Origin of the sequence: Streptomyces sp. NBC_01275 (genome assembly GCF_026340655.1) — a bacterium.
Classification (GTDB): Bacteria; Actinomycetota; Actinomycetes; order Streptomycetales; family Streptomycetaceae; genus Streptomyces.
Genome location: NZ_JAPEOZ010000001.1, coordinates 1,088,952 through 1,550,324, shown reverse-complemented (window position 1 = coordinate 1,550,324; position 461,373 = coordinate 1,088,952). Strand labels below are relative to the sequence as shown.

General features: G+C 71.1%; 359 protein-coding genes, 3 rRNA genes, 25 pseudogenes and 3 riboswitches (2 of these 390 running past the window's edge). Of the genes and pseudogenes, 223 read left to right on the top strand and 164 right to left on the bottom strand.

Annotation, left to right across the window (positions count from 1 at the left end; genetic code table 11):
* The 15 genes from OG562_RS06525 to nusB all read left to right on the top strand — a co-directional run.
* Positions 1-553 carry the end of a replication-associated recombination protein A gene (locus OG562_RS06525; protein ID WP_266394711.1) on the top strand. It extends 803 nt beyond the left edge of the window, so only the last 553 of its 1,356 coding nucleotides appear in the window; its start codon lies off the left edge, out of view; it ends in the stop codon at positions 551-553.
* 319 nt (positions 554-872) lie between these two features.
* Complete coding sequence (gene rpsD / locus OG562_RS06520; RefSeq protein WP_153291663.1) at positions 873-1,487, top strand: 30S ribosomal protein S4; 615 nt, start codon at positions 873-875, stop codon at positions 1,485-1,487.
* Between the two features lie 205 nt (positions 1,488-1,692).
* Complete coding sequence (locus OG562_RS06515) at positions 1,693-2,133, top strand: DUF948 domain-containing protein (RefSeq protein ID WP_266394709.1); 441 nt, start codon at positions 1,693-1,695, stop codon at positions 2,131-2,133.
* A gap of 8 nt (positions 2,134-2,141) precedes the next feature.
* Positions 2,142-2,495 carry a hypothetical protein gene (locus tag OG562_RS06510; protein WP_266394707.1) on the top strand — a complete coding sequence of 118 codons (354 nt, stop codon included), beginning with the start codon at positions 2,142-2,144 and terminating at the stop codon, positions 2,493-2,495.
* Positions 2,495-5,167: an alanine--tRNA ligase gene (gene alaS, locus OG562_RS06505; RefSeq protein WP_266394705.1), complete on the top strand. Its 2,673-nt coding sequence runs from the start codon at positions 2,495-2,497 to the stop codon at positions 5,165-5,167. Before OG562_RS06510 ends, alaS begins: the two co-directional genes overlap by 1 nt.
* An 8-nt stretch (positions 5,168-5,175) precedes the next feature.
* Positions 5,176-5,640: a Holliday junction resolvase RuvX gene (gene ruvX, locus OG562_RS06500; protein ID WP_266394703.1), complete on the top strand. Its 465-nt coding sequence runs from the start codon at positions 5,176-5,178 to the stop codon at positions 5,638-5,640.
* 122 nt (positions 5,641-5,762) lie between these two features.
* Positions 5,763-7,592, top strand: coding sequence for an endolytic transglycosylase MltG (gene mltG, locus OG562_RS06495; RefSeq protein ID WP_266394702.1), 1,830 nt, complete (start codon positions 5,763-5,765; stop codon positions 7,590-7,592).
* Positions 7,573-8,412 carry a shikimate dehydrogenase gene (locus OG562_RS06490; RefSeq protein WP_266394700.1) on the top strand — a complete coding sequence of 280 codons (840 nt, stop codon included), beginning with the start codon at positions 7,573-7,575 and terminating at the stop codon, positions 8,410-8,412. Before mltG ends, OG562_RS06490 begins: the two co-directional genes overlap by 20 nt.
* A 187-nt stretch (positions 8,413-8,599) precedes the next feature.
* The gene (gene aroC / locus OG562_RS06485) at positions 8,600-9,784 is read left to right on the top strand and encodes a chorismate synthase (RefSeq protein WP_266394698.1); all 1,185 of its coding nucleotides are present in this window, start codon (positions 8,600-8,602) and stop codon (positions 9,782-9,784) included.
* On the top strand, positions 9,781-10,296 hold the full coding sequence (locus tag OG562_RS06480) for a shikimate kinase (protein ID WP_266394697.1): 516 nt from the start codon (positions 9,781-9,783) through the stop codon (positions 10,294-10,296). Before aroC ends, OG562_RS06480 begins: the two co-directional genes overlap by 4 nt.
* Positions 10,293-11,384, top strand: coding sequence for a 3-dehydroquinate synthase (gene aroB / locus OG562_RS06475; protein WP_266394695.1), 1,092 nt, complete (start codon positions 10,293-10,295; stop codon positions 11,382-11,384). The genes OG562_RS06480 and aroB overlap by 4 nt, the downstream gene beginning before the upstream one ends.
* Before the next feature lie 237 nt (positions 11,385-11,621).
* A complete protein-coding gene (locus tag OG562_RS06470; RefSeq protein ID WP_266394693.1) occupies positions 11,622-12,422 on the top strand; it encodes a Pro-rich N-terminal domain-containing protein in 801 nt (266 codons plus the stop codon).
* A 189-nt stretch (positions 12,423-12,611) separates the two neighbouring features.
* Complete coding sequence (locus tag OG562_RS06465) at positions 12,612-13,718, top strand: aminopeptidase P family protein (protein ID WP_266394692.1); 1,107 nt, start codon at positions 12,612-12,614, stop codon at positions 13,716-13,718.
* Between the two features lie 49 nt (positions 13,719-13,767).
* Positions 13,768-14,334 carry an elongation factor P gene (gene efp / locus OG562_RS06460; protein WP_266394691.1) on the top strand — a complete coding sequence of 189 codons (567 nt, stop codon included), beginning with the start codon at positions 13,768-13,770 and terminating at the stop codon, positions 14,332-14,334.
* Positions 14,335-14,336: 2 nt separating this feature from the next.
* The gene (gene nusB / locus OG562_RS06455; RefSeq protein ID WP_266394689.1) at positions 14,337-14,771 is read left to right on the top strand and encodes a transcription antitermination factor NusB; all 435 of its coding nucleotides are present in this window, start codon (positions 14,337-14,339) and stop codon (positions 14,769-14,771) included.
* Positions 14,772-14,830: 59 nt separating this feature from the next.
* Here the strand turns inward: nusB and OG562_RS06450 are convergent, their stop codons facing one another.
* From OG562_RS06450 to bldD, 3 genes are all read right to left on the bottom strand, one after another.
* Positions 14,831-15,556 (bottom strand): hypothetical protein, encoded by a 726-nt coding sequence (locus tag OG562_RS06450; protein ID WP_266394687.1) that lies wholly within the window; start codon positions 15,554-15,556, stop codon positions 14,831-14,833.
* Positions 15,556-18,756, bottom strand: a complete 3,201-nt coding sequence (locus tag OG562_RS06445; protein WP_266394685.1) for a CHAT domain-containing protein — start codon at positions 18,754-18,756, stop codon at positions 15,556-15,558. Before OG562_RS06445 ends, OG562_RS06450 begins: the two co-directional genes overlap by 1 nt.
* Before the next feature lie 209 nt (positions 18,757-18,965).
* Complete coding sequence (gene bldD / locus OG562_RS06440; protein WP_009313753.1) at positions 18,966-19,466, bottom strand: transcriptional regulator BldD; 501 nt, start codon at positions 19,464-19,466, stop codon at positions 18,966-18,968.
* Positions 19,467-19,705: 239 nt separating this feature from the next.
* On the opposite strand from bldD, the gene pyrR reads away from it, so the two are divergent.
* The 14 genes from pyrR (at position 19,706) to OG562_RS06370 (ending at position 36,418) form a co-directional block, all read left to right on the top strand.
* Positions 19,706-20,296 carry a bifunctional pyr operon transcriptional regulator/uracil phosphoribosyltransferase PyrR gene (pyrR, locus tag OG562_RS06435; RefSeq protein ID WP_266394682.1) on the top strand — a complete coding sequence of 197 codons (591 nt, stop codon included), beginning with the start codon at positions 19,706-19,708 and terminating at the stop codon, positions 20,294-20,296.
* A 105-nt stretch (positions 20,297-20,401) separates the two neighbouring features.
* Positions 20,402-21,382, top strand: a complete 981-nt coding sequence (locus tag OG562_RS06430; protein ID WP_266394680.1) for an aspartate carbamoyltransferase catalytic subunit — start codon at positions 20,402-20,404, stop codon at positions 21,380-21,382.
* Between the two features lie 4 nt (positions 21,383-21,386).
* On the top strand, positions 21,387-22,673 hold the full coding sequence (locus tag OG562_RS06425; RefSeq protein ID WP_266394679.1) for a dihydroorotase: 1,287 nt from the start codon (positions 21,387-21,389) through the stop codon (positions 22,671-22,673).
* Positions 22,670-23,239 (top strand): hypothetical protein, encoded by a 570-nt coding sequence (locus tag OG562_RS06420; RefSeq protein ID WP_266394677.1) that lies wholly within the window; start codon positions 22,670-22,672, stop codon positions 23,237-23,239. Before OG562_RS06425 ends, OG562_RS06420 begins: the two co-directional genes overlap by 4 nt.
* Entirely contained in the window at positions 23,236-24,393 is a 1,158-nt protein-coding gene (gene carA / locus OG562_RS06415; RefSeq protein WP_266394676.1) for a glutamine-hydrolyzing carbamoyl-phosphate synthase small subunit, read from the top strand. The genes OG562_RS06420 and carA overlap by 4 nt, the downstream gene beginning before the upstream one ends.
* Positions 24,386-27,694 (top strand): carbamoyl-phosphate synthase large subunit, encoded by a 3,309-nt coding sequence (carB, locus tag OG562_RS06410; protein ID WP_266394674.1) that lies wholly within the window; start codon positions 24,386-24,388, stop codon positions 27,692-27,694. Before carA ends, carB begins: the two co-directional genes overlap by 8 nt.
* Before the next feature lie 71 nt (positions 27,695-27,765).
* Complete coding sequence (locus OG562_RS06405; RefSeq protein ID WP_266394672.1) at positions 27,766-28,872, top strand: quinone-dependent dihydroorotate dehydrogenase; 1,107 nt, start codon at positions 27,766-27,768, stop codon at positions 28,870-28,872.
* A complete protein-coding gene (pyrF, locus tag OG562_RS06400; protein WP_266394671.1) occupies positions 28,869-29,711 on the top strand; it encodes an orotidine-5'-phosphate decarboxylase in 843 nt (280 codons plus the stop codon). Before OG562_RS06405 ends, pyrF begins: the two co-directional genes overlap by 4 nt.
* A gap of 278 nt (positions 29,712-29,989) precedes the next feature.
* Positions 29,990-30,313: an integration host factor gene (locus OG562_RS06395; RefSeq protein WP_003977346.1), complete on the top strand. Its 324-nt coding sequence runs from the start codon at positions 29,990-29,992 to the stop codon at positions 30,311-30,313.
* A 60-nt stretch (positions 30,314-30,373) separates the two neighbouring features.
* Positions 30,374-30,967: a guanylate kinase gene (gmk, locus tag OG562_RS06390; protein ID WP_266394669.1), complete on the top strand. Its 594-nt coding sequence runs from the start codon at positions 30,374-30,376 to the stop codon at positions 30,965-30,967.
* Between the two features lie 52 nt (positions 30,968-31,019).
* Positions 31,020-31,292, top strand: coding sequence for a DNA-directed RNA polymerase subunit omega (rpoZ, locus tag OG562_RS06385; RefSeq protein WP_003977348.1), 273 nt, complete (start codon positions 31,020-31,022; stop codon positions 31,290-31,292).
* 157 nt (positions 31,293-31,449) lie between these two features.
* Positions 31,450-32,652 carry a bifunctional phosphopantothenoylcysteine decarboxylase/phosphopantothenate--cysteine ligase CoaBC gene (gene coaBC, locus OG562_RS06380; protein ID WP_266394668.1) on the top strand — a complete coding sequence of 401 codons (1,203 nt, stop codon included), beginning with the start codon at positions 31,450-31,452 and terminating at the stop codon, positions 32,650-32,652.
* Positions 32,653-32,893: 241 nt separating this feature from the next.
* The gene (metK, locus tag OG562_RS06375) at positions 32,894-34,102 is read left to right on the top strand and encodes a methionine adenosyltransferase (RefSeq protein ID WP_266394667.1); all 1,209 of its coding nucleotides are present in this window, start codon (positions 32,894-32,896) and stop codon (positions 34,100-34,102) included.
* A gap of 156 nt (positions 34,103-34,258) precedes the next feature.
* Positions 34,259-36,418, top strand: a complete 2,160-nt coding sequence (locus tag OG562_RS06370) for a primosomal protein N' (RefSeq protein WP_266394666.1) — start codon at positions 34,259-34,261, stop codon at positions 36,416-36,418.
* A gap of 477 nt (positions 36,419-36,895) precedes the next feature.
* Here the strand turns inward: OG562_RS06370 and OG562_RS06365 are convergent, their stop codons facing one another.
* Complete coding sequence (locus OG562_RS06365; RefSeq protein ID WP_266394663.1) at positions 36,896-37,438, bottom strand: hypothetical protein; 543 nt, start codon at positions 37,436-37,438, stop codon at positions 36,896-36,898.
* Positions 37,439-37,795: 357 nt separating this feature from the next.
* On the opposite strand from OG562_RS06365, the gene fmt reads away from it, so the two are divergent.
* Positions 37,796-38,728: a methionyl-tRNA formyltransferase gene (fmt, locus tag OG562_RS06360; protein WP_266394660.1), complete on the top strand. Its 933-nt coding sequence runs from the start codon at positions 37,796-37,798 to the stop codon at positions 38,726-38,728.
* A 208-nt stretch (positions 38,729-38,936) separates the two neighbouring features.
* A complete protein-coding gene (locus OG562_RS06355) occupies positions 38,937-40,364 on the top strand; it encodes an RsmB/NOP family class I SAM-dependent RNA methyltransferase (RefSeq protein ID WP_266394657.1) in 1,428 nt (475 codons plus the stop codon).
* Here the strand turns inward: OG562_RS06355 and OG562_RS06350 are convergent.
* Positions 40,345-42,498, bottom strand: coding sequence for an MMPL family transporter (locus tag OG562_RS06350; RefSeq protein WP_266394654.1), 2,154 nt, complete (start codon positions 42,496-42,498; stop codon positions 40,345-40,347). The two genes, OG562_RS06355 and OG562_RS06350, sit on opposite strands and share 20 nt — an antisense overlap.
* Positions 42,499-42,590: 92 nt before the next feature.
* Here OG562_RS06350 and rpe point away from each other — a divergent pair, with 92 nt between their 5' ends.
* The 7 genes and pseudogenes from rpe to OG562_RS06315 all read left to right on the top strand — a co-directional run bounded on the left by rpe (position 42,591) and on the right by OG562_RS06315 (position 49,025).
* Positions 42,591-43,277 carry a ribulose-phosphate 3-epimerase gene (rpe, locus tag OG562_RS06345; protein WP_266394653.1) on the top strand — a complete coding sequence of 229 codons (687 nt, stop codon included), beginning with the start codon at positions 42,591-42,593 and terminating at the stop codon, positions 43,275-43,277.
* A 102-nt stretch (positions 43,278-43,379) separates the two neighbouring features.
* Positions 43,380-44,423 (top strand): sugar-binding transcriptional regulator, encoded by a 1,044-nt coding sequence (locus OG562_RS06340; RefSeq protein WP_266394651.1) that lies wholly within the window; start codon positions 43,380-43,382, stop codon positions 44,421-44,423.
* A gap of 99 nt (positions 44,424-44,522) precedes the next feature.
* The gene (locus OG562_RS06335; RefSeq protein ID WP_266394648.1) at positions 44,523-44,828 is read left to right on the top strand and encodes a barstar family protein; all 306 of its coding nucleotides are present in this window, start codon (positions 44,523-44,525) and stop codon (positions 44,826-44,828) included.
* Positions 44,829-44,959: 131 nt separating this feature from the next.
* The gene (locus tag OG562_RS06330; protein WP_266394645.1) at positions 44,960-46,402 is read left to right on the top strand and encodes a GuaB1 family IMP dehydrogenase-related protein; all 1,443 of its coding nucleotides are present in this window, start codon (positions 44,960-44,962) and stop codon (positions 46,400-46,402) included.
* Positions 46,403-46,504: 102 nt separating this feature from the next.
* Positions 46,505-46,766 (top strand): annotated as a pseudogene (locus OG562_RS06325) (GNAT family N-acetyltransferase); the annotation flags it as partial.
* 293 nt (positions 46,767-47,059) lie between these two features.
* On the top strand, positions 47,060-48,562 hold the full coding sequence (locus tag OG562_RS06320) for an amino acid permease (RefSeq protein WP_266394641.1): 1,503 nt from the start codon (positions 47,060-47,062) through the stop codon (positions 48,560-48,562).
* Positions 48,563-48,572: 10 nt separating this feature from the next.
* Positions 48,573-49,025 (top strand): Lrp/AsnC family transcriptional regulator, encoded by a 453-nt coding sequence (locus OG562_RS06315; protein WP_266394639.1) that lies wholly within the window; start codon positions 48,573-48,575, stop codon positions 49,023-49,025.
* Here the strand turns inward: OG562_RS06315 and OG562_RS06310 are convergent.
* Complete coding sequence (locus tag OG562_RS06310; protein ID WP_266394636.1) at positions 48,994-49,464, bottom strand: hypothetical protein; 471 nt, start codon at positions 49,462-49,464, stop codon at positions 48,994-48,996. The two genes, OG562_RS06315 and OG562_RS06310, sit on opposite strands and share 32 nt — an antisense overlap.
* A 28-nt stretch (positions 49,465-49,492) precedes the next feature.
* Positions 49,493-50,233 (bottom strand): GntR family transcriptional regulator, encoded by a 741-nt coding sequence (locus OG562_RS06305; protein WP_266394634.1) that lies wholly within the window; start codon positions 50,231-50,233, stop codon positions 49,493-49,495.
* A gap of 216 nt (positions 50,234-50,449) precedes the next feature.
* Here OG562_RS06305 and OG562_RS06300 point away from each other — a divergent pair, with 216 nt between their 5' ends.
* From OG562_RS06300 to OG562_RS06265, 8 genes are all read left to right on the top strand, one after another.
* A complete protein-coding gene (locus OG562_RS06300; protein WP_266394631.1) occupies positions 50,450-51,607 on the top strand; it encodes an ABC transporter substrate-binding protein in 1,158 nt (385 codons plus the stop codon).
* Complete coding sequence (locus tag OG562_RS06295) at positions 51,604-52,500, top strand: ABC transporter permease subunit (protein WP_266394629.1); 897 nt, start codon at positions 51,604-51,606, stop codon at positions 52,498-52,500. The genes OG562_RS06300 and OG562_RS06295 overlap by 4 nt, the downstream gene beginning before the upstream one ends.
* Complete coding sequence (locus OG562_RS06290; protein ID WP_266394626.1) at positions 52,488-53,300, top strand: ABC transporter permease; 813 nt, start codon at positions 52,488-52,490, stop codon at positions 53,298-53,300. The genes OG562_RS06295 and OG562_RS06290 overlap by 13 nt, the downstream gene beginning before the upstream one ends.
* Before the next feature lie 4 nt (positions 53,301-53,304).
* Complete coding sequence (locus OG562_RS06285; protein WP_266394623.1) at positions 53,305-54,387, top strand: ABC transporter ATP-binding protein; 1,083 nt, start codon at positions 53,305-53,307, stop codon at positions 54,385-54,387.
* Positions 54,388-54,443: 56 nt separating this feature from the next.
* Positions 54,444-55,898, top strand: a complete 1,455-nt coding sequence (locus OG562_RS06280) for an HAD-IA family hydrolase (RefSeq protein WP_266394619.1) — start codon at positions 54,444-54,446, stop codon at positions 55,896-55,898.
* A 97-nt stretch (positions 55,899-55,995) separates the two neighbouring features.
* Positions 55,996-57,090 carry an MFS transporter gene (locus OG562_RS06275; protein WP_266394616.1) on the top strand — a complete coding sequence of 365 codons (1,095 nt, stop codon included), beginning with the start codon at positions 55,996-55,998 and terminating at the stop codon, positions 57,088-57,090.
* Between the two features lie 199 nt (positions 57,091-57,289).
* Entirely contained in the window at positions 57,290-58,078 is a 789-nt protein-coding gene (locus OG562_RS06270; RefSeq protein ID WP_266394614.1) for a carbon-nitrogen hydrolase family protein, read from the top strand.
* Positions 58,079-58,120: 42 nt separating this feature from the next.
* The gene (locus OG562_RS06265; protein WP_266394611.1) at positions 58,121-59,833 is read left to right on the top strand and encodes an NAD(P)/FAD-dependent oxidoreductase; all 1,713 of its coding nucleotides are present in this window, start codon (positions 58,121-58,123) and stop codon (positions 59,831-59,833) included.
* Positions 59,834-59,887: 54 nt separating this feature from the next.
* Here the strand turns inward: OG562_RS06265 and OG562_RS06260 are convergent, their stop codons facing one another.
* Positions 59,888-60,622, bottom strand: coding sequence for a DUF5995 family protein (locus OG562_RS06260; protein WP_266394608.1), 735 nt, complete (start codon positions 60,620-60,622; stop codon positions 59,888-59,890).
* A 143-nt stretch (positions 60,623-60,765) separates the two neighbouring features.
* Between OG562_RS06260 and OG562_RS06255 the strand changes: the two genes are divergently transcribed.
* Entirely contained in the window at positions 60,766-61,884 is a 1,119-nt protein-coding gene (locus tag OG562_RS06255; protein ID WP_266394606.1) for a glycoside hydrolase family 6 protein, read from the top strand.
* A gap of 86 nt (positions 61,885-61,970) precedes the next feature.
* Here OG562_RS06255 and OG562_RS06250 read toward each other — a convergent pair whose 3' ends face one another.
* Together OG562_RS06250 and OG562_RS06245 are read right to left on the bottom strand one after the other, a co-directional pair.
* Positions 61,971-63,194 (bottom strand): MFS transporter, encoded by a 1,224-nt coding sequence (locus OG562_RS06250; RefSeq protein WP_266394604.1) that lies wholly within the window; start codon positions 63,192-63,194, stop codon positions 61,971-61,973.
* A 5-nt stretch (positions 63,195-63,199) separates the two neighbouring features.
* Complete coding sequence (locus OG562_RS06245; RefSeq protein ID WP_266394601.1) at positions 63,200-63,343, bottom strand: hypothetical protein; 144 nt, start codon at positions 63,341-63,343, stop codon at positions 63,200-63,202.
* A 15-nt stretch (positions 63,344-63,358) separates the two neighbouring features.
* Here OG562_RS06245 and OG562_RS06240 point away from each other — a divergent pair, with 15 nt between their 5' ends.
* The 10 genes from OG562_RS06240 to OG562_RS06195 all read left to right on the top strand — a co-directional run bounded on the left by OG562_RS06240 (position 63,359) and on the right by OG562_RS06195 (position 72,590).
* Complete coding sequence (locus OG562_RS06240) at positions 63,359-64,609, top strand: ROK family transcriptional regulator (RefSeq protein ID WP_266394599.1); 1,251 nt, start codon at positions 63,359-63,361, stop codon at positions 64,607-64,609.
* Positions 64,610-64,867: 258 nt separating this feature from the next.
* A riboswitch (FMN riboswitch) is annotated at positions 64,868-64,998 on the top strand.
* 147 nt (positions 64,999-65,145) lie between these two features.
* Positions 65,146-65,781 carry a riboflavin synthase gene (locus OG562_RS06235; protein WP_266394597.1) on the top strand — a complete coding sequence of 212 codons (636 nt, stop codon included), beginning with the start codon at positions 65,146-65,148 and terminating at the stop codon, positions 65,779-65,781.
* Positions 65,778-66,419 (top strand): nicotinamide mononucleotide transporter family protein, encoded by a 642-nt coding sequence (locus OG562_RS06230; RefSeq protein ID WP_266394595.1) that lies wholly within the window; start codon positions 65,778-65,780, stop codon positions 66,417-66,419. The genes OG562_RS06235 and OG562_RS06230 overlap by 4 nt, the downstream gene beginning before the upstream one ends.
* Positions 66,416-67,705 (top strand): bifunctional 3,4-dihydroxy-2-butanone-4-phosphate synthase/GTP cyclohydrolase II, encoded by a 1,290-nt coding sequence (locus tag OG562_RS06225; protein WP_266394593.1) that lies wholly within the window; start codon positions 66,416-66,418, stop codon positions 67,703-67,705. The genes OG562_RS06230 and OG562_RS06225 overlap by 4 nt, the downstream gene beginning before the upstream one ends.
* A 24-nt stretch (positions 67,706-67,729) precedes the next feature.
* On the top strand, positions 67,730-68,215 hold the full coding sequence (gene ribH, locus OG562_RS06220; RefSeq protein WP_266394591.1) for a 6,7-dimethyl-8-ribityllumazine synthase: 486 nt from the start codon (positions 67,730-67,732) through the stop codon (positions 68,213-68,215).
* 34 nt (positions 68,216-68,249) lie between these two features.
* A complete protein-coding gene (locus OG562_RS06215; protein WP_266394589.1) occupies positions 68,250-68,522 on the top strand; it encodes a phosphoribosyl-ATP diphosphatase in 273 nt (90 codons plus the stop codon).
* A gap of 48 nt (positions 68,523-68,570) precedes the next feature.
* The gene (gene hisG, locus OG562_RS06210; protein WP_266394581.1) at positions 68,571-69,428 is read left to right on the top strand and encodes an ATP phosphoribosyltransferase; all 858 of its coding nucleotides are present in this window, start codon (positions 68,571-68,573) and stop codon (positions 69,426-69,428) included.
* Positions 69,429-69,482: 54 nt separating this feature from the next.
* Positions 69,483-69,938, top strand: a complete 456-nt coding sequence (locus tag OG562_RS06205; protein ID WP_266409069.1) for a PH domain-containing protein — start codon at positions 69,483-69,485, stop codon at positions 69,936-69,938.
* Between the two features lie 199 nt (positions 69,939-70,137).
* Positions 70,138-71,463 (top strand): hemolysin family protein, encoded by a 1,326-nt coding sequence (locus tag OG562_RS06200; RefSeq protein ID WP_266394579.1) that lies wholly within the window; start codon positions 70,138-70,140, stop codon positions 71,461-71,463.
* The gene (locus OG562_RS06195) at positions 71,460-72,590 is read left to right on the top strand and encodes a hemolysin family protein (protein WP_266394576.1); all 1,131 of its coding nucleotides are present in this window, start codon (positions 71,460-71,462) and stop codon (positions 72,588-72,590) included. Before OG562_RS06200 ends, OG562_RS06195 begins: the two co-directional genes overlap by 4 nt.
* A gap of 18 nt (positions 72,591-72,608) precedes the next feature.
* On the opposite strand, the gene OG562_RS06190 is transcribed toward OG562_RS06195, so the two are convergent.
* The gene (locus OG562_RS06190) at positions 72,609-74,474 is read right to left on the bottom strand and encodes an AAA family ATPase (RefSeq protein WP_266394574.1); all 1,866 of its coding nucleotides are present in this window, start codon (positions 74,472-74,474) and stop codon (positions 72,609-72,611) included.
* Positions 74,475-74,916: 442 nt separating this feature from the next.
* On the bottom strand, positions 74,917-75,537 hold the full coding sequence (locus OG562_RS06185) for a uridine kinase (protein ID WP_266409067.1): 621 nt from the start codon (positions 75,535-75,537) through the stop codon (positions 74,917-74,919).
* A gap of 219 nt (positions 75,538-75,756) precedes the next feature.
* Between OG562_RS06185 and OG562_RS06180 the strand changes: the two genes are divergently transcribed.
* From OG562_RS06180 to OG562_RS06170, 3 genes are all read left to right on the top strand, one after another.
* Positions 75,757-77,118 (top strand): peptidase C39 family protein, encoded by a 1,362-nt coding sequence (locus OG562_RS06180; RefSeq protein WP_266394571.1) that lies wholly within the window; start codon positions 75,757-75,759, stop codon positions 77,116-77,118.
* A gap of 161 nt (positions 77,119-77,279) precedes the next feature.
* Positions 77,280-77,429, top strand: a complete 150-nt coding sequence (locus OG562_RS06175) for an SCO1431 family membrane protein (RefSeq protein WP_266394568.1) — start codon at positions 77,280-77,282, stop codon at positions 77,427-77,429.
* Positions 77,430-77,536: 107 nt separating this feature from the next.
* Positions 77,537-78,199, top strand: coding sequence for a TetR/AcrR family transcriptional regulator (locus OG562_RS06170; RefSeq protein WP_266394565.1), 663 nt, complete (start codon positions 77,537-77,539; stop codon positions 78,197-78,199).
* A 111-nt stretch (positions 78,200-78,310) separates the two neighbouring features.
* Here the strand turns inward: OG562_RS06170 and OG562_RS06165 are convergent, their stop codons facing one another.
* Both OG562_RS06165 and OG562_RS06160 read right to left on the bottom strand, forming a co-directional pair.
* A complete protein-coding gene (locus OG562_RS06165) occupies positions 78,311-79,549 on the bottom strand; it encodes a glycoside hydrolase family 18 protein (RefSeq protein WP_266394562.1) in 1,239 nt (412 codons plus the stop codon).
* Positions 79,550-79,670: 121 nt separating this feature from the next.
* Positions 79,671-79,940, bottom strand: a complete 270-nt coding sequence (locus tag OG562_RS06160) for a hypothetical protein (protein WP_266394560.1) — start codon at positions 79,938-79,940, stop codon at positions 79,671-79,673.
* Positions 79,941-80,104: 164 nt separating this feature from the next.
* On the opposite strand from OG562_RS06160, the gene OG562_RS06155 reads away from it, so the two are divergent.
* Positions 80,105-81,220: a hypothetical protein gene (locus tag OG562_RS06155; protein WP_266394557.1), complete on the top strand. Its 1,116-nt coding sequence runs from the start codon at positions 80,105-80,107 to the stop codon at positions 81,218-81,220.
* Positions 81,221-81,321: 101 nt separating this feature from the next.
* On the top strand, positions 81,322-82,416 hold the full coding sequence (locus tag OG562_RS06150; protein WP_266394554.1) for a phosphotransferase family protein: 1,095 nt from the start codon (positions 81,322-81,324) through the stop codon (positions 82,414-82,416).
* Positions 82,417-82,454: 38 nt separating this feature from the next.
* Here the strand turns inward: OG562_RS06150 and OG562_RS06145 are convergent, their stop codons facing one another.
* Positions 82,455-82,895 (bottom strand): hypothetical protein, encoded by a 441-nt coding sequence (locus OG562_RS06145; RefSeq protein ID WP_266394552.1) that lies wholly within the window; start codon positions 82,893-82,895, stop codon positions 82,455-82,457.
* A gap of 263 nt (positions 82,896-83,158) precedes the next feature.
* Between OG562_RS06145 and OG562_RS06140 the strand changes: the two genes are divergently transcribed.
* From OG562_RS06140 to fxsA, 4 genes are all read left to right on the top strand, one after another.
* On the top strand, positions 83,159-83,599 hold the full coding sequence (locus OG562_RS06140) for an Lrp/AsnC family transcriptional regulator (protein WP_266394549.1): 441 nt from the start codon (positions 83,159-83,161) through the stop codon (positions 83,597-83,599).
* Between the two features lie 58 nt (positions 83,600-83,657).
* Complete coding sequence (locus OG562_RS06135; protein ID WP_266394547.1) at positions 83,658-85,304, top strand: amidohydrolase; 1,647 nt, start codon at positions 83,658-83,660, stop codon at positions 85,302-85,304.
* Between the two features lie 594 nt (positions 85,305-85,898).
* Positions 85,899-86,759, top strand: coding sequence for a polyprenol monophosphomannose synthase (locus OG562_RS06130; RefSeq protein WP_266394545.1), 861 nt, complete (start codon positions 85,899-85,901; stop codon positions 86,757-86,759).
* Positions 86,760-86,899: 140 nt separating this feature from the next.
* Entirely contained in the window at positions 86,900-87,421 is a 522-nt protein-coding gene (gene fxsA / locus OG562_RS06125; RefSeq protein WP_266394542.1) for an FxsA family membrane protein, read from the top strand.
* A 227-nt stretch (positions 87,422-87,648) separates the two neighbouring features.
* Here fxsA and OG562_RS06120 read toward each other — a convergent pair whose 3' ends face one another.
* The 4 genes from OG562_RS06120 to OG562_RS06105 form a co-directional block, all read right to left on the bottom strand.
* The gene (locus OG562_RS06120; protein WP_020128921.1) at positions 87,649-88,023 is read right to left on the bottom strand and encodes an RNA polymerase-binding protein RbpA; all 375 of its coding nucleotides are present in this window, start codon (positions 88,021-88,023) and stop codon (positions 87,649-87,651) included.
* A gap of 278 nt (positions 88,024-88,301) precedes the next feature.
* A complete protein-coding gene (locus tag OG562_RS06115; protein WP_266394540.1) occupies positions 88,302-89,663 on the bottom strand; it encodes an MFS transporter in 1,362 nt (453 codons plus the stop codon).
* Positions 89,664-89,712: 49 nt separating this feature from the next.
* Positions 89,713-90,480: a glycerophosphodiester phosphodiesterase gene (locus OG562_RS06110; RefSeq protein ID WP_266394538.1), complete on the bottom strand. Its 768-nt coding sequence runs from the start codon at positions 90,478-90,480 to the stop codon at positions 89,713-89,715.
* Positions 90,477-91,283 (bottom strand): YitT family protein, encoded by an 807-nt coding sequence (locus OG562_RS06105; protein WP_266394536.1) that lies wholly within the window; start codon positions 91,281-91,283, stop codon positions 90,477-90,479. Before OG562_RS06105 ends, OG562_RS06110 begins: the two co-directional genes overlap by 4 nt.
* Here OG562_RS06105 and OG562_RS06100 point away from each other — a divergent pair.
* Positions 91,282-92,793 carry a PLP-dependent aminotransferase family protein gene (locus OG562_RS06100; RefSeq protein ID WP_266394534.1) on the top strand — a complete coding sequence of 504 codons (1,512 nt, stop codon included), beginning with the start codon at positions 91,282-91,284 and terminating at the stop codon, positions 92,791-92,793. The genes OG562_RS06105 and OG562_RS06100 overlap by 2 nt on opposite strands.
* Before the next feature lie 161 nt (positions 92,794-92,954).
* Here the strand turns inward: OG562_RS06100 and OG562_RS06095 are convergent, their stop codons facing one another.
* Entirely contained in the window at positions 92,955-94,532 is a 1,578-nt protein-coding gene (locus OG562_RS06095) for a hypothetical protein (RefSeq protein ID WP_266394531.1), read from the bottom strand.
* A gap of 40 nt (positions 94,533-94,572) precedes the next feature.
* Positions 94,573-94,767, bottom strand: a complete 195-nt coding sequence (locus tag OG562_RS06090; protein ID WP_266394528.1) for a hypothetical protein — start codon at positions 94,765-94,767, stop codon at positions 94,573-94,575.
* Positions 94,768-95,029: 262 nt separating this feature from the next.
* On the opposite strand from OG562_RS06090, the gene OG562_RS06085 reads away from it, so the two are divergent.
* The 5 genes from OG562_RS06085 to OG562_RS06065 all read left to right on the top strand — a co-directional run bounded on the left by OG562_RS06085 (position 95,030) and on the right by OG562_RS06065 (position 100,759).
* A complete protein-coding gene (locus OG562_RS06085; protein WP_266394525.1) occupies positions 95,030-95,422 on the top strand; it encodes an ankyrin repeat domain-containing protein in 393 nt (130 codons plus the stop codon).
* 323 nt (positions 95,423-95,745) lie between these two features.
* On the top strand, positions 95,746-97,167 hold the full coding sequence (locus OG562_RS06080) for a HEAT repeat domain-containing protein (RefSeq protein WP_266394524.1): 1,422 nt from the start codon (positions 95,746-95,748) through the stop codon (positions 97,165-97,167).
* Between the two features lie 240 nt (positions 97,168-97,407).
* Positions 97,408-98,541: a glycosyltransferase family 1 protein gene (locus OG562_RS06075; protein ID WP_266394521.1), complete on the top strand. Its 1,134-nt coding sequence runs from the start codon at positions 97,408-97,410 to the stop codon at positions 98,539-98,541.
* 50 nt (positions 98,542-98,591) lie between these two features.
* The gene (locus OG562_RS06070) at positions 98,592-99,908 is read left to right on the top strand and encodes a glycosyltransferase (RefSeq protein WP_266394518.1); all 1,317 of its coding nucleotides are present in this window, start codon (positions 98,592-98,594) and stop codon (positions 99,906-99,908) included.
* A complete protein-coding gene (locus OG562_RS06065; protein WP_266394516.1) occupies positions 99,905-100,759 on the top strand; it encodes an SGNH/GDSL hydrolase family protein in 855 nt (284 codons plus the stop codon). Before OG562_RS06070 ends, OG562_RS06065 begins: the two co-directional genes overlap by 4 nt.
* A gap of 67 nt (positions 100,760-100,826) precedes the next feature.
* Here the strand turns inward: OG562_RS06065 and OG562_RS06060 are convergent, their stop codons facing one another.
* The 5 genes from OG562_RS06060 to OG562_RS06040 form a co-directional block, all read right to left on the bottom strand.
* Positions 100,827-101,696 carry a biotin-dependent carboxyltransferase family protein gene (locus OG562_RS06060; RefSeq protein ID WP_266394513.1) on the bottom strand — a complete coding sequence of 290 codons (870 nt, stop codon included), beginning with the start codon at positions 101,694-101,696 and terminating at the stop codon, positions 100,827-100,829.
* A complete protein-coding gene (locus OG562_RS06055; RefSeq protein ID WP_266394506.1) occupies positions 101,693-102,382 on the bottom strand; it encodes an allophanate hydrolase subunit 1 in 690 nt (229 codons plus the stop codon). The genes OG562_RS06060 and OG562_RS06055 overlap by 4 nt, the downstream gene beginning before the upstream one ends.
* Positions 102,379-103,137 (bottom strand): LamB/YcsF family protein, encoded by a 759-nt coding sequence (locus OG562_RS06050; protein WP_266409065.1) that lies wholly within the window; start codon positions 103,135-103,137, stop codon positions 102,379-102,381. Before OG562_RS06050 ends, OG562_RS06055 begins: the two co-directional genes overlap by 4 nt.
* Positions 103,138-103,245: 108 nt before the next feature.
* The gene (locus OG562_RS06045; protein ID WP_266394505.1) at positions 103,246-104,076 is read right to left on the bottom strand and encodes a putative hydro-lyase; all 831 of its coding nucleotides are present in this window, start codon (positions 104,074-104,076) and stop codon (positions 103,246-103,248) included.
* On the bottom strand, positions 104,073-105,374 hold the full coding sequence (locus OG562_RS06040; RefSeq protein ID WP_266394502.1) for an MFS transporter: 1,302 nt from the start codon (positions 105,372-105,374) through the stop codon (positions 104,073-104,075). Before OG562_RS06040 ends, OG562_RS06045 begins: the two co-directional genes overlap by 4 nt.
* A 172-nt stretch (positions 105,375-105,546) precedes the next feature.
* Between OG562_RS06040 and OG562_RS06035 the strand changes: the two genes are divergently transcribed.
* The 5 genes from OG562_RS06035 (at position 105,547) to OG562_RS06015 (ending at position 113,662) form a co-directional block, all read left to right on the top strand.
* Positions 105,547-106,251 carry a GntR family transcriptional regulator gene (locus tag OG562_RS06035; protein ID WP_266394499.1) on the top strand — a complete coding sequence of 235 codons (705 nt, stop codon included), beginning with the start codon at positions 105,547-105,549 and terminating at the stop codon, positions 106,249-106,251.
* Positions 106,252-106,403: 152 nt separating this feature from the next.
* A complete protein-coding gene (locus OG562_RS06030; RefSeq protein ID WP_266394496.1) occupies positions 106,404-107,939 on the top strand; it encodes a hypothetical protein in 1,536 nt (511 codons plus the stop codon).
* Positions 107,936-108,103 (top strand): hypothetical protein, encoded by a 168-nt coding sequence (locus OG562_RS06025; protein ID WP_266394493.1) that lies wholly within the window; start codon positions 107,936-107,938, stop codon positions 108,101-108,103. Before OG562_RS06030 ends, OG562_RS06025 begins: the two co-directional genes overlap by 4 nt.
* On the top strand, positions 108,100-108,978 hold the full coding sequence (locus OG562_RS06020; RefSeq protein ID WP_266394490.1) for a hypothetical protein: 879 nt from the start codon (positions 108,100-108,102) through the stop codon (positions 108,976-108,978). Before OG562_RS06025 ends, OG562_RS06020 begins: the two co-directional genes overlap by 4 nt.
* A gap of 52 nt (positions 108,979-109,030) precedes the next feature.
* Positions 109,031-113,662, top strand: coding sequence for a hypothetical protein (locus tag OG562_RS06015; RefSeq protein ID WP_266394487.1), 4,632 nt, complete (start codon positions 109,031-109,033; stop codon positions 113,660-113,662).
* Positions 113,663-113,821: 159 nt separating this feature from the next.
* Here the strand turns inward: OG562_RS06015 and OG562_RS06010 are convergent, their stop codons facing one another.
* From OG562_RS06010 to OG562_RS05985, 6 genes and pseudogenes are all read right to left on the bottom strand, one after another.
* Positions 113,822-115,387, bottom strand: coding sequence for an APC family permease (locus OG562_RS06010; protein WP_266394485.1), 1,566 nt, complete (start codon positions 115,385-115,387; stop codon positions 113,822-113,824).
* A gap of 187 nt (positions 115,388-115,574) precedes the next feature.
* On the bottom strand, positions 115,575-117,041 hold the full coding sequence (locus OG562_RS06005) for an aldehyde dehydrogenase family protein (RefSeq protein WP_266394483.1): 1,467 nt from the start codon (positions 117,039-117,041) through the stop codon (positions 115,575-115,577).
* A pseudogene (locus OG562_RS06000) lies at positions 117,034-117,248 on the bottom strand (SRPBCC family protein); the annotation flags it as partial. The gene OG562_RS06005 and the pseudogene OG562_RS06000, both read right to left, overlap by 8 nt.
* A 51-nt stretch (positions 117,249-117,299) precedes the next feature.
* Entirely contained in the window at positions 117,300-118,454 is a 1,155-nt protein-coding gene (solA, locus tag OG562_RS05995) for an N-methyl-L-tryptophan oxidase (RefSeq protein WP_266394481.1), read from the bottom strand.
* Positions 118,455-118,657: 203 nt separating this feature from the next.
* Positions 118,658-118,924 carry a glycine cleavage T C-terminal barrel domain-containing protein gene (locus OG562_RS45980; protein WP_323187646.1) on the bottom strand — a complete coding sequence of 89 codons (267 nt, stop codon included), beginning with the start codon at positions 118,922-118,924 and terminating at the stop codon, positions 118,658-118,660.
* Positions 118,925-119,318: 394 nt separating this feature from the next.
* Positions 119,319-119,978 carry a hypothetical protein gene (locus OG562_RS05985; protein ID WP_266394479.1) on the bottom strand — a complete coding sequence of 220 codons (660 nt, stop codon included), beginning with the start codon at positions 119,976-119,978 and terminating at the stop codon, positions 119,319-119,321.
* Between the two features lie 420 nt (positions 119,979-120,398).
* Between OG562_RS05985 and OG562_RS05980 the strand changes: the two genes are divergently transcribed.
* From OG562_RS05980 to OG562_RS05960, 5 genes and pseudogenes are all read left to right on the top strand, one after another.
* Positions 120,399-123,317 (top strand): nitrate- and nitrite sensing domain-containing protein, encoded by a 2,919-nt coding sequence (locus OG562_RS05980; protein ID WP_266409063.1) that lies wholly within the window; start codon positions 120,399-120,401, stop codon positions 123,315-123,317.
* Positions 123,314-123,748 (top strand): roadblock/LC7 domain-containing protein, encoded by a 435-nt coding sequence (locus OG562_RS05975; RefSeq protein WP_266394477.1) that lies wholly within the window; start codon positions 123,314-123,316, stop codon positions 123,746-123,748. The genes OG562_RS05980 and OG562_RS05975 overlap by 4 nt, the downstream gene beginning before the upstream one ends.
* A gap of 9 nt (positions 123,749-123,757) precedes the next feature.
* On the top strand, positions 123,758-124,153 hold the full coding sequence (locus OG562_RS05970) for a DUF742 domain-containing protein (RefSeq protein WP_266394475.1): 396 nt from the start codon (positions 123,758-123,760) through the stop codon (positions 124,151-124,153).
* 24 nt (positions 124,154-124,177) lie between these two features.
* A pseudogene (locus OG562_RS05965) lies at positions 124,178-127,817 on the top strand (hydantoinase B/oxoprolinase family protein).
* Complete coding sequence (locus OG562_RS05960; protein WP_266394473.1) at positions 127,798-128,403, top strand: ATP/GTP-binding protein; 606 nt, start codon at positions 127,798-127,800, stop codon at positions 128,401-128,403. Before OG562_RS05965 ends, OG562_RS05960 begins: the two are co-directional and overlap by 20 nt.
* A gap of 102 nt (positions 128,404-128,505) precedes the next feature.
* On the opposite strand, the gene glpK is transcribed toward OG562_RS05960, so the two are convergent.
* The 5 genes from glpK to OG562_RS05935 all read right to left on the bottom strand — a co-directional run bounded on the left by glpK (position 128,506) and on the right by OG562_RS05935 (position 134,686).
* The gene (glpK, locus tag OG562_RS05955; RefSeq protein WP_266394472.1) at positions 128,506-130,026 is read right to left on the bottom strand and encodes a glycerol kinase GlpK; all 1,521 of its coding nucleotides are present in this window, start codon (positions 130,024-130,026) and stop codon (positions 128,506-128,508) included.
* Between the two features lie 75 nt (positions 130,027-130,101).
* Positions 130,102-130,851, bottom strand: a complete 750-nt coding sequence (locus tag OG562_RS05950) for an MIP/aquaporin family protein (RefSeq protein ID WP_266394471.1) — start codon at positions 130,849-130,851, stop codon at positions 130,102-130,104.
* A gap of 433 nt (positions 130,852-131,284) precedes the next feature.
* Complete coding sequence (locus OG562_RS05945; RefSeq protein ID WP_266394468.1) at positions 131,285-132,940, bottom strand: EAL domain-containing protein; 1,656 nt, start codon at positions 132,938-132,940, stop codon at positions 131,285-131,287.
* Between the two features lie 133 nt (positions 132,941-133,073).
* Positions 133,074-134,264 carry a lipid-transfer protein gene (locus OG562_RS05940; RefSeq protein ID WP_266394466.1) on the bottom strand — a complete coding sequence of 397 codons (1,191 nt, stop codon included), beginning with the start codon at positions 134,262-134,264 and terminating at the stop codon, positions 133,074-133,076.
* Positions 134,261-134,686, bottom strand: coding sequence for a Zn-ribbon domain-containing OB-fold protein (locus OG562_RS05935; RefSeq protein ID WP_266409060.1), 426 nt, complete (start codon positions 134,684-134,686; stop codon positions 134,261-134,263). Before OG562_RS05935 ends, OG562_RS05940 begins: the two co-directional genes overlap by 4 nt.
* A 162-nt stretch (positions 134,687-134,848) precedes the next feature.
* On the opposite strand from OG562_RS05935, the gene OG562_RS05930 reads away from it, so the two are divergent.
* Positions 134,849-135,658: a M15 family metallopeptidase gene (locus tag OG562_RS05930; protein WP_266394464.1), complete on the top strand. Its 810-nt coding sequence runs from the start codon at positions 134,849-134,851 to the stop codon at positions 135,656-135,658.
* 47 nt (positions 135,659-135,705) lie between these two features.
* Positions 135,706-136,242: an NUDIX domain-containing protein gene (locus tag OG562_RS05925; protein WP_266394463.1), complete on the top strand. Its 537-nt coding sequence runs from the start codon at positions 135,706-135,708 to the stop codon at positions 136,240-136,242.
* A gap of 2 nt (positions 136,243-136,244) precedes the next feature.
* On the opposite strand, the gene OG562_RS05920 is transcribed toward OG562_RS05925, so the two are convergent.
* The gene (locus OG562_RS05920; RefSeq protein WP_266394461.1) at positions 136,245-138,611 is read right to left on the bottom strand and encodes a TIM-barrel domain-containing protein; all 2,367 of its coding nucleotides are present in this window, start codon (positions 138,609-138,611) and stop codon (positions 136,245-136,247) included.
* 214 nt (positions 138,612-138,825) lie between these two features.
* Here OG562_RS05920 and OG562_RS05915 point away from each other — a divergent pair, with 214 nt between their 5' ends.
* Positions 138,826-140,793, top strand: coding sequence for an acetoacetate--CoA ligase (locus OG562_RS05915; RefSeq protein ID WP_266394459.1), 1,968 nt, complete (start codon positions 138,826-138,828; stop codon positions 140,791-140,793).
* A 31-nt stretch (positions 140,794-140,824) separates the two neighbouring features.
* Here OG562_RS05915 and OG562_RS05910 read toward each other — a convergent pair whose 3' ends face one another.
* A complete protein-coding gene (locus OG562_RS05910; protein WP_266394457.1) occupies positions 140,825-142,144 on the bottom strand; it encodes an aminotransferase class I/II-fold pyridoxal phosphate-dependent enzyme in 1,320 nt (439 codons plus the stop codon).
* Positions 142,145-142,190: 46 nt separating this feature from the next.
* Here OG562_RS05910 and OG562_RS05905 point away from each other — a divergent pair, with 46 nt between their 5' ends.
* Positions 142,191-143,465, top strand: coding sequence for an MFS transporter (locus OG562_RS05905; RefSeq protein ID WP_323187487.1), 1,275 nt, complete (start codon positions 142,191-142,193; stop codon positions 143,463-143,465).
* Positions 143,466-143,489: 24 nt separating this feature from the next.
* Complete coding sequence (locus OG562_RS05900) at positions 143,490-144,383, top strand: hypothetical protein (RefSeq protein WP_266394455.1); 894 nt, start codon at positions 143,490-143,492, stop codon at positions 144,381-144,383.
* Positions 144,384-144,485: 102 nt separating this feature from the next.
* On the opposite strand, the gene ptsP is transcribed toward OG562_RS05900, so the two are convergent.
* Positions 144,486-146,156 (bottom strand): phosphoenolpyruvate--protein phosphotransferase, encoded by a 1,671-nt coding sequence (gene ptsP, locus OG562_RS05895; protein WP_266409054.1) that lies wholly within the window; start codon positions 146,154-146,156, stop codon positions 144,486-144,488.
* 77 nt (positions 146,157-146,233) lie between these two features.
* Positions 146,234-146,683, bottom strand: a complete 450-nt coding sequence (locus OG562_RS05890) for a PTS glucose transporter subunit IIA (RefSeq protein ID WP_266394453.1) — start codon at positions 146,681-146,683, stop codon at positions 146,234-146,236.
* Between the two features lie 572 nt (positions 146,684-147,255).
* Here OG562_RS05890 and OG562_RS05885 point away from each other — a divergent pair.
* The 14 genes from OG562_RS05885 (at position 147,256) to OG562_RS05820 (ending at position 163,194) form a co-directional block, all read left to right on the top strand.
* Positions 147,256-148,781, top strand: a 16S ribosomal RNA gene (locus OG562_RS05885).
* Between the two features lie 323 nt (positions 148,782-149,104).
* A 23S ribosomal RNA gene (locus OG562_RS05880) occupies positions 149,105-152,228 on the top strand.
* Positions 152,229-152,318: 90 nt separating this feature from the next.
* Positions 152,319-152,435 (top strand): 5S ribosomal RNA (rrf, locus tag OG562_RS05875).
* Together the 16S, 23S and 5S rRNA genes form the textbook arrangement of a ribosomal RNA operon.
* Positions 152,436-152,544: 109 nt before the next feature.
* Complete coding sequence (locus tag OG562_RS05870) at positions 152,545-153,153, top strand: CDP-alcohol phosphatidyltransferase family protein (RefSeq protein WP_266394452.1); 609 nt, start codon at positions 152,545-152,547, stop codon at positions 153,151-153,153.
* Positions 153,154-153,265: 112 nt separating this feature from the next.
* Positions 153,266-155,761 (top strand): mannose-1-phosphate guanyltransferase, encoded by a 2,496-nt coding sequence (locus OG562_RS05865; RefSeq protein WP_266394451.1) that lies wholly within the window; start codon positions 153,266-153,268, stop codon positions 155,759-155,761.
* Positions 155,762-155,927: 166 nt separating this feature from the next.
* Positions 155,928-156,764, top strand: coding sequence for a DUF881 domain-containing protein (locus OG562_RS05860; RefSeq protein WP_266409052.1), 837 nt, complete (start codon positions 155,928-155,930; stop codon positions 156,762-156,764).
* The gene (locus OG562_RS05855) at positions 156,761-157,093 is read left to right on the top strand and encodes a small basic family protein (RefSeq protein WP_116152339.1); all 333 of its coding nucleotides are present in this window, start codon (positions 156,761-156,763) and stop codon (positions 157,091-157,093) included. The genes OG562_RS05860 and OG562_RS05855 overlap by 4 nt, the downstream gene beginning before the upstream one ends.
* A 5-nt stretch (positions 157,094-157,098) precedes the next feature.
* A complete protein-coding gene (locus OG562_RS05850; RefSeq protein ID WP_266394448.1) occupies positions 157,099-157,932 on the top strand; it encodes a DUF881 domain-containing protein in 834 nt (277 codons plus the stop codon).
* 82 nt (positions 157,933-158,014) lie between these two features.
* Positions 158,015-158,899 (top strand): FHA domain-containing protein, encoded by an 885-nt coding sequence (locus OG562_RS05845; RefSeq protein WP_266409049.1) that lies wholly within the window; start codon positions 158,015-158,017, stop codon positions 158,897-158,899.
* Between the two features lie 43 nt (positions 158,900-158,942).
* Entirely contained in the window at positions 158,943-159,680 is a 738-nt protein-coding gene (locus OG562_RS05840; protein WP_266394446.1) for a MerR family transcriptional regulator, read from the top strand.
* An 84-nt stretch (positions 159,681-159,764) separates the two neighbouring features.
* On the top strand, positions 159,765-160,238 hold the full coding sequence (locus tag OG562_RS05835; RefSeq protein ID WP_266394444.1) for a bifunctional nuclease family protein: 474 nt from the start codon (positions 159,765-159,767) through the stop codon (positions 160,236-160,238).
* A 244-nt stretch (positions 160,239-160,482) separates the two neighbouring features.
* A complete protein-coding gene (locus OG562_RS05830) occupies positions 160,483-161,127 on the top strand; it encodes a MerR family transcriptional regulator (protein ID WP_266394442.1) in 645 nt (214 codons plus the stop codon).
* Positions 161,128-161,196: 69 nt separating this feature from the next.
* Positions 161,197-162,633, top strand: a complete 1,437-nt coding sequence (locus OG562_RS05825) for a DNA polymerase IV (protein ID WP_266394441.1) — start codon at positions 161,197-161,199, stop codon at positions 162,631-162,633.
* 99 nt (positions 162,634-162,732) lie between these two features.
* Positions 162,733-163,194 carry a nucleotidyltransferase domain-containing protein gene (locus OG562_RS05820; RefSeq protein ID WP_266394440.1) on the top strand — a complete coding sequence of 154 codons (462 nt, stop codon included), beginning with the start codon at positions 162,733-162,735 and terminating at the stop codon, positions 163,192-163,194.
* A 16-nt stretch (positions 163,195-163,210) separates the two neighbouring features.
* Here OG562_RS05820 and OG562_RS05815 read toward each other — a convergent pair whose 3' ends face one another.
* Complete coding sequence (locus tag OG562_RS05815; protein ID WP_266394438.1) at positions 163,211-163,582, bottom strand: PRC-barrel domain-containing protein; 372 nt, start codon at positions 163,580-163,582, stop codon at positions 163,211-163,213.
* A gap of 113 nt (positions 163,583-163,695) precedes the next feature.
* Positions 163,696-163,791: riboswitch (glycine riboswitch) on the top strand.
* 184 nt (positions 163,792-163,975) lie between these two features.
* Here OG562_RS05815 and gcvP point away from each other — a divergent pair.
* Positions 163,976-166,861 (top strand): aminomethyl-transferring glycine dehydrogenase, encoded by a 2,886-nt coding sequence (gene gcvP, locus OG562_RS05810; RefSeq protein WP_266394436.1) that lies wholly within the window; start codon positions 163,976-163,978, stop codon positions 166,859-166,861.
* A 108-nt stretch (positions 166,862-166,969) separates the two neighbouring features.
* Here the strand turns inward: gcvP and OG562_RS05805 are convergent, their stop codons facing one another.
* Entirely contained in the window at positions 166,970-167,494 is a 525-nt protein-coding gene (locus OG562_RS05805; protein WP_266394433.1) for a hypothetical protein, read from the bottom strand.
* A gap of 249 nt (positions 167,495-167,743) precedes the next feature.
* Positions 167,744-169,705 (bottom strand): amino acid transporter, encoded by a 1,962-nt coding sequence (locus OG562_RS05800; protein ID WP_266394430.1) that lies wholly within the window; start codon positions 169,703-169,705, stop codon positions 167,744-167,746.
* Between the two features lie 395 nt (positions 169,706-170,100).
* Here OG562_RS05800 and OG562_RS05795 point away from each other — a divergent pair.
* The 5 genes and pseudogenes from OG562_RS05795 to OG562_RS05775 all read left to right on the top strand — a co-directional run bounded on the left by OG562_RS05795 (position 170,101) and on the right by OG562_RS05775 (position 175,943).
* Positions 170,101-171,449: pseudogene (locus OG562_RS05795) on the top strand (family 43 glycosylhydrolase).
* A gap of 169 nt (positions 171,450-171,618) precedes the next feature.
* Positions 171,619-172,911 (top strand): extracellular solute-binding protein, encoded by a 1,293-nt coding sequence (locus OG562_RS05790; protein WP_266394427.1) that lies wholly within the window; start codon positions 171,619-171,621, stop codon positions 172,909-172,911.
* 71 nt (positions 172,912-172,982) lie between these two features.
* Complete coding sequence (locus tag OG562_RS05785; RefSeq protein ID WP_266394424.1) at positions 172,983-173,981, top strand: carbohydrate ABC transporter permease; 999 nt, start codon at positions 172,983-172,985, stop codon at positions 173,979-173,981.
* 95 nt (positions 173,982-174,076) lie between these two features.
* Positions 174,077-174,841 carry a carbohydrate ABC transporter permease gene (locus OG562_RS05780; RefSeq protein WP_266409047.1) on the top strand — a complete coding sequence of 255 codons (765 nt, stop codon included), beginning with the start codon at positions 174,077-174,079 and terminating at the stop codon, positions 174,839-174,841.
* Positions 174,842-174,893: 52 nt separating this feature from the next.
* Positions 174,894-175,943 carry an endo-1,4-beta-xylanase gene (locus OG562_RS05775; RefSeq protein ID WP_266394421.1) on the top strand — a complete coding sequence of 350 codons (1,050 nt, stop codon included), beginning with the start codon at positions 174,894-174,896 and terminating at the stop codon, positions 175,941-175,943.
* A 44-nt stretch (positions 175,944-175,987) separates the two neighbouring features.
* On the opposite strand, the gene OG562_RS05770 is transcribed toward OG562_RS05775, so the two are convergent.
* The 3 genes from OG562_RS05770 to OG562_RS05760 all read right to left on the bottom strand — a co-directional run bounded on the left by OG562_RS05770 (position 175,988) and on the right by OG562_RS05760 (position 178,517).
* Entirely contained in the window at positions 175,988-177,040 is a 1,053-nt protein-coding gene (locus tag OG562_RS05770) for a LacI family DNA-binding transcriptional regulator (protein WP_266394419.1), read from the bottom strand.
* Positions 177,041-177,337: 297 nt separating this feature from the next.
* The gene (locus tag OG562_RS45975) at positions 177,338-177,526 is read right to left on the bottom strand and encodes a DUF5999 family protein (RefSeq protein WP_171396006.1); all 189 of its coding nucleotides are present in this window, start codon (positions 177,524-177,526) and stop codon (positions 177,338-177,340) included.
* A gap of 400 nt (positions 177,527-177,926) precedes the next feature.
* Positions 177,927-178,517, bottom strand: a complete 591-nt coding sequence (locus tag OG562_RS05760; RefSeq protein WP_266394411.1) for a hypothetical protein — start codon at positions 178,515-178,517, stop codon at positions 177,927-177,929.
* Between the two features lie 573 nt (positions 178,518-179,090).
* Between OG562_RS05760 and OG562_RS05755 the strand changes: the two genes are divergently transcribed.
* On the top strand, positions 179,091-180,605 hold the full coding sequence (locus OG562_RS05755) for a glutamate--cysteine ligase (protein ID WP_266394408.1): 1,515 nt from the start codon (positions 179,091-179,093) through the stop codon (positions 180,603-180,605).
* Positions 180,606-180,634: 29 nt separating this feature from the next.
* Here the strand turns inward: OG562_RS05755 and OG562_RS05750 are convergent, their stop codons facing one another.
* Positions 180,635-182,413, bottom strand: coding sequence for a substrate-binding and VWA domain-containing protein (locus OG562_RS05750; RefSeq protein WP_266394405.1), 1,779 nt, complete (start codon positions 182,411-182,413; stop codon positions 180,635-180,637).
* 215 nt (positions 182,414-182,628) lie between these two features.
* Between OG562_RS05750 and OG562_RS05745 the strand changes: the two genes are divergently transcribed.
* The gene (locus tag OG562_RS05745; RefSeq protein WP_266394403.1) at positions 182,629-183,408 is read left to right on the top strand and encodes a CPBP family intramembrane glutamic endopeptidase; all 780 of its coding nucleotides are present in this window, start codon (positions 182,629-182,631) and stop codon (positions 183,406-183,408) included.
* Positions 183,409-183,433: 25 nt separating this feature from the next.
* On the opposite strand, the gene OG562_RS05740 is transcribed toward OG562_RS05745, so the two are convergent.
* Complete coding sequence (locus tag OG562_RS05740) at positions 183,434-184,243, bottom strand: PhzF family phenazine biosynthesis protein (RefSeq protein WP_266394402.1); 810 nt, start codon at positions 184,241-184,243, stop codon at positions 183,434-183,436.
* A 152-nt stretch (positions 184,244-184,395) separates the two neighbouring features.
* Here OG562_RS05740 and OG562_RS05735 point away from each other — a divergent pair, with 152 nt between their 5' ends.
* Positions 184,396-185,460 (top strand): NAD(P)-dependent oxidoreductase, encoded by a 1,065-nt coding sequence (locus OG562_RS05735; RefSeq protein WP_266394401.1) that lies wholly within the window; start codon positions 184,396-184,398, stop codon positions 185,458-185,460.
* Between the two features lie 32 nt (positions 185,461-185,492).
* On the opposite strand, the pseudogene OG562_RS05730 reads toward OG562_RS05735, so the two are convergent.
* A pseudogene (locus OG562_RS05730) lies at positions 185,493-185,882 on the bottom strand (SAM-dependent methyltransferase); the annotation flags it as partial.
* 635 nt (positions 185,883-186,517) lie between these two features.
* On the opposite strand from OG562_RS05730, the gene OG562_RS05725 reads away from it, so the two are divergent.
* The 3 genes from OG562_RS05725 to OG562_RS05715 are packed head-to-tail and all read left to right on the top strand — an operon-like array spanning position 186,518 to position 188,643.
* A complete protein-coding gene (locus OG562_RS05725) occupies positions 186,518-186,880 on the top strand; it encodes a MarR family transcriptional regulator (RefSeq protein ID WP_323187644.1) in 363 nt (120 codons plus the stop codon).
* The gene (locus OG562_RS05720) at positions 186,877-188,316 is read left to right on the top strand and encodes an MFS transporter (protein WP_266394396.1); all 1,440 of its coding nucleotides are present in this window, start codon (positions 186,877-186,879) and stop codon (positions 188,314-188,316) included. The genes OG562_RS05725 and OG562_RS05720 overlap by 4 nt, the downstream gene beginning before the upstream one ends.
* Positions 188,317-188,349: 33 nt before the next feature.
* Complete coding sequence (locus tag OG562_RS05715; protein ID WP_266394394.1) at positions 188,350-188,643, top strand: DUF1330 domain-containing protein; 294 nt, start codon at positions 188,350-188,352, stop codon at positions 188,641-188,643.
* Positions 188,644-188,983: 340 nt separating this feature from the next.
* Here the strand turns inward: OG562_RS05715 and OG562_RS05710 are convergent, their stop codons facing one another.
* Positions 188,984-189,538, bottom strand: coding sequence for a TniQ family protein (locus OG562_RS05710; protein WP_266394391.1), 555 nt, complete (start codon positions 189,536-189,538; stop codon positions 188,984-188,986).
* Positions 189,535-190,197: a TniB family NTP-binding protein gene (locus OG562_RS05705; RefSeq protein WP_266394389.1), complete on the bottom strand. Its 663-nt coding sequence runs from the start codon at positions 190,195-190,197 to the stop codon at positions 189,535-189,537. Before OG562_RS05705 ends, OG562_RS05710 begins: the two co-directional genes overlap by 4 nt.
* A gap of 748 nt (positions 190,198-190,945) precedes the next feature.
* Between OG562_RS05705 and OG562_RS05700 the strand changes: the two are divergent.
* Both OG562_RS05700 and OG562_RS05695 read left to right on the top strand, forming a co-directional pair.
* Positions 190,946-191,959 (top strand): annotated as a pseudogene (locus OG562_RS05700) (TniB family NTP-binding protein).
* Between the two features lie 254 nt (positions 191,960-192,213).
* A pseudogene (locus tag OG562_RS05695) lies at positions 192,214-193,337 on the top strand (IS630 family transposase).
* 737 nt (positions 193,338-194,074) lie between these two features.
* Here the strand turns inward: OG562_RS05695 and OG562_RS05690 are convergent.
* Entirely contained in the window at positions 194,075-194,524 is a 450-nt protein-coding gene (locus OG562_RS05690) for a DUF2199 domain-containing protein (RefSeq protein WP_266394386.1), read from the bottom strand.
* Between the two features lie 339 nt (positions 194,525-194,863).
* On the opposite strand from OG562_RS05690, the gene OG562_RS05685 reads away from it, so the two are divergent.
* Positions 194,864-195,508: a PadR family transcriptional regulator gene (locus OG562_RS05685; RefSeq protein WP_266394383.1), complete on the top strand. Its 645-nt coding sequence runs from the start codon at positions 194,864-194,866 to the stop codon at positions 195,506-195,508.
* A 122-nt stretch (positions 195,509-195,630) separates the two neighbouring features.
* On the opposite strand, the gene OG562_RS05680 is transcribed toward OG562_RS05685, so the two are convergent.
* A complete protein-coding gene (locus OG562_RS05680) occupies positions 195,631-196,059 on the bottom strand; it encodes an SRPBCC family protein (protein WP_266394380.1) in 429 nt (142 codons plus the stop codon).
* Between the two features lie 147 nt (positions 196,060-196,206).
* The gene (locus OG562_RS05675; RefSeq protein WP_266394375.1) at positions 196,207-196,395 is read right to left on the bottom strand and encodes a hypothetical protein; all 189 of its coding nucleotides are present in this window, start codon (positions 196,393-196,395) and stop codon (positions 196,207-196,209) included.
* A gap of 253 nt (positions 196,396-196,648) precedes the next feature.
* Here OG562_RS05675 and OG562_RS05670 point away from each other — a divergent pair, with 253 nt between their 5' ends.
* From OG562_RS05670 to OG562_RS05660, 3 genes are all read left to right on the top strand, one after another.
* The gene (locus OG562_RS05670) at positions 196,649-197,218 is read left to right on the top strand and encodes a Clp protease N-terminal domain-containing protein (RefSeq protein WP_266394366.1); all 570 of its coding nucleotides are present in this window, start codon (positions 196,649-196,651) and stop codon (positions 197,216-197,218) included.
* Positions 197,219-197,348: 130 nt separating this feature from the next.
* Entirely contained in the window at positions 197,349-198,353 is a 1,005-nt protein-coding gene (locus tag OG562_RS05665) for a DMT family transporter (RefSeq protein ID WP_266394363.1), read from the top strand.
* A gap of 319 nt (positions 198,354-198,672) precedes the next feature.
* Positions 198,673-199,593 (top strand): DMT family transporter, encoded by a 921-nt coding sequence (locus OG562_RS05660; protein WP_266409045.1) that lies wholly within the window; start codon positions 198,673-198,675, stop codon positions 199,591-199,593.
* On the opposite strand, the gene OG562_RS05655 is transcribed toward OG562_RS05660, so the two are convergent.
* The gene (locus tag OG562_RS05655; RefSeq protein ID WP_266394360.1) at positions 199,575-200,228 is read right to left on the bottom strand and encodes a pyridoxamine 5'-phosphate oxidase family protein; all 654 of its coding nucleotides are present in this window, start codon (positions 200,226-200,228) and stop codon (positions 199,575-199,577) included. The two genes, OG562_RS05660 and OG562_RS05655, sit on opposite strands and share 19 nt — an antisense overlap.
* Positions 200,229-200,264: 36 nt before the next feature.
* On the opposite strand from OG562_RS05655, the gene OG562_RS05650 reads away from it, so the two are divergent.
* Positions 200,265-201,596, top strand: coding sequence for an aminotransferase class I/II-fold pyridoxal phosphate-dependent enzyme (locus OG562_RS05650; RefSeq protein ID WP_266394357.1), 1,332 nt, complete (start codon positions 200,265-200,267; stop codon positions 201,594-201,596).
* 224 nt (positions 201,597-201,820) lie between these two features.
* Here OG562_RS05650 and OG562_RS05645 read toward each other — a convergent pair whose 3' ends face one another.
* A complete protein-coding gene (locus tag OG562_RS05645) occupies positions 201,821-202,822 on the bottom strand; it encodes a DMT family transporter (RefSeq protein ID WP_266394355.1) in 1,002 nt (333 codons plus the stop codon).
* Positions 202,823-202,860: 38 nt separating this feature from the next.
* Between OG562_RS05645 and OG562_RS05640 the strand changes: the two genes are divergently transcribed.
* A complete protein-coding gene (locus OG562_RS05640) occupies positions 202,861-203,763 on the top strand; it encodes a LysR family transcriptional regulator (protein ID WP_266394352.1) in 903 nt (300 codons plus the stop codon).
* Between the two features lie 117 nt (positions 203,764-203,880).
* On the opposite strand, the gene OG562_RS05635 is transcribed toward OG562_RS05640, so the two are convergent.
* The gene (locus OG562_RS05635) at positions 203,881-204,348 is read right to left on the bottom strand and encodes a pyridoxamine 5'-phosphate oxidase family protein (protein ID WP_266394349.1); all 468 of its coding nucleotides are present in this window, start codon (positions 204,346-204,348) and stop codon (positions 203,881-203,883) included.
* Between the two features lie 134 nt (positions 204,349-204,482).
* On the opposite strand from OG562_RS05635, the gene OG562_RS05630 reads away from it, so the two are divergent.
* Positions 204,483-205,241, top strand: a complete 759-nt coding sequence (locus OG562_RS05630) for a cysteine hydrolase (protein WP_266394347.1) — start codon at positions 204,483-204,485, stop codon at positions 205,239-205,241.
* On the opposite strand, the gene OG562_RS05625 is transcribed toward OG562_RS05630, so the two are convergent.
* Positions 205,228-205,743 carry a Rieske (2Fe-2S) protein gene (locus tag OG562_RS05625; protein ID WP_266394345.1) on the bottom strand — a complete coding sequence of 172 codons (516 nt, stop codon included), beginning with the start codon at positions 205,741-205,743 and terminating at the stop codon, positions 205,228-205,230. The two genes, OG562_RS05630 and OG562_RS05625, sit on opposite strands and share 14 nt — an antisense overlap.
* A gap of 638 nt (positions 205,744-206,381) precedes the next feature.
* Between OG562_RS05625 and OG562_RS05620 the strand changes: the two genes are divergently transcribed.
* From OG562_RS05620 to OG562_RS05585, 8 genes are all read left to right on the top strand, one after another.
* Complete coding sequence (locus OG562_RS05620) at positions 206,382-210,464, top strand: hypothetical protein (protein WP_266394343.1); 4,083 nt, start codon at positions 206,382-206,384, stop codon at positions 210,462-210,464.
* A 155-nt stretch (positions 210,465-210,619) separates the two neighbouring features.
* Positions 210,620-211,375, top strand: a complete 756-nt coding sequence (locus tag OG562_RS05615; RefSeq protein ID WP_266409043.1) for a HipA family kinase — start codon at positions 210,620-210,622, stop codon at positions 211,373-211,375.
* Entirely contained in the window at positions 211,372-211,788 is a 417-nt protein-coding gene (locus OG562_RS05610) for a DUF3037 domain-containing protein (protein WP_266394341.1), read from the top strand. The genes OG562_RS05615 and OG562_RS05610 overlap by 4 nt, the downstream gene beginning before the upstream one ends.
* Before the next feature lie 125 nt (positions 211,789-211,913).
* Positions 211,914-212,675, top strand: a complete 762-nt coding sequence (gene fabG / locus OG562_RS05605) for a 3-oxoacyl-ACP reductase FabG (RefSeq protein WP_266394339.1) — start codon at positions 211,914-211,916, stop codon at positions 212,673-212,675.
* An 87-nt stretch (positions 212,676-212,762) separates the two neighbouring features.
* Complete coding sequence (locus OG562_RS05600) at positions 212,763-213,524, top strand: SDR family oxidoreductase (protein WP_266394337.1); 762 nt, start codon at positions 212,763-212,765, stop codon at positions 213,522-213,524.
* Positions 213,525-213,765: 241 nt separating this feature from the next.
* A complete protein-coding gene (locus OG562_RS05595) occupies positions 213,766-215,319 on the top strand; it encodes an ABC transporter substrate-binding protein (protein ID WP_266409041.1) in 1,554 nt (517 codons plus the stop codon).
* 80 nt (positions 215,320-215,399) lie between these two features.
* Positions 215,400-216,083 carry a uracil-DNA glycosylase gene (locus tag OG562_RS05590; protein ID WP_266394335.1) on the top strand — a complete coding sequence of 228 codons (684 nt, stop codon included), beginning with the start codon at positions 215,400-215,402 and terminating at the stop codon, positions 216,081-216,083.
* Positions 216,084-216,208: 125 nt separating this feature from the next.
* Positions 216,209-216,682 (top strand): hypothetical protein, encoded by a 474-nt coding sequence (locus OG562_RS05585; RefSeq protein ID WP_266394334.1) that lies wholly within the window; start codon positions 216,209-216,211, stop codon positions 216,680-216,682.
* Positions 216,683-216,748: 66 nt separating this feature from the next.
* Here the strand turns inward: OG562_RS05585 and OG562_RS05580 are convergent, their stop codons facing one another.
* Both OG562_RS05580 and OG562_RS05575 read right to left on the bottom strand, forming a co-directional pair.
* Complete coding sequence (locus tag OG562_RS05580; RefSeq protein WP_266394333.1) at positions 216,749-217,189, bottom strand: hypothetical protein; 441 nt, start codon at positions 217,187-217,189, stop codon at positions 216,749-216,751.
* Between the two features lie 175 nt (positions 217,190-217,364).
* Positions 217,365-217,877: a DinB family protein gene (locus tag OG562_RS05575; RefSeq protein WP_266394330.1), complete on the bottom strand. Its 513-nt coding sequence runs from the start codon at positions 217,875-217,877 to the stop codon at positions 217,365-217,367.
* A 111-nt stretch (positions 217,878-217,988) separates the two neighbouring features.
* Between OG562_RS05575 and OG562_RS05570 the strand changes: the two genes are divergently transcribed.
* Positions 217,989-218,900, top strand: coding sequence for a Gfo/Idh/MocA family protein (locus tag OG562_RS05570; protein WP_266394326.1), 912 nt, complete (start codon positions 217,989-217,991; stop codon positions 218,898-218,900).
* Here OG562_RS05570 and lnt read toward each other — a convergent pair.
* On the bottom strand, positions 218,818-220,500 hold the full coding sequence (lnt, locus tag OG562_RS05565; RefSeq protein WP_266394323.1) for an apolipoprotein N-acyltransferase: 1,683 nt from the start codon (positions 220,498-220,500) through the stop codon (positions 218,818-218,820). The two genes, OG562_RS05570 and lnt, sit on opposite strands and share 83 nt — an antisense overlap.
* 87 nt (positions 220,501-220,587) lie before the next feature.
* On the bottom strand, positions 220,588-221,073 hold the full coding sequence (locus OG562_RS05560) for a nuclear transport factor 2 family protein (protein WP_266394320.1): 486 nt from the start codon (positions 221,071-221,073) through the stop codon (positions 220,588-220,590).
* A gap of 180 nt (positions 221,074-221,253) precedes the next feature.
* Here OG562_RS05560 and OG562_RS05555 point away from each other — a divergent pair, with 180 nt between their 5' ends.
* Positions 221,254-221,580, top strand: a complete 327-nt coding sequence (locus OG562_RS05555) for a hypothetical protein (RefSeq protein ID WP_266394317.1) — start codon at positions 221,254-221,256, stop codon at positions 221,578-221,580.
* A gap of 4 nt (positions 221,581-221,584) precedes the next feature.
* Here the strand turns inward: OG562_RS05555 and OG562_RS05550 are convergent, their stop codons facing one another.
* The 3 genes from OG562_RS05550 to OG562_RS05540 all read right to left on the bottom strand — a co-directional run bounded on the left by OG562_RS05550 (position 221,585) and on the right by OG562_RS05540 (position 224,178).
* The gene (locus OG562_RS05550) at positions 221,585-222,415 is read right to left on the bottom strand and encodes a DUF6585 family protein (protein WP_266394314.1); all 831 of its coding nucleotides are present in this window, start codon (positions 222,413-222,415) and stop codon (positions 221,585-221,587) included.
* A 141-nt stretch (positions 222,416-222,556) separates the two neighbouring features.
* The gene (locus OG562_RS05545) at positions 222,557-223,399 is read right to left on the bottom strand and encodes a YhjD/YihY/BrkB family envelope integrity protein (protein WP_266394312.1); all 843 of its coding nucleotides are present in this window, start codon (positions 223,397-223,399) and stop codon (positions 222,557-222,559) included.
* A gap of 149 nt (positions 223,400-223,548) precedes the next feature.
* The gene (locus OG562_RS05540; protein ID WP_266394309.1) at positions 223,549-224,178 is read right to left on the bottom strand and encodes a TetR/AcrR family transcriptional regulator; all 630 of its coding nucleotides are present in this window, start codon (positions 224,176-224,178) and stop codon (positions 223,549-223,551) included.
* A 231-nt stretch (positions 224,179-224,409) separates the two neighbouring features.
* Here OG562_RS05540 and OG562_RS05535 point away from each other — a divergent pair, with 231 nt between their 5' ends.
* Positions 224,410-225,318: an alpha/beta fold hydrolase gene (locus tag OG562_RS05535; RefSeq protein ID WP_266394307.1), complete on the top strand. Its 909-nt coding sequence runs from the start codon at positions 224,410-224,412 to the stop codon at positions 225,316-225,318.
* Between the two features lie 332 nt (positions 225,319-225,650).
* Positions 225,651-226,391, top strand: coding sequence for an SDR family NAD(P)-dependent oxidoreductase (locus OG562_RS05530; protein WP_266394306.1), 741 nt, complete (start codon positions 225,651-225,653; stop codon positions 226,389-226,391).
* 109 nt (positions 226,392-226,500) lie between these two features.
* Here OG562_RS05530 and OG562_RS05525 read toward each other — a convergent pair whose 3' ends face one another.
* Both OG562_RS05525 and OG562_RS05520 read right to left on the bottom strand, forming a co-directional pair.
* On the bottom strand, positions 226,501-226,680 hold the full coding sequence (locus tag OG562_RS05525; RefSeq protein ID WP_266394303.1) for a hypothetical protein: 180 nt from the start codon (positions 226,678-226,680) through the stop codon (positions 226,501-226,503).
* 101 nt (positions 226,681-226,781) lie between these two features.
* A complete protein-coding gene (locus tag OG562_RS05520; protein ID WP_266394301.1) occupies positions 226,782-227,657 on the bottom strand; it encodes an undecaprenyl-diphosphate phosphatase in 876 nt (291 codons plus the stop codon).
* Between the two features lie 409 nt (positions 227,658-228,066).
* Between OG562_RS05520 and OG562_RS05515 the strand changes: the two genes are divergently transcribed.
* From OG562_RS05515 to OG562_RS05505, 3 genes are read left to right on the top strand one after another with little or no spacing between them, the layout of a single operon-like run.
* Positions 228,067-229,281, top strand: a complete 1,215-nt coding sequence (locus tag OG562_RS05515) for a Gfo/Idh/MocA family protein (RefSeq protein WP_266394300.1) — start codon at positions 228,067-228,069, stop codon at positions 229,279-229,281.
* Positions 229,278-230,210 (top strand): PmoA family protein, encoded by a 933-nt coding sequence (locus OG562_RS05510; RefSeq protein ID WP_266394298.1) that lies wholly within the window; start codon positions 229,278-229,280, stop codon positions 230,208-230,210. The genes OG562_RS05515 and OG562_RS05510 overlap by 4 nt, the downstream gene beginning before the upstream one ends.
* A complete protein-coding gene (locus OG562_RS05505) occupies positions 230,204-230,953 on the top strand; it encodes a cupin (protein ID WP_266394290.1) in 750 nt (249 codons plus the stop codon). The genes OG562_RS05510 and OG562_RS05505 overlap by 7 nt, the downstream gene beginning before the upstream one ends.
* 70 nt (positions 230,954-231,023) lie before the next feature.
* Here the strand turns inward: OG562_RS05505 and OG562_RS05500 are convergent, their stop codons facing one another.
* Positions 231,024-231,494 (bottom strand): helix-turn-helix domain-containing protein, encoded by a 471-nt coding sequence (locus OG562_RS05500; protein WP_266394287.1) that lies wholly within the window; start codon positions 231,492-231,494, stop codon positions 231,024-231,026.
* 117 nt (positions 231,495-231,611) lie between these two features.
* Between OG562_RS05500 and OG562_RS05495 the strand changes: the two genes are divergently transcribed.
* Positions 231,612-232,781: a thiolase family protein gene (locus OG562_RS05495; protein ID WP_266394284.1), complete on the top strand. Its 1,170-nt coding sequence runs from the start codon at positions 231,612-231,614 to the stop codon at positions 232,779-232,781.
* Between the two features lie 25 nt (positions 232,782-232,806).
* Here OG562_RS05495 and OG562_RS05490 read toward each other — a convergent pair whose 3' ends face one another.
* The gene (locus OG562_RS05490; RefSeq protein WP_266394281.1) at positions 232,807-233,625 is read right to left on the bottom strand and encodes a TVP38/TMEM64 family protein; all 819 of its coding nucleotides are present in this window, start codon (positions 233,623-233,625) and stop codon (positions 232,807-232,809) included.
* A gap of 50 nt (positions 233,626-233,675) precedes the next feature.
* Here OG562_RS05490 and OG562_RS05485 point away from each other — a divergent pair, with 50 nt between their 5' ends.
* The 3 genes from OG562_RS05485 to OG562_RS05475 all read left to right on the top strand — a co-directional run bounded on the left by OG562_RS05485 (position 233,676) and on the right by OG562_RS05475 (position 236,853).
* Positions 233,676-234,398 carry a DNA alkylation repair protein gene (locus OG562_RS05485; protein WP_266394279.1) on the top strand — a complete coding sequence of 241 codons (723 nt, stop codon included), beginning with the start codon at positions 233,676-233,678 and terminating at the stop codon, positions 234,396-234,398.
* Between the two features lie 285 nt (positions 234,399-234,683).
* Positions 234,684-235,862, top strand: coding sequence for an elongation factor Tu (gene tuf, locus OG562_RS05480; RefSeq protein ID WP_266394277.1), 1,179 nt, complete (start codon positions 234,684-234,686; stop codon positions 235,860-235,862).
* A 199-nt stretch (positions 235,863-236,061) separates the two neighbouring features.
* Positions 236,062-236,853, top strand: a complete 792-nt coding sequence (locus OG562_RS05475; protein WP_266409039.1) for a spermidine synthase — start codon at positions 236,062-236,064, stop codon at positions 236,851-236,853.
* Between the two features lie 57 nt (positions 236,854-236,910).
* On the opposite strand, the gene OG562_RS05470 is transcribed toward OG562_RS05475, so the two are convergent.
* From OG562_RS05470 to OG562_RS05460, 3 genes are all read right to left on the bottom strand, one after another.
* Positions 236,911-238,263 (bottom strand): MFS transporter, encoded by a 1,353-nt coding sequence (locus tag OG562_RS05470; protein ID WP_266394274.1) that lies wholly within the window; start codon positions 238,261-238,263, stop codon positions 236,911-236,913.
* A 115-nt stretch (positions 238,264-238,378) separates the two neighbouring features.
* On the bottom strand, positions 238,379-239,467 hold the full coding sequence (locus OG562_RS05465) for a hypothetical protein (RefSeq protein WP_266394272.1): 1,089 nt from the start codon (positions 239,465-239,467) through the stop codon (positions 238,379-238,381).
* A gap of 66 nt (positions 239,468-239,533) precedes the next feature.
* On the bottom strand, positions 239,534-240,541 hold the full coding sequence (locus OG562_RS05460) for a hypothetical protein (RefSeq protein WP_266394270.1): 1,008 nt from the start codon (positions 240,539-240,541) through the stop codon (positions 239,534-239,536).
* An 86-nt stretch (positions 240,542-240,627) separates the two neighbouring features.
* On the opposite strand from OG562_RS05460, the gene OG562_RS05455 reads away from it, so the two are divergent.
* Positions 240,628-241,065 (top strand): DUF4442 domain-containing protein, encoded by a 438-nt coding sequence (locus tag OG562_RS05455; protein WP_266409036.1) that lies wholly within the window; start codon positions 240,628-240,630, stop codon positions 241,063-241,065.
* 585 nt (positions 241,066-241,650) lie between these two features.
* Here the strand turns inward: OG562_RS05455 and galU are convergent.
* Positions 241,651-242,607: a UTP--glucose-1-phosphate uridylyltransferase GalU gene (gene galU / locus OG562_RS05450; RefSeq protein WP_266394268.1), complete on the bottom strand. Its 957-nt coding sequence runs from the start codon at positions 242,605-242,607 to the stop codon at positions 241,651-241,653.
* Positions 242,608-242,993: 386 nt separating this feature from the next.
* Between galU and OG562_RS05445 the strand changes: the two genes are divergently transcribed.
* Positions 242,994-244,961 carry an RICIN domain-containing protein gene (locus tag OG562_RS05445; protein WP_266394263.1) on the top strand — a complete coding sequence of 656 codons (1,968 nt, stop codon included), beginning with the start codon at positions 242,994-242,996 and terminating at the stop codon, positions 244,959-244,961.
* A gap of 117 nt (positions 244,962-245,078) precedes the next feature.
* Here OG562_RS05445 and OG562_RS05440 read toward each other — a convergent pair whose 3' ends face one another.
* On the bottom strand, positions 245,079-245,477 hold the full coding sequence (locus OG562_RS05440; protein ID WP_266394260.1) for a hypothetical protein: 399 nt from the start codon (positions 245,475-245,477) through the stop codon (positions 245,079-245,081).
* Positions 245,478-245,727: 250 nt separating this feature from the next.
* Between OG562_RS05440 and OG562_RS05435 the strand changes: the two genes are divergently transcribed.
* Positions 245,728-246,369, top strand: a complete 642-nt coding sequence (locus tag OG562_RS05435) for a DedA family protein (RefSeq protein WP_266394258.1) — start codon at positions 245,728-245,730, stop codon at positions 246,367-246,369.
* A 112-nt stretch (positions 246,370-246,481) separates the two neighbouring features.
* On the opposite strand, the gene OG562_RS05430 is transcribed toward OG562_RS05435, so the two are convergent.
* Positions 246,482-247,009, bottom strand: a complete 528-nt coding sequence (locus tag OG562_RS05430; protein WP_266394255.1) for a gamma carbonic anhydrase family protein — start codon at positions 247,007-247,009, stop codon at positions 246,482-246,484.
* Between the two features lie 109 nt (positions 247,010-247,118).
* Between OG562_RS05430 and OG562_RS05425 the strand changes: the two genes are divergently transcribed.
* The gene (locus tag OG562_RS05425; RefSeq protein WP_266394252.1) at positions 247,119-247,883 is read left to right on the top strand and encodes an acyltransferase; all 765 of its coding nucleotides are present in this window, start codon (positions 247,119-247,121) and stop codon (positions 247,881-247,883) included.
* Between the two features lie 145 nt (positions 247,884-248,028).
* On the opposite strand, the gene OG562_RS05420 is transcribed toward OG562_RS05425, so the two are convergent.
* Positions 248,029-248,886: a DMT family transporter gene (locus OG562_RS05420; protein WP_266394250.1), complete on the bottom strand. Its 858-nt coding sequence runs from the start codon at positions 248,884-248,886 to the stop codon at positions 248,029-248,031.
* Between the two features lie 148 nt (positions 248,887-249,034).
* Between OG562_RS05420 and OG562_RS05415 the strand changes: the two genes are divergently transcribed.
* Together OG562_RS05415 and OG562_RS05410 are read left to right on the top strand one after the other, a co-directional pair.
* Positions 249,035-249,607 carry a helix-turn-helix domain-containing protein gene (locus tag OG562_RS05415; protein WP_266394247.1) on the top strand — a complete coding sequence of 191 codons (573 nt, stop codon included), beginning with the start codon at positions 249,035-249,037 and terminating at the stop codon, positions 249,605-249,607.
* A gap of 64 nt (positions 249,608-249,671) precedes the next feature.
* On the top strand, positions 249,672-250,226 hold the full coding sequence (locus OG562_RS05410) for a YbaK/EbsC family protein (protein WP_266394245.1): 555 nt from the start codon (positions 249,672-249,674) through the stop codon (positions 250,224-250,226).
* A 3-nt stretch (positions 250,227-250,229) separates the two neighbouring features.
* On the opposite strand, the gene OG562_RS05405 is transcribed toward OG562_RS05410, so the two are convergent.
* Entirely contained in the window at positions 250,230-251,411 is a 1,182-nt protein-coding gene (locus OG562_RS05405) for a cation diffusion facilitator family transporter (protein WP_266394242.1), read from the bottom strand.
* Positions 251,412-251,472: 61 nt separating this feature from the next.
* Here OG562_RS05405 and OG562_RS05400 point away from each other — a divergent pair, with 61 nt between their 5' ends.
* Positions 251,473-251,832 carry a metalloregulator ArsR/SmtB family transcription factor gene (locus tag OG562_RS05400; protein ID WP_266394240.1) on the top strand — a complete coding sequence of 120 codons (360 nt, stop codon included), beginning with the start codon at positions 251,473-251,475 and terminating at the stop codon, positions 251,830-251,832.
* A 17-nt stretch (positions 251,833-251,849) separates the two neighbouring features.
* Here OG562_RS05400 and OG562_RS05395 read toward each other — a convergent pair whose 3' ends face one another.
* From OG562_RS05395 to OG562_RS05385, 3 genes are read right to left on the bottom strand one after another with little or no spacing between them, the layout of a single operon-like run.
* On the bottom strand, positions 251,850-253,061 hold the full coding sequence (locus OG562_RS05395) for a 4-hydroxybenzoate 3-monooxygenase (protein ID WP_266394238.1): 1,212 nt from the start codon (positions 253,059-253,061) through the stop codon (positions 251,850-251,852).
* A gap of 45 nt (positions 253,062-253,106) precedes the next feature.
* Entirely contained in the window at positions 253,107-254,066 is a 960-nt protein-coding gene (locus OG562_RS05390) for a formylglycine-generating enzyme family protein (RefSeq protein WP_266394237.1), read from the bottom strand.
* Positions 254,067-254,098: 32 nt separating this feature from the next.
* Positions 254,099-254,506, bottom strand: coding sequence for a CoA-binding protein (locus OG562_RS05385; protein ID WP_266394229.1), 408 nt, complete (start codon positions 254,504-254,506; stop codon positions 254,099-254,101).
* A gap of 188 nt (positions 254,507-254,694) precedes the next feature.
* Here OG562_RS05385 and OG562_RS05380 point away from each other — a divergent pair, with 188 nt between their 5' ends.
* Both OG562_RS05380 and OG562_RS05375 read left to right on the top strand, forming a co-directional pair.
* Positions 254,695-255,411 (top strand): hypothetical protein, encoded by a 717-nt coding sequence (locus tag OG562_RS05380; protein WP_266394226.1) that lies wholly within the window; start codon positions 254,695-254,697, stop codon positions 255,409-255,411.
* 67 nt (positions 255,412-255,478) lie between these two features.
* Entirely contained in the window at positions 255,479-256,087 is a 609-nt protein-coding gene (locus OG562_RS05375; RefSeq protein WP_266394223.1) for a histidine phosphatase family protein, read from the top strand.
* A 2-nt stretch (positions 256,088-256,089) separates the two neighbouring features.
* Here the strand turns inward: OG562_RS05375 and OG562_RS05370 are convergent, their stop codons facing one another.
* Complete coding sequence (locus tag OG562_RS05370) at positions 256,090-258,072, bottom strand: amino acid transporter (protein ID WP_266394220.1); 1,983 nt, start codon at positions 258,070-258,072, stop codon at positions 256,090-256,092.
* A 426-nt stretch (positions 258,073-258,498) separates the two neighbouring features.
* On the opposite strand from OG562_RS05370, the gene OG562_RS05365 reads away from it, so the two are divergent.
* Positions 258,499-259,674, top strand: coding sequence for a Cmx/CmrA family chloramphenicol efflux MFS transporter (locus OG562_RS05365; protein WP_266394217.1), 1,176 nt, complete (start codon positions 258,499-258,501; stop codon positions 259,672-259,674).
* Between the two features lie 20 nt (positions 259,675-259,694).
* Here the strand turns inward: OG562_RS05365 and OG562_RS05360 are convergent.
* A pseudogene (locus tag OG562_RS05360) lies at positions 259,695-260,027 on the bottom strand (transposase); the annotation flags it as partial.
* A 69-nt stretch (positions 260,028-260,096) separates the two neighbouring features.
* Here OG562_RS05360 and OG562_RS05355 point away from each other — a divergent pair.
* From OG562_RS05355 to OG562_RS05345, 3 genes are all read left to right on the top strand, one after another.
* A complete protein-coding gene (locus OG562_RS05355; RefSeq protein ID WP_266394214.1) occupies positions 260,097-260,723 on the top strand; it encodes a YigZ family protein in 627 nt (208 codons plus the stop codon).
* An 86-nt stretch (positions 260,724-260,809) separates the two neighbouring features.
* On the top strand, positions 260,810-261,991 hold the full coding sequence (locus OG562_RS05350; RefSeq protein ID WP_266394212.1) for an exonuclease SbcCD subunit D: 1,182 nt from the start codon (positions 260,810-260,812) through the stop codon (positions 261,989-261,991).
* A complete protein-coding gene (locus tag OG562_RS05345; protein WP_266394209.1) occupies positions 261,988-264,981 on the top strand; it encodes an SMC family ATPase in 2,994 nt (997 codons plus the stop codon). Before OG562_RS05350 ends, OG562_RS05345 begins: the two co-directional genes overlap by 4 nt.
* A 35-nt stretch (positions 264,982-265,016) precedes the next feature.
* Here OG562_RS05345 and OG562_RS05340 read toward each other — a convergent pair.
* Positions 265,017-265,376, bottom strand: a pseudogene (locus OG562_RS05340) (Lrp/AsnC family transcriptional regulator); the annotation flags it as partial.
* Here OG562_RS05340 and OG562_RS05335 point away from each other — a divergent pair.
* A pseudogene (locus OG562_RS05335) lies at positions 265,352-265,998 on the top strand (IS5 family transposase); the annotation flags it as partial. The pseudogenes OG562_RS05340 and OG562_RS05335 sit on opposite strands and share 25 nt — an antisense overlap.
* A 101-nt stretch (positions 265,999-266,099) precedes the next feature.
* Positions 266,100-267,572: a hypothetical protein gene (locus OG562_RS05330; RefSeq protein WP_266394207.1), complete on the top strand. Its 1,473-nt coding sequence runs from the start codon at positions 266,100-266,102 to the stop codon at positions 267,570-267,572.
* Positions 267,573-267,794: 222 nt separating this feature from the next.
* Here OG562_RS05330 and OG562_RS05325 read toward each other — a convergent pair.
* Positions 267,795-268,172: pseudogene (locus OG562_RS05325) on the bottom strand (transposase); the annotation flags it as partial.
* A 187-nt stretch (positions 268,173-268,359) separates the two neighbouring features.
* Here OG562_RS05325 and OG562_RS05320 point away from each other — a divergent pair.
* Positions 268,360-269,679 (top strand): trypsin-like serine protease, encoded by a 1,320-nt coding sequence (locus OG562_RS05320; protein ID WP_266394206.1) that lies wholly within the window; start codon positions 268,360-268,362, stop codon positions 269,677-269,679.
* A 239-nt stretch (positions 269,680-269,918) separates the two neighbouring features.
* Here OG562_RS05320 and OG562_RS05315 read toward each other — a convergent pair.
* The 3 genes and pseudogenes from OG562_RS05315 to OG562_RS05305 all read right to left on the bottom strand — a co-directional run.
* A pseudogene (locus OG562_RS05315) lies at positions 269,919-270,282 on the bottom strand (transposase); the annotation flags it as partial.
* Positions 270,273-270,686, bottom strand: a pseudogene (locus OG562_RS05310) (group II intron maturase-specific domain-containing protein); the annotation flags it as partial. The pseudogenes OG562_RS05310 and OG562_RS05315, both read right to left, overlap by 10 nt.
* 190 nt (positions 270,687-270,876) lie before the next feature.
* Complete coding sequence (locus OG562_RS05305; RefSeq protein ID WP_266394198.1) at positions 270,877-271,158, bottom strand: hypothetical protein; 282 nt, start codon at positions 271,156-271,158, stop codon at positions 270,877-270,879.
* Positions 271,159-271,172: 14 nt separating this feature from the next.
* Here OG562_RS05305 and OG562_RS05300 point away from each other — a divergent pair, with 14 nt between their 5' ends.
* From OG562_RS05300 to OG562_RS05275, 6 genes are all read left to right on the top strand, one after another.
* Positions 271,173-271,394 (top strand): hypothetical protein, encoded by a 222-nt coding sequence (locus tag OG562_RS05300; protein ID WP_266394195.1) that lies wholly within the window; start codon positions 271,173-271,175, stop codon positions 271,392-271,394.
* On the top strand, positions 271,391-272,137 hold the full coding sequence (locus tag OG562_RS05295) for a hypothetical protein (RefSeq protein ID WP_266394192.1): 747 nt from the start codon (positions 271,391-271,393) through the stop codon (positions 272,135-272,137). Before OG562_RS05300 ends, OG562_RS05295 begins: the two co-directional genes overlap by 4 nt.
* Positions 272,138-272,270: 133 nt before the next feature.
* Entirely contained in the window at positions 272,271-272,396 is a 126-nt protein-coding gene (locus tag OG562_RS05290) for a hypothetical protein (RefSeq protein ID WP_266394189.1), read from the top strand.
* A gap of 132 nt (positions 272,397-272,528) precedes the next feature.
* Positions 272,529-272,648 carry a class III lanthipeptide gene (locus OG562_RS05285; protein WP_266394187.1) on the top strand — a complete coding sequence of 40 codons (120 nt, stop codon included), beginning with the start codon at positions 272,529-272,531 and terminating at the stop codon, positions 272,646-272,648.
* 367 nt (positions 272,649-273,015) lie between these two features.
* Positions 273,016-275,538 carry a class III lanthionine synthetase LanKC gene (gene lanKC, locus OG562_RS05280; protein ID WP_266394184.1) on the top strand — a complete coding sequence of 841 codons (2,523 nt, stop codon included), beginning with the start codon at positions 273,016-273,018 and terminating at the stop codon, positions 275,536-275,538.
* Between the two features lie 276 nt (positions 275,539-275,814).
* Positions 275,815-276,600, top strand: coding sequence for a class I SAM-dependent methyltransferase (locus OG562_RS05275; RefSeq protein ID WP_266394182.1), 786 nt, complete (start codon positions 275,815-275,817; stop codon positions 276,598-276,600).
* 390 nt (positions 276,601-276,990) lie between these two features.
* Here the strand turns inward: OG562_RS05275 and OG562_RS05270 are convergent.
* From OG562_RS05270 to OG562_RS05255, 4 genes and pseudogenes are all read right to left on the bottom strand, one after another.
* Positions 276,991-277,640: pseudogene (locus tag OG562_RS05270) on the bottom strand (ISL3 family transposase); the annotation flags it as partial.
* Between the two features lie 112 nt (positions 277,641-277,752).
* A pseudogene (locus OG562_RS05265) lies at positions 277,753-278,274 on the bottom strand (transposase); the annotation flags it as partial.
* Positions 278,275-278,574: 300 nt separating this feature from the next.
* The gene (locus OG562_RS05260; RefSeq protein WP_266394180.1) at positions 278,575-278,820 is read right to left on the bottom strand and encodes a DUF2283 domain-containing protein; all 246 of its coding nucleotides are present in this window, start codon (positions 278,818-278,820) and stop codon (positions 278,575-278,577) included.
* Positions 278,821-278,889: 69 nt separating this feature from the next.
* A pseudogene (locus tag OG562_RS05255) lies at positions 278,890-279,315 on the bottom strand (transposase family protein); the annotation flags it as partial.
* Here OG562_RS05255 and OG562_RS05250 point away from each other — a divergent pair.
* Positions 279,316-280,448, top strand: a pseudogene (locus OG562_RS05250) (IS1380 family transposase); the annotation flags it as partial.
* A gap of 172 nt (positions 280,449-280,620) precedes the next feature.
* Here the strand turns inward: OG562_RS05250 and OG562_RS05245 are convergent.
* The 4 genes from OG562_RS05245 to OG562_RS05230 form a co-directional block, all read right to left on the bottom strand.
* Positions 280,621-281,649: a helix-turn-helix domain-containing protein gene (locus OG562_RS05245; RefSeq protein ID WP_266394177.1), complete on the bottom strand. Its 1,029-nt coding sequence runs from the start codon at positions 281,647-281,649 to the stop codon at positions 280,621-280,623.
* 396 nt (positions 281,650-282,045) lie between these two features.
* Complete coding sequence (locus OG562_RS05240; RefSeq protein WP_266394174.1) at positions 282,046-282,882, bottom strand: GNAT family N-acetyltransferase; 837 nt, start codon at positions 282,880-282,882, stop codon at positions 282,046-282,048.
* Positions 282,879-283,793, bottom strand: a complete 915-nt coding sequence (locus tag OG562_RS05235) for an alpha/beta fold hydrolase (RefSeq protein ID WP_266394171.1) — start codon at positions 283,791-283,793, stop codon at positions 282,879-282,881. The genes OG562_RS05240 and OG562_RS05235 overlap by 4 nt, the downstream gene beginning before the upstream one ends.
* Positions 283,794-283,865: 72 nt before the next feature.
* Positions 283,866-284,813, bottom strand: coding sequence for an RNA polymerase sigma factor (locus OG562_RS05230; protein WP_266394169.1), 948 nt, complete (start codon positions 284,811-284,813; stop codon positions 283,866-283,868).
* A 152-nt stretch (positions 284,814-284,965) separates the two neighbouring features.
* On the opposite strand from OG562_RS05230, the pseudogene OG562_RS05225 reads away from it, so the two are divergent.
* Positions 284,966-286,321 (top strand): annotated as a pseudogene (locus OG562_RS05225) (IS1380 family transposase).
* Between the two features lie 149 nt (positions 286,322-286,470).
* On the opposite strand, the gene OG562_RS46205 reads toward OG562_RS05225, so the two are convergent.
* Positions 286,471-286,935, bottom strand: coding sequence for a peptidase inhibitor family I36 protein (locus OG562_RS46205; RefSeq protein ID WP_353962835.1), 465 nt, complete (start codon positions 286,933-286,935; stop codon positions 286,471-286,473).
* A 101-nt stretch (positions 286,936-287,036) separates the two neighbouring features.
* A pseudogene (locus tag OG562_RS05220) lies at positions 287,037-287,318 on the bottom strand (transposase); the annotation flags it as partial.
* A 224-nt stretch (positions 287,319-287,542) separates the two neighbouring features.
* On the opposite strand from OG562_RS05220, the gene OG562_RS05215 reads away from it, so the two are divergent.
* Together OG562_RS05215 and OG562_RS05210 are read left to right on the top strand one after the other, a co-directional pair.
* Positions 287,543-288,115, top strand: coding sequence for an RICIN domain-containing protein (locus tag OG562_RS05215; RefSeq protein ID WP_055531922.1), 573 nt, complete (start codon positions 287,543-287,545; stop codon positions 288,113-288,115).
* A gap of 273 nt (positions 288,116-288,388) precedes the next feature.
* The gene (locus OG562_RS05210) at positions 288,389-289,153 is read left to right on the top strand and encodes an IS5 family transposase (protein ID WP_266394161.1); all 765 of its coding nucleotides are present in this window, start codon (positions 288,389-288,391) and stop codon (positions 289,151-289,153) included.
* Between the two features lie 14 nt (positions 289,154-289,167).
* On the opposite strand, the pseudogene OG562_RS05205 reads toward OG562_RS05210, so the two are convergent.
* A pseudogene (locus tag OG562_RS05205) lies at positions 289,168-289,658 on the bottom strand (IS5 family transposase); the annotation flags it as partial.
* Positions 289,659-289,874: 216 nt separating this feature from the next.
* Here OG562_RS05205 and OG562_RS05200 point away from each other — a divergent pair.
* A pseudogene (locus OG562_RS05200) lies at positions 289,875-290,036 on the top strand (rhodanese-like domain-containing protein); the annotation flags it as partial.
* A 22-nt stretch (positions 290,037-290,058) separates the two neighbouring features.
* Here the strand turns inward: OG562_RS05200 and OG562_RS05195 are convergent.
* The 3 genes from OG562_RS05195 to OG562_RS05185 form a co-directional block, all read right to left on the bottom strand.
* Complete coding sequence (locus OG562_RS05195; RefSeq protein WP_266394160.1) at positions 290,059-290,865, bottom strand: ATP-grasp domain-containing protein; 807 nt, start codon at positions 290,863-290,865, stop codon at positions 290,059-290,061.
* Positions 290,866-290,939: 74 nt separating this feature from the next.
* Positions 290,940-292,655: a DUF885 domain-containing protein gene (locus tag OG562_RS05190; protein ID WP_266394158.1), complete on the bottom strand. Its 1,716-nt coding sequence runs from the start codon at positions 292,653-292,655 to the stop codon at positions 290,940-290,942.
* Between the two features lie 33 nt (positions 292,656-292,688).
* A complete protein-coding gene (locus OG562_RS05185) occupies positions 292,689-293,180 on the bottom strand; it encodes an Lrp/AsnC family transcriptional regulator (protein WP_266394156.1) in 492 nt (163 codons plus the stop codon).
* Positions 293,181-293,240: 60 nt separating this feature from the next.
* On the opposite strand from OG562_RS05185, the gene OG562_RS05180 reads away from it, so the two are divergent.
* Complete coding sequence (locus OG562_RS05180) at positions 293,241-294,461, top strand: PLP-dependent aspartate aminotransferase family protein (protein ID WP_266394153.1); 1,221 nt, start codon at positions 293,241-293,243, stop codon at positions 294,459-294,461.
* A 200-nt stretch (positions 294,462-294,661) separates the two neighbouring features.
* Here the strand turns inward: OG562_RS05180 and OG562_RS05175 are convergent, their stop codons facing one another.
* The 3 genes from OG562_RS05175 to OG562_RS05165 all read right to left on the bottom strand — a co-directional run bounded on the left by OG562_RS05175 (position 294,662) and on the right by OG562_RS05165 (position 299,471).
* On the bottom strand, positions 294,662-296,029 hold the full coding sequence (locus tag OG562_RS05175; protein ID WP_266409034.1) for a GNAT family N-acetyltransferase: 1,368 nt from the start codon (positions 296,027-296,029) through the stop codon (positions 294,662-294,664).
* A 254-nt stretch (positions 296,030-296,283) separates the two neighbouring features.
* Positions 296,284-297,870: an alkaline phosphatase gene (locus OG562_RS05170; RefSeq protein WP_266394150.1), complete on the bottom strand. Its 1,587-nt coding sequence runs from the start codon at positions 297,868-297,870 to the stop codon at positions 296,284-296,286.
* Between the two features lie 161 nt (positions 297,871-298,031).
* A complete protein-coding gene (locus tag OG562_RS05165) occupies positions 298,032-299,471 on the bottom strand; it encodes a PLP-dependent aminotransferase family protein (RefSeq protein WP_266394147.1) in 1,440 nt (479 codons plus the stop codon).
* 47 nt (positions 299,472-299,518) lie between these two features.
* Here OG562_RS05165 and OG562_RS05160 point away from each other — a divergent pair.
* A pseudogene (locus tag OG562_RS05160) lies at positions 299,519-300,382 on the top strand (DMT family transporter); the annotation flags it as partial.
* A 63-nt stretch (positions 300,383-300,445) separates the two neighbouring features.
* Here the strand turns inward: OG562_RS05160 and OG562_RS05155 are convergent.
* Positions 300,446-301,336, bottom strand: coding sequence for an alpha/beta fold hydrolase (locus tag OG562_RS05155; RefSeq protein ID WP_266394144.1), 891 nt, complete (start codon positions 301,334-301,336; stop codon positions 300,446-300,448).
* A 372-nt stretch (positions 301,337-301,708) separates the two neighbouring features.
* Between OG562_RS05155 and OG562_RS05150 the strand changes: the two genes are divergently transcribed.
* Positions 301,709-302,470, top strand: coding sequence for a GntR family transcriptional regulator (locus OG562_RS05150; protein ID WP_266394135.1), 762 nt, complete (start codon positions 301,709-301,711; stop codon positions 302,468-302,470).
* A 216-nt stretch (positions 302,471-302,686) separates the two neighbouring features.
* Here OG562_RS05150 and OG562_RS05145 read toward each other — a convergent pair whose 3' ends face one another.
* From OG562_RS05145 to OG562_RS05135, 3 genes are all read right to left on the bottom strand, one after another.
* Complete coding sequence (locus OG562_RS05145; protein ID WP_266394132.1) at positions 302,687-303,844, bottom strand: ROK family transcriptional regulator; 1,158 nt, start codon at positions 303,842-303,844, stop codon at positions 302,687-302,689.
* A 112-nt stretch (positions 303,845-303,956) separates the two neighbouring features.
* Positions 303,957-304,622: a response regulator transcription factor gene (locus OG562_RS05140; RefSeq protein ID WP_266394129.1), complete on the bottom strand. Its 666-nt coding sequence runs from the start codon at positions 304,620-304,622 to the stop codon at positions 303,957-303,959.
* A 14-nt stretch (positions 304,623-304,636) separates the two neighbouring features.
* Positions 304,637-305,791, bottom strand: a complete 1,155-nt coding sequence (locus OG562_RS05135; RefSeq protein ID WP_266394126.1) for a sensor histidine kinase — start codon at positions 305,789-305,791, stop codon at positions 304,637-304,639.
* Between the two features lie 109 nt (positions 305,792-305,900).
* Between OG562_RS05135 and OG562_RS05130 the strand changes: the two genes are divergently transcribed.
* Both OG562_RS05130 and OG562_RS05125 read left to right on the top strand, forming a co-directional pair.
* Positions 305,901-306,824 carry an ABC transporter ATP-binding protein gene (locus tag OG562_RS05130; protein WP_266394124.1) on the top strand — a complete coding sequence of 308 codons (924 nt, stop codon included), beginning with the start codon at positions 305,901-305,903 and terminating at the stop codon, positions 306,822-306,824.
* A gap of 2 nt (positions 306,825-306,826) precedes the next feature.
* Positions 306,827-307,639, top strand: coding sequence for an ABC transporter permease (locus tag OG562_RS05125; RefSeq protein ID WP_266394122.1), 813 nt, complete (start codon positions 306,827-306,829; stop codon positions 307,637-307,639).
* A gap of 78 nt (positions 307,640-307,717) precedes the next feature.
* Here the strand turns inward: OG562_RS05125 and mug are convergent, their stop codons facing one another.
* From mug to OG562_RS05105, 4 genes are all read right to left on the bottom strand, one after another.
* Positions 307,718-308,239, bottom strand: a complete 522-nt coding sequence (mug, locus tag OG562_RS05120) for a G/U mismatch-specific DNA glycosylase (protein ID WP_266409033.1) — start codon at positions 308,237-308,239, stop codon at positions 307,718-307,720.
* 74 nt (positions 308,240-308,313) lie between these two features.
* Positions 308,314-309,756 carry an adenylosuccinate lyase gene (gene purB / locus OG562_RS05115; protein WP_266394120.1) on the bottom strand — a complete coding sequence of 481 codons (1,443 nt, stop codon included), beginning with the start codon at positions 309,754-309,756 and terminating at the stop codon, positions 308,314-308,316.
* Positions 309,757-309,865: 109 nt separating this feature from the next.
* Positions 309,866-310,306 (bottom strand): hypothetical protein, encoded by a 441-nt coding sequence (locus OG562_RS05110; protein WP_266394118.1) that lies wholly within the window; start codon positions 310,304-310,306, stop codon positions 309,866-309,868.
* 98 nt (positions 310,307-310,404) lie between these two features.
* Positions 310,405-310,674, bottom strand: a complete 270-nt coding sequence (locus OG562_RS05105) for a hypothetical protein (RefSeq protein ID WP_266394116.1) — start codon at positions 310,672-310,674, stop codon at positions 310,405-310,407.
* 457 nt (positions 310,675-311,131) lie between these two features.
* Between OG562_RS05105 and OG562_RS05100 the strand changes: the two genes are divergently transcribed.
* From OG562_RS05100 to OG562_RS05080, 5 genes are all read left to right on the top strand, one after another.
* On the top strand, positions 311,132-312,715 hold the full coding sequence (locus OG562_RS05100) for a class I adenylate-forming enzyme family protein (protein ID WP_266394114.1): 1,584 nt from the start codon (positions 311,132-311,134) through the stop codon (positions 312,713-312,715).
* Positions 312,716-312,770: 55 nt separating this feature from the next.
* Entirely contained in the window at positions 312,771-314,060 is a 1,290-nt protein-coding gene (gene hemA / locus OG562_RS05095) for a 5-aminolevulinate synthase (RefSeq protein ID WP_266394112.1), read from the top strand.
* A 2-nt stretch (positions 314,061-314,062) separates the two neighbouring features.
* Positions 314,063-315,598, top strand: a complete 1,536-nt coding sequence (locus OG562_RS05090) for a long-chain fatty acid--CoA ligase (protein ID WP_266409025.1) — start codon at positions 314,063-314,065, stop codon at positions 315,596-315,598.
* Between the two features lie 209 nt (positions 315,599-315,807).
* A complete protein-coding gene (locus OG562_RS05085) occupies positions 315,808-334,377 on the top strand; it encodes a type I polyketide synthase (RefSeq protein WP_266394109.1) in 18,570 nt (6,189 codons plus the stop codon).
* A 2-nt stretch (positions 334,378-334,379) separates the two neighbouring features.
* Positions 334,380-345,860 carry a type I polyketide synthase gene (locus OG562_RS05080; protein WP_266394106.1) on the top strand — a complete coding sequence of 3,827 codons (11,481 nt, stop codon included), beginning with the start codon at positions 334,380-334,382 and terminating at the stop codon, positions 345,858-345,860.
* Between the two features lie 492 nt (positions 345,861-346,352).
* On the opposite strand, the gene OG562_RS05075 is transcribed toward OG562_RS05080, so the two are convergent.
* From OG562_RS05075 to OG562_RS05015, 13 genes and pseudogenes are all read right to left on the bottom strand, one after another.
* Complete coding sequence (locus OG562_RS05075; RefSeq protein ID WP_266394103.1) at positions 346,353-346,607, bottom strand: hypothetical protein; 255 nt, start codon at positions 346,605-346,607, stop codon at positions 346,353-346,355.
* Between the two features lie 230 nt (positions 346,608-346,837).
* The gene (locus OG562_RS05070) at positions 346,838-347,494 is read right to left on the bottom strand and encodes a LuxR C-terminal-related transcriptional regulator (protein ID WP_266394100.1); all 657 of its coding nucleotides are present in this window, start codon (positions 347,492-347,494) and stop codon (positions 346,838-346,840) included.
* A gap of 694 nt (positions 347,495-348,188) precedes the next feature.
* Entirely contained in the window at positions 348,189-348,371 is a 183-nt protein-coding gene (locus tag OG562_RS05065; protein WP_266394098.1) for a hypothetical protein, read from the bottom strand.
* Between the two features lie 351 nt (positions 348,372-348,722).
* Positions 348,723-350,750, bottom strand: coding sequence for an AAA family ATPase (locus OG562_RS05060; RefSeq protein WP_266394091.1), 2,028 nt, complete (start codon positions 350,748-350,750; stop codon positions 348,723-348,725).
* Between the two features lie 537 nt (positions 350,751-351,287).
* Positions 351,288-352,871: an MFS transporter gene (locus OG562_RS05055; RefSeq protein ID WP_266394088.1), complete on the bottom strand. Its 1,584-nt coding sequence runs from the start codon at positions 352,869-352,871 to the stop codon at positions 351,288-351,290.
* A gap of 214 nt (positions 352,872-353,085) precedes the next feature.
* A pseudogene (locus OG562_RS05050) lies at positions 353,086-353,414 on the bottom strand (replicative DNA helicase); the annotation flags it as partial.
* A pseudogene (locus tag OG562_RS05045) lies at positions 353,406-353,510 on the bottom strand (DNA cytosine methyltransferase); the annotation flags it as partial. The pseudogenes OG562_RS05045 and OG562_RS05050, both read right to left, overlap by 9 nt.
* A 189-nt stretch (positions 353,511-353,699) precedes the next feature.
* A complete protein-coding gene (locus tag OG562_RS05040; protein WP_266394087.1) occupies positions 353,700-354,482 on the bottom strand; it encodes an SGNH/GDSL hydrolase family protein in 783 nt (260 codons plus the stop codon).
* Between the two features lie 150 nt (positions 354,483-354,632).
* Positions 354,633-355,658, bottom strand: coding sequence for a hemolysin family protein (locus OG562_RS05035; RefSeq protein ID WP_266394085.1), 1,026 nt, complete (start codon positions 355,656-355,658; stop codon positions 354,633-354,635).
* Positions 355,655-356,998, bottom strand: coding sequence for a hemolysin family protein (locus OG562_RS05030; RefSeq protein ID WP_266394083.1), 1,344 nt, complete (start codon positions 356,996-356,998; stop codon positions 355,655-355,657). The genes OG562_RS05035 and OG562_RS05030 overlap by 4 nt, the downstream gene beginning before the upstream one ends.
* Positions 356,999-357,201: 203 nt before the next feature.
* The gene (locus OG562_RS05025; protein WP_266394081.1) at positions 357,202-357,639 is read right to left on the bottom strand and encodes a GNAT family N-acetyltransferase; all 438 of its coding nucleotides are present in this window, start codon (positions 357,637-357,639) and stop codon (positions 357,202-357,204) included.
* Between the two features lie 116 nt (positions 357,640-357,755).
* Positions 357,756-360,329, bottom strand: coding sequence for an ABC transporter permease (locus OG562_RS05020; RefSeq protein WP_266394078.1), 2,574 nt, complete (start codon positions 360,327-360,329; stop codon positions 357,756-357,758).
* A gap of 4 nt (positions 360,330-360,333) precedes the next feature.
* Positions 360,334-361,278 (bottom strand): ABC transporter ATP-binding protein, encoded by a 945-nt coding sequence (locus OG562_RS05015; protein ID WP_266394075.1) that lies wholly within the window; start codon positions 361,276-361,278, stop codon positions 360,334-360,336.
* A 162-nt stretch (positions 361,279-361,440) separates the two neighbouring features.
* Between OG562_RS05015 and OG562_RS05010 the strand changes: the two genes are divergently transcribed.
* Positions 361,441-361,686: a toxin-antitoxin system HicB family antitoxin gene (locus OG562_RS05010; protein ID WP_266394074.1), complete on the top strand. Its 246-nt coding sequence runs from the start codon at positions 361,441-361,443 to the stop codon at positions 361,684-361,686.
* Between the two features lie 4 nt (positions 361,687-361,690).
* Positions 361,691-362,065, top strand: coding sequence for a fic family toxin-antitoxin system, toxin component (locus tag OG562_RS05005; RefSeq protein ID WP_266394068.1), 375 nt, complete (start codon positions 361,691-361,693; stop codon positions 362,063-362,065).
* Between the two features lie 86 nt (positions 362,066-362,151).
* On the opposite strand, the gene OG562_RS05000 is transcribed toward OG562_RS05005, so the two are convergent.
* Positions 362,152-362,838 (bottom strand): triacylglycerol lipase, encoded by a 687-nt coding sequence (locus OG562_RS05000; RefSeq protein ID WP_266394066.1) that lies wholly within the window; start codon positions 362,836-362,838, stop codon positions 362,152-362,154.
* 115 nt (positions 362,839-362,953) lie between these two features.
* Between OG562_RS05000 and OG562_RS04995 the strand changes: the two genes are divergently transcribed.
* A complete protein-coding gene (locus OG562_RS04995; RefSeq protein WP_266394063.1) occupies positions 362,954-365,446 on the top strand; it encodes a LuxR family transcriptional regulator in 2,493 nt (830 codons plus the stop codon).
* A 2-nt stretch (positions 365,447-365,448) separates the two neighbouring features.
* On the opposite strand, the gene bioD is transcribed toward OG562_RS04995, so the two are convergent.
* From bioD to bioB, 3 genes are read right to left on the bottom strand one after another with little or no spacing between them, the layout of a single operon-like run.
* A complete protein-coding gene (gene bioD / locus OG562_RS04990; protein ID WP_266409021.1) occupies positions 365,449-366,159 on the bottom strand; it encodes a dethiobiotin synthase in 711 nt (236 codons plus the stop codon).
* A 2-nt stretch (positions 366,160-366,161) separates the two neighbouring features.
* The gene (locus OG562_RS04985; protein WP_266394060.1) at positions 366,162-367,451 is read right to left on the bottom strand and encodes an adenosylmethionine--8-amino-7-oxononanoate transaminase; all 1,290 of its coding nucleotides are present in this window, start codon (positions 367,449-367,451) and stop codon (positions 366,162-366,164) included.
* The gene (gene bioB / locus OG562_RS04980) at positions 367,444-368,640 is read right to left on the bottom strand and encodes a biotin synthase BioB (RefSeq protein WP_266394058.1); all 1,197 of its coding nucleotides are present in this window, start codon (positions 368,638-368,640) and stop codon (positions 367,444-367,446) included. Before bioB ends, OG562_RS04985 begins: the two co-directional genes overlap by 8 nt.
* A gap of 188 nt (positions 368,641-368,828) precedes the next feature.
* Here bioB and OG562_RS04975 point away from each other — a divergent pair, with 188 nt between their 5' ends.
* Positions 368,829-369,956: an 8-amino-7-oxononanoate synthase gene (locus OG562_RS04975; RefSeq protein ID WP_266394056.1), complete on the top strand. Its 1,128-nt coding sequence runs from the start codon at positions 368,829-368,831 to the stop codon at positions 369,954-369,956.
* A gap of 51 nt (positions 369,957-370,007) precedes the next feature.
* On the opposite strand, the gene OG562_RS04970 is transcribed toward OG562_RS04975, so the two are convergent.
* Complete coding sequence (locus tag OG562_RS04970; protein WP_266394054.1) at positions 370,008-370,241, bottom strand: DUF397 domain-containing protein; 234 nt, start codon at positions 370,239-370,241, stop codon at positions 370,008-370,010.
* 9 nt (positions 370,242-370,250) lie between these two features.
* Positions 370,251-371,111 (bottom strand): helix-turn-helix transcriptional regulator, encoded by an 861-nt coding sequence (locus OG562_RS04965; RefSeq protein WP_266394052.1) that lies wholly within the window; start codon positions 371,109-371,111, stop codon positions 370,251-370,253.
* Between the two features lie 213 nt (positions 371,112-371,324).
* Between OG562_RS04965 and OG562_RS04960 the strand changes: the two are divergent.
* Positions 371,325-371,753 (top strand): annotated as a pseudogene (locus OG562_RS04960) (ATP-binding protein); the annotation flags it as partial.
* A gap of 218 nt (positions 371,754-371,971) precedes the next feature.
* Here the strand turns inward: OG562_RS04960 and OG562_RS04955 are convergent.
* Both OG562_RS04955 and OG562_RS04950 read right to left on the bottom strand, forming a co-directional pair.
* Positions 371,972-372,445, bottom strand: coding sequence for a C40 family peptidase (locus OG562_RS04955; protein WP_266394049.1), 474 nt, complete (start codon positions 372,443-372,445; stop codon positions 371,972-371,974).
* Between the two features lie 3 nt (positions 372,446-372,448).
* Positions 372,449-372,629: riboswitch (cyclic di-AMP (ydaO/yuaA leader) on the bottom strand.
* Between the two features lie 370 nt (positions 372,630-372,999).
* Complete coding sequence (locus OG562_RS04950; protein ID WP_266394046.1) at positions 373,000-373,305, bottom strand: hypothetical protein; 306 nt, start codon at positions 373,303-373,305, stop codon at positions 373,000-373,002.
* Positions 373,306-373,403: 98 nt separating this feature from the next.
* Between OG562_RS04950 and OG562_RS04945 the strand changes: the two genes are divergently transcribed.
* The 8 genes from OG562_RS04945 (at position 373,404) to OG562_RS04910 (ending at position 380,176) form a co-directional block, all read left to right on the top strand.
* The gene (locus tag OG562_RS04945) at positions 373,404-373,691 is read left to right on the top strand and encodes a type II toxin-antitoxin system Phd/YefM family antitoxin (RefSeq protein WP_266394043.1); all 288 of its coding nucleotides are present in this window, start codon (positions 373,404-373,406) and stop codon (positions 373,689-373,691) included.
* Positions 373,692-373,838: 147 nt separating this feature from the next.
* Entirely contained in the window at positions 373,839-374,141 is a 303-nt protein-coding gene (locus OG562_RS04940; RefSeq protein ID WP_266394040.1) for an urease subunit gamma, read from the top strand.
* Positions 374,142-374,155: 14 nt separating this feature from the next.
* Positions 374,156-374,467, top strand: coding sequence for an urease subunit beta (locus OG562_RS04935; protein ID WP_266394037.1), 312 nt, complete (start codon positions 374,156-374,158; stop codon positions 374,465-374,467).
* On the top strand, positions 374,460-376,181 hold the full coding sequence (locus tag OG562_RS04930; RefSeq protein ID WP_266394035.1) for an urease subunit alpha: 1,722 nt from the start codon (positions 374,460-374,462) through the stop codon (positions 376,179-376,181). The genes OG562_RS04935 and OG562_RS04930 overlap by 8 nt, the downstream gene beginning before the upstream one ends.
* A gap of 10 nt (positions 376,182-376,191) precedes the next feature.
* A complete protein-coding gene (locus OG562_RS04925) occupies positions 376,192-376,866 on the top strand; it encodes an urease accessory protein UreF (RefSeq protein WP_266394033.1) in 675 nt (224 codons plus the stop codon).
* A 113-nt stretch (positions 376,867-376,979) separates the two neighbouring features.
* Positions 376,980-377,663, top strand: coding sequence for an urease accessory protein UreG (ureG, locus tag OG562_RS04920; protein ID WP_266394031.1), 684 nt, complete (start codon positions 376,980-376,982; stop codon positions 377,661-377,663).
* A 1-nt stretch (position 377,664) separates the two neighbouring features.
* A complete protein-coding gene (locus OG562_RS04915; RefSeq protein ID WP_266394026.1) occupies positions 377,665-378,417 on the top strand; it encodes an urease accessory protein UreD in 753 nt (250 codons plus the stop codon).
* A 157-nt stretch (positions 378,418-378,574) separates the two neighbouring features.
* The gene (locus tag OG562_RS04910; protein ID WP_266394024.1) at positions 378,575-380,176 is read left to right on the top strand and encodes an alpha/beta hydrolase; all 1,602 of its coding nucleotides are present in this window, start codon (positions 378,575-378,577) and stop codon (positions 380,174-380,176) included.
* 92 nt (positions 380,177-380,268) lie between these two features.
* Here the strand turns inward: OG562_RS04910 and OG562_RS04905 are convergent, their stop codons facing one another.
* Entirely contained in the window at positions 380,269-380,994 is a 726-nt protein-coding gene (locus tag OG562_RS04905; RefSeq protein ID WP_266394022.1) for a 1-acyl-sn-glycerol-3-phosphate acyltransferase, read from the bottom strand.
* Between the two features lie 323 nt (positions 380,995-381,317).
* Here OG562_RS04905 and OG562_RS04900 point away from each other — a divergent pair, with 323 nt between their 5' ends.
* From OG562_RS04900 to OG562_RS04890, 3 genes are all read left to right on the top strand, one after another.
* The gene (locus tag OG562_RS04900; protein WP_266394021.1) at positions 381,318-385,661 is read left to right on the top strand and encodes a LamG-like jellyroll fold domain-containing protein; all 4,344 of its coding nucleotides are present in this window, start codon (positions 381,318-381,320) and stop codon (positions 385,659-385,661) included.
* Between the two features lie 152 nt (positions 385,662-385,813).
* Positions 385,814-392,293 (top strand): RHS repeat-associated core domain-containing protein, encoded by a 6,480-nt coding sequence (locus OG562_RS04895; RefSeq protein WP_266394019.1) that lies wholly within the window; start codon positions 385,814-385,816, stop codon positions 392,291-392,293.
* 123 nt (positions 392,294-392,416) lie between these two features.
* Positions 392,417-392,842, top strand: coding sequence for a hypothetical protein (locus OG562_RS04890; protein WP_266394017.1), 426 nt, complete (start codon positions 392,417-392,419; stop codon positions 392,840-392,842).
* A 3-nt stretch (positions 392,843-392,845) separates the two neighbouring features.
* On the opposite strand, the gene OG562_RS04885 is transcribed toward OG562_RS04890, so the two are convergent.
* From OG562_RS04885 to OG562_RS04865, 5 genes are all read right to left on the bottom strand, one after another.
* On the bottom strand, positions 392,846-394,099 hold the full coding sequence (locus OG562_RS04885) for a PP2C family protein-serine/threonine phosphatase (protein ID WP_266394014.1): 1,254 nt from the start codon (positions 394,097-394,099) through the stop codon (positions 392,846-392,848).
* An 87-nt stretch (positions 394,100-394,186) separates the two neighbouring features.
* Positions 394,187-396,715 (bottom strand): SpoIIE family protein phosphatase, encoded by a 2,529-nt coding sequence (locus tag OG562_RS04880; protein ID WP_266394011.1) that lies wholly within the window; start codon positions 396,713-396,715, stop codon positions 394,187-394,189.
* 115 nt (positions 396,716-396,830) lie between these two features.
* Entirely contained in the window at positions 396,831-398,135 is a 1,305-nt protein-coding gene (gene rocD, locus OG562_RS04875) for an ornithine--oxo-acid transaminase (RefSeq protein WP_266394009.1), read from the bottom strand.
* A complete protein-coding gene (gene ddaH / locus OG562_RS04870; protein WP_266394006.1) occupies positions 398,132-398,944 on the bottom strand; it encodes a dimethylargininase in 813 nt (270 codons plus the stop codon). Before ddaH ends, rocD begins: the two co-directional genes overlap by 4 nt.
* Positions 398,945-399,113: 169 nt before the next feature.
* A complete protein-coding gene (locus OG562_RS04865; protein ID WP_266393997.1) occupies positions 399,114-399,611 on the bottom strand; it encodes an Lrp/AsnC family transcriptional regulator in 498 nt (165 codons plus the stop codon).
* A gap of 77 nt (positions 399,612-399,688) precedes the next feature.
* Here OG562_RS04865 and OG562_RS04860 point away from each other — a divergent pair, with 77 nt between their 5' ends.
* Genes OG562_RS04860 through OG562_RS04845 form a run of 4 tightly spaced genes read left to right on the top strand, consistent with a single transcriptional unit; the run spans position 399,689 to position 403,815 of the window.
* Positions 399,689-400,453, top strand: a complete 765-nt coding sequence (locus OG562_RS04860) for a LytTR family DNA-binding domain-containing protein (protein ID WP_266393995.1) — start codon at positions 399,689-399,691, stop codon at positions 400,451-400,453.
* Position 400,454: 1 nt separating this feature from the next.
* Complete coding sequence (locus OG562_RS04855) at positions 400,455-400,817, top strand: hypothetical protein (RefSeq protein ID WP_266393992.1); 363 nt, start codon at positions 400,455-400,457, stop codon at positions 400,815-400,817.
* Positions 400,814-402,613, top strand: coding sequence for a cation acetate symporter (locus OG562_RS04850; RefSeq protein WP_266393989.1), 1,800 nt, complete (start codon positions 400,814-400,816; stop codon positions 402,611-402,613). The genes OG562_RS04855 and OG562_RS04850 overlap by 4 nt, the downstream gene beginning before the upstream one ends.
* On the top strand, positions 402,610-403,815 hold the full coding sequence (locus OG562_RS04845) for a sensor histidine kinase (RefSeq protein WP_266393986.1): 1,206 nt from the start codon (positions 402,610-402,612) through the stop codon (positions 403,813-403,815). Before OG562_RS04850 ends, OG562_RS04845 begins: the two co-directional genes overlap by 4 nt.
* A gap of 21 nt (positions 403,816-403,836) precedes the next feature.
* On the opposite strand, the gene OG562_RS04840 is transcribed toward OG562_RS04845, so the two are convergent.
* The 5 genes from OG562_RS04840 to OG562_RS04820 form a co-directional block, all read right to left on the bottom strand.
* Positions 403,837-404,007, bottom strand: a complete 171-nt coding sequence (locus tag OG562_RS04840; protein WP_266393983.1) for a hypothetical protein — start codon at positions 404,005-404,007, stop codon at positions 403,837-403,839.
* Positions 404,008-404,068: 61 nt separating this feature from the next.
* The gene (locus tag OG562_RS04835) at positions 404,069-405,019 is read right to left on the bottom strand and encodes a cytochrome c oxidase assembly protein (protein WP_266393980.1); all 951 of its coding nucleotides are present in this window, start codon (positions 405,017-405,019) and stop codon (positions 404,069-404,071) included.
* A 109-nt stretch (positions 405,020-405,128) separates the two neighbouring features.
* Positions 405,129-406,154, bottom strand: coding sequence for a 6-phosphofructokinase (locus OG562_RS04830; RefSeq protein ID WP_266393977.1), 1,026 nt, complete (start codon positions 406,152-406,154; stop codon positions 405,129-405,131).
* Between the two features lie 217 nt (positions 406,155-406,371).
* On the bottom strand, positions 406,372-407,100 hold the full coding sequence (locus tag OG562_RS04825; RefSeq protein WP_266393974.1) for a type 1 glutamine amidotransferase: 729 nt from the start codon (positions 407,098-407,100) through the stop codon (positions 406,372-406,374).
* A gap of 35 nt (positions 407,101-407,135) precedes the next feature.
* Entirely contained in the window at positions 407,136-408,374 is a 1,239-nt protein-coding gene (locus tag OG562_RS04820; RefSeq protein WP_266393971.1) for a MurT ligase domain-containing protein, read from the bottom strand.
* 158 nt (positions 408,375-408,532) lie between these two features.
* Between OG562_RS04820 and def the strand changes: the two genes are divergently transcribed.
* Positions 408,533-409,087, top strand: a complete 555-nt coding sequence (gene def, locus OG562_RS04815; protein ID WP_266393968.1) for a peptide deformylase — start codon at positions 408,533-408,535, stop codon at positions 409,085-409,087.
* A gap of 22 nt (positions 409,088-409,109) precedes the next feature.
* Here def and OG562_RS04810 read toward each other — a convergent pair whose 3' ends face one another.
* Entirely contained in the window at positions 409,110-409,754 is a 645-nt protein-coding gene (locus OG562_RS04810) for a TetR family transcriptional regulator (RefSeq protein ID WP_266393965.1), read from the bottom strand.
* 169 nt (positions 409,755-409,923) lie between these two features.
* Here OG562_RS04810 and OG562_RS04805 point away from each other — a divergent pair, with 169 nt between their 5' ends.
* On the top strand, positions 409,924-411,150 hold the full coding sequence (locus tag OG562_RS04805; RefSeq protein ID WP_266393962.1) for an acyl-CoA dehydrogenase family protein: 1,227 nt from the start codon (positions 409,924-409,926) through the stop codon (positions 411,148-411,150).
* A gap of 10 nt (positions 411,151-411,160) precedes the next feature.
* Here the strand turns inward: OG562_RS04805 and OG562_RS04800 are convergent, their stop codons facing one another.
* From OG562_RS04800 to OG562_RS04770, 7 genes are all read right to left on the bottom strand, one after another.
* The gene (locus tag OG562_RS04800) at positions 411,161-411,679 is read right to left on the bottom strand and encodes a cupin domain-containing protein (RefSeq protein WP_266393959.1); all 519 of its coding nucleotides are present in this window, start codon (positions 411,677-411,679) and stop codon (positions 411,161-411,163) included.
* Positions 411,673-412,890: a cytochrome P450 gene (locus tag OG562_RS04795; protein WP_266393950.1), complete on the bottom strand. Its 1,218-nt coding sequence runs from the start codon at positions 412,888-412,890 to the stop codon at positions 411,673-411,675. The genes OG562_RS04800 and OG562_RS04795 overlap by 7 nt, the downstream gene beginning before the upstream one ends.
* Complete coding sequence (locus tag OG562_RS04790) at positions 412,887-413,969, bottom strand: type III polyketide synthase (protein ID WP_266409020.1); 1,083 nt, start codon at positions 413,967-413,969, stop codon at positions 412,887-412,889. The genes OG562_RS04795 and OG562_RS04790 overlap by 4 nt, the downstream gene beginning before the upstream one ends.
* 200 nt (positions 413,970-414,169) lie before the next feature.
* Positions 414,170-414,406: a DUF6213 family protein gene (locus OG562_RS04785; protein WP_057580803.1), complete on the bottom strand. Its 237-nt coding sequence runs from the start codon at positions 414,404-414,406 to the stop codon at positions 414,170-414,172.
* Between the two features lie 25 nt (positions 414,407-414,431).
* Positions 414,432-415,817 carry an NADP-dependent succinic semialdehyde dehydrogenase gene (locus OG562_RS04780; RefSeq protein WP_266393943.1) on the bottom strand — a complete coding sequence of 462 codons (1,386 nt, stop codon included), beginning with the start codon at positions 415,815-415,817 and terminating at the stop codon, positions 414,432-414,434.
* Between the two features lie 76 nt (positions 415,818-415,893).
* On the bottom strand, positions 415,894-416,358 hold the full coding sequence (locus OG562_RS04775; RefSeq protein WP_266393940.1) for an NUDIX domain-containing protein: 465 nt from the start codon (positions 416,356-416,358) through the stop codon (positions 415,894-415,896).
* On the bottom strand, positions 416,355-417,896 hold the full coding sequence (locus OG562_RS04770; RefSeq protein WP_266393937.1) for an ATP-dependent DNA ligase: 1,542 nt from the start codon (positions 417,894-417,896) through the stop codon (positions 416,355-416,357). The genes OG562_RS04775 and OG562_RS04770 overlap by 4 nt, the downstream gene beginning before the upstream one ends.
* Positions 417,897-418,014: 118 nt before the next feature.
* Here OG562_RS04770 and OG562_RS04765 point away from each other — a divergent pair, with 118 nt between their 5' ends.
* The 6 genes from OG562_RS04765 (at position 418,015) to OG562_RS04740 (ending at position 423,345) form a co-directional block, all read left to right on the top strand.
* Entirely contained in the window at positions 418,015-418,587 is a 573-nt protein-coding gene (locus OG562_RS04765) for a helix-turn-helix domain-containing protein (protein WP_266393934.1), read from the top strand.
* A gap of 160 nt (positions 418,588-418,747) precedes the next feature.
* Positions 418,748-419,731: an NADPH:quinone oxidoreductase family protein gene (locus OG562_RS04760; protein ID WP_266393931.1), complete on the top strand. Its 984-nt coding sequence runs from the start codon at positions 418,748-418,750 to the stop codon at positions 419,729-419,731.
* Positions 419,728-420,930: an acyl-CoA dehydrogenase family protein gene (locus OG562_RS04755; RefSeq protein ID WP_266393928.1), complete on the top strand. Its 1,203-nt coding sequence runs from the start codon at positions 419,728-419,730 to the stop codon at positions 420,928-420,930. The genes OG562_RS04760 and OG562_RS04755 overlap by 4 nt, the downstream gene beginning before the upstream one ends.
* Complete coding sequence (locus OG562_RS04750) at positions 420,927-422,000, top strand: acyl-CoA dehydrogenase family protein (RefSeq protein WP_266393925.1); 1,074 nt, start codon at positions 420,927-420,929, stop codon at positions 421,998-422,000. The genes OG562_RS04755 and OG562_RS04750 overlap by 4 nt, the downstream gene beginning before the upstream one ends.
* Positions 422,001-422,185: 185 nt before the next feature.
* A complete protein-coding gene (locus OG562_RS04745) occupies positions 422,186-423,046 on the top strand; it encodes a phosphatidylinositol-specific phospholipase C/glycerophosphodiester phosphodiesterase family protein (protein ID WP_266393919.1) in 861 nt (286 codons plus the stop codon).
* Between the two features lie 104 nt (positions 423,047-423,150).
* A complete protein-coding gene (locus OG562_RS04740; protein WP_266393916.1) occupies positions 423,151-423,345 on the top strand; it encodes a hypothetical protein in 195 nt (64 codons plus the stop codon).
* Between the two features lie 43 nt (positions 423,346-423,388).
* On the opposite strand, the gene OG562_RS04735 is transcribed toward OG562_RS04740, so the two are convergent.
* The 5 genes from OG562_RS04735 to OG562_RS04715 form a co-directional block, all read right to left on the bottom strand.
* Positions 423,389-424,645, bottom strand: a complete 1,257-nt coding sequence (locus tag OG562_RS04735; RefSeq protein WP_266393913.1) for a phosphodiester glycosidase family protein — start codon at positions 424,643-424,645, stop codon at positions 423,389-423,391.
* A 287-nt stretch (positions 424,646-424,932) separates the two neighbouring features.
* Positions 424,933-425,382: a carboxymuconolactone decarboxylase family protein gene (locus OG562_RS04730; protein ID WP_266393910.1), complete on the bottom strand. Its 450-nt coding sequence runs from the start codon at positions 425,380-425,382 to the stop codon at positions 424,933-424,935.
* A gap of 67 nt (positions 425,383-425,449) precedes the next feature.
* On the bottom strand, positions 425,450-426,178 hold the full coding sequence (locus OG562_RS04725; RefSeq protein ID WP_266393907.1) for a hypothetical protein: 729 nt from the start codon (positions 426,176-426,178) through the stop codon (positions 425,450-425,452).
* An 89-nt stretch (positions 426,179-426,267) separates the two neighbouring features.
* Positions 426,268-426,525, bottom strand: a complete 258-nt coding sequence (locus tag OG562_RS04720) for an EF-hand domain-containing protein (protein ID WP_266393905.1) — start codon at positions 426,523-426,525, stop codon at positions 426,268-426,270.
* An 88-nt stretch (positions 426,526-426,613) separates the two neighbouring features.
* Entirely contained in the window at positions 426,614-429,718 is a 3,105-nt protein-coding gene (locus OG562_RS04715; RefSeq protein WP_266393903.1) for a tetratricopeptide repeat protein, read from the bottom strand.
* 193 nt (positions 429,719-429,911) lie between these two features.
* Between OG562_RS04715 and OG562_RS04710 the strand changes: the two genes are divergently transcribed.
* The 4 genes from OG562_RS04710 (at position 429,912) to OG562_RS04695 (ending at position 433,118) form a co-directional block, all read left to right on the top strand.
* Positions 429,912-430,367: a DUF2690 domain-containing protein gene (locus OG562_RS04710; protein ID WP_266393900.1), complete on the top strand. Its 456-nt coding sequence runs from the start codon at positions 429,912-429,914 to the stop codon at positions 430,365-430,367.
* Between the two features lie 107 nt (positions 430,368-430,474).
* Entirely contained in the window at positions 430,475-431,410 is a 936-nt protein-coding gene (locus OG562_RS04705) for a helix-turn-helix domain-containing protein (protein WP_266393898.1), read from the top strand.
* Positions 431,411-431,507: 97 nt separating this feature from the next.
* Entirely contained in the window at positions 431,508-432,494 is a 987-nt protein-coding gene (locus OG562_RS04700) for an SMP-30/gluconolactonase/LRE family protein (protein ID WP_266393895.1), read from the top strand.
* A gap of 120 nt (positions 432,495-432,614) precedes the next feature.
* The gene (locus OG562_RS04695) at positions 432,615-433,118 is read left to right on the top strand and encodes a hypothetical protein (RefSeq protein WP_266393892.1); all 504 of its coding nucleotides are present in this window, start codon (positions 432,615-432,617) and stop codon (positions 433,116-433,118) included.
* 127 nt (positions 433,119-433,245) lie between these two features.
* Here the strand turns inward: OG562_RS04695 and OG562_RS04690 are convergent, their stop codons facing one another.
* Positions 433,246-433,701, bottom strand: coding sequence for a DUF5707 domain-containing protein (locus tag OG562_RS04690; RefSeq protein ID WP_266393889.1), 456 nt, complete (start codon positions 433,699-433,701; stop codon positions 433,246-433,248).
* Between the two features lie 214 nt (positions 433,702-433,915).
* Here OG562_RS04690 and OG562_RS04685 point away from each other — a divergent pair, with 214 nt between their 5' ends.
* From OG562_RS04685 to OG562_RS04675, 3 genes are read left to right on the top strand one after another with little or no spacing between them, the layout of a single operon-like run.
* Positions 433,916-436,240: a histidine kinase gene (locus OG562_RS04685; protein ID WP_266393883.1), complete on the top strand. Its 2,325-nt coding sequence runs from the start codon at positions 433,916-433,918 to the stop codon at positions 436,238-436,240.
* Positions 436,237-436,920: a response regulator transcription factor gene (locus tag OG562_RS04680; protein WP_266393880.1), complete on the top strand. Its 684-nt coding sequence runs from the start codon at positions 436,237-436,239 to the stop codon at positions 436,918-436,920. Before OG562_RS04685 ends, OG562_RS04680 begins: the two co-directional genes overlap by 4 nt.
* A 47-nt stretch (positions 436,921-436,967) precedes the next feature.
* Positions 436,968-437,303: an SCO4225 family membrane protein gene (locus OG562_RS04675; RefSeq protein WP_266393877.1), complete on the top strand. Its 336-nt coding sequence runs from the start codon at positions 436,968-436,970 to the stop codon at positions 437,301-437,303.
* A 16-nt stretch (positions 437,304-437,319) separates the two neighbouring features.
* Here OG562_RS04675 and OG562_RS04670 read toward each other — a convergent pair whose 3' ends face one another.
* Positions 437,320-438,495: a hypothetical protein gene (locus tag OG562_RS04670; RefSeq protein ID WP_266393874.1), complete on the bottom strand. Its 1,176-nt coding sequence runs from the start codon at positions 438,493-438,495 to the stop codon at positions 437,320-437,322.
* 253 nt (positions 438,496-438,748) lie between these two features.
* Here OG562_RS04670 and OG562_RS04665 point away from each other — a divergent pair, with 253 nt between their 5' ends.
* A complete protein-coding gene (locus OG562_RS04665) occupies positions 438,749-440,344 on the top strand; it encodes a sigma factor (RefSeq protein ID WP_266393871.1) in 1,596 nt (531 codons plus the stop codon).
* On the opposite strand, the gene OG562_RS04660 is transcribed toward OG562_RS04665, so the two are convergent.
* The 3 genes from OG562_RS04660 to OG562_RS04650 all read right to left on the bottom strand — a co-directional run bounded on the left by OG562_RS04660 (position 440,333) and on the right by OG562_RS04650 (position 446,343).
* A complete protein-coding gene (locus tag OG562_RS04660; protein WP_266393868.1) occupies positions 440,333-441,826 on the bottom strand; it encodes a family 43 glycosylhydrolase in 1,494 nt (497 codons plus the stop codon). The genes OG562_RS04665 and OG562_RS04660 overlap by 12 nt on opposite strands.
* Entirely contained in the window at positions 441,823-445,113 is a 3,291-nt protein-coding gene (locus tag OG562_RS04655) for a discoidin domain-containing protein (RefSeq protein WP_266393866.1), read from the bottom strand. Before OG562_RS04655 ends, OG562_RS04660 begins: the two co-directional genes overlap by 4 nt.
* Before the next feature lie 201 nt (positions 445,114-445,314).
* Positions 445,315-446,343, bottom strand: a complete 1,029-nt coding sequence (locus OG562_RS04650) for a LacI family DNA-binding transcriptional regulator (RefSeq protein WP_266393864.1) — start codon at positions 446,341-446,343, stop codon at positions 445,315-445,317.
* A gap of 191 nt (positions 446,344-446,534) precedes the next feature.
* On the opposite strand from OG562_RS04650, the gene OG562_RS04645 reads away from it, so the two are divergent.
* From OG562_RS04645 to OG562_RS04615, 7 genes are all read left to right on the top strand, one after another.
* A complete protein-coding gene (locus OG562_RS04645; protein WP_266393862.1) occupies positions 446,535-447,851 on the top strand; it encodes a sugar ABC transporter substrate-binding protein in 1,317 nt (438 codons plus the stop codon).
* Between the two features lie 114 nt (positions 447,852-447,965).
* Positions 447,966-448,928 (top strand): carbohydrate ABC transporter permease, encoded by a 963-nt coding sequence (locus tag OG562_RS04640; RefSeq protein ID WP_266393860.1) that lies wholly within the window; start codon positions 447,966-447,968, stop codon positions 448,926-448,928.
* A 23-nt stretch (positions 448,929-448,951) separates the two neighbouring features.
* Positions 448,952-449,773, top strand: a complete 822-nt coding sequence (locus OG562_RS04635; RefSeq protein WP_323187643.1) for a carbohydrate ABC transporter permease — start codon at positions 448,952-448,954, stop codon at positions 449,771-449,773.
* Between the two features lie 66 nt (positions 449,774-449,839).
* The gene (locus OG562_RS04630; RefSeq protein WP_266393855.1) at positions 449,840-451,774 is read left to right on the top strand and encodes a glycoside hydrolase family 127 protein; all 1,935 of its coding nucleotides are present in this window, start codon (positions 449,840-449,842) and stop codon (positions 451,772-451,774) included.
* A gap of 217 nt (positions 451,775-451,991) precedes the next feature.
* A complete protein-coding gene (locus OG562_RS04625; protein WP_266393853.1) occupies positions 451,992-452,948 on the top strand; it encodes a GlxA family transcriptional regulator in 957 nt (318 codons plus the stop codon).
* A gap of 108 nt (positions 452,949-453,056) precedes the next feature.
* Positions 453,057-454,055 (top strand): type I glyceraldehyde-3-phosphate dehydrogenase, encoded by a 999-nt coding sequence (gap, locus tag OG562_RS04620; protein ID WP_266393849.1) that lies wholly within the window; start codon positions 453,057-453,059, stop codon positions 454,053-454,055.
* Between the two features lie 82 nt (positions 454,056-454,137).
* Complete coding sequence (locus OG562_RS04615; RefSeq protein ID WP_266393847.1) at positions 454,138-455,061, top strand: RNA polymerase sigma-70 factor; 924 nt, start codon at positions 454,138-454,140, stop codon at positions 455,059-455,061.
* Between the two features lie 25 nt (positions 455,062-455,086).
* Here the strand turns inward: OG562_RS04615 and ligA are convergent, their stop codons facing one another.
* Complete coding sequence (gene ligA / locus OG562_RS04610; protein WP_266393845.1) at positions 455,087-457,195, bottom strand: NAD-dependent DNA ligase LigA; 2,109 nt, start codon at positions 457,193-457,195, stop codon at positions 455,087-455,089.
* Between the two features lie 199 nt (positions 457,196-457,394).
* Between ligA and OG562_RS04605 the strand changes: the two genes are divergently transcribed.
* A complete protein-coding gene (locus OG562_RS04605; RefSeq protein ID WP_266393843.1) occupies positions 457,395-459,560 on the top strand; it encodes a HEAT repeat domain-containing protein in 2,166 nt (721 codons plus the stop codon).
* 166 nt (positions 459,561-459,726) lie between these two features.
* Positions 459,727-461,373, top strand: partial view of a carboxylesterase/lipase family protein gene (locus tag OG562_RS04600; protein ID WP_266393842.1) — the 5' portion only. 42 nt of this gene lie beyond the right edge of the window; 1,647 of the gene's 1,689 nt are visible here — the first part of the coding sequence; the start codon lies at positions 459,727-459,729; its stop codon lies off the right edge, out of view.

The following is a 461,373-nucleotide window of genomic DNA, read 5'->3' as shown; positions in this document are numbered from 1 at the left end:
CAGCGCCCTCATCAAGTCCATCCGGGGATCCGACGTCGACGCGGCGCTGCACTACCTGGCCCGGATGATCGACGCCGGCGAGGACCCCCGTTTCATCGCCCGCCGTCTGATGATCTCCGCCAGCGAGGACATCGGCCTCGCCGATCCGGGCGCGCTGCCCCTCGCGGTCGCCGCGGCCCAGGCCGTCGCCATGATCGGCTTCCCCGAGGCCGCCCTCACCCTCAGCCACACCACCATCGCCCTCGCCCTGGCCCCCAAGTCCAACGCGGCGACCCTGGCCATCGGCGCCGCCCTGGACGACGTACGCAAGGGGATGGCCGGGTCCGTGCCGGCGCATCTGCGGGACGGGCACTACAAGGGGGCCGCCAAGCTGGGGCACGCGCAGGGGTATGTGTATCCGCACGACCTGCCGGAGGGCATCGCCGCCCAGCAGTACGCGCCGGACGGGATCAGGGACCGCGAGTACTACACGCCGACCCGGCACGGCGCCGAGGCGCGCTACGCGGACGCGGTCGAGTGGACCAGAGCGCACCTCGGTCGCAAGGGGCCCTGAGCACCCTGTAGACTCGCCCGAAGCGCTGCGTCCCGTGTCCGGCCCCGGCCGGTTCACCAGAACGGGACATGCAGCCGGAGCCCCGCCCCTCGGGACGGGATCTCCAGGAGCGTCGCGCACCGTCGAACGGTGTCGCGGGCAGCCCACCACCACCCGGTTCTCCGGGAGAGGTCGGTGGGCCACTCGCGTGCTGCACATGTGCCCAGACCAGGGAGCGGCTGCCCGGCCCGTCCGCAAGGACGGAAAGCGGGTTTCCCAGGCTGCGGATGCGACCTCCCTTAACTCTGGTGAGCCGAAACCCAGGAAAGAGAAGAACACCGTGGCGAATCAGTCCCGCCCCAAGGTCAAGAAGTCGCGTGCCCTCGGCATCGCGCTGACCCCGAAGGCCGTCAAGTACTTCGAGGCCCGCCCCTACCCGCCGGGCGAGCACGGCCGTGGCCGCAAGCAGAACTCGGACTACAAGGTCCGTCTGCTCGAGAAGCAGCGTCTGCGCGCGCAGTACGACGTGTCCGAGCGCCAGCTCGTCCGCGCCTACGAGCGTGCCTCCAAGGTCCAGGGCAAGACCGGTGAGGCCCTGATCATCGAGCTCGAGCGTCGTCTCGACGCCCTGGTCCTGCGTTCGGGCATCGCCCGCACCATCTACCAGGCCCGTCAGATGGTCGTGCACGGCCACATCGAGGTCAACGGCCAGAAGGTCGACAAGCCGTCCTTCCGCGTCCGTCCCGACGACGTCGTGATGGTCCGCGAGCGCAGCCGCAGCAAGACGCTGTTCGAGGTCTCCCGCGCCGGTGGCTTCGCCCCCGACGGCGAGACCCCGCGCTACCTCCAGGTGAACCTCGGCGCCCTGGCCTTCCGCCTGGACCGCGAGCCGAACCGCAAGGAGATCCCGGTCATCTGCGACGAGCAGCTGGTCGTCGAGTACTACGCCCGTTGATCCCTTCCCGGATCTCCCGGCGGTCGTAGGACCTCTGTGCCTGAGCCCGTCGTCTCCTCGCCCCTCCGGGCGGGCGGGGCGGCGGGCTTTCGCGTGCCCGTAATGCGGTACAGAGCGCTGCGCCCGGCGCGATAGGCTCAACCTCTGAACCAGGTTCACAACCAGGTTCACAACTAGGTTCAACGCTTCAGGGAGCAGGTGCACGGTGTCCGGTGGAGAGGTGGCCGGAATCCTGGTGGCCGTGTTCTGGGCGATCCTGGTCTCCTTCCTCGCCGTCGCGCTGGCGAGGCTGGCCCAGACGCTCAGGGCGACCACCAGGCTGGTCGCGGACGTGACCGAACAGGCCGTCCCGCTGCTGGCCGACGCCTCCGCGGCGGTGCGCTCCGCGCAGACCCAGATCGACCGGGTCGACGCGATCGCCTCGGACGTCCAGGAGGTCACGTCGAACGCGTCGGCGCTGTCCACCACCGTCGCCTCCACCTTCGGCGGCCCCCTGGTGAAGGTCGCCGCCTTCGGCTACGGCGTGCGCCGGGCCCTCGGCGGCCGCAAGGACGACGGGCCCGCCAGGGAGCCCCGGCGTACCGTGATCGTGGGCCGCACGGTCTCCCGGCGGGAGAAGCGCAAGCCCCGTGGAAAGAGGGACTGAGGGCCGCGATGTTCCGTCGTACGTTCTGGTTCGGCACGGGCGTCGCCGCCGGTGTGTGGGCCACCACCAAGGTCAATCGCAAGCTGAGGCAGCTGACCCCCGAGAGCCTGGCCGCGACCGCGGCCAACAAGGCGCTCGAGACGGGAGCGCGCCTGAAGGACCGCGCGGTGGGCTTCGCGCTCGACGTCCGCGACAACATGGCCCAGCGGGAGGCCGAACTGGGGGAGGCGCTGGGGATCCACGAGAACCCCGAACTCCCCGCACCCAGGCGGTTCGCCGCCATCGAGAACCGCACCGACCCGAGCAACCCGAGGTACGTCGAGAACACGACGTACCCGTACAAGCGGAATGAGGACCACTGATGGAGTCGGCCGAGATTCGCCGCCGCTGGCTGAGCTTCTACGAGGAGCGCGGGCACACCGTCGTCCCTTCGGCGTCGCTCATCGCGGACGACCCGACTCTGCTCCTGGTCCCCGCCGGCATGGTCCCCTTCAAGCCGTACTTCCTCGGTGAGGTCAAGCCGCCGTGGTCGCGTGCCACCAGCGTGCAGAAGTGCGTGCGCACGCCCGACATCGAAGAGGTCGGCAAGACCACCCGCCACGGCACGTTCTTCCAGATGTGCGGCAACTTCTCCTTCGGCGACTACTTCAAGGAAGGCGCCATCACCTACGCCTGGGAGCTGCTCACCACGCCCCAGGACAAGGGTGGTTACGGGCTCGACCCCGAGCGCCTGTGGATCACGGTCTACCTCGACGACGACGAGGCCGAGACCATCTGGCGCGACAAGATCGGCGTCCCCGCCGAGCGCATCCAGCGCCTCGGCATGAAGGACAACTACTGGTCCATGGGTGTCCCCGGCCCCTGCGGCCCCTGTTCCGAGATCAACTACGACCGCGGCCCCGAGTTCGGCGTCGAGGGCGGCCCCGCCGTCAACGACGAGCGGTACGTGGAGATCTGGAACCTCGTCTTCATGCAGTACGAGCGCGGCGAGGGCATCGGCAAGGACAACTTCGAGATCCTCGGCGACCTGCCCAGCAAGAACATCGACACGGGCCTCGGCATGGAGCGCCTCGCCATGATTCTGCAGGGCGTGCAGAACATGTACGAGATCGACACCTCCATGGCCGTCATCAGGAAGGCCACCCAGCTGACCGGCGTCGAGTACGGCGCCGCCCACGACTCCGACGTCTCCCTGCGCGTGGTCACCGACCACATGCGGACGTCCGTGATGCTCATCGGCGACGGCGTCACCCCGGGCAACGAGGGCCGCGGCTATGTGCTGCGCCGCATCATGCGCCGCGCCATCCGCAACATGCGGCTGCTCGGCGCCACCGGCCTGGTCGTCAAGGACCTGATCGACACCGTCATCGAGATGATGGGCCAGCAGTACCCGGAGCTGGTCACCGACCGGCAGCGGATCGAGACCGTGGCCCTCGCCGAGGAGGCCGCCTTCGTCAAGACGCTGAAGGCCGGCACCAACATCCTCGACACGGCCATCACCGAGACCAAGGAGTCCGGCGGCGCGGTCCTGGCCGGCGAGAAGGCCTTCCTGCTCCACGACACCTGGGGCTTCCCGATCGACCTCACCCTCGAAATGGCCGCCGAACAGGGCCTTTCCGTGGACGAGGACGGCTTCCGCCGCCTGATGAAGCAGCAGCGCGACCAGGCCAAGGCCGACGCCCAGGCCAAGAAGACCGGCCACGCCGGCGTCGGCGCCTACCGCGAGATCGCCGACAAGGCCGGCGAGACCGACTTCATCGGCTACTCGGACACCGAGGGCGAGTCCACGATCGTCGGCATCCTCGTCGACGGCGTCTCCTCCCCGGCCGCCACCGAGGGTGACGAGGTCGAGATCGTCCTCGACCGCACCCCGTTCTACGCCGAGGGCGGTGGCCAGATCGGCGACACCGGCCGCATCAAGGTCGAGTCCGGCGCCGTGATCGAGATCCGCGACTGCCAGAAGCCGGTCCCGGGCGTCTACGTCCACAAGGGCGTCGTCCAGTTCGGCGAGGTCACGGTCGGCGCCAAGGCCCAGGCCTCGATCGACGCCCGTCGGCGCACGGCCATCGCCCGCGCCCACTCGGCCACCCACCTCACCCACCAGGCCCTGCGCGACGCCCTCGGCCCGACGGCCGCCCAGGCCGGCTCCGAGAACCAGCCGGGCCGCTTCCGCTTCGACTTCGGCTCGCCGTCCGCCGTTCCCACGGCCGTGATGACCGACGTCGAGCAGAAGATCAACGAGGTGCTCGCCCGCGACCTGGACGTGCACGCCGAGATCCTCAGCCTCGACGAGGCCAAGAAGCAGGGCGCCATCGCCGAGTTCGGCGAGAAGTACGGCGAGCGCGTCCGTGTGGTGACCATCGGCGACTTCTCCAAGGAGCTGTGCGGCGGCACGCATGTGCACAACACCTCCCAGCTCGGCCTGGTCAAGCTGCTCGGCGAGTCGTCGATCGGCTCGGGCGTGCGCCGGATCGAGGCCCTCGTCGGCGTGGACGCCTACAACTTCCTCGCCCGGGAGCACACGGTCGTCGCTCAGCTCCAGGAGCTGATCAAGGGGCGTCCGGAGGAGCTCCCGGAGAAGGTCTCGGCCATGCTCGGCAAGCTGAAGGACGCCGAGAAGGAGATCGAGAAGTTCCGCGCGGAGAAGGTCCTCCAGGCCGCCGCCGGTCTCGTCGAGTCCGCCCAGGACGTGCACGGCGTCGCCCTGGTCACCGGCCAGGTCCCGGACGGCACGACCGCCGACGACCTGCGCAGGCTGGTCCTCGACGTGCGCGGCCGCATCCAGGGCGGCCGCGCGGCCGTGGTCGCCCTGTTCACGGTCAACAACGGCAAGCCGCTGACGGTCATCGCCACCAACGAGGCCGCCCGCGAGCGCGGTCTCAAGGCCGGCGACCTGGTCCGTACGGCCGCCAAGACCCTCGGCGGCGGCGGTGGCGGCAAGCCGGACGTCGCCCAGGGCGGCGGCCAGAACCCGGCCGCCGTCGGCGAGGCCGTCGCCGCGGTCGAGCGGCTCGTGGCCGAGACGGCCAAGTGAGCCAGCTGATGCGGAAGGGCCGTCGACTCGCGATCGACGTCGGGGACGCCCGGATCGGGGTCGCCTCGTGCGACCCCGACGGGATCCTCGCCACCCCGGTGGAGACGGTCCCCGGCCGGGACCTTCCGGCGGCTCACCGTCGGCTCGGACAACTGGTCGAGGAGTACGAGCCGATCGAGGTCGTCGTCGGTCTCCCTCGCTCCCTCAAGGGGGGCGAGGGCCCGGCCGCGGTAAAGGTTCGAGGCTTCGCGCAGGAGCTCGCGAAGGGCATCGCGCCCGTCCCGGTCCGGCTGGTGGACGAGCGGATGACGACCGTGACGGCCAGTCAGGGACTGCGCGCTTCGGGCGTGAAGGCCAAGAAGGGCCGGTCGGTGATCGACCAGGCAGCCGCTGTGATCATCCTTCAGCAGGCCCTGGAATCCGAACGGGTGTCAGGTAAAGCACCGGGCGAGGGCGTCGAAGTGGTCATCTGATCGCGATACGGTAACGTTCCGCGCGATGCGGTGGTTTTCGAACAGCTACCGCACAGAGAGAGGCGGAACGGAAGCCGGCTCCGCAAGCCGCGCGACCGCCGCCTCGCGGCTCTAGGGGATCGATGACTGAGTATGGCCGGGGCCCGGGCTCCGAACCGTGGCATCCGGAGGACCCGTTGTACGGGGACGGCGGATGGGAAGGGCAGGAGGCCCACGTGGGTCATCAGCCTGCCTACGGCGGCCACCAGCAGCACCACTACCCGCAGCAGCCGCAGCAGGAGTACGGCGACTGGGGCGACGGACAGGCGCAACAGTACGACCCGCAGCAGTACCCGCACCAGCAGCAGTACGACCCGCAGCATCAGCAGCAGCAGTACGACCAGCAGTCGTACGACCCGCAGCATCAGCAGCAGTACGACCAGCAGCAGTACGCCCCCCAGGGGCAGCAGCCGCAGTACGCCCACCAGAACCAGCAGGGCGGTTACCCCGAGGGGTATCAGGAGGGCGGCTGGGACGGCACCGGCACCCACGCGCACGTCCCGTACGCCGCCGACCCCGGTGACCCCTACGGCCAGCAGGCCGCCGCGTACGGCGCCGAGCAGCCCGACTTCTACAACACCCCGGACGCGTATCCGCCGCCGGAGCCGCCCGCCCGGCGGCGTCCCGAGCCGGAACCCGAGCCGGAGCCGGAGTCGGAGCCCGACGGCGCGGCGAAGCCCGACTGGGATCCGGGTCCCGACCAGGGCGAGCACGCCTTCTTCGCGGGCGGCGGGGCCGATGACGACGAGGACGACGACGAGTCCGAGGGGCGCGGCGGACGGCGGGGCCGGGGCGGCAAGGGCGCCAAAGGCGGCAAGGGCGCGAAGAACAAGAAGAGCCGCAACGGATGCGCCTGTCTGGTCGTCGTACTGGTGTTCGGCGGAGGCCTCGCCGGCGTCGGCTATTTCGGCTACCACTTCTACCAGAATCGTTACAGCGCCGCCCCGGACTACACGGGCGACGGCACCGGCCAGAACGTCAGCGTCCAGGTGCCCAAGGGTTCGGGCGGCGCGGACATCGGCCGCCTGCTGAAGGACGCCGGGGTCGTGAAGAGCGTCGACGCCTTCGTGTCCGCGTGCACGAGCAATCCGCGGTGCGGGTCGATCCAGGCGAGCGCGTACATCCTCAAGAAAGAGATGTCCGCGAAAAGCGCCATGGAAATGATGCTCGACCCGAAGAGCCAGGCCAATGTGGTGGTCACTCCGGGCGAGCGGAACGTGGCGGTCTACAAGAAGATCGACTCGAAGCTCGGCCTTTCCTCCGGCACCACCAGAAAGGTCGCGGAAAAGCAGTACAAGACGCTCGGGCTGCCCGACTGGGCGAACGACAACGAGGACATCAAGGACCCGCTGGAAGGATTCCTCTTCCCGGCCACCTACCCCGCCGCCAAGGGCATGAAGCCGGAGTCGGTCCTGAAGGCGATGGTCGCCAACGCCAAAGAGGCGTACGGGAAATACGACCTCGAGGCCAAGGCCGAGGCGCTCAAGCTGGACAGTCCGCTACAGGTCATCACGGTCGCGAGCCTCGTCCAGGCCGAGGGCAAGACGCACGACGACTACCGCAAGATGGCGGAGGTCGTCTACAACCGTCTCAAGCCCACGAACGACCAGACGAACCAACTGCTCCAGTTCGACTCGACCTTCAACTACCTGAAGGGCGAGAGCAACATCAATATCAGCGAGTCCGAGATCAACAGCAACAAGGACCCGTACAACACCTACACCAACAAGGGCCTGCCGCCCGGCCCGATCGGCAATCCCGGTGACGACGCGCTGAAGGCCACGATGAATCCGACCAGCGACGGCTGGATCTACTTCGTGGCGACCGACGGCCAGAACAACACCGAATTCGCCAAGACCTACGCTGAATTCCAGAGGCTCAAGGACAAGTTCGATGCCAGCTCGGGCAACTGACGCCCGCCGGGCCGCCGTGCTCGGCAGCCCCATCGCCCACTCGCTCTCCCCGGCGCTGCACCGCGCCGCGTACGACGCACTGGGCCTGACGGACTGGACGTACGACCGCTTCGACGTCGACGAGGAGGCGCTGCCCGCCTTCGTCGAGGGGCTCGGGGCCGAGTGGGCCGGGCTGTCGCTGACCATGCCGCTGAAGCGGGCGGTCATCCCGCTGCTCGACGAGATCAGCGAGACGGCCGCCTCCGTCGAGGCGGTCAACACGCTCGTGTTCACCGAGGACGGCCGTCGCCTCGGCGACAACACCGACATCCCCGGCATGGTCGCCGCCCTGCGCGAGCGGGGCATCGAGCAGGTCGGCTCGGCCGCGATCCTCGGCGCCGGCGCGACCGCCTCCTCCGCGCTGGCCGCCCTCTCCCGGGTCTGCACCGGCGAGATCGTCGCCTATGTGCGCAGCCAGGCCCGCGCCGCCGAGATGCGGCAGTGGAGCGAGCGCCTCGACGTCGACGTCCGGATCGCCGAGTGGGCGGACGCCGCCGACGCCCTGCGCTTCCCGCTGGTCGTCGCCACCACCCCGGCCGGGGCCACGGACGCCCTCGCCGCCTCGGCGCCGGAGCGGCCCGCCACCCTCTTCGACGTGCTCTACGACCCCTGGCCCACCGAGCTGGCCGCCCGCTGGTCGATGTTCGGCGGCGCGGTGGTCAGCGGGCTGGACCTCCTCGTCCACCAGGCCGTGCTCCAGGTGGAGCAGATGACCGGCCGCGCCCCGGCGCCCGTGGAGGCCATGCGCAAGGCGGGCGAACACGCCCTCGCCGGCTCCTAGGAACCGCCGTCCCGTCCAGTCCCGTCCGCCGCCGCGTCCGCTGGGTGGACCGGCGGCCGGGTTCGACGCCCGGACGTGGGAGGATCAAAGGCGGCGGGCCAGGGCCGCGCACCCGGTCACGCCGACGACGTACGCGAGGACGCGCGTACGCAGGGCAGTACCAGAGCGCGAGCACTGAGGAGCATCGTTGAGCAGGCTGCGTTGGCTGACCGCGGGGGAGTCCCACGGTCCCGCACTTGTCGCGACGCTGGAGGGCCTTCCCGCCGGCGTGCCCATCACCACGGAGATGGTCGCCGACCATCTGGCGCGACGGCGGCTCGGCTATGGGCGCGGTGCGCGGATGAAGTTCGAACGCGACGAGGTCACCTTCCTCGGCGGCGTCCGGCACGGCCTGACCATGGGCTCCCCGGTCGCCGTGATGGTGGGCAACACGGAGTGGCCGAAGTGGGAGAAGGTCATGGCGGCCGACCCCGTCGACCCCGCGGAGCTGGCCGAGCTGGCCCGCAACGCGCCCCTGACCCGGCCCCGCCCCGGCCACGCCGACCTGGCCGGCATGCAGAAGTACGGCTTCGACGAGGCTCGGCCGATCCTGGAGCGCGCCTCGGCGCGTGAGACGGCGGCCCGGGTGGCGCTCGGCGCGGTCGCGCGGTCGTACCTGAAGGAGACGGCCGGCATCGAGATCGTCTCCCACGTCGTCGAGCTGGCCGCGGCCAAGGCGCCCTACGGCGTCTACCCGACCCCCGCCGACGTCGAGAGGCTCGACGCCGACCCGGTGCGCTGCCTGGACGCGGACGCCTCGAAGGCGATGGTCGCGGAGATCGACCAGGCCCACAAGGACGGCGACACCCTCGGCGGCGTCGTCGAGGTGCTGTCGTACGGCGTCCCGGTCGGGCTGGGCTCGCACGTGCACTGGGACCGCCGGCTGGACGCGCGGCTCGCCGCCGCGCTCATGGGCATCCAGGCGATCAAGGGCGTCGAGGTCGGCGACGGCTTCGACCTCGCGCGGGTGCCCGGCTCCAAGGCGCACGACGAGATCGTGGCCACGCCCGAGGGGATCCGTCGCTCGAGCGGTCGCTCCGGCGGCACCGAAGGCGGTCTGACCACGGGCGAGCTGCTGCGCGTACGCGCCGCGATGAAGCCCATCGCGACCGTGCCGCGCGCCCTGCAGACCGTCGACGTGGCCACGGGCGAGGCGACGCAGGCGCACCACCAGCGCTCCGACGTCTGCGCGGTCCCCGCGGCCGGCATCGTCGCCGAGGCCATGGTGGCGCTCGTGCTCGCGGACGCGGTGGCGGAGAAGTTCGGCGGCGACAGCGTGCCCGAGACCCGCCGCAACGTCCGCTCGTACCTCGACCACCTGCGCATCCGATGAGCGGGCCGCTGGTCGTCCTGGTCGGACCGATGGGCGTCGGCAAGTCCACCGTCGGACAGCTGCTGGCGCAGCGGCTCGGCGTCGGCTACCGGGACACCGACGACGACATCGTCGCCGAGCAGGGCCGCAGCATCGCGGAGATCTTCGTCGACGAGGGCGAGGAGACCTTCCGCGCCCTCGAGAAGCAGGCGGTGCACCGCGCGCTCGCCGCGCACGACGGCGTCCTCGCGCTCGGCGGCGGCTCGATCCTGGACGCGGACACCCGCGCCCTGCTGGCCGAGCAGCGTGTGGTCTACCTCGCCATGGACGTCGAGGAAGCCGTCAAGCGCACCGGCCTCAACGCGGCCCGCCCGCTGCTCGCGGTCAACCCGCGCAAGCAGTGGCGCGAACTGATGGAGGCCCGCCGCGGCCTCTACGAGGGCGTCGCCACCGCGGTCGTGGCGACGGACGGGCGGACACCCGAAGAGGTCACCCAGGCCGCACTGGACGCACTGGAGCTGAAGGACGCATGAGCGAGGCAGTGACAAGGATTCGGGTCGGCGGCAGCGCGGGCTCCGAGCCGTACGAGGTCCTGGTCGGCCGTCAGCTCCTCGGCGAACTGGGCGGACTGATCGGCCCCCAGACCAGGCGCGTCGCGGTCATCCACCCGGAAGCCCTCGCCGAGACCGGTGACGCGCTCCGCGCCGACCTGGCCGAGCAGGGCTTCGACGCGGTCGCCATCCAGGTGCCCAACGCGGAGGAGGCCAAGACCGCCGAGGTCGCCGCCTACTGCTGGAAGGCGCTCGGCCAGTCCGGGTTCACCCGGACCGACGTCGTGGTGGGCGTCGGCGGCGGTTCGACCACCGACCTCGCCGGGTTCGTGGCCGCGACCTGGCTGCGCGGGGTGCGCTGGATCGCCGTGCCGACCACCGTGCTCGCGATGGTCGACGCGGCCGTCGGCGGCAAGACCGGCATCAACACCGCCGAGGGCAAGAACCTCGTCGGCTCCTTCCACCCGCCGGCCGGCGTGCTGTGCGACCTGGCCGCGCTGGACTCCCTCCCGGTCAACGACTACGTCTCCGGGCTCGCCGAGATCATCAAGGCCGGCTTCATCGCCGACCCGGTGATCCTCGACCTCATCGAGTCCGACCCCGAGGCCGCCCGCACCCCGGCGGGCCCGCACACCGCCGAGCTCATCGAACGCTCCATCAGGGTCAAGGCGGACGTCGTGTCCTCCGACCTGAAGGAGTCGGGCCTGCGGGAGATCCTCAACTACGGCCACACCCTCGCGCACGCCATCGAGAAGAACGAGCGCTACAAGTGGCGGCACGGCGCGGCCGTCTCCGTGGGCATGCACTTCGCCGCCGAACTGGGCCGGCTCGCGGGCCGGTTGGACGACGCGACCGCCGACCGCCACCGCACGGTCCTGGAGTCGGTCGGGCTGCCGCTGCACTACCGCTACGACCAGTGGCCCAAGCTGGTGGAGAACATGAGGGTCGACAAGAAGTCCCGCGGCGACCTGCTGCGCTTCATCGTCCTGGACGGACTGGCCAAGCCGACCGTGCTGGAGGGCCCCGACCCGGCGGTTCTCCTCGCCGCGTACGGCGAGGTGGGGGAGTAGCACCGCAGGGCCCCCTTCTGCAGGACCGTCAGGTCCTCGTCTGTCTTCCTTTCTGTTTGCCTTTCCGTTTGTCTTTCCGTTTGTCTTTCGCCCGATTCGCTCTCGGTGACGGGCACTTCGCACCGCCCTCGGCCGTTCACCAAACGACGGCCGGGGGCGGTACCGTTCGGTAGCGAAGAGGGGGTATCCGCCCCCACGGCCAGCGCCCATTGCCTGTACGAGACGGAGTGGCACCGGATGCAGCACGCAGTGGGTTCTCCGCTGCCGCAGCCCCATCAGCCGGGCGGCGCCCCCCAGCACCAGCCGGGATATCTCGGAGCCCCGTCGGGCCCGGTCCCGCCCGCCCCGCAGCACGCCCCTGTCCCGCAGCACGCGCCCGTCCCGCAGGGCACCGACGTCACCGGGCATGTCCCGCTGCCCCCCGGCGGCCCCGTCGGCATGCCCAGCGTGCCGCCCGCCCCGACCGTCCCCGACCCGACGACCACGATTCTCGCGGTGCTGCTCATCGGCCCGGCGGGCGCCGGGAAGACCAGCGTCGCCAAGTTCTGGGCCGACCACCGCCGGGTGCCCACCGCCCATGTCAGCCTCGACGACGTCCGCGAGTGGGTCCGCTCGGGCTTCGCCGACCCCCAGTCCGGGTGGAACGACCACTCCGAGGCCCAGTACCGCCTCGCCCGCCGCACCTGCGGCTTCGCCGCCCGCAACTTCCTGGCCAACGGCATCTCCTGCATCCTCGACGACGCGATCTTCCCCGACCGCCCCGCCGTCGGCCTCGGCGGCTGGAAACGCCATGTGGGCCCCGGCCTCCTCCCCGTCGTCCTGCTGCCCGGCCTGGAAGTCGTCCTGGAGCGCAACGCCGCCCGCTCAGGCAACCGCCGCCTCGCCGACGAGGAGGTCGCCCGTATCCACGGCCGTATGGCCGGCTGGTACGGCTCGGGCCTCCCGATCATCGACAACTCCCAGCTCGACGTCCCGACGACGGCGAGGGTCCTGGACGACGTACTGGCGAGGGCGATCGCCAGCCCGCCGAAGTGGTAGAGCACTCGAAGCGGTAGAGCACCTCTTGAAGTGCCCTCAGGGGCAGCCTCCCCAGGGGCGCGAGGCTGTGTCGATGTGCGGCTCCGCCGCGCGGGTGCGACCAGTCCCCACCGGCCCAGACAGCCGAAGAGCAACTCCACTGGCCGTTCCCAACCGGCAGGATCCCGGCGCCGCTCATACGCTCGACCCATGTCAGAGGTCTACGCGGCCCGCCGCACCAGGCTGAGGGAACGCTGCAACGCCAGCGGCAGCGCCACCGCGCTGATCTCCCGCCCCGCCAACGTGAGATATCTCGCGGGGGCGGCCCCCCGGGGCGCCGCCCTGTTGCTCGGCAGGCACGAGGACCTCCTCGTCTGCTCGGGCCCGCTCGACGACCGCCCCGCCGAAGGGCGGCCGGACGACGCGCTGCGCGTGCACACGCTTTCCGGCGCGGGCGGCGATCCCGCCGTGGCCGCCGTGGGCCTGCTCGCCGCCGAGGGTGCCGACTCCCTCGCCGTCGAGGAGCACCACCTCACCGTCGCCCGCCACCGCGCCCTGCGCTCGGTCGCGCCCCGGCTGCGCCTCTCCGACCTGGGCGGCGCCGTCGAACAGCTGCGGGTGGTGAAGGACGAGGAGGAGATCTCCTGTCTGCGGATCGGCGCCGAGATCGCCGACCAGGCCCTGGGCGAGCTCCTGGAGTCCATCCTGGTCGGACGGACGGAACGGCATCTCGCCCTCGAACTGGAACGGCGGCTGGTCGACCACGGCGCCGACGGCCCCGCCTTCACCACCTCCGTCGCCGCCGGCCCGAACTCCGGCCGACGCGGGCACCGGCCCACCGACCGGAGGGTGGAGGAGGGAGATTTCCTCTCCGTCTGCCTGGGCGCGGCCTACCGCGGCTACCGCTGCGAGATCGGCCGCACCTTCGTGATCGGCACGTCCCCCGCGGACTGGCAGATCGAGCTCTACGACCTCGTCTTCGCCGCTCAGCGCGCCGGACGCGAATGCCTGGCGCCCGGCGCCGCCTACCGCGACGTGGACCGCGCCGCCCGCCAGGTGCTGGACTCGGCGGGGTACGCGGAGGGCCTTCCGGCGCTCACCGGACACGGTGTCGGACTCGAAATCGACGAGGACCCGCAGCTCGCTCCCGCAGCCATGGGTAAACTGGACGCTTGCGTGCCGGTCACCGTCGAACCCGGGGTCCACCTCCCGGGCCGGGGCGGCGTCCGGATCGATGACACGCTCGTCGTACGCCCCGAGGCGGACGGCGGACCCGAGCTACTCACCATCACGACCAAGGAGCTGCTCGCGCTGTAGGAGTGCGTGCGCCGGGGTCGTCCACGTCAGTCCAGGAGATTCCGCAACCGTGGCTTCCACGAACGACCTCAAGAACGGCCTGGTGCTCAAGCTCGACGGAGGCCAGCTCTGGTCCGTCGTCGAGTTCCAGCACGTAAAGCCCGGTAAGGGCCCGGCCTTCGTGCGCACCAAGCTGAAGAACGTGCTCTCCGGCAAGGTCGTCGACAAGACGTTCAACGCCGGTATCAAGGTCGAGACGGCCACTGTCGACAAGCGCGACATGCAGTTCTCCTACATGGACGGCGAGTACTTCGTCTTCATGGACATGGAGACCTACGACCAGCTCATGGTCGACCGCAAGGCCGTCGGCGACGCCGCCAACTTCCTGATCGAGGGCTTCACGGCCACCGTCGCGCAGCACGAGGGCGAGGTGCTCTTCGTCGAGCTGCCCGCCGCCGTGGAGCTCGTCGTCCAGGAGACCGAGCCGGGCCTGCAGGGCGACCGCTCCACCGGCGGCACCAAGCCCGCCACCCTGGAGACCGGTCACCAGATCAACGTCCCGCTCTTCATCACCACCGGTGAGAAGATCAAGGTCGACACCCGCACCAGCGACTACCTCGGCCGGGTGAACAGCTAACCGTGGCTGCTCGCAACACGGCCCGCAAGCGCGCCTTCCAGATTCTCTTCGAGGGCGACCAGCGTGGAGTCGACGTCCTGACGGTCCTCGCGGACTGGATCCGGCTCTCCCGGGCCGACACCCGGCAGCCGCCGGTGAGCGAGTACACGATGCAGCTGGTCGAGGGCTACGCGGTGCACGCGCAGCGCATCGACGAGCTGATCTCGCAGTACTCGGTCGGCTGGACGCTCGACCGCATGCCGGTCGTCGACCGCAACATCCTGCGTCTCGGCGCCTACGAGCTGATCTGGGCCGACGAGACCCCGGACGCCGTCGTCCTCGACGAGATGGTGCAGATCGCCAAGGAGTACTCCACGGACGAGTCCCCCTCGTTCGTCAACGGCCTCCTCGGCCGTCTGAAGGAACTCAAGCCGTCCCTGCGCCGCGACGAGGCGTGACCAGCCACTTTCCGGTGACATACGAGGGCCCGCGGACACCGTCCGCGGGCCCTCGGCGTCTACTCGGCCACGCCCTGGAACACGGCGTGCCCCACCTGTGCCGGCAGGTCGATCGTGTGCAGCCGCGAGGGCAGCTCCGCCCGGCTGCGCAGCAGCCTCAGCCTCTTCAGTGAGGCCGCCACGACGACCTCGGCCCGTACGGCGGAGCCGGTCGGCGCGCGCACCACGACCGCCAGCAGCACGTCCCCGGCGAGCGGGTGCCCCGGCGCGTCGCGCAGCAGCCACTCGGGATCACTGCTGCCGAGACCGTACGCGGTGATGTACCGCTCCTCCCGCGAGCCGCCGGCCGTGTACTCCACGGTCGGCTCCACGACGCCGAGGGGCACCGCCAGCGCGAACCGCAGGCTGCTCCCGCTCGCCGCGCTCGCCGTGTCCGGGGACAGCGCCAGCGTCACCGGCTGCCGCCCGCCGTTCGGGGCGGTGAGCCTGATGCCGACCCGGGCGTCCACGAAGGACGCGGAGTCGCCGTCGGGAGCGGGGCGGAAGGTGGTGACGAAGGCCACCACGAAGTAGTCGTCGCCGGACGGCAGCGGCGCCAGCAGGACCGGGTCGACCCCCAGCTCGGACAGCTGGTCCAGGGCCAGCCGGGTCACGAACGGCTCCGTGACGGTCAGCCGACGGGCGATGCGCTCCTCGGTGGTACGGCCCTGGAGCGTGGCGGGGACGACGAGGTCGACGTCGTGTCCCGGGAGGATCGGGAGGACGAGGGACGTCACGGGTTCCATCAGGCGTTCCCTTCTTCGGGGCGGCTCCAGCCGCCGTGGTAGGCGAAGGCGCCCCAGTCGCGGTACTGCGGGAACCGCTCGCGCGTGACGGTCTGGGCGTGGCGGAAGGCCCGCAGGGTGTCGTGGTGGCCGGCGAGATGCCGGTGCAGCTCGCCGAAGAAGTACGTGGCCGCCTCGGCCCGTACCGGCCACAGACAGCCCACCACCGCGCGGGCCCCGGCCAGCAGGAACGCGGCCGGCAGTCCCCGGGGATTGTCGGCGAGGTCGAACCTGCCGAGCCCCGACTCGCAGGCGCTGAGGGTGACCAGGTCCACCCCGCGCAGATCGGCTGCGAGCACGTCGTGACCGAACAGCCTCCCGTCCTTGCTCGCCTCCTGCCGCCCGGCCCTGCGGTTCTCACCTTCCGCGCTGTTCTCAGGGCCCTCACCGGCCTCGGGCGGGTTGAGGTAGAGACACTGGAACCAGGAGGCGTCCTGGCTGTGCGCCCCGTGCGCCGCCACATGGACGTAGCGGGCGCCCTGGGCCCGGGCCAGCAGGGACGCCGGGGTCGCGGCGGGCCCGACCAGCGCCGCCCCGCCGGCGAACTCCGCGACGGCCGTGGCGTGCTCGTCCAGCACCGGCTCCGGCTGAAGGCCCCACGGGGCGCCGCCCAGCGAAGCGCCCAGCGAGACGAGCCCCTCCCCGGCGCGGGGCCGATCCTCCTCGGGCCCGGTGACGCAGACCAGGCTGGGCACGGTGGTGACGGTCCAGTCGTCCGCCAGGGGCCGCCCGTCGAGGTGGAGCAACGGGAACGGCAGAAAGTGGAAGGGGCCGTGCGCCCAGAAGCACAGATGGCGCTTGCCCTCGTCGTACAGGCTCGTCAGGACGTCGGTCAGGCGGCCGAAGAGCCTTCCGCAGTCGAGCTCCTCCTCGGCCCCGCGCGCCACCGCACGGTGCAGCGGATCGGTGCGTACGACCGACCGGAGCGACGCCACCTCGTAGCCGAAGGGGTGCAGGGAATGCCGGTAGCCGTCCCTGCTCATCCGGATCACCGCGGCGGGCATGCCGCCGAACGGCAGGATGCGCTGGTCACGGACGCCTTCGCGAGTGATCGTCATCAGCTGGAGGGCGGCGGCGGGCTGCCCGTCGGGTCCGGCGGGCTCCATCCGGCTCGGCTGCTGCCCGATCCACAGTGAGACCAGCACGGTGTCGGCGGGCAGCGCCGCGACGACGTCGTCCAGGTCCGGACGGCCGGAGGACTCGTCCGTCGGTCCCAGTGCGTACAGCCGGCGGGAGAGCCCGCGGTCGAAGGAGCGACGCAGATTGCCGAGGAGCTCGTCCTCGGCGTTGCCGGGCGCATGCTCCTGGGGACCGGCGTAGCACAGCATCTCCAGGTCCTCGGCGAGGTCGTCGAGGCGTGGCGCCACGGCCTCGCCCAGTCGGCTCTCGAGCTCGTCGATGCGTTGCCGGAGGTCCACGAGGGGCTGGACGGGCGGCCGGGGTCCCGGGCGGGCCAGCGCGCGGGAGAAGTCGAGCGCCTTGGCGGCGCTCTGGAGCTGCAGCAGCGCGAAGGGCGACGACGGCCCCTCGCGCGTGTCCGCCCCGAGCCGCTGTGCGGCCGCGACGAGGGCGAACGCCGACTCCTCGTGCAGTCCCGCGTTCAGCCAGGGGGCGGCCCTCCTGCGGAGCAGGACGGCCGCGCGCAGGGTGTCGTCGGCGCTGCCCTCGACGGCGCACTCCACCATCAGCTCGGTCTGGCGCAGGCCCAGATCCGTCAGCCCGAGGATCGCGTAGTGGCGTGCGGCCGTGGCATGCCGGCCGATCGCCTCCCCGAGGTCGCCCGCCTGGCGGCACGCGGTGCCGGCGGCCGCGTGGGAGGTGGCGAGCAGGTGTCTGACGGCGGCGGTGACCTCCGGTCCCGCGTCGGGCAGGGGGTCGGGCAACAGGTCCGTCAGCGTGCAGGCGGCCTGAGCGCCGCCGAGCCCGGCGAGGTGAGCGGCCAGGTGCAGAGCGGCGGCCGTGTCGGGCCGCGGGGCGGCGACCAGCGCGGACAGCGCCAGCTGGAGCTCGCCTGCTCCGGCCTCCGCGCCGGGGCAGGCGGTGGTGTCGCCGGGCAGCACATGGACGTGGCTGTGCCACAGCTCGCGGAGCTGCTCGGGACTCTCCGCGTCGGGCAGCTGCGCGTACACGGCGGCCACGAGCTCCCGCAGCAGGTCCCGTTCTCCGGTCTCGCGCAGCAGGCACAGCGCCTGCTCCGCCACCGCCCAGGTCTCCCGCTCGCCCCGCGTGCGCACCAGCTCGGCCAGCGGTACGGGCAGCAGCTCCCCGAGGGTGGCAGGCGGCCGTTCGCCGTCGTAGTGGGCGAGGATGCGGCGCAGCCGGATCGCGTTCACCGGGTCGAGCGCCGGGTCGATGGAGCGTGCGGCGGCCCTGCTGTTCGCCAGCCAGGCATCCATCGTCCAGCCCTCGGCGTCGGGGTTGTTCATCAGGATGGACAGCGCCTCGTTCACCGCGTGCCGGCAGCGGGCGCGCAGATGGCCCCGGCTCAGCCCCACCGCCCCGTACAGGTAGGGCAGCGCCTCCAAGGCGGCGTCCACCGGGTGGGGCAGGGCGTCGAGGGCGTCCGGGTCGAGGGACTCCGTGCCGAGGGAGTCGGTGTCCGCGGCCGCGCCGTCGCCGGAGCCGCCGGTGAAGAAGCGGCCGCGCAGCAGACCGCGTACCTGCCGTTCCCGGAGGAGGCCCGTGCCGTCGAGCGGGGAGCGTCCGATGTGCGGGTGGACCCGGAGGATGCCGGCCGCGTACATGGTTTCGGCCAGTTCGTCGAGGTTCGCCTCCCGGCGGAGCGTGTCGATCTGCTCGTCGGCGACGGCGCAGGCCAGGCGCAGACGGTCGCCGCTCGGCCGGTCGATCAGATCGAGGCGGGCCGCTTCTACCAGGAGATCGGCCGCGTGCCACCAGGGGGAGGCGGTGCCGCGCCCCCACCGGGCGTCCGCCGCCGCCAGCATCAGCCGTGCTATCAGATGGCCGGTGGACGGGATGCCCTCCCGGACGTGCCGGTAGCCGAAGCCCACCAGCGAACGCGCCGCGCCCTCGGTCAGCGCCCACCGCGGCGACCGCACCTGGCGCTCGGCGGCCTCCTCGCCCATGTGTTCGGCATGGATGTCCCGTACAAGGCGGACGACGGCGTCGAACGCCTCGTCGTCCTGGTCACGCACTGCCATGACGGCCCCCCGTCCCGTGATCGGCGCAGCTGGGAAGATCGTGGCACAGGCGGCCGCGTCGGGACGAGGGGGTGTGCGAGGAGCGTGCGAGGAGTGTGAGAGGAGGAGGGGATGTGCGAGCACGCCGGCGGCGGCCGGACAGCGCGAAGGGCGGAGCCGATCGGCTCCGCCCTTAGGCTGTGACGTTTCTGCGAGGCGGGCTCGCCTGCTCAGCTCTCCTCGTGGGAGACCGCGCGACGCGCGTCCGCGTCCAGCACGCCCCAGCTGATCAGCTGCTCGGTCAGGACCGAGGGCGACTGGTCGTAGATGACGGCGAGGGTGCGCAGGTCGTCCTGGCGGATCGACAGCACCTTGCCGTTGTAGTCGCCGCGCTGCGACTGGATCGTGGCCGCGTACCGCTGCAGCGGGCCCGCCTTCTCGACCGGCACATGGGCCAGTCGCTCCAGGTCCAGGACCAGCTTCGGCGGCGGCTCGGCGGCGCCGCCCGGGGTGGTGCCCGGCAGCAGTTCCTGCACGGGAACGCCGTAGAAATCCGCCAGCTCGGCAAGGCGCTGCACGGTCACGGCGCGGTCGCCGCGCTCGTACGAACCGACCACGACCGCCTTCCAGCGTCCCTGGGACTTCTCCTCGACACCGTGGAGGGAAAGGCCCTGCTGGGTGCGGATCGCCCGGAGCTTGGCCCCGAGTTGTTTGGCGTATTCGCTGGACATATAGCTCCCCGGCACTGGGTCGACGCGGCTGGGCCGCGTGCTGGTAACTCACTGTGAGGTTACGCAGCGTGATTCTTCTGCGTCAAGCCGAATGGTCCACACCGACTCTTCCGTGGTACCGATGGCCGATTAGGCCAGGGGGGTGATCGGGGGTGCTCCCCGGCCTGCTACCGTGGATGGCGCAAATCCGACGTCCTTTAAGGTCCGTCCCGTGAGGCGGAGAAGGAGGTCCGTTTCTTATGGACACAGAGCACGACAAGCAGCAGTACGAGTCCGATGCGCGGCCCGTTCTCGAAGGCCCCGACATCGCGCGGGTGCTGACCCGCATCGCCCACGAGATCGTCGAGCGCGCCAAGGGCGCCGACGACGTGGTGCTCCTCGGCATCCCGACCCGAGGCGTCTTCCTCGCCCAGCGGCTCGCCGCCAAGCTGGAGCAGATCACCGACGGGAAGATCCCGGTCGGCTCCCTCGACATCACCATGTACCGCGACGACCTGCGCATGCATCCACCGCGCGCGCTGGCCCGCACCGAGATCCCCGGTGACGGCCTCGACGGCAAGCTGGTCGTCCTCGTCGACGACGTGCTCTTCTCCGGCCGCACCATCCGCGCCGCCCTCGACGCCCTGAACGACCTCGGGCGGCCGCGCGCGGTCCAGCTCGCGGTCCTGGTCGACCGCGGCCACCGGGAACTGCCCATCCGCGCCGACTACGTCGGCAAGAACCTCCCCACGTCGTTGCGGGAGACGGTCAAGGTCCTGCTCGCCGAGGAGGACGGTCGCGACACCGTGCTGCTCGGTGTGAAGCAGACCGCCCCGGGCGCACAGCAGTAGCACGCGTGCGTGCGGCCTCTGCGCCGCGCGTCCCTTCGCCGTGCCCCTGACTGCCCGGAATCTCCCGCATTCTTCTCTGCCTCACGGACTTACGGAGCCTGACAGATGCAGCGTCATCTCATCTCGGCCGCCGACCTCACCCGCGACGACGCCGTGCTGATCCTCGACACCGCGGAGGAGATGGCCCGCGTCGCCGACCGGCCCATCAAGAAGCTGCCGACCCTGCGCGGCCGCACGATCGTCAACCTCTTCTTCGAGGACTCCACCCGGACCCGGATCTCCTTCGAGGCCGCTGAGAAGCGGCTGTCCGCGGACGTCATCAACTTCTCCGCCAAGGGGTCCTCGGTCTCCAAGGGCGAGTCCCTCAAGGACACCGCGCAGACGCTGGAGGCGATGGGCGTCGACGCCGTCGTCATCCGCCACGGCGCCTCCGGCGCGCCGTACCGGCTGGCCACCTCCGACTGGATCGACGCCGTCGTCATCAACGCGGGCGACGGCACCCACCAGCACCCCACCCAGGCCCTCCTGGACGCCTTCACCATGCGCCGCCGCCTCATCGGCCGGGACGCCGGGATCGGCCAGGACCTCTCCGGCCGGCGCATCACCATCGTCGGCGACGTCCTGCACAGCCGGGTCGCCCGCTCCAACGTCGACCTGCTGCACACCCTCGGCGCCCAGGTCACCCTGGTCGCTCCGCCCACCCTGGTGCCGGTCGGCATCGAGTCCTGGCCCTGCGAGGTGTCGTACGACCTCGACAGCACGCTTCCCAAGTCCGACGCCGTGATGATGCTGCGGGTGCAGCGCGAGCGGATGAACGCCGCGTTCTTCCCGACCGAGCGCGAGTACTCGCGGCGCTACGGCCTCGACGGCGACCGGATGGCGCGGATGCCCGAGCACGCCATCGTGATGCACCCCGGCCCGATGGTCCGCGGCATGGAGATCACCGCCGAGGTCGCCGACTCCGACCGCTGCACCGTCGTCGAGCAGGTCGCCAACGGCGTGTCCATCCGGATGGCCGTGCTGTACCTGCTCCTGGGCGGCAACGAACCCGCCGTCAGCCACGCCCGCACCACCGAGGAGAAGTAAGAACATGAGCAAGATCCTGATCCGTGGTGCGAAGGTGCTCGGCGGTGAGCCGCAGGACGTGCTGATCGACGGCACGGTCATCGAGGCGGTCGGCACGGGCCTCTCGGACGAGGGCGCCGAGGTCGTCGAGGCCGCCGGCAAGGTGCTGCTGCCGGGGCTCGTCGACCTGCACACCCATCTGCGCGAGCCGGGCCGCGAGGACTCCGAGACGGTTCTGACGGGTACCCGCGCGGCCGCCTCCGGCGGGTACACGGCCGTCTTCGCCATGGCCAACACCTTCCCCGTGGCCGACACCGCCGGCGTCGTCGAGCAGGTCTACCGGCTCGGCCGGGAGCACGGCTACTGCGACGTGCAGCCCATCGGCGCCGTCACCGTCGGCCTGGAGGGCCGCAAGCTCGCCGAGCTGGGCGCCATGCACGAGTCGGCCGCCGGGGTCACCGTCTTCTCCGACGACGGCAAGTGCGTCGACGACGCCGTGATCATGCGCCGGGCGCTGGAGTACGTGAAGGCCTTCGGCGGGGTCGTCGCCCAGCACGCGCAGGAGCCGCGGCTGACCGAGGGCGCCCAGATGAACGAGGGCGTCGTCTCCGCCGAGCTGGGGCTCGGGGGCTGGCCCGCGGTCGCCGAAGAATCGATCATCGCCCGAGATGTCCTGCTCGCCGAGCACGTCGGCTCCCGCGTCCACATCTGCCACCTCTCCACCGCCGGGTCCGTCGAGATCGTCCGCTGGGCCAAGTCCCGCGGCATCGACGTCACCGCCGAGGTCACCCCGCACCACCTGCTCCTCACCGACGAGCTGGTGCGCAGCTACAACCCGGTCTACAAGGTGAACCCGCCGCTGCGCACCGAGCGGGACGTGCTCGCCCTGCGCGAGGCGCTCGCCGACGGCACGATCGACATCGTCGCCACCGACCACGCCCCGCACCCGCACGAGGACAAGGACTGCGAGTGGGCCGCGGCCGCCATGGGCATGGTCGGCCTGGAGACCGCGTTGTCAGTGGTCCAGGAGACGATGGTGGAGACGGGCCTGCTGGACTGGGCCGGGGTCGCCGACCGCATGTCCTTCAAGCCCGCCGGGATCGGGCGGGCGAAGGGGCACGGTCGCCCCGTCTCGGCAGGTGAGCCCGCCAACCTCACGCTCGTCGACACGGAATACCGTGGGTCCGTGGACCCCGCGGGCTTCGCCTCGCGCAGCCGGAACACCCCGTACGAGGGGCGTGAGCTGCCGGGCCGTGTGACGCACACCTGGCTCCGGGGCAAGGCCACGCTCGTCGACGGGAAGCTCACGTGACATCTGCTGCACTTCTGCTCGCGGCCGAGAAGGAATCGGCCCAAGTGACCGACTGGGCCGCCCGGGTCGGCTGGGTGGTCGGGCTCGGCCTGTTCGTCGCGCTCGTCTACTGGCTGATGCGCGAGGGCTGGAAGTGGCGCGGCACGCTCCAGGGCGACCTCCCCGAGCTGCCCAGCGCGCCGGACGACCTCGGCCCGGCCAGACTGAGCATGAGCGGCCGCTACCACGGCTCCACCACCGCCGGTCAGTGGCTCGACCGCATCGTGGCGCACGGCCTGGGCGCCCGCAGCCGGGTCGAGCTCACCCTGACGGACGCGGGCCTGGACGTCGTCCGCCCCGGCGCGACCGACTTCTTCATCCCCGTCGGCGCGCTGCGCGAGGCGCTGCTCGGCAAGGGCATCGCCGGCAAGGTCCTCACCGAGGGCGGGCTGCTCGTGGTGACCTGGGCGCACGGCGACAAGCTGATCGACTCCGGGTTCCGCTCGGACACGGCGGCCGAGCACACCGAGTGGGTCGACGCCATCAACTCCATGATCAAGAACAACACTACGGAAGGCGCACGATGACGACCTCCACCAGGGGAGCCGCCAAAACTCCCGCCGTACTCGTCCTGGAGGACGGCCGGATCTTCCGCGGCCGGGCCTTCGGGGCCGTGGGGGAGACCTTCGGCGAAGCGGTGTTCTCCACCGGCATGACCGGCTACCAGGAGACCCTCACCGACCCGTCGTACGACCGACAGATCGTCGTTGCGACCGCCCCGCAGATCGGCAACACCGGCTGGAACGACGAGGACGACGAGTCGAGCCGCATCTGGGTGTCCGGTTACGTCGTGCGCGACCCCGCGCGCGTGCCCTCCAACTGGCGCTCCAAGCGCTCCCTGGACGACGAGCTGGTCGAGCAGGGCGTCGTCGGGATCTCCGGCATCGACACGCGCGCGCTGACCCGCCATCTGCGCGAGCGCGGCTCCATGCGCGCCGGCGTCTTCTCCGGCGAGGCGATCGCCGCCGACGCCGAGCTCCTCGCGCGCGTGCAGGCCCAGCCGCACATGAAGGGCGCGAGCCTCTACGAAGAGGTCGCCACCAAGGAGGCGTACGTCGTCCCGGCGGTCGGCGAGAAGAGGTTCACCGTCGCCGCCGTCGACCTCGGCATCAAGGGCATGACCCCGCACCGCATGGCCGAGCGGGGCATCGAGGTGCACGTGCTGCCCGCGACCGCGACCGAGGAGGACGTGTACGCCGTCTCCCCGGACGGAGTCTTCTTCTCCAACGGACCCGGCGACCCGGCCACGGCCGACGGTCCCGTCGCCCTGATGACGGCCGTCCTCCGGCGCAGGACGCCGCTCTTCGGCATCTGCTTCGGCAACCAGATCCTCGGCCGCGCCCTCGGCTTCGGCACCTACAAGCTGAAGTACGGCCACCGGGGCATCAACCAGCCGGTCCAGGACCGTACGACCGGCAAGGTCGAGGTCACCGCGCACAACCACGGCTTCGCCGTGGACGCGCCACTCGACCAGATCAGCGACACGGAGTTCGGCCGCGTCGAGGTCTCGCACGTCTGCCTCAACGACAACGTAGTGGAGGGGCTGCAGCTGCTCGACCAGCCGGCCTTCTCCGTCCAGTACCACCCCGAAGCGGCAGCGGGCCCGCACGACGCCGCCTACCTGTTCGACCGCTTCACGTCTTTGATGGACACAGTCCTGATGGAGGGCCAGCGTGCCTAAGCGCACCGATATCCAGTCCGTCCTGGTCATCGGCTCCGGCCCGATCGTCATCGGCCAGGCCGCCGAGTTCGACTACTCCGGCACCCAGGCGTGCCGCATCCTGCGCGCCGAGGGCCTCAGGGTCATCCTGGTCAACTCCAACCCCGCGACGATCATGACCGACCCGGAGATCGCCGACGCCACCTACGTCGAGCCGATCACCCCCGAGTTCGTCGAGAAGATCATCGCCAAGGAGCGTCCCGACACCCTGCTGCCCACCCTGGGCGGCCAGACGGCGCTCAACACCGCGATCTCGCTGGCCGAGAACGGCGTCCTGGAGAAGTACGGCGTCGAGCTGATCGGCGCCAACGTGGAGGCCATCAACAAGGGCGAGGACCGCGACCTCTTCAAGGGGGTCGTGGAAGCCGTCCGCGCGAAGATCGGGCACGGCGAGTCCGCCCGCTCGGTCATCTGCCACACCATGGACGAGGTCGTCGCAGGCGTCGACGAGCTCGGCGGCTACCCGGTCGTCGTCCGCCCGTCCTTCACCATGGGAGGCGCCGGCTCCGGCTTCGCCCACGACGAGGAGGAACTGCGCCGCATCGCCGGCCAGGGCCTCACCCTCTCGCCGACCACCGAGGTGCTCCTGGAGGAGTCCATCCTCGGCTGGAAGGAGTACGAGCTGGAGCTGATGCGCGACAAGCACGACAACGTCGTGGTGGTCTGCTCCATCGAGAACTTCGACCCCATGGGCGTGCACACCGGCGACTCGATCACGGTCGCGCCCGCGATGACGCTGACCGACCGCGAGTACCAGATCCTGCGCGACATCGGCATCGCCGTGATCCGCGAGGTCGGCGTGGACACCGGCGGCTGCAACATCCAGTTCGCGGTGAACCCCGAGGACGGCCGCGTCATCGTCATCGAGATGAACCCGCGGGTGTCGCGTTCCTCGGCGCTGGCCTCCAAGGCGACCGGCTTCCCGATCGCGAAGATCGCGGCCAAGCTCGCCGTCGGCTACACCCTCGACGAGATCCCCAACGACATCACGAAGGAGACCCCGGCCTCCTTCGAGCCGACCCTCGACTATGTGGTCGTCAAGGCCCCACGGTTCGCCTTCGAGAAGTTCCCGAGCGCCGACTCGACCCTCACGACCACCATGAAGTCGGTCGGCGAGGCCATGGCCATCGGCCGCAACTTCACCGAGGCCTTCCAGAAGGCGCTGCGCTCGCTGGAGAAGAAGGGCAGCCAGTTCACGTTCGTCGGCGACCCCGGCGACAAGGACGCCCTTTTGACGGAGGCGGTCCGCCCCACCGACGGCCGCATCAACACCGTCATGCAGGCCATCCGCGCGGGCGCCACGCCCGAGGAGGTCTTCGAGTTCACGAAGATCGACCCCTGGTTCGTCGACCAGCTCTTCCTCATCAAGGAGACCGCCGACGAACTGGCCGCCGCCGAGCGCCTGGACGTGGACCTGCTCGCCGAGGCCAAGCGGCACGGCTTCTCCGACCAGCAGATCGCCGAGATCCGCGGGCTGCGCGAGGACGTCGTGCGCGAGGTGCGGCACGCGCTGGGCATCCGCCCGGTCTACAAGACGGTCGACACCTGCGCCGCCGAGTTCGCCGCGAAGACGCCGTACTTCTACTCCTCCTACGACGAGGAGACCGAGGTCGCGCCGCGCGAGAAGCCGGCCGTCATCATCCTGGGCTCCGGCCCGAACCGCATCGGCCAGGGCATCGAGTTCGACTACTCCTGCGTCCACGCCTCCTTCGCGCTGAGCGACGCGGGCTACGAGACCGTGATGGTCAACTGCAACCCCGAGACCGTCTCCACGGACTACGACACCTCCGACCGCCTGTACTTCGAGCCGCTGACCCTCGAGGACGTGCTGGAGATCGTCCACGCGGAGTCGCTGGCCGGCCCGATCGCCGGTGTGATCGTCCAGCTCGGCGGCCAGACCCCGCTGGGCCTGGCGCAGGCGCTGAAGGACAACGGGGTGCCGATCGTGGGCACGCCCCCCGAGGCGATCCACGCGGCCGAGGACCGGGGCGCCTTCGGACGCGTCCTGGCCGAGGCCGGCCTCCCGGCCCCCAAGCACGGCACGGCCACCACCTTCGCCGAGGCCAAGGCCATCGCCGACGAGATCGGCTACCCGGTCCTCGTCCGGCCCTCGTACGTCCTCGGCGGCCGCGGCATGGAGATCGTCTACGACGAGACCCGCCTGTCCTCCTACATCGCCGAGTCGACCGAGATCAGCCCCACCCGGCCGGTCCTCGTCGACCGCTTCCTCGACGACGCCATCGAGATCGACGTCGACGCGCTCTACGACGGCCAGGAGCTCTACCTCGGCGGCGTCATGGAGCACATCGAGGAGGCCGGCATCCACTCCGGCGACTCGGCGTGCGCCCTGCCCCCGATCACGCTCGGCGGCTTCGACATCAAGCGCCTGCGCGCCTCCACGGAGGCCATCGCCAAGGGCGTCGGCGTCCGCGGCCTGATCAACATCCAGTTCGCGATGGCCGGCGACATCCTCTACGTCCTGGAGGCCAACCCGCGCGCGTCCCGTACGGTCCCCTTCACCTCGAAGGCGACCGCGGTGCCGCTGGCGAAGGCCGCCGCCCGGATCTCGCTGGGCGCGACCGTCGCAGAGCTGCGCGCCGAGGGCCTGCTCCCGGCGACCGGCGACGGCGGCGAGCTGCCGCTGGACGCGCCGATCTCCGTCAAGGAGGCCGTGATGCCGTGGACCCGCTTCCGGGACACCTCGGGCCGCGGCGTCGACACCGTCCTCGGCCCGGAGATGCGCTCCACCGGCGAGGTCATGGGCATCGACTCCGTCTTCGGCACGGCGTACGCCAAGTCGCAGGCGGGCGCGTACGGGCCGCTGCCCACCAAGGGCCGCGCCTTCATCTCGGTCGCCAACCGGGACAAGCGCTCGATGATCTTCCCGGCGCGCGAGCTGGTCGCCCACGGCTTCGAGCTGCTCGCCACCTCCGGCACCGCCGAGGTCCTCAGGCGCAACGGCCTCAACGCGACGGTCGTGCGCAAGCAGTCCGAGGGCACCGGCCCGAACGGCGAGAGGACCATCGTCCAGCTCATCCACGACGGCGAGGTCGACCTCATCGTCAACACCCCCTACGGCACCGGCGGCCGCCTCGACGGCTACGAGATCCGTACGGCCGCCGTGGCCCGGTCCGTGCCGTGCCTGACGACGGTCCAGGCGCTCGCCGCCGCCGTCCAGGGCATCGACGCGCTCAACCACGGCGACGTGGGCGTCCGCTCGCTCCAGGAACACGCGCAGCACCTGACGGCGGCCCGCGACTAGCAGCCATGAAGAGAGAGGGGGGCATCGGAAACGGTGTCCCCCTCTTCATGAGGCTTCAAGAGGACACAGAGATGTACAAGTTCTTCTTCCGTCTGGTTTTCCGACGGATGGACCCCGAGCAGGCGCACCACCTGGCCTTCCGCTGGATCCGGCTCGCCGTCCGCGTCCCGGTGCTGCGCACGTTCGTCGCGGCCGCGCTCGCCCCCCGCCACAAGGAGCTGCGCACCGAGGCCTTCGGACTGCGCATGCACGGCCCGTTCGGGCTCGCCGCAGGCTTCGACAAGAACGCCGTCGCGATCGACGGCATGGCGATGCTCGGCTTCGACCACGTCGAGATCGGCACGGTCACCGGGGAGCCGCAGCCCGGCAACCCCAAGAAGCGGCTGTTCCGGCTCGTGAAGGACCGGGCGCTCATCAACCGCATGGGCTTCAACAACGAGGGCTCGCTGGCCGTCGCGGCCCGCCTGGCCTCCCGTGAGGCCGTCTTCAGGACCGTCGTGGGCGTCAACATCGGCAAGACCAAGGTCGTGCCGGAGGACGAGGCCGTCGGCGACTACGTGAAGTCGACCGAGCGGCTCGCGCCGTACGCCGACTATCTCGTCGTGAACGTCTCGTCCCCGAACACGCCCGGCCTGCGCAACCTGCAGGCGGTGGACCATCTGCGGCCGCTGCTGAGCGCCGTCCGGGAGGCCGCCGACCGTGCGGTGACCTCGCGCCGGGTCCCGCTGCTCGTGAAGATCGCCCCGGACCTGGCCGACGAGGACGTCGACGCCGTCGCCGACCTGGCCGTGGAGCTCGGTCTGGACGGGATCATCGCCACGAACACCACCATCGCGCGCGAGAGCCTCGGTCTGACTTCCGAACCCTCGCTGGTGAAGGAGGTCGGCGGTCTGTCGGGGGCGCCGCTGAAGGCGCGCTCCCTGGAGGTGCTGCGTCGCCTCTACGCGCGTGTGGGCGACCGGATCACCCTCGTGGGCGTGGGCGGCGTCGAGAACGCGGAGGACGCCTGGCAGCGCATCCTGGCCGGCGCCACGCTGGTCCAGGGCTACAGCGCCTTCATCTACGAGGGGCCCTTCTGGGGCCGCGCGATCCACAAGGGCCTCGCCGCCCGCCTGCGCACGAGCCCGTACGCCACCCTCGCCGACGCGGTCGGCGCCGACGTGAGGAAGACGGCATGAGTCTGGAGCCCTTCGGCGCACGGCTGCGCCGTGTCATGGACGAGCGCGGCCCGCTGTGCGTCGGCATCGATCCGCATGCCGCCCTGCTCGCCGAGTGGGGGCTGAACGACGACGTGGCCGGTCTGGAGCGGTTCAGCCGCACGGTCGTCGAGGCCCTGGCCGGCCGGGTCGCCGTCCTGAAGCCGCAGAGCGCCTTCTTCGAGCGCTTCGGCTCGCGCGGGATCGCGGTGCTGGAGACGTCGGTGCAGGAGGCCCGGGCGGCCGGCGCGCTGGTCGTGATGGACGCCAAGCGCGGCGACATCGGCTCGACCATGGCCGCGTACGCCGAGTCCTTCCTGCACAAGGACGCCCCGCTGTTCTCCGACGCCCTCACCGTCTCGCCGTACCTCGGCTACGGGTCCCTGTCGCCGGCGGTCGCGCTGGCGCGCGAGAGCGGCGCCGGGCTGTTCGTGCTGGCGCTGACCTCCAACCCGGAGGGCGGCGAGGTGCAGCACGCGGTGCGCGCGGACGGGCGGAACGTGGGCGCGACGATGCTGGCGCACCTGGCGGCCGAGAACGCGGGGGAGGAGCCGCTGGGCTCCTTCGGGGCGGTCGTCGGCGCCACGCTGGGCGATCTGTCGGCGTACGACCTCGACGTCAACGGTCCGCTCCTGGCCCCCGGCATCGGCGCCCAGGGGGCGACCCCGGCCGATCTGCCCCGGGTGTTCGGGTCGGCGGTGCGCAATGTCGTGCCGAACGTCAGCCGCGGTGTGCTCCGGCACGGTCCCGACGTGGTCGCGCTGCGTGACGCCGCGGATCGGTTCGCGCAGGAGGTCCGGGCCGCTGTGGCGGCCGGCTGAGGGCGTCGGGCCGCCCGGTCCGGACCTTCCGCGGACGGTCCGGGGTGCGCCTGAGTCTGAATACATCCTCAAATCTCGGGCACTATGCCCTAAATGTCCGGCCTGACGGAGGCTGACCAGGACTTTTCCGCTGTTCTCGCTGACTCCGGCGGAGTTGGCCGCTAGTCTCCGACGGAGAGTGAACGGGCAAGCGTGTTGCTCGTGGCTCACCGCGTGTGGGGCTACTAGGTTCCTCACCGGTCCGTATCCGACAGTTCGACATCCGAGGTGACGTAGGCGTGGCTCTTCCGCCCCTTACCCCCGAACAGCGCGCAGCCGCGCTCGAAAAGGCCGCCGCGGCTCGCCGGGAGCGGGCCGAGGTCAAGAATCGACTCAAGCACTCCGGCGCCTCTCTTCACGAGGTCATCAAGCAGGGTCAGGAAAACGACGTCATCGGCAAGATGAAGGTCTCCGCCCTGCTGGAGTCGCTGCCCGGCGTCGGCAAGGTCCGTGCCAAGCAGATCATGGAGCGACTCGGCATCTCCGAGAGCCGCCGTGTGCGTGGTCTCGGCTCCAACCAGATCGCCTCGCTGGAGCGTGAGTTCGGCAGCACCGGCTCCTGATCCCCCGCCCTGGCGGGAAGGGAGTCCCGGGCACTCCGGGATTGCTGGAATAATCGCTGCATGGCTGCAACATTCCGGGGGACGACCCCCGAGCCCCCGGACGTACGTCCGCGGCTGACCGTGCTCTCCGGCCCCTCCGGGGTCGGCAAGAGCACGGTCGTCGCCCATATGCGCAAGGAACACCCCGAGGTCTGGCTCTCGGTGTCGGCGACGACCCGTAGGCCCCGCCCCGGAGAGAAGCACGGAGTCCACTATTTCTTCGTCTCCGACGACGAGATGGACAAGCTGATCGCCAACGGCGAGCTGCTTGAGTGGGCCGAGTTCGCGGGCAACCGCTATGGCACGCCTCGAGCCGCTGTGCTGCAGCGCCTCGAGGCCGGCGAGCCGGTCCTCCTGGAGATCGACCTCCAGGGCGCCCGGCAGGTCCGCGAGTCCATGGCCGAGGCCCGGCTGGTGTTCCTGGCTCCTCCCTCCTGGGAGGAACTGGTGCGCAGACTCACTGGGCGGGGCACCGAGCCGCCCGAGGTCATCGAGCGCCGCCTGGCGGCGGCGAAGATCGAACTGGCGGCCGAGCCGGAGTTCGACGTGACCCTGGTCAACACCTCCGTCGAGGACGTGGCGCGCGAGCTGCTAGCCTTGGTGGATGTTGTGTGATCACGAGTTATGTGATCACGACCGTTTTTTCCCATCCATCGGAAGGTAGAGCGTGTCCTCTTCCATCTCCGCGCCCGAGGGCATCATCAACCCGCCGATCGACGAGCTCCTCGAGGCCACCGACTCGAAGTACAGCCTCGTGATCTACGCGGCCAAGCGGGCCCGCCAGATCAACGCGTACTACTCGCAGCTCGGCGAGGGCCTCCTCGAGTACGTCGGTCCGCTCGTGGACACCCACGTCCACGAGAAGCCGCTCTCGATCGCCCTGCGCGAGATCAACGCGGGGCTGCTGACGTCCGAGGCCATTGAGGGCCCGGCGCAGTAATATTTTCTGCTTGCAGTTGGTTTGTCCACAGGCCCGGCAGCGCGACTGCCGGGCCTGTGGTCTGCTCGGGGGTGCGGGGGTCGTCCCCCGCGATGGTGCAGCATGAACCCGTACGCCGGGTGCCGAGGCGTACGTTTTCCGAGCTCGGGGAGAGACGGTGGACAAGCCGAAGGTCGTGCTGGGCGTCAGTGGGGGCATCGCCGCCTACAAGGCCTGTGAGCTGCTGCGCAGACTGAGCGAGTCGGGGCATGACGTCAGGGTCGTCCCCACCGCGTCCGCGCTGCATTTCGTGGGCGCCGCCACCTGGTCCGCCCTCTCCGGCCACCCCGTCTCCACCGAGGTCTGGGACGACGTGCACGAGGTCCCGCACGTCCGCATCGGCCAGCACGCCGACCTGGTGGTCGTCGCCCCGGCCACCGCCGACCTGCTCGCCAAGGCCGCCCACGGCCTCGCCGACGACCTCCTCACCAACACCCTCCTCACCGCCCGCTGTCCGGTGGTCTTCGCCCCCGCCATGCACACGGAGATGTGGGAACACCCGGCCACCCGGGAGAACGTGGCGACGCTGCGCCGCCGCGGCGCCGTCGTCGTGGAACCGGCGGTCGGCCGCCTCACCGGCGTCGACACGGGCAAGGGCCGGCTGCCCGACCCCGCCGAGATCTTCGAGGTCTGTCGCCGCGTCCTGGCCAGGGGTGTGCGCGAGCCCGATCTCGCCGGCCGGCATGTCGTGGTCAGCGCCGGCGGCACCCGCGAGCCCCTCGACCCGGTCCGCTTCCTCGGCAACCGCTCCTCCGGCAAGCAGGGTTACGCCCTCGCCCGCACCGCCGCCGCCCGCGGCGCCCGGGTCACGCTGGTCGCGGCGAACACCGGCCTGAGCGACCCCGCGGGCGTGGACGTCGTCCAGGTCGGCACGGCGGTGCAGCTGCGCGAGGCGGTCCTCAAGGCGGCCGCGGACGCCGACGCGGTCGTCATGGCCGCCGCCGTGGCCGACTTCCGCCCGGCGGCCTACGCCTCCGGCAAGATCAAGAAGAAGGACGGCCAGGAGCCCGAGCCCCTCGTGCTCGTACGGAATCCGGACATCCTCGCGGAGATCTCCGCCGACCGCGCCCGCCCCGGCCAGGTGGTCGTCGGGTTCGCCGCGGAGACGGACGACGTCCTGGCCAACGGCCGGGCGAAGTTGCGTCGCAAAGGGTGCGACCTGCTGGTGGTGAACGAGGTGGGGGAGCGTAAGACGTTTGGCTCAGAGGAGAACGAGGCGCTTGTGCTGGGGGCCGACGGCAGTGAGACGCCGGTGCCGCACGGACCCAAGGAAGCGTTGGCCGAAATCGTGTGGGACCTGGTGACGTCCCGCCTGACCTGAGTGTTTGATGCGCTTCGCCGTTCGCTCGAACCCTGCTCGATTCGGGCGTGGCGACCCTGGCCAACGGCATGCGGCATTGGGCAGAATGCCGTGTGCCGCAGGTCACAGCGCTCCCGAGAGGCGAGACAGATGACCCCGTGGTCGAGCGCGACCGATAAACTGTTCTCGGACGACGCCGGGCGCAGCTCCCGTCGCGTCCGCCAATGATCAGCCAGCAGCCGCTGCAACCCCAGGGAGCGTTGTGTCCCGTCGCCTTTTCACTTCGGAGTCTGTGACCGAGGGTCACCCCGACAAGATCGCTGACCAGATCAGCGACACCATCCTCGACGCCCTGCTGCGTGAGGACCCGACGTCCCGGGTCGCCGTCGAGACCCTGATCACGACCGGTCTGGTGCACGTGGCCGGTGAGGTCACCACGAAGGCCTACGCGCCGATCCCCCAGCTCGTGCGCGACAAGATCCTCGAGATCGGCTACGACTCCTCCAAGAAGGGCTTCGACGGCGCCTCCTGCGGCGTGTCGGTGTCCATCGGCGCGCAGTCCCCGGACATCGCGCAGGGCGTCGACACGGCGTACGAGAACCGCGTCGAGGGCGACGACGACGAACTGGACCGTCAGGGCGCCGGCGACCAGGGCCTGATGTTCGGCTACGCCTCCGACGAGACGCCGACCCTGATGCCGCTGCCGATCTTCCTGGCGCACCGCCTGTCCAAGCGCCTCTCGGACGTCCGCAAGAACGGGACGATCCCCTACCTGCGCCCCGACGGCAAGACCCAGGTCACCATCGAGTACGACGGCGACAAGGCCGTCCGCCTCGACACGGTCGTCGTCTCCTCGCAGCACGCCTCCGACATCGACCTGGACTCCCTGCTGGCCCCCGACATCCGCGAGTTCGTCGTGGAGCCGGAGCTCAAGGCGCTCCTGGACGAGGGCATCAAGCTCGACACCGACAACTACCGCCTGCTGGTGAACCCGACCGGCCGCTTCGAGATCGGCGGCCCGATGGGCGACGCCGGCCTCACCGGCCGCAAGATCATCATCGACACCTACGGCGGCTTCGCCCGCCACGGCGGCGGCGCGTTCTCCGGCAAGGACCCGTCCAAGGTCGACCGCTCGGCCGCGTACGCGATGCGCTGGGTCGCCAAGAACGTCGTCGCCGCGGGCCTCGCCGCGCGCTGCGAGGTCCAGGTCGCCTACGCGATCGGCAAGGCCGAGCCGGTGGGCCTGTTCGTCGAGACCTTCGGCACCGCGAAGGTCGACGCCGAGAAGATCGAGAAGGCCATCGACGAGGTCTTCGACCTCCGCCCGGCCGCGATCATCCGCGACCTCGACCTGCTGCGCCCGATCTACGCCCAGACCGCCGCGTACGGTCACTTCGGCCGCGAGCTGCCCGACTTCACGTGGGAGCGCACGGACCGGGTGGACGCGCTGCGCAAGGCCGCGGGGCTGTAGGTCCTCGCTTCGTCAAGTCCTCGCTTCATCGACACCAGGGCCCGGTCTCCTCACGGAGGCCGGGCCCTGGTGTCGTGCGACCAGGTCCTTGCGGCTCCGTCCCGGAGCGGCTCGGGGAAGGGGCCGTTGTCAGTGGCGTTTGGTAAGAATGCAGGCGTGAGCAGCGAGAACGGGCAGGGGGGCGTCGGCGGGGCCGGAGAAGGGGCGCCGCCGGAGCAGCTCGCGCTGATCCGGGAGAGCGTGCGCCAGGCCAAGGCGCCCCGGGCCAAGCCGCGCACCTGGCGGGGGGCCGCGCTGGCCGAGGAGCTGCCGGTCGCGCGGGTGCTCGTCGACAAGGGCGTGCTGCATCTGGACCGGTACTTCGACTACGCGGTGCCCGCTGAGCTGGACGCCGACGCACAGCCGGGGGTGCGGGTGCGGGTGCGGTTCGGGGCCGGACGCGGGCGGGTGCGGGACGGGCGGCGCGAGGGCGGGGGGCTCATCGACGGGTTCCTCGTCGAGCGGCTCGCCGCGTCGGACTACTCCGGGCCGCTCGCGGCGCTCGCCCAGGTGGTGTCGTCCGAGCCCGTGCTGAGCCCGGAGCTGCTGGGGCTGGCGCGGGCCGTCGCCGACCGGTACGCGGGCAGCCTCGCGGACGTGCTCCAGCTCGCCGTGCCGCCGCGCAACGCGCGCGCCGAGCAGCGGCCCTCGCCCGCGCCGCTGCCGCCGCCGGGGCCGCCGGAGGCCGGGTCGTGGGGGCGGTACGAGCGTGGGGGCGCGTTTGTGGAGTCGCTGGCGTCGGGGGGCTCGCCGCGCGCCGTGTGGAACGCGCTGCCCGGGCCCGAGTGGAGCGCGGAGCTGGCGCGGGCCGTCGCCGCGACGCTCGCCTCGGGACGCGGGGCCCTCGTCGTCGTACCGGACGGGCGGGCCGCCGCGCGGGTGGACGCGGCGCTGACGGAGCTGCTCGGGGAGGGCCGGCACGCGCTGCTCACCGCCGACGCCGGGCCCGAGAAGCGGTATCGGGAGTGGCTCGCCGTGCGGCGCGGGTCGGTGCGGGCGGTCGTCGGGACCCGGGCTGCCATGTTCGCGCCCGTGCAGGACCTCGGTCTGGTCGCCCTCTGGGACGACGGGGACGACAGCCACAGCGAGCAGCACGCGCCGCAGCCGCATGCGCGGGAGGTGCTGTTGCTGCGGGCCGCGCAGGACAAGTGCGGCTTCCTGATGGGCGGTTGGAGCTTCACCGTGGAGGGCGCGCAGCTCGTCGAGAGCGGATGGGCCCGGCCGCTCGTCGCCGCGCGGGAGCAGGTGCGGCAGGCCGCTCCGCTGGTGCGGACCGTGGGGGACCAGGATCTGGCGCGGGACGAGGCCGCCCGGGCGGCCCGGCTGCCCTCCCTCGCCTGGCAGGCGGTCCGGGAGGGGCTGCGGCACGGGCCGGTGCTCGTGCAGGTGCCCCGCCGGGGGTATGTGCCGCGGATGGCGTGTGCCCAGTGCCGGGCCGCCGCCCGGTGCCGGCACTGTTCCGGGCCGTTGGAGGCGCGGGACGAGGGCGCGTTGTGGTGCGGGTGGTGCGGGCGGGAGGAGAGCGCCTGGCACTGCCCGGAGTGCGGGTCCTTCCGGCTGCGGGCGCAGATCGTGGGGGCGCGGCGCACCGCCGAGGAGCTGGGGCGGGCGTTTCCGGCCGTTCCCGTGCGGACCTCGGGGCGCGAGCAGGTGCTGGACACGGTGTCCGGGGCGCCCGCGCTGGTCGTGAGCACACCGGGGGCCGAGCCCGTCGCCGAGGGCGGGTACGCGGCGGCGCTGCTGCTCGACGGCTGGGCCATGCTCGGACGGCCCGACCTGCGGGCCGGGGAGGACGCGCTGCGCCGATGGCTGGCGGCCGCCGCGCTCGTACGGCCGCAGGAGGGCGGCGGGACCGTGGTGATCGTCGCCGAGCCGACCCTGCGGCCCGTGCAGGCGCTGGTGCGGTGGGATCCCGTCGGGCACGCGGTGCGGGAGCTGGCCGAGCGGGCCGAGCTGGGGTTCCCGCCGGTGTCCCGGATGGCCGCGGTGTCGGGGACGGGGGAGGCGGTGGCCGCGTTCCTGGGGGCGGTCGAGATGCCTGGGGAGGCGGAGGTGCTGGGGCCGGTCCCGGTGCCGGACACTCCCGCGGGGCGGCCTCGGCGGCCGGGTGCGCCGCCGCCGGGGGAGCACTGGGAGCGGGCGCTGATCCGGGTGCCGCCGGGGCGGGGCGCGGCGCTGGCCGCCGCCTTGAAGGCGGCACAGGCGGCCCGGATGGCCCGGGGCGGGGACGAGGCGGCACGGGTTCGGGTGCGGATCGATCCGCCGGACATCGGGTGAGCGGGGTCGTCGGACGCTGGGGAGTGGGTCCCGCGTGAGGCTGCCGGGTGCTGGCCCGGTGGCCCGGTGGCCCGGTGGCCCGGTGGCCCGGTGGCCCGGTGGCCCGGTGGCCCGGTGGCCGGGGCCGGTAGCGGGTGGCGATCGGCGTTGGCGATCGGCGGTGGCGATCAGCGGTGGTGGTGGCGGGTGGTGATCAGCGGCTGTTGGCGGTGGCGGATGTCAGCCGGCGGCGGCCGGTGGCGGTGGAGGGTGCAGGGCGGGCCGGGTCAGTGGTGGGTGGTGATCAGCGGCCGTTGGCGGCGGATGCCGGCCGACGGCGTTCAGCGGTAGTGGCCGGTGCCGGCCGACGGCGGTCGGTGGTGGTGGCGGGGTGCCGGATGGCGGCCGTCGGTTTCGGTGGGGGTGCGGGGTGGCATGCGATTGCCCTCTCGGGAGGGGCCGAGAGGGCAGGTGGGGTGGTGCGGGCGCTGGTGTGGGTCAGCCGCTGCGCGGGCCGGGGAAGGCGGTCGGTCTGGCCTCTTCGCGCAGGACCGGGCTGCCGGCCGTCGGCTGGGTAGGCATGGAACGGGCGGCGGGGACCGTCGGAACGGTCGGGAGGGCGGTGCTCACGCTGACCGGGCGGGCGCCGGCCGGCTCCGTCGGCCGCTCGGCCTCGGGGGTCGCCTGGGCCGCGGCGCGGCGGGCGCCGTAGCGACGGTGGACCGCCTGCTTGGTGACCCCGAGCGCGGAGCCCACCGCGTCCCACGAGAAGCCGAGCGAACGGTCGAAGTCCACCGCCGCGGTGACCAGCGTCTCGACGCTGTCCCGCAGCTCCTGGGCGAGGCGGACGGTCGGGGCGGGGGCGCGTCCGTAGACGACGAAGCCCGTGGCGGGGCCGGAGCGGCGCGGGCGGTAGACGTTGCCCAGCTGGGCGGTGAGGGTGCGCAGCGCGTCCACCTGCCGGCGGACCCGCTCGATGTCCCGCACCAGCAAGTGCAGGCTGGCCCGGGCCTGGGCGTCGTGGGTTGCATGGTCGGCCATGAACAAGCCTCTCGAACCGGCGTTGAAGAGATAAGGGTCGGGCCGCGGTGGGACGCGGTCCGGTGTGGTCAACTCTTTCTTGACCAACGCGGGTGCGCTCCGCTGGTCACGGTGTGGGGGCGTATGGGCATATGCGTACGCCCCCTGGGCCGGGGTGTACGCGATGCGGTCGGACAGGCGTCGGACAGGCGTCGGACGGGGACCGGACGGGGCGCGACCGGATGGGGATCCGACGGGGATCCGACGGGAAAGCGGGGTTCTCCCGTGATGCGCACCGCCGTCGGCGGACGTCCCACCCGTCGTCATAAACTTGTGTGTTGCCCGCCGTCCGTCCCGCCCGAGAGGCCCCGCCCACTCATGAAGCTCGTCTTCGCCGGTACCCCCGAGGTCGCCGTTCCCGCCCTGGACGCTCTGCTCGCCTCCGGGCGGCACGAGGTGGCCGCCGTCGTCACGCGGCCCGACGCGCCGGCCGGGCGGGGGCGGAGGCTGGTCGCGTCCCCCGTCGCCCAGCGGGCCGAGGAGGCAGGCATCGAGGTGCTGAGGCCGGGCAGGCCCCGGGACCCGGAGTTCCTGGAGCGGCTGAAGGAGATCGCGCCCGACTGCTGTCCCGTCGTCGCCTACGGGGCGCTGCTTCCCAAGGCGGCCCTGGACATCCCGGCCCACGGCTGGGTCAATCTGCACTTCTCGCTGCTGCCCGCCTGGCGTGGGGCCGCGCCCGTGCAGCACTCCGTCATGGCCGGTGACGAGATCACCGGCGCCTCCACCTTCCTCATCGAGGAGGGGCTCGACTCCGGGCCGGTCTACGGGACGGTCACCGAGGTGATCCGGCCCACCGACACCAGCGGCGACCTGCTCACCCGGCTCGCCTTCGCCGGCGCGGGGCTGCTCGCCGCGACCGTGGACGGGATCGAGGACGGCAGCCTGAAGGCCGTACCGCAGCCGGGCGAGGGGATCACCCTCGCGCCCAAGATCACCGTCGAGGACGCCCAGGTCGACTGGGCCACGCCCGCCCTGCGCGTCGACCGCGTGGTGCGCGGATGCACCCCGGCCCCCGGCGCCTGGACCGTCTTCCGCGGCGAGCGGCTCAAGCTCATCCAGGTCCAGCCGGTCCCCGACCGCACCGACCTCGCCCCCGGCGCGCTCTCCGTCGGCAAGAACAGCGTGCACATCGGCACCGGCTCGTACGCCGTCGAGCTGCTGTGGGTGCAGGCGCAGGGCAAGAAGCCGATGCGGGCGGCGGACTGGGCGCGGGGCGTCCGGATCGGGGAGCAGGAGATCCTCGGGGCGTAACGCTCCTGCGGCCGTCCGCGGCCGCCACTGCAGCCGTCCGTGGTCGTCCGCAGCCGTCCGCGGCCGCTCCCGCGCACGTCAGGGCTTGCCCGAGCGCACGTCAGGGACTGCCAGGGCTTGCTCGGGCGGCCGTACCGACACACCGGCGTATCGATGGACCGACGTACGCTGGACGCACCTTCCCTCCTGTAATCCGGAGCACCTTTTCGTGAGTGAGCAGCCCCGCCGTTCCCGCCCGTCCGGCAAGCCCTACCGTCGGCCCCAGAAGGACCCCGTCCGCATCCTCGCCTTCGAGGCGCTGCGGGCGGTGGACGAGCGGGACGCGTACGCCAACCTCGTGCTGCCGCCGCTGCTGCGCAAGGCGCGGGAGCAGGAGGGCCCCGACAAGTTCGACGCGCGGGACGCGGCGTTGGCCACCGAGCTGGTGTACGGGACGCTGCGGCGGCAGGGAACGTACGACGCCGTCATCGCCGCCTGTGTGGACCGGCCGCTGCGGGAGGTCGATCCGCCCGTGCTCGACGTGCTCAGCCTCGGGGCGCACCAGCTGCTCGGGACGCGGATTCCGACGCATGCCGCCGTGTCCGCCTCCGTGGAGCTGGCGCGGGTCGTGCTCGGGGACGGCCGGGCCAAGTTCGTCAACGCCGTGCTGCGCAAGATCGCCCAGCATGATCTCGACGGCTGGCTGGAGCAGGTCGCGCCGCCCTACGACGACGATCCCGAGGACCATCTCGCCGTCGTGCACTCGCACCCGCGCTGGATCGTCTCCGCGCTGTGGGACTCCCTCGGCGGCGGGCGGGCCGGCATCGAGGACCTGCTGGAGGCCGACAACGAGCGGCCCGAGGTGACGCTGGTCGCCCGGCCCGGACGATCCACGAGCGAGGAGCTGCTCCGGGAGGAGGCCGCCGTCGCGGGTCGCTGGTCGCCGTATGCCGTGCGGCTGGCCGAAGGCGGGGAGCCGGGCGCCGTCGACGCCGTGCGGGAGGGGCGGGCGGGGGTGCAGGACGAGGGAAGTCAGCTCGTGGCGCTGGCCCTCGCCAACGTGCCGATCGACGGACCGGACGAGAAGTGGCTCGACGGGTGCGCCGGGCCGGGTGGGAAGGCCGCGCTGCTCGCCGCCCTCGCCGCCCAGCGGGGGGCCACTCTCCTGGCCTCCGAGAAGCAGCCGCACCGGGCGGGTCTGGTGGCGAAGGCGCTGGCCGGCAACCCCGGGCCCTACCAGGTCATCGCCGCCGACGGAACGCGCCCGCCGTGGCGGCCCGGCTCCTTCGACCGTGTCCTGATGGACGTGCCCTGCACCGGCCTGGGCGCCCTGCGGCGGCGGCCCGAGGCGCGGTGGCGGCGCCGGCCGGAGGATCTGGACGGCTTCGCGCCGTTGCAGCGCGGGCTGCTGCGGACCGCGCTGGAGTCCGTGCGGGTCGGGGGCGTCGTCGGGTACGCCACCTGCTCGCCGCACCTCGCGGAGACCCGGGCCGTCGTCGCCGACCTGCTCAAGCAGTTCCCGCAGGCCGAGCTGATCGACGCCCGGCCCATGCTGCCCGGCGTGCCGGCGCTGGGCGAGGGGCCCGACGTACAGCTGTGGCCGCATGTGCATGGGACGGACGCGATGTATCTGGCGCTCATTCGGCGGACCGGCTGATCGGTTCCTCGGGCCGGGACGGTGTCTGCGCGCGGTCGTCGCCGGACAGGCGTCCCGGCCACCACACCTTGGGGCCCACGTCCAGGAACAGTGCTGTGACCAGCACCGATCGTACGATGAAGGTGTCCAGGAGGACGCCCAGGGCTACCGCGAAGCCGATCTCGGCGAAGGCGACCATGGGGAGGGTGCCGAGGGCGGCGAAGGTGCCCGCGAGGACCAGGCCGGCGGAGGTGATGACCGAGCCCGTCGCGGCGAGGCCGGTCAGCACACCGGCCCGGGTGCCCTGGTGGAGCGCCTCCTCGCGGATGCGGGTGGTCAGGAAGATGTTGTAGTCGATGCCCAGGGCCACCAGGAAGACGAAGACGAACAGCGGGAAGTCCGTCGACTCGCCCGCGTAGTCGAAGACGTGGCGGAAGGCCAGCGCGCTGATGCCGAGGGCCGCCGCGAAGGACAGGATCACCGTGCCGACCAGCAGCAACGGTGCGACGACCGCGCGCAGCAGGGCGCACAGGATCAGCAGGACCACCGCCAGGACCAGCGGGATGATCAGCCGGTTGTCGTGCGTGGTCGCCTTCTCCATGTCCAGCAGGGCCGCTGTGCCGCCGCCCACCTGGGCGTCGGCGTCGGGCACCGCGTGCACGGCGTCCCGGACCCGCTCGACGGTCCGTTTCGCCGCGTCGCTGTCCGCCGGGGCGGTCATGGTCGCCTCGAACAGCACCTTGCCGTCGTAGGCGGGCTTGGTGCCCGGCGGCAGGCCCAGGGACGTGGGCACGACCCCGTCCGTCGAGGCCACCACGAGGCCCACCCGTCGGGCCTGCGCCTGGTCGGAGATGATCACCAGCGGGTCGCCGCTGCCCGCCGCGAAGTACTTCGCGGACACCTCCTGGCCGGTGATCGAGTCGGGCTTGCCGGTGAAGGAGTCCGCGTTGCCGATGCCGTCCGCCCGCAGCTGGATCAGGCCCAGCGAGCAGACCGCCAGGACGAGCGCCGTCACGGCCCAGATCATCCGCGGACGGCGCGCGATGCCCTGGCCCGTGCGGGCCCAGACACCGCGCTCGCTCGGTTCGGGCGAGCCGAAGTGCGGGATCGCCGGCCAGAAGATCCAGCGGCCGCAGATCACCAGCAGGGCGGGGAACAGGGTCGTCATCACCAGCAGCGCGACCGCCACGCCGATCGCCGCGACCGGACCGAGACCGCTGGTGGAGTTCATCTCGGCGGCCAGCAGCACCAGCATGCTCAGCACGACCGTCGCGCCGGAGGCCAGTACCGCGGGGCCCGCCCGGTGCAGCGCCCGGGCCATCGCCTCGTGCCGGTCCTCGTGCCGGCGCAGCTCCTCCCGGTAGCGGGCGACGAGCAGCAGCGCGTAGTCCGTGCCCGCGCCGAACACCAGCACCGTGAGGATGCCGGCGCTCTGTCCGTTCACGGTCAGGCCCGCGTGCTCGGCCAGGAAGTAGATCAGCGCCTGCGCGGTGAACAGCGCGACCACCACGCCGAGCAGCGGCACCAGGAGCAGGGTGGGGCTGCGGTAGGTGATGAGGAGCATCACCACGACGACGGCCATCGCCGACAGCAGCAGGGTCGAGTCGATGCCCTCGAAGGCCTTGGAGAAGTCCGCGGAGGTGCCGCCGGGGCCGGTGATGTGCACGGCCAGCCCGGCGCCGCCCTTGCCGACGACGTCACGGATCGAGTCGACCGCGGGGGAGATCTGTTCCCAGCCCTTCTCGCCCATGGTGATCGGGACGTAGATCTGGGCGGCGCGGGGGTCGGCCGGGCGGTCGTAGACCGGGCCGCGGGTCTCGCCGCCCCGGATGCCGTGGTCGGTCAGCCTGCTGAGCTGGGCCGCGTCCTGGATGATCTGCGCGCGGTCCTGGGCCGTGAGGCCGCCGTCGCGGACGTACACGACGATCGCGGGGATCTGCTCGGGCCGGAAGTGCTCCGACGTCTGCAGGACCTGGGTGGACTCGGCCGATCCCGGCAGCCAGGAGGCCGCGTCGTTGTCCTCGGCGTCGGTCAGTTTCTGCGCGAAGGGCGCCGTCAGGAACAGCACCACCAGCCACAACGCCAGCACCAGCCACTTCGCCCGCCGTCCGCAGACCAGATGGCCGATGCCCTGCCGCCCGAGTTTCCCGGTCATAGCCGCCCCTGGAGCCGTCCACGGCGTACGCTCCACGGTCGCTGCGCGAGACCGATGCCCGCAACCCCCACGGAGCATGGGAGGCTTGGGGCATGGCCGCGCAGATCAACCCCAGCATTCTGTCCGCCGACTTCGCCCGCCTCGCGGACGAGGCACAGGCGGTCGACGGAGCCGACTGGCTCCACGTCGACGTCATGGACAACCATTTCGTCCCGAACCTCACGCTCGGTGTGCCGGTCGTAGAGTCTCTGGCCCGTGCGACGGACACTCCGCTGGACTGCCATCTGATGATCGAGGCCCCCGATCGCTGGGCCCCGCAGTACGTCGAGGCGGGCGCCTCGTCCGTCACCTTCCATGTCGAGGCGGCCGCGGCGCCGGTGCGGCTCGCCCGCGAGATCCGGGCGAAGGGCGCCCGTGCCTCCATGGCGCTGAGGCCCGCGACGCCGATCGAGCCGTACGAGGACCTGCTGCCCGAGCTCGACATGCTGCTGATCATGACGGTCGAGCCGGGCTTCGGAGGCCAGGCCTTTCTCGACATCATGCTCCCGAAGATCCGTCGCACCCGCGAGTTGATCAGCAAGCACGGCCTTGAGCTGTGGCTCCAGGTCGACGGCGGGGTCTCGGCCTCGACGATCGAGCGGTGCGCCGAGGCGGGCGCGGACGTGTTCGTCGCCGGTTCGGCGGTGTACGGGGCCGCGGACCCGGCCGAGGCGGTCCGCGCGCTGCGCGCGCAGGCGGAGGCGGCGACCGCCAAGGCGTCGTGGGCGTGCGGCCACTGAACCGACCACGGAACCGACCGCTTGACCAAGGGAACGTGAACGGCTCCCATCGGAGCTGATCAACTGCGCCGGATCTGCGAGGATGAACGGCGTATCCAGAGTGTGAACAGCAGTGAGGAGATCGCCGTGTCGGGTATGTCGGCGGGCCGGTCAGCCATGCGGATGGGACCCGCTGAGCTGGTGCAGGCGGCGGCCATGGCCCGCCGCTTCTACCTCGAGGGCAAGTCCAAGATCCAGATCGCGGAGGAGTTCGGCGTCAGCCGCTTCAAGGTGGCCCGGGTCCTGGAGACCGCCCTCGAACGGGATCTCGTACGGATCGAGATCCGCGTGCCGGCCGAACTGGACGCCGAGCGCTCCGACGCGCTCCGCGCCCGGTACGGCCTCAGGCACGCCGTGGTGGTCGAGTCCCCGGCCGAGGCCGCGGACTCGCCCGACCCCGAGAACCTGGGAGAAGTCGCGGCCGACCTGCTCGCCGAGCTCGTGAACGAAGGGGATGTCCTGGGCCTGGCCTGGGGCCGGTCCACCATCCACATGGCGGCGGCCCTGGACCGGCTGCCGCCCTGCACGGTCGTGCAGCTGACGGGCGTGTACGACGCCGGGACCGCCGAGCGCGGCTCGGTCGAGGCCGTCCGCCGCGCCGCCCAGGTGTCCGGCGGCGACGCGCATCCCATCTACGCGCCGATGCTGCTGCCGGACGCGGCCACCGCGGAGGCGCTGCGCCACCAGACCGGGATCGCCCGGGCCTTCGAGTACTTCGACAAGGTCACGGTCGCCTGTGTCTCCATCGGCTCCTGGGAGCCCGGGATCTCGACGGTGCACGACATGCTCAGCGACGAGGAGCGGGGCCACTACGCCTCGCTCGGCGTCGCCGCAGAGATGTCCGCGCACCTCTTCGACTCCGACGGCCGCCGGGTCGGTCGCGACCTGGGCGAGCGGTGCATCACGGTCAAGGCCGACCAGCTCCGCCGGGTGCCCGAGGTCGTCGCGATCGCGGGCGGGCAGCGCAAGGCGGCCGCGATCGACGCGGTGCTGCGGTCCGGGCTCGTCACCAGCCTGGTGACGGACACCTCGGCGGCCGACTATCTGATGACGGCGGGGCCGAGCCCGAAGCCCGCCCTCAACCGGGCCGACCCGGACGGAATCTGACGGAAGATCAGAGGGGTGGTCCCCAGACCGCCCCGGAGGGGGTGGTCCCCGGGCCGCCCCCTCCGCCCCTCACCACGACTAGCTCAGGACGGTGCCGGGATGACGGAGCACGTGCTCACGCTGGACCTCGACGGGGTCTCCGACAAGGCGGACCTGATGGATCGCTGCGCCCGGGACCTGGAGCTGCCCGACTGGTTCGGCCGCAACTGGGACGCGCTCGCCGACAGCCTCACCGACCTGCCCCAAGGGCCGGAGTCCGGGCCGGTGCTGGTCGTCGTACGGAACTGGCGGCAGTACGCGAAGACGCAGCCTGAGGAGTGGGAGATCGCGCAGGCGGTGTTCTCCTCGGCGGTGGACCAGGCGCCGGAGCTGTCGGTCGTGCTCGCTCTCGGAGGATCCTCCTAAGGGGTGCCTGAGCTGCTTGGACGTTCTGTCCGGGCATCGCATTCCGGCCGTCGTGGGAGAATGAAGTACGTGCTTCTCCCCCTGGCTGACCTGTCCGGGGGTCACCTCTGATCGACTGGGATGTGCAGCACGTGCGTTTCCTCAACGACATCCAGCCCGCCTACGACCTCACCTACGACGACGTCTTCATGGTGCCGAGCCGCAGCGCGGTCGGATCGCGGCAGGGCGTGGACCTCGACTCCCCGGACGGCTCGGGCACCACGATTCCGCTGGTCGTCGCCAACATGACCGCCGTCGCCGGCCGCCGGATGGCCGAGACGATGGCCCGGCGCGGCGGACTCGTCGTGATCCCCCAGGACATTCCGATCGACGTCGTCACCGAGGTCGTCACCTGGGTCAAGAGCCGCCATCTGGTGCTGGACACCCCGATCGTGCTCGCCCCGCACCAGACGGTCGCCGACGCCCTCGCCCTGCTGCCCAAGCGCGCGCACAACGCCGGCGTCGTCGTCGACGAGGGCGGCCGTCCGGTCGGCGTCGTCACCGACGCGGACCTGACCGGCGTGGACCGCTTCACGCAGCTCGAGGTCGTCATGTCCCGGGACCTGCTGCTCCTGGACGCCGGCATCGACCCGCGCGAGGCCTTCAACACCCTCGACGCGGCCAACCGGCGCTACGCCCCCGCCGTCGACGCGGACGGCAGGCTCGCCGGCATCCTGACCCGCAAGGGCGCGCTGCGCGCCACGCTGTACACGCCCGCCGTCGACGCGCAGGGCAGGCTGCGCGTCGCCGCCGCCGTCGGCATCAACGGCGACGTCGCCGGCAAGGCCAAGCAGCTGCTGGACGCAGGGGTCGACACGCTCGTCATCGACACCGCGCACGGCCACCAGGAGTCGATGATCAGCGCGGTCAGGGTCGTGCGGGCCCTCGACCCGCAGGTTCCGATCGTGGCCGGCAACATCGTCTCGGCCGAGGGCGTCAAGGACCTGATCGACGCGGGCGCCGACATCGTCAAGGTCGGCGTCGGCCCCGGCGCCATGTGCACCACGCGCATGATGACCGGCGTGGGCCGGCCGCAGTTCTCGGCGGTCCTGGAGTGCGCCGCCGAGGCGAAGAAGCACGGCAAGCACGTGTGGGCCGACGGCGGTGTCCGCCACCCGCGCGACGTCGCCATGGCGCTGGCCGCCGGCGCGTCCAACGTGATGATCGGGTCCTGGTTCGCGGGGACCTACGAGTCACCGGGCGACCTCCAGCAGGACGCGAACGGCCGCCTCTACAAGGAGTCGTTCGGCATGGCGTCGGCGCGTGCGGTGCGCAACCGCACGTCGGACGAGTCGGCGTACGACCGGGCCCGCAAGGCGCTGTTCGAGGAGGGCATCTCCACCTCCCGGATGTTCCTCGACCCGGGCCGCCCGGGCGTCGAGGACCTGATCGACTCGGTCATCACGGGCGTCCGCTCCTCCTGCACCTACGCGGGCGCGGCCTCCCTGGAGGAGTTCGCCGAGAAGGCCATCGTCGGCATCCAGAGCGCGGCCGGCTACGCGGAGGGCAAGCCGCTGCACGCCAGCTGGAGCTGAGCCGACTCCGAAATCGACTGACTCCCTTCCGTACGGCCCCCGTTGTCCCGTCCGCCGGGAAGACCAGGGGCCGTTCGGCTGCCCGCGCCCTACGGTCGGGGCATGGAGATCATCGTCTGCCGGGCCGCCGACGTGGCGCTGCTCGACCGGCGCATCGGCTCGCCCGGAGGCACGTCCTTCCACGCGCGGCGGTTCGCGCGGCAGGAGGCGGGGGAGAGCACGTACCTGCTCGCCTGGCTGGAGGGGCGGCCGGTCGGGCAACACGGAGCAGCGCTGGACCGGCTGTGCGGCGCCCGAGGTCACGGTGGTCTGCCCCGTGATCGGCGGGCTCGGCGTCTGGCCGGAGGAGCTGCGCTCGCACGGCCCTGTAAGAACGGCCCCGATCGGCGCTGCACAGCCCCGCACTGCCCTGACCAGCCCTGATCGGGGCAGTCGCGCAACGCTCGACAGCCCCCGCGCAACGAACACCCGCGCTGCCGCGAGGAACGCAACGATCTTGCGGATACGCGCAAGGTTGCTGCATTACAGAGGCAACGCCCTGGCTCGTAGGGTTCTGCGCTGTACGTAGCGTGGCAGGGACCCCGCTCGGTGGTTCCCGCCCGCCAGGGGGCGCCGCCGGTCCCCGTCGCGCCGACCGGCAGCGACAAAGGAGTCAGCGTGCTCGACCAAGGCGCACCCCCGCAGCGGCGCAGTCAGACCGTCCCCCCGTCCCCGGGGCTCGGCGCGCGCCTGATGCGGCGCAAGCCCGTGGAACGACTGGTCGCCGAGGGCGGCCAGGGCGAGGGAGGGTCCCTGCGGCGCTCCCTCGGGCTCTGGCAGCTGACGATGATCAGCATCGGCGCCACCCTCGGCACCGGCATCTTCGTGGTCCTCGGCGAGGCCGTCCCCAAGGCCGGACCCGCGGTCACCCTCGCCTTCGTGATCGCCGGACTCACGGCGCTCTTCTCGGCCCTGTCCTACGCCGAGCTGGCGGGCACGATCCCGGTCGCGGGATCCTCGTACTCGTACGCATACGCAACGATGGGCGAGCTGGTCGCCTGGATCTGCGGCTGGTGTCTGGTCCTGGAGTACGGCGTCTCGGTCGCCGCCGTCGCCGTCGGCTGGGGCGAGTACCTCAACGAGCTTCTCGACGGGACGATCGGCGTGACCATCCCGGACGCGCTGTCCGCGCCGCCCGGCGACGGGGGCGTCTTCAACCTGCCCGCACTGATCGTCGTCCTGCTGGCCATGGCGTTCCTGCTGGGCGGGGCGAAGGAGTCCGCGCGCGCCAACACCGTCATGGTGGCCGTGAAGATCGCCGCGCTGGTGCTGTTCTGCGCGATCGGAGTCCAGGGCTTCCGCTCCGGCAACTACGACCACTTCATGCCGCTGGGCATGGCGGGCGTCAGCGCGGCCGGCGCGACCCTCTTCTTCTCGTACATCGGCTTCGACGCCGCCTCCACCGCCGGCGAGGAGGCGAAGAACGCGCAGCGCGACCTGCCCCGCGCGATCATGCTCTCGCTCGTCATCGTGACGGCCCTGTACGTCGTGGTCGCCGCCGTGGCCGTCGGCGCCCGGCCCTGGCAGCGGTTCAACGACTCCGAGGCCGCGCTCGCGCAGATCATGCGGGACGTGACCGGACAGTCCTTCTGGGGCACCCTGCTGGCCTTCTGCGCCGTCATCGCCATCGCGAGCGTCGTGCTGACCGTCCTGTACGGCCAGACCCGCGTCCTGTTCGCGATGTCCCGGGACGGACTCGTCCCCAAGGTGTTCTCGCGCGTCCACCCGAAGACCGGCACGCCCCGCGCGAACACCCTGATCGTGTCCCTGTTCTGCGGTGTCCTGGCCTCCGCCATCCCGTTGGGGCAACTCGCGGACGCCACCAGCATCGGCACGCTGTTCGCCTTCGCGCTGGTCAACATCGCCGTCGTGGTGCTGCGCCGGACCCGTCCGGAGATGCCCCGAACCTTCCGGGTCCCGCTCTCCCCGGTGCTGCCGGCCCTCGGCCTGGCCTTCTGCGTCTGGATGATGGGCAGCCTCTCGGCCGTCACCTGGGTGGTCTTCGGTGTCTGGATGGCGGTCGGGCTCGTGTTCTACTTCAGTTACGGCCATCGCCGCTCCCGACTGGCGACGCCCGCGGCTGCCGAACCGACTGAATCATCTGAACCATCTGAGAAGTGAACGACCCACTGTGCTGAACGATCTCGACGAACGCATCGTGCACGCCCTCGCCGAGGACGCCCGTCGCTCCTACGCGGACATCGGGCAGTTGGTCGGCCTGTCCGCGCCCGCCGTGAAACGGCGGGTGGACCGGCTGCGGGCCACCGGCGCCATCACCGGCTTCACCGTACGGGTCGACCCGGCGGCGCTCGGCTGGGAGACCGAGGGGTTCGTCGAGATCTACTGCCGGCGCAACACCTCCCCGGAGACCATCCAGCGGGGTCTTGAGCGCTACCAGGAGGTCGTGGCCGCCTCCACCGTCACCGGGGAGGCGGACGCCGTCGCCCAGGTCTTCGCCGCCGACATGCGTCACTTCGAGCGGGTGCTGGAGCGGATCGCGGGGGAGCCGTTCGTGGAGCGGACCAAGTCCGTGCTGGTGCTGTCCCCGCTGCTCAGGCGGTTCTCCGCGGGGTCCCCGACCTGACCTGTTCGGCCCGGCGACGGATCCCCGCAAGCAGCCGGCCCGTGAGGACGGCGTGGGCGCCCGAGGCGACGACGAGCAGCCGGTAGAGGCCGCCGGCCGGACCGGGGAACCTGGCCCGGGTCTCGGCGCACAGCCGGACGCGGCCCGGACCGGCCTCGTCGAGACGGAAGACCAGGGCGTACGTCGAGAAGCGGTGGCGTCCCACGAGGACCAGCTCCCGCCCCGGCGCCGCCGAGGCCACCCGGAAGCCGGGCACCGTCGAGCCCACGGCCAGGGGGCGTGGACCGGACGCCGCACGGTCGGCGCAGCCGACGAGGCGGGCGTAGCCGGGTGTGAACGAGCCGTCCAGGGCGTCGCCGACGGCGTCCCACACGGCGTCGGCCTGCGCCGTGACGACCGTCGCGTGCTCGTCCACGAAGGGCAGGGCGGCGATGTCCATGGGGGTTTCCTGCCCGCTGGAGCGTCCGTCAGTCGGCCGTCTTGCGGGCCAGCGCGTTGTTCCCGATCGAGTTGTGCACGCTGAAGCTGACCGCGTCCGAGCGGTAGCGGTCGTCCGACCACTCCACCGGGCGGCCCTCGCGGGTCGTCGTCACCCGGCGCACGCGCAGCAGGGGACTCGTCCGGCGGACGCCCAACAACTCGGCGTCCTGCGCGCCCGCCGCCACCGCGTCGATGACGTGCTCCCCGTAGGCGAAGACCAGACCGGTGTCGTCGAGGAGGCGCTGGGTCACGGAGGGGCAGTCCGGCTCGATCGGCTCGACGGCGGGGGAGATCCAGTCGGCGTACACGGTCCGCTCCAGGAGGACCGGCTCGCCGTCCAGACCGCGCACCCGCAGCACGTGCAACACCCTGGTCAGCTCGCGCAGTTGGAGGCGTACGGCGTCCTCGGCGGTCGCCGGGCGGTACTCCTGCGCGACGACGTGGCCGGTGGCCTCGCGGCCCATCGCGCGCGCCCACTGGGCGAAGCTGCGCAGCTCGGCGAAGCTCTGGCTGCGGCGGCTGGCCAGGACCACGCGGCGGGCGCCCTGACGCGAGCCGATGAGCCCCTCCGCGGTGAGCGCGGCGACGGCCTGGCGGACCGTGCCGCGCGAGACGCCGTAGGCGGCCGCGAGGTCCGTCTCGGCGGGCAGCAGACTGCCGACCGTGTACTCCTCGCGGTCGATCGCGCGGCGCAGCTCGTCGGCGATCCTCTCGTGTCGCGCCGCCATGCTTCGCTTCCCCCTCACGTTGGCTGCTGTGTACAGCTTGATCAGCCTAATCGACATCCGGCGGCTCGGTCCTGCGACCAGGATTGTGTGGGAAATCGGGGCTCAGGGTTTCGCCAGAGTTTACGAAGGGGACACCAGCGGCGTGCGTACTGAGGCGAACTTGTTCAGACAAGTTCGCCTCATCTCCTGCATTCTCGCGCGTCCCCTGGAGAAGCCGTGACCGTGTCCCTGCCGAGAACCGCCGTCCGCTCAGGCGCCCTCGCGGCCGTCGCCGCGCTCGCCCTGAGCGCCTGCGGCGCCGCCCCCGACAACACGTCGACCACCGCCGACGGCAAGAACGCCGCCACCGCCGCCTCCGCCGCCGACTTCGGCGGGCTCGCCGCCCTGGAGAAGGCGGCGAAGAAGGAGGGCACGCTCAACGCCATCGCGCTGCCCCGCGACTGGGCGAACTACGGCGCCCTCATCGACGGCTTCGAGAAGAAGTACGGCATCAAGATCGCCGTCGAGAACCCGGACGGCTCCAGCCAGGACGAGATCAACGCCGTGACGTCGCGCAAGGGGCAGGGCCGCGCCCCCGACGTGCTCGACCTGGGCAGCTCCTTCGCGCTGAGCGCCGCCCAGCAGGGCCTGCTCGCGCCGTACAAGGTCGCCTCCTACGCCGACATCCCCGAGGGCCAGAAGGACCCGAAGGCGCAGTGGTACAACGACTACGGCGGCTACATCTCCATCGGCTGCGACGCCAAGCGCGTGAAGACCTGTCCGACCACCTTCGCGGATCTGCTCAAGCCGCAGTACAAGGGCCAGGTCGCCCTCAACGGCAACCCCACCAAGTCGGGTTCGGCCTTCGGCGGCGTGTACGCGGCGGCGCTCGCGAGCGGCGGCTCCTTCGACGACATCCAGCCCGGCCTCGACTTCTTCGCCAAGCTCAAGAAGAACGGCAACTACACGCCCGTCGAGTCGACTCCGGCCACCGTCGAGAAGGGCGAGACGCCGATCAGCATCGACTGGGACTACCTCAACGCCGGGTACGCCGACGAGTTCAAGTCCAAGGGCGTCGACTGGAAGGTCGCCGTCCCGACCGACGGCCAGTTCTCCCAGTACTACTCCCAGGCCATCAACAAGGACGCCCCGCACCCGGCGGCCGCGCGCCTGTGGCAGGAGTACCTCTACAGCGCCGAGGGCCAGAACCTCTGGCTCAAGGGGTACGCCCGCCCGGCCCTGATGACCGCCATGGAGAAGGCCGGCACCCTCGACACCGCGGCCGCGGCCAAGCTGCCCCAGGTCTCCGGGACGCCCGCCTTCCCGAGCGAGGCCCAGCAGAGCAAGGCCAAGACGGTGCTCGGACAGGGCTGGGCGAAGGCCGTCTCCGGATGACGACGACCCTCCCACGGGTCGACACGGCGACCGCCGCTCCGGTGAAGCGGCGGCGCCGTGGCCTCACCTGGCTCGCCGTCGCCCCGCTGCTCCTCTTCACCGCGATCGCCTTCGGGCTGCCCGCCCTGGCCATGCTCGACGGCGCCTTCACCGCCAAGGACCCGGCCACGGGCGCCACGTCGTACACCGTCGACAACCTGAGCGCCTCCCTGCGGGGCGCGTATCTGACGGCCCTCCTCGGCAGCGTGAAGCTGTCCGCGGTGTCCGCGGTTCTGGGCGCGCTCCTCGGACTGCCGCTGGCGCAGGCCGTGGTGACCTCCCGCTTCCGCGCGCTGCGCGAGGCCGTGCTCACCGCCTCCGGGGTCCTCGCCAACTTCGGCGGCGTCCCGCTGGCCTTCGCCTTCGTCGCCACACTCGGCAACGCGGGCGTCCTGACCCGGTACTTCGGCCTCACCGACAAGGGCTGGGACCTCTACAGCTTCTGGGGTCTGGTGATCGTCTACCTGTACTTCCTGATCCCGCTGATGGTCCTCACCATCACCCCGGCCCTGGACGGCCTGCGCTCCCAGTGGCGCGAGGCCGCGCAGAACAACGGCGCGACCCCCGTGCAGTACTGGCGGCACGTCGCCCTGCCCGTCCTGCTGCCCTCGCTCCTCGGCGGGCTGGTCCTGCTCTTCGGCAGCGCCTTCGCCGCGTACGCCACCGCCGCCGCCATGGTCGGCAGCTCCATCCCGCTGGTCACCCTGCAGATCGCCGACGCGATCTCCGGCAACGTGCTGGTCGGCCAGGAGAACGTGGCCCTCGCCCTCAGCCTCGACATGGTCCTGGTCGCGGGCCTGGTCATGGCCGTGTACCTGCCCCTGCAACGACGGAGCGCGCGATGGCTCGCCTGACCCTGTGGCGGTGGGGCGTGCTCGGCCTCGCCGGACTGTACTTCCTGCTGCCGCTGGCCGCGTCGGTCGTCTTCACGGTCGACGTGCCCGGGCAGGGCGTCACCTTCGACGCCTACACACAGATCTTCTCCACCGAGGGCTTCACCTCCAGCCTGCTGCTCTCGCTGGAACTGGCCGCCGCCACCATCGCCGTGGTCCTCCTGCTCACGGTCCCCGCGATGGTCGCGCTGCGGCTCGGCGCGCCACGGCTGCGGCCGGTCGTCGAGGTGGTGTGCTCACTGCCGCTGGTCGTCCCGCCGATCGCCTTCGTCGCCGGCCTCGGCACGGTCCTGAAGTGGGGCCCCGACCACCTCTCGAGAACACCCCTGTTCCAGACCTTCGTGGCGATCCAGAACCCCGACTTCCCCTTCGTCCTCGTCCTGGCCTACGTCGTGATGGCGCTGCCGTTCGTGTACCGGGCGCTGGACGCCGGGCTGCGCGCCGTCGACGTACGCACCCTCGTCGAGGCCGCCCGCAGCTGCGGGGCCGGGTGGCCGCAGGCGCTGCTCCAGGCCGTGCTGCCCAATCTGCGCGGCGCGCTGCTCAACGCGTCCTTCCTCACGCTGGCCCTGGTGCTCGGCGAGTTCACCGTGGCGCAGCTGCTCGGCTTCCAGCCCTTCGCGGTGTGGATCGTCAACGTCAGCGGCTCACAGGCCCAGTTGTCCGTCGCCGTGTCCGTGCTCAGCCTGCTCGTGACCTGGGCGCTGCTCCTCGTCCTCGCCGGCTTCGGCGGACGCACCCGTTCTACTTCCCGGGGATGAACCCATGACCGTGACCACGCCAGAGAAGGCGGCCATCGAGAGGGACAAGGCCGCCACCGTCGAATTCCGCGGCCTGCGCCGGGAGTTCGGGCCGACCGTCGCCCTCGACGGACTCGACCTGACCGTCCGGCCCGGGGAACTCCTCGCCCTGCTCGGCCCGTCCGGCTGCGGCAAGACCACCGCGCTGCGCATGCTCGCCGGGTTCGAACACCCCGACTCCGGCGAGGTGTTGGTCGACGGCGAGGACGTGACCCGCGTCCCGGCGCATCGACGCGACGCCGGGATGGTCTTCCAGTCGTACAGCCTCTTCCCGCATCTCGACGCGCTCGACAACGTGGCCTTCGGGCTGCGGATGCGGAAGGTGCGGACGGCGCAGCGGCGGGCGCGGGCCGCGGAGTTGCTGGAGCTGGTCGGGCTCGCCGACAAGGGCGGGCGGTTCCCGCACCAGCTCTCCGGCGGCCAGCAGCAGCGCATCGCGCTGGCCCGCGCCCTCGCCCTGCGCCCGCGCGTCCTGCTCCTGGACGAACCGCTCTCCGCGCTCGACGCCAAGGTGCGTCTCACCCTGCGCGAGGAGATCCGGCGGCTCCAGCAGGAGCTCGGCATCACCACCCTGTTCGTCACCCACGACCAGGAGGAGGCCCTGTCCATGGCGGACCGGGTCGCCGTGATGCACGCCGGACGGCTCGAACAGTGCGCCGCCCCGGCCGAGTTGTACGGCCGGCCCGCCACCGCCTTCGTCGCCGAGTTCGTGGGCACCATGAGCCGCATACCCGGGCGGCTCTCCCACGGCGAGGTCGAGGTGCTGGGGCAGCGGCTGCCCGTCGACGGACCCGCGCCGTCGGCGGCCGAGGTGGACGTGCTGGTGCGGCCGGAGGCGGTGGGGGTACGGGCCGAGGAGGGCGCGGACGCCCGGGTGGTCGCCACCTCCTTCCTGGGCGCGGCCGTCCGGGTCACCGTCCGGCTCGCCGACGGCACCGAGGTCAAGGCCGATCTGCCCGCGCACGAGGCGGCCGGGCTCGGCGCGGGGGCCGTGGTGCGCGTGTCGCTGCCCGAACGGCCGGTGCTGGTCGCCGAACGCCCCTCCTGAACCCGCATCCCCCGCATCCGCTGGATCTCCCCCCACATGCACAGAATGAGGCAATCGTGACGCGACTCCCGCTCCAGGCCGTCCTGTTCGACATGGACGGCACGCTCGTCGACACCGAGCGGCTGTGGTGGGAGGCGGTGGAGCGGGTGGCCGGCCGGACCCTGACCGAGGCCGACCAGCCGGAGGTGCTCGGCCGCCCGGTCGAGCACACCGCCGACTGGCTCGCCGCGACCACCGGCGCGCCCGCCGCGGACCTCGCCGACGCGCTCCACCGGGAGTTCGCGGACCGGGTCGGCACCGGCATCCTGCCCCGCCCCGGCGCGCTCGACCTGCTCGACGCCCTGGCCCGCGAGGGCGTGCCGACGGCCCTGGTGACCGCGTCCCCCAGGGCCGTCGCCGACACCGTGCTCGCCGCGCTCGGCGCGAGTCGCTTCGCCGTCACCGTCACCGCCGACGACACCGGCCGCACCAAGCCCGACCCCGACCCCTACCTCGCCGCCTGCCGCGCCCTGGGCGTCGACCCGGCGTCCTGCGTGGCCGTCGAGGACACGCCGACCGGGGTCGCCTCCGCCGAGGCGGCGGGCTGCGCCGTGCTCGCGGTGCCCTCGCTCGCGCCGATCGACGCGGCGCCGGGCCGCACCGTCCTGCCGACCCTGGAGGGCGTCACCCTGCAGCGGCTGCGCTCCCTGCCGCCGCACCGGCTCCGGGTCATGACCTGGAACCTCTGGCACGGCGGCACCAAGGTCCGCGACCACCGGGCCAAGCAGCTCAAGGTCATCGCCGAGACCGACGTCGACGTGGTCGGCCTCCAGGAGACGTACGGCGGCGCCGCCGAGGAACTCGCCGAGGCCCTCGGCTGGCACCACCACCGCGCCGGCGACAACCTCGGGATCATCAGCCGCCACCCGATCACGGCCGCCCTGGGCGACCCGCAGGCGGGCTTCTACGGCGCGGCCGGCGTCCGGATCCGGGTGGCCGGGGAAACGGAGGTCGAGGTCTGGACGGTCCACCTCGACTACACGCCGTACGGGCCCTACGAGGCCGCCTTCGACGCACTGCCGGCCGCCGATCTGATCGCCCACGAGGAGGTCCGGCTCGCCCAGATGCGGGACGCCCTGGGCCGGCTCGGCGGCGAGGGGCCGCTGGTCCTCGTCGGCGACTTCAACAGTCCCTCCCACCTGGACGGGCCGGACGTCGAGTGGCCGGTGACCAAGGCCGCCGAGGAGGCGGGCCTGCGCGACTCCTACCGCGAGGCGCACCCCGACCCCGTACGGAGTCCGGGGCACACCTGGTCCCCGGTGCACGCCGAGCACGAGGACGGCAGCGGCCGCCCGGAGCCGCAGGACCGGATCGACTTCGTCCTGCACCGGGGGCTGCGGGTGCTCGACTCCCGGACGTACGTCAGCGGCAGCCCCCGGACCTGGCCGGACGTCGAGGACAACGACTGGCCGTCCGACCACGCGGCGGTGATCACCACTTTCTCCCTGGGCGCCGGGGCCGGAGCTGTCTAACATCGAGGGCATGACCTGGCGACATTGATCCACGACCGGCTCCGGCGTCCGTCGACTGACCGCCACGCTCTACGCGTACGCGTTCCTCGACGAGTTCGTGCTGCTCTACCCGGTGTACGCGCTGCTGTTCGCGGACACCGGGCTGTCCGTCTGGCAGATCTCCTCCCTGTTCGTCCTGTGGTCGCTGACCGGCGTGCTGCTGGAGGTCCCCTCCGGCGCCTGGGCCGACGCCGTCTCCCGACGGCTGCTGCTGTGGCTGGGCCCGCTGCTGGGCGGCGCCGGCTTCGCGCTGTGGGTGCTCGTCCCGTCGTACGGGACCTTCGCCGCCGGGTTCGCCCTGTGGGGTGTGCGCGGAGCGCTGAGCTCCGGCGCGTTGGAGGCCCTGGTCTACGAGGAGCTGGAGCTGCTCGGCGCGGCCGACCGGTACGCCAGGGTGACGGGCCGGGCCCATGCGGTGGGGCAGGTGGCCGTCATGGCGGCGACGGCCCTGGCGGGACCGGTCCTGGCGGTCGGCGGCTACCCGGCGGTCGGCGCGGCGAGCGTGCTGGCCTGTCTGCTCTGCGCGGCGACGGCGACCCGTTTCCCCGAGCACCACAGGCCCTCCGGTGCGGGCGAGGGCTGGGCGGCGACCCTGCGCGGCGGACTCGCCGACGCCCGGCGCGACCGCTCCGTGCGCGGCGCCCTGCTGCTCGTCCCGGCCGTCACAGCGGTCTGGGGCGCCCTCGACGAGTACACGTCCCTGCTGGTCAGAGAGGTCGGCGTGCCCGACACGGCCGTCCCCTACCTGCTGGCGCCGATCTGGGTCTGCGTCACGGCCGGCAGCCTGCTGTCCGGGGCGGCCGAGCACCTGGGGCGCACGGGGTTCGCCGCGCTGCTCGCCGTTTCAGCTGTGGCGCTCGCCGCCGGTGGGGCCTGCGGTACTCCCGCCGGCATCGGCCTCGTCGCCCTCGCCTTCGGCGGCTTCCAGCTGGCGACGGTCCTGGCCGACGTCCGGCTCCAGCAGCGCATCGAGGGCGGCGGCCGGGCCACCCTCACCTCCGTCGCGAGCCTCGGCACGGAGGCGGTGACCATCGGGGTGTACGGGGCGTACGGCGCCCTCGGCTCGGCCTTCGCGCACGGCACGGTGTTCGCGCTGTGCGCCGTGCCCTACCTGGTGACGGCGCTGGTCGTGGCCCGGGGAAGACGTGGGTGAGGCCCGGGGGAGGCGTGGGGCAGGCGGGTGAGGCGTGCGTGAGGCGTGCGTGAGGGGTGCGCAACGAATCGCCGCCGGGCCCCCGACGCACGCAACGATCCGCTCACCGGCGCGCAACGGCTCCTCCTTGTCCGGGCCGCGCGGTGGACCGTACCGTCGATGTGGCCCCCGAACCCCCTCGTACCGGTGAGGATCACGCATGCGCACAGCCCTGCTCCAGAGCTCCGGCCGGCCCGGCTCCGTCGTCGAGAACCTGAAGGTCCTCGACGAGGCCGCGGGCCGGGCCGCCGCCGCGGGCGCCGGACTGCTGCTCGCGCCGGAGATGTTCCTCACCGGGTACGCGATCGGCGACGACATCGCCCGTCTCGCCGAGCCCGCCGACGGCGACAGCGCCGACGCGGTCGCGGAGCTCGCCTCCCGGCACGGCCTCGCGATCGCCTACGGCTACCCCGAGCGCTCCGGCGCGGCGGTGTACAACTCCGCCCAGCTGATCTCCGCCGACGGCTCCCGGCTCGCGAACTACCGCAAGACCCACCTCTTCGGCTGCTTCGAACGCGACCACTTCCAGCCGGGCGAGCAGCCGGTCGTCCAGGCCGAGCTGAACGGTCTGACCGTCGGCCTGATGATCTGCTACGACGTCGAGTTCCCGGAGAACGTCCGCGCCCACGCCCTGGCCGGCACCGACCTCCTCCTTGTCCCGACCGCGCAGATGCACCCCTTCCAGTTCGTCGCCGAGTCGGTGATCCCGGTGCGCGCCTTCGAGAACCAGATGTACGTCGCGTACGTCAACCGGGTCGGTCAGGAAGGGGAGTTCGAGTTCGTCGGACTCTCCGTGCTGGCCGGTCCCGACGGGGTCGCCCGGACCCGCGCCGGACGCGGCGAGGAACTGCTCCTCGCCGACGCCGACCCCGTCCTCCTCGCCGCCTCCCGCGAGGCGAACCCGTATCTGAAGGACCGCCGCCCCGGCCTGTACGGGTCCCTGGTCTGAAACCCCACCCCAGTTCTTTCTTGTGCAAGGAGTCCGTACCCCATGACGTCCACGGTGCCCAACGCCGTCGAGCACACCGACGGGCAGCAGCCGCCGATCACCATGTTCGGCCCGGACTTCCCCTACGCGTACGACGACTTCCTCGCGCACCCCGCGGGGCTCGGCCAGGTCCCCGCGACCGAGCACGGCGCCGAGGTCGCGGTCATCGGCGGCGGGCTGTCCGGCATCGTGGCCGCGTACGAGCTGATGAAGATGGGCCTGAGGCCGGTCGTCTACGAGGCCGACCAGATCGGCGGACGGCTGCGGACCGTCGGCTTCGACGGCTGCGACCCGTCCCTCACCGCCGAGATGGGCGCGATGCGCTTCCCGCCGTCCTCCACGGCGCTCCAGCACTACATCGACCTGGTGGGACTTCAGACCCGGCCCTTCCCCAACCCCCTTGCGGAGACGACCCCTTCGACCGTCGTCGACCTCAAGGGCGAGTCGCACTACGCCGAGACGGTCGAGGACCTCCCGCAGGTCTACCGGGACGTCGCCGAGGCCTGGAGCCGGTGCCTGGAGGAGGGCGCCGACTTCACCGACATGAACCGCGCCCTGCGCGAGCGGGACGTGCCGCGCATCCGCGAGATCTGGGCGAAGCTCGTCGAGAAGCTCGACAACCAGACCTTCTACGGCTTCCTCTGCGACTCCGAGGCGTTCCGGTCCTTCCGCCACCGCGAGATCTTCGGCCAGGTCGGCTTCGGCACCGGCGGCTGGGACACGGACTTCCCCAACTCCATCCTGGAGATCCTCCGCGTCGTCTACACCGAGGCCGACGACCACCACCGGGGCATCGTCGGCGGCTCCCAGCAGCTCCCGGTCAGGCTCTGGGAGCGCGAGCCGGAGAAGATCGTCCACTGGGCCCAGGGGACCTCGCTCGCGAGCCTGCACCAGGCCGGCGCACCCCGCCCGGCCGTGACCCGGCTGCACCGCACGGCCGGCGACCGGATCACCGTGACGGACGCGAACGGCGACATCCGCACCTACCGGGCGGCGATCTTCACCGCCCAGTCCTGGATGCTGCTCTCCAAGATCGACTGCGACGACTCGCTCTTCCCGATCGACCACTGGACGGCCATCGAGCGGACCCACTACATGGAGTCCAGCAAGCTCTTCGTGCCGGTCGACCGCCCCTTCTGGCTGGACAAGGCCGTCGACGACAGGGGAAACCCGACGGGCCGGGACGTCATGTCGATGACGCTCACCGACCGTATGACGCGTGGGACCTACCTTCTCGACGACGGCCCCGACAAGCCCGCCGTCATCTGCCTCTCCTACACCTGGTGCGACGACAGCCTGAAGTGGCTGCCGCTGTCGGCGAACGAGCGGATGGAGGTCATGCTGAAGTCGCTCGGCGAGATCTATCCGAAGGTCGACATCAGAAAGCACGTCATCGGCAGCCCGGTGACGGTCTCCTGGGAGAACGAGCCCTACTTCATGGGCGCGTTCAAGGCCAACCTGCCCGGTCACTACCGCTACCAGCGCCGCCTGTTCACGCACTTCATGCAGGACCGGCTGCCCGAGGACAAGCGGGGCGTCTTCCTGGCCGGCGACGACATCTCCTGGACGGCGGGCTGGGCCGAGGGCGCGATCCAGACCGCGCTGAACGCGGTCTGGGGCGTCATGCACCACTTCGGCGGCGAGACCGACGCGACCAACCCCGGTCCGGGGGACGTCTACGACGAGATCGCGCCGGTCGAACTCCCGGAGGACTGAGCCCCGCCTGGGAGATCAGTCCGGGAGCCCAGTCCGGGAGGTCCGCCCGGGAGGTCAGTCCGGCAGCGGGGTGAGCATCATGCGGCCCGCGAAGCCGACCGCCGTGTCGAGGCGGTCGGTGAACTCCTCGGCGACGTCCGGGAGCCGGCGCAGCGCCCACAGCGCCCGGGCCGCCGTCCAGGTGGCGTCCCGGGCCCGCTCCAGGCTCCAGGCGCCGAGCAGGTGGGTCAGGGGATCGGCGATCTGGAGCAGATCGGGCCCCGGCATCAGCTCTTCGCGGATGCGTTCCTCCAGCGCGACGAGGAGATCGCCCACACGGTCGAACTCGTCCTCCAGGTCGCCCGGTTCGCAGCCGAGGCTACGACAGGCGTCCACGACGGCGAGCGCCAGGTCGTGCCCGATGTGCGCGTTGATGCCCGCGAGCGCGAACTGCAGGGGACGTACGCCCGGATGGCGGCGGAACTGCAGCAGCGGACGCCAGCAGGCGGGCGGGCGCCGGTCGGCCGGGGTCGGGTCCACCGCCGCGAGGTAGCGCTCCGCGAAGCGGACGTCCAGCGTGATCGCGGCCTGCGCGTTCGTGAACCGGCCCCCGTCGATGCGCCGGCCGACCTCCCGCGTCACGGCGAGGTAGACGCGGTTGAAGACCGCGACCCCGTCCCGGGGCGGCAGGGTCGCCTCCAGTGCGCGCATCCGGGCTAGCACGTCGTCGACGGACGCGTCCACGGGGACCGTCCGGCGTTCCAGGACGGCTGTGTCTGCGGGGGCGGTGAACTGTTCCGATTGCGGCATGGGGGAAGAGTCGCAGTCCTAGGCTGGCCCGCGTGCCGATGGGCCCCGCGCTTCCCCGGAACGGGGGAACGAGCCCGTCGCACGGGAGGGGGAAGCACCCGGTGCCAGGTTCATGTGAACGGCGGTCCGCCCGGCGGAGCGTCATGGTCGCCGTCGCCTCGGCGGTCGTCGCCCTGGGCGCGGCGACCGGCACGATGACCGCGCTCGCGGAGGGGGACGACCGGGACGACGGACGCGACGTCGACCGGGCCCGGCCGGAGGTGAGCGCGACGCTCGTGTCCCCCACGCTCCCGCCCTCGGCCTCTCCTTCGGCGTCCCCCTCGACCGGCGGCCCGACCCCGAGCGCTGCGCCCTCGCCCGCCCGAACGGCGGGGAAGCCGTCGGCCGCCCCCGTCGCCGCCGTGCCCTACCGCCACTCCGAGTCCCAGGTCCTCGACTGGGTCCGCGACCATCCCGGCGACCCGCGCCGCGCCGTCATCGAGTCCCGGATCGCGAGCCGGCCGGCGGCGGTCTGGTTCGCGGACTACACGCCCGACACCGTCGCCTCGCGGGTCCGCGCGGTCACCTCGCGGGCCGCCGCGCAGGACCGGGTGCCCGTCCTGGTGGCGTACGCGATCCCGGGCCGCGACTGCGGCGGGGCCTCCGAGGGCGGGGCGCCCGACCTCGACGCCTACGCCGGCTGGATCGACCGGTTCGCCGCCGGGCTCGGCTCCGGCGAGGTCGTCGTCGTGCTGGAGCCCGACGCGATCGCCCAGGCAGACTGCCTCGACGAGGGCGACCGGGCCGACCGCTTCGCCGCGCTGGCCCGCGCGGGACGGGTGCTGAAGGCGGCGGACCCGAAGGCCCGGGTCTACTACGACGCGGGCCACTCCGGCTGGAACGACCCCGCCCGCCAGGCGGCCCTGCTGAAGCAGGCGGGCGCCGCCTCGGCCGCGTCCTCCGACGGGATCTTCAGCAACGTCTCCAACTTCCACCGCACGGCCGACGAGGCCGCCTACGACCGACGGGTCCTGGACGCCCTCGGCGGCCCGCCGAGCCTCGGCGCGGTCATCGACACCAGCCGCAACGGCAACGGCGCGCCCGCCGACGAGGAGTGGTGCGACCCGGACGGCCGCAGGATCGGACAGGCCCCCACCTTCGACACCGGACAGGCGCGCATCGACGCCTACCTGTGGGTGAAGCTGCCGGGGGAGTCCGACGGCTGCAAGGGAGCGGCGGGCGAGTTCAGCCCGTCGTACGCCTACGAACTGGCGTCGTCGTAGGCGCGGCGCCCCCGTTGCCCGCAGTGGCCCTGTCGCCCGCAGAGCCCCGTCGCCGGCAGTGACGCCCACGCCGTGGCGCGACGGATTCAGGGCCGGGGGTCGGGCACCGCCGCGGCCCGCGGAGCGGCCTTCGCGCTTGTCCGCTCGCCGCCGCGCAGCACGCCCGCGAACACCGCGAGCCCGCTCGCCAGCACCGTGACCACCCCGAACGACACCACCAGGCTGGTCGCCTGCGCCACCCCGCCGATCAGGCTCGGGGCGATCAGACCGGAGGTGTACGTGATCGTCGCGACGCCCGCGATGGCCTGGCTGGGGTTCGGCCCGCTGTGCCCGGCCGCCGCGAAGCACAGCGGGACGACGACGGCGATGCCCAGGCCCATCAGCCCGAACCCGCCCATCGCCACCGCCGGATGCCCCGCGAAGACGATCAGCAGGCCGCCCAGCGCGGCGAGCACCCCGCCCGCCCGGACCGTGCGCACCGCGCCGAAGCGGTTCACCACCGCGTCGCCCGCGATCCGGGCCACCGCCATCGTGAACATGAAACCGGTCGTACAGGCCGCCGCCGCCCCGGCCGAGGTCTCCAACTGATCGCGCAGATACACGGCCGACCAGTCCAGGCTCGCCCCCTCCGCGAACACCGCGCAGAAGCCGACCGCGCCGATCAGCAGGGCCGAGCGGGGCGGCAGCGCGAACCTCGGCGGCGGTTCCTCGTCCTCGGTGGGCCGTAGGTCCAGCACCCAGCGGCAGGCCAGCAGACCGAGGAGCGTGAGGACGACCGCCGCCAGCGCGTGGTGCACGCGCGCGTCCGCGCCCAGATGCGCGGCGAGCGTGCCGCCCGCCGAGCCGATCAGCGCGCCCGCGCTCCACATGCCGTGCAGCCCCGACATGATCGACCTGTCGAGCAGCCGCTCCACCTCCACGCCCAGCGCGTTCATCGCCACGTCGGCCATGCCCGAGGTCGCGCCGTACGTGAACATCGCCAGGCACAGCGTCAGCAGGTTCGGCGCGAGCGAGGGCAGGGTCAGCGACAGCGTCCACAGCGCGAGCAGCCCGCGCAGCGCCGTCCGGCTGCCGAAGCGGTGGGTGATCGAGCCGGCCAGCGGCATCGCGCAGGCCGCGCCGAACGCCGTGAAGGCCAGCGCGAACCCGAGCTGGCCGGTGCCGACCGAGGCGTGGTCCTGGATCCACGGCACCCGGGTGGCGAAGGAGCCGGTGACCGCGCCGTGCACGGTGAACACGGCCGCCACGGCGTACCGGGAGCGCCGTGCGTCCGGCGACGCGCCGCTCACTTCGCCGCTCACTTCGCCCATTCCGCTCATTCTCCCGCCCCTCCCGGTCGAGTGCGCCGCGCCGCCGCGATGGACAGGAGGCCGCTGACGCCGACGTAAACTATCAGGAACCCTTCCTGATAAATAGCCGTGGCGTCCACGGCATCCACGTCGTCCAGGTCTTCGGCCATGGGAGGATTCCCGCCATGCCCGCATCCCCGAGCACCGCCCGGGCCATCAACGACCGGCTCGCCCTTCGGCTGCTGCAGAACGAAGGTCCGCTGACGGCAGGGCAGTTGAAACAGCTCACCGGCCTCTCCCGGCCGACCGTCGCCGACCTCGTCGAACGCCTCACCGCCGCCGGCCTGATCGAGCTCGCGGGCGAGACGGGCGAACAGCGCCGCGGCCCGAACGCCAAGCTGTACGCCATCGTCGCCGGCCGCGCCCAACTGGCGGCGCTGGACGTGCGCACCGAGGGCGTCGCCGTGCTCGTCTCCGACCTGGTCGGCCGGGTGCTCGCCGAGGCGTCCGTGCCCATCGGCGGCGACCTGGGCACGGGGCCGGCCGTGGAACAGGCGGTCACGCTGGTCGAGCGGACGGCGAAGGAGGCGGGCGCCGACCGGCTGCACACCGTCGGCATCGGGGCGCCCGGCCTGATCGACCCGGTGAGCGGCGAACTGCACGACTCCTCCGGCCTGCCCGAGTGGCACCGCCGTCTGGTGGCCGGCCTCCAGGAACGCTTCCCCCGCGCGCGCGTGAGCGTCGAGAACGAGACCAACCTCGCGGCCCTGGCCGAACAGCGGGAAGGGGTCGCCCGGGACCGCGACACCTTCGTCCTGCTCTGGCTCGGCCATGGCACCGGCGCCGCCGTCGTCCTCGACGGCGCCCTGCGCCGGGGGGCCTCCGGCGGCACCGGCGAGATCGGCTTCCTCCCGGTGCCCGGCACCGGGGGACTGCCTTCGGCGACGGACTGCGAGGGCGGCTTCCACTCCCTGGCCGGCTCGGCGGCGATCACCGCACTGGCGTACGAACACGGCCTGGCGGCGCTCCCTGCGACCCCGGCGACCCCGGACGAGCCGATGGCGGCGGCGCTGGTGCGGGAGGCGGTGCGAAGGTACGGGGCGGGAGAGACGGGAGAGACGGGAGAGGTGGGGGAGGCAGGGGAGGCGGGCGGTCCCGCCGATCGTTTCCTCGACGTCCTCGCCGACCGGATCGCCCTCGGGGCCGCCTCCGTCGTCGCCGTCCTGGACCCCGGATGCGTGGTCCTCGGGGGAGAGGTCGGGCAGGCGGGCGGGCCGGAGCTGGCCGTACGCGTCGGGGAACGGCTGCGGCGGACGGCGCCGCTGCCTACAGAGGTCCGCCCGAGCGGCCTGGGCGGCGGCGCGGTGCTGCGCGGGGCGCTGCTGACGGCCCGCGAGTCGGCGCAGGAGGAGCTGTTCGGGGTGCGTCGGCCCTAGCGGGGTCGCGGTGTGCGTGAGGGGCCCGGCGACGGGCAAGGGTCGTCGTCACCGCCGCCGGACCGTACTCGCCGACCCTAGAGAGGACTAGACCAATGCGTCAATAGGTATGGACCAATCTCAAGCAAGCTTCCCTGCTGGAGGGTTGGGCCCCTTGCGGCCGCCCGAGAAGTCCATGGACGCCCCCTGTGAGCCACCCCACAGCCATCGCCTGGATGGACCTGGATCGGGCGTGGCACACTGACCCTGTACCTAAAGCAGCGCACTCCGGGGTCGGTGAAAGTCCGAACCGGCGGTTACAGTCCGCGACCCGGTCGCTTCCAGCGGCCGGTTGACCAGGTGAAATTCCTGGACCGACGGTTAAAGTCCGGATGGGAGGCAGTGCGCGGCGGGCGGGCATTCGTGCGCGCCGCCGTATATGTACTCGTCCGTGGACGAGTCTGTCCGGCGTCGCCCCCGGTGTCGTTGTCCGTACTTGCTGTCGTCATCGACAGGCCCCGGAGTCCGTGCCCTATTGAGGCAGGAGGACCCGGGAAGTGTTCACCGGAATCGTCGAAGAACTGGGTGAGGTCACCGCCGTCGAGAATCTCGGCGACGCCTCCCGCTTCCGGCTGCGCGGCCCCGTCGTCACCGACGGCGCGAAGCACGGCGACTCCATCGCCGTGAACGGAGTCTGTCTCACCGTCGTCGAGCACGAGGGCGACGAGTTCACCGCCGACGTCATGGCGGAGACCCTGAACCGCTCCAGCCTCGGCGCCCTCGGCGTCGGCTCCCGCGTCAACCTCGAACGCCCCACCGCCGTCGGCGCGCGCCTCGGCGGGCACATCGTGCAGGGTCATGTCGACGGCACCGGCGCGGTGTTGGAGCGCAAGCCCTCCGAGAACTGGGAGATCATCAAGATCTCCCTCCCCGCCGACCTCGCCCGGTACGTCGTGGAGAAGGGCTCCATCACCGTCGACGGCATCAGCCTCACCGTCGTCGACGCCGGCCCGGACCACTTCACCGTCAGCCTCATCCCCACCACCCTCGCCCTGACGACCCTCGGCCTCAAGCAGCCCGGCGACCCGGTCAACCTCGAGGTCGACATCGTCGCCAAGTACGTCGAGCGCCTCCTCGCGAACACGCAGGGCGCGCACACCCAGGGCGCGAACACGCAGGGAGCGGGCCGGTGAACTGGCTGAACTCCGAGGCCTTCGTCCTGCTCGACCAGCACATCATCTGGTCGGACATGATCGGCAACATCCTCGGCCTGATCACCCTCGCCCTCGGCTGGCGACGCTCGCTGTGGACCTGGCCGGTGCAGTTCCTCTCCGGCGTCGTCCTCTTCACGGCGTTCTACGGCCATCTGGCCGGCAGCGCGGGCAAGCAGGTCGTCGTCATGGTCGTCGCCCTGTACGGCTGGTGGCAGTGGAACCGCACCAAGGGCAGCGCCACGGACGGCGCCATCACCCCGCGCTTCGCCACCTGGCGCGAGCGCGCGGCGATGGCCGGCGCCGCCGCCGTCGGCACGGTCGCCGTGGCCCTCCTCTTCAAGGCCTACCCGTCCCTGTCCTGGGACCCCTGGCCGGACGCCTACATCTTCGTCGGCACCGTCGTCGCCATGTACGCCCAGGCCCGCGGCATGGTCGAGTTCTGGATCGCCTGGCTCCTCGTCGACCTCGTCGGCGTCCCCCTGAACTTCGCCAACGGCTACGCCTTCTCCGGCTTCGTCTACGTCATCTACGGCGCGCTCGTCCTGTGGGGCATGCGCGACTGGTGGCTGCGCTCCCGCAAGGGCGCGCAGCCCGCTCTGGAAGGAGCGCCGGCATGAGCACGGCACCGATTCTCTACAGCACGGACGGCATCGAGGACTTCGCGCTCGACCCCGTCGAGCAGGCCATCGCCGACATCGCGGCCGGCCGCCCGGTCGTGGTCGTCGACGACGAGGACCGCGAGAACGAGGGCGACCTCGTCATCGCCGCCGAGAAGGCCACCCCCGAGATCGTCGCGTTCATGATGAGCGAGTGCCGCGGCCTGATCTGCGCCCCCATGGAGAGCGACGAACTGGAGCGCCTGAAGCTCCCGCAGATGGTCGAGGACAACACCGAGTCGATGAAGACCGCCTTCACGGTCTCCGTCGACGCCTCCGGCGCCCACGGCGTGACCACCGGCATCTCCGCCGCCGACCGCGCCGCCACCCTCCGGCTCCTGGCGAGCGGCGACGCCGAGGCGAGCGACTTCGTCCGCCCGGGCCACATCTTCCCGCTGCGCGCCAAGCCGGGCGGCGTCCTCACCCGCAACGGCCACACCGAGGCCGCCGTCGACCTCGCCCGTCTGGCGGGACTGCGCCCGGCCGGCGCGATCGTCGAGATCGCCGGCGAGGACGGCCGCATGCTGCGGCTGCCCGAGCTGATCCCGTTCGCCCGCAAGCACGGCCTGACGATCATCTCCATCGAGGACCTGATCGCCTACCGCGGCAGCGCCGAGCCCACCGTCCGTCGCGAGGCCGAGACCCGACTGCCCACCGTCCACGGCACGTTCACCGCGTACGGCTACCGCTCCACCGCCGACGGCGTCGAGCACGTCGCCCTCGTCCACGGCGACCTCGGCGACGGCGAGGACGTCCTGGTCCGCGTCCACTCCGAATGCCTCACCGGCGACGTCTTCGCCTCCCTGCGCTGCGACTGCGGCCCCCAGCTCGACGCGTCCCTGCAGCGCATCCAGAGCGAGGGCCGGGGCGTGGTCGTCTACCTGCGCGGACACGAGGGCCGCGGCATCGGCCTGCTGTCCAAGCTGCGGGCGTACGAGCTTCAGGAGCAGGGCCACGACACCCTCGACGCCAACCTGGAGCTGGGCCTGCCCGCCGACGCCCGGGACTACGCGGCCGGCGCCCGGATCCTCGACGACCTCGGTGTGCGCAGCGTGCGCCTGATGACCAACAACCCGGAGAAGACGGACGCGCTCGTGCGGGGCGGCATCGAGGTCGTCGCGCGCGAGCCGATGCCCGTGCAGGCCGGCGAGCACAACATCCGCTACCTGCGCACCAAGCGGGACCGGATGGGACACGACCTGCCCTGGCTGGACACGGCCCCCGTGTCCCCCTGCGGCAACCAGTAAGCGGCAAAGCACCAGAGGAGAGATGTGAGCGGCAAGGGCGCACCGGAACTGTCCGTACGCAATGTGGGTGACCTCAGGGTCGCCGTCATCGCGGCACAGTGGCACGAGAAGGTGATGGACGGTCTGGTCGACGGCGCGCTGCGCGCCCTGCACGACCTGGGCATCGACGAGCCGACCCTGCTGAGGGTCCCCGGCAGCTGGGAGCTCCCGGTCGTCGCCAAGGTCCTCGCGGGCCGCGGCTACGACGCGATCGTGGCCCTGGGCGTCGTCATCCGCGGCGGCACCCCCCACTTCGAGTACGTGTGCCAGGGCGTCACCCAGGGCCTCACCCAGGTCTCCGTCGAGACCGGCGTCCCCGTAGGCATGGGCGTGCTGACCTGTGACACCGAGGAGCAGGCCCTGGACCGGGCCGGCATCGAGGGCTCGAACGAGGACAAGGGCCATGAGGCGGTGACGGCGGCGGTGGCGACCGCGGCCATCCTCCGCTCAGTATCCGAACCCTGGAGGTAGGCAGTCCGGCACAACGGCTAGGGTGGGCAGCACCATGTCCAAGAAGACGTTCGAGGGGCTCTTCTCCGAGCTCCAGCAGAAGGCCGCCACCGGCGACCCCGCCACTTCCCGCACCGCAGAACTGGTCGGCAAGGGCGTCCATGCCATCGGCAAGAAGGTCGTCGAAGAGGCCGCCGAGGTCTGGATGGCCGCCGAGTACGAGGGCAAGGAGGCAGCCGCCGAGGAGATCTCGCAGCTGCTCTACCACGTCCAGGTGATGATGGTCGCCCGCGGAATTACGCTGGACGACGTCTACGCCCACCTGTAAAACCCTTTCAGACAGTTCATCCCATTTCACGCGAAGGAAGCCGACCTCATGCTGCGCATCGCCGTCCCCAACAAGGGTTCCCTGTCAGGACCTGCGGCGGACATGCTGCATGAGGCCGGCTACCTGCAGCGCCGCGAGAGCAAGGAGCTGCGGATCGTCGACCCGGAGAACGAGGTCGAGTTCTTCTACCTCCGCCCCCGCGACATCGCGATCTACGTCTCCTCCGGCCGCCTCGACATCGGCATCACCGGCCGCGACCTGCTCATCGACTCCGGCGCCAACGCCGAGCCGATCCTGCCGCTCGGCTTCGCCCGCTCCACCTTCCGCTTCGCCGCCAAGCCCGGCACGGCCACCGGCATCGCGGACCTGGCCGGCAAGACGGTGGCCACCTCCTACGAGGGCATCGTCGCCAAGCACCTCGCCGACCAGGGCGTCGACGCCTCCGTCGTCCACCTCGACGGCGCCGTCGAGACCGCGATCGAGCTGGGCGTCGCCGAGGTCATCGCGGACGTCGTCGAGACCGGCACCTCCCTGCGCAACGCGGGGCTCGAGGTCTTCGGCGACCCGATCATGAAGTCCGAGGCCGTCGTCATCCGCCGGGTGGGCGCCGACGCCGAGGACGCCGCCGAGCCCAAGGTGCAGCAGTTCCTGCGCCGCCTCCAGGGCGTCCTGGTCGCCCGGACGTACGTGATGATGGACTACGACTGCCGGGTCGAGCAGCTCGAGAAGGCCGTCGCGCTGACCCCGGGCCTGGAGTCGCCGACCGTCTCCCCGCTGCACAACGAGGGCTGGGTCGCCGTCCGCGCCATGGTCCCCGCCAAGGAGGCCCAGCGGATCATGGACGACCTGTACGACATCGGCGCCCGCGCCATCCTGACCACGGCCATCCACGCCTGCCGTCTCTGAGGGACCCGGAAAGGTCCTGGAGGGGTTCGCGTAGAGGTGTCTGAGATGTCCGAGATGTCCAGTCTTCCCGTTCTTCCCGTCACCTTCCGGCCGGGCCGCACCCGCGCGGTGCTGCTCACGGCCGGAGTGGTGATCTTTCTCGTCATCGCCGCCGTCGCCCTGCTCCTGGAGCAGCTCGGCCCCGGCGAACGGCTCAGCTTCATCGTCACCGGGGCGCTCATCTTCTGGGTGCTGGCCCTGCTCGCACGGGTGCGGGTCGTCGCCGACGACTCCGGTGTCACGGTCGTCAACATCGCCTCGAAACGCCGTCTGGCCTGGGCGGAGATCCTCCGGGTGAACCTGCGTCCCGGCGACCCCTGGGTGTTCCTCGACCTCAGCGACGGCACCAGCCTGCCCGCGCTCGGCATCCAGCCCGGCATCGCCAAGCAGCGCGCCATCGCCGACGCGCGCACCCTGCGAGCGCTCGCCGAAGCGCGCTCCACGGCGGACCCCGAGCAACATCAGGGCTGACTCGGGGCCGTCCACCCTGCCGTACACGGCCATGTCTTGATTAATCTGTTGGCGGAGGCGTTTTCGTCGCGCCTCCGCCACTGATGTTCCCCCCGGTCTTCAGAGGCCCCCTGCTACCCGAGGAGTGACTCCCTCCAGCGATGGACGGATCGTCCTGTAGTACCTGCGCCGCCCCCTCCCGACCCATCGAGGCGGCGGCATGACCATCCCCCTGCTGCTCCTCGGAGCCGCGTTCCTGCTCATCCTCGCCAACGGCTTCTTCGTGGCCGCCGAGTTCGGCCTGGTCACGGTCGAGCGCCCGGAAGCGGAGAAGGCCGCCGCCGAGGGCGACCGACGAGCCCGTACGGTCGTCGAGTCGCTCAAGGAGCTGTCCTTCCAGCTCTCGGGCACCCAGCTCGGCATCACCATCACCTCCCTCGTCGTCGGCATGCTCGCCGAACCGGCGCTCGCCGAGCTGCTGCACGGACCGTTCACCGCGATCGGCGTCCCCGAAGGCGCCGTCTCCGGGGTCGCCGTCGTGGTCGGCATGCTGCTGGCGTCCGCCGTGCAGATGGTGATCGGCGAACTGGTGCCCAAGAACTGGGCGGTGTCCAAGCCGCTGCAGGTCGCACGGTTCGTGGCCGGCCCGCAGCACGCCTTCTCCCGGCTGTTCCGGCCGGTCATCGCCGTCCTGAACACGGTCGCCAACCGCCTGGTGCGCGCCCTGGGCGTCGAGCCTGCCGAGGAGCTGGCCTCCGCCCGCACCCCCGGCGAACTCGTCTCCCTGGCCCGTCACTCGGCCCAGGCCGGCACCCTGGAACAGGACACGGCCGACCTGTTCGTCCGGACCCTGTCCCTGGCCGAGCTCACCGCGCAGCACGTCATGACCCCGCGCGTGAAGGTCAGCGCCCTGCAGGCCTCGGCCACCGCCGAGGACGTGGTCAACCTGACCCGCGCCACCGGCCTGTCCCGTTTCCCCGTCTACCGCGAGAAGATCGACGAGATCGTCGGCATGGTCCACCTCAAGGACGCCCTGGCCGTCCCCGTCCACGACCGGCTGCGCACCCCCCTCGCCCGCATCGCCCGCCCGGCGCTGCTGGTCCCCGAGACCCTGCCCGTCCAGCCCCTGCTGGCCCGGCTGCGCAGCGAGCAGCCCATCGCCGTCGTCGTCGACGAGTACGGCGGCACGGCCGGGGTGGTCACCCTGGAGGACATCGTCGAGGAGATCGTCGGCGAGGTCCGCGACGAGCACGACGGGCAGGACAGCCCCGAACTGGCCGCCGCCCCGCCCGAGGACGGCAGGCCCGCCTGGGACGTCGACGGCAGCTGCCGCGTCGACACCCTCCAGCGCATAGGCCTGGACGTGCCCGAGGGGCCGTACGAGACGGTCGCCGGCCTCGTCGCCGACCTGCTCGGCCGGATCCCGGCCGTCGGGGACCGGGCCGACCTGCCCGGCTGGCGGCTCGCGGTGCGCCGCGTCGGCCACTACCGGGCCGAACGGGTCCGGCTGGTGCGGACCGGTCAGGTCGTGGAGGTAGCCCGATGAGCGCCCTCCAACTTCTCTTCGCCGCGCTGCTCGTGCTCACCAACGGCTTCTTCGTCGGCGCCGAGTTCGCCCTGATCTCCGTCCGCCGCAGCCAGATCGAACCGCTCGGCACCGCCCGCGCCCGCCAGGTCCTGTACGGCCTGGAGCGGCTGCCCCAGATGATGGCCGCCGCCCAGTTCGGCATCACCGTCTGCTCCCTCACCCTGGGCGCGGTCGCCGAGCCGACGGTCGCGAAGCTGCTGGAGCCGCTCTTCGAGGGCATCCACCTCCCGCACGGCATGATCCACCCGCTGGGCTATGTGATCGCGCTGGCCGCCGTGGTCTTCTTCCACCTCGTCATCGGCGAGATGGTCCCGAAGAATCTCGCGATGGCCGCCCCCGAGAAGGCCGCGCTGTGGCTCAGCCCCGGCCTGGTCGCCTTCGCCCGCGTCTGCCGGCCGATCACCGTCGCCCTCGGCGCCTGCGCCCAGGGCATCCTGCGGCTCTTCCACGTCGAGCCCAAGGACGAGGTCGAGGCGGTCTTCACCAGCGAGCAGCTCAACCGGCTGGTGGAGGACTCCGGCCAGGCAGGGCTCCTCGACCCCGAGGAGCAGGAGCGGCTGGAGGACGCGCTGGAGCTGGGCTCGCGCCCGGTGACGGACGTCCTGCTGGGCCGCGAGTCCCTGGTGACGGTCGGTCCGGCGGTCACGCCCGGCGAGATCGTCGCGCTCACCGCCCGCACCGGCTACTCCCGCTTCCCGGTCGCCGCGGACAACGGCGCCTTCATGGGCTATCTGCATGTGAAGGACGTCCTCGACCTGGAGGACTCCGAGCGGGCCGTGCCGCAGCAGGTGTGGCGTCCGATGACGACGCTGCGCTCGGAACTGCCGCTGGACGACGCCCTGACCGTGATGCGACGGGCGGCGACCCATCTGGCCCAGGTCGCGGACGCGTCCGGCAAGGTGCTCGGACTGGTCGCCCTGGAGGACGTGCTGGAGCTGCTGGTGGGCGAGGTCACCGACCCCGCGCACCGGGACGTCCCGGTGCCCGAGGTGCGGCTGACGGAGCCGCGGGCGAGCTCGCCCAAGGTCTCGGCTCCGGTCGAGCCCGGGGGACCCCCGTCGCCCGAGGAGGCGCTGGCCGGCTGAGGAGGGCCGCGGGATCCGTCACATCGCCGACGGATCCTGCGGCCCCCGCCCCGACAGCACCTCGCCGTACGCCTGCATCAGATCCGGCAGCCGCAGCGTCGACAGGTCGTCGCGGCTCAGCGAGCCCGGGTACATCGACAGCCGCAGATCCCTGTACGCGCAGCTCTTCTCGTACAGCGTCCGCAGGAACCGGCCGTTGCCCAGCTCGTCGATCCAGCCCTGGTCGACGACGTGCCCGGCGATCGAGCGCAGCTCGTCCAGGGCCTCCTCGTCCCACACGTCACCGTTCTCCGTGGCCAGCACCTCGCCGATGGAGGTGAGCTCGAGGGGGCGGTAGGAGGGGAAGTCGACGCGGGTCGTGAAGCGGGAGGAGAGTCCGGGGTTCGCGGCCAGCAGACGGTCCATGCCCTCCGGGTAGCCGGCCAGGATCACCACCAGGTGGTCCCGGTTGTCCTCGGCCCGCTTGAGCAGCACCTGCAGGGCCTCGTCGCCGTAGGCGTCGCCCTTGCCGTAGCCGGAGTTGGAGAGCGAGTAGGCCTCGTCGACGAAGAGCACGCCGCCGAGGGCGGAGTCGATGAGTTCGTTGGCCTTCACGGCGGTCTGGCCGAGGTACTCGCCGACCAGGTCGGCGCGCTGGGCTTCCACGAGGTGGTCGCCGCCGAGCAGACCGAGGGCGTAGAAGACGCGGCCGAGGATGCGGGCCACCGTGGTCTTACCGGTGCCGGAGGGGCCGGAGAAGACGAAGTGCCGTTTCGGCGGCTGGACCGGAAGGCCCTGCCCGGCTCGCAGCCGGGCCATGTTGAGCTGCGCCGACAGGGCCTTGACCTGGCGTTTCACCGGTTCCAGGCCCACCATGCGCTCCAGTTCGGCGAGCGCTTCCTCGAGTAAGACGGGGTCGGTGGGTCCGGCCGGCAGCGGGGAGACTCCGGTCGTCTTGTGGCGCACCGCGGGGTCGGCCGCCGAGGTCAGGGGGCCGCCGGGCGGGAGGTCGGCGGGGTCGGTGAGCTTCAGGTCCCGGCCTTCGAGGCCGAAGAGCGGGTCGAGTCCGTCCGGCCCGTCCCCGACGTCCTGCCCGACCCCGGTGAGCGTGATCGCCGCGAGGTCGGCGGAGTCGTCGTAGCCGTCGCCCTCGGCGATCGCCGCGAGCCGCGCGGAGGTGTCCATGAAGGCGGGGTCGACGCGGTGCACCGCCCGGTACAGGGGGAGGGCGGCCGCCGAGCGGCCGGTGCCCTCGTGGGCGCGGGCCAGCCAGTACCGCAGCTCCTTGCGCTGCGGCTGCTCGCTGCGGCAGCGCATCAGAGCCGCGGACAGCAGGGGCTCGGCCTGTCCGTACATCTCCAGCCGCACCCGGGCCATGCCGCCGAACAGACCGGCCTCTATGCCGAGCAGCGGATCGTCGAGCAGCGGGTCGGTGTGCCGGACGAGCTGGTCCCAGTCCTTGACCAGATAGGCGCGACACGCGTGCAGGAAGCGGACCTGGTGGTCGGCGTCGACGGGCGGGAGTCCGGCGAGCGCCCGGTCCAGCTCGGGCACATGGCGGCCGTCCAGCCAGTGCGAGGCGTGCGCCAGGAGCAGATCGCGCGGGCTCTCCAGCACCGGTTGCACCCACCAGCCCAGCCAGTACCAGGAGTTGAGCGTGCGGCGGTGCCGGGTGCGCTGTTCGCCGAAGCGCTCGCGGTGGCGGAACATCCTGAGCAGCGCGGTCGTCGTGTCGACGCGCAGCGCGTGCAGTCCGAGCCAGCCGTCGGCCATCCCGGGATCGATCCGCACCGCGGTGCGGAACTCCTCCTCCGCCTGCGGGTAGGCGCCCATGGTGTAGGCGTCCACGCCTCGTAGCCAGGCGAGGTCGGCCGGGGCCTCGGGGCCCTGCATGCCGAAATCCATCACGTCCCCCACAAACCGTGCCCCCGTCGGTCGGCCGCCGGGCCGTCGCCCGTCGGCTGCCTTGGTCGAACCGCTGTGCCGCGGACCGGAGTTGCAAGGTGCGCGCGGCAGTCGTCCGTAGGTCGCACCGAGGGCATCGTACCTGCGCGGGAGTCGCCCGCCGTAGGGTGCCGCACAGGCCGTTTGGCGAGGTGGGAGCAGACGGGGCGCACTGTGGACGGTGACCCTGGGTGAGTGTCCGGCGTCGTTTCGCGTCCGAAAGGCGGCGCGGAGAGCGGGGCGAGGGCAGAACGAAGCCCCCGATCACGGGGGAACAACCGGGGGCTTCGCGTCTGAGAGCGGCGGGCAATGCCGCATATTGAGAACGTAAGTCCTGTCCGGGCCGTCGGTCAAGCGCAGTCGAGGCACTTGGCCAAGTTCGCGTGCAGGGCTCTTCACACGTTCACCACATCGCGGGCGGTCCCTCACGGTGCGTGACATCGTGCCGCGGCGCGGGATGTCCCACAGGCCCCGGCAGCACCTCGTACCCCTCTGCCAACTGCCGTACCAATAGGTCGGCATAGGGTCTCGACGGGTCCTCGGCGAAGTGCTGGACCTCGGCCCTGACCCACCCGTCCCAGAAGTCCCGCTGTTCCTCCCCGTCCCGCGACCGGCCGCGGGCCCAGGCGTCCTCGCGGGGCGTCTCCAGCCACAGCAGGCACGCCAGGTACGGCCGCAGGGCGCGGCGGCCCGCGCCGACGCCCTCGATCAGGACCACGGGGGCCGCGGGCAGCGGGCGGGGCGGGCCGAAGCGGCGGGCGTGCCAGTCGTAGGGGGCGTAGTGCGCGCTCTCGCCGCGACCGAAGGGCTCGATGACCTGGGACAGCAGTCGCCCGGTCCACGCGAACGGCTCGTCGTGGCTGGCGAGGTCGTCGAGGTGGAGCACCGGCGCACCGCCCAGCACCTCGGCCAGCCGCCCGGCGAACGTGGACTTCCCGGAGCCGGCGTGCCCGTCGACGCCGACGAGGCGGACCGGGCCGCAGGACGGGGGGAGCCGGCGGAGCCGGGCGGCTGACTGGCGGATGGCGGGTCCTGGAGTGCGGGGAGGGGGCGTGCGGGGCGCGGCGCGTCAGTCTAGTGCGCGGGGGAGGAGCCGCCGCAGGTCACGCCAGTGGCCCAGACCCATATTGGTGGGCGTGGCACGGCCGGAGGTGCTGGCAGGCGCGCCCGCCTGCGGCCATAGTGGGCGCACAGCCGTGCACCGGACTCGCACCGACTCGGACACCCTGGGGGTCATCCACCCATGAGCAGCGCCGAACAGCCGTCCCGCAGAACGGTCCTCGCCGCCGCGGTCGCCGCCACCATGACCGCGGGCGCGGCGGGCCCCGCGTCGGCGGTCGCCGACGCCGAGGACGCCGAGACGCCCCCGGCCCGCACCGTCGACCACCGCTCCTGGACCACCTACGCCGACTGGCGCGCCGGCGCCGCCCAGGGCACCCGTGCCGTCGCCGGCGAGCGTCCGGGCCTGGCCCTGGCCACTCCGCTCGGCACCGTCGACTACACCGACCCGCACACCAAGACCACCGCCGCCTGGGAGTACGCGACCTGGACGTCCCCGGTCCACCAGCTCGCCGTCCCCGCGACCGAGGCCATCGCCTCCTGGAACGCGAGCACCCCGGCCGGCACCTGGATCCAGATCGAGCTGACCGGCTCCTACTCCGACGGCACGGCCACCCCGTGGTACGTGATGGGCCGCTGGGCGGCCGGCGACCAGGACATCAAGCGGACCTCCGTCGACGACCAGACCGACGGCAGGAGCACGGTCTGGACGGACACCTTCGCGGTCGACGACCCCGCCACGGGCCTGCGCCTCACGTCGTACCGGCTGCGGCTGACCCTTTACCGCAGGCCCGGCACCAAAATCACGCCGACCGTGTGGCGGCTGGGCGCGATGGGCTCCGACGTCCCCGACCGCTTCACCGTCCCGGCGTCGGCCCCCGGTCTCGCCCAGGAGCTGGCCGTCCCGCGCTACTCGCAGGAGATCCACCAGGGCCAGTACCCCGAGTACGACAACGGCGGCGAGGCCTGGTGCAGCCCCACCTCCTCGCAGATGATCGTCGAGTACTGGGGCGGCAGGCTCACCTCCGGACAGCTGGCCTGGGTCGACCCGTCCTACGCCGACCCCCAGGTGTGCCACGCGGCCCGGTACACCTACGACCACCAGTACGGCGGCTGCGGCAACTGGCCGTTCAACGCGGCCTACGCGGCCACCTTCAAGGACCTCCAGGGCGTGGTGACCCGGCTCGCCTCCCTCACCGACCTGGAGACGCTGATCGCGGCCGGCATCCCGGCCATAACGTCCCAGTCCTTCCTCAAGGGGGAGCTGACCGGCGCGGGGTACGGCACCTCCGGACACCTGATGACCATGATCGGCTTCACCGCCGAGGGCGATGTGATCGCCAACGACCCGTTCTCGGTGGACGACGCGGCGGTGCGGCGCGTCTATCCGCGGCGGGAGTTCGAGAACGTCTGGCTCAGGACCAAGCGGTACAACGCGAGCGGCAAGGTGGTCTCCGGGACCGGGGGCGTCAGCTACCTCTACTTCCCGGCGCGTCCGACCGCACGGCAGTGCAAGGCGCTGGAGGCGGTGGGCGTGCGCGTGTGAGGGAGGCGGCGGGCACGTGTGCGAGGCGTGTGCGGGGTGCGGGCGAGCCGCGCGCGAGGCGCGTGTGAGCAAGGTCTCGGCCGCAAAAGCCCCGACAGGTGGCAAGGTGGACGGATCGGTGGGGGGAGTCCACCCAGTACGTCCGACCTCAGCGAGCCGCCATGACCGCGCACAGCGCCACCGCCTCCGCCGCCGCCCGCACTCGCACCGGCGGGCCCCGGGACGACGGCCCGAAGATCGTCGAACACGTCCTGGGCTGGGTCCTCGTCGCGGTCGTCGCGATGCTCGTGACCCAGCTCGGACTGCTCTGACCTCGGTCCGGAGCACCGTTTCCGCGGTGCGACCGATGTGACCTGACCCACGGTTCGACCTGACATACTGACGTCGACCAGCCGACCGTTGGAGACCAGGGTCGAAATTGAGCATCAGCCAACAGCGCGACAGCGCCCGTCCCCGGGCGCGGGGAACCGAGCGCTCACTGGCGCGCCGCGCCGAACTCATCACCATCGGGCGCAGGTTGTTCGCCGACACGTCCTATGACGCGCTCTCGATGGACGACATCGCCCGGCAGGCGCATGTCGCCAAGGGGCTGATCTACTACTACTTCCAGTCCAAGCGCGGGTACTACCTGGCCATCGTCCAGGACTCCGTCGCCGACCTGGTCTCCTTCGCGGCGAGCGGTCTCGAACTGCCCCAGGTGGACCGGGTCCAGCGCACCATCGACGGCTATCTGCGCTACGCCGAGCACAACCACGCCGCCTTCCGCACGATCGTCAGCGGCGGCGTCGGCTTCGACACCGAGGTGCACGCCATCCGGGACGGGGTGCGCGCGGCGATCGTGGCGACCATCGCCGAGGGCGCGTACGGCCGCGGCGACATCCCCCCGCTGCCCCGGATGGGCCTGCTCGCCTGGGTGTGCAGCGTCGAGGGCGCCACCCTCGACTGGATCGACCGCCCCGAACTCTCCCGCGAGACCATGTGCGAGCTGCTGGTGAGGACCCTGGGCGGCGCGATGCGCGCCATCGAGGAGATCGACCCCGGCTTCCCGGCCCCGAAGCCGGCCCGCCGGGACGACTACTGACCCGCCGGGGCGCGCCGGAACCCGCAGGACACGCCTCGGGGCGGAGGCTCGTGGTCCCCCGCCCCGAGTGTCCGGACCGCCCCGGGCGCCCCGAAGGGCCGCGTGTCCGGGCTAGTTGATCGCCTTGATCAGCTCACCGCCGGCCGTGTCCCCGCTCAGCTCCCAGAAGAACGTCCCGCCCAGCCCCTGCTGGTTCTTGTAGGTCATCTTGGTCGCGATGGTCGCCGGAGTGTCGTAACTCCACCAGTTGTTCCCGCACTTGCCGTACGCCGTGCCGCCCACCGTCCCGGTCGCCGGGCACTTGGTCTTCAGCACCTTGTAGTCGTCGATGCCCTGCTCGTACGTTCCCGCCGCCGGGCCGGTCGCCGAGCCGCCCGGCGTCGACTGCGTGACGCCGGTCCAGCCGCGCCCGTAGAAGCCGATGCCGAGCAGCAGCTTGGCGGCCGGAATGCCGAGCCCCCTGAGCTTGGCGATCGTCGCCGAGCTGTAGTAACCCGCCTTCGGGATGCCGGAGTAGGAGTTCAGCGGCGAGTGCGGGGCCGTCGGTCCGGCCGCGTCCCAGGCGCCGAAGTAGTCGTAGGTCATGGGGTTGTACCAGTCGACGTACTGCGCCGCGCCCGCGTAGTCCGCCGCGTCGATCTTGCCGCCGGCGGTGGCGTCCGCGGTGATCGCCGCGGTGACCAGCTGACTGGATCCGAACTTCGAACGCAGCGCGCCCATCAGGTTCTTGAAGGCCGCCCGGCCGCTGGTGTCACAGGTGTTGCCGCAGGCGTTGGGGTACTCCCAGTCGATGTCGATGCCGTCGAAGACGTCGGCCCACTTGGAGTTCTCGACCAGGTCGTAGCAGGACTGGGCGAAAGCGGCCGGGTTCCTCGCGGCCTCGCCGAAGCCGCTCGACCAGGTCCAACCGCCGAAGGACCAGAGGACCTTGAGTCCGGGGTGCTTCCTCTTCAGCTCGCGCAGCTGGTTGAAGTTGCCGCGCAGCGGCTGGTCCCAGGTGTCGGCGACGCCGTCGACGGACTCGGCCGCGGTGTAGGTCCGGTCGGTGGCCGCGTAGGCGTCGCCCATCGCGCACTTGCCGCCGGTGACGTTGCCGAAGGCGTAGTTGATGTGGGTCAGCCTCGCGGCGGAGCCCGACGTCTCGATGTTCTTGGCGTAGTACTTGCGGTCGTAGGTGCCCCATTCGGTGAAGTACCCGACGACCTTGGATCCGGCGGCCTTCGGCTGCGCGGGAGTCGCGGCCGTGGCGGTGGCCGTGCCGGCGCCGGCTAGCAGGCCCGCGCCGAGGACCGCGCAACAGGCGGCCGAGACGAGGGCCCGCCAACGGGAGCGGTGGGGAGTGAGCTGCATCAGGAGTCACCTCGTGGGGGAGAGGGGACGCGTACCGTTTGGCATGAACGCGGTAGCGCGGTGCCGCGAGCGTAGGAGGACTAGACCAGTAGGGTCAATGGTTCGGACCAATCCGGCACGGTCATCGCCCTTCGCCCAGCGGGTCCGTGGACTCGCTGAACTGTCCCGGCCGCACCTGCGGCGCCGCGAGCTTGGTCCACTCCGGGTCGTGGCGCCCGGGCAGGGTGAGGCCTCGGTCGGCCCAGAGGCGCATCAGCTCGCGGTAGATGGGCGGGTCCTGCGGGGGCGGTGGGGCGAGCGGGGGCGGCGGAGTCAGCGGAACCGATTCTGCGTACGCGGGGACGAAGAGCTGGCGATGCCGTCCGCGCGGCGCTGTGTAGGTGGGGGACATACCAGGGCAACGCGAGGCGCGACGACAGGTCACGGCTCGTGCGGCCGAGCGTGAGTTCGGGGCGTGCCCCCGGCTCGGGATCCGGCTCGTGGCCGGTCGCGCATCTGGTCGACGGGCGCGGTCTGACGTACCGTCAAATCCCTTGTCTCCAGGGAGGTGCGCCCGTGGTCGACGACCGTCCCGTGCCGCTCGACGAGTACCCCGTCCACCAGGTGCCCCTGTCGATGAAGCATGTCGCGACCGGGGACCGGAACGCCTACGACCGCTGCATCTTCCACGTCCTCGACCATCACGGCCGCGCCCTGCTGATCGCCGGTCTCGGGGTCTACCCCAACCTCGGGGTGATCGACGCCTACGCCACCCTGCGCCGAGGCGACGCCCTGCACGCCGTCCGCGCCTCCGACGCCCTGGGCGAGGACCGCATGAACCTGGCGGTCGGGCCGCTGCGCATCCGCGTCGAGCGGCCGCTGCGGGACTTCGTGCTGAGCTGCGCGGCGGACCCGGCCGACCCGGCCGGACTGTCGTACGAGATCCACTGGTCGGCGGACTTCCCCGCGCTGTGGGAGCCGCACCACCAGCAGCGGCGCGGGGGCAGGCTCACGCTGGAGGGGAAGCGGTTCGTGCAGGCGGGCCGGTGTGTGGGGTGGCTGCGCGCGGGCGGCGAGGAGACCCGGCTGACGGCGGGCGCGTGGACCGGCACCCGGGACCGGAGCTGGGGGGTGCGTCCAGTGCCCGGCGAGGAGGGCGGGCGGCTGGCCCAGGACCATCCGACCGAGGGCTTCCACTGGATCTGGTGTCCGGTCCGCTTCGACGACCGCTTCCTGATGGTGATCACCCAGGAGGACGCAGACGGCCACCGCTCGCTGAACGACGCCACCCTTGTGCGCCCCGGCCGCCGTGACCGCCAACTCGGCTGGCCCCGGGCCGAGATCGCCTACCGGCCCGGCACCCGGCACCCCGAGCGCGCCCTCGTCCACCTCGGCGACGTCCGCAAACCCCTGGAGCTGGAGGCGGAGATCCTCACCTCCTCCCCGCTCGCGATCGGCGCCGGCTATCCGCCCGCCGACGACTGGCAGCACGGCGCCTGGCGCGGCCCCGGCTGGACCGACCGCCGCGTCTACGACCTGACGGAGCCCCACCTCCTGGCCGGCTACGGCGTGACCGACCACTCCGCCCGCTTCCGTCTCGACGGTCAGACCGGCTACGGCGTCTTCGAGCACGGCTCCTTCGGCCGCCATGACCCGAGCGGCTTCACCGGCTTCGACTCGGTCGCGCCGTAAGCGGACGCGCGGGAAGACTCGTAGGAGGGCTCACCGGAAGGCCACCGGAAGTCTCACGGGAAGGCCCGTAGGAAGGCTCGTAGGAAAGGAAGTTGACGCGAATGGCCACGGCGCCCCGTCCCCGTACCACCACCCGCGACCCCGAGACGCTCGCCCGCCGGCTGACCGCCTGGCTCGACGCCCGTCTGCCCGGCGCCGCGGCCGTCTCCGTCGCCGTCCCCGCCTCCAACGGCATGTCCAGCGAGACCCTGCTCTTCGACATCGAGCATCCCCCCTCGCCCGTCCGTGCCTGTGCGTTGAGGCTCGAGGCGGATCCGTCGGCGTACACGGTCTTCCCGGTGTACGACATGGTCCGCCAGTACCGCACGATGCGTCTGGTGGCCGAGCGCACGGACGTGCCCGTGCCGCGCGTGCTGTGGCTGGAGGAGGACCCGGGGCCGCTGGGCGCTCCGTTCTTCGTGATGGAACGCGTCGAGGGCCGGGTTCCGCCCGACGTCATGCCCTACACCTACGAGGGCAACTGGCTGCACGCGGCGAGCGACGCGGAGCGGGAGCGGCTGGAGGCGGCGACGATCGGCCTGGTGGCCCGACTGCACGACCAAGTTCCCCCGGACGAAGCCGAGTTCCTCGAGCTACCGGGCGACGGCGACGCCCTGCGCCGGCATGTCGCAGCCCAACGCGCCTACTACGACTGGGTGGTGGACGGAGTCGCCCGCTCGCCGCTCATCGAGGACGCCTTCGACCGGCTCGCCGACCTCTGGCCCCAGGACCCGGGCAGGCCGGTGTTGACCTGGGGCGACGCCCGCATCGGGAACGTGATCTACGACGGCTTCGCGCCCGTGGCCGTCCTCGACTGGGAGATGGCGGCCCTGGCCCCGCGCGAGGTCGACCTCGGCTGGACGATCTACCTGCACCGCTTCTTCCAGGACCTCACCCTCGCCTCCGGCGGGCGCGGACTGCCGGACCTCCTGCGCCGCGACCGAGTCGAACGACGGTACGCGCGGCTGACCGGCCACACCCCGCGGGACATGGACTTCCACATCCTGTACGCCGCCCTGCGGCAGGCGATCGTGATGCTGCGCGTCGCCTATCGACAGGTGCACTTCGGCGAGAGTGCCGTCCCACGGGATCCGGACACGCTGATCCTGCACCACGGCAGTCTGCGGGCCATGGTGCAGGGCAGCTACTGGGGTTGAGCCGCGGGGCGGCTACGGAGTGGAGCGCGGAGGGCCGTTCAGGCGGCCTCGCGGCGCATCGTCGGCACGCGCATCGGGCGTGAGCCCGGGCCGCCGACGTGCGAGAAGGGCTGGGTGCGCCAGTCGAGCCCCTGAGGGAGCGTCAGCAGGAGCGCGGTGTCCTGCTCCTGGAGCTCCGCGGACTCGTCCGCCGGCCGGGCCTCCGACGCCCCGCGGCCGGTGCCGGCGCAGACCGTGAGCCCGAAGGGGTTCCACGGCGAGGCGCACAGCGCGTGCTCCGGGAGCACTTCCTCGTCGGCCAGCAGGGCGATGGGCTGCGCGCAGTCCGGGCAGATCACCCGGTACATCTCGAAGGTGTCGTAGGCGTCGAACTCGTCGGCGTCGTCGAGGCCGTCGGGTTCGACGCCCTCCGGCTCGGGCTCGACGACCGAATGGAGCCGCTTGGGCACGGTGCGACCAGGGCGCTTAAGACTCTGCATGGGATTCTCCCCCTCGGGCTGGGCCGTGAAGGCACTGCGGCCTCGACCACAGCAAGCACTTCCCAACCCGTCTCGGCGGTAATCACGAGGACATCACGAAGCCCTCACGAGCGCTGTGGCGTTCGTCACATGCCAACCGCAGATGCTCCAGGGATGCTCCGCGGACGCCCCACGGGCACGGCTCTCCGCCACATCACAAACCGGCTATGACCTGGGCTGCATAGGTATACGCGGAGATCGCCCGCACGGTAAGTTCTTGCGTCATGGAGGAGCTGGACCGACAAATCGTGCAGCTGCTCGTCAAGGACGGGCGGATGAGTTACACCGACCTGGGCAAGGCCACGGGCCTGTCCACGTCGGCCGTGCACCAGCGGGTGCGCCGACTGGAACAGCGCGGCGTCATCCGGGGCTATGCGGCCGTCGTCGACTCCGAGGCCGTCGGGTTGCCCTTGACCGCCTTCATCTCGGTGAAACCGTTCGACCCCAGCGCCCCCGACGACATCGCCGACCGCCTGGCCGACGTGCCCGAGATCGAGGCCTGCCACAGCGTCGCCGGCGACGAGAACTACATCCTCAAGGTGCGGGTGGCCACCCCGCACGAGCTGGAGGAGCTGCTCGGCCGGCTGCGGGCGCTCGCGGGCGTGTCGACCAGGACGACGGTGGTCCTGTCGACCCCGTACGAGGCCCGGCCGCCCAAGATCTGACCCAGCGGGGACCCACCTGCGTGCCGGGCGGCCGCGGGCAGGCGCGAGACTGTTCCCCATGAGTGAGCGCACCCCCGAGCCGAAGACCGTCCTGCTCCGCCGAGGAGAGGTCCACAGCCCCGCCGACCCGTTCGCGACCGCGATGGTCGTCGAGCGCGGCCAGGTCGCCTGGGTCGGCTCCGAGGGCGCGGCCGACGCCTTCGCGGACGGCGTCGACGAGGTGATCGACCTGGACGGCGGCCTCGTCACCCCGGCGTTCACCGACGCCCATGTGCACACCACGGCCACCGGCCTCGCCCTGACCGGCCTGGACCTCTCGACCGCCCCCACCCTGGAGGCGGCCCTCGCCCGCGTACGGGAGTTCGCCGCGGCCCGTCCGCGGGACAAGGTACTGCTGGGGCACGGTTGGGACGCCTCCCGCTGGCCCGGCGGCCGCCCGCCGACGCGCGCGGAACTGGACGCGGCCACCGACGGCCGTCCCCTCTACCTGTCCCGTATCGACGTGCACTCGGCGGTCGTCTCCACCGCCCTGCTGGACATGATCCCGAGCCTCGGCGCGTCGGGCGGTCCGGCGGGCGGTCCGGCGGGTGGTCCGGGGGACGGCCCGCTCACCGCCGACGCCCATCACGCCGTACGCGCCGCCGCGTTCGCAGCCGTGACGCCCGCCCAGCGCGCCGAGGCCCAGCGGGCCGCCCTCGCGCACGCCGCCTCCCTCGGCATCGGGTCCGTCCACGAGTGCGCCGGTCCCGAGATCTCCTCCGAGGACGACTTCACCGACCTGCTGCGGCTTGCCGCCGAGGAGCCGGGCCCGCGCGTCGTCGGCTACTGGGCCGAGCGGGCCGAAGAGGGCATCGACAGGGCGCGCGAACTGGGCGCGCTCGGCGCCGCCGGCGACCTGTTCGTCGACGGCGCCCTCGGCTCCCACACCGCCTGTCTGCACACCCCGTACGCCGACGCCGGCCACACCGGCACCGCCTACGTGAGCGCGGCCGAGGTCGCCGCCCATGTGACCGCCTGCACCGAGGCGGGGCTCCAGGCGGGCTTCCACGCCATCGGCGACGCCGCCGTCACCGCCGTGGTGGACGGCATGCGCGCCGCCGCGGACAAGGTCGGCCTGGCCCGGATCCGCGCCGCCCGCCACCGCGTCGAGCACGCCGAGATGCTCACCCCCGAGACCGTCGCGGCCTTCGCCGAGCTGGGCCTGACCGCCTCCGTGCAGCCCGCCTTCGACGCGCTGTGGGGCGGCGAGGAGGGCATGTACGCCCAGCGCCTGGGCGTCGAGCGGGCCCGCACCCTGAACCCCTTCGCGGCCCTCCTGCGGGCCGGGGTCCCGCTCGCCTTCGGCTCCGACAGCCCGGTCACCCCCCTCGACCCGTGGGGCACGGTCCGCGCCGCCGCCTTCCACCGGACCCCCGAGCACCGGATCTCCGTACGCGCCGCCTTCACGGCCCACACGCGCGGCGGCTGGCGGGCGATCGGACGCGACGACGCGGGCGTCCTCGTACCGGGCGCGCCCGCCGACTACGCGGTGTGGCGCGCCGACGCGCTCGTCGTCCAGGCTCCCGACGACCGCGTCGCCCGCTGGTCCACCGACCCCCGCTCCGGCACGCCCGGTCTGCCCGACCTGACCCCGGGCTCCGACCTGCCGGAATGCCTGCGCACGGTGGTCGCGGGACGGACCGTGTTCGTACGGCCGAGCGAGTGACCTCCGGAGGCGGCGCGGGGAAGATCACCCGTCCGCGCGCCGTCCTGCGAGCCGCGCTGTCTCCCCGCTGACCAGGGCATTGGCGGAAGAGCCGCAGGTCACACAGCTGTTGACAGCCAATGGCGGGGGGCCGGTAGGTTCGGCCGAGTCCACCACCGGACGCCCCGCCGGGGAACGTCCGCGCACTCGCCGCGGCGCCGCTGGGTCAGGGACGGTGTGCCGCACCGGGGCACCGCCACTGGCAGCCAGGCTCAGCGCCCGCGCCGCAGCGAGGGAACGTTCCGTCCGGTCGGGGCGGTGTGACCCGGGTGGGGCCCGGGCGCTCAGTAGACAACGGCTTTCGGTCGACCCGCAGCCAGCGGGCCCCAGGTCGGCCCGAAGAGCGCCGGGCCCCCATCCGCAGCATGTCCGGCCGCTTGGCCTCCGGGGCACGGTTGGGTGCGCCCGTGCGGGGTACGGGCGCACATACAAGCCCAAAAGCACGTTCTTACCCCGCTCTTGTGGAATCGACACCACCATACGAACGTGCGGTCACGTCAGCGCAGGCGGCGGCCACTATGGTGGTCCCCTGCGCATGGACACGGAGGGGCAGCAGTGAACGACGGCGACGGGACGCTCGCAGCACGGGACCGGGACAGGAAGTTCGGTCCGCTCGGGACGGCCTTGGTGATCATCCCCACCTACAACGAGGTGGAGAACATCAAGTCCATCGTGGACCGGGTGCGCGCGGCCGTTCCCGAGGCCCACGTCCTCGTGGCCGACGACAACAGCCCCGACGGCACCGGCAAGCTGGCCGACGAGCTGGTGGCCGAGGACGACCACGTCCATGTGCTGCACCGCAAGGGCAAGGAGGGCCTCGGCGCCGCCTATCTCGCGGGCTTCCGCTGGGGCCTCGACCACGGCTACGGCGTGCTCATCGAGATGGACGCCGACGGCTCCCACCAGCCCGAGGAACTGCCCCGGCTGCTCACCGCCCTCAAGGGCGCGGACCTGGTCCTGGGCTCCCGCTGGGTGCCCGGCGGCCGGGTGGTGAACTGGCCCAAGTCCCGCGAGGTCATCTCCCGCGGCGGCAGCCTCTACTCCCGCCTCGCCCTGGACCTCCCGCTGCGCGACATCACCGGCGGCTACCGCGCCTTCCGCCGCGAGACCCTGGAGGGCCTCGGCCTCGACGACGTCTCCTCCCAGGGCTACTGCTTCCAGGTCGACCTCGCCCGTCGCGCCGTCAAGGCCGGCTATCACGTGGTCGAGGTCCCCATCACCTTCGTCGAACGCGAACTCGGCGACTCCAAGATGAGCCGCGACATCCTCGTCGAGGCGCTGTGGCGGGTCACCGCGTGGGGCGTGGGGGAGCGGGTCGGCAAGCTCACGGGCCGGTCGTCGGACCAGCCGGAGCGCCCGCAGGCGGCCACGGAGCAGCAGGCACAGCCCCAGCAGTCCCCACAGCGGCACTCGTAGCCCCTGGCTGCCTCGCCCTCTGCCCTCCGCCCCCTGGCCCTCCGCCCCCTGGCCTCCAGGACCCTTGGCCTCCAGGACCCCTCGCTTCCTGGGCTCCAGGCCTTATGCCGCTCTGAGCCCGGTCGGGGCACACTGGGAGCATGACGACTGGCGTTCCCTCTCCCACGTACCCTGCCCGGCCCCGGCCCCGGCGCTCGCGCCTGCGGACGTTCCTGCCGCTGGGTCTCGCCGCGTGGCTGGTGCTGGAGATCTGGCTGCTGACGGCGGTCGCGGGCGCGGCCGGCGGGCTTACGGTCTTCCTGCTGCTGGTCGCCGGGTTCGTGCTCGGCGCGGTGGTCATCAAGCGGGCGGGCCGACGGGCCTTCCAGAACCTCAACGAGGCGCTCCAGCGCGGCACGACCCCCTCCCAGGGCGGCGGCAACGGCCTCATGATGCTCGGCGGCCTGCTGTTGATGATCCCGGGCCTGTTCTCCGACGCGATCGGCCTCCTCCTGCTCCTCCCGCCGGTCCAGAAGGCCCTCAGCGCCTACGGAGAGCGCAAGCTCCGCGCGGCGACGGCGACGGCGACCCCCGGCTCCCTGGGCGACGCCTTCCAGCAGGCCCGCATCCACCGCCCCGACGGCAAGGTGGTCCAGGGCGAGGTCATCAGGGACGAGCAGTGACGTTGTAGACGAGCAGTGACGTTGTAGGGGTCTGGTTGTAGGGGTCTGGGGGTCTGGTTGTAGGGCTCTGGGGAGCAAAGCCCCCAGAGCCGGAACCCCACTCACGCTCACGGACAGCAGCAGAACGACCGCAGCAAGCAGAAAGACCGCGGGCGCCGTACGTGAACCTCACGTACGGCGCCCGCGGTCATTGTCGTGCGCTGTATATCCGCCTGCGCCCCGCAGGGCTACGCGGACTTGCGGCTGTCTCGGGGATGCACCGCAAGGTTCATCGCCCCGGACCGCAGAACGGCGAGCCGCTCCTCGAGGACCTCTTCGAGTTCCTCACGGGTCCGCCGCTCCATCAGCATGTCCCAATGCGTACGCGCGGGCTTGGCCTTCTTCTCCTCAGGGCCGTCGCCGTCCACGAGGAGTGCAGGGGCTCCGCAGACCTTGCACTCCCACTCCGGCGGGATCTCCGCCTCGACCGAGAAGGGCATCTCAAACCGATGCCCCTTCTCGCATGCGTACTCCACGGCCTGGCGCGGGGCCAGGTCGATGCCGCGGTCCGTCTCGTAGCTGGTCACCACGAGGCGCGTGCCGCGAAGAGCTCGCTCACTCATGAATCGTGCCTCCCGGGCTTGTCGCCCACAGGACAGGTGTCGCTGTCGTCGTCATCCGGTCAACGTCCGGTCGGCGGTAAAGATTCCCGTTCCGAGTCCCGTTCCGGGTCATGCGTCGCCGTCGTAGCCGCAGCCTTGTCAACCAGTGCAGTACCCACCGGCGCCCGGTTTGTCACCTCTGCAAGGAGATGTCACCCAGCGTTTCGGCATCTTTGACGCGCAGTAACGGTACGCCTGGCAGGCCAAACGCGTACACTACCGCCCTTTCGCCTTCAGCGCTAAATCTTCTCGGGTACGGGGTTCCCCGCGTCGCTGATCGCCTGCCGCACCGGGACCCGCGCGAGCAGCACGAACCCGAGGACGAAGAAGGCCACCAGGGAGATGATCGCGTCGCGATAACTGCCGGTCAGCTGGTAGGTGATCCCGAACAGCAGCGGCCCCAGCCAGCTCATCCCGCGGTCGCTCATCTCGTACGCGGAGAAGTACTCGGCCTCCTTGCCGGGCGGGACCAGGTGGGAGAAGAGGGAGCGGGACAGGGCCTGGCTGCCGCCCAGGACCAGGCCGATCGCGGACGCCAGCAGGAAGAAGCCCACCGGCGCCCCGGCCGGCAGGAAGTACCCGGCGCCCAGGGTGACCGTCCACGCCACCAGCGAGCCGAGGATCGTGCGCTTCGCGCCGTACGTCCTGGCGAGGCGGCCCATGCCCAGGGCGCCCGCCACGGCCAGCACCTGCACCAGCAGGACGGCGCCGATGAGGGTGGACTGACCGAGGCCGAGCTCCTCGGAGCCGTACAGCGACGCCTGGGAGATCACGGTCTGGATGCCGTCGTTGTAGACGAGGTAGGCCAGGAGGAAGGCGAGGGTCAGCGGGTGGCGGCGCATGTCGCGGACGGTCGCCGCGAGCTGGCGCAGTCCCGGGGCCGTCGCCTCCCGTGCGGCGGCCGAGCGCACGGCGGCCGGCCGGTCGCGCAGCCGCAGCAGGGGGACCAGCGTGAACCCGCCCCACCACAGGCCGGCCGAGGCCAGACAGATGCGCACGGCCGTCGACTCCGAGACGCCGAAGGAGTCGTGGGCGAGGTAGAGGACCAGATTGCCGACCAGGACCAGGGAGCCCGCCGCGTATCCGAAGGCCCAGCCGCGCGAGGAGACCGCGTCGCGTTCCTCGGGCAGGGCGATCTGGGGCAGGTAGGAGTTGTAGAGCATCATCGAGACGGACAGGGCCCCGTTCGCCACGATCAGCAGCACACCGCCGAGCAGATAGCGGTCGCCGTCGAGGAAGAACATGCCGGTCGTCGCCGCGGCCCCCACATAGGCGGCCGCCCCCAGAAGGGGCTTCTTGCGGCCGGAGCGGTCGGCCGCCGCGCCCACCAGGGGCATCACCAGGACGGCGACGATCACCGACAGGGACACCGAGTACGCGAAGAAGGAGCCCGCGCGCACCGGGATCCCCAGCGGGTGGACGTATCCGTCGGCGTCCGCGGCCTTCTTGGCGACCGACGTCAGATACGGGCCCAGGAACACGGTGAGCACGCTCGTCGAATAGACGGAGCACGCCCAGTCGTAGAAGTACCAGCCGCGCTGCTCGCGCCGCCGCCCCACGGCGTCGTCGGACGCCTCCGTCCGCACGGTGTCGATGCCCACCCGTGCCCTCGCTTCCCCGCAGCAGGCGCCGCGCGAGGGGGACGGGCCGTCAGGCCCAGACGCCCCGGTCCTCCATGACCTTGCGCAACGTGTCGATGTGATCGGTCATGATGCCATCGACCCCCAGGTCCAGGAGCCGGTGCATCCGATCCGCCTCGTTGATCGTCCACACGTGGACCTGCAGCCCGCGCGCGTGGGCGGCGCGGATGAAGCGGGGGTCCACGACCTGGATGCCCGACTGGGCCTCGGGCACCTGCGCGGCGATCGCCGAACCGCGCAGCGCCGCGGGCACGCCCCAGGACCGCATCCGCAGGTTGAGCACGCCCCGGGTGCCGTAGGACGTCGCCAGGCGCGGCCCGGCCAGGCGCTGGGCGCGCACGACGCGGGCCTCGGAGAACGAGCCGACGCAGACCCGGTCCCAGGCGTTCGCGCGCCCGATCAGATTGAGCAGGGGGTGCAGGGCGGGCTCGGCCTTGAGGTCGACGTTCCAGCGCGCCTCGGGGAACGTCTCCAGGAGCTCCTCGAAGAGCGGCACCGGGTCCTTGCCGCCTACGCGCGCGTGGCGAACGTCCGCCCACGGCAGGTCGGCGATCCGGCCCGCGCCGTCGGTCACCCGGTCCAGCGTCGTGTCGTGGAAGGCGACGAGCTTGCCGTCCCGCGTGGCGTGCACATCGGTCTCGAGGTAGCGGTAGCCCGCCTCGATCGCGCGCCGGAACTGCGCCACGGTGTTCTCCAGACCGTCCGCGGCGCCGCCGCGGTGCGCGAACGGGATGGGCCCCGGATGGTCGAGGTACGGGTGGCGTATGTGGCTGGTCACGGACGCAGTATCGCCCCCTGGGGTGTCCCGGTGGCAACGACCGTGCTGCGGTCCGATGCCGGGGGAAGGGCGAACACCCGCAGGAAGAGCTGGGCCAGCGGGCCGATCGACACCGCGTACAGCAGCGTGCCGGCGCCGATCGTCCCGCCGAGGGTGAAACCGGTCACCACGACCGCCGCTTCGAGGGCCGTGCGGATCAGGCGGATCGAGCGGCCGGTCCGCCGGTGCAGCCCGGTCATCAGGCCGTCGCGCGGACCCGGGCCGAAGGCGGCGGCGATGTACAGGCCGGTGGCCGCGCCGTTGAGCAGGACGCCGGCCGCGAGCAGGGGAACGCGGACGGCCAGGCCGTGCGCCTCGGGGACCAGTGCGAGGGTGCCGTCCATGGCGATGCCGACGACGAAGACGTTGGAGACCGTGCCGAGGCCGGGGCGCTGGCGCAGGGGGATCCACAGCAGGAGCACCGCCGCGCCCACGATGATCGACACCACGCCGATCGTCAGTCCGGTGAGCTCCGCCAGTCCCTGGTGGAGCACGTTCCAGGGCTCCAGGCCCAGGCCCGCCTCGACGAGCAGGGCCGAGCTGGCGCCGTAGAGAGCGAGACCGGTGTACAGCTGGATCAGCCGACGGGTGAGATGCCGGGTGAGGTGTCCCCCTGTTTCCGTGGACCGTGTGGACTGTCCCGTCGTGGACAACTGGTGCTCCCCTGAGGTGGTAGTGGCCCGACTGGCCTGACCCATGACACTCTGTGGCTTGGCAGGAAGCATCATCCATGGCCAATTCGAGGAAGGTGGACTGGTCACCATGGCGCAGTGGACCTCGGCAGTGGGGGCCGCCCAGCTCGCGCGGCTGCTCATGTCCCAGCAGGACCGGCCGGCGGGCCCGGGCACGCGCAGGCCGCCCGCCTACCGCGCGCTCGCCGACGGCGTCCGGCTGCTGGTGCTGGAAGGACGCGTCCCGGTGGCTGCCCGGCTGCCCGCCGAACGGGAACTGGCCCTGGCCCTGTCGGTGAGCCGTACGACCGTCGCCGCCGCCTACGAGGCGCTGCGCGCGGAAGGGTTCCTGGAGTCCCGGCGCGGCGCGGGCAGCTGGACGGCCGTCCCGGCGGGCAACCCGCTGCCCGCCCGGGGCCTCGAACCGCTGCCGCCCGAGGCCCTCGGCTCGATGATCGACCTGGGCTGCGCAGCCCTCCCGGCGCCCGAGCCCTGGCTCACCCGAGCCGTCCAGGGCGCGCTGGAGGAGCTGCCGCCGTACGCCCACACGCACGGCGACTACCCGGCGGGCCTGCCCGTGCTGCGGTCGATGATCGCCGACCGCTACACCGCGCGCGGGATACCGACCATGCCCGAACAGATCATGGTGACGACGGGCGCGATGGGCGCCATCGACGCCATCTGCCATCTCTTCGGCGGGCGCGGCGAGCGCATCGCCGTCGAGTCCCCCTCCTACGCCAACATCCTCCAGCTCATGCGGGAGGCGGGCGCGCGACTGGTGCCCGTCGCGATGGCCGAGGGGCTCGGCGGCTGGGACCTGGACCGCTGGCGCCAGGTCCTGCGCGAGGCCGCCCCACGGATCGCGTACGTCGTCGCCGACTTCCACAACCCGACCGGCGCCCTGGCCGACGAGGACCAGCGGCGACGGCTCGTGGAGGCGGCCCGGTCCGCCGGGACCGTGCTGATCGCCGACGAGACGATGACCGAGCTCTGGCTCGACGAGGACGTCTCGGGCGGGGCGATGCCGCGGCCCGTGTGCGGGTTCGACCCGGCCGGATCCACGGTGATCACCGTGGGCTCGGCGAGCAAGGCCTTCTGGGCGGGCATGCGCATCGGCTGGGTGCGGGCCGCTCCGGACGTCATCCGCAGCCTGGTCGCGGCCCGCGCCTACGCCGACCTGGGCACGCCCGTCCTGGAGCAGCTGGCGGTGAACTGGCTCTTCGGCACCGGCGGCTGGGAGCAGGCCGTGGAGGTGCGCCGCACCCAGGCCCGGGAGAACCGGGACGCGCTGGTCGCGGCGGTACGGCGGGAGCTGCCCGAGTGGGAGTTCACCGTGCCGCAGGGCGGGCTGACCCTGTGGGTACGGGCCGGGGGGCTCTCCGGCTCGCGGATCGCGGAGGCGGGCGAGCGGGTCGGGGTGCGGGTGCCGTCCGGGCCGCGGTTCGGCGTCGACGGCGCCTTCGAGGGGTATGTGCGGCTGCCGTTCACCGTGGGGGGCGCGGTGGCGGAGGAGGCCGCCGCGCGACTGGCGGCGGCGGTGCGGATCGTGGAGAGCGGCGGGACGGCGGGCGGCGGCGAGGGGCCGCGGACGTTCGTGGCCTGACCGGGCGGGGCCGGCGTGGACGGCCGCCTTCGACCCGCCGACGCCGACCGGGTGCGCGGTCCGCGAGGTCGGCGCCGCTGCGGCGAAACCGTGCGCGCGTGCCGCACCCCCGCGGCCGGGGAGCCTCCGCAGACTGCGGAGGCTCCCCGGCCGCGGGTGCGTCAGGCCTGTTCCATCACCGGGGCCTCGATCGGCATCGGCTCGATCGGCATCGGTTCCGCGTCCGCCGGTGTGGTGCGCGGCGGCAGCAGGTCCAGCACCGCCTGGCGGTGCGCGTCGCTCGTGGCCTCGTCGTACGGGTCCGGAGTGGCCGGCACCTGAAGGCGGTGCACGGGCCCCGTGCCGAGCCGGGCGTACCCGCGCCCCGGCGGGACGTGGTCGACGGGAGTGGTGTGCGGGGGAGCGCCCAGGACGGCCGTCAGCTGCCCCGCCGACGCCGGCCCGAGCACGACACGCGCGCGTGTGTGCTGCCGTACGGCGTCGCTCAGGGCGTCCAGGGTGTCGAACTGCTCGGCCACGACCACGGTCACCGCGGCCGCGCGGCCGTGTCGGAGCGGGACCTGGAGCAGGGACTGGGGATCCTTGCGGCCGTCCGCGTCGGCGAGGTGGGAGAAGGCGGTGGGGCGGTCGAGGAGGATCCACAGGGGCCGCTTGGTGTCGTCCGGCGGCGGGTGGCCCGCCTGGCGGGCGCGGTTGGCGGCGATGAGCCGGCGTTCCGTCTCGTGTGCCGCCCACTCCAGGCTGGCCACCGCCCCGGCCAGTCCCACCTCGACGCCCAGGACGCCGTCCCGGCCGGTCAGACAGGCGTACTCGCCGGTGCCGCCGCCCTCGACGACGAGGACGTCGCCGTACTGCAGGGCCTGGAGGGCGATGGAGCGCAGGAGGGTGGAGGCGCCGCTGCCGGGCTGGCCGACGGCCAGCAGGTGCGGCTCGGTGGAGCGGACGCCGGTGCGCCAGACGACCGGCGGGACGTCGCGCTGTTCCTCTCCGTAGGAGAGAGGGAGCGTGCGCTGGACCCGGGAGGGGTCGGTGAAGCCCAGGACCGTCTCGCCGGGGGCGGTGACGAAACGCTGGGCCGCGAGGTCGGCGGGGAGCGGGGCGAGGACGCCGACGGTGAGTTCGTTGCCCTCCTCGTCCCAGGTGAAGAGGTACTCGCGGCCGCGGCCGGACTTCGCGGTGAGCAGCTGCTCGATCCGCGCGCGCGGATCGGCCTCGCCGTCCGGGAAGTAGGCCGGGTAGCGGATGACGAGCTGGGCGATCCGGCCCGAGTCGTCGAACTCGTACGCCGGGAAGGCCTTCTCCCAGTCGCCGCCGTGGGCGTACAGGGGAGAAGGGTCCTCCGCCGTGGAGAAGTACGGGACCAGGGCCTCGTACAACGACTGGAGTCGCTGGGTCTGCGACTCGTCGGGGCCTTCGGGAGCCGGTGGGGTGCGGTCCCGGCCCTGCCAGGCTGCCGCCGCCATCAGGGTGATGACGGCGAGCAGCGGACCGTACGGCACGAGCGCCACGACCAGGACCACCGAGGCCACCAGGAACAGCAGCGGCCCGCGCTTGTCCTTGGGGGTCTCGGCCCACCTGCGCCGCCCGGCCGAGGCCAGCCGGCGCATGCCGCGGGTGATCGTGATCAGCGGCTGGAGGACGTCGGTGGCGCTGTCGGCCGCCGTCCGGGCCAGCTCCCGGCTCCGGGCGATCTGCGCGCTGCCTGTGCTCAGGATGCGGGGGAGGGGGGGCCGGGCCACTGCTGTCTCCTGTAGGTGCGTACGGACGGGACGTGCGGCGTCAGAACTTGATGCCGCCGAGGAGGCTGGCCAGGCTCTCGCCGCCGGCCTTGATGCTCGGCGCGATGGCCGTGCTCGCCATGTAGAAGCCGAACAGGGCCGAGACGACCGCGTGCGACGCCTTGAGTCCGTCCTTGCGGAAGAACAGGAAGACGATGACGCCGAGCAGGATGACGCCTGAGATGGAGAGGATCATTTGAGATCTCCTGGTTCGTGGGGACAGTCACCATGAGTACTTCCAGGATCACAGGATGTATCCATACTATAAAAGGTGCAAGTAGGTGAAATTCGGCTGATTTCCCCCAGGTGGCGGAATGTCCGCTGCGCTGCCTGAGCAGCAGAATTGCGTCGAACGGGTCCCTCTGTGATCTTTGCCGTCGACGGGACCGGCCATGTGTCCGGGGAGCCAGTACGCTGGCGATTCACCCGAACGGTTGTAGCGAGAGGCGGTCCGGCCGATGACTGAAGCCCCCGACCCCGAGGTCGTGGAGCTGGCGACCAAGATCTTCGATCTGGCCCGCCAGGGGCGGACCGAGGAGCTCGCGGAGTACGTCGACGCGGGCGTTCCGGCCAACCTCACCAACGACCGCGGCGACTCGCTCGTGATGCTCGCCGCCTACCACGGCCACGCCGAGGCCGTCCGGGCCCTGCTGGCCCGCGGCGCCGAGGCCGACCGGATCAACGACCGAGGCCAGACCCCGCTCGCCGGGGCCGTCTTCAAGGGTGGGACGGACGTCATCAAGGCCCTCGTGGAGGCCGGCGCCGACCCGTCCGCGGGCACGCCGTCAGCCGTCGACACGGCCCGCATGTTCGGCAAGGCAGAGCTGCTGGAGCTGTTCGGCGCACACTGAGCCGACGGTCCTGAGCAGGCTGAACGCAGTTCCTGAGCAGGTAAGTCAACGACCACGGGGGAGGCGGTACAAGGCCGCCGGATATTTCGGTCGCGGCAGGCAGAACAGCCGGGTCATCATGACGTCGTGATTCACGGACGCGATGGCTGGGCAGGTGTTGCCGCACCGCGCGGGCCGTGATGCGGTCCGCATGGGCCACCGACGAGAGGCAGAGGAAAATGGTCTACAGCAAGCAAGAAACGGCGGGCGCCCCGACGTGTTGTCACGTGGCCAGGTAATGCACGTCCCCGGTTGCGTCGACGCTTGATGTGAGGCTGTTTCCCATGTTCGATCCGGTCATAGCGCCCAGCGGTACGCTGCTCGGCCTCCTCCAGAGGGGCCGCGGCGACGGCACGCTGCACGCGCTCACCGCCCCGCGAGCCGAGGCGCTCGCGGCGCTGAACCACTGTGTGCTGCGGGATCCACGCCACGACTGGCAGGTGGAGAACCGCTCCCTGTACTACGCCCGTCTCTTCCTCGACCTGGCCGGTGAGCTGGACGAGATCGAGGCGCACCTCTTCGACGTCGAGGACGCCTTCGACACCGAGGAGTCCCGTACGGGCCTGGCCCTGGCCGTCCTCGGTCACCTCGCCTCCTATGGCAGGCGGGACGCCCTCGTCCTGCTGCGCAGGTACGCCGCGTCGGGCGCCAACTGGGCCTGGGCTCTGGACGAGCTCGCCCTGCGCGACGACGACGCCGGCCTGCGCGCCCTGGCGATGCCCGTCCTCGCGCGGTTCGCGACCGACGCCGAGGGCGAGGGCGAGCTGTCGGCCGCCGTTCGGGACGCCTTCGAGCCACGGCCCTGGCGGCTGTGGGCCGACGATCCCCGCGAGTACGTCTCCACACGCGTGCGTGCCGCTCAGGAGGCCGGCTGCTTCGACCGCTGGCAACGGCAGATGACGCCCGGCGGACCCCGTCCCGGATGGAGCGTGCAGGCCGTCTTCGAGTGGGCTCAGCAAGGCCTCGAACGCGGAGCCGCCCTCCACGTCCCCGCCGCCCGCTGTCTGTCGGCCGTGGCCGGGCCCGAGGACCGCCCGCAGATCGTGCAGGCCGCGAAGGACGGCACCGAGGGAGCCCGGTGCACCGCCCTGCGCTATCTGGCCGACTGCGACGATCCCGACGCCCTCCTCCTGATCGAACAGGCCGTGGCCGTCGGCCCGACCGTCGTCGCCGAGGCCGCCGTGGACGCCTTCGAACGCATGCGCGGCGCGGCCGCCGTCGACCAGGCCCGCGGCTGGGTGCACCGGCCCGACGTCCTGGGCGCAGCCGCCGGCCGGATGCTCGCCTGCCTGGGCGGCGCCCAGGACAGCGACCTGGTCCTCGGCGCACTGCGCGAGGCCGTGCGCGGCGAGGGCTGCGACGCGCCGACCCTGTGGACCCTCGTCGACGGCGCCGGACGGCTCGGCATCGTCTGCGCGGCCCCCGTCCTGCGCCATATCTACCGCGAGACGGCCTCGTCCCATCTCCGCGGGCGCTGCGCCCGCGCACTCGCCCCCACCGACCCCTCCTTCGCCACCGGCTTCGCCGTCGAGTGCCTCTGGGACTGCGAGGAGGGCACGCGCGAGATCGCCGCCCGGCACGCCGAGACCGGTGACGCGCGCGTCGTGGAACGCCTGCGCCGGCTCGCCGCCGACCCGGCCGAGGAGGCGGAGGTCCAGACGGCCGTACGGAGCCGGATCGGACCGGACGCAGCGTCGGCGATGTGACCCCGGGCAGCCGCTGCCCGAGGCGAACCGGGCAGCGGCCGTCCGCCCGGGGGAACGGGACGCCCGCGGGCGTCCGATGAACAGTGGATGACAGCTGGGCCGGACGGGAATGGACGCCGTCCGACCTGCTCGGTGCACCTCGGGCGCCAGAGCCTCGCGCAGTGCAACGCTCACGGGACGTTTGTCGTTCGGAAAGATCCACTTTGACGCGGCCACGTCCAGTGCGGCGACAACACGGGTATGCGTGTCGTCATCGTGACCGAATCCTTTCCCCCCGACGTGAACGGCGTGGCCCACTGCGCGCTCCAGACCGCCCGGCACCTCGTAGATCGCGGTCACCTCCCGCTCGTCGTCGCGCCGGCCACCGCTGCCGGCCACGGGCCCGACGCCCTCGCGCCGTGCCCCGTCGTCCGTGTCCCCTCCCTCCCGCTCCCGGGCTACCCCCAGGTGCGCGTCGCCCTCCCCAGCCGACGCGTCGCCGCGGCCATCGCCGAGCACCGCGCCGACATGGTCCACCTGGCCAGCCCCTTCGTCCTCGGCGTCCGCGGCATGGCCGCCGCCGCCCGGCTCGGCATCCCGGCCGTCGCCGTCTACCAGACCGACCTGGCCGGATACGCCCGTACGTACATGGGCGCCGGCGAGGCCGCGGCCTGGCGGCGCATACGGTCCGTCCACGCCGCCGCCGACCTCACCCTCGCCCCGTCCAGCGCCGCCCTGACCGATCTGGAGGCGCACGGCGTGCCCCGGGTCAAACTGTGGCGGCGCGGTGTGGACACCCTCCGCTTCCGCCCCGACCACCGCGACGAGGCCCTGCGCCGCGAACTCGCCCCCGGCGGCGAGCTGATCGTCGGCTACGTCGGGCGGCTCGCCCCCGAGAAGCAGGTCGAACTCCTGGCCGGGGCGTGCGGCCTGGAGGGCGTGCGGGTCGTGGTGGTGGGCGACGGCCCCAGCCAGGCCCATCTGACGGAGGCGCTGCCCGGCGCGGTCTTCCTGGGGCGGCGCACCGGCGAGGAACTCGCCCGGATCTTCGCCTCGCTGGACGTGTTCGTGCACACGGGTCCCTTCGAGACGTTCTGCCAGACCGTGCAGGAGGCCATGGCGAGCGGGGTCCCGGTCGTCGCGCCCGCCGCGGGCGGACCCCTGGACCTGGTCGCCCACGGGCGCACCGGCCTGCTCGTCCCGCCGCGCGACGTCACCGCCGTACGGGAGGCCGTCCGGTCCCTGGCCGCCGACCCCGATCGGCGGGCCGCCTTCGGCGCCGCCGCGCGGGCCATGGTCGAGGGGCGCACCTGGGCCGCCGTCGGCGACCAGCTCGTCGGCCACTACGCGGACGTGATCGCCGCGCGCCGCCGCCGACCGGTGGTGGCGGCATGAGCCCCATCAGTCCTACGAGCCCTATGAGCCCCATGAGCCCTACGAGCCCCATGAGTCCTGTGGGCCCTTCGAGTTCCGGTCCGCTGAGGATCGTCCGGCTGGCCAACTTCGTGGCTCCCGCCTCGGGCGGCCTGCGTACGGCGTTGCGCGAGCTCGGCAAGGGGTTCAAGGCCGCCGGCCATGAGCCCGTGCTCATCGTGCCCGGCGATCGGGCGAGCGACCGGGAGACCGAGCAGGGGCGGGTGATCACCCTGCCGGGGCCGCTGCTGCCCGGCACCGGCGGCTACCGCGTCCTGACCGACCAGCGTCGCCTCGCTCGCCTGCTGGAGGACCTCACGCCCGACCGCCTCGAGGTCTCCGACCGTACGACGCTGCGGTGGACCGGCAGATGGGCGCGACGGGCCCGCGTTCCCGCCGTGATGGTCTCCCACGAGACCGCCGACGGCGTGCTGCGCACCTGGGGCGTGCCGGAGGGCGCCGCCCGGCGGGCCGCCGACGCGCTCAACACCCGTACGGCGCACACGTACGCGCGCGTGGTGTGCACCACGGAGTTCGCCGAGCGGGAGTTCGTGCGGATCGGCGCCCGCAACGTGGTGCGGGCGCCGCTGGGCGTCGACCTCGTCCAGCGCCACCCCGCGCTGTACGACCCCGGGATGCGGGCGCGGTACGCGCGCGTGGACGAAGTGCTGCTGGTGACGTGCACCCGACTGTCCGTGGAGAAGCGGCCCGGCACCGCGCTGGACGCGCTGGAGGCGCTGCTGCGCCGGGGCAGGCGGGCGGTGCTCGTCGTGGCCGGGGACGGGCCGCTCAGGGCCCGGCTGGAGCAACGGGCGCGCGAGCGCGGTCTGCCGGTCGCCTTCCTGGGGCACGTCGCCGACCGGGGGGCGCTCGGCGCGCTCCAGGCGTCCGCCGACGTGTGCCTGGCGCCGGGGCCCGCGGAGACGTTCGGGCTCGCCGCGCTGGAGGCGATGGCCTGCGGGACGCCGGTGGTCGTCAGCGCGTCGTCGGCGCTGCCCGAGGTGATCGGGTCGGCGGGGGCGGTCGCCGCCGACCGCGGGGAGGCCTTCGCCGACGCCGTGGAACTGCTCCTCGAGCGGTCCCCGGCGGAGCGGCGGGAGGGCGCACGCGCACGTGCCGAGTGCTTCGGGTGGGGGACGGCCGTGGAGGCGTTCCTCGCGGCACACGACACGACGGTGCTGACTCGTCGCGACGTGAGCGAGGCGACGATACGGGCTCGTTCCGATGTGGCTGACGCCGCGACGCTACGGGCCTGTTCTGACGTCGATGACGCGACGGCACCAGGTCGCTCCGACGTGCAGGGCGCGGCGGGACCGGCTCGTCCCTTCGTCTCCGGAGGGCGGGGATGAGACCGCCTCTGCGCTTCGTGGCCCTCGGCGACTCGCTCACCGAGGGCGTGGGGGACCCCGTCGGCGAGGGGTGGCGGGGCTGGGCCGCGCTGCTCGCCGGCGGGCTCGCCGAGGAGCCCGTGGAGTTCACCAACCTCGCGGTCAGCGGGGCGCAGACGCGGGACGTGCTGGAGCGGCAGCTCCCGGCCGGGCTCGCGCTGCGCCCGGACGTCGCCTCCGTCGTCGTGGGCGTCAACGACACCCTGCGCTGCACCTTCGACATCCACGCCGTGGCCGCCCGCCTGGACACGGTGTACGGCGCCTTCGCCGAGCAGGGCGCGGTTCTGCTCACCGCGTGTCTGCCCGACCCGGGCACGATGCTCGGGCTGCCCGGGGCGCTCGCCCGCCCGCTGGCCCGGCGGCAGCGCGCGGTCAACGCCGTCGTCCACGCCCTGTCCGAGCGGTACGGGGCCGTTCATCTGCACGCCTCGGAGGGCGCGTGGCTGACGGACCGGGAGATGTGGAGCGCCGACCGGCTGCACCCCGGCGAGCGGGGGCACCGGCAGCTGGCCGTGCGCTTCCACGCGCTGCTGGCGCGGACGGGCCTCGCGAGCGGGGCCGCGCCCGCGGCGGAGCCGGAGTTCCCGGCGCCCACGACGTCGGCGAGCCTGTGGTGGCTGGCCACCGCGGGCACGGGCTGGGTGGCCCGGCGGTGCACCGACCTGCTGCCGCAGCTGCTCACCCTGGCCGCCGACGAGATGCGCCACCGCGCGCGCGGGACGAGCGCCAGGCTCGATCTGCGCACCTCCGCGGCGGTGTCCGCGGCCCTCGCCGCCCTCTCGGCGGGGGAGCGGCAGCCGGACGCGGCCTAGGGAGCCATGGACGCCACGGGCCTCACGGACGTGATGGCCGTGAGGCGCGTGACGGGCGTCGTAGGCGTCACCGGCGGCGTACGGCCAGGAAGCGGACCGGTGTTCCCGGCACGGCCTGGGCGGCGGCCGGGAGGTCGGCCGTGCGGACGACCCCGATCACCGGGTAGCCGCCGGTGGTCGGGTGGTCGGCCAGGAAGACCACCGGTCTGCCGTTGGGCGGGACTTGGACGGCCCCCAAGACCATGCCCTCGCTCGCCAGCTCCCCGGTCACGGCTCGCTCCAGGGCGGGACCGTCGGTGCGCAGGCCGATGCGGTTGCTCGCCGAGGACACGCGGTACGCGCGCGAGGTGAAGGCGCGCACGGCCTCCGGCGTGAACCAGTCGTCACGCGGGCCGAGCGTCACCTGCAGCACGAGCTCGGCCGGGGGCGCCGGCTGCGGGGCCGCGTCCACGCGCGCGTGCGGGGCGACGTCATGGCCCAGGGGCAGGATCGTGCCGTCCGTGAGGGGCGCCGGGCCGAGACCCGAGAGCAGGTCGGCCGAGCGGCTGCCGAGGACCGGTTCGACGGTGACGCCGCCGGCCACGGCCACGTAGCTCCGTACCCCGCAGACGACGGACCCGACGTCCAGCAGCGCCCCGGCGGGCACGCGCACGGGCGCGCCCCAGGCGGCCGGGCGGCCGTCCACCGTGACCGGGCAGGGCGCGCCCCCGACCGCCACGGTCACGTCGCAGCGCGGCCGCAGGGCACAGCCGGTGAGCGTGGTCTCCAGGACGGCCGCGTCGGGCGGATTGCCGACGAGCCGGTTGACGAGGGCCGCCGCGGGAGCGTCCAGCACGCCGGAGCGCGGCACGCCGAGATGGGCGTGCCCCGGGCGGCCCCGGTCCTGCACGGTGGTCAGCGCACCGGCGCGGACGACGGCGAGTGCGCGGTCGGTCATGGCGATCCCGCCGATCCTGACGTCCCCATGGGTCCTGGTGCCCCCACTGATCCTGAAATCCCCGCCGATCCCGCCGTCCCCGCTGGGACGAAGCGCACGCGCGTGCCCGGTGACAGCAGTGCGGCCGGTACGCGCGCGTGGTCCCACAGGACCGCGTCCGTGGTGCCGATGAGCTGCCAGCCGCCCGGCGACGAGCGTGGGTACACGCCCGTGTAGGGGCCCGCGAGCGCCACCGAACCCGGCGGCACGGCGGTGCGCGGAGTGGCCCGGCGGGGCACGTCGTAGTGCGGCGGCAGGCCGGTGAGATAGCCGAAGCCGGGCGCGAACCCGCAGAAGGCGACCCGGAACTCGGTGCCCGCGTGGATGTCGGCCACGTCCTGCGCGCGGACGCCCCAGTGGGCGGCGACGTCGGCGAGGTCGGGGCCGTCGTACCGCACCGGCAGCTCGATCACCTCGCCCGACCGCGGGGGAGCGGGCGGGACGTCGGCCGTGGTCAGTTCGCAACTCCAACGGACCAGGTCGTCCAGGCCGTCCAACAACACCGTGCGGGCCGCCGGGACGATCTCCCGGACGTTCAGCAGGCCTGCCGCGCGGCGGCGCAGCAGCTCCGCGTGCAGAGCCTCGGCCTCGGCGGCGGAGGCCACCTCGACGAGCAGGGAGTCGTCGCCGACGGGCAGCGCCCTCATGCGAAGGCCTCCACCCGCACGCCCGACTCCTCCAGGCCCCGCCGCACCCGGCGGGCCAGCTCCACCGCGCCGGGCGTGTCCCCGTGCAGGCACAGGGAACGCGCGCGTACCTCGATGGACGGCCCCGTGTGGGAGGCGACCACGCCGTGGCGGGCCAGCGCCGTCGACCGCTCCACGACGGTGTCCGGGTCGGTGACCACGGCCCCTTCCTGCCCGCGCGGAACGAGCGTGCCCTGCTCGGTGTACGCGCGGTCCGCGAACGCCTCCGCGACGGCGGGCAGCCCCGCCTCGCGGGCCAGTTCCAGCAGGCGCGAGCCGGGCAGTCCGAGCACGGGCAGCGTGGCGTCGGCGAGGAGCACCCCGTCGACGACCGCGCGGGCCTGGACCTCGTCGTGCACGACCCGGTTGTAGAGGGCGCCGTGCGGTTTGACGTACGCCACGTGCGCGCCCGCCGCCCGCGCGAAGACCTCCAGGGCGCCGATCTGGTAGGCGACCTCGGCCGCCAGCTCGGCGGGCGGCACGTCCATCGCGCGCCGCCCGAACCCCGCCAGGTCCCGGTAGGAGACCTGCGCGCCGATCGTCACCCCCCGCTCCGCCGCCTGCGCGCACACCCGCCGCATGGTGGCCGCGTCCCCGGCGTGGAAGCCGCAGGCCACGTTGGCGCTGGTGACCACGGACAGCAGCTGTTCGTCGTCGGTCAGCCGCCAGCGGCCGAAGCCCTCGCCGAGGTCGGCGTTCAGATCGATCGCGGTCATCGGGGCCATCCCTGTCATGGATCCTTCGTGTCTCCTTCTCGGGCCACGTGTCTCGGGCGAGGTGTCTCGGGCCATGTCTCTCGGGCCACCTGTCTCAGATCACGTGTCTCAGATCACGCGGTACTGCTCGTCGCGGGCGTCGGTGAGGAACATCTGTCCCGGGGCGTGGGTGAGGGCGAACGGCGGGCGCGAGGCCATCACCGCGGCCTGCGGGGTCACCCCACAGGCCCAGAACACCGGGATGTCGTCCGGCTCGGCGTCCACCGGGTCCCCGAAGTCGGGCTGCCCGAGGTCCTCGATGCCGAGGCCTCCCGGATCGCCGCAGTGTACGGGGCCGCCGTGTACCGCCGGGAGCAGGCTGCTCTCCCGGATGGCGGCCGCAAGACGCGTCGGCGGCACCGGACGCATGGACACCACCATGGGCCCGTGCAGCCGCCCTGCAGGGCGGCACTGACGGTTCGTCACGTACATCGGGACGTTGCGCCCCTGCTCGACGTGGCGGATCGGCACGCCCGCCTCGGACAGCGCCCGCTCGAAGGTGAAGCTGCACCCGATCAGGAACGACACGAGGTCCTCGCGCCAGTACGCGCGCACGTCCGTCGGCTCGTCCACCAGCTCGCCGTCCTCCCACACGCGGTAGCGCGGCAGATCGGTGCGCAGGTCGGCGCCGTCGGCCAACGAGGTCGTCCAGGAGCCGGCGTCGGTGACGTCGAGAACCGGACACGGCTTCGGGTTGCGCTGACAGAACAGGAGCATGTCGTACGCCCAGTCCGCGGGCACCGAGATCAGGTTGACCTGGGTGTGGCCCGCCGCGACCCCCGCCGTGGGGCCGGTGAGGCCCTCCCGGATGCGGGCCCGGGCGTTTTCGGGGGTCCACGCGTGCGCGTGCGCGTCGACGAGGGTCAACGGGCGGTCTTCCGTGAAGAGCGGACGGTTCACGCCAGTTCCTTTCCGCGGGTCTCCGGCAGCCCCAGCAGCGCCAGGGCGGCGATGGCGTACCCGATCGCGCCGAAGACCAGCGCGCCGCCCACGCCCCAGCTCTCGGCCAGATAGCCGACCATGGTGGGGAAGACGGCGCCGACGGCGCGCCCGGTGTTGTACGTGAAGCCCTGTCCCGTGCCCCGCACGGCCGTCGGGTACAGCTCGCTCAGATAGGAGCCGAAGCCGCTGAAGATCGCCGACATGCAGAACCCGAGCGGGAAGCCGAGCACGAGGAGCAGGGTGTTGGCGCCGTCGGGGATGTTCGCGTACGCCAGGATGCAGACCGCCGACAGCAGGGCGAACAGCCAGATGTTGCGGCGCCGGCCCAGCCGGTCGGTGAGATAGCCGCCGGTCAGGTAGCCGAGGAAGGCTCCCGAGATCAGGAAGGTCAGATAGCCGCCCGTGCCGACCACCGACAGACCGCGCTCCGTCTTCAGATACGTCGGCACCCAGGTGGCCAGGGTGTAGTAGCCGCCCTGGACGCCGGTGGACAGGAGCGCGGCGAAGATCGTCGTCCGCAGCAGCGGCCCCTTGAAGATGGCCGGGAACGACCCCTTCTCGGTGCTCTGCTCGCGCGCGGCGGCGGCTTCCGGGGCGTCCTGCACCCGGCGTCGCACCCAGACGACGAGCAGGGCGGGCAGGGCGCCCGTCCAGAACATCACGCGCCAGGCCAGATCGTCGCCGACGAACGAGAACACCAGCGTGTACACCAGCACCGCGAGGCCCCAGCCGACGGCCCAGGAGCTCTGGATCGCGCCGAGCGTGCGGCCCCGGTGCTTGGCGCTCGCGTACTCGGCGACCAGGATCGCGCCGACCGCCCACTCGCCGCCGAAGCCGAGGCCCTGAAGGGCGCGGAAGACCAGCAGGGTCTCGTAGTTCGGCGCGAAACCGCAGGCGACGGTGAAGACCGCGTAGGTGATCACCGTGATCATCAGAGCCCTGACCCGGCCGATCCGGTCGGCCACCACGCCCGCGAGGGCGCCGCCGACGGCGGAGACGACCAGCGTGACGGTGGTGAACAGGCCGGTCTGGCCGCTGTCCAGGCCGAAGTACGCCGCCAGCGCGACCATGCTCAGCGGCAGCGTGAAGTAGTCGTAGGAGTCGAGGGCGTAGCCGCCGAACGCGCCGGCGAAGGCACGCCGGCCGCGCGGGCCGAGGGCGCGCAGCCAGGCCAGCGCGCCGTCGTCAGGGGTGCGTCCGGCCGTCGTGGAAGGGGTGTCGGCGGTCGGGGCCTGGGGTGGAGGGGTTGTGCTCACGGGCACCTCGCAGGGGGAGGACGGAGGGTGCTGGGACCGAGCTGTGCCGTGCGGGAGCGGTGGCGCCGCGGTGGGGACGGGGCGATGCCGTGAAGAGGAAGGTAGAGGATCGTTGAACGATCCTTCAATACCCGTGTTGTTTCGTTCTCGTGTCTGCTGTTGAATTCCGGGCATGGCAGAGCAGCTGGCGGGACTCGCCGACGACCGTGCCCTCCTGGGGCGCACCAGCACGGCCGAGCGGGTCTCGGACATCCTGAGGAGCCGTATCGCCGAGGGGTATTTCCCGCCGGGGACACGGCTGTCGGAAGACAGCATCGGCGGGGCGCTCGGTGTCTCCCGCAACACGCTGCGCGAGGCGTTCCGGCTGCTCACCCACGAACGTCTGCTCGTCCACGAACTGAACCGGGGTGTCTTCGTCCGCGTCCTGACCGTGGAGGATGTGGAGGACATCTACCGCACGCGCGCCCTCGTCGAAGGCGCCGTCGTCCGCGGTCTCGGCGAGCCGCCGTACGCGCTGCAAGGGCTCCAGGAGGCCGTCGCCGAGGGGGAGGCGGCGGCCGTCGAGAATGACTGGAAAGGGCTGGGCACCGCCAACATCCACTTCCACCGGGAACTGGTGGCCCTGGCCGGAAGCGCCCGCACCGACGAGCTGATGCGCAGCGTCTTCGCCGAGCTGCGCCTGGCCTTCCACGTCGTCGACGACCCGCGCCGGCTGCACGAGCCGTACCTCCAACGCAACCGGCAGATCTTCCAGGCCCTCCAGGCCGACGACAAGGGCGAGGCGGAGCGCCTGCTCGCGGTGTACCTGCGGGACTCGCTGGAGCGGGTCGTCGAGGCGTACCGGCGGCGGGTGGGGGAGGGCGAAGCCCTCCGCTAGGGGTGCGGGGAACTGCGTAGGGGTGCGGGGAGCTGCGCGACAAGCCCCCACCGGCCCGCAGCCGACGTGCGACCTCGGTGACCCGGCGTTACCGGCGGAGCCGATCCGCGCCGTTTGGGTCGATGTCAGACCGAGGACCTAGTCTGTGCACCGTGACTTCGCCTGCATCGACGGACCGTGCTCTCCAGGTTCCGCCCCAGTTCAGCGCGGGGCCGCGCCCGGCTCAGGGCCCGGCCGCCGACGAGGGACTGGCGCGGCGGCTGCGCGCGCTCGCCTGCACCGCGCCGATCCACGACCTCGACGCACGCAAGGCCAACCTCGCCGGTGAGTACTCGGTGTACGGCATGGCGGAGATCGCCCTCGCCGCCATCGACCTCGTCACGCTCAACATGGACTTCGACACCGGCGCCGACCACGACCAGATAGTGGCCCGCCTCATCCCGCGTATCGCCGCACAGGCCCCCGGGCGGCCCGTCGCCGAGCACGAGCGGGTGGCCCGCTGGGTCCTGGAGAACCTGGTCAACGTCGGCAGCGTCGACCGCGGCTTCCGCACGACGTACGGCACCTTCGCGCCGGACGGCACGTATGTGCGCCGGGACTACGACTTCAAGCTGATCGAGGAGGTCCCCGGCCACGGCGGGGTGGTCTACCTCCGGACCACCGACGAGGCGGTCAACGTCCTCGTCGGCGCCCTGGACACCGACGTCACCAGCGCGCAGATCGCCGCCGAGGTCAAACTCGAGGTGCTCATCCGCCGCGGCCGCCTCGCCGACGCCCAACTCGCCGCAGAACAGGCCCGCTACCGGACCGTGCAGTACGCGGAGACCCTCCGCAGGGCCCTGGAGGCGACCCGGCGCAACGTACGCGCGGTCGACTGGCTCAACGCCGTGCCCGACATGATCGCCGAGGCCCTCGACCACGTGGCCGACCGCTACCGCCACGAGAACGCGATCCTCACCAACATCCGCAAGGCCCGCGACGAGATCGAGGACGCGGAGAACAAGCGTCGGGCCGCCGAACTCGTCGACATCGTCAAGGACTGCATCCGCCGCCACACGCAGCTGCAGTCCCGCCTGCTCGAAGCCGGCCCGCTCTTCCGCGCCGAGCAGGACCGGCAGGCCTTCGCCACCCCCATGACCTCGTCGGGGATAGACCTCTACGGCCACCTCGTCGCGCCCGTGCTGCCGCTGCCGCTGGAGCAGGCGGCCCGGGTCACCGACGCCTTCTTCGCCCGCGGGACGGGTCTGCGCACGCCGGTGTCCGTCCGGGTCGCCGATCTCGTCGACCTGCTGCTGACGCCGCCGGTGGAGCGCGAGCACCTCGGAGCGGAGATGCCGGAGCCGGACCTCATCGCGACGCCGGACGACAGCCGGTTCAGCGAGGAGCAGCTGGCCGCGGCGATGGAACTGCTGGACCTGCCCGCCGACGCCCCGCGCCGGCTGTCGGGCCTGCTGGCCGAGGCGCGCGGACAGGACCCCGATCTGCCCTACCTGGTGGCGCTGCTGGCCGTCCACGCGGCCAGCCCCGCCGTGGGCACCGCCTATCGGCAGGGCGAGGAGAAGCTGCTGTTCGCCGTGGACGACGGCACGGAGCTGGACGATCCGGAGTTCGGCGGGGCCGATCTCATCGTCGGCACGGCCCTGCTGGACGCCGCGGGGATGGCGGCGGATCGCACGGAGGCGGCATGAGCCGGGCCGCACACCGAACGAACGATGCGTACGACGCCACGGACACGTACGACGCCACAGGCGCGTACAACGCCAACGACCTGAACAACACTTACGACCCGAGCGACACTTACGACCCGATCGCCCCTGAGAAGACCGAGAAGACCGAGGAGCCGAAGCCGTGACCGAGCACGTCGAGTGGAGTGACACGGAGGCCCCCGCCCCGTCGGCGAGCGCCGCCGTCACCCCCGCCGACGCCGCCGACGCGGCGCGGCTCGTCGCCTTCGGGCTGCAGCCCAAACTGCAGCCCGCCCGCGACCAGGAGTACGCGGAGCTGCTGCGGCGCCACCGCGAGGACCCGGCGTTCGCCCGGCTCGCCGACGCCGTCGCCGCCGGCCTGGGACTGATCGTGCTGGAGGTGTCCCCGCGCGCGGGGATGGCCGTCACGGCCGCCGAGGACTCGGTGTTCGCCGTGCGCATGGGCGACTACGCGCGTCGTACGTCCGCCGACGGCGGGGACCGCTTCCTGCACGGCCTCGCCCATCTCGCCGTAGCCGCGATGGCGTTCCCGCGGCCCGAGGACCTGGCCGACGACGGGTACATCGGGCGGGTCAGCGTCAACGGGGTCGACGCCTTCGTGCGCCAGGCCTGCCGCCGGCTGGAGGAGCGGGCGGAGCAGCAGGGCGAGAACACCGACCCGGCCACCGACGCGCCCGGCCTGGAGGCCGCCTGGCGGATCTGGGCCAGACGCAGCGCCGCCGGCGCCACCAAGGACGCCCGCAGACTCGCCGGCTCGACCACCGGCATCGTCGGCAAGGCCGCCGCCTTCCTCACCGACTCCGGATTCCTCCAGCGCACCGGCGACGACAACGGCGGCACCTACCGGACCACCGCCCGCTACCAGCTCCAGGTGCGGGACATGGCAGGCAGCGCCGCGCTGGCCGAACTCCTCGAACTGGGCGTCGTCCCGGTCACCGACGGCACGCCGACGCTGCTGCCCGCCGAGAACACCGACGACCTGGATCTGGTGGCCGACGCCGGACTGCCGTTCCACTCCTGAACTCCGCAAAAACCCCACCCCCTGATCTGCCGAAGACTTACGAGAGTCCGCCATGTACGAGCTGTCCCGCGTCCGCCTCTACTCCATCGGGCCCGCCGGTGCGCGCTACGCCGACACCGTGCTCGACCTGCGGGGCGTGGGCGACGTCGTGCCCGACCCCGCGCCCATGCAGGCGGAGTTCTTCGAGGAGGAGCCCGTCGGCCCGCCGCGCCGGCCCGCGCCCGCGGGCGTGCTCTTCCTGGAGAACGGCGGCGGCAAGTCCGTCCTGCTCAAGCTGATCTTCTCCGTGATGCTGCCCGGACACCGCAACACCCTCGGCGGCGCCAGCTCCGGCGTGCTGCGCAAGTTCCTGCTCGCCGACGACTGCGGGCACGTGGCACTGGAGTGGCAGCACGTGCTGACCGGCGAGTGCGTCGTCGTCGGCAAGGCGAGCGAATGGCGCGGGCGTCAGGTGTCGAACGACCCGCGGAAGTTCGCAGAGGCCTGGTACTCGTTCCGGCCCGGGCCCGGGCTGAGCCTGGACAACCTGCCCGTCGCCGAGTCCACCGCCGTACGGCCCCCCGTCGAGGGGGCCTCCGGGGCGCAGGGCCGACGGCGCACCATGAAGGGGTTCCGGGACGCCATCACCGAGGCAGGGAAGGCGTATCCGCATCTGGAGGTGCACTGGGAGGAGATCCACGACCGCTGGATCGAGCACCTCGGCGACCTGGGCCTGGACCCCGAGCTCTTCCGCTACCAGAGGGAGATGAACGCCGACGAGGGCGAGGCCGCCGGCCTCTTCGCGGTCAAGAAGGACTCCGACTTCACCGACCTGCTGCTGCGCGCGGTGACGGACACCCGGGACACCGACGGACTCGCCGACCTCGTCAGCGGCTTCGGCAACAAGCTGGGCCGGCGCGCCGAGCTGATCGCCGAACGGGACTTCACCGCCGGGTCGGCGGACCTGCTCGGGCGGATCGTGGAGGCCGCCGAGACGCGTTCACGCGCGCGTGACGTCCACGCCGGGGCCGAGCGCCGCACCCGCACCCTGGCGCGCCGGCTGTCCGCGCGGGGCGTGCGGGAGAAGACACGGGCCGGCGACCTCGCCCAGCGCGTCACGGCCGCCGCCTACGCCGTCACGCACTCCGAGGGCGCCCGTGAGCGCAGCGCGCTGATCGCCGCCGAACTCGCCTTCCGGCACGCCTCGCTGGCCCTCGCCGCCGCCGAGAAGTCCGCCGCCGCCCAGAAACGCGAACTCGCCGACGCGCGCACCCTGCACTCGGCCTGGCAGGCCGCCGAGGCCGTCCTGCGCCACCGCGCCGCCGCCGACCGCGTCGCGCGCGTCTCCGCCGCGATCCAGGAAGCCGAACGCGACGCCGCCCCCGCCCTCGCCGCCCGCGCCAGGGCCGCCGTCGACCTCGTCCGGGCCCTGCACGCGGCCGCCGAGAGCGCCGAGACCCTCGCCAACGAGGAGGAGGAGCGCTCGGCCGCGCTCCAGGAGGTCGGCGAGATCGCGCACCGGGACTCCACCTCCGCCGCGACCGACGCGCAGCGCGCCCGCAGCGAGGTCGGCCATCTGCGCCAGCGGCTCAGCGAGGTCGAGCAGGAGACCGCCGAGGCGGTGCGTGCGGGCTGGCTGGACGACAGCGCGCCCGACGCCGACCCCGCGCGCGCGGCCCTCGCCGCCAGCGACGCCGAGAAGACGGCCGTCGCCGCCTGGGACACCGTGCGCGAGGCCTCCAGGAAGGCCGCCGAGCACGCGCGCGAGGCCGCCTCAGCCGAGTCCCGCGCCGAACTGACCGCAGCCAGGGCCGCCGACGCGGCGACGGCGGCGCAACGGTCGTACGAGGTCGAGCGACGGCTCGCCGAGGCGCTGGCCGACGAGGAACGGCTCGCCGAGCTGCTCGGTCTGACCTCCCCCGCCGTACGTCCGCGGATCCCGCAGCCGCGGCAGGACGGCGGGCCGGACGACGGCGCCCTGACCCCCGAGGACCTCGACCGCTGCGCCGACGAGCTGCGCGACCTCCTCGACGACGCCGTCTCCTCCGCCGAACGGCAGCTCTTCGAGCTGCGGACCGCCGCCGCCGACGACTCCCGCATCCTCGGCGCGCTCGGCGACGGCGGACTGCTGCCGCCCGGCCCCGACGTCCTGGCCACCGTCGAGTTCCTCGGCGAGCACGGCATCCCCGCCCTGCCCGGCTGGCGCTACCTCGCCCAGGCCGTCGACCCGGTCGACCACGCGCGCGTGCTCGCCGCCCGGCCCGAGCTGGTCGACGGCGTGATCATCACCGACCCCGACTCGCACGCACGCGCGCGAGAGGCGCTCAGCGACGCCGCGCTGCTGCCCCGTTCCGCCGTGGCGGTCGGCACCGCCGCCGCCCTGCTCGCCCCCACTCCGGCGCTCGACGCCGACCACGGCGGACAGCAGGACGTCTTCCTCGTCCCGCCGAACCCCGCCATGCACGACGAGCACGCAGCCGACGAGGAGCGACAGGCGCTGCGCGCCCGCGCGACCGAGCGGGACGAGGAGATCCGCCGGCTCGCGGCCCGCCTCGGCAAGGACCGGGAGCTGGCCGCACGGCTCACCTCCTGGCGTACGGCCTGCCCGGCCGGGCGGCTCACCGAGCTGGCGCAGGCCGCCGAGGAGGCCCGCGCGTTCGCCGAAGAGGCCGAGGCCGAGCTGTCCGAGGCGCGGACCGTGCGCGCCGAGGCGGACGAGACCGCCGCCGAGGCCGCCCAGGTGCGCGACGAGAAGCAGGAGGCCGCACAGAAGGCCCGCCGGGCCGCCGACGCCCTCGCCGGGCTTGCCTTCCGGCTGCGCGAACGCGCCGGCTGGCAGGTCAAGCTGCGCGAACTCGCCGACGAGGCCGCCGAGTCGGAGGCCCGCGCCCAGGTCTGCCTGGACCGCGCCCGCGCCGCCGACGAAGACCGCCGCGCCGCCCAGCGCGCCGCCGACGACGCCCGCCGCACCGCACGCGCACTGCGCGCCGAGCGCGCCGAGATCGCCGGCGCCCCCGACGACGTACCGGAGGCGGACGAGGGCGCGCCGAGGTCGTCGCTGCCCGCGCTGCGCGAGGCCTACCGGGCCGCGTCCCAGCTGTACGAGAAGGTCGGCGTCGGGGCCGACCTGCGGGCCGAGCAGGCACGCGCGGAGAGCGACGAGAGCGGGGCCCGCACCGACCTGGACCGGCTCAGCAACAAGGTCCGCACACGCGCGGAGCAGCTGCTCCAGTCGCCCGACGGCTCCGACGGACCCTCCCGGCAGGCCGCCGTGGCGCGCGCGGACGAGCTGGTGCAGCTCCTGGAGACCCGGATGTCCACCGCCAGCGAGCAGCTCGGCCGACTGCGCGCCGAGACCGAGCGGCACGCCCCCGAGGACGGCGAGGCGCACACCGAGCTGTCCGAGGAGCTCCAGCCGCGCGACGCCGAGCACGCCCAGGCCCTGCTGCGCACGGCGACGGCCGAACTCGCCTCCCGCGCCGAGGCGTTGAGCCAGGCGCGCGAGGCGCACGGCGAACTCCTCGACGCCCACCGGGCCGCCGAGGACGCGGCCGGCGGCTTCGACGAGATCGCCGCGATGCTCCGCGACCTGCTGCGCGAGCACACCCCCGACGAGGAGCAGGAGACGCCCGAGCCCTACCCCGGCACTCTGGAGGAGGCCCGCCAGTCGGCCGCCGAGGCCCGCCGCTCGCTGCGCGGCTGCGCCGCCGACCTGTCCGCCGCCGAGACCGCCGTACGCGAGGCGAGCGATGTGCTCGTGCGGCACGCCAACTCCACGCGCTACGAGCAGGTCCGCACGCCCGCCCGGCAGCAGATCCGCGAACTGCCCGCCTCCGCGCTGCCCGAGAACGCCCAGAAGTGGGCGGACGCCTTCGCGCCCAGACTGCGGGTCCTGACGGACGAGTTGGAGCAGCTGGAGCGCAACCGGGACTCGATCGTGGACCGGCTCAGGGGGCTCGTGGAGTCGGCGCTCGCGACGCTCAGGTCCGCCCAGCGGCTCTCCCGGCTGCCGGAAGGCCTCGGCGAGTGGTCAGGACAGGAGTTCCTGCGCATCCGCTTCGAGGAACCCGACCAGGCCACCCTCAGCGAGCGGCTCGGCGAGGTCATCGACGAGGCGACCCGCGCGGCCGTGAAGAAGAACTCCGACCTGCGGCGCGACGGCATGTCCCTGCTGCTGCGCGGGGTCGGCGCGGCGCTCCAGCCCAAGGGCATCGCCGTCGAGATCCTCAAGCCGGACGCCGTGCTGCGCGCCGAGCGCGTGCCCGTCGGGCAGATGGGCGACGTGTTCTCCGGCGGCCAGCTCCTCACCGCCGCCATCGCCCTGTACTGCACGATGGCCGCGCTGCGCTCGAACGACCGGGGCCGCGACAAGCACCGCCACGCCGGGACCCTGTTCCTCGACAACCCCATCGGCCGCGCCAACGCGACGTATCTGCTGGAGCTCCAGCGGGCGGTCTCGGACGCCCTGGGCGTCCAACTCCTTTACACCACCGGCCTGTTCGACACGACGGCACTGGCCGAGTTCCCGCTGGTCATCCGGCTGCGCAACGACGCCGACCTCAGGGCCGGCCTGAAGTACATCAGCGTCGAGGAACACCTCCGGCCAGGGCTGCCTCAGCAGGCCCCGGCCGGGGAAGGGGAGTCGGTGCACAGCGAGATCACGGCGACACGGATGTTCAAGCGCCCGGCGCCGAGCGCTTCGTAGCTCCGCGGACGTGGGGAACCGTGGGTCGTTCGTGGCCGGTCGCGCAGTTCCCCACGGCGTTTTCGGAGGCCGACCACGCGGTAGTCGAACTCGTCGATGCTGCCGACCTGCCGACCTGCCGACCTGCCGACCTGCCGACCTGCCGACCTCCTGACCTCCTCAGTCGGCCGCCGGAGCGGCGAGGGGAGCGGGCCCGGCGGGGGCCGCCAGCCGGTGCTCTTCGAGCACGCCGGTCCGGTGACGCTGCACGAACCAGTAGTAGGCGAAGCCGCCGCCCGCGATGACCGCGACGAACAGGACGGCCCCCCACCTCAGGTACCAGTGGAAGGGCGCGGCCGCGTTGTAGACGGCCGCGCGCGGCCAGATCAGGTTGGTCGTCATCGCGGCCCCCCACACCACCGCGACGATGTTGACGAGCAGCCCCCAGCGGCCGAGCGAGAACTTCCCGTCGCCCGCCGGCCGCCACTTCCCGCGCAGCCGCGCCACCAGCATCGGGCCGGTCACGCCCAGATAGGCGAGGTAGATCATGATGATGCCGATGCTGGTGACGACCGTGAAGATCTGCGGCTGACGGATGTTGACCACCAGGATCCCCAGTGCCAGCACGCCGATGATCACGGCCGGCAGGACCGGGGTCTGGAAGCGCGGGCTGACCTTGGCCAGCAGCGAGGACGCGGGCAGGTTGTTGTCCCGGGCCATCGCGAACGCCAGCCGGATCGCCGCCGTGTGGACGGCCAGCGCGCACACCGTGACGGCGATCAGCACGCACCACAGCATCGCCTTGCCGGCCGTCGGGCCGAGCACGTCGAGCACGATGTACTGCAGCCCGTCGGTCGACAGCTTCTCGCCCTTCAGGCTGGAGACGCTCATCAGCGCAAGCAGCAGCACCAGGCCGCCCAGGACGAACGAGGCCACGATGGCGCGGATGATCGCGCGGGGCGCGTTGCGCGAGGGGTCCAGCGACTCCTCGCCGAGCGAGGCGGCCGTGTCGAAGCCGTACATGACGTACGCCGACGCCAGCGAGGCCACGAGGAACGCGCCCAGATAGCCGGTCGAGTACCCCGTTCCCGTCCCCTGAGTGTCCATGACCACCTGCGGGCCGCGCGTGATGTGCACGGCGAACAGGACGATCAGTACGACGGTGGCGACCAGCTCGATGAACACGCCCGCCGTGTTGATGGTGGCCATCAGCTTGACGCCGAAGGCGTTCACGAGGGTGGTGAACAGGATCAGCACAGTGGCCAGGACGACCGCGTTGGTCGCCACGTCGTACTTGCCGGCGCCGTCCCCCACGAACTGGAAGGCGGACGAGATCTGGGGCAGCGTCAGCTGGTAGGCGAGAGCCACGGCCGCGATCGACACGATCGAGGCGATCAGCATCATCCAGCCGGCGAGCCAGCCCAGGTGCGGATTGCCCACCTTCTTCGACCAGTTGTAGACCGAGCCCGCGACCGGGTACCGGGCGGCCAGCTCGGCGAAGCACAGGGCGACCGTGAACTGGCCGACGAACACCATCGGCCACGACCACCAGTAGGCGGGACCGCCGCTGCCGTAGCCGAAGTAGAACAGCTGGAAGGTACCGGTCAGGATGGAGATGTAGCTGATGCCGGCGGCGAAGGTGTGGAAGTTGCCGAGGGTGCGCTTGAGTTCGGGTTTGTAGCCGAACTCGGCCAGCTCGGCGTCGTCGTGCTGCTGTGGGCCTGGCGTCTGCTCGCTTCTTGTCATGGGCGGACTCCTGGTGGGCGCGGGAGGGGAGCCGGTCGAGCTGCGGGTGCGGGGATCGGGAAGGGGGGCGCATGATCGGTGAGGGGCTTTAGAGGGGCGTTATACGTGGGGGGCATGTGCGGGCTGTTACAGGGGAGTTAGCCGCACCGGCTGTGAGCTGCCTGGGCGAACTGCTTGAGCCGAGCGCCTAGGAGAACCAACCCTGGGGTGAGGGGTTGGTGTTGCGCCAGATGTGCTTCGTCTCGCGGTACTCGGCGAGCCCCGAGGGACCCAGTTCGCGGCCGAAGCCGGACTGCTTGAAACCGCCCCACTCGGCCTGGGGGACGTAGGGGTGGTAGTCGTTGATCCAGACCGTGCCGATCCGCAGCCGGGCCGCGACCCGCGCCGCCTTCGCCTCGTCGGTGGTCCAGACGGCGCCGGCCAGGCCGTACACCGTGTCGTTGGCGAGCCGCACTGCCTCGGCCTCGTCCGTGAACCGCTCGACGGTCAGCACCGGCCCGAAGGATTCGTCCTGGACCACCGCCATCCCGGCCGAGCACTCGTCCAGCACGGTGGGCGGATAGTAGTAGCCCTCGTCGTAGCCCGGCCCGGACGGGCGCTCGCCCCCGCACCGCAGGACCGCGCCCTCCGCCAGCCCCTGGGCGACGTACGCCTCGACCTTGCCGCGATGGGCCGCGGAGATCAGCGGGCCGGTCTGCGCCCGCTCGTCGAACGGCCCGCCCAGCCGGATCCCGGCCGCCCGCCGTACGACCTCGTCGACGAACCGGTCATGCAGAGAGTCCTCGACCAGCAGCCGCGCCCCCGACGAGCAGACCTGCCCGGAGTGCAGGAACACCGCGGTCAGCGCCATGTCGACGGCCGTGTCGAAGTCGGCGTCGGCGAAGACGATGTTGGGGTTCTTGCCGCCGAGTTCCAGGGCGACCTTCTTCACGGTCCCGGCGGCGGCCGCCATCAGCCGGCGGCCGGTCTGCAGACCGCCGGTGAAGGAGACCAGGTCGACGTCCGGATGGTCGCCGAGCGGAGCGCCCGCCTCCGGACCGGCGCCGAGGACCAGGTTGCCGACGCCGGGCGGGAGTCCGGCCTCGTCCAGCAGCCGCATCAGGATGATCGCGGTGTGCGGGGTCAGCTCGCTCGGCTTGAGCACGAAGGTGTTGCCGGCCGCGAGCGCCGGGGCGACCTTCCAGGCGGTCTGCAACAGCGGATAGTTCCACGGGGTGATGAGGGCGCAGACGCCGACCGGCTCGTGCACCACCCGGCTGTCGACGTCCGCCTGCCCGGTGTCGACGACCCGGCCCGTCTCGTCCGCCACCAGCCGCCCGAAGTAGCGGAAGCAGTTCACGATGTCGTCGATGTCGTACGCGCTCTCCACCAGCCGCTTTCCCGTGTCCAGGGACTCGGCGCGGGCGAGCGTGTCCTTGTCGCGGACGAGCAGGTCGGCGACGCGCAGCAGCAGGTCGCCGCGTTCGGCCGCGGGCGTGTGCGGCCAGGGCCCGGTGTCGAAGGCACGGCGGGCGGCGGCGATCGCCTCCACCGTGTCCTTGCCGCCGGCCTCGTCCACGACCCCCACCAGGGAGCCGTCGGCGGGACAGCGGATCTCGCGGGTGCGCTCGTCGAGCGCACCTCGCCACTCGCCGTCGATGAACAGATCAGGCATGGTCGCCTCCGAGCCTTTCGACGAGCCACTTGTGGAAGATCCGGATGGTGCGCTCGTTGGGCACCAGCACACCACCCGCACGGTACGCCCGCGAGGACATCGCCGGTCCCGTTCGTTCAACGCCTCGAGGTCCTGGACGTGCACCCGGTGGAACAGCTCCACCGACATCGACACGTCCGCCCCGGACCCTAGGGCCTGCGGCGGGTACGGCCGGAGCCCCGGAGCCCCGGATCGCCTCGCCGAACTCGGCGCCGTGCCTCAGCCGGGCGCGGCGGCGAGGCGGGCGGGGTCGAACAGCCCGATGGGGTGCGCGGTGGCGCCGGTCAGGGCCAGATCGGCGAGGATCTCCCCTACGACGGGCACGAACTTGAAGCCGTGCCCGGAGAAACCGCAGGCCACGGTGACCGACTCCGGATGCGCGGGATGCCGGGCCATGACGAAGTGCTCGTCAGGTGTGCTGGAGTACATGCAGGTCGCGGCCTTGAGGAAGGCGCCAGGAAGGTCTGGGATGCAGGCGGCCAGGTGGTCGGCCATCGCTCGGACCTCCTCCTCATGGACCGTCCGGTCGATGGTCTCCGGGGTGGTCGCCTGGCCCTTGCTGAAGAAGGCGACCTTCGCCCCGAGGCCGGGGCCGTCGATGGCCGGGAAGCCGTAGATCTGGACGCCGGCCGCGTTCTCCCAGATGTAGATCGGATGGTTCTCCGGAAGGAAGGACTCGACGCCCTGCTTCGGCTGGAACCAGTACATGACCTGCCGCTCGATCGTGAACGGCACCCCGAGGTCGGTGAGCAGCTGCGGCGCCCACGCGCCCGGGCAGATCACCAGCTGGGCGGCGGTGTAGGCGTCCTCGGCCGTGTGCACGCGCACGCCGTCCTTGTACGGCTCCCAGCGGGTCATCGGCTCGTCGAAGTGCAGGTCGGCGCCTTGCCGGGTGGCGAGCTGGAGATGCGCGGCGACGGTGTTCTCGGGCCGCAGCAGGCCGGCCTTCTTCTCGTACAGCCCGACCTCGTCGTCCTTCGGCGTCAGCGTCGGGAAGCGACGGCGGATCTCCCGCGCGTCCAGCATCTCGTGGGGGAGGTCCCACTGGCGGGCCGACAGCAGCGATCCCGAGACGGTCCGGGAGTCGGGCGGGCCGACCATCACCCCGCCGTTGAGGATCGCGATCTCCCGGCCGGTGGCCCGTTGAAGGTCCTCGTACAGCTCGTAGGCGCGCAGCAGCAGCGGCACATAGGCCGGATCCTCGAAGTACGACTGCCGCGTGATCCGCGAGCCGCCGTGACTGGAGCCCCGGTTGTGCACCGGGCCGAACTTCTCCAGCCCGAGGACGCGGGCACCGCGCGCGGAGAGGTGATGGGCCGCGGCGCTGCCCATGCCGCCGAGACCGATGACGATCACGTCGTAGGCGGGGGACACTGCGTTCCTCCTAAGGGCATCTAAGGGTGCCTGAGAGCGCCTGAGAGCGCCTAAGGCGTCTGGAGCGCCTTGAAGCGTCTACGGCGTCTAACGGCGTCTGAGGACGTGCAGGTGAGGCCGGGGACGTCTCGGTGATGAATGTGGGTCATCTTCGGATCGAACAGCGGCTCCTCGGCGACGGTAGCCGGGACCCTCCCGCCGAACTACTCCATGTCCCCGGTCGCCCCGGTCGCCCCGGTCGACCAGCACCGGCAGCACTGGTACAGCGGCAGCCAGCCGTACGCAATGCACCGGCCAGGGGTGCGGCCGTACGACGCACTGGTCACGTAACCGGCCGGGGTGCCGATGGGTGGGGCACCTCCCGCCCTCGAGCGGAGTCGAGAGTCAGGGGCGTAGACGCGCTCCTTGCCGAGGACGACCCGCGCGGGGCCGTCGAGGAGGAGCGGGGTGAGCCGACGGGCGGACTCGATGCGGCTCTGCAGGCCTTCCAGGGCCGCCTGGCGACGAAGCCGTCCTCGCCCATGCGCCCGGCGAACCCGACGCCCGCTTCAAACGGCCGCCGACCTGCTGAACTGGCGTGAGGGAAGGGGCGGGTGAGGTCGAACGCGGCCTGACCGAACGGCACGGCGGCCTGGTTGATCAGGACTTTGTGCGGCCTGTCGGGCCAGGAGCCTCCTGTGCGACCTGATGGTCCAGGTGCCCGCACGGCCACACCACCCCCGGATCAGTGTTGCCTGACCCACCAGGGAGCCGTGTGGCCAGTCTGGCCGCACCACGACCGCCCAGGTTCAGGAGCGCGTCAATGCCTCCCTCTTCCTCCCGTCGGCTCGCAGCCCTCGTGTGAGGGCTGCGTCCTCCCTTGCCTCAGGAGTGGGACAGCTGTCCAGCGCCACCCTGCCTGCGTATCCGCTCCTGCGCACGCTCCGCGGCCCGGCCCTGCCGCCGCGCCTTCCTGCGCTCACGGCGCAGCGAACGGGCGGTGCTGCTGGGCGCCGACACCACGCCGTTGCGCTGGTTCCACACCTGCCGGGTCACCCAGACGTCCAGCGCGCTCCACGTGGCCACGACCGTGCTGGCCACGCTGCTGAGCACCATCGGGAAGGCCAGCCAGGATCCTGCCAGCGTGCACAGGAAGGCGACCATCGCCTGAAGCAGCGTCACCGCGATGATGAGCACCGCGCGCACGGCCGCCGTACGCACCGGGTCGGGCAACCTGCGTCGGCGCGCGGGCTCCTCGACCCACAAGGCCCGGTAACCGGCCCCGTCTTGTTCTGTCGGCCTGATGACGCTGGCACTCCTCATGCCGACCTGTCCGGCGTCCTCAAGTGCGGTACCGACGGTCCCCGCGCCCGCCGGTGCGCCGCGATCCCTTGTCCCTTGCCCACCCGAAGGGATGTCGCTCCGCTCCGTCGTGCCCTGTCCGTTTGCCCGAATGCCGCGATCCGGTACCTCGGGGTCCCGTAGAGCCGTACCGCCCGCGGCCGTGCCCTCCTCGGACGCCCCGCGCCGCTCCGCCGTGCCCATCACCGTGTCACTCCCCACCGCCAGCAGACCGCTTGCCTCCGGATCGAAGACCCGGCTCCCCAGTGGCTGCCCGGCTTGCGCTGAATTACGCCGCCGGGGTGCGGCATGCGGCTCCTGTGGCCGATTCCGCCCCCAATTCCCAATGAGTAGGACGAGCGATGAGCTCGAAAGATTCCCGTGTTGCGAAAAATTCTGGCCAACTCGCTTACCGGGTCGGTCAGGTCCGGTTTGATCGTGTGGCCCGGATTCGGGGAGACAATCTCCCGTAATGCCCGGACAACTCCGCATGTCTCGACCCCGGTGCGGAAGTTCGGCTTCCGGACAGCTCTTCGAGTTAACTGTGCGTCGGTAGTAGGCTCGCGCCGTTTGTTGACGCACATGCGTACCCCCTGCCGGTGGGGGTTCGAGCTGGGGGAGGCCATGCGCTTTCGCGGGAAGTCGATCCGCCGGAAGATCGTGGCGCTGCTTCTCGTGCCGCTGGTGTCCCTGACCGCTGTCTGGGGCTTCGCCACGGTACTCACGGGACGTGAGGCGAGCCGTCTGTTCACGGTGTCGTCCCTCATGGAGAAGGTCGGCTACCCCATCGAGGACACGGTCCGCGTCGTCCAGCAGGAACGCCGTCAGACCCTCGTCTACCTCGCCGACTCCCGTGCCTCCGACGCGCTCACCGCGCTCCGTCGTACCCGGACCGCCACGGACGAGGCTCTGGCCGAGATCCGCCGGAACGCCGCGGACCCGGATGTGCGCGACGTCCTGGACCAGGACGACGGCGAAGGTCTGACCAGAGTGCTCGACGCCTTCGACGGCGTCGACTCCCTGCGCCGCAGCGTCGAGGAGGGAACCCTCACCCGGGCGCAGGCCCTGGACCTCTACAACCAGCTGATCGACCCCTGTTACACCCTGCTGGCCAAGCTGGACGTGGTCGACAGCGTGGAGATGGACAAGCAGTACCGGGCACTCGTCAGTGTCGCCCGTGCGCGCGAGCTGCTCTCCAGGGAGGACGCCCTGTTCGGCTCCGCCCTGGTCGTGGGCCGGCTCACCCGCGACGAGATCCGTGACGTCTCCGACCTCGAGGCACAGCGGGAGGTCGTCTATGACATCAGCCTCGCCCAACTCCCCGCCGCGGAGCGCGAACGCTACGAGAGCTTCTGGGAGAACGCCACCACCGCCCCGCTGCGCACGGCCGAACAAGCCGTCGGCGCCACCAGGCCCGGCGACATGCCCCGCAACGTCACCGCCCAGAACTGGGACACCGCGGCCGGAAACGTCCTCGACGAGCTCGGCGCCCTGGACGAGCAGGCCAACGACCGCTACCAGGACCGCGTTCGTCCGGTGGCGATCGAGGTCATCGTCAAGGCGGTCGTCGCCGGTGTCTTCGGTCTGATCGCCCTGCTCGTCTCCCTCGTCCTGTCCGTGCGCATCGGCCGGGGTCTCATCCGCGACCTGCGCCAGCTGCGACTGGAGGCCCACGAGGCGTCCGGCGTGCGGCTGCCCAGCGTGATGCGTCGTCTGTCCGCGGGCGAGCAGGTCGACGTGGAGACCGAGGTGCCGCTGCTGGAGTACGACAAGAACGAGATGGGCGAGGTCGGCCAGGCCCTCAACACGCTTCAGCGCGCCGCCGTCGAGGCCGCCGTCAAACAGGCCGAGCTGCGCTCCGGGGTCTCCGAGGTCTTCGTCAACCTGGCCCGTCGCAGCCAGGTCCTGCTGCACAAGCAGCTCACCCTGCTCGACACCATGGAGCGCCGCACCGAGGACACCGAGGAACTCGCGGACCTCTTCCGCCTCGACCACCTCACCACCCGCATGCGTCGGCACGCCGAGGGCCTGGTGATCCTCTCCGGAGCGGCCCCCTCCCGGCAGTGGCGCAAGCCCGTCCAGCTCATGGACATCGTGCGCGCCGCCGTCGCCGAGGTGGAGGACTACGAACGCATCGAGGTACGCCGTCTGCCGCGCCTCGCCGTCACCGGCCCCGCCGTCGCCGACCTCACCCACCTCGTGGCCGAACTCCTGGAGAACGCCACGGTGTTCTCCCCGCCGCACACCGCCGTTCACGTCATGGGCGAGCGGGTCGCGAACGGCTTCACCCTGGAGATCCACGACCGAGGCCTCGGCATGGCGCCCGAAGCGCTCCTGGAGGCCAATCTCCGGCTCGCCGAGACCCCGGAGTTCGAGCTGTCCGACACCGACCGTCTCGGCCTGTTCGTGGTCAGCCGGCTCGCGCAACGGCAGAACGTCCGGGTCTCCCTGCAGCCTTCGCCGTACGGGGGGACGACCGCCGTCGTCTTCATCCCCGACGCGCTGCTCACCGACGACGTCCCCGACACCAACGGCATCGGCTTCCGTCTCGACCGTCCCCGGCCCCCGAAGGTCGCCGCAGAGTCCACGGAGAGCCGCAGGCCGGCGCTGTCCCCGGCCTCGGTCCAGCTTCCCGGAGCGGCCGCGTCGCTGCTGGACGGCCCGGTCGAGCTGGAGGCGCCCGTCGGCCTGGACGCCCTCGACGACTTCCCGGTCGCCCTGGACGAGGAGGACGACGACGGTGGTCTGTTCCGCCCGCGCCGCTCCCTCACCCGTCCGCAGGACGAGTCGGGCGTGGGCTCCGCCGAGCAGCACCGCGGGCTGTCCGACACCCGCGGCGAACCGGACCCGACCGGCGCCGACCCGGCCGCGCCCGTCCCGTTGCCCAGCCGGCGCACGCCCAAGCTGGTCAGCTCGCACGGCCGCCCGGTCGGCGAGCAGGGCCCCCAGCGCGCGGAGACGGACGAAGAGGCGTCGACGCGTTCCGGACCGCGCCGAGCGGGGCACGAAGCCCCGGCCCCGCTGCCGTCGCGCCGTCGCGGCAGCTCGCCGCAGATCCCGCACAACAGCGGCCCGGCCGAGTCCTCCGCGACGTCGGCGCAGCCCGGCCGAGGCGCCGACGAGCCCCCGGCCCTGCCACACCGCTTCCGGCAGGCCGCAGCCGAGCCCGGCGGCCTGGACGACACGGTCGCCCGCAGAGACATCGCATCCGCCCGGATCGGCGGTATCGCGCCGGGCGACCCCCAGGACACGGCCCGGAACCGGACGCCCGCGCCTCACGACACCGGCTCCGGCATCGGGCCCGGCACCGGAGCGCTGCCCAGGCGGGTACGGCAGGCGAACCTGGCCCCGCAACTGCGGCAGGGCCCGGCTCCGCGCACGGAGCGCAGCGCCGACCCCGCCGACCGCGACGCCGACGAGGTACGCAGCCGCATGGCCTCACTCCAGCGTGGCTGGCAGCGCGGACGCGATGAGAACGCCGCGGGCGACGATGCCCACAGCGGCACAGCACCACAGGGAACGAAAAAGGGGGACGGTCGATGACCGCACCGAAGGCGACCGGCCACAGCACGACCAACAACGGTGAGCTCAACTGGCTTCTCGACGAACTCGTCGACCGCGTCGCCAGCATCCGCAAGGCCGTCGTGCTCTCCGGCGACGGTCTTGCGACGGGGGTGTCCAAGGACCTGACCCGTGAGGACAGCGAGCACCTGGCCGCCGTCGCCTCCGGCTTCCACAGCCTTGCCAAGGGCGTGGGCCGCCACTTCGAGGCCGGCAGCGTCCGGCAGACCGTCGTCGAACTCGACGAGGCCTTCCTGTTCGTCACGGCCGCCGGCGACGGCAGCTGCCTTGCCGTCCTCTCCGACGCCGACTCGGACGTGGGTCTCGTGGCCTACGAGATGACCCTGCTCGTCAAGCGGGTCGGTGTACATCTGGGCACTGCCCCGCGCACCGATCTGCCCTCGGGCGGGTAGTGGGATGGCATGAGCACAGACGGTCAGGGAAGAAGCCACTGGTTCGACGACGAGGCCGGGCCGGTCGTCCGTCCGTACGCCATGACGCGCGGCCGCACCACCAGTGCGGTCCAGCACCGCCTCGATCTCATCGCGGTGGTCGTCGTCGAGCCCCACGCGGACGATCCGGAAGCCGACCACTCGCTGTCCCCGGAACACGTGGACATCGTGGATCTGTGCCGGGACGTGCCGCAGTCGGTCGCCGAACTCGCCGCGGACCTCAACCTGCCCATCGGAGTGGTACGGGTTCTCGTCGGGGACCTCGTGGACGCGGAATTCGTCCATGTGAACCGGCCCGTACCCCCTGCCGAACTGCCGGACGAGAGTATTCTGCGCGACGTGATCAACGGCCTCCGAGCGCTGTGAGCAGCGCGGAAGCGGGGTGAAGACGTGACGGGCTGGCAGTTCTGGGTGGACCGGGGCGGCACCTTCACCGACATCGTCGCGCGCCGCCCCGACGGGCGGCTGCTGACGCGCAAACTGCTGTCGGACAACCCGGCGCGGTACGCCGACGCGGCCGTCGCCGGCGTCCGCGCCCTCCTGGACGGCGCGCAGGACCCCGTCGAGGCCGTGCGCATGGGCACCACGGTCGCCACCAACGCCCTGCTGGAACGCAAGGGCGAGCGCACCCTGCTCGTCGTGACCCGCGGCTTCCGCGACGCCCTGCGCATCGCCTACCAGAACCGCCCGCACATCTTCGCTCGCCGCATCGAACTCCCGCAGCTGCTCTACGAACGGGTCGTGGAGGTCGACGAGCGCATCGCCGCCGACGGCGTCGTCCTGCGCGCGCCCGACCTGGACGCCCTCGCCGGCCCCTTGCAGAAGGCGTACGACGACGGGATCCGGGCCGTCGCCGTCGTCTGCATGCACAGCCACCTCCACCCCGCCCACGAGCAGGCCGTCGGACAGCTGGCCGCGCGCGTCGGCTTCCCGCAGATCTCGCTGTCCAGCGAGGTCAGCCCCCTCATGAAACTCGTCCCGCGCGGGGACACCGCCGTCGTGGACGCCTACCTCTCGCCCGTACTGCGCCGCTACGTCCGCCACCTCTCCGACGAACTCCACGGCGTACGGCTGATGTTCATGCAGTCCAACGGAGGGCTCGCCGAGGCGGGCCAGTTCCGCGGCAAGGACGCCGTCCTGTCCGGGCCCGCGGGCGGGATCGTCGGGATGGCCCGGATGTCCCAGCTCGCGGGCTTCGACCGGGTCATCGGCTTCGACATGGGCGGCACCTCCACCGACGTCTCGCACTTCGCGGGCGAGTACGAACGCGTCCTCACCACGCAGATCGCGGGCGTCCGCCTGCGCGCCCCCATGCTGGACATCCACACCGTCGCCGCGGGCGGTGGCTCCGTCCTGCGGTTCGACGGCTCCCGCTACCGGGTGGGGCCGGACTCCGCCGGCGCGGACCCCGGTCCGGCCTGCTACCGGGGCGGCGGCCCGCTCGCCGTCACCGACGCCAACGTGATGCTCGGCCGGATCCAGCCCGCGCACTTTCCCGAGGTGTTCGGGCCCGACGGCGATCAGCCCCTCGACGACGCGCTCGTCCGGGACCGCTTCGCCGCCCTCGCGCGCGACATCCGCCGACAGACCGGCGACGACCGCACGCCCGAGCAGGTCGCCGAGGGCTTCCTGCAGATCGCCGTCGCCGACATCGCCAACGCGGTGAAGCGGATCTCCGTCCAGAAGGGCCACGACGTCACCCGCTACGCCCTCACCACCTTCGGTGGCGCAGGCGGCCAGCATGCGTGCATGGTCGCCGACTCGCTCGGCATCCGTACCGTCCTGGTGCCGCCCATGGCCGGCGTGCTGTCCGCGCTCGGCATCGGCCTCGCCGACACCACGGCCATGCGGGAACAGTCCGTCGAGGAACCCCTGGAAGCAGCCTCGCTGCCCGGGATCCTCAAGACCGCCGACGCCCTGACCGCAGCCGCATGCGCCGAACTCCGCGCCGAGGACGTCCCCGACGACCGCGTCCATGTCACCCGCCGCGCCGCACTGCGCTACGACGGCACCGACACTGCTCTCACCGTCGAACTGACCGAGCCCACCGCGATGCGGCACGCTTTCGAAGAACGTCATCGCGCCACGTACTCCTTCACGCTCGACCGCCCGATCGTCGTCGAAGCGCTCTCCGTGGAAGCCACCGGCATCACCGAACCCCCTGATCTGTCCGCCCTCGCCCCGTACGAAGGCCACCTCGCCGCTCCCGAGACCGTCCGCCTCCATACCGGCGGAGTCTGGCGCGACGTACCCCTCCATCGCCGTGAGCACCTTCCTCCCGGCGAGACCGTCGTCGGCCCCGCGATCATCACCGAGGCCAGCGCGACGACCGTCGTCGACGACGGCTGGGAAGCCGCGACGACCCACGACGGGCATCTGGTCATGGAACGCGCGGCGATTACGCAGAGTTCCGATCTCGACACGAAATCCGATCCGGTTCTGCTTGAGATCTTCAACAACCTCTTCATGTCCATCGCCGAACAGATGGGCGCACGCCTGGAGTCCACGGCCCAGTCGGTCAACATCAAGGAGCGCCTCGACTTCTCCTGCGCCCTCTTCGATCCGGACGGAAACCTGGTGGCCAACGCCCCGCACATCCCCGTCCACCTGGGCTCGATGGGCACGAGCGTCAAGGAGGTCATCCGCCGCCGCAGCGCGCGGACGCGTCCCGGCGACACCTACGCGGTCAACGACCCGTACCACGGCGGCACCCACCTGCCGGACGTCACCGTGATCACCCCGGTCTTCGACACGCAGAAGGCCGAGAACACGGAGAGTGACCCCGATGTCCTCTTCTACGTCGCCTCCCGGGGCCATCACGCCGAGATCGGCGGCATCGCCCCGGGCTCCATGCCCGCCGACAGCCGCACGATCGAGGAAGAGGGCGTTCTCTTCGACAACTGGCTGCTCACGGAGAACGGCCGCTTCCGCGAGGAGGAGACGCTCCGGCTGCTCACCGAGGCGCGCTACCCGTCCCGCAACCCCAGCACCAACCTCGCCGACCTGCGCGCCCAGATCGCCGCCAACCAGAAAGGCGTCGACGAGGTAGCCCGCATGATCGAGAACTTCGGACTCGACGTCGTACAGGCGTACATGAGGCATGTGCAGGACAATGCGGAGGAAGCGGTGCGGCGCGTCATCGACGCCCTCGACGACGGCGCGTACGCCTACGAGACCGACTCCGGCGCCGTCATCCGCGTACGCGTGCGCGTGGACCGCGAAAAGCGCTCCGCGACCGTCGACTTCACCGGTACGTCACCCCAGCTGGCCACCAACTTCAACGCGCCCTACGCGGTCGTCAACGCAGCCGTCCTCTACGTCTTCCGCACCCTGGTCGCCGACGACATCCCGCTCAACGACGGCTGCCTGCGCCCCCTGACCATCATCGTGCCGCCCGGCTCCCTGCTCGCGCCCGAACCGCCCGCCGCCGTCGTCGCAGGCAACGTCGAGACGTCCCAGGCGATCACCGGCGCCCTCTACGCGGCGCTCGGCGTACAAGCCGAAGGCTCCGGCACCATGAACAACGTCACCTTCGGCAACGAACGCCACCAGTACTACGAGACCGTCGCCTCCGGATCCGGCGCCGGCGACGGCTTCCCCGGCGCGAGCGTCGTCCAGACCCATATGACCAACTCCCGGCTGACCGACCCCGAGGTCCTGGAGTGGCGACTGCCCGTGCAGCTCGACGAGTTCGCGGTCCGGCACGGCAGCGGTGGCGCGGGACGCTGGCGCGGCGGCGACGGCGCGGTCCGCCGCATCCGGTTCCACGAACCCATGACCGTCTCCACCTTGTCCCAGCACCGCAGGGTCGCCCCGTACGGCATGGCCGGCGGCGCACCGGGCGCGCTGGGCGCCAACCGGGTGGAACGCGCGGACGGCTCCGTCGTCGAACTCGGCGGCAGCACGTCCGTGGACGTCGGCCCCGGCGACGTACTCGTCATCGAGACCCCCGGTGGCGGAGGCTACGGCCCACCGCCCAACGACCCCCTTTCAAGCAGGAGAAATGATCGATGATCTTCGGGCGTTCTGAGCGCGGCAAGCCCCCGGTCGAGCCGGTCACGCTCAAGATCCTGGTGGCCGGCGGCTTCGGCGTGGGCAAGACCACCCTCGTCGGCGCCGTCAGCGAGATCAGGCCGCTGCGTACCGAGGAGTTCCTCACCGAGGCCGGCCGCCCGGTCGACGACACCACCGGCGTCGAGGCCAAGCACACCACCACCGTCGCCATGGACTTCGGGCGCATCACCCTGCGCGAGGATCTCGTGCTGTACCTGTTCGGGACGCCCGGCCAGGAGCGGTTCTGGTTCATGTGGGACGAGCTGTCCGAGGGCGCTCTCGGCGCCATCGTGCTCGCCGACACGCGCCGCCTGGAGGACTGCTTCGCCGCCGTCGACTACTTCGAGCGCCGCTCCATACCCTTCCTCATCGCCGTCAACTGCTTCGAGGGCGCGGCCCGTTACCCCGAGGAGGACGTGCGCCGGGCCCTTGACCTCGACGACGACATCCCGGTGACCCTGTGCGACGCCCGCGACCGGCTGTCGGTGCGGGACGTCCTGGTCGGCGTCGTCCAGCACGCCATGGACTACGGGACCGACCGCCGCCGGGCCGTCACCACCTGAGGCACGTCCGCGGCCCGTACCCCCGCCGACCGGGGTACGGGCCGTGGCCCACAGGAGACGCACGCGCGTGTGCTGCGGCGCAGGGGTACGCGCGCGCAGCGGCTATCCCTCGCCGTCCTCCAGCCAGCCGAAGCTCTTCTCCACCGCCTTGCGCCAGTTCTGGTACTCGCGGTCGCGCACCGACGCCTCCATGGCCGGGGTCCACTCGGCGTCCTTCTGCCAGTGCGCCTTCAGTTCGTCGAGGTCGTTCCACACCCCGGTGGCCAGCCCCGCGGCGTACGCGGCGCCCAGGCACGTCGTCTCGGAGACCCGGGGCCTGATCACGGGCACGCCCAGCACGTCCGCCTGATGCTGCATGAGCAGGTTGTTCTTCGTCATGCCGCCGTCCACCTTCAGAGTCGTGATCTGCACCCCGGAGTCCTGGAACATCGCGTCCACGACCTCACGCGTCTGCCAGCTCGTCGCCTCGAGGACGGCACGCGCGAGATGCGCCTTCGTGACGTAACGGGTGAGCCCGGTGACCACCCCGCGCGCGTCGGAGCGCCAGTACGGCGCGAACAGCCCCGAGAAGGCGGGCACGATGTACGCGCCGCCGTTGTCGTCCACGCTCGCCGCCAGCGTCTCGATCTCGTCAGCCGTACGGATGATGCCGAGCTGGTCTCGGAACCACTGGACGAGCGCACCCGTTATGGCGATCGAACCCTCCAGACAGTAGACCGGCGCCTCACCGCCGATCTTGTAGCCCATCGTCGTCAACAGCCCGTTCTTCGACGGCACCGGCCGGGTACCGGTGTTGAGCAGCAGGAAGCTGCCCGTCCCGTACGTGTTCTTCGCCGTGCCCACGTCGTAGCACGCCTGCCCGAACACCGCCGCCTGCTGGTCGCCCAGCGCCGAAGCGACCGGCACACCGGCGAGTTGGCCGACGGCGGCGCCGTACACCTCGGCGGAGGACCTGATCTCCGGCAGGACGGCCTCGGGCACGTTCATCGCGGACAGGATGGAGGTGTCCCACTGAAGGGTCTCCAGGTTCATCAGCATGGTGCGCCCGGCGTTGGTGACGTCGGTGACGTGCCGACCGCCCGCCGTGCCGCCCGTCAGGTTCCAGATCAGCCAGGAGTCGATCGTGCCGAAGGCGATCTCGCCGTGCTCCGCCCGCGCGCGCAGTCCCGGCACGTTGTCGAGCAGCCAGGCCGCCTTGGGCCCCGAGAAGTAGCTGGCCAGCGGCAGGCCGGTCTGGTCGCGGAAGCGGTCCTGTCCGTCCGCGCCGCCCAGCTCGTTGCAGAGCGCGGCGGTCCGGGTGTCCTGCCACACGATCGCGTTGTGCACGGGTTTGCCCGTGGCGCGGTCCCACAGCACGGTCGTCTCGCGCTGGTTGGTGATGCCGAGCGCGCTGATCTGGTCGGCGCGCAGCCCGGCCTTGGCGATCGCCCCGGCGACCACCGCCTGCACCTTGGACCAGATCTCGGTGGCGTCGTGCTCCACCCAGCCGGGCTTGGGAAAGATCTGGCGGTGCTCACGCTGGTCGACGGCGACGATCGCGCCGTTGTGGTCGAAGACGATGCAGCGGCTGGAGGTGGTGCCCTGGTCGATCGCGGCGACGTACTTCTCGGCGTTGTCCGTCATGGCTACCCCTTGGGCTGGGTTGAGAAGGCTGCGCTGATGGCTGCTCGGGTGACTGTTCAGCAGGCCGCTGACTGGTCAGAAGGCCGCGTTGTAGAGGAGCCCTGCGAGCGCTCCGCCGATCAACGGGCCGACGACCGGGATCCAGGCGTAACCCCAGTCGGAGGTGCCTTTGTTCGGAATCGGCAGGAAGGTGTGCACGATGCGCGGGCCGAGGTCGCGCGCGGGGTTGATGGCATAGCCGGTGGGCCCGCCGAGGGACAGCCCGATGCCGACGACGAGCAGGGACACGATCAGCACGAGCGTGCCGGACTCGCCGAGTCCCTTCGTCAGCCCGAAGGCGAGGATCGGCAGGACGAGCGCGATCGTCGCGATGATCTCCGTGATCAGGTTGGCGACCGGATTCCGGATCTCGGGGATGGTGGAGAAGATGCCCAGCGTGGGCGTCGGTTCCTCGTCGGGGCCCTCGGGGGCGTCCGTCCGCCGTACGTTCGCCTGGAACTGCGCGAGGTACACCAGATAGGCGAGGACGGCACCGATCATCGCGCCGACGATCTGGCCCAGCAGATAGATCCAGACCTTGCCCCACTTCCCCGTGTCGACGGCGATTCCGATGGTGACGGCCGGGTTGAGCTGTCCCCCGGACAGCGGTGCGGCGGTGTAGGCCCCGGCCAGGACGCCGAATCCCCAGCCGAAGGCGATGACCACCCATCCCGAGGCCCTCGCCTTGGAGTATCTGAGGGTGACGGCGGCGCAGACCCCCGCGCCGAACAGGATGAGGATCGCGGTACCGATGACTTCGCCGACGAATATGTCCCCGTTGCTCATGGCGGCTCCTAGGCCCGGCCTGAGGGCGAACGACCCCCGGCGCTCCGTGCAGGGTGCGGTTCCCGTGGCTGTTTCCGCCAGGGCAGGGAGGTCCCGCGCCCCGCCCGGCGTCCGTGACGAGCGTGCCGTCGTAGCCGAATTGCCCGTGGGGGAGTGGGCCTTGACCCGGGAACCCGCAGGGCGCGTGCCTGGATACGCCGAGAATGTACGGCGATGTCGGCTGACACCGGGAAGTGTTCACCGGTGCCCAGGGAGCGTCAAGGAGCCCGACGGCAATGGTTGAGAGAGTGGGGAGCCACAGCGATTGGATCCAGGACGGGCGCCGTCCCTGCGGGGAGGGGCCGGGCGGGACACGCGCACGGAGCATGGGGGCTGGGCCTGCGCGCACTCCGCCGGAGGCGCCGGACGCCCGCTGAGCGGCTCAGAAGGCCCCTCAGCCCACGCCCGGCTCTGCAGCCACCGCATCCGTTCTCGTCGCGGCCATCGGCGGCGAGCCGCGCCGGATCTCGTGGCCGGGCAGGCCCGCGTACCCCAGCACCCAACTCGTCCCGGGCAAGGACTTCGCGGCCTTCTTCAACGGCGCCAGACACGCGGCCGCCTGCCGGTGATCGCTCACGCTGCCCGGCCGGCACAGGACCGTGGCCAGCGACAGCGTGACCGGGCGCCCGCCTGCCGACCACGGCGCGTCCAGCACGGCGGCAACCAGCGGATCCAGACACTCCGGTTCCGCCAGCACCAGGAAGTCGTCCCCGCCGATATGGCCCACGCGCGTGCTCCCGGACGCCGCATACCCCAGCGCCCGCCCTACCGACCGGATCAGCTCGTCGCCCTCCGCGAACCCCGCACCGTCGTTGACCTGCTTGAAGTGGTCGATGTCCAGCCAGCTCAGCGCGACCGTCCGCCCGGCCGCGAGCCGCCGGTCGACCTCCCCGGTGATCACGTCCGAACCGGGCAGCCGCGTCAGCGGATTGAGCCCCGCCGCCTCCTCGACCTGCGTCTCGGCCAACGCACGTACGAGGTCGGCGAGGCGTACGACGCCCACGCACCGCCCGTGGCCGTCGACCACGGCCACATCGTCCGAGGTACGGTCCCGGTCGCCGACCGCGACCACGTCCAGCACCTCCCACGCCGTGGCGTCGACGCCCACCGTCCGGGGCGGATCCCCGAGCCTGGCCGCGGGCCGGTCGGCGTACAGGGCATGGCCGTAGCGCCCCGACATCGACAGCAGGAAGCGCGAGCGGTGCACCGACCGAACCGGGACCCCCGTCCGGTCCACGAGCAGCACCCCGGACACGTCCGGCGATCCGGTCAGCAGTGCCCGCACCTGACCGGCGGACGCGGTGGCCGGCAGCAGCGCCGCCGGCCGGACGAACTCCCGCACCGACGGCCCCGACCGGGTCGCCGACACGACCCCGGGGACGCGCGGCGGGACGTACACATCGGCCGCCGGCAGCCGGGCCGGCGGCGCGAACAGCACGCCCTGCGCCAGCTGCGCCCCGGCCGACAACGCGGCCGCACACTGCAGTTCGGTCTCCACGCCCTCGACGGCCAGAAGCGCCCCGGACTCGTCGCACAGCGTCCGCATCGCCCGTACCGCGGCCGGCCGCGTCAACAGGGACGCGTCGAGCTTCACCAGGTCCGGCGCGATGTCGACCAGCAGCCGCAGGGGTACGTCCCCCTCGCCGACGCCGTCCGCGCCGATCCGGAAGCCCTGGCCCCGCAGGGCGGCGAGCGCCTCCAACAGCGCGGGCTGCGGAACATGCGTGTACGGCGGGACGACGTCGAGCGTCACCTCCCAGGGCAGGCGGCCCGCCTCGCGCACGGCGTCGTGCAGCGGGGTGAGCCCTCCGAGGTCGGCCAGGGTGCCGGCGAACACGTTCACGTGCAGGGGCAGCAGGGTCTCCTGGCGTGCCGCCGCACGGACCGCCAGCACGGCGAGCCGGCCGTCGAGTTCGGGATCCCGGCGGGCCTGCGCGAGCACGTCGCCGGACTCGGGGCGGGCGAGTATCTCCAGGGCCGCCACCCCTCCGGTGGCCAGGTTGACCACCGGCTGGAAGGCGAAGCGGAGAGTGTCCGTCCAAGAGTGCACGGGAGCATGATGGCGCTGCGGCTGCACGCCCAAGCGCAGTTCATGAGACGTTCACACAGGATTCCGGACCCCTCACAGAGCGTACGGAGCGCCCCCGCCCGGAGGTGTGTCGTACCGGAGGATTCCGCTCCCCTCACCGCACCGCGATCACCGCCGAACCGTGTCCGAACAGACCTTGGTTCGCCGTGATGCCCACGCGCGCGTCGGCGATCTGACGGTCGCCGGCCTGTCCGCGCAACTGCCAGGTCAGCTCGCACACCTGGGCGATCGCCTGCGCGGGCACCGCCTCCCCGAACGAGGCCAGTCCGCCGCTCGTGTTCACCGGTATACGACCGCCCGGCGCGGTCGCCCCCTCCCGCAGCAGCTTGGCGCCCTCGCCGTCGCCGCACAGCCCCAGGTCCTCGTACCACTGCAACTCCAGGGCGGTGGACAGGTCGTAGACCTCGGCCAGCGAGAGATCCTCGGGCCCGATGCCCGCCTCCTCGTACGCGGCCCGGGCGATGGAGGCCCGGAACGGCTCGCCGGTCGGTGCCACCGCCACCGCGGAGTCGGTCGCGATGTCCGGCAGATCCAGCACGGCGTTGGGATAGCGGGGCGTCACGGTGGACACGGCCCGGATCCGCACCGGATCCGCAGCGCCGTGCCGGTGGGCGAACTCCATGCTGGACAGCACCAGGGCCGCCCCGCCGTCCGAAGTGGCGCAGATGTCCAGCAGCCGCAGCGGATCGGCGACCACCGCGGAGGCGGCGACCTCCTCGACGGTGACACGCTTGCGGTAGCGCGCGTTCGGATTCAGCGCGCCCATGGCCGCGTTCTTCACCTTGACCTGGGCGAAGTCCTCCGGGGTGTCCCCGTGCACCGCCATGCGCCTGCGCGCGTACAGCCCGAAGTACGTCGGATTGGTCGCGCCGAGCACCCGGAACCGCAGCCAGTCCGGGTCGTCCGGCCGGTTTCCACCCGCGGGACGGAAGAACCCCTTGGGGGCCGCGTCCGCCCCCACCACGAGCGCCACGTCGGCGAGACCGGCGAGGATCTGAGCGCGCGCCGTGTCGATCGCCTGGGCGCCCGACGCGCAGGCCGCGTACACACTCGTCACCCGGGCTCCCTGCCAGCCCAGGGCCTTCGCGAACGTCGCCCCCGCCACATACCCCGGATAGCCGCCACGCACCGTGTCCGCGCCCACGATCGCACCCACGTCCCGCCAGTCCAGACCGGCGTCGGCGAGAGCCGCGCGCGCCGCCGTCACCCCGTACTCGACGAAGCCGCGCCCCCACTTGCCCCACGGATGCATCCCCGCGCCGAGCACCGCCACCTCTGCCGTCATCCCGCCACCCCCGTCGGCCGCCACTGCCAGGTCGTCCAGGTCGTCTCCGCGTCCTCGCCGAGCACCCCGGGGACGACCTCCACCTCCATGCCCACCGTCAGATCGGCGACGGTGACCCCGGGAACCGCCTGTCCCAGGACCACGATCCGCTCGGACTCCAGCTCCACAGCGATCAACGCGTACGGCTCCCACGGAAGTTCCGGGTCGGTCACATAGGGTGACGGAGGGCGGTACCGGCTGTCCGTGTACGACCAGACGCGCCCGCGCCGCGACAGCGGGACCTCCTCCAGATCGCCGCCCTGGCAGCCCGGGTTGCGGCAGGCCGTGTCCTCGCGCGGAAAGAAGACCGCCCCGCACCCCGAGCAGCGTGTCCCGAGCAGCCTGAACTCGTCCCCGTCGGCGGTGAACCACCCGGCGACCACGGGTGTACGTGTACGTGACAAGGTCCCTCCCCGGCATGGAATCTGACGGAACGTCAGGAGTGTGGCACGCGCATCGCGAAATGGGCAGTCCGCCCCTCGTCCGGGGCAGACTGCATGCGATCACTTCCCGAGCGGAATCCGACCCTGGTAAATGCAGGAGACATGACACGACTCTCCGGTGCAGTACGCGGTGTCGTCACCGTGCTCGCCGCCCTGCTGGCCGTGACCGCAGCCTCCGTCACCGCGCGGGCGCACACCGACCCCCAGGCCCCCGCCGACTTCGTGGCCCTGAGAACCGTGGACCCCACGATCCTCCAGGAGATGCGCTACATCACCCCGCACAACTTCGTCGGCGAGCCCGTAGACGGCTACCAGCAGCCGCTCTGCATCCTCACCCGCCCAGCCGCCGAAGCCCTCCACCAGGCCCAGACACAGCTGGTGCAACAGGGGTACACGCTCAAGGTCTACGACTGCTACCGGCCCCAACGCGCCGTGAACCACTTCGTCCGCTGGGCCGAGGACCTGAACGACCAGACGATGAAGGGGGAGTTCTACCCGGACGTCGACAAGACCCGGCTGTTCGAGGACGGTTACATCGCGGAGAAGTCCGGGCACAGCCGGGGCTCGACCATGGACCTGACGATCGTGAGACTCCCGGCCACCCCGACCAGGCCTTACCTGCCCGGCGAACCCCTCGTCCCGTGCTACGCGCCACAACAGGAGCGCTTCCCCGACAACTCCGTCGACATGGGCACGGGATTCGACTGCTTCGACACCCGATCGCACACCCTCGACCCCCGCATCCAGGGACAGCAGCGAGCCAACCGGCTGCTGCTCAAGAGCACCCTGGAGAGGCTCGGCTTCGTGAACCTCGCCGAGGAGTGGTGGCACTACACCTTCAAGCCCGAGCCCTACCCCGACACCTACTTCGACTTCCCGGTCTCCGCCGAGTCCCTCGCCAGGGCGCACTGAGCCGCCCCCGTACGACGCCCTCCGCAAGATCGGATACAGTCCGCCGCGTGTCCGAATCTCTGTACTCCACTTCGAACTCCGCGCGCGACTCCCACTGTTCGAGCTGCGGAGCGCCCTACGGGGAGGGCGTCACCGGCTGGCCCCGCACCTGCCCGACCTGCGCCGCCGTGGCCTACCGCAACCCGCTGCCGGTGGCCATCGCGCTGCTGCCCGTGTACGACACGAAGGGCACCGCCCTTGTCGTCATCACTCGAACCATCGCCCCCGCGCGCGGGGGCATCGCACTGCCGGGCGGCTATATCGACGAGCGTGAGGACTGGCGGCAGGCCGTCGTCCGGGAGCTCAAGGAGGAGACCGGCATCGACTCCCTGAGCCGCGACGTACGGCTCGTCGACGCCATGAGCTCCGCCGACGGCCACCTGCTGCTGTTCGGGCTCCTCCCGGAGCGCTCCGTGGACCGCCTCCCGACCTCGGCCGCCACGGACGAGACGGAGGGCTGGCACCTCCTGTACAGGCCCGAGGAACTCGCCTTCCCGCTGCACACGCACGCCGTACGGGCGTTCTTCGAGGGCCGCTACATCTGAGCTCACCCTCCGCCGAGCCCGCGTACGCGCACCGGGTGGGACGGCTCGTGCACGCCGTCCTCACTCTCCCGCTCGACGACGACCCGACGGCCCTCCCAGCGGGCGACGTACCGCTCGATCTCGGGTTCGTCCCAGCCGTCGCCCGCGTCCCGCACCACCAGACCGCCCCCCGTCCGTCCCCGGGCCGGCGTCCACACCTCCAGCTCCAACCCGCCGTCCTCCCCACGCACCGGTATCACCGCTCCCGCGCGCGCGAGCACCGGAACGCGCGACAGAGGCGCGTCCACGCGCACCTGCCCCGGCCCCTCGTACGCCCGTCCCGTCGCCGTGTCGTACCAGAGCCCCCGCGGCAGCTGCACCGCACGCCGGTCCGTGCCCGCGTCGAGCACCGGCGCCACCAGAAGACAGTCACCCAGCAGGAAGGCGTCCTCGCAGTCCCGCAACGCCCGGTCCTCGGGCGCCCCCCACCACACCGGCCGCACATAGGGAGCCCCCGTCCGCCGGGCCAGATGCGCCAGCGTCACGAAGTACGGCAGCAGCCGCCGACGCTCGATGAGCGCCGCGCGCGCGTGCTCCAACACCTCGGGCCCGAACTCCCACGGCTCCCGGCGACCGGCCCGCAGACTCGCGTGCGTACGGAACAGCGGAAGATACGCACCCAGCTGGAACCAGCGCAGATACAGCTCGGGCGACGGGCTGCCGTCGAAACCGCCCACGTCCGGCCCCGAGTAGGGCACCCCGCACAGTCCCAGCCCCAGGACGAGAGACAAGGACGCGCGCAGCCCGGGCCAGCCCGTGGCGACGTCCCCGGACCATGTGCCGCCGTAGCGCTGCAGGCCCGCCCAGCCGGAGCGCGAGAACACGAACGGACGCTCCTCGGGAACCAGCTCCCGCAGCCCCTCGTAGGCCGCCCAGGCCATGCACAGCCCGTAGACGTTGTGCGCCTCGCGATGATCGCCGCCCCGCCCCTCCAGATCGTGCCGGGCCGACCGAGGCAGCGTCGACTCCCCGAAGGCGGTGAACGACGCCGGTTCGTTCATGTCGTGCCAGAAGCCGGCGAACCCCTGCGCCAAACGCTCCGCATAGAGACCTCCCCACCAGCGCCGCACGCGCGCGTGCGTGAAGTCAGGGAAGACCGATTCACCCGGCCACACCACGCCCTCGACGAGCCGCCCCGAGGCATCCCGTACGAACGCGTCCTCGGCGACCCCGCTGTCGTAGACGGCGTTTCCCCGCGCGGCCCTGACCGCCGGGTCGACGATCGACACGAGGCGGATCCCGTCCCGCCGCAGCTCCTCGGCGAGCACCGGCAGTTTGGGGAAGCGGTCCTGGTCGACGGTGAACACCTGGTGCTCGTCGAAGTGGTCGATGTCCAGATGGAGGGCGTCGAGCGGCAGACCGTGCTCGAGATAGCCCGCCACGATCCGGCGGACCTCCTGCTCACTGCCGAAACCCCAGCGCGCGTGATGGTGACCGAGCGCCCACGCGGGCGGCAGCGCCGGCGCACCGGTGAGCGAGGCCCAGGCGAGCAGCACGCGCGCGGGGGTGCCCACCACCACCCAGCAGCGCAACGGACCTCCGTCCATCCTCAGCTCACAGAACCCGGACCGGTCGTGACCGGACCCGGCGCCCTCCTCGCCCTCCCGCAGCGTCACCGTGCCGTCCCACGAGGTGTCGTGGAACACGAGGTGGGTGGCCGCGTCGGCCACCACCAGCTGCACCGGCATCGTGAGATAGAGCGGATCGTCCCCGCGGCCGAACGGGCGTCGGGGATCGGTGTTCCACAGTCGGTACGTCCCACCCCGCAACCGCGGCCCGGACGCCCGCCCGCCGAGACCGAAGAAGCGCGCGTCCGCAGCCACCTCCGACCGCTGCATCCAGCGCGCCGGGCCGCCGTCCCGCGGCTCCCACCACCGGGGCGGCAGATCACGGCGCAACGTCATGCCTCCGGGCGTGCACACGTCGATCGCACCGTGCCGCGAGACCACGACCGTCACCCGCTCGGCGACCACCCGCCAGCCGCCGTCCTTGTCCGGCTCCAACACCGCCCGCGGATCGGGCTCCGGACACCGACCGGCCAGCGCGTACGAAGGCTCCGGCTCGGCGCCGTCCCAGCCCCAGAACACGGCCCCGTTCACGGCGACGAGAATCCTCAGCTCCGAGCGGCTGAACCGTAGCGTCCCACCGCCCGGCCCCGGCTCCACCTCCTGCACCGGCCCAGGCACCCGCGCCCGCTCGGCGCCCCGCGCCGGCAACCCGGCGGCGTCCGCGCGCCTCCTGCGCCACGCCGCCCGCACGGTACGCACCCTCTGGGCCGCTCCCACAGAACCGACCGCCTTCATCGAACGCACCAGGTCACGACCGTCCATGCTGCTCACCCTGCCACCGACCGCTCCACACGCGCGTGTCGTTCAACTGCCGTTCACCCATGTCGGGACCACTTCTTCACGAACACGGACCGTGTGGGACACACCCTGGTGCAGAAGTCGATCACATGGCATCGTCCGTGTCAGCCGCGTCTCGCGCACAACCCCAGCACGTGCGCGGGCGACGCACACGACGCGCACATCCGGGAGCCGCCCCATGCCGACCGTGAACCCCGAGCCGCTCTGGCGGCCAGATCCGCAGCGGATCGCCGAGTCCCAGGTCACCAGGTTCCAGACCTGGGCGGCCGAGCACCACGGAGCCCCCTCCGAAGGCGGCTATCCGGCCCTGCACCGCTGGTCCGTCGACGAACTGGAGACCTTCTGGAAGGCCGTCACGCAGTGGTTCGACGTACGGTTTTCGACGCCTTACGCGCGCGTGCTGGGCGACCGCGCCATGCCGGGCGCCCAGTGGTTCCCCGGAGCGACGCTGAACTACGCCGAGCACGCCCTGCGCGCCGCCGCCACCCGCCCGGACGAACCGGCCCTGCTGCATGTCGACGAGACCCATGAACCGCGCCCGGTGACCTGGGCCGAGCTGCGCCGCCAGGTCGGCTCGCTGGCGAACGAGCTGCGCGCCCTCGGCGTTCGCCCCGGAGACCGGGTCAGCGGCTATCTCCCGAACGTTCCGCAGGCCGTCGTAGCCCTTCTCGCCACGGCCGCCGTGGGCGGCGTCTGGACCTCCTGCGCCCCCGACTTCGGCGCCCGCAGCGTCCTCGACCGCTTCCAGCAGGTCGAACCCGTCGTCCTGTTCACCGTCGACGGCTACCGCTACGGCGGCAAGGAGCACGACCGCCGGGACGTCGTCGCCGAACTGCGCCGCGAGCTGCCCACCCTGCGCGCAGTCGTCCACATTCCCCTTCTCGGCACCGAAGCCCCCGACGGAGCCCTGGAATGGTCGGCCGTGACGGCCGGCGACGAGGAGCCCGTCTTCGAACAGGTCCCTTTCGCCCACCCCCTGTGGGTGCTCTACTCCTCCGGTACGACGGGCCTGCCCAAGGCCATCGTCCAGTCCCAGGGCGGGATCCTGATCGAACACCTCAAGCAGCTCGGTCTGCACTGCGACCTGGGCCCCGATGATCGTTTCTTCTGGTACACATCGACCGGCTGGATGATGTGGAACTTCCTCGTCTCCGGCCTCCTGACCGGCACCACGATCGTCCTGTACGACGGCAGTCCCGGCTATCCGGACACGGGCGCCCAGTGGCGCATCGCGGAACGCACGGGAGCCACCCTCTACGGGACGTCGGCGGCGTACGTCATGGCCTGCCGCAAGGCGGAGGTGCACCCGGCCCGCGACTTCGACCTCTCCAGGATCCAGTGCGTCGCCACCACGGGGTCGCCGCTCCCGCCCGACGGCTTCCGCTGGCTGCACGAGGAAGTCCGCGACGACCTGTGGATCGCCTCCGTCAGCGGCGGCACGGACGTCTGCTCCTGCTTCGCCGGAGCCGTCCCCACCCTGCCGGTCTACACCGGCGAGCTCCAGGCCGCCGGCCTCGGCACCGACCTGCAGGCGTGGGATCCGAGCGGTCACGCGGTCGTCGACGAGGTCGGCGAGCTCGTCGTCACCAACCCCATGCCGTCCATGCCGGTCCGCTTCTGGAACGACCCCGACGGCAGCCGCTATCACGACAGCTACTTCGACACCTACCCCGGTGTGTGGCGTCACGGCGACTGGATCACCGTCACCACGCGCGGTTCCGTCGTCATCCACGGCCGCTCCGACTCCACGCTCAACCGTCAGGGCGTGCGCATGGGCTCGGCCGACATCTACGAGGTCGTCGAACGGCTCCCCGAGATCAAGGAGTCCCTCGTCATCGGCCTCGAGCAGCCCGACGGCGGCTACTGGATGCCCCTGTTCGTGCACCTCGCGCCCGGCGCCGTCCTCGACGAGGCCCTCCTCGGCCGCATCAAGCAGGCCATCCGCGAACAGCTCTCCCCGCGTCACGTCCCCGACGAGGTCATCGAGGTCCCCGGAGTGCCGCACACTCTCACCGGCAAACGCATCGAGGTCCCGGTCAAACGCCTCCTTCAGGGCACCGCACTGGACAAGGCGGTCAACCCGGGCTCCGTCGACAACCTCGACCTGCTGCACTTCTACGAGGACCTCGCCCGCAAGCGCGCCTGACCGGCCAGGGGGAGCGGCCCGCGGAAGAGGCTCAGCCGCCGTAGGTGGCCTCGGACTCGCCCAGCACCAGGGCGAAGTCCGAAGCGAGCCGCGCCGCGTCGGCAGGCTCGAGTTCGGCGACCGAGATCCGCACCCCCGGCCCCGACGCCAGCCGGAAACGCGCTCCCGCCGCGACCCACCAGCCGTACGACCGAAGCCCGTTCACCACAGCAGACTCGTCCCGCACCGGCACCCACAGGTTCATCCCGCTCGCACCGTGTGAGGCGATGCCCCGTGTCGCCAGTTCCTGAAGAAGCGCTCCTCTGCGCAGTGCGTACGTCTCCCGCGCGCGTGTCACCAACGCGTGCGTGTCGTCGTCGGTCATCAGCCCGTACACGGTCTCCTGGAGGAGATGACTGACCCAGCCGGACGTCAGCAGCAGCCGGCCGTCGTGCCGGGCCAGGGTGGTCGGGTCGCAGGCTGCGGCCGCCCAACGCAGGTCGGTCCCCAGGAACTTGCTCACCGTCCGCACGTGCACCCAGCGCGGCAGCCCGCCCGAGGTCAGGGTCCGCAGGGGCGCGTCCGCCACCACAGAGGCATGGTCGTTCTCGACGACCAGCACATCCGGCTCGTCCCGCAGGACCTCGACGAGCGCGTCCCGGCGCGCCGCGGAAAAACAGCCTCCGTAGGGGTTCTGCGCCCGCGGACTGCACACCAGCGCGCGTACCCCCGTTCTCAGGGCCGCCCGGAGCGCCTCGGGGCGCACGCCCTCCTCGTCCACGGACACCGGCACGATGCGCAGGCCCAGCGCTGTGACCAGGTCCAGTAGATGGTGATAGCCGGGATCCTCCATGGCCACCGCGTCACCCGGCCCCAGCTCCACGGACAGCAGCCGTCCGATCAGATCCAGGGCCCCGTGCGCGAAGGTCACCCGCTCGACCGGCACGCCATCAGGGCGCAGCCAGTCGCGCACAGCCTGTTCCAGCCGCTCCAGCCGGGGCGTCGAACGGTGGGAACGGGCGCCGGGGGACAGCCGCGAGAGCGGCGCCATACCGGGCAGCAGCCTCGGATCGGGATGCCCCCCGGCCAGATCCCGCAACCCCTCCGGAACCCTGGGCGGTCGGCGCGACGCCACGGCGGGGGCCGACGCCACGACGGTGCCGCCTCGTCCGTGCGTGACCACGATGCCCCGTCGCCGCAGCTCCTTGTAGGCGGTCGCGACCGTTCCCGGACTCACCCCGAGGTCGTCCGCGAGCCGACGCACCGGCGGCAGCGCGGCCCCAGGCCCCAACGCCCCCTCGGCCACGCCTCGTTCGACAGAGCCGGCAATTCCCTTGGCCGTCGTACCACTGATCGAATATTGTGTTGCCACATTGCCAAGTATGTATCAATACATAATTCCAGGCAAGGGGGAGCCAGTGAATCCGATCCGGCGGGCAGCCGCATGGCCGAGCCGCGTACCGGGAGGACGCGACGGCCGCAGACTGCTGACCATCGCCCTCATCGACCGCATCGGAAGCGGCCTGTGGGCATCCGTCAGCGTCCTGTACTTCACCTACGTCGCGGGCCTCTCCCTGGGTCAGGTCGGCACCCTCGCCGCTGTGGCCGGAGCGGTCGGGATCGCGGGCGCCCCCATCGGCGGCCGCCTCGCGGACCGCTTCCCCCTGCCCCGAGTGCTGATCGCCGTCCAACTGCTGCGCGCCCTCGCCTCCTTCGCCCTGCTCACCACGGACCACTACGCCCTCCTGGTCGTCTTCTGCGCCCTCGGCGGCCTCGGCGACCGCGCCGGCAACGTCCTCACCAGGCTCTACGCCACCCGGATCGCCGGCCCCGACCGTGTCCGCTACCAGGCCGTCCAGCGCACCGTCGCCAACGCCGGCTGGGCTCTCGGCGGCCTTGCCGCAGCGGCAGCCCTCGCCCTCGGCAGCGCCGCCGCATACCGATGGCTCCTCGCGGGCGACGCCCTCTCCTTCGTCGCCACCGCACTCCTCACCCTCCGCTGCGGCGAACCTCGGTCGCCCTCCCGCAAAGTGACCGACTCCAACAGCCCCAGGCCCACCACCATCCCGCCCAACCCCTGGCGCGACAGCACCTACCTCGCCTACGTGGCCACTGACACCGTCCTCTTCCTCGACGACGCGGTCTTCAAGGTAGGCCTGCCGCTGTGGATCGCCCACGCGAGCAGCGCACCGCACGGCCTCGCACCCCTGTTGCTGGTCCTGAACAACGTGCTGGTGGTGGCCTTCCAAGTCCCCCTGGCCCGTTTCGGGGCGACCACGGCCGCCGCCCGCGCCCTGCTCGTCCCGCTCTCGGCCGCCTTCGCCCTGGGCGGAGTGGCCATGGCGGCGTCGGCGACCGGGGAGACAGACGCTGCCACCCTGTTCCTCACTGCCGCGGCCATGCTCTTCACCCTCGCCGAGATGCTCCACGCCACGATCTCCTGGGAGTTGTCCGTCGCCCTGGCCCCCGACAGCGCGCAGGGCGCCTACCTCGGCGTCCATGGCCTGGCGCAGTCCGCCCAACGCAGCGTCGGACCACTCGCCGTCACCACGGCGATCGCCACCGGCCCCCTCGGCTGGCTCGCTTTCGGCAGCATGATCGCTGTGACCTGCATGATTCAGCGCCGCCTGGTGAACGACCGACTCGCTCACGGGCCGTTGTCAGTGGCGTCGATTACTGTGAGTGAGCATTGATGGACTGTGCACACAGGGGGAAACATGGCACACATCGACCGCCAGACCATGCGACGCGTCCTGCGCCGTGAAATCGCCGGCACCATCGGTCTGCTCACCGACGAACACGACTTCCGTGCCATGCGCCGCTACCGCACCTTCACCTTCGAGGACCACAGCACCTACCTCCGGCAGGTCGAAGCGCTCCTGAAAACGCGAGCCCTCCAGGGCAGCCACACCACGGTGGCCCTCTTCGACCCGCAGGAGTACGCCGACTACTGCGTCGACAAGGGCATCGACCCCGACGTCCCCGCCAACCGCACCCGCTTCACGGCCGAACTCGCGACTACCGGCCCTACCATCCCCTACGAGGGCCAGCCCCTCGCCGACCTCGTGCCCGCCCTCGTCGACGAAGCCGTCCGCCGGGCGACCTGGGAGTACGCGGCCACCCTCCTGGCCCGCCTCGGTGCGTGCGCGACCTGCGGCGAAGACATCGGCCGCGCGGCCTTCACCCGCGCCTCCGACCTCGTCGTCCGCATCCTCGACACAGCCCCAGCCGGCAACCGGCACCTCGTCTGCAGTGTCACCGGAACACCCGAGACACTCGTCGCCGTCCTCCACGCGGACGAGGAAACCGACGGTGCCACGCAGCTCGACGAGGCCGAAGCCCTCGAGTTCGCCACCGTCCTCGCCCTCGGCCTCGCCACCCAGGGCCCCGGCGGCCTGGTCATGCGCACCACCGCCCCTGACACCCCCGACCGGATCTACGGCTGGCGGCTGCGCGGCGACGGCCTCGACCCTCTGACGGCCGGCGAGGTCTTCGACGCCTACTGCACCGACGTCGAATCCGGCGACCTCATCGCACCCGAGTCCGGCGTGGACTACTGCGTACCACCGGACCTCGCCGAGGAGGGACCCATGTCCGGCCACCACCACTGAGCCGACACACGACACCCCACACACAAGCAGGGGCGCTCCGCCCGAAGGCGGAGCGCCCCTGCTCACCAACCGATCGCCTGCCCGATGCGACCGGCCCTGCTCCTACTCGCCGGACAGCACGGCCTGCGCAGCACCGCGTGCCTCCTCGGCGCTGTCCGTCGCACGCGCGGCCGCCGCGGCACGCTCGCACTGTGCCAGCGTGTACTTCGCCAGCGCCGCCCGGACATACGGAATCGAAGCCGAACCCATGGAAAGGGAGGTGACGCCCAGACCGGCCAGCACACAGGCGAGCAGCGGGTCGGACGCGGCCTCGCCGCAGACACCACAGCTCTTGCCCTCGGCCTTCGCCGCCTCGGCGGACAGCGCGACCAGGTCGAGCAGCGCGGGCTGCCACGGATCCTGCAGCCGGGACACCGCACCCACCTGCCGGTCGGCGGCGAAGGTGTACTGCGCGAGGTCGTTCGTCCCCAGCGACAGGAACTCGACTTCCTGCAGGATCGAACGAGCCCGCAGCGCGGCCGACGGAATCTCCACCATCGCGCCGAACTTCGCCCGCAGACCCGCTTCACGGCACGCGTCCGCGAACGCCTTCGCGTCGGCCCGGTCCGCCACCATCGGGGCCATCACCTCGAGGTAGACCGGCAGCCCCTCGGCAGCCTTCGCCAGGGCCGTCAGTTGGGTGCGCAGGACGTCGGGATGGTCCAACAGAGTCCGCAGCCCTCGCACACCCAGAGCAGGGTTCGGCTCATCGGCCGGGGTCAGGAAGTCCAGAGGCTTGTCCGCCCCCGCGTCCAGTACCCGTACGACGACCCGGCCCTCGGGGAACGCCTCGAGGACCTGCCGGTACGCCTCGACCTGCTTCTCTTCGGACGGCGCGTTCTTGCTGTCGTCAAGGAAGAGGAATTCGGTACGGAAGAGCCCGACACCCTCTGCCCCCGCCTCGACGGCGGCCGGCACGTCGGCCGGACCTCCGACGTTGGCCAGCAGCGGGACCTTGTGACCGTCGGCGGTGACTCCCGGTCCGGTCGAGGAGGCCAACGCGGCCCTGCGCTCCGCGGCCGCCGCCCGGAGCTCGGCCTTCTTCTCGTCGCTCGGGTTCACGAAGATCTCGCCGGTGCTGCCGTCGACGGCGATCACCGTTCCTTCGGCGAGCTCACCAGCACCCGGCAGCGCCACGACGGCCGGCACGCCGAGCGCACGCGCGAGAATCGCGCTGTGGCTCGTCGGCCCGCCCTCCTCGGTCACGAAGCCGAGCACCAGAGTCGGGTCCAGCAGCGCGGTGTCGGCAGGCGCCAGATCCCGGGCCACCAGCACGTACGGCTCGTCGCTGTCCGGGACACCAGGCATCGGAACGCCCAGCAGCCGGGCGACGATACGATTCCGCACGTCGTCGAGGTCGGCCACACGACCGGCAAGGTACTCGCCGGCCCCCGCCAGCAGCTCGCGGTAGGCGGCGAAGGCGTCGTACACGGCACGCTCAGCCGTGCTGCCGACGGCGATGCGCCGGTCCACGTCCACCATCAGCTCGGGGTCCTGGGCCATCATGGCCTGCGCCTCGAGCACCGCCTGGGCTTCGCCTCCCGCCAGATTGCCGCGCGCCATCAGGTCGGCTGCCACAGCTTCCACGGCCTTGCGGGCGCGCCCCTGTTCGCGCTCCGCGTCCTCCGCAGGGATCTGCTTGGCAGGCGGTTCGAGAACCGCCGTTCCCATGTGCCGAACCTCGCCGATCGCCACACCGTGACTCACGCCGACGCCTCGCAGCGTTGTCTCCATCTCACCCGTCTCCGATAGTGCGGCGGGTCCCGCCGCCGCGGTGGTTGTCCTGCTTGCCGTCATCGGACGGCTTGGCATCACTGCCAGGAAAAGAGAACGTCGCCGGCCTTCACGTCGACGTCTTCGCGGAGCTCGCCGAGGGCGTCCGCCGTGGCCTCCAGCGCCACGACCGGGCACACCGGCGACTTGCCGGCCTCTTCCACCGCGGCCGGGTTCCACCGCACGACGCTCTGACCGCGTGTGACGGTGTCACCTTTGTTCACGAGGAGCTCGAAGCCCTCGCCGTTGAGCTGCACGGTGTCGATGCCCAGGTGGGTGAGCACGCCGTGCCCCTCGGCGTCGACCACGACGAAGGCGTGCGGATGGAGGGAGACGATGACTCCGTCCACGGGGGCGACCGCCTCGGAGGGCTCACGCACCGGGTCGATCGCCGTGCCGGGGCCGACCATGGCCCCGGAGAAGACCGGATCCGGCACAGCGGCCAATCCGATGGCGCGTCCGGCAAGAGGGGACGTCACGCTGGTCATGGGAAGCCTCCCAGGGGTGGAGATGTACATGGGCCGTTACTACTTGTTCGGGACGGCGCACTGTGCAGCAGGGTATGTCATATGAAGTACCGGTTCTGCACGAGAGCTCCCGATCCGTGGTCTAGACCACTAGCCTAGTCGATTTGCAGCGGATCCGCGGCCCCGTGTACAGTCGTACTCCTGCTTGAAGGTGAGCGACGCGATCAAGCGCGCTTATCGAGCAGCACCCAACTTGTCAGATCCTATCTTTGGATCATCTTCTGCATGCCTGCAGGATGGTGGTCAAGGGGCCGGAAAAACCCTGATAGAGTCGGAAACGCAAGACCGAAGGGAAGCGCCCGGAGGAAAGCCTGAGAGAGTCTCTTGGGTGAGTACAAAGGAAGCGTCCGTTCCTTGAGAACTCAACAGCGTGCCAAAAATCAACGCCAGATATGTTGATACCCCGTCCCCGGCAGTGATAGCCGAGGATGAGGTTCCTTTGAAAAAAACACAGCGAGGACGCTGTGAACGGCCGGGCTTATTCCGCCTGACCGTTCCGCTCTCGTGTGTGTAGTCCCGATTACGGGAAAACATTCACGGAGAGTTTGATCCTGGCTCAGGACGAACGCTGGCGGCGTGCTTAACACATGCAAGTCGAACGATGAAGCCCTTCGGGGTGGATTAGTGGCGAACGGGTGAGTAACACGTGGGCAATCTGCCCTTCACTCTGGGACAAGCCCTGGAAACGGGGTCTAATACCGGATAACACTTCCATTCTCATGGGTGGGGGTTAAAAGCTCCGGCGGTGAAGGATGAGCCCGCGGCCTATCAGCTTGTTGGTGAGGTAACGGCTCACCAAGGCGACGACGGGTAGCCGGCCTGAGAGGGCGACCGGCCACACTGGGACTGAGACACGGCCCAGACTCCTACGGGAGGCAGCAGTGGGGAATATTGCACAATGGGCGAAAGCCTGATGCAGCGACGCCGCGTGAGGGATGACGGCCTTCGGGTTGTAAACCTCTTTCAGCAGGGAAGAAGCGAGAGTGACGGTACCTGCAGAAGAAGCGCCGGCTAACTACGTGCCAGCAGCCGCGGTAATACGTAGGGCGCAAGCGTTGTCCGGAATTATTGGGCGTAAAGAGCTCGTAGGCGGTCTGTCACGTCGGATGTGAAAGCCCGGGGCTTAACCCCGGGTCTGCATTCGATACGGGCAGACTAGAGTGTGGTAGGGGAGATCGGAATTCCTGGTGTAGCGGTGAAATGCGCAGATATCAGGAGGAACACCGGTGGCGAAGGCGGATCTCTGGGCCATTACTGACGCTGAGGAGCGAAAGCGTGGGGAGCGAACAGGATTAGATACCCTGGTAGTCCACGCCGTAAACGGTGGGAACTAGGTGTTGGCGACATTCCACGTCGTCGGTGCCGCAGCTAACGCATTAAGTTCCCCGCCTGGGGAGTACGGCCGCAAGGCTAAAACTCAAAGGAATTGACGGGGGCCCGCACAAGCAGCGGAGCATGTGGCTTAATTCGACGCAACGCGAAGAACCTTACCAAGGCTTGACATACACCGGAAACGTCTGGAGACAGGCGCCCCCTTGTGGTCGGTGTACAGGTGGTGCATGGCTGTCGTCAGCTCGTGTCGTGAGATGTTGGGTTAAGTCCCGCAACGAGCGCAACCCTTGTTCTGTGTTGCCAGCATGCCCTTCGGGGTGATGGGGACTCACAGGAGACTGCCGGGGTCAACTCGGAGGAAGGTGGGGACGACGTCAAGTCATCATGCCCCTTATGTCTTGGGCTGCACACGTGCTACAATGGCCGGTACAAAGAGCTGCGAAACCGTGAGGTGGAGCGAATCTCAAAAAGCCGGTCTCAGTTCGGATTGGGGTCTGCAACTCGACCCCATGAAGTCGGAGTTGCTAGTAATCGCAGATCAGCATTGCTGCGGTGAATACGTTCCCGGGCCTTGTACACACCGCCCGTCACGTCACGAAAGTCGGTAACACCCGAAGCCGGTGGCCCAACCCCTTGTGGGAGGGAGCTGTCGAAGGTGGGACTGGCGATTGGGACGAAGTCGTAACAAGGTAGCCGTACCGGAAGGTGCGGCTGGATCACCTCCTTTCTAAGGAGCACTTCTAAGCCGGTCCTTCGGGGCTGGTTCAGAGGCCAGTTCATCGGCGAACGTCCGGTGCTGGTTGCTCAAGGGTGGAACGTTGATTATTCGGTGCACTCGGTCGTCTTGTCCTTCCTAGTACTGCTCTTCGGAGCGTGGAACGGATGAGGGAAGCGGCGGGGAGCGTCGGGCACGCTGTTGGGTGTCTGAGGGCACGGCCGTGAGGTCGGGAAGCCTTCTGATGCCGGCCCCAGTGAACTCGAACCGGTTGGTTCGGGGTGATGGGTGGCTGGTCGTTGTTTGAGAACTGCACAGTGGACGCGAGCATCTGTGGCCAAGTTTTTAAGGGCGCACGGTGGATGCCTTGGCACCAGGAACCGATGAAGGACGTGGGAGGCCACGATAGTCCCCGGGGAGTCGTCAACCAGGCTTTGATCCGGGGGTTTCCGAATGGGGAAACCCGGCAGTCGTCATGGGCTGTCACCCATACCTGAACACATAGGGTATGTGGAGGGAACGCGGGGAAGTGAAACATCTCAGTACCCGCAGGAAGAGAAAACAACCGTGATTCCGGGAGTAGTGGCGAGCGAAACCGGATGAGGCCAAACCGTATGCGTGTGAGACCCGGCAGGGGTTGCGCATACGGGGTTGTGGGATCTCTCTTTTACGGTCTGCCGGCCGTGAGACGAGTCAGAAACCGTTGATGTAGGCGAAGGACATGCGAAAGGTCCGGCGTAGAGGGTAAGACCCCCGTAGCCGAAACATCAGCGGCTCGTTTGAGAGACACCCAAGTAGCACGGGGCCCGAGAAATCCCGTGTGAATCTGGCGGGACCACCCGCTAAGCCTAAATATTCCCTGGTGACCGATAGCGGATAGTACCGTGAGGGAATGGTGAAAAGTACCGCGGGAGCGGAGTGAAATAGTACCTGAAACCGTGTGCCTACAAGCCGTGGGAGCGTCGGAGTGCATGCTTGCATGCACTCTCGTGACTGCGTGCCTTTTGAAGAATGAGCCTGCGAGTTTGCGGTGTGTTGCGAGGTTAACCCGGGTGGGGTAGCCGTAGCGAAAGCGAGTCCGAATAGGGCGTTTCAGTAGCACGCTCAAGACCCGAAGCGGAGTGATCTAGCCATGGGCAGGTTGAAGCGGAGGTAAGACTTCGTGGAGGACCGAACCCACCAGGGTTGAAAACCTGGGGGATGACCTGTGGTTAGGGGTGAAAGGCCAATCAAACTCCGTGATAGCTGGTTCTCCCCGAAATGCATTTAGGTGCAGCGTCGTGTGTTTCTTGCCGGAGGTAGAGCACTGGATAGGCGATGGGCCCTACCGGGTTACTGACCTTAGCCAAACTCCGAATGCCGGTAAGTGAGAGCGCGGCAGTGAGACTGTGGGGGATAAGCTCCATGGTCGAGAGGGAAACAGCCCAGAGCATCGACTAAGGCCCCTAAGCGTACGCTAAGTGGGAAAGGATGTGGAGTCGCACAGACAACCAGGAGGTTGGCTTAGAAGCAGCCACCCTTGAAAGAGTGCGTAATAGCTCACTGGTCTAGTGATTCCGCGCCGACAATGTAGCGGGGCTCAAGCGTACCGCCGAAGTCGTGTCATTCCAGCATATAGCCCCAACGGGTGCTGGGATGGGTAGGGGAGCGTCGTGTGCCGGGTGAAGCCGCGCCGGAAGGCAGTGGTGGACGGTTCACGAGTGAGAATGCAGGCATGAGTAGCGATACAAACGTGAGAAACGTTTGCGCCGATTGACTAAGGGTTCCTGGGTCAAGCTGATCTGCCCAGGGTAAGTCGGGACCTAAGGCGAGGCCGACAGGCGTAGTCGATGGATAACCGGTTGATATTCCGGTACCCGCTGTGAAGCGTCAAACATCGAACCAGGCGATGCTAAGTCCGTGAAGCCGTTCCGGACCCTTCGGGGAATGGAAAGTGGTGGAGCCGACGGACCAGACTTGTAGTAGGTGAGTGATGGGGTGACGCAGGAAGGTAGTCCATCCCGGGCGGTGGTTGTCCCGGGGTAAGGGTGTAGGCCGTGCGATAGGCAAATCCGTCGCACATGTAGGCTGAGACCTGATGCCGAGCCGATTGTGGTGAAGTGGATGATCCTATGCTGTCGAGAAAAGCCTCTAGCGAGTTTCATGGCGGCCCGTACCCTAAACCGACTCAGGTGGTCAGGTAGAGAATACCGAGGCGTTCGGGTGAACTATGGTTAAGGAACTCGGCAAAATGCCCCCGTAACTTCGGGAGAAGGGGGGCCACGTCTGGTGAGGGGACTTGCTTCCCGAGCTGGGTGTGGCCGCAGAGACCAGCGAGAAGCGACTGTTTACTAAAAACACAGGTCCGTGCGAAGCCGTAAGGCGATGTATACGGACTGACGCCTGCCCGGTGCTGGAACGTTAAGGGGACCGGTTAGTCACTCTTCGGGGTGGCGAAGCTGAGAACTTAAGCGCCAGTAAACGGCGGTGGTAACTATAACCATCCTAAGGTAGCGAAATTCCTTGTCGGGTAAGTTCCGACCTGCACGAATGGCGTAACGACTTCTCGACTGTCTCAACCATAGGCCCGGTGAAATTGCACTACGAGTAAAGATGCTCGTTTCGCGCAGCAGGACGGAAAGACCCCGGGACCTTTACTACAGTTTGATATTGGTGTTCGGTTCGGCTTGTGTAGGATAGGTGGGAGACTTTGAAACGTGGACGCCAGTTCACGGTGAGTCGTCGTTGAAATACCACTCTGGTCGTGCTGGATGTCTAACCTGGGTCCGTGATCCGGATCAGGGACAGTGTCTGATGGGTAGTTTAACTGGGGCGGTTGCCTCCTAAAGAGTAACGGAGGCGCCCAAAGGTTCCCTCAGCCTGGTTGGCAATCAGGTGTTGAGTGTAAGTGCACAAGGGAGCTTGACTGTGAGACCGACGGGTCGAGCAGGGACGAAAGTCGGGACTAGTGATCCGGCGGTGGCTTGTGGAAGCGCCGTCGCTCAACGGATAAAAGGTACCCCGGGGATAACAGGCTGATCTTCCCCAAGAGTCCATATCGACGGGATGGTTTGGCACCTCGATGTCGGCTCGTCGCATCCTGGGGCTGGAGTCGGTCCCAAGGGTTGGGCTGTTCGCCCATTAAAGCGGTACGCGAGCTGGGTTTAGAACGTCGTGAGACAGTTCGGTCCCTATCCGCTGCGCGCGCAGGAACATTGAGAAGGGCTGTCCCTAGTACGAGAGGACCGGGACGGACGAACCTCTGGTGTGCCAGTTGTTCTGCCAAGGGCATGGCTGGTTGGCTACGTTCGGGAGGGATAACCGCTGAAAGCATCTAAGCGGGAAGCCTGCTTCGAGATGAGTGTTCCCACCCACTAGATGGGGTAAGGCTCCCAGTAGACGACTGGGTTGATAGGCCGGATGTGGAAGCCCAGTAATGGGTGGAGCTGACCGGTACTAATAGGCCGAGGGCTTGTCCTCAGTTGCTCGCGTCCACTGTGTTGGTTCTGAAACCACGAACAGCCCCACGTCCGGTCACGGCGTGGTGCGGCTGAAACAGTTTCATAGTGTTTCGGTGGTCATAGCGTGAGGGAAACGCCCGGTTACATTCCGAACCCGGAAGCTAAGCCTCACAGCGCCGATGGTACTGCAGGGGGGACCCTGTGGGAGAGTAGGACACCGCCGAACTCCTTTTAGAGCTCCGGCTCTTGGGCACACAGCCCAAGAGCCGGAGCTTTTTTGCGTTGAGGTAGGGTCAGGGGGCATCGTTGGCTCATTTTCTACTGGAGGCCCCCGGGTGGAGGTCCAGGAGACCCGTGTCCAGACAGACCGGGTCCTCACCATCCCGAACATCCTCAGCATGGCGCGTCTCGTCGGCGTACCCGTGTTCCTGTGGCTGATCCTCAGGCCTGAGTTCGGAGGTCCGCAGAGCGACGGCTGGGCTCTTCTGGTGCTGGCTTTCAGCGGAGTCAGCGACTACCTGGACGGCAAGCTCGCGCGGCGCTGGAACCAGATCAGCAGCCTTGGCCGGCTTCTCGACCCGGCCGCCGACCGGCTCTACATTCTCTCGACTTTGGTCGGTCTCACTTGGCGCGAGATTCTGCCCCTCTGGTTGACCGCTGTACTTCTTGCGCGGGAACTGGTCCTGCTGGTGATGGTGGGGATCCTCAGGCGTCATGGCTATCCGCCGCCTCAGGTGAACTTCCTGGGGAAGGCGGCCACCTTCAACCTGATGTACGCCTTCCCGTTGCTCCTGCTCAGTGACGGAAGTGGATGGCTGGCGTCACTCGCTGCTATTTTCGGATGGGCGTTCGCAGGATGGGGTACAACGCTCTATTGGTGGGCAGGAGTCCTCTACGTGGTACAGGTCCGCCGCCTGGTTCGTGCGGACGCCATGGCCGGCTGAACTCGCCGATCGGCAGTAGCAGTGGCTCGATGGCCCGCGAAGGAAAAGTGCGGGACAATCTGGACGGGTGAAGTCGGCTAGACCGTCGTCTCTCTAGGAGGACGCTTCCGACATGAAGGCCGTCGTGATGGCCGGAGGCGAAGGCACACGCCTTCGTCCCATGACCTCAAGCATGCCCAAGCCGCTCCTGCCGGTGGTCAACCGGCCGATCATGGAGCACGTTCTGAGGCTGCTCAAAAGGCATGGGCTCAACGAGACCGTCGTAACTGTCCAGTTCCTGGCGTCACTGGTCAAGAACTACTTCGGTGACGGTGAAGAGCTCGGAATGGAGCTCACCTATGCCAACGAGGAGAAGCCACTCGGTACCGCCGGAAGCGTCAAGAACGCAGAGGAGGCGTTGAAGGACGACGCCTTCCTCGTCATCTCCGGCGATGCACTCACCGACTTCGACCTCACCGAGCTGATCAACTTCCACAAGGAAAAGGGCGCGCTCGTCACGGTCTGTCTGACGCGTGTGCCCAATCCGTTGGAATTCGGCATCACCATCGTCGACGAGGAGGGCAAGGTCGAGCGTTTCCTCGAGAAACCGACCTGGGGCCAGGTCTTCTCGGACACCGTGAACACGGGCATCTACGTCATGGAGCCCGAGGTCTTCGACTATGTCGAGGCCGATGTTCCCGTCGACTGGTCGGGCGATGTCTTCCCTCAGCTGATGAAGGAAGGCAAGCCGATCTACGGCTTCATCGCCGAGGGGTACTGGGAGGACGTAGGCACGCACGAGAGCTACGTGAAGGCCCAGGCCGACGTGCTCGAGGGCAAGGTCGACGTCGAGCTCGACGGCTTCGAGATCTCACCGGGCGTGTGGGTGGCCGAAGGCGCCGAAGTGCATCCGGACGCCGTTCTGCGCGGGCCCCTGTACATCGGGGACTATGCGAAAGTCGAAGCCGGAGCCGAAATCCGCGAGCACACCGTCATCGGTTCCAACGTCGTCGTGAAGAGCGGAGCCTTCCTGCACAGGGCCGTCGTGCACGACAACGTGTATATCGGGCAGCACAGCAATCTGCGTGGCTGTGTGGTGGGCAAGAACACCGACATCATGCGGGCGGCCCGGATCGAGGACGGCGCCGTCATCGGCGACGAATGCCTGATCGGTGAAGAATCGATCGTGCAAGGCAATGTGCGGGTCTATCCGTTCAAGACCATCGAGGCCGGCGCGTTCGTCAACACGTCGGTCATCTGGGAGTCCCGTGGGCAGGCGCACCTCTTCGGCGCCCGCGGGGTGTCCGGAATCCTGAACGTCGAGATCACGCCGGAGTTGGCCGTGCGCCTCGCCGGCGCCTACGCGACGACGCTCAAGAAGGGTTCCACGGTCACCACGGCCCGCGACCACTCCCGTGGCGCCCGTGCGCTGAAGCGGGCGGTCATCTCCGCCCTGCAGGCCAGCGCCATCGACGTACGGGATCTGGAGAACGTACCGCTGCCGGTGGCGCGGCAGCAGACTGCTCGGGGGAGTGCCGGTGGGATCATGATCCGGACTTCTCCCGGGGTGCCGGATTCCGTGGACATCATGTTCTTCGACGGGCAGGGCGCGGATCTGTCGCAGGGCAGTCAGCGGAAGCTGGACCGGGTGTTCGCGCGGCAGGAGTACCGGCGGGCGTTCCCCGGGGAGATCGGGGATCTGTACTTCCCGGCCAGCGTCTTCGACTCGTACACCGGGTCGCTGCTGCGGAACGTGGACATCACCGGGATCTCCGAGTCCGGGCTGAAGGTCGTGGTGGACGCCTCGAACGGCAGTGCGGGGCTTGTGCTGCCGAGTCTGCTCGGGAAGCTCGGGGTGGACTCGCTGACCATCAACCCCGGTCTGGACGAGTCCAGGCCGACGGAGACGGGTGACATGCGGCGCTCCGGGCTCGTACGGCTCGGGGAGATCGTGGCGTCGTCGCGGGCCGCGTTCGGTGTGCGGTTCGACCCTGTGGGTGAGCGGCTCTCGCTCGTCGATGAGAAGGGCCGGATCATCGAGGACGACCGGGCGCTGCTCGTGCTGCTCGACCTGGTGGCCGCGGAGCGGCGCAGCGGGCGGGTGGCGCTGCCGGTGACCACGACGCGGATCGCCGAGCAGGTGGCGGCGTACCACGGCACACAGGTCGAGTGGACGACGACGTCGCCCGACGACCTGACCCGGGTCGGGCGGGACGAGACGACGATCTTCGGCGGGGACGGCAAGGGCGGATTCATCGTCCCGGAGTTCAGCAGCGTCTTCGACGGTACGGCGGCCTTCGTGCGGCTGATCGGGCTGGTGGCGCGGACGCAGCTCACACTGAGCCAGATCGACGCGCGGATCCCGCGGGCGCACGTCCTGAAGCGGGATCTGGCGACCCCGTGGGCGGTCAAGGGGCTCGTGATGCGACGAGTCGTCGAGGCGGCCGGAGAGCGCTTCGTGGACACCACCGACGGTGTGCGTGTGGTGGAGACGGACGGGCGCTGGGTGATGGTGCTGCCCGACCCCGCCGAGGCGGTCACGCATCTGTGGGCGGAGGGGCCGGACGACGCCTCCGCGCAGGCCCTGCTCGACGAATGGTCGTCGGTCGTGGACAGCGCCGGGCACTGATCGACGCGGCACGCGCGCGTGCCGGACATGTGTCCCCGAGGGGCCGGTCCGGCACGCCGGTGGGGCCATTCGGAGGTAGTGGGCGCGACGTGCGACGATGTGCGGCATGCCGCAGCAGCCCCCCGTTCGGAGCACACCCGCGCGCGTGTCGCGCCCGGACGCGTCCATGTCGCTGCTCACCAACGTCATGGACCACAGCCTCGACGACGGCTACGCCGAGGCCGCCGCCCGCAAGGAGTCCGAGGACGCCGGCGGCATGCCGAAGACACTGAGGGCGAAACTCGGTCTCGCCGCGGGACTGGTGCTCGCGGCTCTGGTCGTGACGGTGGGCGCCGCGCAGGCGCGGGTCGCGGCTCCGGTCGTGGCCAAGGAGCGCGAGGAGCTGATCGACCGCATCGACCGCGAGACCGAGGCGGCCGACAAGCTGGAGCGCGCCGTCGACACGCTGCGCGACGATGTGAGCGCTCGGCAGCAGGAGGCGCTCAAGCAGAGCGGCGGCAGTGGCCGGGCGGACCTGGTGGGCATCCTGGCGGGCGCCGTCGAGGTGCACGGGCCCGGCGTCAAGCTGGTCGTGAACGATGCGAAGGAAGCCACCACGGGCGGTGACGGCGACCCGCGGGAGACCTCGGGGTTCTCCGACACCGGGCGGGTGCGGGACCGTGACATGCAGCGGGTGGTCAACGGGCTGTGGGCGTCGGGCGCCGAGGCCGTCTCGATCAACGGGCAGCGGCTGACGGCGCTGTCGGCGATCAGGGCCGCGGGCGACGCGATACTGGTCGACAACAAGCCGCTGGTGCCGCCGTACACGGTGCTCGCGGTGGGGGACGGGGAGAACCTGAGCACCAGGTTCCAGAACAGCGCCGACGGGCTGTATCTGAACGCCCTGCAGGAGAACTACGGCATCCGGACCGCCATTTCCGTGGAGGACGACGTCCGGCTGCCCGCCGCACCGAGTGTGATCGTACGTACAGCACAGCCGAGAAGTGAGAAGGGCACATCGTGATCGCCGTACTGGGCCTCGTCGTGGGAGTCGTGGCCGGCCTGTTGGTCCGGCCAGAGATCCCGGCGGTCGTCGAGCCTTATCTGCCCATCGCCGTCGTGGCGGCGCTGGACGCCGTGTTCGGCGGTCTGCGGGCCATGCTCGACGGCATCTTCGACGACAAGGTCTTCGTGGTGTCGTTCCTGTCGAACGTCGTCGTGGCCGCCCTGATCGTCTTCCTGGGCGACAAGTTGGGCGTGGGCGCCCAGCTGTCCACCGGTGTGGTGGTCGTCCTCGGCATCCGGATCTTCTCCAACGCCGCGGCGATCCGTCGGCACGTCTTCCGGGCGTGAGGCCGATGAGCGACCAGGACGAGACACCCGAGAACAGACTGCGCAAGGAGCTTCCCGAGGAGGTTCCGGCGGCTTCCCCCGCGCAGGGCGCGCCCGAGGAGCCGGCCGCTCCCGTGCTGACCGGTCGGCAGCGGCTGGTGAACGGACTGTGGCCGCCGCGGGTCAGCCGGGCCCAACTCATCGTCGCCCTGCTGCTGTTCGGTCTCGGCTTCGGCCTGGCCGTCCAGGTCGCCTCCAACAGCGACAGCGGCAACGCCCTGCGCGGCGCGCGGCAGGAAGATCTTGTACGCATCCTCGATGAACTGGATGACCGCAGCCAACGTCTTGAGGACGAGAAGCAGGGTCTCGAGAAGCAGCGGCAGGAGCTGGAGAACAGCTCCGACCAGGCCGAGGAAGCGCGTAAGCAGACGGTCGAGAAGGAGAGGCAACTCGGCATTCTGGCGGGCACGGTGGCCGCCGAGGGGCCCGGCATCACGATGACCATCGAGGACACGAAGGGAACGGTCCAGGCGGACATGCTGCTCGACGCGATCCAGGAGCTGCGCGCGGCCGGCGCGGAGGCGATCCAGGTGAACGGCGTGCGCGTCGTCGCCGGCACCTACCTGACGGATTCAGGCAAGAGTGTGAGCGTCGACGGGAACAAGATCAACGCGCCCTTTCGTTTCAAGGTCATCGGCAACCCGAAGGACCTCGAACCAGCGCTGAACATCCCTGGAGGCGTGGTGCAGACGCTGGAGAAGGAGCAGGCCACCGTGACCGTCGAGCAATCGACCAAGATCGTCGTGGACGCCTTGCGAGCGGCGAAGCAGCCTGACTACGCTCGGTCGTCCTCCCAGTGAACCGGGGGTGCATGGGGGCCGTCCGGCAGGGGCATGAGGTTGCGGGGGGTCGACGCACCGATCGGGTGGTGCGTGGTGGAAACTGTCTGGTGGATACGGACGTTGTGAAGGTGTCCGGGTCGACCGGTGTAATCAGTCAGGGTTCGTCCTGCCCCACGGGCGGGTCTGTTTCGGTCAAGGGGAATCGCCCGTGAAGTTGTTTGCGAAGTTGTTCGGCAAGAGCGCGCGAGAGGGCAGCGACAACGCGACCGCTCGTCATCGCGCACAGCCTGACGCAGAGGGCCAGCGGCCGCTGTTCCGGGACCAGGTGGGTGGTCCGGGCGGTGATATTTCCGGAGGTCAGGGCGCGGCGTCTGTTGACCCTGCCCAGTCCGGCGACATAGGTTTCGGCCAACCGTCAACCTCAAGTACGGGTGGAGGGTTTTCTCCTATGTCGGCCCTGGTGTGTACGAGGTGCGGTAACCGCAACGCGGAGAACAGCCGCTTCTGTTCCAACTGCGGCGCGCCGCTGCGCCCCGGTCTGACGCCCGAGCGCGCGTCGGAGACGACCTCCACGATCTCGATCTCCGGTCTCGAGGCCTACGACGCCGAGGTCACCGGCCAGACGCAGCTGCCGGCGCTCTCTCCGGAGGCGCAGGCCGCCGTGGACGCGTTGCCGCTGGGCTCCGCGCTGCTGGTCGTGCGCCGCGGTCCGAACTCGGGCAGTCGCTTCCTGCTGGACGGCGACCTGACGACGGCCGGGCGTCACCCGCAGAGCGACATCTTCCTGGACGACGTGACCGTCTCGCGTCGCCATGTGGAGTTCCGGCGCAATCCGGACGGCACGTTCCGGGTGGCGGACGTCGGCAGTCTGAACGGCACGTACGTCAACCGGGAGCGGATCGACGAGGTCGCTCTGTCGAACGGCGACGAGGTGCAGATCGGCAAGTACCGGCTGGTCTTCTACGCGAGCCAGCAGGGCTACTGACCCTCCCCCGGGCGCCGTCCGGGGGGACCCCCAGGGAAGGTCCATGCTTCAAACACCGAGGGGCGGCGCCGGCCACGGCGTCGCCGCCGGGGACGGTGGTCTGATGAGCATCGGCACCGTGCTGAACATGCTGCGTGACGAGTTCCCCGAAGTCACCATCTCCAAGATCCGTTTCCTGGAGTCGGAGGGGCTCGTCGAGCCGCAGCGCACCCCGTCGGGGTATCGCAAGTTCAGCGTGGAGGACGTCGAGCGCCTCGGTCACGTCCTGAGGATGCAGCGGGACCACTATCTGCCGCTCAAGGTGATCCGGGAGCACCTGGACGCCATGGAGCGCGGTGAGGCCGCGCCGCTGCCGACCGTGGGCCGGCAGCGGGACGGGGAGTCCGGGCTCGAGGTGTCGGACGGGCCCACCGTGGCCCGGATCGGGCGCGCCGAGCTGCTGGCGGCCGCCGGAATAGACGAGCCGGAGCTGGTGGAGTGGGAGTCGTACGGACTCCTCGTGCCGCTGGAAGGCGGGGTCTACGACGCCGAGGCGGCCACTGTGGCCGCTCTGGTGGCCGAGCTGGGGCGGTTCGGGATCGAGCCCCGGCATCTTCGGGTGATGAAGGCCGCGGCCGACCGTGAGGCAGGGCTGGTGGACCAGGTGGTCGCCCCGCTCAAGCGTCACCGCAATCCCCAGACCAGGGCGCACGCCGAGGCTCGTGCGAAGGAGCTCGCGGGACTCACGGTCAAGCTGCATGCGGCGCTCGTGCAGACCGCGCTCGGCGTACGACTGCCCTGAGCCGGTGGTTTCGCCCTGGGCGGATCGGTCACCCGTTCCCGGCCCGACTACCCAAACATCCCGGGCACGGCCTAGGGTTGCTGTGTGAACGAGCTCGATGTCGTAGGTGTCCGGGTCGAGATGCCCTCCAACCAACCGATCGTGCTGCTGCGCGAAGTGGGAGGCGACCGTTACCTCCCCATCTGGATCGGACCGCAGGAGGCCACGGCGATCGCCTTCGCCCAGCAGGGCATGGCCCCCGCGCGACCGCTGACCCACGACCTGTTCAAGGACGTGCTGGAAGCCGTCGGCCAGGAGCTCACGGAAGTGCGCATCACGGATCTCCGGGAGGGCGTCTTCTACGCGGAGCTGGTCTTCGCCAGCGGGGTCGAGGTGAGCGCGCGGCCGTCCGACGCCATAGCGCTGGCGCTGCGCACCGGAACGCCGATCTACGGCAGTGACACGGTGCTCGACGACGCGGGCATCGCCATCCCGGACGAGCAGGAGGACGAGGTGGAGAAGTTCCGCGAGTTCCTCGACCAGATCTCGCCCGAGGACTTCGGCACCAGCAACCAGTAGCCCGCACGCGCAGAAGCCGGGGCCGGATCGGACGGGGCAGATGCCCCGTTTCCGGCAATTGCCAGCGGCGAGTGAGAGAGTCCTACGGCTTCCGCTCAGCGCATTCGGCTAGCCTTTCCCCGCGGTGGAGCGCGGGAAACCACTCCTTGGGTGATTATCACTCGGCGTGCCGAGTGTGGCGATCGTTGACGCACCCCTGGTGACTGCCTACCGTCGTGAAGGCAGGTCAAGGACGGAGGTCGGCGTGAGAAGCAGCGGCGACGGTACGGCTGGGGGCGCCCCCGAACTCGGTGTCGGGGGGAACGGTCCGTACCCGCTTCACAGCAGCGCGGCCGATCACGTTCCGCAGCGACCGGCGGCCGTGCCGAGCAGCGGAGGGGCGACGTCCATGGCGTCCGAGCAGATCGGCTATCGCGGTCCGACGGCCTGTGCAGCCGCCGGCATCACCTATCGGCAACTGGACTACTGGGCGCGCACCGGGCTCGTCGAGCCCAGCGTGCGGCCCGCCCACGGGTCCGGCACGCAGCGGCTGTACAGCTTCCGGGACGTCGTCGTCCTGAAGATCGTCAAGCGGTTCCTCGACACCGGGGTGTCGCTGCAGAACATTCGCACCACCGTCCAGCATCTGCGTGAGCGCGGCTTCCGCGACCTCGAGCGCATGACGCTGATGAGCGACGGCGCGACGGTCTACGAGTGCACCTCGCCGGACGAGGTGCACGCGCTGCTCCAGGGCGGTCAGGGCATCTTCGGGATCGCGGTGGGCGTGGTCTGGCGGGACGTGGACAGCGCGCTGTCGCAGCTGCACGGGGAGCGGGTCGACACGGGCGAGACGCTCGTCGGGCACAATCCGGCGGACGAGCTGGCGCGTCGGCGCAACCGGGCGGTCTGAGGCCCCTGCCGGGGTTCGGTGGGCGGCCGGGCGACGCCGTTGTCAGTGGCGTGGTGCAGCATCGGACATGTGAGAAACGCGCCCACGATCCTGCATCTCGACATGGATGCCTTCTACGCCCAGGCGGAGCAGGCGTCCAAGCCGAGTCTGCGCGGGAAAGCCGTGGTCGTGGGCGGTCTCGGACCCCGCGGGGTGGTCGCGACCGCCTCCTATGAGGCGCGGGTGTTCGGGGTGCACTCGGCGATGCCCATGGCCCAGGCGCGCAGGCTGGCTCCGAACGCGGCCTATCTCGTGCCGCGCTTCGCGTTCTACCGGTCGATCAGCGAGCAGGTGATGAGGCTGCTGCGGGCCCTGTCGCCGTTGGTGGAGCCGCTGAGCCTCGATGAGGCGTTCGTCGATCTGCTGGCCGGGGAGACGGCTTGGGACAGTGAGTCCGCGCTGCTGGCCGGGATCAGCCTCCGGGCGGACATCCGGGCCGTCACGGGGCTCACGGGCTCGGTGGGGCTGGCCTCCTGCAAGATGCTCGCGAAGATCGGCTCGGAGCAGGCCAAGCCCGACGGTCTGGTCCTCATCGAACCGGGGACCGAGCGGGCGCTCCTCGGACCGCTGCCGGTGCGGACCCTGCCGGGGGTCGGGCCGGCCACCGGCGATCATCTGCGACGGGCGGGGATCACCACGGTCGACGAGATCGTGGAGGCGGGGGAGGACGAGCTTGTGCGGCTGCTGGGCAAGGCGCACGGGCACGGGCTGTACGCCATGGCGCTGGCGCGGGACGACCGGCCCGTCGTGGCCGAGCGGGAGACCAAGTCGGTGTCGGTCGAGGACACGTACGACATGGACATCCACGACCGGGTCCGGGTGGAGCTGGAGGTGCAGCGGCTCGCTGACCGGTGCGTGCGCAGACTGCGGGAGGCCGGGCTGTCGGGGCGGACCATCGTGCTGAAGGTGCGCCGGTACGACTTCTCCACGCTCACCCGGTCGGAGACCCTGCGCGGGCCCACAGACGATCCTGCGGTGGTGCGGGAGGCGGCGGCGCGGCTGCTGGACTCCGTGGACACGACGGGCGGGGTGCGGCTGCTCGGCGTGGGCGTCAGCGGCCTGGCCGACTACACGCAGGAGGACCTGTTCGCCCAGGCGGCGGAGGACGTGGCGGCCGGGCCCGAGGAGGAGCTTCCCGACGAGCCCGTAGGGGAGGCTGCGGGGGCGCCGGTCGAGCGCCAGTGGCGTCCGGGGCAGGATGTGCGCCACGCCGAGCTGGGGCACGGCTGGGTGCAGGGCAGCGGGCTGGGCCGGGTCACCGTCCGGTTCGAGACGCCCGAGTCGGCCCCGGGGCGGGTGCGGACGTTCCGGGTCGACGATCCGGAGCTGGACCCGGCCGATCCGCTGCCGTTGGTGCGCCGCGGGCCGGCGGAGGCGGGCGGCGCGGGCGAGGCCGATGCGGGAGAGGCCGGTGCGGTCGAATCGGTCGTCGGATCGGCGACGGCGCATCCCGGGAACTCTGGGTGAGGCCGATCAGTTACACAGGGTGAGGGCGCCAGTTGGCGTCGGGTGCGGCGCCGTGGCAGCGTCGGCCGAGGCGGTGCCGGTATCGGAAGAGGAGGGGGCATGACAGTGCAGGGAGAGGGGACCGCGAGCACGGTCGGGGTGTCCGCGGAGCGGCAGCTCGAGATGCGCACCGTCGTGGACCGGGTCACCCGGTGGGCCGGGAACCGCAGCGATGCCGTCGCGCTGCTGCTGGTCGGGTCCTGGGCGCGGGACGCCGCCCGCCCCGACTCCGACGTCGATCTCGTGCTGCTCACGACCGAGCCTTCGCGGTACGCCGACGACGACGCCTGGGTGCGTGAGCTGGCCCTCGGCGAGGTGGTCCGGATCCAGCAGTGGGGGCCCGTCACGGAGTGGCGGCATGTCACCGCCTCCGGTCTGGAGGTCGAGGTGGGCGTCGGCTCACCCGACTGGGCGCGGACCGACCCCGTAGACGTCGGCACCCGCAGAGTCGTCACGGACGGCGCCCGCGCCCTGTACGACCCCGCCGGGTTGGTCGCGGCGCTGATACGGGCCTGTGCTTGACCTGCGCCTGACCGGATCAGCTCTCGTCGGTGCCCGCCAGCCTGCCGAAGTCGTGGTCCGGGAGCGCGGGAGGGGCCGCGATGTCGAGACCGTAGTGGTGGTAGAGCTGGAGTTCCTGTTCGGGGGAGAGATGGCGGCCCACGCCGAAGTCGGGGGCGTCCTTGATGAGGGCGCGGTCGAAGGGGATGTGGAGGGTGCCCTCGATCAGCTTGCTGGGCTCCAGGGGGACGAATGCGTCGCGGGAGAACAGCCCGGTGCGTATGGCCGCCCACTCCGGCACACCGGTCGCGTCGTCGAGGTAGACCTCGTCGATCGTGCCGATCTTGGCGCCGTTGCGGTCGAAGGCCTTGCGGCCGATCAGGTTGCGTGGATCGATGTCGGTCTGCACAGGCCCTCCACTCGCTCGCAACTCATCCGTAAGCACTACCAAAGAGCACATTGGGACGAGCGGCCACTCGAGGGAGGCAGCGTTGACCTCGCTGGTAGTCTGGCACCGGCTGCTGACCCCGTGCGGGAGAGTCCTCCGACCATCATCGGAGGCGCCGAAGGAGCAACTCCTCCCCGGAATCTCTCAGGCTCACGTACCGCACGGACGAGGTCACTCTGGAAAGCAGGGCGGGTGCCGACGGCGTCGACGGCTTCCGCTCTCACCGACGGTGAAAGCCGGGCGTCCTCGGGCGGCCGGTGAAACTCTCAGGTTGAGATGACAGAGGGGGAGGCCGTCGGGGTACCCACGTAGTGGTGCCCTTCGAAGGTCGTGTCAGACCAGGAGGCCTCCGCAATGACCGCCCATCGCATTCCGCTCTCCGAGCTCGAACAGGGCATCCCGTTCGAGCAGCGCCACATCGGGCCCGACCAGGAGGCGCGGGCCAAGATGCTCGCGCAGGTCGGCTACGGCTCGCTCGACGAGCTCACCGCCGCCGCGGTCCCGGACGTGATCAAGAACGCCGACGCGCTGGACCTGCCGGGCGCGCGCACCGAGGCCGAGGTGCTGGCCGAGCTGCGGTCGCTGGCCGACCGCAACCAGGTCCTCGCCCCCATGATCGGGCTCGGTTACCACGGCACCTTCACCCCGCCGGTCATCCTGCGCAACGTCATGGAGAACCCGGCCTGGTACACGGCGTACACCCCGTACCAGCCGGAGATCTCGCAGGGGCGGCTCGAGGCGCTGCTGAACTTCCAGACCATGGTCGCCGAGCTCACCGGCCTGCCGACCTCCGGCGCCTCGCTGCTCGACGAGGGCACCGCCGCCGCCGAGGCGGTGGCGCTGTCCCGGCGGATGGGCAAGAACAAGAAGGGACTGTTCCTGGTCGACGCGGAGGTGCTGCCGCAGACCATCGCGGTGATCGAGACCCGCTCCGAGCCGACCGGCGTCGAGATCGTGGTCGCCGACCTGAGCCAGGGAATTCCGGCCGAGCTCGACAACCGTGAGATCAACGGGGTGCTCCTGCAGTACCCGGGCGCCTCCGGCGTCGTACGCGACCTCGCGCCGCTCGTCGCGCAGGCGCACGAGCGGGGCGCGCTCGTGACCGTCGCCGCCGATCTGCTCGCGTTGACGCTGCTGAAGTCGCCCGGTGAGCTGGGGGCGGACATCGCGGTCGGGACGACGCAGCGGTTCGGTGTGCCGATGGGCTTCGGCGGACCCCACGCGGGCTACATGGCGGTGCACGAGAAGTTCGCGCGCAGCCTGCCCGGGCGGCTCGTCGGCGTGTCCGTCGACGCGGACGGGCACAAGGCCTACCGGCTGGCGCTGCAGACGCGGGAGCAGCACATCCGGCGTGAGAAGGCGACCAGCAACATCTGCACGGCGCAGGTGCTGCTGGCCGTGATGGCCGGGATGTACGCCGTCTACCACGGGCCCGACGGGCTGCGGGCGATCGCCCGGCGCACGCACCGGTACGCCTCGATCCTCGCCGCAGGGCTCGAGGCCGGCGGCGTCGAGCTCGTGCACGGGTCCTACTTCGACACGCTGACCGTGCGGGTGCCCGCGAAGGCCGCCGAGGTCGTCGCCGCCGCGCGCGAGCAGCGGGTCAACCTGCACCTCGTCGACGCCGACCACGTGTCGATCGCCTGCGACGAGACCACCGCGCGAGCCCAGGTCGACGCCGTGTGGGCCGCCTTCGGGGTCGCCGGCGACATCGAGGCGCTCGACGCGGTCACCGAGGACGGACTGCCCGCCGGGCTGCTGCGCTCTGACGAGATCCTCACCCACCCCGTCTTCCACCAGTACCGCTCCGAGACCGCGATGCTGCGCTATCTGCGCAGGCTCGCCGACCGGGACTACGCGCTGGACCGGGGCATGATCCCGCTCGGTTCCTGCACGATGAAGCTCAACGCGACCACCGAGATGGAGCCGGTCACCTGGCCCGAGTTCGGGCAGCTGCACCCCTTCGCGCCCGCCGAGCAGGCGGAGGGCTATCTCACGCTGATCCGTGAGTTGGAGGAGCGGCTCGCCGAGGTCACCGGGTACGACAACGTGTCGCTCCAGCCGAACGCCGGGTCGCAGGGCGAGCTGGCCGGGCTGCTCGCCGTACGGGGATACCACCGGGCCAACGGGGACGAGCAGCGGACGGTGTGTCTCATTCCGTCGTCCGCGCACGGGACCAACGCCGCCAGCGCCGTGATGGCCGGGATGAAGGTCGTCGTCGTGAAGACCGCCGAGGACGGCGAGATCGACGTCGACGACCTGCGGGCGAAGATCGAGCAGTACCGCGACGAGCTGGCGGTGCTCATGATCACGTACCCGTCGACGCACGGGGTGTTCGAGGAGCATGTCGCCGACATCTGCGCGCAGGTGCACGAGGCCGGCGGGCAGGTGTACGTCGACGGGGCCAACCTCAACGCGCTCGTCGGGCTCGCCAGGCCGGGGCACTTCGGCGGTGACGTCTCTCACCTGAACCTGCACAAGACGTTCTGCATCCCGCACGGCGGCGGCGGTCCGGGCGTCGGCCCGGTGGCCGTACGGTCGCATCTGGCGCCGTATCTGCCGAACCACCCGTTGCAGCCCGCGGCCGGGCCCGCGACGGGTGTGGGGCCGATCTCGGCCGCACCCTGGGGTTCCGCGGGGATCCTGCCGATCTCGTGGGCGTATGTGCGGCTCATGGGCGGTGAGGGGCTGAAGCGCGCCACGCAGGTGGCCGTGCTCTCCGCCAACTACGTCGCCAAGCGGCTCGAACCGCACTACCCGGTGCTGTACACCGGGCCCGGCGGGCTGGTCGCGCACGAGTGCATCATCGATCTGCGTCCGCTGACGAAGGCGACCGGGGTGAGCGTCGACGACGTCGCCAAGCGGCTCATCGACTACGGGTTCCACGCGCCGACGATGTCGTTCCCGGTGGCCGGCACGCTGATGATCGAGCCGACCGAATCCGAGGACCTGATCGAACTGGACCGTTTCTGCGAGGCGATGATCGCCATTCGCGCGGAGATCGAGAAGGTCGGGTCGGGTGTCTGGCCGGCCGACGACAACCCGCTGCACCATGCCCCGCACACCGCTGCCGCGCTCGGCGGGGAGTGGGAGCACGCGTACACGCGCGAGGAGGCCGTCTTCCCGGCCGGGGTCTCCGCCGCCGACAAGTACTGGCCGCCGGTGCGCCGGATCGACCAGGCCTACGGCGACCGGAACCTGGTCTGCTCGTGCCCGCCGCTGGACGCGTACGAGGACTGACGCGTGCGAAGACGCGTCGACCGCTGAGGCGTCAGTGACCGAGGGCTCTCGTCCGGTGGTGGACGGGAGCCCTCGGTGTGTCGAGCGGGTCGAGCGGGTCAGGCGGGTTCAGGACATGCCCGAGAGCTTGAGCACCGCGTCGGCGATCGTGTCGTCGATCTCGTGGCCGAGGCGCTCCAGTACGTCCGCTCCCTCGCGGAGGGTGCCGCGTTCCAGTGAGCGGCGGACGCCCGTGTCCAGTTCGTGCCAGAGGAGCGGGCTGCCGGTGAGGACGCGGGGGTCGAGTTCCAGCAGGCCCCCGTAGGCGTCCCGCAGGACCAGGTGGGCGGAGACTCCGGCGTACTGCCGTACGGCGACCAGCGCGTCGGTGCGTACCGTGCGGCGGTGGCAGGGGCCGCGTACCGTCAGCCAGCCGGGGCCCGCGGTGACCCGTGCGGGCAGGAGCACGGCGAGGACGCCGGCGGAGAGGGTCAGCCAGAGCAGCGCGCGGGGGAGGGTGAGGGTCCGCGCGTCCCAGTCGACCAGAAAGGCCAGCGCGCAGAAGCCGAGCGCGCAGCCCGCAGCGAGCCGGACGTCGGACCGGTGGTGGCGGTCCTCGGCCGGGTGGGGAGGCGGGCTGCTGAGGGTCTGCATGAGACCGACGCTAGGGGCCGGGTGGCCCCGGGGGAGGGGCGCTGACGGTCTTCTGACGGGGTTCGGGCGGATTCTGACGGGATCCTTACGGGGTCTTACGGACCCGCACTCTTGCGGACCTCTACGGATCCCTCCGGATCCCTCCAGACCTCTGCGGACCCTACGGACCTCTGCGGACCTCTGCGGACCTCTGCGGACCTCTACGGGCCCTTACGGGGTCTGGGGGTCCCGCGGTTTCGCAAGGGTCGGTCAGCCCGTGTGCACGCGGGGCCGTCGGGCGCGGTCCGGCTCCGCCTCGCGCAGGACCTCTCGGGTGACCGGGGCGACCTCGCCCTGGCCGAAGAGGAAGAAGCGCAGGAAGTTGGCGAACGGGTTGCCCTCGGTCCACTCGAAGTAGATGTGCGGGATGCAGCCGGTGGAGTCGCGGGTGTGCAGGAGCAGCGCGGCCAGGGCGTTGGAGATGGAGGAGGACTCCAGGGTCAGGACGCGGTAGCGGTTGTGCAGGACCTCGCCGCGTACGGTCAGGCCCGACTCGAACTCGGAGGGGTCGACGACGGTGACCTCGACGAAGACGAAGTCCTCGCCGGGGATGTCGTTGTCCTGGCGGATCTGCTCGATCTTGTCGCGGTACTCGGCCTTGTCGCGCTGGTCGGGCTCGTTGGCGATGAACCGTATCTTCCGGCTGGCCATGTCCCGGATGAAACGTTCCGCCATGGAGTCCAGCGACACGCTGGTCACGCGCAGCTCGAAGGCGCGGGCCAGCCGGGACAGCAGGGAGACCAGGATGATGCCGGCGATGAAGCAGGCGCCGATCTTCACGCCGTCGGGGCGCTCGATGACGTTCACGACGGTGACGTAGAGGAGGACCGCCGAGACGACTGCGAAGCCGATGGTCCAGCCGCGTTGTCCGGCGCGGCGGGCGGCGATGGTCACCGCGATGGCGGCCGAGGACATCAGGACCAGGACGCCGGTGGCGTAGGCGCCGCCCTGGGCGTCGACGTCGGCGTCGAAGATCCAGGTGACCAGGAAGGCGACCAGGGTGAAGACGATGACCATCGGGCGGACGGCGCGGGCCCAGTGCGGGGCCATGCCGTAGCGGGGGAGGTAGCGGGGCATGAGGTTGAGCAGCCCGGCCATGGCGGAGGCGCCGGCGAACCAGAGGATCGCGATGGTCGAGACGTCGTAGACCGTGCCGAAGGCGTTGCCCAGGTACTCGTGCGACAGATAGGCGAGGGCGCGGCCGTTGGCCTTGCCGCCGGACTCGAACTCCTTCTCCGGGATCAGCCAGGTGGTGATGAAGCTGGTGGCGATCAGGAAGACGCTCATGATCAGGGCGGCGGCCGTGAGCAGCTTCTTGGTGTCCCGGATGCGGCCCTTGGGGTTCTCCTCGGTCTCGTCCGGGTCGCCCTGGACGTGGGGCATGACCGCGACGCCGGTCTCGAAGCCGGACAGGCCCAGGGCCAGCTTGGGGAAGACCAGCAGGGAGACGCCGATCATGGCGAAGACGTTGCCGTGCTCGGCGGTCAGGGCGGCCGACCAGTCGGTGACCACATGCCCCTCGGTGACCACGTGCCACAGCCCGACGATCACCACGACGACGTTGAGGCCGAGGTAGACGACCACCAGGGCGACGGCGACGCCGATGGCCTCCAGGAAGCCCTTGAGGAAGACCGCGCCGAGCAGGGCGACCAGAACGAGGGTGATCACCATCTGTTTGTCGTGCAGGGTGCTGGTCAGGTGCGGGTTCTCGACGAGGTGGGTGGAGGCGTCCGCCGCGGACAGGGTGATGGTGATCAGGAAGTCGGTGGCGGCGAAGCCCAGCAGGGTCAGGACGAACAGCTTGCCCTTCCAGAAGGACAGCAGCCGCTCCAGCATCGCGATCGAGCCCTCGCCGTGCGGGCTCTCCTCGGCCACCCGCCGGTAGACCGGCAGAGCGCCGGCCAGGGTGACGATCACCAGCACGATGGTCGCCACGGGCGAGAGCAGACCGGCCGCGAGGGCGGCGATGCCCGGCTGGTAGCCGAGGGTGGAGAAGTAGTCGACGCCGGTCAGGCACATCACCCGGTACCAGCGCTGGCCCTTGTGCTCGGGCTCGGTCTTGGTGTCCGGGGTCGCCTGGTGAGCGGGGCCGTGGCCCTTGCCCATGTCGGACAGGCCTTCCAGCATCCAGGCGCGCAGGCGACTGGGCGGAGGGTGCTGGGTGGTGGCCATCGGCGTGCTCCTGATGTGCGGCTCAGCGTGCGGTTTCGGCCATCACGCGGACGGCGGCACCAGCGTAAGCAGAGCGTGACGCACGGGCCCATGGATAAGGGGGTCCTGGGCGTCAAGCTTCCGTTAAGACTGGCCCTCTGAGCACAGGCTGTGCGACAAGGAAGGAGCTCCAGGGGGGTTTGGGAGCGATTCGGCTGTATGGGGGGTCACGGGGCGGGTTCGGCCGGGCGGACACTCAGCGTCATGGGCGGGGCGGGCGGCGAGCGCCCAGGGGGCACCCGGGCGGGCCGCGCGCTCTTGTCGCCCTCGGGGCGGCCGCCTACAGTCCGCTTCGTAATGTTCGTCGACGAGACCGAATGTTTCGACCGCTTCGGTCTCCCGGAGGGACTGAGGCAATGCGGACGGAGCACGAGACCCACCGCCGGACCTACGGCAATCCCGTCATCCCCGGATTCCACCCCGACCCCAGCGTCTGCCGGGTGGGCGAGGACTACCACCTGGTCTGTTCCAGCTTCGAGTACTTCCCCGGCGTACCCCTCTTCCACAGCCGTGACCTGGTGCACTGGCGGCAGATCGGGAACGTCCTCGACCGCACCCCGACCTCGCCCGGGGCGACGACGGTTCCTGTTGGTGCGCGCTGGCGGGGGTGACGGTGGCCCGGATCGACCCGGCCACCGGGAAGGTGCTCGAAGGGCCGGCGTCGGTGTGGTCCGGGAGCGGGCTTCAGCATCCCGAGGCCCCGCACCTCTACCGCGTCGGCGAGTGGTGGTACCTGCTGCTCGCGGAGGGCGGCACGGCGCACGGGCACAGCGTCTCGATCGCCCGCGCCCGCTCCCCGAGGGGGCCTTATGAACCGGCGCCGGCGAACCTTCTGCTCTCCCACGCAGGCGCCGACCGGCCGATCCAGTGCACCGGCCACGCCGATCTGGTCGAGGCGGCCGACGGCAGCTGGTGGGCGGTGCTGCTGGGCACCAGGCCGCGCGGCTGGTTTCCGGAGTTCCATGTGCTGGGCCGGGAGACCTTCCTGGCCCCGGTCGAGTGGGTCGACGGCTGGCCCCGGTTGGGCCCGGTGCGCGAGCGGCACCCGGCGCCGCGCGGAGCCTGGCACCCCCGGCCGGCCGAACCGGAGCGGGACGACTTCGACGCGCCTGCCCTCGTGCCGTACTGGATCTCGCCGCGGCGCAGGCCCGAGGGCTCCTGGTCGCTCGACGCGCGGCCGGGGCAGCTCACGCTGACCGCCGCCGGCGGCAGCCTCGACCGGCCGGGCCACACCTTCGTCGGCCGACGGCAGCAGTACCCCGACTGCCGTACGGCGGTCCGGCCGGCCCCCGGCTCCGGGCGGGCCGGGCTGTCGGTGCGCCTCGACGAGGCCCACCACTACGACGTCGAGGTGAGCGGGGGAACGGTGGGGGCGTCCGTGCGGATCGGGCCCGTGCGGCAGTGGGTCGTGCGGCGGCCGGCACCGCCCGGGCCGCTCACCCTCGTGGCCGAGACGCGCACGTCGGACGTGCTGCCGCCCACCGTGACCGCTGTCGGACAGCAGGTCCCCGGGGTGCGAGCGGCCGGGCCCGACACGATCGGTTTCTCGGTCGAAACCACCGAAGGGCGACTGTCGCTCGCGGAGGTGGACGGGCGGTATCTGTCCACCCAGGTCGCGGGCGGCTTCACCGGGCGGGTCATCGGCATGTACGTCACGGAGGGCGCCGCGGCCTTCGACTGGTTCGAGCACCGCCCGTCCGGCTGACCGCCCTTCCCCGAACAGGCCGGTGGATTCCCTGTGTTCAAGGGGTTGCCACCCATCGGAGGGTGTCTCTAGGGTGCGGCAGCAGCGAAGCTTTCTGGATCCAGTCCGAAACTTTCGATCTCGCTGTGGACGGACAGGCTGTGCCGTCCCGTATCCCAAGGAGCGCATGATGGGCGACCCGGCACTGTCCCGCCGCGGCTTCCTGGCGGCCTCCGCCGCGGCCGGTCTGAGCATGACGGCACTGAGCGCCTGCGGCGGCGACTCGGACGGAGGGTCGTCGGGGACGACCACGATCGAGTGGTGGAACATCTCCACCACCCAGCCGGCCAAGGACGTCTGGGCCGGTCTCGCCAAGAAGTTCGAGGCCCAGAACCCCAAGGTGAAGATCAAGATCGTCCAGCTGGAGAACGACGCCTACAAGTCGAAGATGACGGCGCTGACCGCCTCCGGGAAGTTGCCCGACATCTTCCACACCTGGGGCGGCGGCGTGCTGAAGCAGCAGGTCGACGCCGGGCTCGTGGAGGATCTGACGGACCGCACGAAGGAGTGGCGGGACGGTCTGCTGTCGGTCGCCCGGGAGCCGTACCTCATCGACGACAAGGCCTACGGCATCCCGTTCGACATGGGCATGATCGGCTTCTGGTACAACAAGGCGCTCTTCAAGCAGGCCGGCGTCAGCGCGCCCCCCACCACCTGGAGCGGCTTCCTCGACGCCGTACGGAAGCTGAAGTCCGCCGGGGTCACCCCGCTCGCCCTGGCCGGCAAGGAGAAGTGGCCCGGCATGTACTACTGGGCGTATCTCGCGATGCGCACCGCCGGTCTCGACGCCCTGCGGAAGGCCGGGGACGACAAGGACTTCACCGGGGACGGGTTCGTGCAGGCCGGGCAGCACCTCCAGGACCTGGTCGATCTGCAGCCGTTCCAGAAGGGGTTCCTCGGGGCCGCCTACTCCACCCCCACGGGCCAGGCGGCCGCCGTCGGCAACGGCAAGGCGGCGATGGAGCTCATGGGGCAGTGGGCCCCGGCGGTGGAGGCCGACGCGGGCAAGGGGCTCGGCGCGGACCTCGGGTTCTTCCCGTTCCCGGCGGTCGAGGGCGGCGAGGGCGTGATCACCGAGGTGTTCGGCGGAGGCGGCGGGCACGCCCTGCGCAAGGGCGCCCCGCAGGCGGCCGTCGACTTCCTGGAGTTCTTCGCCTCGGCCGCCACCGACACCGAGCTGGTCAAGAAGACCGGCGTGCTGCCGGTGGTGCCGTCCGCCGAGAGCGCCGTCGCCGACCCCAACATCCAGGCCGTACAAGCCCAGTTGAAGGCCGCCACCGGCTTCCAGCTCTATCTCGACCAGGCGTACGCGCCCGCCCTCGGCCAGGAGGTCAACGACAGCGTCGCCGCCCTCATCGCCGGCTCCAAGTCGCCCCAGCAGGTCACCGAGTCGATCACCAAGGTCGCCAAGGAAGAGCAGTAGCCGGCGATGACCTCGACTTCTTCAAGGGATTCAAGGGATTCAAGGGATTCGAGGGAGAGGGACAGCAGACGATGACCTCCACCTTCCTCCCGGACAAGCGCAGCGGCCCGGACGTCGACCCGCCGCCCCCGGTCGCGGGCTCGACCCGGGGCCGGGCGCGACGGCGTGCACTGCACTGGCTCACCGCCGTCGGCTTCCAGGCGCCCGCCCTGGTGCTGTTCGGCACGCTCGTGCTGCTGCCGATGCTGTTCGCGCTGTACGCCTCGTTCTTCCGCTGGGGCGGCTTCGGCATGCCCGAGGACTTCGTCGGCGGCGACAACTTCACCCGGCTCCTCGACGACCCGGTGTTCCTGGGCGACCTGTGGCGCTGTCTGGTCCTGGTCGTCCTCTCGCTCGCCCTCCAACTGCCGTTCGCGCTCGCCCTGGCGGTCGCGCTCAACCAGCGGATCCGCGGCCGGGCGGTGTACCGGATGCTGTTCTTCGCGCCGTACATCCTCTCCGAGGCGATCACCGGCGTGCTGTTCAGCATGATCTTCGCCCCGGACGACGGTCTCGCCGACCACGTCCTCGGCGCGATCGGCCTGGACGGGGTGGGCGGGCAGTGGTTCGCCGATCCGTCCACCGTCATGGCCACCCTGTTCCTGGTCATGACATGGAAGTACTTCGGCTTCCACATGATGCTCTACCTGGCCGGACTCCAGTCCATCCCGGCCGAGTTGACCGAGGCCGCGCTGATCGACGGCGCCGGGCCCTGGCAGCGCTTCCGCAACGTCACCCTGCCGCTGCTCGCGCCGACCCTGCGCATCAGCGTCTTCCTGTCCGTGATCGGCTCGGTCCAGCTCTTCGACCTGGTGTGGGTCATCACCGCCGGCGGCCCCGACCACCACTCCGAGACGATGGCCGTGACCATGTTCCAGTACGGCTTCAAGCGCTACCAGGTCGGCTACGCCAGCGCGATCAGCGTCGCCATGTTCGGCATCAGCCTCGTCTTCGCCCTCGCCTACCAGCGGTTCGTGCTCCGGCGCGACCTCGAAGGGGCGACCACGACCATGCGGGGAGGCGGTTCGTGAACGCCCGCAAGACCCACGGGATCAACAAGGCCAAGGCCGGACGGGTCGGCCGTACCCTTCCGTTGCACCTCGTCCTCATCGCCGTCGGCGCGCTGATGGCCGTACCCCTGGTCTATGCCGTCCTGTCCGGCTTCAAGACCACCGACGAGCTCTCCCGCAACCCCATCGGCCTGCCCGACTCCTGGGTCGTCTCCAACTACACCGACATCCTGGGCTCCGGCTCGTTCTGGCAGCTGGTCGGCAGCAGCACCCTCATCGCGGCCGGTACGACCCTGGTGGTCGTCGCGGTGTCCGCGCTCGCCGCGTTCTCCTTCGCCCGGTTCGCCTTCCGAGGGCGGGAGGTGATGTTCACCCTGTTCACGATGGGGCTGATGTTCCCCTTCGCGGTGGCCGCGCTGCCGTTGTTCCTGCTGCTGCGCTCCCTGGACCTGCTGGACAACCCGCTCGGCGTGATCCTCCCGCAGGCCGCCTTCGGGCTGCCGATGACCATCGTCATCCTGCGCGGCTTCTTCCGGGAGATTCCGGCCGAGCTGGAGGAGGCGGCCACCCTCGACGGCTGCGGGCCGCTCGGCTTCTTCTGGCGGATCCTGCTGCCGATGGCCCGGCCCGCTCTCGGCACGGTGTCCGTCCTCGCCGTGGTCGGCAGCTGGAACAACTTCTTCCTGCCGCTGCTGGTCTTCAACGAGCCCACCTGGTGGACCATCCCGATCGGCGTGCAGCAGTTCCAGGGCCAGTACTCGGCGGAGTACGCCCGCGTCTTCGCGTATCTCGTCCTCGCCATGGTTCCCGCCCTGGCCTTCTACTCCGTCGCCGAGCGTCAGCTCGTCGGCGGCCTCACCGCCGGCGCGACGAAGGGATGACCCGCGCCCGTGGACGTACGGCTCACACCCACCGACCGTGAGGAGTCGCACCATGCGCAGGACCAGCACCCGGCTCAGACTCGTCGGCGCCCTCGCCGGGGCGCTCATGGCCGTCGGGGCCGCCGCCCCGGCCGCCCAGGCCCACTGCGAGGACCCGCCCACCCTCGCCGACCTCGCCCAGCGTCACGGCCGCTACTTCGGCAGCGCCACCGACAACCCCGAACTCGCCGACACCGCCTACACGAAGATCCTCGGCAGCGAGTTCGACATGATCACCCCCGGCAACGGCATGAAGTGGTACGCCACCGAGCCGCAACAGGGCGTCTTCGACTGGACCAACGGCGACGAGATCGTGAACCTCGCGCGCGCGAACCACCAGAAGGTCCGCGCCCACACCCTCGTCTGGCACAGCCAACTGCCCGGCTGGCTCACCGGCAAGGAGTGGACGGCCGACGAGCTGCGCGCCGTCCTGAAGAAGCACATCCAGACCGAGGTACGCCACTACCGGGGCAAGGTCTACTCCTGGGACGTCGTCAACGAGGCGTTCAACGAGGACGGCACCTACCGCGAGACGCTCTTCTACAAGACCCTCGGGCCCGGCTACATCGCCGACGCCCTGCGCTGGGCCCACCAGGCCGACCCGAAGGCCAAGCTCTACCTCAACGACTACAACATCGAGGCGGTCGGCCCGAAGAGCGACGCCTACTACGCCCTCGCCCAGGAGCTGAAGACTCAGGGCGTCCCCCTCGACGGCATCGGCCTCCAGGCCCATCTCGCCCTCCAGTACGGCTATCCGACGACCCTCGAGGACAACCTCCGCCGCTTCTCCCGCCTCGGCCTGGACACCGCGCTCACCGAGGTCGACGTACGGATGCTGCTGCCCGCGACCGAGGAGAAGCTGGCCCAACAGGCCGACTGGTACCGGGACATGACGGAGGCGTGCCTCGCGGTGCGGCGGTGCGTCGGGATCACCGTCTGGGACTACACCGACAGATACTCGTGGATCCCGGCGTTCTTCCCCGGTCAGGGGGCCGCGCTGCCCTGGGACGAGCAGCTCGCGCCGAAGCCGGCGTATGACGCGATCCGGGAGGCGTTGAGCTAGGGCCTGGGGCCTGGGGTCTGGGGTCTAGTGGGCTGCTTTAAGGTCTAGTGGGCTGTTCTGGGGGCGGTCGTGCTGGAGCGGACCACCAGTTCCGTGCCCAGTTCCACCCGCGGCGAGTCAGGGTGCTCGCCGCGGGCCAGGCTCAGGACCGTGCGGGCGGCGAGCTTGCCCATGTCGGCGAGGGGCTGGCGGACGGTGGTCAATGGCGGGGCCGACCAGCGGACTTCCGGAAGGTCGTCGAAACCCACCACGCTCATGTCCTCCGGGACGCGCAGGCCCCGTCGGCGCAGCGCCTCGATCGCGCCGAGCGCCATCTGGTCGCTGGCGGCGAAGAGGGCGGTGGGCGGTTCGGGCAGGTCGAGGAGGGCGGTGCAGCCGGTGAAGCCCGACTCGGGGTGGAAGTCGCCGGGGACGACGAGGGATTCGTCGACGGTGAGGCCGGCCGCCTCCAGGGCCGCGCGGTAGCCGTCGTAGCGGGCTCGGGAGCACAGCAGCCGGGGCGGGCCCGCGATCAGGCCGATCCTGCGGTGGCCGAGCGCGAGTAGATGCTCGGTGGCGGCCAGGCCGCCGGACCAGTTGGCGGCACCGATGGTCGGGGTGTCGACGCTGGGGGAGCCCATGGGGTCGACGACGACGATCGGGACGCCCAGGATGCGCAACTGCTCGTGCAGGGTGGGTTCCAGGGCCGAGGTGACGAGGATGACGCCGTCGGAGGCGCGGGAGCGCAGGTTGCGCATCCACTCGCGGGCGTCGCCGGAGCGGCCGTGGATCGCGGAGACCACCGTGCCGACGCCGGCCGCGTGCGCGACCTCCTCTACGCCCCGGATGATCTCCACCGCCCAGGGGCTGTCGAGGTCGTTGAAGACCAGGTCGAGCAGGGCGGCGCGGGCGGGGGAGGCGGCGGAGGCGGCGGAGCGGCGCTTGCGGTAGCCGTGCAGGCGCAGCAGGTCCTCGACCCGGGCCCGGGTCCGCGGCGAGACGTCGGAGCGGCCGTTGACCACGCGGGACACGGTCGGCACCGAGACGCCGGCCTGGCGGGCGATCTCGGTGATGGTGACCTTGGCCCGGGGCGCGGGCGCCGTGTCGTCCGCTGTCACTTCTCCATCTCCGTCTCCGTCTGCATCTCCGTCTGCATCTCCGTCTCCGTGCCTCCGGCGGGTCGTTTCGGACGGTGTGCCGAAACTTCCAGGAGTCTTCCGGAAGGCGGGCGGTCGTGGGAAGACGTGCAGGGGAATCGCGAATCGCGAATCACTAATCGGCAATCAGGAATCGGCAATCAGGGGACTACGGGGAGTGAGTGACCCCGGACATGCGTCGGGGCCGGTTCGCAGTGGGTGTCTGCGGGCCGGCCCCTCATGTCTGCGGACGGCGGTCCCGCGCCGTCCGGGTGGTGCTCAGGCTGCGGTCACGACCCGGTGCGGGGCGATGACCCTGCCGTCCGGCAGGAGCTCACCGGTGTCCTCGAAGAGCAGGACGCCGTTGCACAGCAGGCTCCAGCCCTGTTCCGGGTGGTGCGCCATGAGGCGGGCGGACTCCCGGTCGGCTGACGTCGCTGTCGGGCACGGTGGCTGGTGCTGGCACATGGATGGGAACTTCCGCTCTGGCGTGAGATGTGGCGTGAGGTGTGGCAGGGCTGTCGTGTCTGTGTCTGTCGTGTCTGTCGCGCGGCGTGAAGTGTCGTTCATGGCCGCCCCCCGTTGTGATAAGTCGGTTCGAACCCAGTGTTGCCCTACGGACGTCGTTCCGCAGGTATTTCGCGGCACCGCTTCTCACAGGTTGAGGACGCATCACCCGCGCGGGCGGTTCATCGCAACTGCACTGTCACTTCGGGTGGTTCCGGGTGGCCGGATGGGGCTAGTCCGGACGGGGCGAGGGCGCCGGCGCGGGTGCTGCGCGGTCAGGGACAGCACCGTACCCCGTCACCGGGGCCGCGGTGACGGGGCACGGGGGTTCGGGCGGCCTGGCGGCCGCCGGGCGGGTGGATCAGGCCGGTGAGCCGAGCAGGGGCGTCGTCGTCGGGGTGACTCGGAGGGTCAGCATCGGGAGCAACTCGGCGACCCGGTGCGGCCGGTGGGCCGCGATGCCGGGTGGCGCCGGGGCCAGCGGCACCAGCAGGTCGGTCGCGGCGGGGTGGCCGCCGGAGCCGTCGGATTCGTGGTCGCCGTGCAGCCAGAGCGTGAGCATGTAGAGGCCGGGCACGGACAGCAGGCGTGCCTGGAAGGGCTGGGCGATCGACTCCGCCTGGCGCAGCGCGCGTTCGGTGGAGGCGATGTAAGGCCCCTCGAAGAAATGGGAGAACGCCCAGCCGTCCGGGGTGAGCCGGGTCTCGGCCGCGGCGACCGCCCGGTCGCCGCAGCGGATCAGGAACCGCCAGCCGGCCAGCCGGGTCGCGCTCACGCCTTCGGGAGTGATCCGGTCCAGTACGTGCAGGGGCAACGGGAGTTCGGGGGTGGCGTCTGTCTGGGCGGTGCGCAGGGAAGGGGTCCGGGCTTCACGGACCGCGGTGGGGGAACCGAGTGCCGTGAGGACGGAGCGCAGGGCGGGCGCGGGAGCCGGGGGGACATGCAGCGGCATGGTGGGTCGCCTCTCATTCGACAGGCACAGTGGCGCGAGGGCGGGGGCGGACGGCGCTGTCAGCTAGCTCTCGAGGTCGGAGAGGCGGGGGCCGGGGTCTCGGAAACCGGGGTGCGCCGATGGCCCGCCGTCACCTCGACGACAGGCTCCTTCGACCGTGGCGCCAGCCTTCTCTGCCTTGTTCGCGGAGTTTATACGAAACGTGTTCAGGCTGTGTTTCGTCTAGTCGATTCCGGGACACTCGGCAAGGGTCCATTCGGTCGACGATAGGTGTGAATGATCCCGATTCAGAGGGTGCGGCGCGGCGATGACCTCGGGATATGTGTTCCGGGCGGTCGGCCCATTGTCGTCGGCGTTTTTCACGAGTTCCCGAGTTTCGGAGTTCGCGAAAGAGCGCTCCGTCGCATGCCCGGTGAATGTGCCTCCGGTCACATCCCGTTCACTTCCGGTCAGCCTACTGGGTGCCGGGCCGAAGGGGGACGTTATCGATCGTGCGGGCTGGGCATCATCCCCCCTGACCCGGGAGACCGGCGGCCGGACGACCGGCCCGCCCATGCGAGGAGGGATGCTTCGATGGGGGAGAAGGTCGTGGCAGGCGCGTTCGACCTGTCCGACCGTCAGCACTACCGGGACAAGCTCCGGCGGTGTCTGACGGGGTTGGAGCGGCTTCTGGACCAGAAGCGCTTCGACCGCCCCAAGAACCTCATGGGGCTGGAGATCGAGCTGAATCTCGCGGGCGCCGACGGCCTGCCGAAAATGCTGAATGGGCAAGTCCTCGAGAGGATCGCGAGCCGTGATTTCCAAACAGAACTCGCCATGTTCAACCTGGAAGTCAACATAGCCCCACATCGATTGGGCGGTCGGGTATTCGACCGGCTCGCCGAGGAACTTCGCACGTCGCTGGCATATGCCCATCGAAAGGCGGGCGAGGTCGACGCGGGAATCGTGATGATCGGTATTCTGCCGACGCTCGACCGGGACGACCTGGTCTCCACCAACCTTTCCGACGTCGACCGCTACACCCTCCTGAACGATCAGATCGTCGCTGCCCGGGGAGAGGACTTCGTCCTCGACATCGAGGGCGTGGAGCGGCTGTCGTGCACCTCGAAGTCGATCGTCCCGGAGGCCGCCTGCACCTCCGTGCAGCTGCATCTACAGGTCACACCGGCCCGGTTCGCCGACGTGTGGAACGCGGCGCAGGCCGTCGTCGCCGCGCAGATCGCCGTCGGCGCCAACTCGCCGTTCCTCTTCGGCCGCGAACTGTGGCGCGAATCCCGCCCGCCGCTGTTCCTCCAGGCCACCGACACCCGGCCGCCGGAACTCCAGGCACAGGGTGTACGGCCGCGGACCTGGTTCGGGGAGCGGTGGATCAGCTCGGCGTACGAGCTCTTCGAGGAGAACCTGCGCTTCTTCCCGGCGCTGCTGCCCCTCTGCGACGAGGAGGACCCGCTGGAGGTCCTGGAGGCGGGCGGGGTGCCCTCGCTCGCCGAGCTCGTGCTCCACAACGGCACCGTCTACCGCTGGAACCGGCCCGTCTACGGCATCGCCGACGGCGTCCCGCACCTGCGCGTGGAGAACCGCGTCCTGCCCGCCGGGCCCACCGTGACCGACGTGGTCGCCAACGCGGCCTTCTACTACGGCGTCGTCCGCGCGCTGGCCGAGGAGTCCCGGCCGGTGTGGACCCGGCTGCCGTTCGAGGTGGCCGAAGCCAACTTCGACGCCGCGTGCCGCCACGGCATCGACGCGCGCCTGCAGTGGCCGCGGCGCGGACGGCTGGGCGGGCTCGGGGAGGTGGACGCGGTGAGTCTCGTACGGGACGAGCTGTTGCCGCTGGCGGAGGTCGGGCTGGACGCGTGGGGGGTGGAACCGGCCGATCGGGACCTGTACCTGGGCGTCATCGACGAGCGGTGCCGGCGGCGGGCCAACGGGGCGACCTGGCAGGTGGAGACCTTCCATCGGGCGGTGGAGGCGGGGATGCCACGGGGCGCTGCGCTGGCCGCGACGACGCGTCGGTATGCGGAGCTGATGCATCTGGGGGAGCCGGTGCATACGTGGCCTGTGGGGTTGCCTGAGCCGGTGCCCGTGTGAGGTTCGGGTCGGTGCAGCGGCCGATTGCTCTAGTTCGGGCTTTCCTGTGTGCCCGCTGCCACGATCGCCTTCAGGATCACCGTCTGGATCTGGGCCGGGTCGCTCACCGACTGGCCCGAGCCTCCGGTGGCCTGGGCTATCTGGTCGGCCTCTTCTCGGTCGGCGTCGGGACCTACGGCGATCATGATGAGGGGGACCGGGCGCTGGGGGCTGGCGAGCTTCTGGAGTTCGGTGAGGAGGGTGGTGCGGGAGATGCTGCCCGGGTCCTGGTTGACTCCGTCGGTGAGGATCACCAGGGCGTTGAACTCGCCCTTGACATAGGAGGAGGTCGCCGCCTTGTACGCGGCGAGGGTGGTGTCGTACAGACCCGTCGCGCCGTTCGCCACGGGGGCGAGGTCCGCGAAGGCCGCCGACAGCGCGTCCCGCTGGGTGCCGTCGCCGTCGGCCGCGCTGTCGCCGAGCCGCCCGGTCGGGACCAGGACGCGGTAGTCCCGGTCGCCGTCCAGCTTGGCGGAGAACTCCCACAGGCCGATCTCGTCGTCGGGGGTGAAGGCGGCGAGGGCCCGGAGCAGGGAGGCCTTGGTGACGTCCATGCGGGAGCGGCCCGTGCCGGGCACCGGCTCCGCCATGGAGGAGGAGGCGTCGACGACCGTGGTGAGCCGGGCGCTCTGCACGGTGATCGTCCACATGCCCAGCGCCTCCTCCACGGCCGTGTCCGAGGCGGGCTGGGCGGCCGGTTCGGCGTAGGGCTGGGGGCTGCGGCCGCCGGCCGTGGTCACCACCGCCCGCGGGGCGTCGTAGTCCGACGTCCGGAAGCCGTGTTCCCGTAGCAGTCTGTGCTGCTCGGGCAGGCGCAGATACGTCATGAACCGCAGTGCCGCCCGGCTCTCGTCGGTGCTCAGCCTCGTCTTGTCGACGAGCGTGTACGGGTAGTCGAGCCGGGGCGAGCCGTCCTTCGGGTAGAAGAGGTCGAGGCGGGCGCCGGCCTCCGCGGCGGAGTTGTGGGTGAACGCGGCCTGCTCGGTGACGACGACCGCCTGGTTGCGCTCGGGGTTGTCCTGTTCGGCCGCCGAGGCGTCGCGCGGGAGCGTCCGCAGGACCTGCGGGTCGGTGGCGGAGGCGTGCTGCGAGAGCGTTTTCATCATCGCCGCGGCCAGGGTGTCCCCGTCCTTGACCGCGGTCGCGGCGGCGCTGAGCCGCGTCAGCGCCAGCAGCCCGGTCGCGCTGCGCGCCGGATCGGCCGCACCGAGCCGCACGGAGTCGTCCCGCAGGGTGGCCCCGGCCAGCTCGAGCCAGCTGTACGTCTTCTTCGGCCAGCCCAACGACTTCGCGGCGGTGGGCGTCATCGCCACCCCGACGGGAGTGGAGGCGACGTTGCCCGTGACGGTCACCTGGGTCGCCCCGTGGTCGGCGGTGACTCGCTGGACCCACAGGTCCGAGTCGGCCACCCACACCTGGGCGTGCGGGTCTTTCCCCGCGGCGAGCGTGTCCGTGACCTCGGACGACTCGCGCGCCGAGACGGTGACGGCCAGGCACTGCCCGTCGGAGGTGAGGCCGCTGTCGCGCGCCTGCTTCGCCGCGACCGTCAGCGCCGGGGCCAGGTCCGGGGACGCGGCCACGGTCAGCCGCACGGGGTGCTCGCGGCAGGAGGAGCCGAAGGAGAGCAGCCCGCTCTGCACGGCGGCCGCGGCGGAGCCGGCGACGGTGAGGACGAGGGCGGTCGCGAGGGCCACGGAGCGACGGCGCCTGCGAGGACGGGGGTCGCTGCCGCCCGCCCCGTACTGATCGGGCAAGCTGTGACGTCCCATGACGGTGGTGCCCCTCCCTGTCGACCTGTCGTCCTTAGTGGCGGATTTCCGCCGCACGGCAGGCGAAGGGGAGGGACGCCCCGTACGGCGCCCGTCCCCCCGACGGTCTGTCACGCACGATCCTCGTAACTTTTTTCGAGACCCTAGCGAGACAGGGACAGGGATGCGGCGGGTTTACGCAACTGGAGGCACGTGTGCTGGTGGAGGCGGGGTAGGTGGCTGAATCATTTCCGCAGGAGCGGCTCTCGCGACGGATCTTCCGGGACGAGACGCTGCTCGTTCTGGGGCTTTCGCTCGGTGCGAGCGGTGTTTCCGCCCTGATCAGTTTTGTCGGATCGGTCACCCGGCCGGGAGGGCTCAAGGACCAGGCGGCGACGCTCAACGCCTCGGCCGCGCCGGGCCGTCCCTGGCTCGATCTCGCCTGGCAGCTCTTCGGCATCGCCACGGCGCTCGTGCCCGTCGCCCTCGTCGCGCACTTCCTGCTGCGCGAGGGGCAGGGGCTGCGGACGCTGGGCTTCGACCGCACCCGGCCGTGGCCGGACCTCGGGCGCGGGGCGGCGATCGCGGCGGTGATCGGCAGCACCGGCATCGCCTTCTACCTGGCGGCGCGCGGCCTCGGCTTCAACCTCACCGTGGTGCCGGAGGCGCTGCCCGACGTGTGGTGGAAGTATCCGGTGCTGATCCTGTCCGCGCTGCAGAACGCGATCCTCGAAGAGGTCATCGTCGTCGGCTATCTGCTGCGCCGGCTCGGCCAGTTGGGCTGGACGCCGGGGACCGCGCTGGTCGCCAGCGCCGTGCTGCGCGGCTCGTACCACCTCTACCAGGGCATCGGCGGCTTCATCGGCAACATGGTGATGGGCGTGGTGTTCGTCTACCTCTACCGGCGCTGGGGCCGGGTGGGCCCCCTGGTGGTGGCCCATTCACTGCTCGACATCGGGGCGTTCGTCGGGTACGCGCTGCTGGCGGGGAAGGTGGGGTGGCTGCCCACGGCGTGAGCAGCCCGGCCTTCCCCGACAGGTCCTAGACGAGCAGTTCGCCCTCGATGACGGTGACCGCGCGGCCGCTCAACAGGGTGCGGTCGCCGCGCAGTTCGGTGCGGACGCGGCCGGAGCGGGGGGAGGCCTGCAGACCGGTGAGCTCGGCGCGCCCGAGGCGCTCGGACCAGTACGGGGCCAGGGCGGTGTGGGCGCTGCCGGTGACCGGGTCCTCGTCGATGCCGACGTTCGGGAGGAAGCAGCGGGAGACGAAGTCGTAGCCGCGGGCGGGGTCTTCGGCGCGGGCGGTGGCGATGACACCGCGTCGGGAGCTGTCGGCGAGGGCCTTGTGGTCGGGGGCCAGGGCGAGGACGGCCTGCTCGTCGGCGAGTTCGAGCAGCAGGTCTCCGATGCGCGGGCCGGTGTCGTAGGTGGCGAGCGGCTTCGCGCCCAGGGCCTCGGCGACGCCGTCGGGGAGCTCGACCTCCGTCAGCGGGGCGGTCGGGAAGTCCAGGGTGATCGAGCCGTCGGCGGCGGGCGTGGCGACGAGCACTCCACTGCGGGTGGCGAACCGCACCGGGCCCTGGTGGGCGCCCGTGGTGTGCAGGACGTGGGCCGTGGCGAGCGTCGCGTGGCCGCACAGGTCGACCTCGGCGACGGGTGTGAACCAGCGCAGCGCCCAGTCGGCCTCGCCGCCCGTGGGGAGCGGGTGGGCGAACGCCGTCTCGGCGTGGTTGACCTCCAGGGCCACGTTCTGGAGCCGGTCGTCGCCGGGGAAGGCGTCGAGGAGCAGGACCCCGGCCGGGTTGCCGGCGAAGGGGCGGTCGGTGAAGGCGTCGACGATTCGAATCCGCATGCCGGTGACGGTAGAGGGTGGGGGACGCGGCGGGCCAAGGCCAATCCGTGAGTCCTGGACCTGGTTTCCGTGTGCGTCTGCTGGACACTTCGCTGGGGATCCTTCCCGGGCGCGGCGCGGCGGCTCCCGCACACGAGAGCGAGGAAACGGTTGTGGACGACACGGCGGTCGGCGACGGCGACAGCGGTGGTGGCAACAGCGGTGGTGGCAACAGTGGCGGTGGCGGTGGTGGCAACAGTGGCGGTGGTGGCGACGGCGGACTCGGCCCGGTGGTGCTGACGGGCGCCACCGGTTTCATCGGGTCGCACACGCTGCGCGCGTTACGGGACCGGAACGGGCGGGGCGGCGCCGACCGGGCCGTGCGGGTGCGCGCGCTGGTGCGCCGGATACCCGAGGGAGCGGGCAGCGGCCCTGTCGAGTGGGTGCGCGGCGACCTGGCGGATCCGGCCGCGGTGCGCGGGCTGTGCGAGGGGGCACGGGCGGTCGTCCACCTCGCCTCGTACATCGGCGCGGAGGAGCGGCTGGGCGAGGCGGTCAACGTCGACGGCGCCCGTGCGCTGATGGCGGAGGCGACGCGGGCCGGGGTCCGCCGGGTGGTGCACCTGTCTACGGCGGCGGTCTACGGCGCCGGGCCGCACCGGGGCGTCGAGGTGGACGAGATGCCGGCCGAGCCGGTGTCCGTCGTGAGCCGGACCCGGTTGGCGGGGGAGGCGTACGCGCGCCGGGCGGGGGCCGTCGTGCTCCGGCCGGGGATCGTGCTCGGGGCCGGGGACCGGTGGGTCGTCCCGGCGCTGCGGGAGCTGGTCGAGCGGGTGCCGGCGGAGTGGGACGGTGGGCGCGCGCTGCTGACCGTGATGGACGTCGGCGATCTGGCCCGTCTGATCGCCGCCGTCGCCGTCGGCCCGCGTCGGGTGCCGCCCGGCGTCTACCACGCGGGCCATCCGGACCCCGTGCGCATCGGCGACCTGCTGGCCGAACTTGCAGCCCACGGTGTGCTGCCGCCGCGCCCGGACGCCGACTGGCCGCTGCCGGTCTGCCTGGAGCGGCTGCGGGCCACGCCGGGGCGGGCGTCCGAGCGCCAGTTCTCGCTGGCCGCCCAGGACCACTGGTATCTCGCCGACGAACTGTGGAAGCGGACGGGACTGTCGCCGGGCCCGGGCCCGCTGAGCCGCCTCGCGGGGACGGCCGGGTGGTACCGCGACCGGCTGGATCGGTAGACCGGCTGGAGCGGCTGGAGCGGCTGGACCGGCTATGACATCGAGGGGTGTTCGGGCTTGCGGGCCAGAACGGTGGCGATCGTCCTCTTCGCTCCTTCAGCGCGCTCCTGCACCAGTCGGGCGGTGATCGCGAGCCCGGCCCGTGTCAGCAGCTCGACGATCCGTTCCGTCGCCGGCAGGCGGGTCTCGTAGGACACCGGATGGCCGCCGTACGCCTGCGCCGGACGCAGACGCTGGTCGTCGCCCACATGGCCGGCCAGCATCAGCAGGCCGCCGGGCGTGGGCGCCCCCGGGTCCGCCAGATGCGCCGTGACCTTGCCCGGCCCGCATCCCAGATCCGCGACCGGTCCGCGGTCGGCCGCCCGCACGGCTTCGGCGAACGCGGCCGGCATCGCGCGCGACAGCGGATCCGACTCCGCCGGGGCGAGAGAGGGCCGCTGACCTGGGGGGTGACAGGTTGGGTTGCGACTCAGAGCGTGGAGGCCCGGGCTTCGGGGCGGGCTGAGCGCGGCGCCGGGTTCGCGTCTCATCGATCATGGCGAGACCGGTGGTTCCTGAGCTGGGCATTGTCAGGGTGGTGAGACGCCCTGCTCCAGGGTTCGCAGTGAAGGTGGCAGTTTCCGGACCAGTCCCGGTCCGAGCTGGGTCTGAGCAACGCCCAAACGGCGTGCTGCCTCTGCAGGCAGTTGGGGGTGGTCGCGCCAGTGCGGGGAGGTGAACAGGCCGGTGAGCACGATGACTTCGGGGTAGGTGGCCACTTCGATTCGGGGCTCGGAGGGACGGTGGGGATCACCGAACGGGTCCTCGCCCAGCACTTCGAGTCGGCGGTTCCACCTCTGCCGAAGAGGCTCTCCGTGACTCTGTCGGCAATCTTGAGATCCGGGGTCACTTTCCTTGGCGCCACCACGACGCAGTCCGCCATTTACATAAACTATGAATATAAAAATGCTATGCTTCGAGCATGAGTCGTCAAGACACCGCTCCTGGCGCGTCCGCCGCCATCGGGGCAGCCCTCTACGGCCTGGCCACCAGGGCCGCGAGACGCCTGCCCCGGGACATGAGCCTGACGTCCGCCGCCACCCTGGCCACCCTGGACCGGACCGGCCCGCGGCGCATCACCGATCTGGCCGCGGTCGAGGGCGTCACCCAGCCCGCGATGACCGCCCTGGTCCGGGTGATGGAGGAGTCCGGCCTGGTCGAGCGGCGGGGCGACGCGTCCGACAAACGGGTCACGCTGGTGTGCCTGACCGAGGCCGGCGCCTCCTATGTCCGGACGCGGCGCCAGGCGGGCGTCCACGCGTTCGAGCGGTTGATCGGCGAGCTCACCGGCGACGAGGTCGAGGCGCTGGTGGCGGCCCTTCCGGCGCTGAAGCGTCTGGCAGAGCTCGAAAGCCAGGACCGCGAAGGGCCGAAGCAGTGACCGGGCAGCCGGTCGGCGGGGTCGCGGTGAAGGCGTTCCCGGTGGCGCGTTCCGAGGCGCGGCTGCTGGTCCCCGCCCTGATGTTCATCGCTCTGGTCGTGGCGGCGGTCGCCAGCCTCGGGACGCCGCTCATCACCAGCGTGGCGACCTCGTTCCACGTCTCGCTCGGCAGCGCGCAGTGGACGCTGACCGTCGCGCTGCTCAGCGGCGCCGTCGCCACGCCGGTCCTGGGCCGGCTCGGAGCCGGCCCGCACCGGCGGGCCACGATCCTCGCCACGCTGGCGGTCGTCGTCGCCGGCAGCGCGCTCACCGTGCTGCCGCTGTCGTTCGCGTGGCTGCTGGCCGGCAGGGCGGCCCAGGGCGTCGGGCTCGGGCTGACGGCGCTGATGATGGGCGTGGCCCGGGACCACCTCCCCGAGGAGCGCAGCGCGGCCGTGATCGCCCTGATCTCGGTGGTCTCGATCATCGGGGCCGGCGTCGGCTACCCGCTGGCCGCACTGCTCGCCGAGCTCGGCGGGGTACGGGCCGCCTATGGCCTCGGCCTGGTCGTCACCGCCGCCGCCCTCCTGACCGCGTGGCGCTCCATGCCCGAAGCCCCCGAAGGCCGCTCCGCCCACGTGGACGTGGCAGGCGCGGTCGTCCTGGCCGCTGCGCTGCTCCTGGTGCTGTTCCTCGCCGGCGAACGGAATCTGTGGAGCCGGCACCTCGCCGTGGCGGCGGGCCTCGCCGTCGTCGCGGTGGTGCTGCTCTGCGTCTGGGCCGTCATCGAGCTGCGCAGCACGACGCCCCTGGTCGATGTGCGGGCGGTGCGGCACCCGGCGGTCGCCGGGGCGAACCTCGCCATGTTCGTCGGCGGGATCGGCATGTACCTCCTGCTCACGCTCATCACCCGGTACGCGCAGACGCCGCACGGCGCCGGCTACGGCTACGGCTTCGGGCTGACGACCTTCGTCGCCGGGCTGGTCCTCATCCCGTTCTCGGTGCTGGGGTTCGTCGCCGGCAAGCTCACGCCGCGGGTCCGGACGCGGATCGCCGACCCCCTGCTCCTGGCCGGCAGCGCCGTCGTGGTCGGCGGCGGGTTCGCCCTGTTCGCGGCGGCCCGGTCGGACCTGGCCGAACTGTTCGCGGCGATGGGCGTGCTCGGCTTCGGCGTCGGCGGCTTCTCGGCCGCGATGCCCGGCGTCATCCTGGCCGTCACCCCCAAGAGCGAGACGTCGAGCGCCATGAGCTTCAACTACGTCGTCCGCAGCGTCGGGTACTCCCTGGGCAGCGCCATCGGCGGCCTGATCCTCGCCGCGGGCACCGGCCCCGGCCACCTCTTCCCCGACGACAGCGCCTACACCACCGCGGCGCTGGTCGGCATCGGCGCCATGGCGATCACGACGCTGACAAGCCTCGCTCTCGCCCGCCGACGCTCGTCCGAGACCAACCCGTAAGTCAGATGCACTCATCCCAACACTGGAGGTTCCATGCCCAAGGGCTACTGGGTCAGCGCCTACCGCACCATTTCAGACCCTGAGAAGCTGGCTGCTTACAACAAGCTGGCCGCTCCGGCCGTCAAGGCCGGGGGCGGTCGGGTCCTCGCCCGTGGCGGTCGGGTCGTGGCGTATGACGCCGGAATCGCCGAGCGCACCGTCCTGATCGAGTTCGACAGCTTCGAGCAGGCCGTCGCGGCGCACGAGAGTGCGGCCTACCAGGAGGCGCTGGTCGCCCTCTCCGACGGCGTCGAGCGCGACTTCCGCATCGTCGAAGGCATCGACTGACCGAGGTCCAGTCGGATCTTCACTGAAGTCAGGGTGGTGAGACGCCCTGCTCCAGGGTTCGCAGTGAAGGTGGCAGTTTCCGGACCAGTCCCGGTCCGAGCTGGGTCTGAGCAACGCCCAAACGGCGTGCTGCCTCTGCAGGCAGTTGGGGGTGGTCGCGCCAGTGCGGGGAGGTGAACAGGCCGGTGAGCACGATGACTTCGGGGTAGGTGGCCACTTCGATTCGGGGCTCGGAGGGACGGTGGGGATCACCGAACGGGTCCTCGCCCAGCACTTCGAGTCGGTGGGTTCCACCTCTGCCGAAGAGGCTCTCCGCTCTGCTCACCGGTGAACCACCGGGTCAGGCAGTCGCGGGCGTCGATGAGGCCAGCTCGGTGAAGGGATGGGCGCCCCGGCGGACGATCCGGTGATGCTGGAGGTTGGCCGGCAGAACCTCGGGCAGCAGCGTCAGATCGTGTTGCTCTGTTCCGAGGAGCCGGCGGCTGTGCCGGTGGCAGACACCTTCGTGGTGCGGGGTGCTGCGGACGACGAGCCCGTGGACGTGCCACCGGGCCATGCGGAGGCGGCAGGCAGGGCGGCGTCGCGGTTCGATGACCTCCTCTGTGGCGGACCGATGGTGTCGAAGCGGGTCGCTGATCGAGCCGAGCGGCGGCATTGCGTGGACCAGGGATGACGGGTTCCGGCCGGTCAAAGTCGCGAGCCGTCGCAGTGCGTCCGGGGTCCAGTAGCCGACCCGGTTGTCGACGCGGCGGTGTTGGCGGGACGGGCCGAGCAGGTGCGAGAGGTAGCCAATGGTGAGGTGGTTGGCGTCGGCGAGGCGGTTCAGGTGGGAGCCGATGGTCTCGTGGTGGACGGGCGGCGGCGTCAGTGGCAGGGGCCGCGGCCGGTCGGTCACGCGACGTGTTTCGGGCCGCGTCTGCGGCGCCGGCGCGCGCGGGGAATGTTCTGCTGTTCGGCGCTCTCGTCCAGGTCGACCCGTTCCAGCGAGGCTTTGGTGATCTTCTCGCTGCCGTCGAGGAGGGCGTCCAGGGCGGCCTCGCGGACAAGGTGGGACAGGCTGCCGATCATTCCGCCGGTGCGGTCGTGCAGGTAGGGGCTCAGGTCCAGCAAGGTCCCCGGTCGGTGGGCTCGCAGCCGCAGGGACTCCTCCAAAGTCGCCGCGAGGGAACACCAGGAGCCGCGCTGTTCCTCGGTCTTGTGGCGGAACGGGCTGGTGGGAATGAGGGTGTAGCGGCTGGCGATCTGTCCGCCGCGGCGTCCGGCGAACAGTCCGGTGCCCTCGACGTCGACGCCGGCCAGGACGAACGTCGCGGGGATGCGCTCGGACAGGTACTTGATCTGGTCGGATGCCTCGGCGCCCACCCGCGTACCGATGTCGAGATTGTGCAGTTCGTCGATGAGCACGAGACGGCAGCCGAGTGTGCAGAGCAGATCGCAGACCTTGTTGGTCACTTCGACCTGGCTGAACCGCGAGGGCAGCGGCAGGCCGAAGAACCGTGCGAACTCGATGCCCAGCATCTTCGGCGTGGCCGCGGGCGGGACGGTGACGTACACGACCGGCATCGAGTCCGGCAAGATCTCGCCACGACGCCGACCCAACTGTTTCCAGAGCCTGGTCGTAGGCAGTTCGCTCCGCCTCGGTGAGCCGCTGCAGGGCCGCGGGCGCCAGGATGTCCGGCGGAGCGGCGGCCTCCGTGGTGAAGGCGGTCCAGCCCTCCTTGGTCGTCAGCGGATGGTCGACTTCTTCCGGATCGAGGAAGTGCGTCATCAGCGACTCCCGTCGGTGAAGGCGTCGAACACACCGGAGAGCCGGGTGCGGCGCCAAGTCGCATGCCCGGTTCGGGAAGCGGCTCCGGGGAAACGGTCCGGTCGAAAGATCGGAACCGCGCCCCGGGCCGACTTCACCGGCGCCCTCAGCCGCGCGACTAGGTTCGCTGAGACAGAAGCCCGAAGGACTCGGTTCGCTGAGAAAACGACTACGACTCGATTGAGTGAGACAGGACACGGGTGACTCGTCTCAGTGAAGTTTGACCGTTCTCACTGAAGTTTGACGGGTCGCTGCCCTACGTTCGCGGCTGTTGGGCCCCCGAGGGGCGGGACCACGGTGGCCACACCTGCACGAGCATTCGGTGACGAGGCGCTTTCGGCGTTTGAGCTGGACTTTCTGAGGTCTGCGGAGCGTCATAGGTTGCCGTTGGGCAAGGCCTGGGACGTGCGCTTCGAGGAGGTTGAGCCGGTACGTCCGTTCCGCTGGACGAAGGGCGGGGAGAGCTTCGCAGGCTGGTACGCGTGCTGCTTGCCCATGACGACGCTGCCACCTCTGCCCCAGGACACCCAGCGGCACTTGACCAACCTTGATGGCCGGCGCCGCTTCGTCGAAGAACCACCGCCCCCGCTCCGCCGACTCACCGACGCCGAATACGACGCCCTAGGCGACCTGGAGAAGGTTGCCTTCGACGAGGCCCGCCTCGATCATCACGCCCGGCTGCTCGTGGTGGCCACCTCAACCGTCCGTCACACCGTCACCAGCGGCCGCCGCCTGGTCCTACTGAACCGGCACGCGATCAGCGCCCGCCGCGGCCTGATCGTCTCCGGCGCCGCCGGCACAGGCAAGACCATCGCCATTACCCAGCTCGGCCGCTCTCACGAGCTCAAGGACCGAGCCCGCCACCCCAATGCAGCGGACCGAATCCCGGCCATCTACAACCGTTCCCCCTGCCGCGACACCCCGCATGATCGCGGCCGAGTTCGCCCGCTTCCTCGGGCTGCCGGTCATGGCCAGGCTGAACATGACCGACCTGATGGAGTCCGTCGTCGGTGTCTGCACCGACGCCCGCACTGGCCTGGTCCTGGTCGATGAACTCCACAACATCTCCCTCACCACCCGGCACGGCGCCGAGGTCGCCGACACCCTCAAGTACTTCTCCGAGCGCATCCCCGCCACGTTCATCTATGCCGGTATCGACGTCGAGCACAGAACCCTGCTCTCAGGCACGGGGCACAGATCGCCGGACGTTTCACCCTGATCCCGACTCACCCCTTCCCCTACAACAGTGAGTGGCGGGGGCTGGTCGCCACCATGGAGAAGACCCTCACCTTGCGGCGTCACGAGCCCGGCACGCTGGCGACACTGGACCGCTACCTCCACAACCGGACCGGAGGCATGATCGGGGCCCTGTCCCACCAGATTCGCGGTGCTGCCATTGATGCACTCCTCACAGGGACGGAGAAGATCACCAAGGCGCGACTTGAGGCGGTGGCACTGGATGTCGCTGCTGAATCGCCCCAGTTCCGCAGGTCACGGTCTGCAGGATGAGCTCCGGGAAGGTCCACATCCTGCCGGTCCAAGTCTGCCCTCGGGCGGGTGAGGGTTCTCAGTCCTTCATTGCGCGCCTGGCTCGCGCCAACCACCTAACCCCTCGCTACCTGCGCATCTACCTGGCCGAGCCACCTCGGCACCGAGGCATCCCCAGTCGGACCCGCCTAGTGCTGTGACCGCATAGGTTCACCGGGTCGGTGGTTGTGGCGGTTGGTTGTGGCGTGACGTCCGATCCGACCGCTGGAGGCGTGGTGGCCGAGCCTGTCCGCGTGCGCAGACTGACCGACCAGGAGGGGCAGAAGCTGCAGCAGATCGTGCGCCGGGGCAGCACCAGCACGGTGCGCTACCGGCGGGCGATGATGCTGCTGGCCTCGGCCGGCGGGAACCGGGTGCCGGTGATCGCCGAGCTGGTGCAGGCTGATGAGGACACCGTCCGGGATGTGATCCACCGCTTCAACGAGATCGGCCTGTCCTGCCTGGACCCTCGATGGGCGGGAGGCCGTCCCCGCCAACTCTGCAATGACGACGAGGATTTCGTTTATCGCGACGGCCACCACCCGACCGGTCAAGCTCGGCCAGCCGTTCACCCGCTGGTCGCTGCGCAAGCTGGTCGCCTACCTGCGCAAGGTGCACGGCCGGGTGATCCGTATCGGCCGCGAGGCTTTACGCACTCTGCTCGCCCGCCGAGGCGTCACCTTCCAGCGCACCAAGACCTGGAAGGAGTCCCCTGATCCGGAACGGGAGGCGAAGCTGGACCGGATCGAGGAGGTCCTTCACCGCTTCCCGGACCGGGGCTTCGCCTTCGACGAGTTCGGCCCGCTCGGGATCCGGCCCACGGCGGGCTCGGGCTGGGCCGAACGCAAACATCCCGACCGGGTGCCGGCGACCTACCACTGCACCCACGGAGTCCGGTACTTCCACGGCTGCTACTCGGTCGGCGACGACACCCTGTGGGGCGTGAACCGCCGCAGGAAGGGCGCCGGGAACACGCTGGCCGCGCTGAAGTCGGTCCGCGCCGCCCGGCCCGACGGCGCCCCGGTCTACGTGATTCTGGACAACCTGTCCGCCCACAAGGGCGCCGACATCCGCCGCTGGGCGAAGAAGCACAAGGTCGAGCTGTGCTTCACCCCGACGTACGCCTCGTGGGCGAACCCCATCGAGGCGCACTTCGGGCCGCTGCGGCAGTTCACCATCGCCAACTCCAACTACCCCAACCACACCGTGCAGACCCGGGCCCTGCACGCCTACCTCCGGTGGCGCAACGCCAACGCCCGCCGCCGCGACGTCCTGACCGCCGAACGCAAGGAACGCGCCCGCATCCGCGGCGAGAAAGGGCATTCGCTGGGGCGGACGCCCTCTCAAACGCGCCGCTTGACTACACAGGCTTAACGCCGACGCTGCCGCCGCCGCGGAAACAGCGCGCTGAGAGTCGCTGCTACGGCTGCTCCAAACAGCAACCCGCCCCATGGCAGCGCCCCAGCCGTCCCGTGCGAGACCAACCCGTACGTGAAAACGCCGAGACCGCCGCCAGCGAGGAAGAAAGCACCGCTTCGAAGCGCAAACCACCACCTGGGGCGCTCTATCTCTGAAGTCACGACGAGCATTATCCACTCACGCTGACGAGGCACCGCACAGCCAGCCACCACCACCAGGTTCACCAGCCCCACCCCGGCGAACCTATGCGGTCACAGCACTAGCTGCGGCCGCTGGCCGGGACGCTCACGTTCTGCGGTCAACCCTGGAGACGACGCGCTGCCTCGAGTGCGGCACAGGCATGGCGCCCACAGACATCGTGGGACGCCGAGCCCTGCGGTGTTCCCAATCCTGTCGCCGGAAGGCCTATCGCAGGCGCCACCCAAACACTGAACGGCGGCGAAAACCCTGCCGGATCTGCGGAAATCTCATGAGCGTCCGCACCGGACAGAGGCGCTTCCTATGTTCATCGACCTGCCGCCAGAGGGCCTCCAGCCTGCGGAACTGCAAACGAGCACCTGAAAACGCAGCGGCGCCACTTGATCCAGTTCAGGGCAAGTCGTGACTCTGCCCCGCCGTCGGCTGCACCGTGTGCCCTCCGCCACCGCGCGCCCTCGCCAAGCCTTGACCTGTGATGACTCAGGCCGGATGCAGCACAGCCATGGCGATCTCACGCACGCGGTCCTGCGTGATCCCAGTGCGCTGTTCGACGGCGAGCGGGTGGTCGGTGGGCTCCAGCTCGATGAAGGGGCGCTTGCCGACCGGTCGCGTGTGGGCGTTGGTCTTCAGGTTGGTAGTGCCCTCGGAATAGAGCGCGAGCTCGGTGCTGAGCCAGCCGAAGTACGGCCTCTCGGCCTCGCGGCCCTCCGTGTTCCACACCTCAAGAGCACGGGCGAAATTGTCCTTGCTCAGAGAGACCCAGACACCCCAGGAGAACACGTCCTGGCCGCCGATCACAGGTATCTCGATCAACCCCCTGATGAAGAAGTGCTGGCCCTTGATCACGCACTGGTCGGACGACAGCATGCTGTCCGGATCACTCTCGAAGCTGGGATCCCAGACGTCCGGGGCCATGGTCGAGTAGCTCATGGGGAGCTCTGCATGGTGGTCGCCGCAGCATGAGCACGTGAAACCGAGATCGTTAGACATGGCGCGAGCCTAGCGAGCACCCGTACAGGGGTTTCCCCGGGCCGTCTAACAGCCGCTGGTGGCACGTTGCCGCCGTCATCCAGGCCCGGCTCGCCGGTCCCGTCTGGTGAAACTTCGATGAGACGAACAGGCCGGTCGTCAATCTTCAGCGAGACCGGTGCATCTTCGCTGAGACAGGTCGGCGCCGAGGACGAGGGGGCTTGTCATGCGAACTGTTCCGATATATCGTTGACGCATCGCGACAGATCAGCGATCGAATGATGAAACGGAGTGATGGCAATGCGTAGCCACGGATTCGAGCGTGGACATCGACAGGACGGCTTCTCCCGGCGCGGCCGGGACGGCGACGGGCGACGGGCGGCCTTCGGGCCTTTCGGGCCGGGTGGCCCGGGTGGTCCGGGGTTCGGCCCCGGCGGACCCGGGTTCGGGCCGGGATTCGGTCCCGGGCCCTGGGGCGGACGAGGGCGTGGCGGACCCAGGGGAAGGGCGCGGCGCGGTGACGTGCGGGCCTCCATCCTGGCCCTGCTCAAGGACCGGCCGATGCACGGGTACGAGATGATCCAGGAGATCGCCGAGCGCAGCGGCGGGGCGTGGAAGCCCAGCCCCGGGTCGGTGTACCCCACCCTCCAGCTCCTGGAGGACGAGGGGCTGATCAGCAGCCAGAGCGAAGGCGGCAAGAAGCTGTTCGAGCTCACCGAGGCGGGCCGGACGGCGGCGGAGGAAGGCTCGGACGCCCCTTGGGAAGAGGCGTCGCGGGGCGTCGACTGGGAGGCGCTCAGCGAGATCCGCCAGGCCGGCTTCGGCCTGATGGAGGCCTTCGGGCAGGTCTGGAAGACCGGCAGCAAGGAACAGCGCGAGAAGGCGCTCACGGTCATCAACGAAGCCCGCAAGAAGCTGTACCTGATCCTCGCCGACGAGGACTGAGAGCGACGAGGGCTGGGCGCCGAGGGCCGAGGGTCTTCGGTCGTACGGCGTCCAGGGCGCCCCGTGGAGTGATCCGCGGGGCGCCTTTGCTTGTGCCGAGTGGCGGGGCGGTGCGGGGTGGGTCAGGCCACCAGTCCCGCCAGCTTGCGCAGCGACTCGTTCAGGGCTGCCGTTCCCGAGTCCTTCAGTCGACCCGCCATCAGCGACACGGCCGCGCCCGTGAACTCGCCGTCGATGCGGACGGTCGTGGCGTCGCCGTCGGGGGTCAGGGTGTAGCGCGTGGCGACGGCCACCGCCATCGGGCCCTTGCCGCGGATGGCCAGCACCCGGGCCGGCTCCAGTTCGGCGACGGTCCACTCGACCTCGGCCGGGAAGCCCATGAGCTTCATGTTCTCCTGGAAGGTCGCGCCCAGTTCCAGTGACTCGGGGCCGCCCTTGGGGAAGTTGGTATGCGTCGCGTTCCATTCCCCGTACGTCGGCCAGTCGGTGAGCTGGGCCCACACCTTCTCGGCCGGCGCCGGGATGCGTGCCTCCGCGCTGACTTCGGCCATGCGACCACCTCTTCGTGTCGGGCAACTCCGGCTGCGTCGTCGCGGAAAGTAGCCCCAAGGCCGCGAACATTCAATACTGATGAACCATCAGCCGGTTCGCCGGTCAAGCCGTCAGCTCACCCGTCGGCTCAGCTGTCGGCTCGCCTGTCAGCTCACCCGTCGTATCACCGCTGTGTCGAACACGTCCCAGGCGCGCGGGAAGGGCCCCTCGTCGTGGCAGTGCCACGCCTGCCAGAACAGGTCGGCCGGCAGCGCGTCCTCCGGGGCGTACACCCGGTAGACGTACTGTCGGCCGTCGACCGCAGGCAGGGCCACCAGCCAGCACCCGCTCTCCATGTCCGTGTGGGACGTACGGGACGGGCACGGTGGTTGCTCCAGGGGCGCGGGGCAAGGCGGCGCGCGCCCTCAGGGCTTGTTCTCAGGGAGAAACAGCCTGATCTCCTCCGTAAGGAGGAGATTCCGCGCGGCCCGGTCCGCTCTGCGTGGGATGCGAAGATGCTTCCCGCCGGGGATGCCCCGACCCGCCCGGGACTGATGGGGTGGGGGTGTGCAACCGCGTATTCCCCGGCAGTCGGCTCGTGAGCAGGCGATGTACGGCACGGAAGACGACCCCCGGCTCGGCGTCGAGCCCGCGGCGGCACTCGCCGGCGCGCGCCGCCGGGCGGTGCGGGACGGGGACCGGCAGATCGACACCGCCCATCTGCTGCACTCGCTCATCGAGCACGACCCCCAGGTGCGCGCCGTCCTCGGGAGCGGACCCCAGCTCGCCCGGCTGCTCGGCTATCTCGTCCAGCGCAGCATCGGCTACGGCCTGCGCTGGCAGAACGGCGTCGAGGACTCCGGCGCGCTGCCCGTGGTGACGGCCGTCGAGGACGCGGGCCGGGGATCCGTCGCGCACATGGCCGAGGGCTGCTCGCCGGTGGCCGCCGCCGCGCTGGAGCACGCGTGCGTGCGGGCCGCTCTGCGCGATGGCGCGTCGGCCCTCGGCGTCGACCTGCTCGCGGCGATCGTCGTGGACCCGCAGGCGCGGGCCGTCGAGGTCCTCGCCCGGGCCGGCGTCGACGTGCCCGGACTGTGCGTCCGGATCGAGGAGTGGCTGGCGGGGCTGGAGCGTCTGGACGGCCTGGAGGGGCTGGAGGGCTTGGAGGAGGCGCGCTGAGGCGGGGCCGGTCCCCGGTCCCCGGCTCCCGTCGCCGTTCAGCCGGTGGAGCCGTCCGGCCGATGAGAGCCGTCCAGCCGTTGAGACAGGAGTCAACGGGGATGACGCTCATGTCGTCGCCTGTCATCATGTGCCCGTGCATACGTCTGTGAGCAGTCAGGGCAACCGCGGAAAGGGCATCGGGCTCGGTCTGGCGGTCGGGTCGGCCATCGCCTTCGGTGGATCCGGAGTCGCGGCCAAACCGTTGATCGAGGCGGGGCTCGACCCGCTGCACGTGGTGTGGCTGCGGGTGACCGGCGCGGCCCTGGTGATGCTGCCGCTCGCCTGGCGGCATCGCGCGCTGGTGCGCCGCCGTCCCGCGCTGCTCGCCGGGTTCGGCCTGCTGGGCGTGGCCGGCGTCCAGGCCTTCTACTTCGCCTCGATATCCCGGATCCCGGTCGGCGTCGCGCTGCTCGTCGAGTACCTCGCGCCCGCGCTGGTGCTGGGCTGGGTGCGGTTCGTGCAGCGGCGGCCGGTGACGCGGGCCGCCGCGCTCGGCGTGGTCCTCGCGGTGGGCGGGCTCGCCTGTGTCGTCGAGGTCTGGTCGGGTCTCGGCTTCGACGCCCTCGGGCTGCTCCTCGCCCTCGCCGCCGCCTGCTGTCAGGTCGGCTACTTCGTCCTGTCCGACCCGGGCGGCCACCCAGGCGCCGACGCCCCCGACCCGCTGGGCGTCATCGCGTACGGCCTGCTCGTCGGCGCGCTCGTGCTGACCGCCGTAGCCCGCCCGTGGGGCATGGACTGGTCCGTGCTCGCGCACAGCGCGGGCATGAACGGCGCCGAGGTCCCGGTCTGGCTGCTGCTCGGCTGGATCGTGCTGATCGCCACGGTCGTCGCGTACATCACCGGCGTGGTCTCCGTGCGCCGGCTCTCCCCGCAGGTCGCGGGCGTGGTGGCCTGTCTGGAGGCGGTCATCGCGACTGTTCTGGCCTGGGTCCTGCTCGGCGAGCACCTCTCGGCGCCGCAGATCGTCGGCGGCGCGGTGGTGCTGCTGGGCGCGTTCATCGCGCAGTCGTCGGCGCCCGCGAAGGGCTCGCCGCAGCCGGTGGCCGGCGGCAGCCCGGAAAGGGAGTTGGCGGCCCGCGGAACCTCTGCCTAGGGTGACGATCATGCCTTCCCACGCACTCGTTCTTCCGCCTCCGGCCGCCTGAGGCGGGCCCTCCGGTGAAGTACGCCCGGCATGTACGGCCGGGCGGAACGGTGCTGCCCGCAGACGAAGTCAGCGGACCGCTGCGACGCATGCGGCGGCTCCTTCCACTTCAGCGCCCTGCGCGCATCTGCGGAGAGAACGCGTGTCCCCCTTCTCCCATCCCCATTCCCATCCCGTTTCCTCGTCGTCCTCGTCGTCCTCGTCGTCGTCCCCCTCATGCCCGTCGACCCCGTCGACCCCGTCGACCCCATCGACCTCGTCCTCCCGGCTGTCCGTCGGGCGGGGGCTGCTCTATCTGGTCGTCGCCGGCGCCGCCTGGGGTACGGCGGGGGCGGCCGCGTCACTGGTCTACCGGACCAGCGACCTCGGCGCCGTAGCCCTGTCGTTCTGGCGGTGCGCGGCCGGGCTGGTGCTGCTGCTCGCCGCCCGGCTGCTGCGCCCGCACCCCCGGTCGGCCGCCGCGCCCGAGCCGTTGCGTCGCCGGACCCTGCGCACCGGCGTCACCGGCGTCGGACTCGCCGTCTTCCAGACGGCGTACTTCGCGGCGGTCGCCGCCACCGGGCTCGCCGTGGCCACGGTCGTCACCCTCGGCGCGGGGCCCGTGCTCATCGCGCTCGGCGCCCGGCTGACCCTGGGGGAGCGGCTCGGCCGCGGCGGAGTGCTCGCCGTCGGCGGGGCGCTCGCCGGGCTCGGGGTGCTCTTCGTCGGAGGGGCGGGCGGCGCCGCACGGCCCGAGGGCGTGCTGCTGGCCCTGCTGTCCGCCGCCGGGTACAGCGGGACGACCCTGCTGACCCGCCGCTGGGGCCGCGACGGCGGCGCGGACGCCTCCGCCACCACGGTGGGCGCATTGGCGGTGACCGCCCTGTGCCTGCTGCCGTTCGCCTTGGCCGAGGGGCTGGTGCCGCACAGCGCCGAACCCGGCCGGGTGGTCGCCCTGCTGGCGTACGTCGCGGCGGTGCCCACGGCTCTCGCGTACGCCCTCTATTTCGCGGGGGCGGCCGTCGTACGGTCCGCCACGGCCTCCGTGATCATGCTCCTCGAGCCGGTCGGCGCGGCCGTGCTCGCCGTCGCCCTCCTCGGCGAACGCCTCACCCCCGCCACCGTCGCCGGCACCCTGCTGATGCTCGTCTCGGTCACCGGCCTGGCCCTCGCGGAGTGGAAGGGGGACGGTCACAACGCCGCGAGGTAGTCCGGGAACTCGGTTCCGGGGGCCAGGTCGGCCTCCGGGATCGGGGCGTCGCAGCCCTTGCGGAGCGGGAGCACTCCGGCCCAGTACGGGAGGGCGAGGTCCTCGGGCTCGTCGTTCACCCCGCCGGTGCGGGTCTTCGCCGAGACCTCGTTCAGGTCGAGGCGGATCACCGCGGTGGCGGCGAGTTCCTTCTTGTTGGCGGGGCGGGAGTCGGCGGACCGGCCGGGGACGACATGGTCGACCAGCGCGTCGAGCGCGGCGCTCTTCTCCTGCGGGTCCGTCACGTCGTGGGCGATGCCGTGCACCACGACCGAGCGGTAGTTGATCGAGTGGTGGAAGGCGGAGCGGGCCAGGACCAGGCCGTCGACGTGGGTCACCGTCAGGCACACCGGCAGCCCCGGATCGGCCTGTCCCGTCATCCGCAGCGGGCGCGAACCCGTCGAGCCGTGCACATAGAGCGTCTCGCCGACCCGGCCGTACAGCGTCGGCAGCACGACCGGCGCGCCGTCGCGGACGAAGCCGAGGTGGCAGACGTACCCCTCGTCGAGTATCGCGTGCACCAGGTCCTTGTCGTACGACGCCCGCTGCGCGGACCGCGTGGGGACCGTTCGATCGGTCGAGGTGTAGGCGGCCATTGGTGTTCTCCATTGCATTAGTGCATAATTGGCTTTGTGCTAGGAGAGTATCCGATCAGAGGTCGACGCGCAGCAGACATTTCCGCGAGCATCGAGCGCGCGGTGGGCGCCGGTGTGCTGGAGCCGGGGCAACTGCTGCCGCCCATGCGGGAGTTGGCGGCCACGCTCGAGGTGAACCCGAACACCGTCGCGGCCGCGTACCGCACGCTGCGCGAACGCGGGGTGATCGAGACCGACGGCCGCCGGGGCAGCCGGGTGCGGTCGAAGCCGGCGACGACCGGGCGCGAGTACATCCGGGTGGAGGTCCCGGAGGGGGTACGGGACGCGGCCGCCGGCAATCCGGACACGGCCCTGCTGCCACCGCTGGCGCCGGCGTTCGCCTGGGCCGCCGCGCAGAGCGACAGGGAGCCGGTACTGTACGGGCACGCGCCGGTGGAGCCCGAGCTGGCCCGCCTGGCCCGGGCCGACCTGGACGCGGACGGGGTGCCGGCCGGAACCGTGGCCGTCACCTCCGGTTCGCTGGACGCTATCGAGCGCGTCCTCGCCGTACACCTCAAACCCGGTGACACCGTGGCCGTCGAGGATCCCGGCTGGGGGTCGCTGCTCGATCTGGTGCCGGCGCTCGGGCTGCGCACGGTACCGGTCGGCGTCGACGACGACGGCCCGCTGCCCGAGGACGTGCGCCGTGCGCTGGAAGGCGGGGCGCGCGCCCTGATCGTCACCGACCGGGCGCAGAACCCTACCGGCGCCGCGCTGAGCGCCGTACGCGCGCGTGCCCTGCGCGCGGTGCTGCGCGAGCACCCGCAGGTCCTGCTCATCGAGGACGACCACGGTCACCGGATCGTCGACCTGCCCCTGCACCCGCTCGCCGGCGTCACCCGGCACTGGGCCTTCCTGCGCTCGGCCGCCAAGGCCTACGGCCCCGACCTGCGGCTCGCCGTCCTCACCGGGGACGAGCTCACCCTCGACCGGCTGCGCGGACGGCAGCGGCTCGGGCCCGGCTGGGTCAGCCGGATCACCCAGCGCGCGGTGGTGCGGCTGTGGGCCGACGGCGCGGTGGACGCGCGGACGGTCGCGGCGGCGTACGGCCGTCGCCGGGACGCGCTGATCGCCGCGCTGGCCGAACGGGGGGTCGAGGCGCGCGGGCGCAGCGGGATGAACGTGTGGGTCTCCGTACCGGACGAGACCGGGGCGGTCGCCCGGCTGCTGCACGCCGGGTGGGCGGTCGCCCCCGGCGCACGGTTCCGGATCGGGGCGCCGCCCGGGATCCGGATCACGGTCTCGACGCTCGAACTGGGCGAGGTGGACGGGCTGGCGGATGCGGTGGCCTCGGCGGCGGGGGTGGGGGTCTCGCGGGGGTATGCGTAGTGCGCTGACGCGAGTGCGCTGACGCGAGTGCGCCGATGCGAGTGCGCTGACGCGAGTGCGCTGACGCGAGTGCGCCGATGCGAGTGCGCTGACGCGGGTACGGGGGCGTCTCGTGGCCGGTCGTGCCTGTGCGGCGCATTCGCTCGTACGTCGACATTGCCTCGCGCCGGGTGTCCGGGACCTGCCTCGCGCCGGGTGTCCGGGACCTGCTCCGGGCCCGGTGTCTAGGACCTGCTCCGGGCCTGGGTCAGTGCCGCTCCCGCCAGGACGATCACCGCTCCCGCCGGCGTCGACCAGGTCAGCGACTCGTCGAGCAGGGCGACGCCGGCCGCCGTGGCGATGACCGGGATGAAGTACGTGACCATCTGGGCGGTGGTCGGGCCGATCTCGGCGACCAGGCCGTACTGGATCAGCAGGGCCAGGCCCGTGCCGAGCGAGCCGAGCGCGGCGATCGCGAGCAGCGGCAACAGCGGGAAACGGCTGGGGAGAGTGGTGAACAGGGGGGTGACCAGGGCCAGTTGGAGGGTGCCGAGGAAGAGTTGCGCGCCGGTCATCGACAGGGCCGAGGAGCCGACGCCGGCCAGGGTGCGGCGGACGTAGATCCAGCCGATCGGGTAGCTGAGCGAGGCCAGCAGGGCCATCCCCGTGCCCCGGGCGTCCAGTCCGCTGAAACCCTGCCAGGCGCCCAGGACCGTCAGGACGCCGAGGAAGCCCAGGCCCAGGCCCGCGACCCGGAGCCGGGTGGGCCGGTCCTCGGACAGGGCGACCAGGGACAGGGCCATGCCCCACAACGGGGAGGTCGCGTTGCAGATGCCGGCCAGGGTGGAAGGGATCGTCAGCTCCGCGTAGGCGAAGAGGGAGAAGGGCAGGGCGTTCAGCAGGAACGCGGCGACCGCGAGATGCCCCCAGGTGCGCGCTCCGCGCGGGAGCCGCTCCCGCTTCACCGCCATCGCGACCGCCAGCACCGCCGTGCCGAACGCCAGCCTGCCGAGGGTGACCTGGAAGGGGGCGTAGCCCTGGGTGCCCACCTTGATGAGCAGGAAGCTGAAGCCCCAGATCAGCGACAGTGCGCCGAAGCGCAGACGCCAGTCGAGGGTGCGGCGGGGGCGGACGGTGGCAGGGCGGGAGGTCCGGGTGGCGGTGGCGGTGACAGGGGAGGGGGCGGGTACGGGGGTGGGGGCGGCGGTCATGGTCGTAACGATGCTGGACGGGATCTCGTAGCACAATCGAGAATCTGCACCGAGTACCTCGTAGAATTGCTTACATGTTGAATCTGGAGCGCCTGCGCACCCTCGACGCCCTCGCCCGGCACGGCTCGGTCAGCGGCGCCGCCGCGGGGCTGCACATCACGACGTCGGCCGTCTCGCAGCAGCTGGCCAAGCTGGAGCGGGAGGTCGGCCAGCAGCTTCTCGCCAAGCACGGGCGAGGGGTGCGGCTGACGGACGCGGGGCGGCTGCTCGCCGGTCACGCGGCCCGGATCCTGTCGCAGGTCGAGCTCGCCCAGTCCGATCTGGAGGCGCAACGGGGGCAGGTCGTGGGGGAGTTGAGACTGTCGGCGTTCCCGACCGCCGCGCGCGGGCTGTTCCCCCTCGCGCTCGCCGACCTGCGCAAGGAGCACCCCGGGCTGCGGGTGCGCTCGTGCGAGCTGGAACCGGAGGACGGCATCGCGGGCGTCCTGCGCGGCGATCTCGACCTCGCCGTCGTCCTGGACTGGTACAACAAGCCGATGCCGATCCCGGACGGGCTGGTCAAGGCCCCTCTGCTCGACGACCCCGCCGATGTGGCGATGCCCGCCGGACATCCGCTGGCCGGCCGGGGCGAGGTGGACCTCGGCGAGTTCTCCGGGGACGAGTGGATCACCTGGGGGCAGGGCGAGTTCTGCCACGAGTGGCTGATGTTCACCCTGCGCTCGCGCGGCGTCGAGCCGATCCTCGGCCATCGGGCGGCCGAGACGCACACCCAACTGGGGCTGGTAGCCGCCGGGTTGGGCGTGTGCATCGCGCCTCGGCTGGGCCGCAACCCAGTGCCGGAAGGCGTCGTCATGGTCCCGCTCAAGCAGCGGGTGCGACGGCATGTCTACGTCGTGTGGCGGGCGGACGCCGACCGCCGTCCGTCGATCCGGGCGGCGGTCGAGGCGCTCAAGTCGGCGGGACAGTACGTCGGTTGAGGCGTCGGTCGACCGCCCCGGGGGAATTCCTGCTGGGAGTTCCCGTGAACTGCCTTACGTCCCGCCCGAAGTGCCCTACGCCCTGCCTGAAGTGCCTTACGCCCTGCCTGAAGTGCCTTACGCCCCGCCCAGCTTGCGGAAGTCCCAGGAGACGATCTTCTCCGGCTTCAGGCGTATCCAGGCGTGCCGTCCGTCGTGCGGCATGGCGTCCAGGCTGAAGTTCTTGCGCGCGAACAGCGTCTCCACGGCGTCGAGCTCGGCGCACAGTTCGCCGGTGCGCGGGATCTCGCCCACGAACTCCACGGCGCCGGACAGCTCGACGCCGCGCAGTGCGTCGTACTCCTCGCCCGTGTCGATCACGATCGCGACCCGGGGGTCGCGGCGCAGGTCCGTCCACCGCTTGCTGCGGACCACCGAGTACAGCCACAGTGACGTGCCGTCCCAGAGGAACCACAGGGCGCTCACGTGCGGGGCGCCGTCGGTGGACACGGTGGCGACCCGGCAGGTGCGCTGGAGGGTGAGGAAAGCCTCCAGCTCGCCCTGCGTCATCATGATCTTCCGGCCCCGGCGCTGAGTGACGGTCATCCGGCCCCCCTTGTCGTCGTTCTTCGCTGATGTCGTCGTACCGCTGTGCTTCTGTCCGCCCAGACCTGACACTGTGTCAGAAAGGGATGATGAGTCTTCTTCCCGCTCCGCGCAATGTCTCCTCAGGAGGAGTCGTGCCGTCGTCCGAAGAGCTCAGCGACCTCCTCGACCCCGCGAGCACCGTCCTGATCACGGTGGAGTGCCAGCGGGGCGTGGTCGGACCCGACGCCGCGTTGCCCCAACTCGCCCTGGAAGCACGTGAGTCGGGGGCCCTCGCCCAGGTGGCCCGACTGGTGGCCGCCGCGCACCGGAGCGGGATCCAGGTGCTCCACGCCGTCGCCGAACGCCGCCCCGACGGCCGGGGCGCGAACCGCAACGCCCGGCTGTTCCGCGCCGCCGAACGCCTTCCCGTCCAGCAGCTCACCGGCAGCGCCGCGGTCCGCGTGGCGCCCCCGATCGAGGTCGCCGACGAGGACCTCGTCGTCACCCGGCTGCACGGACTGTCGCCGATCCAGGGCACGGAGGTCGACGCCCTGCTGCGCAACCTGGGCTGCCGCACGCTGGTCGTCGCCGGAGTCTCGGCCAACGTGGCGATCCCCAACACCGTCTTCGACGCCGTCAACCGCGGCTACACGGCCGTCGTGCCGACGGACGCCATCGCGGGGGTGCCTGCCGACTACACCCCCGCGATGATCCGCCACACCCTCGCATTGGTCGCCACGGTCGCGACCACGGACGAGGTGCTGGCGTGTTTCCAACGGTCGAGCCTCCAGCCGTCGAGTCCTGAGCCGTCGGGTGTTCAGCGGTCGGGTCTTGAGCCGTCGAGTCCTGAGCCGTCGGGTCCTCGGCCGACGAGTCCTCAGCGGCCGGGCGAAGGCGTCAGGCCAGCGTGATGGAGTCGCCGCTGACGGTGATCTTCACCTCGGGCAGCGCCGTCGTCGCGGGGCCGCTCTTCACGCTGCCGTCCGTGATCGAGAAGTTGCTGTTGTGACAGGGGCAGTTGATCACCCCGTCGGCGATGCTCTTCACCGCGCAGCCCATGTGGGTGCAGACGGCCGAGAACGCCTTGTACTCGCCCGCCGTCGGCTGGGTGACGACCACCTTCTCGGACTCGAAGATCTTGCCGCCGCCCTCGGGGATGTCGGCGACCGCGGCGAGCGCGGCGCCGGCCGCCGCGTTGTCCCCGCCGCCCGTGCCGCCGGTGCTCGCGGACTCGGTGGCCGTCGAGCCGGTGGAACCGGTGGTGCCCGTGGAGCCGGACGAGGACGACGAACTCGACGAGTCGTCGGACCCTCCGCACGCGGTCAGCGCGACGGTGAGCCCCGCGGCTCCGGCGGCCGCCATGACGGCACGGCGGGCGGGATTCGACGCGGACGGGATCGATGCGCTGGTCATGCTGGGTTTCCCTTCCAGGGGGGTGGGTGGATCTGCCGAGAGGTACGGGCCGTGAGCGCCGCTCGTTCAGCGCCCCCGCCAAGTCCGGACAGTGTCGAGATCTTGACCGGTTCGAGGTCGGGTCGGCGTAAGCCAGAGCTGTCGTGAAGCTGTCGACCGCGCGGCCGGTCGGCCCTGGTCGGCCCCGGCAACCTGGGGCGATGCTCAAGGAACCACGCGTGTTGGCCCGCCAGCAACCTGCGCTGACGGGCCAACACGCGTGGTTCCCTCTGACGCCGAGGGCAGATCGACGATCAGCTCTGATTCCGCCGTCGCCACCACATGACGCTCCTGACGGCCAACTCGCCGATCGAGTAGATCAGCCAGGCGTGCTGCAGCCAAACCCAGGCCATCGCGGCCTCCATCCGAGTGATTCCGGCGCGGCGTTCGCGCCCTCGTCAGTAGGTTTGGCAGTACCGGGAATCCTCCCGCCAAGAGCACTGCCACGCGGCGGGATCATGGGGCGCGGGCGCGGGAAACAGGGCGTCGGGACAGGGTGCGGGCGGGATTCCCGCACGGCGCGGGAGGAGACGAGGAAGCTGACCACCGACGAAGGTGCGGACGTTTCGGGCGACCCGGGCAAGGTGTCCTGGCAGCGGGTGAGGGAACACCTCCTGCCGAAGGGGAAGAGCCCTCCCGATGACACGCATGCGGGCTGGACGCTCACCCAGATCGTCGACCGGTCCGGCAGCCCTGTCCCTCAGTTGAGCCGCTCGGCCTTGTCCGCCTGGCGCGCGGAGGAGGGCAGGTACCCCGATCCGCACAAGCTCCGCCTTCTGCGTGAGGTCATCGGCTGCCGGTGCGCGGGCTTCGACGAGAAGGCCGTGTCCGACGCCCTGGAGCGCGACCGGTCGGCGTACAGGTCTCGGACGAAGACCAGCCGGGTGGTCAGCCGGGCCCTGCTGGCCGGGGATCCGGCAGCTCTTGCCGCTCTGCCGCCGGAGTTGGAGGCCCTCTGGAAGAGTTCGCGGGCTTCGGCATCCGATGCCGACGTCGTGGGCCTGCACCCCTTGGGGCGGGAGTTGCGCCTGTCCGACGGGTTGTATGTGGAGCGGAGCGTGGAGAGGGACATCCTGTCGGGCCTTGAGTCGGAGGGGTGCACCGTCCTGGTGGGGGAGGCGGGCTTCGGCAAGACCAGCCTGTTGTGGAGCATGCACCGCCAGCTCCTGGCCCGGGAACGCCATCCCCTGTTCATCCGGGCCAGCGCGGTGCTCCTGGGCCTACGTGCCGGACAGGAGGGGCCCGTCGGCCAGGGCAAGGCCGCTCTGTCTCCCGCGTCGGCCATGGCCGCCTTCGAGCAGTGTGCTGGCATCGGGCGGCCCTTCGCCCTCCTGATCGACACCGTCGACCTGCTCATGCACAGCGAGGACGCCATCGCCTTCGTACTCGACGCAGTACGGGCGGCCGCTCGTCTGCGGCTGCCCACGCTGCTGACGTGTCGACCGGTGGAGGCTCAGCGCCTGACGGCCGCCGCGAAGGCGGCGGAGGTGACGATCAAGCAGAGGACGCTCTCCGCCTACAACGCCGAGGAGTGGCCCGAAGCGGTCAAGAGCTACGCCCGCGGCTACTACGACGGCCTGCCCGACGCTCCACGGGTGGAGACGGTCGTCGGCAAGGTCACCCACGCAGCCTCTCGCGGTAGGGCCCTGCGAGAGGTGTGCGCCAATCCCTTCGCCCTGCGGCTGCTCTTCGATCTGTATGCCCCCGACGTGCCGGAGGAGGACGTGGACACCCCCTACCTCTACGACATGTTCTGGACGCACCGCATCGTGAGCGACCGGCGGGCCTGGAACTCCTCGGCGACACATGGCTCGGTCGACCTGTCTGCGCATACGCGAGCCGCCGCGCGCATCATCTTCGCCTCCGGTCAGCTCGACACCAGGCGTTCCGACTTGGAGACCGGTGTCCGGCAGCAGCTGGCCCGAGTGACAGGTCCGGACGGCGTGGTGTGGGAGGACGTGCACGCGGCCGTGGAGGCGCTTCGCTCGCGCGGGGTGCTCTCCATCCGCGAACTCACCGGCTACCTGTGGTTCTTCCACCAGACCTTCTTCGAACACGCCGCAGCCCGAGGCGTACTGGCCTGCGGAGGGTCGGCTGTCGACGCGCTGATGGAACGGGTGGCACGCAACCCCGGAGACCTCTACTTCGGTGAAGTCGCCAGCGAAACCCTGCTCATGGCCGGCCGGATCTCGGAGACGGGTGGGGCGTCGTCCACGGGTGAGGCGTCGTACACGGGTGAGGCGTCGTACACCGTGGAGAGGGCCGACGCGGCGCTGGCCTCGTGGCTCGAATCCACGGACTCCGCCCTCCTCGGACTGGCCCTGCGCGTCTACGCGAAGCTCAAACACCCCGGGCCGTTGGTGCGCGAGCATGCGCCGGCCGCGTTGAAGGGCGCGAACGCGTCGGTGATCGACCGGTTCCTCCTTCTCCTTCCCTCGGTCACCCACCCGGACCTCGGCCGGCCGCTGGCGGACCTGGCCCTTCTGTGGGAGATGGAGCAGAGCAGCACCAGGATCAAGAAGAACGTCCTTGAGGCGCTCGTCCGTCTTGCCACCCATGACCCCGTTGCCGTCGAGGACTTCCTCCGGAAGCGCAGATGCTTCGAGTGGCTCAAATCCCTGGAGCCGAGCGAATGGCATCACAATGACAAGCTTCCACTTCGTCTGTTGAGCGCGGTCGCCGCAGCAGACCCCGACGGGACGCTGGAACATGCCCTGTACTTCTGGGAGAAGGCGCTGACGACAGGGCAGCTCAGCCTGCCGACGGAGCTTCTGATCCAGATGGCGACCTGGAATCTCAGCCCCCGGCTCATCCGGAAGACCCTCAAGGACCTTCTGCCCAAGCTCGGCGGTCTCCACCCTGACCGGAAGGAGAGCATTGCGTTCGAGCGCGCTCTGTGCCGGCTGTTCGTCCTGAGCCGGCCCCGGGCGGAAGAGTCGCCGGCGGAGATCCGCTCGGTCCTCGGCCTGCCGCCCGCTCGGCAGGACGACTCCGGCGGATCCGGCGGACAGGCCGAACCGCCCTCGCTCTCGGGCGTGCTGGTGTGCCGTGCGACGCTGAGAATGCACACCGTCGCCGTCGTCAACGGTCTTCCGGTCGATCCTGCGGAACTCCTCGACACCGTCATGTCCACGCGCGACCCCTCGCACCAACTCGCCGTCTGCTACGCGGTCCTCGCGGAGTCGCTGATCGGCCGGTCCTCCGGTTTCCAGCGCGACCTGAGAGGAGACCCGTCCACGGTCGCTCCCCCGTCCGCCGCCGAACACCCGCTCACCGTCGAAGCGCGGCGTCGCTGCAAGGAAGCTCTCCTCTCCCTGCCCCGCGCGGAGAACTCTCCCGACGGCGGCAAGGACGCCGCCTGGCTCTGGCGCAAAGCCCTCCAGGAAGCGAAGCCCGTTCCCGATGTTCTGCTCAGCCTGTTGCCCACCACCCGCAACGACCTCGACGACATGGCGAGCTCGCCGTGGCTGAACAGCTTCGGACTGTGCGTGTTCACGGTCCCGGCGGCCCTCGCCGGCCGGCCGGAAGCAGTCGAGGCCTTGGAGACCTTCGTCGCCGACCGGGACACCCAACGGCGACTGCAACGGGACAAGTCCGGGCAGGCGGCGACCACGAGCATCCTGGGGGCCATGCAGTACACGCTCTCCGACCAGCCGGAGGTGATCGAGTATCTGATCGCCTATGCCAAGAACGCGGCAGCCCCGGAAGTGCTCCATCGGACCCTGAAAGGCTTGTCGCAAAGCCCTGACGACAGCCCTCTGACGGCATTTCAACCCTACCGGCAGCAACTCGTGGACTACCGGAAGGATCTGGTCTCGCACAGGAAGCCGCACATGCGGCAGCACGGGTTCATGCTGTGGAAGGTTCTCCTGGAACTGGAGGTCGACACCCTCCCGACGGTGGAGGAAATCCTCGACGCCTGGACCGACGCCTCGGCCCAGGACCTTCGCAACGCCATTCTCGAACTCGTCGAACTGACCATCCCCAGGCGCACCTGGGACGCGGACGCTCCGCCCGCCCTGCGGGAGATCCTCGACCCGCTCATCCTGAAGGGCCGAGAAGCACGCCTCCTACCCCGCCGACGGGCCACCGAGCAGATCATCAACCACGAAGCCGCGGCGCGGGCCCTGCTCGCCATGGCCCACGCGCACCTCGGTCACCTGGACCGACCGGACGAGCTGGTCGCGACCGTGATCTCCCTGGCCGAGGAGGCTGGTTACGACGTGTCGTCCCCGCAGGACTGCGGGCGGATCAGCCAGATCGTCGAGCCCGTCGGCTTCGCCATGGAACGACTCCTTCTCACGGACCCGTCGGCGGCGGCGGAACTGACAGCGAGCACTGTCAGGGCGCTGCACAGGATCCAGCCCGAGGACGTCAAGTGGAAGCGCGACATCTCACGGCCCTGGGCCCCCTTTCTGGGCAGGCTCTGCTTGCAGCTCACGCCTGCGCAGCAGGAACGCTGGGTGCGCAGCATGATGTGCGAGCCGGCTTTCTGCACTCCGGTGGTGTCGGCCGCAGCCCAGCTCCATCCCAAACCGCAGTGGCTCGACGCCGTCTTCGTGGATGCGGACACCCCCGACAAACTCCGCGAAAGCCTCCGGGGGAGCAACTGGCTGCACGGCCGGGCGCAGGGCAACACGGGCGGCTGGCAGCGGCTGTTGGAGTATCAGCCCCTTTACTGAGGGGGCATGTCGAGCTGGTCACGGGGCCTGATCCCTGCGCCGACACGGCACCCTGCCGCGGTCCGCGCGGCGGCTCGGGCGCTGGAGCGGGGGCTGTCACGCTCGGTTACTATGCTCACTTCATGCCGGAGGTCAGGAGCAAGGGGCGCACCGCGATGCTGGAAGAGGTCACCGCCACCCGCTACATCACGCCCCTGCGGGAGGGCGGCTCGCTGCCGGGGCTCGTCGAGGCCGACGACTTCGGGACCTACGTCATGAAGTTCACCGGCGCGGGCCAGGGCCGCAAGACGCTCGTCGCGGAGGTCGTCTGCGGCGAACTCGCCCGCCGACTGGGCTTCAGAGTGCCCCGCCTGGTGACCGTCGAGCTCGACCCGGTGCTGGGTCTCGGTGAACCCGAGCAGCAGGTGCAGGACCTGCTGAAGGCCAGCGGCGGCGCCAATCTCGGCATGGACTTCCTCTCCGGCGCCCTCGGCTTCGACCCGCTCGCCTTCCCGGTGAGCGCCGAGGAGGCCGGCCGGATCGTCTGGTTCGACGCGCTGGTGAACAACGTCGACCGGTCCTGGCGCAACCCCAACCTGCTGATGCACCGCGGCGACCTGTGGCTCATCGACCACGGCGCCACCATGATCTGGCAGCACAACTGGCCCACCGCCGAGACCTCCGCGGCCCGCCCCTACGACGCCCGCGACCACGCCCTCGCGTCCTTCGGGCCGGACGTCGCGACCGCCGCGGCGCAGCTGGCCCCGCTGGTCACCGCCGAGCTGCTCGCCGAGGTCACCGCAGAGATCCCCGACGCCTGGCTGGCCGACGAACCCGGCTTCGACGACCCGGACGCGCTCCGACGGGCCTACGCGGCCCCTCTGCTCGCCCGCGCCGCCGTCATCCACGACCGCATCGAGGGGGACCAGTGAGCGACCGCCACATCATCCGGCCGAGCGAGGCGAACGAACGGGACGTCTTCGAGTACGCCCTGCTGCGCGTCGTACCCCGCATCGAGCGCGGCGAGTGCGTCAACGCGGGAGTGCTCGTCTACTGCCGCGCGCAGTCCTATGTCGGCGCCCGCACCCATCTCGACGAGGCCAGGCTGCTCGCCCTCGACCCGGCGGCCGACGTGGCCGGGATCAGAGCCGCGCTGCGGGCGGTCGAGGGCGTGTGCGCGGGCGGCGAGGCGGCCGGGCAGGCGGCGCGCGACGACGCCGGACGGCGTTTCCGCTGGCTGATCGCGCCCCGCTCCACCGTCGTCCAGCCGGGGCCGGTGCACACTGGGCTCACCCTCGATCCGGAGGCCGAGGCGGAGCGGTTGCTCGGCCTGCTGGTGAGGTAATGAATCACACCGCCTCATGTGCCGTTGACACCGCGTGCCAGGGCTTCTAGCGTCACGTCTGGCGAAGGTACTAAGCGGTCGCTCACCAAGCGGGCGTACTTTCTCAAGGGCGAGGAGAAGCAGGGATGTCCACCACTGAGCAGCGGGTCGCAGTAGTCACGGGCGCGGCGCGCGGCATCGGAGCCGCCACCGCCGTACGGCTGGCCGCGGAGGGCCGCGCGGTCGCGGTGATCGACCTCGACGAGGCCGCCTGCAAGGACACCGTGGAGAAGATCACGGCGGCGGGCGGCAAGGCCGTCGCGGTCGGCGCCGACGTCTCCGACGAGGCCCAGGTCCAGGCGGCGATCGCGCGCGTCGTCGAGGAGCTCGGCGCGCCGACGATCCTCGTCAACAACGCGGGCGTGCTCCGCGACAACCTGCTGTTCAAGATGAGCGCCTCCGACTGGGACACGGTCCTGAACGTGCATCTGCGCGGCTCGTTCCTGATGACCAAGGCCGTCCAGAAGCACATGGTCGACGCGGGCTTCGGCCGCATCGTCAACCTGTCGTCGTCCTCGGCGCTCGGCAACCGCGGCCAGGCCAACTACTCCGCCGCCAAGGCCGGTCTGCAGGGCTTCACCAAGACCCTCGCCATCGAGCTCGGGAAGTTCGGCATCACCGCCAACGCCGTCGCCCCCGGCTTCATCGCCACCGACATGACCGCCGCGACCGCCGCCCGGGTCGGCATGGGCTTCGACGACTTCAAGGCCGCCGCCGCCACCCAGATCCCCGTGGCCCGCGTCGGCGAGCCCGACGACATCGCCAACGCGATCGCCTTCTTCACGAACGAGGCCGCGGGCTTCGTCTCCGGCCAGGTGCTCTACGTCGCCGGCGGACCGCTCGACTAGCGCCTGTCGCGACAGCAGATCTAGGACCTTTCCTGGGACCCTCAGGGACCAGGACGACAGGGATCAGGACCGACAGGAATCACGGACATGACTGAACTGCCCCCGCTCTCCGGCAAGGTCGCCCTCGTCACGGGCGCCAGCCGCGGCATCGGCTACGGCGTAGCCGAGGCGCTCCTCGCCCGCGGCGACCGGGTCTGCATCACCGGCCGCAACGAGGACGCCCTCAAGGAGGCCGTCGAACAGCTCGGCGCCGACCGGGTCATCGGCGTCGCCGGCAAGGCGCACGACGTGGAACACCAGGCCACCGCCGTCGAGCGCACGATGGAGGCCTTCGGACGGGTCGACTTCCTGGTCAACAACGCCGGCACGAACCCGGTGTTCGGGCCGATCGCCGACCTCGACCTGGACGTGGCGCGCAAGGTCTTCGAGACCAACGTCGTCTCCGCGCTCGGCTTCGCCCAGCGGACCTGGCACGCCTGGCAGAAGGACAACGGCGGCGCGATCGTCAACATCGCCTCCGTCGCGGGCCTTTCGGCCTCGCCGTTCATCGGCGCGTACGGCATCAGCAAGGCCGCGATGATCAACCTGACCCAGCAGCTGGCGCACGAGTTCGCGCCCCGGGTGCGGGTCAACGCGATCGCCCCGGCCGTGGTGAAGACCAAGTTCGCCTCGGCCCTGTACGAGGGGCGCGAGGAGGAGGCGGCCGCCGCCTATCCGCTGGCCCGGCTCGGCCTGCCCTCCGACATCGGCGGCACCGCCGCCTTCCTCACCTCGGAGCAGTCGGACTGGATCACCGGCCAGACGCTCGTCGTCGACGGCGGCATCTTCCTCAACGCCGGCGTCGGCTGAGAATCCGGCGCGAGCTGACAGCGACGACGACACGGGCGCCGTTTCTCTTTACGGAAACGGCGCCCGTGTCGTCGTAGCGCGGTCGCGAAAAGTGATGACAACGTCGTCATCGCCCAAGTGATCAAGAACGCCCCACCCGTGCGGGTTCACCCCGTCGGGCGCTGCGGTATGGTCTGCCAACCCTTGGCATGGCAGATCGAGGAGCGTGCGCGTGTTCAACCGGAACCGATCCTTGCAGCAGATGGCGGCGATCGTGTCCATATCCATGGTGGCCGGGTGCAGTCTCCTGGGGGAGCAGAGCTCAGGCGACGAAGGACCGATCGTCGTGGGCACGACCAGCTCGCCCAGCACCCTTGACCCGGCCGCCGCCTGGGACGGCTCGTGGGAACTGTTCCGCAACGTCTACCAGACGCTGCTGTCCTACCCCAAGGGAGCGACCTCGCCCGAGCCGGACGCCGCCAAGAGCTGTGAGTTCACGGACAGCTCCAACCGCACCTACACCTGCGAACTGCGCGAGGGGCTGAAGTTCTCCAACGGTGACAAACTGGACGCGCAGGCCGTGAAGCACTCGATCGACCGGATCAAGGCGATCAACTCCGACAGCGGCCCCGCCGGACTGCTGGGCAGCCTGGACAGCATCAAGGTGAGCGGCGACCGCAAGATCGTCTTCCAGCTCAACAAGCCCGACGCGACCTTCCCCTTCGTGCTCGCCACCCCGGGCATGTCCCTCGTCGACCCCGACGACTACCCCGCGAAGTCCCTGCGCAAGGACGACGGCATCGTCGGCTCGGGACCGTACCGGCTGCAGTCCTACGGCGAGGGCAAGCAGTCCGTGCTCGTGCGCAACGACAACTACAAGGGCCTGGCCGACCGCAAGAACGACGCGGTGACCATCCGCTACTTCCAGGACTCCGGCGAGATGGTCAAGGCCCTGCGCGCCGGGGACATCGACATCACCTACCAGGGTCTCGCCGCCGACGACATCGTCGAGCTGGAGGGGCAGGGCGCCGGCGACAAGGGCCTGCAGCTCATCGAGGGCGCCGGCAGCAACACCAACTACCTGGTGTTCAACCCCAAGGACCCGACGTCGAACAAGCTCGCCGTGCGCCGGGCCGTCGCCCAGGTCGTCGACCGGGACGCGATCGCCCACAAGGTCTACAAGGACACCGTCGATCCGCTGTACTCCATGGTCCCGACGGGCCTGACCGGTCACACCACCGGCTTCTTCGACTCCTTCGGCGACCCGGACCCCGACAAGGCCCGCACGATCCTCTCGGACGCCGGCATCACCGCGCCCGTCCCGCTCACCCTCTGGTACACCACCGACCGCTACGGCTCCGACACCGCCCTGGAGTTCAAGGAGCTCAAGGCGCAGCTGGAGGACTCCGGCCTGTTCACGGTCACCCTCAAGAGCCGCCCCTGGAACACCTACGTGGTCGGCTACCAGAAGGGCGAGTACCCGGTGTTCGGCCGTGGCTGGGCCCCCGACTTCCCGGACGCCGACAACTTCATCGCCCCCTTCGTCGGCGAGCAGAACGCGCTCGGCACGCCCTACCCGGCGAAGGAGATCACCCAGGTGCTGCTGCCCCACTCCCGCGAGGAGAGCGACCGCGCCAACGTGGTGAAGGACTTCGAGGCGGCCCAGCAGATCCTCGTCGACGACGCCCGGCTGCTGCCGCTGTGGCAGGGCAAGCAGTACATCGCGGCAAGCGAGGACATCTCGGGCGGGGAGCGTTCGCTGGACCCCTCGACGATCATGATGGTGTGGGAACTGTCCCGCAAGACCAGCTGGTAGGACCCTCCGCGAGGCCGGTTGTCAGTGGTCGCCTGTAGGTTCTGCGGTGGGTAAGTGACCGCACAACGGAGGACGTTGACGTGACCGACATCGCCATGCTGCCCGAGTCCTGGCGCGGGGTTCTGGGCGACGAGCTGCAGCAGCCCTACTTCAAGGAGCTGACCGAGTTCGTCGAGGAGGAGCGGGCGCAGGGGCCCGTCTATCCTCCGCGCGAGGAGGTGTTCGCCGCGCTCGACGCGACGCCGTACGAGCAGGTGAAGGTGCTGGTCCTCGGCCAGGACCCGTACCACGGCGAGGGCCAGGGGCACGGCCTGTGCTTCTCGGTGCGGCCGGGAGTGAAGATCCCGCCGTCCCTGCGCAACATCTACAAGGAGATGCACGCCGAGCTGGGCACGCCGATCCCGGACAACGGCTATCTGATGCCGTGGGCCCAGCAGGGCGTCCTGCTGCTCAACGCGGTCCTCACGGTGCGCTCCGGCGAGGCGAACTCGCACAAGGGCAAGGGCTGGGAGAAGGTCACCGACGCGGTGATCCGCGCCGTGGCCGACCGGCCCGACCCGGCCGTCTTCGTCCTGTGGGGCAACTACGCGCAGAAGAAGCTCCCGCTGATCGACGAGAGCCGGCACATCGTGGTCAAGGGCGCGCACCCCTCGCCGCTGTCGGCGAAGAAGTTCTTCGGCTCCCGTCCGTTCACGCAGATCAACGAGGCGGTGGCCGCCCAGGGCCACGACCCGATCGACTGGACCATCCCGAACCTGGTCTGAGGTCGTGCCCGACCCGGGCTGATCTGCCGCCGGGCCGGTTCCTGCGGGGACCGGCCCGGTGCCGCCTGACCGGGATCGCGGGCCCCTGCGGTTAGCGTCGTCGCAGGCGACGCAAGGAGGGCGCGGTGGCAGAGCGACGGCAGGAGCGGGAGGCGCCGGACGCCGTGCTGACGCGGATCGGGCAGGTCGTGATGCTGCACCACGGGGGAGACCGCGAGGAGGCCCGGCGCCGTCTCCTCGCCCTGTGGACCGAGATCGGCGAGGACGGCGCCCCACTGCACCGCTGCACCCTGGCCCACTACCTCGCCGACACCCACGACGACCCCTCGGACGAACTGGCGTGGGACCTGCGGGCGCTGACGGCGGCGGACGAGGAGCACGCGGAGCACGAGGGATCGCTCGAGGTGCGGGCGCTGTACCCCTCGCTGCACCTGAATCTGGCGGCCGACTATGTGAAGCTCGGCCGCGCCGAGGCCGCCCGCACCCATGTGCGCCGGGCGCGCAGCGCGGCCGTGGCCCTGGGGGACGACCGGTACGGGGACGGGGTACGGGCGGCGATCAGCAGGATGGAGCTGCGGCTGGGGGAGGGGACCTGGTGAGGGGCTCGGCGCGGGCTTGGCGCGGGGTCTGGTGAAGGCCCCTCGCCGGCTACGGTCGGCGGCTTCTCAACGCCCGTAGGCCTGCTCGCAGATCACCGCCTCCGGGCTGTCCCCCTGCCAGCCGCCGTACTTCCTGCCGAGCGCGCACACATCGGTGTTCCTGCGCACCTCCTCCTCCACGTCCGGGATCCGCACGCGCGGCTGCGTGGGCCGGCGCGGCTCCGGGCGGGCCGGCCGGGGGTGCGGATGGGAGCGCGGGCGGGGCGGCGGCTGCTGTTCTGCCGGGGCAGCCGCCTTCGCCGTCCGCGGCTGTCGCGTGGGCGTCGTCGGGGTGGGCCGGCGGGACGGCCCGACCATCTCCAGCGCCTCCCGGGCCGGGGCCTGCACCACCTGGGTCTCGGCCTGCCCCTCCGGCCTCGGCACAGGCGGCTGCGACGGCGCCACGACCGGGCCGGGCAGGGGCGGGCGCTGGACGGTCACGCAACCGGCGAGGGCCGAGACGGCCACGGTGACCAGGATCGCTGCGGTAGTCGGCGTTCGATGCACCCGCGCAACTCTGGTGGTTTTGGCCGCCCGAGCAACAGCGGACAAGCGGAGGTTGCCCCACACGGGTGATCTCGTGCCCCGTAAGGAGGTCGTCGCCCGGCCCGGGGTGACGGAGCCCGGCCGGCCGGCGGTCTCGTCAGTCGCCGGTGGAACCGTCGACGCACTCGCGGAGCAGATCGGCGTGGCCGTTGTGACGGGCGTACTCCTCGATCATGTGGGTGTAGATCCAGCGCAGGCTGAACGGTTCCTCGGTGTATCGGCTCTGCCCGCGCGAGAGTTCGTCCAGGGCGAAGCCGGCCGCGTGCCGTCGGGCGACCTCGATCTCCGCCTGCCAGGTGGCGTGCGCCTCCTTCCAGGTGTCCTGTTCGGTGAGGTGGAACTCGCCGTTCGGGTCCTCGTCGCTGTAGTAGATCGGGCCGGCGCCGTCGCCCACGAGCACCCGGCGGAACCAGCTGCGCTCCACCTCCGCCATGTGCCGCACCAGCCCCATCAGGGACAGTTCGGACGGCGGCACCGAGGCGGTGCGCAGCTGGGCGTCGGTGAGTCCCTCGCACTTCCAGGCCAGGGTCTGCCGGTGGTAGTCCAGCCAGCCTTCCAGCATGGTGCGTTCGTCGGCGTTCTGGGCGGGTTCGCTGCGCTGCGTCGTCATGACCGCATGCTCGCCCACCCCGCCCCCCGCCGCCACGGGATTGCGGGAGCGGCCGTATCCTGCCCTGCGGGGACGCGGAGACAAACCGAGACAAGCAGTGAGGGAGCGCCCGTGAAGATCGGCTGCATCGGACTCGGCGACATCGCGCAGAAGGCGTATCTGCCCGTGCTCGGCACGCTGCCCGGGATCGAGCTCCACCTGCAGACCCGTACGGCGGCCACCCTGGACCGCGTCGCCGACACCCTGCGCGTGTCCCCGCACCAGCGCCACCTCGACCTGGACGCGCTGCTGGCCGTCGGCCTCGACGCGGCCTTCGTGCACGCGCCCACCGGTGCGCACCCCGAGATCGTGACCCGGCTGCTGGAGGCGGGCGTCGCGACGTACGTCGACAAGCCCCTCGCCTACGAACTCGCCGACTCCGAGCGGCTCGTGGCGCTCGCCGAGGCCCGTGACACCTCCCTCGCCGTCGGCTTCAACCGGCGGTACGCGCCCGGGTACGCGCAGTGCGCCGACCATCCGCGCGAGCTGATCGTCATGCAGAAGAACCGGATCGGGCTGCCCGAGGAACCGCGCAGGATGATCCTCGACGACTTCATCCACGTCGTCGACACGCTGCGCTTCCTGGCGCCCGGCCCGGTCGACGACGTGACCGTGCGCGCCCGCGTCGAGGACGGGCTGCTGCACCACGTGGTCCTCCAGCTCTCCGGGGACGGCTTCACCGCGCTCGGCGTGATGAACCGGCTCAGCGGCTCCAACGAGGAGATCCTCGAGGTCTCCGGGCAGGACACCAAGCGTCAGGTCGTCAACCTCGCCGAGGTGATCGACCACAAGGGGCAGCCGACGGTGCGGCGGCGCGGCGACTGGGTGCCGGTGTCCCGGCAGCGCGGCATCGAGCAGGCGATCCTCGCCTTCCTGGACGCGGTGCGCGCGGGCAAGGTGCTCAGCGCCCGGGACGCGCTGGCGACTCATGAGCTGTGCGAGCGGGTGGTACGAGCGGTGCGGGAGAGCTCCGCCGGAGCCTGACCGTCCGCGCCCCCTCCGTGAGCCCCAGCGCGACCAGCGTCAACAGGGCCAGGTCGACGGGCCAGTCGCCGTAGCGGACGTACGGGGTGACGCCGTGGGCGAGCGGGACGTCGTAGACGGCCGGGGTGCTCGCGTCCGTGCCCAGCCAGGAGCCGATGCGCCGCCCGCCCGCGTCGTAGACGGCGGAGACGCCGGTGAGCGTCGCGTGCACGAACGGGCGTCCCGTCTCGGCGGCGCGCAGCGCGGCGAGCGAGGCGTGCTGCTCGGGCGCCCAACTGCTCTGGAACGACGACGTCGACGACTGGGCGACCAGCACGTCCGCGCCGTCCTGCGCGAGATGCCGGCTCATGTCGGGGAACGCCGTCTCGAAGCACACCATCGGCCCGATCCGCAGCCCCGGCCCGGCGTCCATCACCACCTGCTCGGCGCCCCGCCGCCGGTCCTCGCCGGCCGCCTTCCCCACCGAGGTCGCCCAGCCGAGCAGCGAGCGGGCCGGTATGTACTCGCCGAACGGCACCAGCCGCATCTTGTCGTACCGGTCGCCGGTCGGGCCGTCCGGTCCGACGAGGATCGAGCTCTTGTAGATGCCGGGCCGGTCGGAGCGGCGGGCGTCGACGTTCACCAGGATGTCGGCGCCGGTGACCCGGGAGAGGGCCGCCACCCGCTCGGCCAGATCGGGCCGGTCCACGAGGTCGTAGCCGACGCTGCTCTCGCCCCAGACGATCAGATCGACGCCCTGTCCGACCAGCCGCCGGGTCAGCTGCGCCTCACGGTCGAAGCGGCTGTCGACGCCGTCGATCACGCCCGGCTGCACGACGGCGATCCGGGTGCGCCCGTCGACGTCGGGGCGGGGCGCCCACACCCAGGCGGCCGAGGCCGTGGCGGCGGTGGCGACGAGACCGGCGACGGCCGGCGCGCGGGACGCGGGGAGGGCGACCAGGACGGCGACGGCGACGTTCACCGCCACCAGCAGGAGGCTCAGCAGCCACACCCCGCCGACGGAGGCGAGCCGCAGCGCCGGCTCCACCTGCCACTGACTGGCCCCGAGCATCCCCCACGGCCCGCCCAGCCCCTGCCACGAACGGACCAGCTCGATCGCCAGCCAGCCGGCGGGCAGGACGAGCAGCGCGACGAGGACCCGGCCACGGGTCGGGACTTCAGGGGGTGCGTGGGTGCGTGCGCCGGCGTGCGGATCCGTGTGTGCGCCGGGGCGGGGAATGGGAAGGGGGGCGGGGAGGGGAGTGGGGCGGGTAGCGGGGAGGGTGCCGGCCGGGCCGAGGAATCGGTGTACCAGCCAGGCCCACGGAGCCCACAGGCCGCCCAGCAGGCCGGCGATCACGAGGGTGAACACATTCAGGTACGGCAGCAGCCAGTGGTGCATGGCCAGCATGAACCCGAACCCGCCGCTCCAGCCGTCGTACGCCGCCCGCCGCCCCGTCGGAGCGGAGCGGGCCAGCAGGATCCAGGGGACCAGGGCGACGTACGCCCACCACCACAAGGCCGGTGCCGGGAAGGCCAGCACGGGCAGGGCGCCCGCCAGGGCCACGAAGGCCGAGCGCCGCCAGGGAGAGACGAGCCAGTGACCGAACGTCGTCCTCATACGGCGCCTCCCTACCCGGCGGGTGGCTCCAGTGTGCGCGCTCCCGACGATCTCCGACAGGGCGCTTTCCGACAGCGCGCTCTCGGCTCAGCCGGGCAACCGCCGCCACTTCTCGTGCACGACGACCTCGCGCACCCGCCAGCCGTCGTCCGTCCGCAGCAGATCGAAGGAGTACCGGCCCCCGCACACGAAGTCGGGCGCGGCGGCGGAGCCGTGGCCGTTCGCGGAGCCGTCGCCGTCCGTGGCCAACCGCATGGGGTTGACGTAGTCGGCCCGCACCCGGGCGACGTCCGCCCCCGTGTCCTGCTCCAACACCTCGAAGCGCACCCGACGGTTGACGATGAGATGCTGCCGCATCGCGAACAGCCGCATGCTCTCCGCGAGCCAATCGGCCACGTGCCCGGCTTCCCCCTCGATCCCTCCGGCGGAGCGGTAGTCCGCCCGCCCGTCCGATGTGAACAGTTCCCGGTACGCCGTCCAGTCTCCGTCGTCGACGGCCCCCGCATAGTCGGTGATCAATTCGTCGACGGCCAGCCGGTCCATCACGGTGGCGAGCTCCACACGCTGCGTCATGGGCCGAGTGTTGGGCATAAGGGCTGCCCAGCCAAGTGCTGTGCGGGGATCCGTCCGGTGACAGGGGCCATGCGGGGACGTCCGAGGGTGCGTGCGGCGATACGCGGGGAACTCCACGGCGCCGGCTCGTGGGGCGCTGCTAGACCGGCGTGGGCATGCGGCACCCGCCGTCGGGCCGCGGTGACAGCGCGCCCGTCACACCATGTCGGCGACGGCGACGCGGCGGTGTTCGTGATGGGCCGATTCGGCGGGCCGCCGGCCTGCACGGGCTTCGCCCTGCTCGCCCGCGCCGACGGTGTCGGGTACTGGTACCCGGGCAACACCAACGCCTGGTACTCGGAGGGCGTCATGCCCTCGGCCTGGAACGACCGGATCAGCTCCGTCTACAACACCGGACCCACACCGCGAGCGTGGCGGCGGCGGGTTCACCTCGCCGCCGCCACGATGGTCGTCGAGCGTGTCCGGCAGGCCCAGGGCGGCGACTGCCCCACCGCATCCAGCAGGTAGCAGGTCATGTGGTCTGCCGTGCCGTTCGGCGCAGGGCGTCCGACAGGGTGAGGAACAGCACGCTCTCCGGCACGGCGGAGACCGGCTCCTTCACCGCCGGCTTGCGCTCCCCGGTGACCAGCACGTAGATGGTCGATCCCATCAGCTCGACCTCGCTGATCTTCTTCCAGTCCAGCACGGCGCCCCCGTGCTCGAGTCCGGCCAGGCTCACCGTGAACGGTCCGAACGCCACTCGTCCACCGGTCTGCAACAACTCGCCGAGCTCCTCCAGTTGGGCGCCGGCGTGCTCCTCCGCGATCTGGTTCTGGACGGCGACCCAGTTGTTCGCGATCAGAGCGCCGATCTCCTGCGCGTTGGCGGTGTCCCCCGACACCATGAAGTTGCCGGCCGCCATCTGGACGTACACCGAATGCGTGGTGGACATGGTGACCCCGTTGCGGACGAGGTCCGTCGCGTGTCGTTGGCACCCGGTGATCTCGTCCCAGGCCCCGGCGATCGGCGGACGCGACCCGTACTGGTAGACGACACCGCCCTCGAAGACGGCGCACCATTCGGCCGGCTTGAACCGTGCGGCCAGCGGTACGGCGATCGCCCCGAGGAAGCTGCATCCGCCGAGGATGATGAAGAGGATCGCGTTCGTCCACTCGCTCTCATCGCTGATGACGAAGACCATCATCACGCAGAACGCCGTGACCAGCAGGAGCATGAACGCGCCCCACCAGGACACCGCGCTGGTCCGTGCGCGAAAGGCGTACCGACCGGCGCCCAGCGCCCGCTCCGCCGCCGCGCCCGGCACGGTCGCCGGGATCTCGTCCCATAGATTTCGGGCCCCCATCGCCACTCCCCCATATGCGCCGCAGTACCCCAACAGACTTGCTGGCAAGTCGAGTTGACGATCCAAAACGTCGACGCGATGCTACGGCGTCTGGCTGGAAAGTGGTAGACGGTCGTCTTCCCGCAGGGCATCCTGCGTCCGTCAGCGGTTCGGATCCTTGGTCTGACGGCGGGAGACCTGTTCCCGTGCTGTGCGCCACCGTGACCGCGTCTGCTCGACCAGGCTGTCCCACTGCCGGCGGACCTCGTGGTCGGACGGGCGCTGCCCCTGACGGATCCGACCGAGCTGGTCCCGTACCTCTCGCCCCAGTGCCGCCGATCCCACCATGACCAGCATGGCTGCGAAGAGCGCGGAGATCATCGCGAAGACGGCGCCGACCACTCCGTAGCGTGCGGCGTAGGAGTTGAACAGACGCGGCAGGTAGATGCCCGCACCCACCGAGTAGGCCGCCGTCAGAACGGCGCCGGCGACGCCGAAAGGGAGCAGGTCCGGCCGGCTGATCCGCTTTGCTGACAGGATCCAGCCGCTCCAGACGAGGAACGCGGTGGTCACCGGTACCTCGCACGCCGTAGCGGCCAGACCCAGTCCGGTTCCGTCGAGGAGCCCGGAGAGCAGGACCGTGACCACCGCGTAGCCGCCGAGCGCGAGGATCCACCACAGGTCGTTGCGCGTGTTGCGCACACTGAGGGGCTTGAGTTCCCAGGTCTGTTCGAAGAGCCGCTGTGCGGCGCGCGCGAAACTCAGCACCGAGATCGTCAGAAACGCGACCCCGAAGACGCCCACGCTCGCACTGGCGCCTTCGGCGGGAGAGAACAGGGTGCTGACCGCCGTGGCGCCCGCTCCGGTGAGGTGGTAGCGCCGGATGATCCGCTCCGCGACGTCGTAGTGCACGAAGTTGCCCAGGACGGCGCTCATGAGGAGGGAGAGCGGGACCAACGCCGTCAGGGCGCTGGACGCCAGGGCCATCGACCGGTCGAAACCCACGATCTTCTGAAAGCGGGTGACGACCTGTAACGCGAAGGCAGGACGCAGCCAGAACGTCAGCGTTCTGACGAGGCGCTCGCGATTGATCCTCGCCGTCCTGTCCTCCGTGAAAATCGGTACCTTTGTGGCGAAGCGATCTTAACGGACGGTCATTGGACGGCTGGGGGCGACACGAGAAGGGGGCGGAAGATCCGGTCCAGTTGACGGTGCAGGACCTCGGCGGCCGTCTCCAGGCTGCGTTGGCCGACGAGGACGCTGGTGCCGAGCCCCGCCGACAGGGCGAGCAGGGAGATCGCCTCCAGTCGGGGGTCCGCGCCGGGGCTCAGGAGGCCCGCCTCGCCGGCCTGTCGGAGGAGGTGTGTCAGAGCCTCCTCGGCGGCGTCGGGCTCCTTGATGAAGGGCTGGGCTGCAAGGGTCTCGTCGGTCACGGCCAGTACGGCGTACGAGGTGTAGAGGAGGTGGAAGGTGCGGCTCTCCTCGTCGGCGGGCAGCGCCGTCATCAGCAGCGCCTCCACCGTCGCCCGCGGGCTCGGGCCGGCTTCGGCCGCCGCGAGCCGGGCGGCGACCCGCTCCCCGAATCTCTCCGCCAGCCGCTGAAGGCCGAAGAGGAGCAGCTTCTCCTTGGTCTCGAAGTAGTACTGGACCAGTCGGAGCGACACGTCGGCCTCGGCCGCCACGTCACGCATGCCCACGGCGTGCAGCCCGCGTCGCCCGGCGACCCGGATGAGCGCCTCGGCGATCTCGACACGTCGCTGTGTGTGATCCACACGCTTGGGCATGCGCCCTGCCTCCATCCTCGGTCCCGCGTCGGGTCCGCCTCGGTCCTGCCTCGGTCCTGCCTCGGTTTGCTCGGTGGCCCTGGCTGCCGGGCCGTGCCGCTGGGCCGTGCCGTCTTCATGGTACAGCTGTATCAATTTGATGATACGGTCGTACCACGAACAGGCGATGGTCAACGACCAACAACCAACGACTGATCACTGATCACCGATGACTTACGGAGGTGGCCACCCGTGTCCGAGACCACGGCCCGTGACCGTGCCCGGCCCGATGTCGGACGGTACGTCGACGACGCCCTGCGCGACCGCTACTTCGCCGCCTGCGACGCCGTACACGCCCTGGGGGCGAAGGCGGTTGCGGAGGTGGACGTGGAGACCGGCTTCGGGACGACGCACGTCTACCGGTACGGCCCGGCCGACGAGTCCCGGACCCCCGTCGTCCTGGTGCACGGCGCCGGCAGCTGCTCCGCGATGTGGTATCCGAACACCCCGGCGCTCAGCGCCGAACGCCCCGTCTACGCGATCGACACCCCGGGCGACCCGGGCCGCAGCGTGCAGCGCGAGGCCATCCACCAGCCCGAACGCGCCGCGCAGTGGCTCGACGAGACCCTCGCCGAACTCGGCCTCGACCGGGTGCACCTCGTCGGCTCCTCGTACGGCGGCTGGCTCGCCCTGAACCAGGCGCACCGAAGGCCCGGCCGCCTCGCCTCCGTCACCCTGCTCGACCCCGGGGGCCTGGAGAAGGTCGGTCTGCGTTTCTTCGTCTGGATCTTCGTCAGCCTCTTCGCGACCTCCGCGCCAAAGGCGCTGCGCCCCCGACTGGCGGCCTGGCTGGAGCAGCCTGTCCTCGTCGTGCCGGAGCTGCGCACGATGATCAGACGGAGCGTCCGCGCCTACCGGATACGCCGCCCGGCGCCGCTGCCCCTGTCCGAGGCCGAGCTTTCCACCGTCCGTACCCCGCTCTACCTCGTGCTCGGCAGGCGAAGCCTGCTGGTGCACCCGCGGCGGCAGGTGGAGCGAGTGCCGCGCCTGGTGCCGGGAGCCCGTGCCGAGATCGTCTCGAACACCGGACACGGACCACAGATCGACCACGCGGACGAGGTGAACCGGCGGATGCTGACGTTCATGGACTCGGTCGGCTGACGGCGTGCACGGCACCGGGGCCTGTCCGTCCTCGATTTCAAGGGCGGCCCGACGACCGGGGCGCTCGGCCGTCACGTGCAGTGCGTCGACAAGCCGACCATGCCCGGTTCGGGGGAGATCCCCGTCTCCGGCGGGGCGATCCTGCAGATCTCCGTGGGCCCGAACCACGACCCGGCGACCCCCCTCGTCGTCGACGTCGCGCACTCCTGGAACGCCACCTCTCGACGACGCCGTCCGGGACGGCGGGCGCGCGGACGTAGGGTGATCATCCGATGGACCGGGAGAGCGGGGACCCGGGAGACCGGAAGACCGCGCTGCGTCAGGAGGCAGACATGTCACGTCCCATCACGGTGGTCACCGGCGGCAGTCGTGGGATCGGGGCCGCGGTCTGCGCGCGGCTGGCGGCCGAGGGGCATGACGTGGCGGTGGGATACGTCCGTGACGCCGAGGCCGCCGCGGCGGTCGCGGACGCGGTGCGCGACGCCGGCGGCCGCGCGGTCGCCGTACGGGTGGACACCTCCGTCGAAGCGGACGTGGAACGGCTCTTCGAGACGGCCGAAGCGCACCTCGGACCGGTGACCGGCCTGGTGAACAACGCCGGTGTGACCGGCCCGCTGGGACGGCTGGCCGACACGGACACCGCCGACCTGCGCCGGGTCGTGGAGGTGAACCTGCTGGGCGCGCTGCTGTGCGCCCGGCGGGCGGCACAGCTGATGTCGGCGCGGGGGAGCGGGGTGATCGTGAACGTGTCGTCCGCGGCCGCGACGCTCGGCGGTCCCGGCGACTATGTCCACTACGCGGCGACCAAGGCCGCCCTCGACGCTCTCACCGTCGGCCTGTCCAAGGAACTCGGCCCGGACGGCGTCCGGGTCAACGCCGTCGCGCCCGGCATCATCGACACCGAGATGCATGCGGCGATGGGCGACCCCGACCGTGCGCGGCGGGCGGCGACCTCGATCCCGCTCCGCCGCCCGGGCCGGGCCGAGGAGATCGCGGCGGCCGTGGCCTGGCTGATGTCGCCCGAGGCGTCGTACACGACGGGGGCGGTGCTGCGGGTGGCCGGAGGGCGGTGAGCGCGCGGGCCCGCGCGCCTCTGCTCGGTCCCGCCCAGCTTTACGTCGTTCCGCCCGGCCTCGCGTCGTCGCGCCCGGCCTCGCGTCGTTCCGCCCGGTCCTGCCTCGCCTACGCCGCCGTGACCACCTCGCCGCGTATCGCCGCGGCCCACTCCACCACCAACAGCTCGTACTCCACGCGCTCCTGGGCCGACAGGGACCCGCCCGCGCGCAGCCACAGCGCGCGGATCCGCTCGTTTAACTCGGTCGCGGACAGCACGGAACCAGAGGCCACAGATTTGGGGGACATGGCGCAAGCCTAGGCGCAAGCACTGACAGTGCGCTACCAGACGGCTACGCGTCACCTATGGAGTTGGTCACGGCCGTAGATCAACTGTCGGCTGGGAGCGGTCACTCCGCCGACTCCGCCGCGTGCGGGCTGAGCGCGCCCGTCGCGACGAGGGCGATGATGACGATGCCGAGGATGACGCGGTAGTAGACGAACGGCATGAAGGACTTGGTGCTGATGAACTTCATGAACCATGCGATGACCGCGTACCCGCAGAAGAACGCGATCACCGTCGCGAACATCGTCGGCCCCCACGCCACATGGCCGCCCTCGAGCGCGTCCTTCACCTCGAACATCCCGGAGGCCAGCACGGCCGGGATGGCGAGCAGGAACGAGTAACGGGCCGCGGCCTCGCGCTTGTAGCCCATGAACAGGCCGCCGCTGATGGTCGCGCCGGAGCGGGAGACGCCGGGGATGAGGGCGCAGGCCTGGCAGAGGCCGTAGATCAGGCCGTCCTTGACGCTCAGGTTCTCCAGGGTCTTGCGCTGCTTGGGCGCGCGATGGCGTCCGCCGTTCTCGTCGCGCGCCGCCAGCCGGTCGGCGACGCCGATGACGATGCCGACGACGATCAGCATGGTCGCCGTGATCCGCAGATCGCGGAACGGCCCCTCGATCTGGTCCTTCAGCGTCACGCCGAGCAGCCCGATCGGAATCGAGCCGACGATCACCAGCCAGCCCATCTGGGCGTCGTGGTCCTTGCGCATCTCCTTGTTGAAGAGCGACCGCGACCACGCGGCGATGATCCGCCCGATGTCCTTGCGGAAGTAGATCAGCACCGCGGCTTCCGTGCCGATCTGGGTGATCGCCGTGAAGGCGGCGCCGGGGTCCTCCCAGCCCGAGAAGGCCGCGGTCAGCCGCAGATGCGCGCTGGAGGACACGGGGAGGAACTCGGTCAGCCCCTGGACGAGTCCGAGGATGAGGGATTCAAACCAAGACATGAGGTTACGGAGTCCAAGTGCCGATCGGAGAGGGGCGACGGAGACGGCGGGCCCGCCGCGCCGGGGTGATCAGGTGATCAAGTGCCTGCGGAGGGAAGCGTAGCGGTCCCGTGTGACAGGCCCGGCACAGGGGCTTCGCAGGCGGTGTGCGGGCATCGGTGCGCAGGGTGGATCTCGTGGCGGATCCCATGGCGGTTCTCGTGGCGGATCCCATGGCGGTTCTCACGGCGGTTCTCATGGTGGAGAGGAGGCCCGTGGATGGTTGACCCGCTGGTGGGCCGCCGCATACGTTGCTGTCGAGTGGAAAGCGCTTGCTGCGGGTGCTGGCTGCTCGATTGCAACTCGTGTGACTCGATTGCAAGCCCACTCGGTCGTTCGGCCGTACGTCGGAGGAGTGCTGATCCCGCCCATGTCCCCGTCCGCTTCCCCGTCCGCTTCCCCGTCATCTCCGCCGTCGGCTCCGCTCGCCGGCCGCCGTATCCGGGCCGCCGTGATCGGCGCCGGCGCCATCGGCCGCGGCTCGCATCTGCCCGCGCTGCAGCGGCTCGCCGCCGAGGGGGAGACCGAGGTGGTCGCGGCGGTCGACATCGACGCCGGGGCCGTCGAGGCGTTCTGCGCGGAGGGCGGGGTTCCGCACGCCTACACCGACCTGGAGCGCATGCTGGCGGAGCAGCGCCCCGACCTCGTGACCATCTGCACCCCGCCGACCCTGCACCGCGCGCAGAGCGTGGCCGCGCTGCGCGCCGGGGCCTGGGTGTGGTGCGAGAAGCCGCCGGTGCCGACCCTCGCCGACTACGACGCCGTGGAGGCGGAGGAGGGGCAGGCCGGGGGGCCGTACTCCTCGATCGTCTTCCAGCACCGGTTCGGGTCCGGTACCCGGCATGTGCGGCGGCTGCTCGCCGAGCAGGCGCTCGGGCGGCCGCTGGTCGCGCACTGCCAGACCACCTGGTACCGCGACACCGCCTACTACGCCGTGCCCTGGCGCGGCCGCTGGCAGACCGAGGGCGGCGGCCCGGCCATGGGCCACGGCATCCACCAGATGGACCTGCTGCTCGATCTGCTCGGCCCGTGGAGCGAGGTCCGTGCGATGGCCGGCCGGCTGGTGCACGACGTGGAGACGGAGGACGTGTCCACCGCGCTGCTGCGCTTCGAGAGCGGGGCCATGGCGACGGTCGTCAACAGCGTCCTCAGCCCCGACGAGGTCAGCCGCATCCGGATCGACTGCGAGCGCGCCACCGTCGAGCTCACCCACCTCTACGGCCACTCCAACGCCGACTGGCGCATCACCCCGGCCCCGGACGTCCCGGGCGATCTGGCGGCGGCCTGGCAGGACTTCGGCGCGGACGTGCCCAGCTCGCACCTGGAGCAGCTGCGCGAGCTGGTCGCCAGCATGCGTGCGGGGGAGCGGCCGCGCAGCAGCGGCGCGGACGGGCGCACCAGCCTGGAGCTGATCAGCGCGCTGTACAAGTCGGCGTTCACGGACACGACGGTGCGGCGGGGCGAGATCGGGCCCGGCGACCCCTACTACACGGCCCTGCACGGCGGCGCGCCCGGCTGGGCGCCGGCCGCGGCCACGGCCGAGGCCGCGGCCGTTGTCGCGAAGCCCGCCGAGGTGTCCGCATGAGCGGCGACGGTCTGCGGCTCGTGCACGCCCATGGTGACCGGATCACGCTGGCGGACCCGGTCACCGGCGTCGAGCTGCTCGCCTACGTCTACCGGCCGGAGGCGGCCTGGGAGGCGCCGAGGCCGTACCTCCACCCGCTGCGGACGCTGGCCGGGGACGTCGTCACCGACTACCGGCCCAACGACCACCGCTGGCACAAGGGCCTGTCGCTGACCGCGTCCCACCTCTCGGGCGCGAACCTGTGGGGCGGCAACTCCTATGTCCACGGCGAGGGGTATCTCGCGCTGCCGGAGCGCGTCGGGTCGATGGCGCACGTCGCCTTCGACGAGGTGTCCGCCGAGGGCGGCCGGGCCGTCATCGCCGAACGCCTGACCTGGCACCCGTACAGCGGTGAGCTGTGGGCCGAGGAGGCGCGCCGGATCGAGGTGCACGACGTCGATCCGGACTCCGGTTCCTGGGCGCTGACCTGGACCAGCGCGATCACCAACCGCCGGGACGAGCCGCTGCGGTTCGGCAGCCCGACCACCGCCGGGCGCGAACTGGCCGGGTACACGGGCCTGTTCTGGCGCGGCCCGCGTGCCTTCCGCGACGGCCGGATCATCGGTCCCGAGGGCGAGGGCCCCGAGCTGATGGCCTCGCAGAGCCCCTGGCTCGCCCTCTCCGGCGAGCACGACGGCGCCGACGGCCACGCGACCGTCGTCTTCGCGCACGCCCCCGAGAACGACCACTCCGGCGCCCAAGGAGCCCACCCCGCCCACTGGTTCGTACGCAACGAGCCCTTCGCGGGCATCGCCCCCTCCTGGGCGTTCTTCGACGAACTGGAACTCGCCCCGGGCGACACCCTCACCCGCCGCTACCGCGTGGTCGTGGCCGACGGGGCCTGGGAGCGGGAGGGGATCGCGGGGTACCTGGACGCGCACCCTTGGTGAGCGCGTCCGGCGGTGCGCACGGCAGCGCGTACGGCGGGCTGCCGGGCGGGGTCGCCGTCTCGCGCCTGTGCGTGTACGACTGGCCGGCCGCCGACGGTCTGCACGGCGGAACGCCCCATATGCACCTGACCTGTTCGGAGGGGTACGTCGTGACGGGCGGCCGGGGCGCCGTGCAGACCCTCACCGCCTCCGGCTACGAGGTCACGCCTCTCACGCCCGGCACGGTCGCCTGGTTCACGCCCGGCACCGTCCACCGTCTGGTCAACGAGGACGACCTGCGCATCACCGTCCTGATGCAGAACAGCGGCCTCCCGGAGGCGGGCGACGCGGTGCTCACGCTGCCCCCGGAGTACCTGACCGACCCGGAGACGTACGCCGCCGCGACCGTGATCCCGGCCGACGCCCCGGAGGCGGAACAGGCCCGGATCGCCCGCGCCCGGCGCGATCTGGCCCTGGAGGGCTACCGGGCGCTGCGCGAGGCCGGGAAGGGGCCGGACGGCTCGGAGGCCCTGGCGGCCTTCCATCGGGCCGCCGCCGCCCTGGTGCGGCCCCGGCTGGCCGAGTGGCGCGAGCGCTGGCGGCGCGGCGCGCAGGCGGCCGCGGCGGCGACGGGGGAGCAGCTCGACCGGCTGGCGGAGGGGGACGTCTCCCACCTCGCCGAGGCGGTCGTACGGGCCGAACAGCCTTCGGCGTACGGGAAGTTCGGGATGTGCGGACGGTTGGACGTGTACAAGGGGGCGTAGGCCCAGGGGGCGCCGGCCGGGGGAACGTCGGCCCGGGGAGGGTGTGGCCCCGGGGAGGGCGTGGTCCGGATCACGCCGCGGTCGGGCCCGCCACCGTCCAGCCGGGAGTCTGCGGGTGGGCCGTCAGGTCCTGGTGGTGGACCGTGCCGCCGCAGGCGGAGCAGGTGACGGTGGGGACCAGTTCGTTGCCGCAGACGTGCTCGACCACCATGGGGCGATCGTCGTCTTTCCGGAGATGGCGGTCGCCCCACGCCATGAGGGTCATCAGCACCGGCTCCAGCTCCAGGCCCGCCTGCGTCGGCCGGTACTCGAAGCGCTGCGGGCGCTCGCTGTAGGCGCGCTTGGCGAGGATCCCGGCGTCGACGAGACGGCGCAGCCGGGTGGCCAGGATGTCGCGCGGGGCGCCGATGTTGCGGATCAACTGGTCGAAGCGGCCGTTGCCCAGGCAGACCTCCCGCAGGACGAGCAGGGAGTACTTCTCGCCGACGAGGGCGAGGGCGTCGGCGATCGAGCAGGGGCGCGGGTCTTTGGGGGCTGCCATGACGCCCAGCTTAGGGGAGGGTTTGATTTTCCAACCCACGGGGCTATGGTGAGTTTGGATTTCCTACTCACCGGTAGCCGCGCCGGTCGTGCCCGGGCGGCCAAGGAGGCCCGCACCATGCGTGACGCAGTCATCGTCGAAGCCGTACGCACCCCCATCGGCAAGGGCAAGCCGAACGGCGCCCTCGCCTCCGTCCACCCCGTCGAACTCCTCGCCCACAGCCTGCGCAGCCTCGTCGAGCGCTCCGGGATCGACCCGGCGCTCATCGACGACGTCATCGGCGGCACGGTCACCCAGGTCGGCGAGCAGGCCGTCAACATCACCCGGCAGGCCGTGCTGTCGGCGGGCTTCCCGGAGTCGGTGCCCGCGACCACCGTGGACCGCCAGTGCGGCTCCTCCCAGCAGGCCGTGCACTTCGCGGCGCAGGGCGTGCTCTCGGGGGCGTACGACCTGGTCGTCGCCTGCGGAGTGGAGTCCATGGGGCGGGTGCCGATGGGGTCGGGCGTGCTGCCCGGCACCGATCCCTTCGGTCCCGGGGTCGCCGGCCGCTACCCGGAGGGCCTCGTCCCGCAGGGCATCAGCGCCGAACTCATCGCCGCGAAATGGTCGATGACCCGCGATCAGCTGGACGCCTTCGCGGTCTCCTCGCACCGCAAGGCGGCCGCCGCCCGGGACGCGGGCCTCTTCGACGCCCAGCTGGCGCCCCTGGAGGGCGTCGCGCACGACGAGTGCGTACGGCCCGGCAGCACCACCGAGATCCTCGCCGGCCTCAAGCCCGCCTACTACGACCCGACGTACGCCGAGCGCTTCCCGCAGATCGAGTGGAACATCACCGCCGGCAACGCCAGCCCGATCAACGACGGGGCCTCCGCCGTCCTCATCACCTCCAGCGAGACCGCCGCCCGCCTCGGCCTGCGCCCGCTCGCCCGACTGCACAGCTTCGCCGTCACCGGATCGGACCCGTTGCTGATGCTCACCGGCGTCATCCCGGCCACCGAGAAGGTGCTGCGCCGGGCGTCGCTGACCCTCGACGACATCGACCTGTTCGAGGTCAACGAGGCCTTCTCCAGCGTCGTCCTGGCCTGGCAGCAGGAGACCGGCGCCGACCTCGCCAAGGTCAACGTGCACGGCGGCGCGATCGCGCTCGGCCATCCGCTGGGCGCGAGCGGCGCCCGGCTCACCACGACCCTCGTCCACGCGATGCGCGAACGCGGCGCCCGCTACGCGCTGCAGACCATGTGCGAGGCGGGCGGACTCGCCAACGCGATGATCCTCGAAGGGGTCTAGAGGGGACCTGGAAGGGATCCGGGAGTCACGGCCTGCGCAGGTGGTGGCGTTTGCGCCAGGCCACCACCGCGCCCGCCACCGCGGGCAGGGCGATGCCGGCCATCGCGATCAGGAACGCCGGCGACGTCGGCGCCGAGGCGCGGGCCCCCGCGACGACGTACGCGGCCGTGTTCGGGATCGAGCCCAGCGCGGTCGCGACCAGGAAGGACACCCAGCCCATGCGGGAGACGGCGGCGCAGTAGTTCGCGGCCCAGAACGGCACCCCCGGGAACAGCCGCGCCGCCAGCATCGAGCGCATGCCGTGCCGGCTCAGCTGGCCGTCCGCCGCCTTCAGCAGCCGCCCGCGCAGCAGCGGTCGTAGGGCGTCCTGCCCCAGCACGCGGCCGAGGCCGAAGGCGAGACCGGCGCCCAGCACGGTGCCCGTCAGCGACGTCGCCAGACCCGTCGCCGAGCCGAACAGCGCGCCCGCGGCCAGGTTGAGCAACGGGCGCGGGACGAACGCCACGGTGCACAGCCCGTACGCCACCGCGAACACGGCGGCCGCCGTGGCGCCGCCCAACTGTGGGGGCCAGCCGTCCGCGAGCAGCTTCTGCGGCTCGAAGAGCAGCACACTCGACGCGGCCGCCGCCAGCAGCGCGATCAGCAGCGAGAACCGCGACCAGGGCGAGAGCAGCACTCTCGTGCAGCGTGCGGCGAGACCGCCGGGCGCGGCGACGGAGAGCGGCGTGGGCGCGGGCACGGCGACGGGGACGGCGGGCACGGGCTCGGGAAGGACGAGTGCCGTGACGGTGGCCCGGGGAGTGGCCGTGGCGGTGCCCCCAGAGCGGTTGGTGGCATCGAGCATGCGGGCGACAGTAACCGAAGGACGTGTGTGATCGCCGTATGGTTCGTCTCATGACCGTCACAGGCGCGGGTGCGGCCGGAGCGCCGCCGAGCGTTCTCGCCGACACCGTGCTGGAGCGGCTGAGCGCCGTGTACGCCGGCGCGGCCGATCCCGTCAGGGCGGCGGGGATGCGCGCGTACATGAAGGACGTGGCGCCCTTCCTCGGCATCCCCACGCCCGACCGCCGGGCGCTTTCCCGCACCGTCCTGGCCGGCACGCCCCGCCCGGACGAGGCCGACTGCGCGGCGATCGCCCTGCGCTGCTGGGCGCTGCCGCAGCGCGAGTACCACTACTTCGCCGTCGACTACCTGCGCCGTCACGTCGGACGCTGCTCGTCCGCGTTCCTGCCGACCGCTCGCCGGCTCGTCGCCACGGTCTCCTGGTGGGACACCGTCGACCTGCTCGCCGCGCACGTCGTCGGCGGCCTGGTCGCGGCCGACCCCCGGCTCACCGCCGACATGGACGCCTGGATCGCCGACGACGACCTGTGGGTCGCCCGTTCCGCGCTGCTCCACCAACTGCGCTACAAGGACCGCACGGACGTCGACCGCCTCTTCGCCTACTGTCTGCGCCAGTCCGGCCACCCGGACTTCTTCGTCCGCAAGGCGATCGGCTGGTGTCTGCGCGAGTACGCCAAGACCGCCCCGGACGCCGTCCGCGCCTTCCTCGCCCGCGAACGGGGACGGTTCGCACCGCTGTCGGTGCGGGAGGCGCTGAAGAACATCGGGGAGTAGCGGCCGTCCGCGAACAGCAGCCGCTGTCCGGCTCTGCGAACCCGCCGAAAACCATTCGACACCGAACGAACCATCGGAAATGATCGGGACCATGTTCCGGTACGCCTTCGTCGTCGCAGCATCCGCCGTCGCGGATGCCCCGAAGGCTGCCGTCCCGCTCCTCGTGGCCGCTGTCGACGGCGCCCGAAGCTGACCCTCTCCGGATCGACCGGCGGACCCCGCAGGGGGAGGGTCGGCCGGTTGCTCGGGGTCCTCCTCTCCTACGCAGAGCTGCGAGGTACAGCCATGCCCAAGACCGCCTACGTGCGCACCAAGCCGCATCTGAACATCGGCACCATGGGTCACGTCGACCACGGCAAGACCACCCTGACCGCCGCCATCACCAAGGTCCTCGCCGAGCGGGGCGCCGGCGGCGCCACCCGATACGTTTCGTTCGACCGCATCGACCGCGCCCCGGAGGAGGCCGCGCGCGGCATCACCATCAACATCGCGCACGTCGAATACGAGACCGACACCCGGCACTATGCGCACGTCGACATGCCCGGCCACGCCGACTACGTCAAGAACATGGTCACCGGCGCCGCGCAGCTGGACGGCGCGATCCTCGTCGTCTCCGCGCTCGACGGGATCATGCCGCAGACCGCCGAACACGTCCTGCTGGCCCGGCAGGTGGGGGTCGACCACATCGTGGTCGCGCTCAACAAGGCCGACGCCGGCGACGAGGAGCTCAGCGACCTCGTCGAGCTGGAGGTCCGCGACCTGCTCACCGCGCACGGCTACGGCGGCGACGCCGCGCCCGTCGTACGGGTCTCGGGGCTCAAGGCCCTGGAGGGCGACCCGCGGTGGACCGCGTCGATCGACGCGCTGCTCGACGCGGTGGACACCTACGTGCCCCTCCCCGAGCGGTATCTGGACAAGCCGTTCCTGCTGTCCGTGGAGAACGTGCTCACCATCACCGGCCGGGGGACCGTCGTCACCGGGGCGATCGAGCGCGGCACGGTACGGGTCGGCGACCGGGTCGACGTGCTGGGGGCCGACGTCGAGACGGTCGTCACCGGCGTGGAGACCTTCGGCAAGCCGATGGAGGAGGCGCAGGCCGGGGACAGCGTGGCGCTGCTGCTGCGCGGGGTGCCGCGGGACGCCGTCCGGCGGGGGCACGTGGTCGCCGCGCCGGACAGCCTGCGCCCCAGCCGCCGGTTCGCCGCCGAGGTGTACGTGCTGTCGGCGCGGGAGGGCGGGCGTACGACGCCCGTCAACTCCGGGTACCGGCCCCAGTTCTACATCCGTACGGCCGATGTCGTCGGGGACGTGGACCTGGGGGGCGTCGCCCTGGTGCGGCCCGGGCAGCGGGCGCGGATGACCGTCGAGCTGGGCCGTGAGGTCCCGTTGGAGCCGGGTCTGGGCTTCGCGATCCGCGAGGGCGGCCGGACCGTCGGGGCGGGAACCGTGACGGAGGTGCTGTGAGGGCCGTGCTGTGAGGGCCGTGCCGTGAGGACGGCCGACGGGCGGGGGAGGGGCACTGCGGGCCGGTCGCGCCCATACGGCGGAGCCGTACGGCGACACCGGCCCGTGCCCCTGAGGACGCCGTCCCGGGCACAATGAAAAAGTGAACGACGAGCCCATACCCGTCTCCCGCGCCGTCGACCACGGCACCGCCAAGCTCATGCCCGACGTCGATCGGGATCGGGCCTGGCTGCTGACGGTCGACGGCGCGCCGCAGTCGTACGTCGACCTCGACGAGCCCACGTACCTGGAGTTCGAGTACGCGCGCCGCCTCGGGCACGTCCTGGACACCGTCGCCGAGGCGGGGCGCCCGCTGGACGTGCTGCACCTCGGGGGCGGGGCGCTCACCCTGCCGCGGTACGTGGCCGCGACCCGGCCGGGCTCCCGGCAGGACGTCGTCGAGGCCGACGGCGGCCTGCTGGACCTGGTCGTCGAGCACCTACCGGTCCCGCCGGACGCCGGCATCGCGCTGCACGCCGCCGACGCCCGGGCCTGGCTGGAGACGGCCCCGGACGCCTCGGCCGACGTGCTCGTCGCCGACGTCTTCGGCGGCTCCCGGATCCCCGCCCACCTGACCTCCCTCGCCTACGCCCGGGAGGCCGGACGGGTCCTGCGCGGCGACGGCGCGTACCTCGCGAACCTGGCCGACGCGGCGCCGTTCGCCTTCCTGCGCTCCCAGCTCGCGAACCTCGCCGCGGTGTTCGAGGAGCTGATGCTCATCGCCGAACCGGCCGTCCTGCGCGGCCGCCGCTTCGGCAACGCGGTCCTCGTGGCCGCGCACCGGCCGCTCGACGTGACCTCCCTGGCCCGCCGCACCGCCTCCGACGCGTTCCCGGCCCGGGTGGAGCACGGGCCCGGCCTACGGCGCCTCATCGGCGACGCCCGCCCGGTGCGCGACGAGGACGCCGTACCGTCGCCCGTGCCGCCGGAGGGGGCCTTCGGCATCGGCTGAGCGGCGCTGCCGCCCCCGGCCCGCCGCCCTTTACCCCACCAGTCCTCGGTCCGCCCTCTACCCCACCAGTCCTCGGTCCGCCTCCGTGTCGGCGGCCGTGTCCGTTTCCGTGTCCTTCGAGCCCCGGTCCGTGTCCCCCGTCGGCGTCCGCCGGGCGACCGGCTTCGTGCGGCGCGTCAGATCGCGTACGTCCGGTACGCACAGGACCGCCGCCGTCACGAGGACGACCAGCACGGTGCAGCCCCACAGGGACGGGGTCCGCCCGAAGGCGTCCTCGGCGGGACCGGCGAGCGCGGTGGTCAGCGGGACCAGGGACACCGAGCCGAACCAGTCGTAGGCGGAGACGCGGGAGAGCTTGTGCTCGGGTATCTCCTGGTGGAGCGCGGTCATCCAGGACACGCCGAACACCTCCAGGGTGACGCCGGTCAGGAACATCACCGCGCACAGGACGCCGATCGGGACCGGCACGGCGAGCGCTGCGGAGGGAAGGGCCAGCGGGAAGACGCAGAGGGTGCCGGCGAGCAGCAGCCGGCGGGGCTTCCAGTGGGTCATCAGCAGCGCGCCGGCCACCGTGCCCGCGCCGAAGAAGCCCAGGGCGAGACCCCAGGGGCCCGCCCCGCCGAGGTGGTCCCGGGCGACGAGCGGGCCGTAGACCGCGTCCGCGGCGGCCACCACGGCGTTCGCGACCGAGAACTGCAGGACGATGCGCCACAGCCAGGGCCGGCCGCTGACCTCGACCCAGCCCTCCCGGAGATCGGCGAGCAGTCCGCCGCCCGGCTCGCGCCGCGGGATATGGCTGACGTCGAGGAACGACCGCAGCGACCCGGCGACCGCGAAGGCCGCCGCGTCCGCCGCGAGGACCCAGCCGGGGCCGATCACGGCGACCATCGCGCCGCCCAGGGCCGCGCCGCCGACGGCCGCGCCCTGCATCGCCATCCGGAACACCGCGAACGCCCGGCCGGCCTGTTCGCCCTCGACCGAGGACATCAGCATGCCCTCGGCCGCGGGGGAGAAGAACGCCTGGCCGGTGCCGCCGAGCGCGGTCAGCAGCATCATCTGCCAGAGCCGGGGCTCGCCGAGCAGCACGAGGGCGGCGAAGGCGCCCTGCGAAAGGAAGTTGAGGGCGTTGGCCGTGACCATTACCCGGTGCCGTGGCAGCCGGTCGGCGACCGCGCCGCCGATCAGCAGGAACAGCACCAGCGGCAGCGTGCGGGCCGCCGCGACCAGACCCACGTCGCCGCCGTCGCCGCCCGATTCCAGGACGGCGAACGCGGCGGCGATGAGCGCGCCCTGGCTGCCGAGGCTCGTCACGAACGCGGCGGCGGTCAGCAGGCTGTAGTTGCGGCTCGCCCAGACGGGTCTGCGCAGGCGCGGGCGCAGGGGGTGGCGGGGGTCGGCGGCTGAGGTCACCGGCCGACTATCCCCGCCCACACTCCGGTGTGCAAAACCGATTACCCGCCAAGTGTGGCCGGTCTGTCCGCCTCGGCGGCCGGTTCCGGGTGGGTGGTCGGTCGTGCGTCGGCGGTCAGTTGTGCTTGGGGTCGCCGTTCAGCCGTACCGTGCTGAGGATCTTCATGATCGTCGCCTTCGGGAGCTCGTCCTTCACGCCCTTGGCCGCGTAGAGGTTCCACGACACGTAGTCGCCGTTGGAGTTCTTGAAGCCGAACGTGATCGCCTTGCCGTCGCTGTCGCACTTGCCCTTCTGGGGCGTGTTCGTGGACTGCGCCCAGGCGTAACTGCCCTTGATGCCGGACGTGGTGGTGAACGCGGTGGCCTTCTTGTCGAAGGTGATGCTCTTCTTGTCCGGCTCGGTGTAGCCGCCGAAGACCCACCAGGCGGGGGTGTTGATCGCGATCTCGTCGGTGGTCTTGGCCCCTTCGGCGCCCTTGGTGCCGACCATCGCCAGCGAGGTGTAGTCGGTCTTGCCGTCCTTGTCGGAGTCCGTGCCGCACCACTTCGACTGGTACTCGGCCGTGCCCGACATGATGATCGAGTCGTAGCCGCTGGACTTCTTCTTGTCCTCCCACTCGAAGCCCTGGCTGAGCCCCGGGGACTGGACCTCCCAGTCGGCCGGCACGTCGAAGGCGATGCCCCACTTGGGGTTCACGGCGACCTTCCAGCCGGCGACGGTCGGCTTCTCGGTCTCGTTGCTGCGCGGGTTGTCGTCCGTGCCGGTCGTCGACGACGCCGAGTCGCTCGGCGCGACGGACGTCGTGGGACTCGCGCTGCCCTTGCTCACGTCGGCCGGGTCGTCATCGTCGCCGCCCAGCACCAGGAAGCCGGTGACGCCGGCGGCCACGACGACGGCCGCGGCCGCCACGATCGCGATCACCTTGGTGCGGTTGCCCCCGTTCCCGCCCCCGCCGGGCTGCGGCGGCTGCGGCGCGCCGACGGGCGCCGGGGCGCCCCACTGCGGCTGCTGCGCATAGGGGTTGGGCTGCTGGAAGCCGGGCTGCTGGTACGGGTTCGGCTGCTGCTGGTAGCCGGGTTGGCCGGATTGGCCGGGTTGTTGGCCCGGCTGCTGGTTCGGCTGCGGGTATCCCGGCTGCTGGTACGGATTGTTCTGCGCCTGCGGGTTCTGCTCTCCCCCGGGCGGCTGCTGTCCTGGCCACATGCGGAGAAACCCTAGTGCCGTCCGGGACACGAACGGGTCACCGCCCCTTGTCAGGGACGTACCGAATCAGGAGCCGGCGGGCTGGAACACCCGTACCGTGTCCATGATCTTACGGATCGTCGCGTCCGGGACCTCGTCCGTGACGCCCTTCACCCCGACGAACGACCAGGAGGCGAGGTCGCCGTCCGGCGTCTTGAAGGCGAACGTCGTGGCCTTGCCGTCGGTGTCGCACTTCCCCTTCTCCGCGACCTCCTCGACCCCGGAGGACCGCGAGGTGGCGACACTGCCGGTGAGGCCGGAGGCGGTGGTGTACGAAGTCGCCGGGCCGGTGGTGACCTTGGCGTGGTCGGGCTGGGTGTAGTCGCCGTAGACCCACGCGGCCGAGTCCGCCTTCGCGATCTCCTCGGTGCTCTTGGCGCCGTTGTTGCCGCGGGTGCCCGCGCTCGCGAGGGACGTGTAGGCGTTCTCGCCGTCCCGGTCGTCGTCGGCCGCGCACCACTCCTCCTTGAGGAACGCGGGGGCCTTCATGGCGACGAGCGGGGTGTCCTCGGGGTCGTCGTCGTCCGCGACGTACGACACCCAGCCGGTCGACTTCACGGCCCAGTCGGCCGGCACGTCGAACGCGACGCCCAGGTCGGGGTTGACGACGACCTTCCAGCCGGCGACGGTCGGCTGCCCGGTCGCCGCGTCGCGCGGGTTCGCCGTCGCGGACGCGGATGTGGAGGCGGCGACGGGGGTGGGGGCGGGCCCGGGCTCGTCGTCCCCGCCGCGCAGCAGTACGGCGCCGGTCACGACGGCGGCCGCCAGCACGGCGCCGGCCGCGGTGATCGCCACGACCTTGCTCCGCCCGCCGCCGCTGTCGCCGGGCGGCGGGGCAGCCGTCACGGTCGGGGCGTTCCAGGGAGCGGCGGGCTGCTGCCCGTAGGGGTTGGGCTGCTGGAAACCGGGTTGCAGATAGGGGTTCGGCTGCGCCGGCTGAGGATTCTGCGCACCCTGAGAGCTCGGCGAGTGCTGCGAGTTCTGCGGGAGTTGCGGGTTCGGGCCGCCGGTCGGCGGTCGCTCTCCTGGCCACATGGGCCGCAAGCATACGGCGATCATCGCAGCGGTCTGGTCAGTGGAGGCTACTCGTGGGTAACATCCTGGTCATGAGCGCAGACCAGATGTCCATCGGCGAGATGCTCGCCGCCACGGTGCCCATGGCCCGGACCCTGAACCTCGAGTTCCTGGAAGCGGGGCCGGACAAGGCCGTGGTCGCCCTGCCGGACCAGGGCGAGTTCCACAACCACGTGGGCGGGCCGCACGCCGGGGCGATGTTCACGCTGGGCGAGTCCGCGAGCGGCGCGATCGTGCTCGCCGCGTTCGGGGACCAGCTCGCGCGCGCCGTGCCGCTCGCCGTCGGCGCCGAGATCGCCTACCGGAAGCTGGCGATGGGCACGGTCACCGCCACCGCGACCCTGGGCCGCCCGGCCGCCGAGGTCGTCGCCCAGCTCGACGCGGGGGAGCGGCCCGAGTTCCCGGTGGCGATCGAGATCCGCCGCGGCGACGGCGCGGTGACCGGCGAGATGACGGTCACCTGGACGCTGCGCCCCAACGGCTGAGGGGGCCTCCGGCGGTGCGGGCGGGGTTTGGTCGTGGTGGTCGGGGGTGGGGGGACCGCCCGCGGGGGCCCACCCGCGCGGGACCGCCGACGTGGGCCACCCTGCGCGGGACCGCCGACGTGGGCCACCCTGCGCGGGCCGACCGGCGTGAGACGCGAGCCGCGAGCGGGGTGACGGCGGGATGGCGGTGGGGCGACGGTGGGCGTCGGGCCTGCGGCACCCCGGGACCGCCGCGATGGCCGCCCCCGGCCGGAGTCACCGGACCACGCGCCCCTGGATCGCCGGCGCTGCGCCGCCTCGCTCCGGAACGGCCCTGCCCGCAGCGGCCTGGGCCTGGAGCTGCTGGCGCCCGCGAAGTCGTCCGGCTCGGCCGTCTGGTTCTGGGACGGTCTGGTTCTGGGACGGTCTGGTCTTTGGTCGTCCGGGCCTGGAGCTGTCGGGGCTCGCGAGACTGTGCGGCTCGGCCGTCTGGCTCTGGTGCTGCCAGGTCCTCGGCCGCGTCTGGACCCGGAGCTGTCGGGGCCCGCGAAGGTCTTCGCCGTCGGTCGGCGTCGACCGTGCCCGAAGCCGGTGGCTGCCCGTCGCTCAGGCCGCCGCCCGCTCCCCTTCCTCTTCTCCTCCGCCGTCCCCGGTCCCGTTCTCCAGTTCCGTCACGAACTGCTTGAGCCAGGTGATGAATTCCGGGCCCAGGTCGGGGCGGTCACAGGCCAGGCGGACGACGGTGCGCAGGTAGTCGGCCTTGTCGCCGGTGTCGTAGCGGCGGCCGGAGAAGATCACGCCGTGGACCGTGCCGCCCGTCGCGAGCTGCTGCAGGGCGTCGGTGAGCTGGATCTCGCCGCCGCGGCCGGGCTCGGTGCGCTCCAGGACGTCGAAGACGGCCGGGTCGAGGACATAGCGTCCGATGACCGCGTACCGGCTGGGCGCGTCCTCGCGGGCGGGCTTCTCCACGAGACCCGTGACGCGTACGACGCCGTCCTCGCCGGACGGCTCCACCGCCGCGCAGCCGTAGAGGTGGACCTGCTCCGGCGGGACCTCCATCAGGGCGACCACGCTGCCGGCGTACCGGTCGCGCACTTCGAGCATCCGGCTCAGCAGGGTCTCGCGCGGGTCGATCAGGTCGTCGCCCAGCAGGACGGCGAACGGCTGGTCGCCGACGTGGTGGCGGGCGCACAGGACGGCGTGGCCGAGCCCGAGCGGGTCGCCCTGGCGGATGTGGTGGATGTCGGCGAGCCGGGCCGGGTCGCGCACCGCGTCCAGTCGTACGGTGTCGCCCTTGGCCGCGAGGGTCTGCTCCAGTTCGAAGGCGTGGTCGAAGTGGTCCTCGATGGCCCGCTTGTGGCGGCCGGTGACCATCAGGACGTCGTCCAGACCGGCCGCGGCGGCCTCCTCGACGACGTATTGGATGGCCGGTTTGTCGACGACCGGCAGCATCTCCTTCGGGGTCGCCTTCGTCGCGGGCAGGAAGCGTGTGCCGAGGCCGGCGGCCGGGACGACTGCTTTGCGGACACTGCGTGCGGAGTGGGGGGCGCTCATAAGGATCATGCTGGCCGACGGGGATGGGAGTTCCCCGAGAGCCGCATCTGAGATTCCTGTGGGCCGGGGCGGGCACGCTCCAGGGGCCCGAAAGTTGAAGATTCTGTGTGGCATCCGGCTTTCCATGCACACAAGTTGAGCCCGACCGTCCATGCGAAGTCGAATACGGGTTCTGCTACCGCCGGTAACTTATCTGAAAATACCGAGCTTTGAACTTCGGTCACTCGAACTCCTTGTTTCCTGTGAGGCGTGTGTGCAAAGGTGAGCCTCCCCTTACGGATGGATCTGATCAAGCCAACCTGCCTGGTCAGACCGAAGGTACGCACCAATCACGCACCTGCTTTCCGGCGAACGTGCTTTCCGTGCCCTTCGTCGGCTTGGAAGGAAATGGTTCCGTGCAATCCCCGAACCCCCCACGCCCGCCCTACCCGCCGCGCCCCGGATGGACCACCGGGGATTCCGACTCCCATCTCGCCGCCCGACTGGCCTCGGGAGACGGAAGCGGCCGCGCGGTCGCCCTGCTGCTCGCCCGGCACTGGCGGGCGGCCGACGACTACGCGACCGTCTGCCTGGCCACCGACTCGGACTCGGTGCGGCTCGTGGCCGCAGCCGCGTTCCACGAGGTGTTCGGTCGACTGGCCGAGGGGCGCACCGGCGGCGCGCTGCGCCCCCAACTCCTCGTCGCCGTACGGGACATGGTCCGGGAATGGGCCGGCGCGGACGGAGTTTCCGGCGTCCTGCCGGAGTTGCGCAAAACCGTCGGCGGCCGAGGACTGCGCGCCGCGCGGCCCACTACGGCCGAAAGGCGGCAACTCGCCGAACGCGCTTTCCAGTTCCTTCCCGCCGCCTCTCAATGCCTCTTGTGGCACACGGAGGTGGAGGCCGAACCCATATCCGTACCGGCCGGTCTGCTGGGCGTGGACACTACGACCGCGGCGGCCGGTCTGGAACAGGCCCGGGAGCAATTCCGGGCGGGCTGTGTGCGCGCCCACCGGGAACTCGCGCCGACGAGCGAATGCCGTTTCTACAACCGTCTCCTCGACGTTCCCCTGCGCCGCGGCGGAACGCTGCTGCCCGATGTCCGTCAGCATCTCGCGCAGTGCCGCTTCTGCCGGCACGCCGCCGAACAGCTCAGCCATTTCGACGACGGACTGGACGCGCTGCTCGCCGAGACCGTGCTCGGCTGGGGCGCCCGCCGCTATCTGGACTCGCGCCCCGGACGCGCCGTCTCCGCCGACGCGGCAGGCCGCTCTGCGAAGGGCCGCTCCACGGAGGGCCATCCCACGGACGGCCACCCCACGGACGGCCACCCCACGGGCGCGCGCCGGCTCGTCGCCGTCGGCGGCCGTCACCGCACCACCTCGGCCGGTCTGCTCGATCTGCCGGGCAGGCGTCCCAAGGCGGTGCTCGTGGGCGTCGGCCTGACCTCCCTCGCCCTGCTCGCCACCGTCCTCGTGGCCAGGAGCTGGTCCGACGACAACGGCGGCCCCGACCCCCGGGCCACCTGGGGCGAGCCGGCCGGGGGCGCGAACGAGGTCGGCGCCCCGGGCGGCTCCGGCGCCCCGTCGTCCGCCTCCGCCGCCCGCCCCGCCGAGGTCGCCGGGGGCAGGCTGCGCAGCACGGACGCGGGACTCTGCCTCGACGTCGCCGGGGGCAGGGCCGAGTCCGGTGCGGCGGCCGTCCTCGCGGCGTGCTCGTCGGCCGCGTCGCAGCAGTGGTCGTACCAGGACGACGGGCTGGTGCGCAGCGCCGCCGCCCCGACGCTCTGCCTGGCCGCCGACCCGGACCACAAGACGGTCGCCCTGGCCGGGTGCGTGGTGCACTCCGGCGAGGCCTTCTTCGACCTGACCGTGCGGGGCGAGCTCCTGCTGCGCCGGGACGGCGGCTTGGCCGTCGCCCCCGGTGAGGGCCGGTCCCGGAGCGACGTCGTCGTCACGGAACGGGACGGTTCCGCGAGGCAGCGGTGGGAGTTCGACGCGTCGGCCGAGACGAAGGGCGCGCCCGGACGATCGGCTCCGTCCGGACCGCCGGGTCTGCCGGGTCTGCCGGGAGTGCTGGGGCTGCCGGGTCCGCCCGGGCAGGAGTCCACGGATCCGCCCGCGCCGCCCGGGGAATCGGTCCTCCCACAGTCCCCGAAGTCCCCGGCTCCGCCGCTGTCCCGGGAGGACGCGGCACACCCGCCGTCCCCCGGACTGGCCCCGCCCGCGCCGGAGGCCGAGACGAGGGTCGCCCAGGTGGACCATCAGCGGCCGGACCCGGCCGAGCAGCCGGCGGCCCCGGCCGCGGTCCGCGACGCCCTTCCCGGCACGGCCGCCGTCCTGCGCGACGTCGTCACGGGGGCGACCGGACTCCTCGGCCGCTGAGGGCGTTCCGACGCGGGAGGCGGGGCAGGCGGGGCAGGCGGGAGAGACAGGGGAGGTGGAGGAAGCGGGAGAGACGGGGCAGGCGGGCTCGGGCGGGTCACGGCGTGCGGACGGCGGTCACGACGTGCAGACGTCCTTCAGTTTCTCCGCCGCCTTGTCGATCTTGCTCGAGTCGGGGGTGTCGCCGTTGAGGATGTCCTGGTTGTAGTCCTCTATCGCCTGGTTGAGGTCGTCGACCGCCTTGTCGACCTTGCTGTCGTCCGACTTGTCGTTGATCTTGTCGAGGTTCTTCTCGATGGTGTCGATGGAGTCCTCCGTCTTCGTCGGGTCCTCGATCGCGTCCGCACCGGCCCGGTTGATCGCCGTGATGCTGTCGGAGATGTCGTCCGCGTTCGAGAGACAGTCGATCGAGTCGCCGAACTCGCAGCCGGTCAGGAGCCCGGCGGACAGAGCGACGGCGAGCGCGGTGGAGGCGAGGACGGCGGTACGGCGTCGGCGTCGGCGGTTCACGGTCATGGAGGGGTCCCTTCGGGAGCTTTCGGGAGCTTCGGCGTCTTCGGGAGCTGCTGGATCTTCCCCACCACGATCGCGTGGCGTGCTCGCCGGCACGAGGGACCGCACCCCCGGATCCGTGGTGTAGCGCGCTACACCACGGATCCGGGACGGGTCCGGCCGACCCGGTAGGCTTCCCGAGAGCTCAGGGAAGTCAGGGAAGTCGGGGGACGTCGACGGACGTCGAGGGACGCCATAACGGGAGGAACCGCCGGTGCATGTCCAGGAGTGGCTCGACTCGGTGCCTGCGGCCGCGGTCTACGCCGTGGTCGGACTCGTCATCGGACTGGAGAGCCTCGGCATTCCGCTGCCGGGCGAGATCATCCTGATCTCGGCCGCGCTGCTGTCCTCCCACCACGGGGGCATCAACCCCGTGGTCCTCGGCGCGGTCGCCTCCGGCGGCGCGGTGATCGGCGACTCCATCGGCTACGCGATCGGCCGCAAGGGCGGACGCCCGCTGCTGGCCTGGCTCGGCAGGAAATTCCCTCGGCACTTCAGCGAGGGGCATATCGCCACCGCGGAGAGGTCCTTCAAGAAGTGGGGCATGTGGGCCGTCTTCTTCGGCCGGTTCGTCGCCCTGCTGCGCATCTTCGCCGGCCCGCTCGCGGGCGTCCTGCACATGCCGTACTGGAAGTTCCTCATCGCCAACGTCCTCGGCGGGATCGTCTGGGCGGGCGGTACGACGGCCGTCATCTACTACGTGGGCGTGGTCGCGGAGTCCTGGCTGAAGAGGTTCTCGTACCTGGGGCTGGTGGTGGCGCTGCTGATCGGCGTCGCGTCCTTCTTGATCGTCAAGCGCAAGGCGAAGCGCGCCGCGGTGGAGCCCGAAGTGGAGACCGTAGGGGCTGCCGAGTAGTTCGGGCGCGGGGTGTGTGCGGCTGGTCGCGCCCAGGCGGCGCCGCACAGGGACACCCTGCCCCGCGCGGCCGCCGCTCAGGGACTGCCCCGCGCCCCTTCAGGGCGTTGCGCTAATCGTGGATTTCACGGTGTGCTTTGGCCAGGTCCGCGTACAGGGTGCCGTTCAGCGTGACTCCCTGTCGCTCCTCCTCGGTCAGCTCCCGCTTCACCTTCGCGGGAACGCCGGCCACCAGTGACCCGGGCGGCACCTCCATCCCCTGCGGCACCAGGGCCTGCGCGGCGATCAGCGATCCCGCCCCGATCACGGCCCCGTTGAGCACGGTCGCGCCCATCCCGATCAGACAGTCGTCCCCGACGGTCGCCCCGTGCACCACGGCGTTGTGACCGACGGACACCCGCTCGCCGATGGTCACGGGAAACCCGGGGTCGGCATGGAGCGTCACGTTGTCCTGGACGTTGGCGTCGCGCCGGACGGTGATCCGCTCGACGTCGCCGCGCACCACCGCGCCGTACCAGACGCTCGCGCCCGCCTCCAGGGTCACGTCCCCGATCACCGAGGCCGTCGGCGCCACGAACGCCTCCTCGTCGACCTTCGGTTCCCTGCCGCCGATGCCCACGATCAGCGCCTTCTGCGTCATCACCGTCTCCTCGTGTCGGTAGTCCCTGCGCACCGTACGTCACCCACTGGGGTGAAGATCACAGGGCTTCGGTCGTATCCGCCCCGCGCGCCCTGAGTACGGTGAGTGAGTGCCGAAGCGCAGGAACACGTTCTCATCATGGCGGGGCCGCCTCACCCAGCGCGCGGTCCACGCGGGCTGGGCCTGGGTGCAGCGCACCGGCTCCGTCACCGCCGAGCGCCCCGGCCGCCTCCGCTTCGGCTCGATGGGAACCGGCACCCGTCTCGCCTTCCCGCTCGGCACGGTCTTCGGCGAGCCCTGGATCCATCTCGGCGCGCACTGCATCGTCGGCGAACAGGTCACCCTCACGGCGGGCCTGATGCCCGACCTCGACCTCGGCCCGGACCCGATCCTGCGCATCGGCGACGGCGTCGTCCTCGGCCGCGGCAGCCATGTCATCGCCGACACGACGGTCACCATCGGCAGCGACTGCTACTTCGGGCCGTACGTCTATGTGACGTCCACGAACCACTCCTACGACGATCCGCACGAGCCCATCGGCAAGCAGTGGCCGCGGATGGAGCCGGTGGAGATCGGCCCGGGGTGCTGGATCGGCACGGGCGCGGTGATCCTGCCCGGCGCGCGGATCGGACGCAACGTCGTGGTCGCCGCCGGCGCCGTGGTGCGCGGCACGGTGCCCGACCACGCCGTCGTCGCGGGCGCGCCCGCCCGGGTCGTACGACGCTGGACCCCCGCCGAGGGCTGGCAGCCGCCGTTGCGCACCCCGGCGCCGGTGCCGATACCGGACGGGGTCACCCCGGATCAGCTGGTCGCGCTGTCGGGGCTGGACGAGGAGTCGGTGGAGCGGCTGGCCCGGCTGGAGCCGGAGAGCTGACTGCTGACCTTCGACCTCGGGGCGTCAGTCCGTCACGCATCAGCCGGTCACGCATAAGGCCATTCACGGATGGGCCGGTCACGCATCAGCCGGTCACGCATCAGCCGGTCACGCATCAGCCGGTCACACACCAGTCCGTCGGGCGTCAGCCCGTCGCCAGCAGCAGCGTGCCGACCAGGGCGAGGCCCGCGCCCGCCGCCTGGACCGCGCGCAGCCGCTCCCGCAGGAACCCGCGCGCGGCCAGCGCGGTCACCACCGGGTAGAGCGAGGCGAGTACGGCGGCGACGGTGACCGGGCCGTGCTGGGCGGCGACCGCGTAGGTGCCGTTGGCGGCCACGTCGGCCAGCCCGACGAAGGCGAACGCCGGCAGCGAGGCCAGGGCGAGGCCGCCCTGGGGGAGTGCGGGCGTCCCGCGCCGGACGGCGGCGTACAGGGCGGCGCCGCCGACCGCCACGTTGGTCACGCGCTGGACGAACAGGGCGAGGAACAGGCCGGTGACGGTGGTGGAGGCCTCGGTGATCAGGGCGAACACCGTGCCGAAGCCGAGCGCCGCGACCAGCGTGAGGAGCACCGCCTGCCGCTGCACCCGCGCGCACCTGAGCTGCGGGCCGCCCGCCAGGATCACCCCGACGACGGCGATCGCGATGCCCGCGAGCTGGAGGAGCCCGGGCCGCTCGCCCAGGAAGAGACCGACCGAGACCGGCACGGCCACGCCCAGGGTGGCCAGCGGGGAGACGACCCCCATGGGACCGAGCGCCAGCGCTTTGTAGAAGGAGAGCAGGGCGACCGGGCCCACCAGTCCGGCCCCGACCGCGAACCACAGCCGGGGCCCGGCCTCGCTCCAGCCGCCGGTGGCGACGACGATCACGCCGAGGACGACCGTCGCGATCGCCTGCGAGACCACGACGACCGTCAGGGCGGGGGCCCGGCGCGTCAGCAGCCCGCCGCCGAAGTCGGCCAGACCCCACAGGAGGCTGGTGGCCAGGGCGAAAAGTGCTGTCACGGGGTTCCTCGCAGTACAGTTCGATGCACGATCGGGAACGATCGGGTGCACCACACCATAGTTCAGGAAACTGAACTGTGTCATCCAGAATATTGGACCCACTGGATACCGGTCTCCCGGACCATCGGACTTCTGAAGTGGACGGAACGTGTCGGACCTCGACCTGCTGACCCAGTCCCTGGCGCGCAACGTCAAGCACTGGCGTGCGGTGCGCGGCTTCACCCTGGACGTGCTCGCCGCCCGGGCCGCCGTCAGCCGGGGCATGCTCATCCAGATCGAGCAGGCCCGCACCAATCCGAGCATCGGCACGGTCGTCAAGATCGGCGACGCCCTCGGCGTCAGCGTCACCACCCTGCTCGACTACGAGCAGGGTCCGAAGGTCCGGATCGTCCCCGCCGAGCGGGCCGTACGGCTGTGGCACACCGAGGCCGGCAGCTACAACCGGCTCCTCGCCGGCGCCGAGGCCCCCGGACCGCTGGAGATGTGGGACTGGCGGCTGATGCCGGGCGAGAGCAGCTCCTCCGAGCCCCACCCCGCAGGCACCGTCGAGCTGGTCCATGTCACGGCAGGCGAGCTGACCCTCACCGTGGACGGCGAGGACCACCGAGTCCCGGCCGGCGCGAGCGCCTCCTTCGAGGCCAACGTCCCTCATCTGTACGGCAATCGCGGCGACGTGCCGATGGAGATGGTGATGGCCGTCTCGGTGCCGCCCGTGCAGTGACCGCCGCCGCCCGCGCGGTGAGACGCCGGTACGGAGGGCGGGCGGGGCTTGTTAGCGTGCCGCCATGCGCGCACCCCTCGGAGACTTCGACACCGCCACGCCCGCCCCCGACTGCCTCGACGACCTGATCGGCCCGGTCGCCGACGCCGTACGCCACTGGAGCGGCAGCGTGCCCGCCGACCAGATCGTCCACGTGGACACCGACCCGCAGTGGGCCGACACGGCCGTCTTCGTGGAGCACTACGGGCAGGAACTGCTGGAGCGGTCCGCGAACTGCGTCGTCGTCGCCGGCAAGCGGGGCGGCGAGACCACCCTCGCCGCGTGCGTCGTACTGTCCACCACCAGGGTCGACGTCAACGGCGTCGTTCGCCGCCAACTCGGCGCGCGCAAGGCCTCGTTCGCCTCGATGGACACGGCGACGGGCGAGACCGGCATGGAGTACGGCGGCATCACGCCGATCGGACTCCCGGGCGCCTGGCCGGTGTTGGTGGACTCGGCCGTCGTCGACCTGCCCTACGTCCTGGTGGGCAGCGGGCGTCGGCGCGGGAAGCTCCTGGTGCCGGGCAAGGCGTTCGCCGAACTCCCGGGCGCGGTGGTGTTGGAGGGGCTGGGCGTCTGAACCTCAGACCGTCACGTGGTGGGCGAGCGCCACATGGGGGTCCGCCTCGCCCGGCGCCGGCGCCGGATCCGCGTGGACCAGCGCGGCCGTCAGCCGTGGAACCGCGTGCAGCAGTGTGTGTTCCGCGTCCACGGCGATCGCGTGCGCCTGCCGTACCGTCGCCTCGCCGTCCACGACGACCGCGACCTCGGCGCGCAACCGGTGCCCGATCCAGCGCAGCCGCAGCTCGCCCACCTCGCGTACGCCCGCGACCTCCCGCAACGCCTGCTCGGCCCGGTCGACCAGTGCCGGGTCGACGGCGTCCATGACCCGCCGGAACACCTCGCGCGCCGCGTCCCGCAGCACCAGCGCGATCGCCGCCGTGATCGCCAACCCCACGACAGGGTCGGCCAGTTGCCAGCCCAGCGCCGAGCCGCCCGCGCCCAGGAGCACGGCCAGCGAGGTGAACCCGTCGGTGCGCGCGTGCAGTCCGTCCGCGACCAGCGCGGCCGAGCCGATCTCCCGGCCCACGCGCATACGGTGGCGGGCCACCCACTCGTTGCCCGCGAAGCCGACCAGCGCGGCCACGGCCACCGCGCCGACGTGCTGGACCGGGCGCGGGTCCAGCAGCCGCTCGAGTGCCGTCCACCCGGCGAAGGTCGCCGACGCGGCGATCGTCAGCACGATCGCGATGCCCGCGAGATCCTCCGCCCGCCCGTACCCGTAGGTGAAGCGGCGGGTGGCCGCCCGCCGGCCCAGCACGAAGGCGATCCCGAGCGGTACGGCGGTCAGCGCGTCCGCCGCGTTGTGCACCGTGTCGCCGAGCAGCGCCACCGACCCGGACATCACCACCACGACCGCCTGTGCCACGGCCGTCACGCCCAGCACCGCCAGCGAGACCCAGAGCGCGCGCATGCCCCGGGCCGAGGACTCCAGGGCCCGGTCGAGCTTGTCGGCGGTCTCGTGGGAGTGGGGGGTGAAGAGGTGGGCGAGGTGGCTGAGGGGGCCGAGGCGGTCGCGCAAGCGGGGGGAGGGGCGGTGGCGCGGGTGCTCGTGGCCGTGTTCGCGACCGTGACCATGTTCGTGATCGTGACCGTGACCATGGCCATGTTCGTGACCGTGACCATGTTCGTGATCGTGACCGTGACCGTGACCGTGGCCATGGTCGTGGTGATGTCCGTGCTCGTGGTCGTGCCGCTCGCTCACGTCGGTCCCCTTCCGGTGCGCCGAGATGGACGTGGGTGCGTCCACCCGCCATTATGTGCGTATGAGCGCACGCATGCACCTGTCACCTGCACACCATGCGCATCCGCGCACCCCCGGCGAGGAGCAGTTCGCCCTCGCCGCCGAGCTGCTCGCCCTGCTCGGCGACCGCACCCGGCTCACCCTGCTGCACGCCCTGACCTCGGGCGAGGCCGATGTGACGACGCTGACGGAAGGCTGTGGGGCGGCCCGGCCGGCGGTCAGCCAGCATCTGGCGCGGCTGAGGCTGGCCGGGCTCGTGAACACCAGGAAAGAGGGACGCCGGGTGATCTACTCCCTCTCCGACGGCCATCTGCGCCGCCTGCTGGACGAGGCCCTCAACGTGGCCGACCACCGACTCGGCGACCAGCCGCTGCACGACTGAGCCATGAACGAGTCACGTCAGTAGTGCTCGGCCGACCCGAGGTACTGCTCCGCGAAGGCGGCAGCGGCGGCGGGCGAGGTGAAGAGGCGGCGCAGCCGGGCGAAGGTGGTGCCCGCCCGGAAGGGGTCGCCGGCCGAGGTCCCGTGGTAGACCTCCGACAGCCACTGCGAGAACTCCTGGTAGTCCCACACCCGGCGCAGGGACGCCTCCGAGTATCCGTCCAGCCCGCTGCCGTCGCCCCCGTCGAGGTAGGCGACCAGCGCGTCGCCCAGCAGGAACGCGTCGTGCAGGGCGAGGTTCATGCCCTTCGCGGCGATGGGCGCGACGAGATGGGCCGAGTCCCCGGCCAGGAAGAGCCGCCCGTACGTCATCGGCTCGACCACGTAGTCGTGCATGTCCAGCACACGCTTCTCGACCAGCCGCCCCTCGGTGAGCGCGGGGGCGTCCGCGCCGCCGGCCAGGCGTTGGTGCAGCTCGGACCAGACGCGGTCATGGGACCAGTTCTCCGGGTCGTCGCCGGGCGGGCACTGGAGGTAGTACCGGGTCATCTCGGGGCTGCGGGCCATGTGTCCGGCGAACCCGTCGGGGTGGACGCCGAAGAGCACGCAGTCGGAGGACGGCGGCGCCTCGGCGAGCAGCGCCAGCCAGCCGATGCCGTAGTCGTGCCGGGCGATCCGCGCGTGCGCCGGCACCAGCGCGGCCCGGCTCACCCCGCGCGCGCCGTCGGCTCCGACGACGAAGTCGCAGTGCAGCACCTGCCGTTGCCCCGTCTCGGGACAGAGGTACGACACCGACGGCCTGGCTGTGTCGAGGTCGTGCAGCTCGACGTCGCGCACGGCGAAGCGGGCGTCGCCGCCGCGTATGTCGACGTACTCGTGGACGAGGTCGGTCACCAGCAACGGCTGGGGATACACCCAGTGGTGACGTCCCGTCAGGTCGCCGTAGGAGAAGCGGTAGCGGTCGCCTCCGAAGCGGAACTCGCAGGCGCTGTGCAGGTGGGCGTGCTCCAAGAGGCGCTCGGCCAGGCCGCGTTGCTGGAGGCCGCGGACGGCCCATTCTTCGATGACCCCTGCGCGGGGGCGCTGCTCGATGAACGCACGGCTCTCCGTCTCCAGGACGACGCAGTCGACGGACGCGGCCCGCAGGATGTTGCCGACGGTGAGCCCTGCGGGACCGGCGCCCACGACGACGACCGGAGTGTGGTGGAGGGAGGGGGAGTTGGTGGTCACCGCACATTATGGACATGGCCACGGTGACCTGCTCGATGCTGCTCCTCAGCTGTCCTGGGCGCACCGGAAACCGGTGTGTCCGCTGGAGCTGTCAGGGGTGTTGGCGCTGCGGGCGGCCACGCGGTAGCGGTTGCAGTAGGAGGCGTGGCAGAGGTAGGAGCCGCCCCGGATCACCTGCTCGACGCTGCCCGCGGACCGTGCGTCCGCACGCCCTGCATCCACACTCCATGCATCGGCACACCACTCCCAGACGTTTCCCGACATGTTGTGAAGGCCGAATCCGTTGGGTGCGAAGGCGTCGACGGGAGCGGTGCCGCGATAGCCGTCGGCGGCGGTGTTCTTCGTGGGAAAAGTGCCGCGCCAGATGTTGCAGCGGTACTCCCCGCCCGGATTCAGTTCGTCGCCCCACGGATAGCGCCGCTGCTCCAGACCGCCGCGCGCCGCGTACTCCCACTCGGCCTCGGTGGGCAGCCGTCTGCCCGCCCAGGCGGCGTAGGCGGCCGCGTCGTGCCAGGAGACGTGCACCACCGGATGGTCGTCCCGTTCCGCCAGGCTGCTGCCGGGCCCCTCGGGCCGCTGCCAGGTCGCGCCGGAGACGGCGCACCACCACGGGGTCCGCTCGGGCCGCGGGGAGTCCCGGCGCAGCGGGCCCGGCAGGAACCCGGCGAAGACGTACGACCACCCCAGGCGCTCGGCGTCCGTGACGTACCCGGTGTCCGCGACGAACTCCGCGAACCGGGCGTTGGCGACGGCGTGGACGTCCATGCGGAACGGGCCGACCCGCACCGCCCGCACGGGACCCTCCCCGTCCGCCGGGAAGCCCTCCGCGTCCTCCGCGCCCATCAGGAACTCACCGCCGGGCAGCTCCACCATGCCGTCGCCGTCGGAGGCGGGACCGACCGGCGGCGGGCTGGGCAGGTCCCGTGGCGCCCCTGACCCGCCGCCCGAGGGCATGCAGCAGCGGGCGGGCGACGGGGACGCGGGCGTCGGCGGTTCCTCACACATGGCGGGACCAGCGTGACCGAGGAACCTGTGCGTCAGCGCAGCCGGGGGATCTCGATCGCCGGGCAGCGGTCCATCACCATCTCCAGACCGGCGGCGCGCGTACGGTCGTAGGCCTCCTCGTCGACGACGCCGAGCTGGAACCACACCGCCTTCGCGCCCTCGGCGACCGCCTCGTCGGCGACCGCGCCCGCCAGCTCGCTGTTGACGAAGACGTCGACGACGTCCACCTCGAAGGGGATGTCGGCGAGCGAGGCGTAGCCCTGCTCCCCGTGCACCGTCTCGGCCTTCGGATGGACGGGGACGACCCGCTTGCCGAAGCGCTGGAGCACCTCGGCGACGCCGTACGCGGCGCGGGCGCGGTTCGTCGACAGGCCCACCACGGCCCAGGTGTCGCCGAGTTCGGTGAGGATCGTGCGGATCGTTGCCTCGTCGCCGTACACCGGCGGCCTCCCAGGGATGCGAACAACTGCTGCCGGACGATTCTGTCGAACAGATCCTGTCGGACAGGTGCTGTCGAACAAGTGCCGTCCTCGCCGTCAACAGCCTACGGCGAGCCCTCATTCCGTTCATTCCGATCATTCCGAGCGGCCCGCCTGCGAACGGGACGCCGCCCGCCTAGGCTCGGCACGTGCTGCGCATCATCGACGCCCGAACCGGACAGTCCGTCGTCGCCGCCCCCGTCCGCCGGGGCCTGACCCGTGTCGAGGCGCATGCCTCGGGATACGACGCGGGGGCGCTGCGCGTGCTCCTCGTCGCCGACCTGCTCGTGCGCGCGCTGGAGCTCGGCGGTACGCCCGTGTGGGCGCTGCTGACCGGCGAACGCGAGCAGGCGGAGCTGCGGGCGGGCGCGGCGGCCCTCGGTATGCACCCCTTCGAGGACGGCCGGGACCTCGCCGCCGCGGTGGGCGAGGCCCAGGTGCTGCATGTGGCGGCGGAGGGCGGAGCGCCCCCTGACGGGACGTGGGTCGCCGTCGCGCCCGCCTCCGTCGACGGCGCGGACACCGACCCCGCCGTCCTGCGCCTCGCCCTGCTGTCCCGCCCCCGCACCGAGCCCGCCCGGCTCGACGGCGCCGCGCTGGCCGAGGCCCACGACACGCTCGTACGGTGGCGTCGGGCCGTCGCCGACTGGGCGCGGCGGCCCTCGCGGCCCGTCCCCGACGAGGTCCGCCGACGGCTGCGCGCCGCCTGGGAGGACGACCTGGACGTGCCCGAGGTGCTGCGGGTCCTGCGGTGGGCGCAGGACGCCGGGCCCGAACTGCCGGACGGCGCCCGCTTCGAGACGTACGCCTACGCGGACCGTCTCCTAGGCCTGGAGCTCACCCGCGACCTGGGCGCGCCGGCATGACGGGGAGCATCGGTGTGACGGGGAGCATCGGCGTGACGGGGAGCACCGACAGACGAGGAGCGCGGACATGACAGGACCCGGCGCCGGGGGACCGCTGCGGCGGCTGGTCGTGCTGCGGCACGCCAAGTCCGCCTGGCCGGACGGCGTGCCCGACCACGAACGGCCGCTCGCCCCGCGCGGCCGCCGGGACGCACCCGCGGCCGGCCGTGCGCTCGCCGAGGACGACTGCCTCCCGGACCTCGCCCTGTGCTCCACCGCCGTACGCGCCCGCCGGACCTGGGAGCTGGCCGCCGCCCAGTGGGGCACCCCGCCCCCGGTGCGGTACGACCCGCGGCTGTACGCGGCCGACGCCGACGAGCTCCTGGAGGTCGTGCGGGAGACCCCGGACGAGGTCGAGACGCTGCTGGTCGTCGGGCACAACCCGGGCCTGGAGGAGCTGGTCCTCGGTCTGGCCGGGGACGGCCTCGACGACGCCCTGGACGCGGTGCGGCTGAAGTTCCCCACGTCGGCGATCGCCGTGCTGGCCTGGCACGGGCCCGCCTGGCGGTCCCTGACGCCGGGCACGGCCCTGCTGACGTCGATGACCGTGCCCAGGGGCCACAGGGGCCACAGGGGCGGGAAGGGCGGGAAGGGCGGGAAGGGCGGGAAGGGCGGGAAGGGCGGGAAGGCGGGCTGACGTCAGCCCACGTGGACCCAGGGCCGCCGCCTCGGCTCCGGCTCCGCGCGGCGCAGGACCTCACGGGTGACCGGCGCGACCTCCCCGTCGCCGAACACCAGGAAGCGCACGAGGTGACTGAACGGGTTGCCCTCGGTCCAGCTGAAGTAGGCGTGCGGGACCTGGCCCGTACGGTCGCGCACCGCCAGCAGCACCGCGGCGATGCTGTTGGGCACCGTCGGCCCGGAGACCCGCAGCCGGCGCACCCCGTGCTTCTCGTCGCCGCGCACGGCGACGTCCGCCGTGAAGTCCGAGGAGTCCCGCACGAACACCTCCAGGAACAGCACCGGACCGCCGCCCGGAATCGGCGTGTGCTCGCGCTGCTCCCACTCCTTGGCCCGGTAGGCACGCCTGCTGTGCTCATGCGGCTCGTTGGCGATGCACTGCACCGGCCCGAGGCGCGCGGCCTCGGCGACGAACCGGGCCGCCGTGTCGTCGAACGTGACCTCGGCGGCCCGCAGTTCGAAGGCGCGCCGCACCCGTGAGCCGAACGAGGTGACCAGGATCGCGAAGATGAAGATCGCCGCGATCTTGATGCCGTCCGGCCGCTCGATGACGTTCGCGACCAGCGTGTAGGCGAAGACGGCGGTGATCGTGCCGAAGCCGAGCGTGGCCCGGCGGTGCCCGTGCCGGTGCACGGCGACGGTGGAGGCGAAGGCCGCCGACAGCATCAGCACCAGCACGCCCGTCGCGTACGCGCCGCTCTGCGCGTCGACGTTCGCGTCGAACCACAGGGTGATGAGGACGGCCGCCACCATGAACACCAGCACCAGGGGCCGCACCGCGCGCGTCCACTCGGGCGCCATGCCGTAGCGGGGGAGGTAGCGCGGGACGAGGTTCAGCAGGCCGGCCAGGGCGGAGGCGCCCGCGAACCACAGGATCGCGATCGTCGACACGTCGTACACCGTGCCGAATACCTGACCCAGGTGCTCGTGCGCGAGATAGGCCAGCGCCCGGCCGTTCGCCGGACCGCCGGCCTTGAAGTCGTCCTGCGGGATCAGGATCGTCGTCGCCAGACTGGACAGCAGCAGAAAGCCGCTCATGACCAGCGCGGCCGTGGTGAGCAGCTTGCGGGTGTCCCTGATCCGCCCCCGCGGCTCCGCGTACGTGTCCGTCGGATCGCCCTTGATCTGCGGCATCACCGCCACCCCCGTCTCGAAGCCGGACATGCCGAGCGCCAGCTTCGGGAAGACCAGCAGGGCCACGCCCAGCATCGCCAGCGGCGAGGAGTGCTCGGCCGTCAGCGCGTCGGTCCAGTCCTCGATCCGCACGGGGTGGGAGAGGATCTCCTGGGCGGAGACGGCGAGCACGACGAGATTGAGCGCGAGATACGCGGCCACCAGCACCACCGCGATGCCGATGGCCTCCCGGAAGCCCTTGAGGAACACCGCGCCCAGCGCGCCGACCAGCGTCAGCGTGATCCACTCGTTGCCGGAGGTCATCCAGTGCGGGGCGAACGGGTTCTCCACGACGTGCGCGGCGGCGTCCGCGGCCGACAGAGTGATCGTGATCATGAAGTCGGTGGCCGCGAACCCCAGCAGCACCAGCACCAGGATCTTCCCCGACCACCACGGCAGCAGCCGTTCCAGCATCGCGATCGACCCCTCGCCGTGCGGGCTCTCGTGCGCCACCCTCCGGTACACCGGCAGCGCGCCCAGCAGCGTCAGCCCGATCAGCACCAGCGTGGCGAGCGGCGACAGCAGACCGGCCGCGAGGGCGGCGATGCCCGGCTGGTAGCCGAGCGTGGAGAAGTAGTCGACGCCGGTCAGACACATCACCCGCCACCAGCGCCGGCCCTCCTGCTCGGCGGGCGGCGCCGCGTGCGGTCCGGGGTGACGGGCGGTCTGCTCGCTCAGCCCCTCCAGGAACCAGGCACGCCACCGGGCGGCCGACGCACCGGGCCGCCCGCTCGCGCCGGTGTCCTTCGCCGCCCGGATGCCGGTCATGGTGTGCGCTCCCTGCGATCGCCCGCGTACCGCCGTCAGTTATCCCGATGCCCTGCTTTCCCGCTGTTCCGCTACCCCGCACATCGTCGCCCGCACCTCCGACCCGGGCGACCGCAGGAACTGCGCATAGACATCTCAGGGGGTGAAGAAGTCAAGCCGTGGGGGACGTGGCGTGGGTGCAAGGGATCAACGCGTGTGCGAAACCGGTGTGCCTCACAGGGGATCGGTCGGGTAGCGTGCGGGTCATGTCGAGCCCTGAGGCAGCCAAGGTGGGGGCTTTCGGTCACGCCGTCAGCCCCCTGAACCACTGAGTTCGAAGTCCTGTTGTCCCGCCGCGTTCCGCGGCCGGATGCGTGCGCCCGTGGGCGCTGACTGCGGTGACGAGACGTCTTCCTGTCGTGCTTCTCCTCGTCTCGGAGCCTCTCAATGCCTCTCCCGCTGTATCTGCTTGCCCTGGTGGTCTTCGCCATGGGCACCTCGGAATTCATGCTCGCCGGGCTCCTGCCGGACATCGCCTCCGACCTCGACGTTTCTGTCGGGACGGCAGGCACCCTCACCTCGGCCTTCGCGATCGGGATGATCATCAGCGCCCCGCTCGTGGGCGCGCTCGCCCGCAACTGGCCAGCACGGGGCAGCCTCCTTTGGTTCGTCCTCGTGTTCTCGGCAGCGCATGCCATGGGTGCCATCACCACGAGTTTCGTGGTCCTGTTCGTGACCCGGGTCGTGGCCGCGGTGGCGAATGCGGGGTTCCTCGCCGTTGCCCTGACCACCGCTGCCGAGCTGGTTCCGCCCGGCCGGAAGGGACGCGCGCTGGCCGTCCTGCTGTCCGGCACGACGGTGGCAACGATCGCCGGAGTCCCCGGGGGATCCCTGCTCGGCACGATGCTCGGCTGGCGGGCCACTTTCTGGGCTGTCGCCGTCGTCTGCCTGCCCGCTGCTCTCGGCGTCCTCATGGGAATCGCCCCGCGCCCAGGGCAGTCGGACGAGGCCGACGGACCGGCCTTGCGGTCAGAGATCGAGCAGCTCAGAAGTCCGCGGCTGATCCTCGTCATGCTGCTCGGTGCGCTGGTGAACGCGGCAACCTTCGGAAGCTTCACCTTCCTGGCTCCCATCGTGACCGACGGTGCCGGAATGACCAGGCCGTGGATCTCAGTCGTGCTGGTGCTCTTCGGCGCCGGTTCGTTCGTCGGTGTCACCCTGGCTGGACGGCTCTCGGATCAGCGCCCCGGTCTGGTCATCGCCGTCGGTGGACCACTGCTCCTCATCGGCTGGCCCGCGCTGGCCCTGCTGGCTGAAAACCAGATCGCTCTCCTCACACTCGCATTCGTGCAGGGCGCGCTGTCGTTCGCGGTGGGCAGTACGTTGATCACGAGGGTGCTTTATGAGGCGGCTGGAGCCCCCACCATGGCCGGGGCGTATGCCACTGCGGCACTCAACGTCGGCGCCGCCGTCGGCCCTCTCATCGCCGCGGTCACCCTGGGCCCCGTTGGGAACCGTGGTCCGCTGTGGGCAAGCGGATTCCTCGTCCTGGTCGCTTTGCTCGCCGCGTTCCCCCTCCGCAGTGCGATGGCGGCTGCTCGGAGTCATGAGGTGCTCCAGTGACGCCTGTGACCGTCATCCAGTCAGGCTGCCCGGCCAGTCGAGGGTGACGGGAGTGGTGCGAAGGCGCACAGTTCGTCGAACGCTTGCCGGGTCTGCAGGCAGTGATGGAGTTGTCCGAGGAACCGGTTGAGCAGGTGGCGCTGGGCGGCGTTGTGCCAGTCGCCGTGCTCGCGTCGGCGCCGGTAGTGGGCGTTGGCAACGGGCGAGGCCTGGAGGGCTGAGAAGGCCCAGAGGAAGCCCGCGTGCATGAGCCGGTTGTTCTTGACGAAGCGGCGGCCGAGGAAGCGTTTCTTGCCGGAGGCGCGGGTGATGGGGGCGGAGCCGGCGTAGGACTTGAGTGCTCTGCCGTCCGTCGAAAGCCGCCCGTCGGCCCCTTGTGGGGACCAGATCGAACCGCCTACACCCTGGATTAGGCTGGCCGGATGCAGGACGAGTACCGCACCGTCGCCCACGCGGGCGTGCACGAGACCGAGGTCAACCGCTCCCGCTTCCTGTGCGCCCTCGCCCCGGCGGCCACCGAGCAGGAGGCCCAGGACTTCATCGCGTCCGTCCGCAAGGAGCACGCCGACGCCACCCACAACTGCTGGGCGTACGTCATCGGCGCCGACGCCTCCACCCAGAAGGCGAGCGACGACGGCGAACCCGGCGGCACCGCGGGCGTGCCCATGCTCCAGATGCTGCTGCGCCGCGACATGCGGTACGTCGTCGCCGTCGTCACCCGCTACTACGGCGGCGTCAAGCTCGGCGCGGGCGGCCTCATCCGCGCCTACGGCGGCGCGGTCGGCGAGGCCCTCGACTCCCTCGGCACCCTCACCCGCCGCCGCTTCCGCCTGGCCACGGTCACCGTCGACCACCAGCGCGCCGGCAAGGTCCACAACGACCTCCGCGCGACCGGCCGCGCGGTGCGCGACGTCCGCTACGGCGAGGCGGTCACGATCGAGATCGGCCTCCCGGACGCCGACGTGGCCGCCTTCCGGACCTGGCTGGCGGACGCGACGGCGGGGACGGCGGGCTTCGAGCTGGGCGGAGAGGCGTACGGGGACGCGTAGGGGGATGCGTAGAGGGACGCGGAGGGGCCGGCGTTCCGGGGAGTGACTGCCCGTGATGTCAGACCTGGCCGTTAGTCTCGGGAATCATGAGGCTCCTGCACACTTCCGACTGGCATCTGGGCCGGGCGTTTCACCGGGTGAACATGCTCGGCGCCCAGGCCGCGTTCATCGGGCATCTCGTCACGACCGTGCGGGAGCGCGAGGTCGACGCGGTGGTCGTGTCGGGAGACGTCTACGACCGCGCGGTGCCGCCGCTCGCCGCGGTCGAACTGTTCGACGACGCCCTGCACCGCCTCGCCGACCTCGGCGTGCCCACGGTGATGATCTCCGGGAACCACGACTCGGCCCGCCGACTCGGCGTGGGCGCGGGGCTCATCGGGCGCGCGGGCATCCATCTGCGCACGGATTCGACCGCGGCCGGGACCCCGGTGGTCCTCGAGGACGCGTTCGGGGACGTCGCCTTCTACGGGCTGCCGTATCTCGAGCCCGCCCTGGTGAAGGACGAGTTCGGCGTGGAGAAGGCCAGCCACGAAGCCGTGCTCGCGGCCGCCATGGACCGTGTCCGCGCCGACCTCGCCGCACGCGCGCGTGGACGGCAGGGGATCGGGCGGACCCGGTCCGTCGTCCTCGCCCATGCCTTCGTCACCGGCGGCGAGCCCAGCGACAGCGAGCGGGACATCACCGTCGGCGGGGTCGCCTCCGTGCCCGCCGGTGTGTTCGACGGCGTCGACTATGTGGCGCTCGGGCACCTGCACGGCAGCCAGACCCTCACCGAGCGCGTGCGCTACTCCGGCTCCCCGCTGCCGTACTCCTTCTCGGAGGCCGAGCACCGCAAGACCATGTGGCTCGTCGACCTCGACGCCGACGGCTCCGTCGCCGCCGAGCGGATCGACTGCCCGGTGCCGCGTGCGCTGGCGCGCGTGCGGGGCACGCTGGAGGAGCTGCTCGCCGATCCCGCTCTGGCACGGCACGAGGAGGCGTGGGTCGAGGCGACGCTCACCGACGCCGTCCGCCCCGCCGACCCCATGGCCCGGCTCGCCGAGCGCTTCCCGCACACCCTCAGCCTCGTCTTCGCCCCCGAGCGGGGGCCCGACGGCCCCGACGTGTCCTACGCCCGCCGGCTCGCCGGCCGCAGCGACCAGGAGATCGCCGAGGACTTCGTGGCCCATGTGCGCGGGGCCGGGCCCGACGAGCGGGAGCAGGGCGTCCTGCGGGACGCCTTTGACGCGGTCCGCGCGGACGACGTGGTGCGCGAGGTGGCGCGGTGAGGCTGCACCGGCTCGACCTGACGGCCTTCGGCCCCTTCGGCGGCTCCCAGAGCGTCGACTTCGACGACCTGTCCGCCGCCGGACTCTTCCTCCTGCACGGCCCGACGGGCGCGGGCAAGACCTCCGTCCTGGACGCCGTCTGCTACGCGCTGTACGGCTCCGTCCCGGGCGCCCGGCAGAGCGGCCAGGGCCTCACCCTGCGCAGCGACCACGCCGCCCCCGGCGCCCGCACCGAGGTCACCCTCGAACTGACCGTCGCGGGACGCCGCCTCGAGGTCACCCGGCAGCCGCCCTGGGAGCGCCCGAAGAAGGGCCGCCGCGCGGGCACGACGGTCGACAAGGCCCAGAGCCGGCTGCGCGAGTACGACTCCGTCGCCGGGGCCTGGAAGGACCTCAGCCGGTCCCACCAGGAGATCGGCGAGGAGATCACCCAGCTGCTCGGCATGAGCCGCGAGCAGTTCTGCCAGGTCGTGCTCCTGCCCCAGGGCGACTTCGCGCGGTTCCTGCGCGCCGACGCCGAGGCCCGCGGCCGACTGCTGGGCCGCCTCTTCGACACCCACCGCTTCGCCGAGGTCGAGAAACGGCTCGCCGAACGACGCCGTACGGCGGAGGCACGCGTGCGTGAGGGCGACGCTGCGCTGCTCGCCGACGCCCACCGGATGCAGCAGGCCGCCGGCGACGCCATGGAGCTGCCCGAGCTGGCCCCGGGCGAGCCAGGTCTCGCCGAGGCGGTGCTGGACGCGGCCGCCGTCGCCCGCAGCACCGCCCGTGAGCTGCTGACGATCGCCGACCGCGGCCGCCTCGCCGCCGAGTCCGCGCAGGCCGCCGCCGAGCGCACCCTGGCCGACGTACGGGAACGGGCGCGGTTGCAGAGGCGGTTCGCCGAGGCGCGGGAGCGGGCCGCTCGGCTGGAAGAGCGGGCCGGGGCGCACCGGGAGGCCCAGGCGCGGGCGGAGCGGGCGCGCAAGGCGGAGACGGTGGCGCCGGCGCTGGAGCTGCGCGAGGCCGCCGACGCCGAGCACCGCGGGGCGTCGGCGGCCGAGGCACGCGCGCGTGGGCAGCTGCCGGAGCGGTTCGCGGAGGCCGGGGCCGCCGGGCTCGCCGCCGCCGCACGCCGGGCCGCCGAGGAGCTGGGCGGTCTGGAGTCGGCCCGGCGCGGTGAACGGCGACTGGCCGACCTGGTCGCCGAGCGCGCCGACCTGGACCGGCAGGAGCGCGAGGACGACGACGTCCTGGCCGAGACCGAGGGCTGGCTCGCCGAGTGGGACACGACCCGCGCGAGGCTCCAGGCCCGCATCGAGTCCGCCCAGGAGGCAGCCGCCCGCGCCGAACAGCTCGACGTCCGGCGCGAGCCCGCCCAGCGACGCCTCGACGCGGCCCGCTCGCGCGACCGGCTGGACCTGGAAGCCGAAGGCGCCCGGCGCAAGGCCCTCGCCTCCGGCGAGCAGGCGCAGGAGGCCCGCGCCCACTGGCTCGACCTCAAGGAACAGCGTCTGAACGGCATCGCCGCCGAACTGGCCGCCACCCTCGCCGACGGCCGCCCCTGCGCGGTCTGCGGCGCGACCGAACACCCCGCCCCCGCCCGCAAGATCGCCGGGCACGTCGACCGCGAGGCCGAGGAACGGGCCCTCGCCGCCTACCAGCGGGCCGAGGAGCGGCACGCGGCGGACGAGCGCGCCCTCGGCGGCGTACGGGAGGCGCTGGCCGCCGCTCGCGCCGAGGCGGGCGACACCCCGGCGGACCGGCTCGCCGCCGAGGCGCGGGAGCTGGACCTCGGCCATGCGCAGGCCCGTCGGGACGCCTCCGCGCTGCACCCCGCGCGCGAGGAGCTGCGCCAGGCCGAGCAGGAGCACGAGCGCCGTACGGCGGCCCAGCGGGAGGCCGCGGTCAGGGCCGCGTCCCGAGTGGGTCACCGGGACCGGCTGGAGCGGGAACGGGCCACTCTGGAGGACGAGTTGGCGCAGGCGCGCGGCACGGCGGCGAGCGTGGCCGCGCGCGTCTCCCGGCTGGAGCGGCAGACCGCCCTGCTCACCGATGCGGCCGACACCGCCCGGGTAACCGAGGAGAGCGCCGAGCGCCTCAAGGCCGCGGACGGACGCCTCGACGAGGCCGCGTTCCGGGCCGGTTTCGACACCCCGCAGGCCGCCGCGGACGCCCTCCTCGACGACACCGCCCACCGCGAGCTGCAACGACGGCTCGACGCCTGGCAGTCCGAGGAGGCCGCCGTACGCGCCGTCCTCGCCGAGCCGGACACGGTGGCCGCGGCCCGGCAGCCGCCCGCCGACCTCGCCGCGGCCGAGGCGTCGGCGACCACGGCGGCCGCACGCCTTCGCGCCGCCGCCTCCGCGCGGGACGCGGCCGCCGGCCGCTGCACCGAGCTCGACCGCCTCTCCGCGCACGCGTCCGACGGCGTACGACGGCTCGCGCCGCTGCGCGACGAGTACGACCGGGTGGCCCGCCTGGCCGGTCTCACCGCGGGCACCTCGGCCGACAACGAGCGCAAGATGCGCCTGGAGGCGTACGTCCTGGCGGCCCGCCTCGAACAGGTCGCCGCCGCCGCGACCGCACGCCTGCAGCGCATGTCCTCGGGGCGGTACACCCTGGTCCACTCCGACGACCGGGCCGGACGCGGCCGCAGCGGGCTCGGGCTGCACGTCGTCGACGCCTGGACCGGACGGGAGCGGGACACGGCCACGCTGTCGGGCGGCGAGACCTTCTTCGCCTCCCTCGCCCTCGCCCTCGGCCTGGCCGACGTGGTCACCGACGAGGCGGGCGGGGTCCGGCTGGACACCCTCTTCATCGACGAGGGATTCGGCAGCCTCGACGACCAGACCCTCGACGAGGTCCTCGACGTCCTCGACTCGCTGCGGGAACGGGACCGCAGCGTCGGCATCGTCAGCCATGTGGCCGATCTGCGGCGGCGGATCCACGCACAGCTGGAGGTCGTCAAGGGCAGATCGGGGTCGACGGTGCGTCAGCGCGGTCGGTGAGCCGCGTTCAGTGAGCCGTCTTCAGCGACCCGCGTTCAGTGACCCAGCGGCCGGCGGGGGAGCGGGGAGGAGTAGACGACGCTGGTGGTGACCGAGCCCAGGGTGCCGATCCGGCCCGACACCTCCTCCAGGTGGCGCATGAAGCGGGCGGCGACCTTGATGACGAAGCAGTCGTCGCCCGTCACATGGTGCGCCTCCAGGATCTCGGGCGTGACCGCCACCAGGTCGTGGAACGGCTTGTAGTGGCCGTTGGGGTAGCGCAGCCGCACGAACGCCAGGATCGGCAGCCCGAGCCGCTCGGGGTCCACGACGGCCGCGTACCCCTGGATGACGCCGGCCTCCTCCAGCCGTCGTACCCGCTCGGTCACCGCGCTCGCCGCCCTGCTTCGGGATATCGAAGTCGACCGCCCACCGCCGGTTCCTGATCTGGTCGAGAGTCGGCGTCTGGGGCCGCCTGCACGAAGCCGTGCTGCACCGCCTCGACGACGCCGGACTCATCGATGTCACCCGCGTCGTCCTCGACACCGCCCACGTCAGGGCTAAAAAAGGGGCGAACACACAGGCCCGAGCCCCGTGGACCGGGGCAGGCCGGGCTCCAAGATGCACGTCCTGTCGGACGCGAACGGACTGCCCCTCCTCGTCGGCATCTCAGCCGGTAACACCCACGACAGCGAAGGGCTGAAGCCCATGATCGAGGGTCACCAAACGAGACACGACCCCTACCGAGGCCGCTACTTCAAGCCCCAACGCCTACACGCAGACAAAGCCTACGACCACGCCAGCCTGCGGAAATGGCTGCGCGGCAAGCGCATCGGAGTCCGGATCGCGCGCAAAGGCATCGAGTCCAGCGAACGGTTGGGGCGCCGCAGATGGGTGATCGAGCGCACGATGTCGTGGCTGTCCGGCTGCCGCAGACTCAGTCCCCGTTACGAGCGCCATCCCCGCAACTACCTGGCCTTCCTCGGTCTCGCCGCCGCCCTCTGCTGCTACAAACGGTTCGTCCGCCTCACCACGTAGGACGCGGTCTAAAGCGCCGTCGCCATGACACTCACATTCTATGAATAACCCACACACTTAACCTAGTTTACTCTAGTGGATTCGTTTGGTTGCCTATCGAAATGAAGCATGTGGTGGTCATTCGGCAAATTGATGGCGCCATTGAATCTCGAATCACTCGAAGTGACAGTACTGTGATTTTCATATGTAGATTTCGCGGAAAATGCATTCCGCGAGGATGTGATCGAGGTTTTATGAGTAATCGTAAACGCGGCATGGCCATCTGGTGCAGCTCCTGGAGTCTGGTGCTCCTCGCTGGCTCCTCCTCCGTGTATGCGAGTTCAGAAATTTCTCAGCGGCCACTTGGCGAACGGCAGTTCACCTTCGCTTCTGGCGCTACTTATCAAAATCAAGTAGATCACGTTCAGGCGCGTCTTCTTAAGTACGCGCGGCCCCTGCGCGATGCTGCGGAAAAGTCCCCGGAAGCTGGCTACTCTGGAATCAGCATCGACCGTGAGGCGCGTACTGTTGATTTGTACTGGAAGGGTGAACTTCCGGTACGCGTAAGGAATGCTGTAGAGAAGGCTAAGCGCGGCGTCAACGTTCAGACGCATCGTGCGAAATTCTCCCTGGCGGAACTCGATGCGGTGGCTGTCAAAGTCATCGGAAAGCCCGCTTCGCAATCTTTCTCTTCCGAGGATGATGCGGAAATTCCTTCCACAAAGATCGTCACCACTTCGAGCGACGTGGACGGCTCAGGGTTGACTGTGCAAGTACTGCACGATACCTCCAAAATCTCCTATCGGGCTGAAAAAACCGTACACGCCCATACGCGTAGCAGTGTCACACAAACGTTGGGAACCAATAATGTCCCAATCAAAATTGACTTTGTTGAGACTGCGCCGGCAGAAGCCAACGTGAATAGGGCTCCCGGTGTCGCTCTCGGCGGAGCGATTATCGAAACGGCCGACGATAAATATTGCAGTACCGGGTTTGCCGTCCGAAACAGTGCCGGTGCCGTGCGTATGTTGACGGCAAGGCACTGCGGAGCGAAGGGAGCCGCCATCAAAACCGCGACTGGCGCTGGACTCGGTACCGTAGAAACGTCAAATACAGCTAATGATACGGCAATATTTACTAGCACCGTCACCCCACGAGCGCAGTTGCACTCTGGTTCGTGGTACGGCGAGTCCTCCAGTAACGGAGCCGTTCTGGATGTGTCAGGGTACTCGAATCCCATTGTGGGGCAGGCTGTATATGCTGATGGTGCCTTTAGTGGCGAGAGTGGTAGCTCTCAAGTGAAAAGCAGTAGCGTCAGGTGGACGGATACTGAGAATGGGACTACTTATGGTCCCATGTTCAGCGCCCTGGGCGGAGGCACTCTAGCAGTGGCTGGAAAGGGAGACAGTGGTGGGCCCGTTTTCGAATTCGATGACGATGGAGTGAATGCGCAGGGTACGATTTCTGGTATCGGTCCGTCTTCGGCCACTTGTCAAGGTGAACAGGGCCGGCTCTGCTCAAAGGAAATTCTCTTTCCCGGTGCTCAAACCATCGCGAACACTCTGGGCCTACAGAGCTTCCTGACGATGTCCTAGCCAGTAGTGCTTGGTCGGGTTGGTATCGCCGTGGGTATGTCGCGGGGACAGGTGGGGCAGGCGCCGGTCCAGACCGCGAGCAGTAACTGCATCTCGTGGACGACCTGGTAGAGGCTCAGGCCGGGGCCGTCTCTTTTCAACCCGCTGCGGCCGGTGGAGTGGCGGGAGCCCTCCCACCACTGCACGGGCCGGGCCGCCTCCTTTCCCGCGGCGATGACCGGACACGCCCGCCTGGCAGTTGGTGACCTTGCCGGCGGTGCCGGTGTACTGCCGCGACACACACGCCGAGGCATCGCCGTCCTTGAGGAAGCCCGTGTCGTCGATGATCAGCGCGGTCGGTTTGATCGCCGAAGCCGTCTTCCACGCGGGGCGGACCCGCACATGCGCAGGATCCCATGGGCTGGTGGTGATGAAGTGGGCCAGGGCCTGCCGGTTGCCGTCCTCACCCAGCCGGGCGGCCATCGACTCCACCGATTCGCGTTGCCCGTCCAGCAGCAGACCCCGCAGATACACCCCGCCCCACCGATGCTGATCCGCCCGCGCGAACGGTTCGAACACATCCGCCGCAAAGTCCTCCAGACGGCACCGGACTTCATCCAACTCCTCAGGCGTCACACCCGGTCAACGACACAGCCCCTCAACCGGGCACGCCACCGACGAATAGACCTGACCAGGCCCTACTAGAATCCGGGCGCATTAACTCAAGGCACGTCATTCCATTAAGTCTACCGGCGCGAGTCATGAAATTTGACTTGCATATTTTTTACTCGCTAATAAAAGGATGCCAGTGAAAAGAATTCTGCTCTCGGCAGTCTGCGTTGGTGCCAGCATGGGCCTTGTCTTCAGCCTCAATACCTCCGCGTCGAGCGCTGAAAGGGCCGTGACCCCTAATCGAATGGCAGCGATGCCGCAAGGCTACGAAAGCTGGAAAGAAGTTTATAGCGTTCAGGAATTCCTGACAAAGCAGGTAAATCAAATCGAAGACGGAGTAGCCCATCTGGGTAACTCTGGATATAGCGGCGCAAAGATTAACTTCGAAAAGCGCGAAGTTGATGTCTACTGGAAGGGGAAGCCTTCTTCCGCAGCGCGGATGATATTTGATAACGCCGCCGGGCGCTATCCGATAGTCGTGAGGTCGTCAGAATATAGCCGAAAGGAACTTACCCCTGTCGCTAAAGAATTTCTTTCGACTACCAAGAATTCCCGGCTGAAGTTGGCAGATGGGACGAGCATCACGGAACAGGAGGCAGCGTTCGTTTCTGTTAACGAAGATGGCTCCGGCATTACGGTTGGCGTGCTCAAGGGTAAAGGGTTGCAGAAAACTCAGTCGGCTGCGTCTCGTAGCGGGCGAGGAGCGCTGATTTCGGAGGATGGTCGGACTGTTGATGTAGACATCACCGTCGAGGGCAATGCCGACTCGGCGAAGCCGCAGAACGCTTCTAGGTACTCTACGCCTTCCACTGGCGGCGCTGTAATCAATATGGCTAGTAATGACAACTGCTCCACAGGGTTTGGGGTTACGCAAAACGGTTCACGGTTTATGCTTACGGCACGTCACTGCGGCGCCACAGGCGCCGCAGTGTACTATGCCGATCCACAGCGCACCCCTCTCGGTACAGTCACAAATTCAAATACTGCACAGGACATCGCGATATTTTCGATCAGCAACGGATCGCAGCCTGACAGGAGAAAGTGGACTGGGACCTCTTTCAATCAAAATTCCAGCAATGGCGCTGCGCACAATGTAACCGGCTTCGGCAATCCTGCAGTCAATGGCTTTGTGTACACTGATGGAGCCTATCTGGGCACCTCCGGAAGCAATCAAGTGCAGTCATCGCAATACTACTACAACTTGGAGGGTAATGTGGTAGGCCCACTGTATCTTGCCTCAAATACTGCTGGCGCCCCCGCGAGCGCTTCTGGAAATAGTGGTGGACCGGTGTACCAGTACACTAGCGGCTCGGGGATCACGGCTACCGGCATTATCAGCGGCGGTAGCTATATCGTGCCATGCCCCGCTGGCGTTATAGCATCCTCTTGTACTTCTCGAGTATTTTTCAGCGGCGCCAGCAGAACTGCCGAAACTCTCGGACTTAGTGGGTTTTAGTTCCATACCCTCTGGAACGTCTAGCCTAGATCTTTCGCGAGGGTCCGCCGACGGAGTCGGTGGACCCTTTCGCTTTCCGGAGCTGATGCTGGGCAGACCGATGGCCCGGTTGTCGCGTCGGGTGGGCGCCGGGTTCCACTGCCCGGGGCGGGTGATGTCGTCGGGACGGTGGAAAGTTACTGGTCAGCCGGGGGTGGCCAGGAGCGCGAGCCGTTGAGTGCGGTGGTGATCTCGCCGGTTCAGGGCCAGTGCTTGGTGAGGCGGAGAATCCGGCGTCGGCCGGTGGTGACGAGCTGGGCGGCCGCGGAGAACAGGCGGAATCGCAGGTGGCGGGGTTCCCAGAGTCGGGCCTTGCCGGTGACGGCGAGCATGGGTGTCCAGGCCAGCAGGTCGAGGGCGATCTGGACAATCTCGAACCCAGACCTTGTTCTGGGTTGTTGTGTGGAGGGGCAGATTGCGCAGGCCGGTGGCCCGGGCGGCCCGGATCCGGTCCTCGGCCCGCAGCCGGTGACGGAGCTCGAGGGCGGCGATCGGCCGGTCAGGGGTGTTGGTCGCGAAGCAGGTGATCCGCATGCCGTCCGCATCCGTGATTCTCAACTGGGCGCGGATGGTTGAGTCGGCCCGCAGCGCGGTGCCGGTGTCGCCACCGGTCCGTTTCTGCGGGCCACTCTCCGAACCCGGCGTGCGCGTTTCCACGCACCGAGCTCTCCACGGTCTCTGCCGTCAGGCGTGGTGGCCAGGGTCCAGGGATTTGGGATCTTGTTGCCGCGGTACCGGTATCGCTCGGTTGGCACCCGGCCGAGGTTGAACAGTTCGATCCCGTCTGACGAAGGCATTCGCCACCGGCCGGTGTGGTCGGCGAGGTGTCTTCGCAGACCGGTCCAGCTCCAGCGGTGCAGCCGCATCCACCACCGAGCGACCCTCCGCCAGACGAAAATGGCGAGGGTCTGCATGGTGCTCTTGGCGACTGCGGATCTGAAGTAGTTGGACCAACCGCGCGTGATCCGGTTGAGCCGTCTCTTCTAAAGACCCTGGCGGCGGCCACAGCCCGTACCTGGGACGCCTTCGTCATCGTCGTCGGCATGCTCAAGGGCGGCGCCGGCAGGACAACCTCGACCTGGTTCATCGCCCTCTACTACGCCGTCGTCCTCGACCTGCCGAGCTGCTGTTGGACGCCGACGCCACCAGCCAGTCCACCTACGACTGGTTCAAGGTCGCCCAGGCCGCCGGCTTCGAGATCCCGCCAACTTGATTGTCGAGCGGTACCCGTTCGACGACATCGCCGAGTACATCCACGCCAAGCGCGCGGAGTTCGGCGCGATCGTGGTCGACGCCGGCGGCGGCAGCTCCCGCACCTTCCACGAGGCTGTTACCGAGGCGAACCGGCTGATCGTGCCGGTCGCCCCCACCAGGATCGAGCGCCGCAAGCTCGTGGCCACCTTCGACGAGGCCGAACGCGCCGCCGCCCGCAACGAGCACGACGCCACCGCTACGTGGTCCTCGTCAAGGCCGACGACCGCACCAGCCTGCCCCGCGCCGCGAAGGACAAGCTGCTGGAGCCCGCCGAGGGCGAGGGCATCGGCCCGGACCGCGACGAGCCGTTCCCGCTCGCCGAGACCGTCATCCACTCCTGGGTCCACTACATGGAGGCCTTCGGTGAGATCCCGACCGAACTGAGCGAGTACGCCGAGCTGATGAAGGAGCTCACAGCATGAGCCAGCGCATGAAGCCCCCGGCCCGCCGCGCTGGTCGCACCCTGGGCGGGACCGAGAAGGCAGCCCCGCCGCCCTCTCCCCCGGCCGCCGAACTCACCCCCGAGCAGTACGCCGCCGACCAGGGCGAAGGCCGTCCCCCTGCCCGCGAGTCGGAGGCACAGCCCGCTCCTTCTCCCGTTCCCGCCGAGGTATCGGCGCGGGACCAGGCCGAGGCGGCGCCCGAAGTGGCACAGACCTCCGCCCAACCGACCGTTGAGGTCACACCGAGCGGCCCCGTGCCGAAGCCGGCCACCAGTCAGCCGGTTCGCCCGGCCGTCGTCGCTCCCGAGGCGGGGACACAGTCCGCTGGGACGCCGGGGGTACGGCAGGTGAAGCCTGTGGCTCCATTGCACCCTGGAGTGGCAACGATGAAAGAACCCAGTAGATGGAACTCGGGTGCCACGCGGCGGCGTAATCGTTCTATACTCGCCGTCGAATATTTCTTAGCATTCTCTCGATGGACCTTCCAGGCAAACGCAATAGGAAAAAATTCGCAGGGCTTAGCCATGCGTATTTCAAATGTCGTTTTACGCTTGGGGTCGAAACAGCGTTCTCAAGGAAAATCAACGAAGGAGCGATTCGTCATGTCGATTCTCGATCTTCAGTCTCTAGTGGTCAAGCCGGCCGAGGAGGCGGAAACCGCTGTCTCCACCTGGACCCTTACGACCACCATCACCACGACGACCACGGTTACCACGAACTGACGGTTGCCCGTCAGCCGTCACTCGGCCGGTAAGTAAACCGGGCACCAACCGAAACACCAGGGCCCTCACCTCCGAGGCCCCAACCCTCTAGTCCAACTCACCGGCCGTGATTCGGCCGGACAAGGAGAGACCCATGAACATCCTGGAACTGCAGGAAATGGCACCGTCGGACGCCGACCAGAACGCGGTCGTGGCCGCTGGTACCGGCTGGACCACTATCACCACCACCATCACCGTCACCACCACCACAGGGGCCTGACGGAGCGCCACTCTCCGACGAGGTGGTGGCCGCGCACCCAGCGATACCGCGATCGCCGCCTCACGGACAGTCCGGGTAGAACGCCACGTGCGGAGCCGTCGGGCTCCGACATACATCGAAAGGAGTCGGGCTATGCTGAACATTCTTGACCTGCAGGAACTCAAGGGCGACGTTGACGACCACGCGCAGGTCGCGGCGACTACCACCACGGTCACCACCACGATCACCATCACGACCTGGACGACCAGCTGACAATCAGTCCGTCGATCCCGGCCGCGGAACAGTTGACTTCCGTGGCCGGGCTCCCGAAAGGGTATTCCCAACATGGTGAATATTCTGGACCTCCAGCAGGTTATCGATAGCGATCTTTCCGGAATTTCCGGGGAGGAAGCTGCGTGTCCTTACCCGTACAGCACCGGCACCACGGCCACCAGCTTCGACTGACGTCGGATCTGGTTCGCCGTGTCGGCGACGCCGACGCGGCACGGGTTCCTCGGGTGGCCCGCACCATGGCGGGCCACCCTTGGGTCGTGCGGACGCATAAGGCCTCTTCTGGGATCACCGTTTCCCTTATACGCATTCCGCTGTCTTGTTACAGCTATTCTTCTGGGAGATTCTTGTGGGCCTCACCGGTTTCGAGTTGCACGCCATGGCTCATCCTCTGTTCTTCGACGTGCCCGGCCGCCTCAAGGACGACGCCACCAAATGGCCCCCTCCCGAGATCGGATCGGGGCGGCGCCGGGAATCCGAGGCAGATATATGGACCCGGGTCGACTTCGGTAGACCGCTCCCTGAGCAAGGCTGGAAAATCCACGTTTCCACCACCGGGGAAGACGCTCAGCGGGTGCTGGGCGTTGTCGCGGCGGTGTGTGCCCGTCGGCAGGTCGCGTTCAAGTACCTTCGCAGTGCGGCCATGCTGAAATCGCTCAATTCCAAGTACGCCCACCGCGGCTCGTCGGGTAAGTTCCTCGCCGTCTATCCATCGAACGAGGACGAGCTGCGCATCCTCCTGGAGGAACTTGACACCGCGCTGGCCGGCTTCAGGGGCCCTTACGTACTGAGCGATCTGCGGTGGAGCGACGAGAGCCCCGTCTTCCTCCGCTACGGCGCCTTCGCGGAGATCATGCTGGAGGGAACGGACGGGGCACCCATTACGGCCGTCAGGACACCGGACGGCACGCTCGTCGAAGACCGGCGCGGCGCCTCCTTTCAGGTTCCGGACGGCGTGGTGATGCCTGCGTTCTTGCGGGAACGCCTTGATCAGCTCAGCGCCTTGAGCCGTGTGGAGATGCCGTACGAGGACATCCGTCCCTTGCACTATTCGAATGGCGGCGGGGTCTACGTGGGGAAGGACCCGCGCACGGGTGAGCAGGTCGTGCTGAAGGAAGCCCGTCCATACGCGGCGGTCGACAGCAGGGGGCTGGACGCGGTCGCCCGTCTCCGGCACGAGCACACCATGCTGCTCAAGGCCCAGGAGACGGACCATTCCCCCCGCGTGCACGACTATCTGACCCTGTGGGAGCACCACTTCTTGGTGCAGGAGTACGTCGAGGGCCAGACGCTGGGGACCGCCGTCCTGAGCCGGTATCCAGGGCATGGACTCGGCCAGGGCGAGCGGATGGACGTGAGCACGTACACGCAATGGGCCACGGAGAGCGTGTCGGCCGTGGAGGGTGCGCTCTCCGCCCTGCACGACGCCGGGATCGTCTTCGGCGACGTGCACCCACAAAACATCATCGTCCGTCCGGACGGGCGTTACATCTTCATCGACTTTGAAGCTGCCCACCCCGTGGGGACCCCCCGAACGGGCCTGGCTGGTGCTGCCGGCTTCGCCGCACCGGCGGGCACCGAGGGCGTGGCTATCGACGACCATGGACTCGCGGCGGTGAAGCTGTACCACTTCGCGCCCTTCCTGGCGCTCAGTCCTCTGGACGTCCGCAAGTCCGACGAGTTCGCCACCTGGGCGCAGGAACGCTTCCCGCTTCCCGCAGGCTTCACCCGGTCGGCGGCCTCCACCCTGCGGCAGGGGAAGCCAGAGGCCGACTCTGACGGTCCTGACCTGCGCACGGCTTCCCCTGCCGAGCATGCGGAACTGGTGGCCCGCGCGGTGAGGAGCTCCGCCACGCCGACTCGCGCCGACCGCCTGTTCCCCGGTCCCCCGACGGGGCTGGGCAACATGGGCGGAGTCTGCCTGCGTGAGGGTGCTGCCGGCGTCCTCTACGCCCTCCACGCGACGGGACAGCCCCTGGAGGAGGAGTGGATCGACTGGCTGAGCACCACCATGCGGACGCTGAAGGGATCGACCGTTCACGGGCTGTTCGCCGGGGTGCACGGAGCGGCCACCGTGCTGGACCTCCTGGGGCGGCGCGAGCAGGCAGCCCGGCTCGTGGAGAGGACCCTGTCCGGGAAGGCCCCCACGACCCTCAGTCTCTACTCTGGCCTGCCCGGTGTCGGACTGTCGCTTCTCGGGTTCCAGGCCCGGACCGGGGACAGCGCCTACCTGACCGCGGCCGGGGAGTATGGCGACCGGGTCGTCGCCGCCCTGGAACGGGAGGACGAACAGGGCCTCGGTCTTGCGGCAGGCAGAGCCGCAGCAGCCCTCTTCCTCGTTCGTCTTTACGAGCGCATCGGCGACAAGGCGTACCTCCACTCTGCGGGGAAGGCGCTCGACGCGGAGATCGCGCGCATCGGTTTGGACCCGGAGAGCGAGGCGGCGAAGGAACTCTCCCCGACTCTGGGAACCGGAGTGGCGGGAACGGCCCTGGCCCTGAATGCGTGGCTTGCCCACCAGCACGACGTCGTCAAGGCGGCTGCTCTGTCGCGCTGCCGCCGGGCCGTGCGCGACGGGTTCCAGCTAGCGCCGGGCCTCCTGTCGGGGGCCGCGGGGCAGTTGTATACGCTTTCTGTTCTGGGGCACCAGGACGACCGCCCGGCTGTCGAGGATCTCGCACGTAACATCTGGCGGTTTTCCGTCCCCTTCGGCAACGGTGCTGCCTTCCCCTACGAGAACTTGTTCCGGCTGTCCATGTGCCTCGGCGCAGGGAGCACGGGCGTCCTCCTCGCCCTCGAAAGTGCCCGCCGGCACGTCGACCTGCTCGCCCCACTTCTGGGCGGGCCATCCACCGGCATCGCCCCGCAATGACCAGGCCTCACTGAAGAAGCCACGCGCGGAAAAATCTGAGGCTGTCCATCAACGGAAGCAAACCGTGTGGGGCATCGGCGGTTCGCATTACTGCGCGAACCGCGAGTTTCATCCGTCCAGGAGAGTTCTACGCCAATCTCACCGCCCGTGCGGATGTCCTGTTCGAGCTCGCCGCTGTGCTGTGCGGGTATGGGAACTCGGGCTCTGTCTCTACGGAAACGAAACGGATCCCATGTGCGGAGCTTTTGGATTTCGCCAATTGAGAGGTCTTAAAACATGGAAATTACCGACGACAGTGGATACGGTGCACAATTTGATGGATGGTATGATCGACTGTATCCGAAAGATGCAAGCGCAGATAGCCTCGCGCAAAGACTTGCGGACTTGCATCCCGAACCCACCGCTGGCACTGTAGAGTTTGGTGTAGGTACAGGGCGTGTCGCTATACCTCTGTCGAATCTAGTCGGGGAAATCCTCGGAATCGACTCCTCGCCAGAGATGTTGAAAGGGCTCGCGAGGGACGACAGGTCTCACTTTGTGCGCTCGGAACTCGGTGATATTCGAAAGTATGCTTCAGGCAGGCGTTTCGGTCTCGTCTATGCCGTTTGTGGGACGTTTTCTCAGCTTCGGACAAAACAAGACCAGCAGCAAGCGGTGGTTCAAGCGGCCAAGCTCCTGATTCCAGGAGGCCGCCTGGTCATAGAGACACATAATAAGGATGCCATCATTGCTGCGCACGAGGGGAGAAGTCGTGAAACATTCTTCTTTCCCTATCCGGAACCGAATACTGGCGTTCAGATGCACAGCACACTGCTTCCCGGGGGAGAGATTTGGCATTGCTCGAACATATGGTTCGAGAGTGACGGCACGACCCGCATCGGGTCTGAAATATCGCGCCTTACTTCCGTGGCCGAAATTGACGACTACGCAAAGTTTGCGGAACTGGAAAAAGAAAATCAGTGGTCGAATTGGGAGGGTGCACCCCTGAAAGATTCTTCTCCCATGGTTATCGCGACATATATGAAGCCTGGCGAGGCGCGCAACATCCAGAGTACTGGATGAGCCCTTTTGGACCTCACTGCGACAGGGGGGTTGGGGTCACAGAACGAACAATCTCCTGGTAGATGGGTCACCCCAAGACCAATTTTGTCCGCCAGGAGCTTCACGAGCCCTCCCACTCCGGGAGTAAAGGCGACGCACTCCAGCCAGGTGCTGACCAGATACAATGCGTGGAATTTCTTGTCGATGATCAAAAATCTTCGGACTCCATGCCGCACTCCATCCGCTCTGGAAGCTTGTATTGCGCCTTCGCGTACTTCAGTCCCCTATGGTTGAGGTCCGACGGGCGAAGTGCTTGGCGGGTGACGCCCGAAGGCGGAGCCTCCGGGTCGGGTGCTCAACAGGGTGGCTTGCCGTCGCCGGGATCCAGCACGCGAAGTGGTGGATGAGGTCGGCCAGAGCGGTCATTTCGCGGCAGGCAGCGTGGGCAGCCTCGATACGTTCCCGCTGGTGGTCCTTGAGGCGGTCGGGGCGGGTGAGCAGGTAGCGGGGCGAGGGGGCGGGCCGGTCGGCCTCGGCACGGCCCTGGTTGATGTAGCGGACCAGCGGGTTTTGAGCTGCCGGTGCAGCCCAGCGCTCTGCTCTCCTGGAGGAGATGGGTGACGGGGACGGCTGGGTTCTCCAGTCGGCGCTTGCGCAGGTGATCGCGGTAGGGATCCACGAGGGCGTTTGGGGGTACGTATGAGGCGCTTGGGCTCGGCGACACGGTCGTAGCGCTTGGCGGTGTTCGAGGCGAGATTGAGGCGTCGTGCGCGCTCCAGAAGTCCGACTCCGCGTTCGCGCAGGGAGTGGACCTGCTGCCAGCGCTCGCGGGTGGTGGCGGCCTGCTTCCCCTCAGCCGCGGGCGGGCCCGCTTTCGCCCAGCAGGTGCGGTGCGCAGCGTCTTCTTTGCGGACGGCCTCGGCGAGGTTGTGCCACAGATATCAGCGGTCGCTGATCTGGACCGCGTCGGGCAGGGCCCGGCGAACCGCCTCGGCGTAGATGGCCGATCCGTCCCGGCACACGGCCTCGACGCCCGGATGCCCGCGCAGCCGGGCTTCCAGAGCGGCGGCTTCGAGGCGGGAATGCTTCGTAGTGCAGCAGGAGGGCTTCGGGGGCGATCCCGGGAATCTCCCCGGCGCGGGCCCTGACGGCCTGGCGGTTCAATCCGGCCAGGGCCCAGCGGATCTGCTGGTGCCACTTCTGGTCGGGGAAGTCCTCTTCGGCGGCGGTGAGTTCACGGATCAGGCGGGCGCCGCACAGTTGGTGGGCGCAGGCGTTGTAGCCGGCGTACAGCGAGAGCGAGTCGTGGACCAGCACGCCGCGGTAGTGCGGCAGGACCCCGCCGGCATCGGCGCCCTTGCGGGAGCGGGGCGCAAGGTGCAGGAGCGTGAGTAAGCCGGTGCAGGCCACGTGCAGCCATCGGCGCACACTCCCGATCCGGGTGGCGGTCTCGTCCGCGTGCAGGATGTGCCCCATGACCAGCAGGGCCCCGATCAGGTTCACCGAGTCGGTGACGAGGCCGGCGGCCTCGGGCAGCAGGGAGGCGACCCAGCCGGTGGAGACCTCCGCCCCGGTCACGTCCCGGATCAGCCGGGCGGTCCGCTCGACCGGGATGTGCTGGAAGACCAGGAGGTAGACCGTCAGGGCCCGGCCGGGGCCGTAGGAGGACGGTGATCCAGCGACCTCGCCGGGCATCGCTCCAGCGGTCACTGTGCCGTAGGCGCACCGGCAGCGATGGACCCGGTGCTCGGGCACCAGCACGATGACCAGGGGGATGTCACGGACCTGGCGGCGCTCGAAGCCGATGCTGTCATCCTGCGACAGCGCGCCCCCGCAGCCGGTGCAAGCCGCCGGAACATGGTCCTCGGTGATGTCGGGCACGGCGACCATGGTCAGGCCGGCCCCGCCCGCACCCGGCTGACGGCCGCGCTTGCGCCCGCTCCTGGGCACTGAGCCTTTTCCAACCTGCTCGCCGCGAGCGTGGTGCTCGACTGGTCATGCACCTTCGGTGTCCAGTCGCTCCGCGGACTGGAGCAGGCACTCGGGCAGTTTTGAACTGGCCGCCAACACCTCGATTCCGATGAGGCGGCCCTGCTCGTCGAAGTCGAGGTTGATCATGCCGTCGACGTCCACTGGATCGCAGGGATACATGCGCGTGGACTTCACGCGGGCCTGCGGTTCGGTGAGGCATACGTACGCTGCGTTCACCGTCGTGTCGTAGGTGACTCTGACGTCTGTCATGGTGAGCGGTCTCCCTTGGCGTCGTTGATGGTGGCGCTGTCCTCGTCCATGCCTCCGGCCACAGCGACCTCAGGCTGCCGTGGCAAGGTGCAAAGCCAGGACGGCCTTGACGATGTCGGTGATGCGGGCGGTGCTGCAACGGAGTTTGCGCAGGAGCCGCCAACTCTTCAGAGTGGCGTTGGCCTGCTCTTCAACGGCTCGGATCCTGGCGTGGGAGGAGTTCACCGCCCGCTTCCCGGCTGGGAGCGTGCTCCAGCGACCCCGGTAAGGCACCGGGATCGTCCCCCGAGCTCCCTGATATCCCTTGTCTGCCCACGTCCGGATGTCGGCTTGGGCGAGCGCTTCGATGATGCCGTGGGTGCGTGCGGCCTTGATGTCGTGGACGGCACCCGGCAGGGCAGGTGAGGCCCAGAGCAGGCGTCCGAACGCGTCGGCGATGACCTGGACGTTCATGCCGTGACACCTGTGCTTGCCAGAGCAGTAGGGGCGGTCGGCCTGCGGGCGGAGCCGGCCGTCTTCGGGCCTGTGGCCTCCGATCCGACGACCTCCCGCCTGATCAGCCAGCTGGCCGCAGGAGGGAAACGGGTTCTGGCCGCGCTGCGCACGGCGCGAGCCGAAGTACGCGAGCACGTCTGGAAGTTGGCCGGTGATACGGCGCCGGACGCGGGCGGGCAGGTGATCGTGGACATCGACGGGGTCCTCGTGCTGGCGCACTCCGAGAAGCAGGACGCCGCCGCGACCTGGAAGAAGACCTTCGGCCACCACCCGCTGATGGGGTTCGTCGACCACGGCCGCGGCGGGTCCGGCGAGCCGGTCGTGGGCCTGCTGCGGCCTGGTAACGCGGGCTCCAACACCGCCGCCGACCACATCGAAGCCACGACGCCGGCCCTGGCCCAACTGCCGAAACGGCTCCGGCGGGGACGCCAGACCCTGATCCGTACCGACTCCGGCGGCGGCACCCACGAGTTCGTCGCCTGACTCGCGAAGCGTGGGCGGTGGCTGTCGTACTCGGTCGGCATGACCATCACCGACGCCATCCACCAGGCCGTCCTGAAGGTCCCCGCCCCGGCCTGGACACCGGCCGTCGAACCCGACGGTGACATCCGCGACGGCGCCTGGGTCGCCGAACTCGCCGGCGACTGCCTGACCGGCTGGCCCAAGGGACTGCGGCTGATCGTCCGAAAGGAACGGCCGCACCCCGGCGCCCAGTTGCGCTTCACCGACGCCGACGGCATGCGCCTTACCTGCTTCGCCACCAACACCGCCGGCGAGGCGATCGCCACCCTCGAACTGCGCCACCGCCAGCGCGCCCGTGCCGAGGACCGCATCCGCGCCGCCCGCGCCACCGGCCTGCGCAACCTCCCCTCCACGGCGCCGCGCAGAACCAGATCTGGCTGGAGATCATCCAGATCGCCCTCGACCTGCTCGCCTGGATGCCTCTGCTCGCCCTGACCGGCACCGCCCGGCTCCGGGAGCCCCGCCGCCTGCGGCTTCGGCTCTTCTCCACCGCCGCCCAGCTCGTCACCACCGGCCGCCGCCGCTACCTCCGCCTCGCCAAGCAGTGGCCCTGGACCGACGTGATCACCGACGCACTGGACCGGCTCTACGCCCTCCCGAACCCCGGCTGACCAGCACATTCCCGCCCCTACGAGCAGCACCACCCCGACCGGAGCCGTGGAACCCGGCGCACACCCGACGCGACAGCCGGGCACTCAACCTGCCCAGACTCCGAAAATCCCCACCAACACTCACCACAAAGGGTCCGTCAGCAAGCTGACGGACCCTCATGAATGATCGAGGCTAGAGATCTCCTTGTCTCGACTTGACCCGTCTGAGATATACCGCCGGCGTCGCTCCGTAGGTGGACTTAAAATGCTTAATGAAATGACTTGCGTCGGAAAAATGCCATCGCGCGGCAATTTCGCTGACTCCGCCATGTGCAGATCCGACCAGATCGTCATGGGCTAGCTGAAGGCGAGTGCGGCGAACGAATGCCATCATGGAATCATTTGCTGCTGAGAATGCTCTATGAAGGGTACGGACAGAGACCCCGATGGAAGCAGCGATCACCACAGGTGAAAGATCAGCATTTCCGATATCGTTCTCTATTGCCTCCTTTGCCCTATCTGAAATGTCCCACTGGCTACGCCCTGTAATTGACTTGGCACTTTCAAGCAGGATGCTCGCCAAAATGGTGACGCAAATTTCTTGAGTCATGACATGGAACGGGGATGACGATTGCGAATCAGCGGGCAAGTCGTCAATGGATGTCAGGAGATTCTTGAGCAGCATAATTTTTGGATCCGTGAAATTGAGCAGCAATGCTCGTGCCGAATTCACGGACGATCCTATACGCGACAACACGAGGTGCCGCGGAATTGAGACCATGTGCATAGTCGTCGCCGGTGCGCAATGGAACCTCCAGGGCATTTTAGCGTCTCTAATAAAGACTTGCCCTGGTAATACGCTGAACTTTTGGCCCCCCTGGGTGAAGTCCATACGCCCCGCCATGACGAAATCGGCGATGATTGGATCACCTCTGTCGTTTCGCCCCGATATGCCATTTATCGAGTCACAAACTATTTTGATCGAGGACAAATCTTGCCAGAGATGACCAGTGGCTCTAAAGCGAAACCCGCGCTGGGATTGCGATGGAGGGATAGACAGTCGCGTAAGGTGAGAAAATGGGCTCCTTTCACCCGGCAGAAGCGTTTCAGGATCGCGGGTCTGCTCCGGCGTCAAATTCAGGTCAACTCGATACTCTTTGGGATAGCTGATACCTGAGGGCGAGCTGACATGGGCATCTGAGAGGCGGCTGTACTGGTGCACGACGTGACTCGCATTCGGATTTGAACTGATGGTTCGCCCTATAGAATTCTCTCGACAATGGTCGTACGCGAGGACAAACCCTGTGCGTACAGCCGGGTGACTCTCCTTCAGACACGGCCGGTGGAGAATACGGTGAGAGCCTCACCTTCCACCCTTGACAGGACGTCGCAGATTAATAGACAGGCAGGCGGAAGCGACGCGAGGTGTGGCCGTGATGGGCGGTTGCCCAAGCGACGAAAGACTCTCTGGTCCTTCAGCCCAACGATCTTTCCTGTCGGCTGTAGATGAGGCCCAGGGTCACTGTTCTTTCCGCGTCATCCATAACGAGGCATCGCCCGAGCCGGGCGACTCGGCATGCAAGACTGCCGAGTCGCCTTACAGGCCCTCACAACCTGTCTATGCGTGCCAGAGCCAGGTGGCCCGCTCGTAGAGCGGCTCGAAACCGATGCGGATCATGTTGTGGAGTGAAGTGTTGTGGGAGCCAGGGCGTTCCGCGCCAGTCTCGGCCACGAGCCATCGGCAGCCGGCAGCCCGGGCCGCCCGGGCGCGGGCCGCGAGCAACGCCGACTGGGCACCTCGGCCTCGTCCTTCGGGGAGTGTGGCTCCCCCGAACATGTCAGCGCATCGTCCGTTGAGGAAGACACTCCCGACCGCAATGATGCGCTCGCCCTCCCAGACGGCGTACTGCCGCCAGTTCGGTCTGCCCACGCAAGATGCAGCAGTGTCGATCATGCCTGGTGTGCCGAACCCGAACGTGGTCATCATGACCGTGGCCCACTCGTGTGCCTGGTGAGGCTCGACGAGGCCGACGCTCAGGCCCGGGTCCAGCGCGAGGAGGGCCCCGGCGGATTTCGCCGCGAGGTCAGCCTCGCACCACAGTTTGGCGTGCCTGCCGCCTTCGGTAAGTTTCCACTTCGCGGCTGTCGAGGCCCAGTCAGGTGGCAGCAGGGACGGCGCAATCATGAACGCGCCCTGGGAGACGCCCTGTCGACGGTAGAAGTCGCTCACCTGATCCACGACGTCCTCGGTGACATTCTCACGAGCATCGAATCCGCCGGCCCGAGTGAAAAAGCCGCTCGCATCCTCGCGCACCGCCAGCGCCGACGCCGGGCCGACGGTTAGCGAGTTGATGCCCAAGGACTCGCGTACGGGCACCGGAGCGCCGGTCATGAAGTCGACATAGGCTCGGATCTCAGTCTGCTCGGCCAGGCCGACCGGAACGGTGCTCATCATGCCTGCATCCCTGCCTTGGCGCCCTCGCCCACGAACTGCTCGGTGCGAACGAAGTCCAGCACTGCATCGGCGAAGACGTCCGGTTCTTCAATATGCGCAAAATGCCCACTTTCGAACATTTCGCATATCCGAGCATCCGGCAGCGCGGCAGCCATCTCGTACGCGTAGCGGGTCGGGCAGATGAAGTCGTGGCTGCCGACGATCACCAAGGTCGGCACGTTGATCGTTTCGAGTTGGCCGCGTACGTCCCAGTCGACCGTTCGCCGGTCGGGATCGTGGGTTACCTGGAGGTCGAGCGCGCCGACCCGCTCGACCGTCTTGCGGTAGTCAGCGAAGTATGCGGGCAGGATGCCTTCCAGAAACCGGCGGTGCGACTCGTCGTCGGTGATCTCCAGGGTGTGCGACACGACGGCCGCGTCCCAGATCCGGACCGCCGCGGCCGCCTCGGGTCGGTCCGGCCAGCGCTCGACGAAGGCTGCCATCTCCTTGGTCGCTGTGTCCGTCAGTTCCTGCCCACTTATAGGTGCGGTGTCGTAGAGGATCAGGCCCTCGACACGGTCCGGGTGATCGATGCCCAGTTGGAGGGCCACGAAGCCGCCGTGAGAATGACCGAGGAAGTACGCCGTTGAGGCGCCGATGTCGTCGAGTACCGCCTCGGCGAAGTAGGCGTAGCGTGACATGGAGTAATCCCCGTCCGGCAGCAGGTCGCTGTCGCCTGCTCCAACGGGATCCAGGTAGATCATGGTCAAGTGCTTTTCCAGAGCAGGCATGCGCAGATACCCGGGGTGAACGCCCGGGCCACCGGAGTGGACAAGGCACAAGGGGCCATCACCGACAACCCGGTACACCTGGCGGATACCGTCGACGATGGTCTGCGCCTCACCGTTGAGGACGTGATCGATTGAGTTCATACCCACACGATGCGGTGAGGCCCGGGAAAGTTCGATCTGCTGCAGAACTCGTCCGCCGGACTGCCGGCCCCGTCAATGGCGGCGCTGATGGAACAGCCTCAGCTTGCTGACGCGGCCCCCTTCCAAGAAGTGGACCCACACGATGCCAGGCGGACAGTGCAACGGGTTCTCTGGCGGACTGAGCAGGGCGGCCTCCCAGATGACGACGTCACGGCTAGCCACTACGTCCACCACCTTCTGGCGCACGCCGTCGGACAGGTCACGCTCGAACGCACCGTTGAAATACCCGAGAGCCGTGAGTTTGCCGGTCGGCCAGGTCACCTCCGCCTGCGGCATCCATTGTTCGGACACCGCCGGGACGAATGCGCCGCGCTGGGCGGACGCCATAGCCTCCTCGGCCAACCCGCGGTGCAGTGCGGTCCGCGCCGTAGCGTCACCGTGCACGCGGTCGGCCGAACTCAGCAACGACTCCGTCAACTTCAGACGTGCCTGGCTGAGTCGACTACGCACCGTGCCGACCGGTATGGCACACAGCGCTGCGATGTCCTCGTAAGCCGTGACGTCGGTGAAGTAGCGCAGCATCGTCACCAGCCGCAGCCCAGGCGTCAACTCCTCCAGGGCCGTCCATACCCAGTCCCGCAAAGCGTGCCGTTCGAGCACCTCCGCGGGGTCGGGCGGACCATCCGTCCGGTCCATCGCAGCGGTGCCTGAGAGTTCGGCCATAGGAACGGCAGACGTCTTGCGCAGTTGGGCGCGGCACGTGTTGCGCACGATCATCCGCATCCATGGGCCGAACGCATGCGGGTCCCGGACGTCGCCGATGCGGCGCAGCGCGGTGATCGCCGCCTCCTGTACGGCGTCCTCGGCATCCGCGACGTGACCAAGCATCGCCAACGCGACGGCATACATGCCCGCTCGATGCCGGGCGAGAAGGAGCCCGAGGCACCCCACCTCGCCCGCCTGCGCCGCGCGCACCAGCTCGCCGTCCGACGGCGCTCCACGTGCCAGGAGTTCGACCACGAGGGTAAGGATACCTAACCTCGGGCTTTCGCGAGGTGGTCCGTCCGAGGCTTGATCACAAACGCGAGAAGCACTCCTGACCTGGAACGATAGGACTTGTCAAGGGTCCAGATCGTGCCGTGGAAAGAAGCACTTCTCAGGCGAAGAAGCGCATCGGGTCGTACCCGCGTGTCCGCGTTGAGGGCAGCGGTCGTGGAGCGGGCTCGCAGGCCGGGGCCGTGCTGTTGGTGGAGACGGTCCGCAAGACGGGCCTGGATACTGCGATATCTGCGGCTCTGACACCCTGACGCAAGCCGAGGGCGGTGCAAGATCCTGCTGAACGTGATGCTCGCGGTCGCCCTCGGTGGCGACTGCCTGGCCGACGTCGGCATCCTGCGGGCCGAGCCGGCCGTGTTCGGGCCGGTGGCCTCGGACCCGACAGCCTCCCGGCTGATCGACACGCTCGCAGCGGGCGGCCGGCACGCCTTGAACGCGATCCGCAGCGCCCGTTCCCAAGTGCGCCAACACGTATGGAAGTTGGCCGGGCAGACGGCGCCGGATGCGACTGGCTCTGTGACCGTGGACCTGGACGGCGTCCTGGTGATCGCACACTCCGACACGGAAGACACGGCTGCGACCTGGAAGAAGACCTTCGGCCACCACCCGCTGACGGGCTTCGTCGATCACGGGACGGGCGGGTCCGGCGAGCCGGTGGCCGCTCTGCTCAGGCCCGGGAACGCGGGCAGCAACACCGCCGCCGATCACATCACCACCACCCAACTGGCCTTGGCCCAGCTGCCCACGTCCTATCGGCGCGGGCGCCGGACGCTGATCCGCACCGACTCTGCGGGCGGTACCCACGAGTTCGTGGCCTGGCTCGCGAAACGCGGGCGGTGGTTGTCGTATTCGGTCGGCATGACCATCACCGACACAGTCCACCAGGCCGTACTCAAGGTGTCGCTCGCGGCATGGACGCCGGCCGTCGAGCCCGACGGAGAGATCCGGGACGGGGCCTGGGTCGCCGAACTCACCGGCGGCATGCTCGATGGCTGGCCGAAGGGCATGCGGCTGATCGTTCGGAAGGAACGACCGCACCCCGGTGCCCAGTTGAGGATCACGCACGCCGACGGCATGCGGATCACGTGCTTCGCCACCAACACCACCGGCTGGCCCATCGCCGGGCTCGAAGTCCGCCACCGCCTGCGGGCACGGGCCGAGGACCGCATCCGGGCTGCCCGTGCGACCGGCCTGTGGAACCTGCCCCTGCACGACAGCGCGCAGAACAGGGTCTGGCTGGAGATCGTCCAGATCGCACTCGACCTGCTGGCTTGGATGCCGATGCTTGCCTGAACGGCAAGGCCCGGCTCTGGGAGCCCCGCCGTATGCGGCTCCGCCTGTTCAGCCCGGCCGGCCACCTCGTCACCACCGGCCGCCGCCGCCGCTGCCTCCGCTTCACCACCCGATGGCCCTGGACCGACGAGATCACCCGGGCAATCGACCGGCTCAATGCCTTGCCGAGCCCCGGCTGACCAGCCACACCGACCACCCCAACGATCCGCACCACCACACCGGGAAAGTGCAACCCGGCGCCCACCCGACGCGACCCTCAGCCACCGAAAGCCGAACGGTCCGCCGACTCCGTCGGCGGACCGTCAAGAAAGATCGAGGCTCATCTGCTTCAGTTTCGATCAGATATCCACGCGCCACACTTCCACCCATGGAAGTTCACGTGTCCGCAGTAGTGCTTCTGACCTACGCTGATGGATCCAATATTGTCATTCTCGAGAGCATTCATAGTCGGCCAACCCTGGTGTGGACGAATAACGGTCGGCCCCCACACATAGGGGTTTTCGCCACTAGAGCTGTTATAGTCGTGATCCGAATAGAAGAAAATATTCTGGCTTGTGTTGTTTACGACAGACGATACAGCATCGTCCACGATCTTCCCATTAGTGAAATGAGCGTTACGAAGGTTAGCGATACCTCCAGTGTAACCACTCATCTTCTCGTTAACTTCTGGGATAACTGCGACCGATCCCGTGTAATTAGAATTCTCGTACATGCAGAAGTAGCCGTCTGGACACTTCCATGCAGCCTGGGCCTCCGTTGGAAGTGCCACTAGATTTCCGGCCAGAGCTGCCATGGCGGCCAGAGCACCCCTAAGGGCAAAGCTTCGCATATTCATTACGTTCCCCGAAATTTAGAACTACCGCCACAATCGGTAGAGCGGCAAGTGATTCCAACTTAGCATTTCCACCCTGTCGTGGATAGAATTTCAATGCCCCGACGATGGCGCTTCTCTACCAGGAAGTGCTCGGCCTTGCGCTCGTAGCGGCGGTGCAATCGGCGGCATCCAGCGAGCCAGGACATCGTGCGTTCCATGGTCGAACGGTGGCGGCCCAGACGGGTCGAGGAGTCAATTCCTCTGCGGGGGATGCGGTGCCGGATTCCTCGGCTGGATAACCATCGCCGCAGGTGGTTGTAGTCATAGCCCTTGCCCGCGTGGAGTTTGTGGGGCCTGCGCCGCCGGGGTCCCCGGCGGGATCGGATCGGCGGTATGTCCTGCACCAAGGGGATCAGTGAGCCTTTTCCAACCTCCCGCGTTAGTTCGGACGTAGAGGAACAAGCCAGGAAGCGATGGCTGGTCCGCTGGCCGGAACAGAAGGCGACTGCGCGCTTTCGCCGGGACACACTATCCCCGAGCGAGACGGAATCGGGTTTCCGGTCGACAAGTCATAGGAGTTGCGACGATGAAGATCCAGAACAGGATCACCGTCCTGGCGGCGACGCTTCTGAGCTGCGCGGGCATGGTCACGTTGGCGACGGGAGCGAGTGCCGCCGTGCCGACGCCGGACTCTACGGCGGGAGTGTCCGCCCGTGTCACGGCCGCCGCTGCCGCGAGCAGCTATCACACGATCAAGAACATGGCCTACAGCCAATGCGTGGACGCGCCCGGCGGGGTGCTCAACGTCAGACTTCAGCTGGCCACCTGCAACGGCTCCAGCACGCAGAACTGGGCGTTTGTGTCGACCGGTTCGGCGGACACCTACTACCTGGTGAATCAGGCGAGCGGGTACTGCGCCGAGGTCAACAACGGCACTAGCGTTCCGGGCGAGGCCGTCGACGAGTACCTCTGTGACGGGCTGGCGTCGGAACAGTGGGTCGAGACCGCCGTGATCGTCGACCAGAAGATCGGCGCGAAGTTCAGGCACGTGGGCACCAATCTGTGCCTCGACACGGTCGGCGGTGCCGGCAGCCAGCTCATGCAGTGGAGTTGCGACGACGCACACCCGGCGGCGGCCCAGGTCTGGATCGTGAGTTAGGCCGCTTCCGAGCAGCCTGCCGCTCACCGTTCGGCGGGCTTGCTCAACCGAACGCCGTTCCTGCCGGGGCGATCACACGGCAGGAACGGCGTTCACAACGGCAGGGCCTTCTGGCGGTTCGGGATGCGATCCCGGGGCGAATACCAGGAGGCCCTGCTGTGGCAGTGAGCCTTTCCAACCTCTCGCGTTGGTGGGGCAGTTGGCCTGACTGACAGGTGAAGCCCCTGGTAGATGGGTTTCGACCAAGAGAACCGTCTCCACCAGAGGCTTCGCATGCTCGTCTACCCGTCCGGCGTCGACGTGTCCAGCTCTGCCCTCCGCTTCCTCGCCGCCCGTTTGAGGAAACACCGCCACGCTCTCGGAACCCGGTGGCGGCGCCTGAGCGCGGGCCGACAAGCCCTGCTCACTCTCACGCACCTCCGTAACGGCCAGCCCTACGCCCAGCTCGCGGCCGGTTTCGGGATCGGCACCACCACCGCCTACCGGTACATCAGCGAAGCAGTGGAACTCCTGGCCGCCCTTGCCCCCACGCTCGCCGAAGCAGTACGGGCTGCGTCGACGAAGGCGTACCTGATCCTGGACGGGACGCTTCTGCCGATCGACAGGATCGCCGCCGACCGGCCTTTCTACTCGGGCAAACATAAGAAGCACGGCATGAACGTGCAGGTCATAGCCGACCCGAAGGGTCGTCTCCTGTGGGCTTCGCCAGCCCTGGCCGGTGCCGTCCATGACGTCAGGGCCGCACGCGAACACGGCATCATCGACGCTCTCGCCCAGGCCGGCATCAACTGCTGGGCGGACAAGGGTTATCAGGGCGCGGGTGGCACGGTCCGCCTGCCTTACCGCGGCCGATGGGAGAAGCTGTCCGCCGGTCAGCAGGCCGTCAACCGGTCCCATGCGAAGGTGCGGGCACTGGTCGAACAAGCCATCGCCACCCTCAAGTCCTGGCGGCTCTTGCGCAAGCTCCGCTGCTCGACGACCCGAATCACGAGCCTCGTCCAGGCTGTCCTCACCCTTCATCTGGCCAGCTCAGACTGAAGATGGAAAAGGCTCAGTGCCTGGCTGTCGTGCGTGTCGGCGCCCGAGATGCCGATGGGCAGGGGCAGTCCGGTGCGCTCCGTGATCAAGTGGATCTTTGACCCGTACTTGCCCCGGTCTACAGGATTCGGACCTGTCGGCTTCCCCTTTTCAGGGCCCGCATGTTCACCGAGTCGATCGCGCACCGCGACCAGTCCAACTCGCCACGGGATCCGAGTTCGTCGAGCACCAGACGGTGGAGTTTGGCCCACACCCGAGCCTTCGACCACTCGGTGAAACGCCGGTGAGCCGTCGCGCCGGACGGCCCGAACGACGCGGTCGGCAACTGCTGCCACGTGCAGCCCGAGGTCGCCACGAAGACGATTGCGGCCAGCACTTCACGGTCACCGTGTCGACGTCGGCCCCCACCCTGGGGCCGCGAGGGCGCCTCCGGCACCAGCCGCTGGAACAGCTCCCACAACTCATCCGGCAGCAGCCGCTCAACGATCCTCGCCACGACTGGCAGCTTACTCAACCAAATGAGATGACTTCTTATCCGACGAATCCCGCCCCCGAAAGACGCATCCGCGAACCGGGCGCACAGGTCACGAACGAGCAACGGTCCCCGGCTATCACTGAGACACTTGCCCGCTCAGTCCGTAGTCGATCAAGCTGGTGCCCCACCTGGACGTTGGTGAGACAGGAGGGGCTCTGAGACGTGCGAGCTGTTCATAAGCCGGACCGCGCCGCCCTCGCGCTCGCCGAACTCGGCTACCGGGTCAAGGAGATGCTCGGCGGCTTCGAGTACTGGGCGCGCGAGGGCTTCGCCTACGAGACCTGGGAGGGGCGGGCGGAGCGCGAAGCCGATCCGCTCACCGCTCCCGTGGACGCGGAGAACTGCGGTCGCCGAACCGCGACGTGGCCGGTCAGTCCCGTACGACCTCCGGCACGGGGCGGAGGAAACCGCGGTCCGCCGTCCCGAACTCGGCCTCGGGGCGGGCCGCGTGGAGCACCACGTCCAGCGCGGTGTCCGCGTCGCACGCGTAATGTCCGCTGGCCCAGGCGGCGTTGGCCTCCACCACGGCCCAACCGGAGCCGTCGACCGGGCGGTCGATCACGCCGACGTCCACCACGACGGCGCTCGGCAGCCCCGTCCCGGCCAGCCGCTCGGCGAACGCCAGGACCTCGGCGCGGTGCGGGTCGGCCGCCAGCGGGGCGACGTCGAGGCCGCCCCGGGTCGCGTACCGGCTGCCCGTGCGCACCTCGCCGTCCAGCAGGAACAGCCGGTACTCCACGGCGAACGACACGATGTCGCTCACCAGCACCGGCTCCGTGTCCTCGACTGCGTCGGGCCCCGGCAGGCCGCTGCCGTCCGGGTAGACCCGGGCGGGGAAGCTCTTGTCGTTCGGCGGCTTCACGAACGCCGGCCGGCGCAGCCGACGCGCCTGCGCGATCGTGGTGAACTCGACGTCCCGCAGGGTGAGTTCGCGAGGCAGCCGGGCCAGCCAGTCCTCCGGGGCCTCCAGCAGGCCGAGCCCCAACTCCCCCGCGACGGCGTCGGCGAACAGCGGACCGGCGTACAGGGAGGCCCCCGCGGTCCGGCGCAACGGACCCGGTACCCGCCACTCGCGGAGCGTCTCGACGTGCGCCCCGCGTCGCCGGGCCGCGTCCGCGAAGGCGTGGCCCGTCGCGGTGACGCGGGGCGAGAGGAAGAGGGTGCGGTGCGTGCTCATGGCAGACGAGAGTGGCGTACGAGCGGCCCCCGGGGACAGCGAATATCCGACGGGGCCCGCTCGCAGCGCTCGTGTCAGAGCTGGGACAGCTCGTCCACCAGGTCGTCCAGCCCCAGCGAACCCTGCGACAGGGCCGCCATGTGCCACGCCTTGAGGTCGAAGGCGTCGCCGTGGCGCTCGCGGGCCCCCTCCCGGCCCAGCAGCCAGGCCCGTTCGCCGAGCTTGTAGCCGATCGCCTGGCCGGGGATCGTGAGGTAGCGGGTCAGCTCGCTCTCCACGAAGTCCGCCGGGCGGCTGCTGTGCGCGCCGAAGAACTCCTGCGCCAGCTCCGGCGTCCAGCGCTCGCCCGGGTGGAACGGGGAGTCCGCCGGGATCTCCAGCTCCAGGTGCATGCCGATGTCGACGATGACCCGGGCCGCCCGCATCATCTGCGCGTCCAGATAGCCGAGCCGCTGCTCCGCGTCCGTGAGGAAGCCGAGCTCGTCCATCAGCCGCTCGGCGTACAGTGCCCAGCCCTCGGCGTTGGCGCTGACCATGCCGACGGAGGCCTGGTAGCGGGAGAGGTTCCCGGCGATGTGCGCCCACTGCGCGAGCTGGAGGTGATGGCCGGGGACGCCTTCGTGGTACCAGGTGGAGACCAGGTCGTAGACCGGGAAGCGGGTCTGTCCCATCGTCGGCAGCCAGGTGCGGCCCGGACGCGAGAAGTCCTCCGACGGGGGCGTGTAGTAAGGGGCCGCGGCGCTGCCGGGCGGGGCGATGCGGGACTCCACCCTCCGTACCCGCTCGGCGAGTTCGAAGTGGGTGCCGTCCAGCGCGTCGATCGCCTGGTCCATCAGCCCCTGGAGCCAGTCGCGGACCTCTTCGACGCCCTCGATGTGCTTGCCGTGCGCGTCGAGGTGGGCGAGCGCGACCCACGGGGTCTCGGCGCCCGGCAGGATCTTCTCGGCCTCCTGCCGCATCTCGGCCAGGAGCCGCCGGTACTCCGCCCAGCCGTAGGCGTACGCCTCGTCCAGGTCGAGGTCGGTGCCGTTGAAGTAGCGCGCCCAGCGGGCGTACCGCTCCCGGCCGACCGTGTTCGGCGCGTCCTGCACGGCCGGCGCGTACACGTCGCGCATCCAGTCCCGCAGCCCCACGACCGCCGCGGTCGCCGCACGGGCCGCCTCGTCCAGCTCCGCGCGCAGCGCCTCGGGCAGGGGCTCGGACAGCGACTCGGCTCCGGCGGACACGAAGTCCTCGAACCAGCCGCGGCCCGCGCCGTCCGTGTCCGACCACTCGGTGAGCTGCCCGACGAACGTGGCGGTCGGGCGCGGGGCCGCGTACAGCTTGCGCTCCAGGCCGAGGGCCAGGGACTCCTGGTAGCCCGCGAGGGCCGCCGGGACCGCGCGCAGCCGCGTCCCGACCGCCGCCCAGTCCTCCTCGGTCCGGGTGGGGGTCACGGTGAACACGTCGCGCACATGGTGGGCCGGCGTGGACATGTTGCCGACCGAGCGCAGCCCCTCCTCCGCGTCGTGCACGGAGAGCTCCGCGGTCAGGCGCTCGCGCAGCAGGCGTGCACACCGGCGCTCGACGTCACGGTCCGCGCCGGGCCGCCGCTCCGCCTCGGCGAGCGCGGCGAGGGTGTCCCGCGCGAGTTGCGCGAGCGTCTCCCGGCCCGTGGGCGAGAAGTCGGGCAGCCGGCTCGAACTCTCCGGGACCCCGAGGTAGGTGCCGGTGATCGGGTCGAGGGCGATGAGCTCGTCGACGTAGGCGTCGGCGAGTTCGCGGGGAAGCGGGTCGAAGGTCTGTGGCATGTGCACCATCCTCCACCGGGACGGCGGCGGACGTCACGGCGTTGGGGAGGTGTTCGCCGCCGGCAGGAGCGGGCCGCAGTCCCAGCGCTGGAAGATCAGCCGCGTCTCCACCCGGGCCACCTCCCGTCGTGCCGTGAACTCGTCGAGGACCAGCCGTTGCAGATCGGCCATGTCCGCCACCGCGACATGCACCAGGTAGTCGTCGGGGCCGGTGAGGTGGAAGACGGTCAGCGCCTCCGGCAGCGCCCGGATCCGCTCCACGAACGGCCCCACCAGCTCCCGCCGGTGCGGTCTGACCTGCACCGACAGCAACGCCTGCAAGCCCCGCCCCAGTTTGGCCGGATCCAGCCGCAGCTGATGACCGAGGATCACGCCGGAGCGGCGCAGCCGCGTGACCCGGTCCAGGCAGGTCGACGGCGCGACGCCGATCTGCGCCGCGAGGTCGCGGTAGGTGGTCCGGGCGTCGTTCTGCAGCAGCCGCAGCAGCTGGAGGTCCACCGGGTCCAGTACGACAGATTCGGCCATCGGCCGAACGTAGCACGGTGTTCGATTCCTGTAACCCGTTCGATGTTCACTCTGCGGTCCATGGACTCAGCCGCAGCGAGCACGCACGCACCCGACGACGTACGGACCTCCGCAGCGCCCCGCGCCCTGGCCACCGAGGCCGTGCACGCCGGGCGGGACGACCTGGCCCGGCAGGGCCTGCACGCCCCGCCGATCGATCTGTCCACCACCTATCCCTCGTACGACAGCCGCGCCGAGGCCGCCCGCATCGACGCGTTCGCCGCCACCGGCACGGAGCCGGACGGCCCGCCCGTCTACGGACGGCTCGGCAATCCGACGGTCGCCCGCTTCGAGACGGCCCTCGCCCGCCTGGAAGGCGCCGAGAGCGCGGTCGCCTTCGCCAGCGGCATGGCGGCGCTGAGCGCGGTGCTGCTCGCCCGCGCCTCGACGGGCCTGCGGCACGTCGTCGCCGTACGCCCCCTCTACGGCTGTAGCGACCATCTGCTGACCGCCGGACTGCTCGGGTCCGAGGTCACCTGGACCGACCCGGCCGGGATCGCGGACGCGCTGCGCCCCGACACCGGGCTGGTCATGGTCGAGTCGCCGGCCAACCCGACCCTCGCCGAGGTCGATCTGCGGGCCGTCGCCCACGCCTGCGGCTCGGTGCCGCTGCTCGCCGACAACACCTTCGCCACCCCGGTGCTGCAACGTCCGGCCGAGCAGGGCGCGCGGCTCGTGCTGCACAGCGCCACCAAGTACCTCGGCGGCCACGGGGACGTGCTGGCGGGGGTGGTGGCCTGCGACGAGGAGTTCGCGGGGCGGCTGCGGCAGATACGGTTCGCCACCGGCGGCGTACTGCATCCGCTCGCCGGCTATCTGCTGCTGCGCGGCCTGTCCACGCTTCCGGTGCGGGTGCGGGCCGCCTCCGCGAACGCCGCCGAGCTGGCCCGCCGGCTGGCCGCCGACCCGCGCGTCGCCCGGGTCCACTATCCGCGCATCGGCGGCGCGATGATCGCCTTCGAGGTGCACGGCGACCCGCACGAGGTGATCGCCGGCGTCCGGCTGATCACCCCGGCCGTGAGCCTCGGCAGCGTCGACACGCTCATCCAGCACCCGGCGTCCATCAGCCACCGCATCGTGGAGGCGACGGCACGGCGGGGCTCCGGGGTGAGCGACCGGCTGCTGCGGCTGTCGGTGGGGCTGGAGGACGTCGAGGATCTGTGGGGGGATCTGCGGCAGGCGCTCGGCGGGGGAGGAACGGTTCCCCGGCTCGAACGCGGAGCCGCCGCCGTACGACCGTAGGCCGCCCTATGACCGTAGGTCCGCCGTACGACCGTAGGTCCGCCGTACGACCGTAGATCCGCCGTATGACGGTAGGCCGCCGTATGACGGTAGATCCGCTGTACGACCGTAGGCCGCCGTATGACGGCAGACCCGCCGGGCGACCGTACGAAGGCGGCCCGGCGGTGTCGTGCCGCCGGGCCGTTCCCTGTCGTCGTACGTCAGTCGCGCGCGACGCGCTCCCCGAGCTGCTCGGACGGCACTCGCGCTCCGGCGGCCGCCGTCTCCAGGCGGGCGGTGATGACGAGGGTGCCCTCCTCGATCTGGTAGTCGAGGGGCAGGCCGAGGCCGCGCATGGCGGCGACCATGCCGGTGTTGGAGGCCTGTGTCACGGCGTACACGCTCGCGCAGCCCGCCTCGACGGCCATCGCCACCAGCCGGCCGAGGAGTTCGGCGCCGACGCCGCGGCGCTGCCACTGGTCCTCGACGAGCAGTGCGACCTCCGTCTCGTCGCCGTCCCACAGCAGATGGCCGAGGCCGACGATGCGGCCCGACGGGGTCTGCACGGCGAGGGTGCGGCCGAAGCGCGGGCTGAGCAGGTGGTTGAGATAGCGGTCCGCGTCGCCGACCGGCCCGTGGTAGCGCATCCCGAGCGTGCGCGGCGAGCACCGCTCGTGCATCGCCTTGGCCGCCTCCAGGTCGCCGGTGTCGGCGCGGCGCACGGTGATCGCGTTGCCCTCCGGCAGCGTCAGCACGTCCTGGCCGCGCGGGACGCGGGGGCCGAGCCGGGCGTCCAGCTCCACCAGGGCACGCGCGCGTGCGAACTCGGTCGGGGTGAACGGCAGGTACGGCCGCTCCACGGTGATCACTCCGCCTTCCGGCGCCCGCAGGCGCATCACGGTGTCCTCCAGCACCCCTTCCACGGGCACGCCCGCCGGGCCCCGGCCGCCGCCCGCGGGCGAGGCGGGCAGCGAGCGGATCGTGCACCGGCCCAGCAACTGCCGCAGCGCGAGCGGCAGTTCCGCCGCGTCCAGCGCGGTGCGGGTGGCCAGGCCCAGGACCCGGGTCGGCGCGTCCACCAGGTCGTGCGCGTCGGCCCGCTCGATCCAGGTGCCGGAGCCGCCCGCCAGCGCGACGGCCCGGGTGATCTCGGCCGCCGCGAGCGGGCCCGGGGCGCGCAGCAGGAACTCGTCCACCGTGTCCTCGCCCAACGGGTGCGTCTGCAGGCTCAGGATGTCCACCCGGTGGCCGGCCAGCGCCGCGCAGAGCGCCGCCAGCGAGCCCGGCGCGTCCTTCACCGTCGTCCGCATCCGCCACAGGGCGCTCTCCTCGGCGACCCCGGCGGGGAGCCCGGCCTGCTCCTCGGCGGAGGGCGGCCGGGCGTCGGTATCGCTCGTCGGCGGCGCGTGACCGTGGCGGCGTGCCCACCACGTGTGGAAACCGGCCGTGGCGACGAGGAGGGCCGCGGACACCGCCAGCAGCGCGGGCCCGTCGGGTCCGTGCCCCACCAGGTTCGCCACGGCGTCGGCCACCGCGACGGCCGTGAACAGCGCGGCCAGCTCCACCACGTCCCGCCGCCAGTGATGCACAGGACGCCCGCGCCGCGCGCGCGTCACATCGTTCATGTCTCGAGTCATGCGGCCACTGTGGAGGAACGGTGTTGCGTGATCACGAACGCTCTGTGACTGATGGGTAAAGGTTACTTATGCCCGTTTTGTTAATTCTTCTACGACTGTGCCGTGCGCCAGGCGTCATCACTGTGTGCACATGCGGCACAACTGTGCCGCGCGCCGGGGGATGACGCCGGTGCGCGGCACATGTACTCGAGGGTACGGGACGCCGGCTACTGGCCGACGCGCCCCGGCTGGAGCACCTGAGTGAACAGCACGGCGCCGTCCTGCTCGCGCAGACGGACCGTCAACTCCCCGCTGTGGCCGTCGATGTCGACCTCGCCGAAGAACTGGTAGCCGCCGGCCGGCGACACGTTCGCCGCGGTCGGCGCCTTCACGAACACCCGCTCCGGACCGAACGTGCCGTCCAGCGCGCTGGCCGGGAACGCGCCCGCGTTGAGCGGACCGGAGACGAACTCCCAGAACGGCTCGAAGTCGGTGAAGGCGGCCCGCGACGGCTGGTAGTGCTGCGCCGAGGTGTGGTGGACGTCGGCCGTCAGCCACACCGTGCCGGTGATCCGCCGGTGCTTGACGAACCGCAGCAGCTCCGCGATCTGCAGCTCACGGCCGAGCGGCGCGCCCGGGTCGCCCTGCGCCACGGCCTCGACGTTCGGCCTGCCCTCGGTGGCGTCCGGCACGACGAGCCCGATCGGCATGTCGGCGGCGATCACCTTCCACACCGCCCGCGAGCGCGACAGCTCCCGCTTGAGCCACTCCAGCTGCTCACGGCCGAGGATGCCCTGCGGGTCCACCGTCTGGTCGTCGGGCGAGTTGGCGTTGCGGTACGTCCGCATGTCCAGCACGAACACGTCGAGCAGCGGCCCGTGCCGCATGACCCGGTGGACGCGGCCCTCCTGCGCGCCCGGCCGCAGCGTCGAGATCGGGAAGTACTCGCCGAACGCCCGCCGGGCCCGCGCCGCGAGCACGTCGACGCTCTTCTCGGTGTAGCGGGCGTCGGAGTCGGCGATCACCTCGCCCGGGTACCAGTTGTTGCGGACCTCGTGGTCGTCCCACTGGATGATCGACGGCACCTGGGCGTTGAACCGCCGCAGGTTCTCGTCGAGCAGGTTGTAGCGGAAGTTGCCGCGGAACTCGGCCAGGGTCTCGGCGACCTTGGACTTCTCCTCGGTGGTGACGTTGCGCCACAGGCTTCCGTCGGGCAGCGCCTGGGTCGCGGTGATCGGCCCGTCGGCGTAGATGTTGTCGCCGCTGCACAGGAAGAAGTCGGGGTCCAGCTTCGCCATCGCGTCGTAGATGCGGTAGCCGCCGAGCTCCGGGTTGATGCCCCAGCCCTGGCCCGCGAGGTCCCCGGACCACAGGAAGCGCACCCCGCGCCGCCGGCCGACGGGGACGGTGCGGAAGGTTCCGGTCACCGGCTCGCCGGTGCGGCGCGGGTCGTCCGGGTCGGCGAGCAGCACGCGGTAGTGGATCTGCTCGCCGGCCGGCAGACCGTGCAGCCGGGTCGTGCCGGTGAAGTCCGTGCCCGCGCCGAGCAGCGGACCGAGCCGGCGGTGTGCGCCCCGGAACGACTCGGTGGCCGCCGTCTCGACGATCATCCGGGCCGGACGGTCGGAGCGCACCCACACCAGACCGGAGTCGGAGGTCACGTCCCCCGCCTGCACACCCCAGCCCGCCCGGGGCCGTCCGGACAGCGCGAGAGCGGGCGCCGCGCCGACGGCGGCGGGCAGGGTCAGGGCCGCGGAGGCGGCCAGCGAGCCGCGCAGCACGCTGCGGCGCCCGGGAAGCGGACGGTGTGACATGAAGGGGCCTCCAGAGACGGGAACCGTGTGCACGGGGGTGTGCACGGGGTGCGCACTGCCACCACTGACCGGAGTGCACTGCCACAACTACGGGCGCCTCGCAGCGCACACGGAAACCACAAGTGAACAACTGGCCCCGCGCTCCCTGGAGCCGACGCGCGTCACACCCCGGCGGCTTCCCTCATCAGCCGTACGCCGTCCCGGATCCGTGTGGGCGACAGGTGCGCGTACCCGAGGACGAGCCGCACGCCGTCTTCGTCCTCCTCTTCCTCGGCGGGGTGGTCGGCACGCGCGTGTGCGTACTCCGCGAGCGCCCGCACCTCCACACCGGCCGCGGCCGCCCGCTCGAGGAACCGCCGCTGTGGGCCGTACCGCCGGGGGAGCTCGGCGATGACGTGCAGACCCGCCGCGATGCCGGACGCCCGCGCCCCGGGAAAGTGCTCCCCGAGCGCGTCCACGAGGGCGTCCCGCCGCTCCCGGTACGCCCGTTGGCAGCGGCGCAGCTGGCGGTCGTAGTCGCCGCGCTCCACGAAGCGGGCGAACAGCGCCTGGTCGAGGGCGGGATGGCCGAGGTCGGCGGTCCGCTTGCGCTCGACGACCTCGTCGGCCAGCGCCTCGGGGACGAGCAGCCAGCCGAGCCGCAGCCCCGGCGCGAGGGACTTGCTGACCGACCCCGTGTAGGCCACCCGCTCCGGGTCCAGGCCCTGGAGCGCGCCCACGGGGGCGCGGTCGTAGCGGAAGTCGCCGTCGTAGTCGTCCTCCAGGACGAAACCGTCCACGGATCGGGCCCAGTCGAGCAGTTCGGCGCGCCGCCGCGCGGAGTACGCGATCCCGGTGGGGAACTGGTGGGCGGGCGTCGTCGTCACGGCCCGTACGCCGGACGACCGGAGCCCGCCCACGGCGATCCCCTCGGCGTCGAGCTGCACGGGCACGGCGGTGACGCCCGCCGCCGCGTACAAGGTGCTGTGCTGGGGACTCCCGGGATCCTCGACGCCGACCGTGCGCATCCCGCGCGCGTGGAGCGCGAGTCCGAGCAGCGCCGTCGCCTGGGCCACCCCCGAGACGACGAGGAGGCGCTCGGGGTCGGCGACCACGCCCCGGCGGCGGGCGAGCAGTTCGGCCAGCGCGGTGCGCAGCCGGGGCAGGCCGCGCGGGTCGGGGTACCCGAGCTCGTGGTGGGGCAGCTCCGCCAGCACGGCCCGCTGCGCGGCGGCCCAGGCGGCGCGCGGGAACAGCGACAGGTCCGGGGTCCCCGGCACGAAGTCGGCCCGGGCGCCGGGGGAGCGCGGAGCGAGGTCACGCGCGCGGGGCGCGGCCGCCCGCACGGCGCCGCCCACCCAGGTGCCCGCGCCCCGGCCGCTGCGCAGATAGCCCTCGGCCGTCAACTGCTCGTACGCCTCCGTCACCAGTCCGCGCGACACGGCGAGGTCGGCGGCGAGGTCCCGGCTGGACGGCAGCCGGGTGCCCGGCGCGAGCCGCCCGGAGCGGACGGCGTCGCGCAGCGCGGCCTGCAAGGCGCGGCCACGCGCGCGTGCCGGTGCGGAGGCGGCCGGCAGGAGCACCTCCCACGCGGCGGACGGATTGGTCCCCGACGACGTCATGGAAGTGGACCTTAAACGGGACCGCCGCCGTCCCTAGCGTCGCCGTCATGAATGCCGGCCTCACGAACACCACCACCCCGCGCGGCTCTCTGCGCGGCTCCCTGCTCGCCGCCCTCGCCTGCGTCCTCGTCGGGGCGTCCTTCACCGCCAACAGCGTCCTCGGCGCCTACCCGTACGCGGGCGGTCAGGCCCTGCGCTACGGTCTCGCCTGCCTGCTCCTCGTCCCGCTGGCCGGTGCGGGAGCCGGGGCCCGGCTGCGTGCGCTCACGCCCCGTCAGTGGGCCCGCCTCGCCCTGCTCGCCGCCGTCGGGATGGTGGGCTTCAACCTGGCCGTGCTGGCCGCCGAGCGCTCCGCGGAACCCGCCGTCCCCGGTGTCCTCGTGGGCTGCGCGCCGGTGCTGGTCGCGGTCGTCGTCCCGCTCCTGGAGGGACGCCGGCCCCGGCGCCCGGTCCTGTACGGGGCGTCGCTCGTCGCCCTCGGCGCGTTCACCGTGCAGGGGTGGGGCCGTACGGACGGCACGGGCCTCGCCTGTTCCGTGTGCGCGCTGGCCGGCGAGGTCGGATTCGCGGTCCTGGCCGTGCCCGTCCTACGGCCGCTGGGCCCGCGGCTGCTGTCCGCCACGGTGTGCGCCCTGGCCGCGGTCGAGTCCGCCGGGACCGGCCTGCTCCTCGACGGAGGGGCGTGGCTGCGGCGGCCGGACGCCGTGGAGAGCGCCGCGCTGCTGTGGCAGGCGGCGGTCGTCACGGTCGTCGGCTTCGTGTGCTGGTACATGGGCATGCAGCGGATCGGCGCGGAGCGCGCCACGCTCTTCTCCGGTCTCATCCCCGTCGCCGCCGCCTGCACCGCCCCCCTCGTCGGCACGGGCTCCTACGGCCCCGCCCAGGCCCTCGGCAGCGCCCTCGTGGGGACCGGAGTCGCCCTGGGCGCGGGGGCGTTCGCCCGCGTCCCGCGCGAACCGGCGGGCGGCCGTCCCTCAGCGGCTGCCGTCGAGGCTTCGGTCCCGGCTTCCGTCGCGGCTTCCGCCCAGGGTTGCGTCCCGGCTTCCGTCGAGGATCACGCGCGCGACGAGCGCCGGGTCGTCGTTCATCGGGCAGTGCCCGCAGCCGGGCAGCCGCACCAGGCGCGCGCCGGGGATGGTCTGCTTGGCCCGGACGCCCTGGCGGCGCACGAGCAGCCAGTCCCGGGTGCCCCAGCCGACGGTGACCGGGATGTCCGGGACGTCGTCGGTGAACCGGATGCCGCCGCCGGCCCGCAGCGTCTGGTCGAACCCGGTGGCCCGGGCCAGCGCCAGCGTCTCGGCGACCACGGCCTCGGGTGAACGGCGGGCCGGGCGGGCGTAGATGGTGCTGGTGAGGGCCGTACGGCCGGCCGCGGTGCTCGCCAGCCGCTCGACCAGGGGCACCGGCATCCGACGGGAGATCTGCCGCATGGCGAGCAGCACGCCGAAGGCGTAGCGGCGCTCGGCCTCCGACCAGAACCCGGCCGGGGACAGGGCGGTGACGGACCGTACGAGCTTCTCCCGGCCGAGTTCCAGGGCGAGCAGTCCGCCGAGGGAGTTGCCCGCCACATGCGGGCGGTCCAGCTCCAGGGTCTCGCAGAGGGCGCCGAACACGGCGGCCGTCGTGGGCAGGTCGTAGGCGAGGCCGTCGGGCAGGGCGGGGGACGCGCCGAAGCCGGGCAGGTCCACGGCGATCACGTCGCGCTCCGCGGCGAGGATGTCCACCACCGGGTCCCAGGCCTGCCGGTGGTGGCCGATGCCGTGCAGCAGGAGCAGCGGCTCCCCGGCGCCCACGCGCGCGTAGGAGACGGTGACGGGCTGCGGACCGCGGGCCGAGGGGACCGTGAAGGCGACGGTGGCGGACATGGGAACTCCTCGTCTGGAACTGGCCGGTGGACGGACCTGGCCGGTGGACGGACCTGGCCGGTGGACGGACCTGGCCGATGAGCGGACTTGGCCGGTGGACGTCGGGAACGTCGTAGACAGCTTGTCAGCAATTGCTACCGGCTGGTAGCCCCTGGCGGATGATCCCGGAACGTTGCCGGAGTGTCACGAAAGCGGGCCTGTGCGAACGCGCAGTGAACGCTTTCTTTCCGAGCGCCGGTCCGCGCTCCAAGGGGTCGAGGATTGGTCTTGACCAAGGGTGCGGGCCGCCCTATGGTCGCAGATAAGTGCAACAACCTTTAATAAACAAGGGCGCGAAAACGCCGCCGGACCACGGCGATTGCGGAGGACAGGGTGGGGACCACGCAGCTGGAATCGGTACCGGAACCGAAGTACTGGCATCTCAAGACCGTGCTCAGTGAGGCGCTCGACTCGGAGTTCACGGTGGGTGAGATCCTGCCCAACGAACGTGACTTGGCCGCCCGCTTCGGCGTCGCCCGCGCGACGCTCCGGCAGGCCCTGGAGCAGCTCGAGCTGGAAGGCCGGCTGCAGCGCCGGCGCGGTGTCGGCACGACCGTCGCGCCGCCCCGCGTGGGCGTCGCCATCGGCACCGAGCACCAGATCTGGCCGGGCACGGGCGACGACGCCTGGCAGGCCGTCGACTCCGCGGTCGCGGCCCCGCCCGCGGCCGTCGCCACGGCCCTGCAGACCCCGCGCGAGCAGGCCGTCCACATCGTGCGCCGCTCACGCGTCTCCCAGGGCCGGCCGGTCGCCGCCGAACTGCTCTACGTCCCCCAGGCGTCGGTGCCCGCCCTGACCGCGATCGACACCCCCTCGGGACCGGCACGCGCGCGTGCGGTGCTGCGCGAACTGCAGCGTCTGGAGCTGGAGGGCCAGGACCGCGCCGTGGAGCTGGGCTCGGCCCGCGCGGACGACGCCAAGGAACTCGACCGGCTGCCCGGCGCGCCCGTCCTCGTCGTCACGACCCGCTTCTTCGCCGAGGGCCGCACCGCGGCGCTCTCCGTCGCCACGTACCGGGCTGACACGTGTCGACTGACGTTCGGCGCGTCGGGCGGCGTGGAGATACACGACGGTCCGGAACGCCAGGCTTCCTGAGGGAGCCGGGGCACCCCTCTGAGCGACGGGCTTCCCGAGCCGTCCGCACTCCGGCCGAGCGGCAGTTCCCTGAACGTTCTGCCCTCGGCCGGCCCGGCCGCCGACCGAGCCGAGCCGACCGAGCCGAGCCGACCGAGCCGAGCCGACCGAGCCGAGCCGACCGAGCTGCGCCGACCGAGCCGCACCCGGCACCCCGCACCTGACAGCGACGCACCGTCAGCGTCGTGCCGTCACCGTGCCGTCGACCGCGAACAACTGCTCCTCGACGTGGTCCAGGGCCAGCCGCAGCGCGCCCGTCGCCACGGCGGCCTCGCCCAGCAGTGACAGCGCCACCTTCGGCGGCCGCAGACAGTACCGCGCCAGCTCGCGCCGCAGCGGCTCCAGCACGCCGTCGAGACCGGCCGCCCAGCCGCCGACCACGACCAGCTCGGGATCCAGCGCCAGCACCAGCGCGGCCACGTCGTGGACGAGCCGCTGGATGAACCGGTCCACGGCCGCCCGCGCCTGTTGGTCGCCCTCGCGGGCCTGGGTGAACACCTTGGCCACCGCCGGCTCGTCCAGCGGATGCAGCGGCTCGTCCGTGGTGGACAGCAGCGTCTCCGGGGTCACCCCACGGCCCAGCAGATGCAGCGCCCCGATCTCCCCGGCCGCACCGCCGTACCCCCGGTGCAGCCGCCCGCCGATCAGCGAACCGGCACCCGGACTCAGCCCGGCCAGCACGAACACGACGTCGTCGGACTCGGTGGCCGAGCCCTTCCAGTGTTCGGCGACGGCCGCCGCGTTGGCGTCGTTCTCCACCAGCACCGGGCACTTGAAGGAGCGGCTCAGCCGTTCGCCCAGCCGCAGCCCCGTCCACTCGGGCAGCGCGGTGCCCAGCCGCACGGTGCCGTCCGCCTCGACGATCCCGGGCGTGGCGACTCCCACGGCCCGCAGGGAGCTGCGCGGAACGCCCGCCCGGCGCAGCAGCTCGGCGACCGCGGTACGCAACCGCTCCAGCCGCTCGTCCGCCGGGGCCGTCTCGTCGACGTCCTTGGCCTGCGCGCCCAGCACCCGACCGTCCAGGTCGGCCAGGAGCGCGGCCACCCGGTGCGGGCCGATCTCCAGGCCCAGCAGATGCCCGGCCTCCGCACGGAAGCGGAACCGCCGCGCGGGCCGCCCCTGACGGCGGGCGGCGCCCTCCTCGGCCGCCGTCTCCACGACGAGCCCGGCCCCGATGAGATCCTCGACGACCCCCTCGACGGTCGGCCGGGACAGCCCCGTCACCCGGGTGATCTCCGTGAGCGTCGCGCAGTCCGCGGCGCGCAGCGCGTGCAGCACCACCGCGGAGTTGATCCTGCGCAGCAGCGAGGGATCCCCACCGGTCAGCCGACCCAACGTCTCGTCCTCCCAGCTCGTGCGCGTGTTGGGCGGATCGTACTCGGCACGGCGGACCCCGGCGAGTGACGATTGTGTACCGGTGTGCGGTGCCGGCGCCCGACCGGGCCGCTCAGCCCGGCGCCACGAACCCCGACTCGTACGCCGTGATCACCGCCTGTGTCCGGTCCCGCGCCCCGAGCTTCGCCAGCACCGCGCTGACGTGCGACTTGACCGTCTCCGTCCCGACGACGAGCAGGCCCGCGATCTCCGCGTTGGACAGTCCACGGGTCATCAGGCGCAGCACCTCGGCCTCCCGCTCGGTCAGCCGGGCCTGCTCCATCGTGTCCCGGGCGGCGCGGTTCCCGCCGTCGCCGTCGCCGTACTCGGCGGCGAGCCGTCGCACCGACGCCGGGAACAGCAGCGACTCGCCCGCGGCGACCAGCCGTACCGCGTGCACGATCTCGGCGGGCCGGGCCCGCTTCAGCAGGAACCCGTCCGCCCCCGCGCGCAGCGCCTCGTACACGTACTCGTCGTTCTCGAACGTAGTCACCACGATGATCTTCGGCGGCTCGGCCACGGTCCGCAGCACCGCGCGCGTCGCCTCGATCCCGTCCATCAACGGCATCCGTACGTCCATGGCGACCACGTCGGGCCGCAGCCGGCGCACCAGCGGGATCACCGCCGCCCCGTCCGCGGCCTCCCCGACCACCTCGATGTCGGGCTGCGCCTCCAACACGGCCCGCAGACCCGCGCGGACCAGGGGTTCGTCGTCGACGAGCAGAACGGTGACGGGCATCCGCTCAGCGTAGATCAGCGCAGCGGCAGCTCGGCGCGGACCTGCCAGTCGCCCTCGTCCGGCCCGGTCGAGGCCCGGCCGCCCAGCAGCGCCGCCCGTTCGCGGATGCCGCGCAGCCCGCTGCCCCGTCCGGGCCCGGGTATCCGGGCCGTCAGGGGATTGCGCACCTCCAGGCACAGCAGGTCGTCGGCGACGCCCACGCGGACCCGGACCGGTACGGCGCCCGCGTGCCGCAGCACATTGGTCAGCGCCTCCTGGAGGATGCGGTAGCCCTCCCGGGACACCGGGGCCGGGACGCTCTCCAGCGGGCCCGTCACCTCCGCGTCGACCTTCGCCCCGGACGCGCGCGCCGACTCCAGCAGCCGGTCGGCCTCGGCCAGCGTCGGCCGTCCGCTCGCCGGCCGACCCGACTCCCGCAGCACGCCCAGCACCCGCTCCAGGTCCGCCAGGGCCGAGCGGCCGGTCTCCTCGATGGCCGCCAGCGCCCGGTCGGTGAAGTCCGGGTCGCCCGCCGCCCGCGCCGCGCCCGCCTGCACCACCGCCACCGTCAGCGCGTGCCCGATGGAGTCGTGCAGCTCGCGGGCGATGCGGTTGCGCTCCAGCAGCCGCTCGGTGCGCTCCTCCAGGGCGGCGAGCCGCTCGGCGGCGGACGGGCCGAGCAGCCCGCGCGCGACGACGGTGACCAGCTCGCCCAGGCCGACGACGGCGGCGTACAGAGCGAGCAGGGGGAGAGCGATCAGCAGGGCGAACCACCGGTGGGGTGACGCCTGGTCGAGGAGCGGTATCCCGTGGGAGGCGTGTCCGCTCGCGAGCACGGTCAACTCGTAGGCGAGGCCGGGAAGCCAGACGCACGCGAACAGGGCCACCGCGCCGAGTGCCATGCGCGCCTCCAGCCACAGCACGGTCCGCAGCCGGTCCTGCCAGGTCGCCGACGCCGTCACGGAGAATCCCGGATCGGGATCGCCCGGCAGAAGCAGCAGCCGCGCCTGCACTCCCTCGCCCATGCGCACCGCGGGGATCAGACCGACCGGGACGAGCAGCAGCGCCGGCACCCACGGACGCGACGGGTCGATGAACATCCAGACGCTCACGACCAGCATCGGCACCCACAGGTGCAGCAGTCGTGTGTACGTCGTCCCCCGCAGCAGCGGGCGCAGAAGGCGGCCCATGCGGACAAGCGTGCCAGTCCCCACTGACAACGGGCCTCCCCCGAGCGAGGGAGACGCCCTCCCCGTGCGGGGGAGGCCCGACACCCCCGCCCACGCCAGAGTCGTGCCCATGACCAGCATCGACGTCCACGACCTGACCAAGGAGTACGGTCCACGGCGCGCCGTGGACCGCCTCACCTTCCGTGTCCTGCCCGGCCGCGTCACCGGCTTCCTCGGCCCCAACGGCGCCGGCAAGTCCACGACCCTGCGCCTGGTCCTGGGTCTGGACCGGCCGACCTCGGGCAGCGCCACCCTCGGCGGCCGCCCCTACCGCACCCTCCGCGAACCGCTCCGTCACGTGGGCGCCCTGCTCGACGCGCAGGCCGCGCACGGCTCCCGCACCGGACGCGACCACCTCCGCGCCCTGGCGGCGAGCAACCGCATCCCGGCCCGCCGGGCCGACGAGGTCCTGGCGGAGACCGGGCTCGCCCCGGCCGCGGGCCGCCGGGTGAAGACGTACTCCCTGGGCATGCGTCAGCGACTCGGCATCGCCGCGGCGCTGCTCGGCGACCCCGAAGTGGTGCTGCTCGACGAGCCGTCCAACGGCCTCGACCCCGAAGGCATCGTCTGGATCCGCGCGTTGCTGCGCCGGCTCGCCGGGGAAGGGCGCACCGTGCTGGTCTCCAGCCACCTCATGAACGAGACCGCGTCCTACGCCGACCACCTCGTCGTCCTCGGCCGGGGCCGCCTGCTGGCCGACACCCCGATGCGGGACTTCATCGACGCGCGCGTGCGGCCCCGCGTACGCATCCGCACCACCGACCCGCTCGCCCTGAAAAGCGCCCTCGCCGGGCACGGGCACGACGTCGAGGAGCACGCCGACGGGCACTGGATCGTGCACCACGCGCGCGTGGACGACGTCGGCCGTCTGCTGTCCGACGCCGGCGTCCCCCTGCTCGAACTGACCGCCGAGGAAGGCACGCTGGAGCAGGCCTACCTCGATCTGACCGCAGCGGACGCCGAGTTCGCGGCCCAGCGGCCCAAGGAGGACTGACCATGGGAACCACCGGAACGACTGGAACCACTGGAACCACGAGAGTCGCGGGAACCACGGGAGTCGGGGGATACGCGGGATTCGCGCCCGCTCTCCACGCCGAGTGGATCAAGATCCGTACGCTGCGGTCGCTGGTCGGCGGCCTGTGCGCGGTCCTGCTCGCCACCGTCGTCTTCTCCGCCTTCTCCGTCTTCTCCGCCCAGGCCGGACCCGGCGCCGACGGCGACGACCTCGACCCGCTCTTCTCCGCGTTCTTCGGCGCGAGCTTCGGCCAGATCGCGGCGATCGCGTTCGGCACGACGGCCGTCTCGGCCGAGTTCCAGGGCGGCGCGCTGCGCGTGTCGCTGGCCGCCGTGCCGCACCGGGGCCGCTGGTTCGCCGCCAAGCTGACGGCGATCGCCCTGCCCGTCCTGGCCGTCGGCCTGGTCACGGGCCTGGTGACGTGGGCGGTGGGCGGCGCGGTGCTGGGAGAGAAGGCCGACGGACTGACGGCCGCCGAGGGCCTGCGCGGGACGATCGGCTGCGCGCTCTACCTGACGCTGATGGCCTTGCTGGCCGCCGGTCTGACGATGGTCCTGCACAGCGGGACGGCGACGCTCAGCATCCTCATCCCCTTCCTCCTGATCGTGTCCTTCGTCCTCGGCGACCTGTCCGGCAACGCCGCCGACCTCCTGCCCGACCGGGCCGGTCAAGTGGTGCTGCACAGCAGGTGGGACGGCATCCTGGGCCCGTGGACGGGGCTGGCGGTGACCGCGCTCTGGACGGCGGCGGCGGTCGCGGCCGGGGCGTGGCGGGTGCGGCGCAGGGACGCCTGAGTCGGACGGCCGACGCGGGATCCGACGCGGAACGTCCGACGCGGGACGTCCGTTACGCGACGTCCGAGCCGGGGACGGTCAGTCCTGCGCCGCTGCCCGCAGCCGGGCGAACTCCTCCGCCATCGTCGCCGCCGTCCAATGGGCGTTCAGACCGCTGGGGTTCGGCAGCGCCCACACGCGCGTGTCCCCGAAGACCCGTTCCTGCGGACCCACTTGGGCCTTGCGGTCGTCGAAGGCCGCCCGGTAGGCGGTCACGCCCACCACCGCCAGCCAGCGCGGCTTCAGCGCCGCCACCTTCTCCGCCAGCAGCCGCCCGCCCTCGCGGTACTCCTCGGCGCCGAGCTCGTCGGCCCGGGCGGTCGCCCGCGCCACCACGTTCGTGATGCCCAGCCCGTACGACAGCAGCTCCTGCTGCTCCGCGGGCTTCATCAGCCTCGGGGTGAAGCCGGACAGGTGCAGCACCGGCCAGAAGCGGTTGCCCGGGCGGGCGAAGTGGTGGCCGGTCGCCGCCGTCATCAGCCCCGGGTTGATGCCGCAGAACAGCACGCGCAGGCCGCCCGCGACGACGTCCGGTACGAGACGGTCGCGGGCGGCCTCCAGCTCCGCCTGGGTGAAGCGAGTGACGGAAGTGACGGCGTTGACGGAAGTGACGGGAGTGACAGGGGTGTCGCGGGTCAGAGGATCGCTCCGGGGGTGTAGCCGGCCGCCTCCGGGCGCTGCTTCACGATCTCCTCGACCCGGCCGACGACCGTGGCGACCTGCGCGGCCGCCGCGCCCGTGAAGGACAGCTTGTCGGCCATCAGCGCGTCCAGCTGGGCGCGGTCGAGCGGGAGGCGCTCGTCGGCGGCCAGCTTGTCGAGCAGCTCGTTGCGCTCCGCGCCCTGCTCCCGCATGGCCAGGGCGCTGGCGACGGCGTTCTCCTTGATCGCCTCGTGCGCGACCTCCCGGCCCACGCCCGCGCGCACCGCGCCCATCAGCACCTTGGTGGTGGCGAGGAACGGCAGGTAGCGGTCCAGCTCGCGGGCGACGACCGCCGGGAACGCGCCGAACTCGTCGAGCACCGTCAGGAACGTCTCCAGCAGACCGTCGAGCGCGAAGAACGCGTCCGGCAGTGCGACCCGGCGCACCACCGAGCAGGACACGTCGCCCTCGTTCCACTGGTCGCCCGCCAGCTCGCCGGTCATCGACGCGTAGCCGCGCAGGATGACCATCAGGCCGTTGACGCGCTCGCAGGAGCGGGTGTTCATCTTGTGCGGCATCGCCGAGGAACCGACCTGGCCCGGCTTGAAGCCCTCGGTCACCAGCTCGTGCCCGGCCATCAGCCGGATCGTCTTCGCCAGCGAGGAGGGGGCCGCCGCCAGCTGCACCAGCGCGGTGACGACCTCGTAGTCCAGCGACCGCGGGTAGACCTGGCCGACGGAGGTGAACGCCTGCGAGAAGCCGAGGTGACCGGCGATCCGGTCCTCCAGCTCGGCCAGCTTCGCGGCGTCGCCGCCCAGCAGGTCCAGCATGTCCTGCGCGGTGCCGACCGGGCCCTTGATGCCGCGCAGCGGGTAGCGGCCGAGCAGCTCCTCGATCCGGCCGTACGCCACGAGCAGCTCGTCGGCGGCGGTGGCGAACCGCTTGCCGAGGGTGGTGGCCTGCGCGGCCACGTTGTGCGAGCGGCCGGCCATGACCAGCTCGCCGTACTCGGCCGCCAGCTTGGCCAGCCGCGCCAGCACGGCCACCGTACGGTCGCGGACGAGCTCCAGCGAGAGCCGGATCTGGAGCTGCTCGACGTTCTCCGTCAGGTCGCGGGACGTCATGCCCTTGTGGACCTGCTCGTGCCCGGCGAGGTCGTTGAACTCCTCGATCCGCGCCTTCACGTCGTGCCGCGTGACCTTCTCGCGCTCGGCGATGGAGGCCAGGTCGACGGTGTCGAGGACGCGTTCGTAGTCGGCGATCGCCGCGTCCGGCACCTCGATCCCGAGGTCCTTCTGGGCCTTCAGCACGGCGAGCCAGAGCTGACGCTCCAGCTTCACCTTCTGTTCGGGGGACCAGAGCGTGGCGAGCTCGGTGGAGGCGTAGCGTCCGGCGAGGACGTTCGGGATGCGGGGCTTGGCGGGCGCAGAAGTCACGTGTCCGGAGTTTACCGGGCGTCCATACAGGTTCCGAACCGTCCACGTGCTGTAGGAACCTACAGGTCAGGGGCCCTTGGTCGCGCGAGTTTGCGCTGGTGGTCCCTGGTCAGCGGCGGCGGGTGGCCAGGGTGATGAGGAACTGGCCGCCGCCCGGCTCGATGTCGGCGGTCACCGGCAGCCCCGGTACGAGTCGGGAGAACCGGTCCACCAGCCAATCCGCCGCCTCTTGGGCGTCCCGCCTGGTCGGACAACGGCCCACCACCTCGCGGCCCCCCTTGCGCTCCAGCCTCCCGGCAACGGTGATCAGCGGCGCGGGTTCGACCACGTACAGGCGGTCCGGCCAGGCGATGAGCACCTTGACCGCACCCTTGCGGGTGTTGCATCCGCGGTGCGCGAGCCGCTCGGCGACCTTGGCCTTCCGGTCGGCAGTCCGGCTGTCGACGCTGGGCCCCCGCGGGTCGTTCACCGACTCGTCGGGGTCGACCGCTTCGTCACATACCCAGCAACGCCAGCCGTCGCGCTCGGCCACATCATCAAGGAGACTCATCCGAGCAAACTAGCCTGCCCGGCCGCCACCCCGCGCACCAGGGCCGCGGCAACGTCCTTAACACCGGCCAACGATGCTGCAACGCTCGGCAACCAGCATCACCGATGCTTTGACCTGTGTGAATGCCGAACCTTGATGGTCCACCAAGGTATCGGGGCGTCCATCCGCTCCGTGTCGGACTCGCTGGTCGCCTTCACCTCGTATAGGTGTGTGGTGCCGCGGCAGGCGACCTCGAAGTCGCGGCCGTGGCCGTGGCCGTGGCCGTCGGACGCTGCCGCGTTCTCGTCGAGGACCGCGGCGTAGCCCGAGACCCGGCGGACCTCGGCGTATCGGCGCTCCAGCCAGGCGCGTGCGGAGACCTCGCCCACCAGCGCCGATGACCGCTTTCTGGTCCTCCTCGTTCGTGGCCTCGACCAGGGCCTCGGAAACCGCGTCGGCGCGGTCGGCGCCGGCCAGACAGACCAGGACGGGGCGCAGTTGCCGGACTGTGTGGGGCAGGTCGTTCGTGAGGCCTCGCCACAGTTTCCGAGATCCTCCGGCATGTGGGTCGTAGGCGACGCCGTCATCTCGAGGGCCGCTGTGCCCGCTCCACATCCGCCTCAACGGCGTCGCTCACACCAAACCGCAGGTCATTCCCCCAAATCGAGAACGCCGACGCCCCGGGTGGCCGTACGGCGCGTGCGCCGAACGGCTACCCGGATCGGGGCGCCTTCCGGCACTCCGTTGTAGGCGGTCGAACGATCTACCGCCTACTTCAATTGCATGGCGAAGATTGAACCGCCCAATCGGATGACATCGCTATTGGCGAAATAAAAGGAAGGTCCCATGAGCCTGCCCCAGCATTGGTGGAGTGCAAGTCAAAGTTATGTCTCGGAGATCCTCTCGCTGTTCGCAGCCGCGCCCGATCGAGATGTCGTTCATTGGCGAGGCGAAGCCTTCTCCGGTAGTGACCTGATTCGGTCCGTGACTGAGACGTTTCTTGCGCTGCGCAACCGCGGAGTGGGCAAGGGGGATGTAGTAGCGATTCTGGTCGCACCCAACAGCCCTGAGATGCTCACCGTGCGGTACGCGACACATCTGCTCGGCGGTGCCGTGTGCTATGTGCGAACCACTAATCCTGGTACCAGGACAACGGTCCTTCCGTTGGATCACCAGATCCAAATCTTGCGCGAGACCGAAGCCGTGACCGTCTATGCCGATGCCGAAAGTTCGGAGCGCGCGACAGAGCTCGCTGATGGTAGTGGGATCCCTGTAACGCGACGTCAACATGGGGAACGCAATGAGGTCGGCCGGGTCGATTTTGCCGATACCCCGGACGCCGTGTCATGGGAGCCGGATGCGCTGGCCTTCATCGGCTTCACGAGTGGCAGCACGGGACGGCCCAAAGGCATCCGGTTGGCGGGCCGCGCGTGGGAAGCCACCATGCGTGCATGGATGGAGGTTGGTCGTGAATACGACTGTGCGTCGATCCTGGTGTCGACCCCTCTGAGCCATGGCGTTGCCGCGATGGCAGACGCAGTCTTCGCCTTGAGCGGAGCGCTCTATCTCCATGAGAGCTTCGATGCCGAGAAATTCGTGGACACCGTCTCCGTGGAGAAGGAGGTCTCGTGGACGTTCATGGCGACAAATCACGTGTTCCAACTCATCGACCATCTGCTCGAGCGAGGAATCCGCGACAGTGACGCTGTGGAATCCGCGGGCCTGTCTTCGCTGAAGCGGATTGTCTACGGCGGCAGCCCCGCGGCGCCCGCTAGAATTGCACAGGCTTTTCGGCTTTTCGGCCCTGTTCTGGCGCAGGGGTATGCCACGAGTGAGAGCGGTCGGATCACGATCCTGACACCTCCCGAGCATGGCGACCCGGATCTCGCGGCCACCGTCGGGCAACCCTTCCCTGAGGTGGAGGTCGTCGTCTGCAACTCGGATTCGGGTGCGCAGTTGGCGGCGGGGGAAATCGGCGAGGTCCGCGTCCGCTCGCCTCAGATGATGGACGGCTATAACGGCGATCCGGAATTGACTGCACGAGTTCTTCGTGACGGCTGGTATTTCACCGGAGATATCGGCTCTCTCGACGAGCGAGGCTATTTGACTCTCTTGGGTCGGGTGGCCCACGTCATCAAGGTCGGTGGCGTCAAGGTTCATCCAATAGTTCTCGAGGCGGAAATTCTTTCCCACCCAGGTGTCCGGCACGCCGCCGTCTACGGCGTGCGAGACGAGGATGGAAGCGAGCATATCCACGCCGCAATCGAATGCGATCCGGCTGAGGTGGTCGAAGTAGAAGATATCCGCGCGAGAATTGCTGAGGCGCTGTCCCAGATTCACGTGCCCGAGAAGATACACATCTTGAGCACTCTGCCGATGAATAGCAACGGCAAGCCCGACAAGGTGCTCCTGAAATCGCAATATTCCTAGCGCAGACCTTTCGGTTCGCAGGTCAATCCAACCGCTACGTCGAGAAGGCGAGTGAATGAACGTTCACCTGGCATCATACCTGAGTGGGGAAACCGCTGACGATCTCGCTGAAAGCAAGCGCGATTTCCTGGAGATCGGCCGTATTTCCGGTAATTACCCCATGGCCACTGCGCGGCGCGATGGGGTGGATTCGGAAGTAAGTGTCTGGTGCAGCAACGACTATCTGGGAATGGGTCAGAATCGCCAGGTCATCGCTGCCGTGCAAGCCGCGATAGATACCCATGGCGTAGGCTCCGGAGGTTCCCGGAATATCGGTGGAACCAACCATCATCACGTCCTTCTCGAAAATGAGCTGGCGGATCTGCACGGCAAGGAAGCCGCTCTCCTTTTCACATCGGGATACACGGCCAACGAGGGATCTCTCACCGTGCTGGCGGGGCTGCCGAAAGATACCGTCGTATTTTCCGATGCGAAGAACCACGCCTCGATCATCGACGGTCTCCGGCACAGCGGTGCGAAGAAGCACGTCTTCAGGCATAACGACGTCGCCCACCTGGAAGAATTGATCGCGGCCGCTCCCGCCGACTGCCCGAAGCTTATCGTCGTGGAAACGGTCTATTCCATGTCGGGCAATGTTGCGCCGCTCGCCGAGATTGCCGACATTGCGGACAAATACGGTGCCACGACCTTCATCGACGAGGTCCACGCGGTCGGCATGTACGGCCCGCAGGGCGCCGGCATCGCCGCGCGGGAAGGCATAGCCGATCGGTTCACGGTCGTGATGGGTACCTTGGCAAAGGGTTACGGAACGGTCGGCGGCTACATTGCGGGACCGGCGGCCCTCGTGGACGCGGTGCGGACCTACGCGCGCTCGTTCGTCTTCACCACCTCGCTGCCGCCGGCGGTCGCGGCCGGTGCGCTGGCGTCGGTTCAGTACCTGCGGTCCTCCGATGTCGAGCGAAAGCTCCTCTCGGAGAATGCGCGGCTTCTGCACAGTCTTCTGATCGCGGCCGATATCCCGTTCATTTCGACGGACTCCCATATCGTTGCGGCCTTCGTCGGTGATGACGATATGTGCAAGCGGGCGTCCCAGCTGATGTTCGAGCGGCACGGGATCTACGCCCAGTCCATCAATGCCCCCAGTGTGCCCGCGGGCGAGGAGATCCTGCGCATCGCTCCGTCTGCCGTGCACGATCAGAACGATGTCGAGGAATTCGCCCACGCCCTTCATGGAATCTGGAAGGAATTGAACATCCCGACCGCGAGTGCCCGGGACTGGATCACGTCCGGGCTCCGTGGCGGCGGCGCTCTCACCGCCGCGAAAGACGGACTGCCGCCGCAGTGACCATGTCAGTTGCCGGCGTGCTGGCCGACACGGCGGCGCAGCGACCCGACCACTCCGCCGTGATCTACGAGTCCGAGCATTTCACCTACGGGTGGCTGTGGGAACAGGCACGTCGCTACGCCTCCGTGCTGCGAGCCAACGGGGTACGGCCAGGAGACCGGGTCGCCATGCTCCTGGTCGACACCCCGCAGTTTCCCGCTGTGTACTTCGGCGTGCTGGCGGCCGGCGCCGTCGCGATCCCGCTGAACGTCATGTCGACCGCGTCGGAGATCGATCACGTACTGACCGATGCCGACGCCCGTTTTCTGGTGTGCGCCGCCTCCTTGCTCGCCCAGGCGAGAGAGGCGGCGGCGCCGCTCGGCACGGTGCTCCTCACCGTCGGCCCGGGCCCCGCGGGCACTGTCGACCTGGAGAACGCGGCACAGGACACAGTGCCGATCGACGATTCCGCGGTGCGAGAACCCGACGATGTCGCGGTCGTGTTCTACACGTCCGGTACGACGGGTGAGCCGAAAGGGGTGATGCTCACCCACCGGAATATTCTGTACAACGTCGAGAGGATGGTCACCACTCCGTACGCGTTCCGGAGTGACGACGTATTGCTCGGGTGTTTGCCGCTGTCGCACGGCTTCGGTCAGATTTGCGGCATGCTGACTGGCTTCCGCGCCGGTATATCCATCGTCATGATGCCGAGGTTCTCCGGGCGGGAGGCTCTCGCGCTGATGACGAAACACGGGTGCACGGTTTTCATGGGCGTGCCGACCATGTATTTCAAGTTGCTCGACGCGGTGGCCCAGGGAGAGCAGGTTCCTCGGCTCGACCGCGTGTACAGCGGGGGATCGGCGCTTCCGGTCAAGACCCTCGAGGATGTCCGAAGCGCGTTCGGATGTCCTGTGTACGAGGGCTACGGGATGACCGAGACCTCCTGCAGCGTTGCCTATCACTATCCCGGCCTGACTTTTCGACCCGGAACAGTCGGTGTGCCGATCACTGGCATTGCTGTCGGTATAGCTCGGCCGAATGCCGACAGGATCGATCTCCTGCCCGTCGGTGAGGTGGGCGAGATCGTGGTGCGCGGTCCGAACGTCATGGCGGGATATCTCGGTCGCCCGGATATCACCGCTGAGGTTTTGATCGACGGCTGGTTCCTTACCGGCGATCTCGGCAGGCTGGACGGCGACGGCTACCTTTCGGTCGTGGGCCGTAAGAAGGACTTGATTCTGCGTGGCGGCTACAACGTCTATCCGCGCGAAATCGAGGAGATCCTCGTCGGGCATCCGGCCGTGGCACAGGTGGCGGTTATCGGTGTTCCGCACCTTGAGCTCGGTGAGGAGGTCTGGGCGATTGTTGTGCCTGCCCGGCCGGAGGACGTCACCTCTGGATCGGATGAAGAGATCATCGAATGGGGCAGGCAGCGGATCGCCGCATATAAATACCCTCGTCGAGTCGAGTTCACCGACGCTCTCCCGATGGGAACCAGCGGAAAAGTTCTCAAGCGGATGCTCGTCTCGAAATACGAGCCGACCGCCAGCTCGTAGCTGCAAACGAAAGTTCCCTGCAGAACCCTTCGAGGTGCTGTCCGGAATCCGACGGGGCCCTCACTCTCGGAGCTGGCTTTGGATCGTCCGGTCCCTGATGCGGCTGACCGGCCGCCACAGAATCAATTGGCGTAGCACCCGCAGCACGGCTGCGGGTGCTACGCCTCCGCTCAAGCATCGTACGTAACAACAGGTAGGGCGGATCGACCATGGTTGAATTCCAAGCGGACACGTCGGCATCGACCGAGGCGATCGCCATCGTCGGTATATCCTGTCGACTGCCGCATGCGGAGAACCCCGCTCAGCTGTGGCAGCTGCTACGCGACGGCCGCAGCGCGATCGGCGCGCCCCCGGCAGGCCGCCCCGAACTGCTCTCTCGGCCGGGGGGCTATCTCGAGGACGTCAGCGGCTTTGATGCAGGCTTCTTCGGCATCAGTCCGCGTGAGGCGTCGTCGATGGACCCGCAGCAGCGGCTGATGCTTGAGCTCGCCTGGGAGGCACTGGAGGACGCCAGGATCCTCCCGTCCGATCTTGCCGACAGTCGGACCGGTGTCTTCGTCGGCGTCATCGCCGACGATTATGCTGCCCTCACACGTCAGCACGGGGTCGAAGGCATCACCCGCCACACCCTGACCGGTCTCAACCGCGGCGTCGTTGCCAACCGGATCTCCTACACCCTGGGTCTGCACGGACCGAGTGCGGCCGTGGACACCGGCCAGTCCTCCTCGCTGGTCGCTGTGCACCTGGCGGTCGAGAGCCTGCGCCGCGGCGAGTCCGCCATGGCCATCGCCGGCGGTGTCAACCTCAATTTGGTGCCGGACAGCACCATCGGCGCGGAGCGGTTCGGCGCACTCTCACCAGACGGTCTCAGCTTCACTTTCGACGCCAGGGCGAATGGATATGTACGCGGTGAGGGCGGCGCGTTCGTGGTGCTCAAGCCGCTGCACGCCGCCGTGGCAGACGGCGACCCGGTCTACTGCGTGCTGCACGGCAGCGCGATGAACAACGACGGGACGACCGAGGGTCTCACCGTACCGAGTCCGGCCGGCCAGCAGGATGTCCTGCGGCAGGCGTACGAGCGGGCCAAGGTGTCCGCGGAGCAGGTGCAGTACGTCGAATTGCACGGCACGGGTACCAAGCTGGGCGACCCGATCGAAGCGTCGGCTCTGGGCGCGGTGCTCGGTGACGGCCGCGTGGACGGAGCTGAGCTGCGGGTCGGATCGGTGAAGACCAACGTCGGACACCTCGAGGGTGCCGCCGGCATCGTCGGCTTGCTGAAAGCGGCGCTCTGCATCCGTAACCGCGAGCTCGTGCCGAGCCTGAACTTCGAAACCCCCAACCCAGACATTCCGTTCGACGAGTTGAAGCTCGCCGTGCAGCGAAGCCTCGAGGCATGGCCGCGGCCGGACGAGCCGCTCTACGCAGGTGTCAGCTCGTTCGGTGTGGGCGGTACAAACTGCCACGTCGTGCTTTCGGACTGGCGCACCGAGTCGGCGGCGGAGGAGTCGCCTGGCGCTGAGTCCGGCTCGGGTGTGGTGCCGTGGGTGGTGTCGGGCAAGTCGGCTGAGGCTGTGGCCGGTCAGGCGGGGCGGCTGGTGTCGTTCCTGGAGGGGCGTCCGGGGCTGGATGTCGCGGCGGTGGGTCGTTCGCTTGCGGTGTCGCGTGCTCGTTTCGATCATCGTGCGGTGGTTGTGGGGGAGACTCGCGAGGAGCTTCTGACGGGTGTTCGGGCGTTGGCTGCGGGTGTGCCTGCGGCTGGTGTGGTGTCGGGTCGTGCGGTGCCGGGTGGTGCGGGTAAGACGGTGTTCGTCTTCCCTGGTCAGGGTTCGCAGTGGCAGGGCATGGCGCTTGAGCTCTTCGACTCCTCCCCGGTGTTTGCAGGGCGGCTGGTGGAGTGTGAGCGGGCGTTGGCGCCGTTCACGGACTGGTCGCTGCTGGAGGTGCTGCGCGGTGTGGAGGGTGCGCCTGATTTCGACCGGGCGGATGTGGTGCAGCCCGCGTTGTGGGCGGTGATGGTGTCGTTGGCGGCGTTGTGGCGTTCGGTGGGCATCGAGCCGGATGCGGTGGTCGGTCACTCACAGGGTGAGATCGCGGCGGCTGTGGTTGCTGGTGCGTTGTCGCTCGAGGATGCGGCGAAGATCGTCGCGTTGCGTAGCCGGGCGATCGTGAAGCTGGCCGGTACGGGTGGGATGGTGTCGGTAGCTCTGCCGGCCGACGAGGTTCGCGAGCTCATCGCCCCTTGGGGCGGCGCGATCGATATCGCCGCACACAACGGCCCCGTGAGCACGGTCGTCTCCGGCGACCCGGAGGCCCTGGCCGACCTCGTCGCTCAAAGTGAGGTCAAGGGCTACCGTGCCCGCACCATTCCGGTCGACTACGCCTCTCACTCCGCCCACGTTGACTTGCTGGAGGACGAGCTGCGGGAGCTGTTGGCCGGCGTCATGCCGCGTACCGGTGACATCAGGTTCTTCTCCACTGTCACCGGGCAGCCGCTGAACGGTGAGGAGCTCGACGGCGGGTACTGGTTCCGCAACCTCCGCCGGACCGTCCGGTTGGAAGAGGCCACCCGTGCTCTGCTCGGCGACGGGCATCGCGTCTTCATCGAGGTCAGTGCGCACCCGGTGCTCACCTCGGCCCTCAGTGACACGGCCGAAGAGGCCGGCGTCGGCGGCACTGTCGTCGTCGGATCGCTGCGGCGCGACGACGGTGGACAGGATCGTTTCCTGGCCTCGGTCGCAGAGGCGCACGCCAACGGTGTGGAGGTGGACTGGGAGCGGTTCCTGCCGGGTTCGGGTCTGGTGGATCTGCCCACGTACGCCTTCCAGCGCGAGCGCTTCTGGCTGGAAGGTTCGGCGACCGGGCCGGTCCGGGTCCGGACCGCCGCGGCACAGCGGAGCGGTCCGAAGCGGTCCGCGCCGCGCGGCGATGAGCTGGAGCTGGTGCGTGCGCACGTGGCGGCAGTGCTCGGCCACGGAGCGGCCCGCGACGTGGACATCGACACGACCTTCAAGGAACTGGGCTTCGACTCCGTCTCGTCCGTCGAGCTTCGGAACGCGCTGAACAGGGCCACCGGGCTGTCGCTGCCCTCCGGCCTCCTTTTCAACCACCCGACCCCGGCCATACTCGCCGAACACCTCAGTGGTCAGCTCCTCGGCCTGGACCAGGGCCAGGATGACGATGAGTACGAGGCGATAGCCCTTGACGAGCCGATCGCGATCGTGGGCATGGCATGTCGGCTGCCGGGAGGGGTCGCCTCTCCGGAGGACCTGTGGCGTCTGGTCAGCAGCGAGGTCGATGCGGTCGGCGGATTCCCGACCAACCGAGGCTGGGACCTTGATTCGCTCTTCACCCCCGATCCGGACAGCCCCGGCACGACCTACGCCACCAAAGGTGGTTTCCTGCACGATGCGGACCGGTTCGATGCCGAGTTCTTCGGCATCAGTCCTCGCGAGGCGGCGGCCATGGAGCCCCAGCAGCGGCTGCTGCTGGAGACGGCCTGGGAGGCCTTCGAGCAGGCGGGCATCGACCCCGCCGCGCTGCGCGGCACCCGCACCGGTGTGTACGTGGGCGCGACGGCACAGGAGTACGGGCCGCGGCTGCACGAGCCGTCCGGCGGATACGACGGCTACCTGCTGACGGGCAGCACCGCCAGTGTGGCCTCGGGCCGGGTCGCCTACACCCTGGGGCTGGAGGGCCCGGCGGTCACGGTCGACACAGCGTGCTCGTCCTCGCTGGTCGCGCTGCACCTGGCGAGCCAGTCGCTGCGGCAGGGCGAGTGCTCCGTGGCCGTCGCCGGCGGTGTGTCCGTCATGGCCACGCCCGGCATGTTCGTGGAGTTCTCCCGGCAGCGCGGGCTGTCGCCGGACGGGCGTTGCAAGGCGTTCTCCTCGTCGGCGGACGGTACGGGCTGGGCCGAGGGTGTGGGTCTGCTGGTGCTGGAGCGGCTGTCGGACGCGGAGCGCAACGGGCGCCGGGTGCTCGCGGTGATCCGTGGTTCCGCCGTGAACCAGGATGGTGCGAGCAACGGTCTGACGGCCCCGAACGGGCCTTCGCAGGAGCGGGTCATCCGCGCCGCGCTGGCCAACGCCCGCCTGTCGGCGTCCGAGGTGGACGCGGTGGAGGCGCACGGCACGGGCACCAAGCTCGGCGACCCGATCGAGGCTCAGGCGCTGCTGGCCGCCTACGGCCAGGACCGCGAAGAGCCGCTTCGACTCGGCTCGCTGAAGTCGAACATCGGTCACACGCAGGCCGCGGCGGGTGTCGCGGGCGTGATCAAGATGGTCATGGCCATGCGTAACGGGGTTCTCCCGGCGACGCTGCACGTGGACGAGCCGACCGCGCACGTCGATTGGTCGGCCGGCGCGGTGGAGCTGCTGACGCAGGCCCAGGAGTGGCCGGAGCTCGACCGTCCGCGCCGGGCGGGCATCTCGTCCTTCGGCATCAGCGGTACCAACGCACACCTCATCGTCGAGCAGGTCACGGAGATCGAAGCTCCGGTGGAGGAGCCGTCGGTGCCGGGTCCGGTGCCGTGGGTGGTGTCGGGCAAGTCGGGGGCTGCTCTGTCGGAGCAGGCGGATCGGCTGGTGTCGTTCCTGGAGGAGCGGCCGGAGCTGGACGTCGTGGCTGTGGGCCGTTCGCTGGCCGTGTCGCGTGCTCGTCTCGATCACCGTGCGGTGGTCGTGGGGGAGACCCGTGAGGAACTCCTGGACGCTCTGCGGGCGCTGACCCCGGGCGCGGCCGTCTCGGCGGGTTCGGTTGCGTTCCTGTTCTCCGGGCAGGGCAGTCAGCGCGTGGGTATGGGCCGTGAGCTGTATGCGGCGGAGCCGGTGTTCGCGGCTGCGTTCGACGAGGTCGTCGGGGCGTTGGACGTCCACTTGGACCGTTCGCTCGCCGGGGTGATCGAGGGCGAGTCGGAGCTGCTTCAGCGGACGGTGTTCACTCAGCCGGCGTTGTTCGCGGTCGAGGTGGCCCTGTTCCGTCTGCTGTCTCATTACGGGGTGACCCCGGATTATCTGGTGGGTCATTCGGTTGGTGAGCTGGCGGCGGCCCATGTGGCGGGTGTGCTGTCTCTTGAGGACGCTGCGCGTTTGGTGTGTGCGCGGGCGCGTCTGATGGAGGGTGTTGCCGAGGGTGGGGCGATGGTTGCCCTGAACGCGGGGGAAGCGCGCGTCGCCAAGTGGCTTGAGGGTCGTTCCGGTGTGGATGTGGCCGGGTTCAACAGCCCTGCCGGCACCGTGATTTCGGGTGACGAGACGGCAGTGCTCGAAGTCCTGGAGCTGGCTCGCGGGGAGGGTGTGAAGGCGACGCGGCTGAAGGTGAGCCGTGCCTTCCACTCCGCGCACCTGGACGGAATGCTGGCGGAGCTCACCGAGGTCGCCCGGACTCTGACCTATTCGGCTCCCCGGATCCCGGTCGTTTCGAATGTCACCGGTGAGGTGGTCGAGGGGTTCACTGCCGAGTACTGGGCTGTTCAGGCCCGTTCGGCGGTCCGTTTCGCCGACGGCATCGCCACGCTGGCCGGTCTAGGTGTGACGGCGTTCGTGGAGCTGGGTCCCGACGGGACGCTTGCGGGTCTGACGGGCGAGTGCCTGGCCGACACCGAGGGCGTCGTCGTGGTTCCGGCGCTGCGCAGGGACCGTGCCGAGAAGAGTTCCCTCCTCGCCGCCTTGGGCGCTGTGCACGGACATGGTGTGGGTGTGGACTGGGAGGGGTTCCTGCCGGGTTCCGGTGTGGTGGAGCTGCCGACGTATGCGTTCCAGCGTGAGCGTTTCTGGTTGGACGCGCCGCGTTCCGGTGATGCGGCGGGTCTGGGTCTGACGGCTGTGGATCATCCGTTGCTGGCCGCGGTGATCACCGAGCCTGATGGTGACGCGGTGCAGTTCTCCGCGGCGGTGTCGCCGTCTTCGCATCCGTGGTTGGCTGATCACACGATCGGCGGGACGGTCCTCGTTCCCGGGACGGTGTTCCTGGAGCTTGCGGGCACCGCGGCCGAGCAGCTCGGTTACGCCACCGTCGAGGAACTCACCCTCCAGGCACCCCTGGTCCTCGCGGAGAAGACGCGCGCCCAGCTGCGACTGACCGTCGACCGGGCCGACGCGCGCGGCGACCGTCAGTTCACCGTGTACGCGCGGACCGGCGAAGAGCAGTGGACCGCCCACGCGGCCGGCCTGCTCACGTCCTCCGTCCCCTCGCCGGGCGTCTCCCTGGACCAGTGGCCCCCGGCCGATGGCACCCCCATCCCGCTGGACGGCGTCTACGACCGCCTCGACGACTTGGGCTACGGCTACGGGCCGGCCTTCCACGGGCTGCGCGCCGCCTGGCGCGCCGGCGACGACCTCTTCGCCGAGGTCGCCCTGCCCGACCAGCTCCACACCGAAGCCGCGCGCTTCGGCGTGCACCCCGCCCTCCTCGACGCGGTTCTGCACCCGCTCGTGCTGGAGGCCGCGGCCTCGGCGCAGGACGACAGCACGATCCGTCTGCCGTTCTCGTTCTCGGGCTTCGTGCTGCACGCGGTCGGTGCCACGGTGCTGCGCGTCCGCTGGACCCGTACCGGCCAGGACACGGCCCGTCTCGCTCTCGCCGACGGCGCCGGCGCTCCGGTGGCGGCGATCGAGTCGGTCGCCCTGCGACCGATCGCCCGCGATCAGCTCGCCGTGGCCGGCCCGGCCGTGGAGTCCCTGTACCGGGTGGCCTGGGAGGCCGTCCCGGCGGCCGAGCCGGTCGCCGACCAGCGGTGGGTCCGGCTGGGCGAGGCGCCCTACGCCGACCTCGCCGCGCTCGGCGCCGCGGTCGACGGCGGATCTGCCGTACCGGAGTTCGTGGTGATCGGCCAGCAGGAACTCGTCGTCGGCACCACCGGTGATGTGCTCGACCAGACCCACGCCACGGCGGCGCGCGGGCTGGAGGCGGTGCGGGAATGGCTGGCCGCCCCGCAGTTCGCGGAGAGCCGCCTCGTCCTCGTCGTGCCGGACGGCGCGCTGCACACGGCCCCGCTCGTGGGCCTGATCCGTACGGCGCAGACCGAGCAGCCCGGCCGACTGGTCCTCGCCCACGTGGACGAGGGTGGTCTGGAGCTGCTGCCTGCCGTGCTGGCTTCGGGTGAGCCTGAGGTGGCGGTGCGGGGCAGCGGGTTGTTCGTGCCGCGTCTGGCGCGTGCCGCGGGTGTCGTGGCGGGTGCGGTGGAGGGTCTGGATCCGGAGGGCACGGTCCTGGTGACCGGTGCTCTGGGTACGTTGGGCCGTCTGGTGGCGCGTCGGCTGGTGACGCATCACGGTGCGCGGCGCCTGCTGTTGGTGTCGCGTCGTGGTGGTGAGACTCCGGGTGCTGCCGAGTTCGTGGCGGAGCTGGCGGAGTTGGGTGCGCGGGCTTGGGTGGCGGCGTGTGACGTGTCGGACTTCGACGCGCTGGCGGGTCTGTTGGACGAGGTCGCCGTCGAGCGTCCGCTGACTGCCGTGGTGCATACGGCGGGTGTCTTGGACGATGCGACGGTCGCGTCGCTGTCGGCCGGTCGTCTGGAGCGGGTGATGCGTCCGAAGGTGGACGCGGCCTGGAACCTCCACCGCCTCACCGAGTCCCTCGGCCTCGCCTCGTTCGTCATGTTCTCGTCCATCGCGGGTCTCATGGGCAACGCCGGCCAGGCCAACTACGCGGCCGCGAACACCTTCCTCGACGCCCTCGCGCAGCACCGCCGCGCCCAGAACCTGCCCGCCACCTCCCTCGCGTGGAGCCTGTGGGACAGCGCCGACGGCATGGCCGGAACCCTCGCCGACGCCGACGTCGCGCGGTGGAAGCGGAGCGGAATCGTCCCGCTGACCCCGGACCTGGGTCTCGATCTGTTCGACGCGGCGCTCGCCTCGGCGGAGCCGCTGCTGGTCCCCGCCGAACTCGACCTGGGCGCCCTGCGCGCCCGGGCCGAGGAGAACGCGCTCCCCGAGCTGTTCACCGGCCTGGTCCGCGTCCGGCGCCGCCGGCAGGCGGCCGGCGCCGCCGACTCGTCGTGGGTCCAGCGGCTGATCGCGCTGGCCGCGGAGGAGCGGGCGCAGGCCGTACTCCAGACCGTACGGGAGACCGTGGGGCTGGTTCTCGGGCACGGGGCCAACGCCGACATCGACCCGGCCAAGGCCTTCAAGGACACCGGCTTCGACTCCCTCACGGGTGTCGAACTGCGCAACCGGCTCAACTCGGTGACCGGTCTGCGACTGCCCACCACCCTCGTGTTCGACCACCCGTCGCCCCAGGCGGTGGCGGACTTCCTGCTGGACCGGCTCGACGCGACCGGAACGGCCGTCGCCTCGTCGGTGGTCGCCCACGCCCCGGGACCGGACGAGCCGATCGCCGTGGTCGGCATGGGTTGCCGCTACCCGGGCGGGGTCTCCTCGCCGGAGGACCTGTGGCGGCTCGTGGCGGAGGGCCGGGACGCGATCGACGAGTTCCCGTCCGATCGCGGCTGGGACGTGGAAGGCCTCTTCGACCCGGACCCCGAGAAGATCGGCAAGTCGTACACGCGCAAGGGCGGATTCCTCTACGAGGCCGCCGAGTTCGATGCCGAGTTCTTCGGTCTGAGTCCGCGTGAGGCGATCGCGACCGACCCGCAGCAGCGTGTGCTGCTGGAGGTCGCGTGGGAGGCGCTGGAGCGTGCGGGAGTCGACCCCGCCTCGCTGCGCGGTTCCTCGACCGGTGTCTACGCGGGTGTGATGTACAACGACTACGGGTCGCGGCTGGGGAGTGCTCCGGAGGGCTTCGAGGGGCATTTGCTGACGGGCACGATCGGGAGTGTCCTGTCGGGCCGGGTGGCTTACACGTTCGGTTTCGAGGGGCCGGCGGTGACGCTGGACACGGCGTGTTCCTCGTCGCTGGTGGCGGTGCACCTGGCCGCTCAGGCGCTGCGCCAGGGCGAGTGCTCGATGGCACTCGCCGGCGGTGTCACCGTGATGTCCACGCCGACGACCTTCGTCGAGTTCTCGCGTCAGCGTGGTCTGTCGCCGGACGGGACCTGCAAGTCTTTCGCGGCTTCGGCGGACGGCACGGGCTGGGCCGAGGGCGCGGGCATGCTGGTGCTGGAGCGTCTGTCGGACGCTCAGCGGCTCGGGCACGACATCCTTGGTGTGATCCGTGGTTCCGCGGTCAACCAGGACGGTGCGAGCAACGGCCTCACCGCCCCCAACGGGCCCTCGCAGGAACGCGTCATCCGCCAGGCCCTCGCCAACGCCCGCCTCGCTCCGCACGAGGTGGACGCGGTCGAGGCGCACGGCACCGGTACCCGGCTCGGTGACCCGATCGAGGCCAACGCGCTGCTGGCCACCTACGGCCAAGGCCGCGAAGAGCCGCTGCGTCTGGGATCGATCAAGTCGAACATCGGTCACACGCAGGCTGCCGCGGGTGTCGCGGGCATCATCAAGATGCTGATGGCGATGCGTAACGGGGAGCTTCCGGCGACGCTGCACGTGGACGAGCCGACGCCGCACGTCGACTGGTCGACGGGTGCGGTGGAGCTGGTCACCGAGCGTCGGGCGTGGCCGGAGGCGGCGCGTCCGCGTCGCGCGGCCGTGTCCTCGTTCGGCATCAGTGGTACGAACGCGCATGTGGTCCTGGAGCAGGGCCCGGATCCGGTCGCGGCCGGTGAGCCGGTGGTGGCGGGGCTTCCGCTGGTGGTCTCGGCGAAGAGCGAGGCGGCCCTGGCGGCGCGTGCCGGCCAGGTTCGTGAGCTGCTGGCCTCGGAGATCGTCGATGCGGCGCGGGTGGCTTCGGCTCTCGCGACCCGGGTCCCGCACCTCCCCTTCCGGGCGACGGTTTGGGGCGCCGGCCGGGACGAGTTGTTGGCGGGTCTTGAGGCGCTGGCCTCGGGTGGGTCCGCGGCGAACCTGGTGCAGGGTGCGGTCACGGGCTCGGGCAAGACGGTGTTCGTGTTCCCGGGCCAGGGTTCGCAGTGGCAGGGCATGGCTCTGGAACTCTTCGACTCCTCCCCGGTGTTCGCCGCCCGGCTGGTGGAGTGCGAGCGGGCGCTGGCGCCGTTCACGGACTGGTCGCTGCTGGACGTCCTGCGCGGTGTGGAGGGTGCGCCCGGTTTCGATCGGGTGGAGGTGGTGCAGCCGGCGCTGTGGGCGGTGATGGTGTCCCTGGCCGCGTTGTGGCGTTCGGTGGGCATCGAGCCGGATGCGGTGATCGGTCACTCGCAGGGCGAGATCGCGGCGGCCGCGGTGTCGGGGGCGCTGTCGCTGGACGACGCGGCGAAGGTCGTGGCGTTGCGCAGCCAGGCGATCGTGAAGCTGGCGGGTACGGGCGGGATGGTCTCGGTGGCCCTCCCGGCCGACGAGGTCCGCGAGCTCATCACCCGTTGGGACGGCGCCATCGACATCGCCGCACACAACGGCCCGCGTTCCGTGGTGGTCGCCGGAGAGGTGACTGCTCTCGAGGAGATGGTCGCCCACTGCAAGGACAACAAGATGCGCGCCAAGCGCATCCCGGTCGACTACGCCTCCCACTCCGCACACGTCGAAAGCCTGCGGGACGAGCTTCTCGACGCCCTGTCCTCGCTCACCCCGCGCGCCGTCAAGGTGCCCTTCCTCTCCACCGTCACCGGGCAGCCGCTGGACGGCACGGAGCTCGACGGCTCGTACTGGTTCCGCAACCTCCGCCAGACCGTCCAGCTGGAGGAGGCCACCCGGACCCTGCTCGACCAGGGCCACCGCGTCTTCATCGAGGCCAGCGCCCACCCGGTGCTGACCATCGCGCTCCAGGAGACGATCGACGACACGTCGTACGACAGCGCCGTCACCGTGCCCTCGCTCCACCGTGACGAGGGTGGACTCGACGACTTCCTCGCCTCCGCGGCGCAGGCCCACGTCTCGGGCGCCCCGCTCGACTGGGCTGCCGTGGTCGGCGGACCCGGCGCGGTCGTCGACCTGCCGACCTACCCCTTCCAGCGCCGCCGCCACTGGCTGGAGGGCCCGGCGCCGGCCGGGGACGCGGGCGGGCTCGGCATGGCCGCCGAGCGGCACCCGCTCGTCGGCGCCGCGCTCTGGATGGCCGACGCGGACAAGCTGGTCCTGAGCAGCAGGATCGCCCTGAACACGCAGCCCTGGCTGGCGGACCACGCCGTGGCCGGCACCGTGCTGCTTCCGGGTGCCGCCTTCGTGGACCTCGCCATCCGGGCGGGTGACCACACGGGCCTCGACCAGCTCGACGAGCTGACCCTCCAGGCGCCGCTGGTGCTGGCCGGCCGCGGCGGAGTACAGCTCCAGGTCGTGGTCGACGCTCCCGACGAGGAGGGCCGACGCGCGCTGTCGGTCCACTCCCGCCCGGAGCCCGAGTCCGACGACGCCGCGATCCACCCGTGGACCCTGCACGCCACCGGCGTACTGGGTCACGCGGAAGGACGTGCGGGCGTACCGGCCGACACCGCCTGGCCCCCGGCCGGCGCCGAGCCGGTCGACCTGACGGGGGCGTACGACACGCTCGCCGAGCGGGGCTTCCAGTACGGACCCGCCTTCCAGGGCCTGCGGGCGCTGTGGCGCGCCGGCCAGGAGATGTTCGCCGAGGTCGCGCTCCCGAAGGACGTCCCCCCGGGCGAGTTCGGGATCCACCCGGCCCTCCTCGACGCCGCCCTGCACCCGCTGGCGCTCGCGGAGGACGGCCGCCTGGTGCTGCCGTTCGCCTGGACCGGCGTTCGGCTGCACGCGGTGAACGCCACCGTGCTGCGCGTACGGATCACCCCGGAAGGCTCGGGTGCCGCCCTGTCCCTCGTCGACGCGAGCGGTGCGCCGATCGCGTCGGTGAGGACGCTCAGCCTGCGGGCCGTGGACCCCGCGCAGCCGGCCGGCCCGGGCGCCCCCCGCCAGCCGCTGCTCCAGGTGGAGTGGACGACCGCCCCGGAGGCCGCCCCGGCCGCCGGATGGGCCGTCCTCGACGAGTCCGGCCACGGTCTGCCCGCCCCTCTGGGCAGCTACTCGGACCTCGCCGCCATGGTCGGAACCCCGCCGCTCGTCGTGGTCCCCTTCCCCGGCGAGGACGGCCCCGGCGCCGTGGCACACCGGGCCCTGCGGCTGGCCCAGGAGTGGCTCGCCGAGGAGCGGTTCGCCGACTCGTGCCTGGTCTTCGTGACCCGTGACGCGACCACCGCCCGCACGGAGGCCGGACTCGGCTCGGCTCCCGTCTGGGGGCTGGTGCGTACCGCCATGGCCGAGAACCCCGACCGGTTCGGCCTGCTGGACCTGACGGACTGGGACCTCTCCGAGGCCGAGCTCGGCCGTGCGCTGGCCGTACCGGACGCGCAGGTGAGCCTGCGGGACGGGGCACTGCTCGTACCGCGGCTGGTCAAGTCGCCCACGACGGGCGACACCGTGCCCGCCCTGAACCCCGAGGGCACCGTGCTCGTCACGGGCGCCACCGGCACCCTGGGCCAACTGTTCGCCCGCCACCTCGTCGCCGAACACGGCGTACGCCACCTGCTGCTGGCGAGCCGCCGCGGCCGGGACGCGGCGGGCATGCCGGCGCTGGAGGCCGAACTCACGGCCCACGGAGCCGACGTGTCCGTGGTCGCCTGTGACACGGCCGACCGCATGGCGGTCGCCGCGATGCTGGACGCGATCCCCTCGGAGCACCCGCTCACCGCGGTCCTGCACACCGCCGGCGTCCTCGACGACGGCACGCTGCACGCCCTCACGGCAGAGCAGCTCGACACCGTACTGCGCCCCAAGGTCGATGCCGCCCGGCACCTGCACGAGCTGACGGCCGACCTGGAGCTGGACGCGTTCGTCCTGTTCTCCTCGCTGGCCGGTACGGTCGGCACCGCGGGACAGGCCAACTACGCTGCGGCCAACACCTATCTGGACGCCCTCGCGCACCACCGCCAGGCCCTGGGCCTGCCCGGTACGTCGCTGGCCTGGGGCCTGTGGGCCGAGGGCAGCGGGATGACCGGTCACCTGACCGACGCCGACCTCGCCCGCATGTCGCGGGGCGGCATCGCCCCCATCGGCAGAGAGCAGGGGCTGGCGCTGTTCGACGCGGCCCTCGCGACCCGTCGGCCGGTGCTCGTTCCGGCGCTGCTGGACTACACCGGACTGCGGGCACAGAGCGAGGACGGCACCCTGCCCGCGCTCTTCCACGGCCTGGTGCGCCCGGCGCGGCGCGCCGCCGTCGGCGAGCAGACGGGCGGGAACTCCCTCCAGGAACGCCTGGCGCCCCTGGCCCTCCAGGACCAGGAGCGCGCGCTGCTGGAACTGGTCCGCGGCGTGGTGGCCTCCGTACTGGGGCACACCGACGCCGACCAGGTCGCGCCCGACCGGGCCTTCAACGAGCTGGGCTTCGACTCGCTCAAGGCAGTGGAACTGCGCAACCGGCTGAACGCGGCCGCAGGTCTGAAGCTGCCCGCGACGCTGGTGTTCGACTACCCGAACACGGGCGAGCTGGCCGGCTTCCTGCGGACCGAACTGCTCGGCTCGGCCGCCGCGGTGGCCGTGGCCGAACCGGTCGTCGGCGCCTCCGACGAGCCGATCGCGATCGTCGCGATGGCCTGCCGCTACCCGGGCGAGGTCAGCTCCCCGGAGGAGCTGTGGGCGCTGCTGTCCGACGAGCGGGACGCCATCGGCCCGTTCCCGGACGACCGCGGCTGGGACCTGGACGGCCTGTACGACACGGACCCCGACCACGTGGGCACCTCGTACACCCGGCACGGCGGATTCCTCTACGAGGCTCCGCAGTTCGACCCCGAGCTCTTCGGGGTGAGCGCCCGGGAGGCCATCGCCATCGACCCGCAGCAGCGCCTGCTGCTGGAAATCTGCTGGGAGGCCTTCGAGCGCGCGGGCATCGACCCGACCTCTCTCAAGGGCAGCCAGACCGGTGTGTTCGCCGGTGTCATGGCCAACGACTACGCGGCACGACTGAAGGACGCCCCCGAGGCCCTGGAGGGCTACCTGTCGGTCGGCAGCACGGTCAGTGTCGCCTCCGGCCGCGTCGCCTACACCTTCGGCCTGCAGGGACCGGCGATCACCGTCGACACCGCCTGCTCCTCCTCTCTCGTCTCCGTCCACCTCGCCGCGCAGGCGCTGCGGAACGGCGAATGCGGGCTGGCCCTGGCCGGCGGTGTGACCGTACTGGCCGCGCCCACCCTGTTCGTCGAGTTCAGCCGGCAGCGCGCCCTGTCGCCGGACGGCCGCTGCAAGTCCTTCTCCGCGCAGGCGGACGGGGCGGCCTGGGCCGAAGGCGCCGGAATCCTCCTGCTGGAGCGGCTCTCCGACGCCCGGCGCAACGGCCGCCGGATCCTCGGCGTGATCCGCGGAACCGCCGTCAACCAGGATGGTGCGAGCAACGGCCTCACCGCCCCCAACGGCCCCTCCCAGGAGCGGGTGATCCGCCAAGCCCTGACCAACGCGGGCCTGACCACCGCGGACGTCGACGCGCTGGAGGCCCACGGCACCGGCACCACGCTGGGCGACCCGATCGAGGCCCAGGCCGTACTCGCCACCTACGGGCAGGAGCGCCCGTCGCCCCTCCTGATGGGCTCCCTGAAGTCCAACATCGGACACTCCCAGGCCGCCGCCGGTGTGGCCGGCGTCATCAAGATGGTCATGGCGATGCAGCACGGGGTGCTCCCCAAGAGCCTCCACATCGACGAGCCCAGCCCGCACGTGGACTGGTCCGCCGGCGAGGTGGAACTGCTCACCGAGGCGGTGCCGTGGCCCGAGTCCGAGCGGCCGCGCCGGGCAGGCGTGTCCTCCTTCGGCATCAGCGGCACCAATGCCCACGTCATCGTGGAGCAGCCGCCGGTCGAGGGGACGGTCCCGCCGGCCGAGCCGATGCCGGTCGTGCCGCTGCTGCTGTCCGCGCACAACGACGCGGCCCTGCTGGCGCAGGCCGACCAGGTCGGCGCGGCCCTCGCCGACACCGGGCAGCAGGACCTGGCGTCGACGGGCCGGACCCTGGCCGTCGGACGGGCCGGACTGCCGCACCGCGCCGTGGTGGTGGCCTCCACCGCCACCGAAGCGGTCGACGGACTCGCGGCACTGACCGTGCGGGGTACACCCGTGGACGGCCGTACGGCCTTCCTCTTCACCGGTCAGGGCAGCCAGCGACTCGGCATGGGCCGGGAGCTGTACACCGCCTACCCCGCCTACGCCGAGGCCCTGGACGCCGTATGCGAAGAGCTCGACCCATGGCTGGAAACGCCGCTGCTCGACGTCCTCTTCGGTGAGGACCCGGCGCCGCTTGACCAGACCGGCTTCACGCAGGCCGCCCTGTTCGCAACCGAGGTCGCGCTCTTCCGGCTCCTCGAGGGCTGGGGCGTACGGCCGGACTTCCTCGCGGGCCACTCCATCGGTGAGCTGGCCGCCGCGCACGTCGCCGGCGTCCTCTCGCTGGCGGACGCGGCGCAGCTCGTCGCGGCCCGCGGCCGGCTGATGCAGGCACTGCCCGGCGGCGGCGCGATGCTCGCCGTGCAGGCCGAGGAGCAGGAGGTGCTGCCGCTGCTCGCCGGACGGGAGGACCTGCTGGGCATCGCCGCCGTCAACGGCCCCACCTCCGTGGTGCTCTCGGGCGACGCGGAAGCCGTCGAGGCCATCGGAGCCGAACTCTCCGCCCAGGGACGCAAGACCAAGCGACTGCGCGTCAGCCACGCCTTCCACTCCCCGCACATGGACGCGATGCTGGAGGAATTCCAAACGGTCGCGAAGGGGCTCACGTTCGCCGCGCCCACCATCCCGATCGTCTCCACCCTGACCGGGCAGCCGGTCGGCGCCGAGGAACTGACCACGCCCGAGTACTGGGTCCGGCACGTCCGCCGGCCCGTGCGCTTCCTGGACGCGGCACGCGCCCTGGAGGCCGAAGGCGTACGGACCTTCCTGGAGCTCGGCCCGGACGGTGTGCTCAGCGCGATGGGGCAGGACTTCCTCGACGCGGGTTCGCTCCTGGTCCCGGTGCTGCGCGGCGGGCGCCACGAGCCGCACACCGCCGTCACCGCCCTGGCCCACGCCCACGTACGGGGCGTGCCGGTGGACTGGCGCGCACTGTTCGGGGAGAACGCCGGACCGGCCGCGGACCTGCCGACCTACCCCTTCCAGCGCCGGCGCTACTGGCTCACGGAGGGGCCCGGCGGCGGCGACGTCGCCTCGGCCGGACTCGACTCCGCACGGCACCCGCTGCTGGGGGCCGCGGTTCCGCTCGCCGACTCCGACGGTGTCCTGTTCACCGGCCGGATCTCGGCCCGCAGCCACCCCTGGTTCGCCGACCACGCCGTCGCCGGCACCCTGCTGGTCCCGGGCACGGCCCTGGTGGAGCTCGCGCTCCACGCGGGCGCCGCACTCGGCTGCGAGCGGCTGGAGGAACTCGCCCTCCAGGCACCCCTGGTCCTTCCCGACGAGGGTGCGCTCCAGCTCCAGATCACCGTCGGCGGCCCCGACTCAGACGGCCGCAGGCCCGTCGCCGTCCACTCGCGCGGGGACCAGGAAGGCGACGTCTGGAACCGGCACGCCACCGGAACCGTGGTGGCCGCCGTTCCCGGCGGCCCCGAACCCGACCTCGCGTCCTGGCCTCCGGCCGGCGCCGAATCCCAGCCGGTCGAGGACCTGTACGACCGCCTCGCCGACCAGGGCTACGGCTACGGCCCCGCCTTCCAGGGCCTCCAGGCGGCATGGCGCTCGGGCGAGGACCTCTACGCCGAGATACGGCTGTCCGTCGACCCTGATGGATTCGCCCTGCACCCGGCACTGTTCGACGCCGCGTTGCACGCACTGCTCCTGGAGGAGTCGGCCGAACTACGGCTGCCCTTCTCCTTCGGCGGCGTCCAGCTGACCGGGTCCCGGACCGGCGCCCTGCGGGTCAAGCTGTCGGCCGGCCCGGACGGAACGGTCGCGGTCAGCATCGCCGACGAGACGGGCGCGCCGGTCGCCACCGTCGCATCGCTCGCCCTGCGGGCCCTGCCGGCGGGGACCGCGCTGACCCGCCCCTCCGACCAGCACGTGTACGCGGTGGAGCGGGCCGGTGCGGAACTCCCCACCGGCGGCGACCCGACCATCGTGGTCCTCGGCGAGGCCGACCTCGGACTCGTCGCCGAGCACCACGCCGACCTCGCCGACCTGGCCGCCTCGACGGCGGACGGCGCGGCCGCACCCGACGTGGTCGTCCTTCCGGTACGCCCGGCCACTCCGCAGGAGACCGGCCGGGTCACGGAGGAGGTGCTGGCGGTTCTGCGGCAGTGGCTCGCCACCGACGCGTCGGCCGGAGCGCGGCTCGCCGTGGTCAGCACCGGGGAACTGGCGCACAGCGCACTCTCCGGGCTGATGCGGACCGCCGAGTCGGAACACCCGGGACGTTTCCAGCACGTGATCACGGACGGCCTGCCGGCCGGCCGCGAGCTGCTGGCCGCGGCCCTGGCCGACCCCCGACCGCAGCTCGAACTGCACGAGGGACAGGCCTACGTGACCCGGCTCGCCAAGGTCCCGTACCCGGTCCGGACCCCGGCCGTCGACGACGCGTTCGACCCGGAGCGCACGGTCCTGATCACCGGTGGCACGGGCGCACTCGGAGCCCAGGTCGCCCGGCACCTGGTGACCGGCCACGGCGCCCGTCGCCTGCTGCTCACCAGCCGGCGAGGCGGAGCGGAGGACCTGGTCGCCGAACTGGCGGCGCTCGGCGCGGACGTACGGGTCGCGGCATGCGACGCGGCCGACCGCGACGCGCTGGCCGGGCTGCTCGCCTCGATCCCGGTCGAGCACCCGCTCACCGCGGTCGTGCACGCGGCCGGAGTCGTCGAGGACGCCACGCTGGAGGCCATGAGCCCGGAGAGCCTCTCCCGGGTCCTGCGGCCGAAGGTGGAAGCCGCCTGGAACCTGCACGAGCTGACCGCCGGACTGGAGCTGACGGACTTCGTCCTCTTCTCTTCCGTCGCCGGCCTGGTGGGCAACGCCGGACAGGCCGGCTACGCCGCCGGCAACACCTTCCTGGACGCGCTCGCCGAACACCGGCGCGCCGAGGGCCTGCCCGCCGTGTCCCTCGCCTGGGGTATGTGGCAGGACGGCATGGCGAGCGACCTCGACCGTGCCGACCGGGCCAGGCTCGCACGCAGCGGGATCCTGCCGATGCCGACCGACCGGGCACTCGCGGCCCTCGACACGGCCCTGGCCGGAGCCAAGGCGCCACAAGCCGACGGCGAGGCGGGGACCCGACCGGTGCTCGCGCCGGTGGCACTCGACCTCGCGGTACTGCGGAGCCTCGGGGACGCACTGCCCGAGCTGTACCGGGGCCTGGTGCGCACCGAGCGCCGAGCCGGCCGGCGTACCTCCGCTCCGGCGGAGATCCCGCTGGCGCAGCGGCTCACGGGCCTGGACGTGGAAGAGCAGCAGCAGCTGCTGCTCGACTTCGTCAGGGAACAGGTCGGCATCGTCCTGGCCCACCCGGCCCCGCGGACGATCGACGTCCAGCGCGGCCTGCTGGACCTGGGCTTCGACTCCCTCACCGCGGTCGAACTGCGCAACAGGCTGAACACCGCCACCGAACTGCGGTTGCCCAGCACGCTCGTCTTCGACCACCCGACCACCCAAGCCGTCGCCGAATACCTGCGGGGCGAGCTGGTCGGCGAAGTGGCAGACCCGGTCCAGGCAGCCCTGGACGCACTGGAGGCCGCTCTCTCGGCCGCCGGCCCGTCGGACGGCGACGGACCGGCAGGTACGTACGCCGCGCGACTGCGCGGCCTGCTTCGGACGGTGGACGGCGGCCCCGACGGCGCCGACCTCGACCTGGCAACCGACGACGAACTCTTCGCGGCACTTGACAACGAACTCGGCAGGTAGACATGGACAACGAGCAGAAACTTCGCGACTACCTCAAGCGGGCAACGGTCGATCTGCGGGAGAGCCGTCAGCGTGTGCAGGATCTGGAGGAGCGCGCACACGAGCCGATCGCGATCGTGGGCATGGCATGCCGACTCCCGGGCGGTATCGCCTCCCCGGAAGACCTGTGGGAGCTGCTGAGCGCCGAACGTGACGCGGTCGGTCCCTTCCCGGAGGGCCGCGGCTGGGACCTGGAGAACCTGTACCACCCGGACCCCGACCACCTCGGGACCTCGTACATCCGCGAAGGCGGCTTCCTGTACGAGGCGGACCGGTTCGACGCCGAGTTCTTCGGCATCAGCCCGCGCGAGGCGACGGCGATGCACCCGCAGCAGCGGCTGCTCCTGGAGACCGGCTGGGAGGCTTTCGAACACGCGGGCATCGCCCCGACCACGCTGAGGGGCACCCGTACCGGGGTGTACATGGGCGTCATGTACGACGACTACGGCTCCCGCCCCAACGCGCCCGAGGGCTTCGAGGGCTACATGCTGACCGGAAGCGCGGGCAGCGTCGCGTCGGGTCGTCTGTCCTACACCCTGGGGCTGGAGGGCCCGGCGGTCACGGTCGACACAGCGTGCTCGTCCTCGCTGGTCGCGCTTCATCTTGCTGCTCAGTCGCTGCGTCAGGGTGAGTGTTCGATGGCGCTCGCCGGTGGTGTGACGGTGATGGCGACACCGGGCACGTTCGTGGAGTTCTCTCGGCAGCGTGGGTTGTCGCCGGACGGGCGGTGCAAGGCGTTCTCGTCCTCGGCGGAGGGCACGGGCTGGGCGGAGGGCGTGGGCGTACTGGTCCTGGAGCGGCTGTCGGAGGCCCGGCGCAACGGGCATCGGGTGCTGGCCGTCGTACGGGGTTCCGCGGTGAACCAGGACGGTGCGAGCAGCCAGCTGACCGCGCCGAACGGGCCTGCGCAGGAGCGGGTCATACGGGCCGCGCTGGCCAACGCGCGGCTGTCGGCGTCCGAGGTGGATGTCGTGGAGGCGCACGGTACGGGTACGCGGCTGGGTGATCCGATCGAGGCGCAGGCGCTGCTGGCTGCTTACGGTCAGGCCCGTGGGGACGACAACCCGTTGTGGTTGGGTTCTGTGAAGTCGAATATTGGTCACACGCAGGCCGCGGCGGGTGTCGCGGGCGTGATCAAGATGGTCATGGCGATGCGCAAGGGGGTCATGCCCTCGACTCTGCACGTGGACGAGCCGACTTCCGAGGTCGATTGGTCGGCGGGCACGGTGAAACTGCTGACGCAGGCTCAGCAGTGGCCGGAGCTCGATCGTCCGCGTCGGACAGGCGTGTCGTCCTTCGGGATCAGCGGGACCAACGCTCACGTGATCCTCGAAGAGGCGCCGCGCGACCGTGCCGTCGATCCGGTGACAGGACCGGACGCTGCTGTACAGCAGTCGGAGTCGGGCCCGCCGACGCTGCGGGCACCGTGGTTGCTCTCGGCCAAGTCGGAGACCGCGCTCCGGGCACAGGCGAGCCGACTGCTGGCTTGGCTCGCCGACCACCCCGAGGCAGATGACGCCGATGTCGCTGCCGTCCTGACCGCTGCGCGCGCCCAGCTGGGTCGGCGCGGCGCGGTGCTCGGCGCCGACCGGGCCGGTCTGCTCGCCGGCCTCACGGCCCTGGCCGCGGGTTCGGCATCCCCGCATGTTGCGTCAGGTGTCGCCACCACCGGCGAGACGGCCTTCCTGTTCACCGGTCAGGGCGCACAACGTGTCGGTATGGGCGCAGGGTTGGCTGCCGCGTTCCCGGTGTTCGCCGCTGCCCTCGACGAGGTGTGCGCGGAATTCGATGCCCTGCTGGGGGTATCGCTGCGCGAGGTCATGTTCGGCGAGACCGGTGGCGCCGGGAACAGCGTCGGCGACACCGAGCGCATGGCCCCGCTGGACCGGACGGAATTCACGCAGCCTGCGCTGTTCGCGTTCGAGGTGGCGCTGTATCGCCTCTTGGAGTCGTTCGGCGTGACCCCGGATGTGGTGGTCGGGCATTCGATCGGTGAGCTGGCCGCGGCCTATGCGGCCGAGGTGTGGTCGCTGGCCGACGCGTGTCGGCTCGTTGCCGCCCGTGGCCGATTGATGGGCGCGCTGCCGACCGATGGAGCGATGCTCGCCGCCGCGGTGTCGGAGGAGCGGGCGCTGGAACTGCTCACGGCCGGGACGGTCTCGTTGGCGGCCGTGAATGCGCCTGCGGCGATGGTGTTCTCGGGCGAGACGGCGGCGATCGTCGCACTGGAGGACCGGCTGGCGGACGAGGGTGTGAAGACGACCCGGCTGACGGTCGGTCACGCCTTCCATTCGGCGTTGATGGAGCCGATGCTCGCCGAGTACGAGCAGGTCGCCGGATCGGTGGCGTATCAGGCGCCACGAATTGGTGTGTGCTCCACGGTGTCCGGTGCGCCGATCGGTCCCGAACTGCTGACGCCGCAGTATTGGGTGCGGCAGGTGCGCGAGGCCGTGCGGTTCGCCCCGGCGGTGCAGTCACTTGTCGACGCCGGCGTGCGCCGGTTCGTCGAGGTGGGTCCGGATGCGGTGCTGGCGGCGCTGACCCGGCAGACACTGATCGACGAGGTGGCGTCCCGCTCGCTGGTCGCGGCGGCGTCACGGCGCGGCGTCGACGAGGTCGACCAGTTCCTGCGGTTGCTCGCCGCCGCCCATTGCTCGGGCGTCACCGTCGACTGGGCGCCGCTGTCACCAGGAAGACCGGTCACCCACCTCGACCTGCCCGTCTACGCTTTCCAGCATCGCCGTTACTGGGTGCAGCCCGACGACGGTGCGCTCGGTGACATGGGCCGCGCTGGTCTCGCCGCGCTCGATCATCCGATGCTGCGCGTCGCCGCGCCGCTTGCCGGTCGCGACGAATGGCTGTTCAGCGGCAGGCTTTCCACTGCCGACCAGCCGTGGATCGCCGACCACACGGCCTTCGGAGCGGTGCTTCTGCCCGGCACCGGGTTCGTGGATCTCGCGTTGGCCGCGGGCAGCCGCCTGGAACTGCCCGTCGTGGACGAACTCGTCCTGTCGACGCCGCTGCTGTTCGACGGCGCCGCTGCCGTGGACGTGCAGGTCGCGGTGACCGAGCCCGACCACACCGGCCGTCGACGCCTGTCGATCCACTCGCGTGCCGTCACCGGCGCCGCGCGGTCCGACCCGGGCGAGCCGGACTGGACGCTGCACGCCACCGGCACCCTCGCCCCCGCCGACGGCGTGACGCCGGCCTGGATCGACCCCGACTGGCCGCCGGCCGACGGCACGCCGATCGACGGAACGCGTCTGTACGACCGGCTCGCCGACCTGGGATTCGGCTACGGCCCGAGCTTCCAAGGCGTGCGCGCCGCCTGGACCAGTGGTGACGACGTGTTCGCCGAGGTGACCCTGGACGAGACGACAGCGGGCCGGGCGGCGGGCTTCGGGGTGCATCCGGCGCTGCTGGACGCGACCTTCCACGCTGCCATCGATGGACTCGCCGACGACCTGCCCGACGGCAGGCTGCCGCTTCCGTTCTCCTTCGGCGGCGTCCGTTTGTTCCGGCCCGGCGCCACCGCGGTCCGCGCCCGCATCATCCGTTCGGGTCCCGGGAAGGTGCGCATCGACGCCTGCGACGCCGCCGGCGCCGCGGTGCTGTCGATCGACGCCGTGCTCGCCCGCCCCGCGGACGCGCGCGCTCTCGCCGGTGCCCGCAGCCCGCTCTACGCTCTCGACTGGACGCCGGTGACGGCGCCTGCGGTGTCGGACCAGCAACTGGTGGCACTGGGTCGACCCGTCGCAGGTTGCGCCGAGACGTTCGGGGATGTCGCGGCGTTCGCGACAGGCGGGGGCCACACCGGCGCGGCTGTCGTCTGGTCGCCCGAAACGGCGTCGGCGGACGGCGACGACGTCCCCGCGACTATCCGCACCGCCGTGCACAACGCCCTTGCGGTACTGCGCGACTGGCTCGCCGAACCGGGCTGCGCCGACTCGACGCTGATCGTGCTGACCCGCAATGGAGCAGGTCTGCCCGGTGAGACGCCGGACCCCGCGGCAGCGGCCGTCCGCGGCCTGGTACGCAGTGCGCAATCGGAACATCCGGGGCGCATCGTGCAGGTCGACCTCGACGACAACGACCTCGCGGACCTGCACCAGCGGATCGCCGCCGCAGTCGCCACGGACGAACCACAGCTCGCGATCCGCGACGGCGCCATGGTGGCACCGCGGCTGATTCGTACGACCACCGTCGAATCGACCGGCGAGCACTTCGGTGGTGGCACGGTCCTGATCACCGGCGGCGCAGGCGGATTGGGCGCCGTCACCGCACGCCACCTGGTCACCCGGCACGGGGTGCGCAGACTGCTGCTCGCCTCGCGCCGCGGCTTCGCCGCGCCGGGCGTCGCGGAGCTGGTCACCGAGCTGACCGCGCTGGGCGCCGACGTACGCGTCGCCGCGTGCGATGTCAGCGATCGCGCCGCGGTCGCGGCGCTGCTGGAATCTGTGCCGGCGCACGAATCGGTGACCGCCGTCGTGCACACCGCGGGCGTGGTCGACGACGGCACCATCGAAACCCTGACCGCCGAGCAGGTGGATCGGGTGCTCGCCCCGAAGGTCGATGCCGCCTGGCATCTGCACGAGCTCACCCGCGACATGGACCTGTCGGCGTTCGTGCTGTTCTCCTCCGCCGGGCCGCTGCTCGGTGGGCAGGGCCAGGGCAACTACGCGGCCGCGAACGCGGCGATGGACGCGCTCGCCCAGGCGCGCCGCAGCGCCGGTCTGCCCGCGCATTCGCTGGCCTGGGGGCTGTGGAAGCGCGGCATGGCCGAGGCATTGAACGACCCGGGTGCCGAACATCTCGTGCGTCAGATCCGTACGCGTCTCGGTCTGTCCCCGATCGAGCCGGACACAGGCATGCAGATGTTCGACAATGCGTTGACCACCGGCGAACCGATGCTGATGACCGCGCTGCTCGATACACCCGCCCTCACCGCGCTGGGCCGGCTCGGCACGCTGCCTGCGGTGCTGCGCGGCCTGATTCATGTACCGTCGCGCGGCCAGATCGCCGACAGCCCGTTGCGCCAGCGGTTGCTCGACGCCCCCGCCGATCAGTGGGAGGCGCTGATCCGCAATGAGGTCCGCGCGATCGCCGCCGCGGTCCTCGGCCATGAGTCGGCCGACGCCATCGACCCCGAATCACCGTTCGCAGATCTGGGCTTCGACTCGCTCGGCGGAGTCGAGTTCCGCAACCGGGTGACCGCCGCCACAGGTGTTCAGCTTCCGTCCACGCTGGTGTTCGACTATCCAACCCCCGCCGCTGTTGCGGGCTTCCTGCGTACCCGGGTCGACGCCTCGGCGCCGACGCGACCGCGCCCGGCCTCGACCAGGGCCAGAGCCAGGGCCGACGAGCCGATCGCGATCGTCGGCATGAGCTGCCGGTATCCCGGCGGCGTCGAGAATCCTGACCAGCTCTGGGAACTGATCGCCGGGCGCGTCGACGCGATCACCCCGATCCCGGGCGACCGCGGCTGGGACCTCGACCACCTGTACGACGCCGACCCCGGCAAACCTGGCAAAATCTACACCCGAGAAGGCGGATTCCTGCATGCAGCAGGTGATTTCGACGCCGCCTTCTTCGGAATCGGACCCCGTGAGGCAGCGGCGATGGACCCGCAGCAGCGGTTGCTGCTCGAGGCGTCCTGGGAAGCGCTCGAAGACGCCGGTATCGATCCGACCTCACTGCACGGCAGCGACACCGGGGTGTACGCGGGCGTCATGTACCAGGACTACGGCTACACGGCGCGCGAGGCCGCCGACGGCGCCGCGGAAGGCTATCTGGCGACCGGATCGGCCGGCAGCGTCGTCTCCGGCCGGGTGTCCTACGCCCTCGGTCTGGAAGGACCCGCGGTGACGGTGGACACGGCATGTTCGTCGTCGCTGGTGGCCTTGCATCTGGCGGTGCAGGCATTGCGCGCCGGGGAGACGTCGCTGGTCCTGGCCAGCGGGGTGACGGTCATGTCGACTCCGCTGCTGTTCGTGGAGTTCTCCCGGCAGCGGGCGCTGTCACCGGATGGGCGCTGCAAGGCGTTCTCGAGTGCTGCGGACGGTGTCTCGTGGTCCGAGGGCGTCGGCGTGCTCGCCCTCGAGCGGTTGTCCGACGCGCAGCGCAACGGGCGCCCGGTGCTGGCCGTGATCCGCGGTAGCGCAATCAATCAGGACGGTGCGAGCAACGGCTTGACCGCACCGAACGGTCCGTCCCAGGAGCGGGTGATCGCGCAGGCACTGGTCAACGCAGGGGTGGCCGCGGTCGAGGTGGACGCGGTGGAGGCGCACGGCACCGGCACCACGCTGGGTGACCCGATCGAGGCGCAGGCGCTGATCAACGCCTACGGACAGGATCGCGCCGAACCGCTGCGGATCGGGTCGTTGAAGTCGAACATCGGGCACGCGCAGGCGGCTGCCGGTGTCGGCGGTGTGATCAAGATGGTGCAGGCGATGCGGCACGAGGTGTTGCCGCCCACCCTGCATGTTGACGCGCCGTCGCCGCACGTGGAGTGGTCGGCGGGCGCGGTACGGATCCTGACCGAGGCCGAGCCGTGGCCGGTCGGGGAGCGTCCCCGCCGGGCGGGAGTGTCGTCGTTCGGGATCAGCGGGACCAACGCGCACGTGATCCTCGAAGAGGCGCCCGCGGTCCCGCCGCGGCCGGTCGATCCACCGCGCCCGTCGGCCATGCCGTTGCTGCTGTCCGCGCGGACGACTGCCGCGCTGCGGACCCAAGCGCGCCGTCTGTACGACGCGCTGCGCGAACGTCCGGAGCTCGACCTGACCGACGTCGCGGTGACGCTGGCGCTGCACCGCGCGCGGCTCGAGCAGCGCGCCGCCGTCGTGGGCTCGGACCGGGAGACGCTGCTGGCGGCCTTGGCGCGCCTGGCAGCCGACGAGACAGGACCGGGCATCGCCAACGGCGCTGGTCAGACAGGCACGACAGCGTTCCTGTTCACCGGTCAGGGCGCGCAGCGGATCGGGATGGGCGCCGGGCTGTACCGGGCGTTCCCGGTTTTCGCGGCCGCGCTCGACGAGGTGTGCGCGGAATTCGATGCACACCTGGGGCATTCGCTGCGGGATGTGATGTTCGGCGCGCAGCGCACCGGCATCGGGCAGGAAGCGGGTGAGCTCGACGCGCTGGCCGCTGCGAGCGGCGCGACTGCCGAGACTCTGCTGGACCGCACCGAGTACACCCAGCCCGCGTTGTTCGCGTTCGAGGTGGCGATGTATCGCCTTGTCGAGTCGTTGGGCGTGACGCCGGATGCGGTGGCCGGGCATTCGATCGGCGAGCTGGCCGCGGCGTATGTGGCCGGTGTGTGGTCGTTGTCGGATGCGTGCAGACTCGTTGCGGCCCGGGGTCGATTGATGGGGGCGCTGCCGACAGGTGGGAGCATGCTGGCCGCCGCGGTGCCGGAGGGGCGGGCCGTGGAGCTGCTGGCGGCGGGCAATGCCGATCCGGCAGTCGCCGCGGTCGCGCTGGCCGCTGTGAACGCTCCCGATGCGGTGGTCTTCTCCGGAGACACCGAGGCGGTATCGGCGCTCGAGTCGAGCTTGGTGGCCGAGGGCGTCAAGACCAACAGGCTGCGGGTGAGCCACGCGTTCCACTCCGCCTTGATGGACCCGATGCTGACGGAGTTCGCGGAGATCGCCGCGGGCCTGACATATCACGCGCCACGCATACCTTTGTGCTCCACGGTCTCCGGCGCATTCGCCGACGATTCGGTGGGTACGCCCGAGTATTGGGTACGGCAGGTGCGCGAGGCAGTGCGCTTCGCCCCGGCGGTGCGGTCACTGCTCGATTCGGGTGTCCGCCTGTTCGTTGAGCTGGGCCCGGACGCGGTGCTGACGACCATGACCGGCGCCACTCTGGCGACAGACCTCGCAGCGCGCGCATCGGTGGTCGCGGGATCCCGTCGCACAGTCGCCGAACCCGAGCAGCTGGTCGCCGCGCTGGCAACCGCGCACTGCGCGGGCCGGCCGGTGCGGTGGGCGGCCTACTTCGGAGCTCGACCGCAGGCACGGATCACGCTGCCTACCTATCCCTTCCAGCACGAACGATTCTGGCTGCTGCCCGCGGAGGCCGCTGCGCCGCTCGCCGGCGCCGACTCCGTCGACCACCCGCTGCTGCACGCCCAGGTGCAGCTCGCCGGCAAGGACGAGTGGCTGTTCACCGGCAGGCTCTCGCTGCGCACGCACCCATGGCTCGCCGACCACACTGTCTTCGGCGCGGTCTTGATGCCAGGTACCGGATTCGTGGAACTGGCTCTGGCCGCCGGCGCCAGGCTCGGCGTGCCGCGCCTGGCGGAACTGGTGCTCGCGGCGCCGCTGATTCTCACGACCGATGGCGCCGCGGATATTCAGCTCGCCGTGGGCGAACCCGACGCCGACGGGCACCGGACCGTGGCCGTCCACGCCCGCGTCGCCGACGCCTGGGTGCTGCATGCCCGTGGCCTGCTCACGCCCGCCGCGCCGACCGCGGCGCCGGGCTGGTCCCAGGTGTGGCCTCCGGTTGCGGGCGATCCGGTCGACGGGCAGCAGGTGTACCGCGCGCTCGGCGACCTCGGCTTCGGGTACGGCCCGGTGTTCCAGGGCGTTCGCGCCGCGTGGTCGCGTGGGGAGGAAGTCTTCGCCGACCTGGCGCTCGACACCGACACCGCAGCGCGCGCCACCGCCTTCGGACTGCATCCGGCACTGCTGGACGCGGTATTCCACGCGGCTGTCGACCATCTCGCCGAGGGCGGGCCCGACGGCCGGGTGCCACTGCCTTTCGCCTTCGACGGTGTCCAGCTGGCACAGTCCGGCGCGGGTGCCTTGCGCGTCCGCATCGCCCGCATCGCACCGAACACCTTGTGCGTGGACGCGGTCGACGCGACCGGTGCCCTCGTGCTGAGCATGGAGTCGGTGCGGGCCCGCCCGATCGAGCGGCAGGCGCTGGCCCAGCTGCGCGGCGCGGCACCGTTGTTCGACCTCGAGTGGGTCGCCGTGCCTGCGGTCTCCAAAGCGGACGCCGGGCGCATCGTTGTGCTCGGCGACCCGGCGACCGTCGAGGCCCCTGAGCCCCCGACATGCTGTGTCGATCTCGCGGAACTCGCTGTGCTGCAGGATGTTCCCGACACGGTGGTGTGGCCGGCGCCCCGCAAAACCGGTGCCGGCGCGGCGGACATACACGCCGGCGTGCTGACGACGCTCGCACTGTTGCAGGGCTGGATAGGCGCCGAACACCCCGGCCGGCTCGCGATCGTGACGCGCACGGCCGCCGGACTGCCCGGCGAGGAACCCGATCTGGTCGGAGCCGCCGTGGCGGGCCTGGTGCGCAGCGCACAGTCCGAGCACCCGGGCCGGTTCCTGCTCATCGACCACGACAGCGACGCCCTGCCGATCAAGTCGCTCGCCGACGCCGTGGCCCAGGACGAACCGCACATGGCCGTTCGCGAGGGTCGGCTCCTTGCACCGCGATTGCAGCCGCTGCCCGCCACCGAACCGGGCGTGCCACTGTCGTTCGACCACGGCACGGTGCTCGTCACCGGCGGCACCGGCGGCATCGGCGCGATCGTCTCCCGGCATCTGGTCGCAGCGCACGGCGCACGACGGCTGCTGCTGGCATCGCGGCGCGGCGCCGCCGCGGACGGCGCCGCCGAACTGGTCGCCGAGCTGACCGACCTCGGCGCCCACGTCCGGGTCGTGGCGTGCGACGTCACCGAACGCACCGCGGTCCAGGCCCTGTTGGCCGGCATCGACGCCGACGCCCCGCTGACCGCCGTCATCCATGCGGCGGGCGTCCTGGACGACGGCACGCTCGACACCCTCACCGCCGCGCAGACGACACGGGTGCTGGCGCCGAAGGTCGATGCGGCACTGCACCTGCACGAGCTGACCCGCGACCTGGATCTGTCTGCGTTCGTGCTGTTCTCGTCCGCGGCGCCGTTGCTCGGCGGACAAGGACAGGGCAACTACGCCGCCGCGAACAGCGTGTTGGACGCGCTGGCACGCGTGCGGCGCAGCGCGGGCCTGCCCGCGCACTCACTGGCCTGGGGACTGTGGACCGTCGGCATGGCAGGGATACTCGGCGGGGACGGCGCCGAGCAGTACGCCCGCCAGATCCGGGCCAGGCTGGGCCTGATCCCGATCGACCCGGATTCCGGTATGGCGCTGTTCGACAACGCACTCGCGACCGATCGGGCGACACCGACGACGGCGCTGCTGGACACGGCGGCGCTCACCGACCTGGCGCGCGGCGGCACACTGCCCGCGGTACTGCGCGGCATGATCCGGGTTCCCCCGGCCGCCGCGAGTTCCGGTGTCAGCCTTGCGCGGCAGCTGGCCGCACTGCCCGACGCCGACCGCGACGGTGTGATCCTGCGAGAGGTGCGCAACGTCGCCGCGGCGGTCCTCGGCCACCTGTCCGGCGACGCGATCGACCCGCACGCGCCGTTCACCGAGCTCGGTTTCGACTCCCTCGGTGCCGTCGAATTCCGGAACCGGCTCGCACAGCTGACGGGGCTGACGTTGCCGTCGACGCTGATCTTCGACCACGCGACCGCCGCCGATGTGGCGAAACTGGTGCGATCGCGGATCGAGGAATCCGACACCGGCGTGGTCGAGCAGGCGCCGGCCGGCGTGCGTGGCACGATCACCGACCTGGTGTCGGCCGCGCATCGCCGCGGTGAGCTGGCAGGGGCGATGCCCCTGCTGATCGCGAGCTCGGCTCTGATGACCACGTACCCCGCAGGCGAGGCCGCCGCACAGCGCCCGGCTGCGCAGCTCCTGGCGCGCGGCGCCGCGGCACCGGCACTGATCTGCATCCCCTCGTTCCTGGCGGGATCGGGCCCACACCAGTTCGCCCGCCTTGCCCGCGAACTGGGCGGCGAGCGGCAGGTCAGTGCGTTGCGGCTGCCCGGCATGCGCGCAGGCGACGACCTGCCGGCGACATGGGCGGCGGCGATCGAGAGCCTCGCCGCGGCCGTCGCATCGGAACTCGAGCGAAGCCCGGTGGCGCTCATCGGCTATTCGGCCGGTGGTGCGCTCGCCCATGCGGTCGCCCGGCGGCTCGAAGACGACGGCGGCGAGCTCGCGGGCGTCGCGATGATCGACACCTACTCGCCGGAAGAGCACGAACTCAACCGCCTCGTGCTCACCGACGCGCTGGGGCAGATCCTGTCCCGGGACAACGCACTGACCCCCGTCGACGACCACGGCCTGGTCTCCATGGGCGGCTACGTGCGGATATATCCCGAGCGCGAGGCCAAGCCGATCGCCGCGCCGACGCTGAATCTGCGGGCCACCGTGACGCTGAGCAGCTTCGGGGACGTCGACCCCGTCCCCGACTGGCAACACCGTGGACCGGCCGAGTACATCGAGGCAGATCACTTCTCGATCATCGAGGAACAGGTGGCAGAGACCGCCGCGCACGTCCGGCGCTGGCTCGATTCGCTCAGCGGCCATTGATATCCGAACCGTCAGATTCGAGGAACGAGGACACACGACAGCCCTGGACAAGCCCGGCCGCCCGCGCGGCGTGCTCGGGCGGCCGGGCCGAGCATTCAGCGACGCCGGATCACCGCGGCCGAGGTCCAACGGGGACAAACCCCTGGAGGCGGTCGAGCGGGCCGAGGTGCTGCGGCTGCGCCGACAGGTCGCCGTTCTGGAGAAGGACAACGCGTTCCTGGTTCGCTCTGATGGCCGAGTACGCCGACTCCGGCGAGTTCGCCGGGGCCGCCGGCGCCCCCTCGCCCCGGCCCGCGCGGTTCGCGGTCCGGCGCATGGCGCGGCTGCCGGGCGTGTCGGCGTCCGGCTACTGCGCGCACGTGAAACGGGCCGCGGCAACGGTATTGACGCCGCGACAGCAGCGCCGGGCCGACCTCGAGGTGAAGATCGCCCAGGTGCACAAGGACTCCCGCGGGACCTACGGTCGCCGCGGGTCACCGCCGAGCTGCGTGATCAGGGCGAGGCGGTCACGGCGAAGCCGTCGCCAAGATCAGGGCCTCGATCGGGCTGGAAGGCGTCAGCCCGCGCACGTTCAAGGTCAGGACGACCGTGGTCGATCCGACCGCGTCGTTCCCGCCGGATCTGGTGGAACGGCACTTCGACCGCTGGTGGACCGGCGGTGATCTCGACGCGGTCCACACCGACCTGCGCGAACAGCTCCGCCGGGCCGCCGGAAAGGAAATCCGGCAAAACCCGCCACGGCAACACCTGGCTCGACGGTGTCCTTGGCCTGTCCCGCCGCGCCGGCGCGGCGGGACAGGCCAAGGACACCTACCTCGCCGCGCGCTACCGACGGCTCAGACCCCGGATGGCAACCAGGAAAACCATTGTGGACAGCCCAGTCACGCCCACATCACCCATCCGCACGCCAATCATCAAGAAGTATATTCTCGGACTGGCCGTGCCGACGGACAGAACTTCGCCAATTGGTCGACACCTCACACAACGAGGAGCCCCGACTCTATGGCCCGAACAACCGCAAGAGTCCGATTTGGGCAGTTGAGCTTGGCCAAAATGATGCCGACCATGCGTTTGACTCCATGTTCGGAGATGCTCAGCGATCGAGCGACTTGTCGGTTGCTTAACCCCTCGGCAATCAGGCGCAGTACCTGGTGTTCACGTGCCGTCAGTGCAATCATCGACGCGCGCCTCGAGGTGGTGTCATCACCGGCTTGGTCGGGTGCCGTCACGGATCGTCGCGCCAGAGTCGCCGACACGTGAAATCGTCCAGCCTCCACGTCGACGATCGCTTCGCGCAGGGTCTCGGGGCGGAGATCTTTCCAGTCCAGGAGACCGTTTGCATGATCGACCCAGGATTGCTCAACAACGTCTGCCGAATCTACCAGGACCAGTACATGTATGTTGTGGACGCGCAGCTTTTCAGCGATCTCGTCAGGTACAGGCTCCAAGGCATTGCTGGATGAAATGATCAGCTGGCCGTTGCGGAATGTCGAGAGATCTTCGATATCGGCGCTGAATTGCACTGTCAACCGGATGTCGAGTGAACGAAGCATTCCCTCGATACTGTATCGACGGATGTCGTCTTGGATTATCAGCATGATCTGGAGGTTGGTATCGAGGTTGCCGGTCGGCACCGCGATCTCTGTCTGTAATGGGGATCGTCCAACCCACGGGGAAGCTCGGCTGTCACATATATCACCACTGCTCGAGCTCGGTTGCCAGGTCAACCTGTCGTTCACGCTACCCATACCAGCGATCCCCCATTTCCCCACGTTAAAATCTCGAAGGTCCGACCCCTGAAGATGAAAGGTCCGACCTCTATAGATGAGCATGGCACCGAGTTGCGGGAACTGTCCACCCCGAACTAGCCTCGATCTTTCGCCGGCTCACCGAAATTTCCCATTTATCCCGTGTGGCTCCGCCGTGAAGGGCGGGCTTCCTTCGATACTGGCGGTTACCGCACCTGACCAGCTTTTTTCATCGGAGGAGGCCCGCTTTTTCATGTTGACATGTGAGGAAGATGCGGAAATAAGTGCCCTGCGGGCGCGGGGCTGGACAATCTCGCAGATCGCCCGGCATACCGGTGACGGGAAGGCCATTCGTGCCTATTTGGCTGGGGAGCGGACCCCTGGCGTACGGAAACGGCATCTGCCGGATCTGTGCGAACCGTTCGTCGAGTACGTGACTGTCCGGCTCGCCCGAGGATCCGCACTTGTGGGCGCAGACGTTGATGGCCGAGCTGGAACCGCTGGGGTTTCCGTTGTCGTATCAGTCGCGACTGGCAGCCGAGCCGTACAACAGCCGTCGATATATGTCGTGTGAGTACGACTACTTCGCGACCGTGAAGTAGTCGGCCGGGTCAAGGACATTGAGCACGATCCACCGCTGCGATAATGCCGCGGTGAATGCTCGAGTGTTACCCGATGAGACGCGGAAGAAGTCCTGGATATCGAGCGCAATTCGAGGATAGTCATCGACGCGTCGTGCCATTTCGTAATAGACGGCCAGCATGTGGATGCAACGCCCAGTGCCATCCCAGCAGGAGCAGTCGACGCCTGCGAGTATGGGTGCGGGCGGGTGGCCCACCTCGGTGATCGCGCGGCAACAGCGGGTCGGATCGGGTCTGATCGACGCCGTCCCACCCATCAGGGGCCGGGTCGGGCACCCGCGACGCAAGCCGGACCCACTCCTCGGCGCCGCTGCGCCGGCGGGTGACGGCCGCGACGAACGAACCCGACGCGTACGACCCGAAGCTCGACGTCGACTTCACCCTGCTGCGCGGAGGGGATCCGAACGTCGTCGGCTTGGACCAGGCCGCGTGATGCCGGGTGCGCCCGCGGCGACGACGCGGGCGCCGAGTCGTCAGGCGGGCTGGACGGTGATGGTGCACAGGCGCTTGGTGGCCCGGGTCAGGGCTACGTACAAGTCCCTTTCCCCACCGGGGCGGGCCGTGATGACTTCCTCGGGGTTCATGACGACGACCCCGTCGAATTCCAGGCCGCGTGCTTCGGACGCCGGCACGATGCGTGCGTGATGGGCGATGCCCTGGGCCGTCAGCTCGCTCACCCTGGTGTCCGCGCAGATCACTCCCAGAAGCTCCCCCGGGTGCGCGGTGCTCTGGGCGTGGAGTTCCTGAACGACGGCGGTGACCAACCCGTCCGGAGGCGTGGTCACGGTGCGAGGGCTCGCACCGCTTCGCAGTGACCGTGTGGGCTTCTGGTCCGGAGCGATCCGCGCGAGCAGGTCCCGGACGCTCTCCAGGATCTCCTGCGTGGTGCGGTAGCTGACGGTCAGGTTGTGCAGTTTGAACCGCGGTCCGACGTGGGGGCTCAGCGCTTCCTTCCAGTCGCGTGCTGTCGTGACCGGGCCTGCCTGGGCGAAGTCACCCACCAGCGTCATCGCCCTTGCCGGGCAGCGGCGGACGATCATCCGCCACTGCATGGCGGTCAGTTCCTGCGCCTCGTCGACGACGACGTGCCCGTACGTCCGCTCGGGGGGGCCGTCGACCAGGCTCGCCGCCTCGTCCAGCAACGGCACATCGGCATCGGTCCACGGGTCGTCCGGACCGCGCAGCAGAAGGGACCGCTCCTGCGCGGTCAGGCGGGGCAGGCGCTCGGCGAGAGCGCCGGCGTTCGTCAGGAGCGCCTTCACGAGGTCACCGGGTACCAGCCGCGGCCACAACACCTCGACCGATCGGTCGACGTCGGCGTCGTCGAGGAGATCGGCTCGGATGGCGTCCAGGTCCAGCTCGTGGACCGGACCCGGGTCGGCCGCACCTTCGGCACGGCGCTGGGCGGCTCCCGTGAACCGGTCGAGGTTGATGCCCGTCATCCTTTCGGCATCGGCGTCGATCTGTTCCAGGAGGTCGCCCATGTCTCGTTGCATCGCGTCGGTGACGGCGTCGACCAAGAGCTCTTTGAACACCTGGCGCGCGGGGTTGTGCCCCAGTACGGCTGCCACGGCGGCGTCGCGTGCCGTGGCTACTTCCTCGCCGGAGAGGTGAACCAGTTCCTGTCCGACCCGCACGGTGAAGTCACCGGCGGGGGCTTGGTGGACGCGCAGCAAACCGGCCAAGGCGTCGGCGAGGTCGGAGCTGCCCTTGAGACGCGCCGTATCGAACGGGTCCACCGTGTCCGTGGACACTCCGGCCAGTTCCCGGCAGGTCGCCAGAACGACGTCGTTCTCTCCGAGCGAGGGAAGGACCTGGGAGATGTAGTCGAGGAACCGGGCGTTCGGGCCCACCACCAGGACACCCTCCTCCGCGGCGCGCGGGAACGCGTACAGGACATAGGCCGCCCGGTGCAGGGCGACCACCGTCTTGCCGGTGCCGGGCCCGCCCTGCACCACGGTCACCCCGCGGTGGGCGGAGCGGACGATCTCGTCCTGCTCGGCCTGCAGCGTCGCGACGGCCGCGTGCATCCTGCCCGTGCGCCGTGCCGACAGAGCCTCGGTCAACGGGCCGTCCCCCACGACGTCCTCGTCGGTCGGGGCGGTCCCGTCCAGCAGTTCGTCGCTCACCGAGATGACCGTGCGCTCCTCGAGGCGCAGGTGCCGACGCCGCCGCAGGTCCATCGGGTGGACCGGTGTCGCCTCGTAGAAGGGCCGCGCCGCGTTCGCGCGCCAGTCCACGAGCAGAGGCAGGTCATCCTCCTCTGTATGCAGTCCGATCCGCCCGATGCGCAGGGCCGTGCCATCCGTCCAGTCGATGCGCCCGAAGACCAGCCCCTTTTCGGCGCCCTCCAGCCGGCCGATTTCCTTGGCCAGACGCTCGGCGGTGATTTCTCTCTCGTATGCCTCACCGGCGCCATCCGCCGGGGCCTTCAGCACACTCGCTCGGTGTACTCGCGCCTGGGAAATCCGCTCGGTAAGCAACTCATACAAGGAGGACACATAATCCCGCTCCGATTCAACCGCACGCACAGCGGGATCATTCATTTTCGACAACAGGGGACTCCTTCGATTCGAGCCACACCATACGGTCAAGGTTCCCTAAAGGTAAGTCTTGACTTGCTTGGGAAGTCATGACCCTACGACTGAATCCATGACGGCTGACCGTATCGCGTATCGTGCATTCCGCCGTTCCGTATATCGCTGATTGGGCTTCCGATGCCCGCCTGCCTTATGGGCGAGCCCGCCCTTGGATGCCGGCGATGTTTTGCGGCGCTCGGGAAAAGGGGGAAGATCCGGCGAGGCGACCGGCGCCATCGAGCTCACTGCCAAGGGGCATCTGGTCGCTTCGTCTGGCGACCCGACCGAGGAGACGAGCACAGAATGGGTTAACCCCCGGGCCGTAAGCCGCTGCCGGACCGACAGGTGCTGTGCGGCATCCTCTTTGTGCGCACCACACCGGTCTCGGGCACGGCCAACGCTCCCGAGACCGGGTGCATGCCTTCCGCAACGGCGACCGCGGTATAGGTACCCGACAGCTCACCGGAACTCGGCAGCGTCGGCCTCGGAGCTGTGGGCCTCTTCGTGGTCCGGCTCCGGTGTCGGACCCTTCTTCTTTTCGGCAGCAGGCAGGGTGATCAGCAGCACAACTGCTCCGAGGAGTGCGATGACCGTGATCCAGCCCGCGCCTACGTGCATGGCATGGATGAACGCATTATCGGCAGCCTGAGCGAGAGTGGGCCGGTGGATAGCGGTGGCGACGTGGCGGGCCTGTTCGGCGGAAACTCGCGCCTGATCCTGCACCGGACCGGGTGCACCCTCCAGCGAAGGTTCGATCGCACGTCGGTACTCGATCGACATGATCGTGCCGCCTACTGCGATTCCGATCACGCTGCCGGTCTGTCGCACGGTGTTGGTGACGGCCGATCCTGCACCGGCCTGTTCCAACGGCAGGTTGCTGATCAATGCGGCCGTAACGGGGCCGATCACCATGCCGATCGAGAGGCCCTGTATCAACAACAGAATCTCGATCCAGACGAGTGGAGTTTGCAGTCCGAGGAACCCGTACCCGCCCATGGTCAGCGCAGCCACGGTTAGCGCCGGCACGGTGACAGGACGTAGCGACAGGCGGCGAACCAGGCGCGTGCCAAGGGGCGCCCCCGCGAGCGCGCCGAATGCGGTCGGGATATTGGCCAAACCTGCCTTCGTCGGCGAAAACCCGAGCGCGCCTTGCAGGTAGAACGCGTTATAGAAGGTGATGGCGGCCACAGCGAAGAGCAGCAATCCGAGCGCCATATTGCCGCCACCGAATGTGCGTTGCGCGAGCAGTCGCGGATCAAAGCTGGGCACCTTGACACGCAGTTCGGCGAGTACGAAAACGGCCAGCAGAGCTAGACCGACAACGATCGGCGCCCAGACATCGGTACGACTCCACGCAGCGACCTGCCCCGCCCGGATCAGCCCGTAGGCCAACGCCACGAGCCCACTGATCGACAGCAGCATTCCAGCGGGGTCCAGTGGTCGCAGAGTGGGGCTGCGAAAATTCGGAACCAGCACGGCGAGCCCGACCAACGCCAATACCGCGACCGGGACATTGATCAGAAAGACCGAGCCCCACCAGAAATGATCGAGCAGGAACCCCGCCAGCACCGGGCCGGCAGCCATTCCGACCCCGGCCGACGTCGAGAAAATGCCGATCGCGGCAGCCCGCGCGGGGCCAGTGAAGGTCCACATAAGGATGGCCAACATGGCGGGCGTGATCAGCGCGCTGCCTACCCCCATCGCAGCTCGAGCTGCAATCAGCTGGCCCGCATTGCTTGCGTACGCCGCCCACAGCGAGGACCCGGCGAAGATCACCAACCCACTGGAAAACACAGTCCGGTGACCGAAGCGATCGCCCAATGTGCCTGCGGTGAACATCAAGGTGGCGAAGGCCAGAGTGTACGAACCGGTCGCCCATTGCAGCTGACCGGGATTGGCCCCCAGCCCACGGACCGGGTCTGCAAGGGTCTCCAGCGTGGTACTCAGGACGGTATTGTCCAGCCAAATCAGCAGCGAACACGACATAAGAACGGCAAGAATCAACTGCTGCCTGAACTTCGGCAACGTTGGAGGCGTGGTCATGAACACCTTCGGATATCGATCAGCGAGGGCCTGAACGACTGGACCATAAGCAAACTCCACGGCGCTGTCAAGCTTAGAGTTTCTGGTAAAGGCTGTTGCGGCCGAACGGAATATATGCCCTCTGCTGGATTTGCGGACTGAACAATTTTGTGCCCTCTGGCGGATTTGCGAGTCGAAGGATTTCATAAATTCCGGAGGGTTGCGACTGAGCGGATTTCATGCCCTCGGTGTGGTCGGGCGCGATGGCTGGCGGTGGTGCCGGGGTGCGGGGCAGGACGTCGGCGCGCGGAGGGAAGCGGCTCGCGACGTCCTCCACGACCGCGGCGAGCGCGTCGGCCTCGGCGAGCACCGTCTGGACGGGGTGCGGGAGGGAGGCATCGTGGACGGTCTGGACGAGGCGTTCGGCGACCGTCTGCGTACGGCGGCGGGCGTGTTCGGCCTCGACCGTCCGTGCGTAGGCCGGTGCGTGGCGGGGCCAGGGGCAGACCTGATCATGGCGAACAGGGCGGCGTGCGCGGCAGTTGAGAAGGAGTCGGCGGCGAGCGTGAAGTCGTCGGGGTCGAGGGCGACGCCGAGGTGTGGGGTGAGAAGGCGGCCGGCGAGCAACGGGGGTACGTCATTGCCGATCTCCGAGAACTGCGCAGGGTTCCTGGCTCATGGCCTGGGTAGCCAGGGGTGACGTCAGGACGCCGAATCTGCGGCAGCGGCAGCGGCAGCAAACGAGCTCGGTCTCCCGCTGAACACACGGCAGCTGCGGGAGCATGCCTACAGGCTCAAATGTGAGAGATGATCTCTACTTGTCCAGGGCGGCGTCGTCGGCCCGACCGCCTACGCCGCCGGACCCTCGTACGGCAGCAGGTCGGGGCGCTTCGGGGGGAGGCCGTCGCCGGAGGAGCGGCCGGTGAGGCGGCGGCCGATCCACGGCAGCAGGTACTGCCGGGCGAAGCGGGCGTCCGCGACCCGGCGGGCGCTCCAGCCGGGCGGCACGGTGGCCGGGATCGGGGTGCGCCACTCGGTGTCCCCGGGCTCGTAGCCGAGCGTCTGCCAGACCGCCTCGGCGACCCGGCGGTGGCCGTCGGCCGTCAGGTGCAGCCGGTCCACGTCCCACATGCGCGGGTCGGCGAGCGAGGCGGCGCCGTACAGGTCGACGACCAGCGCGCCGTGCCGCTGGGCGAGATCGTCGACGACCGTGAACAGCTCCTCCATGCGCGGCCGGAACCGCTCCAGGACCGGGCCCTGCCGACCCGGGCTGCGCATCAGCACCAGATGCTTGCAGGCCGGGGCGAGCCGCTCCACGGCCTCCGTCAGCAGATCGCGCACCCGGACCATGTCGACCTTGGGCCGCAGGGTGTCGTTGAGCCCGCCCACCAGGGTGATCACGTCGGCCTCCATGGCCGCCGCCACGGGGACCTGCTCGTCGACGATCTGCCCGATCAGCTTGCCGCGCACCGCGAGGTTGGCGTACCGGAAGCCGGGCGTGCGGGCGGCCATCCGCGCGGCGAGGACGTCGGCCCAGCCCCGGTAGGAGCCGTCGGGCAGCAGGTCCGACATGCCCTCGGTGAAGGAGTCGCCGACCGCGACCAGGCTGGTGTGTGTGGGGTTCGTCTGCATGGCGACATAGATGGTAGCCCGAGTCTCATACCCGGCGGTCGGTCGGCCCCCGTGCGGAACCTCCCTGCCGAAAGGGGCGTACGAAGGGGACGTACGAAGGGGACGTACGAAGGGGACGTACGACGGCCCGCACGACGGGCCGTCGAAGTCCTACACCGGCTGCCCGAACAGCTCCCGCAGCACGTCCTCCATGGTCACCAGGCCGGACAGCCGCCCGTCGGAGCCGAGCACGGCCGCCAGATGCGTACGACTGCCCCGCATCGCGGTCAGGACGTCGTCCAGCGGAGTCGCCTCCCGCACGCGCGCGATGGGCCGCATGTCCTCCAGCCGGAACGGCTCCTCCCGCGGCGAGGCGTCCAGCGCGTCCTTCACATGCAGGTAGCCGACGATCCGCCGCCCCTCGTCCACCACGGGGAAGCGGGAGAACCCGGACTCGGCCGCCAGCCGCTCCAGCTCCTCCGGAGTGACGCCCACGCGCGCGTAGACGACGCGTTCCAGCGGCAGGACGACGTCCCGCACCGGCCGGCGGCCCAGCTCCAGGGCGTCGTGCAGCCGTTCCTGGGCGCGGTCGTCGATGAGACCCGCCTCGCCTGCGTCCCGGACGATCTGCGCCAGCTGGGCGTCCGAGAAGGCCGCGGCGACCTCGTCCTTGGTCTCGATCCGCATCAGCTTCAGCAGACCGTTCGCGAAGGCGTTGATCGCGAAGATCACCGGGCGCAGCGCCCGCGCCACCGCGACCAGCGGCGGGCCGAGCAGCAGCGCGCTGCGCACCGGCTCCGCGAGCGCGATGTTCTTCGGCACCATCTCGCCGAGCAGCATGTGCAGGTACGTGGCCACCGCCAGCGCGATCACGAAGGACACCGCGTGTCCCGCGCTCTCGGGCACGCCCACCGCGTGGAACACCGGCTCCAGCAGATGCGCGATGGCCGGTTCGGCGACCACGCCGAGGATCAGCGTGCACAGCGTGATGCCGAGCTGTGCGGCCGCCATCAGCGCGGACACGTGCTGCAGGCCCCACAGCACGCTCGCGGCGCGCCGCCGGTCGCCCTGGGCCCCGTTCTCGGTGTAGGGCTCGATCTGGGCGCGGCGCACGGAGATCAGCGCGAACTCCGCGCCGACGAAGAACGCGTTGACGACGAGGGTCGCGAGCGCGATCAGCAGCTGGACGGCGGTCACTTCGCGGCCTCCTGGTCGGACGGGTCGGACGAGTCGTCGAGGGGCGCGTGCAGCAGCACGCGCGCGGCCCTGCGGCCGGACGCGTCCACCACGTCCATCCGCCAGCCGGCCACCTCGACGGTGTCGCCGACGGCCGGTATGCGGCCCAGCTCGGTGGCGACCAGCCCGGCGAGCGTCTCGTACGGCCCGTCGGGCGCATGCAGGCCCACGCGCGCGAGCTGGTCGGTGCGGGCGGCGCCGTCGGCCGAGTACAGGGCGCGACCGTCGTCGTCGGCGCCCGCGGCGGCCAGGTCGGGCGTCTCGTGCGGGTCGTGCTCGTCGCGCACCTCGCCGACGACCTCCTCGACGATGTCCTCCAGCGTCGCCACGCCCGCCGTACCGCCGTACTCGTCGATGACCACGGCCATCGTCCGCTTGCCGGACAGCCGGTCGAGGAGCCGGTCCACGGTCAGCGACTCGGGGACCAGCAGCGGTTCGCGCATGATCTCGGAGACGGGCACGCGCGCGCGGTGCTCGGCCGGGATCGCCAGCGAGTCCTTGATGTGCGCGGTGCCGACCACCGCGTCCAGGCTGCCGCGGTACACGGGGAAGCGGGACAGGCCCGTCGCCCGGGTCGCGTTCGCCACGTCCTCGCAGGTCGCCTGGGCGTCGAGGGCGACGACCTGGACGCGCGGGGTCATCACGTTCTCCGCGGTGAGGTCGGCCAGGTTCAGCGTGCGCACGAACAACTCGGCGGTGTCCGCCTCCAGGGCCCCCTCCTTGGCGGAGTGCCGGGCCAGGGCCGCCAGTTCCTGGGGGCCGCGCGCGGCGGCCAGCTCCTCGGTGGGCTCCACCCCGAAACGGCGCACGATCCGGTTCGCGGTGTTGTTGAGGTGGGTGATGAAGGGCCGGAAGGCGGCGCTGAACCAGCGCTGCGCGTTGCCGACCCCCTTGGCCACCGTCAGCGGGGAGGAGATCGCCCAGTTCTTGGGCACCAGCTCGCCGACGACCATCAGGAAAACGGTCGACAGGGCCGTGCCCAGCACCAGCGCCACCGAACTCGACGCGCTGCTCGACAGCCCGAGCGACTGGAGCGGCCCGGAGATCAGCTTGGCGATCGACGGCTCGGAGAGCATGCCGACCACCAGATTGGTGACGGTGATGCCGAGCTGGGCGCCGGAGAGCTGGAAGGTGAGATTCCGTACGGCCTTCAGGGCGCCGGCCGCGCCGCGCTCGCCGCGCTCCACCGCCCGCTCCAGCTCGCTGCGCTCCACCGTGGTCAGCGAGAACTCGGCGGCGACGAAGGCGCCGCAGGCGAGCGACAGCAGGATCGCCACCAGCAGCAGAAGCACTTCGGTCATCGGGTCACCTCCGTCCCATGATCGGGCAGGGCGGGGCGGAACGCGCGATGTCGCGGAGGGGTACTGGGAGGCTCGCCCATGGGCGGACGCTCACACCTTTCGAAAGTCGTTTCGGACGTCAGGCAAGTCTTGAGGGGACCGTGCAGGTTCACACGGTCCCCCAATGGTAAAGGATCGGCAAAGGGTCGCCTGTCGCGGCCCGGTCAGTCGCCGAACGGCTTCACCCAGCGCCGCCAGTTCTCCTCCGGCGTGTACCCCGCCGCGCGCCACGCATGATGCGCCGTCTCGTTGCGGGTGAGCACCATCGCGTCCCCGCGCCGCCCGCCCAGCCGGACGAAACGCTCCTCCGCGGCCGTCAGCAGCGCCGAGCCGACGCCCTGGCGACGGTGCTGCGGGTGCACCGCGAGTCGGTACAGGTGACACCGCCACCCGTCGAACCCGGCGATCACCGTGCCGACCAGTTCGGCGCCCTGCTCCCCGTGCTGTTCGGCGAGGATCAGCGCCTCGGGATCGCGGCCGACCAGGCGCTCCACGCCCGCACGGTCGTCGCTGATGCTCGTGCCCTCGGCGGCCGTCTTCCAGAAGGCCAGCACGGTGTCCAGGTCGTCGGGCGTCGCGGCCCGTATCCGCAGATCAGACATGGGGCGATCCCACCACGGCCAGCCGGTCCGAGGGCGGAATTCCACCATCCGGACGGCTCCTGCGGACCGGTGCCGAAGTATGACCGACGACGCCCGATACGTCTCACCGACACGGGTCACTCGTGCGCGATCGCCGCCAGCACGTTCATCCGGGACGCGCGCAGCGCCGGAAGCAGCGCCGCGACGACGCCGACCACCGCCGAGCCCACGACGACCGCGACGATCGTGCCCCACGGGACGGCCAGCGCCTTCATGCCCTGCAACGCCAGCACCTGCTGGATGCACACGCCCCACACCAGTCCGAGCGCCAGCCCCAGGACCGCGCCGAACACCGCGATCACCACCGACTCCAGCCGGATCATCCGGCGCAGCTGGCGCCTGCCCAGACCGATCGCCCGCAGCAGCCCGATCTCCCGGGTCCGCTCCACCACCGACAGCGCCAGCGTGTTGACCACCCCCAGCACCGCGATGACGATCGCCAGCCCGAGCAGCGCGTACACCAGGTACAGCAGCACGGCGATCTGGTCGTGGACCAGCTTCTTGTAGTCGGCCTGGTCGCGCACCTGCACCTGCGGATACGGGTCGAGTGTCTTCTCCAGGTGAGGCCGCAGCTGTTCGGCGTCGGTGCCGGCGGCCGCGTTCACGTACAGCGAGGAGTCCTGCCCGCCGGGCACGTACTTCTCCACGGTCGCGACGCCGAGGAACAGCCCGCCCTGCATGCCGAAGCCGTCGGCGGAGTCCTGGTCGGTGAGCGCGCGCACCGTCAGCGACGTCGTCCGGCCGCCCGGGAACTCGACCGGGACGACGCTGCCCAGCCGTACGCCGTGGTCCTTCGCGAAGTCCACGTCCATGCCGAGGGAGCCGCCGGCCAGCGCGGCCGCCGTGTCGCCCTCGGCGTACGTCACATGGGCGACGTCGTCGAGCCGGTCGTCGTAGCCCGCGGCGGTCGTCTCGATCCGCTTGCCGTCCGGGAGCCGTACGGCGAGGGGCGCGAACCGCTGCCGTACGACGAGACCGACGCCGTCGGTGGCGCGCACCGCGTCGGTGACCTCCTTCGAGAAGGGGGTGAAGTTGGCGTTCTGGATCACGTAGTCGGCGCCGAGGGTCCTGTCGATCTGCTCGTCGAAGGACTTGGACATCGACGCGGACGCCACCGACATCCCGCCCACCAGGGCGAGGCCCACCATCAGGGCGGCCGCGGTGGCGCCCGTACGGCGGGGGTTGCGCAGGGCGTTGCGCTGGCTCATCCGGCCGACGGAGCCGAACAGGGCCGGGAAGGCTCCGCCGAGCACCCGGATCATCGGGCGCACCAGCAGCGGGCCCGCGATGACGGTGGCGATCAGGGTGAGGACGACGCCCAGGCCCAGCAGGGAGGCCGCCGACGCGGTCTTCGAGGAGGCGGCACAGCCGGCGAGCGCGGCCGCACCGAGCGCCCCGACCACGGAGCCCACCACCGCGCGCACCTTCAGCGGTCGGCCCACCCCGGCGATGTCCGCGTCCGCGAGGGCCGCCATCGGCGACACGGTCGCCGCGCGCCGGGCGGGCAGATAGGCGGCCACGAAGGTGACGCCGACGCCGACGACGTAGGCCGCCACCGGGGTCGGCCAGCCGACGACCATCTCCGTGGTCTTGAGGTTCATGCCGAAGGCGCTCATGAGCTTGATCAGCCCGGCCGCGAGACCGATGCCGGCCGCGAGGCCCAGCGTCGAGCCGACGAGCCCGAGCAGCACCGCCTCGGTGAGCACCGAGCGGCGTACCTGACGGCGGTCCGCGCCCAGGGCGCGCAACAGGCCCAGCTCGCGGGTGCGCTGGGCGATCAGCATCGAGAAGGTGTTGACGATCAGGAACACGCCCACCAGGACGGCGATCCCGGCGAAGCCGAGCATCACGTACTTGATGACGTCGAGGAACCCGCCGAGGTCCGCCGCGGCCGACTTCGCCTGCTCGGCGGCGGTCTTCACGTCGTACGACGACGCGCCCGAACCCAGTGCGGCGGTCACTCGCCGTTTGAGCACGGCGTCGGTCGCGCCCGGCGCCGCGTCGACCGAGACGCCGGTGGCCCGGTCCGCGGAGCCCAGGAGCTTGGTCGCGGCGATCTCGGGGTCGAGGAAGACCAGGGCCGCGCCCGGGTTGGTGGTGGTGAAGGTGGCGATGCCGACGATCTCGACCTTGAACGAGCCCGGCTGGGCCATCACGGTCAGGGTGTCGCCGATCCGCACGTGCTTCTTGTCGGCGGTGTCGGCGTCGAGCATGGCCTCGCCGGCGCCGTGCGGGGCGTGCCCGGAGGTCAGCTTCACCGGGCTGCGGTCGGTGAGGTACCAGTCGGTGGCGATGGTGGGCGCGCCCGTGGTCGGCCCGACGGACTTGTTGTCGCCGTCGACGACGGTGATGTTCTGCACGCTGACGTCGGCGTGGGTCGACGCGACCCCGTCGACCCGGGCCACCTCGGCGGCCAGGGCGGCGGGCACGGTCTGGACCGCGCCGGTCGGCACGGACGAGGAGAGGTCCTCCCGCGGCTCCACCGTCACGTCGGCCGACGTGGAGGCGAACAGCCGGTCGAACGTACGCGTCACCGTGTCCGAGAAGATCAGACTGCCCGCGACGAACGCCACGGACAGGACGACGGCCAGCGCGGACAGCATCAGCCGCCCCTTGTGGGCGAGGAAACTCCTGAGCGTCGCCTTCAGCACCGGCTCAGCCCTCCTTGCCGGAGTCGAGTGAGTCACCGGAGTCACCGGAGTCACCGGAGTCACCGGAGTCACCGGAGTCACCGGAGTCACCGGAGTCACCGGAGCCGCCGGAATCGCCAGTGACGCCGGTGTCACTCGAGCCGCCGGGTCCGGGTCCGGGTCCGTCGGTGCGGGGGCCTCCGCCGGAGAACAGGCGCATCCGTTCGAGCACCGCCTCCGCCGTGGGCCGCTCCTTCTCGTCCACGATCCGTCCGTCCGCGAGGAAGAGCACCAGGTCGGAGTGGGCGGCGGCGCCCGGGTCGTGGGTGACCATGACGACGGTCTGCCCCAGGCTGTCGACGGCCTCGCGCAGGAACGACAGGACCTCGAGCCCCGCGCGCGAGTCCAGATTGCCGGTCGGCTCGTCCGCGAAGATCAGCTCGGGGCGGGAGGCGAGCGCCCGGGCGCAGGCCACCCGCTGCTGCTGGCCGCCGGACAGCTGGGACGGCCGGTGCTTGAGCCGGTCCCGCAGACCGAGCGTGTCGATCACCTGGTCCAGCCACTTCTGGTCGGGCTTCTGGCCCGCGATGTCCATGGGCAGGGTGATGTTCTCCACCGCGTTCAAGGTCGGGATCAGGTTGAACGACTGGAACATGAACCCGATCCGGTCCCGCCGCAGCCGGGTCAGCTCCCGGTCCTTCAGTCCCGTGATCTCCGTGTCGCCGAGCCACACCTGACCCGCCGAGACGGTGTCGAGCCCGGCCAGACAGTGCATCAGCGTGGACTTCCCCGAGCCCGAGGGCCCCATGACCGCGGTGAAGCGGCCGCGCGCGATGTCCACGTCCACCGAGTCCAGGGCGAGCACGGCCGTCTCGCCGGAGCCGTACGCCTTGGTCAGACCGCGGGCGCGGGCCGCGACCCCGTCGGCCGAGGCCAGACCGGGGGCATGCTCCGCAGCAGGTGTGGACAAGGCTGACTCCTCGCTCGCACGGACGGGCCGACAGACGGGGCGACCGGGCGGACCGGCGGCCCTGCGCGGCCGAGCCTAGTGTGATCCGGCGCACACCCGGTATCCCTTTTCGATTCCCGCCCGCCCTTGCCGCTGCTAGCAGGTCGGCGCTAGCGTCGAGGTATGGCGAAGACCCAGCTGAACGTACGCGTGGACGAGGGCACGGCCAAAGCCGCCCGTGAGCGCGCCACGGCCCGCGGCATGAGCGTCAACCGCTACATCGAGGAGCTGGTCAGACAGGACGCCGGGGAGGTCGGTCACACCTTCGTGGAGGCCGCGGCGGACTTCATGAAGCAGTACGAGACCGTCTTCGCGGAGGAGTTCGGCCCGGAGCGCGGGCGCGGGGACGCGCGCGAAGGTCGCCGCTGATCCCTTGAGCCCTCTCCGTATCGACCTCGCCTGGCTCCTGATGGTCGCCGAACAGAAGACCCCGGGGGACCCCCAGGTCACCGACTGGGGTGCGCTGGTCGCGGCCGTGGCACGCCACCAGGCCGAGATATTCGACGTCCCCGTCTACGACGACGCGCCCGCCCGAGCGGCCGCGCTGCTCCAACTCCTGATCCACGTCCCGGCGTTGGAGCGTTCCAACGCGCTGTTCGCCTGTGCCGTGGCCTACGCCTATCTCGTCGCCGGCGGCCTCAAGGTCGTCACCTCGCCCGAGCAGGTCAGGGACCTGGCCAGACTGGCCAAGAGCGGTGAGGCATCGCTCCACGACATCGCGCAGGAACTGCGCCAGTGGAGCCATTGAGGGTCCCGGACCCACTGGCTCCACCAGCGCGACTGGTTCTGCCGACGTGATCGGTTCTACCGGTTCTGCTGGTCCTGCTGCCGGCTCTACTGGATGAAGTCCCGCACCTGTTCGTACACGCCGTAGTCGTTGTTCATGTCGGTGTGCGAGATACAGCCGACGCCGACGTTGGTGGCCCCGCTGAGCAGCGCCGAGGAGTCCGGGTCGATCGCCGAGTCGCAGTTCGACCAGTAGGCCGCGTACGACACGCTGCCCGGCGTCTCGTCACCGGAGTTGAGCGCGGTGAGGAACGAACTCCCCGTCGTCATCTCCTTGCAGGACGTGTACAGCCAGCCGCACAGCGAGGCGACCGACGTCCCGTGGTTGACGCCCGCGACGGAGACGAAGTCGTCCACGTACGCCGTTCCGCCGAGGTTCTTGAGGTAGTAGCGGGAGCTGAGGGCGCCCATGGAGTGGACGACGACGTCGACCTTGCTCGCCCCGGTGCTGGCGAGAACGCTCTTGATCTTGGTGGCCAGTTGTGAGGCGGTCGTGACGTTCGACTGGGTCCAGCTGTACGAACTCGCGTCCAGCTCGGCGGCCGTGTAGCCGTCGGCCTTGAAGTCGGCGACCCATTCGTCCCAGCTGCTCGACGAGCTGCTGATGCCGTGGACGAAGACGATGGGGTTGTGGGTCGCCGCGTGGGCTGTGGGGGCGGAGAAGGAGAGTGACAGAAGGAGCGAAGAGACCACGGCCGAGAAGACCGCGGCGATGCGACGCTTGCCGCGCTGCATGATGCCTCCTGAAACGGGTGGGGTTGCCAGGAGTGTCCGGTCGGGTCTACGCGCGGCGCATCGGTGGAATCGCCGGTCTTTACTGTTCAAGTAACCCGCCAGTAACGTCATCTGTGTGGTGACCCCGGTGAACCCCCCACCTCTCGGCGGCACTTCGCCACCGACGCACCCGGACGCGTGCCCGCGTCCGGCCTCGGCCCTCCCCGAAGGCGTCCGCGTGCGCGTCCTGCGACTCGTATACGGCGATCCGCGCGCGGCCGCCGAACTCGCGGCGCGGCTGACCGAACGTCAGGCGTCCGGCCTGGACCCGCTGCCGACGGAGCCCGCGACTCTGGCCCCCGGCCTGCTGCGCGCCTACCGCGGGGAGATCCGCGCCCTGCCGGACGACACCCGGCTGCTGCTTCTGCTCGCGGCCGCCGACCAGTACCCGGTGGCCACGCACGCCTTCCTGCGCGCCGTCGCCGCCGCCCGGCTCGACACCCGGCCCCTGGAAGCCGCCGAGGCGGCCGGGATCGCGTACGCCACGGCGGGCGGGGTCTGCTTCCGGGACGCCTGGACCCGGATCGCCGTCCACGAGACGGCGACGCCGGCCGACCGGCGCGACGTCCACCGGCTGCTGGCCCGCGTCCTGCACGACCAGGCCGAGACGCCCCGGCGGTCCTGGCACCGGGGCGCGGGCGCGCTCGGCCCCAGCGCTCGGCTCGCGGCCGAACTGACGGCCGCGGCTGCGCAGGCCCGCGCGGCCGGCGACCCGGCCCTGTCCGCCGCCCTCGTCGAACGCGCCGCCGAGCTCTCCCCGGACGCCCGCGAACGCGCCCGCCTCCTCGCCCGCGCCGCCGCCGACGCCTGGCACTCCGGCGACGGCGACCGCGCCCGTGACCTCGCCGCCCGCACGGACGTACCCGCCCTGAGCGGCGTCCTCGCCCTGCGGACGGGACACGCGGGGGAGGCGTTCGACGCGCTGCTGGCGGGGGCGGTACGGGCGGCGCGTGCGGAGGCGCGCGCGGGGGCGGAGGCGGGGGAGGAAGCGGAGGAAATCGCTGCCGAGCCGCCCTCCGGCGGGGCGCCCTCCGCCGAGCTGTCCTCCGGCGGCACGACTTCCGTCGAGCCGCCCTCCGGCAGGGCTTCTGGCGGCCGGGCGTCTGCCGGTGCCGCGGGGCCGTCCGACGGCCCGGTGGTCGTCCGCGCCGCAGGGGAGTCCTCCGGCCCGGCGCCCGCCGGCGCCGCCGGGCGGCCCTCCGGCCGTCCCCTCCCGGGCGCGGTCGGCGAAGCCTCTCCCCGCTCCCTCCCCACCGACCCCACCGACACCGCCTCCCATCTTCTCGCCCGTGCCACCGAAGCCGCCGTCTACACGGGTGACCTGCGGCGATGTCGTGAGGCGGTGCTCGTCGCACGGAGGCTGGGGGTCGTGCCGCCGGGGGCGCTGGGCGGGATCGCCGCGGCCGTCGACGGGCGGTACGAGGACGCGCGCGACCTGCTGGAGGCGACCGCCGGGCGCTGCGGTCCCGGTGGCGACCCCACCCTCCTCCTCCACGCGGGCATCGCCGCCCTGATGCTCGGCGACCACACCCGCGCCGCCACGGCCACCCTCCGGGCCGCCGCCGCTGCCCGCGCCCGGGGCATCACGGCCACCGTCTCCCAGGCCATGGAGTTCCGCGCCTACGCCGACTTCTGGACCGGCCGCCCGCACGCCGCCGAGGCCGCCGCGCTGGACGCCCTCCGGCAGGCGTACACCACCGGGCAGGACAACGGCGCCTGCCATCTGCAGGCCGCCCTCGCGATGTTCGCCGCGGTCACCGGCGACGCCGACCTGTGCCGGGCGCGCGCCGCGGCCGCCCGCTCCTACGCCCTGGCCCACGGCCTGGGCCTGCCCGCCGCCCTCGCGCAGTGGGCGCTCGCCTTCCTCGACCTGGGCGCCGGCCGGTTCGGCGCGGCGGCGGCCCGGCTGCGTGCCCTGGCCGCCTTCGGCCCCGGCCACGGACACCGGGCCATCCGGCACCTGGCCACCCCGCACTACGTCGAGGCCGCGGCCCGCGCGGGCGACACCCGTGTCGCCCGGGCCGCGCACGCCGACTACGACCGCTGGGCCCGCGCCGTGCGCAGCCCCGACGATCTGGCCCTCAGCGCCCGCTGCCGGGCCCTGCTCACCCCGGGCGCCGACGCCGTCGAGCACTACCGCACCGCCCTCGACCTGCACGCCGACGGGACCCGCGCCTTCGAACGGGCCCGCACGGAGCTGCTGTTCGGCAGCGCGCTGCGCAGGCTGCGGCAACGCGCCGAGGCCCGCGACCGGCTGCACAGCGCCCTGGAGGCGTTCGAGTCGTTCGGCGCCCCGCACCACGCGGAGGGCGCCCGTGCGGAACTCCGCGCCCTAGGAGCTCCCGCCGCGCCCGCGCGCGGCCGCGAGCGCCCTACCGCTCAACTGACCGCGCAACAGCTCCTGGTCAGCCGTATGGCCGCCGACGGCGCCACGAACCGTGAGATCGCCGCCCGCCTCGCCCTCAGCCCCCGTACCATCGACCACCACCTCCGCGGCGTCTTCACCCGCCTGGGCATCCGCTCCCGCATCGAACTCGTGCGCCTGCTGGCGGAGGACGACGGCGGCTGAGGCTACAGAGCCGTTCGGAACGCCTCCGCCTCCCACGTACCGTCCAGCCGTGCCGCCAGCCAACCGGGGGCCGCCGTCCGGAAGTCGGCGGGCGCGAGCGCTCCGACGCCCATCGGCAGCGCACCCAGCAGCGGGGCGCCGGCGACGTCGGGCAGGTCCGTGACATTGCAACGCATCGCGAGATCGGGGAAGTCGGGCCAGCCGCCGATGACGACGCCCAGCAACTCCACCCCTCGCGACCGCAGTTCACGGGCCGTCAGTTCCGTGGTGTTCAGCGTGCCCAGTCCCGCCGAGGCCACCACCAGCACCGGCGCCCGCAGCAGCTCCGCCGCGTCGGCCAGTGTCCCGCCCGCCTCGTCGAACCGTACGAGCAGTCCGCCCGCCCCCTCGACGAGCACCAGGTCGTGCTCCGCCGCCAGCTTCTGGGCCGCCTCCGCCACGTCGCAGGGCCGCACCGGCGTCATCCCGGCCCGTCGTGCCGCCGTCGCGGGGGCCAACGGCTCGGGAAAGCGGGCGAGTTCGGCCGTGGTGAGCGGACCGGCGAGGCGCGCGACCTCGTCCGCGTCCCCGCGCTCGTCCGGCCGTACGCCGGTCTGCGCGGCCTTCAGGACGGCCACCGACCGGCCCGCCGCGAGCGCGCAGGCGGCGACGGCCGCGGTCGTGACGGTCTTGCCGACCTCCGTGCCCGTCCCCGTGATCACCAGGATCGGCATGCTCATCCCTCCCGCGCCGCCGCGCACACCGCGCGCGCGATCCGTGCCACGTCTGCGTCGCCGGTGACGTACGGCGGCATCGTGTAGACCAGGTCGCGGAAGGGGCGCAGCCAGACGCCCTCCCGCACGGCGGCCGCCGTGGCCGCCCGCATGTCCACGGCGTGGTCGAGCTGGACGACCCCGATCGCGCCGAGGACGCGGACGTCCTGGACGCCGGGGAGGTCGGCGGCCGGAGCCAGCCCCTCCCGCAGTCCCGCCTCGATCCGTTTGACCTCCGCGAGCCAGTCCTGGCCGAGCAGCAGCTCGATCGAGGCGCAGGCGACGGACGCGGCCAGCGGATTGCCCATGAACGTCGGGCCGTGGGCGAGGACCGGCACCTCGCCCCGCGAGATGCCGCTCGCCACCCGGGAGGTGCACAGCGTCGCCGCCATCGTCAGATAGCCGCCGGTCAGCGCCTTGCCCACGCACATCACGTCCGGCGTCACCGCCGCGTGCTCCGCCGCGAACAGCGCGCCGGTGCGCCCGAAGCCGGTGGCGATCTCGTCGAACACCAGCAGCACGTCGTGGGCGTCGCACGCCTCGCGCAGCACCCGCAGATACGCGGGGGAGTGGAACCGCATCCCGCCCGCGCCCTGCACCACCGGCTCCACGATCACCGCGGCCAGTTCGTCGGCGTGCCGCTCGATCGCCGCGCGCAGCTCATCGGCGTACGCCTCCTCGTAGGCGACCGGAGGCGGGCCGACGAAGAGCTGGCGGGGCAGGACGCCGGTCCACAGGTCGTGCATCCCGCCCTCGGGATCGCACACGGACATCGGCTGCCAGGTGTCGCCGTGGTAGCCGCCGCGCCAGGTCAGCAGGCGCTGTTTCGACGGGCGGCCCAGCGAGCGCCAGTACTGCAGGCACATCTTCACCGCGACCTCGACCGACACCGACCCCGAGTCGGCGAGGAAGACGTGCTCCAGACCCTCGGGCGACATGTCGACAAGGTGCTTCGCCAGCCGTACGGCGGGCTCGTGGGTGAGCCCGCCGAACATCACGTGGCTCATCCGGCCGAGCTGCTCGCTCGCGGCCTCGTTGAGCACGGGGTGGTTGTAGCCGTGGATCGCCGACCACCAGGACGACATCCCGTCGACCAGCTCGCCCGAGCCGTCCGCGAGCCTCAGCCGGACCCCGCTCGCCGACTCCACGACGAGCGGGTCGACCCGGCCGGGCATCGGGCCGTACGGATGCCAGACGTGCCGCCGGTCCAGCTCCAGCAGTTCGGCGACGGGCAGGCCGGTCGGGTCAGGCATTGGGCGCGAGATCCGTCCCGGCGCCCCGACGGCGTACGGCGACGAGGTCCGTCCGCACCTCGTTGACCTGCGGCACGGAAGCGGATCCGCAGACTCCGGCCCCCTCGTGGGATCCGCACCCGGCGCCTTCGTGCGACCCGCAGCCGGCCTCGGCGTGGGAGCCGCAGCCGCCGCCGACCGCCGTCGCCCGGTGCTGCGGGAGGGTCACCTCGCCCGCGCCCTCCACCTCGAAGCCGGCGTCCGCGATCATCTCCAGGTCGGCCTGGCCGGCCTGGCCCTCGCTGGTGAGGTAGTCGCCGAGGAAGATGGAGTTGGCCAGGTGCAGGGCCAGCGGCTGGAGCGTGCGCAGATGGACCTCGCGGCCGCCCGCGATGCGCACCTCGACGTCCGGGCACACGAACCGGACCATCGCCAGGATGCGCAGACAGCGCTGCGGGGTGAGGTTCCACTCGGTGGCGAGCGGGGTGCCCTCCATCGGGATCAGGAAGTTCACCGGAACGGAGTCCGGGTCCAGCTCGCGCAGCGAGAAGACCACGTCCACCAGGTCCTCGTCGCTCTCGCCCATGCCGGAGATCAGCCCCGAGCAGGCCGACAGACCGGCCGCGTGCGCCTTCTGGACCGTGTCCACCCGGTCGGCGTAGGTGTGCGTGGTCGTGATGTCCGCGTACGTCGACTCGGACGTGTTCAGGTTGTGGTTGTAGGCGTCCGCGCCCGCCTCGCGCAGCCGCTCGGCCTGGCCGTCGGAGAGCAGGCCCAGACAGGCGCACACCTCGACGCCCTCGTTCTGGTCCTTGATCGCCTTGATGGTGCCCGCGACCCGGTCCACGTCACGGTCGGTCGGACCGCGCCCGGACGCCACCAGACAGACCCGCTTGGCCCCGCCCGCGACCCCGGCCGCCGCCGCCTGGGAGGCCTGGTCGGGCTTGAGCCAGGTGTACTTCAGGATCCCGGCCGTGGAGCCGAGCCGCTGGGAGCAGTAGGAGCAGTCCTCGGGGCACAGCCCCGACTTGAGGTTGACGAGGTAGTTGAGTTTCACCCGTCGCCCGAACCAGTGCCGGCGTACCTTCCCGGCCGCGGCCACCACGTCGAGCACGTCGTCGTCGGAAGTGGCCAGGACGGCCAGTGCTTCCTCGCGGGTCGGCAGCTCGCGCCGAAGCCCCTTGTCCACCAGCGTGTTCAGCAGGTCCATGAGAGCCGATCCTGTCCTACGGAAGCGCTTCGGGCCAAGGTAGGGATCGCACAACACACCCGCTTCGACGTGTGGGTATTGCCACACCGTGGGTGGGCGATCGGCCCGCTAGTGTCTGTCCGCTACCTACAAAGGCGCCTGTACGGGCGCCCGCACAGGCCCGACCTGCACAGGCCCCGGAGGACCCCATGGCGTTCGGCTGGATCGACGAGCAGGCGGCCGCGCGCCGCCGCGCGGGGCTCGTACGGACGCTGCGGCCCCGCCCGGCCGACTCGCCGCTCCTCGACCTCGCGAGCAACGACTATCTGGGCCTGGCCCGCCACCCCGAGGTCAAGGAGGGGGCCGCGCGGGCCGCCCGGACCTGGGGCGGCGGCGCGACCGGCTCCCGGCTGGTCACCGGCACCACCGAGCTGCACGGCGAGCTGGAGCGGGAGCTGGCGGAGTTCTGCGGCTTCGAGGCGGCCCTGGTCTTCTCCTCCGGATACGCCGCCAACCTCGCCGCGGTCACCGCGCTGGCCCCGCACGGCTCGCTGATCGTCTCCGACGCGGGCAACCACGCCTCGCTCATCGACGGCTGCCGGCTGGCCCGCGGCGCCACCCAGGTCGTCGCCCACGCCGACCCGGACGCCGTGCGCAAGGCGCTGGGCACGCACGAGGGCCCGGCGGTGGCGGTCTCCGACACGGTCTTCTCGGTCGACGGCGACGCGGCTCCGCTGGCCGCCCTCGCGGCCGTCTGCCGGGAGCACGGCGCGGGGCTGGTCGTCGACGACGCCCACGGGCTCGGCGTGCTCGGCGACGGCGGTCAGGGCGCCGCCTACGCGGCGGGTCTCGCGGGGGCCGACGACGTCGTCGTCACGGTCACGCTGTCGAAGTCGCTCGGCAGCCAGGGCGGAGCCGTGCTCGGCCCCGCGCGGGTGATCGACCACCTGGTCAACGCGGCCCGGACGTTCATCTTCGACACGGGTCTGGCCCCGGCGGCGGCGGGCGCGGCCCTGGCGGCCCTGCGGCTGCTGCGCCGCGAGCCGCAGAGGGCCCCGCGCGCGCGTGCGGTGGCGGGCGAGCTGCACGCACGGCTGACGGCCGCGGGTCTGGAAGCGGTACGTCCGGACGCCGCGGTCGTCTCGGTGCGGGCGCCGTCCCCGGAGGGGGCCGTGCAGTGGGCGGCGGACTGCCGGTCGGCAGGCCTGGCCGTGGGCTGCTTCCGTCCTCCCTCCGTGCCCGACGGCATCTCCCGCCTCAGGCTGACCGCCCGTGCGGACCTCTCCGGGGCCGAGCTGGAACGCGCTGTACGAGTGATCGGCGAAACGCGACCATGAGTCGGCGTGACACGGCCGTGGACCGCCTCTGACGCTTGAGGTGCGGTGCGGTCAGTGGAACGCGGCTGTGAAGCCCGACCAGCTCTCGGGGGAGAAGAGCAGGGCGGGCCCGGCCGGGTCCTTGGAGTCGCGTACGGCGAGCAGGCCGGCCCAGGGTCCTGAGGCCGGCCGGGCCGTCTCCACGCAGTTGTTCATTCCCGTGCTGTAGCTGCTGCGCAGCCACTTCACGCCAGGGAGATCGTGGAGATCGGTGCTTGAGAGTACGTGCCGAGGCAGAGCTGACATGGTGCCTCCTTACGCGCCGTCAGCTATCGCGGCGATGTAATCCAGTGATTCCTCGGTGGAAAGGGCGTGCGCCCTGAGGGCGTCGAAGGCCTCGGTGTAGGCCTGGAGGTCTTCTTTCCGTTCGAGGTAGAGGCTACTCGTCAAGTGGTCTAGAACGACCACATCCAGATCAGAAGTGCTCGAAAATGAGAAAACAACGAAAGGGCCGGTGAGGCCGATATGCGCCCCGGCCCTGAACGGCAGTACCTGGAGCCGTACTTGGGGCAGTCGCGCCGCCTCCACGAGCTGGTCAAGCTGGCGGGCCATCACCTCGGGGCCGCCCACCTCCCGGCGCAGCACCGCCTCGTCCAGCACCGCGTTCAGCTCCAGCGGAGGCCGGCCGCGCAGCACCTCCTGGCGGGCCAGCCGCACCTCGACCAGCGTGTCGAGCTGGTCCTCGGTGATGCCCTCCACGGCGGCCCGGGTCACCGCGCGCGCGTACGCGGGAGTCTGCAGCAGGCCCGGGACCACGGTCGTCTCGAGGGTGCGCATCGCGCTCGCCTGGGACTCCAGGCTGATGAAGTCGCGGTAGGCGGGGGGAAGCACCCCGCGGTAGGCGTGCCACCAGTGGTCCCGTCCGCCACTGCCGTCGGAGCCGGCCAGGGCCAGCATCAGCTCCCGCAGATGCGGATCGGCCACACCGTAGGCGTCCAGAAGTAACCGCACATCGGCTGGTTTCGTACCGCTGGTGCCCGTCTCGATGCGGCTCACCTTGGACTGGTGCCAGCCCACGAGGCGGGCCGCCTCACCGCTGGTGAGCCCCGCCCGGGAGCGCAGCGTGCGCAGTTCCGCGCCCAGTTTTCGGCGGCGTACCGCGGGACCGTGCTGCATGGGCTCCTCCTTACTCCTTCCGGGCCGTCCAAATACGCTCTGCCGTAGCAGAGTTCACCGCATCGGGCGACAGATATATGCATATGTTGGTGGATCGCCACCCGTGACCGGCCCGGTAATGGCAGTCTGGCGAAGAAGCACCAGTCCGGGACCGTACTCGAACCATCCGCACCGTGTCGGACTACGGTCCCGTGGGAAAGGGACGACGTCGCCATGGCAGACCACCTGGAAGCATCCGTCACTCTGCCGAGCGATCCCGCCTCGGTCTCCACGGCCCGCGGTTTCGTGCTCCGCACCCTCGGCGAATGGGGCCTGCCGGCGGACTCGGACGCGGCGGACACCGTCCGGCTCATCGTCTCCGAACTCGCCACCAACGCCGTACAGCACACGCTCGGGCAGTCGCCTACCTTCACGGTGGACCTCGCGCTCGACCGTGACGAACAGTTGCACATCGGCGTCACCGACAGCCATCCGCGCTTCCCCAAACGACTGCCGGCCGCCGTCCAGCAGGACAACGGCCGAGGCATGGTGATCATTCGCTGGCTGACCGCGGAGTGCGGCGGCAAGCTGAGAGTGCGGCCCACCCGGGAGGGCGGCAAGACGGTCCTCGTCCAGCTCCCGTGGACCGTCCCGGCGGAGCCGGCGGCAGGGGCGGTGGCGGGGGTGCCGGTGAGCGGGATGCCGGTGAGCGGAGTGCCCGTGGCGGGGGTGCCGGTGAGCGGAGTGCCCGTGCCGGGAGCGCCCGTGCCGGGAGCGCCCGTGGCCGGGGCCGTGGCGGTCCCGCTGGAGGGCGAGCTCCCGGGGCGGTGACGGCGCGTCAGGGACGCCGTCACCGCCCCGGGAAGACCGAGCCGGGACGATCAACGCACCCGGCCGTACCAGACGCTCTTGGTCCAGATCTTCTGCAGCTTCACCACGTCCCCGGTCTTCGGGGAGTGCCAGATCTTGCCCCCACCGGCGTAGATCCCGACGTGGTACACGTTCGACCCGGAGTGGAAGAACACCAGGTCGCCGGCCTTGCGGGTCGACGCCGAGATGTGACGGGTCTTGTTGTACTGCTGAGCCGCGGTCCGCGGGAGGCTCTTGCCCGCCTTCTTGTACGAGTAGAGCGTGAGCCCGGAGCAGTCGAACCTCTTCGGACCGGTGGCCCCCCATTTGTACGCCGAGCCCTTTTTGGACGCCGCGACCTGCAGCGCCTTGGCGGCCGGCGTCGCGGCCGAGGCGTCGGCGGCGACACCCGGGACCATGACCGAGGCGCCGACGGCGGCGATGGCGAACGCCGAGGCCGTACCGGCCCGGACCATGAGCGACGGGACACGATTGAGCGCAGTCATGCGCAACCCTTCGTCAGCCGCCTGTGAAGGATGACCTGTCGGATTCGGGCTGGCGAAGTTGCCCGGCCGCGTACTGCGGCTTCACCCCAAGGGCTGCTCGGCCCGGTCATGGCGTGACCGTTCCGGCGACCCGTCGTGCTTGGGTCCTCCACTCCTGCCGATGCACTTCTGTCGACCGGTCATCCGGGCGGCGGCAGGACTCGGCGTCCGCCCGGACCGCCCCGCCGCTTGTGGCGGGGGCTTGTCGTCAGTCAGGGATCCTGGCTCACGGAGGTCGGAAAATCCCAACGCAACCGGCTATTTGTGGGGTTACTCACCACCCGCCCATTCGGGTGAACAACCTGATGCATCCTCAGATGCCAAGATGCCCCCATGCCCCCGGACCTGCATCGGAACCCTCTACTGCGCCCGCGGAAAGGCTCGTTGCGTGCCCTCGGCGGGCCCGGATCAGGAGCCGGGGCTCCGCTGAACGGGGGTACGCCGTTCGGCGCGTTTCACGACTGAGCCGGACGGCCCGCGCCCCGCGCGTACCGTCCGGACCGGGTCCGTGCGCGTCAACTGTCGGAGAGCGGCGGCAGCGTGACGCGCGCCGTGCGGCGCTCCCCGTCGAGGACGCGCAGCGCCCGCGCGAGCGTCGGCGCGTGCAACTCGCTCTCGCCCCGCTGGTGCATCAGCGTCAGCGCGTCGCGCAGCGCCGTGGCCCTGCTCACCAACGCCTGGGCCGCGCGCAGTCCGCGGTAGGTGTCGCCGTCGTGCGCGGGGTTGATCCGGCCGACCATGTCGACGACGTCCAGGTAACGGTCGATCAGCTCGGCCTCGGCGCGGGTGAGCGCGGGCAGCGGCGGCAGTTCGGGCAGCATCGGCGTACTCCTCCTTGCGGCAGAGCTCTCTGTAGAGCCGACTGCGGGGCCGTCTCTGTAAAAAATGTACAGGACGTACGTGACGTTACAATGGGGTCATGGCCTACGAGATTCCGGTGACGCAAGCCAGGGCTGAGCTCGCCGAGCTGATCAACCGGGTGGTGTACGGCGGTGAGCGCGTCGTCGTGACGCGGCACGGCAAGCCGCTGGTCGCCCTGGTCTCCGCCGCCGACCTGGAGCGACTCGACGCGCTGGACGCCCTGGCGGCCGTGGCCGAGGAGCAGGTGGTCACCTCGGTCTCCGCCGTCCGCGAGGTCGCGTCCGCCGCCCGCGAACGGCAGCGGTTCGGGGTCGCGGCGGAACACCGGCGGCCGGGTCCTTCGTAGCCGGCCTCGCGGCTTGTGGATCACCGCTGGGTTAACTTGTTCGAAATGCGGTCCAACTAGCCTGCCCATCCACGCCACCAGGGGCTTTCCCCCGTGGCCGCGGAAACCGGGCCCCGCACGGTCCGGAGCGAGGATGTGAGGTGGGACGTGCAACTGACCCCGCACGAGCAGGAGAGGCTGCTGATCCACGTGGCGGCCGACGTCGCCGAGAAGCGCCGGGCCCGTGGGCTCAAGCTGAACCACCCGGAGGCCGTGGCCCTCATCACGTCGCACATCCTCGAGGGCGCCCGGGACGGCCGTACGGTCGCCGAGCTGATGGCCTCCGGGCGCAAGCTGCTCACCCGCGACGACGTCATGGACGGCATCCCCGAGATGATCCACGACGTCCAGGTCGAGGCCACCTTCCCCGACGGCACCAAGCTCGTCACCGTCCACGATCCGATCGTCTGACGGGGGAGACCGCCATGATTCCCGGAGAGATCCTCTTCGCCGAGGACCCGATCGTCTACAACGAGGGCCGCGAGGTCACCCGGCTCGCCGTCCTCAACGCCGCCGACCGGCCCGTCCAGGTCGGCTCCCACTACCACTTCGCCGAGGCCAACCCCGGCCTGGAGTTCGACCGCGCCGCCGCGCACGGCAAGCGGCTGAACGTCGCCGCCGGCACCGCCGTGCGCTTCGAGCCCGGGATCCCTGTCGACGTGGAACTCGTCCCGCTGGCCGGCGCCCGTGTGGTGCCCGGGCTGCGCGGGGAGACCGGAGGTGCCCTCGATGCCTGAGATCTCACGCGGCGCGTACGCCGACCTGTTCGGCCCGACGACCGGAGACCGCATCCGGCTGGCCGACACCGATCTGCTGATCGAGATCGAGGAGGACCGCTGCGGCGGCCCCGGGCTCGCCGGTGACGAGGCGGTCTTCGGCGGCGGCAAGGTCATCCGGGAGTCCATGGGCCAGTCACGCGCTACGCGCGCAGACGGCACCCCGGACACCGTCATCACCGGTGCGGTCGTCGTCGACCACTGGGGCGTGGTGAAGGCCGACGTCGGCATCCGGGACGGGCGGATCACCGGCATCGGCAAGGCCGGCAACCCCGACACGATGGACGGGGTCCACCCGGACCTGGTCATCGGCCCGGAGACCGAGATCATCGCCGGCAACGGGCGGATCCTGACCGCAGGCGCGGTCGACGCGCACGTCCACTTCATCTGCCCGCAGATCGCCGACGAGGCGCTGTCCTCGGGCGTCACCACGCTGGTCGGCGGCGGCACCGGACCGGCCGAGGGCTCCAAGGCCACGACGGTGACGCCGGGCCCGTGGCACCTCGCCCGGATGATGGCGGCGATGGAGCAGTACCCGCTGAACATCGGCTTCCTCGGCAAGGGCAACACCGTCTCGCACGACGCGATGCTGTCCCAGATCCGGGGCGGCGCACTGGGCCTGAAACTGCACGAGGACTGGGGCTCCACCCCGGCCGTCATCGACGCGTCCCTGACCGTCGCCGACCGCACGGGCATTCAGGTCGCGATCCACACGGACACCCTGAACGAGGCCGGTTTCGTCGGCGACACGCTCGCCGCGATCGCCGGACGCGGCATCCACGCCTACCACACCGAGGGTGCGGGCGGCGGACACGCGCCCGACATCATGACCGTCGTCTCGCAGCCGCACGTGCTGCCCAGCTCGACCAACCCGACCCGGCCGTACACCGTGAACACCGCCGAGGAACACCTCGACATGCTGATGGTGTGCCACCACCTCAACCCGGCGGTCCCCGAGGACCTCGCCTTCGCCGAGTCGCGGATCCGCCCGTCGACGATCGGCGCGGAGGACATACTCCACGACCTCGGCGCGATCTCGATCATCTCCTCCGACGCGCAGGCCATGGGCCGGGTCGGCGAGGTCATCCTGCGGACCTGGCAGACGGCGCACGTCATGAAGCGCCGGCGGGGCGCGCTGCCCGGCGACGGACGGGCCGACAACCACCGGGTCCGCCGCTACATCGCCAAGTACACGATCAACCCGGCCCTCGCCCAGGGCCTGGCCCGGGAGATCGGCTCGGTCGAGACCGGCAAGCTGGCCGACCTGGTCCTGTGGGAGCCGGCGTTCTTCGGCGTCAAGCCGCACCTCGTCATCAAGGGCGGCCAGATCGCGTACGCGCAGATGGGCGACGCCAACGCCTCGATCCCGACCCCGCAGCCGATCCTCCCGCGCCCGATGTTCGGCGCGATCGGACGCGCGCCGGCCGCCAACTCGTTCAACTTCGTCGCGCCGCTGGCGATCGAGGACGGGCTGCCCGAGCGCCTCCAGCTCGGCAAGAAGTTCGTCGCCATCGAGTCGACCCGTCAGGTGACCAAGGCGGACATGCGGGAGAACGACGCCCGGCCGCGGGTCGAGGTCGACCCCGACAGCTTCGCCGTGCACATCGACGGGGAGCTCGTGGAGGCGACTCCGGCCGCCGAACTGCCCATGGCCCAGCGCTACTTCCTCTTCTGAGGACGCTGCGATGACAAGGGCAGCACTGCTCGTCCTCGCCGACGGCCGCTTTCCCGCCGGAGGGCACGCGCACTCCGGCGGGGCGGAGGAGGCCGTCAAGGCGGGACGGATCACCGGGGCGGCGAGCCTGGAGGCCTTCTGCCGCGGGCGGTTGCACACCGCCGGGCTCGTGTCGGCGGCCCTCGCCGGGGCTGCCGTGCTCGGCGTCGACCCGGTGGAGTTGGACGCGGCCGCGGACGCGCGGACGCCGTCGCCCGCGTTGCGGGTGGCCGCGCGGAAGCTGGGCCGGCAGTTGATGCGGGCCGCTCGCGCGACCTGGCCTTCCGTGGAACTCGACGCCGTGGCAAGGGAGTTCCCCAAGGGGGCGCATCAGCCGGTCGTGCTGGGCCTGGTGGCACGGGCGGCCGGGCTGGGGCCCGAGGACGCGGCGTACTGCGCGGTGTACGAGAGCGTGAGCGGACCCGCTTCCGCGACGGTGCGGTTGCTGAGCCTTGATCCGTTCGACGCCACGGCGGTGTTGGCACGGCTGGCGCCGGAGCTGGATCGCATCGCCGATCGGGCGGTGGAATCGGCTCGGCGGGCGGTCGACGACGGGGTCGACGTACTGCCCTCCGCGTCGGCGCCGTTGCTGGAGATCGGCGCGGAAGCGCATGCCGCCTGGGCTGTACGTCTGTTCGCGTCGTAGGAGTCTCGTCCCTGCCGCCCATCGACCCTGGGGGCGCCGCCCCCAGACCCCCGTTCGGCCCGAAGGGCCTCGTCCTCAAACGCCGGACGGGCTGAAGTATTGGAGCCGTACCCGTGCACCTCGACCACTCTCACAGCCACGACGGTCCTGCCGCCGTCAGCGCGGACGCGCACCGCCCCGACGGCGCCCGCCGCGCCCTGCGCATCGGCCTCGGCGGTCCCGTCGGCTCGGGCAAGACGGCCACCGTCGCCGCCCTCTGTCGCGCGCTGCGCGACGAGCTGTCGCTGGCCGTCGTCACCAACGACATCTACACGCGCGAGGACGCCGAGTTCCTGCTGCGGGAGGCCGTGCTGCCGCCCGAGCGGATCACGGCCGTCGAGACGGGCGCCTGCCCGCACACCGCGATCCGCGACGACATCTCCGCGAACCTCGAAGCGGTCGAGGACCTGGAGGACGAGGTCGGCCCCCTCGACCTCATCCTCGTGGAGTCCGGCGGCGACAACCTCACCGCCACCTTCTCAAAGGGCCTGGTGGACGCGCAGATCTTCGTCATCGACGTCGCCGGCGGGGACGACATCCCGCGCAAGGGCGGCCCCGGCGTCACCACCGCCGACCTGCTCGTCGTCAACAAGACCGACCTCGCGCCCCACGTCGGCTCCGACCTCGCCCGGATGGCCGCCGACGCCAAGGCGCAGCGCGCCGAACTCCCCGTCGTCTTCCAGTCGTTGAGGAGCGAGCCCGGGGTGCGGGACGTCGCCGTGTGGGTGCGGGCGCAGCTCGCCGCCTGGACGGCGTGACATGGGCGGGGTGCACGCCACCGCACGGATCGGGGCGCGCGACGACGGACGCGGCGGGACCTCCCTGCCGGTCCTGGAGAGCGACGGACCGCTCGCGCTGCGGCGCATCCGGGCCCGGGGCGGCGAGGCGCGCGTGATGCTCGTCGGGGCGATGAGCGGACCCCTGGGCGGCGACCGCTTCGCGGTGGAGGCGGACGTCGAGCGCGGCGCCCGGCTGCACGTCGGATCGGCCGCCGCCACCATCGCGCTGCCCGGGCAGGTGAAGGACGAGGCGCACTACGCCGTACGTCTCAGCGTCGCCGACGGCGGCGAACTGCACTGGCTGCCCGAGCAGTTGATCTCCGCGCGGGGCAGCGACCTGTCCGTCGTCACCCGGGCCGACCTCGGCGCCGACGCGCGGCTGGTGCTGCGGGAGGAGCAGGTGCTCGGGCGGGCCGGGGAGGAGCCGGGGCGGCTCACCAGCCGGCTCGTCGTCCGGGTGGCCGGGCGGGTCGTCCTGGACCAGGAGCTGGCCTGCGGGCCGGGCGCGCCCGGCGGCTGGGACGGGCCCGCCGTACTGGCGGGACATCGGGCCGTCGGTCAACTCGTCGTCGTACGGCCGGAGTTCCGGGACGAGCCGGTGCCCGTCCGGATGCTCGGCGACAGCGCCGCCGTCGTGCCGCTCGCCGGGCCCGCCGCCCTGGTCACCGCCGTCGCGCCGGACGCGCTGCGGCTGCGGCGGGTGCTGGACGAGGCGCTCGCGGCCTTCGGCTGACCGGTGACACGGGTGTACATCTGGCGCGAATCCGGTGAGCGGTACCTTCCTCTCCGGTTATCGGATTGGCAAAGAAGGTCAACGACACCTGTCCTCAGGCGCCTCACAGCCGCAAGGATCCCCCGTACTGACGTAACTAGGTAGGGGGAGAGCCCACTTGAGGCAGATACGACCGAACAGGCGCACCGCGGCGCTCGGCTCGGCCGGCGCACTCGTCGTCGCGACCCTGATGGCAACCGCTGTCGCGGCGCCCACGGCGAGCGCGACCAGCAGCCGTTCGGGCCAGGACCGCGAGGCGCGAGGCGCCGCGATCGCCGCGGAGCGCGCCGCCAAGGCGGGCATCGACTGGCAGGACTGTCCCGCCGACTGGGGCCTGGAGAAGCCGATCCAGTGCGGCTGGGTCACCGTGCCGCTCGACTACGCCAAGCCCAACGGCAAGAAGATCAAGCTCGCCGTCGACCACATCGGCAACACCGGGACGCCCCAGGAGCGCCAGGGCGCCCTCGTCTACAACCCCGGCGGCCCCGGCGGCTCCGGCCTGCGCTTCCCGCGCCGCGTGACCACCAACGCCCCCGTCTGGGCCAACGTGGCCAAGGCCTACGACTTCGTGGGCTTCGACCCGCGCGGCGTCGGCCACTCCGCGCCCATCTCCTGCATCGACCCGCAGGAGTTCGTGAAGGCGCCCAAGGCCGACCCGGTCCCGGACAGCGAGGCCGACAAGCTCGCCCAGCGCAAGCTCGCCCGCGAGTACGCCGAGGGCTGCGCCGAGCGCACCGGCCGCGCGATGCTCCAGCAGATGACCACGCCGAACACCGTGCGCGACCTGGACGTCATCCGCGCCGCCCTCGGCGAGAAGAAGCTCAACTACCTGGGCGTCTCCTACGGCACCTACCTCGGCGCCGTCTACGGCACCATGTTCCCGGGCCACCTGCGCCGCATGGTCGTCGACAGCGTGGTCAACCCCTCGCGCGAGAACATCTGGTACCAGGCCAACCTGGAGCAGGACATCGCCTTCGAGGGCCGCTGGAAGGACTGGGAGGACTGGGTCGCCGCCAACGACGCCGTCTTCCACCTCGGCACCACCCGCGCCGCCGTCCAGGCCAAGTGGCTCGACCTGCGCGCCACCGCCAAGAAGAACCCCATCGGCGGGCTCGTCGGCCCGGCCGAACTGATCGGCTTCTTCCAGAGCGCCCCGTACTACGACTCCTCGTGGATCCCGGTCGCCACCGTCTTCAGCAAGTACTTCGCCGGGGACACCCAGGCCCTCGTCGACGCGGCCGCCCCCGACCTGACGGACACGGCCGGCAACATCACCTCGGAGAACGGCAACGCCGTCTACACGGCCGTCGAGTGCACCGACGCCAAGTGGCCCACCAGCTGGAAGAAGTGGGACAAGGACAACACGGCGCTCAACAAGAAGTACCCGTTCATGACCTGGGCCAACGCCTGGATGAACCTGCCGTGCGCCACCTGGCCGGTCAAGCAGCAGACCCCGGTGGACGTCAAGACCCACAAGGGCCTGCCGAAGGTGCTGATCGTGCAGTCCACGCGTGACGCCGCCACCCCGTACGCCGGGGCCGTCGAACTGCACAAGCGCTTCAAGGGCTCCCGCCTGATCACCGAGCAGAACGCCGGCTCGCACGGCGTCACCAGCCTGGTCAACACCTGCATCAACCCGCGGGTGGACGCCTACCTCCTCACCGGAAAGCTGGACGTCGACGACGTGACCTGCGCCCCGCACGCCACGCCGAAGCCGTAACCGTCGTCGCCGTACGACACGGAAGGGGCGGCCGGATCACACCGGCCGCCCCTCATCCATGTCGACGTCGTCGCATACCGGTTGACGATCCCTCAGGAACGCGGCATCCGCGGGAACCTGCGCGCCTTCTCCGCCTTCGCGGCCGCCTGCTCCGCCTTGACGACGGCCGCGTACTGGTCGACGTACTCCTGCCCGGAGAGGGTCAGGATGGCGTACATGATCTCGTCGGTGACGGCGCGCAGGATCGCCTTCTCGTTCTCCATGCCCTCGTAGCGGGAGAAGTCCAGGGGCGTGCCGAAGCGGATCACCACGGGGTGCAGGGTCGGGATCACCTTGCCGGGCGGCTGCGCCTCGAAGGTGCCGATCATCGCGCAGGGGATCACGGGGACCTTCGCCCTGAGGGCCATCACCGCGACGCCGACCTTGCCCTTGTACAGACGGCCGTCGTGCGAGCGCGTGCCCTCCGGGTAGATGCCGAGCAGCTCGTCCTCGCCCAGGACGCCGAGGCCCTCGCGGATCGCCGCCTGGCCCGCCTCCTTGCCGGAGCGGTCGACGGGGATCTGCCCGGCGCTGCGGAAGAAGGTCGCGGTCAGCCGGCCCTTGATGCCGGGGCCGGTGAAGTACTCGGCCTTGGCGAGGAACGTGATGCGCCGCTTCAGCACCGCGGGGAGCAGAAAGTGGTCGGAGAACGACAGATGGTTTCCGGCGACGATCGCCGCCCCCGACTCCGGTACGTGCTCGAGGCCTTCGATCCGCGGTCGGAAGACCAGTCTCAACAGGGGGCCCAGCAAGACGTACTTGAGCACGTAGTAGAACAAGGGGTCGCTCCTCACTCCGGCGGATCGGCGGGATGGCCGCCTGACCAGGGTGCGGCTCCCGGGCGGTAGGCAGCAAGCCGCAGGGAGCCGCAAGGAGCGATCGTGCGGCCGGTCGGGGAGGCGCGCGCGGTGCTTCTCCGTCGAATCCCCACGGATCTTGCCGCAACCGTGTCGGGTCTCACATCCGCCGCGGGCGAGTCGTCGGAGATGTCGCATTAATTTCTATGGATCTTCATCGTCTTCTTACCTAGCCTCCGACATTGACCATCTTTTCTCAGTGTTTTCTCACTGAGTCGTGTTGTGAACGGTGAATACGGGGGCGCGTGTTGACGCGAAGACATGGCCGGACGCTGGCCTTGGCGCTGGCGCTGGTGACGGCCGTGGGGGTCGGGGTGACGCCGGTGACCGCGGCGGTCGCCGCCGTTCCGACGGCCCCGGTGCGGACGGGCTCGACGGCAGAGGCCTCGGCCGACGCGGGAGCGCCGACGACCACGGAAGACGCCCTGACCGAGGCGAAACGGTCCGGCAAGAGCGTAGAGGTCCGATCGCTGCGGGCCGAGAGCAGCGACGTGTACGCCACACCCGACGGAAACCTGGAGGCGCGCGAGTATCTGCGCCCCGTGCGGACCCGGGTCGGGGACGAGTGGAAGCCGGTCGACACCGACCTGGCGAAGACCTCGCAGGGGACGGTCGCCCCCGGCGCGACCACCGTCGGGCTCGAGTTCTCCGCGGGCGGCGACGCGCCGCTGGTGCGGATGGAGAAGGCGGGGCGCGAACTGGCCCTTTCCTGGCCGGGCGAGCTGCCCGCTCCCGTCCTCGACGGGGCCACGGCGACCTACCGCGACGTCCTGCCGGACGTCGACCTGCGGATGGGTGCCCAGGAGGACGGCTTCACCCAGCTGCTCGTCGTCAAGTCCGCTCAGGCGGCCGCCAGTCCGGAGCTGACCCGGCTGCGGCTGAAGCTCTCCACCGACGGCATGGACGTCCGTGAGACGTCCGAGGGCGGCCTGGAGGCCGTCGACCAGGGCGCCGGAAGCGCCGTGTTCGAGGCGCCCAAGCCCGTGATGTGGGACTCCAGCACCCAGGAGCCCGCGCAGCAGAGCGCGTCGCCGAAGCAGAGCGGCGCCCCGGCGCAGCAGAGCGCGTCGCCGAAGTCCGCGGCATCGGCGAAATCGGCGAAGTCCCTGTCGGCCGCCGCGGCCGCCGCCACGAGCGGGCCGACGGCCGCGCCGGGCGACGAGCCCGCCGCCGGGGAGTCGGCGAAGCTCGCCCCGGTCGGGGTGGACATCCCGGCCGGCGGCAGGGAACTGGTCCTGACCCCGGACGCGGACGTGCTCAAGGGCAAGGACACCACCTACCCGGTGTTCATCGACCCCCAGTGGTACTCGCCGCGCGCCGCCGCGTGGACGATGGCGTCCAAGTACTGGGCGTCGTCGCCGCAGTGGAAGTTCAACGGCGAGGACAACGCCGGCCTCGGCTACTGCGGCTGGGCCTACTGCCAGCCCAACGACACCAAGCGGCTCTTCTACCGCATCCCGGTGTCGAAGTTCGCGGGCAAGACCGTCCTCTCCGCAGAGTTCGTCGTACGGAACGTGTGGTCTGCGTCGTGCAGCGCGCGCAGCGTGGAGCTGTGGCGGACGAAGGACATCTCCTCGTCGACGACCTGGAACTCGCAGAACGCGGACGGCTTCTGGATCGACAAGCTGAAGACGGACTCCTTCGCCTACGGCTACGAGGGCTGCTCGGCCAAGGACGCCGAGTTCGACGTGAAGTCGGCCGTGCAGACGGCGGCCAACGCCAAGTCGTCGACGATGACGTTCGGCATGCAGGCCGCGAGCGAGACCGACATCTACGGCTGGAAGCGGTTCTCCGACAAGGCGTATCTGCGGGTGAAGTACAACCGCCCGCCGTCGCAGATCAAGATGTCGCAGCTCACCATGGAGTACGGCGGCACCTGCAAGAAGCCGGCCGACGCACCGCGTGTGCGCACCCTCGGCAAGATCTACGTCAACGGCGTCACGGACCCGGACGGCGACAGCGTCGGCGTGCAGATCGAGGCGGCCTGGGACTCCGGCGACGGCAAGGGAACGATCGCCCGCTGGAAGCCCGCCCGGACGGGCGCCAAGAAGTCCGGCTCGGGCTTCTCGCTCACCCTGCCCTCCTCCCTGCCCGAGAGCAAGCAGATCAACTGGTACGCGCGCAGCTACGACGGGGCGCAGTACTCCCCGTGGTCCAGCGCGGGCGATCCGACGGGCTGCTACTTCACCTACGACACCAAGGTCCCGAAGGCCCCCGCGGTCACGTCCGCCGAATATCCGGCCTCGGACCCGGAGAACCCGGACGACCCGTGGTTCGACGGGGTCGGCCAGTACGGCTCGTTCCAGCTGAAGGCCGCCGACACCGACGTGACGAAGTACTGGTTCGGCATCAACGGCGACCCCACCTCGAAGAACACGATCACCACGTCCGCGGGCGCGGCGAAGGTCGCGCAGATGCTGCCGGCCAAGGCCGGCCTCAACTTCGTCACCGCCAGGGCGTTCGACGCGGCCGGCAACGGCTCCGAGATCCGCACCTACCAGTTCCGGGTCAAGTCGGGTCAGCTGGAGCGCGCCGACTGGTCGATGGACGAGGCGGCCGGCGCCACCCAAGTGGCGGGCAGCGCGCCCGAGGAGACCGCGGCCCTGCACGGCGGCCCGACGCCGAACGTGGAGGGCAGGTTCGGCAAGGCGGTGCAGTTCGATGGCGTGGACGACTACGCCAGCACCGACCTGGCCACCGTGAACACCGACGTCAGCTTCTCCGTCTCCGCCTGGGTGAAGCTGTCCGCGATGCCGTCGGAGGCGGCGATCGTGGCCTCCCAGCGGGGCAACAACCAGCCGGGCTTCGAGCTGTACTACTCCAAGGGCTACGACCGCTGGGTGTTCAACCAGTACAGCTCCGACACCGCTTCCGCCACCCCCGTGCGGGCCATGCAGGCCGCCGCGGGCGGGGTCAAGGTCGACGAGTGGACCCATCTGGTGGGCATCTACTCCGCCGGTGAGAAGCTGCTGAAGCTGTACGTCAACGGCGCGCTGGCCGGCAGCACGGCCTACAGCACCCCGTGGAACGGCCGACGCAGCCTGCTGATCGGCGCGAGCACCCCGGGCGGCACTCCGGCGTCGTTCTTCCCCGGTGCCATCGACGAGGTGAAGACCTTCGAGAAGCCCCTGACGGCGGGGGAGGTGTCGAGCCTCTACAGCTCGAACACGAGCGGCGGGCGTCCGGCGCGCATGGTCTTCCACCTGGACGACCCCGCCGACGCGGCCGAACTGAGCGGCCGGGCGGACGTGAGCCCCGCGGTCCTCAAGGGCGGGGCCACGACGGGCGCGGCCGGGGCGGACGGCAACGCGCTGACCCTGGACGGCACTGACGACTACGCCACCACCGGCAACCCGCAGGTCAACACCACGTACAGCTTCGCCGTCTCGGCGTGGGTGAAACTGGCGAAGACCAAGCCGACGCACGCGGCGACCGTCGCCTCGCAGATCGGCAGCGTGGTGACCGGGCCGGAGCTGTACTACTCCAGCTCCTACGACCGCTGGGTGTTCAACCAGCACAGCGCCGACACCGCCGACTCCACGGTGGTGCGGGCCCTGCAACCCGAGGGCGCCACGGCCTACGGCGGTGAGTGGACGCATCTGGTCGGCGTGCAGGACACCGTGGCCGACACGCTCTCGCTCTACGTCAACGGAACGCTGGCCGGCACCACCGCCCTGCCCTCGACCTGGTACGCCGGGGGCGCGATACAGATCGGCGCCAGCGCGTACCAGGGCGTGCCCACCTCGTTCTTCCCCGGCCAGATCGACGACGTACGGCTGTTCGACCGGCCGGTGTCGGCCGACGAGGTGCAGCAGCTGTTCAAGCAGCGCGCGCTGCTCAACGCCCGCTGGAAGCTGGACGCCGTCACCGGCTCCGCCTCGCCGGACGACGCCGGCCGTACGGCCGCCCTGTCCCTGGCGGGCGGCGCGAAGATCGGCACCGGGTTCATGGAGGGCGGCCTGGAGCTGGACGGCAAGGCCGGCTACGCGAGCGCCCCGGCGGTCCCCGTCGACACGAGCGCCAGCTTCACCGTCACCGCCTGGGCCCAGGCCGCCTCGACCCCCACGCAGAACGCGGCGGTGGTCAGCGCGGAGGGGACCAGTCAGAGTCCCTTCGCGGTGCGCTTCGCCCCGGACGCGAACGACCCTGAGGGACTGGGCAGTTGGGAGATCGGGCTGCCGAACAAGGACGCCACGGACGCCACGACGGCCCGCCTGGCCAACACCGAGTTCACCGGCGTGACCGACTGGAACCATCTGGCCCTGGTCTACGACGGCTTCGCCAAGCAGGCCCGCCTGTACGTCAACGGCGTGCTCCAGGAGGCCGCGTGCGAGGACGCCGACGGTGACGGTACGGCGGACGACACCTCCTGCGAGGACCTGATCGCCTGGGGCGAGAACGTGCTGACCGTCAAGGCCGGCAAGTCGCTCCAGGTCGGACGGACGAAGGTCGGCGCCACAGGCGCCGAGTACTTCCCCGGCGTGATCGACGACGTCTGGTTCTTCCAGGGCGCGCTCGACGACAGCCAGGTCGGCGAACTCTCCGGCTCCTGGTTCGACGTGCCCACCCAGGTGCCGGCCGGCAGCTGACGCCTCCTACGGGCGGTGCGCCGGGACGACCCGAGCGCACCGCCCGTTCTCCCAGCTCACTCCGCCCTTTGGCGCACTCTGCCCTTTCAACAGCGGCGCCGCCGCCCCGCCGTACGCGGGACCGGCGCCACGCAGCGATGGACGGCATACGCATGAGACGCAAACCTCCACGTTTCTCTCCCACAGCCCTGCACCGACCGGTGTCCCTGGTCGTGTCGGCCCTGATGCTCGGCGGACTGATCCAGGCCGCCGCCTCTCCCGCCGCGGCCGCCGGCGGCCACCCCCTGCCCGGTGTGCCCAAGGCCGACAAGGCGGTCCCCGGCGCCGACGGCGTCAAGGTCAAGCCCCGCACCCTCACCGACGGTCCCAAGACGCCGGGCAAGGCGCCCAGGAGCTCCTGGCCCAAGGCCGGCACGGCCACCGTCGAACTGCCCGAACGCACGACGAAGAAGGCCCCCGCCGCCCAGCGGGCCGGTGCACTGCCTCTGACGATCGCCCCGGCGAAGCAGGCGCAGCAAGCCGCCCAGGGGACGGTCGAGGCCGCCGTACGAGGCCGCGCTCAGGCCGAACGCGCCGGAATCGACGGCCTGTTGTTCACCCTGGAGGCCAAGGCCAGCGCCAAGGCCAGCGCCAAGGACAGCGCCAAGGACAGCGCCAAGGCCGGTCCGCAGGGCGTCACCCGGTCCGGCACCGCGCCGACCGCCGCCGGCAAGGTCGCCGTCACCGTCGACTACGCGGACTTCGCGCAGGCCTACGGCGGCGGTTACGCCTCCCGGCTGCACCTCGTGCAGCTGCCCGCCTGTGCCCTGACCACCCCCGCCAAGGAGGCGTGCCGCAAGGCCACCCCGGTCGCCGCCCGCAACGACACCGACCGGCGGACCCTCACCGCGAACACGGTGAGCCTGCGCGCCGGCGGGCTGACCGTCCTGGCCGCGGCCGCCGAGACCGGCGGCGAGAAGGGCGACTTCAAGGCCACCTCCCTCTCCCCGTCGGCGACCTGGACCACCAACCTCAACACCGGTGACTTCACCTGGTCGTACGACATGCCCGTGCCCGACGTGCCCGGCGACCTCACGCCGGACGTGGGCCTGGACTACTCCTCGGCCTCGATCGACGGCCGCACCGGAGGCACCAACAACCAGGGCTCCTGGGTGGGCGACGGCTTCGACCTGTCGCCCGGCTTCATCGAGCGCCGCTACAAGCCCTGCGCCGACGACGGCGAGAAGCACGCCGACGGCGCCAAGCCGGGCGACCTGTGCTGGTCCTACGACAACGCCTACGTCTCCTTCAACGGCAAGGGCGGCGAGCTCGTCCCGGCCGGCAAGGACGAGTTCAGGTTCAAGCAGGACGACGGCACCCGCATCGTCCGGCTGGCCGACACCGCCCGCGGCAACGGCGACGACGACGGCGAGTACTGGCGGCTGACCACCCCCGACGGCACCGCCTACTACTTCGGCTACCAGAGGCTGCCCGGCTGGACGAGCGGCAAGGAGACCACCGACTCCACCTGGACCGTGCCGGTCTACGGCAACAACGCGGGCGAGCCCTGCCACGCCTCCGACTTCGCCGGATCCTGGTGCCAGCAGGCCTGGCGGTGGAACCTCGACTACGTCGTGGACACCCACGGCAACGCGATGGGCTACCACTACGTCAAGGAGGCCAACTCCTACGGCCGCAACCTCAAGGCCGACGACGACACCCCGTACACCCGCGGCGGCTACCTCGAGCGCATCGACTACGGGCTGCGCTCCACCCGGATGTTCGCCGACAAGCCGTCGGCCCAGGTCGTCTTCGACAACGCCGAGCGGTGCCTGCCCCAGGACGGCGTCACCTGCGCCGTGGACACCATCGACGCCAAGGCGTCCTACTGGTACGACACACCGTGGGACCTCAACTGCAAGGCCGACGCCAAGTGCGACGACGGCCGCCTCTCGCCCTCCTTCTGGACGCGCAAGCGGCTGGCCGGAGTCACCACCCAGCTCCTGAAGTCCGACGGAACCTACGGCAAGGTCGACTCCTGGAAGCTCGGCCACCGCTGGGGCATGGCCGACACCGACTACCAGCTGCTCCTCGACAGCGTGCAGCACACCGGCCACACCGGCACGACGCCGATCACCCTGCCGAAGACCACCTTCGCCTACACCCAGCTGGCCAACCGGCTGGACAGGATCGGCGACGGGTACGCCCCCTTCATCAAGGCACGACTGTCCACCGTGGCGGACGAGTCGGGCGGCCAGATCGACGCCACCTACTCCGCGCCCGTCTGTGACGCGGACGCCCTGCCGACCCCGCAGACCAACACCACGCGCTGCTTCCCGCAGTACATCGGCGGCGACAGCACCGACGCCCCCGACCGCGAGTGGTTCAACAAGTACGTCGTCACCTCCGTCGTCGCGACCGACCGCACCGGCGGCGCCCCGGACCAGGTGACCGCCTACGAGTACCTCGACGGGGCCGCCTGGCACTTCGACGACGACGACGGCCTCACCAAGGAGAAGTACAAGACCTGGTCGCAGTGGCGCGGCTACGGTCACGTCCGGGTGAAGAACGGCGGCCAGGGCGGCGCGGCTGCCATGAAGTCGCAGGAGGAGCACTACTTCCTGCGCGGCATGGACGGCGACCGCAAGGACACCACGGGCGGCGCCAAGTCCGTGACCGTCTCCCTCGACTCCGGTGAGGGCGACCCGATCACCGACCACGCGTCCGCCGCGGGCCTGGAGTACAAGTCCGTCGTCTTCGACCAGCCCGGCGGCAAGGCTCTCGCCAAGACGGTCAACCGGCCCTGGCACCACGAGACGGCCAAGAAGACCCGTGACTGGGGCACCGTCACCGCCGACTTCACCGGCGTCTCCGACAGCCAGGCCTGGACCTCCCTGGACGACGGCGCGGGCGTCAAGTGGCGCACCACCTCCAGCTCCGTCACCCATGACACCGTCGCCGGCCGGGTCACCCAGGTCGACGACCGCGGCGACACCGCCACGGCGGCCGACAACCAGTGCGTCCGCACCACGTACGCCACCAACACCGACAAGAACATCCTGCTCCTGCCGTCCCGGGTGGAGACCGTCGCCAAGGCCTGCGACGCCACCGTCGACCGGAGCAAGGACGTCATCGACGACATCCGCACCGCCTACGACGGCGGCGCCTACGGCGCGGCGCCGACCAAGGGCGACGCCACGGCCACCGCGCCCCTCAAGAGCCACAACGGCACCAAGGCGACCTACCTGGAGGCCGGCGCCACCTACGACGACTACGGACGCGAGCTGGCGATCACCGACCTGACGGCCGACTTCACCGTCACCGGCGACGCCGCGCCCGTGCGCACCGCGCGCACCGACGGCCGTACCACCACGACGGCCTTCGTCCCGCCCACCGGACTGCCCACGCAGACCAAGACCACCACCCCGCCGGCGAACCCGGCCGACGCCGCCACCGCCCAGACCACCGTCAAGGACCTCGACCCGCTGCGCGGACTGCTCCTGAAGCAGACCGACACCAACGGCAACGTCAGCAACTACGCCTACGACGCGCTCGGCCGCTCCACCAAGGTCTGGCTCGCCGACCGCGCCACGAGCGGCGTGCCGACGTACGAGTTCGCCTACACGGTCACCGAGGGCAAGCCCGTCGCCGTCGCGACCAAGCTGCTCAACAACGAGGGCGGCCAGATCACGTCGTACAAGCTCTACGACGGCTTCCTGCGGGAGCGGCAGTCCCAGGCCCCGGGCCCGGACGGCGGCCGGATCATCTCCGACGTCTTCTACGACGAACGGGGTCTGACCGCCAAGACGTTCGCCCCGTACTACAGCACCGGCAGTCCCGTCACCGAGCTGTTCAAGCCCGCCGACGCGCTGTCCGTGGAGAGCCAGACCCGCACCACGTTCGACGGTCTGGGCCGCGCGGTCGAGGAGAAGCAGATCGCGGGGAACGGCGACGGAGGCACCGTCCTCGGCATCACGAAGACGATCTTCGCCGGCGACCGCACCACCGTGATCCCGCCGGTCGGGGCCACCACCGTCACCACCCTCACCGACGCCCGCGGCAACGTCACCGAACTGCGCCAGCACCAGGCACGGGCGCCCGAGTCGGCCTACGACTCGACCCTGTACGACCACACCCCGTCGGGCGAGCTGCTGAAGGTCACCGACCCGGCCGGCAACAGCTGGAGCCACACCTACGACCAGCGCGGCAACCAGCTCTCCATCACCGACCCCGACAAGGGGCGCACCGACACCAAGTACGACGACCGCAACCAGGTGATCTCCAGCACCGACGCGAACGGCACCCTCTTCAACGCCTACGACGGACTGGGCCGCAAGACCGAGCTGCGCGAGGGATCCGCCACGGGCAAGCTGCGGGTCAAGTGGACCTACGACACGGTGGCCGGCGCCCAGGGCCAGCTCGCCGAGTCCACCCGTTACGTCGGCGACGCCGCGTACACCACCTCGGTCACCGCCTACGACAAGCTGTACCGGGCCACCAAGACGGCGACCGTGATCCCGGCCGCCGAGGGCGCGCTCGCCGGCACCTACCAGTCCGGCACCGCCTACAAGCCCTCCGGCCTGGTCGCCTCGCTCAGCTACTCCGCGGCCGGCTCCCTGCCGGGCGGCTCGGTCAGCTACACCTACGAGGACCAGACCCTGCGGCCGATCTCCGTCTTCGGCCAGGGCATGACCTCCTCGGCCACCTACAGCAAGACCGGCAAACCGCTGGTGTACACCCTCGGGCTGACCAGCGGCGGCAAGAAGACGCAGGTCACCAACACCTACGAGTACGGCACCCAGCGCCTGGCGACCACCCGCGTGGACCGCGAGGAGCAGACCGGAGTCGACCAGAACGTCACCTTCCGCTACGACGAGGCCGGCAACGTCCTCTCCCTGAACGACGTCTCCCGCACCGGCACCGACAACCAGTGCTTCACCTACGACTACCTGCGCCGGCTGACCGAGGCGTGGGCGCAGGGCGACCAGACCTGTGCCGCCGCTCCGTCCGCCGCCAAGCTCGGCGGCCCGGCCCCGTACTGGCAGTCGTACACCTATGACAAGGCCGGCAACCGGCTGACCGACACCCAGCACCACACCGGAGGCGACGCGACCAAGGACGTCAAGCGCTCCTACGAGTACCCCGCCCCGGGGACGGCCAAGGCCCACACGCTGACCTCGGTCACCACCCAGGCGCCGGCCGGGACGACCAAGACCGACTACAAGTACGACCTCATAGGCAACACCACCGACCGCGGCAAGCAGCACCTGGACTGGGACGCCGAAGGGCTCCTCGCCAAGGTCACCGAGCCCGTCGACGGCAAGCCGGACAACGTCACCGAGTACCTGTACGACGCCAACGGCAACCGGCTGATCTCCCGCACCGGCGCCCGCACCACCCTGCACCTCGGCCACACCGACGTCACCCTGGACAAGGGCGCGGCCAAGGCCAAGGCGACCCGCTACATGGACCTCGGCAGCGGCAACCAGGCGATCCGCGCCGACGACGGCACCTTCTCCTTCACCCTCGCCGACCACCACGGCACCGGCCTGCTGGCCGTCGCCGCGACGGACCTGGCCCTCACCCAGCGCCGGGTCCTCCCGTTCGGCGGCGCCCGCGGCGCCGCTCCGGCCGCCTGGCCGAGCACGCGAGGCTTCGTCGGCGGCATCGACGACACCAAGGACACCGGTCTCACCCACCTGGGCGCCCGCGAGTACGACCCGGGGACCGGCCGGTTCCTCTCCGTCGACCCGGTGATGAACCTGTCCGACCCGCAGCAGATGCACGGCTACACCTACGGCAACAACAACCCGCTGGTGTACGCCGACCCGGACGGCAAGTTCTTCGGCTTCCCGAGCATCTTCAAGGCGCTGCAGAAGGCCATCGGCAAGCTCCTCAGCAAGATTCCCAACAAGAACCCGGGCCTCACGCGGCCCAGGGCGCAGGTGCCGGCGGTCAGCAACAAGGGCCTGTCGGGGGCGCTGGCGCAGATCTATGCCAAGCCGGTCGCGAAGCAGGTCATGGGCGACGGCAAGATAGCGACGGCGATCATCTACGAGTTCAACAACGGGAAGCGGCTCCCCGGCAAGAAGGAACTGCACATGCAGAACGGATGGGAGACGATGGCGGGCCTGTCGGACGTTCTGGAAAAGGACCGAAAGGCCCGGGAAACGGGGAAGAACACGCAGAACCTGCTGTCCGACTCGGACCTGGCCGTCGCCAAGGCCGAGGCCAAGGAACTGTGGGACGCGCTGAACTCCCGAGACGTCACGGGAAACATCAACAAGATGGTCAACAGTGACCCGGGAATGAAGGGCGCCATCAAGAAGGGCTTCTCCAGCGTGGTGAAGACGCCCGCCGTCAAGGACCTCACGGGGCAGGCGTTCGAGCCGGTGCCGTACAAGACCCCGAAGGCCGTCGGCGCGCCCACCCGCCTGCGCGGCTTCTCCCGCACCCTCGGCATCGCCGGCGGCCTCCTCCAGGTGGCCCAGGCTCCCACCTACGTCAGGGAGTACGGCTGGGGCCGAGGCGCCTGGGAGATGTTCAAGGACGTCGTCGACCCCCTCGGAGTGAGTGACTCCACGGTCGACCCGTTCGTCGAGCAGGGTGGGGGATCATCGATCTGCGACCCGTCGAGCGGCAACTGCGCCTGACACTCGCCGAGCACGGGGGCCTGCCGCGCACCATGCGCGCCAGGCCCCCGTTCCGTGTCCCGCACCACCACGACAAGACGCCGAACCGGAAAGACGAACCAGAAAGACGAACCGGAAAGACAGATGAACGAAATCCCCTTCGACGAGGTTCCCTCCCTTCTGCTGCGCACCGTTCCCGAATCCGCGGAGTTCATCGCCGAGAAGTACCAGATGGCGGCGGAAGCGGCCGTTCTGACCGAAGACGCGGCCCTGGACCTGTACTCGGTGCTGGCCGAGTGCTTCACGACGCCGGTGCTGATGCCGCAGCTGGAGAGTCCGGCCCCGGACACGGAACTGCTGCGGCGCTGCTGGGACTTCGTGGAGCGACTCACGGAGCACTCCCTGGAGAGCGTCCGGGGCGCCGCCTACTTCCAGGTCCTCGAACAGCTCCTGAACGCCGACGGCCTGGTGGAGGCCGCCTGGCCGTACATGAAGGAGCGGACCCGGGCACGCACCCTCACGATGCTGAACTTCTACGGCGTCTACCTGTCCGGCATCAACCGGCGGTAGGACTCACAGCCGTACCACCACCAGGGCCGTGTCGTCGGTCGCGCCGCCGGGCGGCAGAAGCTCCAACAGGACGGCGTCCGCGAGGGTTTCGGGGTCGGCGTCCCGGTGCCGGGCCAGGGCGTCGGCGAGCCGGTTCAGGCCCGTGTCGATGTCCTCGTGCCGCCGTTCCACCAGACCGTCGGTGTACAGCGCGAGGGTGGCGCCGTCGGCGAAGGAGGTGCACGCCTGCGGCCGGGGGACCGGGGCGGGGCGGGCGTCGAGCGGCGGGTCGGTGGCCTGGTCGAGGAACTCCACCCGGCCGTCGGCGTGGACGAGCACCGGCGGGGGATGGCCGGCGCTGCTGTAGGTGATCGTGTGGTGGTCGAAGTCGATGAACGTCGTCACCGCGGTGGCCGACTCCGCGCCGTCCACCACGTTCGCGTACCGCCCGAGGACGTTCAGGGCCTCCGCCGGCCCCTCGGCGACCCGGGAGGCGGCGCTGAGCGCGCTGCGCAGCTGGCCCATCACCCCGGCGGCCTCCAGGCCGTGCCCGACGACGTCCCCGACCGACACCCCGATACGGTGGCCGCCGACCAGGTCGACCAGGTCGTACCAGTCCCCGCACACGTTCAGCGCGCCGACCGCCGGCCGGTAGCGCACCGCCGCCCGATGGTGCCCGACCCCTCGGCCGGCGGGCAGCATCGCCTCCTGCAGGGCGAGGGCCACCTCGCGCTCGCGGGCGTGCGCCAGCCGCAGCCGCTCGTTGAGCTCCTGGAGCTCACGGGCGCGCGTGTACAGCTCGGCCTCCAGGACCCGGCCCCGGGGCCCGGCCTTGCCCCCGGCCCCGCCTCCGCCGCGGCGGCCCCGGGCGCGGATCAGCTCGGTGACCTCCTCGACCCGGTGCACCAGCAGCACCACCGACCCGTCCGGGTCCAGCACCGGCGCGTTGACCGTGCTCCAGTAGCGCTCCTCCCACTCCCCGGGCCGCTCGGCCGACTCGACGTCGTAGCGCTGCAGGGCCATGGCGTCCCGTTCGCCGGTGGTCACCACCCGGCGCAGCGAGGCCGCCAGATTGCGGATGCCGTTCGCGGCGGGGTCGTTGGGGTTGTCCGGGAAGACCTCGAAGAGATGCCGGCCGACGACCTGCTCGCGCATGCGACCGGCCCCGCGCAGGTACTCCTCGTTGACCTCCGTGTACCGCAACTCGGGCGTCAGCAGCGCCACCATGCCGGGCAGGGCCTGGAACACCGCTGCGTAGTCGATCGCCGAGTCGTTCATGGCCTGCGCCCCATCCGCCGGTACCGCTCCATATCCGCCGGTATTGCGCCATTTTCCCATGGAATGTGACGTTCGTGGGCCGGCGGGTCACATGCCGGGGTCGGTGAGCGACTGCTCGGCCCAGATGATCTTCCCCTCGGGGAGGAAGCGGGTGCCCCAGCGCTGGGTGACCTGCGAGACCAGCAGCAGACCGCGGCCGCCCTCGTCCGTGGCGCGCGGATGGCGCAGGTGGGGGGCGGTGGCACCGCCGTCGAAGACCTCGCAGACCAGCGTGCGCTCACGGATCAGCCGCAGTCGGATCGGGCCGGTCGCGTACCGGATGGCGTTGGTGACCAGCTCGCTGACGACCAGCTCGGTCGTGAACGACAACTCGGACAGCCCCCACTCCGCCAGTCGGCGGCTCGCGGTCTTGCGGGCCTCGGCGACCGCGGCCGGGTCGGCGGGCAGCTCCCAGTCGGCGACCCGGTCCGCCTCCAGGCGTCGGGTGCGGGCCATCAGCAGGGCCACGTCGTCGTGCGGCCGGGCCGGGACGAGGGCGTCGATCACGGTCCGGCAGCGCAGGTCGATCCGCGCCTCCGGCCGTTCCAGGGCCTGCCGCAGCCGGTTCCGGTCCGTGTCCAGCGCCCACTGCTCGCCCTCGGCCAGCAGCAGACCGTCCGTGTGCAGCGCGAGCGTGCTGCCCTCCGGCAGGGTCACCTCGACCGACTCGAACGGCGGCCCGCCCGCGCCCAGCGGCGGCCCCTGGGGCAGCTCGACGAAGGTGACCGTGCCGTCGGGCAGCACGACGGCCGGGGCGGGGTGTCCGGCGGCGGCCATCGCGCACCGCCCGTCCACGGGGTCGTAGACGACGTACACGCACCCGCACCCCACGGTCTGCGGAACGTCCTGCGGCCACCCGCCCTCCTCGTGGTCCATCCGGGCGACCAGGTCGTCGAGATGCGCCAGGATCTCCTCAGGCGGCAGATCCAGCGCGGCGAGCGTGCGTACGGCCGTGCGTACGCGTCCCATGGCCGCGGCGGCGGCGATGCCGTGCCCGGGGACCTCGCCCACGACGAGCGCCACCCGCGCCGCCGACAGCGGGATGAGGTCGTACCAGTCCCCGCCGAGGCCGGTCAGCTCGTCGGCCGGGCGGTAGCAGGCGGCCACCTCGACCGCGTCCTGCTCGGGCAGCCGGCGGGGGAGCAGGTTGCGCTGGAGGACCAGGGCCGCGTCGCGCTCGCGGGTGTAGCGGCGGGCGTTGTCCACGCAGACGGCCGCCCGTGAGACGAGATCCTCGGCCAGGGCCAGGTCGTCCTCGCCGAAGGGCTCGTGCGCGGGGCGGCGCAGGAACGTGGTGACGCCCAGGGTCGCGCCCCGCGCCCGGACCGGCACGATCAGAGCACTGGGCGGCTCGGACTCCCCGAGCAGTCCCCCTACCCACTCCTCGCCCGGCGGATCGACCCGCTCGGTCAGCCAGGGACGCCCGCTGAGCAGACAACGGACCGGGGGCGAGCCGGCGGGGTACACGACGGACGGGACGCGGTCGGCGCGGCCGGGGGTCTCTTCCTCGGCGGGTGCGCCGGCGAGGCCGTCGTCCGTTCGGCGGCCCGCCCGGCGCAGGGCGACCGAGGCGTGCGGGCCGGCGTCCGTCTGCCCCGGGGCCGGCTCCGCGCCCCGCAGCACCGGCTCCAGCAGGTCCACCACCACGGCGTCGGCGAACACCGGCACCGCCACGTCGGCCAGTTCCTGCGCGGTCCGCACGATGTCCAGGCTGCGGCCTATGCGCCGGCCGGCCCGGTCCAGCAGGGCGAGGCGCTGCCGGGCGCGGTGCCGGTCGGTCATGTCCACGACCGTGTAGTAGACGCCCAGGGGGTGGCCCTGGTCGTCGTCGAGCCGGGTGAAGGACAGCATGTGCGCCGTCTCCCGGTGCGGCGCGGCCCGCACCCGTCCCAGGTGCTCGTAGTCGACGACGGGCTCCCCGCTCGCCAGCACCCGCCGCATCTGCGCCTCCACGGCGGCGGAGTCCAGACCCGGCTGGACGTCCGCCAGCCGCAGTCCCAGCCGGTGCGCGGGCGGGCCCCCGCCGAAGCGGGCCAGGGCCGTGTTGGACCAGACGTAGCGCAGGTCCGTGTCCACGATCGCGATGCCGATCGGCGCGTCGTCCAGCATCTGCTCCAGCACCGAACGGTTCATGTTCCAGCCGGGAGCGTCGGCCACGTCGCTCAACAGGACCAGCCAGCGCGCGGGCTCACCGTGCACGCCGCGCTCGTCGCGCCGGCCGGGGGCGTCAGGGGCCTCGGGGGCGTCGGGTGGTTCGGGCGGGTCAGGCTCCTGGGCGGAGATGACGCGGGCCATGACCGGCACCGGCCGCCCGTCCTGGTGCCGGGCGGTGAGCAGCCCCGTCCAGCCGCCGTTCGAGCGGCACCGGGCGAGCACGTCCGGGACCCGCCCGGCGTCCGCCGCGCCGAGCAGCCCGGCCAGCTCCCGGCCCACGGCCTCGACGGCCGGATAGCCGAGCAGCCGCTGCGCGTCCCGGGTCCAGCCCGTCACCAGGCCCCGGGCGTCGAGCAGCAAGGGGGCGGCATCCGCCACGTCGAACGGCCGGCGGGCGACGTCGTCCTCGTCGTGTGTGCCCACGGTCGACCTCTCTGTCGCTGAGAGTGGTCTACCACCTCCTGACTCATTCATCACCCTGCCTGCACGACGACGACCGAGCCACTCGGGAGCGGAGAGGAGCCGCCGCCCCCCTGCCTCAGCCCTGCCGCAGCACCTTCGCCAACGAGCCCAGGGCCGACCCCAGTTCCTCGCCGGTGATGGTCAGCGGCGGCGCCAGCCGGATCGTCGAGCCGTGGGTGTCCTTGACCAGGACGCCCTCCCGCATCAGGCGCTTGCTCACCTCGCGGCCGGTGCCGAGCGCGGGGTCGACGTCGACCCCGGCCCACAGGCCCCGCGCCCGGAAGCCGACGACGCCCTTGCCGACCAGCCCGGTCAGCCCGTCCCGCAGGACGACGCCCAGCTCGGCCGCCCGGCGCTGGAACTCGCCCGTCTCCAGCAGCTCCACCACCGCCGTGCCGACCGCCGCGGCCAGTGGATTGCCGCCGAACGTCGACCCGTGCTCGCCGGGCCGCAGCACCGACAGCACATCGCGCCGGGCCACCACCGCCGACACCGGCACGATTCCGCCGCCCAGCGCCTTGCCGAGGAGCAGCATGTCGGGGACGACCCCTTCGTGGTCCACGGCCAGCGTCCGCCCCGTCCGCCCGAGCCCGGACTGGATCTCGTCCGCGATGAACAGACAGTTCTCACGCCGGGTGATCTCCCGCACCCCGGTGAGATAGCCGTCGTCGGGGATGACGACGCCGGCCTCGCCCTGGATGGGCTCGATCAGCACCGCGGCCGTCGTCTCGTCGACCGCCGCCTCCAGCGCGGCCAGGTCGTTGTACGGCACGATCCGGAAGCCCGGGGTGAACGGACCGAACCCGGCGCGCGCCGTCTCGTCCGTCGAGAAGCTCACGATCGTCGTCGTGCGGCCGTGGAAGTTCTCCGCGGCGACCACGATCGTCGCCCGGTCGGCGGGGACGCCCTTCACCTCGTAGGCCCACTTGCGGGCCACCTTGATGCCGCTCTCGACCGCCTCCGCGCCCGTGTTCATCGGCAGCACCATGTCCAGGCCGGTCAGCCCCGCGAGTCGCTCGGCGAACTCGGCGAGACGGTCGTTGTGGAAGGCGCGGGAGGTGAGGGTGAGGCGGTCCAGCTGGCGGTGCGCGGCCTCGATCAGCAGGGGGTGGCGATGGCCGAAGTTGAGAGCCGAGTAGCCGGCGAGCAGGTCGAGGTAGCGGCGGCCCTCGACGTCCTCGACCCAGGCGCCCTCGGCGCTCGCGACGACGACCGGCAGCGGATGGTAGTTGTGCGCGAGGACGGGCTCCTCGGCGCGGATCAGCTCCTCGGACGAACGAGACGAAGACGAACGCGCCGAACCCGATGAACTCGATGAACTCGAGGAACCTGATGAACTCGAGGAACGCGACGAACGCGGCGGGACGACGGGTGCGGTCATGAGCGGATCTCCTGGGTGCAGCACTTGATGCCGCCGCCGGCCTTCTGGAACTCCGAGAGGTCGACGGGGACGGGGACATAGCCGCGGTCGGCCAGCTGGCCCGCGAGGGCCTCGGCCCTGGGGGCGATGAAGACATGGCGGCCGTCGCAGACGGAGTTCAGCCCGAACGCCATGGCGTCGTCGCGGCCGGCGAGCACCGCGGCCGGGTACAGCCGCGCGAGCACCTCGCGGCTGCCCGGCGAGAACGCCTCCGGGTAGTAACAGACATTGTCGTCGTCCAGGACGAACAGCGCCGTGTCGAGGTGGTAGAAGTGCGGGTCCACCAGCGTCAGGCTGATCACCGGGTGGCCGAAGAACTCCTGCACCTCGCGGTGTGCCTCACGGGTGGTGCGGAACCCGGTGCCGGCCAGCACGTACCGGCCCGTCCACACCAGGTCGCCCTCGCCCTCGCACACGTTCTCCGGGCGGTACACGTCGTACCCGGCCGTCTTGAACCAGGTGTCGTAGTGCGACGACTCGGCGCGTCGCTCGGAGGCGTGGAAGAGGGAGCCGAAGACGCGGCCGCCGACGACGACCGCCGAGTTCGCGGCGAAGACCATGTCCGGGAGACCGGGGGCCGGCTCCACGGTGTCGACGGCGTGGCCGTGCGCACGGTAGGCACGGATCAGCGCCTGCCACTGCTCCTGGGCGAGGTCGACGTCGACGGGGGTGTCGGGATGCATCCAGGGGTTGATCGCGTACTGCACGGCGAAGTGTCTGGGTTCGCAGACGAGAAAGCGCCGGGGGCGCTGCAGACGGCTTTCGGACACAGAGGGGTTCCTCCGCTTTTCCTGCGGTGTCTACTGAGGGTTGACACCAACGGTAGGAAATTGCGGAGGCGCTCGACAAGAAACAGGCGTTGCGTGTTCACGCAGGATCGCTGCGTGATGTCGCCGCTCGGCGCAGGTTCGCTGCGCATGGGAACGTTCATATGGGTGATCACTCGGTCGTCTGTTCAGGAGCGGGCCGGCCGGCGCCCGCCTCCGGGCTCTCCGGCAGCAGATGCGACAGCACCATGACGCTGATCGTCTTCCGGATGAACGGCTCGGCCCGGATGCGCTCCAGCACGTTCTCGAAGTGCCCCACGTCCCGCGCCCGCACATGCAGCAACGCGTCCGCCCCGCCCGTCACCGTCATCGCCGCGGTGATCTCCGGATGGTTGCGCACCACCTCCGCCAGCCGCCTCGGCGGGGCCGCGCCCTCGCAGTACACCTCCACATACGCCTCCGTACGCCAGCCCAGCGCCCACGGCCGCACCGTCGCCGTGAACCCCGTGATCACCCCGGTCTCCCGCAACCGGTCCACCCGACGCTTCACCGCCGTCGAGGACAGCCCGATCTCCGTGCCGATCTCGGCGAAGCTCGTCCTGGCGTTCGCCATCAGAGCGGTGATGATCTTCCGGTCGAGCTCGTCGAAAGGGGCAGGGCCGCTGTTCATGCGGGCACTGTATCCAGCGCCCACGTCCACCCCCGGCACATGTCCAGTCGTACGAATCGCCCCTACACTCCAGCTTCATGCTGCGCGCCCTCGCCGTCGACGACGAACGCCCCTCGCTGGAGGAGCTGTTGTACCTTCTCACCGCCGATCCCCGGATCGGCAGCGTGGAGGGGGCGGGCGACGCGACCGAGGCGCTGCGTCGTATCAACCGGGCCCTGGAGTCCGGCCCGCACGGTCCGGAAGCCGTCGACGTCGTCTTCCTCGACATCCAGATGCCGGGTCTCGACGGCCTCGACCTGGCCCGGCTGCTCACCGGGTTCGCCAGGCCCCCGCTCGTCGTGTTCGTCACCGCCCACGAGGACTTCGCCGTCCAGGCCTTCGACCTCAAGGCCGTCGACTACGTCCTCAAACCCGTCCGCAAGGAGCGCCTCGCCGAGGCCGTACGCCGGGTCGTCGAGCTCAGCGCCGCCGAACCCCGCGGCACCGCCCCGCGCATCCCCGTGCACGAGCCCGACCCCGACCACATACCCGTAGAGCTCGGCGGAGTGACCCGCTTCGTCGCCGTCGACGACATCACCCACGTCGAGGCCCAGGGCGACTACGCCCGCCTGCACACCGACCGCGGCAGCCACCTCGTACGGATACCGCTGTCCACCCTGGAGGAACGCTGGCGCGCCCGCGGCTTCGTGCGCATCCACCGCCGTCACCTCGTCGCCCTTCACCACATCGGCGAACTCCGCCTGGACGCGGGCACGGTGAGCGTCCTGGTCGGCGGCGAGGAGCTCCAGGTCAGCCGCCGGCACGCCCGTGAGCTGCGGGACCTGCTGATGAGGAGAGCCTGACGTGCCCAGCCAGGACCCCGTCGAGCGGCGCGTAGTCGTCACCGGCCGGCCCCGCCGCACCCGGCGTGCCTCCGGCTACTACCGTCCGCGCACCGAGATCGACGAGCAGACCACCCTCGGCCACACCTACGTCCGCTCCCTGATGCGCTCCCAACTGCGCGCCGCGCTCACGGTGTGCGCGGTGCTCGCCCTGCTCGTGGGCCCGCTGCCCCTGCTCTTCGCGGCGCTGCCCGACGCCCACCGCCTGGAGTGGGCCGTCCTCGGCTTCTGCCTCTACCTCCCCATGGTCCTGCTGGCCCGCTGGTACGTGCGTCGCGCCGAACGCAACGAACGGGACTTCGTCCGGCTGGTCGAGGACCGGTGAACTCCACCTTCGCCGTCCCCGCGGTCGCCCTCGTCGTCGTGGCGACCGTCCTCGTCGGCGCGTTCGGCCTGCGCATCTCCCGCACCACCTCCGACTTCTACGTCGCCTCCCGCACCGTCGGCCCCCGCCTCAACGCGGCCGCCATCAGCGGCGAGTACCTCTCGGCCGCCTCCTTCCTCGGCATCGCGGGACTGGTCCTCGTCCAGGGCCCCGACATGCTCTGGTACCCGGTCGGCTACACCGCCGGATACCTGGTCCTGCTGCTGTTCGTCGCCGCCCCCCTGCGCCGCTCGGGCGCCTACACCCTCCCCGACTTCGCCGAGGCCCGCCTCGCCTCCCAGGCGGTGCGGCGGCTCGCCGGCGCCTTCGTCGTCGGCGTGGGCTGGCTCTATCTGCTGCCCCAACTCCAGGGCGCGGGGCTGACGTTGACCGTCCTCACCGGCGCACCCGACTCCCTCGGCGGGCTGATCGTCGCCGTCGTCGTCACCGCGACCGTCGCCGCGGGCGGCATGCGCAGCATCACCTTCGTGCAGGCCTTCCAGTACTGGCTCAAGCTCACCGCCCTGCTGGTCCCCGCCCTCTTCCTGGTCCTCGCCTGGCAGGGCGACGGAGCCCCCCGGCCCGCCTTCGAGGAGCCGGCCGCCTTCCGCGAGCAGCGGGCGGTCCGCGTCGACGACACCCTCGACCTCAGGCTGGAGAGTCCCCTGACCGTGACGGTGGACGGCACGGTCGACGGCCGCCGGTACACCGACGCCGTGCTCCGGCTGCCCGCCGGCGCCCACCGCATCGAGCACGGCACCCGCCTCACCTTCGCGCGGGGCGCCGCCGTCCCCACCGCCGAGCGCGGCGGCAACGGCGGCATGTCCACCTCCCTGGCCGCCGGCCGCGAGGAACGCCCGCTGTACGCCACGTACGGGCTGATCCTCGCCACCTTCCTCGGCACCATGGGCCTGCCGCACGTCGTCGTCCGCTTCTACACCAGCCCGCACGGAGTCGCCGCCCGCCGCACCACGGTCGCCGTCCTCGCCCTGATCGGCGTCTTCTACCTCCTCCCGCCCGTCTACGGCGCCCTCGGCCGCCTCTACGCCCCCGAGCTGGCCCTCACCGCAGACGCCGACGCGGCCGTCCTGCTGCTGCCCGACCGGGTGATCGGCGGCCTCGGCGGCGATCTGCTGGGCGCGCTGGTCGCCGGGGGCGCGTTCGCCGCGTTCCTGTCCACCGCCTCGGGGCTCACCATGGCCGTGGCCGGCGTGCTCACCCAGGACGTCCTGCCGGCCCGCGGCGTACGGCACTTCCGGCTCGGCACCGGCCTCGCCATGGCCGTCCCCCTCGCCGGGAGCCTGCTGGTGGGCGGGCTGCCGGTGGCCGACGCGGTGGGGCTGGCCTTCGCGGTGTCGGCGTCCTCGTTCTGCCCGCTGCTGGTCCTCGGCATCTGGTGGCGCCGGCTCACCCCGCCCGGCGCGGCCGCCGGCATGCTGGTGGGCGGCGGGTCCGCGTTCGTCGCCGTCGCCGCGACCATGGCGGGCCTGCCCGGCACGGGCGGTCTGCACGCGCTGCTCGCCTGGCCCGCGCTGTGGTCCGTGCCGCTGGGGTTCCTCACCATGATCCTGGTGTCCCTGGCCACCCCGGGCCGGGTCCCGGCCGGCACCGCGGCGATCCTGGCCCGCTTCCACCTGCCGGAGGCGCTGCGAGCCACTGAGCGGCCGGGCGAGCGGGTCACCGAACGGCCCACCGAACGGCCGGGCGAACGGTCCGGCGAGCGGCCGGGCGAACGGTCCGGCGAGGTGAGGACATGAGCGGCTTCCTCGCGGGCCTGTGCATCGCGATCCTCCCCTTCCTGGCCGCCGGCTTCTGGCTGGGCCGACGCACCGCCCGCCCCGAGAGCCTCGGCGGCCTCGGCACACCCGTCGAGCACGCCACCTTCCAGACCCTGCACACCGCCTCCCTCGCCGCGCCCCCGCTCAGGGCGGGCCTGACCGAGGAGACGGCCCGCAGGTCGGCCCGCCGGCTGCGCACCCTGCTCGGCACCGACGCCCTGTGCCTGACCGACCAGAAGGAGGTGCTGGCCTGGGACGGGGTGGGCTCGCATCACCGCACCGAGATCATGGAACGGCTCGCGGGCCCGCTGGAGAGCGGCCGGGGCGAGGCGTTCCGGCTCACCTGCGAGCACGCCGACTGCCCGGTCCGCTGGGCCGTGGTCGCCCCGCTCACCGTCGACGACCGGGTGCACGGCGCCCTCGTCGCCTGCGCCCCCCGCGAGTCGGCGGTCCTGGTCCGCGCCGCGGGGGAGGTCGCCCGCTGGGTGAGCGTCCAGCTGGAGCTGGCGGATCTCGACCAGTCCCGTACGAAACTGATCGAGGCGGAGATCAAGGCCCTGCGCGCCCAGATCTCCCCGCACTTCATCTTCAACTCGCTGGCCGTGATCGCGTCCTTCGTCCGCACCGACCCCGAACGCGCCCGAGAGCTGCTCCTGGAGTTCGCCGACTTCACCCGCTACTCGTTCCGCCGGCACGGCGACTTCACCACCCTCGCCGACGAACTGCACGCCATCGACCACTACCTGGCGCTGGTCCGGGCCCGCTTCGGCGACCGGCTGGCCGTCACCCTGCAGATCGCCCCGGAGGTCCTCCCGGTGACCCTGCCCTTCCTCTGCCTCCAGCCGCTCGTCGAGAACGCCGTGAAGCACGGTCTGGAGGGCAAGGCGGGCACCTGTCACATCCAGATCACCGCCCAGGACGCGGGCGCCGAGGCCCTGGTCGTCATCGAGGACGACGGGACCGGCATGGACCCGGTCCTGCTGCGCCGCATCCTGGACGGCGAGGTCAGCCCCTCCGGCGGCATCGGCCTGTCCAACGTCGACGACCGGCTCCGCCAGGTGTACGGCGACGACTACGGCCTGGTCATCGAGACCGCCCTGGGCGCGGGCATGAAGATCACCGCCCGGCTCCCGAAGTACCAGCCGGGCGTGCACTCGGCGGCCCGCCTCACCCCCGGCTGACAGCTCACCCCCGGGCGGGCCTCACGTCGTACGCATCACGATCATCGCGAGAGTGATCAGCCCGAGCACGACCCAGCCGAACCACAGCCAGCCGTTGCTGCCGAGCGCCACCGTGTAGGCGGTCACCACGACGAGTCCGCCGACGGTGAGCACCCCCATGGTCTTCGTGGAGCTGTCCGTGGAACCGGCCATCGCGACACCCTCCTCAGGACCGCCCCGGGCAGGGCGGTTCCCCCTCCATGGTGCCCCGGGTTCAGCGTCCGCGTGCGGAGAGCGACGCAAGATAGGCGTTGTACGCCTCCAGCTCCTTGTCGCCGTCGCGGTCGGCGGCCCGGTCCTGACGCTTGGCCTGCCGCTGTTCGGAGCCGTACCACTGGAACAGCAGCGCGATCAGCACCAGCACCGACGGGATCTCGCTGAACGCCCAGGCGATGCCGCCCGCCGCGTTCTGGTCGGACAGTGCGTCGATGCCGAGCGAGGGGGACGGGTTCTCGAACGTCTTCACCATCGGCTGCGACGCCATCATCAGCGCGATCCCGAAGAACGCGTGGAACGGCATGCCCGCGAACAGCTCCAGCATCCGCATCAGATAGCCCGGCCGGTTCGGCCCCGGGTCCACGCCGATGATCGGCCAGAAGAACACGACGCCGACCGCGAGGAAGTGCACCATCATCGCGAGGTGCCCCGCCTTGGAGCCCATCAGGAAGTCGAAGATCGGCGTGAAGTACAGCGCGTACAGGCTCGCGATGAACAGCGGGATGGTGAACGCCGGATGCGTGACGATCCGCATGTACCGGCTGTGCAGGAACATCAGCAGCACCTCACGCGGCCCCTTGCGCCCCCTTCCGGCGGCCGGCAGCGCCCGCAGCGCGAGCGTCATGGGGGCGCCGAGCAGGACGAGGATCGGCGACAGCATGCTGATGACCATGTGCTGCACCATGTGCACGCTGAACATGACCATCCCGTAGTCGTTCAGCCGGGTGCACATCACGAGCATGACGGTCAGCACGCCGACGACGTACGACACCGTCCGCCCGACCGGCCACGCGTCCCCGCGCCGCCGCAGCCGCAGCACCCCCCACCCGTACAGCCCGAGCCCCACCAGACAGGCGACGAGGAAGAACGGGTCCGCCGACCACTGAAGCCCCCGCCCCAGCGTGAACGGCGGCAGATCCATGGTCATGCCGTGCCCGCTGTGATCCATGGTGGGCGACTCCTGATTCGTGGGGGGTTGTACGTTTCCTGCCGCCCACAAGACTAGAACCGCCCCCGGCGACTCCTGTCACCGGGGGCGGGCGTACGACCTCGTACGGCTAGAGCACGCACTCGGCTTCGGCGTACCGGTCCTCCGGGACCGTCTTCAGCGTCTCCACGGCCTCCGCCAGCGGCACCATCACGATGTCCGTCCCGCGCAGGGCCGTCATCTGTCCGAACTCACCCCGGTGCACGGCCTCCACCGCATGCCACCCGAACCGGGTGGCGAGCACGCGGTCGTACGCCGTCGGCGTCCCACCCCGCTGCACATGCCCCAGAATCACCGGCCGGGCCTCCTTGCCGAGGCGCGACTCCAGCTCGATGGAGAGCTGCCGGGCGATCCCGGCGAACCGCTCATGCCCGTAGACGTCCTTCGCGCCCTCGTCGAAGGCCATGGAACCGGCCTGCGGCTTGGCCCCCTCCGCCGCGACGACGATCGCGAACCGCTTCCCCGCCTCGAACCGCGCGCCGACCCGCGCGGCCAGCTCCTCGATGTCGAAGGGCCGTTCCGGCACGACGATGGCGTGGGCGCCCGCCGCCATGCCGGAGTGCAGCGCTATCCAGCCGGTGTGGCGGCCCATGACCTCGACGACGAGGACCCGCTGGTGGGACTCGGCGGTGGTCTTCAGCCGGTCCAGCGCCTCGGTCGCGACGCCCACCGCGGTGTCGAAGCCGAAGGTGACGTCGGTGACCGCGATGTCGTTGTCGATGGTCTTCGGGACGCCCACGATCGGCAGCCCGCTGTCCGCCATCAGCCGGGCCGCCTTGAGCGTGCCCTCACCGCCGATGGGGATGATCGCGTCGAGCCCGAGCTCCTCGACATGGCCCCGGGCCCGCTCCACGCCGTCCCGCAGCTGCGAGGGCTGGACCCGGGAGGAGCCGAGGATCGTGCCGCCGCGGGCGAGGATGCCGCCCACCGCGTCGAGGTCGAGCTTGAGGTAGTCGCACTCCAGGAGGCCCTTCCAGCCGTCCCGGAAGCCGATGACCTCGTCGCCGTGGTCGGCCACGGCGCGGTGCACGACAGACCGGATGACGGCGTTCAGGCCGGGGCAGTCGCCGCCGGACGTGAGGACACCAATGCGCATAGCCCGAAACAACCTTCTCCACGTGGGCCGGTCCGGACCACGCTGTCCGGCTCGAATCCCCGCCACCCTAGCGGCACGAGGGGGCGGGGCCGTAGCACGCGTCCGCCTGCTGGACGTGCCTGCTCACCTGTGCGGATGCACCGTCAGACGGGCTGCTGACGGCACTCTGAAAAGCAGGTGAACACACAGGTCGCGCAGGCCGGCCGTCCGGCGGTGCTCACGCGGGCTGCTGCGCGGCGGCGATGCGCTCATTGCGCAGCGCCTCGTACCACCGGTCGTCGCTCGGCGGCAGCGCGTTCACATCGAGGGCCAGCTTCAGCAGCAGGTCCGCGATCAGCGGGTTGCGGGCGAGCACCGGCCCGTGCATGTACGTGCCGAACACGGTGTCGTTGTACGCGCCCTCCGTGCCGTCGCCGGTGCCGTTGCCCTTGCCGATCTGGACCCGGGCCAGCGGGCGGGCGGTCGGGCCGAGGTGGGTGACGCCCTGGTGGTTCTCGAAGCCGGTCAGCGGGGGCAGGCCCAGGCGCGGGTCGATGTCCGCGAGGACGTCGCCGACGCACCGCTCGCCCTCGCCGCGGGTCGTGGTCACGTCCAGCAGACCGAGACCGGGCTCGCGCTGGCCGAGGTCGTTGACGAACTCGTGGCCCAGGATCTGGTACCCGGCGCACACCGCGAACACGATCGCGCCGTTCTGCACCGCCTGGTACAGATGCCCGTCGCGGCGCAGCCGCTCGGCCGCCAGCCGCTGCGGACGGTCCTCGCCGCCGCCGATGAAGTAGATGTCGCCGGAGGTCGGGATCGGCTGGTCGCTGCGCACGTCGAGCCGCGCCACGTCGAGGCCGCGCTGCCGCGCCCGGCGCTCGACGACCAGGACGTTGCCCTGGTCGCCGTACGTGCTGAGCAGGTCCGGGTAGATCCAGACGATCCGCAGACTGTTGTCGCTCATGAAGTCGTCGTCCTTGTTGGTCGGTTGCTCAGGGCTCAGTTGCCGACGCGGCGGCGCAGGTCCTGGAAGGCGGTGTAGTTCGCGATGACCTCGATGCGGCCGGGCGGCGCCAGCTGCACGGCCTGGTCGAGGCTCTCGCACACCTGGAAGTGCTGGTTGGCGACCTCCAGCCGCACCGCGAGGTCCAGCTTGCGGTCGCCCAGGACGAAGATCGGGTGGCCGGTCAGCCGCGTGTAGTCGACGTCCCACAGCCAGGAGGTGTCCGTGCCGTCGGCGCCGCGCGCGTTCACCGAGAGGATGACCGGGGTGGGCGGCGGGTCGATCAGGCTGAACGTCTCGAGCCAGCCCGCCGGGTTCTTCGCGAGCAGCAGTCGCAGATCGCGCTGCATGAACTGGACGACGTCGTAGCGTCCGGCGACGGCCTGCACCTGGTACATGCGCTCCAGGGCGACCTGCGGCGGCACGCCGAACACGGCGGCCACGGCGGCCGAGGAGGCGGCGTTGGCCTTGTTGGCGCGGCCCGGCAGCTGGAGGTGGATCGGCCAGGCCGAGCCGTGCGGGTCGAGGACGTGGTCGCCGCTGAGCGCCCAGCTCGGCGTGGGCCGGCGGAAGCCGCACTCGCCGCAGAACCAGTCGTCGCCGGGGCGCTGCATCACGCCGCCGCACGACGGGCAGGACCAGGCGTCGTCCTTCCACATCTGCCCGGCGGCGACCCAGATCACGTTGGGGGAGGAGGACGCGGCCCACACCACCAGCGGGTCGTCGGCGTTGGCGACGATGACGGCCTTGGAACCGGCGAGCCCCTCGCGCCAGTTCTCCGCGAGCATGCGGGTCTCGGCGGCGCGGTCCAGCTGGTCGCGGGAGAGGTTGAGCAGGGCGATGCACTTGGGGGCGGTGTCCCGGGCCACGCCCGCGAGGTACTTCTCGTCGACCTCGATCACGCCGTAGCGGGCCTCGGAGCCGCCCGCGAGGGCCGAGGTGATGCCGGCCGGCATGTTGGCGCCGAGCGCGTTGGACACGACCGGTCCTGCGGCCTGCAGCGCCTCGGCGATCAGTCGCGTCGTCGTGGTCTTGCCGTTGGTCGCCGAGACGAGCACGACGTCCAGGCTCTGGGCGAGCCGCGCGAGCAGGTCGGGGTCGAGTTTGAGCGCCACCCGGCCGCCGATCACCGATCCGCTGCCGCGTCCCGCGGCGCGCGACGCCGCTGCGACCGCCTTGCCGGCGGTCACGGCGATCTTGGCCCGCGGCGTGAGCGGGTCCGAGTTGCCTGCCATCAGTTCTCGATCCTCCTTGCGTACGCGCCGCGCCTCTGCCGTACGGCAACGTGGTAGGGGGTCAGCCTATCGAGATCCATTCGCACTCCCGAATCCCGGCACCTTCTCACGCCCGCGTACGGCATGCGCGTGTCAGAAATGACCGTACCCTTGCCGCCATGCGACACGGCTCCATCCCGGGCGCCCACGGGCGCGTCCGGCCCCTCAGTCTGCTCGGCGACCCGATTCTCGGGGCGCCCTGCCGCGAGGTCACCGACTTCGGCCCCGAACTCGCCCGTCTCGTCGAGGACATGTTCGCCACGATGTACGCGGCCCAGGGCGTGGGCCTCGCCGCGAACCAGGTCGGCGAGCCCCTGCGGGTCTTCGTGTACGACTGCCCCGACGACGAGGACGTCCGTCACCTGGGGCATGTGGTGAACCCGAGACTGGTCGAGACGGACGGCGTCGTCCTGCGCGGCCCCGAGGGCTGCCTCTCCCTCCCGGGCCTGGAGGCGGCGACGGAACGCTACGACCACGCGGTGATCGAGGGCTTCACGACGACCGGCGAGCCGGTGACGATCCACGGCACGGGGTTCTTCGCCAGATGCTTGCAGCATGAGGCGGATCACTTGGAGGGACGCGTGTACGCGGATCGCGTGACGGGCTGGCGCAAGCGGAGACTGATGCGTCAAGCAACGCGAGCGACTTGGCGCCGGCCGGGATCGCTTCCTTAGAGGCGCGGGCACGACACGACCCTCAGAACCCCGGACCGCCGACTTTGTCCCCCGCCGCCGCCAGGCGACCCCACAGCAGGTCGGCAAGGCTCCTCACCAGCTCGGCACGGGTGCAAGGCCGTTCCCCCAGCCACCAGTCCCCGGCCGCATGCATCATCCCGACGATCCCGTGCCCCCAGACACGGGCGAGCTGCTGACTCGCCGGCCCGAGATCCACCCGCTCCTCGATGACCTGCGCCAGCTCCTCCCCCATCCGCCGCAACAGCGGAATGCTGTGCTTGCCGACGTCGAACCCCTGGTCCACGCCCTGCCCGCCCTCGGAGGGGTGCATCAGGAACCGGTACACCTGAGGCCGGGCCTCGATGGCCGCGAGGTAGGTGTCCAGGGTCGCCTCGACCCGTTCCCGGCGCTCGGCGGGAGCGTCCAGCGCGGCCCGCAGCGAGGCGAGCAGCGCGTCGGTGTGCCGCATGGCGAGGGCGGCGTACAGTCCACCCTTGTCGCCGAAGTGGCGGTAGAGGATCGGCTTGGTGATGCCGGCCTCCGCCGCGATGGCGTTCATGGAGGCCTGGGGGCCGTCGCGCAGCACCACTCTGTCCGCGGCCTCCAGCAGCTCGCGCCGTCGGCGGTCGGCGGACCGTTGCTGCTCGGTCCGCTGCGTGGTGTCCATGTGCTCTCCCCACCCGTGCTGATTCGGTGACGCCTGCGCAAACTAACACCTGACAACAGCCTGACATCGAACGGGCTGCCGAGCTGTCATCAGGAGTTGACTTTCCCTACTGGCGGGTAACAAACTAGGGTTACCGCTAGTAACACTACGTTCCGCCGCTGGAGGGGACATGGCCGAGTTCACCATGGAGCTCAACGACGAACAGAAGGAGGTCCGGGACTGGCTGCACGGCTTCGCGGCCGACGTCATCCGCCCCGCGGCCGCCGAATGGGACGAGCGTGAGGAGACTCCCTGGCCGGTCATCCAGGAGGCCGCGAAGGTCGGCATCTACTCCCTCGACTTCTACGCCCAGCAGTACTTCGACCCCACCGGCCTCGGCATCCCGATGGCCATGGAGGAGCTGTTCTGGGGCGACGCGGGCATCGCCCTGTCGATCGTGGGCACCGGCCTCGCCGCCGTGGGCGTCCTCGCCAACGGCACCGAGGAGCAGATCGGCACCTGGATCCCCCAGATGTACGGCGACGCGAACGACGTCAAGGTCGCCGCGTTCTGCTCCTCCGAGCCCGACGCAGGCTCCGACGTCGCCTCGATGCGCACCCGCGCGGTGTACGACGAGGCCAAGGACGAGTGGGTGATCAACGGCACCAAGACCTGGGCGACCAACGGCGGCATCGCCAACGTCCACGTGGTCGTGGCCGTGGTCGACGCGGAGCTGGGCTCCAAGGGCCACGCCTCCTTCATCGTCCCGGCGGGCACGCCCGGGCTGGCCCAGGGCCAGAAGTTCAAGAAGCACGGCATCCGCGCCTCGCACACCGCCGAGGTCGTCCTCGACAACGTGCGCGTCCCCGGCTCCTGCCTGCTCGGCGGCAAGGAGAAGCTCGACGAGCGCCTCGCCCGGGCCCGTGAGCGGGCGAAGTCGGGCGGCGAGCGGGTGAAGAACGCGGCGATGGCCACCTTCGAGGCCTCGCGGCCGGCGGTCGGCGCGATGGCCGTCGGCACGGCCCGCGCCGCGTACGAGGTCGCCCTCGACTACGCGATGACGCGACAGCAGTTCGGTCGGCCGATCATCGACAACCAGGGTGTCGCCTTCCAGCTCGCGGACATGCGGACGCAGATCGACGCTGCGCGGCTGCTGGTGTGGCGGGCTTCCTGGATGGCGATCAGCGGGAAGCCGTTCACTGCCGCGGAGGGCTCGATGTCGAAGCTGTACGCGAGCGAGACGGCCAAGAAGGTCACCGGGCAGGCGATCCAGATTCTCGGCGGGAACGGGTACACGCGGGAGTATCCCGTGGAGCGCATGCACCGGGACGCGGCGATCTACACGATCTTCGAGGGGACCAGTGAGATCCAGCGGCTGGTGATCGCCCGGACGCTCTCGGGGATGCCGATTCGGTAGGACGCGCGCCTCACCTGTGCTTCAGAGGCGTCAGCTGCTCGATGTCGTAGCGCCTCCGGAGTTCCTCGATCGCCGTGTGATCCGGTGGGCCACCGCTGCCCAGGATCTCCAGCAACTCCTCGAAATACCGCTCGTGATCCGGCGGCGGGGAAGCCTGGAAGAACATCCTCGCCGGGGCGTCCGTCGGGTTGGCGAAGGCGTGGGGGCAGCCCGGGGGCACGACGATGACCGTGCCCGGGGTGGCCCGTACCACCTGGTTGCCCGAACCGGACTCCCAGCGCTGCCAGTTGTCGGGGGTGCGGACGCGGGGCTCGAAGGCGAGGACGTCCAGCTCGCCCTCGAGGACGTAGAACAACTCCTCGCTGCGGGTGTGGACATGGGCGCCGACGTCGAAGCCCGGCGGGACCTCCACCTCGAAGGTGGAGGCCGTGCGCGAGTGCGTGCCGGTCACCTTGAACGTCACCCGCTGGGCCGGGGTCTGGACGACCCTGCCGTGGCCCGGCGGCACGAGGAGCCCGTCGCTCACCATGTGACGGGGAGGGCTTCGGGGCCGCGGATCAACGCGCCCTTCCTGAACGGGACCTGGTCCGGCGCGACCGCGAGCGCCAGGCCCGGGACGCGGTCCAGCAGGGCGTCCACGAGGAGCTGCGACTCCAGCCGGGCCAGCATGCCGCCGGGGCAGTAGTGCGGGCCGAAGCCGAAGGAGACGTGCGGGTTCGGCGCGCGGGAGAAGTCGATCGTCTCCGGGTCGGGGAAGACGTCCGGGTCGCGGTTGGCCGCCAGGTACGAGACGTAGACGGCGTCGCCTTCACGGATCCGCACGCCCCGGATCTCCACGTCCTGCGTCGCGATCCGGGAGAGTCCCACCGCGTTGCGGTGCGGGATGTAGCGCAGGAGTTCGTCGATGGCCTGGGGGCGGACGGCCGGGTCGGTGCGCAGCCGGTCGACCAGGTCGGGGCGGGTCAGCAGCAGGTAGAACATCTGCCCGCTGTTGTTCGTCACCGCCTCGCCGCCGATCTGCAGCAGCACGGCCAGCCCGACCGCCTCCTCCAGGGTGATCTCGCCCCGGCCGACCGCCGCGCCGAGCAGCGAGGAGACGTCCTCGTCCGTGCTGCCCTCCCGGCGGCCGATCAGGTCGGCGAAGTACGCGCCCATCTCGTTCCTGGCCTGCTCGCTGACCTGCGCGCCGTGCGAGGAGGACAGGATCAGCTGGGTCCAGTCGTGCATGCCGTGCCGGTCGGCGGCCGGGACGCCCATCAGCTCGCAGATCACCGCGATGGGGAACGGCGTGAGAACGGTCGCCGTGAGGTCGGCGGGCGGGCCGTCCTGGAGCAGCTCGTCGACCAGTTCGTCGAGCAGCCGCCGTGAGCGGTCGCGGACCCGTTCCACGCCCTTCGCCGTGAACGCGGCGGCCACCGAGCGGCGCAGCCGCGTGTGGTCCGGCGGGTCCAGGAAGCCGACCGCGCCGCGGGCCGGGATGAAGTGCGGGGCGAGCCGGGTGACCTGCCGGTCCATGACCGCCTCGCGGCTGAAGCGCGGGTCGTTGGCCACCGTGCGCACATCGTCCATGCGGGTGACCAGCCACGCCCAGCCCTCGCCGTTGGGCAGCTGGATGCGGGTGACCGGACCCTCCCGCATCAGCTGCGTCAGCACCGGGTCGAAGTCGACGCCGGTCAGGTCCAGGGCAGGCCAGTGCCGGACCGGCGGGAGGGTATCGGTGAGCGTCGTCTCGTCGGTCATCGCGCGTTCACGCCGTCCTGTCGTCTGTCGTCGGTGCGCTGCCAGCGGCCCAGGGTCATCTCCGCGGTGATGCCGGGACCGAACCCGGCGAGCAGTCCGCGCGCCCGGTCGTGCGCGCCGCCCTCCTCGAAGAGCCGGCGCAGCGCGTCCAGGACGACGGCGCTGGCGATGTTGCCGTACTCGGTGAGCGTGGCCCGGCTGAAGCGGAAGGCGTGCGGGTCGACCTGCAGGAACTTGCTGAGGTCGTCGAGGATGCGGGGGCCGCCCGCGTGGACTATGTAGAAGTCCAGGTCGGAGGCGTCCCAGCCGTGCAGCCCCGCGAGGTCCTGCAGGGCCGGAGCGAGGGGCTCCATGGTGGCGGGCACCCGCTTGTCCAGCAGGAAATGGAAGCCGGTGGCCCGGACGTCGTACATGATCCACTCTTCGGTCTTCGGGATCAGGTACGAGCCGTTGCGCTCCAGCCGGATGCCCTCGCCGCCCCGGCCGCGCACCACGGCGGCCGCGATGCCGTCGCCGAACAGGCCGTTGGAGAGCAGGGAGCCGATGCCCAGGTCGGTGGGCTGGTAGCAGAGCGAGCAGAACTCGCAGGCCACGATCAGCGCGTTGGCCTCGGGGTAGGCCGTGCAGAAGTCGTGCGCCCGGTTGATCGCGGCGCCGCCGGCCGCGCAGCCCAGCTGGGCGATGGGGAGCTGCCGGGTGGTGCTCTCGAAGTCCATCTCGTTGATCAGCCAGGCCGTGAGCGAGGGCATCATGAAGCCCGTGCACGACACGTAGACGATCACGTCGATGTCGTCGGTGAGCAGCTCCGCCTCGTCCAGCGCCCGCTGAACGACCGCGGGGACCCGGGCCTTCGCCTCGGCCACGTAGACCCGGTTGCGTTCCTCGAACCCCGGGTGCTCGAGGGTCTCCTCGATGGGCCGCACGAGGTGCCGCGTCCTGACGCCCGTGTTCTCGATCAGCCGGAGGGCCAGCGGCAACTGGGGATGGTCCGAGTGGCGGGAGCGCGCGAGGTCCAGCGTCTCCTCCATCGTGATCACATACTCCGGAACCGACACCGAGGGTCTGCACAAAGTCGCCATGAACTGTGCCTCCAGAGGGTGCTTCACCCACAGGGGTGCTCCCCTCACGGTCACCCGAAAGAGCGACGACTTCGCGCTGTACTACTCCATCCGGGGGGCGGTCGACCCACTCAGGGGCGTGGGGCCGCAGCGATATGCGGCTCCGCCGCGTGGGCGCGACCAGCCACGAAAGACCCTCACCCGGCGACGAGACGGCATCCCTACGGCGCGCCCCCGCTGCTGTGAGCGATGCACGCCACGTCGATCCGGTCGGCCAGCTTCGCGAGCTCGATCGTCAGAGCGGCCACCGTGTCCTCGTCCAGCCCCTCCGCCCCCGCCTCGACGAGGTGCAGCCATCGCCCGCCCAACGTGCGGAGCAGCTTGCTCACGTCGGCGGCAGCCACCTGCAGGGTCCCGCGGTCATCGACGATCAGAGGCAGAGTCACTTCGCGGTTCACACCCGGGATCGTAGCCGCGCAGCGCTCACGCACCGTGCCAAACCGTGGTGATGTTGCAGAACTCCCGGATTCCGTGCCCGGACAGCTCACGCCCGTATCCGGACCGTTTCACCCCGCCGAACGGGAACGCCGGATGGGACGCCGTCATCCCGTTGACGAACACCCCGCCCGCCTCCAGATCCCGTACGAACCGGTCGAGCTCGGCCTCGTCGCGCGTCCAGACGTTCGAACTCAGCCCGAACGGCGAGTCGTTGGCGATCAGCACCGCCTCGTCCAGGTCGGCCGCCCGGTACACCGTCGCGACCGGCCCGAACGCCTCCTCGCGGTGGATGCGCATCGCACGGGTGACGTCGGCGAGGACGGTCGGCGGGTAGTACCAGCCGGGCCGGTCGGGGCGCTCGCCCCCGCACAGCACGCTCGCCCCGTAGCGCCGCGCGTCGTCCACCAGCTCCTCCAGATCTTCCCGCCCCTGTGCACTCGCGAGCGGTCCGACCTCGGTGTCCTCGGCCAGCGGGTCGCCGACCTTCAGCGCCGCCATGCCGGCCACGAAACGCTCCGTGAACGCGTCGTACACGTCCGTGTGAACGATGAACCGCTTCGCGGCGATGCACGACTGCCCGTTGTTCTGCACCCGGGCCGTCACGGCGACCTCGGCCGCCCGCTGGACGTCCGCCGACGCCATCACGACGTACGGATCGCTGCCGCCCAGCTCCAGCACCGTCTTCTTGACCATCTGCCCGGCGGTGGCGGCCACCGCCCGCCCGGCGGGCTCGCTGCCCGTCAGGGTGGCCGCCCTGACGCGCTCGTCGCGCAGGATCTCGTCGACCGCGCCGGAGCCGACGAGCAGGGTCTGGAAGCAGCCCTCGGCGAACCCGGCCCGGTGGAAGAGGTCCTCCAGGTAGAGGGCGGTCTGGGGGACGTTCGAGGCGTGCTTGAGCAGGCCCACGTTGCCCGCCATCAGCGCGGGCGCGGCGAACCGGACCACCTGCCACAGCGGGAAGTTCCACGGCATCACCGCGAGCACCGGGCCCAGCGGCCGGTAGCGGACCAGGGCGCGCGAGCCCCCGGAGTCCTTCACGTCGGCCGCGGCCGGTTCCTCGTCGGCGAGCAGTTCCTCGGCGTGCTCGGCGTACCAGCGCATCGCCCTCGCGCACTTCGCCGCCTCGGCGCGCGCCTGCGTCACCGGCTTGCCCATCTCGGTGGTCATGGTCCGGGCGACGGCGTCCCGGTCCTCGTCCAGGAGGTCGGCGGCCCGCAGCAGCAGCCGCGCCCGGTCGGCGAAGCGGGTCGTCCGGTAGGTGCGGAACGTGGCCTCCGCGAGCTGGAGCCGGCGTTCCAGCTCCTCCTCGCCCATGGCCTCGTACCTCCGAAGCGTCTCGCCGTTCGCCGGGTTCACCGTCGCGATGGGCATGACCGACCTCCTGGAGAGCTGGCTGTGCTTCGACCTTCCCGCGCACCGCCGGGTACCGCAACGTGTACGCGTCCGCTCAGGACGAGTGCTCCGCCAGCCGGTGCACAAACGCGGCCTGCGCCGTGACGACCACCTCGCGCGCCCGCTCCAGGCCGAACCACGCGACCCGGTCCAATTCGGGGAACTCCCGCATCTGCCCCGATTTCGGCGGCCACTCCATGGTGAACGTCCCCGGCACGACCGCCGCCGGATCCAGGTCCGCCTCGATCGCCCATACGGTGACGATCTTGCCGTTGCCCTGCCGGACCTCGCCGAGGGGAATCGCCTCGCCGTCGGGCGGCGGCAGCCCGAGCTCCTCCTGGAACTCGCGGCGGGCCGCCTCCCAGGCCGTCTCCCCGGGCTCGTACTCGCCCTTGGGGACGGACCACGCCCCGGCGTCCTTCCTGGCGAAGTACGGGCCGCCCATATGGCCCAGCAGCACCTCCGGTCCGTCGTCGGCGCGGCGGAACAGCAGCAGGCCCGCGCTGCGCTTCGGTGTCACGGGCGCACCTCCGGGTGGGCGGCGAGCAGCGTCTCGACCGTGTCGGCGTCCCGCGGCCCCTTGTCCTCGCGGTAGCGGACCACGCGGGCGAAGCGCAGGGTGACGCCGGCCGGGTAGCGGGAGGACCGCTGCAGACCGTCGTAGGCGATCTCCACGACCAGTTCGGGGCGTACGGTCACCGTCCAGCCGTCGGTCTCCACGGCCAGCTCCTGCAGTCGCTCGGTCTGCCAGGCGAGCATCGCGTCGGTCATGCCCTTGAAGGTCTTGCCGAGCATGGCGAAGCCGCCGTCGGCGGTGCGGGCTCCGAGATGCAGGTTGGAGAGCCTGCCGGTACGGCGGCCGTGGCCCCACTCGGCGGCCAGGACGACCAGGTCGAGGGTGTGCACGGGTTTGACCTTCAGCCAGGACGCGCCCCGCCGGCCCGCGCTGTAGGGGGCGTCCAGGGCCTTGACCACGACTCCCTCGTGACCGCGCCGCAGCGTCTCCCGCAGGAACTCCTCCGCAGCTTCGGCGTCCTGCGGTCCGGACACCGACGTCCGCCGCACCCGCATCGGCTCGGGCGTCAGCCGCGCCAGCTCCGCGTGCCGCTCGGCGAACGGCAGGTCGAGCAGGTCGCGGCCGTCCACGGACAGCGCGTCGAAGAACACGGGGGAGACGGGGACCGCCTCGGCGGCGCTCGCCACGTCCACGCGCGAGCCGACGCGGCCCGCCGTCTCCTGGAAGGAGCGCGGCCGCCCGGTCGCCGCGTCGAGGGCGATGACCTCGCCGTCCAGGATGAACCGCTCGCCCGCCAACTCCCGTACGGCTGAGGTCACTTCGGGCAGGCGGTCGGTGATGTCGTCCAGGGTGCGGGTGTAGAGGCGGACGCCGTCGCCGTCGCGGTGCACCTGCACGCGGATGCCGTCCAGCTTCTCCTCCACCGCGCACGCCCCCAGCTTGCCGACCGCCTCGGCGACCGAGGTCGCGGTGTGCGCGAGCATCGGCAGCACCGGGCGGCCGACGGTGAGCCGGAACGCCGCCAGCGCCGCCGGCCCGTCCGCGAGCAGCGCCCGCGCCACCGTCTGCAGCGACCCGGCCAGCATCACCGCCCGCCGTACGTCCGGCGGCGGGGCCCCGGTCGCCTGCGCCAGCCCCTCCACGGCGACGGCGTCCAGCGCGCCCTGGCGGACCTCGCCGGTGATCAGGCCGAGCAGGAAGCGCTGCTCCTCCTCGGTGGCCGCGCCCATCAACTCGCCTACCAGCCGGGCCCGTTCGGCCTGCGAACCGGGGCCGGAGACCCGGCCGAGCTCGGTGAACAGAGCGTCCACCTCGCGCACGGTGAGGGTCGGTGCGGCGGCCGGGTCGACCGGTCGGCTCAGTGCCTTCCAGCCGACGCCGAGCCGGCCCTGGGGGAGCCGCCCGGCCAGATAGGGGATGACGATCGGCACGTCGTCCGCCTCCGCGTCCCGGAACAGCTCGGCGAGCAGAGCGATCTTGCGGGAGCGCGCCGAGGCGGCGGCGACCTCCCGGGACACGTCGGCGAGCCGGGTCAGCAGCATGCAGCCATGGTGCAACGGCACGCCCCGGACCACACCCGCTCGACCGCGACGGACAGACCTCTACCGACCTCTACGGACCTGTATTGACAAATGTCTTTGCCGATACTGCAATACGGGCATGGCTGCCGAAGACGTTCTCGCGGAAGTGGGCCCCCGTCTGCGCCGGATCCGGAAGGAGCGGGAGGTCACCCTGGCGGCGCTGTCCGAGGCGACCGGCATCTCCGTCAGCACGCTCTCCCGGCTGGAGTCGGGTCTGCGCAAGCCGAGCCTGGAACTGCTGCTGCCGATCGCCCAGGCCCACCAGGTGCCGCTGGACGAACTGGTCGGCGCGCCGCCGGTGGGCGACCCCCGGGTGCGCGCCAAGCCGGTCGTACGGCACGGGCGCACCTTCTGGCCGCTGACCCGGCAGCCCGGCGGGCTCCAGGCCTTCAAGGTGCTGGAACCCCAGCGCAACGAGGAGCCGGAGCTGCGCACCCACGAGGGCTATGAATGGCTGTACGTGATGTCCGGGCGGCTGCGGCTCGTGCTCGGGGCGCACGACGTGGTGCTGACGGCGGGGGAGGCCGCCGAGTTCGACACGCGCGTGCCGCACTGGTTCGGGTCGACGGGGGAGGGGCCGGCCGAGTTCCTGAGCCTGTTCGGGCCGCAGGGGGAGCGGATGCACGTACGGGCGCGGCCGTCGCGGACGTGACCGGCGCGGACGTGACCGGCGGACCGTGACCGGCGCGGACGTGACCGGCGCGGACGTGACACACGCGACTGTTCTCCCGGCGGCTGTTCCCCCATCGGCAAGCGACCGCTTAGTATGCGATCGACCCCGGTCGGACGAGGAAGTCGCGTGGAGGCCCCGCATGCAGGCATGGCAGGTGCACGAGAACGGTGAGCCGAGCGAGGTGATGCGGCTCGAGGAAGTGGAGCGGCCCACGCCCGGCGACGGCCAGATCCTGCTCAGGGTGCGCGCCGCGAACATCAACTTCCCGGACGTGCTGATGTGCCGGGGCCACTACCAGGTCCGGCCCCCGCTGCCCTTCACCCCGGGCGTGGAGATCTGCGGCGAGACCGAGGACGGCCGCCGCGTGATCGCCAACCCCGCGCTGCCGTACGGCGGTTTCGCCGAGTACGCCGTCGCGGACGCCGCCGCCGTGCTGCCCGCGCCCGACTCGCTGGACGACGCCGAGGCCGCCGCGCTGCACGTCGGCTACCAGACGGGCTGGTTCGGCCTGCATCGGCGGGCCCGGCTGGAGGCGGGCGAGACGCTGCTCGTCCACGCTGCCGCAGGAGGGGTCGGCAGCGCGGCCGTACAGCTCGGAAAGGCGGCGGGCGCGACCGTCATCGGTGTCGTGGGCGGCGCCGACAAGGTCGCCGTGGCACGGGAGCTGGGCTGTGACGTCGTCATCGACCGGCGCGCCGAGGACGTCGTCGGCGCGGTGAAGGCGGCCACCGGCGGCCGGGGCGCCGACGTGATCTACGACCCCGTGGGCGGCGAGGCCTACACGCAGTCGACCAAGGTCGTCGCCTTCGAGGGCCGGATCGTGGTCGTCGGCTTCGCCAGCGGCACCATCCCCAGCCCCGGGCTGAACCACGCCCTGGTGAAGAACTACGCGATCCTCGGCCTGCACTGGGGCCTCTACAACACCAAGAACCCGAAGCTGGTCCAGCACTGCCACGAGCAGCTCACCGAGCTCGCCGCCCGGGGCGCGATTCTGCCGCTGGTGAGCGAGCGCGTGCCGCTGGCCGGAGGAGCCGCCGCCGTGCAGCGGGTCGCCGACGGCGTCACCACCGGCCGGGTCGCGGTGCTGCCCTCGCTTTCGCAGGACAACGGAGCCGCCGTATGACCGATACAGCCCATGTCGTCGACGCAGCCGAACTCACGCGCCGTACCGCGGAGTTGCTGGCCGCGAAGCCGCCCGCCACGACGGACCGGGTGGACTTCCTGAAGGCCCGCTTCGACGCGGGGCTGGCCTGGGTGCACTACCCGGAGGGGCTCGGCGGCCTCGGCGCGCCCCGCTCGCTCCAGGCCGTCGTGGACGCCGAGCTGGAGGCCGCGGGCGCTCCCGACAACGACCCGCGCCGTATCGGCATCGGCCTCGGCATGGCCGCGCCGACGATCCTGCGCTACGGAACCGAGGAGCAGAAGCGGAGCTTCCTGCGGCCCCTGTGGGTGGGCGAGGAGGTCTGGTGCCAGCTGTTCAGCGAGCCGGGCGCCGGCTCCGACCTGGCCGCGCTCGGCACCCGCGCCGTCCGCGAGAGCGGGGGAGACTGGGTGGTCAACGGGCAGAAGGTGTGGACGTCCAGCGCCCACCTCGCCCGCTGGGCCATCCTCATCGCCCGCACCGACCCGGACGTGCCCAAGCACGCGGGCATCACCTACTTCGTCTGCGACATGACCGACCCGGGCGTCGAGGTCAGGCCGCTGCGCCAGATCACCGGCGAGGCCGAGTTCAACGAGGTGTTCCTCACCGACGTCCGCATCCCCGACGCCCGCCGCCTCGGTGACGTCGGCGACGGCTGGCGGGTCGCGCAGACCACCCTGAACAACGAACGCGTCGCCATCGGCGGCATGCGGCTGCCCCGCGAGGGCGGCATGATCGGCCCGGTCTCCAAGACCTGGCGCGAACGCCCCGAGCTGCGCACCCACGACCTGCACCAGCGGCTGCTCACGCTGTGGGTGGAGGCCGAGGTCGCCCGCCTCGCCGGCGAACGCCTGCGCCAGCAGCTCGCCGTCGGCCAGCCAGGCCCCGAGGGCGCCGGCATGAAGCTCGCCTTCGCCCGCCTCAACCAGGAGATCAGCGGCCTGGAGGTCGAACTCCTCGGCGAGGAGGGCCTGTTGTACGACGACTGGACCATGCGCCGCCCGGAGCTGGTGGACTTCACCGGCCGGGACGCCGGGTACCGCTACCTGCGCTCCAAGGGCAACAGCATCGAGGGCGGGACCAGCGAGGTCCTGCTGAACATCGTCGCCGAGCGCGTCCTGGGCCTGCCCGCCGAGCCGCGCACCGACAAGGACGTCGCATGGAAGGACCTGGCCCGATGAGCGACCTGCTGTACGCGGAGGAGGAAGAGGCGCTCCGGGCCGCCGTACGGGACCTGCTGGCCGACCACTGCGACGCGCCGGGCGTCATGGCCCGCACCGAGTCGGACGCCCCGCACGACCTCGCGGCCTGGAAGGCGCTCGCCGACGGCATGGGCCTGGCCGGCCTGCTGGTGCCCGAGGCGCAGGGCGGACAGGGCGCGAGCCACCGCGAAGTCGCCGTGGTGCTGGAGGAGTTGGGGCGGGCGGTCGCGCCCGTGCCGTATCTGACCAGCGCCGTGGTCGCCACCGAGGCCCTGCTGGCCTGCGGCGACGAAGAGCTGCTTCGACGGCTGGCGTCCGGCCGAACCCTCGGCGCGCTCGCGGTCGGCCTGCACACCGCCCCGGGCGCCCCCTTCACGGCCGTACGCGTCGAAGACGGTGTGCTGCACGGGGAGCTGACCGGGATCGCGGACGCGGTGGTCGCCGATGTGTTCCTGGTGCCGGCCGAGGACGGCGGTCTCCACGCCGTCGACGCGGCCGCCGTGACCGTCGCCCCGCAGGTCTCCCTCGACCTGACCCGGCCGCTCGCCACGGTCACCCTCGTCGGCGCCCCCGGCCGCCGGATCGGCGACGCCGAACCCGCCGTCCGGCGTGCTCTGCTGGCCGGCGCCGGGCTGCTCGCCTCCGAGCAACTCGGGCTCGCCGACTGGGCGTTGACGGAGACCGTGCGCTATCTGAAGGAGCGCAAGCAGTTCAACCGGCCGGTCGGCGGCTTCCAGGCGCTCAAGCACCGGCTGGCGCAGCTGTGGCTGGAGGTCGTCAGCCTCCGGGCCGCCGCCCGCGCCGCCGCCGACGCGCTCGCCACCGGAGCGGACGTCGACGTGGCGGTCGCCGTCGCCCAGGCCTACGCGGCGTCCGTCGCCGTCCGGGCGGCCGAGGAGGCCCTGCAACTGCACGGCGGCCTCGGCATGACCTGGGAGCACCCGGTCCACCTCTGCCTCAAGCGGGCCAAGGCCGACTCGATCGCCTACGGCACGGCGGGAGCCCACCGTGCGGTGCTGGCCGAACTGGTCGACCTCCGGGCCCCCTGACGCACGGCCGGGAGAACCCGCGGGAAAGCCCGCCCCACCTGGGGCGGGTTTTTTCGTGTGCACTGCCGCGCAGGAGTGAACGGGCAGCGGCGGTCCGGCCAACTCCTGCCATGTGCAGGCCCGTTGGGTGCTGTGGCGCGTGATACTCGCGGTGGTCCCGTACGGCATCCACAGGGAGGCAGAGCATGGCCCTCACCACCCGTCGCAGAGCCCTCAGCACCCTCGGCGCCGCGTTCGCCGGCGCGGTCGCCCTGCCCGGCGTCAGCGCGCTCGCGGCGGAACGGCATCCCGGCGCCCGCCCGTTGTGGCGCGCCCACGCCCACAACGACTACGAGCACCCCCGCCCCCTCCTCGACGCCCTCGACCACCGCTTCGGCAGCGTCGAGGCCGACATCTTCCTCGTCGACGGCGAACTCCTCGTCGCCCACTCGGCCGACGAACTCGACCCGACCCGCACTCTGGAGTCCCTCTACCTCGCCCCGCTCGCCGCCCGCGTCAAAGCGGGCCGAGGCTCCGTGTACCGGGGCTACCGGCGGCCGCTGCAACTGCTCATCGACATCAAGACCGAGGGCTCCTCGACGTACCTCGCGCTCGACCGCCGACTCAAGCGCTACCGGGGCCTGTTCACGACGTATGCCCACGGTCGGATCCACCCCGGCCCGGTCACCGCCGTCATCTCCGGCGACCGCGCGGCCCGTACGCCCATGGAGGCGCAGACCGTCCGCCGCGCCTTCTACGACGGACGCCTCACCGACCTCGGGGCCGGCGAGGCCTCCTTCGCCTCGCTGATCTCCGACAACTGGACGCTCAACTTCACCTGGCTGGGCGTCGGCTCCTTCCCGGAGGCGGAGCGGCAGCGGCTGCGCGGGATCGTGGGCGCGGCGCACACGCGCGGACAGCAGGTCCGCTTCTGGGCCACCCCCGACGTCGCGGGCCCCGACCGCGACGCCCTCTGGGCCGAACTCCTCGCGGCCGACGTCGACTACCTCAACACCGACGACCTCGCCGGCCTGGAGACCTTCCTGGACGCCCGCCGAACGGCGTAGACACCACCCGTTCGGCGGACGGCTCAGTCGCACGGACGAACCCTCCGTTACGCCACACTTGCGGCCGAACGCCGCGAAAGCGGACATGGCGGAGGAGGCTGACGATGTTCCTTTCGATTTCCGTGGTCCTGTTGCTGCTGATCCTGGCGGTGATCTTCCTGCGCAGCGGCGGACTGAAGGTCTCGCACGCGCTGGTCTGTCTGCTGCTCGGCTTCTTCCTGGCCGGCACCAGCATGGCCCCCACCATCAGCAGCGGCCTCACGGCGACCGCCGACATCGTCGGCGGCCTTCGACCGTGAGGCCGCGCTGAACGGGGTGCTCACCAGCTGAACGGCGGGTTCACTACTGGGTGAAGACGCCGATGCCGTTCGGCACGGGGCGCTCCGTGCCGTCGGACGGGTGGTTGCGGACCGTCACCTTGGTCTTGCCCGACGGGCGGGCCACCAGGGTCGACGAGCCGCCGCCGTCCAGGCTGAAGCCCTCGGTCGCGCCGAGGCTCTTGAGGGCGGCGGCGACCTCGGCGATCGTCAGGCCCTTGCGGTACGCGGCCGCGCCGTCCAGCGCGAGCAGGTACACCCGCTTCCCGCCGTTGCCGATGCCCACCGCCGTGCGCACGGCCGAGACCCGGGCGTCGAGCCCGGACCGCGGCGCTCCGCCCGAGAGCACCGGATAGCCCCCGACCGCGAACCGGTACGTCGCCCGGGACGCGGCCGTCAGCCCGTGGGTCACCGTCACCCGCTGGCCCACCTTGAAGGTCTTCAGGCGTTGCGCGCCCGTCTCCCGTCCGACGAGCACCGTGGCGCCCGCCGCGATGGACCCGCTGCCCGGCTTGGACGCCGTCGACACGACCCGGCCGTGCTTGACCGTCACCTCGTAGGTGCTCGAACTGCACGCCGCGCCCCGGCTGGTGTCCGTGCCGCAGGCGGCCCGCAGCCGCGAGACGCTGCCCCAGTCCGAGGTGTACGCGCCGATGCCGTTCACCGGCAGCGCGTACTGGTTGAGCCCGCTCAGCGCCACCCGGCTGCGGGTGGCGGTCACCTTGCCGGCGAGGTCCAGGCTGTCCACCCGGGCCTTCCCGTCGGCGGCTACGCCCACCACGGCCCGGGTGTTCGTGCCCGGCGGCAGTTCGGGTCCGAACCGTTGGGCGTCCGGGACCGCGCCCTTGAGCACCTTCCCGTTCGCGATCGCCGGACCCACGCTCGCGCCGGTCGCGGTGATCCCCGGGTGCTGGGTCTCGGAGATGTTGAAGAAGTCGCCGTTGATGCCGGCGACGGCCTTCTGCGCGTCGGCCTGCCGGGAGACGGGCGCACGGGACGCCACCGCTCCCGGGTACAACAGCCCCAGCCGCACATGGGCGTTGGCCAGGTCGACGCTGAGCACGTGCACATGAGTCACCCCGGCGGCCGCCTGCAGGTCGTACTGCCGGTACGTCACGCCCGCCGCCACCGTGGTCCAGGTCGCCGCGCCGGCCGGAGTCGCGCCCGCGAGGGCGGCGCCGGCCAGTGTCCCGAGCGCCGTCAGCAGCGTCAGCGACGTCCGCCGCGTAGGCCGCGTAGGCCGCTTTCTGCGTACCCCGGACCGTTTCTGATGTCGTGTCACAGACCCCCCTGGCTGGTTTCGAGCGGCAACTTTCTCACGAGGGACGGGCGCGACCGCCGGGGGGAAAGCGGGAACGCCACGAGAACGGGTGAGGAAACCCACGATTTGGGGTGTTCTGACGGTCCATTCGGAGGTACGGCCCGACCGGCTGTGCTACTCCGTCCGCCAGCCGCTCGCCCCCGCGGGCAGGGCGACCACGCCCAGGCCGTGGTGGGGGCGTATGGGGCGGGGCTGGTCAGCCCGCGTCCGGTGCGGGGGTGAGGGGCCCGGCGAGCGAGGCCGGGGGACTAGCGCACGGGGTGTCTGCTCAGGATGGACACCCGGTTGAAGGCGTTGATGGCGACGGCCACCCAGATCACCGCCGAGATCTGGTCCTCGGTGAGGACCTGGCGGGCGTCGGCGTAGGCGGCCTCCTGTGCGGCGGCGTCGGTCGGGGCGGTGGTCGCCTCGGCGAGAGCCAGCGCGGCGCGTTCCAGGGGAGTGAAGAGGCCGGTGTCCCGCCAGGCCGCGAGGACGCCGAGCCGCCGGGTGTCCTCGCCCTCCCGCAGGGCGGCCTTGGTGTGCACGTCGAGGCAGAACGCGCAGCCGTTGAGCTGTGACACCCGCAGGTTGACCAGTTCCACGACGGTGCGCTCCAGGCCCGCGTCGGCGGCGGTCGCGCGCACGGCCTCGGACGTCTGGAGCAGTGCGTGGTAGGCCTTGGGGCTCTGCTTGTCGATGAAGATCCGTCGCGTCATAGTTGAATATCTAACCATTCTTGTGGGGGCGGGGTTCGGCCGGCGGGGTTCGGTCGGCGGGGTTCGGTCAACCCACCTTGTCGCCCGGTGAGACGGGGTGCGCCTCCAGCTCCGGGGCGGCCAGCAGTTCGGCGATCAGCGCCGGGGAGCCGCCGACGTAGGTGCTGACCAGGTCCACGTCGCCGCCCAGGCACCAGGCACGGTCCTGCGGCCACCACAGGTCGGGCAGCTCGGCGAACTCGTTCAGGGACACGGGAGAGACGGCCTCGGCCAGCGGGCCGGCGAGCAGGACCTCGTCCCGGCCCGGGGTCGGGAAGGACGGAATCCCGTCGAAGTCCCAGCGGCCGTAGCCGTTCCACAGGCCGAACCAGCACCGCTCGGGGGTCCGGGTGTGCCGGGCCAGGACGGGGATCAGGGCCTGGGCGACGGCGGGCGGAGTCGGCCCCTCCGCCGGATGCTCGTCCCAGACGCCGGGCAGACCGTACGCGCAGGCGTTGTGGTAGTCGCGGTCCAGACCGGCGACCTCGTGCCAGTCGGCGCCGGGCCGCGTCCCGAGCCCGCGGGCGGCGGCCACCGCGGCCCATCGCACGGGCCGCTCGTCCAGCGCCGCCGGGTGCAGCACCCGCGCGTAGGCGGCGAACCCGGGCGCGGCGACGCCCGCCACCGTCCCGAAGTCGCCGTGTCCCGGGGCGCGTTCGGTGAGCCAGTCGGCCGGGCCGAGGTCGGCGGTCCGCACCTCCAGGCGTCCGTAGCGGGCGGGAGCGGGCTCTCTGTCCACCAGGCGATAGTCGTCCACGCGTGACAGTGTGCCCGGTCTGCCGGTCTGCCGGTCTGCCGGTCTGCCGGTCTGCGCGTCTGTTGATCGGTCCGCCGGTCGGTCCGTGCTCAGCGCCAGCCGAAACGGCGGTCCGCCACGGCCGCGAACTCCTCCAGGGTCAGTACCGAGTCCCCGTTCTGGTCGGCGGCGTCGAACAGCGCGGAGGAGGCGTCGGGGTCCCCCACGCCCCAGAACGGCAGGTGCCCCGACGCGGCGAGGGTCGGGCCCTTGGTGCGCAGGGCGGTGATCACCTCTTCGCGGGTCAGCGTCCCGTTCTCGTCGAGGTCGAGCGCCTCGAACAGTTTCCGCGCCTTGTCACTCGCCACGTCGGTCTCGTCCCTCTCGGCCCCGGGCGGCCGGGCCCGCCCCGACCCGCTCACGGACGAGACGCCGTACGTCCCGCCGCGGTTCCGCTCAGGGGGACTTCAGGAGCAGGAGTGTCTCGCGGACCTCGTCCACCCGTGGCGAGCCGAGCGCCGTGTACAGGGACAGGGCCTGTTCGAGGTGGTACGTGGCACGAACCAAGTCCCGCAGTGCCTGCCGGACGAGAGCCGTGCCGAGGTGGGCGCGGGCCTGTTCCTCGCGCTCCTCGATGCCGAGCGCCACGTCGAGCGCCGCATCGTGGGCGTCCAGCGCCTCGGTATGCCGTCCGGCGCCGCGGAGGGCTTCGCCCAGGCCGTTGAGGGCGCCTGCCTCGCCGTAGCGCTCGCCGGTCCGCCGGAAGAGGTCCAGGGCCAGATGCTGGTGGGCGGCCGCCTCGTCGTACCGGCCGAGCGCGCACAGCGCGTTGCCCAGGTTGGACAGGGCGTGCGCCTCGCCGCCGGTGTACCCGAGGCGACGGAAGACGGCGAGCGCGCGCTCGAAGTGCCCGGCCGCGGCCGGGTGATCGCCCAGGCGCGCCAGGACGATGCCCAGATTGCCGAGGGCGCTGGCCTCCCCGACCTGGTGGTCCTTCGCCCGGTACAGGTCCAGTGCCCGCCGGTAGCAGTCGATCGACGCCTGGTAGTCCTCGAGCAGTTCGTGCACGATGCCCAGGTTGTTCAGCACGTCCGCCTCGCCGTGCGCGTCACCGGCCGCACGGAACAGCTCGACCGCCCGCTCGTGGTGATCGGCGGCCGCCCGGTACTGGCCCCGCAGCTCGTGCAGCACGCCCACGTTGGTCAGATGGCGGGCCTCGCCGGCCTGGTATCCGATACGGCGGCACAGCACGAGGGCGCTCTCGTGGTGCCGGTGGGCGGTGTCGTAGTCGCCGAGCCGCCGGTGGACCGCGCCGATGCAGGCCAGGAGGTCGGCCTCGCCGTGGGCGTCCGCCACCGAGCGGGCCGCGCGCAGGGCGTGCGTGTGGACGGTGAGGGCGTCCGCGTAGTGCCCGGACCGCTCGTAGTGGCGGTGGAGCGTGGTGGCCAGCCGCACGGTGTGCCCGGAGGGACCGGGCTCCTCGGTCCGGGAGCAGAGCGCCACCAGGGTGGGCTGCGCGGCGCGCAGCCAGGCACGGCACTCCTCGGCCGTCCGCAGGGGCGGCGCCAGCGGCGGCACACCGGCCGCGGGTATGTCGACGGTGGGGCGAAGATGCCGTTCGGCCGGGTACAGGACGTCCATCGCCGTCGCGGCCGCCGCCAGACAGTGGTCGAGCAGACGGGTCACGGCCGCGTCCCGGTCCGCCGCCGTGTCGTGCCGGCCGGCCAGTTCCCCGGCGTAGGCCCGCAGCAGGTCGTGCATGCCGTGGCGGCCGGGACCGGTCCGGTGCAGCAGATGCGCTCCGGCCAGGACGTCGAGCGCCCGCCGAACGCGGTCCACGGACTCCCCGGCCAGGGCGGCGGCGGAGTAGGCGTCGACATCGGGTCCGGGGTGCAGACCCAGGAGCCTGAACAGACGCGCGGGCAGTTCGGGGAGACGCTCGTACGACCAGGAGAAGACGGCGCGTACGGCGGCCCGGGGATCTCCGTCGCCGGACTCCAGCAGGTCCAGGCGTCGGCGATGGTCCCGCAGTTCGGCCACCAGGACGGCCAGGGGCTCGACGGGGCGGGACAACACGAGCTCGGCCGCCACCCGCAGGGCCAGCGGCAGCCGCCCGCACTGTTCGGCCAGGTCCGCCGCCGCGGGGCGCTCGGCCTCGACCCGCGGCCCGATCAGCGCGCGCAGCAGGGCCAGCGCGTCGTGCGGGCGGAGGGCGTCGAGGGTCACCCGGTGCGCTCCGTGCACCGACACCAGGGACGCCAGGGAGTCCCGGCTCGTGATGAGGACCTTGCAGGTCGGACTGCCCGGCAGCAGCGGTCTGACCTGGGCGGTGGACGCGGCGTTGTCGAGTACGACGAGCAGTCGCCGTCCGTCGACGGCCGTGCGGTAGCGTGCCGCGCGGTCGTCGAGCCGCAGGGGGATCTCCGGCCCGGGAACGCCCAGTGCGGTGAGGAACCCGGCGAGCGCCTGGGCCGCGGACACCGGTTCCTCCGGGCTGTAGCCCCTGAGGTCGACGTAGAGCTGCCCGTCGGGGAAGGCGTCCCGCACCCGGTGGGCCCAGTGGACGGCCAGCGCGGTCTTGCCGACGCCCGCGGTGCCGGAGACGGCGGACACGACCACCGCCGACGTCCGGCCGGTGTCCTCCGTGTCTTCCGTGTCCTCCGTGACCTCTACGGCGCCCAGATGCCGGGTCAGGTCGATGAGTTGGTCGTCCCTGCCGGTGAAGGACCGTACGTCCATGGGAAGTTGGGCGGGGACCGGGACGGGTGCGGGCTGTGCTTCCGGGGGCCGTTCCGTCGCTGTCTCGCGCAGCGACTCCTCGTATGCCGACTGCAGTTCGCTGCCCGGGGCGATGTCCAGTTCCGCGGCCAGCTGCCGACGTATCTCGGTGTACACATGCACCGCCTCCGCCGTCCTCCCGGCGGCGGACAGGCTGCGGATCAGCATCCCGGCCAGGGGCTCGGACAGCGGGTGGTCGTCCATCAGGGGCCGCAGGAGCCCCGGCACTTCTTCCGCGGTCCCCTGCCGCAGCGAGGCCTCGGCCCAGGAGAGCGCCGCCTCGACCCGTTCCTGGGTCCAGCCGGTCCGCATGCGCTCGGCCCACGCCCCGGGCAGCCCGGCCAGCGGCACACCGCGCCACAGCCGCAGCGCCTCCTCCAGGACACGGGCGCGCTCCGTGCCCGAGCGCCGCTCACGCCCCTGTGCGACGAGCGCGCGGAAGCGCAGCAGATCGACCGCGTCCTCGTCCGCCTCCAGGACGTATCCCCCGGAGGCCCTGCTGATGCGGATCGTCGGCTCTTGCGCCTCCCGGCCGCCCGCCGCGGCCTCGGTCGCGGCGTCGTCGAGGAGCCGTCGCAGTCGGCTGATATGGGAGTAGAGGACCGACCGTGCCCCGTCCGGAGGGGCGGTGTCCCAGACGCGGTCGACCAGGGTGTCCACCGCTACGGGACGGCCCGCGTCGGCGGCCAGCGCCGCGAGGACCGCCCGACGACGCGGCTGTCCCACATCGAACGCCCGCCCCGCGACCCGCAGTTCCAGGGGACCGAGTAAGTGCAGTCTCACCAGGCCTCATTCGCCATCGCCAGCCGCCACAAGGTTTTCGCAAGGTTCACCGTAGAACCTCATCCGGCAGGACGTCATCCGTTTCGAGTCCCTGCTGTACGGGGGTTCAGCAGGGGCTCGCGGAGACTCCCGGCGAAAGACGCCATCAAGGGCATCAGGGCCATCAGGGTCATTGAGGCCATGGAGGAGAGACATGAAGAACCTTCGGCGCTGGGCCGCGTCCGCGTCCGTGCTGATGATGGCGGGGGCGGGCACCGCCGTCGCCGCGCCCGCCAGCGCCGCCCCGACCGCCAGCTGCTACGGGTCGACCTGCGAGGGCAAGGACCCCAGCGTGTACTGCGCGGACGACGCGACCTCCCCGGTGGGCGGGATATGGCTCGGCCAGGCGTACGTGGAACTGCGCTACAGCCCGAGCTGTCGGGCGGCCTGGGCGCGCATCTCCCACGCGAGCTACAACACCCTCGACCAGTTCACCCCGTACGCCACCGTCCGCCGCAACTCCGACGGTCGCGAGTACACCTGCGCCGTGGCGACCACGGGCACCGGCTGCTACACCAAGATGGTCAACGACATCAACGTCACCTCCTACGCCAAGGGCATGTGGGACAGCGGCGCGCGGACCTACGAGGGCCGGACCTCCTCGTACTGACCGATCGCGGAAACACCGGCGCGGGGCTCCCCATGGGTCGAGCCCCGCTGCTGCCTATCCACGGTTGGGGCAGGCTGAGTGTTCCGGGTCGGCCCATACTCGGATCCATGAACGCGAAATCGCAGCTCGGGGACTTCCTGCGGGCGCGGCGCTCGCAGCTGCGTCCCGAGGACGTCGGGGTGTCCACCTACGGGGAGCGCCGACGTGTGCCGGGACTTCGGCGCGAGGAGCTGGCGCTGCTGGCGGGCGTGAGCGTCTCCTACTACACCAGGCTGGAGCAGGGGCAGTCCCTGAGCGCGTCCGTCGAGGTGCTGGACGCGCTCGCCGGGGCGCTGCGGCTGGACGAGTCCGAGCGGCGGCACCTGCACGACCTGACCCGGGCGGACCGGCAGCGCACCCGGAGCCGGCGGCCCGCGCCGGAGCGCGTCACACGGGCGGCGGGTCAGTTGCTGGACGCGCTGGCGGACGTCCCCGCGATCGTGCTCGGCCGGCGCGGCGACGTGCTGGCGTGGAACCCCCAGGGTCACGCGCTGTTCGCCGGGCACGTGGACCCTGGCGCCCCCGAGGTGTCGGCGCAACGGCCCAACATGGCCAGACTGGTGTTCCTCGACTGCCACACCCGCGACCTGTACGCCGACTGGCCGAGCAAGGCCAGGGCAGTGGTGGGGAGTCTGCGCCTGGTGGCCGGCCGGCACCCGCAGGACGCGGCGCTGCACGCGCTGGTGGGTGAACTGAGCGCGAGAAGCACGGAGTTCGCCTCGATGTGGGCCGATCACCGGGTCCGGGCGTGCACCGTCGCCGTCTACGAGATGCGGCACCCACTGGTCGGCACGCTGACGGTCACTCAGCAGACCCTGAGCCACGGCCCGGGCCCCAACGTCGTCGTCGCCACCACGGAGGCGGCATCCCCCTCGCGGGCGGCGCTGACCCTGCTCGCCCAGGCCACCGGCCGGGACGCCGCCCAGGCCGCCAGCCGGGACGCCGGTCAGGACGCCACCCCGGCCGCCCGGGCGCGGACGAGGTCCCCAGTCACCACCGGCTGACCGGCCGCTCATCCCCACCCACCCCCAATTCGCTCACCCCATCCCACCCATGCGTCGGCGTATCGCTGCCGCCTGCCCGAAATCCAGTGAAGGAACCATGCTCAAGAATCTCTCGATGTCCGCCCTGTCGTCGGCGGTCCTCGTCGTCGCCACCGCCGTCGCCGCCACGGCACTCGGTCCGGCTCCGGCCTCGGCCGTCTCCGCGCCGCTGGGCGACGCGCGGATCGCCGCGCACTTCGACCTGGCCGAGGGCCAGATGCCGGAGAACATCGCCCTGGGGCCGGGCGGCGCCGCATACGTCACCTTCGCCGGGAGCCGACAGATCGCCGAGGTCTCTCCCCAGGGCGCCACCCGCATCCTGGCCACCCTGCCCGAGCCCGCCGACGGCGGTGTCCACACCCCGGTCCTGGGCTTCCCGCTGACCCTCGGCATCGTCCGGGCCCACGACGGCACCCTGTACTTCCTGTACGCCACCGGCACCGCCGACCTCACCGGCGTGTGGCGTCTGCGCCCCGGTGGCGTACCGCAGCGGATCGCCGCGCTGCCGGCCGACGGCCTGCCCAACGGCCTGGCGCTGGACCCCCGTACCAGCACCCTCTACGTCACCGACTCCGTGCTCGGCGCCATCTGGAGCGTGCCCGCCTCCGGCGGTGCTCCCACCGCCTGGTCCACCGCTCCCGAGCTGGCCCCCACCGGTTTTCTCGGCGCCAACGGGCTGAAGATCCACAAGGGTGCGGTCTGGGCCACCAACCTCGACCAGGGCACCGTTCTGCGCATCCCCGTCCGCCGGGACGGGCGCGCCGGCGCGGTCCGGACCGAGGCCACCGGTCTGCCGGGGATCGACGACTTCGCCTTCACCGGCCACGGCGACCGGCTGCTGGCGGCACTCAACGGCCCGAGCGAGGTCGCGCTCGTCCAGCCCGACGGCAGCCACTCCACCGTGCTCACCTCGGCCGACGGTCTGCAGAACCCCACGTCGATCGCGCTGCGCGGCGACACCGTCCACGTCCTGAGCGCCGCCTATCTCACCGCCGAGGACCCCAACCTGCTCCTCGCTCACCTGAACGACCAGGGCAGGTCCTAGGGCCGCGACGAGGTGAACGGGCTGTGCCGTCCGCCCGTACCCCTGGGCGTAGTCGTACGCCTGGTCGCCCCGTGTGGGCAGGCGTCGTGGACCGGATACGGACCGGATACGGAGAGGTACGTGCCACAGCAGCCGCAGCGAGGACGCATCGGTCGGACCCTGCCCACCGCCCGCCTGATACGCGGGGCCGCGCTCGCCGCGAGCGTGGCCGTGCTGCCCTTGGTCACGGCGTGCAGCGCAGCGGAGGAGGAGGTCGTGATGAACAGCGATCCGTCGAAGATCTCCGCCGCCCCCGAGGCCGGTGTCGTGGCGCCGGCGAAGGTCGAGGTGATCGCCGACCTGACCGGCTGCAAGCCCACGATCCGTATCGAGGCGGACGAACTGCGCCAGGGCCTCTGCCACACGGAGAAGATCGACTACCTCATCACCACCTTCCCCGAGGAGGAGTACAAACAGGCCTGGCTGGACTCCGCCGCCGTCTACGGGGGCAAGTACCTGGTCGGCTCGCGGTGGATCGTCAGCGCGAAGGAGCCGGAGATGCTCGAGCAGTTCCGCGCCAAGCTCGGCGGGACGGTCCAGCAACTGCGCGGCATGGGCCCGACCGTGGCCCCGAGCGCGTCGTGACGATCAGGTCGGCAGGCGCCTCGACTCCCTGACCAGCAGGTCGATTTCGGCGGCCCTGGTGCCGCGGAGGAACGAGGCCGGCCGGGCGCCTCGTGGGCGCCCGGCCGGGGCGGGGTGGAGCGGTGGGTCAGGGTGCGACGGTGAAGGTGGCCGCGCGGGGCGCGAACGCCGTGCCGCCGTCCTTGGCGGTCGCCAGCGCCGAGACGTACCAGGCGCCCTGGGCCGACTCGGCCGCGTCCTTCTTCGTGACCGGCAGGGTGTAGGTGCAGCGGGACGTCTCGGCGGAGGTGCTCCGGCAGGTGGCGGAGTCCACGTCCCGCAGCTCCGCCTCGGTCGGGTCGAGCTTCGAACTCGCGGGCCAGGCGATGACCTTGAGACCCCGGACGCCCGAGTCGTCGCTCACGTCCGCGGTGAAGGTGAGCGAGCCGGCGCCGCTGTCGGACGGAGCGACGTAGCGGACCGAGCTGTTCTTCACGGTCGGCTCCGTGGCGGCCGAGGCCGAGGCCACGGCGAGGCCGCCGGCGACTATGCCGCCGACCGCGACGACACCGACGAGCGACGAGACGAGAATGCGCTTGGACATGGGAGATCCCCCTGCTGGATGAGTGAAGAACCGCTGGTTTGGAAGCGTTGGTCGACCGCTTCCTCGATGTGATCGAGCCTAGGGCCGGGGGCATGGCGTCGGCCTCGGGCCGCAGGACGAACCCCGCGTCGAACCGGAGATAGAGACCGGGGGACCGGAATCCCCCTCCAGCCGGAGCCGGGCCGCTCGCCCACGGCCCTAGCCTTGATCCGACATGAATCGAACCGACGACCGGCTGCTCCCGGTCCTGCTGATCTGCGCCCAGGCCGTGGTGTGGCCCGGGGCGGCGCTGGCGCGCGGAGACGTCCCGTCCGCGTCCGCCCTGCTCGTGGCGGCCCTGGTCGCCGGCCTGGTGACGGCCGCGCTCGCCCTGCGCCGTACCCGCCCGGTGACCACCCTCGTCCTGGTCGCCGCCGCCTGTGCGCTGGGCGCCGGGCCGCTGCCCACCGGGGCGACGGCGGTGCTGGGGACCGCGGGCGTCGCGCTGGCCCTGTTCACCGTGGCGACCGAACGGGACGCCTTCACCGCCGTGCTGTGCGTGTCGGCGCTCGCCGCCTGGCAGCTGCTGCAGGGCCTCACCCTGCACGGGCTGAGCGACCGCGACGGACTCGATCTCGTCCTGACCGCCGTGCTGTACGCCACCGCGTGCGGCGCCGGTCTGCTGATACGGCGGACCCGTCGCGCGCGCCGAGCGGCCGAAGACCTGCTGAAGCGGGCCGAGACCGAGCGTCACCGGCTCCCGGCAGCCGAACGCCGCCGTATGGAGAGGGAGTTGCACGACGTCAGCGCCCACCATCTGACGGCCGTGGTGGTCACGGCGGGGGCCGCCCTCGGGTTGCGCGAGCGTCGTCCCGAACTGGCCCAGGAGGCACTGGAGTTCGCGGTCGAGACCGGCCGCGAGGTCACCCGGGCGCTCGGCGCGGTACGGGCCCCCGCGCCCTCGCGGGAGGAACTGCCGTCGCCGGAGGAGCGGTTGCAGGCCCTGGTCGCCGGGTTCCGCCGACTGGACCAGCGGGTGGACTGCGAGATCGACCCGCTGCCGGACGGCGCCGTCGCCGACGCGGCGTACGGCATCGTGCGCGAGGCGCTGACCAACGTGGCACGGCACGCCCCCGGCGCGCAGACGAGGGTGCGGTGCCGCTACGGCGACACCCGCACGGACGTCGTGGTCACCAGCGCGCCGCCGCAGGCCGGTTCGGCGGCGCACGGTGCGGGCCTCGGCGGCGGACGCGGCCAGGGCTTCCTACGGGCTCGGGCACGGGAGGCGGGCGGCACCCTGACCAGCGGCCCTACGGCGGACGGCGGTTGGGAGGTGCGCGCGGTCCTGCCCGGCCGGACCACCGCCCAGGCGGAGCGGACCGCACCGTGGAGCTACCGCCTGGCGCAGCTGACGGCCGCCGTCGGCCTGGTCCTCCAGCCGCTGCTCCCGGTGCTGGTGATCCGGACGGAGACGACGTCGAGCGGCTCGCACGTCTCGGCGGGCATGTTCTTCGCACTGCTGGCGGCGGCCCAGGCGGTCGCCCTCCTGTGGCTGCGCCGGGCGCCCCGCACCGCGTATGCGGTCCTGCTCGGCCTGGCCCTGCTGTGGCCGCTGGCGATGGACACGGGCGGCTACACGGGTTCGGTCGTCCTGCCGCCCGCGCTGAGCATGGCGGCCACGTGCTGGGCGGTCGCCGTGGATGCGGCGCGAGCCCGGGGCGGTGCGATGGACAGGGGCTGCCTGATCGCAGTCGCACCGACCCTCCCTCTCGCGGTCGCGGCCGTGGCCGTCCACGCGACGGCTGCCACGGCCGCCGTCCTGGACCGCGGCACGACGCTCCCCGCCTGGGCGGTCGCCGGCTGGACGACGGCGGGGGCGGCCGTGGTGGTCGGTGCGGCCTGGTACGGCGGCGCCCAGCGCGGGCGTCGCGACCGGGCCGCCCGGGGCGTCCAGGCGGAGTCCCTCGCCGCCTGGACCGAGGAGGCCGTCCGGGACGCGTGGGCCGAACGCCGCCGTATCGCCGCCGGGTTGGAGACCACCGTGCTGGCGCGCACCGCCGACATGGTCACGGAGGCGGAGGCGGGCCGGCTCGACGTGACCGCCGACCGCGCCCGCGAGGCCCTCGCCGCGATGCGCGCCCTGCTGGACACGGTCCGCGACGGGGAGACGGCCCCCGAACTACGTCCCCAGCCCACCGTCCAGGCTCTCGACCTGCTCGCCCACCAGTGCCGGGCCACCGGCCGCGACGTCGAGATCCGACTGACCGACCGGGTGCCGCAACGGCTGCCCACCGCCGTCGACCTGGCCGCCTACCACGCCGCCGAGACCCTGCTCGCGACCGGCGGCGAGGAGAGCGCCGTGCTCGAACTCGACGCGGGCGACGGTACGTTGACGATCACGGCCACCGGTGTGCCCCGCGCCGCCGACACCGCCGTACGGGAACGGCTCACAGCGCGGATCACACCGCTCGGCGGCACCCTGGCGACCGGCCCGTCGGGCACGGTCCGCCTCCGGCTGCCCCTTGGCGCGACGCCGGACGACGAGGAGAGGGAACGATGAGCCTGAGGGTGCTGGTCGTCGACGACCAGGGCATCGTCCGGGCGGGGTTCGCCGCGGTGATCGACGCCGAGGAGGACATGACGGTCGTCGGCGAGGCCGCCGACGGCGTCGCCGCGGTGCGTCTCGCCGCTGAACTGGCCCCCGACGTGGTCGTCATGGACGTACGGATGCCCGAACTGGACGGCATCGCCGCCACCCGGATCATCACCGGCCGCCAGAACGCGCCCCGGGTCCTGGTGCTGACCACCTTCGACCTCGACGCGTACGTCTTCGACGCGCTGCGCGCCGGCGCCTCCGGGTTCCTGCTCAAGGACGTGCGCGCCGCCGAACTGCTGGACGGCATCCGGGTGGTGGCAGCCGGCGAGAGCGTCCTCGCCCCGTCCGCGACCCGCCGCCTCATCGGCCACTACGCCTCCGGAGCGGGCACGGGACTCCGGTCGGAGGACGGCCCCCGCGAGCTGGACAGCCTGACCGGCAGCCAGCGCACCGTCCTCGCCCTGGTCGCGTCCGGACTCAACAACGCGGAGATCGCCGACCGGCTCGGCATCACCGTCGGCACCGTGAAGTCCCATGTCAACGCGCTGCTGCGCAAGCTCGGGCTGCGCGACCGGGTGCAGGCGACGATCCTCGCCTACGACCTCGGCCTCGCCCGCCCGAACCCACCCGGCGCCCATCTCTGACCACCACGACCACCATCCTGCTTGGCCACGACAGAGGAGTTCACCCCGTGACCGGTACTGTTTCCGGCCGTTCCGGCCGGTCCCTTCCGCGCCGGCTGCGGCAGGCACTCGGCGAGGTCGCGGCCCTCGTCTATCTCGGGGTCTGCGCCGTCCTGCTCGGGTGGGCGGTCGTGGTGACCGCCGTCGACAGCTCCGGCGAGTCCATGGCGGGCGTCATCCCGTTGCTCGCCACCGCCCCGGCCAGCCTGGTGCTGCTCTTCCTGCCGGACCACGCCGCGATGTTCGTCGTCGCCGTCGTGTTCGGGGCGCTGGCCAACGCCGCCGTCATCGGCTGGTGCGCCCGCGCACTGCGCCGCGGCGACGGCCCGGACCCGGCGCGTTGAGCTTCGGCCTCCGTGGTCAGCAGAGAGGGACGCCCGGCAGCTCGTTGTCCGGCGACCGGACGTAGATGTTGGTGATGTAGCCGCCGTACAGCGGCAGATAGGCCCACCACTCGTTGACGTACGGCGGCACCTCGACGCGCTGGCCCTGTTTCTGACAGCTGACCGACACCTCGACCCCCGCCGGGAGTCTGGTGAGCACGGTCGAGGAGGTGGTCGTGTCGGCCCGTACGCGTACGTCCGTTCCCCAGGTGCCGAACCAGGCGCCGGCCGCACGCGCGCCCCCGGGCACGTTCAGCGACCGGACCAGCCGGTTGAGGTTGGTGTAGGCGGCGCCGAACGAGGTGCTCGTCGGCTGGAGGGTGAACACCGCGACGATCGAACGGTCTCCGGCGCCGACCGTTCCGGTGGTGTGCAGCGCCCGCTGCGTCAGATCCACGTCGGCGGCCCGCGCGTCCGCGACGTCCCTGACTTCCCCGCTCGCGGCGGAGGTTGTCCCGGTACAGCCACCGGAGTCGCCGAAGCCCGACCAGCCCTGCTTCACCGCCCACGGCCGCTCGAACGACGCCGGGATGCCGAAGCGCTGGTCGAATCCGTCCGTCCCGCACCGCGTGGACTGGCGCAGGTCGCCCATGACGAGGGTGCGGACGGGGGCGGGGGCGCCGTCCAGGAGGTAGCGGTAGATCCGTACGGTGTCGGCCGCCGACAGCGCCGTATAGCCCCAGGAACCGGGGTAGCCCGCCGAAGGGCCCGAGGTGTCGGTCAGGCCGAGACGGGAGACCATCCGGTCGACGATCGCGCCGCCGCCGTTCTGCGACCAGTAGGACGAGGCGCTCGCGTCGTCGCTGGAGCGCAGCATCGAGTCGAAGCGGGCGCGGTCGGCGGCGGGCAGGGTGTAGTCGGGGCCGCGGTTCCACAGGTGGTCGAGGGCGATGAGCAGCTTGACGACCGACGCGGACCGGAACTGCGTCCTGGTGTTGAGCTGTTCGGTGAAGGTCCCGGTCTGCCGGTCGAAGACCGCGACCCCCGCGGTCACCCCGGCCGGTACGTCGACGGCGGCTCCGCCGCTCGGGGCCCGCACGGGCTGCGCGGCTTGCGCCGATCCCGTGCCGAACAGGGTCGCCACCAGCCAGACCAGGACGCCGACGACGCCGACGACGCCGACGACGCCGAGAAACGAGCGTCTGACACGCATCACTTGAATTTCCCCCTGTTCCTGTGTGGGACATCCACTCCAGGAGCAGTGAAGGCCCTGGCCGTTCCCACGTGAACCTCAGACGTACGAGGGTGCGCGGCCGAGCCGGCAGCGCGCAGCCCGGCGGGCGCACCCTTCTACCGGTGATATGACCTGCGTCACTTTCCCGCGATTGGTTGAGTCTTTTATCATCCCGGCATACAAACTCGTGCTCGCCCCATCAGCACCAGCAGGTAACTGGAGTGTTCCTGCCATGAACGACGGTCCCGCCGCCGTGCCCGCACCGGCGCCCGCGTCCGCCGCCGCGTATGCCCGGATCTACGAGGAGCACCAGCCTCGTCTGGCCGCGTACGCGCGCTCGCTCACCAGGAACGCCTGGGCTGCCGAAGACGTCGTCGCCGAGGCGCACTTCCGCGTGTGGCGGCGACTGGCAGCCGGGCACGAGATCGACAACGTGCCCGCGTACCTCATGACGACCGTGCGGCATCTCGCCACCGCCGCGGGCGGCGCCGTACGCGAGACCCCGCAGGATCCGCAGGCCGCCGAGCGGGTCGTCGAGCAGTCCAGGGGCGGGGTCCACCGGGACGATCCCGCCGAACAGGTGTCTTCCGTGGACCTGTTGGTGCGGGTGCTGGGCCAGTTGCCCGAACGCTGGGTGAAGGCACTGTGGCTGGCGGAGGCCGAGGGGCAGCCGCTGGCGGCGGTCGGGTCGCACATCGGGGCCAAGGACGGCGCGACGGCGGTGCTGTTGCACAGGGCCCGCGAGGGCATGCGCCAGGCGTTCCTGCGGACCCAGCCCGGCGCCCCGGGCGACCCCGCGTGCGAGGTCCACTGGGGGCGCATGCCCGCCTACGTCCGCGGCGCGGCGACGGCGCGGCAGTCCGAGCGGTTGCTCGGCCACGCCGACACCTGCGACGACTGCCGCGGGCGGTTGGCGGTCCTGATGCGCGCCAACGACCGGCTGCCCGCACTCGTCGGCCCGGCTCTGCTCGGGCTCGCGCTGGGCGGAGCGGGCAAGTTCCTCGCGCCGTTCGCCGCGGGGTCCGCCGGAGCGTCCGCCGCAGCGCAGGTCGCGGCGGGCGGGCACGGCGGCGGGATGCTGCACGCCGTACGCGGTGTCGTGGGCGGTGGTGCGAAGGCGCCGGCGGCGGTCGCGGTGGGGGCGGCCGTGGCGGGCGCCGTCGTGCTCTCCCTCGCGCTCGGCCCGATGGACTCCTCCCCGGCTCCACAGGACAGGACGCCGGTGGCCAAGGCGCCGGTGGCGTCGCCGTCGAAGGACGTGCTCGCGGCGGCGCCCGCCAAGCGCGGCCCCTCCGCCGACGCGGCCGAGGAGAAGGCCGACGGCGCGCCGGCCCGGACAGGCGCCACGGTCGCCTCCTGGACGGACGGCGCGGCCGTGGACCGGCCGGTGGTGCGGGCCGACGACGTCAGCCCGGCTCCGCCCGAGTCGACGAAGGACGAGCCGACGGCGGACGATCCGGCGAAGGACGATCCGGCGAAAGGCGAGCCTGCGGCGGGTGGTGAGGAGCAGGATCCCGGCACGTCCGAACCGGGAGAGAAGGCACCGGAGCCGGAGCCGGATCCGGAGACTCCAACTCCCGTTGAGGACCCGCCCGTCGAGGAACCTTCCCCCGCGGAACCTCCGGTGTCGGCCGAACCGGATCCGGCCACTCCCGCTCCCGACCCGGCTGATCCCGCTCCCGACCCGGCCACTCCCGCTCCCGACCCGGCCACTCCCGCTCCCGACCCGGCTGATCCGCCCGCCCCGGTGGATCCCGTGCCCGCCGACCCGCAGTCGCCCCCGGACCCCGGAGGAGACTGCGGGGGCGGACGCGCGCTATTCCCCTGACGGTGCGGGCAGTGTGGTGCCGAGGGCGACCGGGGCGCCGAAGTTCGGTGTGCCGTCGGCGTTCCAGGTGAACTTCTGGGCCCTCGTGGTGCGGTTCATGTCGCAGCCTCCGCTCGCGGAGTTGTTGGCGTGGTACACGATCCAGTCCTCGGTCCCGTCGGGGGACTTGAAGAAGCCGTTGTGGCCGGGGCCGTACACCCCGTTGGCGTTGGACCGCTGGAAGACCGGGTTCGGCGACTTGACCCAGGAGGCGGAGCTGAGGGGGTCGCCGCCGTTGTAGGTGAGCATCCCCAGCTTGTAGTCGGGGGTGGAGCAGTGGCTGGCGGAGTAGACGATGAAGGTCTTGCCGTCCCGCTGGAGGACCTCGGCGCCTTCGTTGACCGCGCCGCCCACCGTCTCCCAGCTGTAGGTGGGCGTGGACAGCACCCTGCGGGTGCCGCTCGCGGTCCACGGGTTCGACAGCGGCCGGATGAACATGGGCTGCGAGCCGTTGTAGTACGTGCCCAGGAGATAGAGGTTTCCGCCCAGTTGCAGGATGCTCGGGTCCAGCTCCCAGGTGTTGTCCTGGGTCGGGTCGAGCAGGTCGGCCTTGAAGCTGTAGGGCCCCATCGGGTCGAGGCCGGCGCTCTCCAGGACGTGGATCCGCTGGGTGCCGAGGTCGTACGGCTCCCGTCCGGCCGTGTAGTAGAAGTACCACCGCTTCCCGTTCGGGCCGTCGAGCAGGTGGAACTCGGGGGCCCACATCGTGCCCGCCCCGTTGGGCCGGGTGAGGTTGAAGATCACCTGGTCGGCGGCCGTGGCGAGCCCCGCCAGGGTGCTCGCCTTGCGCATGGTGATCGTCGAGTTCCAGGTGGTCGTGGCGAGGTAGTAGTAACCGCCGTAGTAGGTGAGCCAGGGGTCGGGTCCGTGCTGGGAGAGCGGGTTGGCGAAGGTGTGCGGGCTCGTGCCGCCGCCGGTGAAGCCGGGCAGCCGCCACACCCTGCCGTTCGCCGTCGCGCACGGCAGCTGCACCAGGTTGGTGTTCGAGGCCGAGGAACCGCCGCTCGGCGTCACGCACTTGCCCGAGCTCACGGAGACCAGGTTGAAGGTCTTGTCGGTTCCCGAGACCGTCACGGAGACGAGCCGCCACTGCTGGTTGGTCCCGCCGTGGCAGGGCCACTGGATGACGGCGGCGTCGTCCGCGGTGGACGCCCCGTAGACGTCGACGCACTGGCCGGACGCCACGGTGATCGTGTAGGTGTCGGTCGTCCCCGTGACCTGGGTGAAGCCCAGGTTCTGGTTCGCTCCGGCGCTGCATGCGAAGGCACGCAGTTGAGTTCCGTTGGTCGTCGAACTGCCGGGCAGGTCGAGGCAGTTGCCGCCGTTCTGGTTGACCCCGGTCGAGGTGAAGGCGACGGCGGCGGACGCGGACGGCGCGGTGAGGAGGGCGACCGGGGCGATCAGCAGGGCGAGGAGCGCGGAGAGGCATCTGGACCGGGTCACGGGCTGTACACCTTCGCTTCGAGGAGGCCGACGGAGTTGGTGCCGTTGCCGGTGAGCAGCACCCGTAGTCGTGTGGTGCTCGTGGCGGTGAAGGTGACGGTGTTGTACTGGTTCTTCGCCAGTGGGTAACCGCTCGCGCCGGGTACGTCGGCGTAGGCGCTGCCGTTCCAGTACTGCAGCTTCCAGGACGCGGGCATGTCGATGCCCTGGTCGTCGTCGAAGAAGTACACGTCGGCCTTGTTCAGGGTCTTCGCGGCGGGCCAGGTCAGCTCGGCCCACTGCTGGCCGGTCTGTGGCCAGGTGCCCCAGCGCGGGTTCACGGTGTCGTTGGAGGAGGGCGGGTCGACACCGTCGTTGACGGCGGTGACGCTCTCCCAAGGCGAGGTGTACGAGGCCGAAGCGGTCGCGGAGGTCGCCTGGTTGGCAGGTGGCTGGACCCCGCCCCGGTTGTAGACCTTCACCTCGGTCAGGCCGGTCTTCGCCCCGGAGGCATTGGTGGCCAGGACCCGTACGCGCTGGGCGGTGACCGCCGGGAACCTCACCAGGTTGTAGTTGGCGCGCGGGACGGCCGGACTCTTCGTCTGGCCGGGCACGTCGACCCATGAACTGCCGTTGTGGTACTGGATGGTGTACGCGGACGGCGCCCGATAGGCGGCACTCGCCGGGCGGCTGTCCTTGAAGTACAGCCGGACCTCGTTGAGCGTGCGGGCTGTGCCGAGGTTCAGCTCGTACCAGTCCTGGCTGTTGGCGGAGCCGCCCGCGCCCCAGAACGGCTCGTTGGTGGGATATCCGTCGACCGCGCCGGAGACGTTGCTGCCGGAACCGGTGTAAGAGGCGGACGCGGTCGCCCCGGCGGCGAGGTCGGCCGGGTCGCCGGTCAGGTCGACGCCGGCCTTGGCGAACATGTCGACCAGACGGGGGCTGTCCTGGACCACCTGGTTCGGGGCCTGGAGACCGGGGACGGCCGTGTGGTAGCCGACCGTGCCGCTCGTCGTCACCTCACCGGTGGCCGGGTCCCAGGTGAAGGGCACCAGCGAGCTGACGGTGGCGGCCCGGCTGCCGTTGACGTAGATCGAGTAGCCCTCCGGGACGCCGGGATAGCGCACCACGCCGTCGGCCGGGTCGTCCCAGACGATGGACAGGTCGGCGTTGCGGTAACGGAGGTTGTTGACGGTGAAGTGGTCCCAGCCGATGTCGATCGGCGACAGCTCCACCTTGGCGTCGTTGCGGGGCCGCAGACCGGCGACGTCCTCGATCACCGTCCAGTTGCTGCTGCCCAGGATGTTGTGGTGGATCCAGGAGCGGTAGTCGATTCCCGTGCCGTTCCAGTCGGCCCAGAACTCGTTGGCGTCCGGCCACTGCGTGTTGCCGCCGACGTACTGCGCCCAGGCGTTCCAGTAGAGCAGCTTCTTGTAATCGGTCGCGTTCATCCAGGAGTTGGGGTAGTTGCGCAGCACCGAGGAGTACAGCCGGAACTGCACCGTGGAGTTGATGGTGGAGAAGTTGTTGGAGCCCGGGCTCCCGGCGTCGGCCGCCGCCTGCTTGTCGACCTGGTTGGCGGTGTAGAAGGGGAAGACGGGGTACTGGGCCGGGTCGTCGAACAGCCGCAGGGCCTGCTTGTACGTCGCGGTGTCGGGCACCGCGCCGACCGAGAACGGGTAGTAGTTGTTGATCTCCTTCCAGGGCACCCACTCGTTGGTCGACTTCAGCCGGTGCTCGAACAACTGCCGGCCCGGGTTCCACAGCACGTTGACGATGGCGTCCTTGATCTGCGTCGCCAGCGTGCGCATCTCGGTGGCCTTGGCCGTGTTGCCGGTCGCCTCGTAGGCCTGCGCGGCGGCGAGCGCGCCGCTGTACTGGTAGGCGGACTCGGCGCGGTCCATGTTCCCGGACTTCCAGTGGAAGGAGACCGCGTCGGCGTCGTTGCCGGTCAGCGCGCCCCAGTCGTACTCGATGAGCTTGTTGTCGTCATGGTCGTAGTAGGCCAGTTGACCTTTGACGTCGCCCTCGGCGTAGTGGGCCAGGTTGCCGGCGATGGCCGGCTGGCCGCCGTGGATCTGGTAGCTCTTCCACGCCGCCTCGGCGATGTACTGGGTGTAGCTGTTGGACCAGTTCTCCGGGTCGCCCGGATTGTCGAGGAAACGGCCGCCCTTGGAGACCTGGCCGACGTTGAGCCAGTCCCCGTAGGCGTAGGCCGGGTTGCGCAGGTACTTGAGGTCGTCGATGTGCATGGGCTGCGTCAGCGCGATCGCGTTGTTGTAGCCGAGGACGCCCTCGGTGGAGGTCGGGAACTGGTAGGTCTGCCCGGGGATGTCGGCGTCGAGGCTGTTGAAGCGCATCAGCCACCAGCGGTAGTAGACGCTCTTCTTGATCGCCGGTTCCGGTACGTCGATGTAGGGCACGTTCTGCGCCCACCACAGGTTGTAGGCCCTGACGTGGGTGGCGAAAGCGGTCGCGTTGGAGTAACCGGCGTAGGCGGTGTAGTCGGTGAGCGACTCGGGGATCTCGCTGGTGACGAAGCCCATCACCAGCTTTGCGGTCACCGTGGCGCCGGCCGCGATCGTCACGGACCGGTTGAGCCCGCCGCCTGACACGGCGAAACCGTCGCCGGTGAGCCGTGTCTGGATCGTGGTGAGGTTGTTGTAGGCGTTCACCTGCCCGGTCAGCTCACTGCCGGTGCCCGCGGTGGCGTACGGGGAGGTCGCCCGTAACTGAAGTGTGGTGGCGGCCGTGCCGTTGTTCTTGATCGACAGATTGGTCACGGCGACGTTGTTGTCGGTGATGAACTTGGTCTGGTCGACCGTGACGGAGCCGCTGGTGTGCACGCTCTTCCAGTGGCTGGGCGTCTGCCGGCGCTGGGCGACCTGCTCGGTGAAGGCGCCGGGGGAGAGGGCGACGGTGTAGGCGTTGTTGTCGGTGACGCTCTCCCAGTAGGCGACATGGCCGCCGAAGCCGAGCACCGCCGGGTCGTGGGTCTTCATGAAGACCGCGCGCCCCCGGCTCATCAGCCAGGGTCCGGCCGGGTCGTCGCCGGTGCGGGCCAGCAGCCGGTCCATCCAGAAATCGGTGCCGGAGCTTTCCGCGTCGTAGATGGTCCGCATCATGTCGCCTGGCGTGTAGGCGACGGGCGGGGCCGGGATCGTCGGCCCGGAGAAGGCGGGGAATCCGATCGTCTGCGCGGCGTGCGCCGGAGTGGCGGTGAGGACGGAACAGGCGCTGAGCAGCAGGGCGACGAGGAGGCATCTCGTGCGTCGGTGTCTGGCCCGTGAGGAGTGCGGTCTTCTCATCGGATGCTCCCTGTCCGGTTGACGACAGCGGTCATGAGCCGGGGAGTGCGGAAGAGGAGTGCGAGGGGAAGTGCAGAAGGGGTGCGCGGAGGGGGGTGCGGAGGGGGTGCGGAAAACTGCCTAAAAGGTTTTCGCAACGTAGGAGCGAGCTGATGAGGTGTCAAGAGAGAAGTCTGAGGCCCCAGTTCACGGCAGGCCGGTTCAGGACAGCGGCGCCGTCGACCCCCTGATCACCACCCGGCAGGGCAGGGTCTCCACGCCCGAGCGCCGCGCCCCGGCGATCGCGCCGAACAGGGCGTGCGCGGCCGCCCGGCCGACCTGCTCCAGGTTCATGTCGACGCTGGTCAGGGGCGGGCGGGAATCCGTCGTCAGGACCTGCCAGTTGTCGAAGCCGATGACGGAGATGTCCTCCGGCACCCGACGGCCGCGCTCCCGCAGGACGTCCATGACCCCGCGGGCGATCTGGTCGCTGCCGCACAGCACGGCGTCGACCTCCGGATGCCGGTCCAGCAGCAGCGCCGTCGCGGCCCGCCCCCAGCCCTCCGACCAGGCCCCGAACCGGGGTTCGCCGACCGGGGCGAGACCCGCGGCGACGAGCGCGGCCAGGGCCCCCCGCGCCCGGTCGTGCGCCGCCGCGTAACCGGTGTCGCCGGTGATGTGCGCGATCCGGGTCCGGCCGCAGGCCAGCAGGTGCTCCACGGCGATCCGGCCGGCGTCGACGCTGTCCGGGACGATGGACAGATCCTCCGGATCGTCCGACGGCGCGTACGCGTAGACCACGGGAACGGGCAGCTCACGGCCCAGGGACGGGCGGGGATCGGTCCGGCTGCCCACCACGATCAGGCCGTCGACCCGGCGCCCGAGCAGCGCCCGGACATGGTGCTGCTCGCGGATCGCGTCCCCGCGCGCGTCGCAGAGGAAGACCGCTACCTCGCCCGCGCCGAAGGCGTCCTCGGCGCCCATGAGGATCGGGATGCCGAACCGGCCCTCCAGGTCGCTGGTGAGCAGCCCGACCGTGCCCGTCCGCCCGGCGAGCAGGCCACGGGCCAGCTGGTTGGGCCGGAACGACAGCCGCTCGGCCGCCTCGACGACCCGCTCCCGGGTCTCGGCGCGCACCTGGCTGCGGCCGTTGAGGGCCTTGGACGCGGTGGCGAGGGACACGCCCGCCAGCCGGGCGACGTCGCTCAGCGTGGCGGGATGCGGACGAGAGGGGCCGGCAGCCGGTGTCATGGATGGTTCTCCTGTCTCGCGGCGCGTGGGTAAACGGTACGCGAGTTGTTTCGGCCGGGACGTGTCCAGACGGTTTTCACAGTTTCGGCGGACCCTTCGTAACCGCTTACGGCAGGGGGATTGACGGCCCATCAGTCGGGTCCTAGCTTTCAGAAAGCCTTTTCGGTTCGTTTCTGTCGAGGGGGATCGTCATGAGGAGCACGACCGGACCACGTGGACAGCTGCACAGGCTCGTTACCGGCGCCATCGCGCTCCTCGCCGCCGCGAGCCTGGTCACGGCCTGCGGCTCGGGAGAGGGCGGCTCGGGCAGTGGGGGCGGAGGGGGCGCGGCGGATGCCAAGGGCGTCGACGACGGCGCCACGCTGACGATGTGGACGCGCGCGGCCACCCGGCCGCAGAGCGAGGCCCTGGTGAAGGCGTACAACGCGAGCCACGAGAACAAGGTCGAGCTCACCGTCATCCCCACCGACGACTACCAGGCCAAGATCGGTGCGGCCGCCGGCTCCCGCGATCTGCCCGACCTGTTCGCCTCGGACGTGGTGTTCGTGCCGAACTACACCTCCAGCGGGCTCTTCGCCGACCTCACCTCCCGCATCGACGCCCTGCCCTTCGCCAAGTACCTCGCCCAGTCGCACATCAAGGCCGGCACGTACGAGGGCAGGAAGTACGTCGTGCCGCACACCCTCGATCTGTCGGTGCTCTTCTACAACAAGGAGCTCTACCGGCGGGCGAAGCTCGACCCCGAGAAGCCGCCCGCCAGCCTGCGCGAGTGGGACCGGCAGGCGCGGGCCGTGGACGCGCTGGGCGGCGGCGTCGACGGCACCTTCTTCGGCGGAAACTGCGGTGGATGCGGTGTCTTCACCTGGTGGCCGTCCATCTGGGCCGGGGGCGAGGAGGTCCTGAACGAGGAGGGAACCGAGGCCCGGCTCTCCTCCGACACCGCGAAGAAGGTCTACGAGACGTACCGGGGGTGGGTGCGGGACGACATCGTCGCCCCCGGCGCACGCGACGAGACGGGCGCGACCTGGACCGGGGTCTTCCCCAAGGGGAAGGTCGGTGTCATGCCGATGCCGTCGACCACCCTGGGGCTGATGCCCAAGGACCTCGACCTCGGAGTCGCGCCCATCCCCGGACCCGACGGCGGCGAGTCCACCTTCGTCGGCGGCGACGCCATCGGGGTCTCCGCCACCAGCAAGTCGGCCGACCAGGCCTGGAACTTCCTCGCCTGGTCCCTGGGCGAGGAGGCGCAGGTCGACGTGGTCGCCGCGCACAAGGACGTGGTGGCGCGCACCGACCTCGCCTCCAACAAGTACTCCGACGCCGACCCACGGCTGGTCACCGTCAACCAGCTGGTGGCGCACGGACGCACCCCCTACGCGCTGAAGTTCGGCCAGACCTTCAACGACCCCAACGGGCCGTGGCTGAGCCTGATGCGCGACGCCGTGTTCGGCGACGGGACGTCCGTGGACAAGGACAACAAGGCGGTCACCGCTTCCCTCTCCGACTGACCGGCACGTCCCCCTCCGTACGCCCCCTTCCGCACCCCCTGTTGCACTCCCCCTCCGCACGCCCCACTCTCCGGCACCCCCTCCTACGTCACCCGGCAACGGCAGAGGAGAGCCATGCAGGTGAAGGAAGCCGACCCGGCGGCGGCCGAACCCCGGACCCGGACCGAACGCCGGGTCCGCCCGGCCCGGGCCACCGCGTCCCGGTGGCGGTCCCGCAGGGTCCAAGGGCTCGGCTACGCCGCCCCGACAGCCGTGTTCGTCACCGTCTTCTTCCTGCTGCCCCTGCTGCTCGTCGGACAGATGTCCCTCAGCGACTGGCCGCTGCTCGCGGGAGACCGGGGCGGCAACGCCCCGGAGAACTACACCGACGTCACCGACAGCGCCCTGTTCTGGCCCGCGCTCCGCTTCACCCTCCTCTACACCGCGATCGTCACGGTCGTCCTCCTCGGCCTCGCGCTCCTCCTCGCCCTGCTGGTCCAGGAGTCCCGCCCCGGCGCGGGCTTCTTCCGCACGGTCTACTTCCTGCCCGGCGCGCTCGGACTGGCCTCCGCCTCGCTCCTCTTCTGGGGCCTGTACAGCCCCACCACCGGGCCGCTCGGCACGATCCCGGAAAGGCTCGGGATCGTCGACGAGCCGGTGTCCTTCCTCGGCACGCCGACCTCCGCCCTGCTGTCGACGGTCTTCCTCGTCGTCTGGAAGTTCGCCGGCTTCTACATGCTGATCCTGCTCGTGGGCCTCCAGCGCATCCCCCACGAGCTGTACGAGGCGGCACGGATGGACGGCGCCGGGCGCGGCCAGATCTTCCGCGGCATCACCCTGCCGTTGCTACGGCCCTCCCTCGCCCTGTCCCTGCTGCTCAGCGTCACCGGATCGCTGCTCGCCTTCGACCAGTTCTTCATCCTCACCAAGGGCGGGCCGGACAACAGCACGGTGACCGTCGTGCAGTTGATCTACCGGGAAGCCTTCCAGCGCCTCGACCTCGGCACCGCGGCGGCCCTCTCGATCATCGTGCTGGGCGCGCTGCTGCTGCTCAACGTCCTGCAGTTCCGCGGTCTGCGCCACGCCGACGAGTCATGACCACCTCGCCAAAGGAGACACCGGTGCTCACCCGCGCCCTCGGCCGGACGCCCTACTACGTCGTCGCCGGAGGTCTGGCCGTCATCTTCCTGTTCCCCCTGGTGTGGAACACCTGGGCCTCGGTCAGCGAACAGCCCGGCACCGCCCAGGAGTCCGGCTACGGCCTCGGCAACTACCGCACACTGCTCGACTACGACGCGGGCCTGTGGCGGTACCTCCTCAACAGCACCGTCGTCTCGGCGCTCACCGTCGCCCTGACGCTCGGGGTGTCGCTGCTGGGCGGCTACGCCTTCGCCCGCTTCGAGTTCCCTGGCAAGAACCTGCTGTTCCTGCTGACGCTGGCCATCCTCATGGTCCCCTACGCCACACTCCTCATCCCGCTCTACGTGCTGCTCGGCAGGCTCCACCTCCAGAACTCGCTGATCGGGCTGAGTCTCGTCCTGGCCATGTTCCAACTGCCGTTCGCCACCTTCATGATGCGGATCTCCTTCGAGGCGGTGCCGCGCGAACTCGAGGAGTCGGCGCTCGTCGACGGCTGCGGCACGGCGGGCGCGCTGCGCAGAATCCTCCTCCCGGCGGTGCGACCCGGGCTGATCACCGTCGGGCTCTTCGCCTTCCTCGCCGCCTGGAACGACTTCGTCGCCCCCCTGATCCTCATCTCGGACAGCGAGAAGGCGCCCCTGCCGCTGGCCGTCGCCAACCTGCGGCAGCAGAGCATGGGCGCCGTGGACTACGGCGCCACCGAGGCGGGCGTGGTGGTCCTCGCCGTGCCCTGCCTCCTCCTCTTCCTGCTGCTGCAACGCCACTACGTACGGGGGTTCATGTCGGGCGCACTCAAGGGCTGAAGCACGGACAACCGAGGCGAACCATCGAGAAGGACCGCTGAAGGGACGTACCGAAGGCATGAACTGGTGAGGGAGAACACGGCGGGGGCGCCCGTCCTGCCGGCGTCGCCGACCCGAGGCCGGCTGCGGCCGCTGGGGCTCGACGAGGTCAGGATCACCGGGGGCTTCTGGGCCCGGCGTCGACACGTCAACGCGACCGCCACACTCGACCACTGCCGTGACTGGATGCAACGCGTCGGCTGGATCGGCAACTTCCGCGCAGCGGCCGAGGGGCGAATCCCACGGGACCGCACCGGACGAGAGTTCGCCGACTCGGACGTCTACAAGCTGATGGAGGCCATGGCCTGGGAGGGCGGCCACGACGCGGAGACCGCCGCGCTCACCGAGACCATCGCACCCGCCCAGGAACCGGACGGCTATCTGAACACCGCCTTCGGCCGCCCCGGACAGCAGCCCCGTTACAGCGACCTCGAATGGGGCCACGAACTGTACTGCTACGGGCACCTGATCCAGGCGGGCGTCGCCCAGATCCGGGCGCGCGGCGAGGGCGAGCTGGCGAAGATCGCCCGGCGCGCCGCGGACCAGGTGTGCGCCGTCTTCGGCCGGGGCGGCATCGAGCGCGTCTGCGGACACCCCGTGATCGAGACGGCCCTGGTCGAACTGGCCCGGGCGACGGGCGAGCAGCGCTATCTCGACCAGGCGGCGCTCTTCGTCGACCGCCGCGGGCACGGCACGCTCGCCGAGATCGAGTTCGGCCGCGCCTACTACCAGGACGACGTCCCCGTCCGAGCGGCGAAGAGCCTGCGCGGGCACGCCGTCCGCGCCCTCTACCTCGCGTCCGGGGCCGTCGACGTGGCCGTCGAGACCGGGGACGAGGCCCTGCTGGCCGCGGTCGTACGGCAGTGGGAGGCGGCCGTCGCCCGGCGGACGTATCTGACCGGAGGCATGGGCTCCCACCACCGGGACGAGTCGTTCGGCGACGACTTCGTCCTGCCGCCCGACCGCGCCTACTCGGAGACGTGCGCCGGCGTCGCCTCCGTGATGCTCAGCTGGCGGCTGCTCCTCGCCACCGGCGAGCCGCGCTTCGCCGACCTGGCCGAGCGGACCCTGTTCAACGTGGTCGCGACCTCCCCGTCCGAGGACGGCCGCGCCTTCTTCTACGCCAACACCTTGCACCGGCGCCGCCGGGGCGCCGTACCGGCCGTGGACGCCGACAGTCCGCGCGCCGAGTCGAGCCTGCGCGCCCCCTGGTTCGCGGTGTCCTGCTGCCCGACCAACGTGGCCCGGACCCTCGCCCAACTGCCCGCGTATCTGGCGACGGTCGACGACCACGGCGTCCAACTCCACCAGTACGCCGACGCGGAGATCGCCACCGGCGGCCTCGCACTGAGCGTGCGCACCGACTACCCCTACGGCGGGAGCGTCGCCGTACGCGTCGACCGCACCCCGGACCGTCCATGGACGCTCTCCCTGCGCGTTCCCGACTGGACCCGGGGCGACACCGCGTGGCTGACCGCCCCCGACGGGTCCCGACGAGCCGTCGCCCCGGGCACGGCCGCGATCACCCGGGTCTTCCGGCCCGGCGACGAGATCCGGCTCGACCTGCCCGTACGGCCCCGCTGGACCGTGCCCGACCCGCGCGTCGACGCCGTACGCGGCACCATGGCCGTCGAGCGCGGGCCCCTGGTGTACTGCGCCGAGTCCGTCGACCTGCCGAACGGCCACGACGTCGACGCGGTCCGAGCCGACCCGTCGACCGCGCCGCAGGACGGGCCGGGCGACACCGTCGTGGTCGCGGGAGACACCACGGCGTACGACGCACAGCCCGACGACTTCTGGCCGTACCGTCCGCTCGACGCCCCGTCCGGTCCGCAGGCCGCCCAGCCTGCGGGGATCGTCCTGGTCCCGTACCACTCCTGGGCGAACCGCGGGCCCTCGACGATGAGGGTGTGGCTGCCGACCCCCGGCTCACCGCCAGGGGACACCGACGACGACCGCTGACCGGAGTCCGAGCAGGTCCCCACCTCCCACCCGCCGCCGGCTGTTGAGACGCACCGCCGGGAGCGCGGCGGCGACCCCTTCGTCGCGGCTCCGGCGGCTCCGGCGGCCCGGCGACCGGGTCCGGATCTGCCCTGGACGATGGACGATCCCGCGGCACTGACGGCGACCGGGGCCAGGACGGCCCCGATCGGCCCGCACCGCTGCGTACCCTGGCTCCGTGTCAGCCTCCCGCCTGCGTCGCGTCGCCGTTCTCGTGCTCGAGGGTGCGAAGCCGCTCGACGTCGGAATCCCCGCGCAGGTGTTCTCCACGCGCGCGAGCATGCCGTACGAGGTGCGGCTGTGCGGCGCGGCGCCTGGTCTTGTGACCGGCGGCGACGGCCTTTCGTACCACGTCGCCCATGGCCTTGACGCGCTGGCGTGGGCGGACATCGTCTTCATCCCCGGTTATCGGTTCCCGGACCGCGACGATCCGCCGCAGGCCGTCGTCGATGCGCTGATCGCCGCCCACGCCCGCGGCGCGCGGCTCGCCGCCATCTCGACGGGCGCCTTCGCGCTCGCCGCGACCGGCCTGCTCGACGGCAGGCGTGCCACGACGCACTGGCACTACACGCGGGCGCTGGTGGCGAGGCATCCGCTCGTCCAGGTCGACGAGAACGTTCTGTTCGTCGACGAGGGCAGCGTGCTGACGTCGGCCGGCGCCGCCTCGGGCATCGACCTGTGCCTGCACATTCTGCGCGGCGACCTCGGGGTGGCCGCATCGAACCACGCGGCCCGGCGACTGGTCGCGGCCCCCTACCGCAGCGGCGGTCAGGCGCAGTACGTGCCGCGCAGCGTGCCCGAGCCGCTGGGCGAGCGGTTCGCCGACACCCGCGAGTGGGCGCTGCACCGGCTCGACGAGCCCCTCACCCTCGAGATACTGGCCCGGCAGGCAGCGGTCTCGCCGCGCACGTTCTCGCGGCGCTTCGTGGAGGAGACCGGGTACACGCCCCTGCAGTGGGTCATGCGAGCCCGTATCGACATGGCCCGTGAGCTGCTCGAACGCTCACAGCGAGGCGTCGAGCAGATCGCCGCCGACGTCGGCCTCGGCACCGGAGCGAATCTGCGGCTGCACTTCCAGCGCATCCTCGGCACCACGCCGAGCGAGTATCGGCGCACCTTCGCCCAGGGCGAGTAGCCCCGCCGGCGGCACCTGGCGCGATCCTTTTGAACCATGGCGATCCCGCCACTGTCAGCGGCGGACGCCGCGAGCGAGCCTTGGTGGCGAACCGAAGGGACAGCATTCATGACTCGCATCGCCATCAACGGATTCGGCCGCATCGGACGCAACGTGCTGCGCGCGCTGCTCGAACGCGACAGCGCCCTCGAGATCGTCGCCGTCAACGACCTCACGGAGCCCGCCGCCCTCGCGCGACTGCTCGCCTACGACACGACGGCCGGCCGGCTCGGGCGCCCGGTGACCGTCGACGGGGACGACCTCGTCGTCGACGGCCGTCGCATCAAGGTGCTCGCCGAGCGTGAACCGGCGCAGCTGCCGTGGGCCGAACTCGGCGTCGACCTCGTCCTCGAAGCGACCGGCCGCTTCACGTCGGCCAAGGCCGCCGGCGCCCACCTCGACGCGGGCGCGAAGAAGGTGCTGGTCAGCGCGCCGTCGGACGGTGCCGACGTCACGCTGGCGTACGGCGTCAACAGCGACGTCTACGACCCGGCCCTGCACACGATCGTGTCGAACGCCTCGTGCACGACCAACGCGCTCGCACCGCTGGCCGCGGTACTCGACGAGCTCGCCGGGATCGAGCACGGTTTCATGACGACGGTGCACGCCTACACGCAGGAGCAGAACCTGCTGGACGGTCCGCACCGCGACGCGCGTCGCGCCCGAGCCGCCGCCGTCAACATCGTGCCGACCACGACGGGCGCCGCCAAGGCGATCGGCCTCGTGCTGCCGAACCTGGCCGGCAAGCTGTCGGGCGACTCGATCCGGGTGCCGGTTCCGGTGGGCTCGATCGTCGAGCTCAACACGACCGTCGCCCGTGACGTGACGCGCGACGACGTGCTGACGGCGTACCGCGCCGCGGCGGACGGGCCGCTCGCCGGCATCCTCGAGTACTCGGACTTCCCGCTCGTGTCCTCCGACATCACGGGCAATCCGGCCTCGTCGATCTTCGACTCGGCCCTCACCCGGGTCGACGGCCGGCACGTGAAGGTGGTCGCCTGGTACGACAACGAGTGGGGTTTCTCCAACCGTGTGATCGACACGCTCGAACTCCTCGCCACCCGCTGACCCCCGGACGGGCGTCCCGCTCATGTCACAGTCGGCCCGGCTGTCTCGTCTCAGGTACGAGACGAGGAAAGGAAGGGCTGACGTGACCCGAGTCGAGGAGTTCGAGGAACTGCGGCCTCTGCTGTTCTCCATCGCCTACCGGATCCTGGGCAGTGTGAGCGAGGCGGAGGACGCGGTTCAGGAGACCTGGCTGCGCTACGAGGTCTCCCCGACCCGGCCCACGTCGACCAAGGCCTTCCTCTCGGCCACGGTGACCCGGGTCTCGATCGACGTGCTGCGCTCGGCCCGTGTCCGGCGGGAGAACTACGTCGGCGAGTGGCTCCCCGAGCCGCTGCTCACCGACCCCTACGAGGATCCGGAGCGCTCGGCGGAGCTGGCCGACTCGGTGTCGATGGCGGCCCTGCTGCTGCTCGAACGCCTCAGCCCGCTGGAGCGGGCGGTCTTCGTGCTGCGGGAGGTGTTCGCCTTCGGCTTCCCCGAGGTCGCCTCGGCCGTGGGGCGCTCGGAGACGGCGTGCCGCCAGCTCGCGGTGCGGGCGCGGCGGCACATGGACGCGGGCCGTCCGCGGTTCGAGGCGGACCGCCGGGAGCGGGAGGAACTGGCGGCGCGGTTCTTCGAGGCGCTCCGGGAAGGCGACGTCGCCTGCCTGCGGGAGCTGCTCGCCGCCGACGTGTCGCTGGTCGGGGACGGCGGCGGCAAGGCCCCGCAGCTGGCCAGGGCGATCATCGGCGCCGACCCCGTGGTCCGGCTGCTCACCTCGTACTTCCCTGTGCTCGTGCGGATCGACGTGACGCTGGAGCCGCACGAGGTGAACGGCCGGCCGGGCGCGGTCTTCCGCGACCGGGACGACAAGGTGCTCAACACCTGGACGCTCGACGTGCTCGACGGCCGGATCCAGACCATCCGCTCGGTGATGAACCCGGACAAGCTCGCTCACCTGGGACCGGTGGCCGACGCCTGGTCCCTCAGCCGCGAGGCGAATCGGGCGCGTCGGCTCACGGAATGAACGGACGTGAGAACCGAAGGTGTCGCTACGCCGTCGCGTCGAGGTAGTCGGCGACCAGGACGGCGAACTCGTCCGGGGTGGCGAGGCGGACGCCGAGGGTCTCGGCCTTGGTCCGCTTGGAGCCGGCGGATTCGCCGGCGACGACCAGGGCGGTCTTCTTGGAGACGCTGGAGGAGGAGCGGCCGCCGGCGCGTTCGATGAGCTCGTTCATCTGGTTGCGGCTGAGCTTCTCCAGGGGGCCGGTCATCGCGCCGGTGACCACGACCGTCATTCCGGCGAGCGGTCCGTCCGCGGCTTCCGGGGCGGCCGTCGCGCCATCGACGCCGCTGTCGGCGTCGGCGTCCGTGGGGGCGGGCGGAGTGGCCCCGGGCTCGGTCATGTTGACGCCCGCCGCTGCGAGTCTGTCGATGAGCGGGGCGAGTTCGACGAGTTCGGCGACGATGGACGGGGCCTTCTCGGTGCCGATGCCCTCGACCCGCTGCATCGCCTCGGCGTCGGCGGCGCGGATCGCGTCCATGGTGGCGAAGTGCCGTGCGATACGGCGGGACATGGAGCGGCCGGTGCCGCGCACGCCGAGTGCGCACAGCACCCGGGACAGCGGCTGCGCCTTGGCCGTGTCGAGCGCGGCGAGCAGGTTGTCGGTGCTGGTCTCGCCCATCCGCTCCAGGCCGAGCAACTGGTCGCGGGTGAGGGCGAACAGGTCGGCGAGGTCGGTGACCAGCCCGGCCTCGACGAGCTGGACGACCCGGGTGTGGCCCAGGCCTTCGACGTCGAGCTGGTCGCGTCCGGCGGCGTAGGAGAGGGAGGCGACGAGGTGGCAGTCGCGGCCGTTCGCACAGCGCCAGCGCTGCTCGCCGGTGTCGATGGCGGAGCCGCAGCGGGGGCAGGTCTCGGGGAAGACGATGGTCTGCTCCTCGCCGGTGCGCAGGTGCGCGACGGGCGCTTCGACGCGGGGGATGACGTCGCCGGCCCGGTGCACCATGACGTGGTCGCCCAGGCGCAGGTCACGGCGGGTGATGTCGGCCGGGTTGTGGAGGGTGGCGTAGGTGATGGTGGAGCCGTCGATCTCGACCGGCTCCAGGACGGCGCGGGGGGCGATGACGCCCGTACGGCCCACGTTCCACTCCACGGCCAGGAGCCGGGTGATCTTCTCCACGGTGCGCAGTTTGTAGGCGGTCGCCCAGCGTGGGGCGCGCGATCCGGATCCGGCGGCCTGTTGGTCGGCGGCCAGATCGGCCTTGACGACGATCCCGTCGATCCCGAACGGCAGCCCCGGACGCAGGGCGGCGATCTCCTCCACCCGGGCCAGGACCTCCTCGACGCCGGCGGCCGTGACGCCGGGGACGGCGGTGGACGCGGTGGTGTTCACCCCGTACGCGGCCGCCTGGGCCATGAGCTCGCTGTGCGCGAGGCCGGACAGCCGCGCGGCGAGCGCCGGCTCGGTGCCGGCGTGGGGCAGCAGGCCGTACGCGAAGAACGTCATCGGCACCGTGTAGGCGCGGTCTCTGGCCCGCAGGGTGCCCGCGGCGGCGTTGCGCGGGTTCGCGAACGGCGCCCCGCCGTGCGCGGTGCGGACCTCGTTGGCGTGCTCGAACTGGGCGGTCGTCATCAGGACTTCGCCGCGCACTTCGACGGTGACGGGCTCGGCGAGCTCGGCCGGCAGGCCCTCGACGGTGCCGATCGCGTGCGACACGTCCTCCCCGGCCGTCCCGTCGCCCCGCGTGATCAGCCGGTCGAGGCGGCCTTGGGTGTAGCGGGCCGCGATCGCCAGACCGTCCAGCTTCGGCTCCACGCTGAACCGCTCCGCCTCGTGGCCGATCCGCCGCGCGAGCGACGCGGTCCACGCGGTGAACTCCTCCGGCGAGAACACGTTGTCCAGGCTCAGCATCGCCACCGTGTGCGGAACGTCCCCCTCCACTGCCCCGCCGGCCACCTTCCCCGTCGGCGAGTCGGGCAGCACCTCGTCGGGATGGTCGGTCTCCCACTGCGCGATGCCGCGCACGAGGCGGTCGTAGGCGTCGTCGTCCAGGACCGACGTGCCGCCCGTGTAGTAGGCGGCCGAGGCCTTCACCGCGTCCTCGACCGCCTGGGCGTAGGCGGCGGCGTCCACGAGTACAGCTGCAGGAGTCGTCATGTCGGCCATCCTGCACGCCACCACTGACAACGCCGTCCGCGTAGGGCCTGGCGGGGCCTCAGGGGGCGTTGAACAGGTCCCGGCGGCCGGACAGAACAACCGGAAGACAACCCAGCAGGGCGTCAGTCAGACCCCGAGCCACGGCCACCGGGACCTGAGTATCAGCATCAATGTCAGACCCGCCTGCCATGATCCGGGCATGGATCTCGTACGCGCACTCGACGGCCTGGACGCCCACCCGTGGGCCGACGCCACCCATGCCTACGGCGGCGCCGAGGATCTGCCCGATCTGCTGCGGGCCCTCGCGGGCGACGACGCCGACATCGCGGAGGGGGCCGTCTCGGATCTGTACGGCAGCGTGTTGCACCAGGGCACCGTCTACGCGGCCAGCGCCGAGGTCGCGCCCTTCCTGGCGCGGATCGCGGCGGCCGGGCACAGGACGGCCGACGTCCTGCTGCTGCTCGGGGGCATGGCCGAGAGCGAGGACGAGCACGGCGTCCCGCCGGGCGCCGTGCGCGCCGCGGTGACCGCACAACTGCCTTTGCTCATACCGCTGTTGAGGGACGCCGACCCCGGCGTACGGCAGGCCGCCGCGTGGGCCGTGGCGCACACCCGCGCGGCGCACGACGTGCTGCCCGCCTTGCGCGAGCGCTGGGCGGAGGAACCGGAACCGCTGGTGCGGGCGGAACTCCTCGGCGCCCTGGCCCGGGTGGAGGCCGCGGACGTCGCCGTCCTCGCCGCGGAGCTGCTGGCCCCGGACCGGCCGGCACAGCTCCGGCTCGCCGCCGTCCTCGCCTCCCTGGACGCGGGAGTCGCCTGGGGCGCGGAACACCACAGCGCCATGCTCTCCGTGCTGCCCGCGAGCGAGCTCGGTGGTGAGCGGTTCGACCTGGACCGTGCGGAGCCGCTGCGGTGGGTCGTCGCGGAACTGCTGTGCCGGGGCACGGACCACGACCTCGCCGCGACGGCCGATCTGCTGGTCGCCGCCCTGCGCGACGAACGGCCCGAGGTCGTGGCCGAGGCCGCCTGGGCGGCCGCCGAGGCCGTCCGTGTCTCACGAGGCGTCGGCGGACCGCTGCTGCCGACGCTGCTCGGGCTGCTCGACGACGCGGACTCGGCGCGCGAGGTGCTGTCCCTCCTCGCGACGCTGGGACCGGCCGCGGCGGCAGCCGCCCCGGCACTCGTCGCCCTGACGACGAAGGACGATGCCGACGAGCGTGCCGAAGGACCTGCTGGAGGACCTGCCGACGACCTCGCCGACCGTGCGCTCGTCGCGCTGGTCCTCGTCGCACCGGACCGGGCGGCTCCGCTGCTCGCCGAAGGGCTCGGACGGCGGCCCCAGGCCTTGTACGCGGCCGCCGGGTTCCGGGTTCCGGTCGACGCGCCCTTCCCGTTCGACGCGGAGCTGCTGACCGCCGTCCGCGCCCGGCTGGCCTCGGGCGGCCTCTCCGGCAACGAGCCGTTCCAGCTGCTGGCGCTGCTGCGGCGGTGGGGCCCGGCGGCCGCCCCCGCGCTGCCCGAGCTGTGCGAGGCCCTCGCCAGTCATCCGCAGCCCGCGGCCACGGCCGTCGCGGCGGTCGCCGCCGACTGCCCGCCCGACGAGCGCCGACGCGCCGTGGAGGCGCTGCGCGCACACGCCGACGACGGGCCGCTCGCCGTCGCCCGGGCCCTGTACGACCTGACCGGCGAGCCGACGGAGCTGCTGGCCCGGCTGGCGCACGACCTCGCGGGCAAGCGGGACGGCGTCAGGTTCGCGGCCGTCGCCGCGGGTGAACTGGGCGCGCGGGCGCAGCTGTTGGCCGAGTCGCTGCGTGCCGCGCTCAGCACCGCGGAGGATCAGTGCGTCTCGCCCGTGCTCGACGCCGACGTGGCGGTGGCCGAGGCCCTCTGGCGGATCACCGGGGACGCCGAGACCGTGGTCCCGGTGCTGGACTCGGTCTTCGTCCGGGCGGCCGGCAGCGTGTGGTTCCGGTGGAGCGCGATACGGGCCGCGCGGGCGGCCGCCCTCCTCGGGCCGGCCGGACGTCCGCTCGTGCCCCGGCTGGAGGCGTTGCTCGCCGACCCCGAACAGGCGCCGACCGCCGTGCTCGCCCTCGTGGCCGTCGCCGACCCGGACACCCTGGACCGTCCGGCGCTGGCCGGCGTCGTGCTCACCTCGGCCGAACAGGAGGCGGACGCGCAGGGCGCGTGCGACGCGCTCCTCGCCCTGGGCGGCGGCGCCCTGACCGCCGACCACGCCCGCAGACTCGCCGAGCTGGCGGAACGGGACCTGCGCGTGATCCGGTCGGGCCTGGAGGGCGAGATCGTCCGCAACGACGAACGACTGCGGGCACGCGCCCGAGAGGTGCTCGCAGCGCTGGGCTGACGGCCGTCTGGGGCCCTGCGTAAATCGCTGGCGAGCGGGCTGGTTCGGCTGGATGATCCGGAGTGTCCGTTCTGCCGCGGTCGCCGTCGATCGCGCTCCGCCCCGGAGAGGGGCCGGAGGGACCGGAAGGGCCGCAGGGGCGCAGGTACCGGGAGAGGGAGTTGTGATGACCGTTGCCGCGGGTGGGTCGTCCGAGTCGTCCGAGTGGTCCGGGTCGCGGCCCGAGGTCCGGGTGGCCGCCGGGGCACTGCGCGGCAGCAGGGAGGCGGGTCTGGCCGTCTTCCGCGGCATCCCCTTCGCCGAACCGCCCGTCGGCGCGCTGCGCTTCGCCGCACCACGGCCGGCGCGCCGCTGGGACGGGGTGCGGGAGGCCGTGTCGTACGGTCCGCCGCCCCCGCAGGCCGGCGCCTTCGGCATGGACGCGCTGGCGCGGGACGCGGCGGGCGACGACTGGCTGACGGTCAACGTCTGGTCGCCCGAGCCGCAGCGACACCCGCACCCGCGCCCGAACCGGCACGCGGACTCAGCACCGGTCTCGGACCCGGACCCGGACCCGGTCTCGGACCCGGACCCGGTCTCGGACCCGGACCCGGTCTCGGGCCCGGACCCGGTCTCGGGCCCGGACTCAGGGCTTCCGGTCATGGTGTGGATCCACGGCGGGGCCTACTCGATCGGCATGTCCAGCCTCCCCGAATACGACGGCGCCCGTCTCGCGCGGGACGGCGGGGTCGTCGTGGTGACGTTCAACTACCGCGTCGGCATAGAGGGCTTCGCGCAGATCGAGGGCGCGCCCGCCAACCGGGGCCTGCTCGACCAGGTCGCGGCTCTGGAGTGGGTGCGCGACAACATCCGGGCCTTCGGCGGCGACCCGGACCGCGTCACCGTCTTCGGGGAGTCGGCGGGCGGCGGCTCGGTCGCCGCGCTGCTGGCGATACCGCGCGCGGCCGGGCTGTTCCGGCGGGCGATCGCGCAGAGCGTGCAGGGTACGTTCTTCTCCCCGGCGCTCGCCGCCGACATCGCCGCCGCCTGCGCCGCCGAGCTGGGACTGCGGCCCACGGCGGCCGACCTGTCCACCGTGGCCCCGGCCCGACTGTCCGCCGCCGGTGACGCGGTCGCCGCCAAGACGGCCCAGTGGGCGGAGCGTTGGGGCCGGCCCGCGCACCGGTCGATCCCGTTCTCGCCCGTCGTCGACGGTGATCTTCTCCCGGTCACCCCCTGGCAGGCCCTGGCCGACGGTGCGGGCCGGGACATCGAGCTCGTCGTCGGCCACACCCGCGAGGAACAGCGACTCTTCACCGTGATCGAGGGCCTGCTCGGGCAGGTGACGGAGGAACTCGCGGCGACCGCCCTGGAGGTCTTCGCCCCCGGCCCGGACGGTGCACGCCGTTACCGTGCCGGCTTCCCGGACGCGGGCCCGGACGAGCTGTACGAACTGGTCCACTCGGACTGGGCGTTCCGCATGCCGAGCCTGCACCTGGCCGAGGCGCAGATCGCCGGCGGCGGCCGGGCCCACCTCTACGAGCTGACCTGGCCCGCCCCCGGCATGGGAGGCGTGTTCGGCGCCTGCCACGGCCTCGACGTGCCGCTCGTCTTCGGCAACCTGAGCGCCGGTCAGCCCGCCGTGCTGATCGGCGGAGATCCCTCCCCGGAGGCGGAGGCGCTGTCCGCCCGGATGCGCGCCGCGTGGACGGCGTTCGCCGCCCACGGCGACCCCGGCTGGCCCGCGTACGACACCGGCCGACGCCTCGCGCAGCTCTTCGACACCCGGCCGACCGTCACCGCCTACCCGGAAGCGACCTCCCGTCTGCTCTGG

Excerpts from the sequence above, each read along its gene's own strand:
- OG562_RS05840 (WP_266394446.1), top strand. The coding sequence starts at position 158,943 with ATGCTTCAAACACCGAGGGGCGGCGCCGGCCACGGCGTCGCCGCCGGG.
- OG562_RS05760 (WP_266394411.1), bottom strand. The coding sequence starts at position 178,517 with ATGCCGCTGCATGTCCCCCCGGCTCCCGCGCCCGCCCTGCGCTCCGTC.
- OG562_RS05400 (WP_266394240.1), top strand. The coding sequence starts at position 251,473 with ATGAGCGCACGCATGCACCTGTCACCTGCACACCATGCGCATCCGCGC.
- OG562_RS06055 (WP_266394506.1), bottom strand. The coding sequence starts at position 102,382 with ATGAGGGCGCTGCCCGTCGGCGACGACTCCCTGCTCGTCGAGGTGGCC.
- OG562_RS04890 (WP_266394017.1), top strand. The coding sequence starts at position 392,417 with ATGAACGAAATCCCCTTCGACGAGGTTCCCTCCCTTCTGCTGCGCACC.
- OG562_RS06010 (WP_266394485.1), bottom strand. The coding sequence starts at position 115,387 with ATGACAAGAAGCGAGCAGACGCCAGGCCCACAGCAGCACGACGACGCC.
- OG562_RS06160 (WP_266394560.1), bottom strand. The coding sequence starts at position 79,940 with ATGTCCCCCACCTACACAGCGCCGCGCGGACGGCATCGCCAGCTCTTC.
- OG562_RS06350 (WP_266394654.1), bottom strand. The coding sequence starts at position 42,498 with ATGACCGGGAAACTCGGGCGGCAGGGCATCGGCCATCTGGTCTGCGGA.
- OG562_RS04895 (WP_266394019.1), top strand. The coding sequence starts at position 385,814 with ATGAGACGCAAACCTCCACGTTTCTCTCCCACAGCCCTGCACCGACCG.
- OG562_RS04795 (WP_266393950.1), bottom strand. The coding sequence starts at position 412,890 with ATGACCGACGAGACGACGCTCACCGATACCCTCCCGCCGGTCCGGCAC.
- OG562_RS05000 (WP_266394066.1), bottom strand. The coding sequence starts at position 362,838 with ATGCAGCGCGGCAAGCGTCGCATCGCCGCGGTCTTCTCGGCCGTGGTC.
- hemA (WP_266394112.1), top strand. The coding sequence starts at position 312,771 with ATGAACGTTCACCTGGCATCATACCTGAGTGGGGAAACCGCTGACGAT.
- OG562_RS06465 (WP_266394692.1), top strand. The coding sequence starts at position 12,612 with ATGTCAGAGGTCTACGCGGCCCGCCGCACCAGGCTGAGGGAACGCTGC.
- OG562_RS05520 (WP_266394301.1), bottom strand. The coding sequence starts at position 227,657 with ATGTCTTGGTTTGAATCCCTCATCCTCGGACTCGTCCAGGGGCTGACC.
- lnt (WP_266394323.1), bottom strand. The coding sequence starts at position 220,500 with ATGAGGACGACGTTCGGTCACTGGCTCGTCTCTCCCTGGCGGCGCTCG.
- OG562_RS04730 (WP_266393910.1), bottom strand. The coding sequence starts at position 425,382 with ATGACGCGACGGATCTTCATCGACAAGCAGAGCCCCAAGGCCTACCAC.
- pyrR (WP_266394682.1), top strand. The coding sequence starts at position 19,706 with ATGGACACAGAGCACGACAAGCAGCAGTACGAGTCCGATGCGCGGCCC.
- OG562_RS05110 (WP_266394118.1), bottom strand. The coding sequence starts at position 310,306 with ATGAGTCTCCTTGATGATGTGGCCGAGCGCGACGGCTGGCGTTGCTGG.
- OG562_RS04820 (WP_266393971.1), bottom strand. The coding sequence starts at position 408,374 with ATGGCAGGCAACTCGGACCCGCTCACGCCGCGGGCCAAGATCGCCGTG.
- OG562_RS05860 (WP_266409052.1), top strand. The coding sequence starts at position 155,928 with ATGTCGCTGCTCACCAACGTCATGGACCACAGCCTCGACGACGGCTAC.
- OG562_RS05525 (WP_266394303.1), bottom strand. The coding sequence starts at position 226,680 with ATGTCCCCCAAATCTGTGGCCTCTGGTTCCGTGCTGTCCGCGACCGAG.
- OG562_RS04955 (WP_266394049.1), bottom strand. The coding sequence starts at position 372,445 with ATGACTGCGCTCAATCGTGTCCCGTCGCTCATGGTCCGGGCCGGTACG.
- OG562_RS06250 (WP_266394604.1), bottom strand. The coding sequence starts at position 63,194 with ATGGGCGAAGTGAGCGGCGAAGTGAGCGGCGCGTCGCCGGACGCACGG.
- OG562_RS06285 (WP_266394623.1), top strand. The coding sequence starts at position 53,305 with ATGACCGTGACCACGCCAGAGAAGGCGGCCATCGAGAGGGACAAGGCC.
- OG562_RS04750 (WP_266393925.1), top strand. The coding sequence starts at position 420,927 with ATGAGCGACCTGCTGTACGCGGAGGAGGAAGAGGCGCTCCGGGCCGCC.
- OG562_RS05090 (WP_266409025.1), top strand. The coding sequence starts at position 314,063 with ATGTCAGTTGCCGGCGTGCTGGCCGACACGGCGGCGCAGCGACCCGAC.
- OG562_RS05125 (WP_266394122.1), top strand. The coding sequence starts at position 306,827 with ATGGGAACCACCGGAACGACTGGAACCACTGGAACCACGAGAGTCGCG.
- OG562_RS06200 (WP_266394579.1), top strand. The coding sequence starts at position 70,138 with ATGACCATCCCCCTGCTGCTCCTCGGAGCCGCGTTCCTGCTCATCCTC.
- OG562_RS05285 (WP_266394187.1), top strand. The coding sequence starts at position 272,529 with ATGCTGAACATTCTTGACCTGCAGGAACTCAAGGGCGACGTTGACGAC.
- OG562_RS05430 (WP_266394255.1), bottom strand. The coding sequence starts at position 247,009 with ATGACGCAGAAGGCGCTGATCGTGGGCATCGGCGGCAGGGAACCGAAG.
- OG562_RS06365 (WP_266394663.1), bottom strand. The coding sequence starts at position 37,438 with ATGGCCGACCATGCAACCCACGACGCCCAGGCCCGGGCCAGCCTGCAC.
- OG562_RS04765 (WP_266393934.1), top strand. The coding sequence starts at position 418,015 with ATGGCTGCCGAAGACGTTCTCGCGGAAGTGGGCCCCCGTCTGCGCCGG.
- OG562_RS05680 (WP_266394380.1), bottom strand. The coding sequence starts at position 196,059 with ATGGCCGAAGTCAGCGCGGAGGCACGCATCCCGGCGCCGGCCGAGAAG.
- OG562_RS05165 (WP_266394147.1), bottom strand. The coding sequence starts at position 299,471 with ATGACGTCGTCGGGGACCAATCCGTCCGCCGCGTGGGAGGTGCTCCTG.
- OG562_RS04700 (WP_266393895.1), top strand. The coding sequence starts at position 431,508 with ATGCTCAAGAATCTCTCGATGTCCGCCCTGTCGTCGGCGGTCCTCGTC.
- OG562_RS05190 (WP_266394158.1), bottom strand. The coding sequence starts at position 292,655 with ATGCCACAGACCTTCGACCCGCTTCCCCGCGAACTCGCCGACGCCTAC.
- OG562_RS05290 (WP_266394189.1), top strand. The coding sequence starts at position 272,271 with ATGAACATCCTGGAACTGCAGGAAATGGCACCGTCGGACGCCGACCAG.
- OG562_RS06430 (WP_266394680.1), top strand. The coding sequence starts at position 20,402 with ATGCAGCGTCATCTCATCTCGGCCGCCGACCTCACCCGCGACGACGCC.
- OG562_RS06445 (WP_266394685.1), bottom strand. The coding sequence starts at position 18,756 with ATGGCAGTGCGTGACCAGGACGACGAGGCGTTCGACGCCGTCGTCCGC.
- OG562_RS04650 (WP_266393864.1), bottom strand. The coding sequence starts at position 446,343 with ATGACACCGGCTGCCGGCCCCTCTCGTCCGCATCCCGCCACGCTGAGC.
- fabG (WP_266394339.1), top strand. The coding sequence starts at position 211,914 with ATGTCCACCACTGAGCAGCGGGTCGCAGTAGTCACGGGCGCGGCGCGC.
- OG562_RS05980 (WP_266409063.1), top strand. The coding sequence starts at position 120,399 with ATGCGCTTTCGCGGGAAGTCGATCCGCCGGAAGATCGTGGCGCTGCTT.
- OG562_RS06290 (WP_266394626.1), top strand. The coding sequence starts at position 52,488 with ATGGCTCGCCTGACCCTGTGGCGGTGGGGCGTGCTCGGCCTCGCCGGA.
- OG562_RS06180 (WP_266394571.1), top strand. The coding sequence starts at position 75,757 with ATGAGCAGCGCCGAACAGCCGTCCCGCAGAACGGTCCTCGCCGCCGCG.
- OG562_RS05455 (WP_266409036.1), top strand. The coding sequence starts at position 240,628 with ATGTCCATCGGCGAGATGCTCGCCGCCACGGTGCCCATGGCCCGGACC.
- fxsA (WP_266394542.1), top strand. The coding sequence starts at position 86,900 with ATGACGACTGGCGTTCCCTCTCCCACGTACCCTGCCCGGCCCCGGCCC.
- OG562_RS06240 (WP_266394599.1), top strand. The coding sequence starts at position 63,359 with ATGCCCGCATCCCCGAGCACCGCCCGGGCCATCAACGACCGGCTCGCC.
- OG562_RS05185 (WP_266394156.1), bottom strand. The coding sequence starts at position 293,180 with ATGGCCGAATCTGTCGTACTGGACCCGGTGGACCTCCAGCTGCTGCGG.
- OG562_RS05365 (WP_266394217.1), top strand. The coding sequence starts at position 258,499 with ATGCCTCTCCCGCTGTATCTGCTTGCCCTGGTGGTCTTCGCCATGGGC.
- OG562_RS06060 (WP_266394513.1), bottom strand. The coding sequence starts at position 101,696 with ATGACCGACCGCGCACTCGCCGTCGTCCGCGCCGGTGCGCTGACCACC.
- OG562_RS05040 (WP_266394087.1), bottom strand. The coding sequence starts at position 354,482 with ATGCAGACGAACCCCACACACACCAGCCTGGTCGCGGTCGGCGACTCC.
- OG562_RS05780 (WP_266409047.1), top strand. The coding sequence starts at position 174,077 with ATGGCCGTACCCCTGGTCTATGCCGTCCTGTCCGGCTTCAAGACCACC.
- OG562_RS05685 (WP_266394383.1), top strand. The coding sequence starts at position 194,864 with ATGCGTAGCCACGGATTCGAGCGTGGACATCGACAGGACGGCTTCTCC.
- OG562_RS04665 (WP_266393871.1), top strand. The coding sequence starts at position 438,749 with ATGAACGACGGTCCCGCCGCCGTGCCCGCACCGGCGCCCGCGTCCGCC.
- ptsP (WP_266409054.1), bottom strand. The coding sequence starts at position 146,156 with ATGGAGACAACGCTGCGAGGCGTCGGCGTGAGTCACGGTGTGGCGATC.
- OG562_RS06295 (WP_266394629.1), top strand. The coding sequence starts at position 51,604 with ATGACGACGACCCTCCCACGGGTCGACACGGCGACCGCCGCTCCGGTG.
- OG562_RS06450 (WP_266394687.1), bottom strand. The coding sequence starts at position 15,556 with ATGGAACCCGTGACGTCCCTCGTCCTCCCGATCCTCCCGGGACACGAC.
- OG562_RS05515 (WP_266394300.1), top strand. The coding sequence starts at position 228,067 with ATGTCCCCGTCCGCTTCCCCGTCCGCTTCCCCGTCATCTCCGCCGTCG.
- OG562_RS46205 (WP_353962835.1), bottom strand. The coding sequence starts at position 286,935 with ATGGCAGCTCTGGCCGGAAATCTAGTGGCACTTCCAACGGAGGCCCAG.
- OG562_RS06080 (WP_266394524.1), top strand. The coding sequence starts at position 95,746 with ATGTTCGATCCGGTCATAGCGCCCAGCGGTACGCTGCTCGGCCTCCTC.
- rpe (WP_266394653.1), top strand. The coding sequence starts at position 42,591 with ATGGCCGCGCAGATCAACCCCAGCATTCTGTCCGCCGACTTCGCCCGC.
- OG562_RS06305 (WP_266394634.1), bottom strand. The coding sequence starts at position 50,233 with ATGGCGGCGCGACACGAGAGGATCGCCGACGAGCTGCGCCGCGCGATC.
- OG562_RS06175 (WP_266394568.1), top strand. The coding sequence starts at position 77,280 with ATGACCGCGCACAGCGCCACCGCCTCCGCCGCCGCCCGCACTCGCACC.
- OG562_RS05530 (WP_266394306.1), top strand. The coding sequence starts at position 225,651 with ATGTCACGTCCCATCACGGTGGTCACCGGCGGCAGTCGTGGGATCGGG.
- OG562_RS06480 (WP_266394697.1), top strand. The coding sequence starts at position 9,781 with ATGAGCGGGCCGCTGGTCGTCCTGGTCGGACCGATGGGCGTCGGCAAG.
- OG562_RS04825 (WP_266393974.1), bottom strand. The coding sequence starts at position 407,100 with ATGAGCGACAACAGTCTGCGGATCGTCTGGATCTACCCGGACCTGCTC.
- OG562_RS05725 (WP_323187644.1), top strand. The coding sequence starts at position 186,518 with ATGAGCCTGACGTCCGCCGCCACCCTGGCCACCCTGGACCGGACCGGC.
- OG562_RS04790 (WP_266409020.1), bottom strand. The coding sequence starts at position 413,969 with ATGGCGACTTTGTGCAGACCCTCGGTGTCGGTTCCGGAGTATGTGATC.
- OG562_RS04810 (WP_266393965.1), bottom strand. The coding sequence starts at position 409,754 with ATGGACACCACGCAGCGGACCGAGCAGCAACGGTCCGCCGACCGCCGA.
- OG562_RS05390 (WP_266394237.1), bottom strand. The coding sequence starts at position 254,066 with ATGTGTGAGGAACCGCCGACGCCCGCGTCCCCGTCGCCCGCCCGCTGC.
- OG562_RS05135 (WP_266394126.1), bottom strand. The coding sequence starts at position 305,791 with ATGGGCCGCCTTCTGCGCCCGCTGCTGCGGGGGACGACGTACACACGA.
- OG562_RS04840 (WP_266393983.1), bottom strand. The coding sequence starts at position 404,007 with ATGGCCGGTTCCACGGACAGCTCCACGAAGACCATGGGGGTGCTCACC.
- OG562_RS05100 (WP_266394114.1), top strand. The coding sequence starts at position 311,132 with ATGAGCCTGCCCCAGCATTGGTGGAGTGCAAGTCAAAGTTATGTCTCG.
- pyrF (WP_266394671.1), top strand. The coding sequence starts at position 28,869 with ATGAGTCTGGAGCCCTTCGGCGCACGGCTGCGCCGTGTCATGGACGAG.
- OG562_RS04985 (WP_266394060.1), bottom strand. The coding sequence starts at position 367,451 with ATGCCTGACCCGACCGGCCTGCCCGTCGCCGAACTGCTGGAGCTGGAC.
- OG562_RS05915 (WP_266394459.1), top strand. The coding sequence starts at position 138,826 with ATGCCGACCGTGAACCCCGAGCCGCTCTGGCGGCCAGATCCGCAGCGG.
- OG562_RS04805 (WP_266393962.1), top strand. The coding sequence starts at position 409,924 with ATGGCCGAGTTCACCATGGAGCTCAACGACGAACAGAAGGAGGTCCGG.
- OG562_RS05465 (WP_266394272.1), bottom strand. The coding sequence starts at position 239,467 with ATGTGGCCAGGACAGCAGCCGCCCGGGGGAGAGCAGAACCCGCAGGCG.
- OG562_RS06310 (WP_266394636.1), bottom strand. The coding sequence starts at position 49,464 with ATGGACATCGCCGCCCTGCCCTTCGTGGACGAGCACGCGACGGTCGTC.
- ruvX (WP_266394703.1), top strand. The coding sequence starts at position 5,176 with ATGCGGAAGGGCCGTCGACTCGCGATCGACGTCGGGGACGCCCGGATC.
- OG562_RS04740 (WP_266393916.1), top strand. The coding sequence starts at position 423,151 with ATGTTCCTTTCGATTTCCGTGGTCCTGTTGCTGCTGATCCTGGCGGTG.
- OG562_RS05155 (WP_266394144.1), bottom strand. The coding sequence starts at position 301,336 with ATGTCCGCCACCGTCGCCTTCACGGTCCCCTCGGCCCGCGGTCCGCAG.
- OG562_RS05920 (WP_266394461.1), bottom strand. The coding sequence starts at position 138,611 with ATGGACGGTCGTGACCTGGTGCGTTCGATGAAGGCGGTCGGTTCTGTG.
- OG562_RS06265 (WP_266394611.1), top strand. The coding sequence starts at position 58,121 with ATGACGTCCACGGTGCCCAACGCCGTCGAGCACACCGACGGGCAGCAG.
- OG562_RS05065 (WP_266394098.1), bottom strand. The coding sequence starts at position 348,371 with ATGCTGGCCGTCTATTACGAAATGGCACGACGCGTCGATGACTATCCT.
- OG562_RS05640 (WP_266394352.1), top strand. The coding sequence starts at position 202,861 with ATGTTGAATCTGGAGCGCCTGCGCACCCTCGACGCCCTCGCCCGGCAC.
- OG562_RS05950 (WP_266394471.1), bottom strand. The coding sequence starts at position 130,851 with ATGAGCAACGGGGACATATTCGTCGGCGAAGTCATCGGTACCGCGATC.
- OG562_RS06165 (WP_266394562.1), bottom strand. The coding sequence starts at position 79,549 with ATGCAGCTCACTCCCCACCGCTCCCGTTGGCGGGCCCTCGTCTCGGCC.
- OG562_RS05655 (WP_266394360.1), bottom strand. The coding sequence starts at position 200,228 with ATGGCCGCCTACACCTCGACCGATCGAACGGTCCCCACGCGGTCCGCG.
- OG562_RS04760 (WP_266393931.1), top strand. The coding sequence starts at position 418,748 with ATGCAGGCATGGCAGGTGCACGAGAACGGTGAGCCGAGCGAGGTGATG.
- OG562_RS05330 (WP_266394207.1), top strand. The coding sequence starts at position 266,100 with ATGAAGCATGTGGTGGTCATTCGGCAAATTGATGGCGCCATTGAATCT.
- OG562_RS06405 (WP_266394672.1), top strand. The coding sequence starts at position 27,766 with ATGTACAAGTTCTTCTTCCGTCTGGTTTTCCGACGGATGGACCCCGAG.
- tuf (WP_266394277.1), top strand. The coding sequence starts at position 234,684 with ATGCCCAAGACCGCCTACGTGCGCACCAAGCCGCATCTGAACATCGGC.
- OG562_RS06015 (WP_266394487.1), top strand. The coding sequence starts at position 109,031 with ATGTACGAGCTGTCCCGCGTCCGCCTCTACTCCATCGGGCCCGCCGGT.
- OG562_RS05940 (WP_266394466.1), bottom strand. The coding sequence starts at position 134,264 with ATGACGGCAGAGGTGGCGGTGCTCGGCGCGGGGATGCATCCGTGGGGC.
- OG562_RS04925 (WP_266394033.1), top strand. The coding sequence starts at position 376,192 with ATGACAAGGGCAGCACTGCTCGTCCTCGCCGACGGCCGCTTTCCCGCC.
- OG562_RS05295 (WP_266394192.1), top strand. The coding sequence starts at position 271,391 with ATGAGCCAGCGCATGAAGCCCCCGGCCCGCCGCGCTGGTCGCACCCTG.
- gcvP (WP_266394436.1), top strand. The coding sequence starts at position 163,976 with ATGACCGCCCATCGCATTCCGCTCTCCGAGCTCGAACAGGGCATCCCG.
- OG562_RS05985 (WP_266394479.1), bottom strand. The coding sequence starts at position 119,978 with ATGGGCACGGCGGAGCGGCGCGGGGCGTCCGAGGAGGGCACGGCCGCG.
- OG562_RS04845 (WP_266393986.1), top strand. The coding sequence starts at position 402,610 with ATGAGCGGCTTCCTCGCGGGCCTGTGCATCGCGATCCTCCCCTTCCTG.
- OG562_RS05615 (WP_266409043.1), top strand. The coding sequence starts at position 210,620 with ATGCTGGAAGAGGTCACCGCCACCCGCTACATCACGCCCCTGCGGGAG.
- OG562_RS05800 (WP_266394430.1), bottom strand. The coding sequence starts at position 169,705 with ATGGCCACCACCCAGCACCCTCCGCCCAGTCGCCTGCGCGCCTGGATG.
- gap (WP_266393849.1), top strand. The coding sequence starts at position 453,057 with ATGACTCGCATCGCCATCAACGGATTCGGCCGCATCGGACGCAACGTG.
- OG562_RS04705 (WP_266393898.1), top strand. The coding sequence starts at position 430,475 with ATGAACGCGAAATCGCAGCTCGGGGACTTCCTGCGGGCGCGGCGCTCG.
- OG562_RS05275 (WP_266394182.1), top strand. The coding sequence starts at position 275,815 with ATGGAAATTACCGACGACAGTGGATACGGTGCACAATTTGATGGATGG.
- OG562_RS06035 (WP_266394499.1), top strand. The coding sequence starts at position 105,547 with ATGGCAGAGCAGCTGGCGGGACTCGCCGACGACCGTGCCCTCCTGGGG.
- OG562_RS04885 (WP_266394014.1), bottom strand. The coding sequence starts at position 394,099 with ATGAACGACTCGGCGATCGACTACGCAGCGGTGTTCCAGGCCCTGCCC.
- OG562_RS05010 (WP_266394074.1), top strand. The coding sequence starts at position 361,441 with ATGGCGAAGACCCAGCTGAACGTACGCGTGGACGAGGGCACGGCCAAA.
- OG562_RS05850 (WP_266394448.1), top strand. The coding sequence starts at position 157,099 with ATGAGCGACCAGGACGAGACACCCGAGAACAGACTGCGCAAGGAGCTT.
- hisG (WP_266394581.1), top strand. The coding sequence starts at position 68,571 with ATGCTGCGCATCGCCGTCCCCAACAAGGGTTCCCTGTCAGGACCTGCG.
- bioD (WP_266409021.1), bottom strand. The coding sequence starts at position 366,159 with ATGCCGATCCTGGTGATCACGGGGACGGGCACGGAGGTCGGCAAGACC.
- OG562_RS06150 (WP_266394554.1), top strand. The coding sequence starts at position 81,322 with ATGGCCACGGCGCCCCGTCCCCGTACCACCACCCGCGACCCCGAGACG.
- bldD (WP_009313753.1), bottom strand. The coding sequence starts at position 19,466 with ATGTCCAGCGAATACGCCAAACAACTCGGGGCCAAGCTCCGGGCGATC.
- OG562_RS04865 (WP_266393997.1), bottom strand. The coding sequence starts at position 399,611 with ATGAACAGCGGCCCTGCCCCTTTCGACGAGCTCGACCGGAAGATCATC.
- OG562_RS06470 (WP_266394693.1), top strand. The coding sequence starts at position 11,622 with ATGCAGCACGCAGTGGGTTCTCCGCTGCCGCAGCCCCATCAGCCGGGC.
- OG562_RS04965 (WP_266394052.1), bottom strand. The coding sequence starts at position 371,111 with ATGCAGCACGGTCCCGCGGTACGCCGCCGAAAACTGGGCGCGGAACTG.
- OG562_RS04680 (WP_266393880.1), top strand. The coding sequence starts at position 436,237 with ATGAGCCTGAGGGTGCTGGTCGTCGACGACCAGGGCATCGTCCGGGCG.
- ligA (WP_266393845.1), bottom strand. The coding sequence starts at position 457,195 with ATGACGACTCCTGCAGCTGTACTCGTGGACGCCGCCGCCTACGCCCAG.
- OG562_RS05970 (WP_266394475.1), top strand. The coding sequence starts at position 123,758 with ATGAGCACAGACGGTCAGGGAAGAAGCCACTGGTTCGACGACGAGGCC.
- OG562_RS06195 (WP_266394576.1), top strand. The coding sequence starts at position 71,460 with ATGAGCGCCCTCCAACTTCTCTTCGCCGCGCTGCTCGTGCTCACCAAC.
- OG562_RS06140 (WP_266394549.1), top strand. The coding sequence starts at position 83,159 with ATGGAGGAGCTGGACCGACAAATCGTGCAGCTGCTCGTCAAGGACGGG.
- OG562_RS05355 (WP_266394214.1), top strand. The coding sequence starts at position 260,097 with ATGCAGGACGAGTACCGCACCGTCGCCCACGCGGGCGTGCACGAGACC.
- OG562_RS05440 (WP_266394260.1), bottom strand. The coding sequence starts at position 245,477 with ATGACCGTGAACCGCCGACGCCGACGCCGTACCGCCGTCCTCGCCTCC.
- OG562_RS06245 (WP_266394601.1), bottom strand. The coding sequence starts at position 63,343 with ATGGCCGAAGACCTGGACGACGTGGATGCCGTGGACGCCACGGCTATT.
- OG562_RS04950 (WP_266394046.1), bottom strand. The coding sequence starts at position 373,305 with ATGCTGCCCGAACTGCCGCCGCTGCCCGCGCTCACCCGCGCCGAGGCC.
- OG562_RS06120 (WP_020128921.1), bottom strand. The coding sequence starts at position 88,023 with ATGAGTGAGCGAGCTCTTCGCGGCACGCGCCTCGTGGTGACCAGCTAC.
- OG562_RS05490 (WP_266394281.1), bottom strand. The coding sequence starts at position 233,625 with ATGCTCGATGCCACCAACCGCTCTGGGGGCACCGCCACGGCCACTCCC.
- OG562_RS05675 (WP_266394375.1), bottom strand. The coding sequence starts at position 196,395 with ATGGAGAGCGGGTGCTGGCTGGTGGCCCTGCCTGCGGTCGACGGCCGA.
- OG562_RS04935 (WP_266394037.1), top strand. The coding sequence starts at position 374,156 with ATGATTCCCGGAGAGATCCTCTTCGCCGAGGACCCGATCGTCTACAAC.
- glpK (WP_266394472.1), bottom strand. The coding sequence starts at position 130,026 with ATGACGGACAACGCCGAGAAGTACGTCGCCGCGATCGACCAGGGCACC.
- OG562_RS06070 (WP_266394518.1), top strand. The coding sequence starts at position 98,592 with ATGAGTCCTGTGGGCCCTTCGAGTTCCGGTCCGCTGAGGATCGTCCGG.
- OG562_RS05215 (WP_055531922.1), top strand. The coding sequence starts at position 287,543 with ATGAAGATCCAGAACAGGATCACCGTCCTGGCGGCGACGCTTCTGAGC.
- OG562_RS04975 (WP_266394056.1), top strand. The coding sequence starts at position 368,829 with ATGGCGTTCGGCTGGATCGACGAGCAGGCGGCCGCGCGCCGCCGCGCG.
- OG562_RS06065 (WP_266394516.1), top strand. The coding sequence starts at position 99,905 with ATGAGACCGCCTCTGCGCTTCGTGGCCCTCGGCGACTCGCTCACCGAG.
- OG562_RS05670 (WP_266394366.1), top strand. The coding sequence starts at position 196,649 with ATGTACGGCACGGAAGACGACCCCCGGCTCGGCGTCGAGCCCGCGGCG.
- OG562_RS06490 (WP_266394700.1), top strand. The coding sequence starts at position 7,573 with ATGCCAGCTCGGGCAACTGACGCCCGCCGGGCCGCCGTGCTCGGCAGC.
- OG562_RS04640 (WP_266393860.1), top strand. The coding sequence starts at position 447,966 with ATGCAGGTGAAGGAAGCCGACCCGGCGGCGGCCGAACCCCGGACCCGG.
- OG562_RS04945 (WP_266394043.1), top strand. The coding sequence starts at position 373,404 with ATGGCCTACGAGATTCCGGTGACGCAAGCCAGGGCTGAGCTCGCCGAG.
- OG562_RS05550 (WP_266394314.1), bottom strand. The coding sequence starts at position 222,415 with ATGGGGGCCCGAAATCTATGGGACGAGATCCCGGCGACCGTGCCGGGC.
- OG562_RS06335 (WP_266394648.1), top strand. The coding sequence starts at position 44,523 with ATGACGGAGCACGTGCTCACGCTGGACCTCGACGGGGTCTCCGACAAG.
- OG562_RS05350 (WP_266394212.1), top strand. The coding sequence starts at position 260,810 with ATGAGGCTCCTGCACACTTCCGACTGGCATCTGGGCCGGGCGTTTCAC.
- OG562_RS04645 (WP_266393862.1), top strand. The coding sequence starts at position 446,535 with ATGAGGAGCACGACCGGACCACGTGGACAGCTGCACAGGCTCGTTACC.
- OG562_RS06225 (WP_266394593.1), top strand. The coding sequence starts at position 66,416 with ATGAGCACGGCACCGATTCTCTACAGCACGGACGGCATCGAGGACTTC.
- OG562_RS04930 (WP_266394035.1), top strand. The coding sequence starts at position 374,460 with ATGCCTGAGATCTCACGCGGCGCGTACGCCGACCTGTTCGGCCCGACG.
- OG562_RS05410 (WP_266394245.1), top strand. The coding sequence starts at position 249,672 with ATGCGCGCACCCCTCGGAGACTTCGACACCGCCACGCCCGCCCCCGAC.
- OG562_RS05930 (WP_266394464.1), top strand. The coding sequence starts at position 134,849 with ATGACACGACTCTCCGGTGCAGTACGCGGTGTCGTCACCGTGCTCGCC.
- OG562_RS06005 (WP_266394483.1), bottom strand. The coding sequence starts at position 117,041 with ATGCCTGATCTGTTCATCGACGGCGAGTGGCGAGGTGCGCTCGACGAG.
- OG562_RS05595 (WP_266409041.1), top strand. The coding sequence starts at position 213,766 with ATGGCGGCGATCGTGTCCATATCCATGGTGGCCGGGTGCAGTCTCCTG.
- OG562_RS05805 (WP_266394433.1), bottom strand. The coding sequence starts at position 167,494 with ATGCAGACCCTCAGCAGCCCGCCTCCCCACCCGGCCGAGGACCGCCAC.
- OG562_RS05510 (WP_266394298.1), top strand. The coding sequence starts at position 229,278 with ATGAGCGGCGACGGTCTGCGGCTCGTGCACGCCCATGGTGACCGGATC.
- OG562_RS06100 (WP_266394534.1), top strand. The coding sequence starts at position 91,282 with ATGGCGCAGTGGACCTCGGCAGTGGGGGCCGCCCAGCTCGCGCGGCTG.
- OG562_RS04830 (WP_266393977.1), bottom strand. The coding sequence starts at position 406,154 with ATGCGCATTGGTGTCCTCACGTCCGGCGGCGACTGCCCCGGCCTGAAC.
- OG562_RS05375 (WP_266394223.1), top strand. The coding sequence starts at position 255,479 with ATGACAGGACCCGGCGCCGGGGGACCGCTGCGGCGGCTGGTCGTGCTG.
- OG562_RS06145 (WP_266394552.1), bottom strand. The coding sequence starts at position 82,895 with ATGCAGAGTCTTAAGCGCCCTGGTCGCACCGTGCCCAAGCGGCTCCAT.
- OG562_RS05260 (WP_266394180.1), bottom strand. The coding sequence starts at position 278,820 with ATGACAGACGTCAGAGTCACCTACGACACGACGGTGAACGCAGCGTAC.
- OG562_RS04770 (WP_266393937.1), bottom strand. The coding sequence starts at position 417,896 with ATGCTGCTGACCCGGCTCGCCGACGTGTCCCGGGAGGTCGCCGCCGCC.
- OG562_RS05540 (WP_266394309.1), bottom strand. The coding sequence starts at position 224,178 with ATGCCCAAGCGTGTGGATCACACACAGCGACGTGTCGAGATCGCCGAG.
- OG562_RS05235 (WP_266394171.1), bottom strand. The coding sequence starts at position 283,793 with ATGAACTCAATCGATCACGTCCTCAACGGTGAGGCGCAGACCATCGTC.
- gmk (WP_266394669.1), top strand. The coding sequence starts at position 30,374 with ATGGCTGCAACATTCCGGGGGACGACCCCCGAGCCCCCGGACGTACGT.
- OG562_RS04670 (WP_266393874.1), bottom strand. The coding sequence starts at position 438,495 with ATGCGTGTCAGACGCTCGTTTCTCGGCGTCGTCGGCGTCGTCGGCGTC.
- OG562_RS05180 (WP_266394153.1), top strand. The coding sequence starts at position 293,241 with ATGGACTCAGCCGCAGCGAGCACGCACGCACCCGACGACGTACGGACC.
- OG562_RS05370 (WP_266394220.1), bottom strand. The coding sequence starts at position 258,072 with ATGACCGGCATCCGGGCGGCGAAGGACACCGGCGCGAGCGGGCGGCCC.
- mltG (WP_266394702.1), top strand. The coding sequence starts at position 5,763 with ATGACTGAGTATGGCCGGGGCCCGGGCTCCGAACCGTGGCATCCGGAG.
- OG562_RS05775 (WP_266394421.1), top strand. The coding sequence starts at position 174,894 with ATGCGCAGGACCAGCACCCGGCTCAGACTCGTCGGCGCCCTCGCCGGG.
- OG562_RS05865 (WP_266394451.1), top strand. The coding sequence starts at position 153,266 with ATGAAGGCCGTCGTGATGGCCGGAGGCGAAGGCACACGCCTTCGTCCC.
- OG562_RS05890 (WP_266394453.1), bottom strand. The coding sequence starts at position 146,683 with ATGACCAGCGTGACGTCCCCTCTTGCCGGACGCGCCATCGGATTGGCC.
- OG562_RS04835 (WP_266393980.1), bottom strand. The coding sequence starts at position 405,019 with ATGGATCACAGCGGGCACGGCATGACCATGGATCTGCCGCCGTTCACG.
- OG562_RS06075 (WP_266394521.1), top strand. The coding sequence starts at position 97,408 with ATGCGTGTCGTCATCGTGACCGAATCCTTTCCCCCCGACGTGAACGGC.
- OG562_RS06215 (WP_266394589.1), top strand. The coding sequence starts at position 68,250 with ATGTCCAAGAAGACGTTCGAGGGGCTCTTCTCCGAGCTCCAGCAGAAG.
- OG562_RS05960 (WP_266394473.1), top strand. The coding sequence starts at position 127,798 with ATGATCTTCGGGCGTTCTGAGCGCGGCAAGCCCCCGGTCGAGCCGGTC.
- OG562_RS06270 (WP_266394614.1), top strand. The coding sequence starts at position 57,290 with ATGCGCACAGCCCTGCTCCAGAGCTCCGGCCGGCCCGGCTCCGTCGTC.
- OG562_RS05130 (WP_266394124.1), top strand. The coding sequence starts at position 305,901 with ATGACCAGCATCGACGTCCACGACCTGACCAAGGAGTACGGTCCACGG.
- OG562_RS05625 (WP_266394345.1), bottom strand. The coding sequence starts at position 205,743 with ATGACCAGCGCATCGATCCCGTCCGCGTCGAATCCCGCCCGCCGTGCC.
- OG562_RS05740 (WP_266394402.1), bottom strand. The coding sequence starts at position 184,243 with ATGCGGATTCGAATCGTCGACGCCTTCACCGACCGCCCCTTCGCCGGC.
- OG562_RS06090 (WP_266394528.1), bottom strand. The coding sequence starts at position 94,767 with ATGATCCTCTCCATCTCAGGCGTCATCCTGCTCGGCGTCATCGTCTTC.
- OG562_RS06255 (WP_266394606.1), top strand. The coding sequence starts at position 60,766 with ATGGTCGCCGTCGCCTCGGCGGTCGTCGCCCTGGGCGCGGCGACCGGC.
- OG562_RS04970 (WP_266394054.1), bottom strand. The coding sequence starts at position 370,241 with ATGTCAGCTCTGCCTCGGCACGTACTCTCAAGCACCGATCTCCACGAT.
- OG562_RS05475 (WP_266409039.1), top strand. The coding sequence starts at position 236,062 with ATGCCCGACGTCGATCGGGATCGGGCCTGGCTGCTGACGGTCGACGGC.
- OG562_RS05485 (WP_266394279.1), top strand. The coding sequence starts at position 233,676 with ATGACCGTCACAGGCGCGGGTGCGGCCGGAGCGCCGCCGAGCGTTCTC.
- OG562_RS05140 (WP_266394129.1), bottom strand. The coding sequence starts at position 304,622 with ATGCCCGTCACCGTTCTGCTCGTCGACGACGAACCCCTGGTCCGCGCG.
- OG562_RS05635 (WP_266394349.1), bottom strand. The coding sequence starts at position 204,348 with ATGACCGTCACTCAGCGCCGGGGCCGGAAGATCATGATGACGCAGGGC.
- OG562_RS05750 (WP_266394405.1), bottom strand. The coding sequence starts at position 182,413 with ATGGGACGTCACAGCTTGCCCGATCAGTACGGGGCGGGCGGCAGCGAC.
- OG562_RS05170 (WP_266394150.1), bottom strand. The coding sequence starts at position 297,870 with ATGTCACACCGTCCGCTTCCCGGGCGCCGCAGCGTGCTGCGCGGCTCG.
- OG562_RS06190 (WP_266394574.1), bottom strand. The coding sequence starts at position 74,474 with ATGGATTTCGGCATGCAGGGCCCCGAGGCCCCGGCCGACCTCGCCTGG.
- OG562_RS05900 (WP_266394455.1), top strand. The coding sequence starts at position 143,490 with ATGGCACACATCGACCGCCAGACCATGCGACGCGTCCTGCGCCGTGAA.
- OG562_RS05575 (WP_266394330.1), bottom strand. The coding sequence starts at position 217,877 with ATGACGACGCAGCGCAGCGAACCCGCCCAGAACGCCGACGAACGCACC.
- OG562_RS04690 (WP_266393889.1), bottom strand. The coding sequence starts at position 433,701 with ATGTCCAAGCGCATTCTCGTCTCGTCGCTCGTCGGTGTCGTCGCGGTC.
- aroB (WP_266394695.1), top strand. The coding sequence starts at position 10,293 with ATGAGCGAGGCAGTGACAAGGATTCGGGTCGGCGGCAGCGCGGGCTCC.
- OG562_RS05460 (WP_266394270.1), bottom strand. The coding sequence starts at position 240,541 with ATGTGGCCAGGAGAGCGACCGCCGACCGGCGGCCCGAACCCGCAACTC.
- OG562_RS04800 (WP_266393959.1), bottom strand. The coding sequence starts at position 411,679 with ATGGTGAGCGACGGGCTCCTCGTGCCGCCGGGCCACGGCAGGGTCGTC.
- OG562_RS05820 (WP_266394440.1), top strand. The coding sequence starts at position 162,733 with ATGACAGTGCAGGGAGAGGGGACCGCGAGCACGGTCGGGGTGTCCGCG.
- OG562_RS06205 (WP_266409069.1), top strand. The coding sequence starts at position 69,483 with ATGTCCAGTCTTCCCGTTCTTCCCGTCACCTTCCGGCCGGGCCGCACC.
- OG562_RS05500 (WP_266394287.1), bottom strand. The coding sequence starts at position 231,494 with ATGGCAGCCCCCAAAGACCCGCGCCCCTGCTCGATCGCCGACGCCCTC.
- OG562_RS04655 (WP_266393866.1), bottom strand. The coding sequence starts at position 445,113 with ATGAGAAGACCGCACTCCTCACGGGCCAGACACCGACGCACGAGATGC.
- OG562_RS04915 (WP_266394026.1), top strand. The coding sequence starts at position 377,665 with ATGGGCGGGGTGCACGCCACCGCACGGATCGGGGCGCGCGACGACGGA.
- OG562_RS05210 (WP_266394161.1), top strand. The coding sequence starts at position 288,389 with ATGCTCGTCTACCCGTCCGGCGTCGACGTGTCCAGCTCTGCCCTCCGC.
- def (WP_266393968.1), top strand. The coding sequence starts at position 408,533 with ATGCGACACGGCTCCATCCCGGGCGCCCACGGGCGCGTCCGGCCCCTC.
- OG562_RS04745 (WP_266393919.1), top strand. The coding sequence starts at position 422,186 with ATGGCCCTCACCACCCGTCGCAGAGCCCTCAGCACCCTCGGCGCCGCG.
- OG562_RS05755 (WP_266394408.1), top strand. The coding sequence starts at position 179,091 with ATGGGGGAGAAGGTCGTGGCAGGCGCGTTCGACCTGTCCGACCGTCAG.
- OG562_RS06510 (WP_266394707.1), top strand. The coding sequence starts at position 2,142 with ATGTTCCGTCGTACGTTCTGGTTCGGCACGGGCGTCGCCGCCGGTGTG.
- OG562_RS06425 (WP_266394679.1), top strand. The coding sequence starts at position 21,387 with ATGAGCAAGATCCTGATCCGTGGTGCGAAGGTGCTCGGCGGTGAGCCG.
- OG562_RS06085 (WP_266394525.1), top strand. The coding sequence starts at position 95,030 with ATGACTGAAGCCCCCGACCCCGAGGTCGTGGAGCTGGCGACCAAGATC.
- OG562_RS04710 (WP_266393900.1), top strand. The coding sequence starts at position 429,912 with ATGAAGAACCTTCGGCGCTGGGCCGCGTCCGCGTCCGTGCTGATGATG.
- OG562_RS04860 (WP_266393995.1), top strand. The coding sequence starts at position 399,689 with ATGCTGCGCGCCCTCGCCGTCGACGACGAACGCCCCTCGCTGGAGGAG.
- galU (WP_266394268.1), bottom strand. The coding sequence starts at position 242,607 with ATGATCCTTATGAGCGCCCCCCACTCCGCACGCAGTGTCCGCAAAGCA.
- OG562_RS05715 (WP_266394394.1), top strand. The coding sequence starts at position 188,350 with ATGCCCAAGGGCTACTGGGTCAGCGCCTACCGCACCATTTCAGACCCT.
- OG562_RS05495 (WP_266394284.1), top strand. The coding sequence starts at position 231,612 with ATGCGTGACGCAGTCATCGTCGAAGCCGTACGCACCCCCATCGGCAAG.
- OG562_RS06105 (WP_266394536.1), bottom strand. The coding sequence starts at position 91,283 with ATGGTGACCAGTCCACCTTCCTCGAATTGGCCATGGATGATGCTTCCT.
- OG562_RS06050 (WP_266409065.1), bottom strand. The coding sequence starts at position 103,137 with ATGACCGCGATCGATCTGAACGCCGACCTCGGCGAGGGCTTCGGCCGC.
- OG562_RS05560 (WP_266394320.1), bottom strand. The coding sequence starts at position 221,073 with ATGACGCAGCGTGTGGAGCTCGCCACCGTGATGGACCGGCTGGCCGTC.
- OG562_RS04780 (WP_266393943.1), bottom strand. The coding sequence starts at position 415,817 with ATGCCCATCGCGACGGTGAACCCGGCGAACGGCGAGACGCTTCGGAGG.
- rocD (WP_266394009.1), bottom strand. The coding sequence starts at position 398,135 with ATGACCGCACCCGTCGTCCCGCCGCGTTCGTCGCGTTCCTCGAGTTCA.
- OG562_RS04685 (WP_266393883.1), top strand. The coding sequence starts at position 433,916 with ATGAATCGAACCGACGACCGGCTGCTCCCGGTCCTGCTGATCTGCGCC.
- OG562_RS05600 (WP_266394337.1), top strand. The coding sequence starts at position 212,763 with ATGACTGAACTGCCCCCGCTCTCCGGCAAGGTCGCCCTCGTCACGGGC.
- OG562_RS05785 (WP_266394424.1), top strand. The coding sequence starts at position 172,983 with ATGACCTCCACCTTCCTCCCGGACAAGCGCAGCGGCCCGGACGTCGAC.
- bioB (WP_266394058.1), bottom strand. The coding sequence starts at position 368,640 with ATGGACCTGCTGAACACGCTGGTGGACAAGGGGCTTCGGCGCGAGCTG.
- OG562_RS05080 (WP_266394106.1), top strand. The coding sequence starts at position 334,380 with ATGGACAACGAGCAGAAACTTCGCGACTACCTCAAGCGGGCAACGGTC.
- OG562_RS05690 (WP_266394386.1), bottom strand. The coding sequence starts at position 194,524 with ATGAGCTACTCGACCATGGCCCCGGACGTCTGGGATCCCAGCTTCGAG.
- OG562_RS06260 (WP_266394608.1), bottom strand. The coding sequence starts at position 60,622 with ATGCCGCAATCGGAACAGTTCACCGCCCCCGCAGACACAGCCGTCCTG.
- OG562_RS05085 (WP_266394109.1), top strand. The coding sequence starts at position 315,808 with ATGGTTGAATTCCAAGCGGACACGTCGGCATCGACCGAGGCGATCGCC.
- OG562_RS45975 (WP_171396006.1), bottom strand. The coding sequence starts at position 177,526 with ATGTGCCAGCACCAGCCACCGTGCCCGACAGCGACGTCAGCCGACCGG.
- carA (WP_266394676.1), top strand. The coding sequence starts at position 23,236 with ATGACGACCTCCACCAGGGGAGCCGCCAAAACTCCCGCCGTACTCGTC.
- OG562_RS04605 (WP_266393843.1), top strand. The coding sequence starts at position 457,395 with ATGGATCTCGTACGCGCACTCGACGGCCTGGACGCCCACCCGTGGGCC.
- fmt (WP_266394660.1), top strand. The coding sequence starts at position 37,796 with ATGAAGCTCGTCTTCGCCGGTACCCCCGAGGTCGCCGTTCCCGCCCTG.
- OG562_RS05025 (WP_266394081.1), bottom strand. The coding sequence starts at position 357,639 with ATGTCTGATCTGCGGATACGGGCCGCGACGCCCGACGACCTGGACACC.
- OG562_RS05790 (WP_266394427.1), top strand. The coding sequence starts at position 171,619 with ATGGGCGACCCGGCACTGTCCCGCCGCGGCTTCCTGGCGGCCTCCGCC.
- OG562_RS05055 (WP_266394088.1), bottom strand. The coding sequence starts at position 352,871 with ATGACCACGCCTCCAACGTTGCCGAAGTTCAGGCAGCAGTTGATTCTT.
- OG562_RS05240 (WP_266394174.1), bottom strand. The coding sequence starts at position 282,882 with ATGATGAGCACCGTTCCGGTCGGCCTGGCCGAGCAGACTGAGATCCGA.
- OG562_RS05195 (WP_266394160.1), bottom strand. The coding sequence starts at position 290,865 with ATGAGCACGCACCGCACCCTCTTCCTCTCGCCCCGCGTCACCGCGACG.
- OG562_RS04755 (WP_266393928.1), top strand. The coding sequence starts at position 419,728 with ATGACCGATACAGCCCATGTCGTCGACGCAGCCGAACTCACGCGCCGT.
- OG562_RS05975 (WP_266394477.1), top strand. The coding sequence starts at position 123,314 with ATGACCGCACCGAAGGCGACCGGCCACAGCACGACCAACAACGGTGAG.
- OG562_RS06025 (WP_266394493.1), top strand. The coding sequence starts at position 107,936 with ATGAGCCGGGCCGCACACCGAACGAACGATGCGTACGACGCCACGGAC.
- OG562_RS05030 (WP_266394083.1), bottom strand. The coding sequence starts at position 356,998 with ATGACCGAAGTGCTTCTGCTGCTGGTGGCGATCCTGCTGTCGCTCGCC.
- OG562_RS06135 (WP_266394547.1), top strand. The coding sequence starts at position 83,658 with ATGAGTGAGCGCACCCCCGAGCCGAAGACCGTCCTGCTCCGCCGAGGA.
- alaS (WP_266394705.1), top strand. The coding sequence starts at position 2,495 with ATGGAGTCGGCCGAGATTCGCCGCCGCTGGCTGAGCTTCTACGAGGAG.